Genomic DNA, 398,514 nt, shown 5'->3' with positions numbered 1-398,514 from the left:
GGGACGCTGCCCCCCCCCCCTCCGGGCGGCCGCCTGGGGGGGGGCCGGGCGGCGGGGGGCCGCGACCGGTCCCCTGTTCCGGTCGCGGCCCCGCGAGCGGGGGCGCCCAGGCTGGTCACGAGCCGCAGCAACCGCCCGCCTGGTTCTGCTCGGCAGCCGCCCCGACCGCGGCGGGGGCGCCGAGCTGGACGAGCTGCGGGGTGGGTGCGCAGCAGCCGCCGTCGGCCTCAGCGGCGTCGGGGGCGTCGAAGAGACCGGCTCCGCCGCAGACTCCGGTCTCCGGGAGGGTGAGTTCGACGCGGTCGGCGGACTCGAGGTCGCCGGCGATCGCGGCGGCGACGGAGCGCACCTGCTCGTAGCCGGTCATGGCCAGGAAGGTCGGGGCGCGGCCGTAGGACTTCATCCCGACCAGGTACACGCCCTGCTCGGGGTGGGAGAGCTCGCGGTGGCCGTGCGGGTAGACGGTGCCGCATGAATGCTGGTTGGGGTCGATCAGCGGCGCCAGCTCCACCGGGGACTGGAGGCGCTCGTCCAGGGCCAGGCGCAGCTCGTCGAGGAACGAGAGGTCGGGGCGGAAGCCGGTCAGGACGATCACCTCGTCGACCGCGTCCAGGCGGCGGCCGTCCTCGCCCACCAGAACCAAGCGGCCGTCGTCCGCCCGTTCGATCGCTTCGGTGCGGAAACCGGTGACCGCGTCCGCGTGCCCCTCGTCGACGGCGGCCTTCGCCGTCAGGCCAAGGGCACCGCGCGCCGGAAGCTGGTCGGCCTTGCCACCGCCGAAGGAGGAGCCGGAGATTCCCCGGCGCAGGACCCACACGCCCTTCGTCCCCGCGCCGTCGTCGGACTTCGCGAGGTCGGCCAGGTAGGCCAGTGCGGTGAACGCGGAGGCACCCGAGCCGATCACGGCGGTGCGCTTGCCCGCGTACCGGGCGCGGACGGACGGGTCCTTCAGGTCCGGGACGCGGTAGGTGATCCGGTCCGTGGCGCCCCTCTCACCGAGAGCGGGCAGACCACTGCCGCCGGCCGGAGACGGCGTGGCCCAGGTGCCGGAGGCATCGATGACCGCACGGGCGAAGAGGCGCTCCTCGCGACCGCCGGCGTAAGCGACGTGCACGACGAACGGCTGGGCCTCGCGGTCGGCGTCCACGATCCGGTCCCGGCCGGCACGGGAGACGCCGGTGACGGTGGCGCCGGTGCGGACACGGTCGCCGAGGGCGTCGGCGAGCGGCTGCAGGTACAAGTCGGCCCAGTCACCGCCGGATGGGTACGTAGCCAGGTCGGGCCTCCTCCAGCCGGCAGCGGCGAGGAGCTTCTCGGCGGCCGGGTCGACGACTTCGCCCCAGGTGGAGAACAGGCGCACGTGGCTCCACTCGCGGACGGCCGCGCCGGCGCTGTCGCCCGCTTCCAGCACGAGGGGCTCGATGCCCCGTTCGGTCAGGTGTGCGGCGGCAGCGAGCCCGGCGGGCCCGGCGCCGATCACGATGACGGGCAGCTCGGTGGTGGCGGGCTCGTTCACGGCTACTCCTTGACTGTTTCGACATCCGTCGATGTCTTGCACGGCCCAGCATGGCACCTGCATCGATGAGCGTCAACATAGACATTCATCAAAGCCAGGCGTTCGAGGCGCGTCGGTGTCGGCGTGATCGCCGGTGGCCGGCCCGGCCTCGCCATCGCCCACATGCTGCTGCGGCGCGGGCTGCGGCCGGTGGCACTGGAAGCCCCCGACCGGGCGGGCGGGTCTCGGCCGCACTACTACGACAGCCTCCGGCTGCTCTCGCCGCCCGGTACAGCCCCCTGCCCGGGATGCCGTTCCCCGGCGCCCACCGCGACCTCTACCCGCACCGCGACGAGGTCGTCACCCACCTACCGCCTACGCCGGCCGGCTGTCCGAGCGGGCGGTCGTGGCGGCCCGACGCCGAGAGGAGACCCCGTCACCGCGAGGGTCGCGCCACCGCCGTTCCTGGCCCGGCGTGCGTCGGGCTGGAACGGCAGCGCAGCCTGTCCTCGGACTCTCTGCGCGGTGTTGGGCGGGACGCGGACCGGCTCATCCGGCGCCTGGCCGCCGGTCTCGCACGCCGGTGACACGCCCCGCCCCTACTGGTTCGACATGTGTCAACATAGACGTATGTCGAATGCGAAGGTGCCGCCACTGCTCGATCCCGCCGATGTCCAGGACGTGGTGCCATGCTGCCCGCCGCTGGCCGAGCGTCCGATGACCGCCGAGGAGGCCGAGACCGCCGCGCGTATGTTCAAGGCGCTCGGTGACCCGGTCCGCCTCCGCCTCTTCTCGGCCGTGGCCTCCCACGAGGGCGGCGAAGCGTGCGTGTGCGACATCTCCGATGTCGGTGTCTCGCAGCCGACCGTCTCCCATCATCTGAAGAAGCTCAAGGAGGCCGGACTGCTCACCTCCCAGCGGCGCGGCACCTGGGTCTACTACCGGGTCGAGCCGTCCGTCCTGGCCGCGATGGGCAATCTGCTGGCCCTTCCGGCCGCGGCCTGACCGGCACGGAGGGAGGAACGCCGTGGGGAGCGGATCTGCGGGCGCGGTGATCGTGCCGCTGGCGCCGGAGCACGCCGAGCAGGTGCTGGCCATCTACCAGGCCGGCATCGACGAGGGGAACGCCACCTTCGAGACCGTCGCGCCGGCCTGGGAGGCGTTCGACGCGGCGAAGCTGCCCGAGCACCGCTTCGCCGCCCTTGACGCGGACGGGACGGTGCTGGGCTGGGTGGCCGTGAGCCGGGTCTCCGCCCGGTCCGCGTACGCGGGCGTGGTGGAGCACTCCGTCTACGTCCACCCGGCCGCCCGCGGCCACGGGGTCGCCTCCGTCCTCCTGAAGACGCTGGTGGATTCGACGGAACGGGCGGGGATATGGACGATCCAGTCGGGGATCTTCCCCGAGAACACCGCCAGTCTCGCTGTTCACCAACGGGCCGGCTTCCGTGTCATCGGCACGCGGGAGCGGATCGGGCGCCATCGCGGCGTCTGGCGCGACGTCGTCCTCGTCGAGCGCCGCAGCCCCGCCGTCAGCTGACCGGTCACGACGACTGCGCGATCGCGCGGGCGGCGTCGCGGGCGGTACGGCCGACGCCGACAAGGGTGGCCGAGGCCGGGCCGGTCCAGTCGCCGTAGCCGAGCAGGTGCAACCGTGGCTCGCCGAGGGCGCGCGTGCCGTCGGTGGGGATGTGCCCGCGTGGGCCCCGCAGGTTCAGCGGGGCGAGGTGGCCCAGTGCCGGGCGGAAGCCGGTGCACCAGATCACCGCGTCCGCGTCGCTCCGGCTGCCGTCGGCCCACCGCACACCGGGAGCGGTGAGCTGGGCGAACATCGGCTCGGCGGCGAGAAGTCCGGCGTCGCGGGCAGCGCGGACGGGCGGCACGGCCACGATGTCGCCGAGCGAGGCCACCCCACCGGTGTCGGTACGGCCGGCGTCCAGGGCGCGGCGGCGGGCGGTGGCGACCTCGAACAGGGCACGGCCGTCTATGTCGTCCGGCAGGAACCGTGGCGGGCGCCGGGTCACCCACGTCACCTCGACACGGCCGTCCAGGGCGAGATCGGCAGCGATCTGGGCGCCGGAGTTCCCTCCGCCCACCACGACGACACGCTGCCCGGCGAAGTGGGCCGGACAGCGGTAGTTCACCGTGTGCAGCTGCCGACCGGTGAAGGTGCCCCGGCCGGGCACGGCGGGGAGGAAGGGCCGCGACCAGTTGCCGGTGGCGCTGATGACCGCACGGGCCCGCCAGGTGCCGGAGTCCGTTTCGACCAGGAGGCGGTCCGCGTCGCGGCGTACGGCGTCCACGCGGGTGCCCTGCTGAACGGGCAGGTCGTAGCGCTGCTCGTAGTCGGCGAGGTAGTCCACCACGTGCCCCGCGCCCGGGTAGGTCTCGCCCGCCTGGGCGGGCATGAGGCGGCCGGGCAGCGAGGAGTGCTCGGCCGGGGAGAACAGGTGCAGTGAGTCCCACATGTGCTGCCACGACCCGCCCCGCCCCGTCTGCGCGTCCAGGATCACGAAGTCGAGGCGCTGGCGGCGCAGGTGGTAGCCGGCGGCGAGCCCTGCCTGGCCGCCGCCGACCACCACCACCTCCGTCTGATGCCTCATGGAGCCGTCGCCACCGTGTCGGCGGTGAACTTTCGTCGCCAGGCGAGCGCGACGTGGACCAGGCCGATCAGCACCGGTACTTCGATGAGCGGTCCGACGACGCCGGACAGGGCCTGGCCGGAGGTGACGCCGAAGGTGGCGATGGCGACCGCGATGGCCAGCTCGAAGTTGTTGCCCGCCGCCGTGAAGGCGAGGGTCGCTGTGCGGTCGTAGGCCAGGCCCAGGCCCTTGCCGAGCAGGAACGTGCCGAAGAACATGACGGCGAAGTACATCAGCAGCGGCAGCGCGATCCGGGCGACGTCCAGTGGCTGCGACGTGATGGTCTTCCCCTGGAGGGCGAAGAGGATGACGATCGTGAACAGCAGCCCGTACAGCGCCCAGGGGCCGATCTTCGGCAGGAACCGCTGCTCGTAGTCGTTACGGCCGAGCTTCCTCTCGCCCAGGTGGCGGGTGAGGAAGCCGGCCAGCAGCGGGATGCCGAGGAAGATGACCACGTTGAGCGCGATTCTCCACAGGGAGATGTCGAGGTGCTCGCCGTCGCCGAGGCCGAGCCAGCCGGGCAGCAGGTCGAGGTAGAACCAGCCCAGCAGGCCGAACGCCAGGACTTGGAAGACGGAGTTCAGGGCGACGAGGACGGCGGCTGCCTCGCGGTCGCCACAGGCGAGGTCGTTCCAGATGATGACCATGGCGATGCAGCGGGCCAGGCCGACGATGATCAGGCCGGTGCGGTACGCGGGCAGGTCCGGCAGGAAGAACCACGCGAGTGCGAACATGACCGCCGGGCCGACGATCCAGTTGATGACCAGTGACGATGCCATGAGCTTGCGGTCGCCGGTGACGGCGTCGAGCCGGTCGTAGCGGACCTTCGACAGCACCGGATACATCATGATCAGCAGCCCGAGCGCGATCGGCAGGGAGATCCCGCCGATCTCCACCTTCGCCAGGGCGTCGTTCAGGCCGGGGATGAGCCGGCCGAGGCCCAGACCGGCGGCCATCGCGGCGAGAATCCACACCGCGAGGTAGCGGTCCAAAGTGGAGAGCTTCTTGACGATCGAGTCCTCCCCGGCCGCGTCGGCACTCTGGGCGTGGGCGGTGGAAGTCACGGGCAGGCCCTCTTGTTCTCGGCGGCGGTGCGGGCGGATTCGGCGAGCTCGGCGAACTGTACGGAGAGGCCGGCCAGGACCTCGGGCCTGAGCTTGTAGTAGGTGAAGCGGCCGCACGGCTCGGTCTCCACCAGCCCGGCCTCGCGCAGCACCTTCATGTGGTTGGACAGATTGGTCTGCTTGGCCCCCGTCTCCTCCACCAGGTGCGTCGTGCACAGCGTCTCGCGCGCCAGCAGGGTCACAATCCGCAGCCGGAGCGGATCGCCCAGCGCCCGGATCACATCAGGATCGACTGAAGTCAGCATGCGCTGATACTTTCATATCACCGTTCGCTGATACCAGCGGACGCTGATGGCATGGTGGCGCCCAGCCGCCGCGAGACGAGAGAGCCCCGCATGCCCGAGCGCACCGGCACGAAACCGTCCGTCCTGTTCGTCTGCGTCCACAACGCCGGCCGCTCCCAGATGGCCGCCGCCTGGCTGACCCACCTGGCCGGAGACCGCGTCGAGGTCCGCTCCGCCGGCTCCGACCCCGGCGACCGGGTGAACCCGGCCGCCGTCGCCGCGATGGCCGAGGTCGGCATCGACATCTCCGCCGAGGTCCCGAAGATCCTCACCGTGGACGCGGTGAAGGAGTCCGACGTGTGCATCACCATGGGCTGCGGCGACACCTGTCCCGTCTTCCCCGGCAAGCACTACCTGGACTGGAAGCTCGACGACCCCGCCGGCCAGGGCGTCGACGCGGTCCGCCCGATCCGCGACGAGATCAAGACCCTGGTGGAGCGCCTGATCGCCGAAATCTCCCCGGCCGAGCCGGAGGCGACGGTGTGAGCGGATACGCGACGTCGCCACCATCGGCTCCGGCCCCGCCGGATACACCGCCAACCCCCCTGCACCGCCCGCAGCGCGGCAGAAACCGAGCCGACGGCCTCCTGCGGGCGACCAGCGAAGCGCGCCGCCCGGTACTGGGTTGCCGACCAGCACGACACCGAAGTGGCTCGCGCTGAGACAGGTCGGTAGGCGGGGCCGAGTACGGCCGGGGGTCCCCGGCTTGGCTGAGCTCCATGACCCACGACAGGCCCACCCACCCCGGTCGGCCCGCTTCCCGTGCGTCAACGGGAAGGTCCTCGACTACGGGTCCGCCGGACTCGCCACGTGCCAGCGAAACGGCACCTCGGCGTACACCGCGTCCGTCGACCCGGTCCACGGCCACCTTGCGTCCGCTTCCGCGACACCGACGGGGTGTTTCTTCCAGGTCCACGATCTGGACCTGGCCCGCCTCGGCGTCTGGCCCCAGCCCCTTGCCGGCCTCCGCGAACCGCACGTCACGGCGGTGGCCGGCTGACCGCTCACCACGTACGGCACGCCGTTCCTGAGATGATCCGAAAGACACTGTCCAGGTGCGCAGCCGCTGTGTCAGGCCGGCTCGAAGCCGCTCCGGAAGGTGCCGCCGTACTCACCGGGCACTTCCCAGCACGCGTAAGGGCGCCCAGGAAGATCGAGCAACTCGACTCCCAGTGCCTTCGCCAGGTCGGCGGCACCGGTCTTACGGATACGCGAGGGCTCATCGGCAGCGTGATAGAGGGCATGGGCGCCGCGCAGCCCGATCACCACGTACTCCACACGCTTTCCCGGACCGACGACCGATTCCTCGTGGTGCTGCTCGTGACGGGCATTCACAACCTGCCCACACAGCTCGCATCGCGGGTCCTCCCCTGAGGTATCCACGGGAGGCATCATAGGGCTCCCTCGCACACGGGTGTCCATCAGCCGTCTTCACCGGAACACCCACCGGCAGCGCCCTCGGGGCCGTACGGTCCGCTCCCCCGCGGATCGATGTCGGAGTCCCGCGGTTCTCCTGATGGCCCGGTCCGTATGCGGCGGGCGTGAAACGCTGCGGGCCGCGCTTGCGGCTCCGTTGCCGGCGCCGCTCGAACGCAAGCGGCTACGGACCGCACCGGTCCCGCGGCGGAGGGTTCCGCATCTGTTGCAGATCAGAAATCGCGATGCCATGTCACGGTGCGGCTCGAACCAGCGTTCCCACCCGACAGGTGGCTGGAGCGTCAGTTGACGACTCATGGAGTCTTTGTGGCCAAAACCCCCGGCCGGCACCGCACGCGTATAGCCGCTCGTACCGCGGCCCCGGCGCTCACTGCCGTCCTTGTCGCCACAGGCACTTCGGCGGTCGCGGCCGATATCCCGAGGCCGTCCGAGCGCGCAGGGACCCACCATCTGCGGCGGCAGCGGCGACCGCAGTTCCGACCCCCCAGTTCAACCTGTGCGGCATCGACCCCAACCCGTTCCGGGTGTGCTGGTCACCGTCGTACGAGGGGACCGACTTGTTTCCGACGGCAGTGAGGAACGTGGCTGGAGCGGAATCCGTGCAGTGGTCAAGGTAGCTCACACGGGTGACGGCCGGGCCGACGGGATCTACACCTTCGGTACCTCCGGCAGCGTCAACTACCGCCCCCCGAGCGAGATGTGGGGCGATGACGTCGGTTACGGCTGGGACGTCTACAACATGACGTTCTCGCCGGGCAACCTCGGCGGAGACGTGCCCAGTGACATCCTCGCCCGTGACGCGAAGGGCGGCGACGCCAACAAGGACGGCCGAACCGATCCCTTTGCCCGCGACGCAGCGGGTGTGCTGTGGCAGTACGCAGGAGCCGGCAACGCCGCCGCACCGTACAAGCCCAAGGCAACGGTCAACGGCGGGCCCGAGAACGACAGCAGAGGCTGGAACAAATACTCCTTCCCCTACTGAACTCCCGGCCGGCTCCGGCACCCGAAGAGAGGGCCGCGTCCTCGTTCCTGCGGGATGCGGCCCTCTCCCTGCTTCCGCCCCGGAGGTACCCCTGCGGTTCGGCTACGGGATCCGAGGGGTTCGTTAGGTGTTTCGTTCTGCGGTGAGGAGCTGAAGCAGGTCGAGCAGGGTTGCGCGGTCCACGTCGGGCAATGGGGCGAAGCAGTCGGCGAGCACCTCGTCAGCAACCTTGTGACCGGCCGCCAGGACTTGCTCCCCGGCGGGCGTGAGGTGGTGCTCGATGCGCCGGCCGCGTCCCGGTGTGCGCTGTACGAGGCCCTGTGCCGCGAGGCGCCCGACGAGCGTTCCGAAGGCTTGCCCGGTCTGAAACGTCGCCGCGGCCAGTTCGCGGGCCGATGCCCCGGGGGAGCGCCCGATCGCACGCAGGGCGTCCCACTGGGCCAACGTCGTGCCGATGGCCGTGAGTGCGCTGTCAAGTGCACGATGCTGTCGGTACTGGGCTTGTTTGACCGCTCTGCCGAGTTCTTGCAGCTCACCATGCATGGAGAGAGTCTACGCCATAAGCAAGCTAGCTTACATAAAGATGTTTAGTTACCGTGGTGGGCATGCTCACCAACGCGTCACTTGCGCACGCCGACCTGCCCATCACCCTGTCCGAAGCCGGAGCCGGCAGGCCAGTGCTCCTCCTGCATGGCGGCGGAGGCCCCGCCACCGTCGCCGGCCTCGCCCAGCACCTCTCCCGCATCGCTCATACCCTCACGCCCGTACACCCTGGCTGGGACGGCACACACCGCCCCGCATGGCTCACCGGCATCGACGACCTCGCCCTCGCCTACCTGCACAACTTGCGCGAACGCGAACTGAGCGACGTGCTTGTCGTCGGCTCCTCCCTCGGGGGCTGGATAGCCGCCGAGATGGCCGCACACGACAGCGAGGGACGCATCACCGGCCTTGTGCTGATCGACGCTGTCGGAGTGCAGGTCGGGACGGAGACGATCACCGACTTCTTCGCCCTTGACGCCCGCGGCGTTGCGGAGCACTCCTGGCACGACCCGGACCGCTACTACCTCGACCCGGCCGACGTCCCGTCCGAGGAACTCACGCGCCGGCAAGCCAACATGGCCACGATGCGCATCCTCGCCGGCGACCCCTACATGCACGACCCCGAACTGCTGCGCCGGCTCGGGAGTATCCAGGCGCCTGCGCTCCTGCTCTGGGGCGAGAGCGACCGCATCGTCACCCCCGGCTACGGCGCGGCGTACGCCGACGCCTTTGGCAACGGCCGGCTCGAGGTCATCCCCGAGGCGGGCCACCTTCCGCAGATCGAACAACCGGAAGCCACCTTCGCCCTCGTCGACGCCCACCTGCGCCGGACGAGCAACCCCTCCCGCCAACAGTGAGTGCGGAATTCCGGTGTGGCCACTGATCAGGTGACGGGGGCGGCCTGAGGTCGGGCGCAACGGGCAGCGTTCCCGTGCCGTTGAGGAAGGGGTTGGACACGTCAACTCATCCGCAGGGACGCCCTGTTGGCTTCGCACCCTCCGCACTCGGCCTGTCTCACGCGTTGGTCGAGCAGATCGCCCTACTCATCGTCGTCGTCACCGGTGTGTGGCCATCCGGCTACGGCCACCTGCAGGCCCGCTCCGTCGCCACATCTGACTCCTTCCGTTTGCTCACCGGCTTGTGCGGTTAGGCGTTCACCCGCAAGGAGAAGTGGCCGCATTTGAGCATGGGAGGACTTTTTCATGCACGCCGACACCAGCCCCGACGGGGCGGGTCCGCAGATCACTTCGGAGCCCGTGCCGCCGTACCCGGAGCAGGACCAGCAGCCGCCGGGCCTCGAGCGGGACATGGATCCGGCGCCGCGTTACCGGGCCGCCCGTTACAGGGCGGCCGACAAGTTGAGTGGCAAGGTGGCTCTGATCACAGGCGGGGACTCGGGCATCGGCCGGGCCGTCGCCGTGCTCTACGCACGCGAAGGTGCGGACGTGGCCGTGGTGTACCAGCCCCAGGAACAGTCGGACGCGGAGGAGACCCGCCGCGCAGTCGTGCAGCAAGGACGCAGGTGCCTGCTGCTCGCCGGCGATCTGGCCGAGCCCTCGTTCTGCCAGGAGGTCGTCGAACGGACAGTGCGCGAGCTGGGAGGGCTGAACATCCTCGTGAACAACGCCGCCCATCTGAACAGCCAACTGGATCTGTCGCAGCTGTCGTACGAGGACTGGGACCGGTCCTTCAAGGTCAACGCGTACGCCTACTTCCACCTGGTGCAAGCCGCACGTCCGCACCTCAAAGCCGGGGACGCCATCATCGCCACGGCGTCGGAAGAGGCCCTCAAGGGCAGCGACACCATGATCGACTACGCGGCTTCCAAGGCTGCTCTGGTCAACTTCACCAAGTCGATCGCCACACACCTGGCCAAGGACGGCATCAGGGCCAACGTGGTCGCCCCCGGGCCCACCTGGACCGTGCTCAACGTGGCCGATCCGAACATGCCAACGCAAGATCTCGCTCACCTGGGCAGCGAAGACCCCCTGGGCCGAGTGGCCCAGCCCGAGGAGATCGCGCCCGCCTACGTCTACCTGGCGTCCGACGCGGACTCCAGCTACACCGTCGGTGAAGTCATCGCCATCACCGGCGGCCTGACCAATACCCGTTGATGTCCTGCGCCCCGGCCCGAGTCAGTGGCGGGCCAGGCTCCCCGCCCCGCCGAAGCCGTCCCAGGCGCCCGGCGGGCGGGATCCTGCTGCCCCAACGGGGCACCTCTGTGAGCGGCCGCCGTCAAGTGACCGGCCATCGGCCGCGCTGTCACACCTCGGGACTCTGTTGCAGTGCGGCAGTCCCGGGCTCAGTAGGAGCAGTTCATCGCGGCACGCACCTCCGCAAGGGTGCTGTCGGCGACGGCATTGGCTCGTTCATTGCCCTCGCGCAGGATCGTCCGGAGGTAGGCGCGGTCGTTCGCGTAGGCGTTTCGGCGGGTCCGGATGGGGGCCAGATACTCGTTGACTGCCTCGGTCACCGTCTTCTTCAGCGCGGCGGATCCTGCGGAGCCGATGTCGGAGGCGACTTGCTCGGGCGTCCGGTTCTGGCACAGGGCGGCCAGGAGCAGGAGGGAGGAGACCGCCGGGCGGCCGACCGGGTCGTAGGCGATGTGGCGTTCGGAGTCGGTCCTCGCTCCCTTGATCAGGCGTGCGGTGTCATCGGCGCCGGCAGCCAGGGCGATGGCGTTGCCGCGGCTCTTGCTCATCTTGCCGCCGTCCGTGCCGAGCAGAAGCGGAGCGTTCGAAAGGAGAGCTTCGGGCCGGGGGAAGATGGCGGAGCCGGCGCCGTAGCGGTCGTTGAAGCGTCGGGCGATGGTCCGGGTGAGTTCCAGGTGAGGCAGTTGATCCCTGCCGACCGGAACCAGGTTGGCCTTGCAGAAAAGGATGTCGGCGGCCTGGTGAGCGGGGTAGGTGAACATCAGGCCGCTGACGGCGGACTGGCGGGAGTGCGTGATCTCGTCCTTCACTGTGGGGTTGCGCTCGAGGTCGGCGACGGAGACCAGGCTGAGGAAGGGCAGCAGCAACTGGTTGAGGGCGGGGACGGCACTGTGCGTGAAAATCGTGCTGCGTGCCGGGTCCACACCGATGGCCAGGTAGTCCAGGACCACCTCCTCGACATGCCCGGTCAGGTTGTCCGCGATGTCGCGGTCGGTCAGCACCTGGTAGTCCGCGATGAGCACGTGCAACTCCACGCCGAGGTTCTGCAGACGTACCCGATTGTGCAGCGTGCCGAAGTAGTGGCCCAGGTGCAGACGCCCGGTGGGCCGGTCCCCGGTCAGGACCCGGAACCGGCCGGGATTCTCGAGGATCAGTCTTTCGAGCTCCGCGCTGCGCCGCTGAGCTCGGGACAGCCGTGGCCGCGATGTCGACGCGGTCCGTCGGCTGATGCTGGGACGGCGACTGCCTCTTCCGGGGTATCTGCGCTCCGACGGTGCCGAGATGGTGCCGGTCGATCTGTTCGCTCTCGCCGACGAAGCCGGTGGCGTCGAGCCGCTCGAGGACTGGTTCACCGCTCACTGGGCCGGCCCGGTCGCCGGGAAGGCGGAGTGGGAGGCGTATATCAGCGGACAGTACGTGTGCCTGCACTCGGTGACCCCGTCCACCATTCAGCGCAAGGAGTGTCTGACGACCGCGATCAGTACTGCGGAGAACGAGGCGGATGCGGGTTCACCCCAGTGGTTGGAACGGCTGCACCAACTGGTCGACGAACTCGACACGTTGGAGCCGGCGTTCACGGCCTATGACCGTCTTCGCTTCGGCGGGCCGACCTCCCGGGACGCCTGCATCGACGCCACGCGCGCCCGCTTCTCGCGCCCATGCCCCGGGCCCAGGCGTCGCTGCGCCCGCAGGCCGGCCCCAGGCGCGAGCGTCCGGATCGGCTGACCGCCCAGCACCGACGACGGCCCGGGATTCGCGATGTGCCTGCCCTACGGGACAGACTTGAGGGCGGTCATGCCATGGGGCGCTGCGCACCACGGACGGCAAGCAGGTCTGGGAGCGGGGGCTGCCGGAGTCGGAAGCGGCCGGGCGCGCGCCATGCCGAGCCGTGCGGTCGACGTTCTTGGTGCGTCCGTCTCGCGGACGACGGAACGGGCTATCCTCCGCGCATGCGCGAACGGTTCACCGGCTGGCCGGACCAGGCCATGGATGTCTTGTGGCGGCTCCAGGGCGAACCGGCGAAGGAGACCCGGGACCGCTGTCGGGCGGACCGTGAGCGACTGGTCCGGCAGCCGATGATCGCGCTGCTCAACGAGGTCGCGGACGCCGATCCCCGGTACGAGGACTTCGCCGTCTGGCACTACCGCGCCGGCTCCTGGTGGTGGCAGCACCAGAGCGCGGTGATCCGGCTCGGCCGCAAGGTCGAGATCAACCTCCGGTTCTCCCTGGACGGTCTGTGGGTCCAGGCTGCCTGGTGGTATCCCGACCCCGGCCAGATCGACGCGTTCCGTACGGCAGTGGCCTCCGAAGGCAGCGGCCGCGAGCTGTCGGCCATCGTCGAGGAGGTGCGGCACAAGGGCTATGACGTCTCAGGGGACATGATGAAACGGCCCCCGCGCGGCTATCCGGCGGACCACCCCCGTGCCGGCCTGCTGCGCCACCGTTCGCTGATCGCCGCCCGTGCGCTCGGCTGCGAGGCGTGGCTGCATACCCCGGAAGCCGTCGAGCGGGTCCTCTCGGCAGCCGCCGACCTGGACGCCCTGCTGATGTGGCTGGCCCGCCACGTCAACCGTGCCGTCTGACATCACTCACGAAGGCCACGTCCCATGCGCTGGAGGGCCGTCTGCTCCCCGTCGCGGGCGGTGGCGCGACGGCCACCGCTGGGGCCCTCGCCTTGTCGGCTTCGCCGTCCTGGCCCTGGCCGTCCGGCCGACGTGACTATCAGGACACTTTCTTCCGGCGGAATGGGTCTCGACGGGCAGTCACGGCACCCGACACGTTGTGCACGCGTACACCCCTTGTCACATCCGCCACTGACGGCCATGCCTCCCGGACGACCTTCGGCACCTTTCTTGCGGGTGGCGCGGGAAGCGGAAGCTTTCGAGGGTGGCGGATTTGCGGCTGTTTCCCGCATCGCTGTTCTTCAACATGGTGGGCGCTGGGTAGCCCCTTGGCCGACCGGCGGCGAGCGCCGTCCATCACGGATGAACCCATCGAAGGAGTGGATCCCATGGAACAGCCGGAGATCGAGCAGGTCACCGAAGAACTGCCCGAGTTCGGCCTGATGGTCGACATCGGCGATGACGACTGAGGCACTCGGTCCGTCCGCGTAAGAGCACCTGGGTGCGTGGCGGCACGTCCGCCACGCACCTCCCGCGACCGAACCTGCCGGAGGCCGGAACGTGCTTGTGACCCCTGACGCCGTGGCCGCCCGCCGGGCCGAGGACGCCCTCTGGCACGCCACAGACGCGGTGGTGCACAGGGCGGGAGCCGTCGGGGCCCTCCCGCCTCCGCGTCATCCTGCCCGCAAGGCCGTCGCCCACCGGGCCCTCGCGGAGCCGCGGCCCGCGCCGGCCCCGCCGCGCCACGAAGCCTGGGTCGGCGAGATTCCGGCAGCCGTTCCTCCGCCCCGTGGAACCGCCGGCCGCTGGGCGGTCGATCTCGCCGTCCCAGCGCCCCACCTTGCCGCGGCGGTCGGGCGGGCACTGGGCTCACTCCCGCGGGGACTGGGGACGACGAGCACGGAGGAACCGGGCGCCGTCGTCCGGAGCTGGGCGCCCTGGCAGGCCGCCGTACTGGCCGAGACCGTCGAGCGGCTGGACCAGGTGTGGCCGGCGATGCTGGCCGAATTGCGGGAGAGCGTGAGCCAGATCGTCCTGCTGGGCGGACGGGCCATCAGCGGATTCACCGACTTCACCACGCACGGCGCCGTGTTCGTCAACGCGGCCCGGCTGAACGCGGGGCGCGACGGTCTGCCCGGCTGGGTCCGGCTGGCCGACGCCCTGGTCCACGAGGGCACCCACACGCGCTGCAACGCCGCCGCCTTCAGCACCCCGTTCCTCACCTCCGCCACCGACCCCCGGCACTCCGTCATGACACCGCTGCGGCCCGACCCCCGGCCGTTGACCGGGCTCTTCCAGCAAACGGTCGTCCTGGTCCGCCAAACGCTCCTGTACCGACTGGTCCACCGATGTGCGCCGCTGTCGGATTCCCAGCGGGAGGCAGTAGCCGACCGCCGGGCCCGGCTGCTGGAGAAGGCTTTCCAGGGCGTCGACACACTCGGCCGCCACCGCGCGGCTCTCACGCCTGCCGGTGAGGCCGTGCACGCCCAGGCGGCCGGCCTGCTCGCGGAGGAAGCCGAGCGCTACGAAGCGCGGGCGGCGCGGCTGCGGGGAGGCCGTGCGTGAGCGTCCCGTCACCAACGGCCTGGACTCCGGAGGTCTTCTCTCCGTGGCCGCACACCCCCGGCGCCCTGCTGGCCCGTGTCGCCGCCCGGTCGAAGTCCTTCAACCCGACCGGCGCCGCCGGGGGTGCTCCCGTCCTGATCGGCAGCGCCGCGGGTGACACCGCATCCGACGTCGGACGACGCGCCCACGGCGAACTGATGGAACGCATGGGCAACGTACTTGCCGGACGGGCCGCCGAGGCCGACCTGGAAGCGGGCCGCGCACGGCGTCTGCCGGCCGGCGGCCGGGTCCGCATCGGCACCTGGTCCGAGCTGCGTCGCGCCGGCGTCCCGGTCTCCGATCCCGCCGGTCTTCCCGCAGGCCCCGCCGCCCCGGCACCAGCCGGTCACACCCCGCCGCGTGAGGTGCGGCAGCTCTGGTACCGGGGCCGGGCGACGGGCTCCGGCGAGGACGTCTGGATACCGGCAGGTGCCGCGTTCCTCCAGCACCGCCCTCCACCCGGTTGCGGGGCCACCCACCGGGCCGGGTCGACGGGTGTCGCCGCCCACCGGAGCCCGGACGCCGCTGCGGCGCATGCCGCCTGGGAGATCCTCGAACGTGATCTGGTGCGCCGCAGCTGGTGCGACCCGCTGCGCCATCCGCCCATCGCGTTCGACGCCCGCGGCACCCTGCCGAGCGGCGCGGGCGAGCTGCGGCACCTGCTCGACCGCGAGGGCCTGCAGGCCACCGCGCTCGCACTCCCCGCCCCGGCCGGCGCCGCGGCCGTCGCCGTCTGCGTCCATGAGCCCGACCGCACCCATCAGACGTACGGAGCACGCTGCGGCCCCGCCCACGACCTTCCCGACGCGGTGGCCCGGGCCTGCTGGGAAGCACTGATGGTCCGTTGGAGCATGTCCGCACCGGTAGCCGTCCGCGCCTGGGACCGTCTGTCGCGGACCGGAGTGCCACGCACCGAGCTCGACCACGCACTCTGGGCCTTCCACGCCCAGGACGCGCTGACGCGCTGGGCGGGGCCGGCCACCGCCCTTTGCGACTCCCCCGCTCCTGTCCCGGTTCGCCGGCCCGCCCGAGCACCGGACCCGGTCGCTCTGCTCGCCGCACACACCGGACGCGAAGTGATCGCCGTCGACGACTGTGCGGGCCCCCCGGCTGACGAGTGCCTGGCCGTCGTCCGGCTGATCGCCCCGGGAACATCGCCCCTGCACGCCCACGCCGTACCGGGAGTGCCCCCTCACCCCTTCGGCTGACCGCCCCTGCGCGCCACGCAGCGGACCGGCGATGACCGTTGTTCCGTGCCCTGACCGCACCCGAACCCGCACTTGGAGGACCTCATGTCCGCGTTCCCGTACGACACGTCGTCGCAGTCCTCCTACGCCGCCTCGTTCGCCAAGCGGTACGACGACTGGTTCGCCGCGTCGAACACCGAATCCACCGTCGGCTTCCTGGCAGCCCTCGCCGAGGAAGGCCCGCCCGGCCCCCTTCTGGAACTGGGCAGCGGCACCGGCCGGGTGGCCCTGCCCCTGGCGGCACTGGGCCTCACCGTCGAAGGGCTCGACGCCTCCCCCGAAATGACCGCCCAGCTGCACGCCAAGCCCGGCGGCAACGCGGTCCGGGTCACTCTCGGCGACTTCTCGGCACCCCCGGAGCCGGCGGACACCGGACGGTACGCCCTCGTCTACGCGGCCGGCGGCACCTTCGCCGAGCTCGACACCCAGGACGCCCAGCGCCGCTGTCTCGTCTCCGCCGCCCAGCGACTGAGGCCCGGCGGACGGCTCGCACTCGACGCGCATCTGCCCGAAGCGCTCGCCACCCGCGGCACCGGCACCCAGCCGGTGGACGCACCCGGCAAGGGCTCCGTGCTCCGCACGCGCACGCTGCACCCCGCCCGCCAGCAGTACACCTCGGACTACGCGGTCCTCGAGGACGGCCACATGCGTCATGTGCGCGTCTCGTTCCGCTACTTCACTCCCGGCGAACTCGATCTGCTCGCCGAACTGGCCGGCCTGCGCCTCGTGCGGCGTACCGGCGGGTGGTCGGGACGGCCACTGACCGACTCCAGCAGCCATCACGTCTCCGTGTACGAACGGCCCGCATGACTCATCGGGTCCCCGGCCGGCCGTCACCGACTCGTAGCTGGTCATGTCCCTGCCGCATGTGTGCTTGGCGAGTCGGCCGGAAGGGACCCGGAACGCGGCGAGGGACCTCACGGCGGTGATGGCGCGCAGCCGGGGTCAGTCCTCGCCGGACGGGGCGGGCTGGAAGGCGATGGCGACGAGGTCGTCGCTCAGGGTCGCAGCCCACCGGGCGACGTCTTCCTCGATGAAGGCGACCAGTCCCGAGGGCGTCACTGCCCCGTCGCTGCTCGCGCAGTGTTGCTGGAGGCGTTCGCGCAGTGGGTAGAAGACTCCTGCGTGGTTACGGGCCTCGGTGATGCCGTCGGAATAGGCGAGGAGGATCTCGCCGGGGTGCAGGGTGTGCGTGACGGTGTGCGGAGGCTCGGTCAGCAGGTCGCCCATGCCCAGCGGCAGGCTGTGGTCGCTCTCCACGGCACTCGCCCTGCCGTCCCGGATGGTGAGCAGGGGCTGATGGCCCCGGTCGAGGATACGGACGGCACGGGCGTCGTCCGAGAACTCGAGCAGGACGGCCGTGGTGAAGACCTCGTCCGCCGGAGCCGTGTCCTGTCCGGCCGGGGTAGGCGGCCCGGCGTCCCGTATCGGAGCCATCGGCGGGTTGTCGCGGTCCAGTTGGAGGGCTACGTCGATCCGCTCGGCCACCTGGCTCAGTGACGGGTGGAGCAGCGCTGCTTCCTGGAAGGTGGAGATGACGGTGGCGACGGTCTGTGTGGCGGCGATGCCTTTGCCCTTGACGTCCCCGACGATCACCCGCAGGCCGAAGGGGGTGGGGCGGACGCTGTAGAGGTCACCGCCGATGAGTGCCTCTTCGTCGGCCGCCCGGTAGAAGCCCGACAGGCGCAGCGGGCCGATTTGTTCGGGCAGGGGTCGCAGCAGGGCGAGTTGCACCGTTTCGGCGACTGTCTGAACGCGGCGGAAGCGGCTTTCCGTCCGTTGGCGTACCACGCACAGCCATGTGGACAGCGAGGTGATGGTGGCCAGGACGATGAGAGAGACGATGGTCAGGGGACCGACGTAGTCGTCGATCATCTCGGTAACCGTGAGCAGCAGGCATCCGGCGGCGCCGACGGCGAGGACGCCGACCGGGGGGTAGGTGAACAGGGACAGCACCACCGAGGCCGACAGTAGGGGACCGAGGGGGTAGCGCGGTGGTGTGAGCTGGTCCATCACCAGCGTCGCCACGATGAGTACCGGTGGGCCCCAGCGCAGCCACCGAGGCGGCCATGGGTGCTGCTCGTCCCTCTGCCTGTGCTCCACGGCGGCCCGCCCCGCGCCCACGCTGTCACCCCGTCTCTCTCGCCCTGCCAGTCACGGCCTCACCCCCGCAGCCGGAGAGGGCCGGGCGCACCGTCCCCCGGACCGACGGCTTCCGTCCGGGCATCAGCCCGTCCTGTCGGGCGTCGGCCCCAGGGGCGGAGTGGACAAGTTCTCATGTGTCCCGCCCCGCAGTGGGGAAGCCGGGGCGGCGCGTCGGAACCGAGTCGCGGCCGGCAGAGATCCACAGGACCCGGTCCATCACCCGCCCGCGCTTCGCAGGCGCCCCGGCCACCGCGCCGGGCCGGCGTTCCCGTACCGAGGTTTCGGCGCTGGAAGGCTCCGTGCTGTCGCTTCTTGGCACGTTCGCGCGGGCGTACATGGTGAAGCCGATGGCGGCGTTGCCGGCTTCGGTCAGCGCGCCGCCGGTCCATGGGCCGAATACGGCGCCGAAGCGGCCCGTGCCGGCTACCCAGCCGATGGCGGTGGGGCGGCCGCGGTCAGGACGGGCCGGGCGATGAGGACTGTGCGGGTCCGCATCGCCTTCCGCCCCGCAACCGGCGGACCCACTTGTGAGCGGTGGCCCTGATGACTTTCACCTCCTCGGCCATGTGAGCGACCGGGTGGCCGAAACGGAGACGTTGAACGAGCAGCCGCCTGCCAGGAACAGTCAGCCGGGCATGACGGTGGGCCACGAAGACCTCTCGACGCGGGGAGTGGATCAGCGATCAGGGTTCTGATCATCGGCGAGTACGGCTTCCTGGCGATCGACTTGATGAGGCAGAGGGCCATGGCCCGGCGTGCAACCGGCTTACTTGCCGGCGATCCCCCACCTTCCGTCGCCGTCCTCGGCGGTGCGGCTGAGGGCGGTCCATGCGGCGTCGTCGGTGCCGAGTGCCGCGCTGAGATAGGCGGCGATCGCGTCGGCGAGGAAAACGACGCGGGCGGGATCCTCGTCGGTGGTCTCGGCGGCACCTTCGCCGGCGATGCCGCCCATGGTGTGCTCGGCCTCGGCGAGAGTGAGGAGACTCTTGGGCGCCGGGCTGAGGTGGTAGGCGTCGGTGAACCAGTCCGGCCCCCGGGTGGAGAGCTGCGACTGGTCCCTTCCGCCTGCGACGACCAGGGCCGCGGTGGCCATGGTGGAGAAGTCCGGCTTCATGAACGGGAGATTTTGGGCGGCGAACGGAGTGAGGGTGTCGCCGGTTCCGGTCGCCGCGATCAGCACGCCGGCCGACACCGCGGAGTGGGAGAAGTCCTCGCCGGGAACGCCGTCGGCGTCGAGTACGCGGGCACCGAGGATGGCGCCCGCGGTCTGGGCGCCCCAGGAGTGACCGGCCACGGCGACGCGGTCACGGTCGACGCGAGCATCCAGGCCGGCCTGCGCCAGGATGTCGCCGAGGTCGTCCAGGACCGCGTGGAGATCGGCTATCCGAACGCGCCAGATGGTGGCGAAACGCGGGTCGTCCCAGCCGATGGTGTGGCGTCGGGCGTCCAGGTGGGTGGGCTGCACCACGACGAAACCGGCGGCGGCCCACCGGTCGACGAGGGGGGCGTACCCGTCCAGGGACCACGCGTTGCCGTGGGAGAAGACGATCACGGGCAGGTTCTCGCCCGACCAGGGGGCGGTGACCTTCACCTGCAGTTCCATGCCGCGGCCGGGCGCGGGAACGGGGATGGGCTTGACCGAGACGATCCGGTGGGCGGAGGGGCGCGAAGACATGGGAGACCTGTGCTTTCTCTGCGGCGCGGCTCTGCCATACTTTGGCGGAGCGACGTTCCGCAAAGTTAGCGGAACATTGTTCCGCGAGCAAAGGGGTCATCCGTGCCGGAGGCGGTCGGCGTACGTCAAGCGCAGGCGCAGCGCACGCGCAGCGGCGTGTTGGAGGCCGCTGCGGCGGTCTTCGTCGAGCAGGGGGTCCAGGCGCCTGTTCGTGACATCGCCGAACGCGCCGGCGTCGGTGTCGGCACGGTCTACCGGAACTTCCCGACCCGCGCGGACCTCGTCACCGCCGTCTACCGGCACCAGATCGACGCCTGCGCCGCTCTCGCGCCCCGGCTCCTCGACGAGTCCCCCTCGCCGTTCACCGCGCTGACCCTGTGGGCGGACGCGTTCGTGGACTTCCTGGTGACCAAGCACGGCCTCGGCGCGGCGCTGGGGTCAGGAGACCCGGGACTGGAAAACCTCCACGCCCTCATGCTCGACACCCTGGTCCCGGCCTGTGCGACGCTGCTGGACGCCTGCGCCGCCGAGGGCGACATGCGCCCCGGGGTCACCGCCTACAGGCTGATGCGCGCCATCGGAAACCTCTGCATCACCGGCCCCGACTACGATCAGGCCGACGCCGAGCGCATGGTCGCCCTCCTCCTCGCCGGATGCCGCGACACGGGATGACGACCCGGCCGGCCCGTGCCGCCCGCACGCGTCCCGGCCCGCTCCGCAGCCCGCGTCCGGGACGGCGTCGGACTCGACGACGGCGGCGGCATCCAGCAGGCTCGGCCCGCAGCGCCCGCCAGGCCGTGGCGCTCGGGGCCAGTGCGGGCCGCGCCACGGACGCGGAACCGGTGGCGGCCCCGCCACCATCGCGCTCCCGCTCGCCGGAACGGCCCACCCCCTGCTGATGACCGGCAGCCCCGGACGGACCACGGACACCGCGGCGACCACGCAGCGGCTGCCGGCCATGCTTCCTTCCGGCTGAAGCCGGTCAGTCAGCCTGCACTGCTGCGAGCGCGGGGCGGCGGGTGGTGGTGAACAGTGCTGCGGCGAGGAGGGCGGTTGCTGCCCCGAGGAGGGCTACGGCGGTAGCGAGGCCGCCGGCCGGTCTCTTGGCCGCCAGGAGGATCAGGGGGCAGAGGAACTCGCCGAAGAAGAAGGCCGCGGTCCACAGGCCCATGCCGCGTCCCCGGTCCGCGAACTGCAGGAGCGACATGGCCTTCGTGACCAGCGCGGGCAGCAGCAGACCGGTACCGACGCAGTTGATGACGGCCCCGGTGATGAGGAGAGGGAGCCCGTCGGCGAGGCCCATCAGCACGAAGCCCGCGGCGCACAGCGCGAACAGAACGGGCAGGCGGTGGCGGCGATCCGGGGAGAGGCGGGTGAACAGGACGGAGCCGAGGACGGTGGCGGCGCTGGCCACCGCGGTGACGGCACCGATGGTGGCGGTGGAGTCGGTTCCCAGGTCGTCGAGGAGGTAGGCCATCTCGACGGGGACGGTGTAGAAGACAACGGCGCCGAAGACCGTGAGGAGGCAGATTCCTGCCATACGCCGGACGGGGAACGGGCGCCGCGGGAGCGATGCCTCGGCCTCTGAGTCGGGCATCGGCGGAAGGGGCGCGGGGAGGACGCGGGCCATGAGGGGCGCTACCAGCAGTCCGACGGCGTAGAGCCAGAAGGGGGCGCGCCAGTCGGCGGCTCCGAGGGCGCCGCCGAGTACGAAGAAGACGGTGGCCGAGGCGGATGCGCACATGGTTTGCAGGGCCAGGTAGCGGTCGCGGAGTTCACCGCTGTAGTAGTCGCCGATGAGGGTGGTGCAGGCGGTCATGATCGCCGCCTCGGCTATCCCCACGAGGACGCGGCTGATCAGGATGGCGTGGAGCGAGTCCAGCCAGAGGGGGGCTGTTCCGAACAGTGCGTAGAGGGCGGTGGCGACGACGAGCAGGCGTTTGCGGCCGAGCCGGTCCACGATCATCCCGGCGAACGGGGCGAGCAGAGCGAGGGCGAGGGCGGGAACGGTGAGCACGACGGGGACCAGCGCTTCGCTGCCCGGCACGCTGTCGAAGTGGTCCTGCATGCGCGGAAGTACAGGGGCGAGGAGTACGGCACCGAGGACGGGCAGGCAGCTGCCGGCCATGAGCACGACGGCGGGAAGGCGCCCGGCGCGGGCGGTGCCGGGGGTGGCGGGCGGCGGTGCGAGTGGGGCGGACATGAGAGCACTCCAAGGCAGCGGAGGGGCACTTCGTCGGGGACGATGCGCCCGGGACGGAGCGATTGTGCCTCGAATGTGCATGCTGCAGGGGGTACTGCCCATCTTTTGGATCACCAGCGATCGCGACGAGCCGCGATCCACCTTGTACATACGGAGAGTTCGAGGCAGGGCACCTCACGAGCCGTGCTGTCGACCGTATATGACGAAGCATCAGTTGAGCGGCCCGTGCGGGCCGGAGAGCAACGCCTCGGTTCTCGTCGCCCGGAAGGTTCCGTCGGGGTCGGGCGTTGGACACGGACATGAAGATCAGTGAGGCTTCCACCGTCAGCGGTGTGAGTGCGCGGTCGTTGCGGCACTACGAGGACGAGGGCCTGATCGTCCCGGGACGTCTCGGCAACGGGTACCGCGACTACTGCCGCACCACGATCGACCGGGTGCTCGTCATCCGGTCACTGCTGGAGTCCGGGTTGCCGGTGCGCTTGATCAGGGACGCCTTGCCCGGCCTCACCGACGGATCCGATGCGGGCTCCGAGGTGACGCGCGCGGAGTTCCTCCACGAGGTCGGGAGCTTCCGCGATCGGCTCGCCGCTCGCATCGCCGTGCTCAACGCTCAGCAGGCAGCACTCGACACATACCTGCGCGCGGCTCGCCGGACCATTCCGTGACCGTTCACCGGCGTCCGCTTGACCTTGCCACAAGTGGCAGGTGTTTACGGTCCGGTGCATGGACACCAACGAGCGGAACAGCACCGCCGCGCAGACCATGCGAGCCCTGGTACAGCGCTCGCACCGCGGGCCGGAAGACCTTGCCCTCGCCACCGATCAGCGCCGCCCAGCCCCGGGGCCGGACGAGTACCTGATCCGCGTCGGCGCCGCCGGGGTCAACTTCGCCGACGTCATGCAGACCCGCGGTGCCTACGGAGGAGGCCCGCAGGCACCCTACGCGGCAGGGTTCGAGGCCGCCGGGGAGATCGTCGCGGTCGGCCCGGGCGTCGGGAATCCTCTGCCGCTCGGCACCCATGTCGTGGGAGCGGGCCCGGGCGCCTTCGCGCAGTACATGACGATGCCGGCCGCCGGAGTCCTTCCCGTGCCATCCGGCTGGAACGATGCGCAGGCGCTCGGCCTGGTGCTGAACTGGGCCACCGCGTTGGCGGCGCTGAAACCACTGGGCGGGGTCGAGCCGGGTGAGACGGTACTCGTGCATGCGGCGGCCGGCGGCGTCGGGCAGGCCGCCGTGCGCCTGGCCCGCCACTACGGTGCACGGGTGATCGCCACCGCCTCGCCGGAGAAACACGACACCGTCAAGGCGCTGGGCGCCGACGAGGTGCTGAACAGCAGGCACCCCGAGCTGGCCGCGGAGATCACCCGCCTGACCGGCGGCGTCGATCTGGTCCTGGAATCGGTGGGGCGGGCAACGTTCGAGGTCAGCCTGTCGGCGGCGAAGCCGTTCACCGGTCGTGTCGTCGTGTTCGGAGCCGCGTCCGGCGACGCCACGGTGACGACGCACGACCTGGTCTTCACCCACCGGGTCCGGATTCAGGGCCTGCACATCGGTGCCCTGGCGGTCGCGGCCCCGGCCCTCTACCGGTCCGTGCTCGTCGAGCTCGATGCCCTCATCGCCCAAGGTGTCTACCCGCCCGGCACTCCCCAGGTGCGCCCTCTGGCCGAAGGGCCGGCGGCGCTTCGGCAACTCGCGGCGGGCCGGACCCGGGGCAAGCTGGCCCTCGATCCCTGGCGCTGACAGCGCCTGGTGCACAGCCTCCGACCGGCTCAAGGAGGGCGGGAGATGAACTTCTGGGAGAAGGTCACCGGCAGCGCTCTCACCAGGGAATGGCAGGCGTTCGGAGCCAGGGCCGATGTCCTGCCGGACGACCACCGGGCGGCGTGGGGTCAGATCATCGCCCACCTGTTCCCCTGCGGGGAAGGAAACTGAACCGGCTGGGAGGCCGACGTGGGCATCGAGGACATCATCGAAGGCAAGAAGCAGTGGCGGGCGCACACGGCCCGGGTCACGTCACTCCCGCCGGACTGCCGGATCGTCTACCAGGAGGTGCAGAAGTACCTGTTCAAGGTCGGACCGGTCAGCCTGTCCGACTCGGCCGCCGCCCGGGTGGACAGGGCGCTCGCCATCACCCGTTTCGAGGCGCCGTGAACCGGTCCGGCGTGCCTCCGCGGCCGGGAAGCGGCCGGCGAAACCTTGCGTGTGGCTCCCGGTCCGAACGCCTGTCGCCGCGGCACGGTCGCGCGCTCAAGGCCACTCCCCCGGAACTCGATCGCCTGCGCGGGGAGTGCCGGGAGTGACAGCGGGTACAGGTGCGCGCGGCGCTGAGCCGATCGGCGCCGGTGCGGAAGAAAGGTTCTGTGATGTTGATGGCCCACCCCGCGGTGCTGCGGGACCTGATCGAGAACTACGAGGCACTCCTGGCCGTGGGCGCCGCCGAAGCGGACAGCGCGGAGGTGCGGCAGCGCATGGACGACATCTCCTACACGCTGTGCGTGTGCACCGGCACCCGGGACATCGACGCGGCGCTGATCGCCGCCCGGCACCGGTTGCCCGGCGCCCGCCCCCTGGACGACCCCGTCCTGGCCGGCAGCTGACCCGCCGGCCCGCCCCGCCGTCCCGCCCGGCGCGTTCTCGCAGGACGTGCCCGGGCCGCAGGCTCTGCCGCACCGGGTCGAGGCGCTGGACGACATCGGCGGGCGGGCCCACTCGTGGGTGGCGACGACCGGCACACCTGCGAGACCGCGCTCGTCGCCCGGCCGGCCGCGTCCCGGGAGAGCGGCGGGGCCGAGGGCGACGGTCCCGCCAGGTCAGACCGGCAGCAGGCCCGGGAACTGTCCGTGTCCCATGTCCGGTGCGGTGACCGCCAGCCAGCCGTGGCCCCGTACGACCGTGTCGAACACGCCCACCAGGTCCGGGTCGACCGACAGCTCCCCGCACGCCTCCCGGACGCCGCCCTTGATGTCCTCGGGGTCCTCGTCCTCCTCGTCCAGGTCGTCCTCGCCCGCGTACTGCCGGACCACCAGGCCGTCCTCGGCCGCGAACCAGATGTCCGCGCCGCCGGCGTCGTCCACGAAGAAGAGCTGGGCCTCGCCGCACGCGGCGCTGACACGCTCCACCGTCTCGACCATGTCGTTCCAGTCGTCGTAGCCGACGAGCTGGGGAAACTGGCCGAACACCAGGCGCCAGCCGTTGAGTTCCGGAGTCACGAAGGCCCGGCTGATGCCCCGGGACGGGTCCTCCGGCACCGGGCTCGGAATCGCCGCGCACATTGCGGCCGCCACCCCCGCCTGGACCGTCACCGGGCGCGGATAGTGCAGGCCCAGCGCTTCGAAGACGCCCTCGTACGTGGCTCCGGGCACGGCCAGCCACCAGGCGCTGAGCTGCGTGTCCGGGACCGCGTGGACACTGCCCGGGAGCTTCACCCGCACCAGGCGCTCCACCAGCATGCGGTCGCGCTCGTCGAGTGCGTCCAGCCCGCCGGCCTCGATCAGGAGCCCGAGCGCGCCGCGCCGTACCGGCCGGGGAGAAGCCGGGTCCCGGCACAGTTCCCGCAGCCGCGGCGTGAACGAATCCCCCATGACGCGGAGGTACTCACCGGCCGCGCGTTGCAGATGCCCGGCCCGGGCGACCCGGTCCACCAACGCCCGCAATCCGGCCTCGGAGTCGGTGCGCAGCCGGAGCAGTCCTTCGAAACCGTAGCCCGAGAGGTGGCTGTCCGGGTCGAGGGCCAGCGCCGCGTACCGCCCGGCGCAGCGCTCGTCGAAAACACGGAGCAGCCGGGGCGTGAACCAGCCCTTCAGCTCCCCGGCCTTCGACGCCGCGAGAACGGCGTCGAAGGCCGGCGGCCCGATACGGCCCAGCACGTCACCGTACGCCTCGAGATGCCGGGCGGAGTAGTCTGCGTCCACCCGTTCCAGCAACCCCGGCAGCGCACGCTCACCCTGAACCGCCACCTGCTCGACCGCCGCGGCCACGCGTTCCGGGTCGCCGCTGTCCAGGTCGCCTATGAGCGCCGCGATGTCGGCTTCGATCTCCATGAGGGGATCCTAGCGACGACCTCGTACGTGGCTCGCCGCGCCCGTCATTCGCCCGGTGTCAGACAGAGGGTCAGGATCTGGAACGGACGCAACGTCAGTTGGACGTCCTGGCCTTCGACGACGGGTGCGGGCTCGTCCGTCAGTTCCCGTTCCAGCAGGTCCGTGATCTGCGCGGCGGCCAGGGGGAAGCCGGCCCTGAGCGTGGCCCGTGCGCGGCCGCCCGCGGATTCGTAGAGGCGGACGACGACGCGGCCGGAGCGGTCGTCGGCGAGCTTGACGGTCTCGATGACGACGTCGGCCGCGGTCCCGCCGGCCAGCCGGACCAGGGGTTCGACGGGCGCTCCGCCGGGGACGGCGCGCTCGGGGAGGTTGAAGTGATAGCCCTCGCGGACGGCGTCCCGCAGCCCGGCGCCGATGACCAGTCCGTAGCGCAGGCGGTGTTCGCCCCGGTCGCAGTCGGGGTCCGGGAAGAGGGGGGCGCGCAGGAGCGAGAGCCGTACGGTCGTGGTGGTTCCGCCGTCGGGGCGCACGTCTCGTGTGACGTCGTGGCCGTAGCTGGAGTCGTTCACGAGGGCCGCGCCCCAGCCGGGTTCCTCGACGTGCAGGTAGCGGTGGGCGCAGATCTCGAAGCGGGCGCTGTCCCACGAGGTGTTGGTGTGGGTGGGGCGCCGGACGTGGCCGAAGGGGATCTCGGCGCTGGACTCCGCCGCCCGCACGTCGAGCGGGAAGGCGGCCTTGAGGATCTTCTCGCACTCCTGCCAGTCGACGTCGGTCTCGACGTCGAGGCGGCGGCTGTCTTCGCCGAGGCGCAGTACCTGGGTGATGCGGGAGGCGTTGAAGCCGCGTACCACCCGGACGCCCCCGGGGACGGCGACGACCTCGTCCGCCTCGGTCAGGTCGCGGACGGTGTTGCGGTAGAAGGCGTCGACGTCCCAGGCGTCCCACTGGTTCGGGAAGTCCTGGTGCAGTTGGAGGAGGTTTCCGAACGTGCCGGGAGCGAGCGCCTCGCGGCCGGCGGCCAGGTCGTAGGCGGAGGTGATCAGGCCGCGGGCGTCCACCGTGACGCGTACGAGGCCGTTGTCCAGCACGAACCCGCCGCCAGGGGCGGGCCGGGGCTCGACCGGGCGCGCGGCCCGCTCGCGGGGGGACGCGCCGAGCGCGGGGATGCCGTCGCGGGTGTGGGGTGCGGCGTTGAACACGGTTTCGCCGGCCGCCCCGTCCGCACCGGATGCCGCGAGGGCGCGTTGCGCGGAGTCGATGACCTCGCCGAGCTCCCGGGCGGTTTCGGCGTAGACCGCCTCGGCCTCCCGGTGCACCCAGGCGATGGAGGTGCCGGGCAGGATGTCGTGGAACTGGTGGAGCAGTACCGTCTTCCACACCCGGTCGAGCAGTTCGTACGGGTAGGGCAGGCCGGTCCGCAGGGACGCCGTCGCGGACCACAACTCGGCTTCCCTGAGCAGGTGTTCGCTGCGCCGGTTGCCCTGCTTGGTGGCGAGCTGGCTGGTGAGGGTGCCCCGGTGAAGTTCCAGGTACAGCTCGCCGGACCACACGGGTGCGTCGGTGTACTCCGCCTGCGCCTTGGTGAAGAACTCCGCGGGGCCCTCCATCTCGATGCGGGCCGAGCCCTCCAGGTTCTCCAGCCTGCGGGCGCGGGCCAGCATCTCGCGGGTGGGGCCGCCGCCCCCGTCCCCGTAACCGAAGGGGACCAGGGAGCGGTTGGCCGGTCCCTTGTCGCGGAAGTTCCGCTCGGTGTGTCCGATGTCGGCGCCGGAGAGGTCTCCGTTGTAGCTGTCCACGGGCGGGAAGTGGCTGAAGATGCGGGTTCCGTCGATGCCCTCCCACCAGAAGGTGTGGTGCGGGAAGGAGTTGGTCGCGTTCCAGGAGATCTTCTGGGTGAGGAACCACTTGATGCCGGCCAGCTTCATGAGCTGGGGCAGGGCCGCGTTGTACCCGAAGGTGTCGGGCAGCCACATGTCCTCGGTCTCGACCCCGAACTCCTCCAGGTAGAAGCGCTTGCCGTGGACGAACTGGCGTACCAGGGACTCGCCGCCGGAGAGGTTGGTGTCGGGTTCGATCCAGAGGCTGCCGGTGGGGATGAACTGCCCCGTGCGCACCTTCTCCACGACGCGGGCGAACACCTCGGGCCGCTGCTCCTTGAGCCAGGCGAGCTGCTGGGCCTGGGACATGACGAAGCGGAACCCGGGGTGGTCGTCCATCAGGGCGGTGACGTTGGAGACGGTCCGGGCCGCCTTGCGGACGGTTTCCCGTACGGGCCAGAGCCAGGCGGTGTCGATGTGCGCGTGTCCCACGGCGGAGACGCGGTGGGCCCCCGCGTGCGCGGGTGAGGCGAGCGCGGGCGCGAGTACGTCACGCGCTCGCTCCGCCGTGCCGCCGATGTCCTGGAGATCGATGGCGTCCAGTGCGCGGTCCACGGCGTGCACCAGCTGCCAGCGCCGGGTGGAGTCCTCGGGCAACTGGTGCATCAGCCCGGACAGGACGTCGAGGTCCTGTACGAGTTCCCAGACCGTGGGGTCGAAGACGGCGAGGTCCATCCGGTTCAGGCGGTAAAGCGGTGTCCCCGGTGCGGTTTCACCGCTCAGCCAGGGGGGAACGCCGCCGGCCGGGGTGGGGACGAAGGGGTCGTCGCCGCTTCCCGAGTCGAAGATGACCGGGTTGGCCGCTGCCTCGATGTGGTAGACGAACTGCTCTCCGCCCTCGGCGCGTTCGGTGATCGGCAGCCAGGCGTTGCGGGGGTTGAGCGCCTTGACCGGGCTTCCGTCGGGCCGGTACACGAGCCCTTCGGCGGAGAAGCCGGGCTGGGTGGCGCCGAAGCCGAGGTCCAGGACCGCTTCGACGCGCTGCCCGGCCCATCCGGCGGGGACGGTGCCGCTGATCCGGAACCAGGTGGTGGACCAGGCGGGGCCCCACGGCGTGCCGGTGCGGACCGGTTCGTAGGGCGCGCCGATCCCCTCGGACACGGGTACGGGCTCGCCGGGAACCGTCCACGCGGCGATGTCGAGGGGGAGGCTCTCGCGGTACACGGCGGGCCTCAGGCGCAGGTCGAGTACGCGGGCCAGTCGGCGTTCGGTGACGATGCGGTCGTGGTGCATGGGTGCTCCGGGGGGATGTGCGGGGGCGGGAGGGCAGACCGGTGCCGTGGAAGCGGCCGTGACGTCCGGGTCAGCGCGTCCCGTAGCGGATGACGCGGGTGGGCACGACGGTTCTGCGGGCGGGGATCGGCTCGGCGGACGAGCCGTTGATCCGGTCGATGAGCATCTGGCCCGCCCGTCGGCCGATCTCGTCGGCGTCGTAGGAGACGATGGTCAGGGGCAGGCCGAGGACGTCGGCCAGTTCGAAGTCGTCGAAGCCGGCGAGTGCGACCGGACGGCCGAGTCCGTGCACGGCGCGGATGGCGCCCTGGGTGAGCCGGTTGTTGGTGCAGAAGAGCGCCGTCGGCGCGTCGGGGGCGTCGAGGAGCGCGCGTGCGGCGGTCTCGGCGGTGGGTACGTCGGTGAGGCCGCGTCGCACATGGCTCTCGGCGGGCTCGATTCCGGCCGCTTCATGGGCCGCCCAGTAGCCGCGGAACCGCTCGGCGCCGGTGTACAGGGCGGGCGGGTTGCCCAGGAAGGCGATGCGGCGGTGGCCGTCCGCGATCAGTTGTCCCACGGCCTGTTCGGCCCCGCCGAAGTCGTCGACCAGTACGCAGTCGGCGTCCATTCCGGCGGGTGGCCTGGAGGCCAGGACGATCGGCATGCCGCGCAGCGCCGCGGGGCCCAGGTGCCGGTGGCTGCTGCCGGCCGGAACGACGATCATGCCGTCGACCTGACGGGCCGCCAGGTCCTCGACGAGGCCACGCTCCCTGTCGACCTGCTCGGCGGTGTTGCTGAGCAGGACCCGCAGGCCGTGTTCGGACGCCACCTCCTGCACACCGAGCGCCAGGCGGGAGTAGAACGGGTTGGCCAGGTTGGTGACGACCAGCCCGATCATGCCGCTGCCGCCCAGGCGCAGGCTGCGCGCCGTCTCGTTGCGCCGGTACCCCAGTGCTTCGACGGCTGCCAGGACGCGTTCGCGTGTGCTGCCGCTGACCCGGGCGTCGTCCTTGAGCACGCGGGAGACGGTCATGGCACTGACCCCGGCGCTCGCGGCCACGTCGCGCATCGTCGGGGCGCCGGTGTCGCCCGAGCGGTGCTGTGCCATGAGCGGTTCTCCTGCGGGTTCGTGGACGGGCGTGGGGGTCGGTGACGCGGTCATTCTAGGTCGGCGTCCGGAGGGCGGCGGTGCCTTCGCACAGGGCCCAGTGGGCGGCACCGATCAGGGGCGCGTCCGCCGGGCGCAGCGCCGTGACGGCCGGGGGTGCGGCCCCCGCCGCCCCTGCTTCGAAGCCCTCTCGGACGGCGGGGCCGACGAGGTCCCAGGAGCCGGCCATCGATCCGCCGACGACCATCAGATCCGGCCGGAACCGCTCGCACCAGGGCGCGAGGGCCTGTCCCAGGGCGCCGAAACAGTGCCGGATGGTCTGCCGGGCGGCCTCCTCGCCGGTGCGGGCCGAGGCCGCGATGTCGTGCACGTCGGGGACCGGCTCGTGGCCGGGGAGGCCGGCGGCGGTGGCGTAGAACCTGCGGATCGCCCGTCGCGAGACCACCTCCTCCAGCGGGAGTCCGTGCGCCGTGAGCCGGTGGGCCCGGCCGCCGGGCGGTACGTCGGGGCCGTCGGTCACGGGCCGGCCGTCGAGCAGGAAGGAGGAGCCGACGCCGGTTCCGAGCGTGATGCACAGCACCCGGCGCCGGCCGGCCGCGGCACCCGCCCGGTACTCGCCCAGGGCGAACGCGTCGGCGTCGTTGACGAAGCTGATGCCGCGGGGGGTTCCGGGGAGCCGGGCGAGAAGTCCGGCTCCCACGTCGACGCCGTGCAGCGATTCGAACTTGCCGATGCCGCGGAAGCGGCCGATCCCGGTTCCGTAGTCGAACGGGCCGGGTATCGCCACGCCCCAGTGGGCGCCCGCGGGAGCCCCGGCCCGGGTGCCGGCGGCGGCGATCGCGTCCAGGAGTTCACCGGCCGGCGCGTCGGCGGGGACGTGCTGCCGCACGACGGCCGGGGGGGTGGTCCCCGCGGACGTGGTGTCGATGACGGAGGCCGTCACGTGGGTCCCGCCGATCTCCAGTACGGGGACGCGGCTCATGCGGGGCTCACCAGGGACTTCACGACGTGCACCGGGTCGCTTCCCACGGGGTGCAGCCGGTAGCCGCCCACGCTCGCGGGCACGGTGAGGGTTTCGGCGAAGGCCAGGTCGTGCCGGTCGCCCCGGTCGGTCTCCACGACGACACCGCCGCCCGAGGAGACGTTGAGGATGTGGAAGCGGCCGTCGGTGTCGTCCTCGGCGGGCTCCGGCCCGTCGATCACGAAGCGGTGCACCGCGTAGAACATCTCGGGCAGCGCGCCGATGACCTCCTCGCGCCAGCCCCGGCCCTCGCGCACGGTCCTCGGCTCCTGCACGAGTTCCTTGAGGACGTCGTCGCCGCGCCGTGCGGTGTCGAGGTTGGCGAAGGCGTGGGCGGAGGAGAGGGGCCTCGGGGCGCCGGAGAGGCCCTTGCGCAGCCAGTCGTAGAAGCGCAGGGAGTAGAGGTAGGGGGTGGCGCTGATCTCCAGGACCAGGTTGCCCTCGCCGGAGGCGTGCGGGGTGCCGGCGGGGATCATGTAGAGCTGCCCGGAGTCCGCCGGGTGGGTCATCACATGGTCCTCGACGCGCAGCGGGACTCCCTCCGCCGCGGACGCCTCGACCTCCTCGCGCATGACTGTCACGTCCGTACTGTCCCGCAGCCCGAGGTAGACCTTCGCACCGGGGTCGCACGCGGTGACGTAGTACGTCTCGTGCTGGGTGTAGGGCCACCCGAAGGTTTCCCGCATGTACTGCTCCCGGGGGTGCAGGTGCAGCGAGAGGTTGCCGCCGCCGACGGTGTCGAGGTAGTCGAAGCGGATCGGGAAGGACGTGCCGAAGCGGCGGTGGACGTCCGGGCCGAGGAACGTCTCGGGGTGGAGCTCGCAGAGCAGCTGGAAGGGCAGCTCCACCTGGGCCGTCTCGTCCTGGCCGACCAGGATTCCGGCCTCGGGGGCGATCAGCTCGTAGCCGAGGGCCGTGTTGCCGTTCCGGGGCTCGAAGCCGAGCTCCCGGGCGGCCCACTGACCGCCCCAGGCGGTGGAGTTGAAGAAGGGGCGACTGCGAACGGGCCCCGCGGCCAGAGTGGCCAGGGTGGCGCGTACGGACTCGCCGTCCAGGGAGGCCGGGCCGTTCTCGCCCTGGAGGTCGATCCAGCGGTCGACGCGCGGGGCGAGGCGGTCGCGGTGGCGGTCGCCGACGGGCCAGTCGGTGTAGAAGAGGCTGCGCAGCTCACCGGGGGTGCCGGGGCGGCCCAGGTTGACGCCGAGGGGCAGTTCGGCGCGGGTGACGGCCTCTTCCGCGTACCGCTTGGGCAGGTCGGCCCACCACAGCAGGTCGGGCTCGCCGAGCCCGGCGCCGGGACCGAAGACGAGCAGGACGCCGGTGTCCGGACGAGGCCGGACGGGCGGTGTCTCGAACAGGTCGTCCATGGAGAACTCGGCGAGCGGCAGGAAGAACGCGTCGGCGTCCGCGTCGGGTACGCAGAGCCGCTGGACCGCCTCGGCCGACCAGAGGGTGCGCACGTCGCACAGGGTGACCCGCGTACCCCGTGCGCGCAGGGCGGCGGCGAGGGAGCCGGCGGCCTCCTCCCAGTCGAGTGCGGCGGGGCCGTCCAGGGCGAGGACGGTGGGCGTCGTGGGCACATCGGCGACCGCGGCCGCCCAGCCGGTGACGACGGCGCCGCCGGTGACGGCGTACCGCGGGTTGCGTTCATAAGGACGGGGCTGGTGCACAGAAGCTCCTGGGGAAGGGACCGGGCAAGCACTCGGATGGTATCGATAACACTCGGAACGAACAAGGGACCCCTCGAATGGCGCGAGATACGCCCTGCCCAGCAGCGATTTTTCGAGCCCTCACGGAAGAACCTCTTGTTTCGGCCACATGGTGTCGTTAACATCCTGGCAACCCGGAGCGCGGAAACGCACGCCGTACACGCTTCCGGTGGCCTCCCCACCGAACACCGGAGCCAGGGACCCCCAGCGGGGTCCAGAGGGAAGTGAGCCCATGAGATCAACCGGCGAGACGACAGAGCGGTCGTCTCACCCGCTCCGCCGGCGCACCGTGCTGGCCGGCCTCGGGGCCGGTGCGGCAGCCGCACTGGCGAGCGGCTGCGCGCGGGGCGACAGCACCGCGGCGAAGCCGGGGACGACGTCCCTGGCGAACGACAACGCGACCTGGGACGACGGCTACGTGGCCGCCGGACGTGAGCTGAAGAAGCTCACCGGCTACGCCCTGCGCCCCCTGTCGAACCCGAACCCGACCGCGTACACCCAGGTCACGCAGATCTCCCTGCAGACGACCAAGGCGACCGATCTGATCAAGTGGCAGTCGGGCTACAACCTCAAACAGCTCGCCCGCACGGGCAGCCTCAGCGACCTGACGCGGCTGTGGGAGGAGTACGAGCGCAAGGGCTGGGTGACGAAGTCCCTGCGCGACTCGATGTCCTACCGGGGCGCCGTGTACGGGATGCCGCTGTACCAGTCGTACTACGTGCTCTTCTACAACACGCACGTGTTCGACAAGCACGGTCTGCGGGCGCCCGAGACCTGGGACGAGCTGCTGCACACGGCCGAGGTGCTGAAGAAGTCCGGTGTCGTTCCGTTCGTCGCCACGCAGAGCGGCAACTGGCCCGCCTACGAGTGGTTCGAGGAGCTGATCAGCAAGGTCGACCCGGCGTTCTACGCGGATCTGATCGCGGGCCGGGCGCGGTACACCGATCCGCAGGCGCACAAGGCCATGCAGATCTGGCAGGACTTCATGAAGAAGGGCTGGATGACCCCGGCCGACTTCGATCAGAACAACGGTCCGGCCGCGCTGAAGACGGGCAAGGTCGGCATGTTCCTGCACGGCTCCTGGCAGTCGCAGGGGCTGGCCGCGGCGGGGATGAAGCCGGGCGAGGACTTCGACGCCTTCGTCCTGCCTCCCGTCGACGCCTCCACCAAGCGCTCCGTGATCACCGAGGCGGGCGTGCTCGCCGTCCCGGAGAAGGCCGTGTCGCACGACGCCGCGATGGCCAACGCGGGCCACTGGCTGCACCCCTCGGTCCAGCGGGTGTGGACCGACTTCCTCCAGGACGGCTCGGCCAACCCCAAGGCGGTCACCTCCAACCCGGTGCTCGCCCGGCTCAGGAAGCGGGCCCTGGACGAGCACTGGACCGAGCTGCCCCGCTACGGGCAGTCCGGCCCGCCCAATCTCATGCAGGGGAACACCGATGACCTGGGAGCCTTCATGACGCACGCCATGTCGCCCGAGGCGACGCTGCGCAGCATGGCGAGCCGTGCCACCAAGGAGTGGGCCGCGTGGAACAAGGACGAGTCATGACATCCGCCCTCGACGCGCGCCGCACCCGGGCCGGCGCCTCCCCCGCGCCCGCGGCCCCGCCCGCTCCTCCGGCCCGTAAGCCCTCGCGCGGGCTCAGGGACCGCTTCGCCTCGGCGGGCTTCCTCGCCCCGGCCGTCCTGCTCGTCGCCGGCCTGCTGCTCACCCCGTTCGTGATGACGCTCTACCGCGGCTTCTTCAGCGACAGCCGGGTCTCCGGCTTCACCTGGTTCACGAACTACGGGCTCTTCTTCAGCGACCCGGTGCTCGCGAAGTCCGTGGAGAACACCCTGATGTGGGTGGTCGGCACGGTGGCCCTGCCGCTCGTCCTCGGGCTCGCCATCGCCGTCATGACGAACGGTTCCGGGTGGTCGCGGGTGGCGCGGCTGCTGGTGGTGCTGCCGTACGCGATCTCCGGCTCGGCCGTGGCCGTCGTCTGGAACTTCCTCCTGACCACGGACGGGGCGGCCAACCAGGCGCTCGACGCGCTGGGGCTGGGGTCGTTCGCCCAGGGCTGGCTGCTGGAGTGGCCGGGGAACACCCTCGTCATGATCGTCGCCAACACCTGGCAGGCGACCGGGGTGGCCGTGATCCTCTTCCTGGTCGGCCTGCAGACCATCCCTCCGGAGACCCTGGAGGCCGCCTCGCTCGACGGCGCCGACGGACTGCGCAAGTTCTGGTACGTCGTCCTGCCGCAGCTGCGGACCGTGTCCGTGATCGTCGTCGGGAGCAGTCTGGTGAACGGGCTGAAGTCGTTCGACCTGATCTGGGTCCTGACCCAGGGCGGGCCGGGCCGCAGCTCGGAGACGCTCGCGGTCTCGATGTACCAGGAGACCTTCCTCGCCCTGCGCCCCGGCGCCGGAGCGGCCGTCGCCGTCGTCCTCACCGTCATCGTGCTGCTGGCCTCCTGGCTCTACCTGCGGCGCCAGCTCACCCCGAAAGGCGCCTGAGCATGTCCATACGCCGCGTCTCCGCCGGCACCGCCGTCCGTAACACCGTTCTCGTGCTCGTCTCGCTCCTCTGGGCCGTTCCGACCTGGCTGCTCCTGGTCAACGCGCTGGTGCCGGCCGCCGAATACGGCGGCGCGCCGCACTGGCTGCCGCACGGGGGGTTCGGCCTGTTCGACAACATGTCCGAGGCATGGTCCCGCGCCAGGCTCGGTCCCGCGATGGGCAACAGCCTGCTCTACGCGGTGACCAGCTCGGCCGCGGCCATCGTGGTGGCCACGACGGCCGCGTTCGCCACGGTGATCATGCCGGTCAAGCGCAAGACCATGTGGTTCTGGCTGATCTACTCGGGCACTCTGCTGCCCCTCCAGGTCTTCCTGCGGCCGCTCTTCCTCGCGTACGCGAACACCGGCCTGTACGACGCGCAGATCGGGCTGTTCCTCATCTACGCCGCGGTGGCCATCCCGTTCGCGTACTTCATCATGCGCAACTTCGCCCAGACGCTGCCCACCGAGGTGATCGAGGCGGCGCGGCTGGACGGCGCCTCCTGGTGGCGGGTGTTCTGGCAGATCCACGTGCCGCTGTCCCGGTCCGCGATGATCGCCGCGTTCGTCTTCCAGTTCGTCGCCGTCTGGAACGACCTGCTCTTCGGCATCACCCTGTCCACGAGCCGCAACATCCGGCCGGTGATGGCCGCGCTCGCCGAACTCCAGGGCAACTACTCCAACGTGGGACCCCCGGTCGTCCTCGGCGGAGCCCTGCTCGTCTCGCTGCCGACCGTCGTCCTCTTCTTCGCGGCGCAGCGGTTCTTCGTCAGCAGCCTCAAGCTCGGCTGAGCCCCGCCGTACCGCCGATCAGCACCCGAGCCGATCCCCGAAAGGCACCCCGGTGAAACTCTCCACCCGTACCGCCCTCGCCCTGGCCGCAGCTCCCGTGCTCTGCGCCGCTCTCTCCCCCTCCCCCGCCCTCGCGGCCGGGCACCCGGGGGCGGGCGCCTGGAAGGACCGTGCCGTGCGGACGTACGACGCGCTCCAGCACGAGCTGTACCAGGGCCCGGAGAACCACGGCCTCTACCAGGAGGCGACACCGCACCGCAGCGCCGACAACGCGCACTCCTACCTCTGGCCGATGCGGGAGGCGGCGGCCGCGACGGTCGACATGGCCGGCCTTCCCGGGTCGGGCAGGCGCTACACGGCCGACGCGGCGGAACGCTTCACGACCCTGGAGCTGTACTTCGAACCGCGCGACGGCAGGCCCGGCTACGACTCGTACCTCCCGGCTCCGCTCGGGCAGGGCGGTGACGTCTTCTACGACGACAACTCCGTCGTCGGACTGACCCTGCTGGACCAGTACGAGGCCACCGGCGACGCCGTCTACCTGCGCCGGGCCGAGCTGGCCTTCGACATCGTCAGCCGCGGCTGGGACGACGACCCGGACAGGGAGTGCCCCGGCGGGATGCACTGGGTCGACTCCCCGGCCAACAACATGCGTGCCGCCAACGTCACGGGCCTGGCCGCCGAACTGGCCGCCCGGCTCCACCAGGAGACGCACGACAGCCGTTACCTGACGAGCGCGCAGCGGTGGTACGAGTGGAACTGGTCGTGTCTGCGCCAGTCCGCCGGGCTGTACCGCAACAGCCTCGGCGACGACGGTTCCGTCAACTCCACCCTGTGGACGTACAACTCCGGGGCCATGGTCGGAACCGCGGCCACGCTCTACAAGGCGACCGGGGACCGCTCGTATCTCCGGCGCGCCGTAGAGGACGCCGAGGGGTCGCTCGCGTACTGGAAGCAGGGCGAACGCCTTCACGACCAGCCGGCGGTCTTCAACGCGATCTACTTCGACAACCTCCGGATCCTGGACGGCATCCGCCACGACCCGGCCTACCGGCAGACCGAGAGCGCCTACGCCGAGCGTGCGTGGAAGGAGAACCGCGATCCGTCCACCGGTCTCTTCCGCTTCCAGCCCTCGGGCGGCGGGGACTACGACCCGGCCGCCTCCGCCGAGACCCTGGAGCAGTCCGCGATGGTCCAGATCTTCGCGGGCCTCGCCACCGACGCCCACTGACCCCGCACCTTCCCGCCCGCCCCACGCACCGAACCGGCACCACGCCAGAGCGGAGAACCCTCTCCATGCCCCGCCCTCATCTGTCCCGCCCCTCCTGGTGGGACTCCGACATCGCCCGCGACATCCTGCGCGACCGCGGCGTGAGCGCCACCGGCGTCCTCGGCGGACATCCCGTCCGGTTCTCCTGTGAGCCGCTGCTGCGCCGAGACGGTGACGGCGGGCTCCTTCAGTCCGTGCGGATCCAGGCCGGCCGCCCCGTCGGCCGGGCCGTGGTCACCACCCTGTCCGGCACCTCCGTCCGCAGCGAGCTGATACCCGGGCCGGCCGGTGAGACCCGGCTCCTGGTCCCCGAGGTGGACGCTCCGCTGCCGGTGCTCGTCGAGCTGCCGGACCTGGCTCCGGGTGAGCGGGTCGAGGTGCTGCTGTCCCCGCAGCGGCACTGGACGCTGCACCTGGTTCAGCACGCCCACCTCGACATCGGGTACACCGACCCCCAGGGCACTGTCCTCGCCGAGGGCCGCAAGTACCTCGACTCGCTGCTCGAACTGTGCCGTACGACGGACGACCGGCCCGACGCGTCGAAGTTCCGCTGGGCCGTGGAGGGGTTCTTCAGCTTCGAGAACTGGTCGGCGAACCGTCCGCCGGAGCAGGTCGCCCAGTTCCTGGACCGGGTGCGCCAGGGGCGCATCGAGCTCACCGCGATGCCCTTCAACCTGCACACGGAAACCTGCTCGACGGACGAACTGCACGAGTTGCTGCGCCCGGTACGCGAACTGCGCGCCCGGCACGGCATCGACGTCACCACGGCCATGCAGACGGATGTCCCCGGCCAGGTCGTGGGCCTGCCCGACGTGCTGGCCGACAGCGGCATCCGCTATCTCTCCGTCGCCCACAACTGGGCGGGCCGGGCAGTGCCGCACCACACCGGTGGCGGGGCGCTGCCCCGGCTGTTCCGGTGGCGCGCGCCGGGCGGACGCAGCGTCCTGGTGTGGCGCACCGACACCCCGCACGGGCTGGCGTACATGGAGGGCTCGATCCTCGGGTTCGACGAGTCCTACGCCCGGGTGGACGATCTGCTGCCGCACTACCTCTCCGCGCTGGCGACCCGTCAGTACCCGCACGAGGGCCGTGGCATTCCCGGCTTCCCGGTCCTGGACGAGGAGTTCAAGGGCGATCCGTACCCGTGGGACGTGCTGCATCTGCGGGTGCTGGGCAAGTTCGCGGACAACGGGCCGCCGCGCCGGATCATCGCGGACACCGTGCGCAGGTGGAACGAGGAGTGGGCCTTCCCCGTCCTGCGGACTTCACGCAACGAGGACTTCTTCGTGGACGCCGAGGCCCGCTACGGGGACCGGCTGGAGACGTTCGAGGGCGACTGGAGCGACTGGTGGGTGGACGGTGTGGGCGCCGGCGCGGTCCCGCTGGCGGCCACCCGTGACGGTCAGGCGGCGCTGGCCGACGCCCAGACGGTCGCCGGGCACGCGGAGATCCTCGGCGCGGCGGGTGCGGGCACCACGGCGTCGGCACCCGATGTCTACCGGGCCGCGTCGCTGTTCAACGAGCACACCTGGGGCGGTGGCGATCCCTGGACGCACGGCGACCACGGACACGCCTCCGGTGAACGTCAGTGGCACTGGAAGTACGCCCAGGCGCTGCGCGCCCACGACGACGCGAAGACGCTCCTGGACGGCGCGGGTGCTGCCCTCGGCGGCCGGCTCTCCCCGCGCGAAGGGACGCTCGCCGGTTTCTACGTCACCAATACGTGCAGCTGGCCGCGGTCGGAGACGGTCAGGCTGTTCCTTCCCGAGAGCACGGTCGCGCTGGAGGATCCGGTCCGGGTGCTCGACGCGCGTGACGGCTCCGTGCTGGAGCACACCGAGGAGGCACAGTCCAACGAGCTGCACCGGGCCGCGGGCCGCTTCCTGTTGTTCCGGCCGGCGGAGGTGCCGGCTCACGGCGCGGTGCGGGTGGACATCGTCGCGGGGCAGGAGCCGCCGACCGTCCCCGAAAGCCGTTCCGAGGAGTCGGCGGTCCTGGAGAACGAGTTCCTGCGGGTGAGCGTGGACCTGCGGTCGGCCTGGATCGGCTCGGTCGTCGACAAGCGCACCGGCCGGGAGCTGGTGCGGCAGGACGCGACGGTGGGGCTCAACGCCTATGTGTACGACGAGTACGCCACGGCGGGCGGCTTCAACCACCAGTCGAGCAAGACCACGGCGAACGATTCGATGCACCTCCTCGCCTCCCGGACGGCGGCGCCTCCGGCCGCGCTGGTGGACCGCTTCCGCGACGCCACGGGTGAGACGCTGGTCTACGAGTGCGCCCCGGCCGGTACCGAGCGGCTGCGGGTGCGCGTCCACCTGCCGCACGGGCAGGCCCGGATCGATCTGGAGAACCGGATCGTGAAGCCCGCGACGCTCACCAAGGAGAGCGCGTTCTTCGCGTTCCCCTTCGCGATGCACCGGCCGGCCGTCCGCATGGAGGCGACCGGCGGTATGACAGGTACCGGCCTGCCGGTCGTGCCGGGGTCCGCGCAGCACATGCGCGCGGTCCGGCGCTGGGTGAGCTTCGAGGAGGACGCGGTGGTCGCGGCCGTCGCCACGCAGGACGCGCCGCTCGTCCAGGTGGGCGGCATCGCCGTCCCGTACGCGCCCTATCCGCAGTCGCTCGCCCAGGACGAGCCCGGCACGCTCTTCTCCTGGGTCCACAACAACATCTGGGACACCAACTTCCCCTCCGAGCAGGCGTTCGACCACGTGTTCCGCTACAGCGTGGGCTTCGGGCAGGCCCCGCACACCAGCGGTCCCGTCCTGGGCATGCACACCGCTGCCGCGGGCAGCCGTCCGCTGCTCGCCGTCCGCGCGCTGGGCGAGGAGAGCGCGGCCCCCGAGGCGTCGTACGCGTTGCTGACGGTCGGCGACCGGCGCGTGCGCGTCGTGGGGCTCACCGTTCCGGCGCCCGGCCAGGTGCTCGTCAGGCTCCAGTCCTTCGCCGAGGAGCCGGTCGCCTGCCGGATCACCCCCGGCTTCCCCGTCACGGAGGCCCGCACGGCCGACTACCTCGGGGCCGCCGGTGACCTCCTGACGCCGGACGACGAGGGCGCCCTGACCGTCGACGTGCCCTTGCTGGGCACATGCGCGGTGCTGTTGCGGCTGTAGACCGCCCGTACGGCCCCGGAGCGCCGACAGCTCCGGGGCCGCGGCGGTACGCCGGCGGGCCGGCGGCCGGGGAGGGACGACGCACCACGAGGGAGCGTCACCGGGAGTTCACCTCTCCCACGCTCGCGCGCCATGGGGCACCCCCCGGCTCCTCACTCCAAGATCACACGATGCTCTCCGCGTGTTCCCGACATGATGGAGTCCCTGCATGCTCGCCCCTGGCAAGTCCCTGGTCGTCCTCGCCACCGCCGTCGCCGCGCTCGCCGTGGCGGCGACCGGCCCCGTAGAGGCCACCGGCCCCCTGCCCGCTGTCACCCCGCGCGCCGAGACCGCCGCCCTGCACGACGACGAGGCCGGCGGCGACGCGGACGCCGACGACCCGGCGATCTGGCGCAACCCGGCCGACCCCGACCGCAGCCTCGTCGTCGCGACGGCGAAGCAGGGCGGACTGCGCGTGTACGACCTGGATGCCCGCGAGGTGCAGTCCATCCCGGCGCCCGCCGGACCCGGAGCGGACGACGCGCCGGGCCGCTTCAACAACGTGGACCTCGTGCACAGTGCGCGTCTGGGCGACCTGGCCGTCACCACGGACCGGGGGAACGACCGGCTGCGCATCTACCGGATCGACCGGAACCGCGCAGGCGGCCCGCTGGCCGATGTGACCGACCGTACGGTGCCCGCCGTCTTCTCCGCGTCGCAGGACGAGATCAACGAACAGCGCACCGCCTACGGCCTCGCCACCTTCACCGACCCGGCGACCGGGCGTTCCTTCGCGCTGGTCAGCCGGCGCGAGCGCACGCGTCTCGCTCTTCTGGAGCTGACCTCCCGGGCGGACGGCTCCGTGGGTTACCGCAAGGTGCGTACGCTCGATCTCCCGCACAGCTTCCGCCTCCCGGACGGGACTTCGTGGTCACCGTGCGGCGAGCCGGGCGAACTCCCGCAGGTGGAGGGCATGGTGGTCGACCCGGCGAACGGCATGCTGTACGCGGGCCAGGAGGACGTGGGGATCTGGCGTCTCAAGGCCGACCTGACCGGGACCCCGAAGCTGATCGACAAGGTCCGCGAGTACGGCGTCCCCGGCACGTACGACGAGGCCACCGAGGAATGCGCAGCGGGCGCCGACCCCGGCTTCGGCGGCAAGAGGCTCACCGCGGACGTCGAGGGGCTGACCCTGGTGCGGGAGGACGACGGGGACGGCCTGCTGCTCGCCTCCAGTCAGGGCGACGACACCTTCGCCGCCTACGACCGCGAGGTCTCCGACGCCAACGAGTACGAGGGCGGCTTCCGCGTCGCAGCCGCCTCCGCGACGCTCGACGGCTCCGAGGAGTGCGACGGCGCCGCCGCGCTGAACGAGCCGCTGGGCCGCCGCTACCCGAACGGCCTCCTGGTCGTCCAGGACGGACACGACGCGCCCGGCGACGGTGACCGTCCGTCCACGAACTTCAAGTTCGTCGACCTGGGCAAGGTCACCGACGCCGTCGACGACTGACAGTGATGATGTTCGTGGTGACGCCGCCGGTGGGTCTGACCCTCCGACTGACTGACGTCTCGACTGTCCTGTTGGGGATTTGTCGGCCCGCCGGCCGTCACCACGCACGCGGCCGGACGGGCGTTTGTGACGGGGCCAGGTCGTCACACGCAGGCTGGTGGGCCGCCAGTCCCGGCCGTCGGCGGTGACGGCGGTCTGCCATCCCGTGTCGGCGGACGTGCCCCGGGGGCGCACCCATCGGCTGTTGTCCCTCATGTGCCGCTCCCGTGCACGATTCCGGCCGCGATGTCGACGGCGGCCGCGACGTCTCCGTCGGGCGGGTAGAGCAGGGTGCGTCCGACGACCAGTCCTCGCGTCGCCGGCAGCGACATCGCCTTCGCCCAGGACGCGTAGGTGTCGTGCGGATCGCCTTGCGGGTCCCCGCCGAGCAGCAGGGTGGGCAGCGTGGTCGCGTCCAGGACGCGCTCGAGTTCGTCGACGACCGGCACTTTGAGCCAGGTGTAGGCACTGGAGGCGCCGAGTCCGCTCGCGATGTGGATCGACTTCATGACGCTGTCGGGGTCGAGGAGGTTGCGCGCGCGGCCGTCCTCGCGGACGGTGAGGAACGGCTCGATCATGGCCATGAGGCTGTGCTCGGCCAAGCTGGTGACGGCGGCGGCGGTCGCTTCGAGGGTGGCCGCGGTGCCGGCGTCGTCGAGGCAGATGCGGGTGAGTGCCTTGCCGCCCTCGAGCCCGTGCCCGGCGATCGCCTCGGCGGTGTAGGCGGTGAACCGGTCGTCGAATTCGAAGGACGCGCCCTGGAGTCCGCCGCGGTTCATCGAGCCGATGGCGACCCGGTCCTCCAGGGCGCCCATCAGCAGCAGGTCGTCGAGGAGGTCCGGGGTGCCCAGCACGCCGTCCACCCCGGGGCGGGACAGGGCGGTCGCCAGGCGGTCGAGCAGCGTGCTGCGGCTCGCCATGGCCGCCTCGTCGCCACCCGCGCCCAGGGCACCGCGGGCGGGGTGGTCGGCCGCGACGATGAGCAGCCGGCCGTCCTCACCGGTCAGCGGCCGGCGGGAGCGCTTCTGCCAGGACCGTGCGATCCGGCCGGGCTCGCGGGCCCGGATCTCGGTCAGTTGTGCGGCATCCATCAGGCGATCCCTTCGGCACGGGCCGGCGACCGGGACGCGAGGACGGCCTGTACGTCGGCCGTGGTCGGCTTTGCGGTGGAACAGGCCAGCCGGGAGGCGACGATGGCGCCCGCGGCATGGGCGAACTCGATGACGCGGCGCAGGTCCCAGCCGCTGAGCAGGCCGGTGACGGTGGCCCGGAACACCGCCGCTTCGTGCATGTCCTCCAGGCGCAGTGTGCCGGGTTCGATCACGAGGTCGGGCGCCGCGCCGTACCGGTAGAAGGAGAGCGGGAAGTCGTCCGGCGGCAAGACTTCGCAGAAGGTGACCGGCGTGGGCGGTCCGTCCGGCGCGGTGAGGGGTGTGACGAAGGCGGTGTCCACTCCGAGGCGGGCGGCCTCCTGCTGGACGTAGCGGCCGAAGGGGTCACGGCCCACCCGGGTGATCACGGCGGCGTCGCGGCCGTGGCGGGCCGCGGCGACGGCGACGTTCATAGCGCTTCCGCCGAGGAACTTCTCGAAAGTGCTTATTTGTTCAAGACCGACGCCGTGGTCGAGCGGATAGATGTCGACGCCGGCCCGTCCGATGGCGAGGAACTCGTGGGCCATGGTCAGCCCACCACGGGGCCGGCGGCGGGCCCGTCACCGGCGGCGAGGGAGCGAAGGTGGGCGACCGAGGCGCGGACGTCGTCGAGGGGATCGGCTCCGCCGTCCTCGCCGGGTGCGGCGCGCAGGATGGTGTCCTGTTCGAGCACGTACCATCCGGCGTATCCGTCCGCCTCCAGCAGCCGGACGATCCCGGCGATGTCGATGTCCCCGGCGCCCAGGGGGACGTACATGCCCTCGGCGACCGCCCGGGTGTACGTCATGCGCCCGGCCCGTACGTCGTCGGCGAGGTCGAGGCGTACGTCCTTGAGGTGCACGTGGGCGATGCGGCCGGGCAGGCGGGCGGCGAGCGCCAGGGGATCGCCGCCGCCGATGAGCAGGTGGCCGGTGTCCAGGCACAGACCGATGCCCGATCCGTCGAGGACCCGCTGCGTCTCCTCGCCCGATTCGATCATCGTGCCCACGTGGGGGTGGAGGGTCGCGAGGACACCCGCGTCGGCCGCGGCGGCGGAGATCCGGTCGAGGTTGGCGAGCAGGACGGACCACCCGGCGGCGTCGAGCGCGGGCCGGTCGTCGTAGCCCTCGGCCCCGGTCGCCGCTGCCACGACGACGGTACGGGCGTCGGCCGCCAGGAGACCGGTCAGCGCGGTCTCGACCTCGGGGAGCGGGTCGTGGTCCGGGTCGTGGAGGACGGCCGGCACGAACTGGCCGACGGCGCGCAGACCGTGCGAGGCGAGTGTCGCCGCCTTGGCCGCGGGGGCGTCGGGAAGGAAGCCTTGCGGTCCGAACTCGGTGGCGGCGAGTCCGGCTTCGCGCATCTGGCGCAGGACCAGGTCCGTGTCGAGCTGGTGTCCCCAGCCCGGGACCTCGCAGACGCCCCAGGAGATGGGTGCTCCCGCGATGCGCTGCGTGAGGGGTGCGGTCACGGCCTGCCTCCTTCGGCGACGTGTACGGCGTGGGCCGGCCTGATCGGCATGCCGTGCCTCTTCTCTCTCCGTGGTGGGTGGCCGGACAACTGCCCGGCCTTCGTGATCGAGCTTGCTCCGCCATGTGGCGACCTGTCAACCTATTGTCCTTACATATCGACTGAAGGATTCCCGCGAGCCCGTCACGGAGACAGCTGTGGGCGGAGCGGTCCGGCGACCGCGTTCAGCGGCGTGGGCGGAGTCCTTCAGTCGACCTCATCCTGCAACAGAGTCACCTCGGTTATCCCCTCACGGTCGGAGAGGCGAGGCAGCGACGTGTCGCGCACCCCGTTCCCGGACCAATCGAGCAGGACGCCCGCCTGGGCGGGAACCACGTCCGCCGGCGGGCATCCGGCCGTCCGCAGACCGGCCACGTGGAATCCCGCGCCCGTGCACTCCCGGACGATGTCGCGCAGCAGTCCGCGTCCATCCAGGTAACTGACGCGCGGCGATGCCCGGCACCATGTACGGCAGGAAGCTGATCTGCCGCAGGAGCGAGCCTGCCCTGCTGCCGGCGCGGACCACGACGTAGCCGACGAGCAGTCCCGCCGGGAGCTGCTGCGCCGCCTCGACGGCATCGGGCGGCGCCTCAAAGACGCCGCCTCCGGCCTGTGCGACGCCCTGCTCAAGCGAGGGCACTGATCCCGCGACGCCGGGCCACCGGGCGCGTACGGGCAGCTGCGAGGGTGCCCACGTGCCGCGGGTCAGTGTGCGGCGACGGTCATCTCGAACGCGTAGCGGGAGGCGCGGTAGACGTGCGATCCGTACTCGACCGGTCTGCCCGAGCCGTCGAAGGCGGTGCGGGTCATGGTGAGCAGCGTCGCGCCGCGGGCCTCGTCGAGCAGCCTGGCCTCGGCGGCGGTCGCCCTACGGGCGCCGATGGTCTGGTCGGCGGTGCTCAGGGCGACGCCGGACCGGCGCAGCAGTTGGTACAGGCCCCCCTCGGCCAGCGAGTCGGCGCTCAGCTCGATCACACCCTCCGGGAGGAAGTTGTGCAGCAGTGCGATCGGCTGACCCTCGGCGAGGCGCAGACGGTCGACGGACAGCACCGGGCTGCCCTCGTCCAGGCCGAGTGCGGCGGCGGTGGCCGCACCGGCCGGGACGGTCTCGACGGAGAGCACCTGAGTCGACGGGCGCCGGCCGTCCCGCTCCAGGTCCTCGAAGAGGCTGGTGAACTCCACCTGCCGGCGTATGCGGTTGGTGACGACCTGCGTGCCCACACCACGCTTGCGGGCCAGCAACCCCTTGTTGACGAGGTGCTGCATCGCCTGGCGCATGGTCGGGCGGGACAGCCCGAACTCGCCGGCCATCCGGATCTCGTTGCTCAGCCTGGTGCCGGGCGGCAGTTCGCCCGCCTCGATGAGGCTCTGCAGCTGCTGGGCGAACTGGAAGTACAAGGGGACCGGGCTGCTCCGGTCGATCGTGATCTTCTCCGTGAGCGGTTCCACGACACCCTCCCGCGCTCTGCTGCCGACACCTGCCAGTATGCCTCACTCCCCCTTAGATTCGTATGTCTTTATGTCTGAACAAACTCTTGCTCTTCTCCCGGCCGGGGGGATAGAAATCAGCTGGGCCGTCCCCGGCTCGTCCCTGCCCGCACGAAAGGTCGCACATGCGTATTGGACTCATCGGCACGGGCCGCATCGGCGCGTTCCATGCCACCACGCTCGCCGCTCTGCCGGCCGTCACCGCACTCGTGCTCCACGATCCCGACGCGCGCTCCGCCCGGGCCGTGGCGGACCGGGTCGGCGGTGAGTGCACCGACAGCATCGACGCGCTGCTCGGAGCCCGGCTGGACGGCATAGTCATCGCGGCGCCCACCGGTTCCCACGCGGAGTTGATCCTGGCCGCCCACCGGGCGGGGCTGCCCACCTTCTGCGAGAAGCCGGTCGCCTCGACACTGGGGGAGACCGACCGGGTGCTGTTCGCACTGCAGGACTCGGACATCCCCCTGCAGATCGGCTTCCAACGCCGTTTCGACGCGGGCTATCAGGCCGCGCGTGAAGCCGTCACGGCCGGACGGCTCGGCTGGACGCACACCCTGCGGGCGTGCACGGCGGACCCGGCTCCGCCGCACCCGGGGTACATCCCCGGTTCGGGCGGGATCTTCCGCGACTGCTCGGTGCACGACTACGACATCGTCCGCTGGGTGACCGGCAGGGAGATCACCGAGGTCTACGCCACCGGCGCCAACCGCGGCGAGGAGTTCTTCGCCGCGGCCCAGGACGTCGACACCGCCGTCTCCGTACTCACCCTGGACGACGGCACCCTTGCCACGTGCAGCGCCACCCGCTACAACGGCGCCGGCTACGACGTACGCCTGGAAGTGTGCGGCTCCAAGGGGACTGTGGTGGCCGGCCTCACCGAACAGGCCCCGCTGGCCTCGGCCGAGGGAACGGCCTATCCGGCCGGCTCCCCCTACCCCGGCTTCATGGAGCGTTTCCACGACGCCTACCGCGCCGAACTCACCGCGTTCACCGAAGTCGTGGCAGGATCCCGCCCCAGCCCATGCACCGGCGAGGACGCCCGCGCGGCTCTGGCCGTCGCCGAGGCAGCCACCCGCTCACGCGCCGAGGGGCGCCCCGTTCCCGTCCCCGCTCTTCCGCGTGCACGCGTGTACGGCAACGGGCGGCCCTGAGCCGCACGGACGGGGCCCGGGCCGGGAGCAGGCACGAACCGGTACCTGGCGGAAACGGCGCGGTGAGGAGATCCGCGCGGGGATTGCCTCCCGGGGCGCTTGTCCACGGTGGCCTCCCGTACGAGGGCGAAGGGGGGATCCGCGATCCCTGGACAACCGCGGCCTTCATCCGGATCCCGGGACGCGCGACCGTTGAGGGCAGGCGGCGGACCGGCCGGTTCGCCGGCACCTCGATCGGAAGGAAGCCACCATGTCCCGCATCGCCCTGATCACCGGCGCCAACCGCGGCCTCGGCCGCAGCACAGCCCTGCACCTCGCCGAGGCCGGTACCGATCTGATCCTCACCTACCGCTCGCACGCCGACGAGGCCGAGGCCGTCGTCGAGGCGGCCGGGAAGCTGGGCCGCACGGCGGTCGCCCTGCGGCTGGACACCGGGGACACGGCCCGGATCCCCGCCTTCACCGCACAGGTACGCCAGGCCCTGGCCCGGGAGTGGGGCCGCGACGACCTCGACATCCTCGTCAACAACGCCGGACACGGAGTGCACGCGCCATTCGAGGAGACCACCGAGGAGCAGTTCGACGGGCTGATGGACGTCCACGTCAAGGGGGTCTTCTTCCTCACCCAGGCCCTGCTGCCCCTGATCAAGGACGGTGGCCGCATCCTCAACGTCTCGACCGGCCTGACCCGCTTCATCGCCGCGCCGACCGCCGCGTACGCCGCGGCCAAGGGCGCCGTGGAGATCCTCACCCGCTACCTCGCCAAGGAGCTGGGGCCGCGCGGCATCGCGGTCAACGCCCTCGCACCGGGTGCCACCGGCACCGACTTCGGCGGCGGCGGGGTCCGCGACGACGAGGGTATGCGCTCCGTGCTGAGCGGTGTCACCGCGATGGGCCGCCCCGGCGAACCCGACGACATCGGCGCTGCCGCCGCCGCGCTGCTCGCCGAGGGCACCTCCTGGATCACCGGGCAGCGCATCGAAGCATCGGGCGGCATGCTGCTCTGAAGGCCCGGCCCGCCCGGACCGGCCCGCACATCGCCCACCACCGCGCCCCGGACGTCAGGCCCCGGGACCACCACGAGGGAGACTGGAACCGTGGACCGAGCACAACTCGCGGACTTCCTGCGCACCCGGCGCGAAGCACTGCAACCCGAGGACGTGGGGCTGCCCCGCGGGCCGCGCCGCCGCACCCGCGGCCTGCGCAGGGAGGAGGCGGCGGCGCTGAGCGGCATGTCGACCGACTACTACAGCCGACTCGAGCAGCAGCGCGGTCCGCAGCCCTCGGAGCCGATGCTCGCGGCCATCGCCCGAGGTCTGCGGCTCTCGCTCGCCGAGCGCGACCACCTGTTCCGCATCGCCGGCCACAACACGCCCTCCCGCCCCGGCAGCCTGCGCTCCGACCACATCACGCCCGGCCTGATGCGCATCCTCGGGCGGCTGGACGACACCCCGGCGCAGGTCATCAACGACGTGGCGGAGACCCTTGCCCAGACACCGACGGCCACCGCGCTCCTCGGCGACCAGACCCAGTTCACCGGGCCTGAACGCAGCCTCACCTACCGCTGGTTCACCGACCCCGCCGCCCGGCTGCTGTACCCGGAGGAGGACCACGCACTGCACAGCCGCTTCTTCACCTCCGGCCTGCGCGCCGCCTACTCACGGCAAGGCGCGGGAGGCCGCGCCGAGCATCTGCGCGACCTCCTGCTGGAACGCAGTCGGGAGTTCGCCGCCCTGTGGAGCGCCCACGAGATCGACGTACCGCGTGTGGACCCCAAGCTCGTACGCCACCCCGAGCTGGGCGTCCTCACCCTCCAGTGCCAGGTCCTGCTGGACCCCGAGCAGAACCAGGCGCTGCTCGTGTACACCGCCACCCCCGGCTCGGCGGACGACGAGAAGCTGCGACTGCTGCCGGTGCTGGGAGCACGGGCGGCGGGCACCTGACAGCCCTGGGAGCTTGCACGGGGGCGCCGGAGCCAGGCGCCCCGCCGGCGAACGGATCACGGCCGGTGTCGCTCATGAGTCGGGCCGCGTGATCACCGCGCTGGCCGCTGCGACACGTCCGCACGCAGATCGGCCCGCACCAGATCGTGGTCCGACCACGGGGTGGGATGCACCCGCTGCTCCAGCGGGTCGAAGCCACGAAGGAAGATGTAGTCGAACTTGCTGCGCCAGTCGGTGGTCGGCTCGCACGTACCCGCACCGGAGGGACCGCACTCGGGGTCCGCGTCCCTGGCCGTGCGCCACATCACGTCGAGTTCGGAGGCGTCCGGCACCGCGTTGAAGTCACCCAGAACGATCGTGCGGTCGTACCGGACAACCGCCTTGGCCAGTACCTCGGCTTGCTCCGCACGGACGGCTTCCTGCCTTCGCTGGGCCAAGTGGGTGTTGAACACCCGGACGCGCAGGCCGTCCACGAGCGTCGTGACGGCCATGTACCCACGGTACTCGGAACCGCCGTGGGGGTACTCCACGTTCACCTGGTCAGTCATCGGAGCGGCCGACAGGATGGCCTGGCCGAAGCCTCCCGGGCTCCATGGAAGTCCCCCGCACCGGCTCCAACTCGGCAGAACCGATCCGTACTCGACGTGGTAGACCAGTCCGTAGCGGTACCGCAGATAGTCCCGGATCCTGCGGACATCGCCGACGCACGCTTCTTGCAGGCCGACGACCTGAGGCGCGTACGTGGCGATCTCCGCCGCTCTGCCACCGTTCCGCCCGCCGCCCTTGCAGGGGTTGCAGATGTTCCAGGTCATGACACGGTTCGCCACGACCTCTTCGGGGGCATCGGCCGGAAGCGGCCCGGCCGTGTAGGCGCTGTTCGACACGCTGGGGCCGGCGAGCAGCAGGCAGGCCATGACCAGCGCGCCCGCAAGCCACCGCGCGCCTGTTCCGGTCACCTTCGACTCCTGGAAGTAGATTCACCACATCCACATGCGGGTCTCCCCGTACGAGCTTATGTGGCGCGGTGCGTGCGGCACGAGGCGCCTGGTGGCATCACACCGAAGGAAGCCTGGACCCACCACATCAAGGGCCGTCACCGGCTGACCCGTTGGCCCGCACCCGTCGCCCAGGGGCCGAGCTCGGCGCCGCGGGCGTGCGGTCACCGGCGCCCAGCGGGACGCCTTGGCCCGCTGCGGGCCACCGGGCCGATGAGCGGATTGGTCGTCCGCATGCCGTGCACGAGGTCCTCCGCGGCCGCCGCGCCGGTGCCCGCCTCCGGTTGCTGCGAGAACTCACAGGCCGGGCAGGCGCTCCGCTCCTACGAGAAACAGGGCCTGCTGACGCCCGATCGGTCCGCCCACGGCTACCAGGAGTACGCCGAAGCGGACGTGGGCGCGGTGACGAGGATCCGCGCGCTGCTGGCCGCCGGACTGCCCACCGCCACCATCCGCCAGGGTCAGCCCGTGCCTGCGCGAAGACGCCCTCCCGAGCCCCGCCTGCAGGGGAGTAGTCGAACGCCTACGCGGAGAGCGGGAACGGATCGATCGGTCCGCCGAGCGGCTGCTGGAGGCCCGTAACGCGCTCGATGACGTCATTCAGCGCGGAGTGAGGGCCGCGACGGCGGTCTCGACGAAAGCCTGAGTCCGGGCCGATTCCGCACCTGTCCGCCAGATCAGGGCGTACGCATTGCTCGAACGGGATTCCGATTCCACCACAGGCCCGGTGTGACGCCGGGCGTCACCTTGTCGGGGCCCGGGTTCGGGACGGTGCTGGTCATGCGCATTTCCTCCGCTCAGTGGTTTTCGAGTGCGGGCGGACTGGCCCACGAGCCGTAGCCCGGCGCCTTCGCGCCGGCCGGATGGGCGCCGATCGCCCGCCACAGCAGGCCCTCGGTGTAGGCGTCGGGCGAGACGACGAATGGAGGGACGCGGTCTTCGCTGTCCCCCGCGCGGCCTTCCCCGGCCTGCTGCCGTTCGGGGGCGGCCTGCCGTGGCAGGCTTTCCTCGGGCCGGCTGTCATCCGGTACGGCGGGCTTCGCTCCGCTGCGGCCGGGCGCCGTCCAGGCCGCCACGTCCACGCGTCCCGTCAGTTCGGGGCCGTACCAGACGCCGACGTACCAGAGCTTGATGATGCTCTTCACCACCGGATCGGCGGGGACGGCGGAGGGATCGGACGAGATCACCCTCTGGAGCACGTCCGGCCCTTCTTGAGCCACGACCGTTTCGTAGTACGCCTCCGCCTGTCCGGTTCCCCACAGGTCGAACTCGCTGAAGCCGGTGACAGTGGCAGAGAACTTCACGAATGCGCGCAGTTTCTCTTCTGTGGTCACTGTGTGCGCCACGGTGTTTCCTCCTCGGACGATCTAGAGCTCGAATGTCGGGCCGGCGTTGACTCCCCCGTGCCCGGTGAGCGGGTTACGGATGAGCCGGTTCATGCTGTCGCGAATGCGGAACATCTCCCAGACCGCCTTGAGCAGCAGGTCGGGCCGGCCGTTGTAAGCCAGGTTGATATGGGTCAGGAAGGTGGCGTAGGACCGGTTGAATTCCTCGGCCGCTGCCAGGATTTCTGGGTCTCCGGCGAGATCCGCCAGCTTGATGTCCGGCTTCACCGGATATGCGGCATCCCAGTCGACGTTCACATCCGGGCCGGAAGGGTTACCCGGTGTGTCACCCTTCTGGTAATACCGCCCCTTCTCCAGTTGCTGGAACCTGTAGTAGTGGGCGATCTCGTCCTGGCTGTCGAAGATGCCGCCGTGCAGCCCTTCGCCCTGCTCCGCTACGAGGGTGAGCGCCGCGACCGCGGTGTCGCGCCCCGTCACCTTGATCACATCGCCGCCACCCGAGTAGAAGTACTCGGGGGTCACCTGGCGAGCGGGATCACCGGTGAAGATCGTCGCACCCGCCTGCCGGGCCTCGTCCTCCAGGTGGTTGATTCCCCGGATGATCTCCTCGTAGAACTCACCGATGCTCAGGAAGCGCTGGGTGGGCTCACCAGGGACGAGACCGAGGACCGCGCCGGACTCCTCGAGTTCCGCCAGTTTCTCCGAAGGTGGCGCCGCCCCGTCGGACGCCAGTCCGAGGGCCGCCCAGTCCATCGGTACGAACCTGTCCTCCTCGTCGGCCGCCTGTGCGGGCTTCTCGATCTTCAGGAACGTGTCGAGGGCCTCGCGCGAGAACGGCCGGAGATGCACCTCGAAGTAGTCGGGACCGCACGGCAGGCGCGTCGGGTAGTTCGGTACGAAGCCGGGCTTGGTGAGGTCCGGAGTCCCGCCCACGGCGTTCATGACGTTGGCGACCAGGGTGAGGTGCAGCATCTCCTCGACGGCCACGACCCTGATGACGTGCCAGGCATCCGAGTTCTTCCCCGGGTGCAGCGAGTAGAGGGCGGTCAGGTAGGGCGGGAGCGTCGCATGCTCCAACTGGAGCCCCTTGTACAGGTACTCGCGCAGTTCCTCGACGGTCTTGATCTTGGAGTCCTGGGACGGCTCCGATTCCGAAACGGACATGTTCTCCCCATCGTGGGCGGTGGCGGCGGCCGGATTCGCCGGGCCGCGGGTCTGTCTGGCGGGCCTTCGCGGGCAGCCCTCAGCCGCGAACGGTGGCCGGGGCCTTCGCGGCGCGCAGATACCTGACGATGTGGGTCGAGCTGCGGAAGGCGAGCGCCGCCATGGTCAGGCTGATGTTGGAGGTACCGATCGAGGGCAAGCTGCCGGGCCCGACGAGGTAGAGGTTGTCGTGGTCCCACGACTGCTGGGTGTGGTCGACCACCGAGTTCGTCGGATCGGTGCCCATGATGTGGGTGCCCGCGAGGTGGTTGCCGCCCACGATGTTGTACCACCGGCCCTCGTGCTCGACGGCGCTGTAGCGGTCCTTGTCGTACGTGGTCCGCTCCTCGGCACCGAGCTTCGCGAAGATGTCGGTCGCGAGGCTGCGGGCGAACGCGGCACCCCGCATGGTGTACGGCGGAATCGTGAGCGACACGACCGGTTTCAGGTTGTCGAGGGCATCCCTGTACCGGTCGTCCACCGTGACGGTGTTGTTCTTGTCGGGCAGCAGGTCGATCATGAAGGCCAGCAGAAGCTGCCGGGAGATCTGGTTGCCGAGGGTCCGGCGCAGCTCCTTCCCGCGCAGGCCCCGCTCGTCGACGAGTTCGACCAGGTCCGTGTAGGGCGAGCCGGTCGCCCAGCCCCAGCCGTCGTTGTGGATGTCCACGCCGAATCCTGCCTGGGTGGCGCGGAACCGCCCGCCGCGCAGGTCGGTGATTCCGCTCGTGCAGGACGTGCCTCGCATCGTGCCGGCCGGCTCGGGCAGCAGGCCCCAGGACAGCAGGTACGCGTGGTCCATCAGGTTGCGGCCGATCAGCTTGCTGCGGCTCATGCGCTGCATGTCGGAGGCCAGCATGAGCCGGGCGTTCTCGATGGCGTGCGCGCAGAGAATGTAGACGGTGCCCTTGACCGTGTACGTCTCGTAGCTGCTGGATTCGAGCGACTGGTAGTTCTTGATGGTGATCCCGGTGACCCGGCGGTCCTCCTCGTTGACCTCGACCTTGGACGCGACCGCCTGCGTCAGGATCTTGACGTTTCCTTTGCGGAGCGCCTTGGTCAGGGTCTTTCCCGCGTGATACTTGGCCTGCACGGGGCAGAGCGGGACGCAGTTGGTGTTCCCCTGGCAGCGCTCGCCCTCTTCCACCTGGTTCGTGCTCACCGCGCCGACCGGGACGAAGCCCTTTCCCCCGTCGTAGGCGGCATTCGGCACGCCGTTGCGGGCCTGCGGAAAACTCCGCACCTGGAGGGTGTAGTCGTCGTCCGCCAGGTTGACCCGCATGCCGTCCACGCCTCGGGCGACCGTCTGGTCGAGATAGGACGGCGGCATGCGGTGCATCGGGAACACGTATCCCTTCGGGAAATGCATTCCCAGATACGCCTGGTCCTCGACTTCGGCGGCCACGCCCAGTTCGGCCTCGGCCTGCCGGTAATAGGGTTCCAGATCGTCGTAGCCGAGCGGCCAGTTCAGCCCCTGCCCGTACGTGGTCCGCAGGTTGAAGTCCTCGGGAAGCATGCGCAGCGCTTTCCCCTCCCAGTGCATGGAGGTGCCGCCGAGGACTCGGGTGAACGTGGTGTCCGAGCAGTACTTGTCCTCTTGCACGAGGTAGAAATCGTCTCGGGGAGTGCCCGGGTCCACCGGCATGGTGTCGGTGCTCCTGGGCATCCGGGCATTCGGGTTGAACGGGTACGGTGACTGGTTGTCCTTGATGACCGCGCCGTAGAACCGCGTCAGGTACGACTCGTACTCCGCGAGGTCCAGGTCCTTGCCGGGGCCGGCTTCGACGATCAGCACCTTGTAGCCGGACTGGCTCAGCTGCTCGGCGACGATGGAACCCGCCATGCCGCCGCCGACGATCACGGCATCCCATTCACCTCTCGCGGCCTCGGCTGCGCTGGTCTGCGTCGCAGCACCCAATGGGAAGATCACCGGGTCTGTTCCGCCGAAAGACGTCATTGATGCCCCTTGCCGTGTCTGGGGGTGACCTCACCCCGGTTTCGGGCCGAACAGCCCGGTGACATTCCCACCAGTCGCCGGAAGCGATTCGGCGCCCGCTGATGAGCCGATGAGGACTTCCCGCGGGCCTCAGGAGGGCCGCGTTCCGCGAGAGACCACACCTGAGACGCACACTGAATCCGCCGGGGATCGAGGGAAGGGCCTCGACACGAGGCTTGCATATGACGCGGTCATTCGCCCTGTCGCGGCTGGGATCTCGCCGGGAAACCCATCGATCGGGCGTAATCAGCGTTTCGATGTCAACTCAGGCAGTTGACAAGTCGGTTGAGCCTAAGAGCACTCTCCCCGGAGACTTCGTGCACTTGTCCATTCTTCAGCCGCTGACGTCTCCGGTCCTGCCGCGCCTCTCGCCTGCCGCGGCGGCCTGCGCGGGAGAATGGACGCGCCGGGACGACCGGAGGTGAGTGCCCGTCAGTTGCCCTTTGCAGGCGGGCGCGCGCCCCCTCTACATCACCGGAACATTGATGTACCGTCCACTCGCATGCGCATCCGACCAGTTCTCGCGTGGACCTCGGCCGTGACGGCCGCATTCGCGGTCGCGGCCGCAGCCGCAGCCGGACCTGTGACAGCGGCACCGGCCGGTCGCGCGTCCGTGACGCACGCGGCCCGCTGCCCTCAGCTCTCCGACGCTCTCGCCTGGTACGGCGGCAACAGAGCCCAGCTGCAGCGTGTGATCGACGAGCGCGGCTCCTGCCACGGCAGAGGCGGGCCGCGCCCCGTAGCGGCGTTCGACTGGGACAACACCATCACCAAGAACGACGTCACCGACGCCACCATCAGCTGGTCCCTGCGCCACGACAAGATCCTTCGGCCCGCCAGCTGGAAAGACACCAGCACATGGCTGACCAGCACCGCGAACAGGGCCCTCACCGATGCCTGCGGCACCGACGTGGCCGTGGGAACGCCCCTGCCCACCTCCACCAACGCCCGCTGCGCCGACGAGATCCTCCAGATCCGCGAGGACGGCAGAACGATGAGCGGCGCAGCGGCCTTCGCCGGGAAGTGGAACCACCGACGTACCGTCCCCCAGTACGCGTGGGTGCCACAGCTGTTCGCCGGACACACCGTCCCCGAACTGCGCGCGTACACCGAGGCCGCCCGTGCCGAGGCCCTTGCCGCGCCCGTCGGTGCGACCCGCACCGTCGGCACCCATGTGCTGCCCGCCTACGTCCGGTACTACCAACAGCAACGCGACCTGGTACGGACGCTCCAGAAGGCCGGATTCGACGTCTGGATCGTCTCGGCGGGTTCCGAACCGGTGACCGAGGTGTGGTCGCGCGGCATCGGAATCGACCGGGCGCACACCGTCGCCATCCGGTCCGTGCTCGACGCCAAGGGCCGCATCACGACCAGCAACGAGGGTTGCGGCGGTGTAGGCGTCACGAAGGGTGAGGCCATCCCATACATCGACGGCAAGCGTTGCTGGATCAACCAGGAGATCTACGGGATCCAGGGCCGCGCTGCCTGGAATCAGCAGGCCCCCCATCGGCGGATCACGCTCGGCGGCGGCGACGCCGACACCGACGTGACGTTCGTCGGCGATGCCACGGGCGCGCACCTGGTGCTCAACCGCAACAAGAACGAGGTGATGTGCCGTGCCTACGACAACGCCGACGGCCGCTGGGTCGTGAACCCCATGTTCATCGGGCCGCTGCCCCGCAGGACCACGGCCTATCCCTGCGCGACCGCCGCCTACACCAGGCCCGACGGAAGCCTCGGCCCCGTGCGGCGTGGCGACGGCAGCGTCGTCCCGGACCAGCGGGACTCGGTGTACTGATGCGGTGGAGCCGCCCCCGCTGACGGCTGTCACGGCCTGGCGGTGCGGCCGTCCGCCGAGAGGCCGTGCCGAATGCCGGAGGCTCCGCCGGGGCAGGGTTTCCCTGTCCCGGCGGAGCCCGGTGGGCCGGGCGGCACCTCAGCGGCACCCGGTCGGGACCGGTGCCACGTGCGATGCCCCTCGGCTCAGGCGAAGTTCACGTCGCTGCACCACATGTATGCCTGGTCGAGGTGCGATGCCTGCCAGATCACGAACAGGATGTGGTGTCCGGTGTATCCGGAGGTCTGAACGGGGAACGTGATGTCCTGCGCCGGCGCGTAGCGGCCGGTCTGCGTGATGAAGTCGAGGTTGCCCCAGCCCAGGGTCTGGGTCTTGGGGTCGAAGCCCTGCTTGCTCACGTAGACCTTGAAGTAGTCGGCACCGTGGGACGCCTGATCGCGCAGGTGCACCGAGAAGTCGTCGCCGACCGTGGTGGTCTTCCAGGCCCCGGGCTTGTCCAGACTCGCGTTCCGGGACAGGTTGTTGCTGCAGAGCGTGCCGTCCGGGGTCTTCGCCTCGAACTGGCCGCCGAGGCCGTCGCGCAGGGCGCTCATCCAGTTCCACATGGTGTCGGTGTTGGCCTGCCATGCCTGCCAGCACATGGGGTCCTGCGTCTGCATGGCCGGGTCCATGTGGTTGCTGCCCCACGTCTCCCAGCACCGGTACGCGCGGCTGGCGGGGTCGATGATCGTGCCGTGCGCCTGGGCCGGGGTCGACCAGGCCAGCGCGCCGACGACGGCGGCGAACAGCATGACGAGTGCCTGGAGGGGCCGGCGGAGGTGCGGCCTCGAACGTCCCGCTAACGGGGTCTTGTTGTACATGTGGGGGGAACTCCTTCCAGTGGCGAAGCTGTCATGGGAGCGCTCCCAACGGTACGACTTTCACGGGACATGTCAATGAACAAATCACGTCGGTCATCCCGGACGGCAAGGGCCGCCTTCCGGCTCTGCCCTCTTGCGGATCCGCGCCGGCACGGAAGACTGCCCTTCACCACCCGGTCCCCCCGGCCCCGGCAGCACCACACCGCACAGGCCGGCGCGGACCGGGTCGGACCGTCCACCGCCACTCCCCCGAGACGAGGTCTCATGAACCGGAACCGAGCCGCCGTCAGCGCCGTCGCCGTGGCCCTGTTATGCGCCGGCCTCTCCGCCGGCCCCGTAGCCGGCGCCTCCGCCGCCGTGCCCGCCACCGAGGCGAAGGCACGCGTCGGGGCCGACTGGGAGACGCAGTCGATCGTCTTCACCGCAGCCGCGGGACAGACCAACGACCTCAGCGTCTACCCGATGTACACGAGCGACGGGATCCGCCGGATCGGCTTCAGAGACGTGGTCCCGCTGGCACCCGGCGAGCACTGTGCGTACGCCGGGGCCGGGGACACCACCGGCGTCGTCTGCGAGCTGCCCGCCGACCGCGCGCGCCCCGACAGGATCGACGTCTTCCTCGGCGACGGCGACGACACGGTCGCCGCCTTCACCCCCGGAATGAACACGGTCAGCGGCGGCGCGGGCGACGACGAGCTGCACGCCCACACCGCCCGCACGGTCCTGGGCGACGCGGGGGACGACATGGTCATGGGGCCCGGGACCCTGTACGGCGGCGACGGCATGGACCACCTGATGGGCGACAGCGAGAACCAGCGGATGTGGGGTGGCCGGGGCGACGACATGATCGAGGGCTACGGCGGTGACGACACCGTGTACGCCGGCCCCGGCGACGACCACGTCATGGGCGGGGACGGCCGGGACATCGTCTTCGGCGGCTCGGGCGACGACGTGGTGCACGGTGAAGGGGGCGACGACTTCCTCTGCGGTGGCACCGGGAAGGACTCCCTCGACGGCGGGGACGGCCGCGACATCGTCCTTCCGTAGCCGCCGCTCTCCCCCACGGCGGCGGCGGACGCGTACGCCTTCGGCGAGGTGGTGTGCCAGGAGCGGGTGCCCGCTGGGGAGGGGAGGAACCGGAGTCCCTTTCCCTCCCCAGCGGCTGTTGCGCGCCCGATCCGCGGTGCGGCGGGTCGGGCGCGTGCGGCGGCGGGGCCGCCGCCGGACGCTCAGACCTGAAGCCCCGTGGCCTTCACGTCCTCGACCTTGCGGACCTTGATCTCCATGCGATTCACCTCCTCGTGGCTGGATGACCTGCCCCGGCCAGTGGTCTGGCCGGGTGGACCGGTACCCGCGGGGTCTCAGGTCCTCGTCGTGAGCCGCCGTGCGCGCTCACGGACCGAGAGGACCGCGGGAAGAACGAAGGGAGTCAGACAGACCGCGGTGCACAACAGCGCCCACCAGAACTGTCCGGTGGCGGGGCCCGTGCCGAGCCGGTCGGCGGCCCAGCGCAGCACCTCCCACGCGGAGGGCGCCAGGAACAGCCCCGCCCACACCAGGGTCAGCGCGGCCCCGAAGAACCGCACCCAGCGGAACCAGCGCCCGACCCGCGCATCGGCCGGATGCGCGTCGGCCAGCTCCGCCGCACCTGCGGCGTCCAGGCGCCCCACGGCTCGCCGGAGCATCAGCGTCGAGACCCGCCACAGGTCGCGGCAGCCCAGCGCGTTGACCAGCACCGCGTACAGGTCCGTGCGCAGGAAGACCATGCACTGCCACAGCATCGCGGTGAGCTTCACGTAGATCCAGGTGGCGAGAACCGCGTCGAGCGGATCCGGCGCTGCCCACGCCCCGGTGTCGATCAGCAGCCGCGCCACCAGCGGCACGGCGAGCAGCACCGCGTCGAGGGCGAGGCCGGCCAGCAGCGGCCCGTACCGCTTGCGTCTCGGGACGGTCCACAGCTGGGTCAGGTCGGTCTCGAAGACCAGCAGGAACCCCATGCGCCGGTCCATGCCGAATCTGGCCCCCAGGCCGAGGGCACGGGCCGCGAACCAGTGCCCCAGCTCATGGATCGCCGTGGCGACGGTGGCGAGCGGGATCAGGATCAGGCTGCCGAGGCCGATGTCGTCCACGACGAACGCGTCGGTGGCCGGATCGGGGAAGAGGCCGGGCCGGGACGCGAACACCGCGAGGGCGAGCACCGCGCACGCGGCGTAGCAGCTCCAGGCCACCCGCCCGAAGAAGGGCCGCGCGACCTCCTGGCGGACGCCGTCCAGCCACCGGCCGCCCTGCACGGGAGCCGAGCGGACCGGTGTGCCCTGCTGTCCCTCGTCGAGGAAGCCGAGCTCGCGCAGGGTCTCCACGAAGGACGGCACATCGACGGGCTGCCCGGCGAACTCCTCGGCCTCGGCGGCGGCTTCGGCGATCGTCGCCCCGCGCAGCAGCGCCTCGATGACCACACCGCCGACCTTCGGGATGGCGACGAACTGCCCCGTCCCCGGGTCACCCACCAGGACTTCGTCCTCCCCCTCGGGCACCAGGCTCAGCGGTCGCAGCCGCACGGTGGTCCGCGGCGGGCCGTCCAGCTCGCTCATACCGCGGCCGCCCGGGAGGGGGCCAGCGCGCACACCGGGCAGTCCGGCACGTCGGGAAACGGCACCCGGCCGGCCGCCAGGCCCTCCCTCAGGTCGAGCCGGATGCGGGCGCCGGCGGCCAGCGGCTCCTGGAACCCGGTGAGGTAGCGCAGGCCCTCCAGCGCGATCAGCGAGCCGATCTGCATCGCCACCGGGCCGATGAGCGGATTGGTCGTCCGCATGCCGTGCACGAGGTCCTCCGCGGCCGCCGCGCCGGTGCCCGCCTCCGGTTGCTGCGAGAACTCGCAGGCCAGGCAGGCGCTCCTCCCCGGGGCGACGGACATGTACGAGAGCAGCGTGCGGGTCGCGCCGCCGGCGACCAGGGGGACACCGGCCCGGACAGCGGCCTCGTTCACCCACAGGCCGGCGTCGGGATGGCCGTCCAGGCCGCCCACGATCAGATCGATCCCGTCGGTGAGGTCGGCGAGGTCCTCGGGGCCCGCGACCCAGCGGTCGACGGTGCGCACCTCGATCTCCGGGTCGTACGCCCGCACCCAGGCGGCGGCGCGCTCGACCTTCGAGCGTCCGACGTCCTCGTGCCGGTAGAGGAACTGGCGGGCGAAGTTGCGGGTCTCGACGCGGTCGTGGTCCAGCAGCGTCAGCCGGCCGACGCCGAGACCCGCCAGGCACTGCACCAGCGAGGAACCGCCGCCGCCCACACCGAGCACCAGGACGTGCGCGTCGCGCACCCGGCTCAGGAAGTCGGTGCGGTGCCGGTCGAGGTCCGAGAAGGTGCCGAAGAACGCCAGGTTGGAGAAGTGCCGTTCGTCCACCGCCGGATCACCGGTGAACCTGCCCTCGTCGCGTTCGACCAGCCCCAGACCCGCGAGCCCCTCCAGTCCGCCGTCGAGCTCCCGGCCGGTCACCTCGACCCCCCGGGCGGCGAGCGCCGCCCGCAGTCCGTCGACGCTGCGGGGCCCCTCGCGGAGCACGGAGAGAAGCGCCTCGACCTTCCCCTCGGGGTCCTCCAGAGTGATCGACTCACGGGGGTCGAAGACGACGATCAGGTCTTCCCCCACCGCTTGCCAGGTGCACTCCTTGAGCGCGACACGCATCAACCCACTCGCTTTCGGCCTCAGCGGACCCCGGACCCCCCAGGGCATGGCCGCAACTCTGCTGTCCGGCGCTGAACTTCCGCTTTGACGGCGCTTTGGGCCGGTGCCGGGAGAAGCCCGTCCGGCCCCGCGCCGCCGGTCGCTCAGTCCGTCGCCCGCAGCAGTTCGCGTACGGCGTCCGCGTCCGGGTGCTCGAGTTCGTCGAAGAGGGCGAGGGAGGACCGCCACGCCTCGCGCGCGCCCGCGGGGTCGCCGACGGTGCGCATGACCTCGCCGAGGCCGCGCAGCGCGACCGCTTCGCCGTACCGGTTGCCGAGCCGGTGGAACCCTTCCTGGCACCGGCGGAAGCAGTCGAGTGCTTCGGTGTACCGGCCCATGGCACGGCGGATGACGCCGAGGGTCTGCCAGGTGTACGCCTCACCGAGCGGACTGCCCTCCTCCCGGTGCAGTCGCAGCGCCTCCTCGCAGCAGGCGAGCGCCTTCTCGTGGTCGCCCAGATGGGTATGGCACCAGCCGAGATTGTTCAACGCGCCGCCCCACCCGGCCCGGTTGCCTGCCGCGCGCTCCAGTTCGAGCACCTGCTCGACGCAGCGGAGCGTGGCACGGTAGTCGCCCTGCTGCTCGTACGACCAGCCGAGCGCCCGCAACGTGTGGGCCTGGGCCGCCAGGTCGTTCAGCTCGCGCTGCAGCTCCAGTGCCCGCGACAGCTCGTCCCGGGCCTCCTCGTACCGCCCCAGCCGGATCGCGGCCCGGCCCGACTCGCAATGACACAGGGCCGTCCCGGCCCGGTCCTCCTGCCGCCGGGCCGCGGCGATGGCCGTGCGCTGGATGGCCGCCCAGTCGTGCCAGCGACCGCTGAGGTGAAGGAAGTCCCCCATGACGAGAGGCAGTTGCCAGGCGTGGTCGTCGAAGCCTGCCGGGCCCGCCGCTTCCGTGACCGCGAGCAGCGCGGCGTGCTCCGTCTCGAACCACGCCATCGCCTCCTCGTAGCCGTCCGGGTGGTGGGGCACGGAACCGGGCACCGGCGGCGACAGCGGCAGTTCGGCGCGGACCGGGGCGAGCCGCCGGCCCGCCGCGTGCGCGGTGTGCAGGAAGTGGTCGAACAGGCGGCGCAGCGCCTCGGTGCGTGACGCTTCGGATTCCTCGGTCGCCGCCAGCTCCGCCGCGTAGGCGCGCAGCAGGTCGTGGAAGGAGTACCGGCCGGGGTGGTGCTCGTCGATCAGATGGACGCGGGCCAGCGTGGTCAGCGCCGCCGCGGCCTGCCGGACCGACAGCCGGGCCAGTGCCGCTACGGCGGGCGTCGCGGCGTCCCGGCCGGGGTACAGCCCGAGCAGCCGGAACACCCTGGCCGTGCCGGCGTCCAGCCGGAGGTACGACCACGAGAAGACCGTCCGTACGCTGCTCACCCCCTCACCGGCGTCCAGGGCGTCCAACCTTCCTCTGGTGTCGCGCAGTTCGGACGCGACCGCGCTCAGCGCGAACCCGGGACGGCCGAGGGCACGTGCGGCGGTCACGGCGAGTGCCAACGGCAGCCGGGCGCACAGCTCGATCAGCTCGGCCACCGCCTCCGGCTCCGCGGCGACCCGGTCCGCGCCGAGGCGGGCGACGAGCAGTTCGTGCGCCTCGGCGCGCGGCAGCACGTCGAGGGAGACCAGCAGGGCGCCGTCGGTGACGGCGAGACCGGCCAGCCGGCCTCGGCCGGTGACGACCACGGCACAACCGGCACCGCCCGGCAGCAGGGGACGTACCTGGGCGGCGTCGGTGGCGTTGTCGAGGACGAACAGCAGCCGGCGGCCAGCGGTCTCGGTGCGCAGCAGCGCCGCCCGCGCCTCCAGTGGATCCGGGATCCGCTCCGGCGGCACCGACAGCGCCTCCAGGAATCCACGGATCGCCTCGCCGGGCGGCATGGGCCCGGCGGTGGAGTCGAATCCGCGCAGGTTCACGTACAGCTGGCCGTCCGGATAGTCCGGTGCCGCGCGGTGTGCCCAGTGCAGCGCCAGCGCCGTCTTTCCCGCGCCCGCCGTGCCGGTGATCGCCCGTACGGCCGGGCCCGTGCCGGTGGCCGCGTCACCGGGCGGCCCGTCCAGCATCCGCAACTCGGCCCGGCGTCCCGCGAACCCGCTGACGGCGGCGGGGAGTTGACGCGGTGGCGCCGGATCCCGTCCGGGGCGGGCCGGCCCCTTCGGCGGCCGGGGGCCGGGTGTGGGGGCGGCGAGTCCCGGATCGCCGCGCAGCATGCGCAGTTGCAGCTCGCGCAGCGGGGCGGACGGCTCGACGCTCAGCTCGTCGGCCAGCAGCCGGTGCACCTCCCGGTAGGCGTCGAGCGCCTCCGCCTGCCGCCCCGACCGGTACAGCGCCAGCATCAGCTGCTCCCAGAGCCCTTCCCGGAGCGGGTGCTCGCGCACGGACTGCCTCAGTTCCGGCACCAGTTCGGTATGCCGCCCGCAGGCCAGGTCCGCCTCGACACGGGCGTGGAGGACATCGAGCCGCTGCTCGTCCAGCCGTGCCGCCTCGGCTTCCACCACCGGCCCGGCCGGTACGTCGGCGAGCGCGGGGCCGTGCCAGAGCGCGAGCGCCTCGGCGAGCAGAGCCGCCGCGTGTTCCGCCTCGCCGGCCGCCAGGGCGGCACGGCCGGTTTCACCGAGCCGGGCGAAGGCGGTGGCGTCCAGATCGTCCGCGCCGTCGGGCACGACCTGGTAGCCCGGTGGCCGGGTGACGATCAACCGGCCTTGCGGGTCGGAGAGTTCGCGGCGCAGACGCAACACGTACTGCTGGATCAGGTTGGCGGCCGCCCTGGGTTCGCGCTCGCCCCACAGCTCCGTTGCCAGCCGGTCCGTCGGAACGGGGGTGCCGCGCCGCACCAGTAACGTGGCGAGCAGGGCCCGCGGCTTGGCGGCGGAGATCCCCCGCCAGTGGGTGCCGTCGAATATTTCGAGGGGGCCGAGGATACGAAAACGCATCCGGCCTCCCCCGTTCTCCGTACCTTGCGCATGCGATCTTGCCATCGGCCGACGCAGACCGCCACGTCGTCGCCGGATGCGATGCGGCTCCGCCAGTGATGGCGGCTGCGGAAGCTTCCCGAAGGCTCCGGCGGCGGTCCGTCCCCGTCGGGCCAGTGTCGCCAGCAACAGGGCTGCGCGGACCCGAGGAGGCCGGCGCGGGCGGCGGCCGAGCCGTCCCGTCGAACCGTTGCCAGGCCGCGCGCCACCCCGGGGGCAACGAGCGGTGGGACCGCGCGGGCGGCGCGGCCAGGCGCCACTGTCTCGGCCATGTCATGGGGTGTAAGGCCCGCCGAGCGAACAATCGGACAAACACCCTTGACACCACGGCCCCCTGATCACATAGTTCTCACCGCTGAGCGCAACGGCGTTGCGCTCAGCGCACCGGGACCAGCGACGAAAGGGACGAGGCCATGAACGAGGTGAACGGCGCGTCCGCCGGCGGCACCGCCCACGAAGCCGGCCAGGGCGGCGACGTGGACTTCCTGGCTCCGCCCCAGCCCGGCGTGCTGCAGGGAGCGGATCGCGCCCTGCTCGCCCTCCTGTCGTTCACCGAGCGGCGCCCCGAGTGGGGAGTGAGCGAGATGGCGCGCAGGCACGGCTGGGACAAGGCCGTCGCCCAGCGCATCCTCACCACGCTCGCCTCCCGCTCCTTCCTGACCTGCGACACCACCACCCGCCGCTACCGGCTCGGCCCCGCCGTGTCCCGGCTGGCGCGCGCCGGGGAGCACAGCGGTGTGCTGCCGTCACTGGTCCGGCCGATCCTCGCGGGGCTGCTGCGGGAGACCGGCGAGAGTGTCGTGCTGAACGTGCCGCAGGGCGCCGGATACCGGTGCGCCGCCGCCGTCGACGGCACCGGCCCGGTCCGCTACACCGCGATCGTCGGTGCCGTGATGCCCGGCCACGCCGGCGCTTCCGGCCACGCGATCTTCGCCCACTACTCCGAAGCGGAGATCCGCCGCCTGTTCGGAGCCACCCCGCTCCAACGTTTCAACGACCACACCGTCACCGGCCTCGACACCCTCCTGGCCCGGTACGCGGACGTTCGCTCCCGGGGGTACAGCGTCAGCCACGGAGAGTACGACGAGGCCGTCGCCGCCGTGGCCGCCCCCGTGTTCCAGGCCGGCGGCATCGCCGCCTCGCTCACCGTCATCGGGCCCGCTCACCGCGTCACCCGTGCCGTGGACCGCATCACCGAACTCGTTCTGGCCGGAGCCGAGGAGGCCACGGCCGCCTTCGGCTCCTGACCCGCCCGGCCCGGCGGCGCTGTCCGGCGGGCCACACATCCGTACGACGTGCATCGTGCCGGAGTACGCGGATCAGCGCTGCCCGCCCGAAAGTCCCTCCCCGCCCCGGGGCAGGGCCCACCCACCAAGGGGTGTTCCGTGTCGCATCACACCTCGCCGTCGGCCACCGCGCCGCCGCCCTCCGACGCCGGCCCCGCCGCCACATCCTCCGGCGCCGGCCACCCTCGCGTGCGCGAACCCGTCGTCTTCGTCGTCCTCGCCGTGCTGTCCGTCGTCGGCGCCGTCATCGGCGCGGACCTGGTAGCCAAGCTGGGGATCTCCGCCAACACCTCGGTCGTCGGCGCGCTGCTCGCCATGCTCATCGGCCGCATCCCGCTCGCCGGACTGCGCTCGATGCGCTCCGTGCACCGGCAGAACCTCGCCCAGAGCGCCATCTCCGCCGCCACCTTCGCCTCCGCCAACGCGCTGCTCACCTCGATCGCGGTGCCGTACGTCTTCGGACGCGAGGACCTGGTGTGGCCGATGCTGGCCGGTTCCTTCGTGGGCCTGCTCATCGACACCTGGGTGCTCTACCGCTCCTTCGGTTCCCGGCTGCTGCCCGCCGACGCGGCCTGGCCGCCCGGGCAGGCCGCCGCCGAGACGATCAAGGCCGGTGACAGGGGCGGGAAGCGGGCCCTGGTGCTCGGCGCGGGCACGCTCGTCGGGCTGGGCGGCACCCTGTTCAGCCTGCCGCTGTCCGCCGCCGGTGTCGCCTTCCTCGGAAACGTCTGGGCGCTGCTCATGTTCGGCGTGGGGCTCGGTCTGCGCGAGTTCAGCCCCGATCTGTTCCACACCGACCTCGGCGCCGGGTACGTACCGCACGGTGTGATGGTCGGCGCGGGCGTCGTCGCCCTCGGCCAGGCGGTCGTGCTGCTGGTCCGCCGCCGCTCGGAGCGGCAGCCCGCCACCGCGACCCCTGCGGGACACGACGAGACGGCCTCGTACACCGTTGACGAGAAGGCACTGCGCCGCTCGCTCGTACGCGGCTACGCCCTGTTCGTCGCCGGAGCCGTGCTGCTCGCCGTCCTCGGTGGGCTGATCGGTGACATGAGTCCGCTGGGCCTGCTCGGCTGGGTGCTGTTCGCCGCGTTCGCCGCGCTCGTGCACGAGCTGATCGTCGGGCTCGCCGCGATGCAGTCCGGCTGGTTCCCGTCGTTCGCCGTCACCCTGATCTTCCTGGTCCTGGGGCTGCTCATCGGCATCCCGTCGGTGCCGCTCGCGCTGCTGGTCGGTTACGTGTCGGCCACCGGCCCCGCCTTCGCGGACATGGGCTACGACCTGAAGGCCGGATGGCTGCTGCGCCGCGAGCACCGGCCCTGGGACCCGTACGAGCGGGAGGGGCGCCGTGAGCAGTTCCGCGCCGCCCTCATCGGCTTCGCCGCGGCCCTCGTCGTGGTGGCCGTCCTGTGGCAGTCGTACTTCAGGCAGGGGCTGATCCCGCCCGTCGCCAAGGTCTACGCCGACACCGTGAAGAACGGCCTGGGCGAGCCGGGTGTGCTGCGCACCCTGCTGCTGTGGGCCATCCCCGGCGCCGCCATCCAGCTGATCGGCGGCACCAAGCGGCAGATGGGCGTCATGCTCGCCACCGGCCTGCTGATCCTCACCCCGAACGCCTGCTGGATGGTCCTCGCCGCGCTCGCCGTACGCGTCGGCTACCGCAAGTGGCGCGGCCCCGCCGCCGACGAGGAACTGAACCTGGTCGGCGCCGGCCTCATCGCGGGCAGCTCCCTGGGCGACTCCGCCCAGATCATCAAGGCGAGCTGACCCCGCCCCCTCGACCACCTTCGCTCACCCGCACCACCGCAAGGAGAAGATCCATGGAGATGTTCAGCCGGCTCGAACCCCGGTCCGAGTACCTGAGCTACGAACTCGCCCTCGCCGCTCGCAAGCTCGTCGAGCAGGTCATGCTCGTCAAGCCCGGCGAGCACGTCGTCCTCACCGGCGACACCAGCAGCGACCGCCGGGTCGTGGACGCCACCGCCCAGGCCGTCGCGGCCGCCGGGGCGCACCCCGTCGTCGTCTGGTACGAGACGATGCCCAGCTCGTCCATGGAGCCGCCGCGCCCCGTCGCCGGCGCCATAGCCGACGCCGACGTGTGGATCGAGTTCGCCGTCTCGTACGTGATGCACTCCGACGCGTTCCGCCGCGCGATGGCGAACGGCTGCCGCTACACCAACCTCACCGCGATGGACGTGCACATGCTCGTCGCAACGGTCGGCCGCCCCGACTTCAAGGGCGTCATCAAGCTCGGCAAGGCGCTGGTCCGCCTCCTGGAGCAGGCGGACGAGGTCCGCATCACCTCCGCCAACGGCACCGACATCACCGGTCGCAACGGCGACCGCCCCATCAATCTGCGGGGCAAGCCCGCCGAGAATCCCGGCGAGACCGTCATGCTCTCCGGCCAGATCTCCTGGAACCCGCTGGAGGAGACCCAGGACGGCGTCCTCGTCTTCGACGGCGCCCTGTGGCCGCCGGACCAGCTCGGTCTGCTGCGCACCCCGGTCCGCTGCACCGTCGAGAAGGGCGTCGTCACGAAGATCGACGGCGAGGGTCAGGACGCGGAGATCTTCCGCCGCTGGATGGAGTCCTGGGACGACCCGAACATGTTCCGCGTCGCCCACTGGTCCCTCGGGTTCAACCCGGGTGTGCCCGCGCCGACCGGCCGCATCGTCGAGGACGAGCGCGTCTTCGGCTGCGTGGAGCTCGGCATCGGCACCAAGGGCGCCTGGATCGGCGGCGAACCGTGGGTCTCCGCCGCCCACACCGACGGCTCGATCCTCGGCCCGTCCATCTTCCTCGACGGCGAGTGCATCGAGAAGGACGGCGTGTACGTGCACCCGGAGCTGGTCGAGATCTGCCGCGAGCTGGGCGTCGCCGGCTACTGACCGACGACCGCGCACCCGCCCCCGTTCACCCCGCCCCAGGAGCCGGACTTGACCGACGACCAGATCACGTACCGCCACGGCGGCCTCGTCTGCACCGACCACACCCTCGATGTACCGCTCGACCATGCCCGGCCCGGCGGGCCCGGCATCTCCGTCTTCGCACGGGAGGTCGTCGCCGAGGGCATGGAGCGCCGTGAGCTGCCGCGGCTGCTCTGGCTCCAGGGCGGGCCGGGCGGGCGCGCGGAGCGGCCCAACGCGGCGGGCGCCTGGCTGCGCCGCGCGCTGAAGGAGTTCCGCGTCGTCCTCCTCGACCAGCGCGGCACCGGCCGCTCCACCCCGGCTGACCGCACCACACTGGCCGGCCGGGCCGATGCCGCGCAGTACCTCGCCTATTTCCGGGCCGATTCGATCGTCCGCGACGCGGAACTGCTGCGCCGCCGGATGCAGGGCGACCGGCCCTGGACGGTCCTGGGCCAGAGCTTCGGCGGCTTCGCGACGCTCACCTATCTCGGCCTCGCCCCCGAGGGCCTCGACCGGGCCCTGATCACCGGTGGCCTGCCCACTCTCACCGGTCACGCCGATGACGTGTACCGCGCGGCGTACCGGCGTACGCTCGCCGCCAATGCCCGGTACTTCGAACGCTACCCGCTCGACCGTGCCCTGGCCGGGCGCGTCGCGGCGCACCTGGCGGACCACGATGTCCGTATGCCGTCGGGCGAGCGCCTGTCGGTACGGCGGTTCCAGACGCTGGGGATCACGTTCGGCACGGCGTCCGCCTTCGACTCCCTGCATTATCTGCTGGAGTGCGCCTTCGTCCCCGGGCGGGGCGGGCCGGTCCTCTCCGACACGTTCCTGCGGGGCGTCGACTCCGTCGTCTCCCTGGCGCCGCGTCCGCTGTACGCGGTCCTGCACGAGGCGATCTACGCGCAGGGCGGCCGTCCCACGGCATGGTCCGCCCACCGGGTCCGGGCGGAGTTCCCCGAGTTCGACGCCTCCGCGGGCGGGCCGCTGCACTTCACGGGCGAGATGATGTACCCCTGGATGTTCGAGGAGGATCCGGCCCTCGTCCCCCTGAAGGCGACCGCGGACGCGCTCGCCCACCGCACCGACTGGCCCGCCCTCTACGACCTCGACCGGCTCGCGGCCAACACGGTGCCGGTCGCCGCGGCGGTGTACCGCCAGGACATGTACGTCGACCACGACCATGCCCTGACCACGGCGTCCCGGGTCCGCGGCCTGCGGACGTGGGTCTCCGAGACCCATCTGCACGACGGGGTGAAGGCCGACCCGGGGGTCCTGGACCGCCTGCTGTCCCTGTCCTAATGCCGCGTCAGCCAAGGTGCGTGCAGGGCGTCGCGACGGGGCGAACCTTGGCTGACGCGGCACCAGGCAAGCCGCCGGATGCGGAACGAGCCCTCGACGGCGAAGTCGGGGGCTCGTCCGCGGCCGGGGACGGGACGCGGCCCGTCATCGCCTGCGGGCCCAGCAGCACGTTCCCCGAGGCGTCGGGGCCACCTTGCCGAGCGTCCGAGGGCCGGCCGGACCGAGGGCCGTACTCTCGTGAGCACTACACCTGTCCAGCTCCGTGTCCTTTCTCTATCGTGGAATACGGCCACGGGGGCGCGCTGGGTTGCGGAGGCCGCCTCATCTCACGGGGGAGGGACGGCGTGAGCGAGTCGAGCGACGACGACGACAGCACAGGCATCCTGATCGCACTCGGCATGACGGCCGGACTGTCCTTGGTCTGGGCCTTCATCATCAAGGACCAAGCGGAGCTGATGACTTGGGGTGCCTTGGTGATGGGCGGAGTCACCGGTCTGGTCGCCGGAAGCCACAGCAACCACAGCCAGTCGGTGGCCGTCACCTGCGCCGTCGCCACTCCGCTGGGCACCTATCTGGGCACGCTTCTGGGCCTCTGCCTCATCGCCGTCGCTCCCTACGGAGGTGACTTCAGCGACGCCTGGCACCTCTTCGCCAACGACACCGGCCAGGCGGCGCACCTGTTCAAGGCCGAGGCCCAGGACCGCGACTGGTTCTTTCTGTTCCTCTCGGTGCCGGTGGGGTACGGAGCGGCCATGCTCGACGACTGACAGTGATGATGTTCGTGGTGACGCCGCCGGTGGGTCTGACCCTCCGACTGACTGACGTCTCGACTGTCCTGTTTGGGATTTGTCGGCCCGCCGGCCGTCACCACGCACGCGGCCGGACGGGCGTTTGTGACTTCATAGGAGCTTGGTCCAGAAGCCCCGTCACTGTCTTGTCCACCCGCCCGACCGGCACGTGCCGCCCTCGCAACGGACACGCCACAAGGACGGACATGACCAGCATGACGCACGACGGCCCGGAGATCACCGGCGGAGTCGACACCCACGGCCTGACCCATCATGCCGCGGTGATCGACTCCATCGGCCGGCATCTGGCCGACCGGGAGTTCCGCCCTGTACGCCGAGGCCGCCGGGTTGTGGACGCAGGTCGCCGCACTCCTTGCGGCGGCCGGGCGGACCGGCGACGCGACGCGGCTCTCGGAGGCCGGGACGGTTCTCCGCGAGCTCGCGCGCGTCGAACACGAGGCGATGCGGGCCCTCAGCGCACTCGGCCGGACAGGCCTTAGGTGAGACTGAAGAAGAGGGTGTCCTGGGTGTACCAGTCGACCTTCTTCGTGGCGTACTCCCACTCGTCGTGCTCCTGCTCGAGCTTCTCGATCAGCTCTCGCACGTCGTACCGGAAGTCAGCGGGTATCTCGTCCAGGACGGCGCCGTACGCCTCGGCGGCGGGCTTGGCTGCGGCGAGCGGCAGATGGCCGATGGCGGGATAGCCGTCGACCGAGTGCGGAACGAACGGGAAGCCGCGGGGCAGCCCGCCATAGAGGAAGCCGTGGGGCAACAGCTCGGCGGGGACGCCGACGCGTCGCATCTGGTCGTCGACCAGCCCGAAGAACGTCGAGGGCTTCGAGTAGGTGCCCAGCTGCATCGGGTCGGATGCGTTGTGGTCGATGATGTGCTGCAAGGCGCTGACGTAGGCGTTGCCCGCGTACTCGGCGTCCGAGTCGGTGCGTCCGGCGATCAGGTGATCGAGGGCGTGAACGACGGACAGGCCCCAGTCGACGCCCTGGTGGTCAAGGTCGTCCTGGTGGGCCTGCGCGGCCTCGCGCATCGCGTCGAGGCGGCGTCGTTGATCGGCGTTCAGATCGCCCTCGGCGCCCAGAAAGGCGAGGACGTCGGCCTTGTCGGCAGTGGAGTACGCGATGTTGTGACTCATGACCGCCATCATGCCAACCGGCACTGACAACCTCTGGGGTGCAGGTCGCGGGCCTGGCGTCCCGTCGAACCGGGAGGCCTGGCCCGCGAGCTCGGCAACGGGTCGTCAGCTGGTCCAGAGGACCGGGCTGTCGCTGTACGCGTCGCCCTCCTCGAACGCGGCGACCGCGATGGGATCGGTCTTCGTGGCGCTGAGCGAGCAGGTCTCGTACGAGGCGCCCTTGGTGGTGAAGTCGCGGGGGGCCGTCTCGCTGTCGCACTTGCCCGGGAGGTCACCGATCAGGATGACGCCCGTGGGGGCGCCGCCCGCCAGCTTGCCGCGCAGCCTCAGCGACGAGTAGGAGAGGTCGGTACCGCCGACGTTCTCCACCTTCATGCGGATGTAGTAGGGCGTCATGCCCTTGGCCTTCTCACCGAAGGGGGCCATGTCGGCCTCGGTACCCTTCTCGATCGCCGTGACGGTCACGGCGACCGTGCCCTTCTTGGAGGTTCCGTACGTGAACGGCAGGACCGCACGGTCACCGACCTTGAGCTTCGTCCCCGGTGCGGTGACGTCACCGCTGGGCACGGCGGAAGCGTCGTCGCTCGGCTCCGCGGAGGGGCTTTCGCTGCTCGGGGCGGACGAGGCCGGGGCGGAGGCCGAGGGCGATTCCTGCCCCGTTGCCTCGTCCTCGCCGTCATTGCAGGCCGTGAGCCCGAGGCCCAGGGCGGTGAGGGCAACTGCGAAGACAATGCGTCCCTTGCGTATCATTTTGACCTAACTCGCGGTAAGGGCTGCGCTGTACGACAGCCGGAGTGTTCAACAACCGGACCGCGCGTCCGGGTGTGCCGGGCGTCACGGCGAGGGCAGCGCGTCAATGCGGCGCGCCGCGATGCCCCACTCACACTGGACCAGGAATGACACAGACGTGTCGCAGGGGCGGCACAGCCACGCGACGACGGTTCACCGTCACTGTGTGTGCACATGGCGGTGACCCGGCCCCCGCTGTGCGGCCCCCTGCGACGACGCCGCCCACCCTGTCGGAGGCGGCTTGTACGCTGCTCCTCTTCGATGGGCATCAGTTCGGGCGCGGGCACGGGGGCGGGCGTCCGGGGGCGGGACGCGGGGTCTTCCATGAGTGGCGCACATCCGATACCGAGACGCACACCGGGCTTCTCCATCGGCGCGCGCATCATCGCGGTCCTCGTCCTCACCGTGATCGGAGCCGTCGGCCCCTGGCTCCAGCGCGACGTCCACCACCAGAACGCGGAGCCGCGGACGGAGTTCACCGCGACCAACCCGCCCGCCGGCCTCCCCGCCGCGCTCACCACCGGTCAGCACCTCCGCTGGTCCCGCTGCGCCTCGCCGCCCAGCGCCCGCGGGGACTACGACTGCGCCGCCATGAAGGCCCCCCTCGACTACCGGAAACCGGACGGCCGGACGATCGACGTCGCGCTGATACGCCTCAAGGCCACCGGGCCGAACGACCTGCGCATCGGTTCCCTCGTCCTCAACTTCGGTGGTCCCGGCGCCTCCGGGGTGAGCGGGCTGCCCTCGTTCCGCAACCAGTACGAGCCACTGCTCGACCGCTACGACCTGGTCTCCTTCGACCCGCGCGGCGTGGGCGCGACCATCCCCGTGCGCTGCGGGAAGACCGCGGACGATCCCGGATACGAGGGGGCCGACGCCTGCGCCGAGCACTCCGGAGCGATCCTCCCGTACATCGGCACCTCGCACACCGCGCGCGATCTCGACCTGCTGCGCTACCTCCTCGGCGACGAGCGGCTGCACTACTTCGGCGTCTCGTACGGCACCGAGCTCGGCGCGGTCTACGCCCACCTGTACCCGTCGCACGTCGGGAGGCTCGTCCTCGAAGCGTCGGTCGATCCGACCGAGGACCTCGACGAGGAGCAGGTGTCGCAGGTCAAGGCGGTCCAGGCGGCTTTCGACCGGTTCGCCGGGCACTGCGCGGCCCGTATCCGCGGCTGCCCGACCGGCGACGGGCCCGAGGAGGCCGCCCGCCGCATGGCACGCCTGGCCGCCCGCCTGGAGAAGAATCCCGCGCCGGCCGGCGGCGGAAGGACGCTGGACGCCGACGACCTCGCGTACGCCGTCGCCGACCACCTCGACCGCGGCACGGACGGCTGGCCGTCACTCGCCAAGGCCCTCACCGCGCTGATCGAGCACAACGACGGCCGGCCGCTGGCCAAGGGCTCGGACGACATCGGCTCGGCCGACCGGGCGGGGACCCCGCACGACGACAGCCGCGCCGCCCGGACCGCGATCACCTGCGCGGACTCCAGCCTGCGTCCCGGCTTCGAGCGCCTCGACAGGGACGCGGCACGCGTCGAGGCGGCCTCGCCCGTCTTCGGCGCGGCCTGGTCCAGCGGTGTCTACCTCTGCTACGACTGGCCGTTCGACGGCGAGCGGATCACCCCGCGAGTGAACGCCGATGGTGCGGCACTCGTCCTGGTGGTCGGCGGCACCGGTGACCCGATCACCCCGTACGCCGGGGCTCGCCGCATGGCCCGCGCCCTGGGCGACGGTGTGGGCGTGCTCCTGACGGCCGAGGAGGAGGGCCACGGGACGTACCCGCGCAACCGTTGTGTCACGGAGGCGGTCGACCGGTACCTCCGCGCGGGCCGCGCCCCGGCCCCTGGGACGGTGTGCCGGGGGGACATGTCCTGAGGCTGTGCCGAACGTCCCGCCTGTCCGGCCTCAGGCGTGTCCGCGGGATTCAGCGGAGAGGGCGTACGTCCGTACGCGCGCCAGCCGCAAGCGCGGGCCCCGGGCCGTCCGCAATCCCCCGCAGGGGTGACCCGCCCTGATCGAACGAGTTTCAGCGGCGACACCCCAGAGGGCCCACGGCCTGAACCCTGCATACGAACTTGCGTTCACCACATGCCCTCCGATCGGGCCGTTACGGGACCGGATCCACCGCGTTTTTAGAGCATCAGTGCCACATCGACGCCCAGACGGAGGAACGCCATGTATCCCGCCCCTTCCCCCTCTCAGCAGCCTCCCGGAATCGAACAGCGACACTCCGCGAACGCCGGCGGCGTCGACGGCACCCGCGCCTCGGAACACCCGTCCGCGGGGTGGGCGGCATGAGTGAGCCCGCCGATGTACCGGCCGACAGCGTTCCGGGACCGCGCACCACCCCCCTGACGCCCGCACCGTCCGATCCTTCGCCCGAGCCGCAGATGCGCTACGTCGACCTCACGGGCAGCCGCGAGGCGGCCGGCCGGTCGATCCGCATGCGCGACATGGCCCGCCGTCTGCCGCAGCTGGTGCGCCGCTCACTGGCCCTGGCATGGCGGGTCGACCGGCGGGCGACGGTCGGCCTCCTGCTGTGCCAGCTGGTGACCGGGGTGATGCAGGCCCTGGGTCTGGTCGCCATCGCCGGCACCCTGACGGCTCTGCTGCGCGACGGGGACGTCTACCACCGCCTCCTCGACGCGTGGCCGTCCGTCGCCCTGCTCGCCGGGGCGGCCGGGGTGCGCGCGCTCCTCGGCATCACCGTCAACTGGCTCTCCGCGCGGCTGGGTCCGCTGATGTCCCGCGAGGCCGAGCAGATGCTGCTCACCGGTTGCGCCGAAGTCGAGTTGTGCGCGTACGACGACCCCGACTTCAACCGCGACCGCGAGGCCGCCGACCGCGGCGCCCAGGTCACCGGTGACCTGATCAACGAGGGGCAGGACCTGATCGCCTCGGCCGCCGCCTTCCTCGCCGGGGCCGTCGTGCTCGCCGGTGTGCACTGGGTGCTGCTCCCCCTCCTCGTCGCCGCCAGCCTCCCGCAGGCCGTGGCCCAGGTCAGCGCCGCACGCGTCCGCTACCTGGCCAACCTCCGCAGCAACGGCGACAACCGGATGCTGTCCGTGCTGCGGTGGCACATCTACACCAAGGACGCCGCCGACCAGATCCGCGCCGGCACCATGGCCGACTTCCTGTCCGGCCGGTACCGGCACACCGTCGCCCGCATCAACCGCGAGGACCGGGCCGCTGCCGACCAGGGCGCGAGAATGTCGCTGGTCGGCGCGGTGTGCGGGGGTCTGGGGTCGGCGGTGGTGTGGGCGGCGGTCGTGTGGCTGCTCGCGACCGGCCGGATCAGCGTCGGCCGGGCCGGCACGGCCGTCTTCGCCCTGCAGACGGTCGGCATGTCGGTCCGCGGCCTGGTGGCCGTCGGGGCGCGGGCCGTCCGGACGGGGCTGTACATGGACGACTGGACCGGCTTCCTCGACAAGGCAGGCGGCTTCCGCATGCGCCGGGGCACGCACCAGCCCGCGCCGCCGGAGACGATCGAGGTCGCATCGGTGACCCACCGCTACGCGGGCAAGGACCACGACGCCCTGTCCGACGTGTCCCTCACCCTGCGCCGGGGCGAGGTCACCGCGCTGGTGGGCTTCAACGGCTCCGGCAAGTCGACGCTGTCCAAGCTGGTCAGCGGCCTCTACCTGCCCACGGACGGGCAGGTGCTGTGGGACGGCGTCCCCACCGGTGACGCCGACCCGCAGGCTCTGTGGCGGCAAGTCGCCCTCGTACCGCAGGATTACGCGCACTGGCCGCTGACCGTGCGCGAGAACGTGACCCAGGGGCAGCCCACCGCCCGTGGCGACGCGGCGGTCCGTGAGGCCTGCGAGGCGGCCGACGCCGACGAGGTCGTCGACACGCTCGGCGCGGGCCTGGACACCCTGCTGGCCCGCGAATGGCTCAACGGCGAGGAACTCAGCGGCGGCCAGTGGCAGCGCATCGCCCTGGCGAGGGCGTTCTTCCGCCGGGCCGGGCTGCTGGTCCTCGACGAGCCGACGGCCAACCTGGACCCGCGTGCCGAGTTCCGCATCTTCCAGCGGCTTCGATCCCTGGCCCGGGACCGGGCGGTGCTCCTCGTGACCCATCGCATCGCGAACGTGGCCGTCGCCGACCGCATCGTCGTTCTCGACGCGGGCCGCGTCGTCCAGGAGGGCACCTACGCCGAGCTCTGCGAACAGCCCGGACTGTTCCGGGAGTTGCTGGCGTACCAGATCACGTCCGAGCCGGACGACGACAAGCACGAGGCCCCCGCGTGAGCCATCCCGGCCTCCCCGTACCCCTGCCGCCGCCCCGAGAGGGAATGACATGCCGCTCACCCGCTCCGACATCCGCACCACCACCGAGGCGTATCTGGCCCACCACCCGCACGAGTGGGAAGCCCTCGCCGGGCTGTTGTCGCTCCTCGACGGCGTCGACGACCCGGCCGACCGTGCGACGCTCCCCGCCCACATCACGTGCAGCGCTGTCGTCATCGACCGCCGGTCCCGGGTGCTGCACATCCGGCACCGGGCCTCCGGCGGACTCCTGCTCACCCCCGGCGGCCACACCGAGTCCGGCGACCGCAGCCTGCTCGTCGCCGCGTTGCGCGAGCTCACGGAGGAGACCGGCATCCCGCCGGACGCCGTGTGCCTGACCCGGCAGTTGCTCGGCTCCCCCGTCGACATCGACGTTCACGACATCGACGCCCGCCCCGCGAAGGGCGAACCGGCCCACCGGCACTACGACTTCCGCTACGTGTTCCACCTCGCCGACGCGGAGCCGCCGGCGATCACCCTCCAGGACGAGGAGGTGTCGGGCGCGCAGTGGCTCCCCCTGGCGGAGGTCAGGTCACCGGCCCTGCGTACGAAGCTCCTCCACGCGCGACTGGACGGGCGGCCCGAGCCCGTGAACGCCTCCGCGATCATCCACGACGGCCACGGCCGGTACCTGCTGCACCTGCGGGACGCGAACAAGCCGTGGATCTGGGAGCCGGGGTGCTGGTCGCTGCTCGGCGGTGGCCGGGAGCCACAGGACCGCACGCTGCTCGACACGGTCGGCCGGGAGTTGCGCGAGGAGGCCGGCCTGACGGTCGGCGGCCTGGAGCCGTACGCGGTCGAATGCGTCACGGGCACGGACGGGACCCGGGTGCCGGTCCAGGTGTTCACCGGCCGCTGGAACGGTGACCCGGCCCGTCTGCCGCTCACCGAGGGGGTGATGGTCGCCTGGGTGCGGCCCGAGAAGTTCCCGTACATGACGATGCTGCCCTCGACCCGGGCACTCCTGGAACGGCACGCCGCCCAGCACGACGCGCCCGCCGCCGGGGCCCGGGCATCGGGGGCGTTTCCCCACGTCGTCGCCGTCCACCTCTACCTGGAGCGCGACGGCCAGGTCCTGCTGGGACTGCGGCACCCCGACCCGGCGTACGCGGGCGGCTCCTGGCACATGCCCGCGGGCCACTGCGCGGCGGAGGCGGCCACGGCCTGCCTGGTCAGGGAGGCGTACGAGCAAGCTGGGCTGGTGATCGACCCGGCGGATGCCGAACTCGTCCACACCGTGCACACGGCCGGCCGGCCGGGCGACGGTCCCGGGATCGGTCTGTTCTTCCGCGCACGGCGCTGGGAGGGCACGCCCGAGCTGAAGGAGCCGGGCAAGTGCGTCACCTGGCAGTGGTGGAACGCCAAGGACCTGCCCGAGCCGCTGGCCCCCTGCACACGCGCCGCGATCGAGGGCATCCGGCACGGACGGGTCTACACGGAGCTGGGGTGGGCGCGTTGACCAGCACTGACGCCTGCGGCGCGCCGGTGGACGCGCACCTGCCGGCCGTCCGGGACGGGGACCGGGGGCCGGAGGTGCTGCTGTCCCGGCGGGCCGGTGACGCGTACGCGACCGGCCTGTGGCACGCGCCGTCGGGCCGTGTGGAGAACGAGACCATGATCGACGCCGTCGTACGCGAGACGTGTGAGGAGACCGGTCTCTTCGTGCGGCTGTCCGACAAGCGGTTCGGTCGCCCCGGTCTCCTGGCCGCCGTCACGGACGGCTACGGACGCCCGATCACGCGCGAGGAAGAGGCCCAACTCGGCGTCCTGTCCGACCTCGACGCCGTCTCCGGAATCTCCTACGGTGCCGCACACGGCGACCCCGAACCGGTGGAACGCGGCCGGCGCACGCTGTCCCGGCTCTGCGCCGACCACCACAGCACCCCACGAGGAGCGACACGTTGACATACACCACGCGCGGTCAGTGGGAAGCGCACTTCAGTGAGGGGCGGGGGTTCCGGCAGGTGGGTGAGCGCGAGCGGGAGCTGCTCGCCGAGCACACTCCTCCCCCGTCCGGCGGCGGGCGGGCGCTCGATGTGGGGTGCGGAACCGGCGAGTTGGCCGCCTGCCTCGCCTCGCTCGGTTACACCGTGGATGCCGTCGACTTCGCCGACGCCGCGATCGCCCGTGCGCGCGCGGAGCACGCCGATACCGAGAGCGTGCGGTGGCTGCGCCTGGACATCGAGCGCGACGACCCGGCCCCGCTGCACGCGGAAGGGTACGACTTGGTCGCGATGCGCCTGGTGTACCCCTTCCTCAAGGACAGGGGCCGTCTTGTGCGTGTTCTGGGCGAGCGGTTACGGGACGGCGGCGCTCTCGTCATCATCACCCCGGTGGCGCGGAACACGCCTGATGAGCGGCGCGGCATCGCCTTGGACGAGGACGAGATCGCGCTTCTCGCCGCCGGCTGGGAGGCCGTGGAGCGGCTGGACGCGAACGGGATGGCCTTCCTGGTCCTGCGCGGCTTCCGCCCTGCCGGCACCCGGGCCGTCGAGAAGGGGCGGCCCGCCCCCCACGCCCTGACCGGTGCGCTCGCCGTCGTCACCGACGCCGCCGGCAGGGTCCTGCTCGGCCGGTCGCGGCGCGGGATGCTCGAACTTCCCGGTGGCAAGACCTGCGGCCCGGAAGGCTTCGCCGAGGCCGCTGTGCGCGAACTCGCCGAAGAGACGGGCCTGGTGGCCGATCCGGCGGACGCGTACGTGGTGACGATGCTGGTGGACCACAGCCACGGCATCCCGCGGCTCACGGCCGTCGTCCGCGTCACCGCCTGGTCGGGGACCCCGGGCAATCCGGAGCAGGACAAGTTCGCCCGCTGGGAGTTCGCCGACCTGCACACGCTCTCCCGTATCGGTGATGTGTTCACCCCGGCCGCCCATGCGTTGGACGCCGTGTGGCCCGGGGTCGTTCGGGGCCTGCCGCCCGTGGCCTCCTACCCGCTCGCCGCCGGCCGTCCGGCAGTGCCGGGTGAGCCGGCCGAGGCCGTCCGGCTGCGCCGTGCGATGGCCGAAACGGTGATCGCCGGCGGATGGGCCCCGTCCGAGCCCGTCCGGGAGGCGCTGCGGACGGTGCCGCGCCATCGGTTCGCCCCGGAAGCGGACCTGGCGACCGCCTACGACGGCGGCGACCGGGCCGTCGTCACCAGGCGCGACGAGACCGGGACGGCGATCAGCTCGGTGTCCGCTGCCTGGCTCCAGGCCGACATGATCGAGAGCCTCCGCCTCCGGCCGGGTGCGCTCGTGTACGAGGCGGGGTCCGGCGGATACAACGCCGAGCTGATCGCGCACGTCGTCGGCCCCGAGGGGCGAGTGGTGACCGCCGACATCGATCCGTGGGTCGTGCGCCGCACCCGCGCCTTCACCACGGAGGCCGGCAGCCGACGTGTCACCGCCGTGGAAGCCGACGCCTCGCTCGGCGCCCCGGCCCGTCTCGTGCCGCGCGGCGGCTTCGACGGCAGCGTGATCACGTACAACTGCTGGGACATCGCCCCCGCCTGGCGCGAGCAGCTCGCCGAAGGCGGGCGCCTCGTCCTGCCGTTGGAGATGGGCGGCTACACGCGGGCGGTCGCGTTCGAGCGACGCGGCGAGGTGCTCCACGCCCGCCGTTTCACGTACTGCGGCTTCGTCCGCGACCAGGGCCGGCGGGCCCGCCCGGCCCCGGTCGTGCCCCTTCTCGGCGGCGCGCTGACGCTCCGCTTCGACGAGGGTGCGGCGGCCGGCACGGAGGGTGTGGAGGAGGCGCTGCGCGGGCCGCGTCACGAGATCGCCACCGGCATCACGATGGGGGCCGGAGCCGGCATCTACTTCGGGTCGCTCCAGCTGTACGCGGCCACCACCCTGCCGCGCTTCTGCCGTCTGCACGCCCAGGCGGAGACGGACGTCGTCGCTGTGGCGAAGGGCCGTGACGCGCCGGCCGTCCTCGGCGCCGCCTCGCTCGTCTACCTGGTGCACCTCCCCACCCGGCGCGGTGAGTGTTCCGAGGGCAAGGAGTGGGAGTGGGTGGTCCACGCCTTCGGCGCGGAGGGCGCTCTGCTCGCCGAGATGGTCGCGGCCATGGTACGGGGGTGGGACCGCCACATCCGCGCCGCCGACGACGACCGGCATGCCGATCCCGTCCTGACCGTCCACCCGGCGGGCACGCCGGACCGTCTGCTGCCCGCCGGGAACGTCCTGGACAAGGCGTCCTCCCGGCTGGTGTTCCGCTGGCCGGGCCGGGACGGACGTCTGCCGGGCCCGGTCGGACACGGGGAATCGGTCCCGGCGGCCTCGGGAGATGCCTGATCGTCCGGCTGTGCGGACCTGTGGCGGAGCCGGGCGGACGGGACACTGTGCCCGTCGGTACGGCTCCGGCCCGGCGGCATCCCCGGCCACCACCGTAAGTACCCCTTGAACGGAGAGAGATGACCACGACATCCGCACCCGACGAACTCCCAGGAGTGGCGATGCGCGAGGAGGCGTACGGAACGCTGCGCGCCTCGGCCGCGCTGTGGGCCGGCACCAGTGTGCTGATCACCAACCGGCGCGGGCAGGTGCTGCTCCAGCGGGTCAGCTACCGGCCCACCCGTCTGCTGCCCGGCGGAGCCGTCGAGAAGGGCGAGTCACCGGCCCGGGGCGCCGCCCGCGAGCTGGAGGAGGAGCTGGGCATCGCGGCGACCGTGGCCCGTGGGCTGGCCGTCGACTGGGTCTCTCCCGGCGGCCGGGCGACGCACCCGGCCATGCGTTTCCCGGGCGAAGTGCTGCACGTCTTCGACGGGGGTGTCTGGGACGACGAGCGCATCGCGGCCATCCGGCCCGCCCCGGGCGAGATCGACGGCGTCGAGTTCGCCGAACCCGCCGCCCTTCCCTCGCTGATGTCTCCCGACGATGCCCGCCGCGCCCTGTCCGCGCTCCGCGCCCGCATCAATGGCGCCGGGCCCGTGCTCCTGGAGGACGGGCTCCCGATCGCCCCCACTGTCCTCGACCGGGTCGGCGTCCTGCGCACCGCCCGGGCCTGTCACCACCTGCCCTTCCACCCCGCACCCGTGCCCGCCGGCCTCACGGTCCGCCAGTCCTGGGTCTGGGCCTTCGCCCCGGACGGACGCGTCCTCGTGCTCCTCGGGCCGGACACCGGCGCGCCCTGCCTGCCCGGCGGCACGCCGGAACCGGAGGACGGTGGAGACGCGCTGGCGACTGCCGTCCGGGAATGCCGCGAGGAGGCCATCGCGGAGCTCGGCGACACCCGCTACCTCGGGTATCTGTCCGACCCGTCCGGCCCCTGGGCGAGGGTCCGCTACGCCGCCACGCTCGCGAGCCTCGGCGAGGCCGCCGTGGATCCGGCCACCGGTCAGACGTACGTACGCGTCCTGGCCACCCCGGAGCAGGCCCTGGAGTTCTTCGACTGGGGGCCGTCCGAGTCGGCCGCGCAGCTCGCGGCCGCCCACCGGGGCCGCGTCATGCTCGGCATCCCCGAGGCCGCGCACCCCCGGCCCGTCACCGAGGTCACGCGCGCCACCGCCTGGTAGCGCTTCGCCCGTACCGATGGAGAATCCGATGGCCACCGCTCCCGTACCGCCTTCAGGGCCAGCCCCCACCGGGCACTGCCAGTGCCGCCACATCACGTACCGGGTGCTCTGCGACCCGATCGACACGCCTGTGTTTCCCTGATGCTTGAGTGAGCCTTTTCCAACCTCACGTTGAAGTGTGGCGAAGGCAAGGGCTGCCCGGGACCATCATTGCGATGCGATGCCACCTGCCGGAGGTAAGCGCGACCCGATCCGCTGCCTGCCCTTCGATCCTCGTCCGCGTCTCGCCCCTGGCAGGCGGTGCCACCACTGTCGCCCAGGGCTCGCTCCGGACCTCTGGAGCGGGCCACGCCAGCAGGCGAGGACATCACCCTGGCCGTCCGCCATGCCCGCCCGTGGAGACGCTCGGCCCGCGCCGGACTGTACGAGGGACTCACACCGCTGGAGGACCCGCGCAGTGAGATCCGTACGGCGTTCTGAGGACGCGCTCCTTCCCAGGCGCCGGCGTGGCGAGTAGGGCGACCTTCCCCGCCCCGGGCCCGGGGCGGGGAAGGTGCCGGGGTCAGCAGGGGCGGATGTGGAAGACGGGGGTCCAGGAGGCGGTGCCGGTGCCCTTGGCGACGTGGGACCAGCGTTCGCTGCCGTCGCTGTTGTAGAAGCGGGCGCGGGTTCCCGAGGTCTGGTTGTTATTGAAGGTGCCGTCGCCGACGCCGTTGAAGTCGTAGTAGCCGCAGCGGTAGTAGTCGTAGTTGACGCCGCGCCCGTCCGTGATGCACAGGTGGCCGTTGCCGCAGGCCAGGGCCGTGCCCGGCGAGGCCAGGTTACGGGTTTCGGCCTGTCCGGGGACCGGGAGTGTGGCGGTGCCCCCGGGAATGGCGAGGGTGTTCGCGGAGGTCTGGCGGGCCTGGGGCTCCTGCGCGCGGACCGCGTCGACCTGTCGCTGGAGCTCCCCGGTCTGCTGGTCGGTGAGGCCGGCGGCCCGCGCCTGCGCGGCGTAGGTCTGCTGACCGCTCGGGGCGGCGGGGGTCACGGCGTGGGCGGACAGGGCAGGACCGGCGATCAGGGCCGCCGCGGCGGCCATCAGTCCGGCGGAACGGCGGAACGGGACACGCTTCAAGGTCTTCTCCTCGGGTTGGCCGTGCGCCTCTTTGAGGTGCACGGCCAGCCTTTCCAACTGAGCGCCGTTTCAAGGGACATAGCGGCTAGGTTCACCGTTAAGTGGTGCAGATGCCTTTTTTCGCACGTGCAGGAATCCACCGAGCGTCTGTGTCAGTTCCGGCCGACGGCCTACGCGAGCACCCATCGGGGCGGGTGACCGGGCGCCCCCGGGCAGACGAAGACGTGCAGATCGCGGACCCGGCCGAAGCGGAGCCGCGTGGGCCGGGTGACTGAGACGCCACCCCGGATCGACGCCTTGCCCTTCAGTAGCGGGTCCCGGTCCTCCAGGGGCGCCCAGCTGTGCGAGCCGCCGTCCATCTCGCAGCCCTCAGCCGTCAGCAGGAGCTCCATGGACGTGCCGCAGGACGCGCAGTTGATGACCATCGGGCCCGTCGACGCCCAGCTGGGGTAGCCGCCGACACGCCAGCCGGGAGGGATCGACAGGTCGTACTGGTAGCTCGGGGCGTCGGATCCGTGTTCCGCCGCCTGCGCGTCGTCCCAGGCGTCGATGCGTGCGATCAGGGACGCGGGCAGCGCGTCGCCCTCCGCCCAGGGGTATATGTCCACTTCCTCCAGGTGCAGGACGCACGGTTCGGGGAGTTCGTCCTCCCACCGCAGCAGAGGCGGCTGAGGTGGCGCGGGGAGGAAGCGTTCCGCCTGCTCGGTCCGTGCGGCCTGTCGTCGGCGCAGGTGGTAGCCGCGTTCCAGGGACGGGCCGTGGGTGAACGGGCAGCGGAAGAGCTGCGCCAGGTCCGCGCCGCCGGGCCCGCAGGCGAGTCCCGGGATGTCGCGGCAAAAGAGCTGGGCCAGCCCCACGAAGGGCGCCGGGCCGTCGTCCGGGGCGGACTCTTCAGGCCACGGCGTGCTCGACGGCCATGTGCCTGCGGCCCGGGCACTGCGGATCTCCTCCGGCGCGTACCCCTCGGTCTCACGCCGGTGCGGCTCGTGGCAGAGCGGCCATGGTTCGTCCGCCGGCCACAGCATCGGCCCGCCGATATGGCTGTCGCGTATGCCGGGCCGCCCGGGTCTGGGGTGCAGCCGTGTCGTCCGGGCCCGGTAGGGGGCCAGCTCCGGGAACACCGCCTCCACGGACACCGGTCTGGCCGGCGTGGTCCTCGTCATGCCCGGTCCGTTTCGCGCAGGAACTCGCGGGCGCCCCGGAGCCGGGTGCGCAGCTTCCGCTGCGTGGCACGGCAGTCCCGTCGTACGTCGATACCGCCGGGCAGCCCCGTTTCGCAGCGGCGTGCGGAAGGCAGCCGTGCGGGGCCGAGGCCGTCGCGGCGGGCGATGAGCTCGGCCGGCCGGTGGCGGCTGAGGGCGTCCGGATCGCCGCCCATCGCATTGATCACCGCGGCCGGGGCCACCGCGTCGAGGAGCTCTGCCGGGCGGAGCGGGGCGCGTAGGTCCGGGCGGTGCCGCGCCGCACGGCCCGGGTCGCCCGGCCGGGAGCGGTACATGGCGGCCGGGGACCCGTCCATGGAGGCCGGTCGGCGTACCGGCTCGGCGCCCAGGAAGCCGCTGCCGCCGATGAGCAGGACAGTCATGCCGCCTCACGCTACAGGCGGCCGCCGAGGCGGCGCCCGCCTCACTCGGCCCGCCGTCGCCGAGCCTCCGGCGTCCCCTCCCGCACCGGCGCGCCCCCGGGCGGGCGGGCCGCACCAGGACACGGTCAGCCGACGGTCACCCAGGTCGCGACCGCCAGCGTGAGCGGAACGGGACACGCCACCGCACACAGCAACAGCGCACGCCGGGGCGGGGCCATGCGACGCACCGGCGGAACGAAGGCGAGTGCGGCCAGCAGCGCGGCTCCGCCGACCAGGCACGCCGCGTACGTCGCGAGGAACCCACCGGCCGCCGCGCCCGAAGCCGCTCCCCAGACGGAGACGATCCACACCAGGGAGGTCAGCCACGCCACCGACACGGCCGTGGCGGCGCCGAGCAGGGCCGTCGCCACGACAACTCCTGGCCGCACAGCGGAAGTCGACGGGGCAGGGCCCCACGGGGCCGGGGGCTTGGCTTGGGTCCGAGTATTCATGCCGCGATGATTCCCCGTAGCCGCCGGGCCCCTCATGAGCTGCGCTACTCAGCCGCACGCATGTCGTCGTACTCAGCCGCGCCCTGCGCAACTCGCCTTCGCCGCCGCGCGGTTCAGCCGGTCGGCAGCGTCGGCAGGTACCGGGGCGCGCGCCGGCCGTCCAGTCGGTGCTCCACCGCCGCGCCCAGGCAGAGCAGGTCGGCGTCCTGGTGGTTGCCCGCCATGAGGAGCAGCCCGACCGGCAGTTCGCCCACGAAACCGGCCGGCACCGACAGGGACGGGTATCCGGCGACGGCGGCGGGAGTCGACGACGGGATCACGTCGTTGTCGCCCCGGCCGCAGTCGGTGGTCCAGGCGGGCGGGTTCGCCGGGGAGGCGATCGCGTCCAGGTTGCGCTCGGTCATGACCTCGTCGATGGACCGGCGGGACAGGTTCGCCAGCTCGGCCCGCATCGCCAGGTATTTCGGGTCGGTGGTGGGCGGTGCGGTGAGGGCCTGCTCGAAGAGTTCCTGGCCGGCGAAGCAGGTCTGCTCCTGCGGTTGGGCCCGGTTGAACTCGATGAGCTCGGCCAGGTCGCGCGGCCCCTTCCGGGTCGCGAGGTACGCGTCGATGTCCCGATGGAACTCGCTGAGCAGCGCCGGGAATTCGAGTTCGGCCAGGCGTTCCTGATACGGCAGGTCCACCTCCACGATCTCGGCGCCCGCGGCACGCAGCCGTTCGGCGGTGCGCGTCATGAGGGCGTCCACCTCGGTGCCGAGCACCGGCAGGCGCCACAGCCCGATCCGCTTGCCGCGCAGTGCGCCGGGGCGGGCCGCCGCTGCCGCGAGGCCGGGGGCGGGGTCGCCGCCGCTGAGGACCGACAGGGTGAGCGCGGTGTCGATCACGTTCCGCGCCATGGGGCCTGCGGTGTCCTGTTCGGCGGAGATCGGGACGACGCCCGACCGGCTCACCACGCCGAGGCTCGGCTTGAGGCCGACGACGGCGTTCATCCCGGCGGGGCAGACGATGGAGCCGTCCGTCTCGGTGCCGATCGCCACCTGTGCCAGCGACGCGGCGAGCGCGGCGGCCGATCCGGCGGACGAGCCGCAGGGGTTGCGGTCCAGGACGTACGGGTTGTGGGTCTGACCGCCCACCGCCGACCAGCCCGATGTGGGTTTCGCCGCACGGAAGTTGGCCCACTCCGACAGATTGGCCTTGCCGAGGATCACCGCGCCGCCCGCCCGCAGCTTCGCGACCAGCTCCGCGTCGGCCGCCGGCGGCTTGCCGGCGAGGGCGAGCGACCCGGCGGTCGTCGGCATGTCACGGGTGTTCACGTTGTCCTTGAGCAGGACGGGGATGCCGTCCAGCGGGCCGCGCGTCCGGCCGAGGCGGTGCCTGATGTCACTGGCCACCGCTTGCCCCAGGGCCGTGGGGCTGGTGTGCAGGACCGCGTTGATCTTCGGGTCGACGGCCTTGATCCGCCGCAGGTAGGCGAGGGTCAGCCGGACCGAGGACAACGACCCGCGGGCCATGCGGGTCTGAAGCTCGGGGATGGTGACCGTGTCGAGGTCGATGCCGCCGACCAGCGTGGATTCGGCGGATCGTGCCGAGCCGCCGGGGCGGGACTGAGCGGCTGCCTGCGGACCGGGCGCCACCGCGGCCAAGGGGGCCACGACCAGGATCGTGGTCAGGGCCGCCATACTTCTCGTCTTCATGGCGGACACCCCACTACAGGCGCCAGGTTGGCACAAGATGCCCTCAGTTCGCGCACCGGGCGGCCCACCCCGCCAGCTGATCATCGACGGGTTGCACGCGCCCTTCCGGAGCAGCCTCAAGGCCGCGTACGGCAAGTACATCCGGCCGTGACCACCGGGCCGTCGCCGTCGACGGCCTCGTCGATGTCCGTGAGCAGGATGCGCAAGGGGCGGTCCATGTCGCCGAGGACGTAGATCCGTAGGTGCGCGGGAACCGCCAGGTGGGCCGCGCGGAGAAGTTGCCGGTTCGGCCCGGTCGGCTGCTGCTCGTACTGCCGGATCGCATCCCAGCAGCGCTGCCTGGCAGTCGGCCGCCCGTTGAGTGCTTCGATGCGGTCGGCGACTTCCAGGAGGAACCCTTCGGTGTCAGCGGTTCGCCGGAGCGGGACTCCCACTTCGACGGCGGGTCGGGAAGCGGTGGCGCCTCCGGGTCGGTCACCGTCCCACGGCCCCCTGCCGGCTTCCGCGAGACCGGCCAGGTCGGTCCGTTCGCCGCAGGTGATCCTTCCGTCGGCGAAGACGGCCAGGTCGTCGACGTAGTACCCGCCGCCCCTCTCGTTCCGCCGCCAGATGTGACACCAGGCCCCGTCAGTTCCTTCCCCGTCCACCATCCGATACGTCGGCCACCGCCATGTCATGGGCGCACGCTCTCGCCTCCGGCGCGCTCGTGGAACCGGCGCCGAAGTGCCGGGGCACCGCTTCCGCGCGGCGATGCGGTCGGCCTCGGCCGGGCGTGTGCCCCACCGCGCAATTTAGCTACCTTGACATAGGTATCGCTAGATACCTATGCTCGCCGGCGTGAGTCAGAACAGCGCGTCCGCGCAGAGCATCAGCCAGGTGGCCTCCGGCCTCGTGGCGTGCCTGCCCGCGCTGTCCCGTGCCCTGGACCGGCGCGTCGGGCAGGAATTCGCCGCCCCGAAGCCGCCGGAGGCGCAGCTCGCTCTGTTGCGGCATGTCGAGGCGCACGAGGGTGTCACGGTGCGCAGGGCCGCCGAGTCGTTGCTGATGAAGCCCAACAACGTCAGTGCGCTCGTCACGCAGCTCACCGAGCAAGGGCTCCTGGAGCGGCGGCAGGACGCCGCCGACAAGCGGGTCGCGCACCTGTATCTCACCGCGAAGGCGCGGCGGGAGCTGGCCGAGGTGCACCGGCTGATGAGTGCGCACATCGCCGGCGCGCTGCGGACCATGACCGACGGCGATCTGAAGGCTCTCGGCGCGGCGCTCGGGACGCTGAACTCACTCGCCGAGCGGCTGCACTACGACCAGTAGACCGTCCGTACGGCCGGTTTCCAGGGTGTGCTGCTTCGCACACACCCCTCTTCGCGCTGCCCTCCCTCCTCGTGGCGGCCGCCACCGTTTCTCCGCGCGTGCGTACCGGCACGCGCCCCTCCGAAGGACTGAACCGCCTTGCCCTCCGAAGTTCTCAGCTCCCCCGCGGCCCTGGCCGGGCCCCCCGCCGAGCCACGTCCGGGTGGCGTGCGCGCCAACCCGTGGCTGACCTTGATCGCCGTCGCCTTCGGGCTGTTCATGGTCGGTCTCGACGGCTCGGTCGTCTCCATCGCCAACCCCGAGATCGGCCGGGACCTCGGTGCCACCACAGCCGATCTGCAGTGGGTGACCAACTCCTATCTGCTGGCCCTGGCCGCCGCGCTGATTCTCGGCGGCAAGCTGGGTGACCGGTTCGGACGCCGCACCTTCTATCTGATCGGCGTCGCGGGCTTCACCGCCGCGTCCGTGGCCATCGGCCTGTCGGGCTCCATCGAGGGGGTCATCGCCTTCCGCGCGGTACAGGGATTCTTCGGCGCGCTGCTGATGCCCAACACGCTCGGGATGCTGCGCGCCGTCTTCCCGCCGCGGAAGTTCGGCATCGCGGTCGGCATCTGGGCCATGGTCTCCTCCGTCTCCACGGCTCTCGGGCCGATCGTGGGCGGCCTGTTGGTCGAGCACGTGAACTGGGAGTCGGTCTTCTACATCAACGCCCCGATCGGCGTCGTGGCCCTCGTCTTCAGCGTCGCCGTCCTGCCGCAGACCCGTAACACCGCCGCCGCGGGCGAGAAGTTCGACCTGCCGGGCGTCGTGCTGCTGGCCGTCGGCCTGCTCGCCATGGTGTTCGGTGTCGTCAAGGGCGAGACGTGGGGCTGGACCTCGGGCAGCACGCTCGGAGCCATCGGGGCAGGGGTCGCGGTGCTGCTGCTGTTCGGCTGGTACGAGACGCGGGCGGCGCGCCCGCTGCTGCCGATGCGCCTGTTCCGTAACCCGGCGCTGTCCATCGGCACCGTCATCACCGCGCTGAACTTCTTCATCCTGCTCGGCGTGATCTTCTTCGTCATGCTCTACCTGCAGAACGTGCGTGGCTTCACGCCGGTCCAGGCGGGCGTACGGACGCTGCCGCTCAGCCTCGCCTCGGTCGTCGCCTCTCCCCTGGGCGCCGTGCTCACCCAGCGGTTCGGGCCGCGCCTGACGATGCCGCTCGGCATGGCGCTGCAGGCCGCCGCCTGCTTCGTGATGCTCGGCTGGACCGCCACGTCCTCGTACGCCGCGCTGTGGCCGCCGTTCGTCGCACTCGGTCTGGGCGTCGGTATGGTCATGGCCTCCTCCTCCGACGCCATCGTCGGCAACGCGCCGGTCGAGGACGGCGGCGTCGCGGGCGGCCTGCAGGCCACCGCCCTGCAGATCGGCGGCGCCCTGGGGACCTCCGTTCTGGTGTCGCTCATCAGCAGCCGCGTCGGCTCCACGCTCACCGGTGAACTCACCGCGGCCGGCGTCCCCGCGCCCGACGCCCAGGGCTTCGCCGCGGCCAAGGACGCGGTCTCCATGGGCGTCGCCCCGGTCTCGGCGCGCATGCCGGAGCAGCTGAAGGACGCGGTGGCCGAGGGCAGCCACCAGGCGTTCATGAACGGCGTGCACACCGCCGCGCTCGTCTCCGCCGTACTGGCCGTCATCGGCATGCTCCTGGCGGTCACCGGCGTCCGGCGGGCACCCGAGGCGGGCCGGCACCAGGGGGCGGCCGAGGGATGACCGCATGAGGTAATGGGCCGATGAACGACTGCACGCACGACGTCAGGGGCCGGGCGGCCGGCGCGTCCGGCCCGGAGACGGCGGGGCGCGTGATCCGCCGGCGCCTGCGCGTGGTGCTGGCCGAGGACTCCGTCGTTCTGCGGGACGGCATGGTCGAGTTGCTCGGCGCACGCGGGTGTGAGGTGGTGGCCACCGCGGGCACGGCGCCGGGGCTGATCGACGCGGTGGCCGAACACCGGCCCGACGTGGCGGTGGTGGACATCCGGATGCCGCCCACCCAGACCGATGAGGGCGTCCCGCTGTCCGTCTCCGCGGGCCCGCGCGGCGCGGAGCCCTGCGGCGGCGGGGCCGGGATCTGTGGCGGCGGAGACGAGGAGCCTCTGCGGACCGTCGCGGCGCCCGCGCACTGACCCACTCGCCTCGCGCGGGCATCGACAACCAGCTCCCGCTCTCCCTGAGTAGCCGTACTCATGCGCGATGCACTGGCGTACGGGCACCCTGGGCCGAGCCCCCAACGGGCGCGGTGGGGCGGGAGGTGGCGTGTGTGAGGTATGGCGAGCCGTCAAAGGGTTTCCAGGTCGCGGCCGGATGCGTATGGATCGTCGTCGACGTGGCCCTGATCGGCTGGTTGCTGTTCCGCTACGGCATGACGGGGTGGTCGGACAGTTACGACGACCCCGTCAACGCGCCTGCCGCCCCTGCGGAGGCCCGACGCGCGGCGTGGATCGTCCTGGGCACCGCGGTCGTGAGCGGCGGGTTCCTTCTTCTCCGGCACTACTGGGTGACCGGCGTCCTGCAGGTTCTCGTTCTCGGCGCCGGAGCGGGGATGTTCGCGTTCTTCGCCGCACGCGGATAGGCACGGCGGAAACACGTTCGCGCCCGCCCGACGCCCGTTGCTACAAGTGGGGCATGGGAATATGGACCGACGCCTTCGTCGCACCCCCCGAGCCGGCACTCCTCCGTCCGGAGGCGTTCGGACGGCTGGCGGTCGAGTTGGCGCGCGAGCGTGTGGTGCGGACGCCGTGGACGCTGGTCGCCGGGCGGCTCTGTGTCAACGCGACTCTCAACTGGGGCGGCGTCAGCGGGCGGGCCAGGTGGGACAGGCCGCCCGTGGGTACGGTGCTGAGGACCGAGGAGTTTCCGTGGGACACGACGGAGCCCGACGACGAACCGCCGCCGTGGGGCCCGTCGCACGAGGAGGCGCGGCTGCTCGCCTCCGGTGAGAAGCTGCTCGATCTGCCGGTGGCGCTGCGTGCCGCCCCGTACGGGGTCGAGGACGTCGCCGTCGTCTTCGCCCACATGGACTTCGGCAACCGGGCGATCACCGACTACTTCGGGTCCGAGGACAGACGCACGACGCTGGCGTGCTTCGCCCTGGCCCGCCCGCAGAACCGGCCGTTGTCCGCGCACGCGCTCGGAGACATGGACGACGGACCGGTGCATCCCGTGCGCACCTGCGTGGTTCACACCTTCAAACACGCCAGGGGTTTCGAGGAGGGTGAACCCCTGCCCGCCCTCGCCTCCGTGACCGCCCGCTACTTCGGGCCCGACCAGGTGAGCGGCGGGACCTTGAGCTGAATCATCCGGTGACACCGGCGGCCCCGCACCCGATCCGGAGGCACGTGTGCGGGGCGGCGCGGAGTGACCGGGCCTCAGACTCCGGTCAGGTTGTACGTGCCCGTTCCGTCCTGCCGGCCGCTGGAGTACTGGCGGATGAACTCGCCGTCCGCGTAACGGTCGTGGCCCATCATGGAGCCGGTGTACTTGTTCTGCACTCCGATCGACGTGCTGCCGGGTACGTCGCGGTAGATGTAGAACCGCTGGAGGTCGTCCTCCGCGCAGGAGGCGGTCGTCAGGATCGCGCGTTCGCTGGACGCGTCCTGGTCGGCGATGGTCGCGCAGCCGCCGTTGCCCCAGTTCCACAGGGTCGCTTCGAGGACTCCGTTGCTCTCCGTCACGTCGCACAGGCGCCAGTTGTCCAGGTGGGCGCTGAAGATGGAGGAGGGCCGCAGGCGGACGCCGTCGTTCGCGAGGAGCGGCGCGCCCCAGGACAGGGGCTTGCCGGGTACTTCGATCTTGTAGACGGCGGACTGGCAGTCGAGGGCGGCCTGCGCGGCGGCCTTGGGCCGCTCGGCCGGAGCCGCGGGCTGGGCGACGTGGTTCTGGCCCTGTTTCGCCGTCGGGGCCACCGCGCCCGCCGGATGTGCGGCCTTCGCGGTGGGCGCGCCGCAGTCGAGGAGGGTCTGCGCCTTGGCCATGACGCTCCCCGCGGGAACCTGGTCCTGGCAGCGCACGGCACCCTCCTCAAGGGTGGTGTACGTGGTGAAGCTGCCGCTGCCGGGGCCCTCGGTCCACCGCAGCGCCCAGCTGCCGTCGGTCTGCTGGGCCCGGTTGCAGTTGAGGCTTCCGTAGGTTCCGGTGACCTTCTTGGTGCCCTTGTAGACGCCGTAATAGCCGGGCTGGTTGAAGTTCCAGGTCACGGCGTTCGACTCGGTGTTGGTGGTGGAGGACTCCATCTTCACGCTGAGGCCCACGCTCACGCCGGCCTTGTTGAGGGCGTCGACGGCGAAGCTCGCTTCGATCTTGTCGTCGAGGCCCACGGAGACCGTGATGGTGGTCGTCGTCGTGGTGGTGACGGCTTGCTCGCCGGTGGTGCCCTCGGTGACGTACCAGCCCTTGAAGTGAGTGATCGTCGGGGAGACTTCGGTGCTCTTGATGTACGGGTGGCGGGTGCCGAGGTCGGCCGCCGTACAGGCGTCGCCGGGCTGGTGCGAGGTCGCTCCGGCGGGCGCCGCGGCAGCCGGCGCGGCGGCGGGGCCGATCGCGGTGACCGCCAGGGCCGTCGCGGTGGCGGTCACCGCGATCAGCGCACCGACAGTGCGGCTGCCGGAGCGTAAGCGTGTGGCTCGCATCGTTACGTGTTCCCCCTCGGGTGTACGAGTCAGGTCGGGGTGAATGTAACGGCCACTTGGGTTGCGACGTGAGGGCGTAACTGGCCAGAGACGTGCCGTGCGCCCGGTTCCGGCTGTACGTACGGTCGCACTCCGGCGCTCCCGGGTCTCGCGCGGCACGCGACGGCTCACGAGGGCCGGGGCTGCCGGGCCTTCCGCGCTTCGTGGCGACCGCTGACGACCGCGCGGACGGCCCGGTCGCCGCAGGGGTCGGCCATCAGCCGGGCGATGTCCCACCAGCGCAGCAGCAGCGCCGGGAAGTGTGGCGGGATCGCCTTCAGGTGGTCCTGGTCGAACCGTGCGCGCACGCTCTCGTGGCGCAGGGCGGCCCGGATGTCCCAGAAAGATGGCGGCCTGTGCCGTATCGCTGGCGGCAGCGCCGCCTCGTACTCCGGCGCCAGCCTGCCGCCCGGCTGGGCCAGGACGTTGCCGCGCAGCGCGGACGCGACGTCGTCCTCCAGCTTCTCCTGGGCCTGCACGGCGCGCCCCCACCAGTGGTCCAGGAAGGCGGCGACGGCCTCCGGATCGGCCAGGTCGAGGGCGTCGCGCCGCACGTCGAACGCGTCGCGCTCGTCGTGGGGCAGGGCTTCCCGGATCGCGCCGAGGGTCTTGGCGGGATGGCGCGGCGGGGCCTGGCCGAGGTGGCGTATCCACTCGTCGCGGGACTCCCCGTCGGGCGGTCCCCACACGAGGGCCCCACGCAGCATGCCGGGTTTCTCCGGGCCCGCCGCCGTCAGGGGTGCTTCGAGGCTGACCGCCATGAGTTCGAGGTAGGCGGCCAGTGACGTGTACTCGCGTTCGCGGTCCCCGTATCTGCTCCAGCGGCGGACCTCGCCGGTCCGGCCGTCGAGGAAGAGGCCGACGACGGTGTGGTCCGGGCCGCGGGAGCAGAACGGGATCCACCAGGGCTCCCAGAACGCCGGGCCGTCCTCGCCGAGCTCCTTCTCGACCTCCATCTGCCGGCGGTGGACCTCGGCCACCGCGTCGAGCGGCATGAGGGTCCAGCCGCCCAGCATGAGCCCCGTGCCGTTCACGCCGTCCTCACCGGCGGACAGCCGCCACAACGCCTTGAGCTCCGCCGGGAGGGCGGCGCCCGCGACCGCTTCCAGCTCGGCCATCTCCTCGTCGGATGCGCCGGGCCGGAGAGCCGCGTACGACGGCGGGGTGTACTCGGCCAGCCATTCCAGGATCTGGGCCCAGGCCCGGGTGACCCGTGCGTCCGCCGGTGCGTCAGTAGTCATGGTTCCACGCTCCCATCGCGCTCCGGCCCGTCCTGCGGCGGGGTCCGGTCAACGGCCCTGCGCATGTAGGCCATTCGCCCTTGAAGAATCGATTCGACGTTCCCCGGTCGGGGGAAGCCGTGTTGGTTCGCCGCCGGCCGGGGCATCCCTGGCACCGACCCGAAGGACAACAAGAAAGAGGTCGATCCCCGGTGTCCCTTCGCTCTCTCACCAAGGCTCTCGGCGCAACAGCCGGCGCGGCCGTGCTTCTCGTGGCCGTGCCCGGCTCGGCGTCGGCCGCGACCGGCCAGTTCCGGTACTCCTACACCACCGCGGACGGGTACGAGGCCGTCGGCTTCCTCAACAACCCCGAGAGCGGCCGGTGCGTCAACCTGGACGCGCCCGCGTCCGTGCCCGGGGCCCCCTCCCGGGCACCCAAGAACCTCACGGACGCGACCGCCATCGTCTTCCTGGACGCCGACTGCGAGGGTGACACCTACTACGTCCTGCCGCCCGGCAGGGGGGCTTCCGACCGCCTGCTCCTGAGGTCGGTCGTCTTCTCCTGAGCACCTGGCCGAGGGGCTGTGTCCGGATGCCACGGGCGCAGCCCCCAGGGGCCTGCCGGTGCGGGCCGGGCGGGCTCGGTGTAGAGAGGAGTCATGCCGCAGTACGCCGAAAGACGCCGCCGGCCGCTGCGTGGAGGCCGGGCGCTGCTCGCTGTCCCCATCGGCTGGATCGTCGCGGTCTTCCTGATCGACGTCCTCGCACCGCCCGGCATCCATCTGGGGCCGCTGCTCGTGGCGGCCCCGGCGATCACCCCCTCGATCGGCGGCCCCCGGGCGGTCGGGTTCGTGGCCGCGCTGGCGGTGATCGCGCAGGCGGCGGTCGGGGTGCTGCGCGACCCGGACGAACTGCTCTCGGCCAACCACGAGGCGCAGACCGTCGCTCTGGCACTGGTCGGGATCTGCCTCGTCGTCTTCTGCGTCCTGCGGGAGCGCCGCGCCCGGGAGCTGGCGCAGGTGCGATACGTCTCCGAGGCGGTCCAGCGGGTCGTCCTGCCCCCGCTGCCCCGGCGTCTGGGGCCGTTGCGCGCCGCCTCGCTCTACCTCGCCGCGGAGGCCGAGGCGCAGATCGGCGGGGACCTGTACGCGGCGGCGCGCACCGATACGGGAACGCGGCTGATCATCGGTGACGTACGCGGCAAGGGGGTGGGCGCGGTCAGCGACGCGGCGCTGCTGCTCGGCGCGTTCCACGCCGCGGCCCGTCACCGGACGAGCCTGGACGAGTTGGTCGCCTATCTGGACGAGAGCGTGTCCTGGGGGCTGCCCGAGCCGGACGGGCGCGGCCCCGGGGAGTCGTTCATCACCGCCACCGTTCTGGACATCCCCGACCGGCACGACCGCGTGCACATGGTCTCCTGCGGGCATCCTCCGCCGGTGGTCCTGCGCGACGGACGGCCGCTGACAATGGACGCCGCCTCGCCCGCTCCCCCGCTGGGGCTGGGTGGCCTGGCGCAACCACGCTATCCCATCGACAGCTTCGGGTTCGTACCCGGCGACCTTCTGCTGCTGTACACCGACGGTGTGACCGAGGCCCGCGACGCCTCCCGCGCCTTCTACCCGCTCGCGGAACGGGTCACCGGGTGGGCCGAGGCCGACCCCGACGCCTTCATCGACCGGTTCCGCGACGATCTGCTGCGGTACGTCGGCGGGCGTCTGGACGACGACGCGGCCATGATCGCGATCGGGTACGCCTCCGCCCCGGGGCCTGACTTCGACGCCTCGCCGGACCGCCCCGCCGCGGTGGCCCCGGACAACCGGGTGGGCGACGGCACCGGGCCGGTCGGTCCGGGCGCCCCCGCCACCTGACCTTCGCCGGCCGGGCGCCACGAGGGGGCCTGCCCGTGACCGGGCCGGGACGGCGGTCGCGTCGAGACCGAGGACCGCGCGGACCAGGTCGGCGGTGACGACGCCGGACGGCGGAGCCTCGGCGGCGGCACGCCCGTCGCGCATGGCGATGAGGTGGGCGGCGCAGCGCGCGGCAGACACATCGTCAGGTGGATCCGGCCGCCGGACGCCGCCGGTGGTCACCGACGACTTCGTACCGCCCCGCCCACCCCGGCCGGCGAGGTGCGCCAGGGCGCGCCGTGGCCCGGCAGCACCCAGGAGGCGGACAGACCGGCGATCCGGTCCAGCGAGGTGAGCGCCTGCTCCGGGTCGTCCGTGAAGGGCGCCGGCTGGGGGCCCGTGCGCCCGGTCAGGACATGCCGCGTGGTCAGGGCGTCCCCCACGAAGACCGCGTCGGCCTGCGGGACGTGCACGGCCACGCTCCCCGGGGAATGCCCGGGCATGCCCACGATCACCGGGCTGCCGGGCAGGTCGAGGACATCGCCGTCGGCGATCTCCGTGACCGCTCCGACGTAACGGGGGCGCAGCCCGTTCTTGCGGAGGGAGTATCCGAGGAAGCCGAGGGCGGGTCCGGGGCGCATGGGGCCGACGGCGACCTTGGGCTTCTCCCCCGTACGGGCCCGGAGCGCGTCGTCGGCGTGGACGAACACCGGTACGCCGTAGCTGGTGCGGAGGCGTTCGGCGAAGCCGATGTGGTCCGAGTCGCCGTGGGTCAGCACGATCCCGCGGATGTCGGCGGCGGACTTGCCCAGGGCGCGGAGTTCGCGCCGAAGGTCCCGCCAGTGGCCGGGCAGTCCGGCGTCGACGAGGGTGATGCCCTCGTCGGTGTCGACGAGGTAGCAGGACACGATGTCGTTGCCGAGACGGTGCAGGTGGGGTGCGAGTTTCATGGGTCTTCCTCAGGGAACGGGGTCAGGACTTTACGGACACGGGCCGGCTCATCAGGGCGTGCAGTGCGGTGATGACCTGGCGGCGGGGGGGGATCGGTGAAGTCGCGGACCATGTCCGTGACCAGGCTCGCCACCGAGGTCACGGTGGCTCCCGCCGCCTCGATGCGGCGCAGCGCCGCCGTCTCCGTGCGCTCGGACATGCCGCCGCACGCGTCGACCGGGACGATCACGTCGTACCCGTCGGCCCGGGCGTCGAGCGCGGTGTGCAGCACCACGATCTCGGAGGTCACTCCGCAGAGGACCAGGGTGTCGCGGCCCCTGGCCGCCACCGCATCGCGCCAGGGCCGGTCGTCCCAGCAGGACGGCCCGCCGCGCACGTACGGGGCCGCTTCGGGGAGTTCGGCGATGGTGCCCGGGCCGCCTGGCCGGGGTGCGGCCGACACGCTGAACGGGATGTCGAGCGCCTGGGCGACCTGGCCGAGGACTCCCGCCGAGCGCCTGATGGCCGCCGGGCTGTTCGTGCGGCTCAGAGCCACGATGCTGTCCTGCAGGTCGGCGAAGACCACCTGCACGGTACGAGGGTCGATCACTGTTCTCGCCTCAAATCATTCACGGCCTGAATGGTTCGAGGAAGGTAGCATGTTGTCCGTGAACGACGTCAAGTGGACCGAGACGCTGAGCTTTCGCCTGGGGACCCTGGGCGCGCTCATCTCCGATCAGTACGCGGAGGCTCTGGCCGAAGTCGGTCTGAAGCCCAAGCACGTCGGTGTACTGGGCGTCCTCGATGCGGGGCTGGCCGCCTCGCAGCTGGAGATCGCCCGGCTGATGCGGGTGGCCCCGAGCCTCGTCGTGTCCCTCGCCGACCACCTGGAGTCCAAGGGCGCGATCAAGCGGCTGCGCGATCCGGCCGACCGCCGCCGTCAGATCCTCAGCCTCACAAGCGAGGGCCGCGAACTCCTCGGACGGTGCACGGCCTCGGCGCTCGCGATCGACGCGCGCCTGGACGCCGGCCTCACCCCGCCCCAGCAGGCCGCGCTCCGTGACGCACTCGGCCGCCTGGCAGTGATGTACGGCCTTCCGGTACGCGAATAGCACGTGGCCTGCTAGCGGGCTTCCGGGACGTACTCCGAACGGCGGACGCGCGGGGCGACACGCCGTCATGAACGCCGCATCCACCGGCGACCGGGGTGAGATCGCCCGATACGCGTTCCGGCAGGAGGCCGGCACGCGTGCGAGAGCGAAGAGGGGGCCCCGCATGCCCGGACCGTCGGAGGGGGAGGCCGCGTGAAGGCCGTCCCGGGGCCCACCGGCCATGTCGTCGTGGTGGGCGCGGGCCTGTCCGGGCTGGCCTGTGCCCTGCATCTGCTGGGGGCGGGCCGCCAGGTCACCCTGGTCGAACGGGACGCGGGTCCCGGAGGCCGGGCGGGCAGGGTGCGGCTCGGCGGGTTCGAGATCGACACCGGTCCCACGGTGCTGACCATGCCGCACCTGGCCGACGAGGCGTTCGCCGCCGTGGGTGACAGCCTGCACCGCCGGGTCGAACTGACGGCCCTGCATCCGGCGTACCGGGCCTGCTTCGCGGACGGGTCCTCGCTGGACGTGCACACCGACGGTGAGGCGATGGAGGCCGAGGTGCGGCGTTTCGCCGGCCCGGCGGAGGCGGCGGGCTACCGCGACCTGAGGCGGTGGCTGGAGCGCCTGTACCAGGCGCAGATGAGTCGCTTCATCGACACGAACTTCGACTCGCCGTTCGGGCTGCTGCACCCGGACCTGGCCCGGCTCGCGGCACTGGGCGGGTTCGGACGTCTCGACGCCCGGATCGGCCGCTTCCTTTCGGACGAACGTCTGCGGCGGGTCTTCTCGTTCCAGGCGCTGTACGCCGGTGTGGCCCCGGCCAGGGCGCTCGCGGCCTACGCCGTGATCGCCTACATGGACACCGTGGCCGGTGTCTGGTTCCCGAAGGGCGGGATGCACGCCCTCCCCCGGGCCATGGCCGACGCGGCGGCGGATGCGGGCGCCGATCTGCGGTGGGCGGCCGAGGTGAGCGCGTTGGAGCGTTCGGCGGGGCGGGTACGGGCCGTGCGCCTGGCGTCCGGCGAGCGCGTCGCGTGCGACGCGGTGGTGCTGACGTGCGAACCGGCCGCCGCCTACCGGCTGCTGGGGCGCCGCCCGCTGCGCCCGGCACGGCCGCGCCACTCCCCGTCCGCCGTGGTCCTGCACGCCGGTACCGACCGGACCTGGCCGCACCTCGCACACCACACCCTCTCCTTCGGCGCCGCATGGGAGCGGACGTTCGAGGAGCTGACCCGTACGGGCGCGCTGATGAGCGACCCCTCGCTGCTGATCACGCGCCCCACGGCGCACGATCCGTCCCTGGCGCCCCCGGGCCGCCATCTGCACTACGTCCTCGCCCCGTGCCCCAACACCACGACCGGTCCCCCGGCCACCGCTTGGGCGGACCTCGGCCCGCGCTACCGCGACACCCTGGTCCGTGAACTCGAACGCCGGGGTCTGGACGGGTTCGCGGACAGCATCGAGGAGGAGCTTCTGGTGACCCCGCTCGACTGGACGGCCCGGGGCCACGCCGCCGGCAGTCCGTTCTCCCTGTCCCACACCTTCGCCCAGACCGGTCCCTTCCGTCCGCGCAACCTCGTGCGGGGGACGGAGAACGCGGTCCTGGCGGGATGCGGCACGACACCGGGCGTCGGCGTGCCGACAGTGCTCATCAGCGGCAAGCTGGCCGCCGCGCGGATCACCGGCGTCGCCGGACCGCGGCCCCGCCGGGTGCGCACGGGCCCTTCCGCCCTGGTCCGGGCAGGTGCCGATGACCCGTCGTGAACTGGACGCGGCCGGTATCACCGACCCCGGGCTGCGCACCGCGTACGCCCGGTGCCGGCAGCTCAACGCCCGCCACGGCCGTACGTACTTCCTGGCCACCCGGCTTCTGCCGCCCGAACGGCGGTCCGCCGTGCACGCCCTGTACGGCTTCGCCCGCTGGGCCGACGACATCGTCGACGACCTGGACCGGCACCGGACGCCCGCCGAGCGCGACCGGCTGCTGCTGCGTCTGGAGAGCGACCTGGCGCACGGGCTGAGGACCGGCACGGGCGACGAACCGGTGGTCCGGGCGGTCGCCGACACCGCCGCCCGGTACGGCATCGGGCACGACCTGTTCGCCGACTTCCTGTCCTCGATACGCGCCGACCTGACCGTCAGCCACTACCCCACCTATGCCGACCTGCAGACCTACGTGCACGGTTCGGCCGCGGTGATCGGTCTGCAGATGCTGCCGGTGCTCGGTACGGTCGTGCCCCGGCAGGAGGCCGAGCCGCACGCGGCGGCGCTGGGCGTGGCGTTCCAGCTCACCAACTTCGTGCGGGACGTGGGCGAGGACCTCGACCGGGGCCGCGTCTACCTGCCCGGCGATCTGCTGTCCGCCCACGGCGTGGACAGGGCGCTGCTGGAGTGGAGCCGGCGCACCGGGCGCGGCGACGCGCGCATCCGGGCCGCGCTGGTGGCCGCGACGGAGCTGACGCGCGGGGTGTACCGGACGGCGGAGCCGGGCATCGGCATGCTCGATCCACGAGTGCGCCCCTGTATCCGCGCGGCGTTCACGCTCTACGGCGGAATCCTCGACGCGGTCGCCGAGCAGGACTACCGCGTCCTGCACCGCCGTGCGGTGGTCTCCCGGCGACGGCGGGCCGCCACGGCCGCCGTCGGGGTGCTGCGCGTGACCGGGGCACGGTGGCGTGCGCGCGATCGTGGCCGGGCGTCGGCCCACGGCCCGGAAGCCGAGCGGAAGGAGCCGGTGCGGTGAGCCGGCGGAACGGGAAGCGGTGGTCGCCGCCGCTGCGGCTGCGGCGCTCCGGCGCCGACTGGGCGGCGCAGGAGCCCACTTGGCGCGAGGCGCGCCCCGCGCTCGTCGCCGGGGCGCTGAAGCGGGCCATGACACGCCCGTCCGGCAACTGGTACGTGGTGGGCGCCTCGCGCGAGGTGCGCGTCGGTGAACGCCCGTACGGCCGGACGGTCGGCGGCACGGAGGTCGTGCTGTGGCGGACGGACGGCGGTGAGCCGCGCGCCGGGTCCGGTGTCTGCCCGCACCTGGGCGCACCGCTGCGGGACAGCCGGGTGGTGTGCGGCACGCTGGTGTGCCACTGGCACGGACTCGCCCTGGACGGCGCCCCGTTCGCCGGCTGGCAGCCCTTTCCGGTGTACGACGACGGCGTACTCGTGTGGGTGCGGCTGGACGAGGTGGGGGGCGAGGAGCCCACCGAGCGGCCGGTGGTGCCGGTACGGCCCGCGCGCGAAGGCGCGGTGGACGCGGTGTTCACGGCGGCCGGGCGGTGCGAACCGCAGGACGTGGTGGCCAACCGGCTCGACCCGTGGCACGGTTCGTGGTTCCACCCGTACTCGTTCATCGATCTGTCGGTGGTGCGTGAACCGCGGGGAGACGAGGACGACGCCTTCGTGGTGGACGTCTCCTTCCGGGTGGCGGGGCGCCTGGTGGTACCGGTGCGGGCCGAGTTCACGGCGCCGGGGCCGCGTACCGTCGTCATGCGCATCACGGACGGCGAGGGCGTGTCCTCCGTCGTGGAGACGCACGCGACGCCCCTGACCCGGCCGGATCACGCGCGCCCGCGCACCGCCGTCGTCGAGGCGACGATCGCCACCTCGGACCGGCCGGGCTTCGCGGTCGCGCGGGCCGCCGCCCCGGTGCTGCGGCCGCTGATGCGCCGCACGGCCGGGCGGTTGTGGGTGGACGACCTGGCGTACGCGGAGAGGCGCTGGGCGCTGCGCAGCACCGGGCGCTTCCCGGGCTGACGGGTTTCAGGCGCAAGCGGCGGCGAGCGCCCGGAGCACGCGGGAGCGGCCCCTCCGGGGCACCGTCCACAGCACCTGGCCCCGGACGCCCCGCTCGGCGAGCAGGGCGTTCGCCGCCAGGAAGCCGGTGGTGGCGGCCCGTTCCATGAGGGCGACGGGCAGGTCGCAGCGGATCCCGTCCCCCGCGAGGGCCAGCCACGGGTGCGGGGTGCGTACGGCGGGGCGCAGGGGGTACGTGCCGGCCTCGAAGAGCGGGCAGTCGGAGCGCCACTCGTGCCGGGAGTCGACCACGCGCGCGTCGCGGGTCTCCGGGTAGACGTGGTGCAGCCGGTCGACGAGCCGTTCCTGCACCTCCTTGTGCTCGGCCCCGGGGTCGACGGCGTACGCGTGCAGTTCCACGACGGAGCCCCCGGTGCGCGCGGCCCAGCGGGCGGCCTCCCCCTCGTACCGTTCCAGGACGCTGATGTTGTCGAGCCCGTCGTAGCCGCTGGTGCCGAGGAAGCCGGGCCGGTCGGCGCGGACGGGCCGGTCGAGCCAGAGGCGGGACACGAGGAAGGGCGGTGCGGTGCGCAGGGCGGCGACACCGTCGCGCCAGGGGGTGGTGCCGAGTCCGGGCGACGCGGCGACGGTGTGCCGCAGGCCCTCGGTGTCGAGGGCGAGCACCACGGCGTCGTGCCGGTGGGCGCCGGTCCCGGTGTGGACGTCGGCCCCACCGCCGTCACGGGGGGCGATCCGGTGCACGGGCGTTCCGGTGCGGATGTCCGCGCCGAGGCGCTCGACGTACCCGGCGAGCGGTTCCCAGAGCGCCTGGGGGAAGGGTTCGGCCGGAACGTCGAAGAGCAGGCCCTCGGACGAGCCGAGGAAGTAGATGTGGAACATCAGGAGCAGTTCGGCTGCGGACAGCCGGCGCGGGTCGGCGAAGAAGCTGCGGGAGAACACCTCGAACGCCAGGTGGTGGGCGGCCTCCGGGAAGCGCACGCGCTCCAGGAAGCCGGTCGCGCCGACGCCGTCGAAGCGCTCGTACACCTCGGGGACCCGGACGTCGAGGAGCGGGAGGGCGGCCCGGGGGTCCATGGCGGCCAGGTCCCGCCATCCGAAGGTGGGGCTGAGCGCGACGAAGCCGAGCGCGCTGAGCGGTGGCGTCCTCGGAACCCGGGCGAAGCTGTCGGTCAGGCCGCCGCTGTGCCGCAGGGGGTAGTCGGGCAGCGGGACGAGGCGTGCGAGGGCGGGGTCGGTACGCCGGAGCAGGCCGCGCAGGTTGTAGTACTGGCGGAAGAACGCGTGGAAGCCGCGGGTCATCGTCACCGGTGAGCCGTCGGCCAGCACGGTGCGGTGGCCGGAGAGGCGGCCGCCGAGTGCGTCGTCCTTCTCGTACAGGGTGACCCGGGCGCCCCGCTCGGCCAGCAGGGTCGCCGCGGCCAGGCCGGCGATGCCGCCCCCGACGACGGCGACGGACGGCTCGTCACCTCGTCGGAAGCGTGGTGCACCGGGTGCGGGCAGGAGGACTTCGGCCTTGCGGTCGCGGCCTCGTCGGGCGGCGGCGGGTCGGGGGTTCACGGGGCGTGCTCCGGTGTCGTGGCCGGGTGGCCGTTGCGGGCGAGGAAGGTGTGCACGATGCCGGTCTGCCATCCGGCGACGGGGGCGACCCGCACCGAGGTCAGACCGGCCAAAGCGAGCCGGCCGGCGAAGACGGGCGCGGTGTCGAAGGAGAGGACACTGCGCCAGAGATGGCGGTAGAGCACCCGGTCGCCGGTGAGCGTGCCCGCGGGGATGATCACCCCGCGGCAGACGGCGGTCCACAGCGCCCGGTGCGCCCGGGAGCCGCTGAGGCTGTACTCGTGCGCGGCGAAGCGTCCGCCCGGCGCCAGCAGGGCCCGTACGGACCCGAGGACCGCGTCCGGGTCGGTGACGTTGCGGAACAGGTAGGCGGCGAACACCGCGCCGAAGGGCCCCTCGCCGGCCGTGGTCAGCTCCTCGGCGGTCAGGTGGAGGAAGCGCACGCGGGCCGGCCACGGCTTGGCCAGGGCGCGGCGCAGCATGCCCGACGACGCGTCCACGGCGGTGATCCTGGCCAGGGGCGCGGCCGTGAGCAGGGCGCGGGTGGACGCGCCGGTGCCGCAGCCGAGGTCGAGGAGGTGCAGTCCGGCGCCGCCGCCGGGAAGGCGGAGGCGGCGGGCCGAGCGCAGGAGGTCGGCGCGGTAGCCGGGGTTGAGGGCGGTCAGGCCGTCGTAGGTACGGGAGGCGTGGTCGAAGGCGCGGGCCAGGTCGTGGTCCCGCAGAAGGGTCATCGGTGGTTCTCTCCATCTGTGGCGGTGGACCGGGTCCGGCGCGGGAGGAACGGCAGTTCGGCGGCGGTGGCGAGCATCGGCCGGACGGGGGTGCGCAGCCCGATGCCCCATTCCTCCCGGAGCGAGGCCGTGCCGTCGAGGAACCTCAGCAGCCGTTCGGCCGGGACGCGGCGGAACAGGCCGGTGAAGAAGTCCGGGCCGTCGATCCGGCCGGTGTCCAGCGCACGGAGCACGATGGCGTCCATGGCGAGCGCCCGCCGGCTGTGGGGCGCGGGGACGGACGCCCGTCCGTCGCGCAGGGCTGCGGCGATGGCCCGGCTCTGCCGTTGCACGGCGGCGAAGGTGTAGCCGGTGGCCGGGCGGGTGGCGCCGCCCGCGGTGCCGATCCGGAACACCGAGGGTCCGGCCCGGTGCGGGAAGCGGGCGTCGGTCATCGGAATCACCCCCTGCTCCGTGCGCTCCACCGTGAGCGCGCCGAGCCGGAGGACGTCGCGGCAGTAGTGGCCGAGCGCCGACTCGTACGCCTCGGTGGTCAGCGGGCGGCGGGAGAACTCGGTGTACTCCACGAGCGCCCGGTCCGGGGACAGGGGCAGCACGTAGCCGAACGCGAGTCCGTGGGCGGGCTGGGGGACGCGGAAGTCCATCAGGTCTGCGACCCCGGGATCGAACCGTGCGGTGGCGGTGCGGACGAACCAGCCCCGGAAGTGCTGGAGCAGCTGAGTGCGTGCGGGTGGCAGGGCGGGCAGGGGCCGGCTGTCGAACACGCGGCGCGCGCGCACGTCGGCCGTGGAGCCGTCGGGCAGCGTGCAGCGGACCACGGCCCCGCCGGGCACCGCGCGCACCGCGTCGGCCGTGGCACGCAGGACGTGTCCGCCGTCCGCTCGGGCCAGCCGGCGGTGGACCAGGCGCTCGAAGTCGGCGGAGCGCACCATGCGGTAGGTGAAAGGGGCCGGTTCGACGGTGACCGGGCGGCCGTCGGCGCCGTGCACGCGCAGCACGGACCAGGACGCGCTGACGGCTTCGTCGAGGCCGTCCGCCTCCGCGTGCCAGTAGCACCAGGTCCGCTCCGCCGGGCGCGTGGGGCCGTCCGGCGGCTCGATCACGGTCACGGTGGCGGCGCGGGTCTCCGTCAGACGGTGCGCGAGGCTGAGTCCGGCCGCGCCGCCCCCGACGACGGCCACGTCGCAGCGGCTCATGGCCGGCGCGCCAGGTCCGCCGCCACCTCCCGGGCGGCCCGGGTGCCCGAGGCGAGCGCGCCCTGGACGGAGCCGGTGGCCCGGTGGTCGCCGCACACGTACCGGCCCGGGCGGACGCGGGTGGTGCGGCTCAGCTGCCAGGGCGGGCGCATGGCCGGCAGCGCGCCCTCGACCGTGCGGGCGGCGATCTGCGTCCAGCCGCTCGTGTCGGTGGCGTACAGGTCTGCCAGGCGCCGCAGCACCGCCTGGGCGCGGCCCGGGAGGCCGGTGCCCAGTACGGAGGTGGAGATCAGCGCGGTGCCGGGCGGCGCGTAGGTGGGGGCGACCTCGCTGAGTACGCAGGTGTTCAGGACCGGTCCGGTGCTGTCCACCAGCAGGGTCGGTTCGGCGAGCGGTGTGCGGTCGGTGGCGTGGTAGTACGTGGTGACGGTGCGCGTGTCCGGCACGGTCAGGTCCGGGAGCAGGCGGGCGGCGGCCGCCGGTTCCGTCGCGACGACGACCACGCTCGCGGGGACCTCGCTCCCGTCCTCCAGGGCCACCCCCGTGTCGGTGATCTCCGCGACGGCGGCGCCGAGCCGGAGGACACCGCCCGGGAGGCCTTGGGCGAGCTGGTGGGGTACGGCGCCGATGCCCTGCGCGGGCAGGCACAGCGTCCCGCGCACCATGCTCCGCCAGACCAGGTGGAAGAACCGGGCGGAGGTCTCCAGGCCGTCCTCCAGGAACACCCCTGCCAGGAACGGCCGGAGCACGTCGGTGATGACGTCGTCCGACAGACCGGCCCGGAACAGCGCCGAGGAGGTGGTTTCGTCGCGGCGGCGCCTGACGGAGGAAGCGGGGAGCACCGCGTCCCGTGCCGTGAGTGCCGCCAGTGCGCCCAGGTCGCGGGCGGAGAGGACCCGGCCCGGCAGCAACGCCCCCACCGCGCCCTGCTCGCGCGTCGGGTCGACGAGGCGGACGGGGCCCGTCCGGGTGTGCGCGATGATGCCCGCGGTGAACGGCCGCAGGCGCAGGCTCCTCAGGTCCAGGCGCCGCTTCACCTGCGGATAGGAGGTGTTGAACACCTGGAAGCCGCGGTCGAGCAGGAAGCCGTCCCGGCGGTCCGTGCGCATCCGGCCGCCCACCGAGTCGGATGCCTCCAGGAGGGCCGCTTTCAGGCCGGAGCGGCAGAGATCCAGCGCGCAGGCCAGTCCGGCGAGGCCCGCTCCGACGACGACGGTGTCCGTGGGCCGGCGGTGCTCGTCGGTCATGCTGCTCCTCGTGCCCGGGGTCGTCCGGCCCAGCCGACCACGTTCCGCGGGCCGATGCGAGGAGCCACGCATGTGCGGACCGGGTGACGCACGGGGAGCCGAGCCCGGGAGCCGGGCTCCCCGTGCGTGGGCGTCAGCCGCCCGAGCAGACCGCGCCGTTCAGGCGGAAGACCGCCGGGTCGGGGTTGGGGCCGTCGTTGGCTCCGACGAACCCGAAGGAGGCGGTCGACCCGCCGTCCGGCGCCAGCGCGCCCGCACCGTCCGGAGCGGTGACCCGCACATGGGAACCGGTCTGGTGGAAGGTGGCGTTCCACCCGGAGTCCACCGACTGGCCCGTGGTCGGCCAGTCCCAGTCGACCGTCCAGCCCGTGATCGGCGTGTCCGCCAGGTTCCGCACGGTCACGGTGGTCACGAAGCCGTTGCCCCAGCTGGAGTCACGGTGGTACGTCACGGAGCAGACCGCGTCCTTCGGGGTGCCGGTGCTGAAGGTCAGCGGCGAGGAGGCGCCGGAGAGCCGCCCCGCCGAGTCCGCCGCCAGCACGTTGACGGTGTGGCTGCTGCCCGGGGGGAGATTCCGCAGGGTGACGGAGGTGCCGGTGGTCTCGCCGACCAGGCGGGTGTGGGCGCCGTCGCGCTCCTGGACCAGGTAGCGGGTCGCGCCCGTCGCGCCGTCCCAGGTGAGGCGCGCGGTGGTGTCGGTGACCGCGTCCAGGCGCGGGGTGCCGGGTGTGCTCGCGGCCGAAGCGGCCGGGCCGGTCCCGGCCTTCGGTTCGAGGGTCACGGTGAGCAGTGCGTACGGGGGCACCGTGACCCGGGACGCGGACGCGTCGGCGTCGGTGACCTCGGTGATGTCGCTGTCGCCGCGTGCGTAGCGGCTGACCTCCGGCGCGGCGGCCGACGGGGTGAAGCCCGCGTAGTCGAGGGCGACGGTCCGTGCGGCGTCCGGGTTCTTGTTGACGAGCATGACGCTCAGCCGCCCGTCGTCACGGAGCACGGCGTGCGCCGAGACGTCCTGCGCGGAGGACTCGGCGGCGACCATGGTGTCGCCCGCGGTGCCCAGTTCAGCGGTCATCTTCATCCCGTAGTACGGATGGAACGGCGTGTTCGGCGCCGACTGGCAGACGTCACCGGTGCAGGCGCCGCTGGACAGCATCCCCATGTCGCCGTAGTCGGTCTCACCGTCGACGGTGGTGATCTCCCCCGCACCGTTGTGGGTGTTCCACCAGTCGACGTTGAACACGCCGTTCTCCAGCGCCGTCATGAACGCGTCCGCGGCGAAGAGTCCGTTGGGGCGGGCGGTGAGCCGGGCGCCGCCGGTGTTGGTGTTGATCTCGGTGAGCGCGATCCCGATGTCCGGTGAGTGCGCTCCGGCGACCCGGTCGATCTGGTCGCGCACCTCCCGGAGTTCACCGGGCAGCTTGGCGAGCCTGGACATGGCGGCGTCGGCGGTGGTGTCCGATCCGCCCGCGTACCAGTGCACGCTGACGAAGTCGATGACGTCGGCCACCGCCGGCAGCACGGTGTGGTTCCAGTCGCCGGCATCGCCGTCGCCGACGACTCCGTCCGGCCACTCCCCCGGACTGGTGAGGACCGCGCCGATCTTGATCGTGGGGTCGACGGCCTTCATCGCCGCCGCGTAGGCGCGCACCTCACGCGCGTACTGCTGCGGGCTCTTGTCCTCGTGCTCGTCGTTCTCCCAGCCGCTGCCGTAGTGGCCGTTGCCGTAGATCTCGTTGCCGATCTCCCAGTACTTCGCGCCGTACTTCTTGGTGACGTTCGCGTACCTGACCCAGCCGGCCGCCTCCTGCGGGGTGCCGGAGCCGTAGTTGGCGATGAGGATCGGCTGCGCCCCGGTGGCGCGGACGGTGCCCATGAAGGCGTCGAAGCCGGTGCCCGGGGCGACGTAGCCGCCGGGCGCGGTGTGCGTTTCCCAGTGGTAGATGTCCGCGTACGAACCCCCCGGGTAGCGCATCGCCCCGACGTCGGCCGCCTTCATCAGGTCCACCACCTCGGGGTCGTTCATGTGCGAGTCCCAGATGGCGGTGTTGACCCCGCGGGCGGCACCGGTCAGCGTGCCCAGCGCCGCTTGGGCGTTCACCTGTACGTCGACGTCCGCGTCGGTGGCGGCCCTCGGTGCGGCGGGGGCCGCACCGGTCAGCGAGGCCAGCACGGCGAGCGAGGCGGCCAGGACGGCGGCGGCGCGTGCGAGGGGGCGGAAGCCGTGTGGGGGTCTGTGCGAGGGCGCCATGGGGGATCCTCCCTGGGATCTCGGCGGCACGGGCGGAGTGGGGCGGTGCGTGCCGCTGGACGCGCGAAGTCCGTTGCGGCGAGGGGGCGTTGCTCGTGGGAGCGCTCCCATCATGGGGAGGGCGCGACGCGCTGTCAACGGCGGTGACATGCACCGGAACGGCCGCGCGCCACCTCGCCGGTGACATGCGCCGAATCGGCCGAATGGCGCCTTCCGGAGCGGCCGCGGCTTTCTCTACTGTCGATGTCCGGCTCATCCGGACCTTCTGGGAGATCACATGAAGCCTGAGACCATGTACTGCTATACATGCGATTCCGACGAGATGCACCGGCCTCTCACCACCGCGGAGAAGACCTGGCTGAAGGACCGAACGGGGCGTGGCAAGGTGGATGAGTTCTTCATGTGTGAGGCACCGACGTGCCGCAATGTCCGCAGCGGCTGGAACAAGCGCCCGTTCGACCCGGTCGTCCGCATCCCGCTGCCCTGAGCCGGGAAATCGGGTTGAGGAGCGGTCACCTCGGCGCCTAACGTCTGAGCCCATCGACGTGTAGCTCAGCAGGAGAGCGCCGGGCTCTTAACCCGGAGGGCGCAGGGGCGGAACCTGCCACGTCGGCTTATGAACGACAACGCTGAGCAGCAGCCCCTCGCCGCAGGCACGTCCTTTCCGGAGAGCCGTCTGGCTCAAGCCTTCGTGACCGCGCTGACCCACGAGGACGCCGGCACCCGGCACCGCGCGGAGACGCGCGGGCACCGCTGGCGGGAGGTTCTGACCGCCATGACCACGGGCCGGGTGACGGTCGGTTCGCGGGCGCCCGTGACCGGGTTTCCGGCCTGGGTGACTCCCGAGGTGGTGCGGGGCGGCTTCTCCACCGGGACGGTGAGCGCCGGTGGCCCGCTCCAGCCTTACGAGGCCGACGCCGCGAGGCGTTTCGGCGTACCGGCCGAGCGACGCGCGCTTTTCGCCCACTGCCTCACCGAGCCGGGGCTCGCGTGGCTGTGGTCCCTGCTGGACAGCGGCGGGTACGAGATCGCTGTGCCCGAGGAGGCGGCGCTGCTCACCGCGGCCTGGCTGGTGCGCCACGGGGAGACCGGAGCGGCGTGCGACCTCGTCGCGGAGCTGGGGCCGTTCGCCGGCCGGCTGCGGTTCCTGCCCCGCCCGGCCGACGGGCCCGCCCCGGGCGCCGGCACGTCGGTGCACCGGCGCACCGTCTCCGACACCGTCGGCACCTTGGCGCGACGCCGGCCCCACACGGCCGTCGAGACCCAGCGTGAAGCGCTCGCCGTGTGGCAGCCGTTCGGTGACGAACTGCTCGTCCACTGGCTGCGGACGGCGGGGGACGGCATGGTCCCGGAGCCCACTCCGGACGCCGACTGGCTGGCCCACGGTGAGGTCCTGCTCGGCCGGTACCGGGTACTCGCCGCGCGGCACACCCTGTGCACCAAGCACCTCGATCCCAAGGAGAACCTGGGCATTCTGCGCGGAGCACTCGAAGAGGCCGTCGCGGGACGGCCGTTGGGGGCGCGCCGCCTCGGTCTGCTGCGGCATGCCGTGCGCTCCATGGTGCGGCGGCGGGGGCTGCCGGGGTCGGACCCGCATCTGGCTCTGCGCCGCTCCCAGGAGGAGCAGGCGGCGCTCCCTTCCCATCACGCGCTCGCCCAGCTGATGCTGCGCCGGCTCGCCGCACTCCCCCCGGACGGCGGCATCACCGATGTCGCCGCGCTGGTGACCCCGGTGACCGAGGAGGAGAGCCGGGAAGCCGGCCTGCCCACCGGGGCCGTCATGCCGGCCGGGATCAGCCGGGCGGTCGAGTCCGCGACGAGCGCCCCGCTCGACGCGCTCGTCGAGCGGGGAGTGGTCCCTTCGGCCGAGGTCATGGCCGAGCTGGTGCCCCAGCTGGTCGCGGCCGCCACGGCTCAGGCGTACGGCGACGAGACGCTGCGCACCGTGATGGAAGCGAACTACCGGGCGTTCCGGAGCCGCCGGTCACTGCTCCTGCTCGATCTGGAGCGTCAGGTGCGCGTCGAGGAACTGCCCTGGGTGCGGGCGGTGTCCGGGCAGCGGACCGCGGTGCTGGGCGCGTCGGACGACGGCGGTGCGCTCGCCGTGCTGCGGCAGCTCGGCGAAGTGGCCGTGCACGCCTTCCCGGGAACGCTCCTGCCCAACCCTCTGGTGCGTGAGTTCGGTGTACTCGGCCGGCAGTGCGACCTCGGGGCACCGTTCGTCGAAGAGCTGGCCGCCGACATCTTCATGGGCACGTTCGGCCCGAAGTTCCTCAAGGCGGCCCGGGTCGCGGGCGAGCTCCTGGGCGGCACGTTGTACGAGCGCTATTACGACATCGATTACGCGGCGGTCCGCAACCTGGCGATCGTCGAGGCGGGTGAGGCCCTGACCCGCTCGGCCGGTGCCCGTACGTCCCCCGGGTTCGCGCGGCTCTGCTCGGAGCGGTCGGGAGCGGCGTCGCGGCACTGGTCCGTCGCGGCGAACGGGATGGTGATCGAGCAGGCGCAGATCCTCACCACGCACAACCTGGCCACGCTGGTCGGCCGGGTGGGCGTGGCCCCGCGGTCCGGGTGGGCCGATCTGGCCCACCGCTGCCTGGTGACCGTGTGCCGGCTGACCGCCCGTGTGCACCACAACCCGCGTCCCCTGCGCACGATCAAGGACGCCGCGTACGCGTGGCGCCAGATGGTCTTCCACCTGTCCCTGTGCCCGCCGGCCCAGCAGCGGCGGTTCGTCGCGGGGGCGCCGGACGAGGTGGCCCGCCACCCCGCGCATGTGGCCGCTCGGTTGGCCCCGGCGCTGGCGGGCCTGGCGCTGGTCGCCGGGGGCGGCGCCTTCGGCGAGGACGGAACGGCGGACACGGGGCGCGCCCGACGCTTCGTGGGGTGGACGACCGGACCGCACTGGATGCGGTGACGCGGGCCTGCCGCACCGAGGCACCGGTGCTGCCCGCCTGACGCGTAGGAGGTGCCGGCGGCGCGTCGCGGCTGTCCGGCGCCATGAGGACGTCGGTGTCCTGTGCCGGTCCTGGTCGTGCAGAACACCGCGCGCGGGGGCCCGGCCGGGTCGGTGCCCGGCTGCGTGGGGCGGGGCCCGATGTGCGGGTGCTGCGGCCGTACGCCGGTGAGGAGCTGCCCTCCGTTCTCGGGGGCCGGCCGCTGCTCATGCTCGGCGGTGGCTTCCTCCCCGACGACGACGGACGTGCGCCCTGGCTGGCCGCCACCCGCCGCCTGGTGGGACAGGCGCTGGCGGACGGCGCACCCAAGCCGTCCCCGGGGATCAGGCTCGTGCCGAGCCGACGGCGGTCCTCGGCCCGGCAGTCGCGTGGGCCCCGTCACCCCGTGTACCTCCCCTGGATAACGGTGGCATAAGGTGAGGCTCGCCTAATCTTTTAAGGCTGAACAAATCGAGGAGCACGCTCATGTCACATCGGCGCCGTGGTACAGCCGCAGTCGCCCTCGCCGTCGTTGCCGCGCTGTCGCTGGCCGCGTGCGGCGCCGACTCCTCCGGGAAGGACGGCGGCTCGTCCTCCCAGGGGTCCAAGGACTCGAAGTCCGTCGCCAAGGGCGGCAAGGACTTCGGCGACGCGGCGGCGAAGACCGCGGCGCTCGGCACGGACGCCAAGCCCGGCCAGTGGCCGCGTACGGTCAAGCACGCCATGGGCAGCACCGAGATCAAGGAGCAGCCCGAGCGCGTGGTCGTGCTCGACGTCGGTGAGCTCGACAACGTCGTGTCGCTCGGTGTGAAGCCGGTCGGTCTCGCGCCGACCGAGGGGTCGCCGGAGCTGCCGTCGTATCTCAAGAAGGACGCGGGCACGCCGAAGAACATCGGCACGATCAACAGCCTCAACCTGGAGGCGATCGCCGCGCTCAAGCCGGACCTGATCCTGGGCAGCCAGCTGCGCGCCGCCAACTCCTACGACGAGCTGTCGAAGATCGCGCCCACCGTCTTCTCCATCCGGCCCGGGTTCACCTGGAAGGAGAACTACCTCCTCAACGCCGCCGCGCTGGACAAGACGGCTGAGGCCAAGGCGAACCTCGCCGCGTACCAGAAGAAGGCAAAGGCTCTCGGGGAGAAGCTGGGGGCGGACAAGCCGACCGTGTCGATGGTCCGCTACCTGCCCGACGGTCTGATCCGGCTCTACGCCAACGACTCCTTCATCGGCACCATCCTCAAGGACGTCGGCATCCCGCGCCCCAAGAACCAGGACATCGCGGACCTGGCGGCCGAGGTGAGCGCCGAGAACATCGACCAGGCCGACGCCGACTACATCTTCACGGGCGTGTACGGCGATGCCAAGGCGACCGACAAGAGCAAGGCGCAGGCCAACCCGCTCTGGAAGAACCTGAAGGCGGTCAAGGACGGCCACGCCTTCGACGTGCCGGACGAGACCTGGTACCTGGGTCTCGGTGTCACCGCCGCGGACGCGGTCCTCGACGACCTCGAGAAGTACCTGACGGCCTGAGGGCCGCGGACCGAGAAGAGAGAGTGAGCCCGGCGCATGTCGCCACCCAACCTCACCCGCCGGCGGGCGGGCTGGCTGCTGGCCGGGGCGGCGATGCTGCTGGTCGCCGTCCTGCTGAGCCTGACCGTCGGCAGCCGCCAGATCGCCCCGGGGGACGCGCTGCAGGCTCTGTTCCACGACGGCGGCAGTGACGACGCCCAAGTGGTACGCGCGCTGCGGGTGCCCCGGACGGTGGTCGGCGTGCTCGCGGGCGCCGCGCTCGCTCTCGCGGGAACGGTCATGCAGGGGATCACCCGCAACCCCATCGCCGAACCGGGCATCCTCGGTGTGAGCCAGGGAGCCTCGGTCGGTGTGGTGACCGCCATCGCGTTCTTCGGGGTGCACTCGCTGAACGGCTACGTGTGGTTCGCGTTCGCCGGAGCGGCGGTGGCCGGGGTGGGGGTGTACGCGGTCGCCAGCGGCGGGCGCGGCGGGGCTTCGCCGGTCAAACTCGCCCTGGCGGGGGCCGCGATGAACGCGTTCCTCGCCTCGCTGGTGTCCGGGGTCGCCACCACCAACGCCCGCGCCCTGGACGAGTTCCGGTTCTGGCAGGTCGGCTCGATCGGTGGGCGCGACGGTGAAGTGATCCGCCAGGTCTGGCCGTTCGTGGTGGCCGGGATGATCCTGGTCGCGATGATCGCCCGTGGCCTGGACGCGCTCGCACTGGGCGACGACGCCGCGCGGAACCTGGGCAACAACGTCGGGCGGCTGCGGGCCCTCGGTGCGCTCGGTGCGCTCGTGCTCACCGGGGCGGCCGTGGCGTCGGTGGGCCCGATCGCCTTCACCGGTCTGGCCGTCCCGCACATCGCCCGTGCGCTGGTGGGGACGGCACACCGCTGGGTGCTGCCGCTGGCGGCCCTGCTGGGTCCGGTGATGATCCTCGGCTCCGACGTGCTGGGACGCGTTCTCTTTCCGCCTTCGGAGGTGCCGGTGGCGGTCATGACCGCCCTGATCGGTGTGCCGTTCCTGATCGCACTGGTCCGGCGCCGGAAGGTGGTGGCCGCGTGAGCGACGTCGAAGCCATCGTCGTTCCCCGTCCGCGCCCCGGCGGGCATGCCGTGCTGCGACGCGGGCGGGCGAGTTTCCTCGTGCACCGCCGGGCGGCCGTGGTCGCGGTGACGCTCGCGGTGCTGCTGGCGTGTGCGGTGGTGGCCTATCTGTGCGTCGGTGAATCGTTCGTGGCGCCGTCCGAGGTCGTACGCGTCCTGCTCGGCCGCCCCAGTCCCGACGAACTCGTGGTGGGCACGCTGCGGTTGCCGCGCCTGGTCGTGGGGCTCCTCGCGGGGGTGGCGTTCGGTGTCGCGGGGGCGCTGGTGCAGACCGTCGCCCGCAACCCGCTGGCCAGCCCCGACGTCATCGGCGTCACGCACGGGGCGGGTGCGGCCACGGTGGCGGCGCTGAGTTTCAACGCCGTCGCCGCCGACGCGCTGCCCTATGTCTCCGTGGCCGGTGGCCTGGCGGCGGCCCTGCTCGTGTACGTGTTCGCGTGGCGCGGCGGGCTGCACTCCTCGCGCTTCGTCCTGGTCGGCATCGGTGTGTCGGTCGCACTCGGCTCGCTGACCCAGCTGCTGCTGACCAAGGGCGACTATCTGGTGGCCCAGCAGGCCAAGGTCTGGCTCACCGGCTCGCTCAACAGCCGCGGTTACGAGGAGGCGGGCCCGCTCGCCCTCGTACTCCTGATCGGCCTGCCGGCGGCCCTGTGGGCGGCGCGGGCCCAGCGCGGCGCGTCGTTCGACGACGACACCGCGACCGCGCTCGGTGTACGCCTCGGCCGGGTCCGGCTCGGGCTCACCGTGCTCGGGGTCGTCCTGGCGTCGGTGGCCACCGGCGCGGTGGGCCCGGTCGATTTCGTGGCGCTGCTCGCCCCGCAGATCGCGCGCCGGCTGACCCGCACGGCCCAGACCCCGCTGCTGTCGTCGGCGTTGGCCGGGGCGCTGATCGTCGTGGTCGCCGACCTGCTGGCCCGCCGCCTCTTCTCCCCGGTCGAGCTGCCGACCGGTGTCCTCACCGCCGTGGTGGGCGCGCCGTACCTGATGTGGCTCATCGTCCGTACCCGTAGCCGATCCGGAGGCATCTCGTCATGAGCCGCCCGTCCGCCAGCCGACTCTCGGCGCACGACCTGACCCTCGCCTACGAGGACCGCACCGTCGTCGAGGGCCTGGACCTGGAGATACCCGACGCCAAGGTGACCATCGTCGTCGGGCCCAACGCCTGCGGGAAGTCCACGCTCCTGCGGGCGCTGGGCCGCCTCCTCAAACCGCGGCGCGGTGCCGTACTGCTGGACGGCGCCGAACTGGCCGGGCTCCCCGCGAAGGAGATCGCGCGGACCGTCGGGGTGCTCCCGCAGTCCCCCACGCCGCCCGACGGCATCACCGTCGCCGACCTCGTGGCGCGGGGCCGCCAGCCGCACCAGAAGTGGTGGCAGCAGTGGTCGGAGGCCGACGAGCACGCCGTGGGCGAGGCTCTGGAACGGACGAACACGGCGGCCCTCGCCGACCGTCCGGTGGACGAGCTCTCCGGCGGTCAGCGCCAGCGCGTCTGGATCGCGATGGCCCTGGCGCAGGACACCGAACTCCTGCTGCTGGACGAGCCCACGACGTATCTGGACGTCGCTCATCAGGTGGAGGTCCTGGACCTGGTGCGCCGTCTCAATCTGGAGCGCGGGCGCACCGTCGTCGCCGTGCTGCACGACCTGAACCAGGCCATCCGCTACGCCGATCACCTCGTCGCGATGAAGGACGGGCGCATCGTGGCCCAGGGAGCGCCGGACGAGGTCGTCACCGCGGAGATGGTGCGGGAGGTCTTCGGGCTGTCCTCCGTCATCATCCCGGACCCCGTCACGGGCGGCCGGCTCGTCGTCCCGGGGTACAGCTGGCAGCCGTCGACGGCGGCGGAGAAGACCGGCGCGCGCTGACGGGGGGCGGCCCCGGGTCCGGGGCGTCGAAACCCTGACGTTCCTCTGACCGCCGCCTGTCCGTTCCCCGACCGGGCGGAGGCGGAGTTCTGCGGGAGTCCTGAACCGGCACGCCTTGTCCCGTCCGGTGGGCGCACCGGATCCTGGAAGGGAGCCCGCGGTGGACCGACCAGAACGGGAACGCATGATGCTGACGACCACGGCACGCCCTTCACCGGGGACCGGCGCCCCCGGCCGTCTGTCGCCGGGGGTCCGCAGGATCACCCTCGACGCGGCCGGCATCCCGCTGTCCGCGCTGCTGAGCGAACCCTTGGACGGGCGTCCGGCGCGTGCGACCGTCGTCGCCCTGCACGGCGGCGGGATGAGCGCCGGGTACTTCGACGGGCAGGCCCATCCGGACGTCTCCCTGCTGACGCTCGGCGCCCGCCTCGGCTGCGCCGTGCTCGCGGTGGACCGGCCCGGATACGGCGCGTCGGCCCCGTGTCTGCCCGCCGGGCAGCCGCTGCTGGAGCAGGCGGCGACGGTCCGTGCGGCGCTCGCCGACGCGCGGGACCGGCATGTGTCCGGGCCGCTGTTCCTGCTCGCCCACTCCTTCGGCGGCAAGCTCGCCCTCGCTCTCGCCGCAGACGCCCCGTCCGGCGCCTTCGTCGGCCTGGACGTCTCCGGGTGCGGGCACCGGCCGGCCGCCTCCGCCGGGCTGCTCGGCCGCACCACGCGGACCGGTATGCGCCGGCTCAACTGGGGTCCGCTGCGGCTCTATCCCGCCGGGACCTTCCGCGAGAGCGGTGCGGTCGTCGCCCCGGTGCCCCGGCGGGAGGCCGAATCGGCGGTGGAGTGGGACACGCTGGCCCCCCGCCTGCTGCCCCGGGTACGGGTGCCGGTGCGCTTCACCTTCGCCGAGCACGAGGCGTGGTGGCGTCACGAGGACGCCGATCTGGCGGACCTGGCCGCGCAGTTCTCGGCGGCGCCACGGGTGCTGGTCGACCGGCTTCCGGCGGCCGGGCACAACATCAGCCTGGGGTCCGCCGCCCGCGCGTACCACCTGCGCGCCCTGGCCTTTCTCGACGAGTGCCTCGACGCCGGCGCCCGGGCCGCCGCACGGTGACCGCCGGCGCCCGGGCCTGCCCCTCCCGCGTGAGCGCTCACCCTCACGTGCGGCTGAGGATGCTGTCGCTGCCCGCCCCGGGTTCCCGGTTCCCCGTCCCTGGCTGCCTCGACGAGGCGGAGCGGGCCCGTGCCACCGGCTTCGCCGACCCGCGCGCCCGGCTTCGCTACGTCACCGCCCATGTCGCGCTGCGCGAGTTCCTCGCCGAGTACACCGGTACGGACGCGGCACGGCTGCGGTTCGGGCGCGACCGGCCGGGCGGCACGGGCGGAGGTCCGGGAGGGCGGCCGGTGCTGCTCGGCTTCCCGGAGGGGCCGCACTTCTCCCTCGCGCACAGCCATGACCTCATCGTGATCGCCGTCGCTGCCGTGGCCGTGGGCGTCGACGTGCAGCGCGTGCCGCGCCCCGGCTCGGTCGACGCGCTGCTGCCCCGGCTGCACCCGGCGGAACGCGAGGGACTGCTACGCCTTCCCCGGGCCGCGCGGGCAGCCGCCTTCGCCCGGCTGTGGACACGGAAGGAGGCCCATCTGAAGGGCCTCGGTACGGGCCTCGCACGCGGTCTGGCCACCGACTGCCTCCTGGACGGGGCGCAGCCGGCCGGCTGGCACGTCCGCGACGTCGCCGCTCCTCCCAGGTACGCGGCGGCGACCGCCGTCGCGTACCCCTTCCGCGCCTCGACCGGCACGCTACCCGCCGGCCACCGCACCGGCACGGCGTGAACCGGCGACCGAGTCGAGCAGTTCCCTCGTGTACGGGTGGGAGGGCTTGGCGAACACCTGCGCCACCGGACCCGACTCCACGAGCCGGCCGCCCCGCATCACCCCGACGTGGTGGGCGATGCCCCGGACCACGGCGAGGTCGTGCGAGATGAACAGGCAGCTCAGCCCCGACTCGTCCTGAAGCTCGATGAGCAGCTCCAGAATGCGGGCCTGCACCGAGACGTCGAGCGCCGACACGGGTTCGTCGCACACCACCAGATCGGGTCGCAGCGCCAGCGCGCGGGCGATGGCCACCCGCTGCCGCTGCCCGCCCGACAGCTCCCGCGGGCGCCGCCGGAGGGTACCGGCCGGGAGCCGCACGCGATCCAGGAGCGCCGCCGCCTCCCGGGTGCGCCCGGCCCGGTCGCCCACCCGGTACGCGCGCAGGGGCTCGGTGATGATGTCCCCCACCGTCAGACGCGGGTCGAGGGAGGCGTAAGGGCTCTGGTAGACGATCTGCATGCGGCGCCGCAGCCGGCGCAGCGCCTCTCCGCGCAGCGAGGTGATGTCCTCGCCGTCGAAGTGGACCGTGCCCGACGTCGGATCGGCGAGGCGGACGAGCAGCCGGGCGGTGGTCGACTTGCCCGAGCCGGACTCCCCGACCAGGGCGAACGTCTCACCCCTCCCGATGGCCAGGTCCACCGAGTCGACGGCCCGGAAGGGCTCCCGGCCGCGACGGCCCCGGGTGAACTCCTTCACCAGCCCCCGGGCCACCACCAGGTCCCGGGCGGCGGCCGCGGGCCGGACCGGCGGGGTGCGCTCCCGGACCGAGCCGAGACGGGGCGCGGAGCGCAGCAGTTCCCGGGTGACCGTGTGCCGGGGATCGCCCAGCACCTCGCCGACCGTCCCCGATTCCACGATCTCGCCCTGGGACATCACCCCCACGCGCTGGGCGCGGTCGGCGGCGACACCCAGGTCGTGGGTGATGAGCAGCACCGCCGTGCCCGTGCGGGCGACGAGTTCGTCCACGTGGTCGAGGAGAGCGCGCTGCACGGTGACGTCGAGCGCGCTGGTCGGCTCGTCGGCGATCAGCAGTTTCGGCCGGGCGGCGAGCGCGACCGCGATGAGCGCCCGCTGGCGCATCCCGCCGGAGAGTTCGTGGGGGTACTGCCGGGCCCGCAGGTGCGGCTGGGGCAGGCCCGCCTCGGCGAGCAGTTCGACGGCGCGTTCCGCGGCCTCGCGCCGGCCGGAGGCCAGCTTGTGGATCAGGAGCACTTCGCCGATCTGCGGGCCGATGCGGCGCACCGGGTTCAGCGACACCATGGGGTCCTGCGGGACGAAGCCGATGCCCCGGCCGCGGTGGCGGCGCATCTCCGGTTCGCCGGCCGCGGCGAGGTCGGTCGCGCCGAAGAGGACGCGGCCGGCCGTGACCGTCGCCCCGGGCGGCAGCAGGCCGGCGACGGCGTGGGCCGTCGTGGACTTGCCCGAGCCCGACTCCCCGACCAGGGCCACGACTTCGCCCGGTGCGACGGTGAGGGAGACCCCGCGCACCGCGTCCACCCGGCCCGTCCGCGTGCGGTAGGAGATCCTCAGGCCTTCTATGCCGAGCAGGGGACCGGATTCCCGGGCCGGTCCGGCCGGCGCTGTCGGGGGTGTCGTCATGGGGTGCTCTCCTTCGCCTCGCCGTCGAGGGCGCGGGCGATGCGGTTGGCGGCCAGGACCGTCGCCGCGAGGGCGAGTCCGGGCAGGGTGGTCAGCCACCAGGCGGTGGCCAGGTAGTCGCGGCCGCCGGCGACCAGCGACCCCCACTCGGGGGCGGGCGGGCGCGCCCCGTAACCGAGGAACGACAACGACGACACCTGGAGCACGACGCCGCCGAAGTCCACCGCCGCGTAGACGAGGACGGGCCCGGCCGCGTTCGGCAGGACGTGCCGCAGCAGCACCGCGTACCACCGGGTGCCACTGGCCCGAGCGGCCTCCACGTACGGGGACCGGGCGACCCGCAGGGCCTCGGCCCGCATGATCCGGGCGAACATGGCCACGCTCGTCACCCCGACGGCCACGGCGACCTGGACGGTTCCGAAGCCGAGGGCGGTGACCAGGGCGAGCGAGAGCAGCAGTCCCGGCACGGCGAAAAGTACGTCGGTGAGCCGCATCAGCGCACTGTCGGCCCACCCGCCGGCCGCACCGGCCACCAGCCCGGTCAGCGACCCCGCCACCAGGCCGACGAAGACGGCGAGTGCCGTCGCCCGCAGAGTGAGGGAGCTGCCGTGCACCAGCCGGGTGAACAGATCGCGGCCGAGCTGGTCGGTGCCCAGGAGGTGTTCCCCGTCGGGCGGCCGGAGCCGGTCGGCGGGCACCCCGGCCAGCGGATCGCGGCCGGTGAACAGGGCGGGGTGCAGCGCGGCGAGCAGGACCAGGGCGAGGAACACGACGGACAGGACGAGCCCGGGCCGGGCGAGCCAGAACCCGGCAGCCCGGCGCAGCCGCGAGGGCGCCTCCCGCGAGGCGCCCACGGAGGACGTGCCGGGCGCGGCGACGGGTGCCCCGCCGTCGGGGGACGTATCGAGTGCGCTCACGCGGTCACCGCCCTGGGGCCCGTCGCTGTGAGGCGGGGGTCGAGCACCGGGTGCAGGAGGTCCACGGCCAGGTTCGCCAGGACGAACGCGCACGCGCCGGACACCACGAGCCCCTGGACGACGGGGATGTCCTGCGCGGTCACGGCGGTCGCGGTCAGCCGGCCGATCCCGTTGCGGGAGAAGACGGTCTCCACCACCACGGAGCCCGCCAGCACATGGCCGACCAGCACCCCCACGACGGTGAGCGGCGCGAGCGCCGCGTTGCGGGCCGCGTGGGAGAAATGGACCCGGAGCCGGCTTGCTCCCTTGGCGACGGCCGTGTCGATGTACGGCTCGGCGAGTGCGGTGCGCAGGCTCTTCGCGAAGACCTGGGCGACCAGCGCGGCCGCCGGCAGCGCCAGCGTCACCGCCGGGAGCAGCAGCGAGGCGGCGCTCTCGTCCCCGAAGGCCGGTAACAGCCCCCAGCGGAAGGAGAGGAACTGGATGAGCACCAGGCCGACCCAGAAGGTGGGGGCGGCCACCCCCGCCGACGGGAGCGACAGCAGGAACTGCGCCGCCCACCGCCGGCGGGTGTACGTGCCGGCCAGGGCGACCCCGGCCCCCAGCGGCAGGGCCAGGGCCAGGGTGGCCCCCGTGAGCTCCAGCGTCGCGGGAGTCGCTTCCGCGATCATCCGTCCGACCGGTTCGCCGGTGTGGACGGAGGCGCCGAAGTCCCCGTGCAGGGCGTGCCCGAGCCTCGTCGCGTACTGCTCCGCCACCGGCCGGTCGAGACCGTACCGGGTGCGCAGCGAGGCGAGTTGTTCCGGGGTCACGGAGGTGCTGTCCCCGCCGCCGGCCGCCATGACGGTCACCGGGTCTCCGGGCAGCAGGTAGAGCACACCGAAGGACAGGGTGTAGGCGGCCCAGAGGACGAACACGGCCTGGGCGAGCCTGCGGACGACGTACGCGGCCATGGTCAGGACAGCCACGCGTCGTGGAACTGCGGGTACGACGTCGAGTCCAGGGTCAGGCCGTGCACCCTTTCGCCGATTCCGTAGACGCTCGCCATCTCGAACACCGGGATCTGGTAGCCCTGTTCCAGCACCCGGCGCTGCGCGGTCGCGACCAGTGCGGCCCGCTTCTCCGGGTCGCTCGCGGCGGCCTGCGCGTCCAGTGAGCTCTCCAGCCGGGGGTCGTCGATGCGGCCGAGGTTGAGCAGTTTGCCGGAGAACGCGGTGCGCAGGATGTCCGGGTCGTTGCGGGTGCCGTTGCCCCAGGCGAGGTCGTAGTCGCCCGCGCCGCGCGCCTGCTGGTAGTCCGGCAGGGAGAGCAGCTTGAGGGTGAGGCCGATCCCGGTCTTGCGCAGCTGCTGCTGGATCAGTTCCAGAACGGTCTGGTTGGGCCCGAAGTTCGCGCCCAGGATCACCTTCAGGTTCAGCTTCTTGCCGTTCTTCACCCGGATGCCGTCCGGGCCGGGCACCCAGCCTGCCGCGTCGAGGGTCTTTCCGGTCTTCCCGGGGTCGTGGGCGAGCAGCGCGCTGTTGTCGGCGTACGCGCCCGTGCTGCTGGACAGAGCGCTGGTCGCGGGGAGGTAGCTGGGGCTGAGGACGGTCTTCACGACCTCGTCCCGGTCCACGGCCGACTGGAGGGCGCGCCGCACGGCCGGGTCCTTCGTCAGCGGCCGCGCGGTGTTGACGCTGAGCGCGACGGGAACGCCGGGGTTGGGGCGGTCGAGGACGGTCAGCCGGTGCCCCGCGAGGGTCTCCTGGTCCTGCGGTGCGACGCCCGCGATCGCGTCGACCTGTCCGGAGTTCAGGCTGCCGCTGCGTACACCGGCTTCGGGGACCACTCGGAAGGTGAGCTTGTCCAGGTAGGCGGCTCCGGAGTGCTTCCAGAGCGAGGAGCCCCACGTGTAGCCGTCGCGCCTGGACAGTTCCACCGAGGTGTTCGGGGTGTAGCCGTCGAGGGTGAACGGGCCGGAGCCGATCAGTTTGGCGGTGCAGCGCCGGTCCGCGGGGAGTTTCAGGCTCGCGGGGGCCAGGAGCCCCAGTGTCGCCGTCGACGTGGCCTGGAGGAACTGGGCGTTGGGCCCCTTGAAGGTGACCTTGGCCGTGTACCGGTCGACGGCCTCGGTGCTGCGGTAGCCCTGGAGGTAGCCGGCGCCCAGCATCGACTTGGCGCCCAGGGCGGCGACGGCGTCCAGGTTGGCCTTGACGGCCTTGGCGTCGAGCGGGGTGCCGTCGGCGAAGGTGACGTCCTTGCGCAGGCTGAAGGTGAACTGCGAGGCGTCCGGGGAGATGTGCCACGAGCGCGCGATCCACGGCACGATCCGGCCCGTCCTCGGGTCCTGGTCGGTGAGCGAGTCCACGAAGGCGCGTGCCCCGTACAGGGCGTCGGTGGTCGTGGCCTGGTGCGGGTCGACGCAGCCGGGGTCCGCCGCCATCGCGAACCCGAGGTGGCCGCCGGACCGCGGCGTGGACGCCGCCTTGCCGGAGGGCCCGGATGCTCCGGAGCAGGCCGTCGCGGTGAGCGAGAGGACGAGCGAGGCGGCGAGGGCGGCCGCCGGGGAGCTCGCGAAGGGGCGCGAGGGCGCGGGACGTCTGGACATGAAGGTACGACTCCGGGTGAGCGAGAGCGGAAACGAGGAGACCGGGCCGGGCCCGTACGGGTGACGGGCGGCCGGACCGGACGTGGGAGACGCGGGCGCGAGGGGCCCCGCGTGCCGGTCCGCGTGCGGCTGGACCGGGTTGTGGGCGCGGTCGGCGCGGGCCCGCGTGGGACACGCGTGCCCGTGCGTCGTGCGGGAGGTGGGGTCAGTGCCCCGGACAGAGGAAGCCGGCGAGGCGTTGCAGATCGATGTGCCGACGGGTCGTCAGCGGTACCCGCTCAGACACGGCCCATCCTGAAGCCGACACCGCGGACGGTGATGATCCAGTCGGGTGAGCCGAGCTTGGAACGGACCGCACTCACGTGGGTGTCGATCGTCCGGCTGGCCCGGCCGCCGGGGGCATGACGTCCCGGGAACCCCCACACCGCGGCCATCAGCGAGGCCCGGGAGTGCACGGTGTGCGGCTCCGACGCGAGCCTGTGGAGCAGGTCGAACTCCTTGAGGGTGAGGCCGATCAGCCGGCCGTTGAGCCGCACCTCCCGCGTCTCCGGATCGATGCACAGCGAACCGTGCGCGATCGCCGCCGCCCGCGTGCTCCGTGCCGGCAGCGGCCGGGACCGCCGGAGTACGGCGTCGATGCGGGCGAGGAGCTCGCGGAACCCGTAGGGCTTCGCCATGCAGTCGTCGCAGCCCGCCTGCAGGCACAGAATCCGGTCGAGTTTCATCCCGGCATCCGTGAAAGCGATGACAGGGATTTCGCTGGCCGCCCGGACGGCCCGGCAGACCTCCAGGCCATCGATGTCGGGCAGGAGGAGATCGATCAGAAAGAGGTCGAATTTCTCGTGCTTTTCCAGAGCTTCGGCGCCCGTCGCACAGATCTCCACGTCATACCCGTGACGCTGCAGCTGAGTACTCAACGTGTTTCCGTTCGACCTGTCGGAATCAACGACCAGGACGCGCATCAATTCCCCCGTTCCATGGTGCGGGCGCAGCACCGAAGTTACGGGCCTCAGGCTAGACACCCGGCCACGCACCTGACTGTGAGCGAGGTCACAGGAAGGGGCGCGAGGGGGTGTCCTGCGCCTTTCTCAACAGGGATTTGTACTTCCCCTGACATTTCCTTGGCCCCGGCCGCGCAGTCGGCCGGGCGCCGGGCTTTCCCCGGCCGCGGGAATGTCAGACATCCGTCCCGCCGACTTGACGATCGCTTCACATCTCCTTGCGCAGGACCTTGACGTTTCCGCCTTGAAAACAAAAAGTGCGGCGACCGAGGATGTTTCACGTCAGCAGGGATCGAACGGACCTTCAGTCGGGAGACTCCATGGATGCTTCGGTCATCATTGTCGGAGCGGGACCGGCAGGACTCGTACTCGCCGGTGAATTACGTCTGGCCGGAATCGATGTCATCGTCGTCGAACGCCTTTCCCGGCGTACCGGGGAATCGCGGGGACTGGGTTTCACCATCCGTACGACGGAAAGTCTCGACCAGCGCGGCCTGTTGTCCCGCTTCGGCGAACTGGACACCAGCACCACCCGGGGCCACTTCGGCGGCGTCCCGCTGGACCTGGCCGTCCTCGGCGGCGCGCATCCCGCCGCCCGCGGCATCCCGCAGTCCGTCACCGAGACGGTCCTGGAGGGCTGGGCGCGGGAACTGGGCGCCGACATCAGGCGCGGTCAGGAGTTCCTGTCGCTCCAGGACACCGGCGAGGCGGTCTCCGTACGCGTCAGGGCGGGCGACCGGGAAACCACGCTCACCGCGCGCTATCTCGTCGCGGCGGACGGCGGACGCAGCACGGTCCGCAAAGCGGCCGGCTTCGACTTCCCCGGCACCGAGGCCACCACGGAACTGCTCCTCGCCGACATCAGGGGCGTGGACGTGGCCCCCCGGGCGACCGGGCAGAGCCTCGCCGGCGGCATGGTCATGGCCGCCCCGCTCGGCGACGGCCTGCACCGCGTCATCGTCGGCGAACGCGGTGCCCTGCCCGGGCGGCGCACCGGGCCGCCCTCCTTCCACGAGGTCGCCGACGTGTGGAAGCGCCTCACGGGCGGCGACATCTCGGGGGCCGACGCCGTGTGGGTGTCCGCGTTCACCGACGCGACCCGTCAGGCGTCCGAGTACCGGCGGGGCCGCGTCCTGCTGACCGGGGACGCGGCCCACATCCACCTGCCGGCGGGCGGACAGGGCATGAACACCTCCATCCAGGACTCGTTCAACCTCGGCTGGAAGCTCGCCGCCGTCCTGCGCGGGACGGCTTCCGCCACCCTGCTCGACACCTACCACTCGGAACGCCACCGGGTGGGGCGGCAGCTCCTGGCCGACACCCGCGCGCAGAGCCTCCTCATCCTCGGCGGCGACGACGTGCAACCGCTGCGGGACGTCCTGTCCGAACTCCTCCCGTACGGCGAGGTGGCCCGCCACCTGGCCGCCAAGGTCAGCGGGACCGACATCCGGTACGACGTCGGCACGGGCTCCCACCCGTTGCTCGGCGCCCGCATGCCCCATCTGGAACTGACCACCCGGGCCGGGCGCACCAGCTCCACCGCCCTGCTCCGCTCCGGCCGCGGGGTGTTGCTGGACCTCACGGACAACCTCTGGCCGCGCCGCAGGGCAGCCCGCTGGCGGGACAGGATCGACGTGGTCACCGGCGCCCCGCACGGATCCGTGCCCGCCGGCCTCACCGGCACCACCGCGGTCCTGCTGCGCCCGGACGGTTACGTCGCCTGGGCCGCCCCCGGCAGCCACCACGATCTGCCCACCGCGCTGGACCGCTGGTTCGGACCGGCCTGACCCCGACCGCTCTCAGAGAGGCCACCATGCACAGCAACCTCATCGTCGCCCGGATGGAGATCGGAAGCGCCGACGAAGTCGCCCGTCTCTTCGGCGAGTTCGACACCACCGACATGCCGCACCGGATGGGCACCCGCCGCCGCCAGCTGTTCGCGTACCGCGGGCTCTACTTCCACCTGCAGGACTTCGACGGCGAGGACGGCGGCGAGCGCATCGAGGCCGCCAAGTCGGACAGCCGGTTCATCGGCATCAGCGACGACCTCAAGCCCCACATCGCGGCCTACGACCCCGCCACCTGGCGCTCGCCGGCCGATGCCCTGGCCCAGCGCTTCTACCACTGGAGCGCCACGTGACCGCCACCCCGCCCGGACAGGAACGCCGTGTCGTCATCACCGGGGTGGGCGTCACCGCTCCCGGCGGCCTCGGCACCAAGGACTTCTGGCGGCTGATCTCCGACGGCCGGACCGCGACGCGACGGATCTCCCTCTTCGACCCCTCGCCGTTCCGCTCCCAGGTCGCGGCGGAGGTCGACTTCGACCCCGAGCTCGCCGGGCTCGGCCCGCAGGAGGTCAGGCGGATGGACCGGGCCGCCCAGTTCGCCGTCGTCACCGCCCGCGAGGCCGTGCACGACAGCGGGCTCGACTTCACGGCTCTGGACCCCGTGCGCACCGGGGTCACCATCGGCAGCGCCGTCGGCGCCACCACCGGCCTCGACCAGGAGTACCGCACGGTCAGCGACGGCGGCAGGCTCGACCTGGTCGACCACCGCTACGCCGTGCCGCACCTCTACAACTTCCTGGTCCCGAGCTCCTTCGCCACGGAGGTCGCCTGGGCCGTCGGCGCCGAGGGCCCGGGCACGGTCGTCTCCACCGGGTGCACCTCCGGGCTGGACGCCGTCGGCCACGCCGCCGGGGTCATCAGGGACGGTCTGGCCGACGTGATGGTGGCCGGCGCCACCGACGCCCCCATCTCCCCCATCACGGTGGCCTGCTTCGACGCCATCAAGGCCACCACCCCCCGCAACGACGACCCCGGACACGCCTCCCGCCCCTTCGACTCCAGCCGCAACGGTTTCGTCCTCGGTGAGGGCGCCGCCGTCTTCGTCCTGGAGGAGCTCGCCGGCGCACGGCGCAGAGGGGCCCACATCTATGCCGAGGTGGCCGGCTACGCCACCCGGTCCAACGCCTTCCACATGACCGGGCTGCGGCCCGACGGCAAGGAGATGGCCGAGGCGATCCGGGTGGCCCTGGACGAGGCACGGCTGGACGCCGAGGACATCGACTACATCAACGCCCACGGCTCCGGAACGAAGCAGAACGACCGCCACGAGACCGCGGCGTTCAAGCGGAGCCTGGGCGCGCACGCCTACCGGACTCCCGTCTCCTCCATCAAGTCGATGGTCGGCCACTCACTCGGTGCCATCGGATCGATCGAGGTCGCCGCGTCCGTGCTCGCGATGGAGCACCACGTCGTCCCGCCCACGGCCAACCTCCACAACCCCGACCCCGAGTGCGACCTCGACTACGTGCCCCTGACCGCCCGCGACCGGCGGACCGACGCGGTGCTGTCCGTCGGCAGCGGCTTCGGCGGCTTCCAGAGCGCGGTCGTCCTCGCCCGCCCCGATCGGAGCACCCGATGAGCGCCCGGACGGTCGTCACCGGAATCGGCGTCGCCGCCCCCAACGGACTCGGCCTGGAGACCTACTGGCAGGCCACCCTCGCGGGACGGCGGGCCATCGCCCCGCTGACCCGGTTCGACCCCGCGTCCTACCCCTCCCGGCTGGCCGGCGAGATCAGCGGCTTCGAAGCCGCGGAGCTGCTGCCGGGGCGGCTCCTGCCGCAGACCGACCGGATGACGCGGATCTCGCTCGTCGGAGCCGACTGGGCCCTGGCGGACGCGGACGTCACCCCCGGCGAGCTGCCCGACTACGACGTCGGCGTGATCACCGCCGGCCACTCCGGCGGCTTCGAGTTCGGCCAGAACGAGCTCAAGGCCCTGTGGAGCAAGGGCGGCAGCTACGTCTCGGCCTACCAGTCGTTCGCCTGGTTCTACGCGGTCAACAGCGGGCAGATCTCCATCCGCACCGGTGCCCGGGGCCCGAGCAGCGTCGTCGTCAGCGACCAGGCCGGCGGCCTCGACGCCCTCGCCCAGGCCCGGCGCCAGGTCCGTAAGGGAACCCCCGTCCTGATCGCCGGCGCCGTGGACGCCTCCCTGTGCTCCTGGGGATGGGTGGCGCAGATCGCCGGAGGCCGGCTCACCACATCCGACGACCCCGAGCGCGCCTACCTCCCCTTCGACAGCGAAGCCTCCGGGCACGTGCCGGGAGAGGGAGGGGCCATCCTCGTCGTCGAGGACGCCGAGCACGCCCGCCGCCGGAACGCCCCCCGGGTATACGGGGAGATCACCGGCCACGCCGCCACGATGGACCCGCGCCCCGGCAGCGGGCGGGCCCCCGGGCTCCAGCGTGCGATCGAACTGGCCCTGGCCGACGCCGGGACCGAACCGGCCGACGTCGACGTCGTGTTCGCCGACGCCGCCGCCGTCCCGGAACTCGACCGGGCGGAGGCCGAGGCACTCACCAAGGTCTTCGGGCCGCGCGGGGTGCCGGTCACCGCCCCCAAGACGATGACCGGCCGGCTGTACTCCGGCGCGGCGCCGCTCGACGTCGCCACCGCTCTGCTCTCCCTGCGGGACGGTGTCATTCCGCCGACCGTCGGCTCCACCCTCGCCGAGCGGTACGAGATCGACCTCGTCGGGCCCCGCCCCCGTCCCGCCTCGCTGCGCACCGCACTGGTCCTCGCCCGTGGACAGGGCGGCTTCAACTCCGCCCTCGTCGTGCGCCGCACCGACGGCGCGGGGTGACGCGCCCGTACGCCGCGCCCCCGCTCCCCCGACCACCGGCGCCGGCCGCTGCTGCGCGCCGCACCACCGTCCGTAACGCCCCCACGCCACGAAAGGCTCCGCCATGTCCGTGCCCGGTACCCACACCGTCTTCGTCCTGGACGACCTGCGCCGCATCCTCCGGGAGGCCGCCGGCGCCGAGGAGGGGGTCGACCTCGACGCCGACATCCTCGACACCACCTTCGACGCCCTCGGCTACGAGTCGCTCGCCCTGCTGGAGACGGGCGGCCGGATCGAGCGCGAGTACGGCATCGCGCTGGACGACGACACCCTGACCGACGCAGACACCCCCCGCGCGCTGATCGACGTGGTCAACGCGCAGCTGTCCGCGGCCCGCACCGTCTGAGGAGACCTCATGAGCCAGCACACCGGCCCCGTGGCCCTCGTCACCGGCGCCACCAGCGGCATCGGCCTCGCCGTCGCCCGGCTGCTCGCCGGCCAGGGCCACCGGGTCTTCATCGGGGCCCGTAACGGCGACAACGTCGCCGCCACCGTCAAGGAACTGCGGGCGGAGGGGCTGGACGTCGACGGCACCACCCTGGACGTCCGGTCCGCCGACGACGTGCGCACGTTCGTCGGAGCGGCCGTGGACCGCTACGGCACGGTCGACGTCCTCGTCAACAACGCCGGCCGCAGCGGCGGAGGCGTGACCGCGGACATCGCCGACGACCTCTGGGAGGACGTCATCGACACCAACCTCACCAGCGTCTTCCGCGTCACCCGGGAAGTCCTGAACGCAGGTGGCCTGCGGCAGAAGGACCGGGGCCGGATCATCAACATCGCGTCCACCGCCGGCAAGCAGGGCGTCGTCCTCGGCGCCCCCTACTCGGCCTCCAAGCACGGCGTGGTCGGCTTCACCAAGGCACTCGGCAACGAACTGGCCCCGACCGGGATCACCGTCAACGCCGTCTGCCCCGGCTATGTGGAGACGCCGATGGCCCAGCGCGTACGCGAAGGCTACGCCGCCGCCTACGAGACCACCGAGGACGCGGTCCTGGAGAGGTTCAACGCCAAGATCCCGCTCGGCCGCTACTCCACCCCCGAGGAGGTCGCCGGTCTCGTCGGCTATCTGGTGTCCGACACCGCCGCCTCCATCACCGCGCAGGCCCTCAACGTCTGCGGCGGCCTCGGCAACTTCTGACTCGCCCCCACATCGCCTCAACCACAGGAGAATTCACCATGACGACCCGCGAGGTCGAGCACGAAATCACTGTCCGGGCCGCCGCCTCCGAGGTCTACCGGCTGCTCGCCGAGGTCGAGAACTGGCCCCGCCTCTTCCCGCCCTCCGTCCACGTCGAGCAGCTGGAGGCCGACGGCGACCAGGAGCGCATCCGGATCTGGGCCACCGCCAACGGCGAGGCCAAGAGCTGGACCTCCATCCGCGTCCTCGACCCCGAGGGCCTGCGGATCCGCTTCTGGCAGGAGATCCCGGCCCATCCCGTCGCCGAGATGACCGGGACGTGGGTCATCGAGCCGCTCGCCGAGGGCGAGACCCGCGTCCGCCTCCTCCACGAGTACCGGGCCGTGGACGACGACCCGGAGAAGCTGGCCTGGATCGACCGGGCCGTCGACCGCAACAGCCGGGCCGAGCTGCCCGGGCTCAAGGCGAACCTCGAACTGGGCGCCACCGACGCCGGGCTGTCCCTCTCCTTCGAGGACTCCGTACGCGTCGAGGGCTCCGCCAAGGACGTGTACGACTTCCTCAACGAGGCCACGCTCTGGTCCGAGCGGCTCCCGCACGTCGCCGGGGTCCGGCTCACGGAGAACGCCCCCGGCCTCCAGATCCTGCGGCTGGACACCCGGACCGAGGACGGGTCGACCCACACCACCGAATCCGTCCGGGTCTGCTTCCCGTACCGCCGGATCGCCTACAAGCAGACGACGCTGCCCGGACTGCTCACCCTGCACACCGGCTACTGGCAGCTGGAAGAGGACGCCGACGGAGTCACCACCGCCACCTCCCAGCACACCGTCGTCCTCAACGCGGAGAAGATCACCGAGATCCTCGGCGAGGACGCCGGTGTCCCGGAGGCCCGCGCCTACATCCGCGACGCCCTCGGCGGCAACAGCCGCGCCACGCTGGGCCACGCCAAGCAGTACGCGGAAGCCCGGCGTTGACCGGGCCGGCGGCCGAGGTCCCGGCGGCCGACGTGGTCGTCGTCGGCGCCGGGCCCGTCGGGCTCCTCCTCGCCGGAGAACTGCGCCTGGGCGGTGCCCGGGTGACCGTCCTGGAGCGGCTCGTGGAGCCCGCCACGGAGTCCCGGGCCTCCACCCTGCACAGCCGCACCCTGGAGATCCTGGAGGACCGCGGCGTGCTCCGGCGCCTGGGCGCCCTGCCGGACGGCGGGCCCGGCCACTTCGGCGGGCTCCGCCTCGATCTCGCCGAAGCGGAGCCCGGCCACCCGCACGCCGGGCAGTGGAAGTGCCCCCAGACCCGGCTGGAGGCCGTCCTGCAACTCTGGGCCACCGGCCTCGGGGCCCACGTCCGGCGCGGACACCGGGTCACGGGGCTCACGGCCCATCCCCACCGCGTGGAGGTCGCCCACACCGGCACCGACGGCACCGCGCACAGCACCACGGCCGCGTTCGTCGTCGGCTGCGACGGCGAACACAGCACGGTCCGGCGTCTCGGCGGCTTCGAACTCACCGGCGAGGACGGGACGCTGGAGATGCTGCGTGCCGACGTGGCCGGCATCGACGTACCGGACCGCCGCTTCGAACGGCACCCGCACGGGCTGGCCACGGCGCACCGCTGGCCCGACGGCTCCACCCGGGTGATGGTCCACGTCTTCGGTGCGCCGCCCGCCCGGCGCACCGGTCCGCCGTCCTTCGCGGAGGTCACCGCCGCCTGGGCCGAGGTCACCGGCGAGGACATAGGCCACGGCACGCCGTTGTGGCTGAACGCGTTCGACAACACCAGCCGGCAGGCCACCGCCTACCGGCGCGGCCGGGTCCTCCTCGCCGGTGACGCCGCCCACGTCCAGATGCCGGTGGGCGGCCAGGCGCTCAACCTGGGCCTCCAGGACGCCGCCGCCCTCGGTCCCCGCCTCGCCGCCCGCGTCACCGGCCGCGCCGGCGACGACGAGCTCGACGCGTACCACCGGGAACGGCACCCGGTGACCGCCCGCGCCCTCACCGGCATCCGGGCCCAGGCACGGCTGCTGCTCGGCGGCCCCGAGGTGGACGGCGTGCGTGAGGTCGTCGCCGGACTCCTGCGCCTGGGCACCGTACGCCGCCATCTCGCCCGGGTCGTCACCGGGCTCGACACCCCCCGACCGCCCGCATCCACAGGGAGCTGACCATGAGCAACAGGCTCGAAGGAAAGACCGCACTCGTCACCGGGTCGAGCCGGGGCATCGGACGCGCCATCGCGATCCGGCTGGCCCGCGAGGGCGCCCTCGTCGCCGTCCATTACGCGCACGACCGGAAGTCGGCCGACGCGACCCTGGCGACCATCGAGGGGGAGGGCGGCCACGGCTTCACCGTCCGCGTCGAACTCGGCGTGCCCGGCGACGTCCACGAACTCTTCCTCGGCCTGGAACGCGGGCTGAAGGAGCGGACCGGCGAGACCACTCTCGACATCCTCGTCAACAACGCGGGCGAGACCACCCAGAACGGCGTCGCCCCCGAGGACGTCACCCCGGAGCAGTTCGACCGCTTCTTCGCCGTCAACGCCAAGGCACCGTACTTCCTGGTGCAGCGCGCCCTGCCGTCGATCCCCGAGGGGGGCAGGATCGTCAACATCTCCTCGGGCCTGACCCGGGTCGCCAACCCCGAGCAGGTGGCGTACGCCATGACCAAGGGAGCCATCGAGCAGCTCACCCTCCACCTGGCGCGGCAGCTCGCCCCCCGCGGCATCACCATCAACAGCGTGGCGCCCGGGATCACCGACAACGGGAGTCCCGTCTTCGGCATCCCCGAAGCCGTGGCGGAGATGGCCAAGCTGTCCGCCTTCCAGCGCGTGGGAGAGGCCGGGGACGTCGCCGACGTCGTCACCTTCCTCGCCACCGGCGAGGCCCGCTGGATCACCGGCTCCTTCGTCGACGCCACCGGCGGCACCCTCCTCGGCTAAGGGCTGTCCCCTCTCGAAAGGCATCTGTCATGGACGTCGGACTCCTCTTCGACCTGCGCAACCCCGACCAGTGGCACCGGCCCTGGGCAGACCACTACGCGCGGACCCTGGAGTTCTGTGAGGAAGCGGACCGCCGGGGCGTGGGCGGTCTGTGGTTCACCGAGCACCACCGCTTCGAGGACGGCTACCTGCCCCAGCCGCTCACCTTCGCGGCGGCCGTCGCCGCACGCACCCGCCGCGCGCGCATCGGCACCTCCGTCGTCCTGCCGGCGCTGCACCACCCCGTCGACATCGCCGAACAGGCCGCGGTCGTGGACCTGCTCAGCGGCGGCCGGCTCGAACTCGGGCTCGGGGCCGGCTACCGCGTGCCCGAGTACGCGCTCTTCGACGCCAACTTCGGTCACCGCTTCGCACGGACCGAGGAACGCATGACGGAGATCCTCCGCCTCTGGCGGGAGCGGGAGATCACTCCCCTGCCGATCCAGGACCCGCCACCGGTGTGGGGCGGCTTCTACGGGCCTCGCGGCGCCCGGCTGGCCGGCCGGCTGGGCGTCGGGCTGCTGCACATCAACCGTGAGCGCTTCGGGCAGTACCGCGAGGGACTGGTCGAAGGCGGCCACGACCCGGAGACCGCCCGCGTGAGCGATCTGCTCCCGCTCCTGCTCTCCCGGGACCCCGAGGCCGCCTGGCACCGCATCGGCCCCCACCTGGTCCACCAGGTGAACTCCTACCGTCAAGGGGCCCTCCAGGGAACGGCTTTCGAAGGCCCGCCGCCACTGACCCTCGAGGATCTGCGCGACCCGGACGCCGAGGACCGGCGCGGACTGCTCGACATCCTCACCCCCGAGGACGCCGCCGTCCGCATCAAGGAGCTGACCGCGGGCCTGCCCGTGAAGCACCTCATCTTCTGGGCGAGCATCGCCGGGATGCCGGACGACCTGGTCGCCGAGAACCTGGAGCTGGTCACCGAACAACTGCCGCGCCTCCTGCCGTGAACACGACCGGACGCGCTTCCACCGGGCAGGCGTGGGGTCTGCTCCTCGTCCTCTCCGGCAACATGGTCCTGGACGCGACCGAGGTGTCGCTCGTCCTGGTCGCCCTGCCGGTCATCGGGAACGACCTGGGCCTGTCGCTGCTGACCGTGCAATGGCTCATGAGCGGCTTCGCCCTCGGGTTCGCGGCCCTGCTGACCACCGGGCCGCGGCTCGCCGCCCGGTTCGGCAGGCGGCGCGTCTACTTCGCCGCGATGCTCGGCTTCGCGCTGGCGTCGGTCGCGGGCGGGCTCGCGGACGGGCCCGCCCTGCTCGTCGCGACCCGGGTGGTCAAGGGCGCGTGCGCGGCGCTCACGGCGCCGATGGGGCTCGCCATCATCGGCACGGCCTACCCCGAGGGGCCGGAGCGGCGCCGTGCCGTCTCGGTGTATTCCGCCTTCGGGGCCGCGGGGTTCACGGCCGGGCTCCTCGTGTCCGGAGCGCTCCTGGAGGCGGGCTGGCGCTGGATCTTCCTCCTCCCGGCCCCCGTCGCCCTCGTCCTCCTGCTGTGGGGGCTGCGGCTCGTCCCCCACGAGGTCACCGCCCCGCCGCCCGGCGACCACCGCCCGGCGGCTTCGGCCCCGGACGCGCCGGGACCGTCGGGGCACGAGCGGGTACTGCTGCGCACCGGTCTGGGGGCGGCCACACTGAACGGCGCCTACCACGGGCTGCTGTTCCTGCTCACCTTCCAGATGCAGGGCCGGCTCGCGCTGTCGCCCTGGACGAGTGCGCTGGCGCTGCTGCCCGCCTGCGTGCCGCTCGCCGTGGCCGTGCCGTTCGCCGGCTCCCTGGTCCGTCGCCACGGAACGGGGCGGCTCATCGCGCTGGGCGCCGCGGCACCTCTGCTGGGATACCTGCTCGCCGTGTGGCGGCCCCCCTCGGACGCGTACCTCACCCGCACGCTGCCCGTGCTGCTCCTGGTCGGCGCGGGATTCGTACTCTCCTTCGCCGCGCTCAACATGCGGGCCGCCGGGTCCGTACCGCCGTCGCGTCGCGCCACGGCGATCCCGCTCTACCAGATGGCCGTGCAGCTCGGCGCGGTCCTGCTCATCCCGCTCACCGCCTGGCTCCTGACCGCCTTCGACGACCGGCGCCCGGCCCTCGCCGTGCTGGCGGTCGTGGCGGCCGCGGGCCTGGCCGCCGCTCTCCCCGGGCTCCGCGACGGACGTCCCGGCCCGCCCTCACGGAAGGAACCCGCATGACCCGCTCCGCACCGCCGCTCGCCGTCACCGTCCGCGAGCAGCCCCGTGGGCGCTGAGCCCCGGGCCGCCGCGCGCCGCGGCCCCGACATCGCGCGCCCGGACGCCGCCTCGGTCCACATCACCCACTGGCACGCTCCCGGACGTGACGCCGCCCGCGCCCTGCTGGAAGAGGTGTCCGACCGGTGGGCCGCAGCCGTGTGGCCCGACGGCCTGCTCTCGTTCCACGCCTATCTGGGAACGGACGGCGACACCGTCCTCACCTACGTCCAGGCCACGCGGCCCACCGCCCACCACGGCCTCGTCCGGACGCTCCGGGGCCCGGCGGCGGCCGCGGCCGTCTCCTACCGACTGCACACCAGCGTGGTCCTGGACGGCACCGGCACGCCCCCCGGGGCCGTCGTCGTCGCCACCTTCGACGTCGACGGAGCCGACGCACAGGAGCGGATCATCGGGTCCGTGGCGCGGGCCGTCACCGACGCACCGGAGGAGGAGCGCGAGGGCATGCTCAGCGCCCACTTCCACGCGAGCACGGACGGCAGCCGGGTCCTCAACTACGCGGAATGGACCAGTGACGAGGCGCATCTGGCCTTCCTGGAGGGCGCGGGCCGCGCAGCCACCCTCCGGGCCACCGGTGCCACCCCCGGCGTACGCCCCATCGGCTTCCGCCGCTTCCACCTCCACCACGGCATCACCCCTGACAGGAGCGACACATGACCATCCTGGTGACCGGAGCACGCGGCCGGGTCGGCGCCGCCGTCGTACGCGGACTGCTCGCCGCCGGTGAGAAGGTGCGGGCGGCGAGCGCCGACCCGGCGTCCCTGACCGCACTGCCCGACGAAGTGGAGCGGGTGCGGCTCGACCTGGCCGCGCCGCAGGGCCTGCGCGAGGCCCTCCACGGCGTGCAGAAGATCTTCCTGTACGCCCAGCCGGCCGGTGCCGCCCGTCTGACCGAGGCCGCGGCGGCGGCCGGAGTCGGGCACATCGTGCTGCTCTCCTCTCTCGCCATCGACAGCCAGGGGGCGGACACGAGTCCGATCGCGCAGCAGCACCTGCTCGTGGAGGACGTGCTGCGGGCCTCGGGGATCGGCTGGACGTTCGTCAGGGCCGGCGGGTTCGCCACCAACGCCCTCCAGTGGGCGCAGGACATACGGGAGGGGCGCCCCCTGCGGCTCGCCTATCCCGAGGCCCACAGCGAGCCGATCCACGAGACGGACATCGCCGCCGTCGCGGTGCGCGCGCTTGCGGACGAGGCCCACCGGGGCGCCACTCTGCGCATCACCGGCCCCCAGTCCCTCTCGGCGCGGCAGCAGGCGGAGCTCGTCGCGGCGGCAGCGGGCCGGGACGTCGCGGTGCGGCTGATCACGCCCGAGGAGTACCGGAAGGAGCTCACCGCCTTCGTGCCCGAACCGGTCGCCGCCACACTCGTCGCGTACCAGGCGGCGCGGGACGGACGGCCGCAGCGGACCTACGACGACGTGCCGGCCGTGCTGGGCCGCCCGACGCTCCCCTTCGCGCAGTGGGCCGAGGAGAACGCCGAAGCCTTCCGCTGAACCGGCCACGGCCCAGGCGTGAGCGGCGCCCGCCTTGGCGGGGGCGCCGCTTGCGGCCGTTTTGGCACTACCACTCGACGGGCAGGCGCGTGACCCCCCGCATCACCCGGTTGCTGTTCCACTCCACCTCGTCGGCCGGCACCGCGAGCCGCAGGCCCGGCAGCCGCCGTGCCAAGGTCGCCAGGACCGTCTGCAGTTCGAGCCGGGCGAGCGGGGCCGCGGGGCAGTGGTGCGCCCCGTGCCCGAACGCCACGTGCGGGTTGGTCTCCCGGCTGAAGTCCAGCTCCTCCGGGTTCTCGAACACGGTCCCGTCCCGGTTGGCGGAGTCGGTCTGCGCGACGACCGCGTCACCGGCGCGCACCAGTTGCCCGGCGAGCTCGAAGTCCTCCACGGCGATCCGGGAGAACGGCGCCACGCTGGTGGCCAGGGGGGTGTACCGCAGCAGTTCCTCGACCGCCGCGGGGACCAGGGCCGGGTCCTTGACCAGGGACTCCCACAGCGGGGGCCGGGACAGCAGGGTGTAGAGGAAATTGCCGGTCTGGTTGGCGGTCGTCTCGTGCCCCGCGGTGAGCAGATCCACGGCGAACACGCCGAGTTCGTTCTCGGTCAGCCGGTCTCCGTCCTCGCGCGAGGTGACCAGGCGGCTGAGCAGGTCGTCGCCGGGCTCGGCGATCCGGCGCGCGATCAGCTCCCGCAGGTAGCCGTCGAGGCTGTCCCGCGCCGCCTGGATGGTCGCGGGATCGGCGACCGTCAGCGCCATCATCGCGTCGGTCCACTCGCGGAACCGGCCGCGCTCCTCCTGCGGTATGCCGAAGGTCTCGCAGATGACCGTGATGCCCATGGGCCAGGCCAGGCCGGCGGCCAGGTCGGCCGGGGGACCCGACTCCTCCAGGGCGTCCACGAGGGAGTCGATGACCGACTGCACCCGCGGCCGGACGGCGGACACCTGCCGTGCGGTGAACGCCTTCGCGGCGAGCCGGCGCAGGCGTGTGTGCTCCGGCGGGTCCATGCTGAGGAGGGAATCGGCCTGCTGGATCAGCGGGCTGGACCGGGGGACGTCCTTGCCGACGGCGGCGGCCCTGCTCAGCCGGGGGTCGGAGAGCGCGGCGCGTACGTCCGCGTACCGGGTCACCAGCCAGGCGTCGCCGCCGTGCGGCATCGTGACGCGCGTGACGGGCTCCTCGCTCCGCAGCCTGGCGTAGGCCGGATCGAGTTCGAGGCGCTCGGAGGTGAAGCCGGAGGCGTGGTAAGGGCAGGAGGAGAGGGAATTCCCGGAATCGGTCGTCGTCATCGGACGGTCTCCGTCTGTGAGGTGAACCAGTGCGCGAACCCTGCCGACTCTAGATTCCGCCGTTTTCCGTCCCGGTCAGCCGGTTCATCACTTCTCTGCAATTCGTTGTCAGGAAAAGGAAAAGCGGCGGGACAGGGGCGGCGGTGGGCCGACGGATCACGGAGTCCGCCGGCCCGCCGCGCGGGGGTTTCACTCGTGTCCGACCCTGAACCCCACGCCGCGCACGGTCCTTATCCAGCTGCTCCGGCCCAGCTTGCTGCGCAGGGAGCTCACATGGGTGTCGACGGTGCGGGTCGCCCGGGACCCGAGCAGGTGCGGCATCGGGTCCTCCCAGATCTCGGTCATCAGCCGTTGCCGGCTGACCACGCTCTCGGAGTGCCGGGCGAGATAGTAGAGCAGGTCGAATTCCTTGCGAGTGAGATCGACGGGACTTCCGCGCAACAGGACCTCACGGGACGCGGCATTGATGCGCAGCGTTCCGATCGAGAGGACCGTCATGGACTCCCGTAATCCCGGCCGGGCGTTCCTGCGCCTGGTCACGGCCTCGATGCGCGCCACCAGTTCGCGGAATTCGTAGGGTTTGTCGAGGCAGTCGTCCGCGCCGCTCCGCAGGGCCAGGACGCGGTCGAGTTCGCTGCCGCTGTCCGTGAACGCGATGACCGGTGTCTCCGCGTCCTCGCGGATGCGCCGGCAGACTTCCAGGCCGTCGATGTCGGGCAGGCCGAGGTCGAGCAGGACGAGGTCCGCACCACGATGTGCGTCCAGTGCCGCCGTGCCGTTGCCGGCGGAGACGACGCCGTACCCGTGGCGTTCCAGTGCCCGGGTCAGTTCGCCGTCGCTGTTGTGTGAGTCCTCCACCACGAGAATCTGCACGATGTCTCCCTTGATCCGATCGGGTGCGCGCACGCAGACGATGGTCTCCGCGCGGCCCGGGATCCGATGGCACGTGTCGAGGGTCTTAAAGAAGCGTTCACGGACGTTCATGACCGCTTCGCGTACGACCGTTCGAACCTGCCGGAACGCGTCAACTCATGAACTCATCAAGGGATTTGACGCCCCGTAAGCTCCGAGGAAGGCGCTGACCGCCGAGCGTGCCACCTGCCGGACCTCCGCCTCCGGCACGGCTCGGGTGCCGAGCCGCGAGCGGGCCTCCATCGGGCCGGTCAGCAGGGCGAGGAAGTGCTCGGCCGCCTCCGCCGGATCGCAGGACCTCAGCCGGCCGGACAGGGCGAGCCGGGCCAGCCGGTCGGCCAGCGCCTCCTTGAGCCGGCTCGCACCACGCCCCCAGACGATCTCCAGCAGGTCGGGGAACTGGCCGATCTCCGCGTAGAGCAGGCGCCGCAGCGCCCAGGACTGCTCGTTGCAACATCGCAACAGCAAGCGGTACGCCAGGTCTTCGAGCCGGGCGGCCCCGTCGCCGTCCCCCGGCCCGGCATCCGCACCGCTCTCGGCGGTGAACAGATCGACGACGGCGAGGTTCTGCGCCATCACATCGTCGGCCGCGGCCTCCATCGCACTGCGGAAGACGTTCTGCTTGTCGCCGAGGTGGTTGTAGACCGTGTGCTTGGCGACCCCCGCGACCTCGGCGATCTCCTCCATGCAGGCGCGGGCGTAGCCCCGCTGGGCGAAGACGGTGAATGCGGCGCTCAGGATCGCCTGCCGCTTGTCGATGCGGCCTCGCGACGGGGCCTTGGGGGTGCTCGTTCCGCTCACCCCGCCATCGTACCCACCAGCCCGCATAAATGCACCAGCGAGTACAAACAACTGCCCTGTTCCGTTGAAACGGAACGCGCGGGTGCCCTACTCTGCACTCGCCAGTGCAATTCTCGCTCGATCTCACCGGAGACAGTCATGGCGCATGCACAGGACGAACGTCTGGATCCCGCCCTGCGGCGGCTGATCGGCGTGATCCTGTTGGGCGGAATCATGGGAATCCTCGACGGCTCGATGATCGCCGTCGCGGCCGACACCCTCGCCCGGGACTTCGACACCTCGCTGTCCACCATCAGCTGGGTGTCCACCAGCTATCTGCTCGCGCTCACCGTCTCGATCCCCGTCACCACGTGGGCGGTCGACCGGTTCGGCGGACGGAGGCTGTGGCTGCTCGGCCTCGTCGTCTTCCTCGTCGGCTCGGTCGCCTCCGGCCTCGCCTGGAACGCCCCCAGCCTCATCGTCTTCCGCGTCGTGCAGGGCCTGGGGGCCGGTCTGCTCGACCCGCTGATGCTCACGCTGCTCGCCCGCGCCTCCGGGCCCGCCCGCGCCGGACGCGTCATGGGGCTGATGGGGATCGTCGGCTCCAGCGGCCCGGTGTTCGGGCCGGTCGTCGGCGGCATCATCCTGCAGGGCACCGGCTGGCGCTGGATGTTCCTGGTCAACGTCCCGATCGGCCTCGTCGCCCTGGTACTCGCCCTCACGTTCGTGCCCGGCGACTCCCCCGCCGGGAAGTCGTCCGCCGGCAAGCTCGACATCCTCGGACTCGCCCTGATCGGACCGGGCGTCGCAGCCGGTGTCCTCGCGCTCTCGCAGGCCGCCGAACAGGCCGCGTTCGCCGTCCCGTCGGTGCTGGTGCCGCTGGTGCTCTCCCTCCTGCTGCTGGGCGGATACGGGTTCCACGCCCTGCGACGACGCGGCGAGGGTGCGGCCGCGCCCCTGATCGACCTGCGCCTGTTCAAGCGCGGCAGCTTCGCCGCCAGCGTGACGGTCGGCTCGCTCGTCGGGCTCGCCACGTTCGCCAGCCTCTTCGCCCTGCCCCTCTACCACCAGCAGGTCCAGGGCCGGAGCACCTTCGAGGCGGCCCTGCTGCTCGCCCCGCTCGGCATCGGGTCGGCCCTGTCCATGCCGGTCACCGGCCGGCTCTCGGACCGGGTCGGCTCGCGGAGCCTCGTATGGGTGGGCGGCGCTCTCGCGCTGCTGAGCGCCCTGGCCTTCACCCGGATCGGGGCGGGCACGTCCGAAGTGTGGCCGGCCGTCGCCGCGTTCGCCATCGGCGTGGGGCTCGGCGCGATCGGCGCTCCCACGATCGCCTCCCTCTACCGCACCCTGCCCGGGCCACTGGTGCCGCAGGGGAGCTCGGTGCTCTACATGCTCAACCAGCTCGGGGCGTCGATCGGCATCGCCGTCGTGGCGCTCGTGATGCAGACCGCGGGCGACGGGGGCCCGGTCCGCGGATTCCACGCCGCGTACTGGACGGTGTCCGTGGTGCTCGTCCTCGTCCTGGGGGCGGCGACCCTGCTGCCGGGCCGCCCCGCGGCCACGCCGCCGGGCGGTGCGGACGAGGCCGCTCCTCTTTTGGAGCCCCAGGGCGGCGAGGCCGTTCCCTCACCGGCCCTGTCCGCCGGAAGCCCGCCCGCAAAGGCCCCATCCCCGGGGATCTCCGCCACATCCGTTCGCACGCTGGGAGAGGGCGAATGAGCACTCTGGTCATCGCCGGTGGTACCGACGGCATCGGCAAGGCTCTGGCAGAGGTGTACCTGGGCCGGGGCGACACGGTGGTCGTCATCGGCCGGAACCCGGAGAAGGGCCGCCGGTTCCTCGACACGGCGGGTGAGGCGGGCGCCGCCGAGCGGGCCTTCTTCGTCGCGGCCGATCTCAGCCTGCTGAAGGAGACCTCCCGTGCCGCCGAGGAGATCCGCGCCGCGTTCCCGACGGTCGACGCGCTGGTGCTCTGCGCCCGCCACTACCGTTTCCGCCGCACGGAGACCGCGGAGGGGTACGAGGAGAACTTCGCGCTCTTCTACCTGAGCCGCCACGTGCTGGGCCAGGCCCTCGCCGAGCCGCTCTCCCGGGCACGGCATCCGGTCGTCGTCAACGTGGCCGGTCCGGGCGCCGGGCTCGACATCGTCCAGTGGGACGATCTCCAGCTCAGCCGCGGCTACCACGGCGGGGCCGCGCTCGGTCACGGCGGGAAGCTCAACGACCTGCTGGGCGTCGCCTACGCCGAGCAGTACGGCCCGGCCGGAATCCGTTACGTGCTGATCCACCCCGGGGTCACGGCAACCGGCTTCTCCGGTGAGTACGACGCCGCGACACTCACTCACATCCGGTCGATGCAGCGGCACGCGAAGCCCGTCGAGGCGGCGTTGCCGCCGATCATCGACGCCATCGACAAACCCCCCGCCGAAGCGCTCAGCGCCTTCGTCGAGGGTCATCGCATTCCGGTCGGCACCCCCGCCTTCGACCCCGCGGCCGCACACCGGCTGCGCGGCCTCACCGACCGCCTCCTTGCGGGGAGTTGACACTCCTGACGAAGACCTGCAACGGCGGCCCTGGGAATCGGACGAGGCCGGACGGAGACTGAGAGGGCGCCCGCACCTGCCGCCCCTCCTTCCCCTCCCGACTCCCAGGAGCCGCCACCATGTCCTACGTGTCCGCCGACCCCGTACGGGCCGTCCTCGACGATCCGCGCAGCGCGGCCGTCCTCGTCACCACCGTCGCCACCCGAGGACCGGACCACACCCGGCGGACCGCCGAGCAGGCCGTCGCCGACGCGCGCCGCGCACCGTGGCCGCCCGGGCTGCTCTCCCTGACCGTGTACACCAGCGGTGACGACGACTCCGTCCTCACCTACGCCCAGTGGGACGCCGAGGACCTGATCCCGGCCACCGGCTCTCCGGACGGTGCGGGCACCGTCTCCCGGGTGTTCCGGCACTACCGCACGGTCCGCGGCACGGCCGTGGCGGAGCCGGTGCCCGTCCCGGAGTCGTTCCCGGCGGCGTTCTTCCCCGCCGAGGACGAACAGGCCGCCCGCGCCTGGCTCGACGGGCTGCTCGCGGGGGAGGAGCGGACCGAGGGCGACGACCGGGCCTACCCCGGCGCCCTTGCCGCGCACCTCCACATCGCCGTGGACGGTGGCCAGGTGCTGAGCTTCTCCGAGTGGGTCGCAGAAGAACCGGCCGTCGCCCACATCGAGGCGGTGTGGGCCCCGGTGCTCAAGGACTTCGGCGGCACCGGCACCCTCTACCGCCACCACCGCACCCTCCTGCCCGCGGACGCGACCCCTCCGACTCGCCGTACGCGGTGAAGTCGGACGAGGGCGCCACGCAACCGCGTTCGGCCGGCTCCTCATGAAACGGGAGGGGCTGCCTTCACGCCGACCGGTCCGGCGGCGATCCGGGGCACGTTGCGGATGAAGAGGACCGGCGTGACGGCGGTCGCGGCGGCGAAGAGGGCGAACGCGAGGCGCATGCCGCCCAGTTCGGCCACGAGCCCCACCACGACCGCGCCGAGCGGCATGGCGCCGAAGTTGAAGAGGCGGGACGCCGCGCCGTAGCGGCCGAGCATCTCGTCCGGCACCCTGCGCTGCGTAAGGGTGCGGGCGTTGACCGACCAGAGGGTGCCTCCCATGCCGCCGAGGAAGGCGCCGGCCGCCACCGCCCAGAGGCTCGTCGTGAGCGCGGGCAGCGCCACCATCGCGATGGTGCCGATCAGGTCGGCGAACATCGCGCGCCGGGCGCCGAGGACCCGGTTGGCCCAGGTCACCGTCAGCGCGCCCACCAGGCCGCCGACGCCGAGGGCGCTGAGCAGGATCCCGTACTCACGGGATCCGAGCCCCATGGCCCGCTGGGCGTAGAGCGGCATGAGCGCCAGCCAGGCGCCCCAGACGGCGGAGAGCACGGCGACGATCAGGGACAGGGTGCGCAGCAGGCGGTCGTTCCAGAGGAAACGCACGCCCTCGGCGATGCGGCTGTTGACCGATGCGGGTGCCGTGTCCGGGGCGGGTGCGGCGGGGCGGAAGCGGCCGACGAGCAGGAGCAGGGACAGGGCGGCGAGGGCGTAGGAGGCGCCGGTCACACCCAGGGCAAGGCCGGTTCCGGCGGCCAGGAGCAGCCCTCCGACGAAGGGACCGGCGAACTCCTGTCCGACGGTCTCCGCGCCCACCATCCAGGCGTTGGCCCGTTCCCGCCCGGCGGGCGGCACCGCGGCCGGGACCAGGGCGGTTGCCGAGGTCGAGGCCGCCACGTCGGCGACGCCGAGGACCGCACCGGCGGCGAGGAGCACGGGGAGCGCGACGCCGCCGGTGAGGGCGGCGATGGTGAGCCAGCCCATCGCGGCCACGCGCATGCCGTTCGCCGTCCAGAGCAGCCGGCGGCGGTCGAAGCGGTCCACGAGGACGCCGATGTGCAGGGCGATGAGGAGCCACGGCAGCGTGAGGGTCAGGGAGACGGCGGTGACCTGCGCGGGTGAGCCGGTGAGCTGGGCGGCGAGCAGGGGCAGGGCCGTCCTCATCACACCGTCGGCGAGGTTGGTCGCGGCGGTGAAGGCGACCAGGACGGCGGTGTTCCCGCGACCGGGGCGGGTCCGGATGTCGTGCTGCACCCTCGTGGTGCCCGTTCGTCCGGGCGCTGTTGTGGTCATGGCCGTCCATCCCCCTGGTCGTCTCACCAGCACGCCGCCTCACCGCCTAATGCTTTAGCCGGTGAGAAAACTGTGCCCCACGCCGCCCGCGCCGCGCAACCGGTAAAACCGATAGCCGGTAGAATGGCGCTCGTGTGGAAGGAGTGACGCGCATGCTGGAGCAGCCGGCCCCGGCCGTCCTGGTCGAAGCCTTCGCCAACACGGTCGACGTGGAGGAGGCGAGCGACGAGATCGCCACCGCCGCCGGGTTGTCCGCCTGGCTCGCCGGACGCGGCCTGCTCGACACCTCCGCAGAGCTCTCGGCGGACGTGCACGCCGACTACCTCGCGCTGCGCGCGGGCCTCAGGGAGGAGCTGGGCGCGCACGTGGGCGACACCCCCGACCCCGTGCTGCTCGCCGCCGCCGAGCGGGTGCTCGCCGCACACCCGGTCCTGGTCACCGCGAGGGGCTCGCTCACCGCCGCCCCCGGCCTGCCGCCGGCGCGCCGGCCCCTGGCCGCCCTGGCCATCGCCTGGAACGAACTGGTCACCACCGGCGACGCCGCCCGGCTCAAGCGCTGCGCGGAGCACACCTGCGCCTGGGCGTTCTGGGACGTCTCGAAGAACCGCAGCCGCCGCTGGTGCTCGATGAAGGTGTGCGGCAACCGCAACAAGTCCCGCACCTACGCCACGCGGAAGCGGCAGGCCGTCTGACGAGGCGTCCGGCCGGGCTCGTCAGGAATCGAGAAGCAGGGGCCGCCGGGGCGTACCTAGCCTGTTCGACATGGACATCTCACCCGTACGAAGCACCCCGGGGCAGCGCCCGGCCGAGGCGGCCCGGATGCGCCGCGTCCGCGATCTGATCGACCGGACCTACGCCGCGCCGCTGGACGTGGTGGCGCTCGCCCGCAGGGCGGGCATGGCGCCCGGCTGCCTGAGCCGGCGGTTCCGGACCGTCTACGGGCAGTCCCCGTACGCCTATCTGACGGCTCGTCGCGTGGACCGCGCGACACTCCTGCTACGGGGGGACCTCGGCGTCGACGCCGTGTGCGCGGCAGTCGGCTGCGCGACGCCGGGGATATTCACCGCCCGCTTCACCGAACTGGTCGGCCTGACACCGGAGCGCTTCCGCCGCCTCGCGGAGAACGGGGCGGTGGCGCCCGGCATCGAGGGACTGCCGGCCTGCCTGGCGCAACGGGTCGCGAGAGCGGTCAGGAATCAAGAAGCCCCGGCACCCGCCCGGAAACTAACGTGAAGTTCATGGACACCACCACTGACACCAAGCCCGCCGGCTCGCTCTCCTCCGTCACCCTTGAGGTGGCCGACGTCGAGGAGGCCCGCCGTTTCTACGCCGCCTTCGGTGTGGACACATACATCCGGCTGAGGGCCCGCCAGGTCCAGGACTCCGGGTTCCGCGGCTTCACCCTGGCGCTCACCGTGTCCGGGCCGGCCACCGTCGACGGCTTCGTCGCGTCCGCGGTCGACGCCGGGGCCACCGTGCTGAAGCCGGCCGCCAAGTCGCTGTGGGGGTACGGCGGCGTCGTACAGGCCCCGGACGGAACGATCTGGAAGATCGCGACCTCGTCCAAGAAGGACACCGGTCCGGCCACCCGCGAAATCGACGAGTTCGTCCTTCTGCTCGGCGTCCAGGACGTGAAGGCCACCAAGCAGTTCTACGTGGGCCGGGGTCTGGCCGTGGGCAAGAGCTTCGGCGGGAAGTACGCGGAGTTCCTGCCCGGCGAGTCCTCCGCCGTCAAGCTGGCCCTGTACAAGCGCCGCGCCCTCGCCAAGGACCTCGGCGTCCCGGACGACGCGACCGGGTCCCACCGGATCGTCCTCGGCGGCACCACCGACGCCTTCACCGACCCGGACGGCTTCGCCTGGGAGCCCGTCGCCTCCGCCGACCGCGCCTGACCCGCACGCCCGCTCTTCGCCGTACCCGTACGAAAGGAACTCCCTGCCATGCCGATGTCGAAGTCCTCCGAGAACTACAGCGGATTCACCGCCGATGAGCGGGCCGCGATGAAGGAGCACGCGCGCGAGGAGAAGAAGGCGGCTTCGCGGCGCGGTGCGTCACGGGCCGAGAAGGAGGCGGCGGCGGAGCAGGACGTCCTCGCCAAGATCTCCGAGATGCAGGACGCCGACCGCACCCTCGCCGAGCGCATCCACAAGATCATCAGAGAGGCGGCTCCGGAGCTGGCGCCGAAGCTCTGGTACGGCATGCCCGCGTACGCCAGGGACGGCAAGGTCGTCTGTCACTTCCAGAGCGCGGAGAAGTTCAAGTCGAGGTACGCGACGCTGGGCTTCAGCGACCAGGCCGCGTTGGACGACGGCGTGATGTGGCCGGCCGCGTACGCCCTCACCGAGCTGACCGCCGCCGCCGAGGAGCAGATCACCGCGCTCGTCCGGAAGGCGGCGGGCTGAGCTTCCCGCACTCCCCCGCGGTCGGCCCCTGCCGCCGGATCACGGACGATCCGGCGGCAGGGGCCGAACGCGATGCGAGACTTGCGCCATGGACATGGGGCGCGAGTCGCGGTGGGAGAAGGACGCGATGACGGTGGAGATCGTCTTCGCTCTCGTGACGGCCGCCATGCTGGGGGCAGTCGTCTTCGCCGCGTCCTTCGCCCTCGCCCTGGCGTTCGACGTCACCGGCCCGGCGCGGGAACACACAGTGACCGGAGGTGCGCTGCTCGGAGCGGCGGCCGGGGTGTGGCGCGTGGTGCGGGTGCTGCGCCGGTTCGATGCGCGGCGCCGTCAGGGCCACTGAGCCGTTCCGGTCTACGCTCCGGCCTGCAGGCGCAGGCCGGCCAGGGTCAGGTCGAGCGCGGAGCGGAACTGGTCCACGTCGTCGTGGCCGTCGAACTCGTCGACGATCTCGTGGACGAAGGGGTAGTCCTCCGGATCGAGCCCCCGCCAGGCCGTGGCGAACCGGCCGAGGTAATCCTCGCGGTCCACGGCGCCGTCGAGGATCTCCTGGGGCGGCTCCTGCCCCATGTCGACGGCGGAGCCGACCACGACCCCGACGACCGCGGAGACGGCGTGGAACCGCTGACGCGCGTCGAGCTTCAGGCGAAGCGTCTGCCGGCCCAGCTTCTCGTACACGCGCAGGGAATTGCTCTGCACATCGGTGTTGCGCATGAAGTACGCGCCGAGCCAGGGCCTCTCCGCGACCGCGTCGAACAGCGTCACGGCCATCGCGCGAAGGTCGTCGATGGGGTCGTCGCCCTCCGGAAGCTTCTCGATCTCGGCGAGGACCGTGCCCATCACATGGTCGGTGGCGCGGTCGAGCAGTTCGTCCTTGCTCGCGACATACCAGTAGATGCTGGCGACGCCGCCGCCCAGGCGCTGCGCGAGCGCGCGGAACGTCAGTGCCGGCGCGCCGGCCTCGTCCAGCAGGGCCACCGCCTCGGTCAGCACCGACTCCATCGAGTGCGAAGCCCGGCGGCGCCCCCCCTCGGACCAGCGCCGCTGCTGTGCCATGGCCTCTCCCTCTCGCTCTTTGCATCTCATCGAACGCTGTTCTATCGTAGCGCATCGTACGGCGTTCGATAGCCGAACGATGTTCGATCGAAAGGACCGCGCCATGACCACCGCCCCACCCGGAAACGGGTCCCGCTCCTATCCCTCGCTGCGCGCGGCGTGGATACCCCTGGCCGCCCTGTGCCTGGCCTTCTTCGTCGAGATGGTCGACAACACCCTCCTGTCCATCGCCCTGCCCACGATCGGCCGCGACCTGGGCAGCGGCACGACCGCGCTGCAGTGGGTCACCGGTGCCTACTCACTGACGTTCGGCGGCCTGCTGCTGACCGCCGGATCGATGGCGGACCGGCTCGGCCGGCGCCGGGTGCTGCTCATCGGGCTCACCGTGTTCGGGGCGCTCAGCCTGTGCGTCGCCCTCGTCTCCACCGCGGGCGAGCTGATCGCTCTGCGCGCCGCGCTCGGCGTGGCCGCCGCCGCGATGGCTCCGATCACGAACTCCCTGGTCTTCCGCCTGTTCGACGACAAGGCGCTGCGGATGCGCGCGATGACCGTCATGATCATCGTGGGCATGTCCGGCTTCGTCCTCGGCCCGCTGCTCGGCGGTACGGCGCTGGCGCACGTGCGGTGGGAGTGGCTGCTGCTCGTCAACGCCCCGATCGCGCTGATCGCGTGCATCGGCGTCCGGCTCGGCGTACCGGCCGACCGCCCCGAGGACCTGACCAAGGACGCGCTCGACGTGCCGGGCGCGCTGCTGAGCGTCGCCGCCATCGGGCTCGCCTGCTACTCGCTGACCAGCGGTGTCGAGCACGGCTGGCTCTCCGGCGTCACCCTGGCGTCCGTGGTGGGCGCCGTCGCGGCCGCGGTCGCCTTCGTCCGGCACGAGCGGCGCAGCGCGGCGCCCATGCTGGATCTCCGGATCTTCTCGAACGGCACGGTGCGGGGGGCCGCCCTCGCGCAGATCGGGACGTCCATCGCGATGGCCAGTGTGATGTTCGGGCTGATCCTGCACTTCCAGTACGCGTACGGATGGAGCCCGGTCCGGGCCGGCCTGGCCAACCTGCCCATCATCGTGACGATGCTCATGGCCACCCCGCTGTCCGAGTGGCTCGCCCGGCGCTTCGGCCACCGCATCGCCTGCCTGGTGGGCGCGGCCTGTCTGGCGGGGTCGCTCGCCGGTCTCGCCTGGGGCGTCGAGCACGGGTACGCCGTCATCGCGGTGTGCATGGTGCTCATGACCGTGGGGCTGCGCACCGTGATGACGATCTGCGCGGTGGCCCTCGTGGACGCGATGCCCGACAACCGCACCTCGGTCGCCGCCGCCCTGAACGACACCGCCCAGGAGGTCGGTTCCAGTGTCGGGACCGCTGTGGTCGGCACGCTGATCGCCGCCCTGGTCACCACGTCGCTCCCCGCCGGGGTGTGGAGCGGCGATCTCGTCGCGTCCTTCTTCCACGGCGAACGGATCACCTACGCGCTGCTCGCCGTCGTCGTCGGCCTGATCGCCGCCGGCGGCGCGCTGAGCCTGACCGACTCCCACAGCGTCGAGGAACACCCCGTCGAGGAACCCGCCTGATGCCCGCTCCGGCAGCCGAGCCCGTCGGTCCCGGGCTCGGCTGCCGGCAGCAGCGGATTCATCGGCGTCCGCCGGACTCCCAGTTGTGGACCTCGATGTCCGCGTACCGGTCCGCTGTGAGGACGGCACGTGCCTCGTCCGGGCCTGCGGCCCTGAGCAGGCAGGCAGTGCCGAGCCATGTCCCTCCGTCGTCGGACAGCAGCGGCCCGTACGCGATCAGGTCGTCCCGGGCGGGCGGCAGGGCGAGGTCGGCGGCGGGGCCTTCGCCGAGGCCGATCACGAGGTAGCGGTTGCCGTCTTCCGCACCCCCGGGAAAGTCCCACATGGTGCGGCCCAGCGCGTTGCGCCAACGCCGGATCAGCACGTCCCGGTAGACACCTGCCTGGTAGTTGGGCTCGTCGAAGGCGAACGCCCGGGCGGTGGCCGCGTCGGGGAGGTCGACGATGTGCACGCTTCCGGTGGGTGTCTCACCGTCAGCGGCGAAGGTCGGGCCCCGGGCGATCAGCTCCTTCGCGTACCGGTCCATGTAGGACCAGTGCTCCTCCAGCAGCTGTTCGCGCAGGGCGAGGGAGTCCGGCCGGTCTCGGTGGTAGCAGAAGTACTCCATGAACACAGACCCTTCCGCGTCGACGGCGCCCGCTCAACCGGTTTCGGGCTCCGGGTGCGCGGTGCGGGCGGCTCGGACCGGAGAAGACCGGCAGTGCTACCGAGGTCTGACTGCCGGGTTGGCTCCCCGGTATGACGCCGTCGGCGCGGCCGTACCCCTACCGTCCGGTCATCGCACCGAACCCGAGAAGGGGCTCCCCATGACGCTCGCACCCGACGCCCTCCCCGCACGCCGTCCGCTGCCGCGGCGGGCGGCCCTGCTGCTGGTCCACGCGCTGCTGGCCCTGCCCGCAACCGTCCTCGCCCTGGTACTGGCCGTAACAGGCAACGCGTCCGCCGCCGGACGGCTCCAGCGACGCCTCGCCTCCCTCGCCGGGGCGACCGCGCCCCGGGCGGACGCACCCATTCCGCACGCACCGGACCGCTTCCGCACCGTCGTCGGCCCGGCCCTCCGCGGCCTCCCGGCGAACGTCCTCGCCTTCGCCCTGGCCTCCCCCTCGGTGCTCCTTCTCCTCACCCGCGGCCTGCTGTACCCGCTGGCGACGGCGGGCGAGGACACCTCCCACGCCTGGGGCGGCCCCACCCCGGCAGGCGCCTGGGCAGCCCACCTCGCGATCGCCCTGGCCATGGTCATGGTGGTTGCGGTACTCCTCGCCGCCACCCGTCGTCCACACCGTTGGTGACCCCGGGGATCAGCCCGGCCCGCCCCGCACCGGGCACACGTCCTGGGTCCACGGGACCCTGAAGGCATCGGACATGGCGTGCTCGTGCGAACGGGGACTGATACCGGGGCCGGGGGCGTGTCTGGACATCGACCTGTCGCGGAGACGTCTGTCGTTCGCCCAGGCGGACGGCAGCCGACAGGCGAGTGTCGTACCGCCCGCCCAGAAAGCCGGCCGTTGAGCGTCGGCGTCCGGCCGGCGATGAGTTCGCGGGGCGGCGGCGGTCATCACTAGGACACACGCGATCGTGAAAGGACAGTCCGATGGCCCGTCTCATGGTGGACTTCATCATCTCGCTCGACGGATACGCGTCCGCAGAGGGCTGGCCCGGGTTCTGGGGAAGGGAGGGTCCCGAGTATCTCGCCTGGATCGACAGTGAGGGCGAGAAGCGGCACGTCAGTCTGATGGGCGCCACGACCTACCGGCTGATGTCCGGGTTCGCCGCCCAAGCACCCGACGACCCCGGCTTCGCCGAGCTGAACGCCATGCCGAAGGTGGTGTTCTCCTCCACTCTGGAACCGCCTCTCGTCTGGAAGAACACCGAGCTCGTCAGGGGCGACGCCGTCGAGGCCGTGCGGGAGATGAAGAAGGGCGAGACGCGTCCGCTGCGTACGCTCGGCAGTCTCAGCCTGTGCAGGGCGCTGCTCACGGCCGGTCTCGTGGACCGCTTCCGCGTCGTCGTCTTTCCGGTCATCACCGGGGCCACCGGGCGGGAACGGATCTTCGACGCCTACCCCGACGTCCGCCTCGATCTGGTCGAGAGCCGCACCTTCGACGGCCGGCTCCAGCTGCTGGAGTACGCCCCCACCGTCCTCGACGCACCGCCCGGCGTAGCCGGCGGGCCGGACGCCGGTGGTCCCGGTCAGGCGTCCTGAGGCCGCAACGGGGCAGTGGCGTCCGCGTCGACGGTGAACGTCTCACCGCCGCCCGGCACACCGACTCCATGCCAGGTGAACGGAATGCCGCGCGCCGTCTCCAGGTCGGGTCCGTCCATCAGCTGGAAGTGCACATGGGGCTCGGTCGAGTTGCCCGAGTTGCCGCAGCGGCCGAGCAGGCGGCCCGGCTCGACCTCGTCGCCCGGACGGACGCGCAGGGAGCCGTGCTGGACGTGCGCGTACATGGCGTACGTTCCGCCGCCCAGGTCGAGGACTATGTGGTTGCCCACGACGCGACGGCTGCCGCCCATGATCCTGCCCACCCCCTCGACCAGCCAGAAGTACAGGACCCCGGCGAGCGAGCTGCGGCTCAGGTGGTCGCGCTGGCCGTCCTCCGCGTGCACGACGGTCGCGCCGGCGACCGCGTACAAGGGGGCGCCGAAGGCGGGGTAGTCCCGGTTGCGCCGGGCGACGGGCCAGAACCAGACGGGGACGGGGCGGGCGGGCCCGCCCGCCGGCTCGGCCACGATGTCGATGGCGTAGGTCTGCGCCAGGCCGTGAGTTCCATGGCTCGGGACCTTGTCGGCCGGGCTGTTGACCGCGCACCAGCGGCCGGTGACCGGGGGCGCCACCGCGACGGGCGCCAGGGGCCGGGTCTTGATCCGGTGGCGGGCGGAGCGGGCTGTCACCAGGCCGATCCCCCACGCACCGAGCGCCGGGAGCCAGCTCAGCCAGTAGTCGTACGGCAGCTTCACGAAGAGCCCGACGACGACCTGGGCGAAGAAGATCACCCAGAGCGCGTACTGGACCTTCGCGGCGATCTTCCATCGGTCCGCGGCCATGCTCTCCCCCTTGCACGCAATCGGTGTACGTATGCGGTCAGGTCACGGGGCGTGCGGCGGTGAGCACCACGAGGAGTGGCACGACCCGCCCCGCCGGTATCTCGTAGCGGCCGCGCTCCGGGGAGTGCAGCCAGCCCGCGCCCGTCAGCTGACGAAGATGGTGGTAGACCTGGCCGGTCGTGCCGACGCCGTCCAGCGCGGCCAGTTCGGCCGCGGTGCGCAGGCCGCCCAGGACCTCACGCAGCAGCGTCAGCCGCACGGGATGGCCGAGCGCGGCGAACGACGCGGCCGCCTCCGACCAGTCGTCGTGCAGCACCGTCTCGGTCAGCAGCCCGTACTGCCATTCGTAGCGGTGTCCGGTCGGCACGCGCACCGCGCCGGTGAACAGCACGGCCCCGTCCGTCTCCTCCGTCACCGGATGCCGGGCCTTCAGCGCTTCGAGCGCCCAGAAGTCGGACTCCGCCACGGGGGGCGCGGCAGGGGCCGCCTCCACCAGCTCGGCCAGGCGTCGTTCGAGCGCGGTGACACGCTCCTCCAGGTCCATGTGACGAGGTTACGTAATTACGGATTTGCATGCAAGCGAACGCGCATGCGACTGCGGCAAGCCCACCGGCGGCGGCGCACGTCATCACCCGCATCCCCCGCACCGCACGCCCCGCGCCACGCTCCGCGAGTTGCCGCGCGCGTACCGTTACCCCCACCATGGGATAATCGTCCGGGTCGGCTCGTACGGCCTCACCGCCAGGGACGGGATGGGTGCGGCTTATGGCCAGGTACTTCGAGAACGGCGCCGGTGAACTCGTGGCCGACGCATTGTCCGGCTTCGCCCGTGCGCACGCGGAGCTCGTGCGGTACGACGCGGCGGAAGGTTTCGTCACCGCTCGGCACACCGCGCCCACGCGGCGGGTGGGGCTGCTGTCCGGGGGCGGGTCCGGGCACGAGCCGCTGCACGCGGGCTTCGTGGGTGCGGGCATGCTCGACGCCGCCTGCCCCGGGAGGGTGTTCGCCTCGCCGCACAACCGGCAGATCTTCCGGGCCTCGCGCGCGGTGGCGGGATCCGGGGGCGTGCTGCACATCGTGAAGAACTACACCGGCGACCGGATCAACTTCGGCATCGCGGCCGAGCGCCTCGCCGACGCAGGGATCGCCTGTGCGCGGGTCCTGGTGGACGACGACCTCGCCACCGACTCGGAGGACATCGCCGCCGGCCGACGCGGCACGGGCGCCACGGTGCTGCTGGAGAAGGTCCTGGGGGCCGCCGCCGACACGGGGATGGGGCTCGACGAGCTGGTGGAGCTGGGCACGGGCCTCGCGGCCCGGTCCCGTACGCTCGCCGTCGCCTCGGCCGCGCACCACGCTCCCGCCACCGGCGAGCCCGCGTTCCCACTGCCGCCCGGCGAACTGGAGTACGGCGTCGGGATCCACGGCGAGCGCGCCGCCCGCACCCGGGAACAGGGCCCCCTGGGCCCGTTGGTGGAGGAGATGACGGGGGCTCTGCTCGACGCGCTGCGGCCCGGGCCCGAGGAGTCCGTCGTCGCTCTCGTCAACGGACTGGGCTCGGTCACCTCGCTCGAACTCTACGCGGTGTTCGGCGAGTTGGGGCGGGTGCTCGACGCCGGAGGGGTGCGGCTCGCGCGCCACCTGGTGGGCGAATACGTGACGGCGCTGGACATGCGGGGGTTCTCCCTCACGCTGATGGTCGCCGACCGGACCGCCCTGGACTTCTACGACGCACCCGTGCACACCCCGGCACTGCGGTGGTGACCGGCCGGCCCCCTGCGGGACGGACGTACGACGAGGAGGGCCCATGACGAGCGACGCTCTGGACGGCACGCGCACCCGTGAGTGGGCGGGTCGCTTCGCGGAATCGGTCCACGCGACGGAGGCCGAGTTGACGGAGCTGGACCAGCGGGCGGGCGACGGCGACTTCGGCGCCAACCTCACCGCCGGGGTCCGGGCCGCCGGCCCGCTGCTCGACCGGGTGGGGGCGTCGGCGGGCCCCGGTGAGCAACTCGGCGCGCTGGCCACCGCTTTCCTGGACGAGGTCGGCGGGACCAGCGGTCCGCTGTTCGGCCTGCTGTTCCAGGCGTTGGGCCGGGCAGCCGGGTCCGGACCGGAGCTGACGACGGGCGCGCTCGCCGAGGGCGCCGCCGAGGGCCTGGCCGCCATCCGCCGCGTCGGGGACGCGTCGCCCGGTGACAAGACGCTGGTCGACGCGCTGGCCCCGGCCGCCGACGCATTGCGGGCGGCCGGGGACGCCCCACCCGCCGACGCCCTGGCCGCCGCTGCGGACGAGGCGTGGCGGGGGGTGCGGGAGACCGCCTCCCAGGCGGCCCGCATGGGGCGGGCCAGCTACCTGGGCGACCGGGCCAACGGCGTCCCGGACCCGGGGGCCGTGGGCATGGCGCTGTTCTTCGCGTCCGCGGCGGGCACGGTGCGGACGCTGGCGCCCCACCTCGACGGCGGCTGACCCAGCGCCGGTCAGGGGCCGAGGCGGCTGCGGGCCCAGCTGAGCAGATCCGGGTCGGTCAGGCCGGGGACCCACAGGTCGGCCTGCTCGCCGTCGGGGTCCGGCGGGCGCGTCCCGATGCCGATCACGCGGAAGCCCGCCCGGCGCGCCGACTCCATGCCGGTCAGCGAGTCCTCCACGGCCAAGGCCTCCTCGGGCGGTACGCCGCAGAGGCGGGCGGCCGCCCGGTAGACGTCCGGCTCGGGCTTCGGCCGCACCCCCTCGCCGGCGACCACGACATGCTGGAAGCAGCGGAGGAGCCCGGCCCGGTCGAGGCACGACTCCACCGTGGAGCGGGGGCAGTTGCTGGCCACCGCGAGGGGGCGGTGGCGGGCGGCGAGCCGGACCAGCGAGGCGGCGCCGGGCATGGTGACCGGATCCTCCTCGACCAGCGTGGTGAAGGTGCTCAGGAGGGTGTCGGCGAAGTCTCCGGCCAGGTCCGGCTTCCCGGTCTCCTGAGCCATCAGGGCACCGCACTCGATGTAGTGCACGCCTTTCGCGCGGTCGGCGAATCCGGCGGGCGGGGCGAACCCGAACAACCGGAACGTGATGGTGCGGGCTTCCTGCCAGTGCCTCTCCGTGTCCATCAGCGTGCCGTCGCAGTCGAACACGATGGCGGACGGGGACCAGGAAAGGATGCGATGAGCTGTCATGTAACCGCCGTTCTCGGAGGCTGCGCCGACCGGTGAGGCACGAGGAGGGCGCAGACATGTGCCGGGAGGCACACCTGTGGAAGGGAGGAATCGGACGCGGGCCCGCTTCGTGACCGCGGCGGCCAGGTCGATTCCGCTGGGCGCCGCGACGGACTTGAGACCCCGAGGGTCAGCCCGTCCGAAACATCATGACCATTACGTTATTTTGACGGGCCCGAATTCCGCAATCACCAATTCGAGTGCACCGGAATACGCGAAGAAGCACCGCCCGGCCACACGGCCCCGGCGATCAATAATAGGATCGTCGCGCGATGCGACTGCGCTCCCCACCCAGGGCTGATGCAGCCTTTCACGTCGCAGCGCTAGCACGTATGAGCGAAGGTGGAACAGGTGCAGGACAGGGCGCGCGCAACCCGCAAAGTACTGCTGGAATCAGCGGCACATCTATTCGTAGAACGGGGATATGCGGGCACGAGTGTCAATGACATAAGTGACCACTCGGGAAAGACCAGCGGGGCGATTTACTTCCATTACTCCAGCAAGGAAAATCTCGCGCTTGCCGTCGTCCGCGAGCAGTTCGCCAGCTGGCCGCAACTCGCCACGACGTACGCCGCGCCCGGCGTCCCGCCGCTGGAGAAGCTGGTCGCGCTCAGCTTCCGCGTCGCCCAGTCGCTCAGCGAGGACGTCGTGGCGCGGGCCGGCGCGCGGCTGTGGGCGGAGCGCCGCACCATCGGAGCACCCGTGCCGACACCGTTCGGCGCCTGGGCGCTGGCCTGCGCCCGGCTCCTCACCCAGGCCCGGACCCGGGGCGAACTCGCGGACGGGGTCGAGCCGTCGGCGGCGGCCGTGGCGCTCGTGTGCGGCTTCTACGGGCACTGCACCCTGACCGAGGAGATGCCGGGCAGGTGGGGCTGGACCGAGCGGCTCGAGCAGTGGTGGCGGATGGCCCTCGCCTCGCTCCAGGCGGAGCCCGATCCGGCGGGCCTGCTCGCCCGGGCCCGCGCCCGGATCCCCGCACAGGCGGACGCCTCGGGGGCCGGGCGGACGGCCGCCTCACCCCGGCCCCGGTGACGGGCATCACAGGCTCCGACCTCTTGACGCCCCCCTTCCAAACCGGTTTGGTTGTCCTCGTTCGAGCAGTCAAACCGGTTTGAAGGCGCTGGCCTTCGACCCGTCGGCAAGGAAGCCCAGGCCCATGGCACGCAAGCCCACCATCGCGGATGTCGCCCGGCGGGCCGGTGTTTCACGAGCCACGGTCTCCTTCGCCCTGAACGACCGGCCCGGTGTCGCCGAGGAGACGAAGCTGCGGATCCTCGAGGCGAGCCGGGAGCTCGGCTGGACCCCCAGCCGTCAGGCCCGGGCTCTCTCGCTCGGCAAGGCCGGCGCCTTCGGGCTCGTCCTCGCCCGCGACGCGGAGCAGGTCGGTGCCGATCCCTTCTTCCCGGCGTTCATCGCCGGGGTCGAGGCCGTGATCGGGCAGCGCGGCGACGGGCTCATGATCCATGTGACCTCGCCGGAGAACGAGCAGGGCGTCTACCGGCGCCTCGCATCGGAGCAGCAGGTGGACGGCGTCCTCCTCACCGACCTGCGCCGCGACGATCCGCGCCCCGCGCTGCTGCGCGAGCTCGGTCTGCCGGCCGTCGTGATCGGCCAGCCCGAGTGGGGCGACGGCCTGACGGCGGTGAGCCTGGACGACGAGCCGGCGTACACGGCCGCCGTCCGCCACCTCGCGGAGCTGGGCCACCGGCGCATCGCCCACGTCGAGGGGCCGCAGGAGCTGCTGCACGCCCACCGGCGCAGGACCGCGTGGGAGCAGACCCTGCGCGCGCTCGGGCTGCCCGAAGCCCCTGTGCTGCCCGGCGGGTTCACGCCCGAGGGCGGCGCGCTGGCGACCAGGCAGCTGCTGGCCTCGGCCGAGCCGCCGACCGCGATCGTCTACGGCAACGACCTCGCCGCGATGGCCGGCCTCTCGGTCGCCCAGGAGCTGGGTGTCCGGGTGCCCGACCAGTTGTCGCTGGTCGGCTACGACGACGCGCCCCTGACGCGGTACAGCTATCCGCCGCTCGCCTCCGCCCGTGCCGATGCCCGGGGCTGGGGCGAGGCGGCGGCCCGCGCGCTCGACGCGGTCGTCGCCGAGGGCGCCGCCGACCATGTGCGGCTGCCACCGGCGCAGTTCGTGCCCCGCGCTTCGATGGGGCCCGCGCCCCGCCGGTGACGTAGCGGGGCAATCGACCGGTCGTGCTCGCGCCGACCGGGAATTCCGCACGGCGACGAGGCCGCGCGTGAACAGTTCGGAGATCAATCATGCTGAGGAGAACGGCGTACGCGCTGCTCGTGCTCGCTCTCGCGGGTACGGCGACGGCCTGCGGCCGGTCGGCTCCCGATCCGGCCACCGCCGCCACGGCGCGCGGCCCGATCACGGTCTGGCTTTCCAACAACGCGCAGGAGGTGCAATGGGGCAGGGCGATGGTCGCCGCGTGGAACAAGGCCCACCCCGACCAGCACGTCACCGCGCAGCAGATCCCGGCGGGCAAGACCTCCGAGGAGGCCATCAGCGCCTCGATCATCGCGGGGACCACGGCCTGTCTCGCCTTCAACACCTCGCCGGCGGCGGTGCCGACGTTCCAGAAGCAGAACGGCCTCGTCTCCCTCAGTGACTTCCCGGACGGCGAGAAGTACATCGCCGGGCGCGGCGGCTCGCTCACCGACCAGTACCGCTCCACCGACGGCGAGTTCTACCAGCTCCCGTGGAAGAGCAACCCGGTCATGATCCTCTACAACAAGAAGCTGTTCGCGAAGGCCGGTCTCGATCCCGAGCACCCGAAGCTGGCCACGTACAAGGAATTCCTCGCGACCTCCCGCACGCTCGTGCACAGCGGTGCCGCGAAGGCGGCGATCTGGCCCTCGCCGAGCAGTGACTTCTTCCAGCCCTGGTACGACTTCTATCCGGCTTTCGCCGCGCAGAGCGGCGGCAAGCAGCTGATCGAGGACGGCAAGCCGCAGTTCGACTCAGCGGCGGGCCGGCAGGTCGCGGCGTTCTGGCGCACCCTGTACGCGGAGAAGCTGGCGCCCCAGGAGCAGTATCCGGGCGACTCGCTGGGCGACGGCAAGGCCGCCATGGCGACCGTCGGCGCGTGGGCCGTGGCCGCGTACAAGGACAGCGTGGACATCGGTGTGGCACCGGTCCCGACCGCCGACGGCGGAAGCGGGAAGCACTCCTTCAGCGACGAGAAGTCCGCGGCGATGTTCAGTGCGTGCAAGAACCGGGCCACCGCGTGGGACGTGCTGAAGTTCGCCACCTCCGCCGCACAGGACGGGAAGTTCCTGGAAACCACCGGCCAGATGCCGATGCGCGAGGACCTGACGGCGAAGTACCCCGGCTACTTCGCGAAGAACCCGACGTACAAGGCGTTCGCCGACCAGGCGCAGCGCGTGGTCGAGGTGCCGAACGTGCCGGGCTCCATCGACATCTGGCAGGCGTTCCGCGACGAGTGGACGAAGTCGGTCGTGTTCGGCCGCGAGTCCACGGACGCGGGGCTGCGCAACGCGTCGTCCGAGATCACCGACCTGCTGAACGAGTACGGGGACCCGTCATGAGCGTGAACCTGGACGCGGCGCCCGGCGCCGCACGCACGAGGGCGAACGCGCCGCGCCGCGAGGCACGCGGCCGGTCCCGGGCCGGGGCACTGTTCGTGTCGCCGTATGTGCTGTTCATCCTGGTGGTCTTCGCGGTCCCGCTGGTCTACACGGTGTGGATCTCCTTCCACCGCTTCTACTTCACCGCGCCGGGCACGGACATCGACTCGCCGTGGGTGGGGCTGTCGAACTACCGGGACGTCTTCACCGACCCGGTCGTCGGGCAGGCGTTCCTCAACATCCTGATCTTCCTCGTCATCAACGTGCCGCTGACGGTGGGCCTCTCACTGGTGCTGGCCAGCGCGCTGAATGCGAAGATCCGGGGGCGTTCGTTCTTCCGCGCCGCGTTCTACGTGCCGTACGTGACGGCGAGCGTGGCCCTGGTCGCCGTATGGCAGTTCCTCTTCGGCTCGGACGGATTCGTCAACCACCTGCTCGGCTCGCACGCACCGGACCCGTCGTGGCTGGTCAACTCGCATCTCGCGATGCCGATGATCGCCGTGTTCGTGACCTGGAAGCAGCTCGGCTTCTTCGTGATGCTCTACCTGGCGTCGCTGCAGAACGTCGGCAAGGAGCTGTACGAGGCGTCCGCCATGGACGGCGCGGGAAAGATCCGGCAGTTCTTCTCGGTGACGGTGCCGGGCGTACGGCCGGCGACGACGCTCGTCGTGATCTACGCGATCATCACCGGCGCCAACCTGTTCAGCGAGCCGTATCTGCTCACCGGCGGCGGCGGCCCCGACCACTCCTCCACCTCGCCCGTCCTGCTGATGTACCAGAAGGGCATCGAACAGGGGCACCCCGACTTCGCGGCCGCCCTGGGCGTCGTTCTCGTCGCCTTCGTGATGGTCGTGTCGATCGCCGCCCGCAAGCTCACCGAGAGGGGCGACTGACATGAGCGCCACCACCCCCAGGCCCGCCCGCCGCTCCTCCGCGGGCAGCGCCGTCCGCTACGTGCTGCTGTCGCTGGGCGCCGTCGCCTTCCTGTTCCCCTTCTACTACATGATCGTCGGCTCGCTGCGCGGGCAGACGGTCGGTGACCTGTCGGCGGCCGTCCCCTCCGGGCTGACCGGTGACAACTACGCGGCGGTCAACAGCGCGATCTCGCTGGGCCGTTCCCTGCTCAACTCGGGGATCATGACCATCGGGGTGCTGATCTGCACGCTGGTGTTCGGGGTGCTCGCCGGGTACGCGCTGGCGCAGCTGCGCTTCCGGGGCAAGGGGGCGGTCTTCGCGGCCCTCCTGCTCGTACAGATGATCCCGTTCCAGCTGCTGACGCTGCCGCTGTACGTCCTGGTCGTCCGCGACTACGGGCTCGGCGACAACTACCTGGGCATGATCCTTCCGTTCGCGATCAACTCGACGGCCGTGTTCCTGTTCCGCCAGTTCTTCGCGCAGATGCCGCAGTCCCTCTTCGAGGCGGCCCGCATCGACGGTGCGAGCGAGCTGCGCATCCTGTGGAAGATCGCGCTGCCGATGGCCCGGCCGGCCGTGCTGACCGCGCTGCTGCTGACGTTCATCGGTCCGTGGAACGAGTTCCTGTGGCCGTTCCTCGTCACCAAGAACGCGGACATGCAGCCGCTGGCCGTCTCGCTCGCGAGCTTCCTCTCCAACCTTCAGGGCACGGTGGCCAACCCGGCCGGTGCCCTGCTGGCCGGCGCCTGTGTGCTGGCCCTCCCCGCGGTGGTCCTGTTCCTCCTGTTCCAGCGCCACTTCACCTCTACCGACATCGATTCCGGAGTAAAGGGCTAAACGCCATGAGCAACACCACCACCGCCACCCGCATCCCGTACCGCATGGTCCGCAAGGGTGTGGTCATGTCCCCGCTGGCCGGTGAGGCGAACGAGGTCGAGGGTGTCCTGAACCCCGCCTCCGGCCGCACCCCGGACGGCACGCTGCACCTGCTGCCGCGCCTGGTCGCCGAGGGCAACGTCTCCCGCGTCGGCCTCGCCGAGGTGACCTTCGACGAGGCGGGCGTGCCGAACGGCGTCGAGCGCCGCGGCACCGTCCTCTCCCCCGACGAGGGCTGGGAGCGCGGCAAGAACAACGCCGGGGTCGAGGACCCGCGCATCACCTGGATCCCGTCGCTCGGCAAGCACGTCATGAGCTACGTGGCCTACGGCCCGCTCGGCCCCAAGCCGGCACTCGCCGTCTCGGAGAACCTCACCGACTGGACCCGTCTCGGTCCGATCCAGTTCGCCTACCAGCCGGACCTGGACACCGACCTCAACCTCTTCCCGAACAAGGACGTCGTCCACTTCCCCGAGCCGGTCCCGGGCCCGGACGGCAAGATGGCGTACGCGATGCTGCACCGCCCGATGTGGGACCTCGGCTGGTTCCGCCCGGGCGAGGGCGTCCACCTGCCCGCCGGTGTCACCGACGAGCGCCCCGGCATCTGGATCAGCTACGTGCCGGCCGCCGAGGTCGAGGCCGACATCACCGCGCTGACCCGGCCCCGCGACCACAAGCTGCTGGCGCTGTCCGAGTTCCCGTGGGAGTCCCTGAAGATCGGCGGCGGCCCCGCCCCGATCCGGGTGCCCGAGGGCTGGCTGCTCATCCACCACGGCGTGTCGGGCTCCATCGAGGACCCGTGGGCACAGAACCAGGACGTCTCGTACGCGGCCGGCGCGATGATCCTCGACCCGGCCGACCCGTCCCGCGTCATCGCGCGCTCGGACCAGCCGCTGATGGCGCCGGAGACCGAGGAGGAGCGCTCGGGCACCGTCCCGAACGTCGTCTTCCCGACGGCCATCGAGGAGATCGACGGCGAGCTGTACGTGTTCTACGGCATGGCCGACGCGCACATCGGCGTGGCCCTCCTGGAGCGCACGGCATGACGGACGGCGCCCTGGGTATCGGCCTGGCCGGCTGCGGCGGGTTCGCGGAGTTCGTGCTGGACGCGATCGCCGGGCTGCCCGGTCTGCGGCTCGCGGCGGTCGCGGACCCCTCGCACGAGCGGGCCCGGCTGCTCGGTGAGCGGCACGGCGTCCCGGCGCTGGGTTCGCTGGACGAGCTGCTGGAGCGGGACGATGTGACGGCGGTACTGATCGCCACGCCGCCCGCGACCCATGCGGCGATGGCCACGGCCGCGCTGCGCGCGGGGCGCCACATCTTCTGCGAGAAGCCTCTCGCCACCACGACTAAGGACGCCTCGGCGGTCGTCCACGAGGCGCGGCGCGCCGGGCGTGCCCTGGTCGTGGACCATGTGCTGCGCTACAACCCGCTGCTGCGGGCGGTGGAGCGGCTGACCGGGCGGGGGCTGCTCGCGCCGGTGCGCCGGTTCCTGTTCGAGAACGACGCGTCCGACGAGGACCTGGGCCCCGGCCACTGGTTCTGGGACCCGGCGCACAGCGGCGGCATCTTCGTCGAGCACGGCGTCCACTTCTTCGACGCCGCCCGGGCACTCCTCGGCACCGATCCGCTGAGTGTGCGGGCCACCGCGGTCGGCCGGCCCGGCGGCCCGGTCGACATGGTCAGCGCCGATGTGGTGCACCCCGGGGGTGCGCTCGCCTCGCACCTCCACTCCTTCACCCACGCCCATCGCGCCGAGCGGCAGCTCATGCGCCTGGACCACGGGTTCGCCGAGTCACGGATCAGCGGCTGGATCCCCGTACACGCGGAGATCACGGCATGGGTGGACGAGGACGGCGCGCGTGCCTGGGAGGAACTGCCGGGGCTGCGGGACGACCTGCTGGCCGTCGAGGGGTTCCGGCCCGGCGGCGGCGAGCGGATCACCGTGCGGGTGGAGCGGGACGCGGGCTCCGCCGCGCCGGCCCGCGGCCGGGGCGAGGAGCGCACCGTGCCGCACCGGGTGACCGCCGTGCTGGACCTCGGCGGCGAGCCGCGCAAGCCGTACGTGTACGCGCAGAGCGTGCGCGCGGCGATGGCCGACCTGGTGCGCTCGGCCCGTACGGGTGAGCCCCCGGTGGCCGGCCCGGTCAGCGGTTTCGCGGCGGTCGCCGTCGCCGAGGCGGCCACGCTCGCCGCCGCGACCGGCGCCGAGCAGCGCGTCGTGTCCCCCGGCCCCGCCCTCTTTGCAGGAGCGTCCGCATGAGCTGGTGGCAGGACATGGTCTGCTACGAGGTGTACCCCCGGGCCTTCGCCGACTCCGACGGGGACGGGACGGGCGACCTCGCGGGTCTGACCGCGCGCCTGGAGCACATCCGGGACCTGGGCGCGGACGCCGTGTGGTGCACCCCGTTCTACCCGTCCCCGCTGGCCGACGGCGGCTACGACATCTCCGACTACACGGGCGTCGCCCCGGACCTGGGGACGGACGCGGACGCCGGACGGCTGACCGCCCGCGCCCACGAGCTGGGCCTCAAGCTCATCGTGGACCTCGTCCCGAACCACACGTCGGACCGCCACCCGTGGTTCCTGGACGCGCTGGCGGCGGGCCCGGGATCGGCGGAGCGGGAGATGTACCTGTTCCGGGCGGGCCGGGGCGCGGCGGGCGAACTGCCGCCGAACGACTGGCAGTCGGCGTTCGGCGGGCCCGCCTGGACGCGGGTCGCGGATGGCGAGTGGTACTGCCATCTGCACGCCGCCGAGCAGCCCGACCTGAACTGGCGCAACCCGAAGGTGCGCGACGCGTTCACGGACGTGCTGCGCTACTGGCTGGACCGGGGTGTGGACGGTTTCCGGGTGGACGTGGCGCACGCCCTGTTCAAGGCGGAGGGCCTGCCGGACGCGGGGCCGGGGCAGCACACCGACCCGCTGCGCAACCACCTGATGCCGTACTACGACCAGGAGGAGCTGCACCCGCTGTACCGCGAGTGGCGGGCGCTCCTGGACACCCATCCGGCGCCGCCGGGGGCGGTGGCGCCGCACGACCGGGTGATGGTCGCGGAGTCGGCCGTCTTCCACCCGGCGCGGCTGGCCCGCTACATCCGGCCCGACGAGATGCACCAGGCGTTCAACTTCGCCTTCCTGGAGGCGGCGTGGGAGCCTGCCGAGCTGCGCCGCGTCATCGACGACTCGTTCGGTGTCCCGGGCGCGGCCGTCACCTGGCTGCTCTCCAGCCATGACGCGGTGCGCCCGGTCACCCGGTACGGTTCCCTGGCCCGGGCCCGCGCGGCCGCGCTGCTGATGCTGGCGCTCCCGGGCTCCGCGTATCTGTACCAGGGCGAGGAGCTGGGCCTGCCCCAGGCCGAGGTTCCCGTCGACCGCATCCTCGACCCGCTGTGGGAGCGTTCCGGTCGCACCGAGCGCGGGCGCGACGGGGCGCGGGTGCCGCTGCCGTGGTCCGGCGCACGGGCACCGTACGGCTTCACCACGGCGGACGCGGGGGCCACCTGGCTGCCGCAGCCCGCGGACTGGGCCGGTCTCACCGTCGCCGCGCAGGAGACGGACCCCGGCTCCACGCTCGCCCTGTACCGGGCGGCGTTGCGGCTGCGCCGCGCCCATCCGGCCCCGGACCCGGCGGCGCCGCCCGTCTGGCTCTCGGAGCCGGGCGCACCCGTCCTGGTGTTCCGGCGCGGGGAGTTGGCGTGCGCCGTCAACCTGGGCGACGGGCCCGTGCCTGCGCCCGGCCGTCCGCTGCTCAGCAGTGGGCCGCTCGACGGTGACGCGCTGCCGCCCGACACCGCCGTGTGGTTCCTCGCCCCGCCCTCTTCCCGTTCCGCCCGTTCCGCCCATGGAGGCACCGATGACGACGCCCGTGACTGAACCGACGCCCCGTACCGATCTGTCGGGGCTCGTCAAGGCGTACGACGTACGCGGTGTGGTGCCGGACCAGTGGGACGAGAGGACGGCGGAGCTGTTCGGTGCCGCGTTCGTCCGGGTCACCGGTGCGGACGCGATCGTGACGGGCCATGACATGCGGCCCTCCTCCCCCGGGCTGGCCGGTGCGTTCGCGCGGGGCGCCACGGCGCAGGGTGCCGACGTCACCGAGATCGGGCTGTGCTCGACGGACCAGCTGTACTACGCGTCGGGCTCGCTGGGGCTGGCCGGTGCGATGTTCACCGCCTCGCACAACCCGGCCCGCTACAACGGCATCAAGCTGTGCCGGGCCGGTGCGGAGCCGGTGGGCCAGGACACCGGTCTCGCCGAGATCCGGTCGCTCGTGGAGCGGTGGACGGACGAGGGCGCGCCGGCCCCGGCCGCCCGCGCGGGCGCCGTCACCGGGCGCGACACCCTCGCCGGGTACGCCGCGTATCTGCATTCCCTGGTGGACCTGTCCGCGATCCGCCCGCTGAAGGTGGTGGTGGACGCGGGCAACGGCATGGGCGGCCACACCGTGCCGACGGTGCTCGCGGGTCTGCCGCTGACGGTGGTGCCGATGTACTTCGAGCTGGACGGTACGTTCCCGAACCACGAGGCCAATCCGCTGGAGCCGGCCAACATCGTGGATCTCCAGGCACGGGTGCGCGCCGAGGGCGCCGATCTCGGGCTCGCCTTCGACGGCGACGCGGACCGCTGCTTCGTCGTGGACGAGAACGGCGACCCGGTCTCGTCGTCGGCGATCACGGCCCTGGTCGCCTCGCGGGAGCTGGCGCGCCACCCCGGCGCGGCCGTCATCCACAATCTGATCACGTCGCGCGCGGTGCCCGAGGTGATCCGGGAGGCGGGCGGCACGCCGGTCCGCACGCGGGTCGGCCACTCGTTCATCAAGGCCGAGATGGCCCGTACCGGCGCCGTGTTCGGCGGCGAGCACTCCGCCCACTACTACTTCCGCGACTTCTGGAACGCGGACACGGGCATGCTGGCCGCGCTCCACGTCCTCGCCGCGCTCGGCGGCCAGGGCGGCCCGCTGTCCGCGCTGACCCGTCGCTTCGAGCGGTACGCCGCGTCGGGCGAGATCAACTCGACGGTCACCGACCAGGCTGCCCGCACGGCGGCGGTCCGCGCGGCGTGGGAGTCCCGTCCCGACGCGTCGGCCGACACCCTGGACGGGCTCACCGTCAGCGGCGCGGACTGGTGGTTCAACCTCCGCCCGTCCAACACGGAACCGCTGCTGCGGCTCAACGTGGAGGCGAGGACCGGGGATTTGATGGCCCAGGTCCGCGACGAGGTGCTGGCGACGGTGCGCGAGGCCTGACGGACAGCGCCGGGCACAATGCGGGCCATGAGCCTGCACTACGAAGTCGTCTTCACCTGCTACCTCCGCGAGGACACCCCCGCCCCGGTACTGGACGCCCTGCGGTGGCACCTCGGCCTGGCCGAGGAGCCACCGCGCGGGTACGGCGAGGACGCGTACGCGTATCCGCTGCTCAGCCCGGACCCGCACAGCCGTCTGCCCGGCGGCGACTTCGCGTCCCTGCGCCTCCAGGACGAGGGGTGGGGCCTGCACACCCGCACCTACTGGCTGGACGACGACATGGGCGAACTGGTCACGGTCCTGGACCTGCTGGCCCCGTACGCCGCGCGTTCCGGCTTCGGCGGCTTCTTCCGCGAGGAGGACGAGGTACGGCCGACGCTCTTCACGTTCCAGGACGGCGCCTACGACCTGCTGGAAACGTGACGGCCGCCCCCGCTACCCGGCGACGTCCGCCAGGGTGACGGTGAGCGTGTCCTCGTCGCGGGTGAGGTGTTCGATGGTGACCGAGCCCGCCGCGCCGTTGTAGGCGCCGGTGCCCCCGGTGACCGCGAACTCGTGGGTCCACCGGCGCGAGTCGACGGGCAGTTCCGTCACGGCGGGGAGCGGGCGCTGGAAGGCGGTGGAGGCCGTAATCATGCCGTCGGCGAGGGCCAGGACCAGCGTCGCCACGACGAAGGAGCCGTCGGGGCCCACGGTGACGGGCAGGCAGTGCGCGTTCTCACTGCCCACGGAGCGGCCCTCGGCGTCCGTCAGTTCGTAGAGCACGTAGTACGGGACGCCGACGGTCAGGATGTCCGGGATGTTCGCGCCGGAGCGCCTGCCGTTCAGGGTGAACTGCCGCTCGGCCCTCCGCGTCGCCCGGGCGGTTCCGGCCGCTCCGGCCACCAGTCCGCCGGTGGCCGTCGCCGCCGAGGTCAGTCGCAGCATGTTTCTGCGGTCCATACGGGTCATCCCGTGCCTCATATCCTTGTTCGTCGCCTGCGCGGTGCGCGCTCGCACCCCACGGGTAACGCCGCCCGGCACCGGAACGGGTCGTCCTCCGCCGCAAGATCACCGGAACAGAGGAGACACCTCTAGGCTTACGGCGTGGAGATCACCGTACGAACCGCCGCCGAGCGGGACCTTCCCGCGCTGCTCGCCCTCTACGGTGAGCTGAATCCCGACGACGCGGCGCTGTCGCCGGAGGCGGCCCGGGCCGGGTGGGAGCGCATCGCGGCACAGCAGGGGCGCACCGTTCTTGTCGCCGAGACCGGCGGGGCCGTCGTCGGAACGGCCGACACCATCGTCATGCCGAACCTGACCCGGGGCGGCCGGGGCATCATCTTCGTGGAGAACGTCGTGGTCGCCGGGGCCGGGCGCCGCCGGGGCGTCGGGCGGCGGCTGCTGGACGCGGTGGTGGACCTCGCGGAGGAGGCCGACTGCTACAAGGTGCAGCTGCTCGCCGCCGATGACGCGTATGTGCACACGTTCTACGCGTCGTGCGGCTTCGAGCCGCGGGCCCAGGGGTTCCGGCGCTACCTCGCGCGCGAGGCGTGACCCGCGGCGCCGTTCAGCCGTCCGCGCCGAAGCGGTCCGGGGCCAGTGTCCTGAGCAGGGCGTTGACCACCAGGTCCGTCGAGGCGGCCATGTCCACGGCGCCGGGGGCCAGCAGCCACTGGACCTGGAGGCCGTCCATCACGGCGATGACGGCGTTGGCCGCGTGCTCGACCTTGTCCGTCCCGTCGTCGGGGAGGTCGCACGCCTCGCGGAGGGCGTCGGCGACGAAGCGCCGCAGTCCGTCGTAGCGGTCCCTGAAGTACTCCTGCGCCGGGTGGTCGTCCGTGACGGACTCCGCCGAGAGGACGGCGTACAGGCGGACGATGCCCTCGCGTTCGGCGTTGCGGATCGCCGTGTCGACCAGGTGGCGCAGGAACGCCAGGCCCTGCGGGCGGTCCGGGCCCAGCTGCTCGATGTCCGACTGGTCGCGCAGTTCGAGGACGCTGGTGAGCAGGAGCGCCTTGGACCGGAAGTAGTGCAGGACACCGGCCTGGGTGAGGCCGACGCGGTCGGCGATCTCGGCGAGCGAGGCGTTGTTGTAGCCACGGGCGGCGAAGGTGTCCATCGCGATGTGCAGGATGTCCCGCTGGCGCTGCCGCGCTTCCGGGCTCCTGGGCGTGCGGGGCTTGGCCGACCGGCCGGACCTGCCTGCTGAGTGGTTGGTCACCGGCACAGCTTAGACCGGCGGGAACGTGGGTCAACGAGGGCGTCCGGGCCGCTGACCTGGGGGCGGTGCGCGCGGGGGCCGCCCGCACCAAAGCGCGCACGACTACTTACTAACCACTTAGTGGGTGTGCTTTCATATCGCCGTCGTCCACGGAGCCGCGCCCCGTCACGGTGGCCGAGGGACGCGCCATGTCCTCCCCCAGGCATGACCGAAGGAGAGCCGCACATGTCCCACGACACTCCCCCGCGCCCACGGGCGCGCGCCGCAGGCGCGGCCCTGGCGATGGCCGTCGCCGCCGTCGGCCTGGCCGGCAGCGGTACGGCCGCACAGGCCGCCGACCCCACGGCTCAGGTATGGGTCACCACCCCCGACGGCGCCAAGAAGCTGTCCGCCGAGGGCTCCGTCGCCTTCACGGGCACGCCGCAGAGCGTCGACATCCGCGTCGACGCCAACAGCAAGGGCCAGCGGTTCACCGGGGCGGGCGCCTCGGTCACCGGCGCCTCGGCCCACCTCATCCAGGGCCTGCCCCAGGACAAGCGGAACGCGCTGATGACCTCGTTGTTCTCGTCCGCCGGCGACGGCATCGGGCTCAGCTACCTGCGCCAGCCGCTCGGCAGCAGCGACTTCAACGCCGACAGCAGCCTCTACACGTACGAGGACACCCCCGGCTCCTTCTCCATCGACCGGGACAAGGCCGAGATCATCCCGGTCCTGAAGCAGGCCACCTCGGTCAATCCGGCCATCCGTTTCATGGGCACGCCCTGGTCGCCGCCCGCCTGGATGAAGACCAACAACGCACTGAACGGCGGCAGTCTCAAGACGGACAGCTACCAGGCGTACGCCGACTACCTGGTCGCGGCGATCAAGGCGTACGGGCAGCAGGGCATCACGCTGACGGACCTCACCGTGCAGAACGAGCCCGAGTTCGCCGCGAGTTACCCCTCGATGACCATGACGGCGTCCCAGCAGGCGGACTTCTTCAAGGTGCTCGACCGTACGCTGACGGCGGCCGGCCTGCCGACGAACCTGTTGGCCTTCGACCACAACTGGGACCACCCCGACTACCCGTTGGAGGTGTTCAACGGGACCCCGGGCATGAGCCGGGTGATCGGCGCCGCGTTCCACTGCTACGGCGGCAGCCCCTCCGCCCAGCAGCAGGTCGTCAACGCCGGGAAGCGGGTGTTCTTCACCGAGTGCTCCGGTACGGAGAGCGCGGACCGGTCCGCCACCTTCGCCGACACCCTCACGTGGCACGCCGAGAACCTGGTCGTGCAGAACATGCGCAACGGCGGCGAGACGGTCATCGACTGGAACCTCGCCCTGGACCAGAACGGCGGCCCGCACCAGGGCGGTTGCTCGGACCGCTGCAACGGCGTCGTGGAGGTCGCGAACGGCAAGGTGACGCGCAACGCCGAGTACTACGTGCTGGGTCAGCTCGCCAAGTTCGTCAAGCCCGGCGCCACCCGCATCGGCTCGACCAGCCAGGGCAGCGGCGGGGTGGAGAACGTCGCCTTCCAGAACGCGGACGGCACCCGTGCCGCGTACGTCGTCAACTCGGCCACGAGCGCGCAGAAGTTCTCGCTGACCGACAACGGCAGGTCACTGGTCTACACGCTGCCCGCGGGCGCCGTCGCCACCTTCGTGTGGAACGGCTCCGACGGCGGCACCACGGAGCCGCCCACCGGTTCCATCGACTCGTCCGCCTGGTACCGGGTAAAGAACGCCGGCAGCGGCGCCTGCCTGGACGCCGCCGACTGGGGCACCGCCGACGGGACCGCGCTCCAGCAGTGGAGCTGCACCACCGGCGCCAACCAGAGCTGGCAGTTCCGGTCCGCGGGTGACGGTACCTACCAGGTCGTCAACCGGCACAACGGGAAGGTGTGGGACGTCGACGGCGGCCCCGGCGCGACCGCCTCCGGCACCCGGGTGCACCTGTGGTCGTATGTGGGCGGCACCAACCAGCAGTGGCGGGCGGAGCCATCCGGCACAGCCGGCCGCTACCGCTTCGTCGCCCGCAGCAGCGGCAAGTGCCTGGCCGTGGACGGCGGGTCCACCGCGAACGGCGCGCACCTCGCGCAGCAGCCGTGCGACGGATCAGCGGCGCAGACGTTCTCCCTGGAGAGCTGAGCCCCCCTGGCCGGGTGCCCCCGCGAGAGGTCCGCTCGCGAGGGGCACCCGTGCGTACGCCGCCGCGCTCAGCCCAGACCGCGATGGGCGGCCCACAGCGTGCCGGCGCGGCTCGCCCCTTCGGCGATCAGGGCCGCCAGTTCGGGCCGGTCGGGCACCGGGAACGAGACGTACGCGCCCCGGCCGCCCTCCACCGGCCGGCCGTACGCCTTCGCGGCCAGGTGGCCGTCGGGGCGGAGCCGGACGTTGAGGGTGGTCAGCTGGAACTCCGTCCCGCGCCGGGTGTCGGTCCAGCGCAGCTCCGCCGGGATCGAGATGTTGACCGCCGCCGCGCTCACTTCCAGATCACTGTCCATCCGCGCATGATCCCACGATGCCTCCCTGCGCCGGGGCGTGCGGCGCACTGGGGTGGGGCGCCGTGCTCCCAGGGGGTCCCGCGCGCTCTACCGTGGCCCGTGGGCGCCGGAAATGATGAGCGCACCGCAGGTCAACCTGGTGATCCGCACCCCTGCGGCGGAAAAGGAGCCCAAGGTGTTGCTTCTCATCTCCCCGGACAGCGTCGAGGAAGCCGTCGACTGTGCGAAGGCGGCGGAACACCTCGACATCGTTGACGTGAAAAAGCCCGACGAAGGGTCGCTCGGCGCCAACTTCCCGTGGGTCATCAGGGAGATCCGGGACGCTGTCCCGGCCGGCAAGCCGGTGTCCGCGACCGTGGGCGACGTCCCCTACAAGCCCGGCACGGTGGCCCAGGCGGCGCTGGGGGCCGTCGTCTCGGGTGCCACCTACGTCAAGGTCGGGCTCTACGGGTGCACGACGCCCGACCAGGGGATCGACGTGATGCGGGCGGTCGTGCGGGCCGTGAAGGACTACCGTCCCGAGGCGCTGGTCGTGGCCTCCGGTTACGCCGACGCCCACCGCATCGGGTGCGTCAACCCGCTCGCGCTGCCCGACATCGCGGCCCGGTCCGGTGCCGACGCGGCCATGCTCGACACGGCGATCAAGGACGGATCCCGGCTGTTCGACCACGTGCCGCCGGACGTCTGCGCCGAGTTCGTCGGGCTCGCCCACGCCTCCGGACTGCTCGCGGCCCTCGCCGGCAGCGTCAAACAGGCGGACCTCGCCACGCTGACCCGTATCGGCACGGACATCGTGGGGGTGCGCGGGGCGGTCTGCGAGGGCGGTGACCGCAATGCAGGAAGGATTCAGCCGCACCTGGTGGCGGCGTTCCGGGCGGAGATGGACCGGCATGCCCGGGAGTTCGCGGCCGGCGTCACCCTCGCGGGCTGACCACCGGATGCGAACCTTCGAGCGGATGGAGCGCGGGGGCGGGGACACGTGGTTCGCCGTCGCCGACCCGGCCACCGGGGAGACCTGCGGCGAGGCCCCCGACATGCGGCCGGACGAGCTGGACGCGGTGATCGGCCGGGCCCACCGGGCCTGGCCCGGGTGGCGGGCCGACGCCGCCGCCCGGACCCGCGCGCTGCTCGGCGCGGCCGACGCCGTGGAGGGCGCCGGTGACGAACTGGCGCGGCTGCTCACCCGGGAGCAGGGCAAGCCGCTGGCCGAGTCGTACGCGGAGGTCGCCCGCACGGCGGCCCGGCTGCGGTATTTCGCGGAGCTGGCCCCGAGGACGCGGCGGATCAGTGACGGGCGGCCCGTGCGCAGCGAGGTCCGCTGGCGTCCCGTCGGCCCGGTCGCCGCGATCGTGCCGTGGAACTTCCCGCTGCAACTGGCGGCCGCGAAGTTCGCGCCCGCGCTGGCGGCGGGCAACACCATGGTCCTCAAACCGTCGCCGTACACCCCGCTGGCCACCCGGCTGCTGGGGTCCGTCCTGGCGGCCGCCCTGCCCGAGGACGTGCTGAGTGTCGTCACCGGGCGCGAACCCCTCGGGGCGCGGCTGGCGTCGCATCCGGGCATCCGGCACGTCACGTTCACCGGTTCCGTGCCCACCGGGCGAGCGGTCGCCGCGGGGGCGGCGGCCTCGCTCGCCCGGGTCACCCTGGAACTGGGCGGCAACGACGCGGCCGTCCTGCTGGACGACGTCGACGTGGAGGCGGTCGCGGACCGTTTGTTCTGGGCCGCGTTCCGCAACTGCGGTCAGGTCTGCATGGCCGTCAAGCGCGTGTACGCCCCCGCCCGGCTGCACGCGGAGGTGGTCGAGGCGCTGGCCCAGCGGGCGAAGTCCGTCACGGTGGGCAGCGGCCTCGACCCGGACACCCGCATCGGTCCGGTCAACAACGCCCCGCAGCTGGCCCGGGTGACGGAGCTCACCGAGCGGGCCCTGGCCGACGGCGCCCGGGCCGCGGCCGGCGGGCACCGGCTGGACGGTCCGGGCCACTTCTTCGCCCCGACGGTCCTCACCGACGTACCGCCCGGCAGTGCGGTGGTGAGGGAGGAGCAGTTCGGGCCGGTCCTGCCGGTGCTGCCGTACGGGAGCGTCGACGAGGCGGTCGACGCGGCCAACGGCACCGGTTTCGGGCTCGGCGGCTCGGTCTGGGGCACCGATCCCGACCGGGCGGAGGTGGTGGCGGACCGGCTGGAGTGCGGGACGGCGTGGATCAACCACCACGCCGAGCTGTCGCTCGCCCAGCCGTTCGCCGGGACCAAGGACAGCGGGCTCGGCGTCGCGGGCGGGCCGTGGGGGCTGTACGGGAACCTGCGGCCGTTCGTCGTCCACCGCCCGGAGGGACCATGACCAGGAAATTCCGGGCGGCGGTGCTGCGCGCGTACGAGGAGCCGTTCGGGGTCGAGGACGTCGTCCTGCACACCGGACCCGCCGCCGGTGAGCTGCTGGTGGAGATCGCGGGCGCCGGGATGTGCCGGACCGACCTCGCGGTGCGCCGGTCGGCCGGCCGCAGCCCGCTGCCGGCGGTCCTCGGCCACGAGGGGGCCGGGGTCGTCGTGGGGGCGGGCGGCGGGCCCGGTACGGACATCGGCGTCGGCGACCACGTGGTGCTCAGCTTCGACTCCTGCGGGCACTGCCAAAACTGCCGGGGCGCAGCCCCCGCGTACTGCGACTCCTTCGCCTCGCTCAATCTCTTCGGAGGGCGTGCGCAGGAGCCGGCCCGGCTCGGCGACGCGGACGGGAAGGCGCTGGCACCCCGGTGGTTCGGCCAGTCCTCGTTCGCCGAGTACGCGCTCGTGTCCGCCCGCAACGCCGTGCGCGTCGACCCGGTGCTTCCCGTCGAGCTGCTCGGGCCGCTCGGCTGCGGCTTCCTCACCGGGGCCGGGGCGGTGCTGAACACCTTCCGCGCCGGTCCCGGCGACCCGCTGGTGGTCCTCGGGGCCGGGGCGGTGGGTCTTGCCGCCGTCATGGCGGCGGGGGCGGCCGGTGTGCCGGTCGTGGCGGTGGACCGGCATCAGCGGCGGCTGGAACTCGCCGAACGGTTCGGCGCCGTCCCGCTGTCCGCCGGCACGGCCGGGCTGCCGGAGCGCATCCGCCGGCTGACGGACGGCGGCGCGCGGTACGCGCTGGACACGACGGCGTCGCCCGCGCTGCTCAACGACGCGCTGCGGGCGCTGCGCCCGACCGGGACGCTGGGTCTGGTGGCGCGGCTGCACACCGCCCTGACGCTGGAGCCGGGCACGCTGGACCGGGGCCGGAGCGTCCGCCACATCTGCGAGGGGGACGCGGTGCCGGGGCTGCTGATCCCCGTACTGACGGAGCTGTGGCGGGCCGGACGGTTCCCCTTCGACCAGCTGATCCGTACCTATCCCCTGGCCGACATCAACGAGGCCGAACGCGACTGCGACGCGGGCCGGGTGGTCAAACCCGTCCTGATCCCGGAGGGAAGAAGCCGATGAACAAGGCATGCGGTACGACGCCCCAGGAGCCGGCGGCGGAAGGTGTGGACGAAGGTGTGGGGCTGACCGCTCTGCTGGTCGCCGCCGCCCGCGCGATCGAGACCCGTCGCCGTGACAGCCTGGCCCGCGACGTCTACGCCGAGCACTTCGTGCGGGCCGCCCCGGCGTGCGCGGGGTGGCCCGTGCGCATCGAGGAGGTGCCCGACGGGGACGAGAACGCGTTGTGGGGCCGGTTCGCCCGCTACTTCGGGCTGCGGACCCGGGTCCTGGACGACTTCGTCGTACGGTCGGTGCTCACGGGAGCACGCCAGGTGGTGCTCCTGGGGGCCGGGCTGGACACACGGGCGTTCCGGCTGGACTGGCCGTCGGACTGCGTGTTCTTCGAGGTCGACCGGGCGGGCGTCCTGGCCTTCAAGCACCAGGTGCTGACGGACCTGTCGGCCGCGCCGAAGGTGAAACGCGTGCTGGTCCCGGCCGACCTGCGCGACGACTGGGTCAGCGCGCTGACCGCTTCGGGGTTCGACCCGGCCGCGCCGAGCATCTGGCTGGCGGAGGGCCTGCTGTTCTACCTGCCGGGCCCCGCCGAGACGTATCTCGTGGACACCGTGGACCTGCTGGCCGCCGAGGGCAGCGCCCTGGCCTTCGAGGCGAAGCTGGAGGCGGACCTTCTGGCGTACCGGGACAGCGCGATCTACACGGCGACGCGCGAACAGATCGGGATCGACCTGCTCGACCTCTTCGACAGGGGCCCGCGCCCCGACTCCGCGGGCCGCCTCGCCGCGAGGGGCTGGTCGGCCTCGACGCACACGCCTTTCGAGTTCACCCGCCGCCACGGGCGCGGCCCGCTGCCGGAGCCGAACGACGCGCTGGAGGGGAACCGGTGGGTGTTCGCGTACCGGCGCAGGTGGTGAGGCGCGCTACGGCAACTCGCGTGTGAGCCACACGATTTCGCCGTCCTCGTCCACGGAGACGCGATCCCGTGCGAAGTCGAGCTTCTCCAATACACGGAGCGAGGGCGCGTTCCACGAGCGGACGGTCGACCAGAGCCGCCGCCGCCCGGTCGTGGCGGCGGCACCGACCACGGCGCGGGCGGCCTCGGTGGCGTAACCCCGGTTGTGCACACGCCGGAACAGCTCGTAGGCGATCTCGGGCTCCTCCAGGGTGGAGCGGCCGATGATCAGTCCGCAGTACCCGATGAAGTCGCCCTCGTCGCGGCGCTGGATGGGCAGGAGCGCGATGCCGCTGTTCTCCGTGCCGGCGAGCAGACCGGCGATGCCCTTGCGGGCGCGCTCCACCGTGTAGGTCTCCTCGCCGCGTTCGGAGAGGAGTTCGCTGAACCGGGGGGCGTCGGTCTCGGCCCAGGGCCGCAGGATCAGCCGCTCGGTCTCCAGGTGACAGGGCATGGTCGCGTAGGTCGGCATGCCCCTACTCTGCCGCACGGGCCGCCCGCCGCATCGGCCGGCGGGTCAGAAGCCGAGGGCCACGTGCCGTACCGCGCGTCCGTCCTCGCCGAGCACGCGTCCCATGCGCTTGGCGGTGTGCAGCGTGACCGTGCGGTCCTGGACGGTCAGCCGGGGGTACCGCTCGTCCAGCAGTGACTCCAGGGCCGTTATGCCGTCGAGGTCGCGCAGCCACACGGAGAAGAGCAGGTTGCACGAACCGGTGACGGAGGCACAGAGCCGGACCTGCGGCAGCCGCGCCAGCGCGGTGCCCGTGGCGCCGAGTTCCCCGTGCGGGACGACCGCCCGGTACGTGGCGATGCCCGGCCATCCCGCGGGCTGCTGGGCGAGATCGCAGCGCACCACGATGTCGCGGTCCCGCAGTTCGCGGCCGAGGCGCCGGCGCACCGTGGATTCGCTCAGCCCGGTGCGGGCCGCCAGTTCCACCCAGCCGGCGCGGCCGTCGGCGCCGAGCGCTTCCAGGAGCCGGCGGTCGGTGTCCCCGCGCAGCCCGTGCGGGGACGGGACGCCCGGGCGGCCCGAGTGCGGGGCGGTGAGCCGGGCGCGCCCCGCCGGTTCCAGGGCCCGCACCTTCCAGCCGCTGCCCTCCTGGTAGATCCGCAGTCCGAGCCGGGTGCGGGTGGACCGGACGCCCGGGAGCAGTGCGAGGTCGGTCCCGACGCGCCGGCCGAGGGCGGCCAGGTCGGGTGCGACGACGGTCAGGAAGAGGTCGAAGTCGCCGACGACGTGCTCGACGCTGGCCACCCACGGCAGGGCGGTGAGCCGTTCGCCGAGTTCGCCCAGGCTGCGGGGCCGGCAGGTGACCTCCACATAGCCGACGGTGGCGGTGGCGGGTCCGGCGTACGCCGTGACCCAGGCGAGACCGGTCCGTTCGAGGCGTGCCCAGCGCCGTGCCGCGGTGGTGGCGTCGATGCCGACGGCCGGGCCGATGCGGGACCAGGGGGCGCGCGGATCGGTCTGGAGGGCGTCGACGAGCGCGAGGTCGGTCTCCTCGAAGGCCGCGGTCGCCCTCGTCGGGGCGGTGGCGGAATCTGGCTCCACGACCGTTCTCCTGCCGTTTTCCTGTGATCGGGCGCTGGTTCTCTGCGGTGGCCGGATTCTGTCCCCACTTCCGAGCCGCACCACCACCATCGCACGCCCACCCCTAAGGAGTGCCCGTGGCTCCACCTTCCCCGGCTCCGGCCGGCAGCAGAGAACGTCTCGACCGCGGAGCGAGGATCACGGTCGCGCTCCTCTTCGGGGCCTGGCTGATCGACTACGTCGACCGGCTGGTCATCAATCTCGCGCTTCCCTCGATCGGGAAGGAGTTCGACCTCAGCCGCGCGGAGCAGGGCCTGGCCGTCTCGGCGTTCTTCCTCGCGTACGCGGCCTGTCAGATCCCCGGCGGCATGCTCGCCGACCGCTTCGGTGCCCGGCGGGTGACCTGCTGGGCGCTGCTGATCTGGTCGGCGTTCACGGCGCTGACCGGGTTCGCCGGGTCGTTCGCGATCCTGCTGGTGGTCCGTTTCCTGTTCGGCGCCGCGGAGGGGATCTTCCCGGGCGCCTCGATGAAGGCGATATCCGAGCGGACGACGCCGGGGCAGCGGATGAGCGCCAACGGCGTGGTGCAGTCCGCGAACGCGGTCGCCGCGGTCGTCGCGCCTCTGGCGGCCGCCCCGTTGATCACGCACTTCGGCTGGCGTTCGGCGTTCTTCACGGTGGCCGGGGCAGGTGTGTTCGTGTATGCGGCGGTGCGGCTCTGGCTGCCCGAACCGCGCGTGCCGGACGGCGGGGGCCGCGCGCCGGCCGGGGGCGGCGGGGCACGGGCCGTGCTGCGCTCCCCCGCCATGTGGGGGTTCGCCGCGATGTTCTTCGGTTACGACATCATCGTGTGGGGTCTCAACACCTGGGTGCCGTCCTATCTGAACGAGGAGCGGGGCGTCTCGCTGTCCTCGGCCGGTGCGCTCGCGGTCGTCCCGGCGGCCGCGGCCACCGCGTCCGTGATCATCGGCGGCCGGCTCGCGGACCGGCTCCAGGGACAGCAGCGCAGGATCGTGGTGCCGTCGATGAGCGTGGCGTCCGTCGCGCTGGTCCTGATGGCCACGGCGTCGACCACCGCCCTGTTCATCCTGTGGATGACCGTGGCCGTCGCCGCCGCCTCGTTGTCGTACATGCCGGTCTACGCGGTGCCGCTGCGCAGTCTGCCCCCGGAGCTCGCCGGGGCGGGCGCCGGACTGATCACGTTCGGCGGCCAGTGCGCCGGGGTGATCGCGCCCACCGCGATGGGCGTGCTCGCGGACCGGCTCGGGTTCGGTGCCGCGTTCGGTTTCCTGGTGCTCGGTGCCGTCCTGGCCGGTGTCGTCGCCGTCGTCACCCCGCAGGACTCCGCCTCCTTCCGCCGGTCGCTGCGCCTGCCGGACTCCGGCGGCACCGTGGCCGCCGTCCGACCCGTAGAAAGCGAGAAGTCATGACCACCTCCACCTCTGTCGCCGGCGCGTACGCCGATGAGCTCGCCGCTGTACTGCCCGGGCTGCGCGAGCTGTACCGGGACCTGCACGCGCACCCCGAGTTGTCGCTTCAGGAGACGCGCACGGCCGGCGTCGTGGCGTCCCGGCTCCGCGCCCAGCCCGGCTGGGAGGTCACCGAGGCGGTGGGCGGCACCGGTGTCGTCGGCGTGCTGCGCAACGGTGACGGGCCGACCGTGCTGGTGCGCGCCGACATGGACGGCCTGCCGGTCCTGGAGGCGACGGGTCTGCCGTACGCGTCGGTGGGCCGCGCCACGGACCGTGAGGGCAACGACGTGCCGGTGATGCACGCGTGCGGCCACGACATGCACGTCACGTGCCTGCTCGGGGTGACCGCGCTGCTCGCCGGGGCACGGGAGTCCTGGCGGGGCACCGTCGTCGCCGTGTTCCAGCCCGCCGAGGAGACGGCCGAGGGGGCGCGGAACATGCTGGACGACGGTTTCGCGGAGCGCTTCCCGAAGCCGGACATCTGTCTCGGGCAGCACGTGGGGCCGTTCCCGGCCGGTGTCGTGGTGACCCGTCCCGGTCCGCTGATGGCGGCGTCCGACAGCTACCGGGTGCGCCTGTTCGGGCGCGGCGGGCACGGCTCTTCGCCCGAGTCGACGGTGGACCCGGTCGTGATGGCGGCGGCGGTCGTCCTGCGGCTGCAGACGGTCGTCTCGCGCGAGGTCGGCGCGTCGCAGGCGGCCGTGGTGACGGTGGGGTCGATCCACGCGGGAACGAAGGAGAACATCATCCCGGACGAGGCGGAGCTGAAGCTCAACATCCGCTCCGTGGACCCCGTCGTCCGCGACAAGGTCCTCGGCGCCGTGCGCCGGATCATCCGTGCCGAGGCGGCGGCCTCGGGTGCGCCGAAGGAACCGGAGATCACTCCGCTGAACGCCTTCCCGCTCACCGTGAACACCGCGGACGCCACCGCCACCACCGTCGAGGGGCTGCGCGGCGCCCTCGGCGAGGGGGCCGTGGTGACGCTGCCCCAGCCGATCAACGGCAGCGAGGACTTCGGGCTCTTCGGCACCGAGCTCGGCGCGCCTTCGGTGTTCTGGCACTTCGGCGGAGCCGACCGGGCCGCCTTCGAGGGGATGGACGCGGCCGCACTCGCCACCAGTGGCCTCCCGGCCGGCCTCCCGATGAACCACTCGCCGCTGTACGCCCCCCTCCAGGACCCGACGATCGAGCTGGGGGTACGGGCCCTCCTGGGCGCCGCCCTCACGTGGCTCGGGGAAGGGGCGTAAGGACCGGCGCACCCGGCCCCCACCTCGGGGCGGACTTTTGCTGTGCCTCGTCCCGGGGGAGCCCGGTCGAGGGTGCCGGGATCCGGGCCGGTGCGCAGAGGTCAGCGGGGCCGTCAGGCCTGCACGTGCAGCCCGAAGCCCGTGCGGCCCACCGGTTCCAGGCCCTCCTTGAGCTGCAGGGACGGGATCTCGTAGTCACCGAAGTTCTGGCGGCGGTACGGGACCGGGGCGGTCGATTGCAGCGTGAGCAGGCGCTCCTGCCATGCCTTGGCCGCTTCCGGGTAGTCCGTGGCGGTCATCCGGTCGGTGCCGTACAGGACGAACGGGGGCAGCACCTCCAGGCCGGGGTAGTGGAGGATGCCGTGCTGGATCGGGAACAGCAGGTCGTCGATGGGGCCGTTGATGCCCCGGGGCGAGTAGTGGGATTCCAGGCCGCCGACGGTCACCGAGAGGAGGGCGCGGCGGCCCGCGAGGGTGCCCTCGCCGTAGCGCTCGCCGTACTTGGTGTCGCTGTGCTCGCCGACGCCGTACGCGAAGTGGTACGTGAACACGCGGTCCACCCAGCCCTTGAGGATCGCCGGCATCGTGTACCACCACAGGGGGAACTGGAAGATGACGGTGTCCGCCCACAGCAGCTTCTCCTGTTCGGCGCGCACGTCCGGGGTGAGCGTGCCGGCGTCGAAGGCGCGGCCGGAGTCGCGGGCCGGCCTGAGCGGGTCCGAGGCGTCGGGCCCGTAGTCCGCCGCGTCGACGGTGGTCTTCCAGTTCATCGCGTACAGGTCGCTCACCCGCACCTCGTGCCCGGCCGCCTCCAGGGTCGAGACCGCGAGGTCCTTGAGCGAGCCGTTGAGGGACTTCGGCTCGGGGTGGGCGTGGACGATGAGCGTCTTCATGGGGATCGCACTCCTTTGGTTCGGATGGTTCGATCCTGGACGCCGGGGCGCCGGTTGTTCAGGGGCGCCGCTTCCGTCGGACCGGACTTCCTGGTACCGGCAGGGCCACCCTCGCGCGGGCCGGGCGTGGCCATACTGGGTCCATGGACGATCTCGCGGGATTCCTGCGGACCCGGCGCGCCCGGGTCGACCCGGCCTCGGCCGGCATCACCGCCGACAGCCGCCGCCGGGTCGACGGGCTGCGCCGCGAGGAGGTCGCGCATCTGTCCGGGGTGAGTGTCGACTACTACGTACGCCTGGAGCAGGGGCGTGCGACCCAGCCCTCCGAGCAGGTGCTGGACGCGCTCGCCCGTGTCCTCGGCCTGGACGACACCGAACGCGAGCACCTCGACCGGCTCGCCCGGCAGCGGCGCCGGCGCGCGAAGACGCCCGGCGGGCGGGTGCGGCCGGAGCTGCTGCGCGTGCTCGGTCTGGTCACCGACGCACCCGCGCTGCTCATGGACCACCGCATGGACGTCCTCGCGGGCAACCGCCTGGCCCGGCTGCTGTACGGCCGGCCGCTGCCGGGCATGAACACCGCCCGGCACCTCTTCCTGGAGGAGGCCGAACGGGGTCTGTACGCGGAGTGGGAGCAGTGCACCCTGGACGTGGTCGGCCACCTGCGGCTGGCCGCCGGCAAATACCCCGACGACGCGCGTCTGGCCTCGCTCATCGGAGAGCTCTCGATGGGCAGCGACCGTTTCCGCCGGCTGTGGGCCCGCGCGGACGTGCGCTGCCGTACGCACGGCCGCAAGGTGTACCGGCACCCGCTCGTCGGCGTGCTGGAGCTGCACCAGGAGAATTTCTCCCTGGCGGACTCACCGGACCGGGAGATGATCGTGCTGTCGGCGGCGCCCGGCAGCCCCGCGGAGGACGGGCTGCGGCTGCTGGCCGGGCTGGGAGCCGACGCGGAGGGCGACGACGCACCCGGCCCGCCCCGCGGCCACGGGGAACTGCCCGCTAGCGCGCCGCCTCGAAGCGCGCCAGGTGGTCGTCGCTGAGCCGGACGTCCCGGGCGGCGAGTGCCTCCTCGACGTGTGGTACGCGGCTCACGCCGACGATCGGGGCGATGCCCTGGTGCAGCAGCCACGCCAGGACGACCTGGTTCTTCGTCGCGGAGACCTCACCGGCCACCTCGTCCAGGACCGCGAGCACCCCGGCGGTGCCGGGGTGCTCGTACGTGTCCGGGAACGGCTTGTCCGGACGCGTGTAGGAGCCCCAGAGCAGGGAGCTGTACGCCCACACCTCGAGCCCTTCCGCCTCGGCGAGGTCCAGGTCCTCGGCGGTGAGCAGGCGGTGGCCGCCCTCGGCGAGCGGGGTGAGCGGGCGCGGCTGGACGAGGGAGTGGCGCAGTTGCAGGGCGGTCCACGGCTCCACTCCCTGCTCGCGGGCCAGTGACCGGGCCCGCTCGACGCGCCAGGCGGCGTGGTTCGCGGCGCCGACCCGCGACGCCACGCCCTTGGTGACCAGTTCACCGAAGGCTCCGACCGTCTCCGCCAGGGGAACGGTGCGGTCCTCGGCGTGGGCCCACAGCAGGTCGACGTGGTCGACGCCGAGGCGTTCCAGGCTCTGCGCCACGCCCGCGTGGACGGCGCGGGCGGACAGCCCCTCCGCGCTCTGCGGCCAGGAGTGCGGGACGAGCGGGTTCTGCCGCACCTTGGTCGCGATCCTCACTGCGTCGCGGGCCCCGGGACGGGCCGCGAGCCAGGCGCCTATGACGCGTTCGCCGGCACCGCCGACCCCGCTCGGGTCGGCCCAGAAGGAGTAGCAGTTCGCGGTGTCCAGCCAGTCGCCGCCGCCGGCGACGAAGGCGTCGAGGATCGCGAAGGACGTGTCGGAGTCGACCTGCGTGCCGAAGCCCATGGTGCCGAGGACGATCCGGCGGTTCGTGTTGTCCGTGTTGTTCATGTCCGCCATGCTCGGCGTTGAAGTGCGCTTCAGGTCAAGCCCGTTGTTCAAAGCCTTGAGGAGTCGTGGTGGCGGATCCCGCGGAGTCGGTCGAGTCGGTGGAACAGCTCACCGTGGGCTGGAGGACCCTGGTGCTCGACCGGGACGCCGGCGCGGATGTCCGGGACCTGCCCGGGATCGCCGTGCGCTGGGCCGACTGCGGTTTCGCCTTCTGGAACTGCGTCACCCTCACCGATGCCGGCGCGGACGCGGCGCTCGCCGCCCGACGTCTGAGTGAGGCGGCCGAGATCATGCGGTCCAAGCGGCGGCCCGGATTCCTCTGGGTCTTCGAGGGGCTCCTCGACGCGGAGGCCCTCGACTCGCTGGACGCGGCGGCCGAGCGCGCCGGTCTCGCGTACGCCTTCCCCGGCACGGGCATGGCGGGCGACCTGTTCCCGCTGCCCGAGCCGTCACACCCCGAGCTGGAGTTCGTACGGGTGCGCGAGGAGCGGCAGTTGTTGGCGTACGCGGATCTGAACTCGCGTGCGTACGGCTTCCCCCTGGAGGCGGGCCGCGACGGGCTGGCGGGGTCCTCGCTGTGGAAGAGCGGGGTGCACGCCTATCTGGGGCTGCGGCAGGGTGTGCCGGTGACGTGCGCCGCGACGGTGGAGGCGGCGGGCCGGCTCTTCGTCGTACTGGTCGCCACCGATCCGGCCTGGGAGCGCCGGGGTTACGGAGAGGCGGTGACGCGCAAGGCGCTGTACGAGGGGGCCCGCGCCACCGGCCTGACCCGCGCCACCCTGCACGCGACGGCGGCGGGTGCTCCGGTGTACCCCCGGATCGGCTTCACCCCGAACGCGCCCATGCGTTTCTACGGGTTGCAGGAGTGAGGGACCCGAAGGCGCTGTCACAGAACCATGACATTCGAGGTCACAACCCGGGGCCCGGGTGGCCTGTCCAACTGTGCGAGACGGCGGGCTGATCCACCCGTCGCCGGCGGAACGCGGCAACCGGCCGCGCCGCCCACACTTCTTGGGGGGAATCTTGAACACCCGTGCGCGCACTGTGCGTTCGTCCGTCATGGCCTCGGCCGCCGGGCTGCTGCTGACCATCACCGGAGCCGCCCTGGCCCCGGTCGCCCTGGCCGACACCGCCCCGCCCGAGCTGGCGGTGTCCTCCGAGGCACCCGCGGAGATCGGCCTCGGCGGCCTGCCGGTCGCCTTCACCACCACGGCGTCCAACACCGGCACGTCCGACACCTCCTCGGCGCGCCTGATCTACCGCATCGACGGCGGCGTTGCCCTGCCGGACAACGCGCTGAGTCTGGAGTACCGGCTCGACGGCTCGACGTGGAAGAAGATCCCGCTGAGTATCGTCGAGGGCACCGTCTGGGGCGGCGAGCTGCCCGAACAGCTCGCCCTGGCCGCGGGAAAGTCGCAGACCGTGCAGATGCGGATCGGCCTGCCCATGGGTACCCCGCACAACGGTGCCAGTAACGGGGGCACGGAGCATCTGAAGCTGACGACGATGATCTCCTACGGGGCCTCCGGCGCCGCCAATGCCACCGATTTCGACTTCGTCGGTGTGAACGGGCTGACCACCCGCCTGATCAACGCGCCCACCACCGCGACCGCCGGCGGGGCGGCGATCACCTTCAAAGCCACCGTCAACAACCCGACCTCCTCGGCGTACGAGAACGTCACCGACGTCCTGTTCACCAACCGCTACACCACCGTCCAGGTGCGCCGCTCGGGCACCTGGACGACGCTGAAGCCGATCACCTCGAACGCCGAGCCGGACGTGTACGGGTACGACGTCATCGGCAAGGACGCCTCCCTCGCCGCCCACGGCACCGCAACCGCCGACGTCCGCGTCACCTACCGCAAGGACGCACCGCTGGGGAAGACCGAGCTGTCCCCGTGCGCGATCGTCAACGAGGGCTCGATCCCGTTCAGGGGCATCACCAGCTGCGGCACGAAGGCCACGGTCACCGTGAAGAAGGCGGCGGCCACCACCGGCACCCCGTCCCCGTCCCCCACCTCCTCCGTCACCGCGAGCGCGTCGCCCACCCCCGCCGTGACGGGCACCGGTACCACCTCCACGCCGTCCGGGATGACCGCGCAGCTGGCGGAGACCGGAAGCAGCGGCCTGTCGGCGACGGCGGTGGGCGCGGCGGGGCTCGTCGCGGCCGGGGCGGGCGCCGTGGGCTTCACCGCGGTGCGCCGCCGGCGCGGCCGGGCCTGAGCCGACGGCGAACGGGTCCGGTCCCCGGCGGCGAGGCGTCGGGGACCGGACCCGTTCGGGTCACGCGGGGTCAGGAGGCGATGAACCGCGCGACCTGGCCGAGGACGACCGTGTCGGCCAGGTACCCGATGTGGGTCTGGCAGAGCACGTTGTTGTTCGTCGCCCCGCTCAGACGGGTGCTGGTGTACGGGAGGATGATGCCGTCGCACGCCGAGTACCAGGTGGCGTACTTGGTGTCGCCGGGGGTCTCGTCACCGGAGGTGATCTGCGAGATGAACGAGGAGCCCGGGTACATCTGCTGGCAGGTGGTGTAGATCAGGCAGGCTCCCGCGTACGTGGTGCCGTGGTTGGCACCGGCGATGGACGCGAGGTGGCTGACGCTGGTGTTACCGCCGAGCACCTTGAGGTAGTACTGGCTGACGAGGCCGCCCATGGAGTGGTTGACGATCGCGACCTTGCTCGCCCCGGTCCGGGACTTCACGTTGTTGACGAACGTGGCCAGGCCCTGGGCGTTGGTGATGTTGTTGCCGTAGGAGTCGTACTCGTACGCGAACAGGTTGGAGCTCGACCACCCGTTGAGGCGGAAGACGCTCATGGCGGTGACCCAGTTGGAGGCGCTGCCGGTGTAGCCGTGCACGAAGACGACCGGGGTGCTGGTCGACAGCGGCTGCACCGCGGCCGTGCGGGCCGGGGCGGGCGTCTCGGCGGCACCGGCCGTGGACGCCGAGGAGAACAGGGTGAACGCGACCGTGACGGCCGCGAGGACGCCGAGGAGCCGACGCGGTGAACGACGAGCCATGGGGCACTCCTGAGGGGAACGCGGGGATGTGGTTGCCTGCCCGCACAAGGTGCCGGGCACGGGGCGCCCGCGCCATCGGCTAATTCACCGGTGTCGGCTCCCAGGTGGGCCGGGTGCGAGGCGACCGCGGGCCGGGGTGCGGCCCCCGCCGCCGTCAGTCGACGACGTGGAAGGTGTTCCCGCCCGGGTCGCGGTGGGCGCCCGGTCCGGCCCCGGGCCGGCGGACAGCGAGGCGCATCCGTTCCCGCTCGGCCCGCGGCCCGGCGGGCGGGCCCATCACGAGCGAGACCGGGGAGCCGGGGGTGCGGCGCAATCGCACGCACCGTTCCAGGTCCTCCTCCACGGACCAGCCGGACCAGGTCGCCCAGAAGTCCCGCTGGGCGTCGCGTTCCTCGTCGGTGACGTCGAGGCAGACCGCGACGAGCCCGGAGTCGGCGCGCACGCCGGGGTGCCCGGGGCGCAGGAGGCAGAACTCGTTGCCTTCCGGGTCGGCCAGCACGTCCCACGGCACATCGCCCTGGCCGATGTCGGTCCGGGTCGCCCCCAGCGCGAGCAGGCGCTCGGCCTCCGCCTCCCAGTGCGGTCCGCCGGCCAGGTCGAGGTGGAGGCGGTTCTTGTGCGCCGGCTTCGGCCGGCCGCCCGGCTCGAAGCGCAGCCGGAGGCCGCCGGTGCGGCCCCTGGTCGCGTCGGTCCAGAAGCGGGCCATGCCCGTCACGTCACAGGCGTCGATCACGATCCCGGTCAGCATCCCGTTCCCCCTGTCCTGGGCGGCCTCGTCGACCCAGTCTGCCGTCACTCCTCCCTCGGCGTGAACTCGCCTCCGACGTCGGCCTTATGGACACCGCGCCATGGGCGTGCTCTCATTCCACTTGCACTTTTCCAACGATGCACAACGAGCGGTGCGGTGCGGGCGCGCCCACCGATCGGTGCAAGAACGGAGTCGCACATGAAACCTCCATCCGTATGGCGGCGAAGAGGGCTGCGGCGGTGGACCGGTGCCGCGGCCGTTCTCGGGACCGCCGCGGCGATGACGGTGACGGGCACGGCGGGTCCGGCGTCGGCGGGTGGCGCGCACAGCTCGCACATCCCGACGGTCACCTCGGGCGAGGCCCGGTTCCAGATCCTGTCGCCCACGCTGATCCGGACCGAGTACGCGGGTGACGGCGCGTTCACCGACGAGGCCACGTTCAACGCCATCGGCCGCGACTCCTTCGCCCCGGCGGCGTACACCGCGAAGACGGCGGACGGCTGGCTCACCATCAGGACGAGCGCCGTGACGCTGCGGTACAAGGTCGGCTCGGGCCCGTTCGACGCGAAGAACCTCTCGGCCCGGCTCGACGCCGGCGACTCCCCCGTGACCGCCACCCCCTGGCACCGCGTCACCTGCGCGCCCGGCGCGCTCTGCGAAGCGGAGAACCTGCGGGCCGGCGGAGTCTCCGTGGCGTCCGACCACGACGGCTACACCGGGTCCGGGTTCGCCGCCGGCTTCGAGAGCACCGGCGCCTCCCTGTCCTCTGACATCGATGTCAAGGCGGCGGGCGCCTACCGGTTCGCCGTGCGGTACGCCAATGCGCGCGGCGGCGACGGCAAGAGCGAGCCGCGCACCCTCACCCTGTCGGTGGACGGTGGCGACGAGCAGCGGGTGACGCTGCCCCCGACGGCGGACTGGGACACCTGGGACACCGCCTTCGCCGATGTCCGGCTGGGCGCCGGGCACCACACGGTCGGTTTGTCCCGGGGCGCCGCGGACTCCGGCAGTGTGAACGTGGACAGCGTCGCGCTGCTGGGCGAGGGCGAGGCGTTCCCGCCCGCGTCCAGCACGGCGATCGCGGACTGCCGGTTCGGGGTGGGCTGTGAGGCGGAGGCCGGGCGTGTCATCGGTGCGGCGGCCGCCGCCACCGATCACCAGGGCTTCGCCGGGACGGGCTTCGTCGCGGAGCTCAACCGGGGCTCCTCGCTGACCACGCATGTGGTGGAGGTCCCCTCGGCCGGCACCTACACCCTGCGCGTCCGCTACGCCAACGGCCCGGGCGGCGACGGCCGGCACGAGACGCGCACCGCCGCCGTGTCCGCGGGCGGCGCCACCGGCACCCTGTCGTTCCCCGCGACGGACGACTGGGACACATGGTCCACGGCCACCCTGCCCGTCCACCTGGAGGCGGGCGCCAACGACGTCACCCTCGCCTGCCCGGGAGCGGAGAGCTGCCACGTGAACGCGGACACCGTGTCCGTCGCCGCGACCGGCGCCCCGGCTCCGCAGCCGCACCTGGCCCTCGGCGGATACCGGCGCGGCCTCGACGGCGTCACCGGCAACGGCGCGCCGCCCGTCACCACGCCCGGGCTCCTCAACCAGGACGGCTGGTACCTCCTGGACGACACCCCCTCCGCGCTCTACGACTCCGCCTCCCGGAAGGTCACCCAGCGCTCCTCGCACGGCGGCGCCCCGTACCAGGACGGCTACCTCTTCGGCTACGGCCACGACTACAAACAGGGCCTCGGCGACCTGGCGGCCCTCACCGGACCGCCCGCCCTGCTGCCCTCCTGGGCGTACGGGGTCTGGTATTCGGAGTACATCGACCGCACCGACGCGGACTACCGGAACACGATCCTGCCGAAGTTCCGGTCGGAGGGTGTGCCGTTGGACGTGCTCGTGACGGACACCGACTACAAGGCCGTCAACGCGTGGAGCGGCTGGGAGATCGATCCGGCCAAGTTCCCCGATCCGAAGGGGTTCTTCGACTGGTCCGAGTCCCAGGGCCTGCACAACACGCTCAACGTGCACCCCAGCATCCTCGCCGCCGACCCCCAGTTCGCCCAGGCCCAGAAGACCGCCAAGGGAAAGCTGAAGAAGGGAAGTTGCGGCGGTGGCGCGGGGCCGGACTGCTACGTCTTCGACTTCGGCGACCCCGATCAGCTGCAGGCGTACATGGATCTGCACCGGACCATGGACGAGCAGGGCAACGACTTCTGGTGGCTGGACTGGTGCTGCGACGCGGCGCAGTCGTCGCTGCCGGGTGTGACCCCGGACGCCTGGATCAACCAGCAGTACGCGGACGCCACCGGCCGGCACCTCGACCGGCCGTTCGTCCTCTCACGCGCCTACGGTTCGCTCCAGGCGGCCGGCTACAGCGGCCAGCAGTCGGTGCCCACCGGGCCCTGGGCGGACAAGCGCACCACGGTCCACTTCACCGGCGACACGTCGTCCACCTGGGGCACGCTGAAGTTCGAGGTCGGGTACACCCCGGCCGAGTCGGCGGCGACCGGGATGGCCAGCGTCACGCATGACATCGGCGGCCACAACGACACGACGGGCCTGAAGGGCTCGGAGACGTACACCGACGGCGGCGGCACGCACACCACGACGAAGCTGCCCGACGACCTGTACGCGCGCTGGGTCCAGTTCGGCACCTTCCAGCCCGTCGACCGGCTGCACAGCAACCACAGCGACCGGCTGCCCTGGCAGTACGGCCCCGAGGCGTCGGCGTCCGCGAAGAAGTTCCTCAACCTGCGCGAGAACCTGCTGCCGTACACGTACACGCTCGCGGAGGAGGCCAACCGGACCGGTGTGCCGATCGTCCGGCCGATGTATCTGGAGTACCCGGAGGAGAAGCAGGCGTACGAGACGGCCGGCAGCGAGTACTTCTACGGCTCCGACCTGCTGGTCGCCCCGGTCACCACGCCCGGTGCCTCCGCGAAGACCTCGGTGTGGTTCCCGCCCGGGCAGTGGACGGACTACTTCACCGGCAAGACGTACGAGGGCGGCACCACCCAGGACGTCACGACGACGCTGGACACCATGCCGGTGTTCGTCAGGGCGGGTGCGGTCGTCCCGAGCCGGACGCACGACGTCGCCCACGACGGGGCGCCCGGCGCGGACGACCTCACGCTCACGATCGCACCGGGCGGCTCCGGTTCGTTCAGCCTGTACGAGGACGACGGCGGCGCCGCGGGCAAGGCCCGGAGCGCCACGACGAAGGTCTCCTACCAGGAGTCCGGCGCACGCCACACGGTGTCCGTCGCCCCGGCGAAGGGATCCTTCCGGGGGCAGGCGAAGGACCGTGTGTGGACCCTGTCGGTCAAGGCCGACCACGCCCCGGCGCGGGTCACGGCGAGCGGGGCGCACCTGTCCGCGCAGGCGTACAAGTGGGACGCCGGCTCCAGGACGCTGACCATCACCCTGCCGAAGCGCAACGTCCACGCGCCGGTGACCGTCACGTACTGGTAGCAGCGGTCCTGGCAGCCGGTCAGCCCTTGCCGGCCGGCTGCCAGGACAGGCCCCAGTCGTACGCGAGGTCGACGGCCTGCTGCTTGAGGATGCCGGGCGGGAGGATGAGGTACTTCGCCTCCCGGCGGACGATGAGTTCGCCGTTGACGCTCTCGATGAGGGCGATCGCCGCCACGGGCGCGGGGACCGTGCACTCGTCCAGTCGCACCTCGATCGGCGGTCCGGCGGGCGGATGGAGGGTGGCCACTCCGTGCAGACCGGCGAAACTGGACGCGCCGGAGTAGATGGCCACGAACACCAGGAGGCGCTTGATCTCGGAGGCGTGGTCGAGGTTGATGGTGAGGTTCTCGCCGTCCTCGCTGCCGCCGGTGCGGTCGTCCTGGTCCAGTTGGACGTAGGGCGGCTGGTCGTACGAGCCGAACTGGTTGTTGATGGGGTGGACGATCCCGCTCGCCCCGTTCTGCAGCTCCCACAGGCAGGAGAGGTCGAGGTCGACGTCTTCGAGGCGGACGGCGTCGCGGCCCTTGTTCATCCAGCCGCGCGGGGGTGTGCGGGCACTCCAGGAGAGGTTGACCCGCATGGCGCCGGAGGTCGCTCCCTGTTTGGTGAGGGAGACCGAGGGCGCGGTCTTGGTCAGTGTGATCTTCGTCAGCCGTACGGGCGGCGGAACGGGCGCGGCGACCGGTGCGGGGGGCGCGGGCTCGTCCACGGTGATACCGAAGTCGGTGGCGAGCCCCGCCAGGCCGGAGGCGTAACCCTGGCCGACGGCGCGGAACTTCCACGCCCCGCCGCGCCGGTACAGCTCCCCGAGCACGAACGCGGTCTCCGTCGTGGCGTCCACCGGGTCGAATCGTGCCGTCTCGGCGCCGCTCGCGGCGTCCAGCACCCGGACGAAGAGGCCGGACACCCTGCCGAACGTGCCGTCCGTGGACGCCGCGAGGACCACGGTCGCGATGTCCTGCTCCACCGACGCGAGGGACACCTGGATCGTCTCGACCACCCCGGCTCCGTCCTGCCGCCGGCCCTCGTGGCGCACGGCGCCACGGGGGTGGACGGGCTGGTTGTAGAACACGAAGTCGTCGTCCGAGCGGACCCGGCCGCCCGCTGTCAGCAGCAGCGCCGACGCGTCGACATCAGGTGCGCCCGGGCCGGCGCGCCAGCCGAGCTCCACCCGTACGACCGGACTCGCGACCGGTGTGTTGGCTCCCTTGCGCAACGACATGTGGCTCCCCCTCGGCAGTCCGCCCGTCCGAAGCAGCGTACGGAACGCTGGGTGCCCGCAACCGGTGAAGCGCGGAATCGGGTGGGCCCGCCCCCGGCGGGAGCCGGCGGCGGGCCCGGTGAGCGGCGGATCAGCGGACTTCGAGGTTCCGCTGCTCCTTGAACGAGGCGCAGTTGGAGTTCTCCACGGACACGTACACGTTGGCGATGTGGCCGCCCCAGCTGACGCAGTGGCCCTTGCCGTAGACGTAGGCCGGACCGGCGTACGACGTGTAACTCCCGTAGTCGCTCGCCGACGCGTCGGTGTCGGGGACGTAGATGTACGCCGACATGTCCTTCGCGGTACCGGGCGTGGACCGGATGGTCACCACACAGTTCTTGCCGTTCGACGCGTTGTACGTCAGGTAGACCGTGCCGAGGGAACCCACGGCGGCGGAGTTGACGGTCTTGTACGCGCTGCCGCAGACCTTCTGCGGCGTGGTGTTGGGCGCGGCGGAGGCGGTCGGGCCGAAGGCGGCCGTCGCACCCACCATGAGGGTGGTCAGGGCCCCGGCGGCGGCGAGAGTACGGATGTTTCGCATATTTCCCCCTTGTAGCTCCAGGAGTGTTTTGCTCCCACTTGTTGGGACCTCCGAGGGGCACGGATGGTTGTATGCGCATTGCCGGGGACCTGACGGTTGGTGGTCGTTTACGCCCCCGGAAGCGTTCCGGGGGCCGGCAGGAAGCCCGTGACCTGGAAGTACGTCAGATACCGCGTCAGCACCTCGTCGGTCAGAGGCGGTTGACGCACCCCCGCGTCCGCCGCCGCACGCGCCGTGCGGGCGGAGTCGAAGCGGCGGTGGTCCGTCTCGTCGTGACCGGCCTCCCCGTCGTCGCCGAGGAAGAGCTGTGCGGCGTTGTCCGGGTGTTCGGCCACACAGGCGCGCCATTCCCCGGGCGTCACAGGGCGCAGCGCGTATCCGAGGCGGGCGGCCACCTCGAAGACGCGGTCCAGGCCGGGCGCGTCCGGGTTGGTGTAGTGGTACACCGGCTCCCCGGGCCGTTCGGCGGTGCTGAGGGCCGTGACGGCGGCGCTGACGTAGTCCACGGGTACCCAGTCGGTCGTGCCGTGCGCCAGATCGGGCACCGCTCCGGCCTGGAGGCAGCCCTTGATGAGCTGCCAGAGCAGGTCGCGGTCCTGGCAGGCGCCGGTGGCGGTGTCGCCGCTGATGCGGCCCGGGCGGTGGACGGTCACGGGGAGGCCGCGCTCGCGGGCGAGGCCCACCAGTTGCTCGGCGACCCATTTGCTCTGCGCGTACCCGTCGGGCAGGTCGTCCGCCGGGCCGGTCGGGGACGACTCGGTGAGCGGTGCGGGGTCCGTCCCGCGCGACGGGGCGTACACGCCGGTGGTGGAGACGTAGTGCAGGCCGGGCGAGCCGGAGTCCGCGAGGAGGCGCAGCAGTTCCTCGGTACCGGCCACGTTGGGCGCGCGCAGATCACCGTACGGGGCGGCGAAGTTGACGCGTGCCCCGTTGTGCAGCACCGGTCCCAGGCGCCGGGCGAGGGCGGTCCGTTCGTCGGGGGCGAGGCCGAGGCCGGGGGCCGCGAGGTCGCCGGGGACGGGGTGGATGAGGTCGGCGTACCGGGACTGCCACAGGCCGTAGTGCTCCAGGTTGGCCCGGAGCCGCTGGGCCGCGCTGTCGGGGCTCGCGGCCCGGACCAGGCAGTCGACCGGGCCGTCCGTGGCTTCGACGAGGTCGCGCAGGAGGAACGCGCCGAGGAAGCCGGAGGCCCCGGTGAGCAGGGGCCGTGCGGAGGGACGCGCGGGCCGGCGGGCCCGGCGCTCGGCGGTGATGTCGGGCGCGAGCCTCACCTCGGCGGCGAAGTCCGGCGCGGCCGCCTCCTCCCGCTCCTCCTCCCCCGGCGCCCGGCCGAGCAGGCGGTCGACGCCCTCGACGGTGGGCGTCGCGAACAGGGCGCGCAGGGAGGGCCGCACTCCGCAGCGCTCCCCGATCCGGCGGGCCAGGGTCACGGCGAGCAGGGAGTGGCCGCCGAGCGCGAAGAAGTCGTCGGTGACGCCGACCTCGGGTACTCCGAGGGTCTGCGCGAACACCTCGCACAGGGCGCGTTCGCGAGCGGTGCGCGGGGCCCGCCCGCCGGCCGGGGCCGCGCTGTCCGGGGCGGGCAGCGCGCGCCGGTCGGTCTTGCCGTTGGGCGTCACGGGGAGGGCGTCGAGCCGGACATGGGCGGCGGGCACCATGTGTTCGGGCAGCGTCGCGGCGAGGTGGGCGCGAAGTTCGGCCCAGCCGGGGGCGGGCTCACCGGTGGCGGGCACGGTGTAGGCGACGAGGCGCCGGTCGCCGGGGCGGTCCTCGCGGACCGTGACGCAGGCGGCGGCGACCCCGGGGTGCGAGGTGAGCGAGGCCTCGATCTCGCCGAGTTCGATGCGGAAGCCGCGGAGCTTGACCTGGTCGTCCACGCGGGAGACGTAGAGGAGGCGTCCGTCGGGCGTCCACCGCACCAGGTCCCCGGTGCGGTACATCCGGCCGCCCGCGCGGTCGAAGGGGTCGGCGACGAAGCGGGTGGCGGTGAGGGCGGACCGGCCGTGGTAGCCCCGTGCGACGCCCTCGCCGGCCACGTACAGCTCGCCGGTGACACCGGGCGGCACGGGGGTCAGCCGGTCGTCCAGGACGTACACGCGGGTGCCGTCGACGGGGGCGCCGATGGGGACGGTGCGGTCGGGGGCGAGGGGCCCTTCCGCGTGCTGGAAGGGACTCATGGTGGCGCAGACGGTGGTCTCCGTCGGGCCGTAGGCGTTGACCAGGAAGCGGTCCCGCGCCCAGGCGTGGACGAGGGCGGGCGGGCACGCCTCTCCGGCGAGGACCATGGTGAGCCCGGCGGGCAGGGAGTCCGGGGGCATCACGGCGAGGGCGGCGGGCGGGATGGTGAGGTGCGTGACGCCCCGGTCGCGGACCAGGCCGGCGAGGGCGGGGCCGGGCAGCAGGGCGTCGCGGGTGTCGATCTCCAGGCAGGCGCCGGTGAGCAGCCCCATGCACAGCTCCCAGAACGCGGCGTCGAAGCTGACCGACGCCATGTGCAGCACCCGGCTGCCCGGTCCGACGCGAAGCCGCTCGCTCTGCGTCCTGGCCATCGCCCGCACACCCCGGTGCGTGACGACGACGCCCTTGGGACGGCCGGTGGAACCCGAGGTGTAGATGACGTACGCCGGGTTGGCCGGGTCGATGCGGACCGGAGCGGGTGACGCGCCGCTCGCGCCGAGGTCGTCGGTGTACAGGTGCGGCACCGGGTGCTCGGGCAGGCGGCGGTGGAGTTCCGGGGTGGTGAGGAGCAGGCGGGGGCGCGCGTCGTCCAGCATGTAGGAGAGGCGCTGGGCCGGGTAGTCGGGGTCCAGCGGCACATAGGCGGCACCGGCCTTGAGGACGCCGAGGAGGGCCACGACGAGCTCGGAGGTCCGGGGCAGTGCGACGGCCACCCGGTCCTCCGGGCCCACGCCCCGTTCGGTGAGGTGGAGTGCCAACGCGTCGGCACGGGCGTCGAGTTCGCCGTAGGTGAGGGCGGTGTGCGCGTCGCGGACGGCCGGGGCGGCGGGGGTCCGACGGGCCCAGTCCTCGAAGAGGGCGGGGACCGTCGTGGCGGGCCGGGCGTCGACGGGCCCGGTACCGAGGGCGGTGAGGCGGTCGTGCTCGGCGGGCGTGAGCAGGTCGTACGTGTGCAGGGGGCGGTCGGGGTCCGCGGTGACGGCGCCGAGGAGCAGGACGAGCCGGTCGGCGAGGCCCTGGACGGTGGGGGCGTCGAAGAGCTCGGTGGCGTAGTCGACGGTGCCCCGCATCCCGTCGAGGGCGCCGGTGTCGTCGTAGGCCTCGGTGAGGGCGAACGACAGGTCGAACTTGCTGACTTCCGCCTCGGCGGGCACCCCGGTGACCGTGAGCCCGGGCAGGTCGATGGCGGCCGACGCCTGGTTCTGGAGGACCAGCATGGTCTGGAAGAGCGGGTGGTGGCTCTGGGCGCGTGCGGGGTTGAGGAGTTCGACCAGCCGCTCGAAGGGCACGTCCTGGTGGGCGTAGGCGGCGAGGTCGAATTCCCGGACCCGGCCGAGGAGTTCGCGGAAGGTGGGGTCGCCGCTCAGGTCGGTGCGCAGGACGAGGGTGTTGACGAAGAAGCCGACGAGACCGTTCGCCGCCTCGTCGGTCCGTCCGGCGACGGCCGTGCCCAGGGGGATGTCCTCCCCGCCGCCGTGGCGGGACAGGACGGTCGCCAGGGCGGCCTGGAGGACCATGAAGACGCTGGAACCGCAGGTGCGGGCGAGCTCCGTGACATGGCGGGCGGTGGCGCGGTCCACGGAGAAGCCGAGGGTGGCGCCGGTGTGCCGGGATGTGGCGGGGCGCGGCCGGTCCCAGGGCAGTTCGATCGCCTCGGGCAGCCCGGCCAGGGCGTGCCGCCAGTGGGAGAGCTGCCGGCAGACGAGGCTGTCGGGGTCCTTCTCGTCGCCGAGCAGGTCGCGCTGCCAGAGGGTGTGGTCCGCGTAGTCGACGGGGAGCGGCGCCCAGTGGGGCTCCTCGCCCCGGGCGCGGGCCCGGTAGGCGAGGCCCAGGTCGTGGGCGAGGGGCGCGAGCGAGGTGCCGTCGGCCGCGATGTGGTGGACGACGAGCACCAGGACGTGGGCGTCGGGGGCCAGGCGGAGCAGGGTCGCCCGCAGCGGCAGGCCGCGCTCGATGTCGATGGCCTCGGCGGTGGCGGCGGCGACGCGGTGGCGGAGCTTCGCCTCCTCGACGCTCTCCATGGCGAACGGGATGACGGCGTCGCCGGGTGCGGTGATCTGCTGGCACGGCCCGTGCTCGCCCTCGGGGAAGACGGTGCGCAGGGCCGTGTGCCGCGCGATGACGTCGGCCACGGCGGTGCACAGGGCGTCGGCGTCGAGCGGTCCGTCGATGCGTACGGCGAGGGGGATGTTGTACGTGGCGGAGGGGCCGTCGAGCCGGTGCAGGAACCACAACCGCTGCTGGGCGTACGACAGCGGGAGTTCGGCGGGGCGCGGCTGCGGGACCAGGGCGGGGCGGGTGCCGCCCTCCGCACCCTCCAGGGCGGTGGCGAGCGTGGCGACGGTGGGGTGCTCGAACAGCGTGCGGATGTCGGTCTCGGTGTGCAGGGCGGTGCGGATGCGGCCGACGAGGCGGGTGGCGAGCAGGGAGTGGCCGCCCAGGGCGAAGAAGCTGTCGTCGGTGCCGACCCGGTCCACGCCGAGCACATCGGCGAACAGCCCGGCCAGGATCTCCTCCATCGTGCTGCGCGGTGCCCGCCCCGCCACCGTGCGGGGCGCGGTGGGCGCGGGCAGGGCGGCCCGGTCGATCTTGCCGTTGGGGGTCAGGGGCAGGGCTTCCAGCGGCTGGACGACGGCCGGGACCATGTACGCGGGCAGCAGCCGCCCGACGTGTGCGGCAAGCAGTCCGGGGTCGGGTGTCTCGCCGGGCGCGAGGACGACGTAGGCGGTGAGGGTGCGGTCGCCGGGCAGGTCCTCGCGCACCACGACGCAGGCGGCGCGTACCGCCGGGTGGTCGCGCAGGACCGTTTCGATCTCGGCGGGTTCGATGCGGTGGCCGCGCAGTTTGATCTGCTGGTCGGCCCGGGCCACGTAGCGCACGGTGCCGTCGGCATCCTGGCGCACCAGGTCGCCGGTGCGGTACATGCGTGCACCGTCGCCCGCGAAGGGATCGGCGACGAAACGGGTCGCGGTGAGGGCGGCCCTGCCGAGGTAGCCGCGGGCGACCCCGGGGCCGGCGAGGTACAGCTCGCCCTCGGCGCCGGGCGGGACGGGGCTCAGGGCGGCGTCGAGGACGTAGGCGCGCACGCCGTCGAGCGGGTGGCCGATGGGCGGGGCGCCGCCGGGAGTGTGGCCGGGGCGTACGTGGTGGGCGGTGGCGAAGGTGGTGGTCTCGGTGGGGCCGTACACGTGCAGGACGGTCGTCCCGGGGTGGGCGGCGGCGACGCGCTGCATGACCCCGGGCGCGGCGGCCTCACCGCCTGCGGCCACCAGGCGCAGCTCTCCGAGGGACCCGGGGTCGGTCTCGGCCAGCACGTTGAAGAGGGCCGTCGTCAGGAAGGCGGCCGTGACGCCGTGCCGGGTCACCAGCTCCCGCAGGGTGTCGGGCTGGAGCGGGCCCTCCGGGGCGACGACGACGCGTCCGCCGCGCAGGAGCGGCACCCAGAGCTCGAAGGTGGAGGCGTCGAAGACGTACGCGGAGTGCAGCAGCACGGCGTCGGCGGCGCCGTCCCAGCCGTGGTGGGCGGCCAGCGCGGCGACGTCGCCGTGGCTGACGCCGACGCCCTTGGGCAGTCCGGTGGACCCGGAGGTGAACATGACGTACGCGAGCCGGTCGCCGCCCGGTGCGGCGGGGAGCGGGCCGGGGGCGGCGGGGCCCCCGGTGAGGACACGGCCGGTGCTGTCGACCGTCAGGACGGCGGTGTCCGGTCCGAGTTGGCGGACCCACGGCAGCGAGGCGGTCGTCCCGTCCACGATGAGGACGCGCAGGGGGACGACCTCGGTGACCCGGTTGAGCCGTTCGGTGGGCCAGCGGGAGTCGAGCGGCACATAGGCCCCGCCCGCGCGCAGGGTGGCCAGCGAGGCGGTGACGGTGGCGGCCGAGCGGGCGACGAGGATGCCGACGCCGTCCTCGGGCCCGGTCCCGAGACCGGTGAGGGCGGCGGCGAGCCGGTCCGCGAGGCCGGTGAGCTGTGCGTACGTCAGCTGCTCGCCGGCGCCGGAGACGGCGACCGCGTCGGGGTGGCGGGCGGCCCGGTCCGCGACGGTCTCCGGGATGCTCAGGGCCGTGGTGCCGTCGGGGAGGGCGGAGCCGGTCCCCCGGGCGATCAGCTCCTCGCGTTCGCCGTCGAGGAGGAAGGGTGCGGTGTCGGCGCGCCGGCCGAGGTCCTGGGCCATGGCCGTCAGCAGCTGCCGCATGCGCGAGACGGTCTCGGCCACCTCCTGGCGGTCGAGCACCGCGGCCCGGTAGCCGAAGGTGATCCGCAGGGTGTCGCCGGGAGCGACGGTGAGGGTGAGCGGGTAGTGGGCCGCGTCGGTGCCGCTGAAGCCGGTGACGGCGAGGCCGGGCAGTCCGCGCTGGGCGGTGCGCAGGGCTTCGGCGTCCATCGGGTAGTTCTCGAAGACGACGAGGGTGTCGAAGAGTTCGTCCAGGCCGGTGACGCCGCGGATGTCGCTGAGGCCCACGTGCTGGCTGCCGAGGAGCCGGCCCTGCTCGGCCTGGAGGCGGGTCAGGAACTCCGCCAGGGTCTCGCCGGTCGCGGGGCCGGTGCGTACGGGCACGGTGTTGATGAACAGGCCGACCATGGACTCGACGCCGGGAAGCTCCGGCGGGCGCCCGGACACGGTGGTGCCGAACACCACGTCGGACCGCCCGGTGAGGTGGCCGAGCAGCAGGCCCCAGGCGCCCTGGACCAGGGTGTTGAGGGTGAGGCGGTGGGCGCGGGCCGTCTCGCGCAGCCGGTCCGTGACGGCCGCGTCCAGGTCGAGGACGAGCGTCTCGGGCAGTTCGGCGGCGCCGTCCGGGCCGTCCCGCTCCGCGAGGAGGGTCGGCGCCTCGATGCCGGCGAGGGCGGCGGACCAGGTGTCGAGGGCGGCGGCGCGGTCCTGCTGGGAGAGCCAGACCAGGTAGGCGCGGTACGGGGTGACGCGCGGCAGGGCACTGTCGTCGCCGCCGACCGCGTACAGCTCGAAGAGCTCCCGTACGAGGAGGGGCAAGGACCATCCGTCGAAGAGGATGTGGTGGCTCGTCATGACCAGGCGGTGCCGCTCCGGGGCGGTCCGCACCAGGGTGAACCGCAGGAGGGGCGGCGTTGCCAGGTCGAAGCGGCGGGTGCGGTCGGCGGCGAGGAGGGCGGTGAGGCGGTCCGGCACCTCGTCCTCGCCGGTCAGGTCCAGTTCCTCCAGGGGTACGGGGACCTCGGCGGCGACCGCCTGCACGGGTTCGTCCAGGTCCTCGTGGAGGAAGCCGACGCGCAGGTTGGCGTGGCGGCGGAGCAGTCCGGCGATGGCGGCACGCAGCGTTGCGACGTCGACGGGGCCTTCGAGGTCGAAGACGAACTGCGCGGTGTAGACGTCCACGGCGTGCGCGTCGTACAGGGCGTGGAAGTACATCCCGGCCTGCAGCGGCGTCAGCGGGAGTACGTCCTCCAGTCGGAACCCGTTCACTTGCGTCCACCCCACTTGTTCTGCAGTCGGTCGATCTGGGCCTGGTTGAGCGAGACCAGGGGAAGGTCGGACGGCGTCCAGCCGCCTGCTCCGGGCTGTTCGGCGTGTTCCGCGACGGCGCGCAGCGCGCGGTTGAACGCCTCGGCGAGTGCGCCCACGTCTTCCTCCTTGAGCAGGTCGCTGGGCCAGGTCCAGCGGGCCACGAGGCGAGGGCCCTCCGGGAGGTCCTCGGTGTGCGCGTTGATGTCGAGGACGTGGTGCACGGGCATGCCGGGGTCCTGGCTGCGGGGTCCGCCGGCGTCGAGCAGGACCTCCCAGTCGCCGTCCGCCGCCCGGCCGGGGGCCGCGTACCGTCCGAGGTAGTTGAAGCCGATCTGGGGTGCGGGGGCGGCCAGGCGGGGGCCGGTGGCGGGGTTGAGACGGCGCAGCATGCCGTGGCCGACGCCGTGGTCGGGGACGGCGCGCAGCTGCTCCTTGACTCGCTTCACCGCACGCTCAACGAGCGAGCCGTCGAAGCGTGCCGGGTCACGGACGTCCAGGGGGCCCGGATCGACCCGGACGGGGTAAAGGCTGGTGAACCAGCCGACCGTGCGGGACAGGTCGATGCGGTCGGCGATCTGCTCCCGGCCGTGGCTCTCCAGATCGAGCAGCACGGCGGTGTCCGGGCGGCTCCGCCAGGCGTTGACGGCGAGGGCGAGCGCGGTGAGCAGGATGTCGTCGACTCCGGCGTGGAAGGCTCCGGGGACGGTGGTGAGAAGGGGCTTCGTCCAGGTGGCGGGCAGGTGGGTGGTGAGGGTGCGGGTGCCGTCCGCGGTGTCCAGGAAGGGGTCGAGCGGCCGGTATCCGAGCTGGGGGTCGGGCGTCCTCAGCGCCTCTTCCCACAGGGGCAGTTCGGCAGTGCGGGCCGGGGTGCGGGCCTGTTCGGCGAGGAGCTGGGACCAGCGCCGGTACGAGGTGGTGGCGGCGGGCAGCGCGGTCGCCGTGCCGGTGGCCACCTGCCAGGCGCGGGCGAGGTCGTCGGCGAGGATGCGCCAGGAGACGGCGTCGACGGACAGGTGGTGGACGACGAGGAGCAGCCGCCCGCGCGCACCGGGTCCGGCGTCGCCCCAGACGGCCTCGAAGACGGCACCGTCGGAGGGCCGCAGGCGCCTGCGGGCCCGTTCGCCCGCTTCGGTGAGCGCGGCCCGGGCGGCGTCCTCGTCGAGCCCGGCGATGTCGATCCGGGTGAAGCGGCGCCGGGCCGTGACGGCGCCGGGCGGCAGCGTTTCGAGCACGGGGCCGCCGCCGTCGGTGCGGGTGACGCGCAGGCGGAGCATGTCGTGGTGGTCGGCGAGGAGCTGGAGCGCGGCGACGAGGGTGTCCTCGCGGGCGCCGGCGGGGGTGCTCAGCACACCGGACTGGTTGTAGCCGTCGGTGGTGCCGGGGCGTTCGAGGAACCAGGCTGCGATGGGGGTCGGTTGCATCGTGCCGGTGCCGTGGCCGTCCGGTTCGCCGGGGGTGCCGTCCAGCGGTGCGGCAACCGCCGCGATGGCCTCGGGGGTGCGGTGGACGAAGACGTCGCGGGGGGTGACGGCGAGCCCGGCTTCCCGGACGCGGCTGACGAGCTGAATGGAGAGGATGCTGTCGCCGCCGAGCGCGAAGAAGTCGTCGTCGGTACGGACGGCGGGCGCGCGCAGGACGGAGGCGAACGCCTCGCACAGGACGCGTTCGGGCCCGGTGCGCGGCTCCCGGCCCGGCCGGGCGGCGTCCGGGCGCTCCGGTGCGGGGAGGGCGGCCCGGTCCGTCTTGCCGTTCGGCAGGGTGGGCAGCGTGTCCAGGGCCACGAATACGGCGGGCACCATGTACGGCGGCAGGGCCGTGCTGAGCCGGGTACGCAGTTCGCCGTCGGTGAGGCGGGCGCCCACGGTGTACGCGACGAGGCGCCGTTCACCGGGCCGGTCCTCGCGGACCAGGGCGCAGGCGGCGGTGATGCCGTGGACGGCGGTGAGGGCGGCCTCGATCTCGCCGGGCTCGACGCGGTAGCCGTTCAGCTTGACCTGGTCGTCGGCGCGGGAGACGTAGTGGAGGAGCCCGTCGGCGTCCCGGCGGACGAGGTCGCCCGTGCGGTACATGCGGCTGCCGGCCGGGCCGAAGGGGTCGGCGACGAAGCGGGTGGCGGTGAGCCCGGGGCGGCCGAGGTAGCCGCGGGCGAGGCCGTCACCGGCGATGTGGAGTTCGCCGGTGACTCCGGCCGGCACGGGCTGGAGCGCGGCGTCCAGGACGTAGGCGCGGGTGTTGTCGACGGGGCGGCCGAGGGGGACGCCGGGGACGCCTCCTTCTTCTCCTCCGGCGGTGACGTGGTGGGCGGTGGCGTCGATGGTGGTCTCGGTCGGGCCGTAGAGGTTGTGCACCTCGGCACCCCAGGCCCTGGCGGCCCGGGCCGCCAGGGCCTGGGTCAGGGGCTCGCCGCCGCACGCGACGGCCCTCAGCGCCGGGAACTCCGCTCCGGGCCCGGTCTCGGTGAGGAGGAGCGTGAGGTGGGAGGGCACGAACTGGGCGAGGGTGACGCCCTCGTCGCGCATCCGGGCCAGCAGCCCGGCCGGGTCGTGGTTGAGCGCGGCCGGGACGGGGCAGGTGGCGCCGCCGTGCAGCAGGGGCAGCCAGGTCTCCCACACCGAGGCGTCGAAGCTGGGAGAGGTGCGGGCGAGGACGCGGTCGTCGTCGGTGAGGCCGAAGTGGCCGGCCATCCAGGCCATGTGGTTGGTGAGCGCGCCGTGGGTGACGACGACGCCCTTGGGCCGGCCGGTGGAGCCGGAGGTGTAGATGACGTACGCCGCGTCGTCCGGGCCCGGCGCGTCGGCGGCCGGTGGTGCCCCGCGTCCGGCCGGCCAGGTGGACCGGTCGCCGAGCGCGAGGCGGGGCACGGCCGTGTACCGGGCGGCGCGCCCGGCGTCGTGGACCAGGAACAGGGCCGGGCGGGCGTCGTCCAGCAGGTGGGCGACGCGGGCCTCGGGATAGTCCAGGTCGACGGGCAGGCAGGCGGCCCCGGCCTTGGCGACCGCCAGCAGCGCGACGACCCGGTCCGCGGTGCCGTCGGCGGCGAGGGCGACGAGGTCGCCGCGGCCGATGCCCCGGTCGTGGAGGTGGTGGGCCAGGTCGTCGGAGCGGGCGTCCAGTTCGGCGAAGGTGAGCCGTTCCGTTCCGGCCCGGACCGCGACCCGCCCGGGGGTCCGGGCGGCCTGGGCCCGGAACGCCTCGGGGGCGGTCCGGGCGTGGACCGGGCGGACGGGCCCGGGGGCGGCCCGGTCCAGTGCGGCGCGTTCGGCCGCGTCCAGGAACGCGGCGGTGCGGACGCGCCCTTCGGGGTCGGCGGCGAGCGAGGCGAGCAGGCGGGTCAGGCGCGCGGCCAGGGCGTGCGCGGTGGCGGGGTCGAACAGTTCGGTGGAGAACTCCAGGTGCCCGTCGAGCCCGGCGGGCCGGCCCGCGTCGTCGCGGGTCTCCGTGAAGGTGAAGGTGAGGTCGAACTTGCTGATTCCGGTCCGCACGGGGTGCTCGGTCACGGTGAGACCGTCGAGGCCGAGCGTGGTGTCCGCCTGGTTCTGGAGGACGATCATGGTCTGGAAGAGCGGGTGGTGGTCCTGGGCGCGGTCCGGGGCGAGGGCGTCCACCAGGCGTTCGAACGGCAGGTCCTGGTGGGCGTAGGCGGCCAGGTCGAACGCCCGGACCCGGTCGAGGAGTTCGGTGAAGGTGGGGTCGCCGGTCAGGTCGGTGCGCAGGACGAGCGTGTTGACGAAGAAGCCCACCAGGTCGTCCAGGGCCTCGTCGGTGCGTCCGGCGACGGGGGTGCCGAGGGGGATGTCCTCGCCGGCGCCGTGCCGGGAGAGCAGGACGGACAGGGCCGCCTGGAGCACCATGAAGAGGCTGCATCCACGGGCGCGGGCCAGCTCGGCGAGCGCCCGGTGCGTGTCCGCGTCCACGGGGAAGGCGAAGGCGTCGCCCCGGTAGGTGAGGACGGCGGGGCGCGGCCGGTCCAGGGGCAGGGCGAGCAGGCCGGGGCTGCCGGCCAGCGCGGTGCGCCAGTGGTCCAGCTGCCGGGCGGCCCGGCTGCCCGCGTCGTCCTCGTCGCCGAGGAGGGCGCGCTGCCAGAGGGTGTAGTCGGCGTACTGGACGCGGAGTCCGGGCCGGTCGGGCGCCTCACCCCGGCTGCGGTGGCGGTAGGCGTCGCCGAGGTCGCGGGCCAGCGGTGCGAGCGACCAGCCGTCGCCCGCGATGTGGTGGACGAGAAGGACGAGCACGTGCGCCTCGGCGCCGAGGCGGAGCAGCCGGGCCCGCACGGGCAGGTCCGCGGTGACGTCGAAGCCGTGCGCGACCTCGGCGGCCAGCGCCTCGTCCAGGCCGTCCGGGCGGATCTCCCGGGGGGTCAGGTCCAGGTCGGCGTGGTCGGCGGCGAGGACGAGCTGACGCGGGACGCCGGCGCTCTCGGGGAAGACGGTGCGCAGGCTCTCGTGCCGTTCCACGACGTCCATGAGGGCGCGTTCCAGGGCCGGGGCGTCGAGCGGACCGTCCAGGCGCAGCACCATCGGCACGTTGTAGGTGGGGCTGGGTCCCTCGAACCGGTTGAGGAACCACAGGCGCTGCTGCGCGAAGGACAGCGGCAGCGGGTCCGGCCGGTGCGGCGCGCGCACCAGCGGCGGGGCGGCGGCTTCGGCGCCGTCGAGGGCGGCGGCGAGCGCGGCGGGCGTGGGGTGCTCGAAGACCGCCTTGACCTGGACCTCGACGGCGAGCGCGGTGCGGAGGCGGGCGACGAGCCGGGTGGCGAGCAGGGAGTGGCCGCCCAGGGCGAAGAAGTCGTCGTCGGCGCCCACGGCCGGGAGGCCGAGGACATCGGCGACGAGCCCGCAGACGATCTCCTCGCGCGCGGTGCGGGCGGCGCGCCCGCGTGGTGCGGTGTGCTGTCCGGGCGCGGGCAGGGCGCGCCGGTCCACCTTGCCGTTGACGGTCAGCGGCAGCGCGTCCACCAGGACGAACGCGGAGGGGACCATGTAGGCGGGCAGGGACCGGCCGACGGCTTCGGCCAGGTCGGCCGGGTCGGGGCGGACGGTCCCGGCGGGCACCACGTACGCGACGAGACGGCGGTCGCCGGGGACGTCCTCGCGTACGACGGTGAAGGAGTCGGCGACCCCTTCGCAGCAGGCGAGGACGGACTCGATCTCGCCGGGTTCGATGCGGTAGCCGCGCAGCTTGACCTGGCTGTCGGCGCGGCTGACGTAGGCGATCTGCCCGTCCGGGGTCCACTTCACGAGGTCGCCGGTGCGGTACATGCGTCCGCCGTCCGCGTCGAAGGGGTCGGCGACGAACCGGGTGGCGGTGAGGGCGGGCAGGCCGGTATAGCCCCGGGCGACGCCGCGCCCGGCGAGGTACAGCTCGCCCGTGACACCCGCCGGGACCGGGCCCAGCGCGCCGTCGAGCACGTACAGCCGCATGCCGTCCAGGGGCCGGCCGATGGGCGGCGGGCCCGCCGGCAGGTCGGCGGCCACGTCGTAGCGGGTGGCGAAGGTCGTGGTCTCGGTCGGGCCGTACACGTGCAGGACGCGGACGCCGGGCGCGGCGCCCGCGACCCGCTGCATCGCGTCGGGCGAGGCGAGCTCGCCGCCCGCGCAGACGAGGCGGAGTCCGGCGAAGGCGCCGGGGTCGGTGTCCGCGATCACGTTGAGCAGGGCGGTCGTCAGGAAGACGGCGGAGGCGCCCTGTTCCCGTACGGCTTCGCGGAGCGTCCCGGCCTCCAGGACACCCTCCGGTGCGACGACGACCGTGCCGCCGCGCAGCAGCGGCGCCCACATCTCGAAGGTGGACGCGTCGAAGACGTACGCCGAGTGCATCAGGACCGCGTCGGCCGCGCCGTCCCCCCAGGCGGAGTCCTCGGCCAGCGCCGCCACGTCGCCGTGGCTGACCCCGACGCCCTTCGGCAGCCCGGTCGAGCCGGAGGTGAACATGACGTACGCCAGCGAGTCCGGGCCCGGTACGGCGGCGGGCCGGCCGGGCGCCGGCGGCGCGCCGCGCAGGACGCGGCCGGCCCGGTCCACGACGAGGACCGGGATGCGCCGGGCGGCCTCGGTCACCCAGGCGGACCCGGCGGCCGGTTCGTCCACGACGAGGACCCGCACGTGCGCCACTTCGGTGACCTGGTCGAGCCGTTCCCGGGGCCAGCGCGCGTCCATCGGCACGTACGCGGCGGCGGCCCGCACGGCGCCGAGGGACGCGGCGACGACGGCCGGTGACCGGGAGAGCAGTACGCCGACGCCGGTCTCCGGGCCCGCTCCGAGGCCGGCGAGGGCGCGGGCGAGCTCGGCGGTGAGGGTGTCGAGCGCGGTGTACGTGAGGGTGGCGCCGTCGCCGGTCACGGCCACGGCGTCCGGGGTGCGCCAGGCCTGTGCGGTGAAGAGGGCGGGCAGGGTGGTGTCCGGTGCGGGGGCGGGCAGTTCGCGGCCGGTGCCCCAGTGGACGGCGCGGGTCCGCTCGTCCGGGCTCAGCAGGTCGTAGTCCGCGAGGGGCCGGGCGGAATCGGCGGCCACTTGTTCCAGCAGCCGCAGCAGGCGCGCCGCCAGGGCCTCGACGGTGACCCGGTCGAAGAGGGCGGTGGCGTACTCGATCCCGGCGGTGAGTCCGCCCCCGCCCCGCTCCTCCCCGAAGGCGAAGGTGAGGTCGAATTTGCTCAGGCCGTTGTGGACGAGCCGGTCCTCGACGTCGAGCCCCGGCAGTTCGGGGCGTACGGCGTCCTGGTTCTGAAGGACCAGCATGGTCTGGAAGAGGGGGTGGTGGTTGCGGGCCCTGACCGGGTTGAGGCTCTCGACCAGCCGCTCGAACGGCACGTCCTGGTGCGCATAGGCGCCGAGGTCGAACTCACGCACCCGCCGCAGGAGTTCACCGAAGGTGGGCGAACCGGACAGGTCGGTGCGCAGGACGAGGGTGTTGACGAAGAATCCGACCAGGTCCTCCAACGCCTCGTCCGTGCGGCCCGCGACGGGCGTACCGAGGGGGATGTCGTCGCCCGCGCCGTGCCGGTGCAGCAGCGTGGCGACGGCGGCCTGGAGCACCATGAACAGGGTGGTGCCGGACTCCCTTGCGAGGCGCAGCAGTTCGGCGTGCAGGCCGGGCGGTACGTCGAAGGCGTGGACGGCCCCCGAGGGATCGGTGGTGGCCGGGCGCGGGCGGTCGAGCGGCAGGTCGATGAGCCCGGGCAGTCCGGCGAGGGCGGTGTGCCAGTGGTCCAGCTGTTCGCGCAGCACACTGCCGGGGGCGTCCGGGTCGCCCAGGACGGCCTGCTGCCACAGGGTGTAGTCCGCGTACTGGATCCCGTCGCCGGCGTCGGGGTCCCGTCCGGCGAGGCGGGCCCGGTAGGCGTCGCCCAGGTGGCGGGCGAGCGGGGCGAGGGACCAGCCGTCGCCCGCGATGTGGTGCAGGACCAGCACGAGGACGTGATGGCCGGGCGCGGTGCGCAGCAGCCTGACCCGCAACGGCGGATCGCCGGCCACGTCGAACGGCTCGTCCACGGCATCCGTGACGGCCGCGTCCAACCGGGCCGGTGCCGTGCTCTCCACGGGCAGCCGGGGCGCGACGACATCGGTGGGCAGCACCAACTGGTGCGGCACGCCGTCCCGTTCGGGGAAGACGGTGCGCAGCGCCTCGTGCCGTTCCACGACGTCCCGCAGCGCGGCGCGCAGGGCGTCGGTGTCCAGCGGCCCGTCGATGTCGAGCACCAGCGGGATGTTGTACGCGGAGCTGGGGCCTTCGAGCCGGTCCAGGAACCAGAGCCGCTGCTGCGCGTACGACAGCGGCAGCGGTTCGGGCCGCTCGGCCACCGGCAGAACCGGCGGGCGGGAGCTCCCCCGGGTGTCCAGGGCCCGGGCGAGCCCGGCGACGGTGGGGTGCTCGAACAGGGTGCGTACGGCGAGGTCGGCACCGAGGACCGTGCGGACCCGGCTGACGAGGCGCATGGCGAGGAGCGAGTGACCGCCCAGGTCGAAGAAGCGGTCGTGCGGGCCGACGGCGGGGCGGCCCAGCACATCGGCGAAGATCCCGGCGAGCAGGTCCTCGCGCGGGCTGAGCACACCGGAGCCCCCGGCGCTGTTCGCGGCCTCGTCGTCCGGCCGGGGCAGGGCGCGCCGGTCCGTCTTGCCGTTGGGCAGGAGCGGCAGGTCGTCCAGGATGACGACCACGGCGGGCACCATGTAGTGCGGCAGCGCCTCCGCGAGGGCGTCGCGCAGGGCGGCCGGGCGCGGTCCCCGGTCCGTGGTGACGGCGTAGGCGACGAGCCGGCGCTCCCCCGGCGCGTCCTCCCGGATCACGGCGCAGGCGGCGGTGACCCCGGGGTGGGCGAGCAGGGCGGCTTCGATCTCGCCGGGTTCGATGCGGAAGCCCCGCAGCTTGACCTGGTCGTCGGCGCGGGAGACGTAGTCGAGCTGCCCGGCCGCGTTCCACCGGACGAGGTCGCCGGTCCGGTACATGCGGGCGCCGGTGCCGTCGAAGGGGTCGGCGACGAAGCGGGCGGCGGTCAGGCCGGGCCGGTCCAGGTAGCCGCGGGCGAGGTTGGGGCCCGACAGGTACAGCTCACCGGTGACCCCGGGCGGGACGGGCCGCAGCCGGTGGTCCAGGACGTAGGCGCGCATGGTGTCGACGGGCCGGCCGATCGGCACCGTCTCGTACGCGGTGTCCGGCGTGGCGGTCACGCGGTGGGCGGTCGCGTCGATGGTGGCCTCGGTCGGGCCGTACAGGTTGTGCACCTCCGCGCCCCACCGCGCGGCCGTCTCCTCGGCGAGGGCGCGCGGCAGGGGCTCCCCGCCGCACAGGACGGCGCGCAGGCCGGGCAGGGGGGCGGCGTCGGCCGCCTCGGACAGGACGAGAGTGAGGTGCGAGGGCACGAACTGGGCGACGGTGACGCCGAACCGGCTCATCCAGGAGACCAGCGTGTCCGGTTCCGTGTTGGCTCCGGACGGCAGCACGCACACCTCGGCGCCGTACATCAGCGGGAGCCACACCTCCCACACGGAGGCGTCGAAGCTGGTGGACGTCCGGGCGAGGACCCGGTCCCGCTGAGTGACCGCCAGGTGATCCGCCATCCAGGCCATGTGGTTGGCGAGGGCGCCACGGGTGACGACGACCCCCTTGGGGCGGCCGGTCGACCCGGAGGTGTAGATGACGTATGCCGGGTCCGCCGGGTGGGGGGTGTACGGATGCGGGGTGGCGGGGTGTACGGACGGCGGCTGGAGCGGGGCGTCGAGAGCGAGCCGTGGAATGTCGCCGGTGGGTACGTCGCCGGTGGTGAGGACCAGGACGGGGCGGGCGTCGTCCAGCATGTGGCGAATGCGGGCGTGCGGGTAGGCCGGGTCGACCGGCAGGTACGCGGCGCCGGACCGCAGCACGGCCAGCATCGCGACGACGGTGTCCACGGAGGGCGGCGCGGCGACGGCGACCAGGGTCTCCCGGCCCGCTCCGCGCTCGCGCAGCGCGTGGGCGAGGGCGTCGGCCCGGGCGTCGAGCTCGGCGTAGGTGAGGTGGGTGTGCGCGTCGCGCACGGCGACGGCACCGGGTGTGCGCAGGGCCTGTTCCCGGACCGCTTCGGGGGCGGTGAGCGCCGGCAGGGGCCGGGGTGCGCCCTGTCCTCGGGCCAGGAGGCCGTCGCGCTCGGCGGGGGTGAGGGGGTCCAGGCCGCCGATGGGGCGGCCGGGGTCGGTGACGGCCTGGGTGAGGACGTGGGCGAAGCGGGCGCAGAGGGCGCGCGCGGTGGCGGCGTCGAAGAGGTCGGTCGCGTATTCCAGGTAGCCGCCGATGCCCCCGGCGGACTCCTCGGCCTCTGCGGTCCCGGCGGTTTCGGTCAGCGAGAAGGTGAGGTCGAACTTGCTGCCGCCCTGGTGCCGGGACCGGTCACGGACGGTGATGCCCGGCAGCTCCGGTTCGGCCCGGTCCTGGTTCTGGAGGACCAGCATCGTCTGGAAGAGGGGGTGGTGGTCGCCGGAACGTGCCGGGTTGACGGCCTCCACGATCCGTTCGAAGGGCAGGTCGCTGTGGCCGAAGGCCGCGATGTCGGACTGCTTCACCCGGTCGAGGAGTTCGCGGAACGTCGGCTCGCCGGAGAGGTCGGTGCGCAGGACGACGGTGTTGACGAAGAAGCCCACCAGATCGTCCAGCACCTCGTCGGTGCGCCCGGCCACCGCCGTACCCAGCGGGATGTCGCTGCCCGCGCCGTGGGCGCCGAGCGTCACGGCGAGGGCCGCCTGGAGCACCATGAACGGTGTGCACCCCGCGGTGCGGGCGAGCCGGACGAGCGCGGCGTGCGCCGGGGCGGGCAGGTCGAAGGGGACGGACGCGCCCCGGTGGCTGGGCACGGCGGGGCGCGGCCGGTCGAGGGGCAGGTCGAGCAGACCGGGGGCGCCGCGCAGCGCCTCCCGCCAGAAGGCGGTCTGCCGGGCGGCGAGGCTGTCCGGATCGCCGGCGTCGCCGAGCAGTCGGTGCTGCCAGAGGGTGTAGTCGGCGTACTGCACGCGCAGCGGCGCCCAGTCCGGGGTGCCGCCGCCTTCCGTGCGGGACCGGTAGGCGGCGGAGAGGTCGCGGCAGAGCGGGGCGAGGGACCAGCCGTCGGCGACGATGTGGTGCAGTACGAGGACCAGGACGTGCCGGGCGGGCCCGTGCCGGAGCAGGTGGGCGCGGACGGCGGGGTCCCGGCTCAGGTCGAAGGGTGCGGTGCTGAGGCGGCGTACCGTTTCCGCCTCCCAGGCGTCGGCGTCTCCGTCCGCCGGAGGGTGTTCGACGGTGAGGGGGACGAGCGACGCGGTGGCGTCCGCGTCGATGATCCGCTGGTGGGCGACGCCGGCGTGCTCGGCGAAGACGGTGCGCAGGCTCTCGTGCCGGACGGCCACGTCGGCCAGAGCGCCGCGCAGCGCCTCGGTGTCCAAGGGGCCGTCGAGCTCCAGGACGAGCGGCACGTTGTAGGTGTCGCCGGGCGCCTCGGACCGGTTGAGGAACCAGAGGCGCTGCTGCGCGAAGGACAGCGGCAGCGCCTCGGGCCGGGGCTGCGGTACGAGGGCGGGCCGGGCGGCGCCCGCGGTGTCCAGGGCGGCGGCCAGGGAGGCGACCGTGGGACGGTCGAAGAGCGTGGCCAGGGCGAGTTCGACGCCGAGGGCGGCCCTCACCCGGCCGGTGAGGCGGGTGGCGAGCAGCGAGTGGCCGCCGAGGGCGAAGAAGCTGTCGTCCACCCCGACGGCGCTCACGCCCAGGACGTCGGCGAACAGCCCGGCGAGCACTTCCTCGTACGCGGTGCGCGGCGCCCGGCCGGTGCCGGTGGCGGTCCGGGGCGCGGGCAGGGCGCGGCGGTCGACCTTGCCGTTGGGGTTGAGGGGCAGGGCGTCGAGGACGACGAAGGCGGAGGGCACCATGTACGCGGGCAGCGTGCGCCCGACGCGGCGCGCGAGCGCGGCGGTGTCCGTGCGGGCACCGGGGGCGGGGACGACGTAGGCGACGAGCCTGCGGTCGCCGGGGGTGTCCTCACGGACGACGACGCAGGCGCCGCGCACGTCCTGGTCGGCGAGCAGCGCCTGCTCGGTCTCGGCCGGTTCGATGCGGAAGCCCCGCAGCTTGACCTGGCCGTCGGCGCGCCCGACGTACTCGATGTCGCCCGCGGCGCTCCAGCGCACGAGGTCGCCGGTGCGGTACATCCGGCTGCCGGGCGCCCCGTACGGGTCGGCGACGAAGCGGGCGGCGGTGAGCGCGGCGCGGCCCTGGTAGCCGCGGGCGACGCCGTGCCCGCTCACGTACAGCTCCCCCACCGCGCCGGGCGGGACCAGGGCCAGGGTGCCGTCGAGGACGTACAGGCCCATGCCGTCCAGCGGCCGGCCGATGGGCGGCGCACCGGAGGTGTCGGAGGTGACGGGATGGCGGGTGGCGAACGTGGTGGTCTCGGTGGGGCCGTACACGTGCAGGACGAGCGTGCCGGGCGAGGCGGCGGCCGCCCGCTGCATGAGACCGGGGGTCGCGGCCTCCCCGCCGGCGGCCACCGCGCGAAGCCCGGCGAAGACCGCCGGGTCCGCCTCGGCCAGCACGTTGAACAGGGCCGTGGTGAGGAACAGCGCGGTGACGCCGTGCCGTTGCACCGCCTCGCGGACGACGCGCGCCTCCAGCACGCCACCGGGGGCGACGACCACCCGGCCGCCGTTGAGGAGCGGCACCCAGAGTTCGAAGGTGGAGGCGTCGAAGACGTACGCCGAGTGCATGAGGACCGCGTCGGACACCCCGTGGGTCCAGGCGCTGTCGGCGGCGAGGGCCAGGACGTCGGCGTGGGTGACGCCGACGCCCTTGGGCAGGCCGGTCGAGCCGGAGGTGAACATGACGTACGCGAGCCGGTCCGGTCTGCTGATCCGGGGCAGCGGTCCGGGCCGTTCCGGCGCACCGTCGAGCACCCGTCCGCAGGCGTCCACGACGAGGAGCGGCAGATGGGCGGCGGCCTCGCGGACCCAGGGCTCGCGGGCGGTGCTCTCGTCGGCGACCAGGGCGCGGACGCGGGCCGACTCGGCGACGCGGCCGAGCCGTTCGGCGGGCCAGGCCGCGTCCATGGGGACGTAGGCGGCGCCCGCGGTGACGGTGGCGAGAGTGGCGGCCGGCACGGCGGCCGAGCGCCCCAGGAGCACTCCGACGCCGTCCTCGGCACCGATGCCCCAGCCGGTCAGCGCGCTCGCGAGGTCCTCGGCCGTCCGGTCCAGTTGCCGGTAGGAGAGGGTGTGCGGCCCGTCCACGACGGCCGGGGCGTCCGGGGTCCGGCGCACCTGGTCCCGGAACGCTTCGGGCAGGGTCCGCGCGACGGCGTGCCCGGGCAGGCCGGTGCCGAGCCCCTGGGCGCGCAGGGCGGTGCCGGTGGCTTCGTCCACGAGCGGCAGGTCGCCCAGGGGCAGGCCGGGGTCGGCGGCGGCCAGGGCGGAGACGAAGGACACGACGGCCTGCTCGTGCAGCCGCACGTCCTCGGGGCGGTAGAGGTCGGGCCGGGCGTCGAACCCGATCAACGGGCCCTTCCCCTCGGCCCGTTCGGAGACGAAGAGCGACAGGTCGTCCACCGGGCCGACCGACAGCACCCGGGAGGGCGCGGGGATTCCGGCGAAGTCCCGGTCGTAGTCGTAGCCCATGATGTTGACGACGATGCCGCTGAGGCGGTCCGCGTCGTCACCCGTGTTCAGTTCGCGGGCGAGCTGTTCGCGGGAGAAGCGGCGGTGGCGCAGGGCGCCGCGCATCTCGGCCGCGGCCGCGCGGACGAGGTCGCCGACGGACATGGCGTCGGTGAGGCTCAGGCGCAGCGGAAGGATGTTGGCGGTCATGCCGACGATGTGCCGCAGCCCGCCGTGCCGGCCGTTGGAGGCGAGGCCCATGGTGACCTCGCGGGTGCCGGTGACCCGGGAGGTGTACGCGGCGACCGCGGCGACCAGGACGGCGCTCCAGGTGGTGCGGTGGGCGGCGGCGAGCCGGCGCAGGTCCTCGAACACTTCGGCGGACAGGGACGCGCCGGTGTGCAGCCGGGTGCCGGGGGCGGCCGGTGCGCCGGGGCCGACCGCAGCGGGGAGATCGGTGCGGCGGCGGATGAGCGTCCTGACGCTGTGCGCGTCGTTGTCCGCGTCGGCGTCGGGGGACGGGTCCGCGAACCTGGCGGTCCAGTAGGCGCGGTCGGCTTCGTGGCGGCCGGATTCCCGGTAGGCCGCCTCGTCGGAGACGAGTTCGCGCAGGGGCGCGGCGGGCAGCGTGACCCCGGCGAGGTCCTCGCCCCGCACCGCGCGTCCGTAGAGGTCGGCCACGATGCGGGTGAAGACGGCGCCGCCGAGGCCGTCCACGGCTATGTGGTGGAAGCGGACGTACCAGTAGGACAGCCCGTCTCCGGCGCGGAGCAGGGCCAGGTGGTGGCGGGGGCGGTGCAGGGTGTCGGGCGTGGCCATGTCGGTCGCCAGGTAGCGCTCGACCTCGGCGGCGGGGTCCGCGGACCGGGACACGTCCACGATCCGGAGCCGGCGGGCGCCGGGCTCGCGGACGATGCGCTGGAGGAGGACGTCACCCTCCGTGACGAACTCGAGGTTGAGGCTGTCGCACAGCTCGCAGGCCCGGTCGACGGCGGCGGCGAATAGCGCCTCGTCCAGGTCGCCCCGGATCTCGAAGCATTCACCGATGTTGTATTTCGGGCTGCCGGGGTCGACGAGCTGCCCGTACCAGACGCCCTGCTGGGCTGTGGTCGTCCCGAAGAAGTCTTCGGGAGAGGGAGCGGATCGCGGGGAGGCGGAGCCGTTTTCGCGCATGCCGGGACACACCTTCGGGGAGAGCTTGCGGGGGACGAAGAGGGCAGGACGAAGCCGGCCGTGCCGGTGCGCCGTCCATGGACGGAAGCGGGCGGGTAAAAGCGAAGAGAACATCACCGCACCCATGACATCGGACACCACAGAGCGACTTCCCGTCACGAAACCCGGGAAGGGGGTCGGTTCTCTTCACTTATCGAGGACGGGCCGATGCGCAGTCCATCAATGAGGAAATAAAGCCGCGTGACAGCGGCATGAACATTTCTCACCCAAGCCTGATCGATTGCCGCGCCGACCTGATCGAATTTGCCCGGACGGGAACGACACCGATCGAATGGGACAGGAGTGCGTCTGCGGACCGAGCCGGCCCGCAGACACACGCCTCCCTACCCGGCGTCGGACTCCATCGCCCGCACCAGGCCGGCCGGCCGCATGTCCGTCCACGCGGCCTCGATGGCGTCCAGACACTCCTGCCGCGAACCCTCCGGGCCGCCGACCCTCCAGCCGCCCGGAATCTCGATGTGCGCCGGCCACAGCGAATACTGGCCCTCGCCGTTCACCAGCGTCACGAACCGACCCGACTCGTCATCGAAAGGATTGGTCACGACCGTCCCCCCACTTGTTTTTCCACATGCCACCGCATGTTCTTCAGATACACGCGAGCCCGCCGCACGGATTCACCGTTCCGCCGCCACCGGACCGCCCACCCCTACCGCGCAAGCCCGTGCCGCGCGGGACGGAGATACGTTACGCCTCGGGATACCGGCACGTCGCCGATGGCCGGCTGGTCATCCGGCTTCGCCCGTTCACGCCAATCACCATAGAGGACCACCGGCGGCCCAAGAGGCGAATTCGGCCCATTACTTATCGGTCCATACGGCTGCGGCAAGCGAGAAGGCCGGCCGAGGACATATGCCAAGCCCGCTCGCCCGGAAATTTCCAGCCACTCGATGTCCCGATTGTGCGCATTTAACTAAATACGACCCGCGTACATTCGGATAACCGCCGGCGTACACCCCCTCATCCACGGGCACGCGCCGAACTCATCGCGCTCCCGTGCGCCGGGTGCGCGCCCCATTCGAAATCAATGGCCATTCCCTTCACCCTGCGTGAAATTACGGACCGTGGCGCGGGCGGCCACCCGGCGGGGGCGGCCGGCACCGCATGCGGTACGAATGCCGTGTGACCGAAGAGACCCCGCCCGCGTCCGTGCGCGTGTTCATCGCCCTCGCTCCGCCCGACCCGGCGAAGGAGGAGCTCGCCCGGGAGCTGCGCCCCGTCTACGGCACGCACCCGCAGGTGCGGTGGAACCGGGTGGAGGACTGGCACATCACCCTGGCGTTCCTGGGCGCGCTCCCGGTGGACACCGTTCCGCTGCTGCGTCCGCCACTCGCCGCTCTCGCCGCGTCCCGTCCCGGACCCCGACTGGCGCTGCACGGCAGCGGCACGTTCGACGAGCGGGTGGCGTGGAGCGGGATCTCCGGCGACCTCGACGGACTGCACCGGCTGGCGGACGGCGTCCGGGCGGTGGTCCGTGACTGCGGGATCACCCTGGAGGACCGGCCTCTGCGGCCCCATCTGACGCTCGCCCGGGTGCGCCGGGGCGACCACACATCGGCCGGGGAGATCGCCGCGCGGCTCACGGGGTTCCGGGGCAGCCCGTGGCCCGCCGAGCGCCTGCATCTGGTCGGCAGCGAGGCGGGCCGGGGCACCGGGCAGATCCGCTACCGCGACATCGAGGCATGGCCGCTCGGCACGGCTTGCGGTGCCGCCGCCCCGCCCGCACGTCCCTGAGACGGGCTCACCCCGGGCCGTTACGCCAGCCTGACCGGAGTGGGGCGTGGCTCCGTGTGTTGGTGAGGTTCGGGGGTACCCCTGTGGAACGGTGAGCTGACTTCGGCTCGCACCACACAAAGCGGAGAGGGTTGCACTGATGGGACACGGCGGAAACGTGATCGCGGAGCTCACCACGGACCACCGCGAGGTCGACGAACTGTTCGCGAAGATCGAGGCCCAGCCGGTCGGTGACGAGCAGCGCAGGAAGCTCGCCGACGAGCTGACGATCGAGCTGGTCCGGCACTCCGTGGCGGAGGAGATGCACCTCTACCCGGCGGTGCGGCGGTTCGTGGACGACGGCGACGACATGGCCGACAAGGAGCTCGAGGACCACGCGAAGGTGGAGGAGCACCTCAAGGAGCTGGAGGGGCTGCCGGCGGACGACCCGCAGTTCGACCACCTGGTGGCGAAGCTGAAGCTCGAGGTGAGCGAGCACGTGCGCGACGAGGAGAACCGGCTGTTCCCGCTCCTGGCCTCGGCCGTCTCCCCCGAGGCCCTGGACGAGCTGGGCGAGAAGGTGCGCACGGCGAAGAAGACCGCTCCGACGCGTCCGCACCCCTCCGCACCCGACAGCCCCACGGGCCTCAAGATCCTCGGCCCCGGCGCCGGTCTGGTCGACCGGGCCCGCGACCTGCTGAGCGGGCGCGGCAAGGGGTGAAGCCCTTCGGCGCCTCGCGGGATCTCAGCAGGCCCGGGCCGGGCCGAGGCGCAGGCGGTCCAGCAGGTCCGCGTGGTGGAGGCGGGCTATCGGCTCCAGCAGGTCGGGGTGGCGCAGCAGTGCGGTGGCGGCCAGGTCGTGCGCGCTGGGCTCCGTCAGGCGGCGGAACTCGGCGGGTCCGGTCACACCGTGCGCGGTTTCACCGAGCGCCTTCACCGCCTCCCTCGCCGCGTCGGGCGCGGTGAGCAGATGGGCGGCCCAGCTGGCGACGACCTCGTCCACCCAGCTGCGCCAGGCCGCGTCCGCCGGACCGGCCGCCTCCTGTCCGTGTCCGCCGGCGACCCCGTCCAGGCGGGCGGATCCGCCGGGGCCGGTCAGCACCACGAGCGCGGCATCCAGGTCGGTCGGGTAACGGAGCCAGGTGGCGACCGTGACGGCCTGACGGGCCTGAGCCTCGGCCAGGGCGGCGGTGAGCGGGCCCCCGCCGGCCGGGAACGCGCGCGTCAGCCACCGGGTGGTGGCGGCGATGAGCGGGGCAAGGTCTGCGGGCATCGGGGCGTCCCCTCGGGTGCTGGATCGCCGTGCAGCGTACTGCGCCCTCCCCCGGCCCCCGTATGACGCAGAGCACCTTCCGGCCGTGGTGTGCGTCATGACCGGCGGACACCCCGGCCCTGAACGATTGGGAGTGCAGACGATGAACCACCCCCGCCCTCTTCCGGGGCTGGACGAGTCCTTCTGGATGGACAGCACCGACGCACCGGGGCATCCGCCCCTGGCGTCGGACACCGACGCGGACGTCGTCGTGATCGGCGGCGGCATCGCGGGCCTGAGCACTGCCTGGGAGCTGAGCCGGGCGGGCCGGAACGTCGTGGTCCTGGAAGCGGACCGCATCGCCTCCGGGGTGACCGGCTACACGACGGCCAAGGTGTCCGCCCTCCAGTCGCTCGTGTACGACCGGTTGCGGCGGACCCGGGGCACGGACGCCACCCTCCTGTACGCGGCCTCGCAGCTGGACGCGGTGGACCGGGTGGCCGGGATCGTGGAGGAGCTGGGGATCGCGTGCGACCTGGAGCGGGTGAGCGCGTACAGCTACGCGGCCGGTGCGGAGTCCCGGCATCTGATCGAGGCGGAGGCGCGCGCCGCCGCCGGCGCGGGTCTCGATGTCGCGTACGTCTCCGAGACGGAGCTGCCGTTCGCGATCGGCGGGGCGGTCCGGGCGGACGCCCAGGCCCAGTTCCACCCGCGTAAGTACCTGCTGGCACTGGCCCGGGATCTGGTCGCGCGGGGCGGCCGCGTCTTCGAGCGCAGCCGGGTGACCGGACTGTCCGAGGGGACTCCGTGCCGGGTGACCGCCGAGTCCGGGCGGAGCGTGACGGCCCGGGACGTGGTCGTCGCCACGCATTACCCGGTCTTCGACCGCGCGATGCTGTTCGCCCGGCTCTCGCCCCGGCGGGAACTGGTGGTCGCCGCACCCATCCCCGCGGATCTTGCGCCGAAGGGCATGTACATCACCGAGGACGAGGGGAAGCGCTCGGTGCGCTCCACCCCGCTCGATGACGGCCGGCGCCTGCTGATCGTGACCGGGGAGAGCTTCACTCCGGGCACCGGTGACCCCGGCGAGCGGTTCCGGCGGCTGGACGCCTGGATGCACGAGCGGTTCCCGGCGGCCGGCCCGACCGCGTACCGGTGGGCGGCGCAGGACAACGACCCCAGCGATACGGTCCCGCTGATCGGGCCGTTCCACATCGGGGCCCGGCACACCTATGTGGCGACCGGGTTCGGCGGCTGGGGGATGACCGGCGGGGTGCTGGCCGGCCGGCTGCTGACCTCGCTCATCGCGGACGGCGTCCCTCCACTGCCGTGGGCGGAGTTGTACGACCCCCGGCGGCTGGGGAGCGCGGTGCGCGAGGCCGGGTCACTGCTGGGGGCGCAGGCGGAGGTGGCGAAGCACTTCGTCGGCGACCGGCTGCGCGTCAGCCACCTGGATGCGGTGAGCCAGGTGGTTCCGGGCACGGGGGCGGTGGTCCGGGTGAAGGGCCGCCGCTGCGCCGTGTACCGGGAGCCGGACGGCACGGTGCGGGCGGTCTCCGCGCGGTGCACGCATCTGGGGTGCCTGGTGGCGTTCAACGAGGCGGAGACGGCGTGGGAGTGCCCGTGCCACGGTTCGCGCTTCGGCGTCGACGGCTCGGTGCTGCAGGGCCCGGCGGTGCGGCCTCTGGAGGCGCTGGACCCCGGCGACGAGGGGTGACGGCCGGCGAGGAGCGCTACCGCCGCGCCATGTAGAGGCTGAACGCCTTGTGCAGCACCTTGTTGAGCGGGTAGTCCCACTCGCCGACGTACTCGGCGGCCTGCCCGCCGGTGCCGACCTTGAAGCGGAGCAGGCCGAGCAGGTGGTTGCTCTCGTCCAGGGTGTCGGTGGTGCCCCGGAAGTCGTAGACGTGCGCGCCCATGGCGTGGGCGTCGCGGATCATCTGCCACTGGATGGCGTTGTTGGGCTGGACCTCGCGCCTGCGGCTGGTGGACGCTCCGTACGAGTACCAGACGTGCCGGCCGACGGTGAGCATGGTGGCGGCGGCCAGCACCTCGCCGTCGTGCGCGGCGAGGTAGAGCCGCATCCGGTCGGGGTGCTCGGCGGTGAGCGCCTTCCACATGCGCTGGAAGTACGCCAGGGGACGGGGGATGAAGCGGTCGCGCTCGGCGGTCTCGGTGTAGAGCGTGTAGAAGGTGTCCAGGTCTGCGTAGTCGCCCTGGACGACCTTGACTCCGGCCTTCTCGGCCTTCTTGACGTTGCGGCGCCACAGCTGGTTGAACCCGGCCAGGATGTCGTCGGTCGAGCGGCCGGCGAGGGGGAGTTGGAAGACGTAACGCGGCTGGCCGGCCGCGAAGCCGTCCTCGCTGTCGCCCCCGGACCGCTGCCAGCCCATGGTCCGCAGACGGTCCGTCAGCGCGAAGGCGCGGGGGTCCTGTTCGGTGGGTTCGACCTCGCCGAGGCGGTGGGCTCCGGGGTCGGCGATGGCCTCCTTCACGGTGGCCGCGTCCCAGCGGCGGGCGACGACGGGCGGGCCCATCTTCACGGTGAACGCACCCTGCCCCTTGAGGTGGTCCAGGAGCGGGTTCAGCCACCGGCCGAGGTCGTCGTCGTACCAGTCGATGACGGGGCCCTCGGGGAGGTAGGCGAGGTGGCGCTTGACCTTCGGCAGCGGCCGGTACAGGACCAGGGCGGTGCCGGTGATCCGGCCTGAGCCGTCGAACCAGCCGAGGCTCTCCGCCCGCCAGTCGGGCTTCACATCGCCCCAGGACGGGACCTGCATGTGGCTCGCGGACGGCAGAGCGTCCACGTACGCCAGGTGCTCGTCCCGGCTGATCGTCCTCAGGCGGAGGTCCATCGGTCTGCTCCTCGTCCACGGGTCGTGATCCTTCGGCAGCCTACTGGCGGTCGCCGCGGCCCACGACGCCAGCGGGCGTTCGAGCGAGAGGTCACCGCCGGGGCAGCAACGACGCAGGGATGAGACCCAGCGCGGCGAGCGCCGCCACCGCGGGCAGTGCCTGGCCCATGGCGAGGTCCGTCACGGGAAGTGCGTGGTGGGCCGGGGCGGTGACGGCCGGCGGGGTGAGCGGCATCAGCCCGGCGGCCACGGCGATCCCGAGGGCGGGGCCCACGTTCATGGCGGTCTGCTTGAGGCCGCCGACCACCCCGGCGTTCCCGGGCGGCGCGTCCCCGACGACGGTCCCGGTGGCGGTGACCATGACGGCGGTGAAGCCCGCGCCGAGCACCGCGAGAACAAGACCGGTCTCCCACGCGGACCCCGGGCGCGAAAGGCCCAGCACGGCGAGGACGACAGACAGCTGACCGGTGACCGCGGTGCGGCGCGGCCCGAGGCGCCCGAGCGCGGCCGAGGCCACGGGCGCTCCGGCGATCATGAGCAGGGTCAGCGGCAGGCACCGCAGCCCGGCGGTGAGGGGATCGAGGCCGAGCCCCTGCTGCAGGTGGAACGTGACGACGAACAGCGCGCCGAACAGGCCGCCGGAGGTGGTGAGGAGCAGCGCCATCGAGGCCGTCACGGGCACCGAGCGCGTCACGGCCGGCGGCACGACCGGCTGGGCGCTGCGGCGTTCGTACCCGACGAGCGCCGCCCCGAGGAGCAGGCTCAGCAGCAGCCCGAGGCCCGTCCGGGTGCCGGTCCATCCCTCGTCGGGGACGCCGGCCAGGGTGTGGACGAGGGCGGCGAGCGCGGCGGCGAGCAGGGCGCCGGCGGTGAGGTCGAAGCGCCGGTGCGCGGCGCGCGGCACTTCGGGGGTCCGCACGGTCAGGGTGAGCGCGGCGATGACCAGGGCGGCCGGGATGTTGATCAGGAAGACGGCGCGCCAGCCCCAGTGCGTGACGAGGGCTCCCCCGAGCACCGGACCGGCCGCCGCGGCGACTCCGATCGCGCTGGTGCGGACGGCTACGGCCCGGCCGAGGCGGTCGGCGGGGAGGACGAGCCTGAGCAGGGCGAGCGTCGCCGGTTGCAGGAGCGCGCCGAACACCCCCTGAGCGGCGCGCAGGGCGATCACGAGGCCGATGCCCTGGGCGAGCGCGATGCCGGCCGACGCGGCGCCGAAGCCGAGCACCCCGACGCACAGCAGCCGCCGGTGCCCGTAGCGGTCCCCGAGCCGTCCGGCGATCACGAGGAGGGCGGCGACCGCGAGCAGGTAGGCGGTGCTCGTCCACTGGACCTCGGTGACGGTCGCCCCGAGGTCGCTGCGCAGGTCCGGCTGGGCGACGAGCAGCACGGTGCCGTCCAGGGCGACGATCATCGCGCCCGCCACGGAGGCGAGGAGCGCGGCGCGGGGCCGTACGGCGGTGAGGGTCATGCGTCCGCCCGGCCGAGGTGGGCGTCGAGCACCGCCGTGACGAGCGGGGCCGTTTCCTCGCCGGCGCCGGGGAAGGCCAGTGGGAGGCTGCCGCTCGCCCGGAGTACGGCGATGCCGTGCAGGTTGGTCCATAGGGCAGCCGCGGTCAGGGCCGGCGGCGGGGCGGAGTCGTACGAGGGTCCGTCGTCGCCTTCCGTGCGGTGGGCGCGGTCCTGGGTGACGAGCTCGACGAGCCGCGCGAACAGCGGAAGTGTCGCCTCTCGCAGGCGCGGCCGGTCCGGCGCGCAGGCCCCCGCGTCACTCGCGTGGACCTCGCTGTCGAGCAGGTCGTGGCGGAACATCAGCTCGAACATGCCGCCGTGCTCATCCGCGTAGTCCAGGAAGGCGTCGGCCAGGCCCCGCAGCTGGCCGCGGGGGGTCTGGGCCGCTTCGGTGGCCGTCTCGAACCGGGCGGCGAGCGCGGTGAAGCCGCGCCGGGCGATGGCGGAGAGGAGGGCGTGGTGGGTCGGGAAATAGCGGCGCGGGGCGCCGTGGGAGACCCCGGCGCGGCGGGCGATCTCGCGAAGGCCGAGCGAGGCGGGGCCCTCGGTCATGACGAGGCCGACACCCGCGTCGATCAGGCGTTCCCGCAAGGAGTCCGCTCGGACTGCTGGGTTCACTTCATCCATAGACAGTGTCTACCAGGCCGATGTAGACACTGTCTACGCCCGGTTCGCGGTGCCACCGCGAGCCACGCACTCCGATGACCCCGCCCAAGATGCGGGGGCGGCGGGAGTGAGCAGACTGGGTCCCATGGCAGATCAGCGGCGCTCCCAGGCGGGAACCACGAAAACGGCGACCACGCGGCGTACCCCGTCCGCACGGGGCCCCGAACACGCGGCCCGCGCTGCCATCCAGAGCCTGGAGGGTCTCATCGACCACCACGCGGAGGGCGTGTCCGCCGTCCGGCGCACCGACGACGGCTGGTGCGTTGTCGTGGACGTTCTCGAAGTGCCCCGGATTCCGGACACCACGAGCCTCCTCGCCTCCTACGAGGTGCAGCTCGACCGGTCCGGTGAGCTCCTGGAGTACCGCAGGGTCCGCCGGTACCGCCGCGGCGCCGCCGACGAGTGAGCGGCGTCCACTCCCCCTGCCGGAAGGACATTCCATGACCGCGACCACCTACTCCGACGAAGTCGTCGCCTGCCCTCCGCGCGCCGGCACCCTCTACGACGTCCTGGAGCTGATCCTCGACCGGGGCATGGTGATCGATGTCTTCATCAGGGTCTCCCTGGTCGGCATCGAGATCCTGAAGATAGACGCGCGCATCGTCGTCGCGAGCGTGGACACGTATCTGCGGTTCGCCGAGGCGTGCAACCGGCTGGACCTCGAACGGGACTCCGGCAGTACCACCGTGCCGGAGCTGATCGGCGGCGGCGCCGTCAAGTCCATCGGCAAGCGGAAGGTGCGCAGGGCCGCCGAGTCGGTGGGCGACACCGTGCGCAAGGCGGTCGGCGGGGACGACGAGGAGGAGCCGGAGGAGCGGCCGAGGAAGCGGCGCGCCCCGGCGCGCGGCAGCGAGAGCCGGCGCCGCCGTGCGGAGGCGTGAGCTGTGACGGCCGACGGTGTGTACGTGTACGCGATCACCCGGGCGGGGGTCACCCTCCCGGACGGGCAGGGCGGTGTGGGCGGTCCGCCCGCCCGCCTGCGGACCGTCCGGCAGGGCCGGCTCGCCGCCGTCGTCAGCGATGCCCCCCCGGACCTCCGGGCGCGCCGCCGCGATCTGCTCGCCCATCAGGACCTGCTGCTGCACCTGATGGACGAGGGGCCCGTGCTGCCCATGCGGTTCGGCATGGTGGCCCCCGACCGGGCCACCGTGGAGCGTCAGCTGGCCGCGGGTGAGGACGGCCACGTGGCGGCCCTGAAGCGGCTCGCCGGATGCCACGAGATCAACGTGAAGGCGCTGGCGGCCGAGGACGCGCTGGCCGACGTGGTCGCCGAGGACGGCACCGTACGCAAGCTGCGGGAGGCCGCGCGCCGGCGTCCGGGCTACGAGGCGAGTCTGCGGCTGGGCGAGGCGGTGGCCGCCTCCCTCGCGCGGCGGGCCGCCGACGCGGGGCGGCGGCTGCTGCGGGAGCTGACGCCGAGGGCCCGGGCGGTGGCGGCCGGGCCGGAGGTCCAGGGGTGCGCGCTCAATGTGTCGTTCCTGGTGGAGCGCGAGGCCGGTGACGCGTTCCTGGCGGAGGCGCGCCGGTTCGCGGGCGACCACCGCGGTCATGTGGAGCTCCGCCTCGCCGGGCCGCTGCCCTGCTACAGCTTCGTCTCTGCCGAGGCCCGGCCGGACCCCGTGGGCGGTCGCTGAGATGGGCCTGATCACCGGTCTGCTGACGCTGCCCATCGCACCCGTGCGGGGGGTGGTGTGGGTGGCGGAGAAGCTGAACGACGCCGCTGAGCGGGAGCTGCGCGACCCACGCGTACTCCGCACCCAATTGGCCGTACTCAACCAGGAGTTGGAGGCCGGAGACATCACGATCGAGGAATTCGAGCGGGAAGAGGAGCGGCTGCTCGACCGGCTGCACGCCGTTCGGGCGGACCGAGTGCCAAACGATCGAAGGTGACGTGCTCATGGATGACGAGGCCAAGGTAGCGCTCGCAGCCGCGGTGGTCGGCGGCTACGTGCTGGGCCGGACCAAGAAGGGCCGGATGGCCCTGACCGTCGCGACGTACCTGGCGGGCCGGAGGTTCGGGCTCGAACCCCGCCAGCTCGCCGCCGAGGGCGTGCGCCGCCTCGGCGGCGTCCCCCAGGTCGCGGAGCTCCAGGAACAGCTGCGGGGCGAGGTCTTGGACGCGGGCCGCAAAGCCGTGACGGCGGCGGCGAACCGCAGCATGTCCTCACTCGCCGACGCGATCGGCGACCGCACCGCCCGGCTCACCGAGGGCCGGCGCGAGGAGGACGAGGACCAGGACGAGTACGACGACGAGCCGTACGAGGACGAGTACGACGACGCGTCCGAAGAGGAACCGGAGGACGAAGAGGAACCGGAGGAGGACGAGGAACCGGAGGACGAAGAGGAACCGGAGGAGGACGAGCCCTGGGACGAGGAGGACGACGCCGACGCCGAGGATGAGGGCGAAGGCGAGGGCGAGGACCAGGAGGACGACGAGGAGGAGGAAGACGGCGAAGCCCCCGAGCCCCCCGCGAGGAAGGCGTCGCCGAAGAAGGCACCGGCCAAGAAGTCAGCCGCCAAGAAGGCCCCGGCGAAGAAGCAGGCCGCGAAGAAGCAGGCCGCGAAGAAGCAGGCCGCGAAGAAGCCCGCCCCGGCCAAGAAGGCGGCGCCCGCCAAGAAGGCCGCGGCGAAGAAGAGCACGGACAGGAAGCCCGCGGCGAAGAAGGCGGCACCCGCGAAGAAGGCGACCGGGGCCAAGAAGGCGGCGCCGAAGAAGTCGGCGCCCGCGAAGAAGGCCGCGGCCAAGAAGACCGCCCCGGCGAAGAAGTCCGCAGCGAAGAGGACGTCGCCGTCCAAGTCGGCGTCCAAGCGGACCGCTTCCAAGCGCAGCGACCGTCGGAGGTAGCGAGTCATGGCCAGCACAGAACAGGACGAGTCCGGGACGCGGGAATCGGGTCTCGACCGGCTCCGTGAGGAGCTGTCGGGCTTCGTCAGCGCGAAGATGGAGGATCTCGCGGGCAAGGCGAGCGGCAAGCTGACGGACGTCGCGCAGCAGCTCACCGATTCCGCGGAGGGCGGCGGCTCCCTGCCCGCCGTGGCCTCCCGGGTCCTCCAAGGCGAATCGCCGCTGAAGTCGTTCGTCTCGGAGAAGGCCAAGGGCGTGAAGGACAACGTCACGGAGAAGGCCAAGGAGGCGTTCGGCGGGGGCAAGGGGAAGAGCAAGTCGGGCGGCGGCGGCAAGTCGATGAACATCGTGGAAGTCCTCGATGTCGGCGTACCGCTGCGCACGGCGTACGACTACTGGACCCAGTACGACCGCTTCAGCAGCTTCGCGAAGGGCGTCCAGGACGTCTCGACGGAGGACGAGGCCACGAGCGACTGGAAGGTCAAGATCGGGCCGTCCTCGCGCAGCTTCAAGGCGACCGTCCAGGAACAGATCCCCGACGAACGCATCGTCTGGACCTCGGAGGGCTCCAAGGGCACGACGCGCGGCGCCGTCAGCTTCCACGAACTGACGCCGAACCTGACCCGCATCGTGCTGGTGGTCGAGTACTACCCGTCCGGCTTCTTCGAGAAGACGGGCAACCTCTGGCGGGCCCAGGGGCGCCGCATCCGCCTGGACTTCAAGCACTTCCAGCGCTACGTCACCCTCACCGACGAGGAGCCCGACGGCTGGCGCGGAGAAATCCGCGACGGCGAGGTCGTCGTCTCCCACGAGGACGCAGTGGCCGAGGAGGAGGAGTCCGAGGGCGACGAGGAGCAGCCGGAGGACGAGGACGACGAGGCCGAAGGCGAGGACGACGGAGAGGACGAGGACCAGGACGAAGGCGAGGACGACGAGGACGACGACGAGGAGGACGACGAGGACGAGGACGAGGACGAGGAGTGGGAGGACGACGAGGAACCGGAAGAGGAACCGGAGGAAGGAGAGGAAGAGGAAGAGGACGACGAGGAGGAAGAGGAGCCCGCCCCGAGCAGGCGGCGCGCGCGGAGGCCGCGTCGTGACTGATCTCGACTTCCGGCAGGACGCCGCCTACGCGCCCGCGGGCCCGCACACGACCAACCTCGCCGACATCCTCGAACGCGTGCTGGACAAGGGCATCGTCATCGCAGGTGACATCAAGATCGATCTGCTGGACATCGAGCTGCTCACCATCCGGCTGCGCCTGTTCGTCGCCTCCGTCGACACGGCGAAGAAGGCCGGGATCGACTGGTGGGAGACCGATCCCGCGCTCAGTTCGCACGCGGCGCGCAACGCGCTGCAGGACGAGAACCGGGAGCTGCGGGCCCGCCTCGACGCCCTTGAGTCACAGGCGTCCGACCCCACGCAGTCGTCACAGCCGAGGAACTGAGCCGAGGAGACCCCCGCACATGACCGAGGACACCCGCTCGTCCGCGGATGCCCGTGCCGTCTACGTCTACGCGGTGTGCCGCACCGAGGAGCAGCCGGACCCCACCGGTCCGGCGGGCGTCACCCGCGAAAGCCCCCTGCGTGCCCTGGCCCTGGGCCCGGCGCTCACCGCGGTCGTACAGACCGTGCGGGCTGCGGACTTCACCGACGAGGCGTGGCAGGCCCGTCTCTCCGACGAGCCCGAACTCGAACGCTACGCACGGGCCCACCACGAGGTCGTGTGCGCGATGGCCGCCCGGTACCCGACCGTGCCCCTTCCGCTGGCCACGCTCTACCACGACGAGCAGCGTGCCCGGGCCGCGCTGAACAAGGAGGCGCGGCGCTTCCACGCCGCGCTGGAGCGTACGGCGCACCACTCCGAGTGGGGCGTCAAGGTGTACGTGGCCGACGCGCCGGCCCGGGAGGCGGCCGCGGCCGCCCCGCAGCGGCCGGCGCCCGGGGCCGGGGCCGGCCGGGCGTATCTCGACCGGAAGCGGACCCTGCGGGACCGGCGCGAACGGCACCGTACGGACGGGCTGCGGATCGCCGAGGTGGTGGACGCGGACGTGAGCGGCCTGGCCACCGCCTCGCGCAGGCTGCCCTTCCACGGCCCCCGGGTGGCGGAGGAGCGGCGCACCCAGGTGCTCAACGCGACGTATCTGGTGGCCGAGGACCGGGCGGCGGAGCTGGCGCGACTGGCGCAGAGCCTCCGCGAGCGGACCGGGGCGCACGTCGAGCTGTCGGGGCCCTGGGTTCCGTACTCCTTCGTCGGTGAGGTGTAGTGGTGGAGCGCGCCGTGGTGCCGTGGGACGAACCGGAGCCGCTGAGCGGGCCGATCGGGGTGCCCCTGGTCGATCTGCTCGACCGGGTGCTGGCGACCGGGGTGGTCATCAGCGGGGACCTGGTCATCGCGATCGCCGATGTGCCGCTCGTACGCCTGTCGCTGCACGCCCTGCTGTCGTCGGTCAGCGAGCGGGTGCCGGCGCCGTGGGCGGACGGAGGGCCGTTGTGACGGACGCGCGGGTCGATCTGGACTCCGGCAAGGTGGGCCAGGACCTGGTCACGCTGGTGCTCACCGTGGTGGAGCTGCTGCGCCAGCTGATGGAGCGCCAGGCGATCCGGAGAATCGACGTGGGTGACCTCACCGAGGAGCAGACCGAGGAGATCGGCACGACGCTGATGCTCCTGGAGCAGCGGATGACGGAGTTGTGCGAACAGCACGGGGTGCGGCCCGAGGATCTGAATCTCGACCTCGGGCCGCTGGGGACGCTGCTGCCGCGCGACTGAGCCGGCAGGGGTTCCGCGGGCGCGGTGATCACCCGAATGGCGGGGGCGCGGAAGCCGGAGGAGAGTGGGATGAGGGGCGGAACGGCTTCCGCCGGGCAGCCCCTCATCCCACCCCAGCTCTTTCCGTGTGAGGAACTCATGGCGACCAACGAAAGCATCGGCGGCACCAGGCTGGAAGGCGGCGCGGCGGGCGGCACACGAGGTACGACGACCATCGCGGACAACGTGGTCTCGGCCATCGCCGGTATCGCGGTACGGGAGACCGACGGGGTGTATTCCGTCGGCAAGGGCCCTTCCCGCGCGCTCGGAGCCGTCAAGGACAAGGTCTCCCGCTCCAGTGACCCGGGGCGGGGCGTCAAGGTGGAGGTCGGCGAGAAGCAGACCGCCATCGACGTCGACATCGTCGTGGAGTACGGCGCCCCCATCCTGGACACCGCGCGCAGCCTCCGCACCGACGTCACGGACGCCGTCGAGACGATGACCGGTCTCGAAGTGGTCGAGATCAACATCAACGTCACCGATGTCCATGTGCCGGGTGCGGACGACGAGGACGAGGAGGAGACGTCCACCTCGCGCGTCCGGTGAGGCAGCCGCGGCTGACCCGTGGCAGGTCTCAGTCCTCGGTGAGGATGCCTTCGCGGAGCCTGCGCAGAATGCGGGCGATCAGCCGTGAGACGTGCATCTGGGAGAGGCCGAGGCGTTCACCTATCTGGGACTGCGTCATCTCCTGGCCGAAGCGCATCTGGACGATGGCGCGTTCCCGTTCGTCCAGCGTCTCCAGCAGGGGCGCGAGGGCGTGCAGGTTCTCGACCAGTTCGATCCCCGGGTCGCAGTCGCCGGTGATGTCGGCATGGGTGCGGCTCACACCGCTCGGGCTGTCGGACTCCGCCCCGTCGAGGGGGACGTCCAGCGAGTGCGCGGTGTAGCCGTTCGAGGCGACCAGGCCCTCGATGACGTCTTCCTCGCTGATGCCGAGGCGTTCGGCGAGTTCGGCGACCGTGGCCTCCCGGCCGAGCGAGGTGGCCAGGTCCTCCTTGGCCTTGGCGAGGGTGACCCGCAGTTCCTGGAGGCGCCGGGGCACATGCACGGACCAGGTGGTGTCCCGGAAGAAGCGCTTGATCTCACCGACGATATAGGGAATGGCGAACGAGGTGAATTCGACCTCCCTGCTGAGTTCGAAGCGGTCGATGGCCTTGATCAGGCCGATGGTCCCCACCTGGATGATGTCCTCCATCTGGCCGTTGCCGCGATTGCGGTACCGCGCCGCGGCGAAGTGCACCAGGGTGAGGTTCATCTCGATGAGCGTATTGCGGGCGTACTGGTACTCCGCCGTGCCCTCTTCGAGGGTCTGCAACCGGTCGAAGAACAGCTTGCTGAGCGCCCGGGCGTCCTTGGGCGCGACCTTCAGCGGGTCGGCGATCTCCGGGAGTTCGGCCGGCGCACCTGTCGTGGTCTCCGGCACCTGCGCAGATACGGACGTCGGCATGGCGATCATTCCCTTCCGTCGGACAGCGGCTGCTTACGCGTACGCGAAGCTGCGACTACCCGGAGCCATGCGTTCCACACACGCGTACGACAAAAGGCGTGGCGGATTCGTCGTCTGCCGCGGGGCGGTGACGCGGCCCTTGGAGGAGGGGTCAGCGCGGGGGGTAGGGCGAGTCGGCCAGGATCCGGGCGAGGTGCGCGGCGTTGAGCGCCATCTGGCGGGTGGTGGACCTGACGGCGTCGGGTGTCTCGTCCAGGTCCCGGTAGTCGGTGCCGTGCATGGCCTCGCCGACCCAGTAGCTCACCGCACCGGGTGCGAGAGTGAAGCCCAGGTCGTTGAGTCCCTGGAAGACGTCGGCGCTCACCTTGTGGGCGCCGTCCTCGTTGCCGACGACGGCGACCATGCCCACCTTGCCGTAGGGCAGTTGCCTGCCCTCCTCGTCGGTCTCGGAGATGTCGGCGTTCAGCCGTTCCAGTACGCGCTGGCAAAGGCTCGCCGGGTGCCCGAGCCAGATCGGGGTGGCCACCAGCAGGATGTCCGCCGCCATCACCTTCTCGCGCAGCCGGGGCCACTCGTCCCCGTCGCCCATGTCCTGGGCGATCCCGGGCCGCACGTCGTGGTCGGCGATCCGCACCGTCTCCCCCTTCACCCCCAGACCGGTGAGTTCGGCCATGATTTGGTCGGCCAGCAGCTGGCTGCTGGACGGCTTGGGCGACGGGGAGAGGGTGCAGACGAGCGCGAGTGCTCGGGTCATCGGAAGGCTCCTCAAGGCGTGGGGTCGCTCGGCCCGGGTGTTCCGGCGCCCTTCCCACTATGGGAGGTCCGCACGAAGGGCGCCCGTCACCACCGGGTCCGGAATCTCTTTCCCATTCCTCTCCGGGAAACTCGGGAACTTTTTCAGGAGTACCGGGGGAAGGCCGGGGCATCTGATGCTTCGGAGGTTGATACCCATGGTTCCCGTGATTCTGGTTCTTCTGCTTGCGCTCATTCTCTTCGGGGCGGGTTTCGCCCTGAAGGCCCTGTGGTGGATAGCCATCGCCGTACTCGTGGTGTGGCTGCTCGGGTTCGTCGTCCGCCCGGCGGGCGGCGGTGGAAAGCGGGGCCGCTGGTACCGCTGGTAGTTACGGCCACGCGGTACGTCGCAGCGGCGTACAACGTGGGGGCCGGCCGGGGAACTCCCCGGCCGGCCCCCACTTTTTGCGTATTCCGGCGGAGTGCGGGCGGTCAGCCGAATGGCGCCCGGGACTGGCGCCCAGGAGCCTTTGGACGATTGGCTTTTCTTTACAGCGCACACCACTGCCGGACGGGTGATACCCCCCATGTCGCACTCCCCCACCAGTGACGGCGAACGTGTCCTTCACGGGTTCCTCGCAGAAGTGCACGCCACCGCGCCGACCGATCTGCCGACTCTGGTCAACCGGTACGCCGGGCTGCTGGGCCTGCGCCGGGTGGAGATCTACATCGTCGACCTCCAGCAGCAGCGCCTGACCCCTCTCTCGGGCGAAGCACAGCTCCACGTGGACCGCTCCCCGGCCGGTTCGGCCTTCCGCTCCCTCGCACTGCGCATCGAGGCCACGGACACCGAGACGCTGATCGCCTGGCTGCCCCTGGTGGACGGAGTGGAGCGGCTGGGCGTCATCGGAGTGCAGGTGGACGCGCTGGACAAGACGCTTCTGGAGCGGTCTGCCAGTCTGGCGTCCGTCCTGGCGATGGCGATCACGTCGAAGCGCGCGTTCAGTGACCGGTTCGTCCAGCGCACCCGTACCGAGACCATGGCACTGCCCGCCGAACTGGTGCGGACTCTGCTCCCGCCGCGCTCGATCGGCGAGGACCGCGCACTGTCCACCGCCGTGCTGGAACCCGCGTACGAGCTCGGGGGCGATGCCTTCGACCATGCCCTGACGGAATCGACCTTGCACGCCGTCATCCTGGACGCGATGGGCCACAACCTCGCGTCCGGGCTGACCAGCGCCATCGCGATGGCCGGCTGCCGCAGTGCCCGGCGCAAGGGGTCGGGCCTGCGGGAACTCGTGAAGACGGTCGACCACGTCCTGGCCGAGTGGCTGCCCGATCAGTTCTGCACCGGCATCGCGCTGCAGCTGGACATGTCCAGCGGCATCCTGAGCTGGATCAACTGCGGCCATCCGCCACCTCTGCTGATCCGGGACCACCGGGTGCTGGACAACGCGCTCGACCGCCCCGCCGAACCGCCCATGGGCACCCCCGGAACGATCTGTGCCGCGGAACGAGTGCGTCACGAGGTGCCCCTGCAGCCGGGGGACCGCGTCGTGCTGTTCACCGACGGCGTGACCGAGACACGGATGGCGGACGGGACCCAGTTCGGCCTGGACCGGTTCACCGCCTCGATCATCCGCTCCACCGCTGCCGGAGAGCCCGCGTCCGAGGCTCTCCGGCATCTCATGCACTCCATCCGGGAGTACCAGCACGACCGGCTGAACGACGACGCCACGATCATGATCGTGGAATGGCGCCCCCTGGTTCCAGCGGTCTGAGCGCCCTCAGCGTCCCGACCTCGGCACGCTCTCGTTCCAGGTGCGCGAGAAGACCCGCCGCCCGTCCTCGTAGCCGTCGAGCGTGGCGCCCGGCCTCCCGGGACGAGGAACGATGGCGTCGACGGAGCCTTGGCCTTCGTGGGCGTCGAGCACCGCGCGGGCCCGGTCCATCAGGGCGGCGACCGACACCTCGCCTCCTTGCGGCTCCTCGATGGTCAGCAGGGGGTGGAACCGGTAGGGAACGGCGTTCAGGGCCGGCAGGTCCGCCTCGTCCAGACCGAGTCCGAAGATGTCCCTGCACGGCGGGGACACGCGTCATCCTTTCGCGGGGTCCCCGGCGCGTACCCCTCCATCGGCGGGATCAAGGGCGTCCGGCCGTCCCCGGCCGCCCGCCGCGGCATCCGCGTGGGGGAACCTCCAGGAAGGCGGTCCGGCCCGGTGCCGCCGCCTGTGCGGGCGCTGCCCTGCTGCCGGTACGGGCACGACGCGGTCCTCTCTTCTGCTCGCGGTGGTGGATCGGTACTGTCCCGACGGTCCGACGACGTGGATCCACGCGATGCGAGGCCGATGTCCGCCTCACATTCCGGCGCGCTGTCCCGTCGAACCGTCAGCAGCGGAAACGGACACGACAACCAGGGACGGACACGTACATGAGCACACCTTCCGAGCCGGACCTCGGCGCCGTCATCGGTGAGCGCCGCCAGTTGACGAACCTCGCCTACCGGATGCTCGGTTCGGTCGCCGAGGCGGAGGACGCCGTCCAGGAGACGTACGCCCGCTGGTACGCCATGACGCCGGGGCAGCGGGACGCCATCGCATCGCCCGGGGCGTGGCTGACGACGGTGGCCAGCCGGGTCTGCCTCGACGTGCTGGGCTCGGCACGGGTCAGGCGGGAGCGTTACGTCGGCGAGTGGATACCGGAGCCGTTGCCGGACCGCTCCGAGTGGGTCGGCGGGCGCGCCGACGGCGGCCGCGACGAGCCGGCGGACCCCGCGGACCGGGTCACCCTGGACGAGTCCGTGAACATGGCCTTCCTGGTGGTGCTGGAGTCCATGACGCCGGCCGAGCGGGTGGCGTTCATCCTGCACGACGTGTTCCGGTACCCCTTCGCGGAGGTGGCGGACATCGTCGGCCGGAGCGCCCCGGCGTGCCGGCAGCTCGCCGCTTCGGCCCGCCGGCGCCTGCGGGACGCGCGCGCCGAGGCGGGTCCCGCGGCCGGGCAGGCCGTCCTGGTGCGGCGGTTCAAGGACGCGTGGGAGGCCAAGGACATCGGGGCGCTCATCGGTCTCCTCGACCCGGAGGCGGCGATGATCACCGACGGCGGCGGTCTGGCCGGGGCGGCCCTGCGCCCGGTCGAGGGCGCCGAGCGGGTCGCCCAGTACCTGGTCCACTTCGCGGACAGGGTGCCCGGGCTCCTCCTGCTGGAACGCACGGTGAACGGGCGGCCCGGCCTGGTCGCCCAGCACGCCGGGGTCACCGCGACCGTGGCCGCGTTCGGTCTCGCCGGGGACCGTGTGCACCGCATCTGGGCGGTGCGCAACCCGGAGAAGCTGCGCCCGTGGCCCGGGCACGGCGGGTCCGGGGCGGCGTCTCAGTCGTGGGGCGGGTAGGTCAGGCGGCCGTCGCGGACCCGCGCGTCCTTGTTCAGGACCGCGGGCCGCGTCGAGGCGGGCGACAGGATATCCACGACCTCCGCGCCCGCGACGATCAGTGCGTCGGTGATCAGTCTGCGGTGGCAGCGCCACGGCACGGCCTCGCTGCACATGATCGCGGGCCGGGCGTCCTCGGCGAGCTCCAGGAGTTCGTCCAGCCCCTCCCGGAAGGCGTCCGTGGCCATGTAGTCGGCGTAGTCGCGGAACGCCTTGACCCGCCAGGCGCCGTTCTCGGTCGCCACGCCCTTGGGGGTGTGGCGTCGGCCGCCCAGCTTGGGGAGCCACCGGTATCCGATGCCGGACGGCAGGGAGTCGATGATGTTCCGCTGGTTCCACTGCGGGAGTTTCCGGGACGACGGGTACGAGCGCACGTCGGCCAGCAGGGTGACGTCGTTCCGGCGCAGCAGCGTCACCAGTTCGCCGAACTCCCTGGTCGAGTGGCCGACCGTGCAGATCCTGTTCACCGTGCCGCCCGTCAGGTCTTCTTCAGCGCGCCGCCCTTGTGCATGGCGAGGTGGCCGGTCTTGTCGCTCTTGATCTCGTACTGCGGTTCCTCCTTGCTGCAGCGCCGGGTGCGGCCCTTGAATTCGACGTCGCTGGTGTGTTTCCCGGTGATGACGCCTTCGACGTGACCGGCTTCGGAGTTCCATCGCACGTGGTCCCCGACGGCGAAATCCTTCATGACCCGGTTTCCTTTCGTTCTCGTCGCGGGCGGGGCCGTTTCGCGGCCATGGTCCCTTTCGCCCTGGGTACGCTCATTTCGGTGGGGACGCCACCGGGCGGGAATGAGGAACGTGGAAGCGGGTCGATCATGTGCACCGCCGAGGACTACCCCGTACGGGCCGCCGCCCGCTCCCGCACGCCGGCCGAGCTGGACGGGCGGCTGATCGAGTGCCGTGCCTGTCCCCGCCTCGTGGAGTGGCGGGAGGAGACCGCCCGGATCAAGCGCCCCGCGTTCCGCGACTGGGAGTACTGGGCCCGCCCCGTACCCGGTTTCGGGCCCTCTGACGCCTCGCTGGCCGTCACGGGCCTGGCGCCCGCCGCGCACGGCGGGAACCGGACCGGCAGGATGTTCACCGGCGACCGGGCCGGCGACCTGCTGTACGCCACGCTGTACGAGCTGGGGCTGGCCTCCCGGCCCACGGTGACGGATCTGGCCGACGGGCTGGAACTGTACGGGGTCAGGGTGACGTCCCCCGTGCACTGCGCGCCGCCCGCCAACCGCCCCACGCCGGCCGAGCGGGACACGTGCCGGCCGTGGCTGGCCCGCGAGCTCCAGTTGCTGCGGCCCACGATGCGCTCGGTCGTCGTGCTCGGCGGCTTCGGCTGGCAGGCGACGCTGGCCGCCTTGGAGCGGGCCGGGCGGCGGGTGCCCCGGCCCAGGCCGGTGTTCGGCCACGGCGCCCGTACGACGCTGGAGCCGGCCGACGGGGCGGGCGGCCCGCTGACGGTGTTCGGCTGCTACCACGTCAGCCAGCGCAACGTCTTCACCGGCCGCCTCACCGCGGCGATGCTCCGCGAGGTGCTGGCCGAGGCGGCAAAGACGGCGGGACTGCCGGTCGTCCGGCCGGATCCGGAATGACCGGTACGCCGTAGCCGGCCGGTCGGCCCGGGCGGGCGAATTCTTTGCCGGATCATCAGGTTGGACCGACAGAAAATCGAGCACCCGTCCGTTATGGGCTCACTTTCTCGCACCACCGCCACCCCCGCACCGCTCGGACACGCGCCCCGTCCGCGAGAGCGCGAGTCGGCCGGGAGAGCGCGTGCACTGTGCCGACGCCTGCTCGTGCCGGTCGCGATGATGTCGTTCGCCCTCGTCGCGGCGGGCTGCAACGACGACGGCTCCGGATCGGACGGGGCGGCCTCGCCCGCGGCCCACGCCGGAACGACGGGCCCCGCCGGGACCTCGGCGCAGCCGTCCGCCCCCGCCTCCCCGGCCCCCGCGACGGCACCGTCCTCCCCCGCCGCGCCCAGTGGTTCCGGGTCGTCCGGGGCCGACGCCGCCGGTCCGGGCCGGTGCACGGCCGAGGGCCTGGGCATGAGCGTGAAGCGCGGCGACGGAGGCGCCGGGCAGGTCTACTACGAGCTCACGTTCGTGAACAAGTCCGGTCATTCCTGTGCCCTGAACGGCTTCCCGGGTGTGTCCCTGATCCAGCGTGACGGCAGCGTCATCGGCGCACCGGCCAAGCGTGACGGCGCCTCGCACGGGGCGACGGTGCTGGCTCCCGGGAAGACGGCGCACGTCGTGCTGCACACGCTGAACCAGGGCATCGCGGACGGTGGCTGCTGGAAGCAGGGCGACTACCTGCGGGTGTACCCGCCGGGCTCCAAGGAGGCTCTGACCCTGCGGGACCCGCAGATCCGCGTGTGCGGCGACCGCTTCACGACCACCGCGGTCGAGCGCTGACGTCTTCGCGGGAACATCGGCATGGCACTCGTGATCGCGCACCCCGAGGCGCGGGACGCTCCGCTGTTCGGGCCGGTGCTGCTGGCGGCCTGGCTCCAGACCTACCCGAACGAGGCCGCGGGAATCGACGAGGCATGGATCCGCGAGCAGCGCGGTTCCGCCGCATCGGCCGAGGGGACCGCCCGTTGGGAAGAGTTCCTCACGGCGGTGCGGGAGCGGCCGGACGCGCTGTTCTGCCGGGTCGTGCGCGAGGGGGCGGACATCGTGGGGTTCCTCTGCGGGCGGCGGGGCGATGTGGTCGTCCTGGGACCGATGTACCTGCTGGAAGCAGCGCAGGGTACGGGGGTCGGCGGCCGGCTGATGCGCGAGTTCGCGGACTGGTCGGGGGAGGTGCGCACCCAGTTGTGGGTCACCGAGTACAACGTGCGCGCGATCCGCTTCTACGAGCGGCACGGCTTCCGGGTCACGGATGAGCGGGAGCTGTGGCGCGGGCGCCTGCCCAATGTGCGGATGGTGCGCGACGGAGCCGGCACCGCCTGAGACGGGCACCGCGCCGGGACGCCTCTCGCGGGCGTCCCGGCGCCGTCGTTCCCGGCCCGTTCAGGCGGGGAGGTCCTCCACCGTGGGGGCGACGGGGGCGAAGAGGTCGGCCACGGCGGTGAGGGCGGCGGTCTTGAGGGCGGCGGCCGGGACGACCGTGCCGTCGGGCGCGGGCAGGCTGCGGGTGGCCGTGGCCTCGGCGACGACGGCGGGCCGGTAGCCGAGGTTGAACGCGCCCTGGGCGGTGTGGGTGACGCACATGTGGGCCATGAACCCGGCGAGCACCAGGTCCTTGCCGCTGCCGGGCTCCGCGCCCAGGGCGGTGAGGGTCTTCTCCAGCTCCGTGCGGTGGAAGGAGTTCGGGAACTGCTTGACGACCACGGCCTCGCCCTCCCGGGGCGCCACTTCGTCGCTGAGGGCGCCGATGTGCTCGCGGATGTCGTACGGGGAGCCCTCGCCGCCGTCGTGGATGACATGGATCACCGGGGTGCCGGCGGCCCTGGCCCGGTCCAGCAGCCTGGCGCAGGCCGCGACGGCCTCCTCGGCGCCCTCCAGCGCCATGACGCCGGTGCGGTAGGTGTTCTGGACGTCGATGAGGATCAGGACGGACTCGCTCAGCCGGGGCAGCCGGGCGTCCAGGCCGGAGACCTCGCGGAGCGTGGCGGAGGGCTGGTTCGTGGTCATGGTGGGTGCCTTTCTCGGGGTTGCGGGCAGGTTTTCGGGCAGGGCGGAGCCGTCCGCCGTGCCCGGCGGGGTTGTGTCGGGGCGTCCGGAGCGGTCAGGCCGCGCGGGTGCGGAAGCGGCGGCGGTAGGCGGCCGGTGTGGTGGCGATCTGCCGCCGGAACACACGGTGCAGGGTCTCCGCCGAGCCGAGCCCGGCGGCGGACGCCACCCGGTCGAGCGGGTCGTCGGTCGTCTCCAGGAGCCGGCGGGCCGCCTCGACGCGGGCGGACTCCACATAGGCGGCCGGGGAGACTCCGGTCTCCTGCTTGAAGACCCGGGCGAAGTGGCGCTCGCTCAGGCACATCCGCGCCGCGAGCACCGGTGCGGACAGGTCCTGGTCGAGGTGGTCCGCGATCCACAGCCGCAGCACGTCGATCTCGCGCCGGGAGGCGGCAGGTCTGCTCAGGGGCACGGAGAACTGGCTCTGGCCGCCCTGCCGCTTGAGGTACATCACCAGCTGGCGTGCCACGGCGAGCGCGGCGTCCTCGCCCAGGTCCTCGGCCACCAGGGCGAGCGCGAGGTCCAGGCAGGCGCTGATGCCGGCGCCGGTCCACACCCGGCCCCGGTCGGCGCGGACGAAGATCGGGTCCGCGTCCACCGTGATCTCCGGGTGGGCGGCGGCGAGCTGGGCGGCGGTCGACCAGTGGGTGGTCGCCGTCATGCCGTCCAGGAGTCCGGCGGCGGCGAGCAGATGCGCGCCGACGCACACGGACGCCACCCGGCGGGCGTGCGGGGCGGTCTCCTTCACCCAGGCCACGATGTCCGCGTCGATCCGGGCGACGGGCCCGGCTTCGGTGACGTCGACGGCACCGGGCACCAGCAGGGTGTCGACCTCCCGGCCCACCTCGCCGAAGGTGAGGTCGGTCAGCAGCCGCACCCCCGCCGAGGTCCGGACCTCGCCCGCCTCGGGCCCGGCGAGGCGCACCTCGTAGCGGTCGCGGCCCTCGGAGACCCGGTTGGCCAGGGCGAAGACCTCGGCGGGGCCGGAGACGTCGAGCAGGTCGACGCCGGGGAAGACCGCGATGACGACGCGGTGTGCGGGGGACATGGATCCATCGTCATGCACCGGGCGGGTGGCCGCAATGACGGTTCCCTGTCACATTCGGACACCGGTCGGCGGGGTCCCGCGTCCGAGATGCGGACGCACTGACGCGCTGGTTCGCTGGGATGGACGGCTCTCCACCGAGAACCTGGAGTGATCATGAGCGTTGCGGACGAGACCGGCGGCCGGGCCGAGCGGATCCGGGCGAAGGCCGAGGAGATGCGGGAGACCGCCGAACGCACATCGGACCCGCAGGAACGGCAGCGCCTCCAGGACAAGGCCCGCCGGCTCCAGGAGCGGAGCGACCAGGTGACCACCAAGGGCGACCACGGGACGAACGCGCTCTGAGCCGGCGGTCCCCTCCGCTACTGCGTGAACCGGGGCAGCCACTTCACCAGGTAGTCGGGATGGCCCGCGTTCTCGGCGGCCAGCTGCCGGACCACGAACCCCAGGCCGAAGGCCCGGCCGGACGCGAAGTCGCGCTGCGGGCGGTCCACGTCGAGTGCGGCGACCTCGGCGTACTCGTCCAGCAGGACCCGGTGGGTCTCGATGCGCTGGAGCGTCCGGGCCGGGTCCTGGCGGACGATGTGCCGGTCGTAGGCGTGGCCGTGTGTACGCAGGGTGAAGCCGATCGCGCCGCCCCGGTCGTGGATCTCGCCGGGCGACTCGGCCGGGCACCGCCACCCTTGGCCGCCGGCGGCCCGCGCGAGGTCCTCTTCCTCGTCGAGGCGCGCCCTGACGAAGGCGACGAGGTCGGAGTTGTCTGTCGTCATCTGGTTTCGCATCCTTCCGCTCGGCCCCACCCCCTGGGGGCCGAGCTGGACACTATCCCGAGGTGCCTCAGTGGCTCCCGTCCACCGGCTCCAGTACGAACACGGGGATCTGCCGGTCGGTCTTCTTCTGGTAGTCGGCGTAGTCGGGGAACGCCTCGACCGCGCGCTCCCACCACTGCTCCTTCTCCGCGCCGGTGACCTCACGTGCCGTCATGTCCTGGCGCCGGGGGCCGTCCTGGAGCTCGGCGCGCGGGTCGGCCTTGAGGTTGTGGTACCAGACGGGGTGGGTGGGGGCTCCGCCCTGGGAGGCGACCACCGCGTACCGGCCGTCGTGCTCGACGCGCATGAGGGGCGTCTTGCGGATCTTGCCCGACTTGGCACCCACGGTCGTCAGGACGATGACGGGCATGCCGCGCATCGTCGTCCCTTCCGTGCCGCCGGAGCTCTCGTACTGCTCGACCTGGTCGCGAACCCACTGGGAGGGGCTCGGCTCGTACTCGCCCTGGAGAGGCATGTGTTCTTTCCCGTCGTCGGTCTGTCCGGCCGTGGCGCATCGCCGGCCGCGGCATCTCATCATGGCTTCAACGACTCCTGCCACCGGGCTCATCCGCCCATGCCGTCGTGTCGCGGTCAGGAGCGGCCGGTGGCTCCGGTGCCGTAGCGGACGGTTACCCTTTCGAAGCCCAGGGATTCGAGAAGGCCCTTGAGCATCGCGGTCGTGTTCCTCTCGGCTCGCTGCGCCAGACCGCTCTCCTCGGCCGCGTCACCGATGTGGCGTGCGGCCAGCTTGTTGACGGCCTGCTCGCTGCCGGGGTTGTCGGAGAAGAAGTCGCCGAGCCGGTCGAGGAGGCCGCGCTGCTTGGACACCGCGTAGGAGCGGTCGGGGTCGAGCGCCGGTTTGCCCAGCACGGCGTGCGGCAGCCGGAGTTCGGCGGTGGTGCGGTCCTCGTTCACGACGACTCCCCCGTTCGTCACCCGCCCGAGGTCGACGTAGGCGGAGACGGTGCCGGCGCCGACGTAGAGCGTGCGGCTGCCCCGGATCACGTCGGGGACGTACTTGGTGTCCTTCTCCAGGTCGACCACGACCTGGAAGTTGCCGGACGCCGCCTCGTACCTGCTCATGTCCTGGATCGACTTGAGCACCGCGGGGCCCGAGCGGTCGTGGGTCTCCTCGCCGAAGACGTCGCCCAGGCCGGGGAGCAGGCTGAGGCGGGTGCCGAGGAGCAGCAGGGCGAGCGCGGCCGCGGCCGCGGCGGCCGCACGGCCCCAGCGACGGCGGCGCCGGCCGTCGTCGGCCGGGCCTGGCTTCGTGGACGGTTCTGTCGCCGGGTCGGTGGAGGTCATACGGTCCGTATGACCCGGCCCGGCGGGTTCACGCAGGGCGGACCGCCCTCGCGCCGTCTCCCGGGCCCGCGCAGTCCCTCAGGCCCCGGTGACCCCGTCCAGCCGCTCCCGCACCAGGTCGGCGTGGCCGATGTGGCGCGCGTACTCCCCGATCATGTGGACGTGGACGAGGCGCAGCGAGTACACCTCCCCGTTGTGGGTGAACGTGTCGTCCAGCGAGGCGCCGGCGACGATCTCGTCGGCGAGCCGGCACTCCTCGACCAGCCGGGCGTAGTCCTCGGCGGCCGTGGCGGGGTCCAGGTCCTCGAAGTCCGCGTCCTTGCCCTTGGCCGGGTCGTACATCGGCTCCAGGTCCTGCCCGGCGAACCGCTGCCGGAACCAGGTGCGTTCGACCTTGGCCATATGGCGTACCAGCCCCAGCAGGGACAGGTTCGAGGGCTCCACCGTCCGTTCGGCGAGCTGTTCACCGGTGAGCCCGGCGCACTTCTGGAGCAGGGTCGAGCGGAACCAGCCGAGAAAGCCGGTGAGCATCTCCCGTTCCGCGGCGACGAGCGAGCCGGGCGTACGGGTGGCTGAGGGTGCGGTCCAGGTCATCCGGCGATCATGCATCCTGAACGGCCGTTCGCACGAGTGGTTTTACGCCCGCATGCCGTAGTCGTGGCCGTCCGAGGAGGAGCGGGTCACGGACGTCGTGGCACCGCCGACGAGCCCGAGGACCAGGAAGAGGACCAGCAGTGCCTTGCCGGCGGTACTCATGACCAGCGGCCGGGTGGCGGAGCGCGGCCCGCCCTGCGGGACGGAGAGGGCGTCGTCGCCGAAGAATCCCTTGGGGTAGGCCGGGCTGAGCAGGGAGAAGTAGGCGGAGACCCGCATCTCGTAGCGCAGGGTGGCCGCCGTCGCCTCGAACAGCGGGCGGGGCATGCGCCCCAGGACCAGGGTGATGAGCCACCACAGGACGGCCAGGACGGACCAGCCGGAGGTGGCGAGGCCCTGCACGATCGCGGCGGGAATGACCAGGATCAGCCGGAAGAAGACGGCGAACCGGTTCAGCCGCGTCGGCCGGACGTCGATGCGGACGGGGTGGTCCGGCGGCTGGGAGAGGCTGAAGGGCGGGTAGCGGTCCACGAGGAGCATGGCGCTCGCGCCGACCCGTGTCCGGTAGGCCAGGACCTGGGCGAGGAAGCGGTAGACGGGGCCGGGCAGCCGGCCGAGCGCGAGGGCGGCGAACCAGCCGAACACGACGGTGAAGAAGGCCGCGATCTCCAGGAAGAACAGCACGAAGAAGTGCGGGATCAGCAGGAGCAGCCGGAAGAAGACGGTGAGCCGCCGCTGGCGGGCGGGTTCCACGACGTCCAGCCCGGGCCGGAACTCGTCGGCGTCCCCGGTGCGCGGCCCCGGGCTCCACTGGGCGTCGGTCATGTCGCTCCTCTTCGGCGGTGACCGCGCCGGGCCCGCGGTCCTGGCCGGCGGGCGCCGGTGCGCGGCGCATCCGGTGGCCTTCCACCGTCGGCCCCCCGGCGACGGCCCGCAATCGGCCACGGGCCGATCGGGTAGCCGTACCGCCGCAGGTCAGCGCTTCCGGGACCGGCCGCGCGCGATCCTGCGACGGACGCCGTGGCGCAGCCGGGACCAGGCCGGCGCGGGCCGCCCGGCGCGGCGGGGCGCCGCCTTCGGGCGAGGCTTCGGCTTCGTACGGGGCTTCGGCTTCGTACGGGGCGCGGCCTTCGGACCGTCCGCCGGGGCACGCTCCGGGTCTTCGGCGAGGACGTGGTACCGGTGGCTCAGGCGCCGTCCCACCAGCAGATAGGCCAGGAGGGCCCCCGCCGTGTTGAGGATGACGTCGTCCACGTCGAAGGCGCGGCCCCGTACGACCGCTCCCTGCACCAGTTCCACGAGGACGATGACCGCCACGGTCAGCAGGAACATGCGGAGCATCCGGAGCCGTCGCGGGACGAGGATGGGCAGCAGGATGCCGAAGGGCATGCCGAGCACCAGATTGCCCCCGGCCTGCTTGCACGCCGCGAGGAACGTGTAGTCCTCGGCGTACTGCCGCAGGGAGCGGCCCGGGTGCAGGTTCGACTTCACGAGTTCCTCGGAGGCGGGCGACGGGGTGAGCGTCACCTTCGCCAGTACCACCGAGAATCCGGCCATGGCCGCGAAGGCGAGTACGAGGATGGCGACGCGCAGCAGGAGCCGCCCCCATCCCTTCCGCCGGGCCGTGTCCCGCTGGGGTCTTGCCGCCGCTGCGTCCATGGGCGACGGATGCCCCGGAAGCGCCGGACCACACCCGCGTGCCGTGCGGGGCGGGCGTCCCGGGGTCAGACTGGTCGCGGCGGGCCGGTCGCGCGGGCCCGGCACATCCCGGACCCGATGCGGAGGTCTCATGACGGGCGACCACGCCAACGCTCCCCTGAACTGCCTGGTCACCGGCGCCAGCGGCTACATCGGCGGCCGCCTGGTCCCGGAGCTGCTGGCGGCCGGGCACCGGGTGCGGTGCCTGGCCCGTACCCCGGAGAAGCTGCGCGACCATCCATGGGCGGGCGAGGTGGAGACCGTGCGGGGCGATGTCACGGACGCGGCCTCGCTCGCCCCGGCGATGGACGGCATCGACGTGGCGTACTACCTGGTGCACGCGCTGACGACCGGGGCCGGCTTCGAGGAGACCGACCGGCGGGCCGCCACGGCCTTCGCCGAGCAGGCGCGGGCCGCCGGGGTCGGCCGCATCGTCTACCTGGGCGGTCTCACCCCGGAGGGCGTACCCGAGCGGGAGCTGTCGCCGCACCTGCGCTCCCGGGCCGAGGTCGGGCGCATCCTGCTGGACTCCGGCGTGCCGACGACCGCGCTGCGCGCCGCCGTCATCATCGGCTCGGGTTCCGCGTCCTTCGAGATGCTGCGCTATCTCACGGAGCGGCTGCCGGTGATGGTGACGCCGAGCTGGGTGTCGACCCGCATCCAGCCCATCGCCGTGCGCGATGTGCTGCGCTATCTGGTGGGCAGTGCGCGCATGCCCCGGGACGTGAACCGCGCGTTCGACATCGGCGGCCCCGACGTCCTCACCTACCGGGACATGATGCAGCGTTACGCGGAGGTGGCGGAGCTGCCGCACCGGCTGATCCTGCCCGTGCCGATGCTGTCACCGGGCCTTTCCAGCCACTGGGTCGGGCTCATCACGCCCGTGCCCGCGTCGATCGCCCGGCCGCTCGCCGAGTCCCTGCGGTACGAGGTGGTGTGCCGGGAGCACGACATCGCGGGCTACGTCCCCGACGGCGCGGGGCAGCCGTTCGGCTTCGACACGGCGCTGCGCCTGGCGCTGCAGCGGATCCGGGAGGCCCGGGTCACCACCCGGTGGTCCTCCGCCTCGGTGCCGGGCGTGCCCAGCGACCCGCTGCCCACGGACCCCGACTGGGCGGGCGGCAGCCTGTACACGGACGAGCGGCAGCGCGAGGTGGACGCGTCGCCGGAGGCCCTGTGGCGGGTGGTGGAGGGCATCGGCGGGGAACACGGATGGTATTCGTTCCCGCTGGCCTGGGCGGTGCGGGGCTGGCTCGACCGGCTGGTGGGCGGGGTCGGCCTGCGGCGTGGACGGCGCGACACGGACCGGCTCCGGGTGGGCGACTCGCTGGACTTCTGGCGGGTCGAGGAGATCGAGCCGGGGCACCTGCTGCGGCTGCGCGCGGAGATGCGGCTGCCGGGCCCGGCCTGGCTGGAGATGTACGTCGAGCGGGACGGGGAGGGCCGGTCGCGCTACCGGCAGCGGGCACTGTTCCATCCGCGCGGGCTGCTCGGGCACGCGTACTGGTGGAGTGTGTCGCCGTTCCACGCCGTGGTGTTCGGCGGGATGGCCCGCAACATCGCGCTGGCGGCGGAGAACCGGACGTCACCCGAACGGGCGGTACCGGCGGTGTCGCCCTGAGCGGTGCGTTCCGGTGCCGCCGGAGTGACGGCAGCATGGCTGTCCCCGCCCCCTCTGGAGTTGCGCCATGACCGTTGCGGTCGTCCTGTTCACCGCCGACCTGCGTCTGCACGACCATCCGCCGCTGCGCGCCGCGCTCGCGTCGGCCGACGAGATCGTGCCTCTGTTCGTCCGGGACGGCGCCATCGGGGCGGCCGGTTTCGACGCCCCGAATCGGCGCGCGTTCCTGGCGGACTGTCTGCGCGACCTCGATGCCGGACTGCGTGACCGGGGCGGCCGGCTGGTCCTGCGGTCCGGGGACGTGGCCGAGGAGGTGTGCGGGGTCGCCTCGGAGACCGGCGCCGACGAGGTGCACATGGCGGCGGGCGTCAGCGGGTACGCCCGCCGCCGCGAGGAGCGGCTGCGCGAGGCGCTGGAGGCGGACGGGCGCCGGCTGCGCGTCCACGACGGGGTGGTCACCGCGGTGGCGCCCGGTGCGGTGACGCCGGCCTCCTCGGACCACTTCGCCGTGTTCACCCCGTACTTCAGGCGCTGGTCGCGGGAGCGGCTGCGCGACGTGTTCGGCGCGCCGCGCACGGTCCGGGTGCCCCAGGGGCCGCGCTCCGAGAAGGTGCCCTCGCGCGGCGACGTCTCCGGCGTGTCGGAAGGGCTCGCGGAGGGCGGCGAGCAGGCGGGACGCAAGGCGTTCACGGCCTGGCGGCGGCACGGGCTCACCGCGTACGAGGACCGGCACGACGACCTGGCTGCCGACGGCACCTCGCGCCTCTCCCCGCATCTGCACTTCGGCACCCTGTCCCCCGTCGAGCTGGTGCACCGGTGCCGGGACGCGGGCGGCGCGGGGGCCGAGGCGTTCGTGCGGCAGCTGTGCTGGCGGGAGTTCCACTACCAGGTCCTCGCGGCCCGGCCCGCCTCGTCGCACGAGAACTACCGCGACAAGCACGACCGGTGGCGGTCCGAGGCGGAGGCGGCCGACGAGGTCGAGGCGTGGCGGCAGGGGCGCACCGGCTATCCGATGGTCGACGCCGCGATGCGCCAGCTGCGCCACGAGGGCTGGATGCACAACCGGGGCCGGCTGCTCACCGCTTCCTTCCTGACCAAGACGCTGTACGTGGACTGGCGGGTCGGGGCGCGCCACTTCCTGGATCTCCTGGTGGACGGCGACATCCCCAACAACCAGATGAACTGGCAGTGGATGGCGGGCACCGGTACCGACAGCCGGCCCAACCGGGTGCTCAACCCCGTCGTCCAGGGCAAGCGGCTCGACCCGGACGGGGAGTACGTACGGCGCTGGGTGCCGGAGCTGTCGCCGGTGCCCGGGTCCACCGTGCACGAGCCGTGGAAGTTGCCGGACGCGGAGCGGGAGGGCCTGGACTATCCGGAGCCCGTGGTGGAACTGGCCGAGGGCCTGGCCCGGTTCCGGCAGGCGCGTGGGCTGGAGTGAGGGCGCGGGAGCGCGGCGCGCTGGTCCTGCTGTCGGCGGCGTCCGGGGCGGCGGACGCGTTCGTCTTCCTCGGTGTCGGCCAGGTCTTCGCCGGCGTGATGACGGGGAACCTGGTACTGCTGGGCGCCTCGGCCGCGGGGGCGGGCGAGGAGGGCGTCGCGCTGCGGGTGGCCGCCGCACTGGTCTCGTACGGCTGCGGGGTGGCCGGTGCCGCACTGGTGGGTGAGCGGATGTGGCGGCGGGTCCCGCTGATGCTGCCGGCCGAGGTGGTGCTGCTCGCGGCGGGCGCCGGGCTGTGGGCGGCCCGGCCGGCGCCGTCGGACGCGGGCCGGCTGGGTCTGCTGGTGCTCATGGGGCTGGCGATGGGCATCCAGGGCCGGGTGCGGGCGACGCCCACGAACTACTTCACCGGAACGCTGACGTCGCTCGTCGGCCGCTTCGCGGTGGGGGCGTGGCGAGGCGACGACGCCTGGGCCGCCGGGCGGCTGGCCGCCGTGGTGGCGGGGGCCGCGCTCGCGGCGCTGACCTTGCGGTGGTGGCCGGCGGGCGGGGCGGTGGTGGCCGCGGCGCCGGCCGCGGCTGCGCTGCTGGTGGAGGCTACGGCGCAGCCGGGGCGGGCGGCGGCCGGTCCGGGAAAGGGGAAGCCCCGGCCGGATCGGGGGAATCCAGCCGGGGCGGCCTGAATGTGGGCGCTCAGTGCGTCATCCACATATAGGTGAACGATAAACCACCACGCCCTGTTCCCGGCAATCGCGGCCCCGGACTGTGATCCAGGGCACGGACTCCGGCGGTATGGACGGCGCCTCACTCACCGGGCGGCGGGCGCCTCGGTGCCGTAGCGGCGGTGGAACCGCTCGATCCGGCCCGCCGTGTCCAGCACCTGCCGGGTGCCCGTGTAGAACGGGTGGCTCGCCGACGAGGTCTCCACGTCGATGACGGGATAGCTCCGGCCGTCCTCCCACGTCACGCGCCGGTCGGAGTCGGCGGTGGAGCGGGTGAGGAAGGCGGTCCCGGCGGCGCGGTCGCGGAAGACCACCGGACGGGAGACGGGGTGGATTCGGGACTTCATGAGGCGTTCCTTCCTGGACGCGGACGGTCGTGCGCGGTGACGATCACGGCACCCGGCCCTTGTGGGAACGGGATTCGTTTTCGTTCTGCCGGTACAACATGGTCCCCCGCCGTCGCATTCCCGGCCGCCCCTCACCTCGCGACTTGCACCAACCGCCGCCAGCAGCAAGGCTGTTCGAAAGAGGATGGGCTACAGTCAGCCGCTGGCATATGCCGGATGCAAGAACGCATCGAGTGTTGCCAAACCACTTACGGGCCTCTTCCGGCTGTGCGAAAGTCGTATGCGGTCCACCCTTCGTCACTGGTTGTGCCGCCCTGTATCGGAGTACGACATGCCGTCCCCCCTCTCCGCGGACCGCTCCGCCCCGCAGCCGCCCGAGCGCGAAGCCGTCGACGCGTTGATCCACCGCACGCGCCGGCTGCGTGGCGACGTGGACGCCGTGCGGCGCGACGCCGTACGCGTGGACGAGGACGACCCTCAAACGCGCTGGCAGCGAGCGCTGTGCGAGCTGGCGGTCCACCACTTGGACGACCTGGGCACACAGCTGGGACAGCTCCGGGACGGCCTGCCCGCCGAGCCCTCCGAACAGCCCGCCGACGGTGCCGGCGAGCCCGCCGGCTCCCTGATCGGCCGGGTCGGCAGCGCCGAGTGGAATCTGCTCACCGACGAGGTCAGCTGGTCCGACGAGCTGTTCCCGATCTTCGGCCGTGACCCGGAGGCGGGCGGGCTCTCACTCGACGCCCTGCCCTCCCGACTGCTCCCCGAGGACCAGCCGTTACTCACCGCGCTCGTCACGGACTGCCTGGTGGACGGCAAGCCGATAGACGGCGAGTTCCGCATCCGGCACACCGACGGGCGCGTCCGGACCCTGCACATGATGGGCGAGCCCGTCCTCGACACGGACGGCTGCACCGCCTCCATGTGGGCCGTCCTGCGAGACGTCAGCGCGCTGCGGCGCAGCCAGCGGGTGGTGCGCCGCACCCATGAGTCCCTGCGCCGCGAACAGCCCCACTCCGAGGCCGGACACCGGGCCGCTGCGGAGCCGGCGGAAGCCGTCCTGCCGCCGTGGCAGACCTCCCTCCGGCTCCCCGGCCACGGGCCCGGCGCCCTGGACATCGCCGCGCACTACCTGCCGTCCGAGACGAGCGCCCTGGTCGGCGGCGGCTGGTACGACGCCATGGAGCTGCCCGACGGCAGGACGATGCTCACCGTCGGCGATCTCACCGGCCACGGCGTCCAGGCCACCTCCGCCATGGCCGTGGTGGTGGGCGCGGTGCGCGGCATGGCGATGGCCGGCATCGAGCCCGGCACCCTCCTCGGGCACCTCAATCAGTTGGTGGAGACCTCCGTTCAGCCTGCTCTGGGGAGCGCCGTCTGCGGCAGGTTCGACCCGGCCACGCGCACCCTGGAATGGGCGCAGGCCGGACACCCCGCTCCCCTGCTCTTCCGCGACGGCACCGGGCGCCCGCTGCCCGTGCCGGACGGAGTGCTGCTCGGAGCGTCCTCCGGGGCCGCCTACGAGCAGGACGAGGCGCACCTGCTGCCCGGCGACGTGCTGGTGCTGCACACCGACGGACTGGCCCGCGACGACGCCGCCGGGCACGGTGGCGCGCGCCCGGGCACGGAGACGCTGCTGGGGCTGGCCCCGCGCTTCGCCGAGGCCCGCTCGGCGCGGGAGTGCGTACGGATCGTCGCCGAGGCGTTCGGCGGGACCGAGCGGCTGGACGACGCGTGCGTGCTGGTCGCCCGCGTCGGGGCGTAGGGAAGCGGCAGCCGCCCTCGGCGGAGCCCGCTGCTCGTCGCGCCCCGGGGCTCCTCAGATCTCAGCGCTCCTCGACTTCTTGCGCTGGTTCGGCGGCACGGCGAGCTCGATCTCCTCGCGCAGGTCCTCGATCTTCGCGTAGCCGGAGTACTGCCCGGTCAGCCGGTACATCTCGCGCAGCCGGTCCCAGGTCCGGTGGGAGGATGTCTCCCCCATCGTGACCAGGGCGAGCCGGGCGTAGCGGTCGGCCTGTTCCGGGTCGTCGGCGATGAAGCACGCCGAGGCGAGCGAGATGTAGTCGAAGATCTTGGACCGCTCGCGGCCGTTGACCCGCAGCTCCAGGGCCTGCTTCGCGTGCCGTTGGGCGATGACCGCCGCCGAGGGCTCGTGTTCCGCGAGCGTACGGAAGGCCAGGGCCTGCATGCCGTGCATGTCGGCCTCGTCGAACATCTGCATCCAGCTGGGCGGGGGCACGTCGGTCTTGTCCGAGACGAAGAGCTCCTCGGCCCGGCCCAGCGTGCGCCGCATGGCCTGGCCCCGGCCCATGGACGCCTGCGCCCACGCCTCGATGGTGCAGAGCATCGCCTGGGTGCGCGGCAGGACGCCGTCCCCGGAGCCCGACTTGGCGAGCTTCATCAGGTCCAGCGCGTCGTCGGGACGGCCCAGGTGGACCATCTGGCGGGCCGCCCGGGACAGCGCCTCGCCCGCGCGCGGGCGGTCGCCGCCCTCGCGGGCCGCGTGCGCGGCGATGATGAAGTACTTCTGCGCGGTGGGTTCGAGGCCCACGTCGTGCGACATCCATCCCGCCAGGACGGCGAGGTTGGCGGCGACGCCCCACAACCGCCGCTGGAGATCGGCGGGGTGGTGGTACGAGAGCATTCCGCCCACCTCGTTGAGCTGGCCCACCACTGCTTTGCGCTGGAGCCCGCCGCCCCGGGACGCGTCCCAGGCGCGGAAGACCTCGACGGACCGCTCCAGCGCATCGATCTCCTCGGAGCCGATGGGAGCGGCCTCGTACAGGTCGAAGCCTGCCGGGTCGGCGTGTACCGGGCCGCCGGCGCGCGGGGCGTCGGCCGCCAGTACGGGGTCGGTGTGCAGCCAGTCGTACATGGGGCCGGCGATGGCGGAGCCGGCGGCGAGCGCGGCGCCCGCGCTCATCAAGCCGCGTCGGTTGAGCATGAGGTCCATTCCCGTGAATTCGGTGAGGACCGCTGCCGTCCGCTCGGGCGCCCACGGGAGTTGCTCGGGATTGTCCTGCGTCCCGGCCTCTCGCCGCTTCCCCACACGCCCGCGCCGGCCGAACCCGAGGTCCTCGATGGTCACGACACGACCGAGCCGCTCGGTGAACAGAGCCGCCAGCACCTTCGGCACGGGATCGCGGGGTGACTCCCCCATGTCGATCCAGCGCCGCACGCGCGAGGTGTCGGTGGCCAGTTGGGGGTGGCCCATGGCCGCCGCCTTCCGGTTCACCATTCTCGCGAGTTCGCCCTTGGACCAGCCGGCAAGGCCGAACAGGTCCGACAGGCGGGTGTTGGGTTCTCCGGTCACGTCAAGCCCCCAGGTTCTCGGCTGTGTTGACAGTAACCCCCTGTCAGATGCCCTGCGACTATTCGCCAGGGTTTCGCCAGGGTGCGCTATGTCGAGAGACACCCACGCGCCGGTGTCAGGTAGGAAAGCGCAACCCCGCCCGGCAGCCCTCGGTACTCCCCAGGGTGCCGAACGGCCGCCGGCCGGGGTGGCGCACGCAACTTGTCGGCGCACGAAGGGATCTGTATCGCCCATGTACACAGCATCGTCCTCCGTGTCCGCCCCGCCCCGGCCGCTGCGTCCCCTCCAGGCGGGCGGCGGACCGTATCTCGACCCGCGCGCGACCGTCCCGGCCCCCGGCATCGGGCGCCCCCGGCGGCCGGGAGGGCCAGGTGTCCCCTCCCTCGGCGGCCGGCTGGACCTGTCGGGTCCCCAGGGCGCCCAGCTGAGGATGGTGATCGCGTCCGTGCACCGGATCTGCCCGGAGTTCAATCCGGTGCAGGTGCTGCGGCGCAGCGGGCGTTCGGTGCTGCTGGTCGGCTCCACGGGGCGCGCGACGGCGGTGGCGAAGTGTTTACTGGACCACTCCCCCGAGTGGTCGGAGCGGTTCCGGCACGAGATAGCGGCATACCGGGCGTTCGTCCGGCACCGCCCGCCGGTACGGGTGCCCCGGCTCATCGCCGCCGACCCGGAGAACTGCACGCTGGTCATCGAGCGGATGCCGGGCCGGGTGGCCGCCCTGACGCGCCACCCGGCCGAGGCTCCGCCGCGCGCGGACCTGCGGGCCGTGCTCGGGGCGGTGGCCCGGGTGAACGCCTGGCGTCCGCCGGCGGGCCTGTTCGAGGCGCCGCTCGACTACGCGGCGCGGATCGCCCGCTACCACGAGCTGGGTCTCTTCACCGACCGGGACCTGGGCGACCTGCAGAAGCTGCTGCACGGGATCGCGCACTCCGGCGGGCGCCACGGGATGGGGCAGTTCTGCCACGGGGACGCACTGCTCTCCAACATCCTGCTGTCGCCCACGGGGCCGGTACTGGTGGACTGGGAGCACGCGGGCTGGTATCTGCCGGGGTACGACCTGGCGACGCTGTGGTCGGTGCTGGGTGACGCCCCGGTGGCCCGGCGCGAGATCAGCAAGCTGGCGCAGGTCGCCGGTCCGGCGGCGCGCGACGCGTTCCTGGTCAACCTGATGCTCGTGCTCACGCGGGAGATCCGCCGGTACGAGACGGCCGTGCAGCGGGCCATGCGGGAGGCCGGGCCCGCCCGGGCCGTGCCGGAGAGGCCGGGGGCGCTCGCCCCGGGAGAGGAGCAGCGGCTGCTGCTGCGCCGGCTGCACGACGACTGCGCGATGGCCCGGAACGCCGTGCGGGCGGCGGTCGGCACGCGCTGACCGGCCGGCCCCATGGGGCGCGCCGCGGGTACGGTGCCGACACACCGGGCCCGCGGCGCGCTGGTGTGCGCGTGCCGGTTCCTGGCTTCAGCGGGCGCGCACGACGTCCACGTCGGACGCCTTGACGAAGGCGACGCGGTGGCCGATCTGGACCGTCAGGTACTTCTCCTCGCCCTTGAAGTACGCGTGGTCCAGCGGGTAGGAGGCGTCGATCGTCGGTGCGTAGAAGAAGCCGGTGGGCGCCTCGCCGCCACCGGGGTAGGACTGGCCGGCCTTGATCGTGTACGGGAGGGGCGCGCCGACCCGCTGGTCCGCGAAGTCCGCCGGGTACTCCGACTTCTCCGGGTAGGCGACCCCGTACACCGGCACCTGCGCCCTGCCGGGCTTCGGGCGGACGACGTAGCCGGATGTGGGGACGGTGGTGCGGGTGTGGGCGGGGGTGCGGAACCACGCCTTCTCGCCGTACCACCAGATGGCCGTCCAGCCGGGGGCGCGGCCGGCGACGACGGCCTGCTGGGTGGCACTGATCTTGCTGCCCCAGTCGGCGGCGCAGTTGGTGCCGGGCGAGCCGTCCGGGTGGATGCCGGGGTCGGAGAAGAGGGGCGCGTCGTCGGAGGGCGCGGTGTGCAGCGGGACGGCGCTGGAGCCCTGGACGGGCAGGTCCACGTTCTTCTCGCAGTCACGGAACGCCTGCTTGTTGTCCTTGAACCTCGGGCTGACGGTGACCAGTTGGCTGCCCGGGCGGGCGGTGGGCACGGTGGGCTCGCCCAGCAGCGCCATGAAGTGGTTCCAGTCCCAGTAGGTACCCGGGTCCCAGTGCATGTTCTTGGTGCCGGCGGCGCTGGTGGGCGGAACGCCGTCGTGGCCGATGATGTGCTGGCGGTCGAGGGGGATGTCGTACTCGGCGGCGAGGTAGCGCACGAGCGCGGCGGTCGAGCGGTACATCTCGGGGGTGTACCACTGGGCGCCGTCGACGGCGACGCCTTCCTGCTCGATGCCGATGGAGTGGCTGTTGACGTACCAGTTGCCGGCCTGCCAGGCGACGTCCTTGTTCTTGACCATCTGGGTGACGTGCCCGTCGGCGGAGCGCACGACGTAGTGGGCCGAGGTCTGCTTCAGCGGGTTCTGGAAGATCTTCAGGGTGGTGTCGAAGTCCTCCTCGGTGTCGTGCAGCACGATGAACTTGATCTTGTTGGTGTGCGGCCGGTCGGCGGTGTCGTAGTTGCCGTACGTCTCCTTGTCGGCCGGGTCGCCGGTCTGCTGGTAGGCGGCCGGGACCCAGTCGCAGGCGAGACCGCGCGGGCACTCGGGCCGGACCCCGTCGGCGCCGGCCGGGGCGGCGGGGCTGAGCAGTGCGAGGCTCAGTGCCCCGGCGGTGGTGAAGGCGAGTGCGAGCCTGGTCCTCTGCTTGGACGTCATGACAACCCTTCGTAGAGCCGGGTGGAGCCGTGGCGGGCGTGCGCGCACACTCTGTGACCCGGGATGAAGGGGCGTCAAGAGTCGGGAGCGGGAAGCGCGTTGAGCCACTGGACCAGACCACTGACAGGGTCCTTGACCTGCGAACGGCGGGAAACGGCAGGGGTGTGGCGATCGCTCGTTACCGAGGTTTTACGCGCCCGGTCCGGCACGGGTGTCCCTCGAACGGGCGCTCTGCGGTGTGACTAATCGCTCGGGTGCGTGCCCCGAACGGACCAAGGGTAGTGCTGGCGCCGACAGGACCGATGCGCGTGGTTCCCACGCAATGGCTCTCGGAAAGGCCGGACGCACATGGCTCAGCCGTTCACCCTGCCGGACTTCTATGTTCCGTATCCGGCGCGTCTCAACCCCCACGTGGAGGAGGCCCGGCAGCACACGAAGACGTGGGCGCGGGCCATGGGGATGCTGGAGGGGTCCGGTATCTGGGAGGAGAAGGACCTCGACGCGCACGACTACGCGCTGCTGTGCGCGTACACCCATCCCGACTGCTCGGCCGAGGCGCTGTCGCTCGTCACCGACTGGTACGTGTGGGTCTTCTTCTTCGACGACCACTTCCTGGAGCTGTTCAAACGGACCCCGGACCGCGAGGGCGGCAAACGGTATCTGGACCGGCTGCCCGCGTTCATGCCGATGGAGCGCGGCGCGCCGGTGCCCGAGCCGGAGAACCCGGTGGAGGCGGGGCTCGCGGATCTGTGGGCGCGTACGGTGCCCGCGATGTCCGACGCGTGGCGGGTCCGGTTCGCGGAGTCGACCAGGAACCTGCTCAACGAGTCGCTGTGGGAACTCGCCAACATCAACGAGGGCCGCATCGCGAACCCCGTCGAGTACATCGAGATGCGCCGCAAGGTGGGCGGAGCCCCCTGGTCGGCCGGTCTCGTGGAGTACGCGGCCGGGGCCGAGGTACCGGAGGCGGTCGCCGGTGAACGGGCGCTGCGGGTGCTGCGCGACGCTTTCTCGGACGGGGTCCATCTGCGCAACGACCTCTTCTCGTACCAGCGCGAGGTGGAGGACGAGGGTGAGAACAGCAACGGAGTGCTGGTCCTCGAACGCTTCCTCGACTGCTCGACGCAGGAGGCGGCCGAGGCGGTGAACGACCTGCTGACGTCCAGGCTCCAGCAGTTCGAGAACACCGCGCTGACCGAGGTGGGCCCGCTCTGCGCGGCCAAGGGGCTGGACGCGGCACAGACGGCCGCGGTCGGGGCATACGTGAAGGGGTTGCAGGACTGGCAGTCCGGCGGCCATGAGTGGCACATGCGCTCCAGTCGCTACATGAACGACGGCGGCGCCGGCGAGGCCGAGCCCGGCTTCGGGATGTCCGCCGCGTCGATCCGGTTCACCCGGCGCTCCGAGGCGGCCCGGCTGCGCAGCCACAGCCATGCGCTCTTCCAGCACGTGGGCCCATCCCTGCTGCCCGACTTCGACCTTCCCTTCGGCACGACGTTGAGCCCGCATCTGGAGGGCGCGCGCGAGCGGCTGGTGGTCTGGGCCGACCGGATGGGCATCCTGGGGCCGCAGCCCGGAGTGCCGGGTTCGCACATCTGGGACGAGGAGCGGCTGCGGGCGATCGACCTGCCGCTGTGCGCGGCCGGTATCCACCCGGACGCGACCCCGGACGAGCTCGACCTGTCCTCGGGGTGGCTGGCGTGGGGGACGTACGGCGACGACTGGTTCCCGGTCGTGCACGGCCGGTCACGGGACCTGGCGGGGGCCCGGCTGGCCAACGAGCGCCTGTCGCTGTTCATGCCGCTGGACGGGGGCGCGACGCCGGAACCCGTCAACGCGCTGGAGCGCAGTCTCGGCGACCTGTGGGCACGCACCGCGGGCCCGATGGACGACGCCGGGCGCCGCGCGTTCCGCAAGTCCGTCGAGGACATGACGGAGAGCTGGCTGTGGGAGCTGGCGAACCAGGCGCAGCACCGGATCCCCGATCCGGTGGACTACGTCGAGATGCGGCGCATGACCTTCGGCTCGGACCTGACGATGAGCCTGTGCCGGATCGGGCACGGCCGCAAGGTGCCGCGGGAGATCTACGAGAGCGGCCCGCTGCGCGCCCTGGAGAACGCGGCCGCCGACTACGCGGCGCTGCTCAACGACCTGTTCTCGTACCAGAAGGAGATCGAGTACGAGGGCGAGGTGCACAACGGGGTCCTGGTCGTGCAGAACTTCTTCGGGGTGGACTACCCGACGGGGATGGCGATCCTGTACGACCTGATGAAGTCGCGGCTGCGGCAGTTCCTCCATGTCGCGGAGAACGAACTGCCCGTGCTGTACGACGACTTCGGCCTGGACGCCGAAGCCAGGGAGACGCTGGCGGGCTATGTGCAGGAACTCAAGCACTGGATCGCCGGGATCCTGATCTGGCACCGGGGCTGCCGGCGCTACCGCGAGGAGGATCTGCGGCGGGGCACCGGCGCCCCGTGGCACCTCAACGGCCCCACGGGGCTGGGCACTTCGGCGGCGAAGGTGGCTGCCCTGTTCGGCCGGCCGGTGGGAGCGAACGCGTAGCTCCCGCCGGTGCGCCTCGGTCACCGGGCGGCGCGGCCCGGTGGCCGGGGTGTGGGCTCAGCCCTGCTGGAAGAGTTCGGCGGGCAGCGGCTTGAGGAGGGCGTACAGGTCGTCGGTGATGGGCCGGTCCCAGCTGGCGATGGTGACGAGCACACCGTCGCTGCGGTCGAACTGCACGCAGGAGATGCGGCTCTCGGAGAGCTTCACCCGGCGCACGATCATGAGGTTGTCGCCCTGCATGACGGGCATGTCCTCGGTGCCGGTGACCTCGACCGGCTCGTCGTTCTCCAGTGCCAGCAGCAACTGGGCCACCTCGAAGGGGACCTGCCCCTCCTCGGTCTCGCGCGCGGGCGAGCCCTCCGGCAGGTTGCCGATGATCATCGCCGGGCCGCGCCCGCCGAACAGGTCGTACCGGAGGAACACACCCTGGCAGCTGCCGTCGGGGGCGGGGAGCAGACCGGCGCCGAGGTTGCCGGGCCAGTCACCGGGGTCCATGGCCAGGACGTCGAAGTCGGGGCCCGCGGGGGTGGCGGCGCTGCGGCGGCGGAGGAAGGACATGCACACATGTTACGTGTCCTGGCTCACCTCGCCGAGCCGGGCCCGGACCGGCATATGCCCAGGCCCGGGGCACACCTCCGCACCCCGCGCACGCTCCTCGTGTGCACACCTCTCACCCGGTGCGCGACTCCGCGGCCAGCCGTTCCAGTACGGCGACGGCCTCGTCCACCCGCTCGTACGGCACGAAGAGGTGGTCGTGGTGAAACCCCGCCACCACGTTGCAGCTGATCCCCGCGTCGGTCAGGGCGAGCGAGACGGCGGCGGTCAGCCCCACCGCCTCCAGCGCCGAGTGCACCCGCAGGGTGATCCAGCCGGCGACATAGGTGTACGTCAGCCCGGCCGCAGCGGCCTCGGCCTCGGGGAGCACCAGGGTGAGCCCTTCACCCTCGCGGACCGTGACGACGGGTGCGGCACCGTCGGGCAGAACGCCGTCGGCCACGGTGGCGTAGACGTACCGGCCGGGGTGCGGCTCGGGGCTCAGGCCGCTCAGCAGGACTCGGAGATCGCGTTCGGCTGTCACGGCCACCACGCTACCGAGGGGGGCCGGACGTGAGCCATTCGGGCACGCCCCGCGTCCAACCGCTCACCGTGCGTGGCACCGAGCCGGGATCGCCCATAGCTTCGGCTCATGAGGAAACGACACATCACTCGCCTCGTGAGCATCGCAGCCGCATCGGCCGCCGGACTGGCCGCGGCGGTGCCGTCCGTGCCGGCCGCCGCGGCCGGCACGCGCGTGGTGTCACCGGGGCAGTCCATCCAGGCGGCGGTGGACGCCGCACAGCCCGGGGACACCATCGTCGTCCGGCCCGGGACCTACCGCGAGAGCGTCCGGATCAGCACGCCGGGCCTGACCCTGCGCGGCTCCGGGGACGACACGGTCATCATGCCCGCGGCCGGCCGGGCCGCCTCCGGCGACGACTGCGCGGGTGCGGGCAACGGGATCTGCGTCCTGGGGACGGCGGACGACACCGTGGACGGGGTGACCGTCAGGTCCCTGCGCGTCACCGGGTTCGCCCGCAGCGGCCTGTGGGCGTCCTGGACGGACCGGCTGTCCGTCCGCTCGGTGACCGCCGACTCCAACGGTGTCTGGGGCATCGCGCAGCAGCGGTCCACCCGCTCCGGCATCCGGGACAGCACCGCCCGCTCCAACGGGGACGCGGGCATCTTCGTGGCCAACAGCGTCGACGAGGAGGGCGGCGCCACCGACACCGGCGGCACCCGGGTCCAGGGCAACACGCTGACCGACAACCGGATCGGGTTCACCGCGCGGCGGGTGCGCAACCTGTCGGTGCGCGACAACACCTTCACCGCCAACTGCAGCGGCGTGTTCGTCGTGGGCGACGAGGGCACCCCGCAGGCCGGTGCCATGTCGGTCCGCTCGAACCGGATCACCGGCAACAACAAGTTCTGCGCCGCCACCGACCGGCTGCCCGCGATCCAGGGTTCCGGGATCGTGCTGACCGGCACAGCGTCCACCGAAGTGCGGAACAACGTGATCCGCGACAACGTGGGCGCGACCCCGCTGTCGGGCGGCGTCGTGCTCTTCAAGAGCTTCGTGGGCGCGAAGAACACCGACAACACCGTCAGCGGCAACGTCGTCCTCGGCAACCTGCCGGCGGACCTGGCGGACCGGGACACCGGCACGGGCAACCGGTTCGCCGGCAATGTCTGCACGACCTCCGCACCGGCCGGGATGTGCTGACCGGTGACCCCCCGTACGAGGAGAAGCGAGACGGCATGACCACCGTGAGCACCACCCCCGGCACCACTCCCGTCCAGCCCCTTCCCACCCCGCAGCCGGCGATGCGGCTGCGCGAGCTCGTGTTCGGCGCGGCCCGTTCCGCCGCCGTGCGCGCCGTCGCCCGGCTCGGTGTCGCCGACGCGCTCGGCGAGACCCCCGAGACCGCGGAGCGGCTCGCCGACGCGGTGGGGGCCGAGCCCGGGCCGCTGCGGCGGCTGCTGCGGGCGCTGGCCTGCCACGGCGTCTTCACGGAGAACGCCGACGGCACCTTCGCGCACACCGACATGTCCCGGCTGCTGCGCAAGGACGCCCCGGACAGCCTGCGGGCGATCTCACTGTGGTGCACGGAGCCGTGGACCTGGGAGGTCTGGCCCCACCTGGAGGACGCGGTGCGCTCCGGCGGCAACGTCTTCGAGGACGTGTTCGGCAAGGAGTTCTTCGACTACCTCCACCAGGACGCCCACGAGTCGGCGCAGGTGTTCAACGCGGCCATGACCACCTCCAGCGTGCAGTCCGCGCTGGACGTCGCCGCCCTGCTCGACCTCAGCGGTGTCGCGTCGGTGGCCGACATCGGCGGCGGCCAGGGGCACGTGCTGGCGAGCCTGCTGGAGAAGCACCCGTCGGTGAGCGGCACCCTGATGGACCTGCCGGGGGTCGTCGCCCGGGCCGACGAGCGGCTGCGGGACGGCGGCGCGCTGGCCGGGCGGGCGTCCATCGTGGCCGGGGACTGCCGGGAGGGCATCCCGGTCGCCGCCGACCTCTACATCATCAAGAACATCCTGGAGTGGGACGACGGGAGCACCCGCCGGGCGCTCGCCGCCGTCGTCCGGGCGGCCCGTCCCGGCGCCCGGGTCGTCGTCATCGAGAACCTGGTGGACGACACCCCGTCGATGCGGTTCACGACCGCCATGGACCTGCTGCTGCTCCTGAACGTGGGGGGCGCCAAGCACACCCGGCAGAGTCTGGTGGACCGGCTCTCCGAGGCGGGGCTGCGGATCGACGGCGTCCGGCCGGTCAACGCGTATCTGCACGCCTTCGAGTGCGTGGTGCCGGACTGACCTCGCAGCGCACGTCAAAACCGCCCCGGTCCCCCGCGAAGTGCAGGGGCCGGGGCGGTTGGGCGTCGCTCACGCGGTGGCGTCGCGCTCCCAGCGGTAGAACTCCTGGGCCATCGCGTCCTTGGGCCCGCGCCATGTCTCGGGGTCGTACGGGCTGACGAAGGCGGTGAGCCGTTCGCTGATGGCCCGGAACTCCGGGTGCTCCGTCACCTTGGCGATCTCCGGGCCCGGCGGGCGCTCGGACTCGATCATGTGCAGGTAGACGTCACCGAACTGGAAGAGCTTGCGGCGGGTGACCCCGACCAGGTGCGGCAGTTCGCTGTTGTCGGACGCGGCGAACAGGTCCGCGATGTCCGGGGCGGATCCCGGCGCCATCCGGGCGACGATCAGTGCGTGGTGCATGAGTGGTGCCCCTCTGCCGGTCAGTTGGCCGGGACGGCGGCGGAGCGGCCCTCGCGGTCGCGCTGCTCGATCTTGTCCCGGATCAGCGCCATCTGGACCTTGGAGTTCCGGTTGATGTTGTCGGTCATCCAGGCGTCGTCCACCGGCGCGTCGGGGCGCATCGCGAAGTCCTGCTGCCAGTGCATGCGGGTGCCGCCGGGGACCTCGGTGTACTCCCACCGGATGTCCATGTGCTGGAACGGCCCGGGCTCGACGCGGCGGGCCCGCACGGTGCGGCCCGGCCGGTCGGTGGTGCGCTCGGAGACCCAGCTCCACACCTTGCCGTTCTCGTCGGGGTGCATGGTCAGACGGAAGGTGGTGCGCTCGCCGTCCCGTTCCATGACCTCGACGGCCGCGTACTCGCTGAAGAGCTGCGGCCAGTTCTCCAGGTCGTTCGTCATGTCCCAGACGAGGTCCAGGGGGGCGGCGATGACGATCTCGTTCTCGGTGTGTCCGGACACGTCAGGCTCCTGTCATGAGGCTGTTGTTGACGAGGTCGAGGAACTCACGGGGCGTCTTGCACCGGTCCGCGTCGGCCGGCAGCGGCTGACCGTGCCGGTTCTCCAGTACGCCGACGATGCCGAGCAGCCCGAGGGAGTCCAGGCCGTACTCCTCGAAGGCGGAGTCGGAGCGGTTCTCCATCTCCTTGGGGTCGACGGAGAGGCCGGCGCCCTTCTTCATGAGGGCGGCGAGTTCTGCGTACGTCAGTCGTTCGGTCATGAGGGACTTCTCCTTCTCACGAGGGGTGGGCGCGGGGGTGTACGGGTTCACGCGGGGCGCCGGAGCACCAGGGCCGCGTTCGAGCCCATGAGGCCGCGGCTGAGCACGAGCGCGGTGCGCAGTTCGGCGGGGCGGGCCCGCTCGGTGACGACGTCGAGGTCGTGGCAGACCTCGAAGACGTTGGGCGTGGGCGGGACGAGGCCGTTCTCCATGGCCAGTACGGCCGCGACCGCGTCCAGCACCGGGCCGCCGCAGTAGGCCCGGCCGATGCCGGTCTTGGGGGCGGTCACGGGGACGCGCCGGCTGTGCGGGCCGAGCGCGTCGGCCAGCGCCAGCGCCTCGGCCCGGTCGGCGGCCGGGGAGCCGAGCGCGTCCGCGAAGACGACGTCGACCTCGTCGGGGGCGCAGCCGGCTTCTCGCAGCGCGCCCTCGATGGCGTGGGCGAGGCCCTCGCGGGAATCCTCCCAGTGGGCGGGCGTCGTGAAGGTAGCGGCGTGGCCCGCGATCTCCGCCCGGACCCGGGCGCCGCGCTCACGGGCCGTCTCCTCCTCCTCGACCACGAACATCGCGCCGCCCTCGGCGGGCACGAAGCCGCAGGCGTCCGAGGTGAAGGGGCGGTAGGCGCGCGTCGGGTCCTCAGCTGCGCTCAGGTCGCGGTAGCCCAGCTGGCAGACCACGGAGTACGGCGCGAGCGGGGCCTCCGCGGCGCCGACCACGACCGCGTCGGTGCCGCGCCGCACGGAGCGGTCGGCGTGCGCGAGCGCGTCCAGGCCGCCCGCCTCGTCGCTGGCCACCACCGCGCACGGGCCCTTGAAGCCGCCGCGGATGGAGATCTGGCCGGTGCTCGCCGCGTAGAACCAGGCGATCGACTGGTAGGGGCCGACATATGTGGAGCCCTGGCCCCACAGCCGCTGGAGTTCGCGCTGGCCGAACTCGCCGCCGCCGGAGCCGGCCGCGGTGACCACGCCGACGCCGAACGGCCGGTCCTCGTAGTCGGCGCGGCCGAGCCGGGCGTCGTCCAGCGCCATGTCGGCGGCGGCCATCGCGAAGTGCGTGAACCGGTCGGTCTGGACGAGGTAGCGCTCCTCGATGAGCGCCACCGGGTCGAAGCCGCGGACCTCGCCGGCGACGCGCAGCGGCAGCTGCTCGCAGCCTTCGCGAGTGACCCGGTCCAGCACGCTCATGCCCTCCTGGGTGCGCTTCCAGAAGGCTTCGGTGCTGGTGCCGTTGGGAGCGACGACGCCGATGCCGGTGACAACGGTGCGCCGGGCCTTGCGGGTGCTCATCATGTCCTCCCTCGGGTCAGGGCCACCGCGGACTGGAAGCCGCCGAAGCCGCTGCCGACCGAGAGGACACTGCGCAGCTTCAGGGGGCGGGCGGTGCGCGGCACGTAGTCGAGGTCGCACTCCGGGTCCGGGGACTCGTAGTTCGCCGTCGGCGGCACGGTCTGGTTGACCAGGGCCAGGACGCACGCGGCGATCTCGATGGCGCCGATCGCGCCGAGGGAGTGGCCCACCATCGACTTGATGGAGCTCATCGGCACCTTGTGGGCGTGCGCCCCGAGGGCCCGCTTGACCGCGGCGGTCTCGTGCCGGTCGTTCTGCTTGGTGCCCGAGCCGTGCGCGTTGACGTAGTCGATGTCCTGCGGGGAGATCCGGGCGTGGCCGAGCGCGCGGTTGATGGCCTCGGCCATCTCCAGACCCTCGGGGGTGAGCCCGGTCATGTGGTACGCGTTGCCGAAGGTGGCGTAGCCGGCGATCTCGCAGTACACCGTCGCCCCGCGGGCCCGGGCGTGCTCCAGCTCCTCCAGGACGAGTACGGCCCCGCCCTCGCCCATGACGAAGCCGTCGCGGCGGGCGTCGAACGGGCGGGAGGCGTGCTCCGCGTCGTCGTTGTTGGGGGAGGTCGCCTTGATCGCGTCGAAGCACGCCACGGTGATCGGGGTGATCGGCGAGTCCGACGCACCGGCTATGCAGACGTCGACCCGGCCCTCCTCGATGGAGTGGAAGGCGTAGCCGATGGCGTCCAGGCCCGAGGTGCAGCCGGTGGAGACGGTCTGCACGGGGCCGTGGGCGCCGACCTGCTCGGCGATGGCGGAGGCCAGCGAACTGGGCGAGAAGGCGTGTTCCAGGTGGGGCCCGGCCCGGCGGTGGTCGACGTCCCAGCGCGCGCCCTTCTCGCTGACGGCGACGTAGTCGTGCTCCAGCCGGGTGGTTCCGCCGACCGCGGTGCCGAGGGAGACCCCCATCCGCCAGGGGTCGGTGTGCTCCGGGTCCAGACCGGCGTCGGCCAGCGCCTCGCGGGCGGCGACCATCGCGAACTGCACATAGCGGTCCGCGCGCGCGGTGTCCTCGTCGTCCAGCCCGTGGGCGGCCGGGTCGAAGTCGCACTCGGCGGCGATCCGGGAGCGGAATCCCGCGGGGTCGAAGAGGGTGATGCCCCGGGTCGCGGTGCGGCCGTTGGAGAGCAGGTCCCAGAAGGCCGGGGCCCCGATGCCGCCCGGGGCGACGACGCCGACTCCGGTGACCGCGACGCGCCGGGTCATGACGCGGCCTCGGTTCGTTCTGGCGGGGCGCCGCGCTCGGCGGTCTCGGTCACTTCGGTGTCGACGTGGCCGAGTTCGGGGCGGGGGGCGAGCGGGCCGAGGTGGAAGACCATGCGGGCCTCGGTGTCGCCGACGTTGCGGAAGCGGTGGCGCACGTGCGGGGGGATCAGCAGGCCCTGGTCGGGGCGCATGGTGTGCGTCTCCCCGTCCAGGTCGACCTCCAGGTGCCCCTGCACGACGTATACGAACTCCTCGGAGTACGGGTGGTAGTGCTCGCCGATGCGGTCGCCGGGGTCGACGAGGGCGAGGCCCATGAAGCCGCTGGTGGCGCCCACCGCTGTGGGGGTGAGCATGGCGCGCAGGTCGCCTCCGCGCCTGGTGTTGGGCTGGGTCTCACTGAGGTCCACGATGCGTGGCCGGTGGGTGGTCATTCTGCTTCTCCTCCTGGGCGCAGGGCGCGCGGTGGTGACGGGTCGGGCGAGGGCCCCGGGTGCCGGAGCGCGGTTCAGGAATCGGCGGCGCGCCGGTCGGTGATCAGCCGCATCTCGGACCGGGCGAGGAAGCGCGCGGCGTCCTCGTCGGTGGCGGGGACGGTGTTCGCCTCGCCGGCGAGGAGGCGGGCCAGGCGGGCCGCCTTGCCGGGGCCGTGGATGCCGAGTGCCTGGGCGGGCTGCGCGTCGAGGGGGCCGCCCGCTTCCAGGAGGCGTACGACGACGTCGTCGCGCTGGAAGATGGTGCTGCTGTCGATGGGGCTGCCGGTGTCGTCGGCGGCCTCCTCGTCGTGGCCGGCCAGGAGGCGGGCCAGGGCCATGCCGCAGCCCTCCTTGGCCTGGTAGAACACGGCGTGCCGGTGCAGGCTCTCGGGGGCGTGGCGGCCGGCCGACACGTGGTGCACGGTGGGCAGGGCCGCGCGGGTGAAGAACATCCGGGCGGAGTCGGGGTCGGCGAGGTCCCGGTCCTGTTCGAGGTAGGGGTTGATGGCCTCCTCGACGGCGCGGATCTCGGGCTGGCGGGAGACGTGGCGCAGCGCGGCCATCAGGTCGCCCTCGACCTCGACGGCGCGCACCACGCGGTTGCCGTGCATGAACAGCGAGGTGCGGCGCAGCCGGGTGTGGTCGTCCACGCGGGAGCGGGGCGACTCGTAGTCGGCGAGGAGCTTCGCGACGATGTCCTCGGTGCCGGGCTTCACGGTGAAGGTGAGCGCGTGGCGTACGACGCCGTCGCCGAGGCGCGGGGAGGTCTGGAGGCTGCCCTTGAGCGGTTCGGGGACGGCCTCGAAGCCCTTGCCGGTCTCGCGCAGCACGCTGAACCGCAGCGACCTCGTGTCGCGTACGCAGCTGTGCAGGGGCTGCACGGTGGCGACGTGCTCCTCGCTGTTCACCCAGGCGAGGAAGGGCGGGGCGCTCTCCCACTCGCTGGTGATCAGCCACTGCGAGGGATTCTCGATGGACTGGCACAGCTGGTCGCTGATGTGGCCGGGGATGGAAGCGACCTGGTTGCGCATGTGCTCGTACGCCTCCAGGAACTGCTTCTGGGCGCCGTCGTGCAGGTCCAGCAGCAGCACGACGCGCAGCCGGGATCCGTCGAAGGCGGACTGTGAGATCCGTTCCGAGAGGGTGGTGGTCATCTGGTGAACTCCTTCGACGGTGGGGAGGCAGGAATGCCGGGAGACCCGGCCGTCTCCGTGACCGATCGTGAAACGCTGGTCCGCCCGACGCGAGATTTATGAACCGTTCAGGTGAGCAGGCGTCCGAAGGGCTCCGACGGGCTCCGGCCCGGGCATGGACAGTGCATCTGTACGGCGTCGGAGCTGGAGCAACTGATGAACGAGAACGTCGATCTCCATGTACCGGTCCTCATCGTGGGCGGCTCGCTGGTGGGTCTGTCCGCGTCCCTTTTCCTCGGCCGGCTCGGCGTCGAGCACCTGCTGGTCGAGAAGCACGCCGCCACCTCGACCCATCCGCGTGGCCGCGGCAACAACGTCCGTACGATGGAGGTGTTCCGCCGTGCGGGTGTCGAGCAGGAGATCCGCGCGGCCGCCTCGGTGCTGGCGGACAACCACGGCATCCTCCAGGCCGGCTCACTGACCGGCGAGGACCAGGAGTGGCTGTTCAAGGAGATCGACCCGGGCGGGGCGCTCGCCCGGTTCAGCCCGACGGGCTGGTGCCTGTGCAGTCAGAACGACCTGGAGCCGGTCCTGCTGGAGCGGGCCCGGCAGCAGGGCGGTGACCTGCGCTTCTCCACGGAGATGATGTCGTTCGACCCGGACGCCTCGGGGATCACGGCGGCCCTGAAGAACCGGGAGACCGGTGAGCACACGACGGTGCGGGCGGACTACCTGATCGCGGCGGACGGGCCGCGCAGCCCGGTCCGCGAGCAGTTGGGCATCGGCCGTTCGGGGGCCGGCGACCTGTTCCACAACGTGAGCGTCACCTTCCGGTCGCGCGGGCTGGCGGAGGTGCTGGGCGACCGGCGCTTCATCGTGTGCTACCTGACGAATCCGGACGCGGAGGGCGCGCTGCTGCCGGTGGACAACGAGCGCGAGTGGGTGTTCCACGCCCCGTGGCAGCCGGAGCGGGGCGAGACGCTGGAGGACTTCACGGACGAGCGGTGCGCCCGCCACATCCGCGCCGCCGTCGGCGCGCCGGACATCGACGTGGAGATCACCGGCAAGGCGCCGTGGCACGCGGCGGAGCGGGTGGCCGAGCGGTACGCGCGGGGGCGGGTGTTCCTGGCCGGTGACTCGGCGCACGAGATGTCCCCGACCGGGGCGTTCGGCTCGAACACCGGCATCCAGGACGCGCACAACCTGGCGTGGAAGCTGGCGGCGGTGCTGCGGGGCGAGGGGGGCCGGGGGCTGCTGGAGACGTACGGGCAGGAGCGGCTGCCGGTGGCGCGGGCGACCAGTGAGCGGGCGTCGGCGCGGTCCGAGGAGCACAGCCACCCCGGCTACGCTCCCCCGCCCTCGGTGGGCGGGGGCAAGCGGGGCGGGATGCTGAACGTGGCGCTGGGCTACCGCTACACGGCGGGCGCGGTGCTGGGCGTGGCACGGGACACACCGGTGGTCCCGGAGGGAATGCGGCTGACGGGCGAGCCGGGCAGCCGGGCGCCCCACCTCTGGGTGCGCCGGGCCGGGGAGCGGATCTCGACGCTGGATCTCTACGAGCGCTCGTTCGTGCTGCTGGCGGACGGTGCGGACACGGTGTGGCGCCGGGCCGCGGCCCGGGTCGCGGCCCGGCTGGGGGTGCGGCTGGACGCGTTCGGCATCGGCGCGGGCGCCGATCTGGAGCCGGAGGACGGCGCGGACTGGGCCGAGGCGCACGGGACGGGCCGGGACGGGGCGGTGCTGGTGCGCCCCGACGGCTTCGTCGCCTGGCGTACGGAGTCGGGCCCGCGGGACCCCGAGGCGACGCTGCACGATGTCCTGGTTACGCTGCTGCACCGCGACTGACCTGGCGTCAGCTTCTTGATCAGATCCCGAACGACCGGAGGGCGGCGAGGAATTCCTCCGGTCGTTCGGTGTGTACGAGATGGCCCGCGTCGATGGTGACGAACTCCGCGCCGGGGATGGCGCGGGCCGTTCGGGCCAGCTCCTCCTGGGCGATCCGGCTGCTGGGCCCGCCGCCGATGACGAGGGTGGGAGCGGTGATCTCGCCGAGGAGTTCGCGGCCGGCCGGGTCCGGTTCGTTGAGCTGGGCATCGATGGCGGGGACGAGCGGCCAGTCGAAGTCCAGTTCCTCGTCGGGGCGTTGGGGCACGGGACGAGGCGGGTCGAGCGGGATGGGCGGGGGCGCCTCCTCAAGGACCAGGCGGCCGATCAGCCCGGGGTGCCGCTCGGCGAGCAGACAGGCGGCGGCCCCGCCCATGGAGTGCCCGATGACGGTGGCACCGGCGAGGTTGCGGGCCTCCAGGAAGCCGTGCAGGTCGTCGCGGAACAGTTCGAAGCTGTAGCGGCCGGGCCAGTCGCTGAGCCCGTGGCCCCGGAAGTCGAAGGCGTACACCCGGTGTGTGGCGGCCAGCCGGGCGGCGATGTGGGCCCAGTCGGCGCTGTTGCCGCACCGGCCGTGGGCCAGGACGACCGGCGGCGCGGCCGGGTCGCCCCACACCCGGTACGCGAGCCGGGTCCCGCCCGCCCGGACGCTGTGCACCTCCGGGTCGAGGAACGCCTCGACGATGCGGGCGAACGCCCCCGCGTCGTCGATCCACGGGAAGTGCGCGGCGCCGCGCTGCACCGCGAACTCGGCGTGCGGGAAGAGCGCGGCCAGCCCGGCGGCCCGGTCGGGCGTCAGGATGGTGTCGTACTCGCCGGCCAGCACGAGGACCGGCGCCTCCAGCGTGCGCAGGGCGGGGACCGTCGCGGCCGGGTCGAAGGCGCCTTCGCCTGCGTACCGGGCGGCGGCCTCGACGTTGATCTGCGCGGGCGAGGCGGCGGCGTGCTCCCGGGCGGCGGCGTCCCAGCGCCCGTACAGGAACGGCCTTGTCCTGGCGCGCAGTTCGTCGGTCAGCCCGTCCGACCACATCTCCTCCAGGGCGGCGAGCGCGTCCTCGTACCACGGTTCCGAGGCGCGCAGGGCGGCCGCCTCGCGGGATTCGCGCACCGAGGAGGCGAGGCCGACGGCGAGGGTGGTCGGGGTGACGAGGACGAGGTTGCGCAGCCGCTGCGGATGGCGGGCGGCGTAGAGCGCGGCGAGTTCGCCGGCCGCGGAGTGGGCGAGGAGGTCGACGCGTTCGAGGCCGAGGTGGGCGCGCAGGGCCTCGACGTCCTCGGTCTGCCGGTCGCAGCGGTAGGTGGCGGGGTCGTCGGGGGCGGCGGAGTCGCCGGTGCCGCGCGGATCGAGGAGGACCAGCTGCCGGTGGGCGGACAGCCCGCCGAGGGTGCCGAGGTAGGCGCTCGCCCGCATGGGACCGCCGGGCAGGCAGATCAGCGGTGTCCCCTCCCCCACGAGGTGATAGGCGAGCTCGGTTCCGTCGGACGTATGGAAGGTCGGCATACCCCCATCCAAACAGGGCCGTCCGGGTGACGCAGCAGTGTTCGGTACGGGCGTAGCGCGGCCCGGTCCGGATGCGTCATCCCTCTTGCCAGGGTGTGCAAGATCCTGAATTACTGCCCCCGGAGGAGACGACCGAATGATCGGTCGCCCGCACGGCGCGCACGGACGAGGGAGGCCCGACATGTCGGCTCTGCTGGACTCGGCGGAACGAATGAGCCGCACCGATCTGGAGGCGCTTCAGCTCGAACGGCTGCGGGCCACCCTGCGCCACGCCTACGAGAACGTGGCGCACTACCGGTCCGCGTTCGACCGGGCGGGGCTGAAGCCGGAGGACTGCCGCTCGCTCGCCGATCTGGCCCGCTTCCCGTTCACCACCAAGGCGGATCTGCGGGACAACTACCCGTTCGGGATGTTCGCGGTCCCCGAGGACCAAGTGCGCCGGGTTCACGCCTCCAGCGGGACGACGGGCCGCCCGACCGTCGTCGGCTACACCGGGAGGGACCTGGAGACCTGGGCCGACGTGGTCGCCCGCTCCATCAGGGCGGCGGGCGGCCGGCCGGGGCAGAAGATCCATGTGGCGTACGGGTACGGGCTGTTCACCGGTGGCCTCGGGGCGCATTACGGGGCGGAGCGGCTGGGCTGCACGGTGATTCCCGCGTCCGGTGGCATGACGGCGCGTCAGGTCCAGCTGATCCAGGACTTCCGGCCCGACATCATCATGGTGACGCCCTCGTACATGCTCACCATTCTCGACGAGTTCGAACGGCAGGGCGTCGATCCGCGTACGACCTCGCTGAAGGCGGGGATCTTCGGGGCGGAGCCGTGGACGGAGGAGATGCGGCGGGAGATCGAGGAGCGGTTCGCGATCGACGCGGTCGACATCTACGGCCTGTCCGAGGTGATGGGCCCCGGTGTGGCCCAGGAGTGCGTGGAGACGAAGGACGGGCTGCACATCTGGGAGGACCACTTCTATCCGGAGGTGGTCGACCCCTTCACGGGCGAGGTGCTGCCCGACGGGGAGCGGGGCGAGCTGGTGTTCACCTCGCTGACCAAGGAGGCCATGCCGGTGATCCGCTACCGGACCCGGGACCTGACCCGGCTGCTGCCCGGCACGGCCAGGGTGTTCCGGCGGATGGAGAAGGTCACCGGGCGCAGCGACGACCTGGTGATCCTGCGCGGGGTGAACCTCTTCCCGACGCAGATCGAGGAGATCGTGCTCCGTTCCCCGGGGGTGTCGCCGCACTTCCAGCTGCGGCTGACCCGGGAGGGCCGGCTCGATGTCCTGACGGTGCGGGCGGAGGCCCGGCCCGGGGCGACGCCCGGGGAGCGGGCGGCGGCGGCGGTGTCCGTCGCGGCGGCGGTCAAGGACGGGATCGGGGTGTCGGTGGGCGTCGAGATCCTGGACCCGGAGACGCTGGAGCGGTCGGTCGGCAAGTTCCGGCGGATCGTGGACGAGCGCGGGTGACCCGGCCAACCGCCCTGCTGGCCGGTGGAGTTGCTGTGGCAGGATGAGCCCGAGTGAGCCATTGTCCGCCGGGGGACTCGTGTTCTCCGGCCGAGGGGTTGGGGAGCACATCATGACGCCAGGCCAGGTCGACACCAGCAGGCCGCATCCGGCCCGTGTCTACGACTACCTCCTCGGCGGCAAGGACCACTACCCCGTCGACCAGGAACTCGGCGAGCAGATGCCGGAACCGGCGAAGGTGGGGGTCGCGCAGAACCGGGCCTTCATGCACCGGGCGGCCGGCTGGGCGGCACGGGAGGGCATCGACCAGTTCCTCGACATCGGGACCGGCATCCCGACCCGGCCGAATCTCCATCAGATCGTTCAGGAGATCAACCCGGCGGCCCGGGTCGTCTACACGGACAACGATCCGATCGTCCTGCGGCACGCGGAGGCGCTGCTCGTCAGCTCGCCGGAGGGTGTCACCGACTATCTGGAAGCCGATGTGCGGTCGCCGGAGAAGATCCTCGACCACGCCCGTGCGGTGCTGGACTTCGAGCGGCCCGTGGCGCTCTCGATGATCGCGCTGATGCACTTCCTGGCCGACGAGGACGATCCGTACGGTGTCACCCGTACGCTGGTCGGCGCGCTGCCCGCCGGAAGCTGCCTGGTGCTCTCCCACTTCACGGTGGACTTCCTGACCGCGCACCAGGAGGCCCTGGCCCGCTACCGGTCGAGCGGCATCACACTGCAGCCCCGCGACGGCGCGGAGGTGGCCCGCTTCTTCGACGGGCTCGACCTGGTCGCACCCGGTCTGGTCGCCGCTCCGCGCTGGCACGGCGTGCCCGCGCCCGAGCACGGGCAGATCCCCGACACCATCTACGCGGGGGTCGGCCGCGTCCGCGGGTAGGCGCGCGCTCCCTGAGCGCCCTCAGGCGAGGCGGTCGCGCAGTTCCCGCTTGAGGATCTTGCCGCTGGCGTTGCGCGGGAGGGCGTCCGTGAACACGACCCGCTTCGGCGCCTTGAAGGGGGCGAGCCGTTCGCGGGCGTGCGCGATCAGCTCGTCCCCGGTCGCCTCGCCCTTCAGGACGACGACGGCGGTGACGGCCTCGATCCAGCGCTCGTCGGGCAGCCCGACGACGGCGGTCTCGGCGACGGCGGGGTGGGTGTACAGGGCGTCCTCGACCTGCCGGGAGGCGACAAGGACCCCGCCGGAGTTGATGACGTCCTTCACCCGGTCGACCACCGTGAAGTAGCCGTCCGCGTCCCGGACGGCGAGGTCGCCGGAGTGGAACCAGCCGTCGCGGAACGCCTCCGCGCTCTCCTCCGGCTTGTCCCAGTAGCCGGTGCACAGCTGGGGCGAGCGGTAGACCACCTCGCCGGCGGTGCCGTCGGGGACCTCTTCGCCGTGCTCGTCCACGACCCGGGCCTCCACGAAGAGGACGGGCCTGCCGCAGGAGTCCATCCTGCCCTCGTGCTCGTCCGGTCCGAGGACGGTGGCGAGGGGGCCGATCTCGCTCTGCCCGAAGCAGTTGTAGAAGGCGAGGCCGGGCAGCCGGTCGCGGAGGCGTTCCAGCACGGGTACGGGCATGACCGACGCCCCGTAGTACGCCTTGCGCAGGCCGCCTAGGTCGCGGGCGGCGAAGTCGGGGTGGTGGGCGAGGCCGATCCAGACGGTGGGCGGGGCGAAGAGGCTGTCGGCCCGCCCCGACTCGACCAGGTCGAAGATCTGGCCCGCGTCCGGTGCGTCCAGGATCGTGTTCTCGGCGCCCACCGCGAGGTAGGGCAGCAGGAACACGTGCATCTGCGCCGAGTGGTAGAGCGGCAGCGCGTGGACGGGCCGGTCCCCGGCGCTCAGGTCGAGCGCGGTGATCGCGCTGACGTACTCGTGGACGAGGGCCCCGTGGGTCATCATGGCGCCCTTGGGCAGCGCGGTCGTCCCCGAGGTGTAGAGCAGCTGGACCAGGTCGTCGGCGGCCGGTTCGCGCGCGGGGGCGAAGGGGCGCGGAGTGCCCAGTTCGGCCAGCAGTGACGCGTCGTCGTCGCGCAGCGCCCGTACGGCGAAGCCCTCCGGGACACGGTCCGCGAGGCCCGGGTCGGCGAGGACCAGGGAGCTGGTGGACTGGCTCAGGATGTACGCCAGGTCGTCTCCGGCGAGGTTCTGGTTCACCGGCACGTGGACGAGCCCGGCCCGGGCGCAGGCGAGGAAGGCGATCAGGTACGCGTCCGAGTTGTGGGCGTATGCGGCGACGCGGTCCCCCGGGCGCAGCCCGTGGCCCTCGGTGAGGACGGCGGCCGCGGTGCCGACGGCCGCGTCCAGCTCCCGGTACGTCCAGGCCCGGTCGGCGTACCGCAGGGCGGTCCGGTCGGGAGCGCGCCGTGCGCTGCGGGTCAGGACACCGTCGACTGTGCTGCTGCGTACACCGGTCATGGCGTGATCCTGTGCGGCCGGGGCCCCGGGGTCAAGGCTCTGACGCTACATCAGAATCTTATCCGCGCCCCCCTCTACGGGACGGCCGACGCTGACAGTACTCTCTGCTCGGCAAGAAGTTTCATGCCCGTAAGAGATTTCGAAAGTTACTTTCAGACGGTGGCAAGGGAGTTGTGCATGACGCAGGACACGGTGGGCGGGGCCATCAGCCGACGGCGGCTCGGTGGTGGGATGCTGGCCCTGGGCGGAGCACTCGCCCTGGCGCCCATCCCGTTCGCGGGCACGGCGTCTGCCGCGGAGTCGGGGGCGGGGGCGTCGGGCATGGACCCGGGCAAGGGTGCGAAGCCGACGCTGCGGCACGGACCGGCCTCCCGTGCCGGACTGCTGCAGGAACCCCTCGACCAGTTGGTCACCGAGGCGGAGCGCTATCTGGCCGCATCCCCGAAGCACCCGTGGTACGCCGGCGCGGTGCTGCTCGCGGGCCGGGGCGGGACGGTGGCGCTGCACCACCCGATCGGCAAGGCGGTGCGCTACTCGGCGTACGACGAGACCACCGACACCGGTGTGGAGTTCCCGGCGGAGCAGCAGATCGCGATGGCCGAGGACACCGTCTTCGACATGGCGTCGGTCTCGAAGCTCTTCACCTCGATCCTGGCCGTGCAGGAGATCGAGCACGGTTCGCTGGAGCTGGAGGCGACGGTCGCCTCCTATCTGCCGGACTTCGCCGGCGGCGGCAAGCAGGACATCACCATCCGTCAGCTGCTCACGCACACCTCGGGATTCCGCGCGACGATCGCGCTCTACAAGGCGCCCACACGGGAGGCAAAGCTGGAGCTCATGTGGAACGAGGTCCCGGCCAACCCGCCGGGCACGGTCTACCTCTACTCCGACCTCAACCTGATCTCGCTCCAGCTCGTCCTGGAGAAGCTGACCGGGCGGACCCTGGACGTACTGCTGCGCGAGCGGATCACCGGTCCGCTCGGGATGCGGCGCACCCGCTACAACCCGCCCGCCTCCTGGAAGCCGAAGATCGCCGCGACCGAGGACGCCCGGCTCCCCTGGTCCGGGCTCGACCGCGGCCTGGTCTGGGGCGAGGTGCACGACGAGAACGCATTCAGCATGGACGGGGTCGCCGGGCACGCCGGGGTGTTCTCCTGCGCCTGGGACCTCGCGATCCTCGCGCGCACCCTGCTCAACGGCGGGGTCTACGGACGGGCCCGCATCCTGTCGGAGGACTCGGTCGACCTGCTGTTCACCGACTTCAACACGGCGTTCCCCGGGGACGCGCACGGCCTGGGCTTCGAGCTCTACCAGCACTGGTACATGGGCGCCATGGCGACGCCCCGGACGGCCGGGCACACGGGCTTCACCGGAACCAGCCTGGTGCTCGACCCGACCACGGACTCGTTCCTGATCGTGCTGGGCAACTCGGTGCACCCGGTGCGCAGCTGGCGGTCCGGCAGCGCGCCGCGTGTGGCCACCGCCAACCAGATGGCCCGGGCCGTCGCGGTCCGCCCGGCCCGGGGCCGTACCGCCTGGTTCTCCGGGATGGCGAGCGCGTCCACGGCCACCCTGGCGCTGCCCGCCCTGCCGCTCGCCTCCACGCGGGCCCGGCTCAGCTGCGCGCTGTGGTGGGACACCGAACCGGCGTCGGACTTCCTCCGCCTGGAGGCTTCGACAAACGCCGGCGCCACCTGGCAGCCGGTCCCGTTCACCACCACCCCGACGGGGCAGGGCGGGCGCCCCCGGCCCGAGACGCACCCGGACGGCTCGCTCTCCGGCTGGTCGAGCCGGGTCTGGCACCGCCTCGACGCGAGCCTGGCCGAAGTGCGCGGCGCCGGGGTCCTGCTCAGGTGGCGCTACACCACGGACCAGCTGTACGTGGGCCGGGGCGTGTACGTGGACGCCATCAGGGTCGAGGACGGCGGCCGGACGGTCTTCGACGAGGGCCGCCCCTCGGACGCCCGGCGGATCGACGCGCAGGGCTGGGCCGCCTCGGCCGACTGACCGGCCCCCTGGAGCGCGGGGCGGACGGGCCCGGCCGGCCCGCCCCGCCGCGGTGCGCCTGGCCCGTGTCAGGGCGGCGCGTGGCCGCGCTGTCTGAGCGCCGCCACCTCGCGGTAGAGGTCGGCGGCCTCGCGGGCGCGGCCCAGCTGTTCGAGGCAGTGCGCCTCGTCGTCGCGGCCGGCGAGCGTGTCGGGGTGGGCGGGGCCGAGCAGCCGGGTCCGGGCGTCGGCGACCTGCCGGTACAGGCTGAGCGCGTCGGTCCAGCGCCCGAGCCAGCCGAGGGCGACGGCGACCTCGCGGCGGCTGACGAGGGTGTCGGGGTGATCGGGGCCCAGGACGTGCTCGCGGGCGGCGGACACCGCCTGCGCCTCGGCCAGTGCCTCGTCCCAGCGGGCCAGCCGGCCGAGGTTGACGCCGAGGCCGTGGCGGGCCCGCAGGGTCTCGGGGTCGGTGGGGCCGTTGACCCGGGTGCGGTCGGCGACGAGCGCGCGGTACAGCTCCAGGGCGTCGGCGCTGCGGCCGAGACGGCCCAGGCTGATGCCGACCTCGTAGCGGGTGGCGAGGGTGTCCGGGTGCCCGGCGCCGAGCAGCCGGGTCCGTGCCTCGGCGACCTGGCGGTATGTGTGCAGGGCTTCCGTCCACCGGCCGAGCCGGCCCAGCGTGTAGCCGACCTCGTAGAGCGTGACCAGGGTGTCGGGGTGGTCGGCCCCCAGCACCCGGGCACGGGCCGCGGCCACGTCACGGGCCGTGCGGTACGCGTCCTCCAGGCGACCCAGCCTGCTGAGGCTGAAGGCCAGGTTGTGGCGGCAGCGCAGGGTGTCGGGGTGGTCGGGGCCCAGCGCGCGTTCCCGTGAGGCGAGCACGGCGGCGTGCAGTTCGTGGGCCTCGGTGTGCCGGCCGAGGCGGCCGAGCGCGTATGCCGTCTGCTGCCGGGCGGCGAGCGTCTCGCTGTGCTCGGCGCCGAGCGCGCGGGCGCGGTCCTCGGCGATGCGGCCGAACTCGCGCAGCGCGTTCTCGGCCCGGTCCTCGCGGGTGGGGCCGGGTCCCGGGATCCGGTGGTCGGCTCGGGTGCCCGGGGCGGCGGTCGCGGTGGTCCAGGCGAGGGTGAGGCCCGCCGCGTGGTCGGGCGGCGCCATGGGGCCGGCGGTGCCCGTCGCCTTGTGGCCGCCGGTCATCGTGTGCGCCCAGGCGGGCAGCCGTGCGGCGGGAGCGGGCGTCCGGCCGAAGCGGACGACGGGGGCGGGCGGCAATTCGCCGGCCGGGCCCGGGAAGGGCTGCTCACCGGTGCGCCCGACGGCGATGCGGCGACGCAGGTCGTGGGCGTCGGCCGGGCGCTCCTCGGGGGTCTTGGCGAGCAGGTCGAGGACGACCCGGTCGAAGAACCCGGGGAGTTCGGCGCGGTGGGAGCGCAGCGGCTCGGGCGGGGTGTCGCGGTGGCCGACGAGGATGCCCCAGGAGTCCTCCAGGTCGAAGGGCGGGGCACCGGTCGCGATCTCGTACAGCACGCAGCCCAGCGAGTAGAGGTCGCTGCGGTGGTCGACCTGGCCGCCGCTGATCTGCTCGGGCGACATGTAGTGCGGGGTGCCCATGGCGATGCCGACGCCGGTGAGCCGGGAGGTGACCGGGATGCCGTGGCCCGGCCGGGCGATCCCGAAGTCGCAGATCTTCACCGTCCCGTCGGACAGCCGCATGATGTTGGCGGGCTTGAGGTCGCGGTGGACGATGCCCTGCTGGTGGGTGTAGCCGAGCGCGTCGGCGACCTGCTCGGCGATGTCCACGATGTCGTCCACGGGCAGCGGGTGCTGCTCGTTGTCCTCCAGGAGCTGGCTGAGATTGCGGCCGTCCAGCAGCTCCATCACGAGGTAGAGCACGCCCTCGTACTCGCCGAAGTCGTGGACGACGGTGACGCCCCGGTGCTGGAGGGCTGCGGCGACCCGGGCCTCGCGGCGGAAGCGTTCGCGGACGATGCGGGTGTGGTCCTCGTCGTGCCGGCCGCTCATGGGCTTGAGACATTTGACGGCGACCTGGCGGCCCAGCGCCTCGTCGCGGGCGCGCCACACCTCGCCCATGCCGCCGCGACCGATCAGGTCGAGCAGCCGGTACCGGCTCTGGATCAGCCTGGTCTCCGCCATTCCTGTTGCCGCCCCCGTCGTTCAGCCCACTGTCGCCGCGCCCTCCCCGGTCAGTCCAGTATGGCTGCCTGCCTCTTCAGTGTGTACGGGGTGGGGCGGCTGCCGGGTCCGAGCCGTGCCATCGCGTTCATGATGTGACCGGGCGGAAGCCGCCACCGCAGCCGCGCGGGAACGGCCCGCAGGAGCGCCCCGGTGGCACGCAGCCGGCGGTCCACGGCGGCGGGCGGCGGCGCCGTCCTGCCGTACAGCTCGTGGGCGAACGGCGGCAGCGACCGGTACGCGAGGGTGGCCACGTGCCGCCACAGCAGCTCGCGTACGGGGACGAGGAGCGGCGGCACGGGCGGGCGGCGCAGGAAGCTGTCGACGTCCAGCGCCTCCGGCGTCCGGGCGAGCCGGGGCCGCACACGGGCGAAGTAGTCGGCCATCTCGGCGGTCGTCGCGGGTACGTCCTCGGGGTCGAGGCCGACGAGCCGGGCGCTGTGCCGGTGCTCGGCGATGTACTGGTCGGCCTGCCGGGCGGTGAGCGGGTAGCCGGAGCGGCGCAGGACCTGGAGGTAGGAGTCGGCTTCGGCGCAGTGCACCCACAGCAGCAGCTCCGGCTCGTCCACGCCGTGGATGCGGCCGGTCTCCGGGTCGGTGACCTTCAGCCGGGCGTGGATCCTCCGGACCCGGGCGCCCGCCTTCTCGGCGGCCTCGGTGGTGCCGTACGTGAGGGTGCCGACGAACCCCGCCGTGCGCATCAGCCGGCCCCAGGCGTCCTCGCGGAAGTCGGAGTTCTGCATCACGCCGCGCACGGCGAGGGGGTGGAGCGCCTGGAGGTAGAGGGCCCGCACCCCGGCGATCCACATCATCGGGTCGCCGTGCAGCTGCCAGGTGACCGATGCGGGTCCGAAGAGCCCGGGGTCGGCTTCCGTCATGTGCGTGTCCCTCCCGCTCCGGGGTGTCCGGCGCCGCGTCGCCCGGACGACCCCCAGTGTGGCCGGGGAAGCGCTCGATGGGCACCCCGCGGCGGGGCGTCGGGCCGGGGACGGCCTGGGAGGGCCGCCTCCGCGGTGCCGGAGCGGGGCGCGGCCGGATGCGCTGCTCTCCGCCGTGGCGGCGGCCGCCGCGCGGGGCGGGGGACAAACCTGGGCGGAGGAGGGCCCGGCTTGTCATACTCCTCCGATGAGCGACATACCCTCCCCCGCACTCGACTCGCTCGCCGGGCTCGCCTTCGGTGACGCCTTCGGCGACCGCTGGTTCGGCATCCTGCGCCGCGAGGGGCCCGAGCCCCTGGAGGCCCGGACGCCGCCCCCGGAGCCCGTGTGGCCTTGGAGCGACGACACCGCGCAGGCGCTGGTCCTGGTGCGCGAACTCGCCGAGGGCGACGGCGCCGTGGACCAGGACCGGTTCGCCCGGCGCCTGGCCGAGGAGTACGCGGCCGACACGCACCGCGGCTACGGGGCGTCGATGCACGACGTCCTGCGCCGCATCGGCGCGGGCGAGCCCTGGCAGGAGCTGGTGACCGCCCAGTTCGAGGGCATGGGCTCCTGGGGCAACGGGGCGGCGATGCGCGTCGCCCCGCTCGGTGCCTGGCACGCCGCCGACCTGGACACCGCCGTCGAGCAGGCGGCCCGCCAGAGCGCGGTCTCGCACCACCACCCGGAGGCCGCCGCCGGGGCGGTGGCGGTCGCCGTCGCCGCGGCGCTGGCCACGCGCGGCCGGGGCGGCCCGGCGCCCGAGCGCGGCGCGTTCCTCCAGGAGGTCGCCGCGCACCTCCCGGACAGCGAGGTGCGCTCGGGCGTCCGGATCGCGGCCCGGATGCCCGCCCGCACCTCGGTCCGCCACGCCGCGGAGGTCCTGGGATCCGGCTACCGGATGTCCGGGCCCGACACCGTCCCGTTCGCGCTGTGGTGTGCGGCGGGCCACCTGGACGACCTGGAGGAGGGCCTGTGGTGCACGGTCGCGGGGCGTGGTGACATCGACACCACCTGCGCCGTCGCGGGAGGTGTGATCGCCGCCCGTACCGGTGTCGCCGCCCTCCCCCCGACCTGGCACGCGGCACGCGAACCGCTGCCGGGGTGGGCGGCGCTCAGCGTCTGACCGCGCGCAGCACCACGAACTTCGGGTCGCCGGCCACCGTCTGGCAATTGCCGAACACGCGGCGCAGGGTGGCGTGGTGGCCCAGATGGCGGTTGGCGACCACCCAGAGCTCACCGCCCGGGCGCAGGGCCCGCCGGGCCCCGTGGAACATGCTGCGGGCGGTCGCGTCGGTGGTGGCCTGGTGCGAGTGGAACGGCGGGTTGTTGAGGACCAGGTCCGCGCTCCCGGGTCCGGCTCCGGCCAGGCCGTCCCCGACGACGAAGCGCGCCCGGGCGTCCGGCCCGGTGTTGTCGCGGAAGGTCGCCTCGGCCGATGCCACGGCCTGGTGCGACTCGTCGACGAAGGTGAGAGTGGCGTCGGGGTTGGCGAGGGCGGCAGCGAGGCCGAGGACGCCGTTGCCGCAGCCGAGGTCCACGACGCGGTCGGGGCCCGAGCGGTCCGGCAGGTGCTTGAGGAAGAAGCGGGTGCCGATGTCGAGCCGGTCGGCGCAGAAGATCCCGGCGTGGTTGGTCACGGTGTGCCCGGCGGCCGCCCCGGCGTCCGGGGGCAGCGCGTAGCGCAGCGGCCAGGGGCTGGGGGTGCGCGGCAGGACGGGGTCCGGGGTGCAGTGGATGAGCCGGGCCTTGCGGACCGCGAGGGAGGTGCGGGTCGGGCCGAGGACACGTTCGAACAGGCTGAGGGTGGAGGTGTGGATCTCCTTGACCATGCCGGTGCCGACGACGACGGTGCCTGCGTGCACGGCGGGCGCGATGCGGTGGAGCTGGTCCTCCAGGAACGCGAGGCTCTTCGGGACGCGTACGAGGAGCACGTCCACGCGGTCCGGCGGGGTGTCGCGCGGGGACAGCAGGCGCACTGCGTCGGCGGGCAGCCCGTTGCGTTCCAGGTTCGCCGCGGTCGCCCGCTGCCCGAGGTAGGAGTCGCTGATCTGTACGGGGTGGTGCGCGGCCAGGACCGTGCTCAGGGCGCCCCAGCGGTCCCCGACGACGACGACGTTCCCCGAGACGTCGACCGCCTCCTCCAGGTGCTGGAGGAGGTAGGCGTCGGCCGCGTCCCAGGCACGGAACGGGTCGCGGGGGTCCTCGGGGAAGCGGGCGAGGTCGTAACCCGCCTCTGACGTCGTCAAACGGTTCATTGTGCGTTCAGGCTAACCGAGCGGCGCCCGGCGCCCGTACCCGCCGCGGGCGCGACGGCCGTGGCCGCCGCACCGTACCGCTGTCTACGGAAGTCGCTTGTCGATGGCCGCCCGGCCCTCCCTGGCCAGGGTGCGCTCCGCCCACTCGAGGTTCTCCGGGGTCAGGTCCCGCCCGGACGCGAGCACCAGGTCCTCGGCGGACGGGTTCTCGGTGGCGCCGGTGTGCAAGAGGTCGTCCGGAGTCAGGCCCCGGGTGCTGGATACGGAATCGGACTCGTCGCTCATGCCGCCTCCTTGTCCTTCCCGTCATTCTCGCCCGCCGCCGGTGCTCCCGCATCCGAGACCGGGGCGGGGTCCCGGAACGGGTTCGGGGCTCTCACTTGACCTGCACATGATAGATACGCGGGGTTCACACATCGTGACGGTCCGCATGGGACGCTCCCGCGTACACATAGCGGACACGACCACCGCAGAGCCGCCCCCCCCCACCCCGTGACGGCGCCGCGGTGCGCGTATTCCCCGAGAGGACACCCCACATGTCCCGTCGTCACCTTCCCGCGTGCCGCGCACTGCCCGCCGCGCTCGCCTCCCTCGCGGTGTTCACCGGCACGGCCGCCGCCGCACCCGCCCCCACGCCACCGTCCGCCACCGCCTCCCCGCTCGGCGCACTGGACGACACGTACTACGAGGACGCGACCGGCAAGACCGGCGCCGCGCTGAAGAGCGCCCTGCACACGATCATCAGCGACCAGAGCAGGCTCACCTACAGCCAGGTCTGGGACGCCCTGAAGGACACCGACGAGGATCCCGCCAACCCCTCGAACGTCATCGAGCTGTACACCGGACGCTCCGAGCCCAAGAGCGACAACGGCGGCAACCCCGGCCAGTGGAACCGCGAGCACGTCTGGGCCAAGTCCCACGGCGACTTCGGCACGGCGACCGGCCCCGGCACCGACATCCACCATCTGCGCCCGTCCGACGTCCAGGTCAACTCCACGCGCGGCAACAAGGACTTCGACAACGGCGGTACGGAACTGGGCGACGCCCCCGGCAACTACACCGACGCCGACTCCTTCGAACCGCGCGACGCCGTCAAGGGCGACGTGGCGCGGATGATCCTCTACATGGCCGTGCGCTACGAGGGCGACGACGCGTTCCCCGACCTGGAGCCCAACGACAGCGTGTCCAACGGTTCCTCACCGCACATCGGCCGGCTCTCCGTACTCAAGGCATGGAGCGAGCAGGACCCGCCGGACGCCTTCGAGAAGCGGCGCAACGACGTCATATACGAGGACTACCAGCACAACCGGAACCCGTTCGTGGACCACCCCGAGTGGGTGGAGGCCATCTGGTGACGGCCCCGCGGCCCTGACACCGGCCGCCGGCCCTTGCCATCCACGCCCTTGAGTGTCACCACGGCCTTCTGCCGGCTGCGCTCGGCGTCGGCGGACACGGAGGCGGCGCACTCGTCCCGGGTGCGCTCGCCACGGGTCGGGCCCGGGCGGGCACGGGGGAAGCCGCTCCCTCCGCACCCAGGATGACCAACTCGCCCATATGAGGATCCAAAGGTATGAATTGACTCGTTGATGCACCCGCTCCGCACGCAGTGCGCAATTCCCCGGGAGGGAACTGATGGACACGGACGCCCTGACCGCCGGCCTGCTGCAGGAGCTGCGCCGGACCAGGCCCTATCCGGCCCTGTCCCTGACCATGCCGACCCACCGGCGCGCCCCGGACAACGCCCAGGACGCCGTCCGGCTGCGCAACCTGCTGTCCGAGGCCCACAACCGGCTGGAGGCCGATCCGGAGGTCGGCCGCGAGGCGTGCGCCGCGATCAAGCAGCAGCTCGACCGCGCGGCGGGCGAACTCGACCAGCGCCGGGCCCTGGACGCGCTCGTGCTCCTCGCCACGGCCGACGAGTACCAGATCTGGCGGCTGCCGCGTACCGCACCCGAACGGGTGGTGCTGAGCGACAGCTACCTCACCCGCAACCTGGTCGCCGCGAAGGCGCAGGCGCGCCCCTTCTGGGCACTCACCGTGGCCGCCGACCACGCCGCCCTCTTCAGCGGCACCACCGAGTCCGCCCAGGAGGCCCACGTCGGCGGCTTCCCGCTGACGGCACCGCGCGAGGAGTTCAACCCGCAGCGCATGGAGCGGACCGGCGACACGCCGAGCAACTTCGCCAGCGAGGACACCCGCAACTTCCTGCGCACCGTGGACGAGAAGCTGCGTGCCGTCCTGGCCACCGACCCCCGCCCGCTGTACCTGGTCGGCATCGCGCCGGCCCTCGCCCTGTTCGACGAGGTCGCCGAGAGCGCGAAGGACGCGGTCGGCCGGGTCACCAAGGGCGCGCCGGCCGACAACGCGCCCCGCGACCTGCTCACCGAGCTGCGTCCGGCCCTGGACGCCCGGCGCGAGCACTTCGCGAAGGAGATCGACGGGCGGCTGGACGCGGCGCGCGGCCGCAAGGCGTTCGCCGGCGGTCTCGACGAGGTGTGGGCCGCGGTGCGCGAGGGCCGCGCCGGTCTGGTGGCGGTGGAGGAGCACTTCCAGCAGACGGTACGGGTCGACCAGGAGCACCTGAAGCCGGTGACCGACGACGTGGTGGACCCGTCCGACGCGAGCGTCCGCGAGGACATCGTGGACGAGCTGGTCGAGGCGGCGCTGGACAGCGGCGCGGAGGTGTTCTTCGTCGCGGACGACTGGCTCAAGGGGCACGGCCGGATCGCGGCCGAACTGCGCTTCTGATCCCGCGCGGCGTACGGCGAGGGCCCGGACGGAGATTCCCGTCCGGGCCCTCGCCGTACGCCGCGGAGCGGGTCAGCCCTCCCAGGACCAGTCGGCCACCTCGGGCAGGTCGGTGCCGTGTTCGCGGATCCAGGCGTGGTGGCGGGAGCGGGTGTCCGCCATCTCCTGCCGCACCGCCACGGCGCGGACGCCCAGGCCGGGGACCCGGTCGATGACGTCCATGACCAGTCGGTAGCGGTCGAGGTCGTTGCGGACGACCATGTCGAAGGGCGTGGTGGTCGTGCCCTCCTCCTTGTAGCCGCGCACGTGCAGGTCACCGTGCCCGGCGCGGCGGTAGGCCAGCCGGTGGATCAGCCACGGGTAGCCGTGGTACGCGAAGATGACCGGCTTGCCCCGGGTGAACAGCGCGTCGTACTCGGAGTCCGGCATGCCGTGCGGGTGCTCGGAGTGCGGCATGAGCCGGGCCATGTCGACCACGTTGACCACCCGCACCGCCAGCGCCGGCAGATGGCGCCGCAGCAGCTGGGCAGCGGCCAGGGTCTCCAGCGTGGGTACGTCACCGGCGCAGGCGAGGACGACGTCGGGCTCGCGGCTGCCGTCCTCCGTGCCCGCCCAGTCCCAGAGGCCGGCGCCGCGTGCGCAGTGCACCCGGGCCTGGTCGAGGGTGAGCCAGTCGAAACTCGGCTGCTTGCCGGCCACGATGACGTTGACGTAGTCCCGGCTGCGCAGGGCGTGGTCGGCGACGGAGAGCAGGGTGTTGGCGTCGGGCGGCAGGTAGACGCGTACGACTTCGGGGCTCTTGTTGAGGATGTGGTCCACGAAGCCCGGGTCCTGGTGCGAGAAGCCGTTGTGGTCCTGGCGCCAGACGTGCGAGGTGAGCAGGTAGTTCAGCGAGGCGACGGGGCGGCGCCAGGCCAGGCGGCGCGAGGTGCGCAGCCACTTGATGTGCTGGTTGACCATCGAGTCCACGATGTGGGCGAACGCCTCGTAGCAGGAGAAGAGCCCGTGCCGGCCGGTCAGCAGATAGCCCTCCAGCCAGCCCTGGCACAGGTGCTCGGACAGGACCTCCATGACCCGGCCGTCCCGGGCGAGGTGCTCGTCGGTCGGGAGGGTGCGGGCCTGCCACGCCTTGCCACTGGCCTCGTAGACGGCGTCGAGCCGGTTGGAGGCCGTCTCGTCGGGCCCCACGAGCCGGAAGTCCCTGCGGTCCGCCGTCGCCGCCATGACCGCTTCGAGGAGGCCGCCCAGGACCCGGGTGGGCTCGCGGAGTGTGGTGCCGGGCCGGTCCACCGGGACGGCGTACCCGTCGAGGTCCGGGACGGGCAGGTCGCGCAGGAGCAGGCCGCCGTTGGCGTACGGGGTGGCGCCGAGGCGGGCGGCGCCCTCGGGGACGCAGGCGAGGACCTGTTCGGTGGGACGGCCCTCGGCGTCGAAGAGCTCGTCCGGCCGGTAGGACCGCAGCCACGCCTCCAGCCGGCGCAGGTGGTCCGGGTTGTCGCGGACGCCGGACAGCGGGACCTGGTGGGCGCGCCAGGTGGATTCGACGGGCAGCCCGTCGACCTCGGCGGGCCCGGTCCAGCCCTTCGGGGTGCGCAGCACGATCATCGGCCAGCGCGGGCGGTCGGTGTCGCCGCCGGTGCGGGCGGCTGCCTGGATCTCCGCGATGCGGTCGGCGGCGCGGTCCATGGCGAGGGCCATCGCCCGGTGCACCGCGCGCGGCTCGTCGCCCTCCACGTAGAGGGGGTCGTGTCCGTAGCCGCGCAGCAGGGCGTCGAGCTCGGTCTGCGGGAGGCGGGCGAGCACCGTCGGGTTGGCGATCTTGTAGCCGTTGAGGTGGAGGACCGGCAGCACGGCCCCGTCGTGGACCGGGTCGAGGAACTTGTTGGCGTGCCAGGACGCGGCGAGCGGTCCGGTCTCCGCCTCGCCGTCGCCGATGACGCAGGCGACCACCAGCTCGGGGTGGTCGAGGGCGGCACCGTAGGCGTGCGCGAGGGAGTATCCGAGTTCGCCGCCCTCGTGGATGGAGCCGGGGGTCTCGGGGGCGACGTGGCTGGGGACGCCGCCGGGGAACGAGAACTGCTTGAAGAGCCGCCCCATCCCCTCCGCGTCCCTGCCGACGTCCGGGTAGGCCTCCGAGTAGCTGCCGTCCAGCCAGGATCCGGCTAGGACGGCCGGCCCGCCGTGGCCGGGGCCCCAGATGCACAGTGCCGGTGTGCCGCGCGCGCTGATGAGGCGGTTGAGGTGGGTGTACACGAGGTTGAGCCCGGGCGAGGTGCCCCAGTGGCCGAGCAGCCGGGGTTTGATGTGCTCGGGGGCGAGCGGCCGGGTCAGCAGGGGGTTGTCCATCAGGTAGATCTGCCCGACCGCCAGGTAGTTGGCGGCCCGCCAGTGCGCGTCCAGCGCGTCGAGTTCCCGGTCGGACGGGCCGGGCGGCGGTGGGGCGTCGCTCATGGTGACCTCTCAGCGGGGCTTGTTCGGGGCGTCGCGCGTACGGTCACCGGGGCTCGGAGCCGTACCAGACGGTGGTGGCGTTGCAGAACTCGCGGATGCCGTGCCCGGCGAGCTCACGCCCGTAGCCCGAGCGCTTCACCCCGCCGAAGGGCAGCGCGGGGTGGGAGGCGGTCATGCCGTTGAAGAAGACGCCGCCGGCCTGGAGGTCCCGGACACAGCGGTCGGCCTCGGCGGCGTCGCGCGTCCAGACGTTGGAACTGAGTCCGAAGGAGGTGTCGTTGGCGACCTCGACGGCCTGCTCCAGGCTGTCCACACGGTAGAGGGAGGCGACCGGGCCGAAGGTCTCCTCGCGGTGGACGCGCATCTCGGGTGTGATGCCGGCGAGGACGGTGGGCGCGTAGAACCAGCCGTTCTCCAGCCCGCCGCCCAGGCCCTCGGGGCGTCCGCCGCCGCACAGCGCCTCGGCGCCCCGGTTCACCGCGTCGTCCACCAGCTCCTCCAGGTCCGCGCGCCCCTGTTCCATGGCGATCGGCCCGACGTCGGTGGACTCCTCCAGCGGGTCGCCCACGGTCAGTTCCCGCATGCCCACGGTGAAGCGCTCGGCGAACTCCTCGTACACCTCGGTGTGCACGATGAACCGTTTGGCGGCGATGCACGACTGGCCGTTGTTCTGGGCGCGGGCGGTGACGGCGGTGCGGGCGGCCTTGGCGACGTCCGCCGAGGGCAGCACCAAGTAGGGGTCGCTCCCGCCGAGTTCCAGGACGGTGTGCTTGATCTCGTCACCGGCGATGGAGGCGACGGAACGGCCCGCCGGCTCACTGCCGGTGAGCGTCGCGGCGACCACCCGGCGGTCGCGCAGGATGCCCTCGACGGCCTTGGAGCCCACGAGGAGGGTCTGGAAGCAGCCGGCCGGGAAGCCGGCACGGCGGAAGAGGTCGCCGAGGTACAGCGCGGTCTGCGGCACGTTCGACGCGTGCTTCAGCAGGCCCGTGTTGCCGGCCATCAGGGCGGGGGCGGCGAAGCGCACGACCTGCCACAGCGGGAAGTTCCACGGCATCACGGCGAGGACCGGGCCGAGCGGCCGGTAGCGGACGTACGCGCGCACCGCGCCGGAGTCCTCCACGTCGGCGGCGGCGGGGTGCTCGTCGGCGAGCAGTTCCTCGGCCCGGGCGGCGTACCAGCGCATCGCCTTGGCGCACTTCGCGGCCTCGGCGCGGGCCGCCGTGACGGGCTTGCCCATCTCCAGGGTCATGGTCCGCGCGATGTCCTGCTGGTCCTCGTCCAGGAGGTCGGCGGCCCGGCCGAGCAGCCGGGCCCGCTCGGCGAACGTGGTGGTGCGGTAATCGCGGAAGGCGGCGTCGGCCGCGGCGATCCGCTTCTCGATCTCGTCCTCCTCCAGCGCGTCGAACGTCCTGAGCGTCTCGCCGTTCGCGGGATTGACCGTCGCGATGGGCATGACTGCGGCCTCCTTGCCTCGGTACTTCGACCGTGCCGCGCGGCGGGCCCGCCCGCAACGCGGGCCGTGACACGGCAACGCCCCCGCCACCGCATACCCGGCCGGCGCGGATCATGCATGCTCGGGACATGCGATCCGCGCCGGCCGGGGGCTGGGGGTACGTCTCAGACGAGCGCCGGGGCGGCGTCCGGGACGGTCTCGTCGGCGGCCGCCGGAACCGGCTCGGGGATCTCCGCGACCGCGGCCGGCGGGCGGCGGAACTCGCGGACGCCGGGCAGCGGCGGCAGCGGCACCAGCTCGATGTGCTGCGGCTCCTGGGCGTACCGGGTGAACCAGACGACCTTGCCGTCGGCGGTCCGGCAGGTGCCCCAGCTGTCGCTGAGGGCCATGACCCGGCTCAGGCCACCGCCCTCGTGGAGCAGCCGCGGCATCTCGGAGCCGTTGTCGGCGACGGAGACCGTGAGGTGCCGTCCGGACCAGCGGAGTTCGACGACGCAGCGGTTGTCGTCACCGACGTGCCGGTGGACATTGGTCAGCAGCTCCTCCACGGCACGGCACACGGGCCGTACGTGGAGTTCGAGACTCCAGTGGCGCAGGTGGGCCGCGACTATGCGTCGCAGCTGGTCCACACGGTCTGCGGAAACCTGGAGTTCGACCAGATAGTGCCGGTCGAGTGGAACGGTCATCGTCGAGGCTCCTCACATCGAGGCCCACGACTTCGCCTCGTTGAACCAACGACCCCCGAATACGAAGAGTGAGCAGATGTCTCTTCTGGGTCACTCCACAGGGTGACCCGGCTGGGCCGGTCGCGCAACATATCGGGCCGCGCACCCCGGGTGACCGGCGCTTTCGCGCGAACGGGGGATGCGCGGCCCGGGGGTCAGGCCAGGTGGGTGAGCACCCGGTCGGGTGTGAGTGGCAGGGTGCGCACGCGGGCTCCGGTCGCGTGCCGGAAGGCGTTCCCGACGGCCGCGGCGGCGCCGACGATGCCGATCTCGCCGATGCCCTTGCTCCCCATGGGGTTGAGGTGGGGATCGTCCTCCTCGATCCAGTGCGCGTCGACGGCGGCCACGTCGGCGCAGACGGGGACGTGGTACGAGGCGAGGTCGCACTCGGTGAAGTCGCCGTAGACCGGGTCCAGGGTGGAGCCCTCGGTCAGGGCCATCCCGATGCCCATGGTCATGCCGCCGATGAACTGGGAGCGCGCGGTGCGGGAGTTGAGGATGCGGCCGGCCGCGAAGACGCCGAGCATGCGGCGCACCCGGACCTCTCCGGTGCGGGTGTCGACGGCGACCTCCGCGAAATGGGCCCCGAAGGCGTGGCGGGCGTACGGGGACTCCTCGGCGGTCTCCTCGGTCGTGTCGGCGGTGACGGTCACCCCTTCGGCGGGCAGCGGCCCGCTGCGCGCGGCGAGCCGTTCCGCGAGCGTGGAGGCGGCCTTGTGCACGGCCCAGCCCCAGGAGGCGGTGCCGGACGAGCCGCCGGCCAGCGGGGCGTCGGGCAGGCCGCTGTCGCCGATGTCGATGGCCACGTCGTTCAGCGGTGCGCCCAGCGCCTCGGCGGCGATCTGCGCGAGGACGGTGCGGGCGCCGGTGCCGATGTCCGTGGCGTTGACGGCGACGCGGTAGGTGCCGTCGGGGGCGGCGTGCGCGGTGGCGTGGCTGGCGCTCGCGTACACGGGATACGTGGCCGAGGCGACGCCCGTGCCGAGCAGCAGGGCGCCTTCGCGGCGGACGCCGGGGGCCGGGTCACGTCCGGCCCAGCCGAAGCGTTCGGCGCCCACGCGCAGGCAGTCGGCCAGGCCGCGGCTGCTGAAGGGCTTGCCGGAGTCCGGTTCGTCGGCCGGGTCGTTGCGCAGCCGCAGCTCGACGGGGTCGACGCCGAGTTCCGCCGCGAGTTCGTCCATGGCGGATTCGAGGGCGTACATGCCGGGGCACTCCCCCGGGGCGCGCATCCACGACGGGCTGGGCACGTTCAGGGCGGCGACCCGGTGTGTGGTGCGGCTGTGCGCGGAGCCGTACATGACACGGGCGGGTACGGCGGCCTGCTCCACGAACTCCTTGACCTCGGAGGTGTGGGTGATGATCTCCTGGGCGACCGAGGTGAGCGTGCCGTCGGCACCGGCGCCGAGCCTGACGCGCTGCACGGTGGGCGCCCGGTGCCCGACGAGCGCGGGCATCTGCCGCCTGGGCAGGGCGAGTTCGACGGGGTGGCCGGTGTGCAGGGCGGCCATCGCGGCGAGCACGGCCTGCGGGCGCGGCGTGCCCTTGGAACCGAAGCCGCCGCCGACGTGCTCGGAGAGGGCGGTGACCCGGTCGGTCCCGATCCCGAAGGCGGCGGCGAGGCTGTCGCGCACCTTGGTGGCGCCCTGGCTGGAGTCATAGACGGTGAGGTGCCCCGCGGGCGACCAGTGGGCGGTCGAGGCATGCGGCTCCATGGGGTGGTTGTGCAGCGGCTCCAGGGTGTACGTGACGTCGACGCGTACGGGCGACGCCTCGAAGGCCCGGTCGAAGTCGCCGCGCTCCCGGACGGCGGGGTAGCCGCCGTTGGCCTGTTCCGGGGTGTAGAGGCCGGGGTGGTCCTCGGTGAGCAGGACGTCGTGCGGGGTGGTCTCGTACGTGATGTGGAGGGCGTCGGCTCCGGCCCGGGCGCTCGCGAGGCTGTCGGCGACGACGAGCGCGACGGGCCAGCCCCGGTGGGGCACCCGGTCGTCCTGGAGGACGGCGAGGATGGGGTCGTCGGGCTCGGCCAGGCGCGGCGCGTTGTCGTGGGTGAGGACGCTGTGGACGCCCGGGTGGGCGAGGGCGTCGACGGTGCGGACGGCCGTGACCCGGCCGGACGGCACGGTGGCGGGCACCGGCCAGGCGTACAGGCAGCCGGGCAGGCCGCGTTCGGCGGCGTAGCGCGCGGCGCCGGTCACCTTGGCGCGGCCCTCGCGGCGGACGGCGGGCGCGCCGAGCGGCTGGGGGGCGTGGCTCATGGCGGGATCCTCGGCTCTTCAGGTGCGGGCGGTGAGTTCGGCGAGGGCGTCGACAGCCAGGTGCCGGGCGAGGCGGACCTTGAACGCGTTGTCGCGCAGCGGCCGGGCCTCGGCCAGCTCGGCGTCGGCGGCCCGCAGGAACGTCGCGTCGGTGGCGGGTGCGCCGCGCAGGATCTTTTCGGCGGCCCGGGCCCGCCAGGGCCGGTGGGCGAGTCCGCCGAACGCCAGGGCCGCGTGCTCGACGTGCCCGTCGCGTACGCGCAGCACGGCGGCGACGGAGGCCAGGGCGAAGGCGTAGGAGGCGCGGTCGCGGGCCTTGCGGTAGAGGCAGACCGTGCCGTCGGCCAGGGGCGGCAGCAGCACTTCGGTGACGAGCTCGCCGGGCCGGACGACGGTGTCGGCGTCGGGGTTGTCGCCGGGCAGCCGGTGGAAGTCGGTCACCGGGACGGTCCGTTCGCCCTCCGGCCCGTGCAGCACGACGTCCGCGCCGAGCGCGGCGAGGGCCACGGCCATGTCGGAGGGGTGGGTGGCGACGCACTCCGGGGAGTGCCCGATGACGGCGAGGTCGCGGTGGCTGCCCTCGACGGCGGGGCAGCCGGTGCCGGGCTCGCGTTTGTTGCAGGGCTTGGAGGTGTCCTGGAAGTAGGGGCAGCGGGTGCGCTGGAGGAGGTTGCCGCCGGTGGTGGCGATGTTGCGGAGCTGCCCGGACGCGCCCGCCAGCAGCGCCTGCGACAGGGCGGGGTAGCGGGTGCGTACGGCGGGATGGGCGGCCAGGTCGCTGTTGCGTACGGTGGCGCCGATGCGCAGGCCCCCGCCGTCGGTGTCCGTGACCTGGTCGAGCGGCAGCCGGCTGACGTCGACCAGCATGCCGGGGGTCTCCACCCCGAGCTTCATCAGGTCGACCAGGTTGGTGCCGCCGCCGAGGAACTTGGCGCCCGGGTGCGCGGCGCAGGCGCGTACCGCGTCGGAGACGGTCTCGGCGCGCAGGTAGGCGAAGGGTTTCACGACGCCACGTCCTCGATGGCCTCGACGATCCGCGGATAGGCGCCGCACCGGCAGAGGTTGCCGCTCATCCGCTCCCGGATCTCCTCCGGGCCGAGCCGGGCGGGGGTGGCGACGGGGGCGTCGTGCGGGGTGACGTGCGAGGGGTGGCCGTAGTCGGCCTCGGCGAGGACGCCGGCGGCGGAGCAGAGCTGGCCGGGTGTGCAGTAGCCGCACTGGAAGGCGTCGCGTTCCAGGAACGCCTCCTGGAGCGGGTGCAGCCGGTCGCCGTCCGCCAGCCCCTCGACCGTGGTGATGCGCGCGCCGTCGTGGGCGACGGCCAGCAGGAGGCAGCTGTTGGCGCGGCGGCCGTCCACGAGGACGGTGCAGGCGCCGCACTGGCCGTGGTCGCAGCCCTTCTTCGCCCCGGTGAGGTCCAGGTGGTGGCGCAGGGCGTCCAGGAGGGTGGTGCGGTGATCGAGGGTGAGGGTGTGCTCGGCGCCGTTGATGTGCAGGGTCAGGGTGGCGGAGGGGAGGTCGCCGGGCGCCGGCGATTCGGCGGCGCCGCCCTCCCACGTACTGGTCGGGTCCACGCGCGACACCTTTCGACGAAGTCACATTTGTCCGATTTCTACCAGATGCGGGCGGCGCCTCGGGCCCTCTCGCACCCCCGCACGGGGCGTTCGGCCTACTTGTTCTCCAGGCGCAGCCGCACCTCCTCCTCCTGGTCGCCCGACACCGTGCCCACCACCCGGACGGCGAAGGCGTCGGCCAGCCCGCCCCGGAGGCGGTCCACGGCGTGGTAGCCGCCCTGCACGTCGAGCGTGACGGGGGCGCCGAGCGTCACGGACCCCGAGACCACCCGGGCCTCGGAGACGTCGACGGTCGCCGCCCACGCGGTGGGCCGCCTGCCCGCGGTCTCGTGGGGCACGTCGGCCGAGGAACGGTCGGTGGTGAAGGCGGCCCTCAGCACGTCGAAGACGGTGCGGGCGTCCTCCTCGGGGCACTCGCCGATGACGACCGACACCTCCTGGTCGTGGTGGTCGTCCGTGGCCTGTCGCTTGTCCTGTGCGCTGTTCACCGCAGCTCCTTCCGTAGGGGCGTTGCCGTACTGTCCAGGCTGACCCCGCACACGGTCGGCTGCGACAGGAGCGGCCCGGACTCCCCCGCGTGCCCGGTGCGGCGGGGGATACACAGCTCGAAACATTTTCAGCGCCCATATCCACTTAAAACATGAATTCGATCGCCGTCCCGAGTGACGCCTGTGTCCTGGGGTATCCGGCAAGCATGGATGTTTCGGATGGAGCCCTGAATTCCCTGGCGGTCACCCTCGCGGACGGACGCGGCGCGACAGGCGTCGTGATGGGCGTGATCGGCGTGCTCCTGGTGATCATGCTGATCGGTGCCTTCCTGCTGGGCAAGCGACGGCACGACCAGGAGCTGCCCCCGCCCCGGCCGGACGAGCAGCCGGTCGGCCCCGACCACCGCAGCCACGAGGAGAAGCCGGACGTCCACGGTGACGACCGCTTCCCGGCGGACGGCCGTGGCCTGTCCCCCTACGAGCTCGGTGAGCACGGCAACGAGCCGATCCGCCACGAGGACGACGACAAGCGCGACTGACCGGCCCCGCTCGGGGGGCCGGGAGCGGGTGGCGGAGTCGCGTTTGCGGGAGCGGCCGCCCCCGGCGAGGCTGGTGACGGTCCCGAAGCCCGTCGGCACACCTGCCGCATCCCCCATGAAGGCAGTGGCACCATGACCCCAAGCACCTCCGGTACGGCGCCCGCGCGTGCGGCCCTGACCGGGTCCGCCGCTCCCTGCTGGGTCAATCTCATGACCCGCGACCTGAAATCCGCCCAGGAGTTCTACGGCCCGGTGATGGGCTGGAGTTTCCGCCCGGGCAGGCTCGGCGACGACTTCTCGGTGGCCCGGCGCGGCGATGTGCCGGTCGCCGGCCTCGGGGCCGTGGCCACCGCCTTCCGGGTCGCGGTGGCCTGGACGCCCTACTTCGCCGTCCGCGACGCCGATGCGGCGGCCTCCCGCATCCGGGAGCGCAGCGGCACGGTGGCGGTGGGGCCGCTGACCCTCGGCAAGGGGCGCGGCGCACTGGCCGCCGACCGGGACGGCGCCGGATTCGGCATCTGGGAACGGACCGCGCCGGCGACATCGCCGCCCGCCCCGGACGGACACGCGCACGCCTGGCTGCGGCTGCGCACCCGGAGCGCCTTCGAGGCCGCGATCTTCTACGGCGAGGTGCTGGACTGGGCGAGCGGGAAGCCGGGGTCCTGCGAGGTGTCGTACGCGAAGGACGAGGTCATCGTGGAGTGCGGGGGCCGTCAGCTGGCCCGGATCAGCTCCGGCGCGGTCGAGGCCGCTCCCGACCCGCTGGTCCGCCCGCGCTGGCAGGTCAACTTCCCGGTGGACGACGTGCCCCTCGCCGTGGAGCGGGCGCGCGGGCACGGGGGCTCCCTGGTGGAGGAGCTGACGCACCCCGAGGGCCGGGAGGCCACGCTCCTGGATCCGGACGGCGGGCTCTTCACCGTCACGGACGTCCACCGCGCGTCGGACACCGAAGCGGCCTGACGCGCCCGGCTCAGGCGACCGGCAGGAGCAGCTCGGGCCGGTCCCACATCACCGCGGGCGGCGCGGCCCGTACGGTGCCGGTCCGCTCCGCGCCCATGGTCAGGTAGAAGCCCTCCGCCGGCGGATGCGAGACGACGCGGACGCCGGGCAGCCCCCGCGCCTCCGCCTCCGTCCGCAGGTGGCCGATCAGCAGCCGGCCGGTGCCGGTGCCCTGGGCGTCGTCCGCGACGAAGAGCAGGTCCAGCTCGGGCGGGTCCAGGACGAGCGCGTAGAAGCCGAGCACCCGGTCCGTCGCCTCCCGTACGGCCACGAAGACCTCATGGGCCTCGATGTAGTCCGGCCCCACCCGGTACCCGGCGACCATCGGCGCGTAGGGGCCCTCGTAGGCGCGTGAGGACCGGACCAGCCGGGTGAGGCGCTTGGCGTCCCGCGCGGTCGCCCGCCTGACGCGGACCGGGCCGCCGGATGCCCGGCGGCCCGTCGGCGTCACGCGTGATCTCATACGGCGAGTATTGCGCATCCCGTCCCGGGAGGGTCCCGGTCCCCTTCAGGAGGCGGCGCGTCCGGTGCGCCACTCCGCCACCAGGGCATCCACGTCGAAGGGGCGCAGGTTCAGCAGGGGGCCCGGCGGGGGCCTGCGGACGGCCTCGCGGATCTTGTCGTTCACCTCGGTCAGCGTCCGGCGCACCTCGGCCTCGGTCCGGATCTCCGGCAGGCGGGCGACGACGTCCTCGGCCTCCTTGCGCAACGCCAGCGCCGGCGGCAGCACCGACACCCCTTCGCGCTGCATCTTCGACTTGATCCACCACGCCTCGTCGTACGGGGCGCTCAGCGCCTCGATCGGCTTGCCGAAGCCGGGCAGCCGGGAGACGTCACCCCGGCGTTCGGACTCCCGGATCTGCTGGTCCACCCATGATTCGAAGCTGACACCCGCGGGTTTGCGCTCGGTCACCGTGATCCCCTCTCGGAGTACGCCTGCTGCGGCGCCCTCCACCCTACCGAGGCGCCCCGGGAAGCCTGTTGGGCGGCAGACCGTGCGGGCGCCGCGTCTCGAACGCGTTCGCGGGGGTACACGAGCGTCACGCCCGGCCGGGACGGAGCCGGGCGACGAACCGAAAGGGATGGTGGGAGTGGAACACAGCGACCTGCGGACCGGCTACCGCCGGGGGTGGTGACGATGACGACCCTCGTGATCATCCTCGCGGTCGTCGTGGTGGTGGCCGCCGGACTGTTCCTCGTCCTCGGCCGGAGGAACGGCGGCCACGGGCTGCGGCGGCGTTTCGGACCGGAGTACGAGCGTGCCGTGGCCCGGCACGACGGCGACACGAAGGCCGCCGAACACGAACTGAGCGAACGGCTGAAGCGGCACGGCTCGCTCAACGAGCGCGCGCTGACGCCGCAGGAGCGGGAGCGGTACCTCGCCCGCTGGGCGCGGGTCCAGGACCGGTTCGTCGACGCGCCGCAGCAGGCGGTGGCCGAGGCCGACACGCTCCTCGCGGAGCTGGCCCGGGATCTGGGCTTCCCCGACGGCCAGGACTTCGACGAGCAGAGCGACGCGCTCTCCGTCCACCACGCCGAGCACGTCCACGGCTACCGGCGGGTGCACGCCGCCAGCCGCGGCGAGGGCGACACGGAGCAGCTTCGGACCGCGCTCGTCGAGGCCCGGGGCCTCTTCGACGTCCTCGTATCGAACGGCACGGACCGCCCGGTCCGCCGGGACGAGCACCATCACGCGGAAGGAAGTGGCACGGCATGACCAAGGACACCGACCCCACCCCGCGGCCCGCGGCCGCGCCCACGAGCCGTCCGGTCACCGGTGACCGGGCCGCCGGCACCGGGGCCCCGCACCTCTCCGACGACATCTCGGCCCGCCCGCCCCGGACGGCGCCCTCCGTGCCCCCGGTCGCCGCGCCCGTCCCGCTGTCCCAGAAGGACCTCCGGCACGAGGAGACGGGCGGTGCGGGGCGGCCGGACGTCCCGGCCCCTACGACGGACCACGACAACCGGGCGCACACCGCACACGACGGGGACGACCGCCTCCTGCCGGCCGGCGACCAGGACCGGCTGGCCCGTCGGCTGCACCAGGCGGTGACCGACTTCGTGGAGAGCCCGCACCGGGCGGTGGCGGAGGCCGAGTCCACGTTCGACGCGGTGGTCGCCGGCCTCACCGACGCGCTCCAGGAGCGCCGCAGCACCCTGCACGTGGGCGAACGGGACGGCGGCGACCCCGGCGCCCGGACCGAGGAGCTGCGGATCACGCTCCAGCACTACCGCGACCTCACCGAACGACTGCTGAAGGTCTGATACGAGGCTCGGGAACAGAGGTTGCCCCGGCACCGCGTGTGCCGGGGCAACGCGCTGTGCCGGGCACGCCTACTGCCCGGTGTACACGACCAGTTCGCCGCGCAGGCGTCGCAGCGTGGGGCCCGGGACGCGCAGGCAGTCGCGTACGTAGCCGTCCAGGCCGCCCCAGCGCTCGTCCATGGCCGCCAGGGCCGTTTCGAGGTAGCGGGGACGGACCTCGATGATCGCCGAGGCGATCTCCGGGTCGCCGCCCGCGTCGAGGAAGCCCTGCACGTACGGGCGTCCGGCGATCCGCAGCACCGGGTTCACGGCGAGGAACTCCTGCCGCACGACATCGCGCGAGGCGCCCAGGATCAGGAGCAGCAGGGCGGCCCCCCAGCCGGCGCGGTCCTTGCCGGTGGCGCAGTGGAAGAGCACCGGCCGTGCGGCGGGGTCGGCGGCCGTGTCGATGAAGGCGCGGTACGCGGCCGCGGCCCCCGGCGAGAGCACCAGTTGCCGGTACGACCGGGCGACCGCCTCCTCGGCCTTGCCGCTGCCCAGCAGCCGCTCGGCCTCGACGGGGTCGGCGAGCAGCGCCCGGAACCGCGCGGGCGTCACGCCCGGGTTGTCACCCAGCACGTCGGCGACGAAGAGCCGGGCCCCGGGCGGCAGGGCGTCGGGGGCGGAGCCCCGCTCGTCGGCGGTCCGCAGGTCGACGACCGTACGGATGCCGAGTGCGGCCACGGCCGCGGCGTCCACCGGGTCGAGTCCGCCGAGCCGGCCGGAGCGCAGCACCGCACCCGGCCGGACCTGGCGGCCCGGACCCAGCGTGATGCCGCCGAGATCGCGCAGATTGAGGGCGGAGAAGGACGGGACGGCCCTGACGGTTTGCACGATGGATTCCCTCTTTTCCCGGCGCGCGTCCGAAGTGATTTCGGCCTGGCCGGATCAAAGTCGCATGATGTCGTCACATCGACAAAGTAAAACGCCGGAGATCATCGATCGGCCGCGCGGGCAGGCGGGAGCCGGGCGACGCCTCTCGGCCCCGCCCTTCGCCGCAGTCCCCGGCCGGGCGTCGCCGTGATGCGCGCAGGCCGGAAGGAGGCCACGGGGCAGGTGCCCCGCGCCCCCGTTCTCACCCGGCCAGCAGGCGCGCCTTCTGGGCCTCGAATTCGGCGTCGGTGAGGATGCCCTGCTGCTTCAGCGCGGCAAGCCGCTCCAGCTGCCCGACCACGTCCCCGCCCGGCGCCGCCGGAGGTGCGGCGGGCTGCGGAGCGGGCGGCGGCTGCTGGGCGGCGTACTGCTCCGCCTCCTGCTGCGCGAACCTGCTCTGCTGGTGCTGCTGGACCCGCCCGGTGACGGCGGACGCGGTCCCGGCGATGACGGCCGTGCGCGCGGCGGCCCCGATGAGGCCGGGTCCGCGGCGGTTCATTCCGGGTCCTCGGAAGATCGGCATGGCGTGTTCCCCTTCCGGTGCGGGCGTCAGCTGTCGTGGCCGGCGGCGGAGGCGGCGGAGGCGGCGGCCTCCGCGACCTCGGCGGGAATCCGTTCATGAGCGATGACCTGCCCGCCCGAGGCCCGGACGGCTTCGGCCAGCGGAACCGCCCAGAGGTCCTCCCACACGATGAGCGCGGCCGAGCTGCCCGGTGGCACCCGCTCACCGAGCATCCGGATGTCCTCGCTGTTCAGCATGCCGCTGACCTCGCCCTCGACCGGCTCGAAGGAGACCAGGTCGTCGGGGTCCAGATCATCCAGCTCGACGGCCTGGATGGTGCCGTCCTCGGCCCGCTGCACGAAGGTCAGATCCAGGATGCGCACCGCCTTCGAGGCGACCGCGTCGGCCAGCGCGGGCGCGATGGCGCCGGTGAACCGGCTGCCGGGAAATGCGACGACGAGGTATTCCACAGGTCCGACGGTCACGGGCGCGTCCTCTCCGCATGAATGGATTGGCAGCAGCATAACTTCGGGCATTCCCGCCCGCACTGTGACAAAGGGCCACATACCCGCACTGACGGCTACGCGACAGTACGTAAAGGATCACGTGCGCTGAGGGAGGGCAAGGTCACAGGCCGGCGCGCTGCTCCTGCCCGGGGAGCTGCCCTAGCATCTGGGCCATGACGGTCCAGCCTACTGACGAGCTTCCGCTGGCCGCCGGATTCCCCGACCCCGCCCATGAGCAGTGGCAGAGCCTCGTCGAAGGCGTGCTGCGCAAATCGGGCAAGGACGTGTCGGGACCGGCCGCCGAGGAAGCGCTGTCCACCAGGGTGGAGGACGGGCTCATCACCCGGCCCCTCTACACCTCGCGCGACGACGCGCCCGATGCCGGTCTCCCGGGCTTCGCCCCGTTCACCCGCGGCAGCACGCCCGACGGATGTACGGCGAGCGGCTGGGGCGTACGGCAACGGCACGCGTTCGCCGATCCCGCCCGGCTCAACGAGGCCGTGCTCGCGGACCTGGAGAACGGCGTCACCTCGCTGTGGCTGGCCGTCGGAGGCACCGACGGCGTGCCGGTCTCCGGTCTGGAACGCGCGCTCGACGGCGTCCTGCTCGACCTGGCGCCCATCGTCCTGGACGCGGGCGCGGAACTGGACGCCGCGGCGGCCGAACTGCTGCGGCTGCACGCGGAGCGCGGCGTCCCGGCCGGGCAGGTACGGGGCGCTCTCGGTGCCGATCCGCTGGGGCGCGCCGCGCGCGAGGGCACCGAGCCCGACCTGGCGGAGGCCGTCCGCTGGGCGCTGCGGTGCGCCGAGGAGTTCCCCGGGCTGCGCGCGGTCGTCGTGGACGCGATGCCGTATCACGAGGCGGGCGGTTCGGCGGCCCAGGAGCTGGGCGCCTCGCTGGCCACGGGCGTCGCCTACCTGCGGGCGCTGACCGAGGCCGGGCTCGACCTCGAAGCGGCGTGCGGGCAGCTGGAGTTCCGGTACGCGGCGACCGCCGACCAGTTCCTGACCATCGCGAAGATGCGGGCGGCGCGCCGGCTGTGGGCGCGTGTCGCCGAGGTCTGCGGGGCCCCTGGCGCCGGGGCGCAGCGGCAGCACGCGGTGACGTCGCCGGTCATGATGACGCGGCGCGATCCGTGGGTGAACATGCTGCGGACCACGCTGGCGAGCCTCGGCGCGGGCGTCGGCGGGGCCGACGCGGTGACCGTGCTGCCCTTCGATCACGCGCTGGGCCTGCCCGACGCGTTCGCCCGGCGCATCGCCCGCAACACCTCCACGATCCTCCTCGAGGAGTCGCACCTCGCCCGGGTGATCGACCCGGCGGGCGGTTCCTGGTACGTGGAGCGGCTCACCGACGAACTCGCGGCATCTGCCTGGGCGTTCTTCCAGGAGATCGAGCGGGCGGGCGGCCAGGCGGCCGCGTTGGGCTCGGGGCTGGTCGGGGACCGGATCGCGGTGACCTGGGCGGAGCGCAGCAAGGACCTTGCGCGGCGCAAGGAGCCGGTGACCGGGGTGAGCGAGTTCCCGCTGCTGGCCGAGCGCCCGGTGGAGCGCGAGCCGTACCCGGCGGCCCCGGCCCGGGGCGGCCTTCCGGTCGTCCGGCGCGACGAGGCGTTCGAGGCGCTGCGGGTCCGCTCGGACGCCCATCTCGCGGCGACCGGCAGCAGGCCGCGCGTGTTCCTCGCCGCGCTCGGCCCGGCGGCGGTCCACACCGCGCGGGTCTCCTTCGCCGCGAACCTGTTCCAGGCGGGCGGCGTCGAGCCGGTGCACGAGCCGGTGCGGGTGGACGCGTCCTCGGTGGCCGGGGCGTTCGCCGCCTCGGGGGCGGACGTGGCGTGCCTGTGCTCCAGCGACGCGCTGTACGCCGAACAGGCCGCGGAGGCCGCCGCGGCGCTGGTCGCGGCGGGTGCGCGGCGGGTGTACCTGGCGGGGCGGCCCGGCGCGTACGACGGTGTCGACGAGTACGTCTTCGCCGGCTGCGACGCGGTGGCCGTGCTTTCTTCCCTTCTCGACCGGATGGGTGTGGCGTAATGCGTATCCCCGACTTCTCCGACATCGGGCTCGGGCCGGGCGGCGCCCCCGAGGCCACCGAGGACCAGTGGCGTGCCGCGGTCAAGGAGTCCTCCGGCGGCTCGGCCGCCGATCTGCTGTGGGAGACCCCCGAAGGCATCACGGTCAAGCCGCTGTACACCGGGCGCGACCTGGAGGGCCTCGACTTCCTCGGTACGTACCCGGGCATCGCGCCGTATCTGCGCGGACCGTACCCGACGATGTACGTCAACCAGCCCTGGACGATCCGGCAGTACGCGGGCTTCTCCACCGCCGAGGAGTCCAACGCCTTCTACCGGCGCAATCTGGCGGCCGGGCAGAAGGGCCTGTCGGTCGCCTTCGACCTGCCGACGCACCGCGGTTACGACAGCGACCACCCCCGCGTGACGGGCGACGTCGGCATGGCGGGTGTGGCCATCGACTCGATCTACGACATGCGTCAGCTCTTCGACGGCATCCCGCTGGACCGCATGTCCGTGTCGATGACGATGAACGGCGCGGTGCTGCCGGTCCTCGCGCTGTACATCGTGGCCGCCGAGGAGCAGGGCGTACCGCCGGAAAAGCTGGCCGGGACCATTCAGAACGACATTCTGAAGGAGTTCATGGTCCGCAACACCTACATCTATCCGCCGAAGCCGTCGATGCGGATCATCTCCGACATCTTCTCGTACACCTCGCGGAAGATGCCGCGCTACAACTCGATCTCCATCTCCGGCTACCACATCCAGGAGGCCGGGGCGACGGCCGATCTGGAGCTGGCGTACACCCTGGCCGACGGGGTGGAGTACCTGCGCGCCGGACGGAACGCGGGGCTCGACGTCGACGCGTTCGCGCCCCGGCTGTCGTTCTTCTGGGCGATCGGCATGAACTTCTTCATGGAGATCGCGAAGCTGCGCGCAGCCCGGCTGCTCTGGGCCAAGCTCGTGCAGCAGTTCGAGCCGAAGAACGCCAAGTCGCTGTCGCTGCGCACGCACTCGCAGACGTCCGGCTGGTCGCTGACCGCGCAGGACGTGTTCAACAACGTCACGCGCACCTGTGTGGAGGCGATGGCCGCCACCCAGGGCCACACCCAGTCGCTGCACACCAACGCGCTGGACGAGGCGCTGGCCCTGCCGACGGACTTCTCCGCGCGCATCGCCCGCAACACCCAGCTGCTGCTCCAGCAGGAGTCCGGCACCGGCCGGGTCATCGACCCGTGGGGCGGCAGCGCGTACGTGGAGAAGCTGACGTACGACCTGGCGCGGCGGGCCTGGCAGCACATCGAGGAGGTCGAGGCGGCGGGCGGCATGGCGAAGGCCATCGACGCGGGCATCCCGAAGCTCCGTATCGAGGAGGCCGCCGCGCGCACCCAGGCGCGCATCGACTCCGGGCGCCAGCCGGTGATCGGGGTCAACAAGTACCGGGTCGAGACCGACGAGCAGATCGATGTGCTCAAGGTCGACAACTCCTCGGTGCGCGCCCAGCAGATCGAGAAGCTGCGCCGGCTGCGCGAGGAGCGCGACGAGCGGGCGTGCCAGGACGCGCTGCGCGCGCTGACCGCGGCCGCCGGGCGCGCCCCGGGCCCCGGCCTGGACGGCAATCTGCTGGCGCTGGCCGTGGACGCGGCCCGTGCGATGGCGACCGTGGGCGAGATCTCGGACGCGCTGGAGAAGGTGTACGGCCGGCACGCGGGCCAGATCCGTACGATCTCCGGTGTGTACCGCAACGAGGCAGGGGAGTCGCCGTCCGTGGACCGCACCCGCGCACTGGTGGACGCGTTCGAGGAGGCGGAGGGGCGGCGTCCGCGCATCCTGGTCGCCAAGATGGGCCAGGACGGGCACGACCGGGGCCAGAAGGTGATCGCGACCGCCTTCGCCGACCTGGGCTTCGACGTGGACGTGGGCCCGCTGTTCCAGACGCCGGGCGAGGTCGCCCGGCAGGCGGTCGAGGCGGACGTGCACATCGTGGGCGTCTCGTCGCTGGCCGCCGGCCACCTCACGCTCGTCCCGGCGCTCCGCGAGGAGCTGGCCGCCGAGGGGCGCGAGGACATCATGATCGTGGTGGGCGGGGTGATCCCGCCGCAGGACGTGGACGCGCTGCTGGAGGCGGGCGCCGCGGCCGTGTTCCCGCCCGGGACGGTGATCCCGGAGGCGGCCCACGACCTGGTGACGCGGCTCGGGTCTTCGCTCGGCCACGAGCTGTGAGCCGCTGAGCGATGGCCCCGAGGATCGATCTCGACAGTTATGTGAAGGGCGTGCTCGACGGGAAGCGCGCGCACATCGCGCGCGCCATCACCCTCGTCGAGTCCACCCGCGCCGACCACCGGGCGCTGGCACAGGAGCTGCTGCGCCGGCTGCTGCCGCACTCGGGCCGCGCCCGGCGCGTCGGCATCAGCGGGGTGCCCGGGGTCGGCAAGTCGACGTTCATCGACGCGCTCGGCACCATGCTCACCGGGCTCGGACACCGGGTCGCCGTGCTGGCGGTCGACCCGTCGTCCAGCCGGACGGGCGGTTCCATCCTGGGCGACAAGACCCGGATGGAGCGCCTCGCGGTGGACCCGGCGGCCTTCGTGCGCCCCTCCCCCACCGCCGGCACGCTGGGCGGGGTGGCGAAGGCGACCCGCGAATCCGTCGTGGTGATGGAGGCGGCGGGCTACGACGTGGTGCTGGTGGAGACCGTCGGTGTCGGCCAGTCGGAGACCGCGGTCGCCAACATGGTCGACACGTTCCTGCTGCTGACCCTGGCGCGCACCGGTGACCAGTTGCAGGGCATCAAGAAGGGCGTCCTGGAGCTCGCGGACGCCATCGCCGTCAACAAGGCGGACGGCCCGCACGAGCGAGACGCGAAGGCCGCGGCCCGTGAGCTGGCGGGCGCGCTGAGGCTGATGCACCCGGCGGACGCGGCGTGGACGCCGCCCGTCCTGACGTGCAGCGCGCGCGAGTCGACCGGTCTCGACACGCTCTGGGAGCGGCTGGAACAGCACCGGGCGCTGCTGGAGTCCACCGGCCGGCTCGCCGCCAAGCGCAGCGAGCAGCAGGTGGACTGGGCCTGGACGATGGTGCGCGACGAACTCCTGGAGAGCCTGCGCGGCCACGCCGGCGTGCGGGCGGTGGCGCCGGACCTGGAGCGACGGGTGCGGGAGGGGACGCTCCCGGCGACGCTGGCCGCCGAGGAGATCCTCGCCGTGTTCCGGAGGTCGGGCCCGGCGGTCTGAGCCGGCTGCCGCCGCCCGCCGCTTCCGGTCACATCCGGGTGTGGAGGGCTGCGGTGTGCTTCCGGATCTGTTCCGGGGTGAGGTAGCTGTCGGTGTATTCAAAGTCCCGCAGCGTCGCCGGCTTGCGCATCTGGAAGCCGGTGCGGACGAAGTCGTCGCCGGCGGTGGCGTTGATCAGCCAGTTCGCCATGACGCGGGCCTTCGCCACGTTGGTGCGCAGCGCCGACCAGTGGTAGCCGCGGGCCACTGCCTGGGCGGCGATGCCGTGCATCTCGATGCCGAGGGGCTTGGACACGGCGTCCTTGCCGCCGAGGTCCACGACGAGCCCGAGGTCCTTGTGGACGTAGGGCTGAAGGGGCTGGTTGCGGAGCTTGGCGAGGAGGTTGTCGGCGAGCTTGCGGCCCTGGCGCTGCGCGTGCTGGGCGGTGGGCGGGCAGACCGCGCCGTCGCCCTTGGCCAGGTCGGGCACGGCGGCGACGTCGCCGAGCGCGAAGATGCCGTCGTGGCCCGGCAGCACCATCTCGGGCGTCACGGCGAGCCGGCCCTTCACGGTCTCCGCGTCGAACGTGCCGACCAGCGGGCTGGCGGCGACCCCGGCGGTCCAGATCAGCGTCCGGCAGGGCAGCACCCGGCCGTCGGTGAACGTCACGGTGTCCGGCCCCGCCTCGGCGATCGACACGCCGAGCGACACCTCGATGCCCCGGTCCCGCAGGACCTTGAGGGCGCTGGCGCCGAGCTTGTCGCCCAGCTCGGGCATGAGCTTGGGAGCGATGTCGATCAGGTGCCACTTGATGAGCTTCGGGTCGAGGCGGGGGTAGTGCCGCAGCGCGTTGGTGGTGAGTCGCTGGAGGCAGGCCGCTGTCTCGGTGCCGGCGTAGCCGCCGCCGACCACGACGAACTGGAGCCGGGAGGCCCGCTCCTCCTCGTCGTCGCTGGCGTCCGCGAGGTCGAGCTGCGCGATGACGTGGTCGCGCACGTAGGCGGCCTCGGCCAGCGTCTTCATGCCTCGGGCGTGATCGAGGAGCCCGGGGATGTCGAACGTCCGGGTGACGCTGCCGGGGGCGAGGACGAGGTGGTCGTACCGCTCGTTGACGATCTCGTCGGTGATCTTGCGGATCACGCACACCTTCGCCTCGGGGTCCACGCCGATGGCCCCGCCGGGAATGATCCGGGTGCGGTGGCGGCTGCTGCGGCGCAGCGACAGCGCGACGGACTGCGGGGTCAGCACCCCGGAGGCCACCTGGGGCAGCAGGGGCAGGTAGAGCTGGTACGAGAACGGGGCGACGAGCGCGACGTCCGCTTCACCGGGTCGCAGCCCCCGCTCCAGACGGCGTACGCACTCGACCCCGGCGAAACCGGCTCCGACTACGAGAATCCTGGGTCGTGCCACAGTGATCGTCCCTTCTGGGGGTCTGCACGGTCGTCCGTTCGCCTGCCCCGTCACACGCGCCCGTCACCTCTCATCTTCACGACCGGGCGGCGAGTGCGCCTGCTGGGAAGGCAGAACGGACGACCGGGGCGGGTCACCTTGTCAGATAGGTGACCGCGCCGCAGGCGCCGCCCGCCGCGCCCGCGCAGACCACGGCGGCGGCGACACAGCGGGCGCGCAGCCTGCGGTAGCGCTCGGTGTACTCGCCGCGCAGTTCCAGGGCGCGCGCGGAGATCCGTGCCAGCACCACCCGCGATTCGGCGGTGCGCTCGGCGGTGTAGACCCGCTCCACGTCCTCGCGCTGGGCGGTAGTGAGCCAGGGCAGCTGGTCGGTGAAGCGGCGGGCGAGCCCGCGTGCCCGCTCGACCTCGGCGTTCCACAGCAGGTAGCCCTCCAGCTGGGCCAGTCCCCGCGCGCTCTCGGCGTCCGGGTCGGCCGGCGCCCGCCTCTCCTCGCCGCTCACGCCTGCTTGTCCCCCGGTGCCACCGTCGCGGAGGTGTGGGGCCGGGTGGCGGCCTCCTCCAGCTCGCGCACGGCGGGGTGGTGCAGGTCGAATGCCGGGGATTCGGAGCGGATACGGGGCAGGGTGACGAAGTTGTGCCGGGGCGGCGGGCAGGAGGTCGCCCACTCCAGCGAACGGCCGTAGCCCCACGGGTCGTCGACCGCGACCTGCTTGCCGTACTTGGCGGTCTTCCAGACGTTGTACAGGAAGGGCAGCATCGAGAGGCCGAGCAGGAAGGAGGAGATGGTCGAGATGGTGTTCAGCGCGGTGAAGCCGTCCGCCGCGAGGTAGTCCGCGTACCTACGGGGCATACCCTCGGCGCCCAGCCAGTGCTGCACCAGGAACGTGCCGTGGAAGCCCACGAACAGCGTCCAGAAAGTCATCTTGCCGAGCCGCTCGTCCAGCATCTTGCCGGTGAACTTCGGCCACCAGAAGTGGAAGCCGGCGAACATCGCGAACACCACGGTGCCGAAGACGACGTAGTGGAAGTGCGCGACCACGAAGTACGAGTCCGAGACGTGGAAGTCGAGCGGCGGGGACGCCAGGATCACCCCGGTCAGGCCGCCGAAGAGGAACGTCACGAGGAAGCCGACCGACCAGAGCATCGGGGTCTCGAAGGAGAGCGAGCCCTTCCACATCGTGCCGATCCAGTTGAAGAACTTCACCCCGGTGGGCACCGCGATGAGGAACGTCATGAACGAGAAGAACGGCAGCAGCACCCCGCCGGTGACGTACATGTGGTGCGCCCACACGGTGATGGAGAGGCCGGCGATGGCGGTGGTGGCACCGATCAGACCGATGTAGCCGAAGATCGGCTTGCGGCTGAAGACCGGGATGATCTCGGAGACGATGCCGAAGAACGGCAAGGCGATGATGTACACCTCCGGGTGGCCGAAGAACCAGAAGAGGTGCTGCCAGAGAAGCGCCCCGCCGTTGGCCGCGTCGAAGACGTGCGCACCGAACTTGCGGTCGGCCTCCAGTGCCAGGAGGGCGGCGGCGAGCACCGGGAAGGCGAGCAGGACCAGCACACCGGTCAGTAGGACGTTCCAGGTGAAGATCGGCATGCGGAACATCGTCATGCCGGGCGCGCGCATGCAGATGATCGTGGTGATGAAGTTGACCGAACCGAGGATCGTGCCGAACCCGGAGAAGGCCAGGCCCATGATCCACAGGTCACCGCCGATCCCGGGCGAGCGCACCACGTCGGTCAGCGGCGAGTAGGCGAACCAGCCGAAGTCGGCGGCGCCGTTCGGGGTGAGGAAGCCGGCCACCGCGATGAGCGAGCCGAAGAGGTAGAGCCAGTAGGCGAGCATGTTCAGCCGGGGGAACGCCACGTCGGGCGCGCCGATCTGCAGCGGCATGATCCAGTTCGCGAACCCGGCGAACAGCGGCGTCGCGAACATCAGCAGCATGATCGTGCCGTGCATCGTGAATGCCTGGTTGTACTGCTCGTTCGACATGATCTGCGTGCCCGGCCGGGCCAGTTCGGCGCGCATGACGAGCGCGAGGACGCCCCCGCCGAGGAAGAAGGCGAACGAGGTGACCAGGTAGAGCGTGCCGATCGTCTTGTGGTCGGTGGTGGTCGCCCACTTGACGACGACGTTGCCGGGCTCCCTGCCGCGTACCGGCAGCTCGTTGGAGTACGCCTCCTCGTCCTCGGCCGTACCTGGTGTGCCCGTCGTCGTCACGGGGCCGCTCCTTCGCTTGTGCATCCCTGTTACCGGATGCAGCAAAGCAGCGAAGCGGGCCCGTCGCGCGGCCCGGCACCCGCCAGGGAGCGACATTCACCCGTCAGGGGGGTGAGGACCTCCCCCGCGGACGCGCCGACGCCCCGGCGCGGCGGAAGCCGGCCGGGGCGTCGGTGACCGTCGGATCAGGCGAGGCTCGCGATCGCCTGGTTGAACGTCGCGGACGGACGCATGACGGCCGCGGCCTTGGCCGGGTCGGGCTGGTAGTAGCCGCCGATGTCGGCCGGCTTCCCCTGGACCGCGATCAGCTCGTCCACGATCGTCTGCTCCTGCTCGGCCAGGGTCTTGGCGAGCGGGGCGAACGCGGCGGCGAGCTCGGCGTCGGCGGTCTGCTGCGCCAGCTCCTGGGCCCAGTACAGGGACAGGTAGAAGTGGCTGCCGCGGTTGTCGATGCCGCCGAGGCGGCGGGAGGGCGACTTGTCCTCGTTGAGGAACGTGGCCGTGGCCCGGTCCAGTGTGTCGGCGAGGACCTGGGCGCGGGCGTTGCCCGTGGTCTGCGCGAGGTGCTCGAAGCTGACGGCGAGGGCCAGGAACTCGCCCAGGCTGTCCCAGCGCAGGTAGTCCTCCTTGACCAGCTGCTGCACGTGCTTGGGCGCGGAGCCGCCGGCGCCCGTCTCGAAGAGGCCGCCGCCGTTCATCAGCGGGACGACGGAGAGCATCTTGGCGCTGGTGCCGAGCTCCAGGATCGGGAAGAGGTCCGTCAGGTAGTCGCGCAGCACGTTGCCGGTGACGGAGATGGTGTCCTCGCCGCGGCGGATGCGCTCCAGGGAGAAGGCGGTGGCCTCCTGCGGGGTCATGATCTCGATCTGGAGACCCTCGGTGTCGTGCTCGGCGAGGTAGGTCTTCACCTTCTCGATGAGCTTCGCGTCGTGGGCGCGGTCCGCGTCGAGCCAGAAGACGGCCGGGCTGCCGGTCGCGCGGGCCCGGGTGACGGCCAGCTTGACCCAGTCCTGGATCGGCAGGTCCTTGGTCTGGCACATGCGGAAGATGTCGCCGGCGCCGACGGCCTGCTCCAGCACGGCGTTGCCGGCGGCGTCCACGACGCGGACGGTGCCGGTGGCGGGGATCTCGAAGGTCTTGTCGTGGCTGCCGTACTCCTCGGCCTTCTGCGCCATGAGGCCGACGTTGGGCACGGAGCCCATCGTGGCCGGGTCGAAGGCGCCGTTGGCGCGGCAGTCGTCGATGACGACCTGGTAGACACCGGCGTAGCTGCTGTCCGGAAGGACGGCGATGGTGTCGGCCTCGTTGCCGTCCGGGCCCCACATGTGGCCGGAGGTGCGGATCATGGCCGGCATGGAGGCGTCCACGATGACGTCGCTGGGGACGTGCAGGTTGGTGATGCCCTTGTCGGAGTCGACCATGGCGAGGGCGGGGCCCTCGGCGAGCTCGGCCTCGAAGGACTCCTTGATCTTCGCGCCCTCGGGCAGGGCCTCCAGGCCCTTGAGGATGCCGCCCAGACCGTCGTTCGGGGTCAGGCCGGCCGCGGCGAGCGCGTCACCGTACGCGGCGAACGTCTTCGGGAAGAAGGCGCGCACGACGTGGCCGAAGATGATCGGGTCGGAAACCTTCATCATCGTGGCCTTGAGGTGCACGGAGAAGAGCACGCCCTCGGCCTTGGCACGGGCGATCTGTGCGGTGATGAACTCGCGCAGGGCCGCGACGCGCATGACGGAGGCGTCGACGACCTCGCCCGCGAGGACCGGGACGGACTCGCGCAGGACGGTGGTGGTGCCGTCGTCGCCGGCGAGCTCGATGCGCAGGGTGCCGGGCTCGGCGATGACCGCGGACTTCTCGGTGGACCGGAAGTCGTCGACGCCCATGGTGGCGACGTTGGTCTTCGAGTCGGCGGACCAGGCGCCCATGCGGTGCGGGTGGGTCTTGGCGTAGTTCTTGACCGACGCGGGGGCGCGGCGGTCGGAGTTGCCCTCGCGAAGGACCGGGTTGACGGCGCTGCCCTTGACCTTGTCGTAACGGGCGCGGACGTCCTTGTCCTCGTCGGTCTTCGGGTCGTCCGGGTAGTCCGGGAGGGCGTAGCCCTGGGCCTGGAGCTCGGCGATCGCGGCCTTCAGCTGCGGGATCGAGGCCGAGATGTTCGGAAGCTTGATGATGTTGGCGCCCGGCGTGGTGGCCAGCTCGCCGAGCTCGGCGAGAGCGTCGTCGACGCGCTGGTCCTCACGGAGGCGCTCGGGGAAGCCGGCGATGATCCGGCCCGCGAGGGAGATGTCCCGGCTCTCGACGGTGACCCCCGCCTTGGAGGCGTACGCCTCGATCACGGGCAGGAACGAATACGTCGCCAGGGCCGGGGCCTCGTCGGTGTGTGTATAGATGATGGTCGAGTCAGTCACCCTGTGCTCCGCTCCACGTCTGCAACATTGCTTGACATCAAGATATCTCGTGAGCGGCGCGGGCTCGACAGGGCCCTGCCACACCGGCCGGAAGACGTCCTACGGACGGCCGCCGGGCGGAACGCCCTCGCCCCTGGGCACCGGTCCGGGCGGGGTGCCGTCGCCGAAGGGGCGTCCGCCGAGCTGTTCGCGGTGGTGCGGGGTCAGCCAGCCGGAGAGGTCGGGGCCCGCGGGCACGATGCCGGTGGGGTTGATGCCGGTGTGCACCCGGTAGTAGTGCTGCTTGATGTGGTGGAAGTCGACCGTGTCCCCGAACCCGGGGGTCTGGTAGAGGTCCCGGGCGTACGCCCACAGCACCGGGTCCTCGGAGAGCTTCCGGCGGTTGCACTTGAAGTGGCCGTGGTAGACGGCGTCGAAGCGGACCAGGGTGGTGAAGAACCGGATGTCGGCCTCGGTGATCGTGTCGCCGACGAGGTAGCGCCGGTCCGCGAGCCGCTCGGACATCTCCTCCAGGCGGCGGAACAGTGCCGCGTACGCCTCCTCGTAGGTGTCCTGGGCGTCCGCGAAGCCGGCCCGGTACACCCCGTTGTTGACGTCCCGGTAGATGCCCTCCATGACCGCGTCGATCTCCGCGCGCAGCGGCTCTGGGTAGAGGTCGGGGGCACCGGACCGGTGCAGGGCGGTCCACTCGGTGGCGAGGTCCAGGGTGATCTGCTGGTAGTCGTTGGTGACCAGCTTGCCGCTGGGCACGTCGACGATCGCCGGGACGCTGACGCCGCCCGGGTAGTCGCGTTCGCGGGCGTCGTACGCCTCGCTGAGGTAGCGGATGCCGAGCACCGGGTCCCGGCCGCCCGGGTCGAGCGTGAAGCGCCAGCTGCGGTCGTCCTGGAGCGGGTCGGCGACGGCGAGCGAGAGCGCGTCCTCCAGGCCGAGCAGCCTGCGGGAGACCAGGGCGCGGCTGGCCCAGGGGCAGGCCCGGCTGGCGACCAGCCGGTAGCGGCCCGCCTCGACGGGCCAGCCGTCGCGGCCGTCGGCGGTGATGCGGTCCGCGAAGTGGCTGCGGGAGCGCTTGAAGGGCTTGTGTCCGTACGAGCTGTTGCCGTCGGTGCCGGCGGAGTCGTTCATCGCGTTCTCCTCAGGAGGCGGCTGCGGGAGGTGGGGAGTGCTGTGTACGGCGTCTGCCCCGTCGGCCGCCGCCCACGTCGGCGAGCGCGACGAGCAGGGCGCCGACGACGAACGCGACGGACACGATGAGCCCGTGGTCGTACGCGTCGGACCAGCCGTCGCCACCGACCTGGGCGAAGAACACCGCTCCGACTGCGGCGATCCCGATGGCGGAGCCGACGCGCTGCCCGGTCTGGAGGGTGCCGCCGGCACTGCCCGCGGTGGCCACGGGCACCTCGGAGAGGGTCAGGGTCTGGTTGGGCGCGATGACCAGGCCGCTGCCGAGCCCCGCGAAGAGCAGCGGGGCGGCCATCGCCCAGCCGGCGCCCCGGCCGGGCACGAGGTGGACGGCGAGCGCGGTGGCTCCGAGGCCCACGGCCACGGCGGCCAGGCCGACGACGACGAGGGGCCGGCCGAAGCGCCCGACGAGCCTGCCGCCGGGACTGGCGGCGACGGCGGAGCCCAGGGCGAAGGGGGTGATCGCCAGACCGGCCTGGAGGGCGGTGTAGTGCAGGCCGCTCTGGAGGTAGAGCGTGGTGATGAAGAAGATCGAGGTGAATCCGGCGAAGTACAGCAGGATGAGCAGACAGCCCAGCCAGTACGAACGCACCTTGAAGAGCCGGAGGTCCACGACCGGCTGGGTGCCGCGTCGGCCGCACCGGGACTCCCAGCCGACGAAGGCAACGAGCAGCGCCGCGGCCAGGATCAGCAGCAGCCACTTCTCGTCGCCGGGCCACTGGCGGGACTGGACGAAGGGCAGCAGCAGGGCCAGAACCCCGGAGCCGAGTAGCAGCACGCCGAGCGGGTCGAGGTCCCGCAGCCGGACCGGACCGGCGGACGGCGTGTCGGGCAGCAGGCGGCGGGCCAGCAGGAGGCAGACGAGACCCAGCGGCAGATTGACGTAGAAGACCCAGCGCCAGCCCTCGTCCGCTCCGGCCGCCTGGATGAGCAGGCCGCCGAGCAGCGGGCCGACGGCGGTGGAGATGCCCACCACCGTGCCGAACATGCCGAAGGCGCGACCGCGCTCCCGGCCCTGGAACATCTGCTGGATGAGGGCGGAGATCTGCGGCGAGACCATGCCGCCGGCCAGCCCCTGGACGAGGCGGGCGATCACCAGCCAGAGGCTGGACTGGGCGGCGCCACAGGCAGCCGAGGACAGTGTGAAGAGCGTGAGCCCCGCCATGAAGACCGCGCGCCGGCCGCGGGCGTCGCCGAGCCGCCCGGCCGGGATCAGGAACAGGCCGAAGGCCAGGGCGTAGCCGGACAGGACCCATTGCAGGTCGGACTCCGGGGTGTGCAGCCCCGCCTTGATGGAGGGGAGCGCGACGTTGACGATCGAAACGTCCAAGAGGGTCATGAACCCGGCGACCAGGCAGACGGCGAGCGCCTGCCACCGTCGCGGATCGGGCGTGGCGTGCCCGGACCCCGGACCCGCGTCCCGCCCGTCGGAACCCCGGTCCGCCGCGCTGTCTGCCATGGTTGGCACCCTAGGACGCGTGCGCGGATTCCTCATCCCGGCTGGTCCACCCGGCCGTGCGGGGACCGGGCGGCCGCGCGCCGGTTAGGGTACGGCGCATGCAGTCGTACACGATCGGGCAGGCGGCCCGGCTCCTGGGCGTCAGCCCCGACACCGCCCGGCGCTGGGCCGACGCGGGGCGCGTCGCGACCCACCGCGACGAGGGCGGCCGCCGCCTCATCGACGGCCGCGACCTGGCTGCGTTCTCCGTCGAGGTCGCGCAGAACGGCGCGGGCGACGAGGAGGTCTCCTACACCTCGGCGCGCAACGCGTTCGCGGGCATCGTCACCGCCGTCAAGCTGGGCGATGTGGCCGCGCAGGTCGAGATCCAGGCAGGGCCGCACCGGCTGGTGTCCCTGCTGACCAGGGAGGCCGTCGAGGAACTGGGCCTGGAGGTCGGTGTGCAGGCCACCGCCCGGGTGAAGTCGACCAGCGTGCACATCGACCGCGCCTGACCGGTCAGCCCGTGCCCTTGCGGGCGGCGGCCAGGATCTTCACCACGGTGTGGAAGAAGCGGGTGGTCGCGTCGCGGCCCAGGACGCGTTCCTGGAAGCCCTTGGCGGCCGGGGCCTTGCCGTTGATCAGGTGCCAGACGACGAAGGCGTCGTCATCGGTGTGGCCGATGATCTCCATGTCCTTCTTCGGGGAGAGCATCGGCAGGGCCAGGTCCGGGGCGATGCGCTCGGTCGTGAACACGACGCAGCAACGGATGTCGTCGGTGACCGTGACGTCCTTGAACGGGTCGAGCGCGATCAGCGCCTCCAGCTCCGGGACGGTACGCAGGCACACCGCGACGTCGTAGCCGAGCGCCTGCGCTAGGTGGTCACCGATGCGGGCGGCGAGCGCGCCCCGGTCGGTCTCGTCGGACTCGAAGAACACGTTGCCGCTCTGGATGTAGCTGCGCACGGAGGCGAGACCCAGCTCCGTGAAGAGTCCCCGCAGGCGCTCCATCTTCACGGAGCGGCCCGGCACGTTCATCCCTCGGAGAAGTGCGATGTACAGCAAATCCGATCACCTGTTCATGCGGGAGGAACGCAGAGTGTCGCCGACGCCGACAGCGTAGCCCCCGCCGGATTCGCCGGCCCGTGGATACGGGTACCGCAAGGCGTGGGCACCGCGCACCGCGCACACTTGACGGCATGACGGCCAAGAAGACCGCCCGCCGCAGCGCGGGGCTCCTGCTGTTCCGCACCGGCTCCGGGCACGGCCTCGAAGTACTCCTCGGCCACATGGGCGGCCCGTTCTGGACGGGGCGCGAGGAGGCCGCGTGGTCCGTGCCGAAGGGTGAGTACGCCCCCGACGAGGAGCCGGAGGCGGCGGCGCGGCGGGAGTTCGAGGAAGAGTTCGGGCATCGAGCGCCGGACGGTGCGTGGGTGGCGCTGGGCGAGGCCCGTCAGCCCAGCGGGAAGACGGTCACCGTGTGGGCGCTGGAAGGCGATGCCGACCCGGCGACGGCGGTGCCCGGCACGTTCGCGATGGAGTGGCCGCGGAAGTCGGGGACGCTGCGGGAGTTCCCGGAGATGGACCGGTTCGCCTGGTGTACGCCCGAGGAAGCGGCGGTGCGGCTGGTGAAGGGGCAGCGGGTCTTCGTGGACCGGCTCCGCCGGCACCTGGCGGGCGGCGCGCTCAGTGCGGGTGGAGACGGATGACGGCGAGGCCGCCGTCCAGGTCGACCGCGGAGCGGTGCGGCGGGGCGCCGTCCTCCTCGTCGTCGCGGAGCAGCAGGGCGCTCTGCCGCTCCTTGAGCTCGCTCTGCTTCCCGGGTGAGAACGTGGCGTGCAGTTGCTCGAAGCCCGTCGCCGAGATCTGGCCCTGACGGGCGCTGTTGCGCCAGGGCAGCAGCCCCGCGCGCCCGGCGCGCAGCAGCAGTTGGTCGAGGAAGGCCGCGATGGTCAGACCGATGACCAGGCCGGGCAATGTCATCAGTGCGAGGAATCCCATGCGGCCAGTCTCGCCGTACGGGCGCGGCCGGTGCAACGGCCGCGCCCGTACGGCAGGGTCCGCCGGGTCAGCTCTGCGGGAGGATGACCGCCCGGCCGTTGATCTTGCCGGTGTGCAGGCGCTCGTAGGCGAGCGGTGCCTCGTCCAGCGGGTACGTCTCCACGTGGACGTCCACCGCGCCCGCGTGGGCCAGGTCCAGCACCTCGGCCAGTTCGGAACGCGATCCCCAGTACGGGGCGGTGACCGTCGTGTTGAACGGCAGGACGCCGAAGCCGACGGGCAGCGTTCCGCCGCCGATGCCGACGATGGTGACGTCCGAGTCGATGGCGGCCGCCGCGCCCGCCGTGGCGACGGTCGGAGGGGCGCCGACGAAGTCCAGGACGACCTGGGCGCCGATGCCGCCCGTCAGTTCGCGGATGCGGGCGGCCGCGTGCTCGTCGGACAGGACGGTCTCGTGCGCCCCGACGGTCCGGGCGAGGGCGAGCTTGTCCTCGGTGACGTCGAGGGCGATGACCCGGGCGGACGTCAGGGCGCGCAGCAGCTGGATCGCCACGTGGCCGAGGCCACCGGTGCCGATGACGACGGCGGTGGCCCCGGGTACCAGCTTCGGCAGGGAGCGCTTGATGGCGTGGTACGGGGTGAGGCCGGCGTCGGTGAGCGGCACGGTGCGTACGGGGTCGAGGCCGCCGATGGGCACGAGGTGGCGCGGGTCGTCCACGATCATGTACTCGGCCATGGCGCCGGGCGAGCCGAGGCCGGGCGGATTGATGCCGAGCTCGGCGGCGCGCAGGCAGTAGTTCTCCTTGCCCTCGGCGCACTTCACGCAGGTGCCGCAGCCCCAGGGGCCGTAGACGGCGACGGACTGGCCGGTCTCCAGGCCGGTGACGCCGTCGCCGAGCGCGGCGATCGTGCCGACGCCCTCGTGGCCGAGGGTGAGCGGCAGGGGGTACGGGAACTGGTCCGCGGGCCAGCTCATCACGGCGATGTCGGAGTGGCAGACCCCGGCCGCCGTGACCTTCAGCAGCACCTGCCCCGGACCCGGCTCCGGGTCGGGCACGGTGACGACCTCGGGTGCGGCACCTATCTCGCGGTACTGAACTGCCTTCATGGGGTCCTCCTCGACCTCTGTGGCTGTGGCTTGTACTGACCCCCGAAACCCCCGGAACCCCCCAGTCCCCCTCCCCCCGCTCAGGAGGCTGAGTAGCCGCCGTCCACCAGGTGGTAGCTGCCGTGGATGAACGAGGCGCGGTCCGAGAGCAGGAACGCGGCGAGCTCCGCGACCTCCTCGGACGTGCCCAGGCGGCCCGCCGGGTGCAGCGAGATCAGGTGGTCGCGGGCCGGGCCCTCGGTGTTCCGCAGCAGCGGGGTGTCGATGAAGCCGGGGCCCACGGCGTTGATCCGGACGTTCTGGGCGGCGTACTCCAGGGCGGCGGTCTTGGTGAGGCCGACGACGCCGTGCTTGGCGGCGACGTAGGCCGGCGAGCCGGCGAAGCCGTTGGTGCCCAGGATCGAGGACATGTTGACGATCGCGCCGCCGCCCGCGGCGACGATGGCGGGCAGCTCGTGGCGCATCGAGTAGAAGACGCCGCTGAGGTTGGTCGCGACGACCCGGTCCCAGTCCTCGACGCCGTACTCACCGGTGGGGTTGCTGGGACCGCCGATGCCCGCGTTGTTGACGGCGAGGTGCAGCGCGCCGAAGGTGTCGACGGCGAACCGCACGCCCGCTTCCACGGACGCGGGGTCGGTGACGTCCATGGCCACGGCGGCGGCCCGGCCGCCGGCGCTCTCCAGGGCGGCGGCCGCCTCGCGGGCGCTCGCCTCGTCGTAGTCGGCGACGACGACGGAGGCGCCCGCGCCGGCGAGCCGGTGGGCGAGGGCCAGGCCGATGCCGGAAGCCCCGCCCGTGACAAGGGCGGTGCGGCCGGCGAACTCCTGGTCGGTGGGGGTGGTGGTGCTCATGGGGTGCCGTTTCCTTCCGTGGTGGTGCTGGTGGTGCTGTGCGGTGCGCCGACGCCGGGCGGCGCGGGGCCGGTGAGGAGTTCGCCGGCCAGGGCCTCGAAGGCCCGGTCGACCAGCTGGGGCAGCTCGTCGGGGCGGTCCCCGCGTACCCAGGCGGCCTGGGCGGCGAGGAGGGCGCCGGCGCCGGCGGCGACCGTGACGGCGGGCCGCAGGTCGCTGAGGGGGTCGGTGCCGAGCCGGTCCGCGACGATGGCGACCGAGTCCGCCTGCGCGCCCACCCGGATGTGGTGGAAGGCCGCGTAGAGGGTCGGTTCGCGCTCGGCGAGGACCAGCAGCTCGTAGATGCGCGGGCGGCGGTGCCACGCCGGGACCACGGGGTCCCGGAGCCAGTCCTGGACGGCCCGGCGGTAGGCGGTGAGCGGGGGCTCGCCGGCCGGACGGGCGCGCAGGGCGTCGTTGATCCGGTCGCCGTCGCCCCGGACCGAGTCCAGGACAGCGTCCTCCTTGCCGGCGAAGTACCGGCTGAAGGTGCGGCGGTCCAGGTCGGCGCGTTCGGCGATCTCCTCGACCGTGACCTCCCTGAGCCCCCGGTCGAGCACGAGCTCGAACGCGGCCCCGGCCAGCGCGTCCCGGGTCCGGCGGGCCTTTCGGCCCCGCCTGTCCGGAATCCTCTGTTCCGCTTGCATGCGTGCCACCGTACACCCAGAAATGTCCCGGTGCGACAGAAGTCGCACCGGGACAGAAAGGATTGGTGTACGGCCCGTCAGCGCCCGCCGGACACCTCGGCGGCCCGTACCGCTCCGTGCCCCGCCGGAACGGGCGGCGCCGGCTCGGCGGAGGTACCGCGGCGCAGGGCGAGCACGGCGATGTCGTCGCGCCGCACCCCGCCGGAGAACTCCTCCAGGTCGTGTTCGAGCGCGTCGAGCACTCCCTGGGGGCTCCGGCGCGCCCAGCGGCGCAGCCGGTTGTCCAGCGGGTAGAAGCGCCCGTCGGCGTCGCGTGCCTCGGTGACCCCGTCGGTGAACATCAGGAGCGTCGCGCCGGGCGGGAAGTCGAGCCGCTCCGCGGTGCGGCCCTCGTCGCTGAGTTCCGCCATGCCCAGCGGTACGGAGGTGTGGCGCAGGGGCACGGGGACGGCGACCCCGTCGTGCAGCAGCCTCGGCTGCAGATGGCCGCAGTTCACCGCGCGGACCCGGCCGTCGCCGTCGAAGCCGAGGACGAGCGCGGTCACGAAGCGTTCGGTGTCACCGGTCTGGGCGGCGAAGGCGTTCTGCCGGGTGACGGCGTCCTCCAGCCGGTCCACGACAGCGGTGAGGGAGGGTTCGCGGATGGCCGCCTCGCGGAACGCGCCGAGGACGGCGAAGCCCACGCCGATGGCGGGGAGCCCTTTGCCCTGGACGTCCCCGATGATCACCCGGGTGCCGTACGGCGACTGGACGACCTCGTAGATGTCCCCGCCGACCAGGCGGTCCTCCTCGATCGGCGTGTAGGTGCCGTGGGCGGTGATCTGGTCGGTGGGGATGGGCAGGGGGCGCAGGATCTGGCGCTGGAGGGCGACGGCGGCGGAACGGAGTCTGGCGACCTCGGCGGCGTGCCGGGTGCGCAGGGCACAGACGCCGATGCTGAGCAGGCCGACGAACGCGGTGAAGACGAGGCTGCTGATGACGTCCCAGGGGACGCCACCGATCGCCAGCCGCGTCACGACGGCCACTGCGGTGACCCAGAAGGCGGCGGCCACGGTCTGGGCGAGCGTGCCGAAGGCCGCGACCAGGGCCGGCGCCGTCACCAGCAACGGCGTGAGCTGCAGATCGGTGCCGGTGAGAAGGTCGAGTCCGACGATCACGGCCGTGAGCAGAGCCAGCCCGCCGGACAGTGCCCTGTTCCCGATGCGTGGGGTGCGTGCGGCAGCCTCCCCCGCGTCGGTGCCGGGGAGCGCCACCCGGGGCGCCGGCCGGCTCAGCAGTCCGAAGGTCACGGCTCACTCCTTCCGGTATCTGCCGGCTGGACGCCGACGTTCCCTTCCATTCGACCCGGAAGTGAGACAGAACACACGAGGCGTAGGGCCCGATGGAGCTGGACGAAAGTCCCGAAAGCCCCGGGCAGCGCCCGGGGCCCGGGGGCACCGGCCCGCTCAGCGCACGGCCGTCACCTGGCCGACGGGGCGGCCATCGGGCGCGGGGACCGCCGGCCCGGGCGGGACGAGGGCGGCCAGGAACTCGACCCGCCGGCGGAGCTCGAAGCCGAGCGCCTCGTACAGCCGGACGGCGCCGGTGTTGGCGGCGGCCGCGTGCAGGAACGGCGTCTCGCCGCGCCGGCGGATCTCGTGGGCGACGGCACGCACGAGTCCGCCGCCGAGCCCCTGGCCGCGTACCGACTCGTCGGTGCAGACGGCGCTGATCTCGCTCCAGCCCGGCGGGCGCATGCGTTCGCCGGCCATGGCGACGAGCACCCCGTCCCGGCGGACCCCCAGGTAGGTGCCGAGCTCCACGGTCCGGGGCTCGAAGGGGCCGGGCCGGGTGCGGGCGACCAGGTCGAGCATCTCCGGTACGTCGGCGGGGCCCAGCCGGACCGCTTCGGGCAGGGGCGCCGCGGCCACCCCCGCGTCGACCAGCTGGACGCCGTCGGCGTGGAAGGTGATCTCCCAGTCGGCGGGCGGGGGCTCCCGGAACGCGGTGATCGTGACGTCTCCGCCCGGTCCGGTGAGCGCCGCCACGTCGGCCCAGTCGGCGGGTCCGGGGTCCGGCGGCAGCGCGACCCAGGGGGCGACCTCGGAGGCGTAGCGCAGCACGCGGCCCCGGCGCTCGGCGAAGCGGGCGTGCGGACCGCGCAGCGCGGTACCCACCGGGTCGTCCAGGGGGTGGCCCGGGTCCGGGTACGCGCTCACGCCGCCACCTCGATCACGGTCTTGCCCAGGGCGTGGCCGTCCTCCACCGCGCGCAGCGCCTCGGCCGCCCGGTCCAGGGGCACGGTCCGGGTCACGTGGGGGCGCAGGACCCCCTCGACGGCCAGCCGCGCCACCTCGTCGAGGACGGCTGCGGTACGGGCCCGCCGGACGGGTTCCCCGCCGAGCTCGGTCACCAGGGGCCTGCCGCCGGCGCTGATGAGCGCGGCCGGGTCGACCAGGGCGGCCGCCTCCCGCAGGGTGTCGCCGCCGGCCAGGTCGAAGACCGCGTCCACGCCCTCGGGGGCGGCTGCCCGCACCCGGTCGGCGAGGCCGGCGCCGGACGGGATGTGCGCGGCGCCCAGGGACTCGACGAACTCCTTCTTGGCCTCGCCCGCGACGCCGAGGACCCGGAGGCCGGCGTGGCGCGCGAGCTGGACGGCGGCGCTGCCCACGCCGCCGCCGGCCCCGGTGACCAGGAGCGTGGCGCCGGGGGCGAGGTCCAGCTGGCGCATCCCGTCGTAGGCGGTGGCCGCGGCGACGGGCAGGACCGCCGCGTCCGTGAAGGACAGGGCGGCCGGTTTGCGGGCGGTGACCGCGACGGGCATGAGCGTGTACTCGGCGTACCCGCCGGTCAGCGGGTTGCCGAACACCTCGTCGCCGGGTGCGAAGCCCTCCACACCGGGGCCGGTCTCCACGACGGTGCCTGCGGCCTCGCTGCCGAAGACGGCCGGGAACGGCAGCGGCCGGCTGCCGGGCCTCGCGTAGCCGGTGCGCAGCTTCCAGTCGACCGGGTTGACGCCTGCCGCGCGGACGGCGACGAGCAGCTCACCGGGGCCGGGTTTCGGCCGTTCCAGTTCGGTGAAGGCCTCCACCTCCGGTCCGCCGTTGCGGGTGAACACGTACGCCTTCGGCATGAGCTCCTTCTCCCCTGTTCCGTGCGCCTGCGCGCCGCTGAAGGGCGCCCCGGCTGCGGCAAGGACGAGTGGGGCGCGGGTATTCCCGTACCGTCGATTTCGACTCAATCACGGCCGGGTACCAGCCGGTCGCCCCGTGCGGCGGGCCGTCCTGTGGCACGCTGAGGGCGGCCGTCCCACCGGGCTCCCCCGTACCGGTGGGGCGGTCTTCCGGCGTCACGGGGCCGGCGCACTCCGGTCCGGTCAGTCGCCGTCCCGCTCGGGTGCCCGGCCCGCGTAGTAGGTGGCGATCATGTCCTCGTCGCCGTGTCCGGCGGCCTCCGCGCGCTCGAAGCGGGCGGCCGACGCGGCGGCCAGGTCCAGCCGGACACCGGCCCGGGCTGCCGCGTCGAGGATGAGGCGGGTGTCCTTGAGGGCGGTGGACAGGGCGAAGCTCGGGGTGAGGTCCCCGTCCAGGACGGCGGCGGACTTGGTCTGGAGGTAGCCCGAGTCGAGCGGTCCGCCCTCGACGAGGCCGAGGAACGTACGCGGGTCGACGCCGAGCCCTTCGGCGAGGTTCAGGCACTCCGCGACGCCGCCGACCATGTTGACGACCCATGCGTTGACCACGAGCTTCAGCCGGGAGGCCGCCCCCGGCTCCTCCCCGGACCACACCGTGCGCTGCCCGATCGCGTCCAGCACCGGTCCGGCCACCGCGCGGGCGGCCTCGGGGCCGGAGACGAGGACCGTCAGCGCACCCTGCTCGGCGGGCTGCCGGGTGCCGACGACCGGGGCGTCGAGGTGGATCAGCCCGAGGTCGGCGGCGCGCTGGGCCAGCTCGACGGCGCCGTCCGGGCCGACCGTGGAGGTCTGGAGCAGGACCTGGCCCCGGTGCAGCCCCGCGGAGGCGGCGGTGAGCGCGGCGGCGACGGCGGTCGTGTCGGTGAGCGCGGTGAGCACGACGTGGGCGCCGCGCACGGCCTCCTCCGCCGTGCCGGTGACGGTGGCGCCGTCGGCGGCGAGCGGGGCGGCCTTGGCCTGCGTGCGGTTCCAGGCCCGCACCTCCAGACCGGCGCGGAGCAGGCTGCGGGCCATGGCCGCGCCCATGATGCCGGTGCCGAGTACGGCGACGACGGGCCGCTGCGGTGCGGCGGGGACTGCTGAGGTCATGGGGTTCCCTTCGTCGGCCGCTCCCCCCGGGGGGCGCGGCGGCTTCGGCTTCTCAGGGCTGCCGCAGCGCGCCTTCCAGCACGGCGGCGTGGACGGCTCTGGCGAGTCGCGCGCCCCAGCGGGAGCGCGGCCCGGCGAACGGTTCGGCGGCGCCGGTCCCGGGACCCGGTTCGGGGACGGCGAGGCAGACGGCGTCCGTGGGGGTGCCGGAGCAGTCGAGCCCGGCGTCCAGCAGGGCCTGCACCTTGGCCTCCGTGGCGGTGGCCACGGCGTTGACCAGGGCGGCGTCGGACAGCGGCACCGGGAACGTCACCACGATGTTGACGGTGCCGGGGCGCGGCGGTCCGCCGGTGCCCTCGTCCGGCACGGCGGCCCAGCCGCGTACGCCCAGACCGCAGGTGGCGGTGGCGCGCACGTCCTCGTCGTCGGCGGTGGTGTACGCGGTGACGTCGGCGGCGGTCATGAGGCCGGCGCCGGGGCCGCTGAGGTGTGCGGCGGCGGCGATCCCGGCGAGATGGCGGTCCGGGTCCATGCGGGGGTAGCCGCCGGGAACCTGCGCGTTGAGGATCCACGCGCGCGGGCCGATGCCGCCGCCCAGGACCGCGCTGCTGCACACCCGCCAGCCGGGGCCCAGCCGCCACACGAGGTGGTGCAGCTCCGCGCCGTCCTCGCGTCGGGCGAGCAGTTCGCCGCGTTGCGCGGGGAGGCGGATGCGTACGGAACGGATGGGCACCCCCGGGTGGCACGGCGGAACGTCGGTCGGCGTGGACCCGTTGATCATATGTGCCGGGGCCGGGGCGTCCGGGGGCCGCCCCGCTCCCCCGCGGCGGTGCGCACCACCCGGCCGTTCACCCGGATGGCGTAATGGGCGCGAGAGCCGCACACCCGCGTGACGCGGGCGCTGCGCGGGTCCGAGGCGGATGCCGCTCGCCGCGCCCGGTGGCCGGGCGGTTGCAGCGTCCATCCGGGTGAGGCGCGATGGAATCCGGACGCGCCTTCTCTGCTGGACCCACCCACAGGACGCGCCCGGGCGAGGAGGATTCGGATATGGGAGCCGCTGACGGTTTCACGGATTCCGGAGAGCTCGACGGCCTGACGGTGTACGACACCGAGGGCGAGAAGATCGGCAACGTGGGCCGCGTGTATGTCGACGACAACACCGGCCGCCCGGACTGGATCACGGTGAAGACCGGCCTGTTCGGCATGAAGGAGAGTTTCGTGCCTCTCGCCGGAGCCCGTCGAGTGGGCTCCGACCTGCACATCTCCCACGGCAAGGACCAGGTCAAGGACGCCCCCCGGGTGGACGCGGACGCGCATCTGTCCGTGTCCGAGGAGGAGGAGCTGTACCGGCACTACGGCCTGACACGGAACACCAAGAGCAATCTCGGCGACCGCTCCGGGACCGGCTCCCCGACCACCACGGGCACCGGCACCATGGGCGCGGCCGGTACCGGCGCGGCGGCCGGAGCAGGCGCCGGGGCCGGGGCCATGGGTGCGGCAGGCACCTCCGGCACGGACCGCACGCAGACGGCCGGCACCGGCAGGCACCGGGACACCGACGCGGGTACCGCCGCGGGGCGTCCGCTGGCCGGAGCCGGCGCGGGTGCCCAGCGGTCCGGGGCCGGCCTGGGCGGCAAGGAGGAGATGATCCGCTCCGAGGAGCAGCTGCACATCGGCACCGAGGAGTACGAGAGCGGCAGGGCCCGCCTCCACAAGTACGTCGTCACCGAGAACGTCACGCGCAGCGTGCCGGTCTCGCACGAGGAGGTACGGGTGGTCCGTGAGCCGCTGCAGCCGGGCGACAGGACGGCCGCGCGAGCGGGCGATCTGACGGAGCAGGACGTGGAGGTCACCCTGCACGCGGAACGCGCCACGATGCGCAAGGAGACCGTCCCGGTCGAGCGCGTCCGGATGGAAACCGAGAGGGTGACGGAGCAGAAGGAGGTCTCCGCCGAACTGCGCAAGGAGCAGATCGACTACGCGGACGGCACCACCAAGGGCGGCAAGGACATGGGCGGCAAGGACACCGGCGGCGACCTCGGCCGAGGACGCCACCGCTGACCTCTCGCCGGCATGCCGGCCGTACCGCACGACATGCGGAGGGCGGACCCGCCCCGCGGGTCCGCCCTCTCGTGTGCCCGGGACCGTCAGGGCAGGAAGCGCACCGAGGGCCGCCCCTGCGGGCCGTCCGGTGTCACGACGGACCGCACCCGGTAGACGTCCTCGATCAGCTCCTCCGTGATGACCTGCGCGGGGGGCCCGCCCGCGACCGCCCGTCCGCCGCTGAGCACCACGATCCGGTCGCAGAACATGGCGGCCAGGTTGAGGTCGTGCAGGGCGACGACGGCGGTCAGCGGGAGCGAGGCGACCAGGGAGAGCAGTTCCAGCTGGTGCTGGATGTCCAGGTGGTTGGTCGGTTCGTCCAGCAGGAGTTCACGCGGTCGCTGGGCGAGCGCGCGGGCGATCTGGACGCGCTGGCGCTCCCCGCCGGAGAGCGTGTGCCAGGACTGATCGCGCCGGCCGGTGAGCCCGGTGCGTTCCAGGGCCTCGTCCACCGCCGCCGCGTCCGCGTCCGTCGGCGCCGACCAGGCACGCCGGTGCGGGATGCGGCCCAGGCGTACGACGTCCAGGACGCTCAGCTCGTCCTGGGTGACGGCGTGCTGGTCGACGACCGCGACGCGCCGGGCCACGGCGCGGCGGCCGACGGCCGTGAGGGGGTCGCCGTCCAGCGTGACGACGCCCGCGTGCGGGGCGAGGACCCCGGCGAGGATGCGCAGCAGCGTGGACTTGCCGGAGCCGTTGGGGCCGATCAGGCCCACCGTCGTGCCCGGTTCCGGGGCCAGCGTCACACCGTCCAGCAGGACGCGGCCGCCCGCCTCGCGGCTGACTCCTGCGGCCCGCAGGCCCTCCGCGGCCGTCCCGGTCACGCGGGCCGCCCGGTGCGGTAGAGGACGGCGACGAAGGCGGGCACGCCGATGAGGGCGGTGACGACGCCCACCGGGACCTCCTGCGGGTCGAGGACGGTCCGGGCGAGCGTGTCGACCCAGACCAGGAAGACGGCTCCGGCGAGCGCGGTGACCGGCAGCAGCCTGCGGTGGCCCGAGCCGGTGAGGGCGCGGGCGGCGTGCGGCAAGACCAGCCCGACGAATCCGATGGCCCCGGCCGAGCTGACGAGCGCGGCGGTCAGCAGCGCGGTCGTGCAGAGCAGGACGGTGCGGACGCGTGCGACGTTCACCCCGAGGGCGGCGGCCGCGTCCTGCCCGAAGGCGAAGGCGTCGAGCGTACGGGCGTGGCCCAGGCAGACCAGCAGGCTGCCGGCGAGAACGGCGGAGCAGATCCACACATCGGTCCAGCCCACCCCGCCGAGCGAGCCGAGCAGCCAGAACAGCACGCCCCGGGTCTGCTCGGCGTCGGCGGCCGTCATGACGACGAACGAGGTCAGTGCCGAGAACAGCTGCATCGCGGCGACCCCGGCCAGCACGACCCGGTCGGTGGAGCCGCCCAGGGTATGGCTGAGCAGCATCACCAGCGCGAACGAGCAGAGCGCCCCGATGAACGCCCCGGCCGGCAGCGACACCGCGCCCCCGCCGGCACCGAGCACGACGACCAGGACCGCTCCCGTGGACGCGCCGGAGGAGACGCCGAGGACGAACGGGTCGGCGAGCGGGTTGCGCAGCAGGGACTGCATGACGGTCCCGCAGACCGCGAGACCCGCCCCGCAGACGGCGGCGAGCAGGGTGCGCGGCATACGCAGGTTCCAGATGATGCCGTCGCGGATCGGACTGAGCCGGGCCTCGCCGATGCCGAGGTGCGCGGCGACGGCGGACCAGACGTCCACGACGGAGATCCGGGCCGGCCCGATGGTGACGGCGACCGCGACGGACAGCGCGAGCAGCAGAACGCCGCCGGTCCACAGGAGGCCGCCGCGCAGGCGGCGGGGGCGGACGGACCCGGTGGTCTCCGTCGCCTTCTCGCGCGGTGCGGTGAGCCGGTCGGTGGCCGTCACCCCGCGAGCCCGGACGCCCGCAGCCCGGCGGCCACCAGCTCCACGCCCTCGACCGTGCGGATGGTCGGGTTCATGGCCTGGCCGCTGAGCAGGACGTAGCGCTTGTGGCGTACGGCGTCCATCTTCTTCGTGACGGGGTTGGACTCCAGGAAGGCGATCTTCCCGGCGGCGCTCTCCGCGGTCTGCGACGTGCGGGTGAGGTCGCCGATGACCAGCACGTCCGGGTCGCGGTCGGCGACGGTCTCCCAGTTGATCTGCGGCCATTCCTCGTGCGTGTCGTCGAAGACGTTCTTCAGGCCGAGCTCCCGGGTGATGATGCCCGGCGCCCCGCAGCAGCCCGCCAGATAGGGGGACTCGGAGTTGGCGAACCAGTACAGGACGGAGGTACCGGATCCGTCGACGCCGTCGGCGGCCTCGCGGATCCGGGCGCGGAGCCGCGCGACCAGCTTCTCGCCACGCTCGGGCACGCCGAACACCCGGGCCAGGTCGCGTACTTCGCCGTAGACGCTGTCCATGGTGAGGGCGCCGGTGCGGACGCCGTCGCCGTCCTTGGTGTTGTCCTTGGCCGTGCAGTCGGCGGGCGCGACGTAGGTGGGGACGCCCAGCTCCTCGAACTGTTCGCGCGGGGCGACGCCGCCCTTGGCGAGGGTCGACTCGAAGTCGGCGGCGACGAAGTCGGGCTCCTGGTCGAGGACCTTCTCGGAGGAGGGCCGGTTGTCGGTGAGCCGCTGCACGCCCGTGTTGGCCTTCTCCAGGCCCTTCATCACCGGGTCGGTCCAGGTGGCGGTGGCGGCGATCCGGTCGGCGAGGCCGAGCGAGAGCAGGATCTCCGTCGTGCCCTGGTCGACGGAGACCGCGCGGCGCGGCGCGGCCCGCACGGTGACGGTGCGCCCGCAGTTCTTGAGGGTGACCGGATAGCCGTCCGCCGTGCCCTTGCCTCCGGCCGCTTCGGGCGGGCTTCCCCCGCAGGCCGTCAGCAGCAGGAGCGCGGCGGTGAGCAGGGCGGCGGAACGGGCGGGGCCGGATATCGGCGGCACGGGGTACCTCGGCGTCTCTGGGCCCATGCGCGGGACCCGCTGTACGGTGTCCGCCGCCCGGTCCCGGACGGCGGTCGCCAGCAGGTCTTCGGACTCGGGTTCGCTCGGACGGGACGCCTTCCCGGGAGACGGTGGTCTTCCAGTGGCCGTGGCCCCGCCCGTCCCCCTCACCGCTGCGCGTCAGTTCCGGATTCGCACCGGATTCCCTGACCCCTACGTGGAGTTCGACTGGCTCCGGGGACGCTACCACGGGCGTCCCACGCGGTTCAGCGCCGCCCCCGGGGGCTCAGGGGCGTTGCAGGGCCACCACCGCGTTGTGCCCGCCGAAGCCGAAGGAGTGGCTGACGGCCCGGTGGACGGGCCGCACCAGCGGCACCTTGGTGACGCAGTCGATGTCGAACCCGGGCGCGGGGGCGTCCAGGTTCGCGACCGGCGGAACGACCCCGCGCTGGAGGGTGAGGATCGTCAGCCCCGCCTCGATCGCCCCGGCCGCGCCCATGCAGTGCCCGAGCACCCCCTTGGGGGCGGTGACGGGCGGCCGGTGCGGGTACATCCGGCTGATCAGCGCGGCCTCGGCGGCGTCATTGCGCACGGTCGCGGTGCCGTGCGCGTTGACGTGCTCCACCTCCTCCGCCCGCCAGCCCGCGTTCCGCAGCGCGGCCTCGACGGCGGCCCGGGCGACCCGCCCGTCGGGGTGCGGGCTGGTGGGGTGGTGGGCGTCCGTGGTGGCTCCGGTGCCGGCGAGCAGGGCCCGGGGTTCGACGCCTCTGGCCTCCGCGTCGGCGGCGCGTTCCAGCACCATGACGGCGGCACCCTCGCCCATGACGAGTCCGGCGCGGTCGGCGGCGAAGGGCCGGCTGAGCCGGGACAGGTCGCCGTCCGCGCGGGCGGCCGCTCCTGAGCGGGCGAAGCCGGTCATGGCGACCGGGAAGACGGTCGACTCGGTCGCCCCCGCGACGGCCACGTCGCACTGCCCGGTCACCAGCAGGTCGCGGGCGACGGACAGTGCGGTGACGCCCGACGAACAGGCGGTGCAGGGGGCCATGCTGGGGCCGGTGGCCCGCATCTCGATCGCGATCTCGGCGGCGGGCATGTTGGGGATGGTCAGCAGGACACCGGCCGGCGAGATCGCCTCCGGCCCCCTCCGCTCGAGGACCAGCGCCTGGTCGGTGAGGTGCGCGGAGCCGCCGCTGCTGGTGCCGACGACGACCGCGACCCGGCTGCCGTCCCAGCCGGACGGGTCGAGCCCGGCGTCGGCGACGGCCTCCCGTGCGGCCAGGACCGCGAACTTGACGTACCGGCCCATCCGGAAGGCCGTACGGCGGCCGATCTCGGCGTCCAGGTCGATGCCGTCGACCATGCAGGCGAAGTCGATCGCGCACCCGGCGAGCGCGGGGACGGTGCGGGCCGGGCTCACCGCGGCGCACACCCCGTCCCAGGTGGATTCCGTGTCGTTGCCGACCGGGGTGATCATGCCGAGACCCGTGACGGCGATGGCCGGTGTCCTCATCGGGCGACGCCCGCCGCCGTGTCGAGGTGCTCCGTGAGCTCGGCGAGGGTGGTCCCCCGGGTCAGGATGCCGGTGTCCAGCTCGACCCCGGTGGTCTCCCGGAGGACGACGGCGAACTCGGCGGCCGCCAGGGAGTCCATGTCCAGGCTGTCCATCGTGGAGTCCGGAAGGATCTCGGCCACGGGCACCCTGAAGGTACGGCTGAGTACGTCGGTGATGCGGGGGTGGATCGTGCTCATGGTTCTTCCTTTCCTCGTGCTCACCCGCGTGGGGTGTCCGGCGCCGGCGCGCACGGCCCCGACGCCGGAACAACTGAACAGCGCCGCTCCGGTTACGCCTTGCGGCGAACCGATTCGCCTACGCCCGGCCGGGACGCCCCGGTCCACCGCGCGAACAGGGCGACGGTCGTCCAGTAGGCGAGGAGGACGGCCCCCGCCCCGAGCCCCTGCAGGGCGCGTTCCGCACGGCACGCCCGTGTGCCCCTCATCGCCTCGCCTCCGCGTGCCAGTGGGCCTCCGGATCGTCGTACGCGTCGGCGTAACCGGCGCCCGTGATCGGCCAGTCGGCCAGCATCTCGTCGGGGAAGGCGAAGGAGTCGGCGAGTTCCGGAAGGTGGGGGGCCACCGCGTCGATGAGCCGTTCGATGTGGTCCGTCAGCGCCTCGGCCTGACCGGTGCTCAGATACCCGGCCGCGAGGAGGTCCCCGCTGTCGCGCGCCACCCGGCGCAGGGCGAAGAGCCGGGCCAGCTCGCCGAGCCGGTCCCGGTCCGCCCCGGGGGGCAGCGCCTCGACCGCCTCCGCGTACGCCTCGGCCGCCTGCCGGCAGGCGTGCGCCTCGACCCCGCGCAGCGCGGGCCCCGCCGCGGCGTTCCACCGGCCCAGCGGGTCGCCGTGCGCCGTCCGGGCCGCCCGGGCCCCGGCGCGCGCGAACCACAGCTCCTCGGCGCGGCCCAGGAGCCGGACCAGGAACCGGAGGTCGGTGAGGTCGCCGTGCGCCGGGGCGGCCGGCTCGTACGGCGTGCGGTCGGCGAGCAGGGCGGCGGCGGCCCTGGCGTGGACGGCGAGGTTGTCGCCCTCGGCGGTGATGGCGCCCTCGACTCCGGTGACGAGCGCGGCCATCCCGTTGTTCTCCAGGAGGCCCTGGGCGCCGCAGCGCTCCCGGGACTCCACGATCACGTCCCTGGCCTGCCAGGTGATCCAGCCCTTGGCGATGTCCACCAGCCGCTCGGCCGCCTCCCGCCCGGCCTCCGGCCCCGCCGCGGCCGCCTCCCAGCGGTCCAGGACACGGCGGTGCAGCAGGCTCATGGCGAAGACCGTGGCCATGGCCTCGGCGAGCGGCCCGTGATGGGTGCGGTACGCGAGCACCGGCAGCCGAGCCCCGCGCCCCGCGGAGACGTGGCGGTGGCCGCCGTACCGCACCGCGACGGCCAGCGTGGCGCGCGCCGAGCCGACGGCGCTGGCGCTCATGGAGATCCTGCCGGTGACGACGCGGGCGATGGAGGCGAGGAAGCGGCGTCTGCGGCCCTCGACGGCACTGCGGAAAACCCCGTCGCCGTCGATCCGCCCCTGCGGGCCCGTCAGCAGCGCCTCGCGCCCCACGAAGACGTGGTCGAACGAGGTCAGGCTGTGGTCGACGGGGCTGCCCATGCGCGCCGGGAGCCTGCGCACCCGTACGCCGGGCAGCGGTCCGTCGGCGCCGGTGAGCGGCACCAGCAGCAGGAACACTCCCCGGTCGGCCCCGCCGGCCAGCAGCCGCGCGGCGACGAGCCCCGACTTGGGGCCGCCGGGCCGCCCGGTGTTGGGCATGAACTTCTGCGCCCCGCAGTGCGGGGTGTGCAGCACGAACCCGTCGCGTTCGGCATCGTAGACGGCGGTCGTCTCGACGGCGGCGGCGTCGTTGCCGTGTGCCACCTCCGTACACAGGAAGGTTCCGGTACGCCGCAGCGTCAGGAAGTCCGACAGGTCGCGGGGGCTGTCGGCGATGTGGTCGAGGAGGCTGCCGAGGAAGAGGTTGTAGTGGATGCCCGCGATGGTGGCGAGCGCCGGGTCGATGGGGGCCAGCCACTCGTGCAGGGCCGCCAGCGCCCGGAAGTCGGAGGCCGGGCGGGCGGCACTGTCCAGGGCGTCGTTGAGGGTGCGCAGTCGGGCGTACGCGCGGGCGAGCCGTTCGTCCGGGGTGCCGCCGGCCTCCGGCCCGGGGGGCAGCCGGAACGGGTCGGTGGCGACGAGCCGCCGCCAGAAGCCGTGCTCGCGGCGGGCGTCGGCGCCGAGGAGTACGGAGGTGAGCGGGCGTACGAGGGGATCGGCCTCGGTGAGCGTGGTGGTCATACAAGGCTGAACGACCGGCGTACGGTCAGGACACCGGGCTCGTGCAGATGTTCACCGTCCGGAGGGGCGAGCCCGTTCGAAGCAGAGGGCGACGTTGTGGCCGCCGAAGCCGAAGGAGTGGCTGACGGCCCGCTCGACGCGCAGTCGGCGCGGCTCCTTGGTGACGCAGTCGATGTCCCAGTCGGCGGGCGGGGCGTCCAGGTTGGCGACCGGCGGGACGACCCCGTGTTCGAGGGTGAGCACGGTGGCGGCGGCCTCGATCGCGCCGGCGGCGGCGAGCGTGTGCCCGAGGACGCCCTTGGGGGCGGTGACCGGGGGCCGGTGCGGGAAGAGGCGGGCGATCAGCTCGGCCTCCATCGCGTCGTTCAACGGCGTGGACGTGCCGTGGGCGTTGACGTGCCCGACCTCGTGGGCCGCCCAGCCCGCCGCGTCCAGGGCCGCCTCGACGGCGCGCCGGGCGCCGTGCCCGCCGGGGTCGGGCGCGGTGGGGTGGTGGGCGTCCGTGGCGGCTCCGGTCCCGGCGAGCACGGCGCGCACGCGGGCGCCCCGGGCCGCCGCGTGCGCGCCCCGCTCCAGGACGAGCACGCCGGCGCCCTCGCCCAGGACGAAGCCGTCGCGGTCGGGTGCGAAGGGGCGGGACGCGGCGGCCGGGTCGCCGGTGCGGGTGGACAGCGCGCCCAGCTGGGCGAAGGCGGCGGCCACCAGGGGCGTCAGGACGGATTCCGCGCCGCCCGCGACGACGACGTCGCACCGGCCGGTGGCGAGGAGGTCGTGTGCGGTGGCGAGGGCGGTGGCGCCCGAGGCGCAGGCGGTGGCCGGGGCCAGGCTGGGCCCGTGGGCGCCCAGGTCGATGGCGATCTCGCCGGCCGCCGCGTTGGGCATCATCATCGGCGCGAGGAGCGGCGAGACGGCCTGTGCGCCGCCGCCGTCGAACCGGCGGACGTTGTCCACGAGGGCGGAGACGCCGCCGACGCCGACGCCGAGCACGACGCCCACCCGGGCGCCGTCCCAGCGGTCCGGGCGCAGCCCGGCGTCGGCGACGGCCCGGCGCGCGGCGACCAGGGCCATCTTCGCGAACCGTGCCATCCGCCAGCCGGCGCGGCCCCCGATGGCGTGGTCCAGGTCGGTCCGGTCGGCCCGGCAGGCGAAGCCGGCGGGCAGCCCGGCCAGTTCCTCGCAGTGCCGGGCCGTGGACCGCCCCGCGCACAGTCCGGACCAGAAGGCCCGCTCGTCGTCGCCCGCGGGGGTGACCAGCCCCAGCCCCGTCACCACGGTCGCCGTCCTCGTGTCCCGCGCCATGCCGCGCCCCTCCCCTGCGTCGTCCGTTCCTCTGAAGGGGAACGCGCCGGGGGCCGTCGAGGGTGCGGGCGGAGCCGAATCTCAGCCCGGCCCCAGCGCCCGGCGCAGCTCCGTCCCGTCCGGCGGGTTCGCCCCGGCCCGGGTGACGGTCACGGCTGCCGAAGCCGCCGCGTGGCGCAGTACGTCGCTCACCGTGCCCCGGTCCGGCGAGCGCAGCCGCTCCCGGCCGGACGCGCCGAGCAGGCCGTGGGCGGCGAGTGCGTGCAGCGTGCCGGACATGAAGGCGTCCCCGGCGCCCACCGTGTCGACCACGTCGGCGGCGAGCGCGCCGATGTCCACCTGGCCGTCCGGGAGGACCGCCGTGGCGCCGTCGCCGCCCCGGGTGACCAGGACGAGGGCCGGGCCGGACGCGAGCCAGCGCCGGGCGGCCCGGGCCGGGTCCCGGCCCGGGTACAGCCAGTCCAGGTCCTCGTCGCTGGCCTTGACGACGTCGCTGAGGCCCACGCACCGCTCGACCCTGCGCACGGCGGTTCCGTGGTCGCCCATCAGCGCGGGCCGCACATTGGGGTCGTAGCTGACGGTGGCGGCCGTCCGCAGCGACTCGACGGCGGCGAGCACCGTCGCCGCCCCGGGTTCGGTCACCGCCGCGATCGAACCGGTGTGGACGTGCCGGGGCTGCCGGTCGAGGGCGACCCGCCCGAGCGTCCAGGCGATGTCGAACGCGTAGGAGGCGCGGCCCTCGCCGTCCAGGGTGACGACGGCCGCCGGCGTGGGGCCGGGGCGGCCGTCCGTCAGCACCTCGACCCCCGCCCCGGTGAGGTGTGCGCGGATCAGCCGCCCGTGGTCGTCCCGGCCCAGCTGGGTGAGCAGCGTCGTGTCGTGGCCGAGCCTGGCCAGCCCGTACGCCAGGTTGGCGGGGCTGCCCCCGGGGTGGACCCGGTCCGGGGCGTCCGGGACGCGGACGATGTCGGCGACGCATTCACCGATGACCAGGAAGTCGGGGCGGTCGGACATGGGGGCGGGATCTCCCGGGGTGCGGCGGTGGGGTGACGGTACGTCCGGCCCACCGTACGACCCCGGTCCCGGGCCCGGCCGGGCGGTGGCCCTATGTGTCCAGCGCGTCGGCCACCAGCTCCAGGAACCGGGCGTGGGCGCGGGCGCTGCACACCGGTTCCGGGTTCCACGGGACCACGCGGGCCGTCGCGGCGACGGCCGCCCACTCGGCGTTGTCGCGCAGCTCGGCGAGCGGGGTCGCGTTGGCCCGGATGTCGGCGAGGACGACGGCGGGGCGCAGGGCGGCGGCCTCGGTCCAGCCGGTCGTGGACCAGTTCGCCCCGGGGCCCTCGGCGGGTTCGGCCAGATCGACGCCGAGGTCCGCGAGGACCCGGAGTTCGGGCCACATGCGGGGGCGGGCCAGGTGCGCCTGGTCCCGGCCCGCCGGGGAGAGCGCGAGGACCCTGGCCCGGTCCGGGCCCGCGGTGAGGGCGCGCAGCCGGTCCCGCGCGGCGTCCAGTTCCCGGGCCGCCGCGGCCGGTTCCTCGGCGCCGAGCGAACGGGCCAGCTCCGCGAACCGGTCGCCGATCTCGGCGAGGGTGCGCGCCTGGCCGACGTCGATGACGACGACGGGGACGTGGCCCTCCAGATGTTTGGCGGTCTCCGGGCCGAGGCCGTAGACCTGGCCGCCGCCGTAGCTGACGGCGACGACGAGGTCCGGTGCGCAGCTCAGTAAGGCGTCCGCGTCCAGAGTGGCCCCGGCGCCGGCGTACGCGATGGCGTCCAGCGGGAGCGAGCCGGTCTTCGCGGGGTCGGGTGCGGCCGGGTCGTCGTGGCCGGACCCGAAGAGCCCGGCCGGTCGTATCCCGTGGTCCCACAGGGTCGCGCCGGCCTGGATATAGGCGAGCACCCGTTGCGGGCGTTCGCCGCTTGCCGACAGCTGCCCCCGGTCGTCGGTGAATTGCCACACGGTCCGCTCGTTCACGTCACACGCCTCCCAGCCGGAACCCGCCGCCCGGCGGCGGCGGTCGACCAGTACCTGCCCAGCAATCGGGGGCCGCACCCTCCGGAGGGACCGCCCTTACGACCTCGCCCGCAATTGTCGGCGGCGTCACGGCGCCTGGGACCTCCGCCTCCGGCGTTGTCGTCGGTCGCGATGGCTCCGCCATCGCTCCCTCCTCCGCCTTGGATTCGAAGGCCCCAGGCGCCGCTCCTTCTTCCGCCGACAATCGCGGGCGAGGTCGTTAGAGATCCGCCCGCGTGGAGCGTACGAGGTAGGTGACGGGGCCGGGGTCGGGGACGTGGATCTCGCTGAAGGCGAGCCGGTCGTAGAAGGCCCTGGCCGGCGTGTTGGAGGTGAGCATGGACAGATGGACGCCCTCGACGCCCTTGGCGTTCAGGGCCGCGAGGAAGGTGTTCATCAGCTCCTTCCCGTAGCCCTTGCGCTGCCAGTCCGGCAGCAGGTCGATGTGCAGGTGGGCGGGGTGGGCGGCGAGTTCGGGCAGGACCATGCGCTCCGGGTTGTGCAGGAGGGCGGTCATCTCGTCGGCGGGGCTTTGCGGCGGGCCCTCGGGCAGCGGGTAGCGGCCGGCGACCCGGGGCAGCCAGCTCTCGCGGTACTCCTTCACGAAGCGCGCGGTGTCGGCGGTGCCGATGATGTAGCCGACCGCGCGGCCGGTGCCGTCGTCGACGACGAAGGCGAGGTCCGGTTCCAGCTCGGCGTAGGGCGTGGCGAAGATGGACGGCACCAGTTCGTGGTCCGGGTAGATGTCCCGGGCGTCACTGCCGCCGGCGGCGGTGCGTATGCAGATGTCGGAGAGCGCGGCGCTGTCTGCGGGGCGGTAGGGCCGGAGGCCGGGGTGCGAGGTCACCGGCCCATCCTGCCGACCGGGAGAGCGCTCCCACAAGAGGATTCAGGGGTTGACGGCGGTGAGGAGGACGACCGCGTCCTCCAGGGCGAGCAGGCCGTGCCGCTCCTGCGGGATCGGGTGCAGCCGTCCGGGTGTCAGTTCGACGTCGCCGGAGGCCGCGGTGAGCCGGACGGAGCCCCGCAGGACCTGGAGCGAGGCGGCGGGCGGGGCGTTGTGCTCGTCCAGCGCGGAGCCCGAGGTGAGCGCGATGACGGTCTGCCGCAACGGGTCCTGGTGGAGCAGGAGGTGGGCGCTGCGGCCGTGCGGCGCGGCGCGCGCGGCGGCCAGGTGCTCGGCGGCCAGGGCATTCAGATCGTTCGAAGCGTCCATATGCCCACTGTGCCGCAGCGCCGGCCGCGCCGCGAACCTGCTGCACGGGCCTGGGCGCGCTCCCACGCGTCCCGGGCCCGTGCGGCCGGTGCGGCCGGTCATGGCGTGGTCAGGCGCGCAGCCACACCGCCGTGTCCCGCGGGAGGCGGCCGGTCTCGTCCAGGGGTCCGCTGGTGAGCAGCACCGCGCTGTGCGGGGGCAGCTCGGCGGCCTCGGCGGCCAGGTTGACGACGCACAGCAGTCCGTCGGTCCTGGCGAAGGCGAGCACCCCGGGCGCGGCGTCGAGCCAGGTCAGCCGTCGGATGCCGGGCTCTCCCCCGGTCCCGAAGCCCGGTTCGGAGCGCCGCAGCCGCAGGGCCTCGCGGTACAGGCTCAGCATGGAGTCCGGGTCGCCGTTCTGGAGGTCGGCGGCGTAGCCGGACCAGCCCTCGGGCTGCGGGAGCCAGGGCTCGGTGGTGGCCCCGAATCCGGCGTACGGTTCGCCCGCCGCCCAGGGCATGGGGACCCGGCAGCCGTCCCGGCCCGGGTCGGTGCCGTTCTTGCGGAAGTGCATCGGGTCCTGGATGCGGTCGAGCGGGATGTCGGCCTCGGGCAGCCCCAGTTCCTCGCCCTGGTAGAGATAGGCCGCGCCGGGCAGGGCCAGCGAGAGGAGTGCGGCGGCGCGGGCTCTGCGGGTGCCGAGGGCGAGGTCGGTGGGGGTGCCGAAGGTCTTGACGGCGAAGTCGAACCCGGTCTCCTCGCGGCCGTAGCGGGTGACGGTCCGGGTGATGTCGTGGTTGCAGAGCACCCAGGTGGCGGGGGCGCCGACCGGGGCGTGCTCGGCGAGCGTGTCGTCGATGGCGGTCCGCAGCTTCTCCGCCTCCCACGGGCAGGCCAGGAAGTTGAAGTTGAAAGCGGTGTGCAGCTCGTCCGGGCGCAGGTAGCGGGCGAAGCGCTCGGGGTCGGGGAGCCAGACCTCGCCGACGAAGACGCCGTCGTACTCGTCGGCGATGGCGCGCCAGGAGCGGTAGATGTCGTGGAGTTCGTCGCGGTCCACGAAGGGGTGCGGGTCGCTGCCGGTGACGAAGTCGGGGAGCGCGGGGTCCTTGGCGAGCAGGGCGGCGGAATCGATGCGGACGCCGGCGACACCGCGTTCGAACCAGAAGCGCAGCACGTCCTCGTGCTCGCGTCGCACGGCGGGGTGGGCCCAGTTGAGGTCGGGCTGCTGGGTGGCGAAGAGGTGGAGGTACCACTCGCCGTCGTCCAGCCTGGTCCAGGGGGTGCCGCCGAATTCGGAGACCCAGTCGTTGGGCGGGATCTCGCCGTTGGGGCCGCGGCCCTTGCGGAAGTGGAAGAGGTCGCGCTCGGGGCTTCCAGGGCCGGCTTCGAGGGCGGCACGGAACCAGGCGTGCTGGTCGGAGACGTGGTTGGGCACGATGTCCACGATGGTGCGGATGCCCAGCTCGCGGGCCTCGGCGATGAGCTTCTCGGCCTCGGCGAGGGTGCCGAAGGCGGGGTCGATCGTACGGTAGTCGGCCACGTCGTAGCCGCCGTCGGCCAGCGGCGAGAGGTACCAGGGGGTGAACCAGAGGGCGTCCACGCCCAGTTCGACGAGGTAGGGCAGCCTGGCCCGTACCCCTGCCAGGTCGCCGGTGCCGTCGCCGTCGCCATCGGCGAAGCTGCGTACGTAGATCTGGTAGATGGCGGCGTCGCGCCACCACTGTGCGGTGGCCTCGGACGGACGGTTGGCTGCCACTGACGTTCCTTTCGGGCAGTTGGGACTCCGCCGCCGGCCCGGCAAGCGGGGCAGGATGGGAGGACCGGCGGCGGAGCGCTGAGGGGAAGGCGGTCCGGGGAGCGGGCGTCAGCCCTTGAGGCCGCCCGCGGTGAGACCGCTCATGATGTTGCGCTGGAAGAGCAGGAAGATCAGCAGCGTCGGGATCGACGCGATGGTGAGCGCGGCGATCAGGACGTTCTCGGGGACGCCGCTGGCGAGTGAGTAGATGCCCACGTTGAGGGTCTGCTTGTTCGGGTCGGGGAGCGTGAGCATCGGCCAGAGGAAGTCCTTCCACACGCCGACGACGGCGAAGATGGAGACGACCCCCAGGATCGGCCGGGAGATGGGCAGGACGATCGAGCGCAGGGTGCGCAGGGGTGAGGCGCCGTCCATGGCCGCGGCGTCGAGGAGCTCGCCCGGGATGGAGTCGAAGAACCGCTTCAGCAGGAAGATGTTGAAGGCGTTGGTGACCGACGGCAGCCAGATGGCCCAGGGCGAGTTGACCAGGTTGCGCTGGACGACGGGCACGTCCAGGACCGTGAGGTACTGCGGGACGACGAGCACGGTGGCCGGGATCATCAGCGTGGCCAGCATCATGCCGAGGATGACCTTGCCGAAGACCGGCCGCAGCTTGGACAGCGAGTAGGCGGCGGCCACGTCGAAGATCAGCTGGAAGGCGAGCGCGCCGAACGCGTAGTAGAGGGTGTTGAACAGCAGCTTGGACAGGTCCATGACCGTCCATGCCTGGCTGTAGTTCTCGGTGTGGAGGGAGCTGGGGAAGGCGGTGGGCGGACTCTGCACCACTTCCTGGGTGGTCTTCAGACCGCCGGTGACCATCCAGTACAGCGGGCCGAGGAAGACCGCCGTGAACAGGACCGTCACCAGGCCGAAGACGATCCAGTAGACGGCCTTGCCGCGCGGCCGGCCGAGCTGGGCCGGTGAGATCAGGGTGCGCTGGCGGCCGCGTTCGGCGGCGCCCTCGGACCCGCGCCGTGCGGACTTGCGTGAGGTGCTCCCGCGCCGGGAGACAAGCGTGTTCGATGCCATGGCCGTTGCTCCCGTCCTAGTCTTCGCTGCTGCGGCTGAGCCGTACGTACACCGCGGAGAACCCCGCGAGGACGACGAGCAGGACGAGGCCGAGTGCCGCCGCGCTGCCGTAGTTGTTGAAGTTGAAGGCGTACTGGTAGATGAGGTAGACGACGGTGGTGGTGGAGCCCTCGGGTCCGGCGCCGTTGGTGAGCAGGAAGGGCTCGGTGAAGACCTGCATCGTCGCGATGATCTGCATGAGCAGGAGCAGCGAGAGGATGAGGCGGGTCTGCGGGATGGTGACGTGCCAGATCTTGCGCAGCAGCCCGGCGCCGTCGAGTTCGGCCGCCTCGTACAGCTCGCCGGGGATGCCCTGGAGCGCGGCGAGGTAGATGAGGGTGGCGCCGCCCATGTTCATCCAGGTCGCCGCGATGACGACGGAGAGCATGGAGGTGCTGGTGTCCTGGAGCCACTGCTGTTCGGGCAGGTGGAAGATGGCCAGGATGCGGTTGAAGAGGCCGTAACCGGGGTCGTAGAAGTACTTGAAGAGCAGGACCGAGGCGACCGGCGGCAGCATCACGGGGAGGTAGACGAGCAGCCGCAGGTATCCCTGGCCGTGCCGGAACTCGTTGAGCACGACGGCGACGGCGAACGGCACGACGAAGCCGAGGAGCAGGGCGAGGACGGTGAACAGCAGGGTGTTGCGCCATGCCTGCCAGAAGGCCGGGTCGTTGAAGACGTACGTGAGGTTGGACCAGCCGGCCCAGGTGGTGGTGCCGTCCTCGTTCTTCTGGAAGGCCAGGACGAATTCCCGGACCATCGGGTACCAGGAGAAGAGCGAGAAGCAGAGCACCGCTCCGATCAGGAAGCCGTGCGCTGAGATGTTGCGGCGCAGGGCGCGGAGGAACTCCTCGCGGGCGGAGTCCCGGCCTGCGGGGCCTGGGTGTCCTGGGCGAGGCCGGGTCGCCTTGCGGGGGGACAGGGTTGGGGCCGACATGGTGTCTCCTCGGTGCCGGTGTACGACGAGCGCGTAGCGGACGGGGTCCGGATGCGGGGCCGGGTCCGCGTGACCCGGCCCCGCGCGTCCGTTACTGGTTCGCCAGAACCTGGTTGACCTGCTGCTCGGCGGTGGAGAGCAGCTTGTCGATGTCGGCGTTCTCGTTGGTCAGCACACCGGACATGGCGTTGTCGAGGATCTTGTAGATCTCCTGGGCCTTCGGCGGCTCCGCCTTGCCGGGGACGGGGTTGTCCATGAACGCCTTGAAGTTCTCGACGGGCATCGTCGCGTTCTGGGCGCGCGCGGCGTCGTCCTTGGTCTTGCTCTCGCCCAGGAAGAAGTTGGGCTGCGGCAGGCCGACCGGGAGCTTGTCGGCCTTGGTGCGGGCCCAGTCGAACTGGCCCTTGCCGGGGGTGAGGTTCTTGAAGTTGAGCCAGGCGATGGCGGCCTTGATCTGGTCGGGCGAGCTGCCCTTCTTGATCAGGTAGTTGTTGCCGCCGAAGAGGGTGCCCTTGCCGCCGGGGATGGGGCCGAGGCCGAAGGTCTCGTACTGGGCGCCGAGCTGCTGGACCATGTACGCGATGTCGTCGGGGGCGGCGAGGAACATGCCCAGCTTGTCGCTGGCGATCTGCTTCTGGAGGTCGCCCCACTTGAGCAGCTGGGTCTTGCCCATGCTGTCGTCCTCCCAGCGCATGTCGTGCAGCTGCTGGAGGACCTGCTTGCCCGTCTCGTTGTTGAAGGCGGCCTTCTTGCCGGAGGCGTCGACCACCTCTCCCCCGAGGCCGAACTGCGTCGCGGCGAAGTGCCATCCGCCGTTGTTGCCGGCGCTGTACTCGCCGTAGCCCGAGATGCCCTTGCCGAGGCCCGCGATCTTCTTGGCGGCGGCGCGCACCTCCTCCCAGGTGGCGGGCGGGGTGTTCGGGTCGAGACCGGCCTGCTTGAACAGCTTCCGGTTGATCATCAGGCCCATGGTGTAGTTGCTGGTCGGCAGGCCGTAGAGCTTGCCGTCCTTGCGGGCCACGTCGACCACCTGCGGCTGGATGTCCTTCAGCGCGGGCACGGTCTTGTCGTTGACGTACGCGGAGATGTCCTCGGCCCCGTCATTGTCCAGGACCTGCTGGAGGTCGCTGAAGTAGGCGTAGAAGACGTCGGGCTGCGACTTGCCCTTCAGCATGGCGGTGAAGCGGGGCGGCTCGTTGCACTGGCCCGGGGTGGACTTCCCGTTGATCGTGACGTTCGGGTACGTCTGGTGGAACGTCTCGATGTCCTCCTTCCACTCCCGCAGCTCCGCGGCCTTGGCGGCCGGCGGCATGCAGTCGATGGAGATCGTCACCTTGGTCTTCGGGTCCAGCGGAGCCGAGGGGTCGGACGAACCCTTGGACGAACTGCTCGAGTCGTCGTCCTTGCTGCTGCTCGTGCCGCAGGACGCGAGCGAGGTCAGGGCAAGTGCGGTGACAAGGGCAGCCGCGGAGGCACGGCTGATACGGCGTGTGCGGCGCAACCCAGCACTTCTCATCGATGGTCCCCTTCGGGCATGAGCGTGGATGGCCCTCGGCCGACTGACTGCCGGGGCGTGGCACACTCAACCAGCGCCGACATGTGAACGCAATATCTCGCGCAGTTTTCGTAAAAGTTTGACAGCCATTGGTACGCCGCATGCGGAACACGGCGTGGGCGCAGCACGGGGCGCCGCCCGGCGGACCGGACGGCGCCCCTGTGTGCGGCGGTTGCTACGGGTTGATGGTGATCTTCATGGTGGACGTCGTGTTCTTCACGTCCTGGGCGTTGTCGCTCAGCCTGAGCCCGTTGAAGGTGACCTCACCGACTGCGGGTCCCTGGCCGGCCTCGGGCATCTCGTTGGCCCAGAGTCCGAAACCGGACTTGGCGTCGAAGGCGTCCCCGCTCTTGCGGGCGCCGGAGATGGAGATGTCGGTCAGGATGGTGTCCTTGATCGGGAACTGCGGCTGGCCTCCCACGTAGTTGGTCTGGAACATGATGCCGCTGTACGTCGGGTCGACGATGTCGACGTGGTTGATCCGGATGCCCTGGAAGACCTTGGAGGCGGAGAACAGCCAGATGCCGGGGAAGGTCTGCGAGCCCCAGAAATGACCGCCGGAGCGGACCACGGAGACGTTCTCGATGGTCGTCGGGCCGCTCCCGAAGCCGTTCATCGGGTAGCCGAAGTCCAGCGAGCTGACGGTGATTCCGGAGTAGACCAGGGTGTCCGCGATGCGGATGTTGCGGAAGGTGTTGTCGTAGCCGCCGTAGACGGCCACACCCGCCGCGCGCCAGGTCAGGAGGGACGTCAGATTCTCGTAGACGTTGTTCTTCATGTCCGCGCCGCCGGAGTCGATCGCCGAGAACAGCGCGAAGCTGTCGTCACCGGTGGCCCGCGACTCGTTGTTGACGACGTGGTTGTCCGTCGAGCCGTTGGTCATGTTGATGCCGTCGGCGAACGTGTCGCGGATACGGGAGTTCTTGATGGTGACGCTGTCGGTGTTGGCGCCCCAGTAGAGGCACACCGTGTGCTCGTTCCAGATGTTGTCGATGACCATGTCCGACACGTTGGAGAAGTCGAACACCTTGCCCGGTCCGTCGATGCGCGAGGTGTAGTTGCCGAAGTACGCGAAGTTCGCGAACGTCGACCCCTTGGCACTGGCCTCGGCCCGGAAGCCGATGTCGGTGTTCTCCTGCGTCGAGGGCGCGTGGAACCTGGTGTACCAGGGGCCGGCCCCGATGACCTTGACGGCCTTGCCGTAGACCTGGAACTTGCTCGCGGTCTCGTAGTCGCCCGCGGGCAGGTAGACACCGACCAGCTTGCCCGTGGTGTCCATCCGCACCTTGTCCAGGGCGTTCTGGACGTCCTGGTGCGTAAAGCCGGCCGGAACGGCGTAGGCGGCCGGATCCGGATTGGCGATCTGGGTGGCCTGCTCCAGGCTGACGAAGTCGATCGCGTAGGTGCTGGTGTTCGCCGCGTCCTTCTGGAGCCGGATCTTGCTGCCCGCCGGGACCGTCTTGCCCAGCATCACGTTGGCCTCGTCGTAGATGTGCCGGGGTGAACCGGAGCCCGGGGAGTTGCCGGGGCCGGTCTCGGCGCCGTACAGCCAGGCGTACTTCGAGGTGAGGTCGATCGTCTTGAGGAAGGCGCCGTCCACGTAGACGCTGAGCGTGGAGTCGATGCCCCCGCCGCCCGCGGAGTCCGGGATGGAGTAGCGGGTCACCAGGGTGTTGGTGCTGGCCCGGGTGGTGAATTCGACGTAGTTGCCGGTGCTGTTCAGCGTGACGGCCTTGCGGCCCGACGCCTCGCCCGCGACGTCGCCGACGGTCCTGTTCGGCCCGACGACCTTCGCGCCTCCGCCGGTGACGCCGTCCTCCGCCTCGTAGGTGTCGTACGGCATGCTGGCGCCGCGCCCGACGAAGAAGGAGCTGCCGGCGGTGTTGTTCTCGCGCTTGACCGGCAGTTCGTTGGCGTCGTCCGCGACCACCGTCTTCACGGTGTACGAGCCGTTGACCGCCGTCCAGGAGCCGAGGCTCACCGGGGCGCTGGTCGCACCCGCGGCGATCGAGCCGTTGTAGCTGCCGGTGAGGGTCTTCACCACGGCGCCCTTGGCGTCGAGCAGGGTCACCGTGACGGCGTGAGCGCCCGAGGCCGAGGCGACCGTGCCCTGGTTCCGGATGGCGACCGAGAAGGTGACGTTGTCGCCCTGGGCCGGGGCGGACGGCGAGGTGGTGACCGCGGTGGGCGCCAGGTCGGAGCTGGCGACCGGCTTGACGACCAGACCGGAGGCGCTGGTGTAGGTGTTGTCGGTCTCGTTCTGCTCGATGATCCGGTTGTCCGGGTCGGCGACGGCGCTCAGCGTGTACGTGCCCGCGTCGCGCGCCCCGATGCCGGCGCTGACCTGCGTGGAGGCCCCGGCGGCGAGCGCGCCCACGTCGGCGGCCGCGACCTTGGTGCCGCCGAGCCGGAATTCGAGCTTGCCGGCCGGGGCGGCGACCGCGCCGGTGTTGCGCACCGTCGCGGTGAGCGTGACCGGGTCCGACTCGACGGGTGCGGCCGGGCTCGCCGTCAACGCGCTGACCTGGAGGTTCGGGTTGGGTGCCGGGGCGCCCAGCACCTGGAACTCCGCGACCTGCCCGGCGGGCGCGCCGGTGTTGGAGGTGAACTTCAGCTGGACGTCGGCGACCCGGGCGTCGACCGGGATCGTCACCGTGTTGCCGCTGTCCGGGCTGAACGCGTAGTCCTTGGCGGCGACCAGGCTCGTGAAGGACGAGGCGCTCTGCTCGCGGCCGAGGACCTGGATGTTCTGGGTCCTGGCCCCCCAGCTGCTGTCCGGGTTGAGCTTCACGACGACGCTCCTGGTGTCGGCGTTGGCGCCCAGCTTCACCGTGAGGGTGTGGGGGTAGCTGCCGCCGGCGCCCTCCCAGTAGGTGGCGAGCTGGTTGTCGTTGGCGTTCTCCGCGACGAAGGTGTGCACCACGGAGGAGGCGGTGATGGGCTTGCCGACGGCGAGGTCGGAGACCGCACCGGTGGAGCCGTTGCGGGTGACGGTGTTGCTGTCGCCGGAGACGTTGCCCGCCGCGTCCTTGGCCCGTACGACGTACGACACGGTGGTGCCGGCGGACTGGGTGTCGGTGTAGGTGGTGACATCGCCGGCCACGGTCTTGCGCAGCACGTTGTTGGCGTAGATGTCGTACCCGGTGACGCCCTTGTTGTCGCTCGATGCCGTCCAGGCCAGCTTGATCTGCCCGGAGGCGGGCTCGGTGAAGCTCAGGTTCGCCGGTGCCGTGGGCGCCTGTGTGTCACCGGTGTCCCCCGTGCGGGTGACGGTGTTGCTGTTGCCCGAGACGTTGCCCGCGGCGTCCTTGGCTCGTACGTAGTACGAGACGGTGGAGCCGGCCGGGCGGGTGTCGGTGTACGTGGTGACGTCACCGCCGACGCTGGTCAGCAGGGTGCTGTCGGCGTAGATGTCGTACCCGGTGACGGCGGTGTCGTCCGTCGAGGGCTTCCAGGTCAGCCGGATCTGCCCGGTGGCCGGTTCGGTGTACGCCAGCTGCGCCGGGGCGGTCGGTGCCTGGGTGTCGCCGGTGCCGGGGCCGTAGATCTCCAGTTCGGAGACCTGGGCGCCGGGCTGGACGCTGTTGGCGGTGACCAGGACGCGGACGTACCGGGTGGTGGCGGCGTCGAAGCTGATCGTCGCCGTCTCGGAGGCGGGGCCGAAGGTGTACGCCTGGGCCTGGGTCAGGTCCGTGAAGTCGGAGCCGTTGGCGCTGCCCTGGATCTTCAGCGTCTGGCTGCGGGTCTCCCAGCCGTCGGGCAGCCGCAGCACCACACGGTCGACGCGCACCGAGGAGCCCAGGTCCGCCTGGAGCCACTGCGGGAACTCGTTGTTGCGGCTCTCCCAGTAGCTGGCCCGGTCGCCGTCGTTGGCGTGGGCCGCGATGTACGTCTGGGTGTTGCTGCTGGCGGTGAGCGGGCGTCCGGAGGCCAGGTTCACCGAGGACTCCGCCGCCGCCCGGACCTCCAGCTCGGCGAGCTGGCCGTTGTCGGAGGCGGTGTTCGCGGTGATGTCGGCCCGGACGAAGCGGGTCCGGGTCGCCGGGAAGCCGATGGTGACCGTATTGGAGCTGCCCGGTGCGAAGGAGTAGGAGGCCGAGGTCTTCAGCGTGGAGAAGCTGGTGCCGTCGGCGCTGCCCTGGAGGGAGAGCGTCTGGCGGCGGGCCGACCAGTCGGCGGGGAGCTTCAGCGTGACCTGGTCGATGCGGGTGACCTCGCCCAGGTCGCTCTGCACCCACTGGGGCAGGGACGTGCCCGACCCCTCCCAGTAGGTGGACTGCCGTCCGTCGGCGATGTTCCCGGCGGACTTCCCGCTGCTCGCGGCGGCGCGGTGGCCGGCGGCGATGTCCGGGCCGCCGGCGGCCGAGGCGCTCAGCGCCGGCCAGGCGACCATCATCAGGCTGGTGGAGACGGTCGCGGAAAGGATCCGCCATCTCCGGCGTCGCGTTCTCATCTGTCCCCGATCTGCTGCCTCGGCGCAGGGCGGCCGAGGCGCGGCTCAGTCTGCGACCCTGCCAGTACATGAATTCCTGCACCGACAGGATGACCTTTTGCGTTTTGCGGTCAGAGAGTTGCAGAGAACTGACGCGGAGTCCACCACTCCGGCAGAACTCGGCACCCCTGCGAACGTGGCCAGCACGGACCAACTGACGCGACAGAAAGGGCATTTGACCACGGGGCCGCCGAAGCATCCGCACGCCGCCACGCACGCAAGAAATTTGCGTGAATGCGCAAGCCTATGAAAGGTGCCAGCTCGGAGGGTGCCCGCCCCGGGGTCCGGCTCACTCGGCCCAGGCACGCTCCAGCAGCGCGGGGAAGGCGGCGGGCTCCCCGCCGATCAGTTCCGCCAGGGTCGGATCGACGGCGGCGAACTCACCCTTCCGCGCCGCCTCGAAGATGCCCAGCATCAGGTCGGCGATCGAGGCCGGGGCACCGTGCGCCAGGGCCTGCTCGCGGAAGGCGTCGCCGGGGACGACGGTGCGGGTGAAGGGCCGCCCGGCGACCTGGGCTGCCAGCACGGCGATGGCGGCGAAGTCGAGCGCCGCCGGGCCGGTGAGCGGCGGGGTGGGCCCTTCGAAGCGGCCCTCCTCGGCCAGGATCACCGCGGTGGCCTCGGCGAGGTCGTCGTGACCGGTCCAGGCGACGGGGCCGTCGGCGGGGAGGGCGATGTCGCCGCTGCGGCGGGCGGACTCCAGGAACAGCAGGGCACTGGCGGCGTAGAAGCCGTTGCGGAGCGCGGTCCAGGGCAGCCCCGTGGCGCGCAGCAGGTCCTCCGTCCGGGCGTGGTCGCGGCACGCCTGGAAGCGGGAGTCGTGGGCGGCACCCGCCTGGCTCGTGTACAGGATGCGGCCGGCCCCGGCCTTCACGGCGGCGTCGATCGCGGCACGGTGACCGTTGACGCACTCCTCGCCCGTGCGGTCGAGGGAGACGAGCAGCACCTGCTCGGCACCCTCGAAGGCGTGCGCGAGCGAGGCGGGGTCGTCGAAGCTGCCCCGCCGGACGCGGACGCCCCGGTCCGCGAGATCCCCGGCCTTGCGGGGGTCGCGGACGCTGACGCCGACGCGGTCGGCGGGGACGCGCTCAAGGAGGCGCTCGACGGTACGGCGGCCGAGCTTTCCGGTGGCTCCGGTGACGATGATCACGGTGTTCTCCCCGCGTTGTTTCCAATGGAATCGATTCCAAGGTAACACCGGAACTAACACCGGTAGCAAGTGTCGGATATCATCGATACATGCCTCACCCCGAATCCCCCGCCGATCCCCGCCGCCGCATCGTCGAGGCGGCCGTAGAGCTGCTGGAGAGCGGCGGCCCCGGCGCGGTGAGCACCCGCGCGGTCGCCGCCGCGGCCGGGATGCAGCCGCCGGCCATCTACCGCCACTTCGGCGACAAGGACGGGCTGCTGGAGGCGGTCGCCGAGTACGGCTATGCCCGGTTCCTGGAGAGCAAGCGCGCACAGGGCGACCCGGCGCCGGAGGACCCGGTGGAAGAGCTGCGCCGCGGCTGGGACATGGTGGTGGAGTTCGGGATCTCCCGGCCCGAGCTGTTCGCCGTGATGGACAGGGCCACCGGCTCGGCGTCGGACGCGGCGCACCACGCCGGCCTGGAAATCCTTCGCGGCCGGGTGCGCCGGCTGGCGGCCGCGGGGTGGCTGCGGGTCGATGAGGAACTGGCCGCCCAGATCATCCAGGCCACCGGCCGGGGCGGGGTCACCACCTGGCACTCGACGCCCCGGGAGCTCCGCGATCCGGCGCTGCTGACCGTGCTGCGCGAGTCCATGGTCGCCGCGGTCACCCGCGCCGAACCGGCGCTCCCCGCCGCGGAGTCCGGCCCCGCCCCGGCCGCCCGCGCGCTGCGCGCCGCCCTCCCCGACGACTCCGGCGTCCTGAGCCAGGCCGAGCAGCGCCTGCTGCACGAGTGGCTGACGCGCCTGGCGGGGGACGGCGGCCCGCCGGGGGCGTGAGTTCAGCTCATCGACCGGGCGGCGCCCACCGGTAGCGGACGTCCGGTTCCTTCTCCTCGTTGCGGCCGCCGTCATCGAAGGCGACCGCGGTGAACCCGTGTCGCTCGTAGAAGGACCGGGCCCCGGTGTTGCGCTGGAAGGTGTACAGGGTGAGGCCGTCGCAAGCGGCCTCCTTGGCCGCCGCCAGCAGGAGCGAGCCGATACCCCGGCGGCGCAGACCGGGGTCGATGTAGAGGTGCTCCAGCTCGGAGCCGTCCAGCGAGACGAAACCGGCGATCCGCACGTCCCCGCCCTCCCGGGTCTCGGCCACGCGGACGTCGGTGCCGGGCAGCACCACATGGGTCATCCAGGCAAGGGTCGCCGCGTCGCTGTGCACCCGCGCCAGATACGGCATGGCGGCGGCGCGGGAGGCGAGGAAAAGCCGGGTGAGGGGCTCGGCGTCGTCCGCCCGGGCCTCCCTGAGCACGGCGGGAGGGCTGTCCGACGGCATGGGTTCTCTCCTGTCCGAGGGGCCCCGCGAGGAGCGCGGGGCGCACGATGATCGAACATACGTCGGGCACGTTCCGGATCTCCATAGGATGGAGAGCGCCCCTGCTCCGCCGGTGCCCGCTCAGGGCACCCGTCCCCGCCGAGGAAACGACGTAACGGTGTATCAGCCCCACGTGTTCACGCTGACCAAGGACGGCTACCGGGGTCCCGCGCCCTCCTGGAGCTCCGGCGCCCCCTCCCTGTGGCTGGTGGAAGCGGAACGCGCGGCCGAGGCCGCCCGGCTGCTCGCACCGAAGATCCTCGACGCCTCGGAGCTCGCCCGGGCAAAGCGGCTGGTCCTCCCCGCGGACCGGGCGTGCTACACCGCCGCCCACCTGGCCCTGCGTCTGCTGCTCGGCGCCCGCCAGGGCGTCGCCCCGGAGGCCGTACGGCTGACACGGGAGCGCTGCCCGTCCTGCGACGGCCCGCACGGCCGGCCCGCGACCGGCGGCGGCACGCACTTCTCGCTCTCCCACACCCGGGGCGTCGCGCTGCTGGCGTTCGCGGGCGTCCCGGTCGGGGTGGACGTGGAGCGCCTCCCCGAGGCGCGGGTGGTGACGGAGGTCGCCGGGCAGCTGCACCCCGCCGAGGCGGCCGAGCTGGCCGCACTGCCGCAGGAGGAGCGGCCCGCCGCCTTCGCCCGGGTGTGGACCCGCAAGGAGGCGTACCTCAAGGGTGAGGGCACCGGCCTGGCGGGCGGCCTGCACCGCGAGCACGTCGGCACCGGCCCACGCCCGCTCGGCCCGCCGGGCTGGGCCGTCACCGATGTCGCCGTCCCCGCCGGGTACGCGGCGGCGGTGGCCGTCGGCACGGCGGGGCGGGCGTCCGCCGGGGGCGCCGACCGGCGAAAATGACCGCACGGGCACATCGCACCGACCGACCGATACGGAGGAGTGGCAGATGCCGCACGCACGAGCCGGACAGCAGGCGCGCCCCGAGGACCTGACCGATGTGGCACGGCTGGTGACGGCCTACTACGCGCTGCACCCCGATCCGGCCGAGCCCGGCCAGCGGGTCGCGTTCGGCACCTCGGGGCACCGCGGTTCGTCGACGGCCACCGCGTTCAACGAGGACCACATCGCGGCGACGAGCCAGGCCATCAGCGAGTACCGGGCCCTCCAGGGCACGGACGGGCCCCTGTTCCTGGGGGCGGACACGCACGCCCTGTCGGAGCCGGCCCGGGTCACCGCCCTGGAGGTGTTCGCCGCCAACGACGTACGCGTCCTCATCGACTCCGAGGACGGGTACACCCCGACGCCCGCGGTCTCGCACGCCATCCTCACGTACAACCGCGGCCGCGCCTCCGGACTCGCGGACGGCGTGGTGGTCACCCCGTCGCACAACCCGCCGGGCGACGGCGGGTTCAAGTACAACCCGCCGAGCGGCGGTCCGGCCGGCTCGGAGGCGACCGGCTGGATCCAGGACCGGGCCAACGAGATCATCACGGGCAGGCTCAAGGACGTCCGCCGGGTGCCGTACACGCGGGCGCTCGCCGCGTCCACCACCGGCAGGTACGACTTCCTCGGCACCTACGTGGCGGACCTGCCCTCCGTCCTGGACCTGGACGCGGTGCGCGGAGCGGGGGTGCGCATCGGCGCCGACCCGCTGGGCGGTGCGTCGGTGGCGTACTGGGGGCGGATCGCCGAGCAGCACCGGCTGGATCTGACCGTGGTCAACCCGCTGACCGATCCCACCTGGCGGTTCATGACGCTGGACTGGGACGGGAAGATCCGGATGGACTGCTCGTCGCCGCACGCGATGGCCTCGCTGATCGCTCAGCGCGACCGCTACCAGATCGCCACCGGAAACGACGCCGACGCCGACCGGCACGGCATCGTCACCCCGGACGCCGGGCTGATGAACCCGAACCACTATCTCGCCGTGGCCATCAACTACCTGTACGCGCACCGGAAGGACTGGCCGTCCGGCGCGGGCGTCGGCAAGACCCTGGTCTCCTCCGGGATGATCGACCGGGTCGCCGCCGACCTCGGCCGGGAGCTGGTCGAGGTGCCGGTCGGCTTCAAGTGGTTCGTGGACGGGCTGGCCGACGGCTCGCTGGGTTTCGGCGGCGAGGAATCGGCCGGGGCGTCGTTCCTGCGCCGGGACGGCTCGGTGTGGACGACCGACAAGGACGGCATCCTGCTCGCGCTCCTGGCCTCCGAGATCCAGGCGGTGACCGGTGAGTCGCCGTCCCAGCACTACGCCGCGCTGACCGCCCGCTTCGGCGAGCCGGCCTACGCACGGATCGACGCTCCCGCCGACCGCGAGCAGAAGGCGGTGCTGGCGCGCCTCTCCCCCGAACAGGTCGGCGCGGACACCCTCGCCGGTGAGCCGGTGACCGCCGTGCTGACCACGGCACCGGGCAACGGGGCCGCGATCGGCGGGATCAAGGTGACCACCGAGAACGCGTGGTTCGCCGCCCGCCCCTCGGGCACCGAGGACGTCTACAAGGTGTACGCGGAGTCCTTCCGGGGCGCCGGACACCTGGCCCAGGTGCAGGAGGAGGCCAAGGCCGTGGTCTCGGCGGCGCTGGACGCCTGACCCCGGCGGGCCCGCCCTCCCGGCACGGTTCCGGGAGGGCGGGCGTCACCTCAGGGGGTCCACACCGCGGGCCTCGGGGCGGCCGCCATGCCGTTGCCGAGGAAGAAGCCGGGGTGCGGGGGCTGGTTGTAGGCGGTGTTCTGCCAGGCCAGCGCGGTGCGATAGGTGGTGTCGTGGAGCAGGGTGGTGACCCTGGTGGTGGTCTCGTACGGCGTGGAGTAGATCCGCAGCGCGGTGTTGTCGGTGGTCGCCCAGACCACCTCCTCGCGCCAGTCGCCGAACAGGTCGCCGGAGATGACCGGGGTGGCCTTGGTGCTGTTGTTGGAGTGGACCGAGGCACCGGTCAGCAGGCGGGTGTCGCCGGAGGTGCCGTACTTGTCGATGTGGGTGCCGTCCAGCAGTTCCCGGGTGGTGTCACCGTCCCACCAGGCCAGGAAGTTGGTGCTGGAGGGCTTGCGGCTCGCGACCACCGTGCCGTGCGGGTCGCGTATCCCGGAGGCCGCGGACGACCAGGACTCGGCGCCGGGGCTGCCCGCCCAGATGTCGTCGCTGACACCGCGTCCGTTGTCCCCGCCGGCCGGCGTCGACCAGATGATCTGGCCGGTTTTCGCGTCGGCCATCCAGGACGAGGGCTTCGAGCCGTCCTCGTCCACCTTGAACTCCTCCAGGCCCGGGCGCGCCGGGTCCAGGTCGCCGACGTGCATGGCGTCGCCGTGGCCGTTCTTCGTGGTCCACAGAGAGCGGCCGTCGTCGTCCACGGCCATGGCGCCGTAGACGATCTCGTCCCTGCCGTCGCCGTCCACGTCGGCCACCGACAGCTGGTGGTTGCCCTGGCCGTCGTAGCCCCGGCCGGAGTTGGTGGAGCTGCTGGTGTCGAAGGTCCAGCGCCGGGTGAAGGCCCCGCCGCGCCAGTCCCAGGCGGCGATCACCGTACGCGTGTAGTAGCCGCGGGCCATGATCAGTGAGGGCCTGCCGCCGTCCAGATAGGCGGTGCCGGCGAGGAAGCGGTCGACGCGGTTGCCGTAGCTGTCGCCCCAGGAGGAGACCGTGCCGCGGGCGGGAACGTAGTCGACGGTGCCCATCGCGGCGCCGGTGAGGCCGTTGAACATGGTGAGGTATTCGGGGCCGGACAGGACGTAGCCGGAGGAGTTGCGGTGGTCGGCCGATGCGCTGCCGATGACGGTGCCCCTGCCGTCGACGCTGCCGTCGGCGGTCTTCATCGCCACCTCGGCCCGCCCGTCGCCGTCGTAGTCGTACACCTGGAACTGCGTGTAGTGCGCGCCGGAGCGGATGTTGCGGCCCAGGTCGATCCGCCACAGCCGGGTGCCGTCGAGCTTGACGCCGTCCACGATGGTGTTGCCGGTGTAGCCGGACTGGGAGTTGTCCTTGGCGTTGGTGGGCTGCCACTTCAGTACGAAGTCGAGTGCGCCGTCGCCGTCGAGGTCGCCGACGGAGGCGTCGTTGGCCTCGTAGCTGTAGGAGACGCCGTCGGGGGTGGTGCCGCCCGGGGGCGGGCTGATGGGCACGTCCTTGTAGCCGGCGCGGAACTGGACCGCGTGCACGGAGTCGCTCTGTTCGACGCCGCCGACCACCGCGCGCACGGTGTAGTCGGCCGAGTTGGGGGCGCCGCTGTGGAAGTAGTTGGTCGAGCCGGTGATGGGCGAGGCGTTGACCTTCGTACCGGCGCGGTAGACGTTGAAGGCGACGGAGTCCGGGTCGGTGGCGAGCCAGCGCCAGCTGATGAGGTTGCCGGAATCGGTGTGCACGCTGACGACGCCCCGGTCCAGGGCCTCCACCTGGCGTGCGGTCGCGGCGTGCGAGGTCTGGCCGGTGACGACCAGTCCGGCGGCGGCGAGGATTCCGGCGGTGACGGCGCCGAGCAGGGTACGGGTCCGGGTGGTGCGGCGTCTGCGGGAAGTGCGGGGATGCGCGAGGGCCACGGTACGTGCCTTCCGGAGTGGGGGTGGGTGGGGTACCACCCCTCAGTGGCCGCCGGGCACGGAAAGGTTGCCGCCCCGTGAAATCCCGTACACCCTCACCCGTTCGGCTCCGTGCGGTGGCGGGCGCGGCCCGGGGGCGCGCACGCTGTCCCGAGAGCTGCCGATCGCCAGGGGCGGCGGAGCCTGTTGGGGGTGCGACGTGTCGGATACCGGAATCACCGCCCCCGGTGCGGACTCGGGCGACGACATGGCGGGGGCACTGCTCGAGACTCTCTTCAACCAGTCCGCGGTCGGCCTGCACGTCCTCGACCTGAATCTGCGGGTGGTACGGGTCAACGCCCTCACCGAGGCGGTCGACCCGGCGGAGCTCGTCGGGCTCCACTTCACCGATGCCTACCGGCTCGACGACCCGGACGAGGCGGAGCACCTGCTGCGCCAGGTCCTGAAAACGGGCGCGCCGGTGGTCAACTTCGCGATGCGCGGGCGTGTCGCCCGGGCCCCCGGCCCCGACCGCAGCCTGAACGTCACCCTGCACCGCCTGGACGCCGAGGACGGCCGTCCGATCGGTCTGCTGGCGGCCGTGGTCGACGTCAATGAGCGGGAGAAGGCGCACGTCCGGGCCGATGTGCTGGCTGCGGTACGGCGGGGGGCGGGTCATTCCCTGGATGTGGCGGCGACCTGCGAGGGACTGGTGTCGGCGCTGGTGCCCGCGTTCGCCGACCTGGCCGTGGTCGAAGTGGTGGACGAGGTGCTGCGCGGCGCCGATCCGCCGCTGAGCCCGCTGGACCGGGACGTCCCGCTGCGGCGCGCGGCGGTGCGGGGCACGGGGGTGGCGGCGGACAACCTGGTCGGTGAACTGCGCCGGATGCCGGCGGCGACCCCATTCGCCCTCGCCGTCACGGATCTGCGGCCCCGGCTGGTCGAGCTGGGCCCGGACACGCCGTGGCTGGACGCCGACCCGGCGACGCGCCGGATGATCGAGGAGACCGGGCCGCACTCCATGATCGTGGCGCCGCTGAAGCTGCACGGATCCGTGCTCGGCCTGGTGAGCCTGTACCGGCACCGGGGCGATCCGTACAACGAGCGCGACCTCACCCTCGCACTGACCGCCGCCGCGCACACGGCGCTGAGCATCGAGAACGCGCTGCGCTACGCCCGCGAGCATGTGATCGCCTCGACCGTCCAGCGCCGGCTCCTCCCCCAGCACGAGGGCGCCCGGGTCGCGATCGAGACGGCGCACGTCCTGCTGCCGGGGCGCAACAGCGGCTGCTGGTTCGACACCGTCGCGCTCTCCGGGGCCCGGACGGCGCTCATCATCGGCAATGTCGCCGGACACGGGCTGCAGACGGCCATCACCATGGGGCAGTTGCGCACCGTCATCCACGCGCTGGCGGGGCTCGACCTGGAACCCGACGAGGTGCTGGCCCGGCTCAACGACACGGCCGACCGGCTGGTGGATGAGCGCCGGTCGCTGCCGCCGGGGGACTCGCTGCACCGCCAACCGCTCACGGCCACCTGCCTGTACGCGGTCTACGACCCGTTCACGCGGGTGTGCACGGTGGCGCGCGCCGGGCATCCCGCGCCGGTGGCCGTCGGGCCGGACGGGCGCCCGCTCGTGCTGGACGTGCCGGAGGGGCCGGCGCTCTTCTCGGAGGACAGCGCGCCCTTCGCGACGGGTTCGGTGCGGCTGGACGAGGGCAGCGTGCTGGCGTTCCTGACCGGTTCGCTGCTGCCCGAGGAGCGGTCGGTGGAGCGGGTGCGCCAGGCCCTGGCCTTCCCGGAGCGCCGGCTGCGGGACCTGTGCGACGCGATCGTGTACAACCTGCCGGCCGAGGCCGATCCGGACGGGGCCGCGCTGCTGCTCGCCCGGACGGGCGTCGTGCCGCCGGACCGGGTGGCGACCTGGGAGCTGGCCCACGACCGGACCACCCCGGCGGTCGCCCGCACCCTGGTCCGGGACCGGCTGGAGGGCTGGGACCTGGCCGAGGACACCATCGAGGCGACCGAGCTGATCGTGAGCGAGCTGATCACGAACGCGGTCCGTTACGGGACGCCGCCCCTGCAACTGCGGCTGCTGCTGGACCGCGCGCTGACCTGCGAGGTGCACGACACCAGCCCGGTGGCCCCGCATCTGCGGCACGCCAGGACAGTCGACGAGGGCGGGCGCGGGCTGTTCATCGTGTCGCAGCTCGCCAACCACTGGGGCACCCGCTACAGCATGAACGGCAAGGCGCTGTGGACGGAGCAGGAGATCCCGGAAGGGGACTCCTGACGACCGGTGTGCCCATCGGCGGGCCTACGGGGGCGGCACGCCCCGGCCCGGTGGGCCGGGGCGTGCCGCGAACAAGAAGCCACGGGCGGCGGCCCGGGTTCAGCGGGCCGCCGCCGGTGGGTCAGCGGCGGTGACCGTGGTGGTGGTGACGTCCCCAGGACTCGGAGTCGACCTTGTGGCCGCGCGCGTCGCGCAGGGTGGCCGTGTCGCTGTTGTCCCAGACGTAGTCGCGCCGGTCCTGGTAGACGTCGTGGCGGGTGTCGCGGCCGACGCCGGTGTGGACGCGCACCGAGGAGCGGCCGGGCAGGCGCAGGTCGAACCTGTACGTGCGGTGGCTCTCGTCGCTGAGCGTCCAGCCGCGCAGGTTCACCGCGTGCCGCCCGGTGTTGGTGACGGTGACCCACTCACCGTTCAGGCTCCGGTTCGAGCCGTTGTCGCGACCGGGGCTGTCGTACTGGATCTCGCCCAGGACGACGGTCGGGCGCGGGGCGTGGTGGCCCCGGCCGTGGTCGCGGCCGTGGTCGTGGCCGTCGGCGACCGCGGGAAGGGCGGCGGCGGCGACCAGTGCGCCGGAAGCGAGGACGGCGGCGGTGATCCGCCGTGCGGAACGGGACATGAAGACCCCTCAGGTGCAGGCCCGGACCGGTCGGGTCCGGACGGTTGTCCGTTCCCGGCGTCGTGCCGGGAGCCACACATTGGACCCGCCGGCGGCCGTGCGGGGACCCCATCGGGGCGTGTTACGAAGTGCGGACATTTCCGTCACACGCGGCTGTAGTCGGCATGTATGGAAAGCTACGGGTACCTGTCAATTCCTGTCCGCTGCACCCAGCCGTGCGGTGCGGGGTTGACGGGGTCGACCGTGCGGGCGACCCCGCCGGATGTCCGGCCGGCGCTCCTGCGCGCGAGGCCTGGGGGTTCGTAACAAACAGACCGCGCGCGCTGCTGAACGCACGTTCCGTTACCACCGGAACGGGCACACGGGCGTTCGTGCGAACAGTGGGCGAGCCCGACGCGGGGGCCGGCGGGGACGTGAAGGCACCCGCACTTCTTGACCGGTGCATGACGGTGCCGTACGGTCACGGCTGTTCGCATACAAGAACTCGGTTCATCATGCGGGACGGGCACGGCATCGTTCCGCAGGGTCGAGGGATCGCCTTACCACCGCACCGAACCACTCATTGGTGCCCGCGGAGGACGCCGCGGGCGGTGAAAGGAACACCCAGTGCGTACCAGAAATCAGCATGCCAGACGGCGGGGTGGCCGGACAGCCGCCTCGTTCGTCGCCCTCTCCTCACTGATCCTCGCCGGCGTCACGGCGCTGGTCGCGACCGGTTCCGCGACGGCCGCGCCCGCGACCGGCGCGTACAGCCTGTCGAACGCGGCGAGCGGGCTGTGTCTGGAGGTTCCCGGCGCGGGAACCTCCGACGGCGTCCAGCTCGCCCAGCGCGGCTGCACCGGTGCGGCCAACCAGACGTGGCAACTCAAGTCCTCCGGCAGCGGCTACACGCTGACCGCCGCGCACAGCGGCAAGTGCGCCGGGGTGCGGGACGCCTCCACCAGCGCGGGCAAGGCCGTCGAGCAGCAGAGCTGCACCGGCGGCGCCGGCCAGGTGTGGACGCTCTCACCGGTGAGCGGCGACACCTATCGCGTCGTCAACGCCAACGGCGGCAAGTGCCTCAACGTGAAGGACGGCTCCACCGCGGCCGGTGCCCCGGTCCAGCAGAACTCGTGCGACTCGGTGACCAGCAAGCGGTGGACCTTCACCGCGGCGGGTTCGACGCCGACCGACCCGACCGACCCCACGGACCCGCCGACCGATCCGCCCACCGACCCCGGCAGCCGCCCCGCCTGGCCGTCGGCCAACGGCAGCCAGGCCCTGACCTCGACGATGAAGGTGTCGGGCAGCTACGACGGCGGCATGAAGCGCTTCTACGGGAGCGGTGACCTCGGCAGCGACGGGCAGGACGAGGACCAGCCCGCGTTGATCGAGCTGGCCGACGGAGCCACCCTGCAGAACGTCATCCTGGGCTCCCCGGCGGCCGACGGGGTGCACTGCGCGGGCGCCTGCACGCTGAAGAACGTCTGGTGGGAGGACGTGGGCGAGGACGCCGCGACCTTCCGCGGCGGTTCCTCCTCACTGGTCCGCACGGTCGACGGCGGCGGCGCGCGCGGCGCGGACGACAAGGTCTTCCAGCACAACGGCGGCGGCACGCTGGTCATCAAGAACTTCCAGGTCGAGGACTTCGGGAAGCTCTACCGCTCCTGCGGCAACTGCTCGACCCAGTACGGGCGGCACGTCCAGGTGCAGAACGTATGGGTGACCGCACCGGGCGACACCCTGGTCGGCATCAACACCAACTACGGTGACACCGCGCGTTTCTCGGGCGTCACGATCTACGGCGACTCCGGCCACGACATCGACATCTGCACGAAGTACAAGGGCGTGACGAGCGGCGAGCCGTCCAAGACGGGCACCGGCGCGGACGGCACGAACTGCATCTACAGCGCTTCGGACATCACGTACGTGGACTGACCGCGACCGGCCCGCGGCCCGTCCCCTCCCCGGGGGCGGGCCGCGGTGCGCGTCAGGCCGTGGCGTCCGACCAGGCGTAGGGCGGGGGCACCGGGCCGTCCGTCCGGCCGGCGCCGGCCTCGCCGATGGCACGGTCGGCCACGCTCATCAGCTGCCCGGCGACATCGTGCATCGCGCGGCTCGCCGCGACCTCGTCGCCGATCGTGGGCACATCGGGGTCCTGGGGGCTCAGCCGGGCGATCCCCTGGCCGGAGAGTCTCGCGGTGCCCGTGTCCAGCACCGCTTCCGCCTTGGTCGTCCCGTCCTCCTCGGAGAGCTCGACGCGCACCGTCCATTCCAGCGTGCGGTTCATCGCATACCTCCCGGCCCGCACCGGCCGGCGGGCGCGGGCCGCCGCACGGGTCCACTTCCAGCATCCACCCGACCGGCCGGCGCCGCCCGCCCGGACTGCGCCCGGTCCCGCGCCGAAATAGGATGCAGACACCCGGCCCGCCATCCCCCCTTCCCGCGGAGCGGCCCATGAACCGGCGTCGTCCTCCCCGGTCGGCCAGCTCCGACGAACTGCTCACCACCCTCCACGACCTCACCTCCCGGGCCCGCCGCGAGGTGGAGCTGCACCAGGCCCGGGTGGAGCTCGCCGAGGCGCTCCAGCGGGAGATGCTGCCCTCCGCCCTGCCGTCGCTGCCGGGCCTTCGGACCGCCGCCCGGTACACCCCGGCGCGCAGTGGCCTGGACATCGGCGGCGACTGGTACGACGGGTTCGTGCTCCCCGACGGGGCGCTGGCGTTCGCCGTCGGGGACGCGCAGGGGCACGACGTGGAGGCCGCCGCCTTCATGGGCCAGATCCGCATCGCGATGCGCGCGTTCGCGCTCACGGCGGAGGACCCGGGCGAGGTCGTGAGCCGTACCAACGACCTGTTGCTCGCCGCCGACGCCGGACTGCTCGCCACCTGCACCTTCGCTCGTCTCGACCCGGACACCCGGGAACTGCGCAGCGCCCGGGCCGGGCATGTGGCCGCGGTCTGGGCCACAGCGGACGGCCGGGCGGGCGCCACGGACGACGAGGGCGGGCTGCCGCTCGGTGTGCAGTCGGGCGAGGAGTACCCGGTCACCACGCGCTCGCTCAGCGGCGAGGGGGCCTTCGTCCTGCTGACCGACGGGGTGATCGAAGGCCCCTCGTACTCCCTGGACGCAGGGCTGGACGAGGTGGTGCGGCTCGTACGTTCCCGGGTGACCGAGGCCGCGGACGCGCTGGCGGACGCGATCATGGGGGCCGCCGATCACACCGGGCACCAGGACGACGCGGCGGTGCTCGTCCTGCGCCACGGGTGCCTCAGGGACGGCGGAGGGTGAGGCCGAGGCCGGCCGGCCGTGCGTGTCACGCCTCCGTCCGCCTCGGGCCCGGTGTCTGATGAGGGACGTGATCCGCACCGAGAGGAACCGTCGTCACCTGTGGGCGGTCCTGCGTGTCGCGGCCGTCGCCGCCGCGTACTACGGGGCGGCCCGCCTGGGGCTGCTGCGGGAGGTGACCGTGCACGGGGCGGTGGTCACCCCCCTGTGGCCCCCGACCGGGATCGCACTCGGCTGTCTGCTGTACCTGGGGGCGCGTGCGTGGCCCGGGATCGCGGTCGGTTCACTCATCGTCGTCACCACGCTCACGGGTACGGCGCGGCCGGCCACCGCCGCCATCGTGGCGGGCAGCACGCTCGCGCCGCTGTGCGCGTACCTCCTGATGCGCCGGGCCGGGTTCCGCGGCGAGCTGGACCGGCTGCGCGACGGGATCATCCTGGTGTTCCTCGGCGGGATGGTCCCCATGACGATCAGCAGCACGACGGGGACGGGGATGCTGGTGGCGGACGGAAAGCTCCCGTTCCACGACTTCTGGTCCGTCTGGGCCGCCTGGTGGGCCGGCGACGTCATGGGGGTGCTCATGGTCACCCCGGTCCTGTTGGTCCTGCCCCGGGCACGGCTGCCCCGGATCACGGACCGCTGGGCGGAGGCCGGGGTGCTGCTGGTCGTCGCGGTCGTCGGTACGGTGGTCGCCACCCGGAGCACGCTGTCGATGATGTACCTGGTCTTCCCGATCCTCATCTGGGCCGCCCTGCGCTTCCAGCTTCCGGGCAGCGCCCCGTGCGCCCTGCTGGTGTCCGTCCTGGCGATCGTGGCGGGGACGGACGGGGCCGGGCCGTTCACGGGGCACACCATCGTCGAGGTGATGATCAGCCTGACGGTCCTGAACGGCGCCGTCGCCCTCACCGCTCTCCTGCTGGCCGCCGTCGTCACCGAGCAGCAGAACATCCGGCACCGCATCGAGCACGCCTGCGAGGAGCTGGCCGAGGTGGTCGACCAGCTCGCCCCGGGCCGCTCGGCCGCCGCCTGGCCGTCCCAGGCCGAGGACGAACGCGGCAGCCGCTGACCACGCGGATCAGCGCCGGAAGAACCGGTCCAGGAACGCGTTGCGGAACGTGCCCTCCGGGTCGTAGCGGGTCATCAGCTCCTCGAAGTCCGCGTAGCGCGGGTACAAGGTGCGCAGCACCTCGGGGGCCGTGGAGAAGACCTTGCCCCAGTGCGGGCGGGCGCCGAACGGGGCCAGGGCCTCCTCGACCGCCGCGGCCACCGGGGCGACGGCCGCCGCGTCCGGGACCCAGGTGAAGTGGAAGGCCACCGAGTCCCGGCCGTGGGCGGGGCTCAGCCACAGGTCGTCCGCGGCGACGGTGCGGAGCTCGGAGACCTGGAGCACCGGGGCGATCCGGTCCCGCAGCCGGGCCAGGGCCTCGTACGCGGCGGCGGCGTCCGGGCGGGCCACGAAGTACTCCGACTGGAGCTCGTCGCCGTTGCTCGGGGTGAACTCCATCCGGAAGTGCGGCAGCCGCGCGTACCAGGGACCGGGCACGCCCTGCTGCCGGGTGCAGTTCTCGGCGGGCACCCCCGGGATCGGGTGCCGGGGGCCGTCGGCGAGGCGCGCGCCCAGCCACTCGGCGGGCATCGCGTCCGCCGCGCCCTCGTCGCCGACCCGCTGCTTGAGCCAGACCTGGCCGACCGGGCCGGGACGCCAGTCCGTGAAGACGCTGACGCTGTAGGCGGCGGACATCACCTCGTCGAAGCGCGCGGTCAGGGTGGCCTCGGGCAGGTCCTCGTACACCCACTGGCGCACGTCGAAGGCGGGCACGAGGTCCAGTTCCAGCGAGGTCACCACGCCGAGGGAACCGAGGGAGACGACCGCGCCGGCGAAGTCCTCGTCGGTGCGCCGCAGGGTGCGCGTCTCGCCGTCGGCCGTCACCAGGGTGAGGCTGCGGACGGCGCCCGCCAGTGAGCGGTTGCCCACGCCCGAGCCGTGGGTGCCGGTCGCGACGGCGCCGGCGACCGAGATGTGCGGGAGCGAGCCCAGGTTGGCGAGGGCGAGACCCCGCTCGTGCAGTTCGGCGGCGAACTCGCCGAAACGCAGTCCGGCGGTCAGGGAGACCGACCGGCCCGGCACGTCGATGTCCACGACGCGCGGAAGCCCGGCGAGCGACACCTGGTCGCCGGAGGTGTCCGCGACGGTGTTGAAGGAGTGCCGGGTGCCCAGGGGGCGGACGGCGTCCGAGGCGGCGACCGTCTCGCGCAGTTCGCGGACGGATCGCGGCACGCACAGCCGCTTCGCGCCGAAGGTGATGTTGCCGGCCCAGTTCTTCTCCGCGGGGGTCACCGTACGTCCCTCTTCCACTCATGGCCGGGCACCTGCTCCCGACACTGCATTCTCCCAGACCACCCGCGTGCCGCCGGAGCCGAGCGGCCCGAATACCGCACGCGCAACCGTGCGAGCACGTACGGTAGTTGGCGACCGAGGTACATATCCGCACACCAACCGTTTGACACACGTCACACATACCGACAGGTACGCACAGAACCTGAGATCCGGTACGGATCGGGACGAGTCCCGGATCGCCGCTCCTGTCTGAACTTCACCGGAACTCCAGCGAAATGCCATGTGTGTGGATATCGTGCACCGAGCGAGGGCGCGTCCGTCAGTCCACTGGATCGACGGATGCGCCCCGTTTGTGGCGATGCGACTGTGACTGGGGGGTTCATGGGGCATGTCGAGCTACCCGAATCTGATATACCGAGGCCCGTGGGACTGGCGGGGGCGCCACGGCCGCGGACCTCTTCAGGACTGCCGTACGACCGGGACAGCGCCCGGCCCCGGCAGCTCCCGGACGTACGGCGCGAGCGCGGCGCCGGGGCGCCCGGCAGGCACCCGGGCCTGCTGACCCTGGTGGTGTGCGCCGAATCCGCCGGCCTGGGGTTACCCGCCTGGCTCGTGCTCCGCGCCGACGGGCAGCCCGAGGCCCTGGCCGGGGCGCTCGCGGCCACCCTGGTGTGGTGCGGGATCCGGGCGGCCCGGGGCCGGTACGTCCTACGGGTGCCCGGCCGCCCGCCCGGGGCGCTGACCGCCCCTGGGGACTGGTTGCTGCTCATCGGTGTGCTGGCGGTGCTGTGGACCGTCCTCGACGCGCCGATCGACCCGGCGGCGGCCGTCGTCGCCCTGATCCCCGGGCTCCTGGCCGCGGCGGGCACCTCGTGGGCGCGGCGGCTGGCCCGGTCCGGGAGGCGCCGGACGGCGCGCCGGGTGCTCGTGGTCGGCGAGGCCGCGGGGGTGGACCGTGCGGCGCGGCTGCTCACCTCGCGGCACGACCACGGCTATCGGGTGGTGGCCGCGCTGCCGGTGGGCGCGGCGGCGCTGAGCTGCGACCTCCCGGTGCCGGGGCGGCTGGCTCCGGCGCCCGAGGGCGACGACGCCTCGACGGTGCTCGGCGCGGCGTTCGCGCACGAGGCGGACCTCGCGCTGGTGGTCCCGGGCCCGGGGCTGGCCGAGGAGCGGCTGCGGCGGCTGACCTGGGGGCTGCACGACGGCGGGCTCGAAGTGTCGGTGCTCTCGCACCTCTCGGAGACCGCCGCGGACCGGATCCGGCCCTCGTCGGCGGCCGGGCTCACCCTGCTGCACATCGTGCCGCCGCTGCGCCGGGGACTCCAGCCGGTCCTGAAGGCGGCGGTGGACCGGGCGGGGGCCGCCTGCGGGCTGGTCGCCCTGTCTCCCTTGCTGCTGCTGACGGCGGTGGCGGTCCGGCTGACCTCGGCGGGCCCGGTCTTCCACCGACAGGTGCGCCAGGGGCAGCACAACCGCCCGTTCGTCATGTGGAAGTTCCGCACGATGGTGGTGGACGCCGAGCGGCACAAGGCGCGGCTCGCCGAGGCGAACGAGAGCGACGGCCGGATGTTCAAGATGCGCCGGGACCCCAGGGTGACCCGGCTCGGCCGCCTGCTGCGCCGCTCGTCGCTGGACGAACTGCCGCAGCTCATCAACGTCCTCAAGGGTGACATGTCCCTGGTCGGCCCTCGTCCTCCGCTGCCGGACGAGGTGTCCCGGTACGACGAGCGGGAGTTGCGCAGGCTCGCGGTGAAGCCGGGGCTGACGGGCCTGTGGCAGGTCAGCGGCCGGTCCGACCTCTCGTGGCAGGAGACGGTGTCGCTCGATCTCTGGTACGTCGACAACTGGTCGGTGGCCACGGACATGGGCCTCATGGCCCGGACGCTGCGCGCCGTCACCGACGGCCGCGGGGCGTACTGAGGACGGGGGCGGATGAGCGCCAGGGGAAGGGGCGGGGCCGCCCGCCCGCCGGGCACGGGGGCGGGCGGAACGGTTGGGCGGGGGCGGCTACGCGGCCCGCTGCCGGAGCCACCAGGAGTACGTCTCCGCGATGCCCTCCTTCAGGGGGATGCGCGGTGCGAAGCCGAGGGAGGACAGCAGGGTGACGTCCAGGAGTTTGCGCGGGGTGCCGTCGGGCTTGCCGGTGTCCCAGCGGATGTCGCCTTGATATGCCGTCACCTCACTCACCAGCGAAGCGAGTTCGCGGATCGTGAGGTCGTCGCCGCAGCCGATGTTGACGGGTGTTCCGTCGTCGTAGCGCTCCAGCAGCAGCACGCAGGCCGCGGCGAGGTCGTCCACGTGCAGGAACTCGCGCCGGGGGCTTCCGGAGCCCCAGAGCGTGACGGCCGGCGCGCCGGACTCGCGGGCCTCGTGGAAGCGGCGGATCAGGGCGGGCAGGACGTGGGAGGTCTCCAGGTCGAAGCTGTCGCCGGGTCCGTAGAGGTTGGTCGGCATGGCGCTGATGTAGGAGGCGCCGTACTGGCGGCGGTAGGACTGCGTCTGCACGATGCCGGCGATCTTCGCCAGCGCGTACGCCTCGTTGGTGGGCTCCAGGGGCCCGGTGAGCAGGGCGCTCTCGGGGATCGGCTGCGGGGCATGCTTCGGGTAGATGCACGAGGAGCCGAGGAAGAGCAGCCGCTCGGTGCCGGCCGCGTGCGCGCCCGCGATCACGCTCAGCTGGATGCGCAGGTTGTCCTCGATGAACTGCACGGGATACGTGCTGTTGGCCATGATCCCGCCGACCCGGGCGGCGGCCAGCACCACGGCGTCCGGGCGTATGCCGCGCAGGAAGGCGGCGGTCCGCTCGGCGTCCCGGAGATCGAGGCGGTCGCGGCCGCGGGTGATCACTTCATGGCCGCCGGCGGTGAGGCGGCGGACCACCGCCGAGCCCACCAGGCCCCGGTGACCGGCCACGAACACGCGGGCGCCGGGGCGTAGCAGGGACGGGACTCGTTCCCGGGGAGGGCCGGGGAGATCAGTCGTCATGTTTTCGGATTGTGCCACCAGCCGGGCGAAACGGTGACGTTTTATCCCGGATCAGTCAGACCTCGCAATTCCATGACCAACTGCCTTACGGGCGACCACAGAAGGGGGACACGTGGCGAAGACCGCGCTCATCACCGGGGTGACCGGACAGGACGGTTCGTACCTCTCGGAGCTGCTGCTCCAGAAGGGGTACACGGTCCACGGCCTGATCCGCCGCTCCTCCAGCTTCAACACGGAGCGGATCGACCACATCTACCAGGGCCCGGAGCAGGAGCACCGGTCCTTCGTGCTGCACCACGCGGATCTGGCCGACGGGGTCGCGCTGGTGAACCTGCTCCGGGACATCCGGCCCGACGAGGTGTACAACCTGGGCGCCCAGTCGCACGTACGGGTCTCCTTCGACGCGCCGCTGTACACCGGGGATGTGACCGGTCTGGGCACGATCCGGCTCCTGGAGGCGGTACGGGCCAGTGGCATCGACACCCGGATCTACCAGGCGTCCTCCTCGGAGATGTTCGGCGCGAACCCGCCTCCGCAGAACGAGCTGACGCCGTTCCACCCGCGCAGCCCGTACAGCGTCGCCAAGGTCTACTCGTACTGGGCGACAGTCAACTACCGCGAGGCGTACGGCATGTTCGCGGTGAACGGCATCCTGTTCAACCATGAGTCGCCCCGGCGCGGGGAGACGTTCGTGACCCGGAAGATCACCCGTGGTGTGGCCCGGATCAAGGCGGGCCTCCAGAGCCGGCTGCACCTGGGCAATCTGGACGCGGTACGCGACTGGGGTTACGCGCCCGAGTACGTGGACGCGATGTGGCGCATGCTCCAGTGCGACACCCCTGACGACTACGTGGTGGCCACCGGTGAGGGGGTCAGCGTCCGGCAGTTCCTGGAGTACGCCTTCGAGCACGCCGGCCTCGACTGGCGCGAGTACGTCCGCTACGACGCGAAGTACGAGCGGCCCAGCGAGGTCGACGCGCTGATCGGCGACGCCTCGAAGGCCGGTCGGCTGCTCGGCTGGAAACCGGCCGTACGCTCCCGCGAGCTGGCCCGGATCATGGTCGACGCCGATGTGCGCCGGCTCTCTGACGAACTCGCGGGGGCCGCCGTGCGCGTGGACCGGTAGTGGACAGGCAACTGGCTCCGGCGCGCCCCCCACACCCACCGGTGACGCGGTGGGGCTGCACGCGCCGGCTCGGGCGGGGCTCCGGCTCCGCCCACTCGACCGCGGCCAACGGGCCGCAGCTCGTTCTCACCTTCGGAGCTGAATGATGAACGGAACCACGGGGCGCCGACGCGGCCGGACGCGGGCCGCGGCCGCGGCGCTCGGCCTGCTCGCGGGCGCCCTGAGCGCCGCCGCCGCGGGCAGTCCCCCGGCCGCCGCCCTCACCGCCCCCGTCTCGATCACCGCGGACAACCTGTCCACCTGGCAGACCAACGGCATCGTCTGGTCGATGGCCGCGTCCGAGGACGGTGTGGTCTACGCGGGCGGCACCTTCTCCACCGTACGGCCGCCGGGGGCAGCGGCCGGGACCTCCGAGCAGCCCGCGGTGAACTTCGCCGCCTTCGACACCGCGACGGGGGCGCCCACCGACTGCTCCCTGTCGTTCACGCTCTCCTCGGGGACCGCGACCGTACGCGCGCTGGCCCTGTCGCCGGACGGTGAAACCCTTTACGCGGGCGGGCAGTTCGGGGCGGTGAACGGGGTGGGCGTCAGCAACGTCGCGGCCATCGACACCGCCACGTGCACCCCGCGCCAGAACTTCAAGGTCGCCGTCTCGGCCACCGTGCGGGCGCTCTCGGTCACCGATGACACGGTGTACCTCGGGGGCGACTTCAAGAGCGTGGCGGGGCAGCCCCGCAACTTCTTCGCGGCCGTCACCACCGGCGCCGCGCTGAAGCCGTGGACGGCGAACGCGGACGAGGTGGGCCGGGCGGTCGAGGTCACCCCGGACGGGCGGCACGTGGTGCTCGGCGGGGACTTCTTCACCGTGAACGGCACCACCTCGCACGCGCTGGCGGTGGTGGACGCCACCACCGGGGCCCTGGGCAAGAGCTACCCGGGCTTCATCCCGAACACCTCCACGGTGCAGGACCTCACCAGCGACGCCAAGCAGTTCTACACCGCCAACGAGGGCACCGGTGGCGGGGTGTTCGACGGGCGGATCGCCCTGGACCTCGCCACGTTCGACCAGGTGTGGCGCGACACCTGCCTGGGCGCCACACAGGCGCTGCTGGTCCACAACGGGGTGCTCTACAGCGGCAGTCACGCGCACGACTGCGCGTCCATGGGTGAGTTCCCCGACCAGCCGCGCAAGCACCTGCTGGCCCAGTCGGTGGACGACCCGAAGCTGCTGCCGTGGTTCCCGGACACCAACGACGGGATCGGCGAGCCGGTCGGCCCGCGCGTGATGGCGCAGACCGACAAGGGCGGCCACCACTACCTGTGGGTGGGCGGCGAGTTCACCACGGTCAACAGCAAGCCGCAGCAGGGGCTCACCCGGTTCGCCGACGGCCCGGACACGGGGGCGCCCTGGGTGCCGAACGTCAGCGTCTCCACGGTCGCCCCGGACAAGGTGGACGTGAACTGGCAGACCAGCTTCGACACCGACGACGGGGTGCTCACGTACCGGATCTACAAGGACGGGGCGGCCACCCCCGTCCACACGACGACGGGGTACTCCGTGTTCTGGGACCGTCCGCAGCTGCGGTGGACGGACACCGACGTCGCGCCCGGTGAGACCCACACGTACCGGATCAGCGCGAGCGACGGCACCAACACCAGCGCCAAGTCGCCCGCGGTGAGCGCCACCGTGGCCGCCAGGGCCGAGAGCTATCCGGCGAAGGTGCTCTCCGACGGGGCGGCCCTGTACTGGCGCTACGACGAGGGCACGTCCACCTTCGCCGCCGACACCGGGGCGGGGCTGGACAACGGCTTCCTGCGCGGCACGCCCTCGTACCGTCAGACCCCGGCGGCCGTGGCCGGGCCGTCGACCGCCATCGGCTTCAACGGATCCACCCAGTACGCGTACGGCAACCGCAGCCGGTCCCAGGTCACGGCCTTCTCCCTGGAGACCTGGATCAAGACCACGACGACCCGGGGAGGGAAGATCATCGGCTTCGGCAGCAACACCATGGAGCTGAGCGGCAAGTACGACAAGCACGTGTACATGCTCAACAACGGGCGTCTGACGTTCGGCACCTCCAACAACGGCGGCCAGACCGTCAGCACGACCGGGGCGTACAACGACGGTGCCTGGCACCACGTCGTCGCCACCCAGGGCTCGGGCGGCATGGCCCTGTACGTGGACGGGCAGCTGCGCGCCTCGAACGCGCGGTACACCAAGAACCTGAACTACACCGGCTACTGGCGGGTGGGCGGGGACAACCTCGCGACCTGGCCGAACCGGCCGACGAGCAACTTCTTCGCCGGCCAGATCGACGAGACCGCCGTTTATCCGGCCGCGCTGTCCGCCGCCCAGGTCAGTGCCCACTACGCGCTGAGGAACAGCGGATGAGGAACGCCTTCCTGGCCGGTGCCGCCGTCGTTCTCGCGACGGCGGCACTGGCCGCGTGCGGTTCGTCCGCCGGTGACGGGGACGGTGCCGGGGGCGGCAGGGCGGCGGGGGCACCTCAAGCCGTCGCCTCCTCCCCCGGGCCCGTGGCCGGGACGGACGCGGAGCCCTCCGGGGCCGCTTCCGCCGGTCCCCGGCCTTCCGGGAGCAGCGAGCCGCCCAAGATCCCCACCGACCGGCTGACGCCCGCCACCGGCACGTTCACCGAGAAGCAGAAGGAGTATCTGACCGACCGGGTGCCCGTGGGGATGGACCCGGCGGCGGTGCTGCAGACCGGGCAGGAGACCTGCGACCGGCTCGACTACCTGGTCAAGGTGGACCGGGACACGGCGGTGGGCGCCGTCGTGACGGGCGAGATCACCGGCGCGCGGCCCGCCGTCGTCCATCTCTGCCCCCGGCACGAGGACCTCGTGGAGCGGGCCTCGCACGGGTATGCCGACGGTGTGCACCGGGGCGGAGGGCTGCGGCCCGGCCGCTACCGGAACGTCTCCCCCACCGCGAACTGCACCTGGGAGGTGACCGGTCCGGGCGGGAAGGTCCTGGCCTCCGGCTCCTCGCACGACGGGAAGCGGACCACGCTCACGATTCCGGACGCGGCACTCGCCTTCACCTCCACAGGCTGCTGGGCCTGGCTGCCCGAAGGGGGCAACTGATGAACAAGCTGCCGATAGCCGTGGCGATCCCCACGAAGAACGAGGGGCTCAACATCGCGGAGGCCGTCCGGTCGGTCATCGACCATTTCGAGGCGGTGGTCGTCGTGGACTCGCACAGCTCCGACGACACGGCGAAGATCGCCGCCGAGTGCGGTGCCGAGGTCGTCCTGTACACCTGGGACGGCGGGCACCCGCGGAAGAAGCAGTGGTGCCTGGACCATGTGCGCACGGATCTGGACTGGATCCTGCTGCTCGACGGGGACGAGCGGCTGAGTTCGGGGCTGCTGGCCGAGCTGCGGGGGATCTTCGCCGATCAGGACGCGCCGAAGCCGGCCGCGTACGACATCCCGCTCGGCTACTGGTTCTCCGGGAAACGGCTGCGGCACGGCTACACCATCCGCAAACGCTCCCTGACCGACCGGACCCGCTGCCACTACCCGGAAGTGGGCGATCTGGACGCACCGGGGATCGGGGAGGTGGAGGGGCACTACCAGCCGGTCGCACAGAGCACGGCGGCGCTGCGCCATCCGATCGAGCACCAGGACCTGGACCCGGTGACCGCGTGGTTCGAGCGCCACAACCGCTACTCGGACTGGGAGGCGTGGCTCAACCACCATCCGGAGGTCAAGGAGCAGGTGCGCCGTGCCAAGTCACGGCAGGGGCAGCTGTTCCACAAGGCGCCGTTCAAGCCGCTCATGTCCTTCGCCTACATGTACGTCTACCGGCGGGGCTTCCTCGACGGGCGCGCCGGGTTCGACTTCGCCCTGGCGATGAGCTTCTACCGGTGGCAGATCGCCCTCAAGTCGCGTGAGCAGCCGTCATCTTGACGCCTTGGCCCGCCGGCGGACCACGTCCTCGTAGGTCCGCCGGAGGGTGCGGGTGACGGCCTCGATGGTGAAGTGCTCGTTGACCAGCTCCCAGGCGGCCTTGCCCGCCTCGGCGTTGGCGTCCGGCTCCAGCAGTTCCAGGATCGCCCGCGCGACCTTGTCCGCGTTGGCGGCGTCCTCACCGACACGGCTGTCGATGACCCTGCCGGCCCCGGCGCGCGCCACATCGGGCCCGAGGCCGCAGGTGCGGGTGATGACGGCGGGTGTGCCGACGGACATCGCTTCCAGGACCGAGACGCCCAGGGGTTCCTCGATGGACGGCAGGACGTACACATCGGCCTCGCGGCCGGCCGCCAGCACCTCCTCGTGGCCGAGCGGCCCCACGTGGTCCAGCGAGCCCGTCACCCCGAGGCGGCGCGCCAGTTCGAGGGTGCCCGGCAGAGCGCCGGTGTCCGGACCGGCGAGGACGAAGCGCGCGTCGGGGTGCTCAGCCAGGACGGCGGGCATCGCGGCGACGAAGTCCTCGGGGCGCTTGCGCTCCTGGATGCGGGCGAGGAAGAGCACGGTCGGCGGCCGGCCTGGCTCGCGGGACGGTGTGAAGGGCTGCGGGCGCACCCCGTTGACCAGGCGCACGGTCCGGGTGAGCGGCACGGGGGCGGCGACGGCGTTGACGTCGAGGCGCTCGGCCTCGGTGAGGTGGAGCACCGCGTCGGCCCGGCGCAGCACCCTGCGGACGCCCAGGAGGTCGGTCAGCTGCGCCACGCGTTTCTCGGTCGGGTCGACCATGCCGTGGGTCTGCACGACCAGGGGTGTGCCGGAGGCCAGCGCGAGCAGGGCGGCGGGCAGGGTGACCAGGTCGCGCATCAGGTGGACGTGGACGAGGTCGGCGCCGCGCGTCATGCGGCGCGCGGTCCTCAGCAGGGCGGCGGAGGTGATCCCGCTGACCTCGAATACCGGCAGCAGGTGGCGGGCCCGGAAGAGGTGGACGGGGACGCCCTCCACCTCGCGCGGCAGCGGGCCGTCGAAGCCGTCGCCGAGCGCCATGATCCTGGCGTCGTCGCCCCCGGCGCGCTGGACCTTGGAGAGGTTCAGGGCCACCCGGGTCGGACCGCCGAAGGCGTGGTCCGGGGTGTGCAGCGTGACGATGTGCAGGATCTTCACCAGGGTCCCCCTTGCCCTCGTCCGGCCCTGCCCAGACTAGTCGTCACATCTCCTCACGTGTGGTGATTCGTTAATGTGTGGTCAGACAACCGCGCTTCGCGGAAGGGGAGTTGATGGCATCCGTGCCCGAGGGGGCGCTGTCCGCGCCCACCCGCCCGCTGTCCTGGGCGATGCTGTCGCGGGCGCTGGCCGTGCCGATCGTCCTCGGGCTGGTGTGCTTCCTGCCCGCGCTGATCGCCGCCCAGCCCGGCACCGGGGTACGGGACACCGCGTACTGGTTGCAGCTCGTCCTGACCTGTTACTCGGGGGCACGGCTCTCGACGATGATCCTGTCCACGCGGCGCCGGCTCCTCCAGGGCGTGTTCTGGATGTTCGTGTACATCGCGATGGGGGTGGCGCCGTTCGCGCAGGTGGTCATCGGCCAGACGCCGACGCCCGCGGTCGGGCCGCGCGGCGACCTGGTGACCGCCGTCGCGCTGGTGCTCGTGGGGTGCGCGGCCTTCGACCTGGGGGCGCTGCTGGCCTCGCGGCGCCCGCTGCGCCGCCGCCGCACGGCGCGCGGGGACGGGCACGGGGCCACCGCGCACCCGGTGCGGCTGCGGCTGCTGGTGCTGCTGGCGTTCGCGGCGAGCGGGTACTACGTGCTGAAGCTGGGCGGGCCCGCGGTCTTCTTCTCCAGCAGGCAGGAGATCAGCGCCTCGGTCGCCGAGAGCGGGGTGGCGTCCGGCGGGTCCAACGTGGGCTCGGCGTTCCTGAAGGGCTTCGGCACGGTGCCGGCGCTGCTGGCGCTGCTGTTCTGCACGCGCAGGCTGGTGACCTCGCGCCGGGCCAGGCGCTCGCCCTCCACCGTGCTGGTCTGGTGTGCGCTGGCCGCCGTCAACCTGATCGTCAACAACCCTATCTCCAATGCGCGTTACTGGTTCCTGACGGTGCTGGTCTCCCTGCTGTTCACGGCGTTCCCGCGCAGCGCGGCGATGTACCGGTCGGTGCTGGCGCTCGGGGTGATCGGAGCGCTGGTGCTGTTCCCGTACGCGGACCGGTTCCGGTACGACGACGAGGGGTACCGGCCGGTCCAGTCGTCGTCGGTGTTCGAGCCGCTGGCCACGAAGGACTACGACCAGACGGTGATGTTCGCCAATACGGTCACCTGGGTCGGGACCCGTGGGCACACCTACGGGCGGCAGCTGGCGGGGTCCGCGTTCTTCTTCGTGCCGAGGGCGGCGTGGAGCGGGAAGCCGGAGGACACCGGAGTGCGCGTCGGGCAGTGGATGGGGATGAACATGACCAACCTCTCCGCGCCGCTGTGGGCGGAGCTGTGGGTCGACTTCGGGGTGGTGGGCCTGGCCGGCGGGCTGGCGCTGACGGGATACGGGGCCGCGCGCACCGACCGGCGTTACGCGCGGGCGGTCTCGCGGGACGGGCCGGGCCCCGGCAGCGTGCTGGCCATCGCGGCGCCGCTGATCGCCGGGTACACCTTCATCCTGTTGCGCGGTCCGTTGTTGCAGGCGGCGGGGAAGCTGGCGATCGCGGCCCTGTGCCTGGCGCTGGTGACGAGTTTCAGGTCCGGGCGGCGTCCGCGCTGACCGGCTCCGGTGCCCGCGCGCCCGACCGGGTCAGCCGGGCCACCCGGGCCCAGGTCGCGACGGCTTTGCAGACGGAGCCCAGGCACAGGCCCCAGGCGGCCCCGGTCACCCCGCCCATCGCGTAGCCCGTGGCGAGGAAGACGACCGCGGCGAGCGAGAACACCACCTGGATCGGGAGCGTGCTGCGCGGGTCGAGGAGCCGCAGTGCCAGCAGTCCGCAGGTGCCGGCGGCCATCGCCGCGTACTGGCTGCCGGTGGCCGGGAGGAGCGCCGCGGCGGTGGGCCAGGTCGCGCCCAGCAGGTGGCGGCCGACGGAACCGGGCAGCAGGGCGAGGACGGTGGCCCAGGAGGCCGCCGTCAGGGCCAGGAGGACGGCCAGCGCCGCGGTCGCGCGCACCCGGAGCCGGTCGGTCGCGAGCCGCCCGAGGAGCGGGGGGCCGAAGCCGGTGGCGGAGGTGAACAGCACGTTGAGCGGGCCGAAGAGCGTGGTGGCGCCGCGCAGGGCGCCGACGACGAGGGGGTTGCCGACGGCGCCGAGGCCCAGCACGGAGAGCTGGGAGGTGGCGTTGCCGACGCCGAACTCGACCACGAACCTCCGGCCGAGGTGCCCCTGCGCGAGCATCGGCCTCAGCGCCACCGGGGCCCCCTTGGTCCTGCGGTGCAGGGCGGCCGCCGACAGCAGCAGCGCGGGAAGCGCGGAGAGCCCCCAGACGGCGACCAGCTGGGCGGCCGGCGCCCCGTGCGGCTGTGCGGCCAGGGCGCCGATGACGCAGACGAGCCGGAGGGTGTCGGCGGCCAGGGCCAGGTGCTGGGCGTGCAGCGTGGCGAAGGCGTAGCGGGCGATGTCCTGCCCCAGCACCACCGGCAGCACCAGGCCCAGCGTCATCAGGGCCCGCGCCGTGGAGCCGGGCAGCACCACGCAGACGGCGGCGAGCGGAGCGCCGAGGGCGGTGGCGGCGAGCAGGGTGAAGGAGACGGCGGAGCGGCAGGCGCCCCGGGTGGCCTCGCCGCCGCCCCTGCGCAGCACCAGCGGCTGCCCCGTGAAGGCACCCGAGAGGCCGAGCAGGACGGTGAAGACGAGGTAGACGGCGGAGAAGCGGGCGAAGCCGGCCACCGTCGAGAGCCGGGCGGCGGCCACCAGCACCAGGATGTTGGTGAGGGCCGCCACCCCCTGGTCCGCGACCGAGCAGACGATCGCGGTACGGGCTCTCATCGGTGTCCGGCGGCGCTGTTGTGGCCGTCGCGGCCATGACCGCCGTCCACGGTGCGCAGCCCCAGCGTCTCGGCGGGGTCGCCGGTGCGGCCCGCGACGTCGGGGTCGCCGTACCTGCCGCCCGGGGCCGCGGGCCCCTGTCCGGAGGGCCGGTGACCCGGCGGCCGGCCGCCGCCGGACTTCCCGCGGGTCCGCCGGTCCAGCCGGCCGTGGCCGGGGTGGAGCAGGGTGCCGAGGACGGAGCCGCCCGCCGCGCCGATGATCTCGCGGATGCGTTCGAGGTCGCTTCGGTGCACCTCGCGCGGCCGGCAGACGATGACGACGCCCTCGACGCGGTCGACGAGTGCGACCGCGTCCGCGTACGACAGGACGGGCGGGGCGAGCACGATGACGACCGCGCCGGGCCTGCCTCCCTCGGCGATGATGCGGCTGACGGGGGCGGAGGTCAGGGCGCGCGGCACGTTGTCGGTGCGGCGCCCCGCGACCAGGGTGAAGGCGCCCGATCCCGGGACGTCGACGTTGGCCCGGCTGTCGGACGGCCAGCCCCGGTCCTGGTTGCCCGTCGCCCAGCGGGGGCTGCGGCCCGGCTGGGCCGCGCCGAGGTCGCCGGCCAGGGACGGGGTCCGCAGGTCGGCCTCGACCAGCAGGACGTCTCGGCCCATCTCGGCGAAGGCGGCGGCCAGGTTGGCGGCGGCGGCCCGCGCCATGTCGTTGTCGCCCCGGGGCGAGGTGACCAGGAGGCGGCGGCGTTCCGCGAAGGACGGGTCGTAGGCGAGCCGGAAGGCGACCGCCCGGTACTCCTCGGCGAGCCTGCTGCCGGGGCGGCCGATGGCGAGGAGGGTGCCGGCGGTCGAGCGTTCCCTGGGCAGGGTGCCGAGCAGGGGGGCGCCCAGGGAGCGGACGAGTTCCCGGGTGGAGCGGACGGCCGGGTCGAAGACCAGGCGCACCCATGACATCAGCAGCCCGAGGGCGAGTCCGACGACGCCGCCGAGTCCGAGGAGGAGCGGCAGGCCCGCCCCGGTGGGGTGCTGCGGGGCGACGGGCTTCTTGTTGAGGTAGCCGGGCGTGGTGTCCAGGGCGCGGAGTTCGGAGATCTTCTGGTTGAGCCCGGAGATGGCGACGATGAGGTTGGCACGTGCGCTGGTGACGTCGTCGCCGCTGGTGCCGGTCTCCTGCTCGGCGAGCCGGTCGCGCTGTTCGGTGAGGGGTTTGAGCTGGGCTCGGTAGCCGTCGATCATGTTGTCGATGCTGTCCTCGGTGCGCTCCCGGCGTATCTCCAGGTATGCCTCGGCGAGGGCCTGGGCCCTGGCCCTGGCCTGCTCGGGGGTGCGGCCGGTGTAGGCGAACTTGAGGACGAGGGTGTTGGGCGGGTTGGTGACCTGGAGTCCGGAGAGCAGTGCGCCCACCTCGACGGTGTCGCCCTGTTTGGCGAGGGTGCCGGCCGCGATGGTGCCCACGGCGTCACTGACGGCGGTCTGGCGTTCGGAGCCGATGTTGATGCCCTTGTCGGCGGAGGCGCCGGCGGCGAAGGGGTCGGAGGTGGCGGAGCGTACGGACACCTCACCGGTGGCCGCGTAGGTGTCGTCGCCGCTCAGGGCGAGCCAGCCGCTGCCGAGGAGGCCGAGGAGCACACCGGTGACGAGCAGCGTCCGGTAGCGCAGGAGTTGGCGGAACTGGTCCCGGAGCAGGGCTGGTTCGTCCTGCTCGTCCAGGGTGCGGAGCGGCTCGGTCATCGGCGTGGCCCTTCCCGGCCGTCCCGCAGGGCCTCGGTGAGCAGGGCGTCGAAACGGTCCAGCGCCGCCTCCCGGCCCAGATGGCGGGCCACGTAGCGCGGCCCGTGGGCGCCGAGGGCGTCGGCCTCGGCGGGTGACTCGACCAGTTTGCGCACGGCGCCGAGCACGGCGGCCGGGTCCTCGGGCGCGACGAGGAGCCCGGCCCCGGAGCGGCGCACCTCGTCGGCGGTGCCGCCCTCCTCGGCCACGGAGGCGACGACGGGGCGCCCCGACACGAAGTACGAGGTGAGTTTGGACGGCACGCTCATGTCGAGCACCGAGGCGCGCTGGGTGACGGCGAGGACGTCGGCGGCGGCCAGGATGTCGGTGAACTCCTCCGCGTCTGCCGGGGGCAGGAAGCCGAGGTTGGGCAGTCCGGTGGCCCGGGCGCGCAGGGCCTCGCGCTGATTGCCGTCGCCCATCAGGACGATCCGGATCTCGGGGGCGAGGCGGGCCGCGTCGACCAGGACCTCCAGGCCCTGCTTAAGGCCCATGTTGCCGGAGTGCAGGACGACGGGTGTGTCCTCGCGCCAGCCGAGCCGGGCCCGGGTCGCGGCGCGGTCGGCCGAAGGGGTGCGTACATGGCTCCAGTTGGGGACGGTGCGGATGCGTCCGGGGTCGACCCCGTAGGCGGTGACCCGGGGGACGAAGCTTTCGTGGATGACGCCGACGAGGGTCGCGGCGCGCAGCGCGAACCGCTCGGCCCTCGACGCGAGGGCCGCCGCCCTGTCCCCGCCGCGGATGCCGCTCTGGGCCGCTGCGGCGCCCATCAGGTCCTGGACGACGGGTATGTACGGCACCCGGTGGCGTCGCGCGAGGCGGGCGCCGATGACGCCGCCGGCGAGGCTGGGCATCTGGGAGACCACCGCGTCGGGCCGGACGCCGGGCGGCGCGAGGAGGCCGTGCGCCAGGACGCTCGCCTCGAAGGCGGCTCTGCGCAACGCGCTCTGGCGGGGCGGCACGTAGTGGCGCCTGCGGTGCACGGTGACGCCCGCGCGCCGTTCCTCGGTGCGCCACACGCCCCGGTACGCGGCGTCGGTCCGCCAGGCCGGGTAGTGCGGCATGCCCGTGAGCACGTGGGTGTCGGCGCCGGAAGCGGCCCAGTGCTCGGCGAGCTGGGCGGCGTACGGGCCGATGCCGGTCAGCTCCGGCGCGTAGTTCGTGGAGACCACCAGCAGGCGGCGCTGCTCGAACGGTCTGCGGTGCTCTTCGTCTGCCATCGGGCGATCGCCTTCCCCCCGGAGCCACCTGTGTTCCACCGAGGAACAGCCCCAAAAGCGAGCCTATCCGTTCATGAGATGCGCAAGTGGTCTTCACAGTAAGGTCGTTGGACTATCGCGGACATCGCGTTCACCGTGGGGGGAGAGAACGGATGGTGCACAGGGTCGGTTACGCGCCGGGGGTCTACGACCTGTTCCATGTGGGACACCTCAATATCCTTCGTCATGCGCGCAGCCAGTGCGACTACCTGGTGGCGGGGGTCGTCTCCGACGAGATGGCCACGCTCGCCAAGGGGCACCGGCCGGTGATCCCGCTCCCGGAGCGGCTGGAGATCGTGCGGAGTGTGCGGTACGTGGACGCCGCCTTCGTGGAGACCGTGCCGGAGAAGGTCGAGACCTGGCAGCAGGTCAGGTTCGACGTCATCTTCAAGGGGGACGACTGGCGGGACACCGACAAGGGCAGGAAGCTCGAACGCGACTTCGCCGAGGTGGGTGTGGAGGTGGTGTACTTCCCGTACACCGTGCACACCTCCAGCACCCAACTGCGCCGGGCCCTGGACACGCTCGTCAGTGCGCCCGGAGCGCTTTCAGCTCCCTGAACCACTTGCCCAGGAACAGGACGAGGAACAGCGCGTGCGCGGCGGCGAGTACGGCGTATCCGATCCGGAACGCCGTTTCGTCGGCCAGCAGCAGGAAGACCAGGCAGAACACCCCGTAGTCGGCGGGCAGCAGCGCCACGGCCCGCAGCCGGGACGGCGGCGCGGCGGGTCCGGGCCCCCGGGCGGTGCCGTGCGCCGCCGCCCTGCCGAGCTGTTCGCGCAGCAGCCCGGCGCAGAAGGTCAGCACGGCGACGAACAGGAAGCCGAGCGGCAGCAGCAGCCAGCCGTCGCCCGGCAGGTCGAAGTACCGGTGGAACGCGATCAGTACGGCGGTGTGGACGAGGATCATCTTGGCGCAGTCGACCACATGGTCCAGCCATTCGCCGTCGGGCCCGCCGCGCCCCGTCAGCCGGGCGAGCTGCCCGTCGGCCGAGTCGAGTGCGAAGCCCACGGCGAGCCCGAGGTACACCAGGACGGCAGGCCAGGGCCCGGGGCGCACCAGCGCCACGCAGGCGATCGCGGCGAAGGTGAACACCGCGCTGGTCAGGGTGACCTGATTCGGCGTCATGCCGAGCCGGTACGCGCCGGCGGCGAAGACCCGGCCGGCCGGGCGGTTCAGGTACCGCGAGTAGAGCGACACCCCTCTGGCCGTCTTCTGCGCCCCGCGCAGCCGGCCGAGCACCGTCGTCGTGGTGTCCATGCGCCCCCCAGCGTCCCGGTGTCGCCACCGCTCCCCCGACGTCGCTCCCCGCGCGCTGCCGGAGCCGCATCATGGCACGGGTACGTCCGCCGCGCGGGGGGATCACCCCATCCGGTGGGCCCACGGGAGCTGTTGGCCGGGAACAGCCGCCCGGGACGGCGGCTCAAGCGGAGGCGGTGCGGCACTCCGGGTGGCCCCAGCCGTGGTCGTTCTTCGCGATCATGTCCTTGGCCGCGTACGGCCGTCCGCAGTGGCAGCGGCCGGCGAACTTGGCCCGGATGGTGGCTCCGCTGCCGGTCTTCCGGGGAGCGGTCCGCTTGGCCGTCGCGCCGGTGCGGCGGCCCTCGGTGGCGCGGGAGGGCGCCGGCACGGGGGTGGCCGAGCCGTGCGCGGTGCCGGCGGCGCTCTGGGTGACGGCGGCCTCGCTGGCGGCCTGGTCGGCGAGCGCGTTGAGCGGGTCGCCGTCCACCTGGTGGGCGGGTACGTAGACGAAGCTCACGGCGCGCCCGGTGAGGAGTGCGTCGATGCGGGTCACCAGGTCGCGGTTGGCGACGGGCTTGCCGGCCGAGGTCTTCCAGCCGTTGCGCTTCCAGCCGGGCAGCCACTTGGTGACCGCGTTCATCGCGTACTGCGAGTCCATCCGGACCTCGAGCGCCACGGCGGGGTCCACGGACTCCAGGAGTTCCTGGAGCGCGGTGAGCTCGGCGACGTTGTTGGTGGCGGTGCCGAGCGGCCCCGCCTCCCACCGCTGGGGACGCCCCTCGGCGTCGGCCACCACATAGGCCCAGGCGGCCGGCCCCGGATTACCCTTCGACGCCCCGTCACACGCGGCGATCATGCGCTCGTTCATACCCTCGATCATGCCAGCGTCGGAACGCGGTTCCGTCCCCCCACTTCCCACCTGCGGCCTTCACGCTGCGTGATGCTTCGGCGTGCGATGGTGACGGCCCGCTGCTTCCCTGAGGGGACCCGCTCTCCCCTACGTCCCCGAGGAGTGACGATGAGCGTTGCACGAGAGGTGAACCGCGCCCAGCAGATGCGCGAGAAGGCGCGCCACCTGACCGAGGCCGCGGAGCGCACCAGCGACCCGGAGCAGCGCCGACGGCTCCAGGAGAAGGCACGCAGGCTCCAGGAGCAGAGCGAGCGGCCTGAGAACCTGCCCGTGTGAGGCGGGGCGCACAGACCGGTGGACTGTCACTCTTCCATGAGTGGGTGGCAGTCCACCGCCGCGTTCCGGCCCTCGCCGAGGCGGATGATCATCCCCGCCTACGATGGCTCCACACACGAGTACGAGGAAAGTGGGGCCTGCCATGAACGGTCAGCCTGTCACCGTGGTGACCGGCGGAAGCCGCGGCATCGGTGCGGCGGTCTGCGTACGCCTGGCGGGTCAGGGCCATGACATCGCACTGGCCTACCGGTCGGACGCCGCCGCTGCGGAGCAGGTCGCCGAGGCGGTACGCGCTGCGGGCCGGCGCTGCGTGACGGTCCGGGTGGACACGGCGGACGAGACGGATGTGGACCGCCTCTTCGACACCGCGGCCGCCGAGCTGGGCCCGGTCACCGGCCTGGTCAACAACGCGGGGATGAGCGGCCCGGTCGGCCCCCTGGCCGACGCCGACGCGGCGGGCATGCGGCGCGCCCTGGAGGTCAACGTCCTCGGCTACCTGCTCTGCGCGCGCCGCGCGGTGCGGGACATGACGCGGACGGGCGGCGGTGCGATCGTCAACGTGTCCTCGGCCGCCGCCACGCTGGGCAGCCCCGGCGAGTACGTGCACTACGCCGCCGCCAAGGGCGCCGTCGACACGATGACCGTCGGCCTGTCCAAGGAGGTCGGCCCTTCCGGCATCCGCGTCAACGCGGTCGCCCCCGGCGTCATCCGTACCGGCTTCCACGCCGACCCGGCCCGCCCCGACAAGCTGGGCCCCGGCATCCCGCTCGGCCGCCCCGGCGAACCGGACGAGATCGCGGGCGCCGTCGCCTGGCTGCTCTCCCCGGACGCCTCGTACGCGACGGGGACGGTGCTCCGGGTGGCGGGCGGGCGCTGAGCGCGGGGCACCGGATTGCGGCTGTTTCGCGGCGGGGGCGCGCCTGTTGCAGTAGAAGTGGGGGCACCGGAACAGGAAGGGGCCTGCCATGTCAGCGGGACGGGGTCGCACCGCCGCAGCCGTGTTCGACGCTCTCGGCACCGACTACGAGGCGGCGTTCGCCGCTTCGGCCACGCATCGTGCCTCGCTGGAGCGGCTTCTGGGGGTGCTGCCGCCGCACGGGCGCGTGCTGGACGTGGGCAGCGGTACGGGCCGGCCGACGGCGCAGACCCTGGTGGACGCCGGGCACGAGGTGCTGGGGGTCGACGTCTCGCCGGTGATGGTGGACATCGCCTCGCGCCAGGTTCCGGGGGCCGAGTTCCGCTGCGCCGACATCCGTACGCTGCCGCTGGAGGACAGCTCCTTCGACGCGGTGTGCCTGTACTTCGCGCTGTTGCAGATGGAGCGCGGGGACCAGGCCGGCGTGCTGCGCCTGGCCGCGCGGGTGCTGCGGCCTGGTGGCCATCTGGCCGTGGCGACGGTGCCGTTCGACGTGGAGGGCGTCAGCGGCACGTTCATGGGGCAGCCGGTCGAGGTGACCAGCTTTGGCGAGGACGCGTTCGCGGCGCTGGTGGAGGACGCCGGGTTCACCGTCCTGTCCCGGGAGAGCACGATGTTCGTGCCCGCCATCCCGGCCGCCGTGCCCGAACCGCAGATGTTCCTGTTCGCCCGGGTGCGCTGAGCGCGGCCGTACGCCGTCGTCGCGGGTCCGGCGGACATGCCGCGCGGTCCCGGCCGGCCGACAATGATTCGGCCGACCCGCCGCGGGTACCCGGCACCGCGAGGCTGCCGATGCCCCGCCGCCTGCCCGCGGGGACGACGACGGAGGACCTTCCATGACCGACCGCAGACCAGAGGGCCCTGTCCACGAGGGCGCGTCCCCGAGCCCCCCTCCGGTGCCCGCGGACCTGCCCGACCAGCAGGTCAAGGAGGGCGAGGACCCGATGGACGTACCCGCCCCGCCACGCGCCGGGCACGACGGCGACGACAGGGGTGACGGCGGGAGCGACCTGCCCGACCCCGACGAGTCCGGCTCGGGGCGCGGCGCCGCCCGCAACGCCGGAGTGCACCCGGAGCATCCGGTGCCGGACGAGTCGCCGGGCTGAGCCGTGTCCCGTGAGCGCCGGGCCGTCCGGCGCGCCCTGGCGCTCGCGGCGACCCCGTGCCTGGCCCTGGTGCTCGCCGCCCCGGCGGCCCGCGCCGACGCAGGGGCGGGGCGGCCGGCTCCCCCGCGGGCGGCGTCGCACACCGCCGGGGCATGCGACCCGGACCACGAGCGCTGCCCCGACGGCCGGCGCCTGCTGTACTGGTACGGCTACGGGCTCGGCGTCCACCCGTTCACCACGCCGGAGGCCGTACGCCGGCAGCTCACGGACAACTTCCGGCTGTTCCCCGTGAGTGGGAGCTGCCCCGGCCGCGTCCGTACGGGCGACGCGTGCGACCTGCTCGGCGGCAATCCGGTGCGTGTGGAGTCCGCCGCCGGCGACCACCTCCAGATCGCCACACTCCCCGGCCACGACCTGGGCGACGGGCTGCACATCCGGTTCACCTTCACCCGCTCCCTCGGCTTCCACCACCTGGATGTCGCCGCGTGGCAGGACCGGGAGACGGACTGCACCAGGAGCGCGCTGTGCGGCGCGGCGAGCCGGGCGGGCGCGTGGGCGTTGTGGCAGGTCCTCGCGGGCACGCTGACCTTGTCCGCCTGGGCGGCGTGAGCCCGGACTGCGAGGAGCGGCCGGCCGTTCGATCATGGAGGCTATGGCCCCCACCTCCGCCGGCGCGTCCGGGGCACCCCTGTGGATCGCACCGATGCTGGCCGTGCCCGGTCCGCTCCCCGTACCGGACACGGAGTGGGCCTTCGAGGCCAAGTGGGACGGTGCCCGGTGCGTCGTCGCGACGCCGGGCGACGGCACCCTGCGGCTGACCTCGCGGGCGCGCAACGACGTCACACCGACCTATCCGGAGCTGCACGCCCTCGGCGACGTCCTGCGCGGCCGCAGCGTGGTCCTGGACGGCGAGATCGTGTCCCTGGACGCGTCGGGGCGGTCCGACTTCGGGCTTCTCCAGCGCCGGATGGGCATCCTGAACGCCCGCCGCGCCGCCCGCCTTGCGCTGGACGTCCCCGCGCACCTGATGGTCTTCGACGTGATGCACCTGGACGGCCGGCCGCTCTCGCCGCTGGGTTACGAGGAGCGCCGCGCGGTCCTGGCAGGTCTGCTGTCCGCGGGACCGTACTGGTCGGTGCCGTCGTATGTGCGCGGGCAGGGAGCGAAGGCGTGGGAGACGGTCGTGCGCGGGGGGCTGGAGGGGGTGGTCGCCAAGCGGCTCTCCTCTCCGTACACACCGGGTCTCCGTTCACCCGACTGGCGCAAGACCAAGCGGGTCGAGACGCTGGACGTGGTCATCGGCGGCTGGACCCAGCGCAAGGGCGCGCCCCCGGGGGTCCCCGGGGCGGTGCTGGTCGGGACGGACGCACCGGGCGGCCTGCGGTACGCGGGCTCCGTGGGGTCGGGGATGTCCGACCAGGAGCTGGGCGAGCTGAGGGAGTACCTGGCGGTGCTCGCGCGTCCGGCGTCCCCGTTCACGGGGCCGGTGGACGTGGCCGGGGCGCACTGGGTGGAACCCCGGCTGGTGGCGGAGGTCAGCGCCTCGCAGTGGACGGCGGCGGGGCGGCTGCGTCATCCGGTGTGGCAGCGACTGCGGCCGGACCTGACCCGGCTGGACTGACCGCGGGCCCGTCAGCCGGGCAGCGTGAGCCTGCGGGACACACTGACGGCCGCCGACAGCAACTCCTCGCGGACCTGGGAGCTCCGGTACATCCGGTCGGACCGGAAGGAGATGCCGAGGGAGCCGATCCGCTCGCCGCCGTACACCGGGACCGCCACGCAGGTGGTGCCGCGTACGTACTCCTCGCGGTCCATGACCACCGGCGCGGGCGAGCCGTCGAGCTGCCGCACCAGCTCGTCCCGGTGGGTGATGGTCCGGGGGGTGAGGCCGGTGAGATCGTGCCGGGAGAAGTAGTCGGCCCGTGCCTCGTCGTCGAGCTCCCTCAGCACGGTCTTGCCCAGCGCCGTGGCGTGCCCGGCCTCCTCCAGCCCCACCCACAGGTCCACGCGCGGGGTGCGCGCGCTGTCCACGATCTCCATGACCCGGATCTCGCCGTCCACGTAGAGCGTCAGATAGGCGGCCGCCCACAGATCGTTGCGCAGGGCGGTGAGGGCGGGCCGTACCCGCGCGGGCACCGGCTGCCCGCCGGCGCCGCCGAGCGGGGCGTCGCCGGTGAGGACGTAGGTGTGGTCCTCCAGCTCCCTCAGGTAGCCGTCACCGACCAGCAGCGGCAGCAGCCCGTGCACGGTGGCCGGGGGAAGCCCCGCCTCCCGGGCCAGTTGCTGCGCGGTGGCCCCGCCCTCGTGGGCGCCCGCGGCCTCCAGCAGGCGGAGGGCGCGCCGGACGGCGGCGACGGGTTCGGGGCCGGGCTGGTCGGCCATGCCCACCAGCATGGCCCCGCCGCCGGGAACCGGCAAAACGTCCCGGTGGCAGGACTGCGTCCGGGGGACGTTTTGGGGCGTGACGCAAGCCATCTTTTGCCCTCGCGATCTCGGGGGAAGTCTCCGGTACGGTGTCGAAACGCTCCGCACCCGGCAGGTCACGGAGCACCTCGCCACCGCCGTACGGTCTCCGACGCGGAGCAGCGTGTCCGTGCCGTACCGCCCGTCCTCGACGCACACACCCGCGACACGACTGGGGAGTCCGATGTTCGACAAGGTATTGGTCGCCAACCGCGGGGAGATCGCGATCCGCGCGTTCCGCGCGGCCTTCGAGCTGGGCATCTCCACGGTGGCCGTGTATCCGCACGAGGACCGCAACTCGCTGCACCGGGCCAAGGCGGACGAGGCGTACCGGATCGGTGAGCCGGGGCATCCGGTGCGGGCCTATCTGTCGGTGGACGAGGTGGTGAAGGCGGCCCGCAAGGCGGGGGCGGACGCGATCTACCCCGGTTACGGCTTCCTGTCAGAGAACCCGGACCTGGCGGCGGCGTGCGCGGAGGCGGGCATCACGTTCGTCGGGCCTCCGGCTTCGGTGCTGAACCTGACGGGCAACAAGTCGCGTGCGGTGGCGGCGGCCCGGGAGGCCGGGGTGCCGGTGCTGAAGTCCTCCGAGCCGTCCGAGGACGTGGACGCCCTGGTCGCGGCGTCGCAGGAGATCGGCTTCCCCGTCTTCGTGAAGGCGGTCGCCGGGGGTGGCGGGCGCGGCATGCGCCGGGTGTCCGCGGCCGGGGAGCTGCGCGAGGCGATCGACGCGGCGATGCGCGAGGCGCGGTCCGCGTTCGGTGACGCGACGGTCTTCCTGGAGCAGGCGGTGATCAATCCCCGCCATATCGAGGTGCAGATCCTGGCCGACGCCGAGGGCAACGTGGTGCACCTCTACGAGCGGGACTGCTCGCTCCAGCGCCGCCACCAGAAGGTGGTCGAGATCGCTCCGGCCCCGAATCTGGACCCGGAGCTGCGGGCGCGGATCTGCGCCGACGCGGTCGCCTTCGCCCGGCACATCGGGTACGTGAACGCGGGCACCGTGGAATTCCTGGTGGACGAGCGCGGCAACCACGTCTTCATCGAGATGAACCCGCGCATCCAGGTCGAGCACACCGTGACGGAGCAGGTCACCGGACGCGACCTGGTGATCGCGCAGTTGCGCATCGCGGCGGGCATGACGCTGCCCGAACTGCGCCTGTCCCAGGAGACCATCACCCTCAACGGCACCGCGATGCAGTGCCGCATCACGACGGAGGACCCGGTCAACGGCTTCCGTCCGGACACCGGCACCATCTCCGCCTACCGCTCCCCCGGCGGTCCCGGTGTGCGGCTGGACGGCGGGACCGTCCACACGGGTGCGGAGGTGTCGGCGCACTTCGACTCGATGCTCGTCAAACTCACGTGTCACGGCCACGACTTCGCGAACGCGGCCCGCCGTGCGCGCCGGGCGATCGCCGAGTTCCGTATCCGCGGGGTGGCGACCAACCTGCCGTTCCTGGGTGCGGTGCTCGACCACCCGGAGTTCCGGGCGGGGCGCGTCACGACCTCGTTCATCGACGAGCACCCGGAGCTGATCCGGGCCCGCCCCTCGGCCGACCGGGGCAGCCGGATGCTCAGCTATCTCGCGGAGACCACCGTCAACCGCCCGTACGGGCCGCGCCCTTCGGTCATCGACCCGGCGGACAAGCTGCCCGCGCTGCCGCCGGGCACGCCGCCGCCCGGTTCGCGCCAGCGCCTGGCGGAGCTCGGTCCGGAGCGGTTCGCCGCCGAGCTGCGCGCCCGGTCGGCGGTCGCGGTCACCGACACCACGTTCCGCGACGCCCATCAGTCGCTGCTCGCCACCCGGGTGCGGACCCGGGACCTGCTGGCGGTCGCGCCGCATGTGGCGCACACCGTGCCGCAGCTGCTGAGCCTGGAGTGCTGGGGCGGGGCCACCTACGACGTGGCGCTGCGGTTCCTGGCGGAGGACCCGTGGGAGCGGCTGGTCAGGCTGCGTGAGGCGGTGCCCAACATCTGTACGCAGATGCTGCTGCGCGGCCGCAACACGGTGGGCTACACGCCGTATCCGACGGAGGTCACCGAGGCGTTCGTCTCGGAGGCGGCCTCGGCCGGGATGGACATCTTCCGGATCTTCGACGCCCTCAACGACGTGTCGCAGATGCGTCCGGCGATCGACGCGGTACGCGCCACGGGCACCTCGCTCGCGGAGGTGGCGCTGTGCTACACCGCCGACCTGTCGGACCCGGGCGAGACCCTGTACACGCTGGACTACTACCTGCGGCTCGCCGAGCAGATCGTGGAGGCGGGCGCCCATGTCCTCGCGATCAAGGACATGGCGGGGCTGCTGCGTCCGCCGGCCGCGCGCACCCTGGTGAGGGCGTTGCGCGAGCGGTTCGACCTGCCGGTGCACCTGCACACCCATGACACGGCGGGCGGCCAGCTGGGCACGCTGATCGCCGCGATCGACGCCGGGGTGGACGCGGTGGACGCCGCCGTCGCCTCGATGGCCGGGACGACCAGCCAGCCGCCGCTGTCCGCGCTGGTGGCCGCGACGGATCACACGGAGCGCGCGACGGGCCTCTCGCTCCAGGCGGTCGGCGACCTGGAACCGTACTGGGAGGCGACCCGCAAGGTGTACGCCCCGTTCGAGTCGGGTCTGGCCTCGCCGACGGGCCGGATCTACCACCACGAGATCCCGGGCGGCCAGCTGTCCAACCTGCGGCAGCAGGCCATCGCGCTGGGCCTCGGCGACCGCTTCGAGCTGATCGAGGACTGCTACGCGGCGGCCGACCGGATGCTGGGCCGGCTGGTGAAGGTGACCCCGTCCTCGAAGGTGGTCGGGGACCTGGCGCTGCATCTGGTGGGCGCGGGCGTGAGTGCCGCGGACTTCGAGTCGGACCCCGGGAAGTTCGACGTTCCGGACTCGGTGATCGGGTTCCTCCGCGGTGAGCTGGGCGACCCGCCCGGCGGCTGGCCTGAGCCGTTCCGCACCCGGGCGCTGCAGGGCCGTCCCGAGAAGGCGCAGACGGCGCAGCTGTCGGACGCGGACCGCGAGGCGCTGCGCGAGGCGCCGCGCGCGACGCTGAACCGGTTGCTGTTCCCCGGCCCGACGAAGGAGTTCACCGCGCACCGGGAGGCGTACGGCGACACGTCGGTGCTGCCGACGCCGGACTTCCTGTACGGGCTGGAGCCGGAGACGGAGCACCCGGTCGAGCTGGAGCCCGGGGTCACGCTGCTGTTCGAGCTGGAGGCCATCTCGGAGGCGGACGAACGCGGCTACCGCAGCGTACTGGCCACGCTCAACGGGCAGTTGCGGCCGGTGTCGGTGCGGGACAGGTCGGTGGCGACGGAGGTGAAGGCCGCGGAGAAGGCGGACCGGGGCAACGCGGGGCATGTCGCGGCGCCGTTCGCCGGGGTGGTGACGCTCCAGATGGAGGAGGGCGCGTCGGTGTCGGCCGGGCAGACGGTCGCCACCATCGAGGCGATGAAGATGGAGGCGTCGATCACCGCCCAGTCCGCCGGCGTGGTGCGCCGCCTGGCCATCGGCCGGGTCCAGCAGGTGGAGGCGGGCGACCTGCTCATCGAGATCGGCTGACCAGCGCGGGGCCGCCCGCCGGCGGAGGGGGACTTCCTCCGCCGGCGGGCCTCTTCTCGGCCAACCCCGAGCCAATTAAGGTTAGGCTAAGCTAAATGGAAGAGGATTCGGGACCGGTCGTCGTCATCAAGTTCGGCGGCAACGCCATGGCCGACGCACGGCTGCAGCAGACCTTGGCCGAGGACGTCGTGGCGTTGCGGCACACGGGACTGAGCCCGGTCGTCGTGCACGGCGGCGGCCCGCAGATCAGCGCCATGCTCGACCGCCTCGGCCTGGAGAGCCGCTTCGAGGCGGGCCTGCGGGTGACCACGGCCGAGACCATGGAGGTCGTCCGCATGGTGCTGTCCGGCCGCGTCCAGCGCGAACTGGTGGGCCACATCAACAGCCACGGGCCGTACGCCGTGGGCATGACCGGCGAGGACGCGCACACCATGACGGCCGTACGGCGGCCCGCCTGGGTGGACGGCGCACCGGTGGACATCGGCCAGGTCGGGGACGTCGTGGAGGTGAACCCGGGCATGGTGCGGGCGCTCCTGGCGCGGGGGCACGTACCGGTGGTCTCCCCGGTGGCCCGGGGCGCCGACGGGCAGGTCTACAACGTCAACGCGGATCTCGCCGCCTCCGCCCTGGCGGTGGCGCTCGGCGCGGAGCGGCTGGTGGTCCTGACGGACGTGGCGGGCCTGTACGCGGACTGGCCGCGCGGCACCGAGGTGATCGGGCGCCTGACGGCGGACGCCCTGGACGGGCTGCTGCCGGGCCTGGCGAGCGGGATGCTGCCGAAGATGGAGGGCTGCCTGCGGGCGGTACGGGGCGGGGTCGGCCGGGCGGACGTGCTGGACGGCCGGGTGCCGCACGCGGTGCTGCGGAGCGTCCTCGGCGGGGACGGCGGGGGCACGACGGTGGTGCCGGACGAGGAGCACGTCGTGAGCCCGGCCTGACGTACGGGGCGCCGGGGGCTCGGCGCCCCGCTCTCACAGGGCGCGGGCGAGGACCAGCGCGTCGCGCCGGGGGTCCAGGGACTCGGCCCAGGCACGCGGCGCGTGACGATCCGCCACAGGAACGAAGCCGTAGCGGCGGAACAGCCGGCCGTCGCCGGTGGTCGCGGTGAAGAGGGCACCGAGCGCCTGGGCGCGGCCCAGGGCCAGCGCGGTCCGCAGGAGGGCGCCGCCGACGCCGCGCCCCTGGCGGTGCCCCGCCACGCAGAAGTTGTACAGGACGCCCGCGTGGGCCCCCTCCCCCTCGTACACCCGCAGGCCCACGCAGCCCTCGATCCGGCCGTCGGAGCCGAGCGCCACGAGGAATTCGGCGGCGCGGGCCGCGTACAGGGAGTCGGGCCGCTCGCGCAGGGCTCCCGAGCGGGCGAACGGCCGGGACAGCTCCGCGAGCGCGACGGCGTCACCGGCTCCGACGGCCCGCACGCGCGGCTCCCGCCGGCACGACGGGGAGGGCGGTGGTACGGGGCGCGGGGCGGCCGTGGTCACGGGCGCCGGTCGTCCATCGACGCGGCGAGCGAACGGGGCCGCAGGTCGGTCCAGTGGGCCTCGACGTACTCGAGACACGCGTCCCGGGTGTTCTCCTCGAACGCGACGGTCCATCCGGCCGGCACGTCCGCGAAGGACGGCCAGAGGGAGTGCTGGCCCTCGTCGTTCACCAGGACCAGGAAGCGGCCTTCGGGGTCGTCGAACGGATTGGTGCTCATGCGGTTGATGCCTCCTCGGCGGGGTGTGTGTCGGTTTCGGTGGGCCCTAGCAGGTGCCGCCGGTTCCTTCGGCGAGTGAGCGGGCCTCGTCCGGCGTGGACTTCACGCTCCGGTCCAGCAGCGAGTCCAGGATCTCGCCGACCCGGATCGCGGTGTTGGAGAGCAGCGCCGAGGTGATGCCGTGGGTGTGCTCCGTACCGCCCTGGAGGTAGATGCCGCAGTTCAGCGCGGCGTCGGTGGCGATGCGGTAGTCGCGCTCGACGCGGACCCGGCCCTCCTCGTCGCGCATGCAGTGCTCGGCGGCCTCGCCCAGGAGGCCCAGGGGGTCGGCCGGGCTGTAACCGGTGGCGAACACCACGACGTCCGCGTCGAGCACGGTCTCCTCGCCGGTGACGAGGGACTTCACGGTGGCGCGCACCGTGTCCGGGGTCTCCACGGCCTCGGTGAGGCGGGACACGTTGAGGAAGCGCAGCCGCTCGGTGCCGAGCACCCTCTCCTGGTACATCCGCCGGTACAGGTCATCGATCAGATCGATGTCGACCACGGAGTAGTTGGTGTTCCCGTGGTAGTCCATCAGCCGGCGCTTGACGGTCTCGGGCGCCGCGTAGAACTCGTCCACCGCGTCCGGGTCGAAGATCTTGTTGGCGAAGCTGCTGTCGTCGGCCGGGCTGTAGCCGTAGCGCGAGAAGACCGCGCATATCTCGGCGCCGGGAAACCGGCGGTGCAGATACGCGACGTTCTCGGCAGCACTCTGCCCGGCGCCCACGACGATGAAGCGGGAGGGCGAGGCGTCGTCCAGCTCTTCTACGCGGCTCAGGAGTTCGGAGGTGTGCCAGACGCGGTCGCCCCGCTCGACGCCCTCGGGCAGCAGCGGGCGCAGTCCCGTGCCGATGACGAGGTTGCGGGCGCGGTGGACCGTGAGGCCCTCCCCCGACCGAACGGTGACGTCCAGGAACTCCACCACGCCGTTCTCGGCCACCCGGGTCACCCCGACGACCTCGTGGTCGTAGGAGACGAGGTCGTCCACCTGGGCGGCGGCCCATTCGAGGTAGTCGTGGAACTCGACCCGCAGCGGGAAGAGGTTCTTGTGGTTGATGAAGTCGATCAGGCGCCCCTTGCTCTTGAGGTAGCAGAGGAAGCTGAACTCACTGGCCGGGTTGCGGAGTGTCACCAGGTCCTTGAGGAACGAGACCTGCATGGTGGCGTCGTCGATGAGCATGCCGCGGTGCCAGCCGAAGGCCGGTTGCTGCTCGAAGAACTGGGCCGTCACCGCTTCCCGCGTCCCGGAGCGCGCGTTGTGCTCGCTGATCGCGATCGCCATGGCCACGTTGGACGGCCCGAAGCCGATGCCAATGAGGTCGTGGACCGGTGCTGCGTCGCCAGGACGAGCCTGTGACATGTCACTCCCATCGTGCGGGGAAGCCGCCTGTCGGATGCGGGGGAACGGGCGAAGGACGGGCACGCCGAAACGACGACCCGATGAACTTAGGTGAGCCTAAGCTAATCCTTCAACGCTTGTCGACAGGCGCGATTCGGACACCGCCGGCACCGGACGGCCCCAACTGGGGCACCCCGCACCTCCGTTGCAAGATAAGGTAAGCCTTGCTTTACTAACCAGGTTCTGTTTCTGCGTCGAGGAGGAACCCCATGCGGGTCGTCATGTTCGGTTACCAGACCTGGGGGCACCGCACCCTGCAAGCCCTCCTGGACTCCGAGCACGACGTGGTGCTGGTCGTCACCCACCCCAGGAGCGAGCACGCCTACGAGAGGATCTGGAGCGACTCCGTCGCCGATCTCGCCGAGGAGCACGGCGTCCCGGTCCTCATCCGCAACCGCCCGGACGACGACGAGCTGTACGAGCGCCTGAAGGCGGCCGACCCCGATGTCATCGTGGCCAACAACTGGCGTACGTGGATCCCGCCGCGCATCTTCGCGCTCCCCCGCCGGGGCACCCTGAACGTGCACGACTCGCTCCTGCCGAAGTACGCGGGCTTCTCGCCGCTCATCTGGGCCCTCATCAACGGCGAGAGCGAGGTGGGCGTCACCGCGCACATGATGAACGACGAGCTGGACGCCGGCGACATCGTCCAGCAGGAGTCCGTCCCGGTGGGCCCGAGGGACACCACCACCGACCTCTTCCACAAGACCGTCGACCTCATCGCCCCCGTCACGGCCAAGGCGCTGGCCCTGATCGCGGACGGGCAGACGGAGTTCACGCCCCAGGACCGCTCGCAGGCCACGTTCTTCCACAAGCGCGCCGAGGAGGACATCCGGATCGACTGGAACTGGCCGGCCGAGGACCTGGAACGCCTGGTACGCGCCCAGTCCGCCCCGTATCCCAGCGCCTTCACCTTCCACCGGGGCAAGCGGATCGAGATCCTGTCCAGCGTGGTCTCCGAGGGGCGTTACGGCGGAACGCCCGGCCGGATCTTCTACCGCGAGGGCGAAGGCGTCGTCATCGTCGCCGGCGCCGACGCCCGCACCGGCCGCAACCACGGCCTGGCCGTCACCCGGGTCCGCACCGAGGACGGCCGCGAACTGCCCGCGACGGAGTACTTCACCTCCATGGGCGGCTACCTGACCAGCCGCCCCTGACCCCCGCACGAGCGTGCCCCCGGCCCTCGAATCCGCCGAGGCCGGGGGCACCCCCATACCCGCCTCTCACCCCTCCCGGGGCCGGGTACGGGGCAGCCGCGTCGCCGCGGCGGCGGCGAACAGGCAGAAGCCGAGCACCCACCAGAAGGTGGCGCCGAAGGCCGCGGGGACGTCCGCGCCCGCGGCGAGCCGGTTCTCCAGGATCACCGCCACCGCGGCCGTGCCGACCGAACCGCCCACGGTGTTCAGGAGGTTGAGCGCTCCGGCCGCCCGGGGCAGCTGCTCCGGCCCGATCCGGCAGTAGACGATGTTCAGCACGGGCGCGCCGACCATCGACATCCCGAAACCCCGCACCACCAGCGCCGAGGCGATCACCGCGTCCGGGACCCCGTGCCCCAGCAACGTGAACGGGGCGGTCCCGGCGACGATCAGCGCGATGCCCGCCACCACCAGGGTCCTCGGCGCGGCCTTGCCGATGGTCCGGTTGACGAGCACCGAACCGGCGGCCGCGCCCAGCCCCTGGGGGGCGAGCAGCAGCCCCGCCTCCCAGGCCGACATGCCCCGCCCCGACTGGAAGTACAGCGGCAGCAGGAACGTGGTGCCGAACACCGAGGCCCCGAGCACCACCAGCGCGAGCGCGGCGGCGCCGAAGGGCGGCTGGGCGAACAGCCGGGGGTCGACCAGCGGAGTGGACCGGGTGCGCAGCCCGTGCACGGTGAACGCGGTCAGCATGACCACCCCGGCCGCCACGCCGGTCGTCGCCGGGACGGCGCGGTCGTGGGCGACCTCGGTCAGCCCGTACACCAGCACCGCGAGGCCCGGTGAGAGGAGCAGCGCCCCGCGCAGGTCGAACGCGGTCCGCCGCGACGCCGGGGGCACCACGGGCACGTAACGGCGGGCCAGCAGGACCGCCGCCGCGCCGATCGGCAGGTTGACCAGGAACAGCCAGGGCCACGGCGCGACCGCGAGCACGGAGCCCCCGGCGAGCGGCCCGAACACCGGTGAGAGCAGCGGGACGACGGCGACGATGCTGATCACCTTGCCGGTGCGCCCGGGGCCCGCGACGCGGGCGAGCAGCGCCTGCCCGGTCGCGGGGAGCAGGCCGCCGCCGAGCCCCTGGACTACGCGGAACACGATGAGGCTGGCCGCCGACCAGGCCGAGGCGCACAGCACCGAGCCGATCAGGAAGACACCGACGGCCACGAGCCAGACCCGCCGGCCGCCGAAGCGGCCGGCCAGCCAGCCGGACGCGGGGACGGCGGCGACGACGGCGAGCAGGTAGGCGCTGGACACCCACTGGATCTCGGCGACGGACGCGCCGAACTCCTCGGTGAGCCGGTCGAGTCCGACGCTGACGATGGTGGCGTCGAGCGTGGCCATGAACGTGCCGAGGACGAGGATGAACGCGATCCGCAGCAGGTCCCGGTCCACGCGCTCGGCGGGCGCGGCGGGTGCCTCGGTCACCGGTCCTCCAGGAGGGCGCGCACGTCCGTGTCCAGGTGATGCTCCATGTTCCTCAGCAGGTCGGCCAGTTGGCTCGCGAGCCCGTCGGTGTCCGTGCCGGCCCGGTGGGCGAGCACACCGGTCCAGCCGTCGCCGTCCGGCATGACGGTCAGCGTGGCGGGGTGGTGGGTGGACTCCCGGAAGCGCGTGGAGAGCACGGTGATCCCGGGGGCGGGTTCACGCAGGCGGTCCGGATCGACCGGGTAGTTCTCGAAGACCACCATGCTGTCGAAGAGCCTGCGCCGTCCGGTGAGCCGTTCCAGGTCGGACAGGGCCACGTGGTGGTGGTCGACCAGGTCGCGCTGGCGGGCCTGCAGGTCGGTGAGCGCGGCGGCCAGGGTGCCGGTGAGCCGGGCCCGTACCGGCACGGTGTTGGCGAGCAGGCCGATGATCTCCTCCACACCGTCGAGTGCCGGGGGCCGGCTCGACACCATGACGCCGAAGCAGACGTCCGACCGCCCGGAGCGCCGGGCCAGCAGCACCGACCAGGCGCCCTGCACCAGGGTGTTCGGGGTCAGCCCGCGCCGCGCGGCGAGCCGGGTGAGCCCGGCCACGAGCGCCGCGTCGAACGTGATGACCTCGGGCTCCTGCCAGGCCGGGCCGCCCGGGTCGCCGCCCAGGTAGTCGCCCTCGGGCAGCCCCGCCAGCTCGGCCGCCCAGGCGTCGAGGTCCGGCTCGTGCTCCGCGCACCAGTCCAGGTAGTCCACGAACGGGACGGGGACGGGCAGCTCAGGAGCGGCGCCCCGGGTCCGTGCGGCGTACAGGGCGAAGAGCTCACCGAGGATGCGCGGGGCGGACCAGCCGTCGGAGAGGGCGTGATGGCTGGTCAGGACGAGGTCGGCGCGCTCGGGTCCGAGCCGGATCACGGTGATCCGGTAGAGCGGGCCGCGCGCGAGGTCGAAGGGTTCGGCGAGGTCGGCGGCCAACACCTCGTCGGCCGGGGCGTCCGTGACCCGGAAGTCGGGCCGGGGGGCTTCCGGGACGACCGCGAGCGAGGCGGGGAACACCGCGCCCAGGTTGGGGTGCCGGGCCAGCAGGTCGTCACCGGCGCCGCGCAGCGCCGCGGTGTCGAGCGGGCCCGCGAGCGAGAACACCGACTGCACGGTGTACGGGTCGGGGCGCTCGGTGCGCGAGTGCCGCAGCATCACCTCCTGCAACGGGCTCAGCGGCTGTACGGCGGCGACCGGCCGGTCCCCGAGCGCGACGGTCTCCGGCGCGGCGGCGACCCGCAGCAGCGCGGCCCTCAGGTGGGCCGCCAGCTCCTCGATCTCGGCGCCGGTGAACAGCGCCCGGGGCCAGGTGATCCGCACCCCGAGCGCGTCGTCGCGCACCAGGGCGTTGACCATGAGGCTGTACGGCAGGGGCATCGCACCGGAGCCGTCGGAGCCGAGCGGGTCGCAGTCCGGGGCGGGCTGCCACGGCGTCTCGGTCTCCGGGGCGCCGGGGTACTGGCCGAGGTAGTTCCAGGCGAGCTCCGGACGGACCGGGTCGAGCAGGCCGGCCGTGGTGAGGATGCCGGGTCCGAGGCCGTCGCCCTGGGCCCGCAGCCGATCCCGGACCGCGCGCACGTCGTCGGAGGCGTCGAGCCGGACGGGGTGGATCGCGGTGAACCAGCCGACGGTCTGCGAGAGGTCCACCTCGCGCGGCCGGCCGTGGCTCTCCAGGGCGACCAGCAGTTCGGGGACGCCGCGCCAGTCGCGTACCGCCCGGGCGAGCGCCGTCAGGAGGACGGCGTCCGGGGTGGTGCGGTGGGCGGCGGGCAGGGTGGTGACCAGGGCGCGGGTGGTGTCCGCGTCGAGCCGGATCTCGTGGTGCGCGGCGGTCTGCACGGTGTCCCGGGCGGGGTCGAGCGGCCGGGTGAGGGGCTCGGTCGCGGTCATCCGCCGCCAGTGCGGGAGTTCGGCGCGCCGGTCGGCCTCACGCAGGGTCCGGGCCCAGCCGAGGAAGGACTGCCCGTGCCGGGTCAGCTCTCCCCCGTCGTGGGCGTGCCGGAGGTCGTCCAGGAGGATGCGCCAGGAGACGCCGTCGGCCACCAGGTGGTGGGCGATCAGGACGAGCCGGCCGGGGCGGTCGGGCCCGGCGTCCACCCAGACCGCGCGCAGCATCGGGCCGGTGCGCGGGTCCAGCGCCGCGCGGGCGGCGGTGGTCGCCGCGTCGGCGGCGGCGCGCGGGTCGCCGTCCGCCGGGACGCGGGTCAGGACGTCGGCCCCGGTCACCGCCCCGGCCGGCGGGATGTGCAGCACGTCGTCGCCGAGGCGGGCGCGCAGCACGTCGTGGCGGGCCAGCAGGGCGTCGAGCACGGCGCGCCAGCTCTTCTCGTCGCCGCCGGCCGGGACGCAGACCTCCACCCACTGGCAGAAGCCGTCGGCGGCCTTGCCCGCGCGGTGCAGCAGGTCCCGCATGACCGGGGTCAGCGGGGCGTCCCCGACGGCCGGGGCGGCCTCGCCGTCCAGGGCGCGGGCGCGGGCGGCGATGCCCGCGACGGTCTCGCCGTCGAACACGTCCTTCGGGCTCAGCCCGAGCCCCTGGCGGCGGACCCGGGAGACCAGCTGGAGGGAGACGATGCTGTCGCCGCCGACGTCGAAGAAGTTGTCGTCGGGGCCGATGTCGTCGCGGCCCAGTACGTCCCGGAACACGGCGAGCAGCACCGCTTCCGCCTCGGTGGCCGGTTCGCGCCGGGCGGCCGAGGTGGAGGCGGGGGCGGGCAGCGCCGAGGCGTCGAGCTTGCCGCTCGGGCTCAGCGGCAGCCGGTCGAGCGGGACGAGCGCCGTCGGCACCATGTGGTCGGGCAGCCGCTCGGCGAGGTACGCCCGCACCTCGGCGGTGTCCGGGTCGGCGTCGTCGGCCGGGATGACGTAGCCGACGAGCCTCCCCTCGCGCATCACGACGGCGCAGGCGCGGACGTCGGGGTGGCCGGTGAGGACGGTCTCGATCTCCCCGAGCTCGACGCGGAATCCGCGTACCTTGATCTGGTGGTCGGCGCGGCCGAGGAAGACCAGCTGTCCGTCGTGCCGCCACCGCACCAGGTCGCCCGTCCGGTACATGCGGGTGCCGGGCGGCCCGTAGGGGTCCGCGACGAACGCTCCGGAGGTCAGCCCGGGCCGGCCGAGGTAGCCGCGGGCCACGCTCGGGCCGCCGAGGTACAGCTCGCCGGTGACGCCGACGCCGGCCGGCTGGAGTCCGCCGTCGAGCACATACGCGCGGACGTTCGGGTCGGGGCGGCCGATCGGCAGCGGTCCGGCGTCGTCCGGGTCGTAGTGCCAGGTGGTGGAGTTGATGGTGACCTCGGTGGGCCCGTAGGCGTTGAACAGCGCCCGGCGGCCCCGGCCCCAGCGGTGGGCGAGCTCCGGGTCGAGCCGTTCGGCGCCGACGACGAAGAGCACGTCGGGGCCGACGGTGCGGTCGTCGGGCATGGCCGCGAGGAACGACGGGAGCAGGTTGACCCCGGTGACCCGGTGCTCGGCGATGTAGTCGAGGAGTTCGTCGCCGGGGACGCGCACCTCCTCGGGTGCGATGACGGACGTACCGCCCGACAGCAGCGGCACCATGGTCTGCCAGAACGCCACATCGAAGCCGGTCGACGCGAAGTGCAGGTAACGGTCGTGCTCGGTGACGCCGACGACCTCCTCCTGGAGGGCGATCAGATCGGGCACACCCCGGTGGGTGACGCCGACGCCCTTGGGGCGGCCGGTGGTGCCCGAGGTGTAGATGACGTACGCGAGTGCGTCGTCGGTGAGCCGGGCGCGCGCCTCGGCCGGGTCGGTGTCCGGTACGGAGGCGAGGGTGGCCGGGTCGTCCAGGCGCAGGACGGGGATCTCCCGGTCGACGGGCAGTTCGGCGCCGGTCGTCACGACGGCCGCCGGCGCGATGTCGTCAAACATGTACGCGAGCCGTTCGCGCGGGTAGGCCGCGTCCATCGGTACGTACACCGCGCCCGCCTTGGCGACGCCGAACAGGGCGACGGTCATCTCGACGTCCCGTCCGATGAGGACCGCCACGGGGTCCTGCGGCCGGACGCCGTGCGCGATGAGCGCGTGGGCGAGGCGGTTGGCCTGCCGGTCCAGTTCCTCGTACGAGAGGCTGCGGTCGCGGCAGACCAGCGCCTCGCCGCCGGGCTTGCGCCGGACCCAGCCGGCGAACTCGTCCAGCCAGTGGCCGCGTTCCTTCGCAGCGACGATCCCGGTGCCCGTACGCAGCATGCGGGCGCGCTCACCGGCGTCGAGGGCGGGCAGCGCGACGGCGGCCCTGCCCGGGTCCTCGGCGATCTCGTGGAGCAGGTTGCGCAGCCAGCGGCCGTAGTCGCGCACGGTGTCCCGGTCGAAGGCGCCGGGCTGGTAGCCGAGGCCGACGGTGATCTCGTCGCCCGGGATCACGATGACGGTGAGCGCGTAGTGCGTGGCGTCCGTGATGTCGACGCCGGTGAGGTCGAGCCCGGGGGCGAGGGGGGTGCGGGTGCGGCTGGAGAGCGGGAAGTTCTCCATGACGAGCATGGTGTCGAAGAGTTCGCCGATGCCCACGGCCCGTTGGATTGCGGGCAGTCCGACGTGGTGGTGCTCGGCGAGGGCGACGCTCTCCGCGTGCACCTGGGCCATCAGGTCCGTCACCGTGCGGTCCGGGCTGTACCGGACGCGGACCGGGACGGTGGTGCCGAGCTGACCGATCATCGACTCGACACCGTCCACCTCGGCGGGCCGGCCGGAGACCGGGCAGCCGAACACGACGTCGCGGCGGCCGGTGAGCCTGCCCAGGAGCAGGCCCCACGCCGTCTGGAGGACCGTCGTCAGGGTGATGCCCCGCTCCCGGGCGAAGGCGCGCAGCCGGTCGCTGAACTCGCGGCCCAGCTCGACGGTCTCCCGGCCCGGCCGCTCCACGGCGTTCCCGGTGCTCGCGGGCGCCAGCCGGGTCGCTTCGTCGACGCCCGCGAGTGCCTGGCGCCAGGCGGCGACGGACGCCGCCTCGTCCCGGCCCGCCAGCCAGTGGAAGTACTCGGACAGGGGCGGGGCGACGGGTGCGGCGGGGCCGCCGCCGAGTTCCGCGTAGAGCGCGAGGAGGGTGCGGCCGACGATGGGCATCGACCAGCCGTCGAGCAGGGCGTGGTGGTTGGTGATGACCAGCTTGTGCTCGGCGGGCCCGGTCCGGGAGAGCAGGAAGCGGATGAGCGGCGGCCGCGCAGGGTCGAAGGGGCGCGCCAGGTCGGCGCGGGCCGCTTCGGCGAAGTCGTCGTCCTGCCGCCATTCCAGGGTGACGTCGGCCGGGATCACCTGCACCACGTCGTCCCCGGCGGTGCCGAGGTGGACGCGCAGGGCGGGGTGGCGGCGCAGCAGCTCATGGGCGGCGCGCGCCATCCGGTCCGGATCCAGCTCCCCGGACAGGGTGGTGACGGCCTGGACGACGTAGACATCGGTGTCCGTGTCGTCGCGGACCAGGGTGTGGAACGACAGACCGAGCTGGAGCGGGGTGGCGGGCAGCACGTCGCTGACCCGGCCGGTGCGCTCCAGGGCGTCGATCGCGTCCTGGTCGAGGGCCACCAGCGGCAGGTCGGAGGGGGTGAGCCCGCCCGTGGTGTGCAGGGCGTGCGCGGCCAGCGCGTCGAGCGCGGCGGCCCAGCAGTCCTGGAGGGCGGCCACGGCGTCGGGGCCCAGGACCTCGCCGGCGGCGGTCCACTCGACGGCGAGCCGGCGGGTGCCGCCCTCGTGGACGAAGCAGTTGAGGGCCAGCACCTGTTCGAGGGCCTTGGCGTCGGGCTCGGTCACCGAGAACGCGTCGTGCTCGGGGAGCCGCCAGCCGTCGGCGGCCGGCGGGGCGAACCTGCCGAGGTAGTTGAGCAGCACGTCCGGCGGCGGTGTCGCGCCCAGCTCCGGGCCCGCCTGCGGGTCGAGGTGGCGCAGCACCCCGTAGCCGATGCCGTTGTCCGGGGCGGCGCGGCGGGCCTCCTTGGCGGCGCGCAGGGTCGCGCGGACGTCGTCGGAGGCGGGCACGCGGACGGGGTACTCGCTGGTGAACCAGCCCACCGTGCGGGCCAGGTCGAGGTGTTCGCGGCCGTGGCCCTCCATGGTCACGGTCACGGTGTCGCCACGCAGGCCCCAGCCGCGCAGGGCGAGGACGAGGGCGGCGAGCAGGACCTCGTCCACGCCGGCCCGGTAGGCGGCGGGCAGCGTGGTGAGCAGGGCCTCGGTGGCCTCGGGCGAGGCGGTCGTGACCGAGCGGCGGGCGGTGGCCACGGTGTCGCGCGCGGGGTCCAGGGGACGCGCTCCGAGCCGGGACGCGGATTTCAATGCCGTGCGCCAGTGGGCGAGTTCACCGCGCCGGGCGCCGGTCCTGCCCTGTTCGGCGAGGACCTGGGCGTGGCGGCGCCAGGAGGTGCCGGAGGGTTCGAGGGCGCCGCCGGCGCAGGCGGTGTGCAGGTCGGGCAGCAGGACGCGCCAGGACACGCCGTCCATCGCGAGGTGGTGCACGACGAGGACCAGCCGGTCCGGCGCGTCCTCCCCCGTACGCAGCAGGGCGGCGCGCACCAGGTCCCCGGTGCGCGGGTCGAGCTGTCCGGCGAGCCGCCCGGCCAGCGCGGTGACCTCTTCTCCGGTGACTTCCTCGGCGGCGGCCCGGACCGTGCCCCGGGGCAGGATCTCCGGCTCCCCGGCCACCCGCAGCCGCAGCGCGTCGTGGTGGTCGATGAGGGCCTGCACCCCCCGGGTCAGCTGGTCCGGGGTGAGCACGTCCACGTACAGGGCGGTCCACTGGGCGTATCCGGCGACCGTGTCGATGTCCGGGTGCGGGTCGAGCAGGGCGCGCACGATGGGCGGGGCGGGCACCGGGCCGACGGGCTCGTCCGCCGGGCCGGCCGCCCCGTCGAGTGGTTCGGCGGAGGCGGCGAGCGCGGCGAAGGTGCGCCGGGCCAGCAGGTCCTTGGGGCGCAGCCCGAGGCCGAGGGCGCGCAGCCGGCTGCTGACGGTGATCGCGGTGATGCTGTCGCCGCCCAGGGCGAAGAAGTCGTCGTCCACGCCGACGCGTGCGACGTCGAGCGTGTCGGCGAGGACGGTGCACAGCAGGCGTTCGCGTGCGGTGACCGGCTCCCGGCCGCCACCGGGCAGGGCGGGCGCGGGCAGCGCGGCGCGGTCGAGCTTGCCGTTGGGTGTGACGGGCAGGGCGCCGAGGACCACGACGGCGGCGGGCACCATGTGTTCGGGCAGCCGTTCGGCGAGCCGGGCGCGTGCCTCGTCGCCGGTGACGGAGGCGGACACGATGTAGCCGACGAGCCGCGACGACAGGACCCGGGCGGCTGCCGCGGTGACTCCGGGCAGGGCCGCGAGGGCCTCCTCCACCTCGCCGGTCTCCACCCGGTGGCCCCGGATCTTCACCTGTCCGTCGCTCCGGCCGCCGTACTCCAGGCCCCGGCCGGGCAGCCACCGGGCCCGGTCGCCGGTGCGGTACATCCGGTCGCCGGGAGCGCCGAAGGGGTCGGCGACGAAGCGTTCGGCGGTGGCCCCGGGCCGGCCGAGGTAGCCGCGGGCCAGGTGCGGTCCGGCCAGGTACAGTTCGCCGGCCGTGCCGGGCGGGACGGGCTGGAGGGCGTGGTCCAGGAGGTAGACCCGGGTGCCGGCGAGGGGGCGCCCGATGAGCGGGTCGCCGCCGTCGATGCGGGCGGTGGTGGCGTCCACGGTCGCCTCGGTCGGCCCGTACATGTTGCGCGCGGCGATCCCGGCGGCGGCGACGCGGCGCCACAGGGCGGCCGGGGTGGCCTCGCCGCCCAGGAGCAGCAGCGCCGGCGACAGGTCGAGCAGGCCGGCGTCGATGAGCGGGGCGGCCATCGAGGGTGTGGTGTCGATGATGTCGATGCCGTCGCGGGCGTACGCGGCGAGCAAAGCGTCCGCGTCGCGGGCCGTCTCGGCGTCGTACACGTGGAGTTCGTGCCCGCAGAGCAGCCAGACGAGATGTTCGAAGGCGGAGTCGAAGGCGAAGGAGTAGGTGTGCGCGGCGCGCAGCCGGCGGCCGGTGGCCCGTTCGGCCTCCGCGACGACGGTGGACCGCTGGTGGTGCAGCAGGGCGGCGAGCCCGCCGGCGCGGCCGAGCACGCCCTTGGGGCGGCCGGTCGATCCGGAGGTGTGGATGACGTAGGCCAGGTGCTCGGGGTGGCGGGGCCGGGACAGCTCGGCGGTGGTCAGCGGGTCTCCGGAGAGGTCCGCGGCCTCGTCCAGGAGGGTCTTCCAGGGCAGCCCGTCGACGGTGCCGTCGGTGAGGACGAGGACCGGGCGTGTGTCCGCGACGAGTTCGCGCAGCCGCTCGGGCGGGTGCGCGGCGTCCAGCGGCAGGAAGGCGGCGCCCGCGTCCAGGACGGCGAGCAGGGCGACGACGGCGTCGGACGAGCGCGGCAGGGCGAGCGCGACGACGTCCTCGGCGCCGACGCCCCGGGCGCGCAGGGCGCGGGCCACGCGGTGGACCCGGCCGGCGAGTCCGGCGGCGGTCAGCCGTTCGCCGCCGCAGACCAGGGCGGTGTCCCCGGGTCCGGCGGCGGCCATCGCGTCGAGGGCGGCGGGCACGTCGAGGGGGGTGCCGGGCAGGGCGGGCGGGCTCCATTCGGCGGGCAGCCCCTGGCCGCCGAGCGCGATCCGGGCGACGGGCAGGCCCTCGATGAGCCCGGTGAGCAGGGCGCGCAGCCCGGTCATCAGGCTGTCGACGGCCGCCTGGTCCTTGGCGCGGGCGTCCACCTCGAAGCCGAGCAGGAGCCCGCCGTCGCGGGTGGGCTGGACGCTGAGGCCCAGGTCCTCGGGCGGGCCGCCCGCGACGTTGCGCATGACGCCGGCCGCTCCGGCGAAGTCGAGCGTCAGGTCGAACGCCTTGAGGTTGATGCCGCGTCCGTGCAGCAGCGCGCCGGCGCCGGGCACGCCGAGGTCGCGGGGCAGGTCCTCGCCCCGGTAGCGCTGGTGGTCGCGCATCTCGCGCATGGCGGTGGCGACGCGCCGGCTGAGCTCGCCGAGCCGGTCGTCGCCGCGCACGGTGACCCGCATCGGCAGCACGTTGACCGCCATGGCGGGCGTGCGCAGCGCGGCGGAGCCGGTCCGGCACATCAGGGGCAGCGCGAAGACGACGTCCGTGCGACCGAGCACGCGGTGCAGGAAGGCGGCGTAGCAGGCGATCAGGGCCTCCCCCCAGGCGACGCCCTCCGCGTCCGCGAAGGCGCGCAGGGCGGCGGTCTCCCCGGCGCCGAGGACGGCCCGCGCGGTGAGCGTGCGGGCGGGCGCACCGGCCGTGCCGGGCCCGTCGTGGGCGTCGACGTCGGGCAGCGGCGTGAACCGCTCGACCCAGTACGCGCGGTCCTCGGCGGCCCGGTCGCTCTCGCGGTAGGCGGTGTCCTCGGCGACGAGCGTCGCGAAGGCGCCGAACGTCGAGCGGGGCGGTTCGGTGCCGCGGACCAGGGCGGTGTAGTGGGCGGCGGTGCGGCGGGCGAGCAGGGCGGCGGTGTAGCCGTCGAAGACGAGGTGGTGGCCGAGCTGGGTGTACCAGACCTCGCGGTCGGAGAGCTTGATGACGATACGGGCGTACAGCGGGCGGTCCGTCATGCCCCGGCACGCCTCGGCGAGCCGGGCGCGTTCGGCGTCGACCAGTGCCTGGGCCGCGGCGGCGGGGTCGGGCTCGGCGCTGACGTCGACGAGCGGCGGGAGGGCGACGGGTTCGGCGCAGACGGCCTGGCGTGGGCCCTCGGGCGTCTCGTACACCCGGAGCCGCAGGCTCTCGGCCTCCTCGGTGGTGGCCCGGACCGCCCGCGCGAGCGCGTCCGTGTCGACGGGTCCCTCACCGGATATCTCGATGACGTCGCCGACCACGTAGTACGGGGAGTCGGGTTCGATGCGCTGGGCGTTCCAGATGCCGAGTTGGGCGCCGGTCAGGGGGAGGAGGCCGTCCGGGGGCACGCTCGCGGTGGTCAACTTACTCTCCTTGCAGGGTGGGGACGACCATCGGAGTGCCGGTCACG

Annotated in this window: 345 protein-coding genes, 1 tRNA gene, 5 pseudogenes and 1 riboswitch (1 of these 352 running past the window's edge); of the genes and pseudogenes, 178 read left to right on the top strand and 173 right to left on the bottom strand. The window is 72.7% G+C overall.

The features are described 5' to 3' along the window. Window positions 1–115 precede the first annotated feature (115 nt). Window positions 116–1,516 (bottom strand): NAD(P)-binding domain-containing protein, encoded by a 1,401-nt coding sequence (locus tag ACLQ2N_RS13145; protein ID WP_425812334.1) that lies wholly within the window; start codon window positions 1,514–1,516, stop codon window positions 116–118. A 609-nt stretch (window positions 1,517–2,125) separates the two neighbouring features. Between ACLQ2N_RS13145 and ACLQ2N_RS13140 the strand changes: the two genes are divergently transcribed. Further along, window positions 2,126–2,500 (top strand): ArsR/SmtB family transcription factor, encoded by a 375-nt coding sequence (locus tag ACLQ2N_RS13140; RefSeq protein WP_425812332.1) that lies wholly within the window; start codon window positions 2,126–2,128, stop codon window positions 2,498–2,500. A gap of 22 nt (window positions 2,501–2,522) precedes the next feature. Next, window positions 2,523–3,032: a GNAT family N-acetyltransferase gene (locus ACLQ2N_RS13135; RefSeq protein WP_425812330.1), complete on the top strand. Its 510-nt coding sequence runs from the start codon at window positions 2,523–2,525 to the stop codon at window positions 3,030–3,032. A gap of 4 nt (window positions 3,033–3,036) precedes the next feature. Here ACLQ2N_RS13135 and ACLQ2N_RS13130 read toward each other — a convergent pair whose 3' ends face one another. Genes ACLQ2N_RS13130 through ACLQ2N_RS13120 form a run of 3 tightly spaced genes read right to left on the bottom strand, consistent with a single transcriptional unit; the run spans window position 3,037 to window position 5,503 of the window. Next, a complete protein-coding gene (locus tag ACLQ2N_RS13130; protein WP_425812328.1) occupies window positions 3,037–4,095 on the bottom strand; it encodes an ArsO family NAD(P)H-dependent flavin-containing monooxygenase in 1,059 nt (352 codons plus the stop codon). Then, window positions 4,092–5,198 carry an ACR3 family arsenite efflux transporter gene (arsB, locus tag ACLQ2N_RS13125; protein ID WP_425812326.1) on the bottom strand — a complete coding sequence of 369 codons (1,107 nt, stop codon included), beginning with the start codon at window positions 5,196–5,198 and terminating at the stop codon, window positions 4,092–4,094. The genes ACLQ2N_RS13130 and arsB overlap by 4 nt, the downstream gene beginning before the upstream one ends. Beyond that, window positions 5,195–5,503: an ArsR/SmtB family transcription factor gene (locus ACLQ2N_RS13120; RefSeq protein ID WP_425812324.1), complete on the bottom strand. Its 309-nt coding sequence runs from the start codon at window positions 5,501–5,503 to the stop codon at window positions 5,195–5,197. The genes arsB and ACLQ2N_RS13120 overlap by 4 nt, the downstream gene beginning before the upstream one ends. Window positions 5,504–5,593: 90 nt before the next feature. On the opposite strand from ACLQ2N_RS13120, the gene ACLQ2N_RS13115 reads away from it, so the two are divergent. Both ACLQ2N_RS13115 and ACLQ2N_RS13110 read left to right on the top strand, forming a co-directional pair. Beyond that, the gene (locus tag ACLQ2N_RS13115) at window positions 5,594–6,028 is read left to right on the top strand and encodes an arsenate reductase ArsC (protein WP_425812322.1); all 435 of its coding nucleotides are present in this window, start codon (window positions 5,594–5,596) and stop codon (window positions 6,026–6,028) included. Between the two features lie 220 nt (window positions 6,029–6,248). Next, window positions 6,249–6,542: a hypothetical protein gene (locus tag ACLQ2N_RS13110; protein WP_425812320.1), complete on the top strand. Its 294-nt coding sequence runs from the start codon at window positions 6,249–6,251 to the stop codon at window positions 6,540–6,542. A gap of 71 nt (window positions 6,543–6,613) precedes the next feature. Here ACLQ2N_RS13110 and ACLQ2N_RS13105 read toward each other — a convergent pair whose 3' ends face one another. After that, window positions 6,614–6,925 (bottom strand): hypothetical protein, encoded by a 312-nt coding sequence (locus ACLQ2N_RS13105; protein ID WP_425812318.1) that lies wholly within the window; start codon window positions 6,923–6,925, stop codon window positions 6,614–6,616. A 658-nt stretch (window positions 6,926–7,583) separates the two neighbouring features. Between ACLQ2N_RS13105 and ACLQ2N_RS13100 the strand changes: the two genes are divergently transcribed. Then, window positions 7,584–7,961, top strand: coding sequence for a hypothetical protein (locus ACLQ2N_RS13100; protein ID WP_425812316.1), 378 nt, complete (start codon window positions 7,584–7,586; stop codon window positions 7,959–7,961). A 123-nt stretch (window positions 7,962–8,084) separates the two neighbouring features. Here ACLQ2N_RS13100 and ACLQ2N_RS13095 read toward each other — a convergent pair whose 3' ends face one another. After that, complete coding sequence (locus ACLQ2N_RS13095; protein ID WP_425812314.1) at window positions 8,085–8,504, bottom strand: MarR family winged helix-turn-helix transcriptional regulator; 420 nt, start codon at window positions 8,502–8,504, stop codon at window positions 8,085–8,087. Between the two features lie 62 nt (window positions 8,505–8,566). Between ACLQ2N_RS13095 and ACLQ2N_RS13090 the strand changes: the two genes are divergently transcribed. Beyond that, entirely contained in the window at window positions 8,567–9,361 is a 795-nt protein-coding gene (locus ACLQ2N_RS13090) for an alpha/beta fold hydrolase (protein WP_425812312.1), read from the top strand. A 345-nt stretch (window positions 9,362–9,706) separates the two neighbouring features. Next, complete coding sequence (locus ACLQ2N_RS13085) at window positions 9,707–10,618, top strand: SDR family oxidoreductase (protein ID WP_425812310.1); 912 nt, start codon at window positions 9,707–9,709, stop codon at window positions 10,616–10,618. Between the two features lie 188 nt (window positions 10,619–10,806). Here the strand turns inward: ACLQ2N_RS13085 and trpS are convergent, their stop codons facing one another. Next, window positions 10,807–11,850, bottom strand: coding sequence for a tryptophan--tRNA ligase (gene trpS / locus ACLQ2N_RS13080; RefSeq protein WP_425812373.1), 1,044 nt, complete (start codon window positions 11,848–11,850; stop codon window positions 10,807–10,809). Window positions 11,851–11,860: 10 nt separating this feature from the next. Here trpS and ACLQ2N_RS13075 point away from each other — a divergent pair. The 5 genes and pseudogenes from ACLQ2N_RS13075 to ACLQ2N_RS13055 form a co-directional block, all read left to right on the top strand. Further along, window positions 11,861–12,382 (top strand): annotated as a pseudogene (locus ACLQ2N_RS13075) (DUF6058 family natural product biosynthesis protein); the annotation flags it as partial. Between the two features lie 224 nt (window positions 12,383–12,606). Further along, window positions 12,607–13,239, top strand: a complete 633-nt coding sequence (locus ACLQ2N_RS13070; protein ID WP_425812308.1) for a DUF2461 family protein — start codon at window positions 12,607–12,609, stop codon at window positions 13,237–13,239. A gap of 600 nt (window positions 13,240–13,839) precedes the next feature. Continuing rightward, window positions 13,840–14,844, top strand: a complete 1,005-nt coding sequence (locus ACLQ2N_RS13065) for an aKG-HExxH-type peptide beta-hydroxylase (RefSeq protein WP_425812306.1) — start codon at window positions 13,840–13,842, stop codon at window positions 14,842–14,844. Continuing rightward, on the top strand, window positions 14,841–16,091 hold the full coding sequence (locus ACLQ2N_RS13060; RefSeq protein WP_425812304.1) for a YcaO-like family protein: 1,251 nt from the start codon (window positions 14,841–14,843) through the stop codon (window positions 16,089–16,091). Before ACLQ2N_RS13065 ends, ACLQ2N_RS13060 begins: the two co-directional genes overlap by 4 nt. A gap of 84 nt (window positions 16,092–16,175) precedes the next feature. Then, window positions 16,176–16,940 (top strand): class I SAM-dependent DNA methyltransferase, encoded by a 765-nt coding sequence (locus ACLQ2N_RS13055; RefSeq protein WP_425812302.1) that lies wholly within the window; start codon window positions 16,176–16,178, stop codon window positions 16,938–16,940. A gap of 135 nt (window positions 16,941–17,075) precedes the next feature. On the opposite strand, the gene ACLQ2N_RS13050 is transcribed toward ACLQ2N_RS13055, so the two are convergent. From ACLQ2N_RS13050 to ACLQ2N_RS13040, 3 genes and pseudogenes are all read right to left on the bottom strand, one after another. Continuing rightward, window positions 17,076–18,158 carry a PP2C family protein-serine/threonine phosphatase gene (locus tag ACLQ2N_RS13050; RefSeq protein WP_425812300.1) on the bottom strand — a complete coding sequence of 361 codons (1,083 nt, stop codon included), beginning with the start codon at window positions 18,156–18,158 and terminating at the stop codon, window positions 17,076–17,078. A gap of 574 nt (window positions 18,159–18,732) precedes the next feature. Beyond that, window positions 18,733–18,925: pseudogene (locus ACLQ2N_RS13045) on the bottom strand (leucine zipper domain-containing protein); the annotation flags it as partial. 116 nt (window positions 18,926–19,041) lie between these two features. Then, window positions 19,042–19,950 carry an alpha/beta hydrolase family protein gene (locus ACLQ2N_RS13040; RefSeq protein ID WP_425812298.1) on the bottom strand — a complete coding sequence of 303 codons (909 nt, stop codon included), beginning with the start codon at window positions 19,948–19,950 and terminating at the stop codon, window positions 19,042–19,044. Between the two features lie 102 nt (window positions 19,951–20,052). On the opposite strand from ACLQ2N_RS13040, the gene ACLQ2N_RS13035 reads away from it, so the two are divergent. Continuing rightward, window positions 20,053–20,622 carry a TetR/AcrR family transcriptional regulator gene (locus tag ACLQ2N_RS13035; RefSeq protein ID WP_425812296.1) on the top strand — a complete coding sequence of 190 codons (570 nt, stop codon included), beginning with the start codon at window positions 20,053–20,055 and terminating at the stop codon, window positions 20,620–20,622. Between the two features lie 310 nt (window positions 20,623–20,932). Here ACLQ2N_RS13035 and ACLQ2N_RS13030 read toward each other — a convergent pair whose 3' ends face one another. Beyond that, complete coding sequence (locus tag ACLQ2N_RS13030) at window positions 20,933–22,153, bottom strand: MFS transporter (RefSeq protein ID WP_425812294.1); 1,221 nt, start codon at window positions 22,151–22,153, stop codon at window positions 20,933–20,935. 299 nt (window positions 22,154–22,452) lie between these two features. On the opposite strand from ACLQ2N_RS13030, the gene ACLQ2N_RS13025 reads away from it, so the two are divergent. From ACLQ2N_RS13025 to ACLQ2N_RS13005, 5 genes and pseudogenes are all read left to right on the top strand, one after another. Continuing rightward, on the top strand, window positions 22,453–22,818 hold the full coding sequence (locus tag ACLQ2N_RS13025; RefSeq protein WP_425812292.1) for a MerR family transcriptional regulator: 366 nt from the start codon (window positions 22,453–22,455) through the stop codon (window positions 22,816–22,818). A gap of 58 nt (window positions 22,819–22,876) precedes the next feature. Further along, window positions 22,877–23,893, top strand: a complete 1,017-nt coding sequence (locus tag ACLQ2N_RS13020) for an NADPH:quinone oxidoreductase family protein (RefSeq protein ID WP_425812290.1) — start codon at window positions 22,877–22,879, stop codon at window positions 23,891–23,893. A 45-nt stretch (window positions 23,894–23,938) separates the two neighbouring features. Continuing rightward, window positions 23,939–24,085 carry a hypothetical protein gene (locus ACLQ2N_RS13015; RefSeq protein ID WP_425812288.1) on the top strand — a complete coding sequence of 49 codons (147 nt, stop codon included), beginning with the start codon at window positions 23,939–23,941 and terminating at the stop codon, window positions 24,083–24,085. 18 nt (window positions 24,086–24,103) lie between these two features. After that, window positions 24,104–24,247 (top strand): annotated as a pseudogene (locus ACLQ2N_RS13010) (DUF1048 domain-containing protein); the annotation flags it as partial. 269 nt (window positions 24,248–24,516) lie between these two features. Then, window positions 24,517–24,750, top strand: a complete 234-nt coding sequence (locus tag ACLQ2N_RS13005; RefSeq protein WP_425812286.1) for a DUF5133 domain-containing protein — start codon at window positions 24,517–24,519, stop codon at window positions 24,748–24,750. Between the two features lie 213 nt (window positions 24,751–24,963). Here the strand turns inward: ACLQ2N_RS13005 and ACLQ2N_RS13000 are convergent, their stop codons facing one another. From ACLQ2N_RS13000 to ACLQ2N_RS12980, 5 genes are all read right to left on the bottom strand, one after another. Then, window positions 24,964–26,193, bottom strand: a complete 1,230-nt coding sequence (locus ACLQ2N_RS13000) for a hypothetical protein (protein WP_425812284.1) — start codon at window positions 26,191–26,193, stop codon at window positions 24,964–24,966. Between the two features lie 44 nt (window positions 26,194–26,237). Beyond that, window positions 26,238–29,303, bottom strand: coding sequence for an alpha-mannosidase (locus ACLQ2N_RS12995; protein ID WP_425812282.1), 3,066 nt, complete (start codon window positions 29,301–29,303; stop codon window positions 26,238–26,240). Window positions 29,304–29,373: 70 nt separating this feature from the next. After that, complete coding sequence (locus tag ACLQ2N_RS12990) at window positions 29,374–30,390, bottom strand: LacI family DNA-binding transcriptional regulator (RefSeq protein WP_425812280.1); 1,017 nt, start codon at window positions 30,388–30,390, stop codon at window positions 29,374–29,376. 55 nt (window positions 30,391–30,445) lie between these two features. After that, the gene (locus tag ACLQ2N_RS12985) at window positions 30,446–31,372 is read right to left on the bottom strand and encodes an ROK family protein (RefSeq protein WP_425812278.1); all 927 of its coding nucleotides are present in this window, start codon (window positions 31,370–31,372) and stop codon (window positions 30,446–30,448) included. Further along, entirely contained in the window at window positions 31,369–33,081 is a 1,713-nt protein-coding gene (locus tag ACLQ2N_RS12980; protein ID WP_425812276.1) for a class I mannose-6-phosphate isomerase, read from the bottom strand. The genes ACLQ2N_RS12985 and ACLQ2N_RS12980 overlap by 4 nt, the downstream gene beginning before the upstream one ends. 271 nt (window positions 33,082–33,352) lie before the next feature. Here ACLQ2N_RS12980 and ACLQ2N_RS12975 point away from each other — a divergent pair, with 271 nt between their 5' ends. The 6 genes from ACLQ2N_RS12975 (at window position 33,353) to ACLQ2N_RS12950 (ending at window position 42,324) form a co-directional block, all read left to right on the top strand. After that, window positions 33,353–34,669 carry an ABC transporter substrate-binding protein gene (locus ACLQ2N_RS12975; protein WP_425812274.1) on the top strand — a complete coding sequence of 439 codons (1,317 nt, stop codon included), beginning with the start codon at window positions 33,353–33,355 and terminating at the stop codon, window positions 34,667–34,669. After that, a complete protein-coding gene (locus ACLQ2N_RS12970) occupies window positions 34,666–35,616 on the top strand; it encodes a carbohydrate ABC transporter permease (protein WP_425812272.1) in 951 nt (316 codons plus the stop codon). Before ACLQ2N_RS12975 ends, ACLQ2N_RS12970 begins: the two co-directional genes overlap by 4 nt. A gap of 2 nt (window positions 35,617–35,618) precedes the next feature. After that, a complete protein-coding gene (locus ACLQ2N_RS12965) occupies window positions 35,619–36,449 on the top strand; it encodes a carbohydrate ABC transporter permease (protein ID WP_425812270.1) in 831 nt (276 codons plus the stop codon). Window positions 36,450–36,501: 52 nt separating this feature from the next. Next, the gene (locus ACLQ2N_RS12960; RefSeq protein ID WP_425812268.1) at window positions 36,502–37,680 is read left to right on the top strand and encodes a glycoside hydrolase family 76 protein; all 1,179 of its coding nucleotides are present in this window, start codon (window positions 36,502–36,504) and stop codon (window positions 37,678–37,680) included. Between the two features lie 65 nt (window positions 37,681–37,745). Continuing rightward, complete coding sequence (locus ACLQ2N_RS12955; RefSeq protein ID WP_425812266.1) at window positions 37,746–40,835, top strand: alpha-mannosidase; 3,090 nt, start codon at window positions 37,746–37,748, stop codon at window positions 40,833–40,835. 208 nt (window positions 40,836–41,043) lie between these two features. After that, window positions 41,044–42,324, top strand: coding sequence for a phytase (locus ACLQ2N_RS12950; RefSeq protein WP_425812264.1), 1,281 nt, complete (start codon window positions 41,044–41,046; stop codon window positions 42,322–42,324). Between the two features lie 251 nt (window positions 42,325–42,575). Here ACLQ2N_RS12950 and ACLQ2N_RS12945 read toward each other — a convergent pair whose 3' ends face one another. The 4 genes from ACLQ2N_RS12945 to ACLQ2N_RS12930 all read right to left on the bottom strand — a co-directional run bounded on the left by ACLQ2N_RS12945 (window position 42,576) and on the right by ACLQ2N_RS12930 (window position 46,451). After that, window positions 42,576–43,454 carry a Cgl0159 family (beta/alpha)8-fold protein gene (locus tag ACLQ2N_RS12945; protein WP_425812262.1) on the bottom strand — a complete coding sequence of 293 codons (879 nt, stop codon included), beginning with the start codon at window positions 43,452–43,454 and terminating at the stop codon, window positions 42,576–42,578. Continuing rightward, window positions 43,454–44,041, bottom strand: coding sequence for a PfkB family carbohydrate kinase (locus tag ACLQ2N_RS12940; RefSeq protein WP_425812260.1), 588 nt, complete (start codon window positions 44,039–44,041; stop codon window positions 43,454–43,456). Before ACLQ2N_RS12940 ends, ACLQ2N_RS12945 begins: the two co-directional genes overlap by 1 nt. Window positions 44,042–44,043: 2 nt before the next feature. Beyond that, window positions 44,044–44,964, bottom strand: a complete 921-nt coding sequence (locus tag ACLQ2N_RS12935) for a TIM barrel protein (RefSeq protein ID WP_425812258.1) — start codon at window positions 44,962–44,964, stop codon at window positions 44,044–44,046. 743 nt (window positions 44,965–45,707) lie between these two features. Then, window positions 45,708–46,451, bottom strand: coding sequence for a GntR family transcriptional regulator (locus ACLQ2N_RS12930; RefSeq protein WP_425812256.1), 744 nt, complete (start codon window positions 46,449–46,451; stop codon window positions 45,708–45,710). 164 nt (window positions 46,452–46,615) lie between these two features. Here ACLQ2N_RS12930 and ACLQ2N_RS12925 point away from each other — a divergent pair, with 164 nt between their 5' ends. The 3 genes from ACLQ2N_RS12925 (at window position 46,616) to ACLQ2N_RS12915 (ending at window position 49,583) form a co-directional block, all read left to right on the top strand. After that, the gene (locus tag ACLQ2N_RS12925; protein WP_425812254.1) at window positions 46,616–47,641 is read left to right on the top strand and encodes a Gfo/Idh/MocA family protein; all 1,026 of its coding nucleotides are present in this window, start codon (window positions 46,616–46,618) and stop codon (window positions 47,639–47,641) included. 250 nt (window positions 47,642–47,891) lie between these two features. Then, complete coding sequence (locus tag ACLQ2N_RS12920) at window positions 47,892–48,647, top strand: SDR family NAD(P)-dependent oxidoreductase (protein ID WP_425812252.1); 756 nt, start codon at window positions 47,892–47,894, stop codon at window positions 48,645–48,647. A 90-nt stretch (window positions 48,648–48,737) separates the two neighbouring features. Beyond that, the gene (locus ACLQ2N_RS12915; RefSeq protein ID WP_425812250.1) at window positions 48,738–49,583 is read left to right on the top strand and encodes a helix-turn-helix transcriptional regulator; all 846 of its coding nucleotides are present in this window, start codon (window positions 48,738–48,740) and stop codon (window positions 49,581–49,583) included. Window positions 49,584–49,675: 92 nt separating this feature from the next. On the opposite strand, the gene ACLQ2N_RS12910 is transcribed toward ACLQ2N_RS12915, so the two are convergent. After that, window positions 49,676–50,497: an endonuclease/exonuclease/phosphatase family protein gene (locus ACLQ2N_RS12910; protein ID WP_425812372.1), complete on the bottom strand. Its 822-nt coding sequence runs from the start codon at window positions 50,495–50,497 to the stop codon at window positions 49,676–49,678. A gap of 294 nt (window positions 50,498–50,791) precedes the next feature. Here ACLQ2N_RS12910 and ACLQ2N_RS12905 point away from each other — a divergent pair, with 294 nt between their 5' ends. Next, window positions 50,792–51,160, top strand: a complete 369-nt coding sequence (locus tag ACLQ2N_RS12905) for a MerR family transcriptional regulator (protein ID WP_425812248.1) — start codon at window positions 50,792–50,794, stop codon at window positions 51,158–51,160. Between the two features lie 215 nt (window positions 51,161–51,375). Here the strand turns inward: ACLQ2N_RS12905 and ACLQ2N_RS12900 are convergent, their stop codons facing one another. From ACLQ2N_RS12900 to ACLQ2N_RS12890, 3 genes are all read right to left on the bottom strand, one after another. Further along, window positions 51,376–51,924: a hypothetical protein gene (locus tag ACLQ2N_RS12900; RefSeq protein WP_425812246.1), complete on the bottom strand. Its 549-nt coding sequence runs from the start codon at window positions 51,922–51,924 to the stop codon at window positions 51,376–51,378. Window positions 51,925–51,945: 21 nt separating this feature from the next. Further along, window positions 51,946–53,088: a ferritin-like domain-containing protein gene (locus tag ACLQ2N_RS12895; protein ID WP_425812244.1), complete on the bottom strand. Its 1,143-nt coding sequence runs from the start codon at window positions 53,086–53,088 to the stop codon at window positions 51,946–51,948. A 79-nt stretch (window positions 53,089–53,167) separates the two neighbouring features. Further along, entirely contained in the window at window positions 53,168–54,985 is a 1,818-nt protein-coding gene (locus ACLQ2N_RS12890) for a GMC family oxidoreductase (RefSeq protein ID WP_425812242.1), read from the bottom strand. 637 nt (window positions 54,986–55,622) lie between these two features. On the opposite strand from ACLQ2N_RS12890, the gene ACLQ2N_RS12885 reads away from it, so the two are divergent. Further along, entirely contained in the window at window positions 55,623–56,918 is a 1,296-nt protein-coding gene (locus ACLQ2N_RS12885; protein WP_425812240.1) for a haloacid dehalogenase-like hydrolase, read from the top strand. 185 nt (window positions 56,919–57,103) lie between these two features. Here the strand turns inward: ACLQ2N_RS12885 and ACLQ2N_RS12880 are convergent, their stop codons facing one another. Further along, a complete protein-coding gene (locus ACLQ2N_RS12880; RefSeq protein WP_425812238.1) occupies window positions 57,104–57,709 on the bottom strand; it encodes a lytic polysaccharide monooxygenase auxiliary activity family 9 protein in 606 nt (201 codons plus the stop codon). A gap of 333 nt (window positions 57,710–58,042) precedes the next feature. Between ACLQ2N_RS12880 and ACLQ2N_RS12875 the strand changes: the two genes are divergently transcribed. Further along, window positions 58,043–58,825, top strand: coding sequence for a calcium-binding protein (locus ACLQ2N_RS12875; protein ID WP_425812236.1), 783 nt, complete (start codon window positions 58,043–58,045; stop codon window positions 58,823–58,825). A 314-nt stretch (window positions 58,826–59,139) separates the two neighbouring features. Here the strand turns inward: ACLQ2N_RS12875 and ACLQ2N_RS12870 are convergent, their stop codons facing one another. The 3 genes from ACLQ2N_RS12870 to ACLQ2N_RS12860 form a co-directional block, all read right to left on the bottom strand. After that, complete coding sequence (locus tag ACLQ2N_RS12870; protein ID WP_425812234.1) at window positions 59,140–60,369, bottom strand: hypothetical protein; 1,230 nt, start codon at window positions 60,367–60,369, stop codon at window positions 59,140–59,142. Next, on the bottom strand, window positions 60,366–61,463 hold the full coding sequence (locus tag ACLQ2N_RS12865) for a HesA/MoeB/ThiF family protein (protein ID WP_425812232.1): 1,098 nt from the start codon (window positions 61,461–61,463) through the stop codon (window positions 60,366–60,368). The genes ACLQ2N_RS12870 and ACLQ2N_RS12865 overlap by 4 nt, the downstream gene beginning before the upstream one ends. Window positions 61,464–61,606: 143 nt before the next feature. After that, window positions 61,607–64,423: an AfsR/SARP family transcriptional regulator gene (locus ACLQ2N_RS12860; RefSeq protein WP_425812230.1), complete on the bottom strand. Its 2,817-nt coding sequence runs from the start codon at window positions 64,421–64,423 to the stop codon at window positions 61,607–61,609. 452 nt (window positions 64,424–64,875) lie between these two features. On the opposite strand from ACLQ2N_RS12860, the gene ACLQ2N_RS12855 reads away from it, so the two are divergent. The 6 genes from ACLQ2N_RS12855 to ACLQ2N_RS12830 all read left to right on the top strand — a co-directional run bounded on the left by ACLQ2N_RS12855 (window position 64,876) and on the right by ACLQ2N_RS12830 (window position 71,248). After that, the gene (locus ACLQ2N_RS12855) at window positions 64,876–65,709 is read left to right on the top strand and encodes an IclR family transcriptional regulator (protein ID WP_425812228.1); all 834 of its coding nucleotides are present in this window, start codon (window positions 64,876–64,878) and stop codon (window positions 65,707–65,709) included. Between the two features lie 138 nt (window positions 65,710–65,847). Next, a complete protein-coding gene (locus tag ACLQ2N_RS12850) occupies window positions 65,848–67,512 on the top strand; it encodes an OPT/YSL family transporter (RefSeq protein ID WP_425812226.1) in 1,665 nt (554 codons plus the stop codon). Window positions 67,513–67,565: 53 nt separating this feature from the next. Beyond that, entirely contained in the window at window positions 67,566–68,633 is a 1,068-nt protein-coding gene (locus ACLQ2N_RS12845; RefSeq protein ID WP_425812224.1) for a hypothetical protein, read from the top strand. Between the two features lie 48 nt (window positions 68,634–68,681). Beyond that, the gene (locus tag ACLQ2N_RS12840; protein WP_425812222.1) at window positions 68,682–69,956 is read left to right on the top strand and encodes an alpha/beta fold hydrolase; all 1,275 of its coding nucleotides are present in this window, start codon (window positions 68,682–68,684) and stop codon (window positions 69,954–69,956) included. A gap of 344 nt (window positions 69,957–70,300) precedes the next feature. Continuing rightward, window positions 70,301–70,723, top strand: a complete 423-nt coding sequence (locus ACLQ2N_RS12835) for a hypothetical protein (protein WP_425812220.1) — start codon at window positions 70,301–70,303, stop codon at window positions 70,721–70,723. A gap of 324 nt (window positions 70,724–71,047) precedes the next feature. Then, complete coding sequence (locus tag ACLQ2N_RS12830) at window positions 71,048–71,248, top strand: DUF4872 domain-containing protein (RefSeq protein WP_425812371.1); 201 nt, start codon at window positions 71,048–71,050, stop codon at window positions 71,246–71,248. Here ACLQ2N_RS12830 and ACLQ2N_RS12825 read toward each other — a convergent pair. Together ACLQ2N_RS12825 and ACLQ2N_RS12820 are read right to left on the bottom strand one after the other, a co-directional pair. Further along, entirely contained in the window at window positions 71,241–71,891 is a 651-nt protein-coding gene (locus ACLQ2N_RS12825; protein ID WP_425812218.1) for a DUF7691 family protein, read from the bottom strand. The two genes, ACLQ2N_RS12830 and ACLQ2N_RS12825, sit on opposite strands and share 8 nt — an antisense overlap. Window positions 71,892–71,996: 105 nt before the next feature. Then, a complete protein-coding gene (locus tag ACLQ2N_RS12820; RefSeq protein WP_425812216.1) occupies window positions 71,997–72,641 on the bottom strand; it encodes a hypothetical protein in 645 nt (214 codons plus the stop codon). Between the two features lie 363 nt (window positions 72,642–73,004). Between ACLQ2N_RS12820 and ACLQ2N_RS12815 the strand changes: the two genes are divergently transcribed. The 6 genes from ACLQ2N_RS12815 (at window position 73,005) to ACLQ2N_RS12790 (ending at window position 82,472) form a co-directional block, all read left to right on the top strand. Further along, window positions 73,005–74,558 carry an alpha/beta hydrolase gene (locus ACLQ2N_RS12815; protein WP_425812214.1) on the top strand — a complete coding sequence of 518 codons (1,554 nt, stop codon included), beginning with the start codon at window positions 73,005–73,007 and terminating at the stop codon, window positions 74,556–74,558. Between the two features lie 515 nt (window positions 74,559–75,073). Further along, window positions 75,074–76,936: an ABC transporter ATP-binding protein gene (locus ACLQ2N_RS12810; RefSeq protein ID WP_425812369.1), complete on the top strand. Its 1,863-nt coding sequence runs from the start codon at window positions 75,074–75,076 to the stop codon at window positions 76,934–76,936. Window positions 76,937–76,985: 49 nt separating this feature from the next. Beyond that, a complete protein-coding gene (locus ACLQ2N_RS12805; protein ID WP_425812212.1) occupies window positions 76,986–78,434 on the top strand; it encodes an NUDIX domain-containing protein in 1,449 nt (482 codons plus the stop codon). Beyond that, window positions 78,431–78,880: an NUDIX domain-containing protein gene (locus ACLQ2N_RS12800; protein WP_425812210.1), complete on the top strand. Its 450-nt coding sequence runs from the start codon at window positions 78,431–78,433 to the stop codon at window positions 78,878–78,880. Before ACLQ2N_RS12805 ends, ACLQ2N_RS12800 begins: the two co-directional genes overlap by 4 nt. After that, entirely contained in the window at window positions 78,877–81,252 is a 2,376-nt protein-coding gene (gene fxlM, locus ACLQ2N_RS12795) for a methyltransferase, FxLD system (RefSeq protein WP_425812208.1), read from the top strand. The genes ACLQ2N_RS12800 and fxlM overlap by 4 nt, the downstream gene beginning before the upstream one ends. Window positions 81,253–81,371: 119 nt before the next feature. Further along, on the top strand, window positions 81,372–82,472 hold the full coding sequence (locus tag ACLQ2N_RS12790; protein ID WP_425812206.1) for an NUDIX hydrolase: 1,101 nt from the start codon (window positions 81,372–81,374) through the stop codon (window positions 82,470–82,472). A 562-nt stretch (window positions 82,473–83,034) separates the two neighbouring features. Here ACLQ2N_RS12790 and ACLQ2N_RS12785 read toward each other — a convergent pair. From ACLQ2N_RS12785 to ACLQ2N_RS12760, 6 genes are all read right to left on the bottom strand, one after another. Beyond that, window positions 83,035–83,589, bottom strand: coding sequence for a hypothetical protein (locus ACLQ2N_RS12785; RefSeq protein WP_425812204.1), 555 nt, complete (start codon window positions 83,587–83,589; stop codon window positions 83,035–83,037). A 170-nt stretch (window positions 83,590–83,759) separates the two neighbouring features. Then, complete coding sequence (locus ACLQ2N_RS12780) at window positions 83,760–84,725, bottom strand: hypothetical protein (protein ID WP_425812367.1); 966 nt, start codon at window positions 84,723–84,725, stop codon at window positions 83,760–83,762. A gap of 23 nt (window positions 84,726–84,748) precedes the next feature. After that, window positions 84,749–85,174: a hypothetical protein gene (locus tag ACLQ2N_RS12775; protein WP_425812202.1), complete on the bottom strand. Its 426-nt coding sequence runs from the start codon at window positions 85,172–85,174 to the stop codon at window positions 84,749–84,751. A gap of 125 nt (window positions 85,175–85,299) precedes the next feature. Continuing rightward, a complete protein-coding gene (locus tag ACLQ2N_RS12770; protein WP_425812200.1) occupies window positions 85,300–85,584 on the bottom strand; it encodes a hypothetical protein in 285 nt (94 codons plus the stop codon). 194 nt (window positions 85,585–85,778) lie between these two features. Continuing rightward, window positions 85,779–87,359 carry an amidase family protein gene (locus ACLQ2N_RS12765; protein ID WP_425812198.1) on the bottom strand — a complete coding sequence of 527 codons (1,581 nt, stop codon included), beginning with the start codon at window positions 87,357–87,359 and terminating at the stop codon, window positions 85,779–85,781. Between the two features lie 116 nt (window positions 87,360–87,475). Continuing rightward, window positions 87,476–88,036, bottom strand: a complete 561-nt coding sequence (locus ACLQ2N_RS12760) for a DUF7639 domain-containing protein (RefSeq protein WP_425812196.1) — start codon at window positions 88,034–88,036, stop codon at window positions 87,476–87,478. Between the two features lie 160 nt (window positions 88,037–88,196). Between ACLQ2N_RS12760 and ACLQ2N_RS12755 the strand changes: the two genes are divergently transcribed. From ACLQ2N_RS12755 to ACLQ2N_RS12735, 5 genes are all read left to right on the top strand, one after another. Further along, window positions 88,197–88,667, top strand: coding sequence for a MarR family winged helix-turn-helix transcriptional regulator (locus ACLQ2N_RS12755; protein WP_425812194.1), 471 nt, complete (start codon window positions 88,197–88,199; stop codon window positions 88,665–88,667). A 138-nt stretch (window positions 88,668–88,805) separates the two neighbouring features. Further along, window positions 88,806–90,416 carry a DHA2 family efflux MFS transporter permease subunit gene (locus tag ACLQ2N_RS12750; protein WP_425812192.1) on the top strand — a complete coding sequence of 537 codons (1,611 nt, stop codon included), beginning with the start codon at window positions 88,806–88,808 and terminating at the stop codon, window positions 90,414–90,416. Window positions 90,417–90,436: 20 nt separating this feature from the next. After that, window positions 90,437–90,826: a response regulator transcription factor gene (locus tag ACLQ2N_RS12745; protein ID WP_425812190.1), complete on the top strand. Its 390-nt coding sequence runs from the start codon at window positions 90,437–90,439 to the stop codon at window positions 90,824–90,826. Between the two features lie 134 nt (window positions 90,827–90,960). Further along, window positions 90,961–91,272: a hypothetical protein gene (locus tag ACLQ2N_RS12740; protein WP_425812188.1), complete on the top strand. Its 312-nt coding sequence runs from the start codon at window positions 90,961–90,963 to the stop codon at window positions 91,270–91,272. 53 nt (window positions 91,273–91,325) lie between these two features. Then, window positions 91,326–91,994 carry a hypothetical protein gene (locus tag ACLQ2N_RS12735; RefSeq protein WP_425812186.1) on the top strand — a complete coding sequence of 223 codons (669 nt, stop codon included), beginning with the start codon at window positions 91,326–91,328 and terminating at the stop codon, window positions 91,992–91,994. 74 nt (window positions 91,995–92,068) lie between these two features. Here ACLQ2N_RS12735 and ACLQ2N_RS12730 read toward each other — a convergent pair whose 3' ends face one another. Both ACLQ2N_RS12730 and ACLQ2N_RS12725 read right to left on the bottom strand, forming a co-directional pair. Continuing rightward, window positions 92,069–93,328, bottom strand: coding sequence for a hypothetical protein (locus tag ACLQ2N_RS12730; protein ID WP_425812184.1), 1,260 nt, complete (start codon window positions 93,326–93,328; stop codon window positions 92,069–92,071). 167 nt (window positions 93,329–93,495) lie between these two features. Further along, on the bottom strand, window positions 93,496–94,608 hold the full coding sequence (locus ACLQ2N_RS12725) for an SMI1/KNR4 family protein (protein WP_425812182.1): 1,113 nt from the start codon (window positions 94,606–94,608) through the stop codon (window positions 93,496–93,498). 191 nt (window positions 94,609–94,799) lie between these two features. Here ACLQ2N_RS12725 and ACLQ2N_RS12720 point away from each other — a divergent pair, with 191 nt between their 5' ends. Beyond that, window positions 94,800–95,153 carry a hypothetical protein gene (locus ACLQ2N_RS12720; protein WP_425812180.1) on the top strand — a complete coding sequence of 118 codons (354 nt, stop codon included), beginning with the start codon at window positions 94,800–94,802 and terminating at the stop codon, window positions 95,151–95,153. 93 nt (window positions 95,154–95,246) lie between these two features. Beyond that, window positions 95,247–96,455 carry a PP2C family protein-serine/threonine phosphatase gene (locus tag ACLQ2N_RS12715; RefSeq protein WP_425812178.1) on the top strand — a complete coding sequence of 403 codons (1,209 nt, stop codon included), beginning with the start codon at window positions 95,247–95,249 and terminating at the stop codon, window positions 96,453–96,455. Between the two features lie 218 nt (window positions 96,456–96,673). On the opposite strand, the gene ACLQ2N_RS12710 is transcribed toward ACLQ2N_RS12715, so the two are convergent. Continuing rightward, window positions 96,674–97,384, bottom strand: a complete 711-nt coding sequence (locus ACLQ2N_RS12710; RefSeq protein ID WP_425812176.1) for an MBL fold metallo-hydrolase — start codon at window positions 97,382–97,384, stop codon at window positions 96,674–96,676. Continuing rightward, complete coding sequence (locus ACLQ2N_RS12705; RefSeq protein WP_425812174.1) at window positions 97,381–97,974, bottom strand: isochorismatase family protein; 594 nt, start codon at window positions 97,972–97,974, stop codon at window positions 97,381–97,383. The genes ACLQ2N_RS12710 and ACLQ2N_RS12705 overlap by 4 nt, the downstream gene beginning before the upstream one ends. A gap of 49 nt (window positions 97,975–98,023) precedes the next feature. Here ACLQ2N_RS12705 and ACLQ2N_RS12700 point away from each other — a divergent pair, with 49 nt between their 5' ends. From ACLQ2N_RS12700 to ACLQ2N_RS12685, 4 genes are all read left to right on the top strand, one after another. Continuing rightward, complete coding sequence (locus ACLQ2N_RS12700; protein WP_425812172.1) at window positions 98,024–98,476, top strand: MarR family winged helix-turn-helix transcriptional regulator; 453 nt, start codon at window positions 98,024–98,026, stop codon at window positions 98,474–98,476. A gap of 192 nt (window positions 98,477–98,668) precedes the next feature. Further along, a complete protein-coding gene (crtI, locus tag ACLQ2N_RS12695) occupies window positions 98,669–100,222 on the top strand; it encodes a phytoene desaturase family protein (protein ID WP_425812170.1) in 1,554 nt (517 codons plus the stop codon). Beyond that, entirely contained in the window at window positions 100,209–101,201 is a 993-nt protein-coding gene (locus ACLQ2N_RS12690) for a phytoene/squalene synthase family protein (protein WP_425812168.1), read from the top strand. The genes crtI and ACLQ2N_RS12690 overlap by 14 nt, the downstream gene beginning before the upstream one ends. After that, window positions 101,198–102,205: a DUF5914 domain-containing protein gene (locus tag ACLQ2N_RS12685; protein WP_425812166.1), complete on the top strand. Its 1,008-nt coding sequence runs from the start codon at window positions 101,198–101,200 to the stop codon at window positions 102,203–102,205. Before ACLQ2N_RS12690 ends, ACLQ2N_RS12685 begins: the two co-directional genes overlap by 4 nt. A 6-nt stretch (window positions 102,206–102,211) precedes the next feature. Here the strand turns inward: ACLQ2N_RS12685 and ACLQ2N_RS12680 are convergent, their stop codons facing one another. From ACLQ2N_RS12680 to ACLQ2N_RS12660, 5 genes are all read right to left on the bottom strand, one after another. Then, on the bottom strand, window positions 102,212–103,762 hold the full coding sequence (locus ACLQ2N_RS12680) for an FAD-dependent oxidoreductase (protein ID WP_425812164.1): 1,551 nt from the start codon (window positions 103,760–103,762) through the stop codon (window positions 102,212–102,214). After that, entirely contained in the window at window positions 103,759–104,493 is a 735-nt protein-coding gene (locus ACLQ2N_RS12675; protein WP_425812162.1) for a class I SAM-dependent DNA methyltransferase, read from the bottom strand. The genes ACLQ2N_RS12680 and ACLQ2N_RS12675 overlap by 4 nt, the downstream gene beginning before the upstream one ends. Continuing rightward, a complete protein-coding gene (locus ACLQ2N_RS12670) occupies window positions 104,490–105,689 on the bottom strand; it encodes a lycopene cyclase family protein (RefSeq protein WP_425812160.1) in 1,200 nt (399 codons plus the stop codon). The genes ACLQ2N_RS12675 and ACLQ2N_RS12670 overlap by 4 nt, the downstream gene beginning before the upstream one ends. Next, the gene (locus ACLQ2N_RS12665; protein ID WP_425812158.1) at window positions 105,686–106,936 is read right to left on the bottom strand and encodes an NAD(P)/FAD-dependent oxidoreductase; all 1,251 of its coding nucleotides are present in this window, start codon (window positions 106,934–106,936) and stop codon (window positions 105,686–105,688) included. Before ACLQ2N_RS12665 ends, ACLQ2N_RS12670 begins: the two co-directional genes overlap by 4 nt. A gap of 133 nt (window positions 106,937–107,069) precedes the next feature. After that, window positions 107,070–109,184 (bottom strand): cellulose binding domain-containing protein, encoded by a 2,115-nt coding sequence (locus ACLQ2N_RS12660; RefSeq protein WP_425812156.1) that lies wholly within the window; start codon window positions 109,182–109,184, stop codon window positions 107,070–107,072. 277 nt (window positions 109,185–109,461) lie between these two features. Here ACLQ2N_RS12660 and ACLQ2N_RS12655 point away from each other — a divergent pair, with 277 nt between their 5' ends. The 9 genes from ACLQ2N_RS12655 to ACLQ2N_RS12615 all read left to right on the top strand — a co-directional run bounded on the left by ACLQ2N_RS12655 (window position 109,462) and on the right by ACLQ2N_RS12615 (window position 118,427). Continuing rightward, on the top strand, window positions 109,462–109,671 hold the full coding sequence (locus tag ACLQ2N_RS12655) for a hypothetical protein (protein ID WP_425812154.1): 210 nt from the start codon (window positions 109,462–109,464) through the stop codon (window positions 109,669–109,671). A 54-nt stretch (window positions 109,672–109,725) separates the two neighbouring features. Continuing rightward, window positions 109,726–109,797, top strand: a tRNA-Lys gene (locus tag ACLQ2N_RS12650). A gap of 3 nt (window positions 109,798–109,800) precedes the next feature. Continuing rightward, entirely contained in the window at window positions 109,801–112,101 is a 2,301-nt protein-coding gene (locus ACLQ2N_RS12645) for a hypothetical protein (RefSeq protein ID WP_425812152.1), read from the top strand. Between the two features lie 505 nt (window positions 112,102–112,606). Then, the gene (locus ACLQ2N_RS12640) at window positions 112,607–113,650 is read left to right on the top strand and encodes an ABC transporter substrate-binding protein (RefSeq protein WP_425812150.1); all 1,044 of its coding nucleotides are present in this window, start codon (window positions 112,607–112,609) and stop codon (window positions 113,648–113,650) included. Window positions 113,651–113,686: 36 nt separating this feature from the next. Then, window positions 113,687–114,697 carry a FecCD family ABC transporter permease gene (locus tag ACLQ2N_RS12635; RefSeq protein WP_425812148.1) on the top strand — a complete coding sequence of 337 codons (1,011 nt, stop codon included), beginning with the start codon at window positions 113,687–113,689 and terminating at the stop codon, window positions 114,695–114,697. After that, on the top strand, window positions 114,694–115,773 hold the full coding sequence (locus tag ACLQ2N_RS12630) for a FecCD family ABC transporter permease (RefSeq protein WP_425812146.1): 1,080 nt from the start codon (window positions 114,694–114,696) through the stop codon (window positions 115,771–115,773). The genes ACLQ2N_RS12635 and ACLQ2N_RS12630 overlap by 4 nt, the downstream gene beginning before the upstream one ends. Next, window positions 115,770–116,603 (top strand): ABC transporter ATP-binding protein, encoded by an 834-nt coding sequence (locus ACLQ2N_RS12625; RefSeq protein ID WP_425812144.1) that lies wholly within the window; start codon window positions 115,770–115,772, stop codon window positions 116,601–116,603. Before ACLQ2N_RS12630 ends, ACLQ2N_RS12625 begins: the two co-directional genes overlap by 4 nt. 184 nt (window positions 116,604–116,787) lie before the next feature. Beyond that, window positions 116,788–117,708: an alpha/beta hydrolase gene (locus tag ACLQ2N_RS12620; RefSeq protein WP_425812365.1), complete on the top strand. Its 921-nt coding sequence runs from the start codon at window positions 116,788–116,790 to the stop codon at window positions 117,706–117,708. Window positions 117,709–117,737: 29 nt separating this feature from the next. Next, on the top strand, window positions 117,738–118,427 hold the full coding sequence (locus ACLQ2N_RS12615) for a 4'-phosphopantetheinyl transferase family protein (protein ID WP_425812142.1): 690 nt from the start codon (window positions 117,738–117,740) through the stop codon (window positions 118,425–118,427). On the opposite strand, the gene ACLQ2N_RS12610 is transcribed toward ACLQ2N_RS12615, so the two are convergent. The 6 genes from ACLQ2N_RS12610 to ACLQ2N_RS12585 all read right to left on the bottom strand — a co-directional run bounded on the left by ACLQ2N_RS12610 (window position 118,395) and on the right by ACLQ2N_RS12585 (window position 124,534). Further along, a complete protein-coding gene (locus ACLQ2N_RS12610; protein WP_425812140.1) occupies window positions 118,395–120,068 on the bottom strand; it encodes a dipeptide ABC transporter ATP-binding protein in 1,674 nt (557 codons plus the stop codon). The two genes, ACLQ2N_RS12615 and ACLQ2N_RS12610, sit on opposite strands and share 33 nt — an antisense overlap. Further along, window positions 120,065–120,985, bottom strand: coding sequence for an ABC transporter permease (locus ACLQ2N_RS12605; RefSeq protein ID WP_425812138.1), 921 nt, complete (start codon window positions 120,983–120,985; stop codon window positions 120,065–120,067). The genes ACLQ2N_RS12610 and ACLQ2N_RS12605 overlap by 4 nt, the downstream gene beginning before the upstream one ends. Next, on the bottom strand, window positions 120,982–121,938 hold the full coding sequence (locus ACLQ2N_RS12600; protein ID WP_425812363.1) for an ABC transporter permease: 957 nt from the start codon (window positions 121,936–121,938) through the stop codon (window positions 120,982–120,984). The genes ACLQ2N_RS12605 and ACLQ2N_RS12600 overlap by 4 nt, the downstream gene beginning before the upstream one ends. Window positions 121,939–121,940: 2 nt before the next feature. Beyond that, entirely contained in the window at window positions 121,941–123,572 is a 1,632-nt protein-coding gene (locus ACLQ2N_RS12595) for an ABC transporter substrate-binding protein (protein ID WP_425812136.1), read from the bottom strand. A 205-nt stretch (window positions 123,573–123,777) separates the two neighbouring features. Then, window positions 123,778–123,858, bottom strand: coding sequence for a putative leader peptide (locus ACLQ2N_RS12590; RefSeq protein ID WP_365677897.1), 81 nt, complete (start codon window positions 123,856–123,858; stop codon window positions 123,778–123,780). Beyond that, a complete protein-coding gene (locus ACLQ2N_RS12585; RefSeq protein WP_425812134.1) occupies window positions 123,851–124,534 on the bottom strand; it encodes a response regulator transcription factor in 684 nt (227 codons plus the stop codon). The genes ACLQ2N_RS12590 and ACLQ2N_RS12585 overlap by 8 nt, the downstream gene beginning before the upstream one ends. A 359-nt stretch (window positions 124,535–124,893) precedes the next feature. Here ACLQ2N_RS12585 and ACLQ2N_RS12580 point away from each other — a divergent pair, with 359 nt between their 5' ends. The 12 genes and pseudogenes from ACLQ2N_RS12580 (at window position 124,894) to ACLQ2N_RS12525 (ending at window position 137,116) form a co-directional block, all read left to right on the top strand. Further along, entirely contained in the window at window positions 124,894–126,360 is a 1,467-nt protein-coding gene (locus tag ACLQ2N_RS12580) for an FAD-dependent monooxygenase (RefSeq protein ID WP_425812132.1), read from the top strand. A 26-nt stretch (window positions 126,361–126,386) separates the two neighbouring features. Continuing rightward, window positions 126,387–126,713 (top strand): TcmI family type II polyketide cyclase, encoded by a 327-nt coding sequence (locus ACLQ2N_RS12575; RefSeq protein WP_018103046.1) that lies wholly within the window; start codon window positions 126,387–126,389, stop codon window positions 126,711–126,713. Continuing rightward, window positions 126,710–127,999: a beta-ketoacyl-[acyl-carrier-protein] synthase family protein gene (locus ACLQ2N_RS12570; RefSeq protein WP_425812130.1), complete on the top strand. Its 1,290-nt coding sequence runs from the start codon at window positions 126,710–126,712 to the stop codon at window positions 127,997–127,999. Before ACLQ2N_RS12575 ends, ACLQ2N_RS12570 begins: the two co-directional genes overlap by 4 nt. Further along, window positions 127,996–129,222 carry a ketosynthase chain-length factor gene (locus ACLQ2N_RS12565; RefSeq protein WP_425812128.1) on the top strand — a complete coding sequence of 409 codons (1,227 nt, stop codon included), beginning with the start codon at window positions 127,996–127,998 and terminating at the stop codon, window positions 129,220–129,222. Before ACLQ2N_RS12570 ends, ACLQ2N_RS12565 begins: the two co-directional genes overlap by 4 nt. A 103-nt stretch (window positions 129,223–129,325) precedes the next feature. Next, window positions 129,326–129,607, top strand: coding sequence for an acyl carrier protein (locus ACLQ2N_RS12560; protein WP_425812126.1), 282 nt, complete (start codon window positions 129,326–129,328; stop codon window positions 129,605–129,607). A 9-nt stretch (window positions 129,608–129,616) separates the two neighbouring features. Next, complete coding sequence (gene fabG, locus ACLQ2N_RS12555) at window positions 129,617–130,402, top strand: 3-oxoacyl-ACP reductase FabG (RefSeq protein ID WP_425812124.1); 786 nt, start codon at window positions 129,617–129,619, stop codon at window positions 130,400–130,402. A 38-nt stretch (window positions 130,403–130,440) separates the two neighbouring features. Then, a complete protein-coding gene (locus ACLQ2N_RS12550) occupies window positions 130,441–131,379 on the top strand; it encodes an aromatase/cyclase (RefSeq protein ID WP_425812122.1) in 939 nt (312 codons plus the stop codon). Continuing rightward, a pseudogene (locus tag ACLQ2N_RS12545) lies at window positions 131,376–133,333 on the top strand (SDR family oxidoreductase). Before ACLQ2N_RS12550 ends, ACLQ2N_RS12545 begins: the two are co-directional and overlap by 4 nt. Before the next feature lie 29 nt (window positions 133,334–133,362). Continuing rightward, window positions 133,363–134,328 carry an LLM class flavin-dependent oxidoreductase gene (locus ACLQ2N_RS12540; protein ID WP_425812120.1) on the top strand — a complete coding sequence of 322 codons (966 nt, stop codon included), beginning with the start codon at window positions 133,363–133,365 and terminating at the stop codon, window positions 134,326–134,328. After that, the gene (locus ACLQ2N_RS12535; protein ID WP_425812118.1) at window positions 134,325–135,566 is read left to right on the top strand and encodes an MFS transporter; all 1,242 of its coding nucleotides are present in this window, start codon (window positions 134,325–134,327) and stop codon (window positions 135,564–135,566) included. The genes ACLQ2N_RS12540 and ACLQ2N_RS12535 overlap by 4 nt, the downstream gene beginning before the upstream one ends. 45 nt (window positions 135,567–135,611) lie before the next feature. Further along, window positions 135,612–136,280, top strand: coding sequence for a hypothetical protein (locus ACLQ2N_RS12530; protein WP_425812116.1), 669 nt, complete (start codon window positions 135,612–135,614; stop codon window positions 136,278–136,280). Further along, complete coding sequence (locus tag ACLQ2N_RS12525) at window positions 136,277–137,116, top strand: SDR family oxidoreductase (protein WP_425812114.1); 840 nt, start codon at window positions 136,277–136,279, stop codon at window positions 137,114–137,116. Before ACLQ2N_RS12530 ends, ACLQ2N_RS12525 begins: the two co-directional genes overlap by 4 nt. Window positions 137,117–137,183: 67 nt before the next feature. On the opposite strand, the gene ACLQ2N_RS12520 is transcribed toward ACLQ2N_RS12525, so the two are convergent. From ACLQ2N_RS12520 to ACLQ2N_RS12510, 3 genes are all read right to left on the bottom strand, one after another. After that, window positions 137,184–138,407, bottom strand: coding sequence for a cytochrome P450 (locus ACLQ2N_RS12520; protein ID WP_425812112.1), 1,224 nt, complete (start codon window positions 138,405–138,407; stop codon window positions 137,184–137,186). A 189-nt stretch (window positions 138,408–138,596) separates the two neighbouring features. Beyond that, window positions 138,597–139,313 (bottom strand): response regulator transcription factor, encoded by a 717-nt coding sequence (locus ACLQ2N_RS12515; RefSeq protein ID WP_425812110.1) that lies wholly within the window; start codon window positions 139,311–139,313, stop codon window positions 138,597–138,599. 123 nt (window positions 139,314–139,436) lie between these two features. Then, on the bottom strand, window positions 139,437–140,120 hold the full coding sequence (locus ACLQ2N_RS12510; RefSeq protein ID WP_425812108.1) for a TetR/AcrR family transcriptional regulator: 684 nt from the start codon (window positions 140,118–140,120) through the stop codon (window positions 139,437–139,439). Between the two features lie 138 nt (window positions 140,121–140,258). Here ACLQ2N_RS12510 and ACLQ2N_RS12505 point away from each other — a divergent pair, with 138 nt between their 5' ends. The 3 genes from ACLQ2N_RS12505 (at window position 140,259) to ACLQ2N_RS12495 (ending at window position 143,427) form a co-directional block, all read left to right on the top strand. Further along, window positions 140,259–141,818 carry a DHA2 family efflux MFS transporter permease subunit gene (locus tag ACLQ2N_RS12505; protein ID WP_425812106.1) on the top strand — a complete coding sequence of 520 codons (1,560 nt, stop codon included), beginning with the start codon at window positions 140,259–140,261 and terminating at the stop codon, window positions 141,816–141,818. Then, entirely contained in the window at window positions 141,815–142,642 is an 828-nt protein-coding gene (locus ACLQ2N_RS12500) for an SDR family NAD(P)-dependent oxidoreductase (protein WP_425812104.1), read from the top strand. The genes ACLQ2N_RS12505 and ACLQ2N_RS12500 overlap by 4 nt, the downstream gene beginning before the upstream one ends. A 119-nt stretch (window positions 142,643–142,761) precedes the next feature. Next, window positions 142,762–143,427 (top strand): hypothetical protein, encoded by a 666-nt coding sequence (locus ACLQ2N_RS12495; RefSeq protein WP_425812102.1) that lies wholly within the window; start codon window positions 142,762–142,764, stop codon window positions 143,425–143,427. Window positions 143,428–143,468: 41 nt separating this feature from the next. Here the strand turns inward: ACLQ2N_RS12495 and ACLQ2N_RS12490 are convergent, their stop codons facing one another. Continuing rightward, complete coding sequence (locus ACLQ2N_RS12490; RefSeq protein ID WP_425812100.1) at window positions 143,469–144,761, bottom strand: MFS transporter; 1,293 nt, start codon at window positions 144,759–144,761, stop codon at window positions 143,469–143,471. 152 nt (window positions 144,762–144,913) lie between these two features. Here ACLQ2N_RS12490 and ACLQ2N_RS12485 point away from each other — a divergent pair, with 152 nt between their 5' ends. The 5 genes from ACLQ2N_RS12485 to ACLQ2N_RS12465 all read left to right on the top strand — a co-directional run bounded on the left by ACLQ2N_RS12485 (window position 144,914) and on the right by ACLQ2N_RS12465 (window position 147,506). Continuing rightward, a complete protein-coding gene (locus tag ACLQ2N_RS12485; RefSeq protein ID WP_425812098.1) occupies window positions 144,914–145,453 on the top strand; it encodes a CGNR zinc finger domain-containing protein in 540 nt (179 codons plus the stop codon). 70 nt (window positions 145,454–145,523) lie between these two features. Further along, window positions 145,524–145,994 carry a helix-turn-helix domain-containing protein gene (locus ACLQ2N_RS12480; RefSeq protein WP_425812096.1) on the top strand — a complete coding sequence of 157 codons (471 nt, stop codon included), beginning with the start codon at window positions 145,524–145,526 and terminating at the stop codon, window positions 145,992–145,994. Window positions 145,995–145,999: 5 nt separating this feature from the next. Then, window positions 146,000–146,653: a glyoxalase gene (locus ACLQ2N_RS12475; protein ID WP_425812094.1), complete on the top strand. Its 654-nt coding sequence runs from the start codon at window positions 146,000–146,002 to the stop codon at window positions 146,651–146,653. Between the two features lie 48 nt (window positions 146,654–146,701). Further along, window positions 146,702–147,163 (top strand): iron chaperone, encoded by a 462-nt coding sequence (locus ACLQ2N_RS12470; RefSeq protein ID WP_425812092.1) that lies wholly within the window; start codon window positions 146,702–146,704, stop codon window positions 147,161–147,163. An 88-nt stretch (window positions 147,164–147,251) separates the two neighbouring features. Further along, on the top strand, window positions 147,252–147,506 hold the full coding sequence (locus tag ACLQ2N_RS12465; protein WP_425812090.1) for a DUF6332 family protein: 255 nt from the start codon (window positions 147,252–147,254) through the stop codon (window positions 147,504–147,506). 11 nt (window positions 147,507–147,517) lie between these two features. On the opposite strand, the gene ACLQ2N_RS12460 is transcribed toward ACLQ2N_RS12465, so the two are convergent. Next, window positions 147,518–148,165, bottom strand: a complete 648-nt coding sequence (locus tag ACLQ2N_RS12460) for a TetR/AcrR family transcriptional regulator (RefSeq protein ID WP_425812360.1) — start codon at window positions 148,163–148,165, stop codon at window positions 147,518–147,520. Window positions 148,166–148,322: 157 nt separating this feature from the next. Between ACLQ2N_RS12460 and ACLQ2N_RS12455 the strand changes: the two genes are divergently transcribed. Further along, entirely contained in the window at window positions 148,323–149,792 is a 1,470-nt protein-coding gene (locus tag ACLQ2N_RS12455; protein ID WP_425812088.1) for an MFS transporter, read from the top strand. 58 nt (window positions 149,793–149,850) lie between these two features. On the opposite strand, the gene ACLQ2N_RS12450 is transcribed toward ACLQ2N_RS12455, so the two are convergent. Continuing rightward, complete coding sequence (locus tag ACLQ2N_RS12450; RefSeq protein WP_425812086.1) at window positions 149,851–150,399, bottom strand: YciI family protein; 549 nt, start codon at window positions 150,397–150,399, stop codon at window positions 149,851–149,853. 199 nt (window positions 150,400–150,598) lie between these two features. Between ACLQ2N_RS12450 and ACLQ2N_RS12445 the strand changes: the two genes are divergently transcribed. After that, the gene (locus ACLQ2N_RS12445; protein WP_425812084.1) at window positions 150,599–151,081 is read left to right on the top strand and encodes a hypothetical protein; all 483 of its coding nucleotides are present in this window, start codon (window positions 150,599–150,601) and stop codon (window positions 151,079–151,081) included. A gap of 302 nt (window positions 151,082–151,383) precedes the next feature. Continuing rightward, window positions 151,384–151,995: a dihydrofolate reductase family protein gene (locus tag ACLQ2N_RS12440; RefSeq protein WP_425812082.1), complete on the top strand. Its 612-nt coding sequence runs from the start codon at window positions 151,384–151,386 to the stop codon at window positions 151,993–151,995. Here the strand turns inward: ACLQ2N_RS12440 and ACLQ2N_RS12435 are convergent. Both ACLQ2N_RS12435 and ACLQ2N_RS12430 read right to left on the bottom strand, forming a co-directional pair. After that, entirely contained in the window at window positions 151,983–152,837 is an 855-nt protein-coding gene (locus ACLQ2N_RS12435; protein WP_425812080.1) for a M23 family metallopeptidase, read from the bottom strand. The genes ACLQ2N_RS12440 and ACLQ2N_RS12435 overlap by 13 nt on opposite strands. Before the next feature lie 37 nt (window positions 152,838–152,874). Next, complete coding sequence (locus ACLQ2N_RS12430) at window positions 152,875–153,381, bottom strand: ArsR/SmtB family transcription factor (RefSeq protein WP_425812078.1); 507 nt, start codon at window positions 153,379–153,381, stop codon at window positions 152,875–152,877. A 221-nt stretch (window positions 153,382–153,602) separates the two neighbouring features. Here ACLQ2N_RS12430 and ACLQ2N_RS12425 point away from each other — a divergent pair, with 221 nt between their 5' ends. Next, the gene (locus tag ACLQ2N_RS12425) at window positions 153,603–154,601 is read left to right on the top strand and encodes a dihydroxyacetone kinase subunit DhaK (RefSeq protein WP_425812076.1); all 999 of its coding nucleotides are present in this window, start codon (window positions 153,603–153,605) and stop codon (window positions 154,599–154,601) included. A 43-nt stretch (window positions 154,602–154,644) separates the two neighbouring features. Then, window positions 154,645–155,307 carry a dihydroxyacetone kinase subunit DhaL gene (gene dhaL / locus ACLQ2N_RS12420; protein WP_425812074.1) on the top strand — a complete coding sequence of 221 codons (663 nt, stop codon included), beginning with the start codon at window positions 154,645–154,647 and terminating at the stop codon, window positions 155,305–155,307. 11 nt (window positions 155,308–155,318) lie between these two features. Here the strand turns inward: dhaL and ACLQ2N_RS12415 are convergent, their stop codons facing one another. After that, the gene (locus tag ACLQ2N_RS12415; protein ID WP_425812072.1) at window positions 155,319–155,999 is read right to left on the bottom strand and encodes an HAD family hydrolase; all 681 of its coding nucleotides are present in this window, start codon (window positions 155,997–155,999) and stop codon (window positions 155,319–155,321) included. 390 nt (window positions 156,000–156,389) lie between these two features. Here ACLQ2N_RS12415 and ACLQ2N_RS12410 point away from each other — a divergent pair, with 390 nt between their 5' ends. From ACLQ2N_RS12410 to ACLQ2N_RS12365, 10 genes are all read left to right on the top strand, one after another. Continuing rightward, window positions 156,390–157,070, top strand: coding sequence for a ScbR family autoregulator-binding transcription factor (locus ACLQ2N_RS12410; protein WP_425812070.1), 681 nt, complete (start codon window positions 156,390–156,392; stop codon window positions 157,068–157,070). A gap of 124 nt (window positions 157,071–157,194) precedes the next feature. Beyond that, window positions 157,195–158,214 carry a LacI family DNA-binding transcriptional regulator gene (locus tag ACLQ2N_RS12405; RefSeq protein WP_425812068.1) on the top strand — a complete coding sequence of 340 codons (1,020 nt, stop codon included), beginning with the start codon at window positions 157,195–157,197 and terminating at the stop codon, window positions 158,212–158,214. A gap of 89 nt (window positions 158,215–158,303) precedes the next feature. Continuing rightward, window positions 158,304–159,596, top strand: coding sequence for an extracellular solute-binding protein (locus ACLQ2N_RS12400; RefSeq protein WP_425812066.1), 1,293 nt, complete (start codon window positions 158,304–158,306; stop codon window positions 159,594–159,596). Next, complete coding sequence (locus tag ACLQ2N_RS12395) at window positions 159,593–160,528, top strand: carbohydrate ABC transporter permease (RefSeq protein ID WP_425812064.1); 936 nt, start codon at window positions 159,593–159,595, stop codon at window positions 160,526–160,528. Before ACLQ2N_RS12400 ends, ACLQ2N_RS12395 begins: the two co-directional genes overlap by 4 nt. Before the next feature lies 1 nt (window position 160,529). After that, window positions 160,530–161,387 (top strand): carbohydrate ABC transporter permease, encoded by an 858-nt coding sequence (locus ACLQ2N_RS12390; protein ID WP_425812062.1) that lies wholly within the window; start codon window positions 160,530–160,532, stop codon window positions 161,385–161,387. 5 nt (window positions 161,388–161,392) lie between these two features. Then, entirely contained in the window at window positions 161,393–162,472 is a 1,080-nt protein-coding gene (locus ACLQ2N_RS12385) for a glycoside hydrolase family 130 protein (RefSeq protein ID WP_425812060.1), read from the top strand. Next, entirely contained in the window at window positions 162,469–163,689 is a 1,221-nt protein-coding gene (locus tag ACLQ2N_RS12380; RefSeq protein ID WP_425812058.1) for a Gfo/Idh/MocA family protein, read from the top strand. The genes ACLQ2N_RS12385 and ACLQ2N_RS12380 overlap by 4 nt, the downstream gene beginning before the upstream one ends. Then, on the top strand, window positions 163,686–165,302 hold the full coding sequence (locus tag ACLQ2N_RS12375; RefSeq protein WP_425812056.1) for a glycoside hydrolase family 13 protein: 1,617 nt from the start codon (window positions 163,686–163,688) through the stop codon (window positions 165,300–165,302). The genes ACLQ2N_RS12380 and ACLQ2N_RS12375 overlap by 4 nt, the downstream gene beginning before the upstream one ends. Further along, window positions 165,283–166,674: a phosphomannomutase/phosphoglucomutase gene (locus ACLQ2N_RS12370; protein WP_425812054.1), complete on the top strand. Its 1,392-nt coding sequence runs from the start codon at window positions 165,283–165,285 to the stop codon at window positions 166,672–166,674. Before ACLQ2N_RS12375 ends, ACLQ2N_RS12370 begins: the two co-directional genes overlap by 20 nt. A gap of 27 nt (window positions 166,675–166,701) precedes the next feature. Beyond that, entirely contained in the window at window positions 166,702–167,097 is a 396-nt protein-coding gene (locus tag ACLQ2N_RS12365) for a hypothetical protein (protein ID WP_425812052.1), read from the top strand. A gap of 12 nt (window positions 167,098–167,109) precedes the next feature. Here the strand turns inward: ACLQ2N_RS12365 and ACLQ2N_RS12360 are convergent, their stop codons facing one another. Continuing rightward, window positions 167,110–167,616 carry a hypothetical protein gene (locus tag ACLQ2N_RS12360; protein ID WP_425812050.1) on the bottom strand — a complete coding sequence of 169 codons (507 nt, stop codon included), beginning with the start codon at window positions 167,614–167,616 and terminating at the stop codon, window positions 167,110–167,112. Window positions 167,617–167,760: 144 nt separating this feature from the next. On the opposite strand from ACLQ2N_RS12360, the gene ACLQ2N_RS12355 reads away from it, so the two are divergent. Then, complete coding sequence (locus ACLQ2N_RS12355) at window positions 167,761–168,210, top strand: GNAT family N-acetyltransferase (RefSeq protein ID WP_425812048.1); 450 nt, start codon at window positions 167,761–167,763, stop codon at window positions 168,208–168,210. Window positions 168,211–168,223: 13 nt separating this feature from the next. Here the strand turns inward: ACLQ2N_RS12355 and ACLQ2N_RS12350 are convergent, their stop codons facing one another. Beyond that, complete coding sequence (locus ACLQ2N_RS12350; protein ID WP_425812358.1) at window positions 168,224–168,787, bottom strand: TetR/AcrR family transcriptional regulator; 564 nt, start codon at window positions 168,785–168,787, stop codon at window positions 168,224–168,226. Window positions 168,788–169,102: 315 nt separating this feature from the next. Here ACLQ2N_RS12350 and ACLQ2N_RS12345 point away from each other — a divergent pair, with 315 nt between their 5' ends. Continuing rightward, the gene (locus tag ACLQ2N_RS12345) at window positions 169,103–171,004 is read left to right on the top strand and encodes an RICIN domain-containing protein (protein ID WP_425812046.1); all 1,902 of its coding nucleotides are present in this window, start codon (window positions 169,103–169,105) and stop codon (window positions 171,002–171,004) included. A gap of 68 nt (window positions 171,005–171,072) precedes the next feature. Here the strand turns inward: ACLQ2N_RS12345 and ACLQ2N_RS12340 are convergent, their stop codons facing one another. Next, complete coding sequence (locus ACLQ2N_RS12340) at window positions 171,073–171,360, bottom strand: hypothetical protein (RefSeq protein ID WP_425812044.1); 288 nt, start codon at window positions 171,358–171,360, stop codon at window positions 171,073–171,075. Between the two features lie 175 nt (window positions 171,361–171,535). Here ACLQ2N_RS12340 and ACLQ2N_RS12335 point away from each other — a divergent pair, with 175 nt between their 5' ends. From ACLQ2N_RS12335 to ACLQ2N_RS12320, 4 genes are read left to right on the top strand one after another with little or no spacing between them, the layout of a single operon-like run. Then, window positions 171,536–172,291 (top strand): (5-formylfuran-3-yl)methyl phosphate synthase, encoded by a 756-nt coding sequence (locus tag ACLQ2N_RS12335; protein ID WP_425812043.1) that lies wholly within the window; start codon window positions 171,536–171,538, stop codon window positions 172,289–172,291. Window positions 172,292–172,298: 7 nt separating this feature from the next. Beyond that, the gene (locus ACLQ2N_RS12330; RefSeq protein ID WP_425812041.1) at window positions 172,299–173,699 is read left to right on the top strand and encodes an aldehyde dehydrogenase family protein; all 1,401 of its coding nucleotides are present in this window, start codon (window positions 172,299–172,301) and stop codon (window positions 173,697–173,699) included. Then, window positions 173,696–174,808, top strand: coding sequence for an NAD(P)-dependent alcohol dehydrogenase (locus ACLQ2N_RS12325; protein WP_425812039.1), 1,113 nt, complete (start codon window positions 173,696–173,698; stop codon window positions 174,806–174,808). The genes ACLQ2N_RS12330 and ACLQ2N_RS12325 overlap by 4 nt, the downstream gene beginning before the upstream one ends. Further along, entirely contained in the window at window positions 174,805–175,719 is a 915-nt protein-coding gene (locus tag ACLQ2N_RS12320) for a class I SAM-dependent methyltransferase (RefSeq protein WP_425812037.1), read from the top strand. The genes ACLQ2N_RS12325 and ACLQ2N_RS12320 overlap by 4 nt, the downstream gene beginning before the upstream one ends. 6 nt (window positions 175,720–175,725) lie before the next feature. Here ACLQ2N_RS12320 and ACLQ2N_RS12315 read toward each other — a convergent pair whose 3' ends face one another. Both ACLQ2N_RS12315 and ACLQ2N_RS12310 read right to left on the bottom strand, forming a co-directional pair. Beyond that, the gene (locus ACLQ2N_RS12315) at window positions 175,726–176,229 is read right to left on the bottom strand and encodes a GNAT family N-acetyltransferase (RefSeq protein ID WP_425812035.1); all 504 of its coding nucleotides are present in this window, start codon (window positions 176,227–176,229) and stop codon (window positions 175,726–175,728) included. Between the two features lie 45 nt (window positions 176,230–176,274). Further along, window positions 176,275–177,309 carry an Lrp/AsnC family transcriptional regulator gene (locus tag ACLQ2N_RS12310; RefSeq protein ID WP_425812033.1) on the bottom strand — a complete coding sequence of 345 codons (1,035 nt, stop codon included), beginning with the start codon at window positions 177,307–177,309 and terminating at the stop codon, window positions 176,275–176,277. A gap of 116 nt (window positions 177,310–177,425) precedes the next feature. Between ACLQ2N_RS12310 and ACLQ2N_RS12305 the strand changes: the two genes are divergently transcribed. Further along, window positions 177,426–178,718: an MFS transporter gene (locus ACLQ2N_RS12305; RefSeq protein ID WP_425812031.1), complete on the top strand. Its 1,293-nt coding sequence runs from the start codon at window positions 177,426–177,428 to the stop codon at window positions 178,716–178,718. Further along, the gene (locus ACLQ2N_RS12300) at window positions 178,715–180,007 is read left to right on the top strand and encodes an amidohydrolase (RefSeq protein WP_425812029.1); all 1,293 of its coding nucleotides are present in this window, start codon (window positions 178,715–178,717) and stop codon (window positions 180,005–180,007) included. The genes ACLQ2N_RS12305 and ACLQ2N_RS12300 overlap by 4 nt, the downstream gene beginning before the upstream one ends. Before the next feature lie 113 nt (window positions 180,008–180,120). Here the strand turns inward: ACLQ2N_RS12300 and ACLQ2N_RS12295 are convergent, their stop codons facing one another. Then, window positions 180,121–180,900 (bottom strand): NAD(P)H-dependent oxidoreductase, encoded by a 780-nt coding sequence (locus tag ACLQ2N_RS12295; RefSeq protein WP_425812027.1) that lies wholly within the window; start codon window positions 180,898–180,900, stop codon window positions 180,121–180,123. A 143-nt stretch (window positions 180,901–181,043) separates the two neighbouring features. On the opposite strand from ACLQ2N_RS12295, the gene ACLQ2N_RS12290 reads away from it, so the two are divergent. After that, window positions 181,044–181,940, top strand: coding sequence for a helix-turn-helix transcriptional regulator (locus ACLQ2N_RS12290; RefSeq protein ID WP_425812025.1), 897 nt, complete (start codon window positions 181,044–181,046; stop codon window positions 181,938–181,940). On the opposite strand, the gene ACLQ2N_RS12285 is transcribed toward ACLQ2N_RS12290, so the two are convergent. Beyond that, the gene (locus ACLQ2N_RS12285; RefSeq protein WP_425812023.1) at window positions 181,900–182,847 is read right to left on the bottom strand and encodes an aldo/keto reductase; all 948 of its coding nucleotides are present in this window, start codon (window positions 182,845–182,847) and stop codon (window positions 181,900–181,902) included. The two genes, ACLQ2N_RS12290 and ACLQ2N_RS12285, sit on opposite strands and share 41 nt — an antisense overlap. Window positions 182,848–182,915: 68 nt before the next feature. Between ACLQ2N_RS12285 and ACLQ2N_RS12280 the strand changes: the two genes are divergently transcribed. Together ACLQ2N_RS12280 and ACLQ2N_RS12275 are read left to right on the top strand one after the other, a co-directional pair. Continuing rightward, window positions 182,916–183,716 (top strand): GNAT family N-acetyltransferase, encoded by an 801-nt coding sequence (locus ACLQ2N_RS12280; protein ID WP_425812021.1) that lies wholly within the window; start codon window positions 182,916–182,918, stop codon window positions 183,714–183,716. A gap of 190 nt (window positions 183,717–183,906) precedes the next feature. Next, complete coding sequence (locus ACLQ2N_RS12275) at window positions 183,907–185,070, top strand: hypothetical protein (RefSeq protein ID WP_425812019.1); 1,164 nt, start codon at window positions 183,907–183,909, stop codon at window positions 185,068–185,070. A gap of 70 nt (window positions 185,071–185,140) precedes the next feature. Here the strand turns inward: ACLQ2N_RS12275 and ACLQ2N_RS12270 are convergent, their stop codons facing one another. Beyond that, entirely contained in the window at window positions 185,141–185,869 is a 729-nt protein-coding gene (locus tag ACLQ2N_RS12270; RefSeq protein ID WP_425812017.1) for an esterase/lipase family protein, read from the bottom strand. 154 nt (window positions 185,870–186,023) lie between these two features. Further along, entirely contained in the window at window positions 186,024–186,665 is a 642-nt protein-coding gene (locus ACLQ2N_RS12265) for a VOC family protein (RefSeq protein WP_425812015.1), read from the bottom strand. Window positions 186,666–186,896: 231 nt separating this feature from the next. Here ACLQ2N_RS12265 and ACLQ2N_RS12260 point away from each other — a divergent pair, with 231 nt between their 5' ends. Further along, entirely contained in the window at window positions 186,897–190,094 is a 3,198-nt protein-coding gene (locus ACLQ2N_RS12260) for a TIM-barrel domain-containing protein (RefSeq protein ID WP_425812356.1), read from the top strand. A 19-nt stretch (window positions 190,095–190,113) separates the two neighbouring features. Here ACLQ2N_RS12260 and ACLQ2N_RS12255 read toward each other — a convergent pair whose 3' ends face one another. From ACLQ2N_RS12255 to ACLQ2N_RS12235, 5 genes are all read right to left on the bottom strand, one after another. Continuing rightward, window positions 190,114–191,316 (bottom strand): TerD family protein, encoded by a 1,203-nt coding sequence (locus tag ACLQ2N_RS12255; RefSeq protein ID WP_425812013.1) that lies wholly within the window; start codon window positions 191,314–191,316, stop codon window positions 190,114–190,116. 130 nt (window positions 191,317–191,446) lie between these two features. Then, on the bottom strand, window positions 191,447–191,896 hold the full coding sequence (locus ACLQ2N_RS12250; RefSeq protein WP_425812011.1) for a spore-associated protein: 450 nt from the start codon (window positions 191,894–191,896) through the stop codon (window positions 191,447–191,449). A gap of 107 nt (window positions 191,897–192,003) precedes the next feature. Further along, window positions 192,004–199,518: an amino acid adenylation domain-containing protein gene (locus ACLQ2N_RS12245; protein WP_425812009.1), complete on the bottom strand. Its 7,515-nt coding sequence runs from the start codon at window positions 199,516–199,518 to the stop codon at window positions 192,004–192,006. After that, a complete protein-coding gene (locus ACLQ2N_RS12240) occupies window positions 199,515–213,815 on the bottom strand; it encodes an amino acid adenylation domain-containing protein (protein ID WP_425812007.1) in 14,301 nt (4,766 codons plus the stop codon). The genes ACLQ2N_RS12245 and ACLQ2N_RS12240 overlap by 4 nt, the downstream gene beginning before the upstream one ends. 383 nt (window positions 213,816–214,198) lie before the next feature. Beyond that, on the bottom strand, window positions 214,199–214,417 hold the full coding sequence (locus ACLQ2N_RS12235; protein ID WP_425812005.1) for an MbtH family protein: 219 nt from the start codon (window positions 214,415–214,417) through the stop codon (window positions 214,199–214,201). A gap of 559 nt (window positions 214,418–214,976) precedes the next feature. Between ACLQ2N_RS12235 and thpR the strand changes: the two genes are divergently transcribed. Both thpR and ACLQ2N_RS12225 read left to right on the top strand, forming a co-directional pair. Next, window positions 214,977–215,606, top strand: a complete 630-nt coding sequence (gene thpR, locus ACLQ2N_RS12230; RefSeq protein ID WP_425812003.1) for an RNA 2',3'-cyclic phosphodiesterase — start codon at window positions 214,977–214,979, stop codon at window positions 215,604–215,606. Window positions 215,607–215,745: 139 nt separating this feature from the next. Beyond that, entirely contained in the window at window positions 215,746–216,306 is a 561-nt protein-coding gene (locus ACLQ2N_RS12225; protein WP_425812001.1) for a hemerythrin domain-containing protein, read from the top strand. 24 nt (window positions 216,307–216,330) lie between these two features. On the opposite strand, the gene ACLQ2N_RS12220 is transcribed toward ACLQ2N_RS12225, so the two are convergent. Next, entirely contained in the window at window positions 216,331–216,858 is a 528-nt protein-coding gene (locus ACLQ2N_RS12220; protein WP_425811999.1) for a hypothetical protein, read from the bottom strand. A 142-nt stretch (window positions 216,859–217,000) separates the two neighbouring features. Here ACLQ2N_RS12220 and ACLQ2N_RS12215 point away from each other — a divergent pair, with 142 nt between their 5' ends. After that, entirely contained in the window at window positions 217,001–218,554 is a 1,554-nt protein-coding gene (locus tag ACLQ2N_RS12215; RefSeq protein WP_425811997.1) for an FAD-dependent oxidoreductase, read from the top strand. Between the two features lie 16 nt (window positions 218,555–218,570). Here ACLQ2N_RS12215 and ACLQ2N_RS12210 read toward each other — a convergent pair whose 3' ends face one another. The 3 genes from ACLQ2N_RS12210 to ACLQ2N_RS12200 all read right to left on the bottom strand — a co-directional run bounded on the left by ACLQ2N_RS12210 (window position 218,571) and on the right by ACLQ2N_RS12200 (window position 221,828). After that, window positions 218,571–219,692 carry a lipid II:glycine glycyltransferase FemX gene (locus ACLQ2N_RS12210; protein WP_425811995.1) on the bottom strand — a complete coding sequence of 374 codons (1,122 nt, stop codon included), beginning with the start codon at window positions 219,690–219,692 and terminating at the stop codon, window positions 218,571–218,573. A gap of 91 nt (window positions 219,693–219,783) precedes the next feature. Further along, entirely contained in the window at window positions 219,784–221,160 is a 1,377-nt protein-coding gene (locus ACLQ2N_RS12205; protein ID WP_425811993.1) for an MFS transporter, read from the bottom strand. Beyond that, window positions 221,157–221,828 carry a TetR/AcrR family transcriptional regulator gene (locus tag ACLQ2N_RS12200; protein ID WP_425811991.1) on the bottom strand — a complete coding sequence of 224 codons (672 nt, stop codon included), beginning with the start codon at window positions 221,826–221,828 and terminating at the stop codon, window positions 221,157–221,159. Before ACLQ2N_RS12200 ends, ACLQ2N_RS12205 begins: the two co-directional genes overlap by 4 nt. A gap of 124 nt (window positions 221,829–221,952) precedes the next feature. Between ACLQ2N_RS12200 and ACLQ2N_RS12195 the strand changes: the two genes are divergently transcribed. The 11 genes from ACLQ2N_RS12195 to ACLQ2N_RS12145 all read left to right on the top strand — a co-directional run bounded on the left by ACLQ2N_RS12195 (window position 221,953) and on the right by ACLQ2N_RS12145 (window position 228,069). After that, on the top strand, window positions 221,953–222,273 hold the full coding sequence (locus ACLQ2N_RS12195; protein WP_425811989.1) for a gas vesicle protein: 321 nt from the start codon (window positions 221,953–221,955) through the stop codon (window positions 222,271–222,273). Window positions 222,274–222,307: 34 nt separating this feature from the next. Beyond that, window positions 222,308–222,748: a gas vesicle protein GvpJ gene (gene gvpJ / locus ACLQ2N_RS12190; RefSeq protein ID WP_425811987.1), complete on the top strand. Its 441-nt coding sequence runs from the start codon at window positions 222,308–222,310 to the stop codon at window positions 222,746–222,748. A gap of 3 nt (window positions 222,749–222,751) precedes the next feature. Then, a complete protein-coding gene (locus ACLQ2N_RS12185; RefSeq protein ID WP_425811985.1) occupies window positions 222,752–223,501 on the top strand; it encodes a GvpL/GvpF family gas vesicle protein in 750 nt (249 codons plus the stop codon). Between the two features lies 1 nt (window position 223,502). Next, window positions 223,503–223,757, top strand: coding sequence for a gas vesicle protein GvpG (locus ACLQ2N_RS12180; RefSeq protein WP_425811983.1), 255 nt, complete (start codon window positions 223,503–223,505; stop codon window positions 223,755–223,757). 7 nt (window positions 223,758–223,764) lie between these two features. Next, window positions 223,765–224,712 carry a histone protein gene (locus ACLQ2N_RS12175; RefSeq protein WP_425811981.1) on the top strand — a complete coding sequence of 316 codons (948 nt, stop codon included), beginning with the start codon at window positions 223,765–223,767 and terminating at the stop codon, window positions 224,710–224,712. Between the two features lie 6 nt (window positions 224,713–224,718). Beyond that, window positions 224,719–225,816 (top strand): SRPBCC family protein, encoded by a 1,098-nt coding sequence (locus tag ACLQ2N_RS12170; protein WP_425811979.1) that lies wholly within the window; start codon window positions 224,719–224,721, stop codon window positions 225,814–225,816. Further along, the gene (locus ACLQ2N_RS12165) at window positions 225,809–226,159 is read left to right on the top strand and encodes a gas vesicle protein (RefSeq protein WP_425811977.1); all 351 of its coding nucleotides are present in this window, start codon (window positions 225,809–225,811) and stop codon (window positions 226,157–226,159) included. Before ACLQ2N_RS12170 ends, ACLQ2N_RS12165 begins: the two co-directional genes overlap by 8 nt. A gap of 19 nt (window positions 226,160–226,178) precedes the next feature. Next, complete coding sequence (locus tag ACLQ2N_RS12160) at window positions 226,179–226,979, top strand: GvpL/GvpF family gas vesicle protein (protein ID WP_425811975.1); 801 nt, start codon at window positions 226,179–226,181, stop codon at window positions 226,977–226,979. Between the two features lie 2 nt (window positions 226,980–226,981). Then, window positions 226,982–227,209, top strand: coding sequence for a gas vesicle protein (locus tag ACLQ2N_RS12155; RefSeq protein WP_164641421.1), 228 nt, complete (start codon window positions 226,982–226,984; stop codon window positions 227,207–227,209). Continuing rightward, window positions 227,206–227,484 (top strand): gas vesicle protein K, encoded by a 279-nt coding sequence (locus ACLQ2N_RS12150; protein ID WP_425811973.1) that lies wholly within the window; start codon window positions 227,206–227,208, stop codon window positions 227,482–227,484. Before ACLQ2N_RS12155 ends, ACLQ2N_RS12150 begins: the two co-directional genes overlap by 4 nt. Before the next feature lie 138 nt (window positions 227,485–227,622). Then, complete coding sequence (locus tag ACLQ2N_RS12145; RefSeq protein WP_425811971.1) at window positions 227,623–228,069, top strand: Asp23/Gls24 family envelope stress response protein; 447 nt, start codon at window positions 227,623–227,625, stop codon at window positions 228,067–228,069. A gap of 28 nt (window positions 228,070–228,097) precedes the next feature. On the opposite strand, the gene ACLQ2N_RS12140 is transcribed toward ACLQ2N_RS12145, so the two are convergent. Further along, window positions 228,098–228,979: an RNA polymerase sigma factor SigF gene (locus tag ACLQ2N_RS12140; RefSeq protein WP_425811969.1), complete on the bottom strand. Its 882-nt coding sequence runs from the start codon at window positions 228,977–228,979 to the stop codon at window positions 228,098–228,100. A gap of 142 nt (window positions 228,980–229,121) precedes the next feature. Beyond that, complete coding sequence (locus tag ACLQ2N_RS12135) at window positions 229,122–229,724, bottom strand: flavodoxin family protein (protein WP_425811967.1); 603 nt, start codon at window positions 229,722–229,724, stop codon at window positions 229,122–229,124. 196 nt (window positions 229,725–229,920) lie between these two features. Here ACLQ2N_RS12135 and ACLQ2N_RS12130 point away from each other — a divergent pair, with 196 nt between their 5' ends. Continuing rightward, the gene (locus ACLQ2N_RS12130; protein WP_026171501.1) at window positions 229,921–230,091 is read left to right on the top strand and encodes a hypothetical protein; all 171 of its coding nucleotides are present in this window, start codon (window positions 229,921–229,923) and stop codon (window positions 230,089–230,091) included. 198 nt (window positions 230,092–230,289) lie between these two features. Beyond that, complete coding sequence (locus ACLQ2N_RS12125; protein ID WP_425811965.1) at window positions 230,290–231,483, top strand: PP2C family protein-serine/threonine phosphatase; 1,194 nt, start codon at window positions 230,290–230,292, stop codon at window positions 231,481–231,483. A 6-nt stretch (window positions 231,484–231,489) separates the two neighbouring features. On the opposite strand, the gene ACLQ2N_RS12120 is transcribed toward ACLQ2N_RS12125, so the two are convergent. Then, window positions 231,490–231,795, bottom strand: a complete 306-nt coding sequence (locus tag ACLQ2N_RS12120; RefSeq protein ID WP_425812374.1) for a hypothetical protein — start codon at window positions 231,793–231,795, stop codon at window positions 231,490–231,492. 338 nt (window positions 231,796–232,133) lie between these two features. On the opposite strand from ACLQ2N_RS12120, the gene sigJ reads away from it, so the two are divergent. After that, a complete protein-coding gene (sigJ, locus tag ACLQ2N_RS12115; RefSeq protein WP_425811963.1) occupies window positions 232,134–233,093 on the top strand; it encodes an RNA polymerase sigma factor SigJ in 960 nt (319 codons plus the stop codon). Here the strand turns inward: sigJ and ACLQ2N_RS12110 are convergent. Together ACLQ2N_RS12110 and ACLQ2N_RS12105 are read right to left on the bottom strand one after the other, a co-directional pair. Next, entirely contained in the window at window positions 233,075–233,599 is a 525-nt protein-coding gene (locus tag ACLQ2N_RS12110) for a DUF488 family protein (protein WP_425811961.1), read from the bottom strand. The genes sigJ and ACLQ2N_RS12110 overlap by 19 nt on opposite strands. Window positions 233,600–233,610: 11 nt before the next feature. After that, complete coding sequence (locus tag ACLQ2N_RS12105; protein WP_425811959.1) at window positions 233,611–233,817, bottom strand: DUF2945 domain-containing protein; 207 nt, start codon at window positions 233,815–233,817, stop codon at window positions 233,611–233,613. 129 nt (window positions 233,818–233,946) lie between these two features. Between ACLQ2N_RS12105 and ACLQ2N_RS12100 the strand changes: the two genes are divergently transcribed. The 3 genes from ACLQ2N_RS12100 to ACLQ2N_RS12090 all read left to right on the top strand — a co-directional run bounded on the left by ACLQ2N_RS12100 (window position 233,947) and on the right by ACLQ2N_RS12090 (window position 236,082). Beyond that, a complete protein-coding gene (locus ACLQ2N_RS12100; protein ID WP_425811957.1) occupies window positions 233,947–234,717 on the top strand; it encodes a uracil-DNA glycosylase in 771 nt (256 codons plus the stop codon). 204 nt (window positions 234,718–234,921) lie between these two features. Beyond that, window positions 234,922–235,542, top strand: a complete 621-nt coding sequence (locus tag ACLQ2N_RS12095) for a DUF4232 domain-containing protein (RefSeq protein WP_425811955.1) — start codon at window positions 234,922–234,924, stop codon at window positions 235,540–235,542. A gap of 21 nt (window positions 235,543–235,563) precedes the next feature. After that, window positions 235,564–236,082 carry a GNAT family N-acetyltransferase gene (locus ACLQ2N_RS12090; protein ID WP_425811953.1) on the top strand — a complete coding sequence of 173 codons (519 nt, stop codon included), beginning with the start codon at window positions 235,564–235,566 and terminating at the stop codon, window positions 236,080–236,082. A gap of 60 nt (window positions 236,083–236,142) precedes the next feature. On the opposite strand, the gene ACLQ2N_RS12085 is transcribed toward ACLQ2N_RS12090, so the two are convergent. Then, on the bottom strand, window positions 236,143–236,766 hold the full coding sequence (locus tag ACLQ2N_RS12085; protein ID WP_425811951.1) for a cysteine hydrolase family protein: 624 nt from the start codon (window positions 236,764–236,766) through the stop codon (window positions 236,143–236,145). Between the two features lie 94 nt (window positions 236,767–236,860). Then, complete coding sequence (locus ACLQ2N_RS12080) at window positions 236,861–237,853, bottom strand: GlxA family transcriptional regulator (protein WP_425811949.1); 993 nt, start codon at window positions 237,851–237,853, stop codon at window positions 236,861–236,863. Window positions 237,854–238,006: 153 nt separating this feature from the next. Here ACLQ2N_RS12080 and ACLQ2N_RS12075 point away from each other — a divergent pair, with 153 nt between their 5' ends. Further along, the gene (locus tag ACLQ2N_RS12075) at window positions 238,007–238,195 is read left to right on the top strand and encodes a DUF6381 family protein (RefSeq protein WP_018102948.1); all 189 of its coding nucleotides are present in this window, start codon (window positions 238,007–238,009) and stop codon (window positions 238,193–238,195) included. Between the two features lie 17 nt (window positions 238,196–238,212). Here ACLQ2N_RS12075 and ACLQ2N_RS12070 read toward each other — a convergent pair whose 3' ends face one another. The 6 genes from ACLQ2N_RS12070 to ACLQ2N_RS12045 form a co-directional block, all read right to left on the bottom strand. Beyond that, entirely contained in the window at window positions 238,213–238,620 is a 408-nt protein-coding gene (locus tag ACLQ2N_RS12070; protein ID WP_425811947.1) for a DUF6221 family protein, read from the bottom strand. Between the two features lie 67 nt (window positions 238,621–238,687). After that, window positions 238,688–239,134, bottom strand: a complete 447-nt coding sequence (locus ACLQ2N_RS12065; RefSeq protein WP_425811945.1) for a nitroreductase family deazaflavin-dependent oxidoreductase — start codon at window positions 239,132–239,134, stop codon at window positions 238,688–238,690. Between the two features lie 116 nt (window positions 239,135–239,250). Further along, on the bottom strand, window positions 239,251–239,964 hold the full coding sequence (locus ACLQ2N_RS12060; RefSeq protein WP_425811943.1) for a DUF4230 domain-containing protein: 714 nt from the start codon (window positions 239,962–239,964) through the stop codon (window positions 239,251–239,253). 78 nt (window positions 239,965–240,042) lie between these two features. Then, entirely contained in the window at window positions 240,043–240,558 is a 516-nt protein-coding gene (locus ACLQ2N_RS12055) for a DinB family protein (protein WP_425811942.1), read from the bottom strand. Window positions 240,559–240,600: 42 nt separating this feature from the next. Next, window positions 240,601–241,383 (bottom strand): DUF4389 domain-containing protein, encoded by a 783-nt coding sequence (locus tag ACLQ2N_RS12050; protein WP_425811940.1) that lies wholly within the window; start codon window positions 241,381–241,383, stop codon window positions 240,601–240,603. Between the two features lie 150 nt (window positions 241,384–241,533). Beyond that, a complete protein-coding gene (locus ACLQ2N_RS12045; protein ID WP_425811938.1) occupies window positions 241,534–242,217 on the bottom strand; it encodes a VanZ family protein in 684 nt (227 codons plus the stop codon). Window positions 242,218–242,347: 130 nt separating this feature from the next. Between ACLQ2N_RS12045 and ACLQ2N_RS12040 the strand changes: the two genes are divergently transcribed. The 3 genes from ACLQ2N_RS12040 (at window position 242,348) to ACLQ2N_RS12030 (ending at window position 246,001) form a co-directional block, all read left to right on the top strand. Continuing rightward, a complete protein-coding gene (locus ACLQ2N_RS12040; protein ID WP_425811936.1) occupies window positions 242,348–243,877 on the top strand; it encodes an SDR family oxidoreductase in 1,530 nt (509 codons plus the stop codon). Window positions 243,878–243,944: 67 nt separating this feature from the next. Beyond that, window positions 243,945–245,318, top strand: a complete 1,374-nt coding sequence (locus ACLQ2N_RS12035) for a cryptochrome/photolyase family protein (RefSeq protein WP_425811934.1) — start codon at window positions 243,945–243,947, stop codon at window positions 245,316–245,318. Continuing rightward, window positions 245,315–246,001: a YoaK family protein gene (locus ACLQ2N_RS12030; protein ID WP_425811932.1), complete on the top strand. Its 687-nt coding sequence runs from the start codon at window positions 245,315–245,317 to the stop codon at window positions 245,999–246,001. The genes ACLQ2N_RS12035 and ACLQ2N_RS12030 overlap by 4 nt, the downstream gene beginning before the upstream one ends. A 125-nt stretch (window positions 246,002–246,126) precedes the next feature. On the opposite strand, the gene ACLQ2N_RS12025 is transcribed toward ACLQ2N_RS12030, so the two are convergent. Then, window positions 246,127–246,387 (bottom strand): type B 50S ribosomal protein L31, encoded by a 261-nt coding sequence (locus ACLQ2N_RS12025; protein WP_161210646.1) that lies wholly within the window; start codon window positions 246,385–246,387, stop codon window positions 246,127–246,129. Between the two features lie 331 nt (window positions 246,388–246,718). Here ACLQ2N_RS12025 and ACLQ2N_RS12020 point away from each other — a divergent pair, with 331 nt between their 5' ends. Further along, a complete protein-coding gene (locus ACLQ2N_RS12020) occupies window positions 246,719–248,149 on the top strand; it encodes a PP2C family protein-serine/threonine phosphatase (protein WP_425811930.1) in 1,431 nt (476 codons plus the stop codon). 54 nt (window positions 248,150–248,203) lie between these two features. On the opposite strand, the gene ACLQ2N_RS12015 is transcribed toward ACLQ2N_RS12020, so the two are convergent. Next, the gene (locus tag ACLQ2N_RS12015; RefSeq protein ID WP_425811928.1) at window positions 248,204–249,697 is read right to left on the bottom strand and encodes a hypothetical protein; all 1,494 of its coding nucleotides are present in this window, start codon (window positions 249,695–249,697) and stop codon (window positions 248,204–248,206) included. A gap of 232 nt (window positions 249,698–249,929) precedes the next feature. Here ACLQ2N_RS12015 and ACLQ2N_RS12010 point away from each other — a divergent pair, with 232 nt between their 5' ends. Continuing rightward, on the top strand, window positions 249,930–251,066 hold the full coding sequence (locus ACLQ2N_RS12010; RefSeq protein ID WP_425811926.1) for an aminoglycoside phosphotransferase family protein: 1,137 nt from the start codon (window positions 249,930–249,932) through the stop codon (window positions 251,064–251,066). Between the two features lie 87 nt (window positions 251,067–251,153). Here the strand turns inward: ACLQ2N_RS12010 and ACLQ2N_RS12005 are convergent, their stop codons facing one another. Next, the gene (locus ACLQ2N_RS12005) at window positions 251,154–252,485 is read right to left on the bottom strand and encodes an N-acetylmuramoyl-L-alanine amidase (RefSeq protein WP_425811924.1); all 1,332 of its coding nucleotides are present in this window, start codon (window positions 252,483–252,485) and stop codon (window positions 251,154–251,156) included. A gap of 348 nt (window positions 252,486–252,833) precedes the next feature. Here ACLQ2N_RS12005 and ACLQ2N_RS12000 point away from each other — a divergent pair, with 348 nt between their 5' ends. Further along, window positions 252,834–255,047, top strand: a complete 2,214-nt coding sequence (locus ACLQ2N_RS12000) for a terpene synthase family protein (RefSeq protein WP_425811922.1) — start codon at window positions 252,834–252,836, stop codon at window positions 255,045–255,047. A gap of 57 nt (window positions 255,048–255,104) precedes the next feature. Here ACLQ2N_RS12000 and ACLQ2N_RS11995 read toward each other — a convergent pair whose 3' ends face one another. Both ACLQ2N_RS11995 and ACLQ2N_RS11990 read right to left on the bottom strand, forming a co-directional pair. After that, a complete protein-coding gene (locus ACLQ2N_RS11995; protein ID WP_026171499.1) occupies window positions 255,105–255,605 on the bottom strand; it encodes a hypothetical protein in 501 nt (166 codons plus the stop codon). 112 nt (window positions 255,606–255,717) lie between these two features. After that, on the bottom strand, window positions 255,718–256,125 hold the full coding sequence (locus tag ACLQ2N_RS11990; protein ID WP_425811920.1) for an ACT domain-containing protein: 408 nt from the start codon (window positions 256,123–256,125) through the stop codon (window positions 255,718–255,720). Between the two features lie 108 nt (window positions 256,126–256,233). On the opposite strand from ACLQ2N_RS11990, the gene ACLQ2N_RS11985 reads away from it, so the two are divergent. After that, window positions 256,234–257,307: a right-handed parallel beta-helix repeat-containing protein gene (locus ACLQ2N_RS11985; RefSeq protein ID WP_425811918.1), complete on the top strand. Its 1,074-nt coding sequence runs from the start codon at window positions 256,234–256,236 to the stop codon at window positions 257,305–257,307. Window positions 257,308–257,342: 35 nt separating this feature from the next. Then, window positions 257,343–258,404 carry a methyltransferase gene (locus tag ACLQ2N_RS11980; RefSeq protein WP_425811916.1) on the top strand — a complete coding sequence of 354 codons (1,062 nt, stop codon included), beginning with the start codon at window positions 257,343–257,345 and terminating at the stop codon, window positions 258,402–258,404. Between the two features lie 69 nt (window positions 258,405–258,473). Here the strand turns inward: ACLQ2N_RS11980 and ACLQ2N_RS11975 are convergent, their stop codons facing one another. From ACLQ2N_RS11975 to ACLQ2N_RS11945, 7 genes are all read right to left on the bottom strand, one after another. Then, window positions 258,474–258,806 (bottom strand): TcmI family type II polyketide cyclase, encoded by a 333-nt coding sequence (locus ACLQ2N_RS11975; RefSeq protein ID WP_425811914.1) that lies wholly within the window; start codon window positions 258,804–258,806, stop codon window positions 258,474–258,476. 20 nt (window positions 258,807–258,826) lie between these two features. After that, on the bottom strand, window positions 258,827–259,306 hold the full coding sequence (locus ACLQ2N_RS11970; RefSeq protein WP_425811912.1) for an SRPBCC family protein: 480 nt from the start codon (window positions 259,304–259,306) through the stop codon (window positions 258,827–258,829). A 1-nt stretch (window position 259,307) separates the two neighbouring features. Then, entirely contained in the window at window positions 259,308–259,565 is a 258-nt protein-coding gene (locus ACLQ2N_RS11965; protein WP_425811910.1) for an acyl carrier protein, read from the bottom strand. 47 nt (window positions 259,566–259,612) lie between these two features. After that, window positions 259,613–260,851, bottom strand: a complete 1,239-nt coding sequence (locus ACLQ2N_RS11960; protein WP_425811908.1) for a ketosynthase chain-length factor — start codon at window positions 260,849–260,851, stop codon at window positions 259,613–259,615. Further along, the gene (locus ACLQ2N_RS11955; RefSeq protein WP_425811906.1) at window positions 260,851–262,110 is read right to left on the bottom strand and encodes a beta-ketoacyl-[acyl-carrier-protein] synthase family protein; all 1,260 of its coding nucleotides are present in this window, start codon (window positions 262,108–262,110) and stop codon (window positions 260,851–260,853) included. Before ACLQ2N_RS11955 ends, ACLQ2N_RS11960 begins: the two co-directional genes overlap by 1 nt. Next, on the bottom strand, window positions 262,107–262,541 hold the full coding sequence (locus ACLQ2N_RS11950; RefSeq protein WP_361030151.1) for a cupin domain-containing protein: 435 nt from the start codon (window positions 262,539–262,541) through the stop codon (window positions 262,107–262,109). Before ACLQ2N_RS11950 ends, ACLQ2N_RS11955 begins: the two co-directional genes overlap by 4 nt. 74 nt (window positions 262,542–262,615) lie before the next feature. Beyond that, window positions 262,616–263,737: a SchA/CurD-like domain-containing protein gene (locus ACLQ2N_RS11945; protein WP_425811903.1), complete on the bottom strand. Its 1,122-nt coding sequence runs from the start codon at window positions 263,735–263,737 to the stop codon at window positions 262,616–262,618. Between the two features lie 195 nt (window positions 263,738–263,932). On the opposite strand from ACLQ2N_RS11945, the gene ACLQ2N_RS11940 reads away from it, so the two are divergent. After that, on the top strand, window positions 263,933–265,561 hold the full coding sequence (locus ACLQ2N_RS11940) for an FAD-dependent oxidoreductase (protein ID WP_425811901.1): 1,629 nt from the start codon (window positions 263,933–263,935) through the stop codon (window positions 265,559–265,561). 19 nt (window positions 265,562–265,580) lie between these two features. Here ACLQ2N_RS11940 and ACLQ2N_RS11935 read toward each other — a convergent pair whose 3' ends face one another. Beyond that, a complete protein-coding gene (locus tag ACLQ2N_RS11935; RefSeq protein ID WP_425811899.1) occupies window positions 265,581–267,101 on the bottom strand; it encodes an alpha/beta fold hydrolase in 1,521 nt (506 codons plus the stop codon). Window positions 267,102–267,282: 181 nt separating this feature from the next. On the opposite strand from ACLQ2N_RS11935, the gene paaK reads away from it, so the two are divergent. Both paaK and ACLQ2N_RS11925 read left to right on the top strand, forming a co-directional pair. Further along, window positions 267,283–268,566 carry a phenylacetate--CoA ligase PaaK gene (gene paaK / locus ACLQ2N_RS11930; protein WP_425811897.1) on the top strand — a complete coding sequence of 428 codons (1,284 nt, stop codon included), beginning with the start codon at window positions 267,283–267,285 and terminating at the stop codon, window positions 268,564–268,566. Between the two features lie 112 nt (window positions 268,567–268,678). Beyond that, window positions 268,679–269,455: an SAM-dependent methyltransferase gene (locus tag ACLQ2N_RS11925; protein WP_425811895.1), complete on the top strand. Its 777-nt coding sequence runs from the start codon at window positions 268,679–268,681 to the stop codon at window positions 269,453–269,455. Between the two features lie 21 nt (window positions 269,456–269,476). Here ACLQ2N_RS11925 and ACLQ2N_RS11920 read toward each other — a convergent pair whose 3' ends face one another. Then, complete coding sequence (locus tag ACLQ2N_RS11920; RefSeq protein WP_425811893.1) at window positions 269,477–270,976, bottom strand: acyl-CoA synthetase; 1,500 nt, start codon at window positions 270,974–270,976, stop codon at window positions 269,477–269,479. Window positions 270,977–271,153: 177 nt separating this feature from the next. Between ACLQ2N_RS11920 and ACLQ2N_RS11915 the strand changes: the two genes are divergently transcribed. Then, entirely contained in the window at window positions 271,154–272,983 is a 1,830-nt protein-coding gene (locus tag ACLQ2N_RS11915; protein WP_425811891.1) for a serine hydrolase, read from the top strand. Window positions 272,984–273,051: 68 nt separating this feature from the next. On the opposite strand, the gene ACLQ2N_RS11910 is transcribed toward ACLQ2N_RS11915, so the two are convergent. Both ACLQ2N_RS11910 and ACLQ2N_RS11905 read right to left on the bottom strand, forming a co-directional pair. Then, entirely contained in the window at window positions 273,052–275,115 is a 2,064-nt protein-coding gene (locus tag ACLQ2N_RS11910; protein ID WP_425811889.1) for a protein kinase domain-containing protein, read from the bottom strand. Between the two features lie 53 nt (window positions 275,116–275,168). Beyond that, window positions 275,169–276,032, bottom strand: a pseudogene (locus ACLQ2N_RS11905) (oxygenase MpaB family protein); the annotation flags it as partial. Between the two features lie 247 nt (window positions 276,033–276,279). Between ACLQ2N_RS11905 and ACLQ2N_RS11900 the strand changes: the two are divergent. Then, complete coding sequence (locus ACLQ2N_RS11900) at window positions 276,280–277,197, top strand: ADP-ribosylglycohydrolase family protein (RefSeq protein ID WP_425811887.1); 918 nt, start codon at window positions 276,280–276,282, stop codon at window positions 277,195–277,197. Here the strand turns inward: ACLQ2N_RS11900 and ACLQ2N_RS11895 are convergent. Both ACLQ2N_RS11895 and ACLQ2N_RS11890 read right to left on the bottom strand, forming a co-directional pair. Then, window positions 277,187–278,329: a methyltransferase gene (locus tag ACLQ2N_RS11895; protein WP_425811885.1), complete on the bottom strand. Its 1,143-nt coding sequence runs from the start codon at window positions 278,327–278,329 to the stop codon at window positions 277,187–277,189. The two genes, ACLQ2N_RS11900 and ACLQ2N_RS11895, sit on opposite strands and share 11 nt — an antisense overlap. A gap of 84 nt (window positions 278,330–278,413) precedes the next feature. Beyond that, window positions 278,414–278,614 (bottom strand): hypothetical protein, encoded by a 201-nt coding sequence (locus ACLQ2N_RS11890; protein ID WP_425811883.1) that lies wholly within the window; start codon window positions 278,612–278,614, stop codon window positions 278,414–278,416. A 251-nt stretch (window positions 278,615–278,865) separates the two neighbouring features. Here ACLQ2N_RS11890 and ACLQ2N_RS11885 point away from each other — a divergent pair, with 251 nt between their 5' ends. Together ACLQ2N_RS11885 and ACLQ2N_RS11880 are read left to right on the top strand one after the other, a co-directional pair. Beyond that, window positions 278,866–279,684: an endonuclease I family protein gene (locus ACLQ2N_RS11885; protein ID WP_425811881.1), complete on the top strand. Its 819-nt coding sequence runs from the start codon at window positions 278,866–278,868 to the stop codon at window positions 279,682–279,684. 277 nt (window positions 279,685–279,961) lie between these two features. Then, entirely contained in the window at window positions 279,962–281,077 is a 1,116-nt protein-coding gene (locus tag ACLQ2N_RS11880) for a chemotaxis protein (protein ID WP_425811879.1), read from the top strand. Window positions 281,078–281,149: 72 nt separating this feature from the next. Here the strand turns inward: ACLQ2N_RS11880 and ACLQ2N_RS11875 are convergent, their stop codons facing one another. The 7 genes from ACLQ2N_RS11875 to ACLQ2N_RS11845 form a co-directional block, all read right to left on the bottom strand. Further along, window positions 281,150–283,528, bottom strand: a complete 2,379-nt coding sequence (locus ACLQ2N_RS11875; RefSeq protein ID WP_425811877.1) for a phosphoketolase family protein — start codon at window positions 283,526–283,528, stop codon at window positions 281,150–281,152. Window positions 283,529–283,571: 43 nt separating this feature from the next. Further along, window positions 283,572–284,984, bottom strand: coding sequence for an NADP-dependent succinic semialdehyde dehydrogenase (locus tag ACLQ2N_RS11870; RefSeq protein WP_425811875.1), 1,413 nt, complete (start codon window positions 284,982–284,984; stop codon window positions 283,572–283,574). A gap of 164 nt (window positions 284,985–285,148) precedes the next feature. Next, window positions 285,149–285,670 carry an ATP-binding protein gene (locus ACLQ2N_RS11865; protein WP_073865509.1) on the bottom strand — a complete coding sequence of 174 codons (522 nt, stop codon included), beginning with the start codon at window positions 285,668–285,670 and terminating at the stop codon, window positions 285,149–285,151. A 194-nt stretch (window positions 285,671–285,864) separates the two neighbouring features. Then, window positions 285,865–287,964 (bottom strand): xanthine dehydrogenase family protein molybdopterin-binding subunit, encoded by a 2,100-nt coding sequence (locus tag ACLQ2N_RS11860; protein WP_425811873.1) that lies wholly within the window; start codon window positions 287,962–287,964, stop codon window positions 285,865–285,867. 18 nt (window positions 287,965–287,982) lie between these two features. Then, on the bottom strand, window positions 287,983–288,969 hold the full coding sequence (locus tag ACLQ2N_RS11855) for an FAD binding domain-containing protein (RefSeq protein WP_425811871.1): 987 nt from the start codon (window positions 288,967–288,969) through the stop codon (window positions 287,983–287,985). Beyond that, window positions 288,966–289,538, bottom strand: a complete 573-nt coding sequence (locus ACLQ2N_RS11850) for a 2Fe-2S iron-sulfur cluster-binding protein (protein ID WP_425811869.1) — start codon at window positions 289,536–289,538, stop codon at window positions 288,966–288,968. The genes ACLQ2N_RS11855 and ACLQ2N_RS11850 overlap by 4 nt, the downstream gene beginning before the upstream one ends. A 95-nt stretch (window positions 289,539–289,633) precedes the next feature. After that, window positions 289,634–290,026: a hypothetical protein gene (locus ACLQ2N_RS11845; RefSeq protein ID WP_425811867.1), complete on the bottom strand. Its 393-nt coding sequence runs from the start codon at window positions 290,024–290,026 to the stop codon at window positions 289,634–289,636. Window positions 290,027–290,232: 206 nt separating this feature from the next. Between ACLQ2N_RS11845 and ACLQ2N_RS11840 the strand changes: the two genes are divergently transcribed. After that, the gene (locus ACLQ2N_RS11840; protein WP_425811865.1) at window positions 290,233–290,565 is read left to right on the top strand and encodes a DUF6479 family protein; all 333 of its coding nucleotides are present in this window, start codon (window positions 290,233–290,235) and stop codon (window positions 290,563–290,565) included. Window positions 290,566–290,697: 132 nt separating this feature from the next. Next, a complete protein-coding gene (locus tag ACLQ2N_RS11835; protein WP_425811863.1) occupies window positions 290,698–291,525 on the top strand; it encodes a VOC family protein in 828 nt (275 codons plus the stop codon). Window positions 291,526–291,535: 10 nt separating this feature from the next. Here ACLQ2N_RS11835 and ACLQ2N_RS11830 read toward each other — a convergent pair whose 3' ends face one another. Together ACLQ2N_RS11830 and ACLQ2N_RS11825 are read right to left on the bottom strand one after the other, a co-directional pair. Next, window positions 291,536–292,027: a GNAT family N-acetyltransferase gene (locus tag ACLQ2N_RS11830; protein WP_425811861.1), complete on the bottom strand. Its 492-nt coding sequence runs from the start codon at window positions 292,025–292,027 to the stop codon at window positions 291,536–291,538. A gap of 45 nt (window positions 292,028–292,072) precedes the next feature. Next, entirely contained in the window at window positions 292,073–292,477 is a 405-nt protein-coding gene (locus ACLQ2N_RS11825; protein WP_425811859.1) for a DUF1992 domain-containing protein, read from the bottom strand. A 216-nt stretch (window positions 292,478–292,693) separates the two neighbouring features. On the opposite strand from ACLQ2N_RS11825, the gene ACLQ2N_RS11820 reads away from it, so the two are divergent. Together ACLQ2N_RS11820 and ACLQ2N_RS11815 are read left to right on the top strand one after the other, a co-directional pair. Further along, entirely contained in the window at window positions 292,694–293,281 is a 588-nt protein-coding gene (locus ACLQ2N_RS11820) for a hypothetical protein (protein ID WP_425811857.1), read from the top strand. After that, a complete protein-coding gene (locus ACLQ2N_RS11815; RefSeq protein ID WP_425811855.1) occupies window positions 293,278–293,829 on the top strand; it encodes a hypothetical protein in 552 nt (183 codons plus the stop codon). Before ACLQ2N_RS11820 ends, ACLQ2N_RS11815 begins: the two co-directional genes overlap by 4 nt. A 69-nt stretch (window positions 293,830–293,898) precedes the next feature. Here ACLQ2N_RS11815 and ACLQ2N_RS11810 read toward each other — a convergent pair whose 3' ends face one another. The 3 genes from ACLQ2N_RS11810 to ACLQ2N_RS11800 all read right to left on the bottom strand — a co-directional run bounded on the left by ACLQ2N_RS11810 (window position 293,899) and on the right by ACLQ2N_RS11800 (window position 295,728). Continuing rightward, window positions 293,899–294,702: a tyrosine-protein phosphatase gene (locus ACLQ2N_RS11810; protein WP_425811853.1), complete on the bottom strand. Its 804-nt coding sequence runs from the start codon at window positions 294,700–294,702 to the stop codon at window positions 293,899–293,901. 241 nt (window positions 294,703–294,943) lie between these two features. Then, on the bottom strand, window positions 294,944–295,240 hold the full coding sequence (locus ACLQ2N_RS11805) for an SHOCT domain-containing protein (protein ID WP_425811851.1): 297 nt from the start codon (window positions 295,238–295,240) through the stop codon (window positions 294,944–294,946). A gap of 50 nt (window positions 295,241–295,290) precedes the next feature. Next, a complete protein-coding gene (locus ACLQ2N_RS11800) occupies window positions 295,291–295,728 on the bottom strand; it encodes a DUF6325 family protein (protein WP_425811849.1) in 438 nt (145 codons plus the stop codon). 194 nt (window positions 295,729–295,922) lie between these two features. Between ACLQ2N_RS11800 and mutA the strand changes: the two genes are divergently transcribed. The 3 genes from mutA to meaB are packed head-to-tail and all read left to right on the top strand — an operon-like array spanning window position 295,923 to window position 300,990. Beyond that, a complete protein-coding gene (mutA, locus tag ACLQ2N_RS11795) occupies window positions 295,923–297,779 on the top strand; it encodes a methylmalonyl-CoA mutase small subunit (RefSeq protein ID WP_425811847.1) in 1,857 nt (618 codons plus the stop codon). Further along, window positions 297,779–299,980 (top strand): methylmalonyl-CoA mutase, encoded by a 2,202-nt coding sequence (scpA, locus tag ACLQ2N_RS11790; protein WP_425811845.1) that lies wholly within the window; start codon window positions 297,779–297,781, stop codon window positions 299,978–299,980. Before mutA ends, scpA begins: the two co-directional genes overlap by 1 nt. A gap of 11 nt (window positions 299,981–299,991) precedes the next feature. Further along, entirely contained in the window at window positions 299,992–300,990 is a 999-nt protein-coding gene (meaB, locus tag ACLQ2N_RS11785) for a methylmalonyl Co-A mutase-associated GTPase MeaB (protein ID WP_425811843.1), read from the top strand. A 28-nt stretch (window positions 300,991–301,018) separates the two neighbouring features. Here the strand turns inward: meaB and ACLQ2N_RS11780 are convergent, their stop codons facing one another. The 6 genes from ACLQ2N_RS11780 to ACLQ2N_RS11755 form a co-directional block, all read right to left on the bottom strand. Continuing rightward, the gene (locus tag ACLQ2N_RS11780) at window positions 301,019–302,380 is read right to left on the bottom strand and encodes an NAD(P)/FAD-dependent oxidoreductase (protein WP_425811841.1); all 1,362 of its coding nucleotides are present in this window, start codon (window positions 302,378–302,380) and stop codon (window positions 301,019–301,021) included. 133 nt (window positions 302,381–302,513) lie between these two features. After that, window positions 302,514–302,882: a hypothetical protein gene (locus ACLQ2N_RS11775; protein ID WP_425811839.1), complete on the bottom strand. Its 369-nt coding sequence runs from the start codon at window positions 302,880–302,882 to the stop codon at window positions 302,514–302,516. Further along, window positions 302,879–304,633, bottom strand: coding sequence for a cytochrome c oxidase subunit I (ctaD, locus tag ACLQ2N_RS11770; RefSeq protein WP_425811837.1), 1,755 nt, complete (start codon window positions 304,631–304,633; stop codon window positions 302,879–302,881). The genes ACLQ2N_RS11775 and ctaD overlap by 4 nt, the downstream gene beginning before the upstream one ends. Before the next feature lie 161 nt (window positions 304,634–304,794). Then, window positions 304,795–307,014: an NADP-dependent isocitrate dehydrogenase gene (locus ACLQ2N_RS11765; protein ID WP_425811835.1), complete on the bottom strand. Its 2,220-nt coding sequence runs from the start codon at window positions 307,012–307,014 to the stop codon at window positions 304,795–304,797. A gap of 99 nt (window positions 307,015–307,113) precedes the next feature. Further along, on the bottom strand, window positions 307,114–308,139 hold the full coding sequence (locus ACLQ2N_RS11760) for a glutathione S-transferase family protein (protein ID WP_425811833.1): 1,026 nt from the start codon (window positions 308,137–308,139) through the stop codon (window positions 307,114–307,116). Window positions 308,140–308,149: 10 nt separating this feature from the next. Then, a complete protein-coding gene (locus tag ACLQ2N_RS11755; protein ID WP_425811831.1) occupies window positions 308,150–309,655 on the bottom strand; it encodes an MFS transporter in 1,506 nt (501 codons plus the stop codon). A 98-nt stretch (window positions 309,656–309,753) separates the two neighbouring features. On the opposite strand from ACLQ2N_RS11755, the gene ACLQ2N_RS11750 reads away from it, so the two are divergent. Next, window positions 309,754–310,149: a TOBE domain-containing protein gene (locus ACLQ2N_RS11750; RefSeq protein ID WP_018102867.1), complete on the top strand. Its 396-nt coding sequence runs from the start codon at window positions 309,754–309,756 to the stop codon at window positions 310,147–310,149. Window positions 310,150–310,153: 4 nt separating this feature from the next. Here the strand turns inward: ACLQ2N_RS11750 and ACLQ2N_RS11745 are convergent, their stop codons facing one another. Further along, window positions 310,154–310,699 carry a DUF1697 domain-containing protein gene (locus ACLQ2N_RS11745; RefSeq protein WP_425811828.1) on the bottom strand — a complete coding sequence of 182 codons (546 nt, stop codon included), beginning with the start codon at window positions 310,697–310,699 and terminating at the stop codon, window positions 310,154–310,156. A gap of 134 nt (window positions 310,700–310,833) precedes the next feature. On the opposite strand from ACLQ2N_RS11745, the gene ACLQ2N_RS11740 reads away from it, so the two are divergent. Beyond that, window positions 310,834–311,343 carry an NUDIX domain-containing protein gene (locus ACLQ2N_RS11740; RefSeq protein WP_425811826.1) on the top strand — a complete coding sequence of 170 codons (510 nt, stop codon included), beginning with the start codon at window positions 310,834–310,836 and terminating at the stop codon, window positions 311,341–311,343. Here ACLQ2N_RS11740 and ACLQ2N_RS11735 read toward each other — a convergent pair. From ACLQ2N_RS11735 to ACLQ2N_RS11695, 9 genes are all read right to left on the bottom strand, one after another. Beyond that, on the bottom strand, window positions 311,321–311,635 hold the full coding sequence (locus ACLQ2N_RS11735; protein WP_425811824.1) for a DUF6191 domain-containing protein: 315 nt from the start codon (window positions 311,633–311,635) through the stop codon (window positions 311,321–311,323). The genes ACLQ2N_RS11740 and ACLQ2N_RS11735 overlap by 23 nt on opposite strands. 67 nt (window positions 311,636–311,702) lie before the next feature. Beyond that, the gene (locus ACLQ2N_RS11730; protein ID WP_425811822.1) at window positions 311,703–312,743 is read right to left on the bottom strand and encodes an NAD(P)-dependent alcohol dehydrogenase; all 1,041 of its coding nucleotides are present in this window, start codon (window positions 312,741–312,743) and stop codon (window positions 311,703–311,705) included. 80 nt (window positions 312,744–312,823) lie between these two features. Continuing rightward, window positions 312,824–313,594: an SDR family NAD(P)-dependent oxidoreductase gene (locus tag ACLQ2N_RS11725; protein ID WP_425811820.1), complete on the bottom strand. Its 771-nt coding sequence runs from the start codon at window positions 313,592–313,594 to the stop codon at window positions 312,824–312,826. Then, the gene (locus ACLQ2N_RS11720; RefSeq protein ID WP_425811818.1) at window positions 313,591–314,280 is read right to left on the bottom strand and encodes a TetR family transcriptional regulator; all 690 of its coding nucleotides are present in this window, start codon (window positions 314,278–314,280) and stop codon (window positions 313,591–313,593) included. The genes ACLQ2N_RS11725 and ACLQ2N_RS11720 overlap by 4 nt, the downstream gene beginning before the upstream one ends. 77 nt (window positions 314,281–314,357) lie before the next feature. After that, window positions 314,358–315,569 (bottom strand): PP2C family protein-serine/threonine phosphatase, encoded by a 1,212-nt coding sequence (locus ACLQ2N_RS11715; protein ID WP_425811816.1) that lies wholly within the window; start codon window positions 315,567–315,569, stop codon window positions 314,358–314,360. Window positions 315,570–315,725: 156 nt separating this feature from the next. Beyond that, window positions 315,726–316,478: a GNAT family N-acetyltransferase gene (locus ACLQ2N_RS11710; protein ID WP_425811814.1), complete on the bottom strand. Its 753-nt coding sequence runs from the start codon at window positions 316,476–316,478 to the stop codon at window positions 315,726–315,728. After that, window positions 316,475–317,392 carry an NADP-dependent oxidoreductase gene (locus ACLQ2N_RS11705; RefSeq protein ID WP_425811812.1) on the bottom strand — a complete coding sequence of 306 codons (918 nt, stop codon included), beginning with the start codon at window positions 317,390–317,392 and terminating at the stop codon, window positions 316,475–316,477. The genes ACLQ2N_RS11710 and ACLQ2N_RS11705 overlap by 4 nt, the downstream gene beginning before the upstream one ends. A gap of 243 nt (window positions 317,393–317,635) precedes the next feature. Then, complete coding sequence (locus ACLQ2N_RS11700; protein WP_425811810.1) at window positions 317,636–318,541, bottom strand: NAD(P)-dependent oxidoreductase; 906 nt, start codon at window positions 318,539–318,541, stop codon at window positions 317,636–317,638. A 52-nt stretch (window positions 318,542–318,593) separates the two neighbouring features. After that, window positions 318,594–319,322 (bottom strand): adenosylcobinamide amidohydrolase, encoded by a 729-nt coding sequence (locus tag ACLQ2N_RS11695; RefSeq protein WP_425811808.1) that lies wholly within the window; start codon window positions 319,320–319,322, stop codon window positions 318,594–318,596. Window positions 319,323–319,588: 266 nt separating this feature from the next. Between ACLQ2N_RS11695 and ACLQ2N_RS11690 the strand changes: the two genes are divergently transcribed. Beyond that, a complete protein-coding gene (locus ACLQ2N_RS11690) occupies window positions 319,589–320,602 on the top strand; it encodes a PRC and DUF2382 domain-containing protein (protein ID WP_425811806.1) in 1,014 nt (337 codons plus the stop codon). An 86-nt stretch (window positions 320,603–320,688) separates the two neighbouring features. Here the strand turns inward: ACLQ2N_RS11690 and ACLQ2N_RS11685 are convergent, their stop codons facing one another. The 17 genes from ACLQ2N_RS11685 to ACLQ2N_RS11605 all read right to left on the bottom strand — a co-directional run bounded on the left by ACLQ2N_RS11685 (window position 320,689) and on the right by ACLQ2N_RS11605 (window position 342,930). Beyond that, the gene (locus ACLQ2N_RS11685) at window positions 320,689–321,468 is read right to left on the bottom strand and encodes an ABC transporter ATP-binding protein (protein ID WP_425811804.1); all 780 of its coding nucleotides are present in this window, start codon (window positions 321,466–321,468) and stop codon (window positions 320,689–320,691) included. Continuing rightward, the gene (locus tag ACLQ2N_RS11680; RefSeq protein ID WP_425811802.1) at window positions 321,465–322,547 is read right to left on the bottom strand and encodes a FecCD family ABC transporter permease; all 1,083 of its coding nucleotides are present in this window, start codon (window positions 322,545–322,547) and stop codon (window positions 321,465–321,467) included. The genes ACLQ2N_RS11685 and ACLQ2N_RS11680 overlap by 4 nt, the downstream gene beginning before the upstream one ends. After that, the gene (locus ACLQ2N_RS11675) at window positions 322,544–323,584 is read right to left on the bottom strand and encodes an ABC transporter substrate-binding protein (RefSeq protein WP_425811800.1); all 1,041 of its coding nucleotides are present in this window, start codon (window positions 323,582–323,584) and stop codon (window positions 322,544–322,546) included. The genes ACLQ2N_RS11680 and ACLQ2N_RS11675 overlap by 4 nt, the downstream gene beginning before the upstream one ends. 76 nt (window positions 323,585–323,660) lie before the next feature. Continuing rightward, a riboswitch (cobalamin riboswitch) is annotated at window positions 323,661–323,817 on the bottom strand. A 53-nt stretch (window positions 323,818–323,870) separates the two neighbouring features. Then, on the bottom strand, window positions 323,871–325,094 hold the full coding sequence (locus ACLQ2N_RS11670; RefSeq protein ID WP_425811798.1) for a beta-ketoacyl-[acyl-carrier-protein] synthase family protein: 1,224 nt from the start codon (window positions 325,092–325,094) through the stop codon (window positions 323,871–323,873). Continuing rightward, complete coding sequence (locus tag ACLQ2N_RS11665; RefSeq protein ID WP_425811796.1) at window positions 325,091–325,333, bottom strand: acyl carrier protein; 243 nt, start codon at window positions 325,331–325,333, stop codon at window positions 325,091–325,093. The genes ACLQ2N_RS11670 and ACLQ2N_RS11665 overlap by 4 nt, the downstream gene beginning before the upstream one ends. Window positions 325,334–325,577: 244 nt before the next feature. Beyond that, a complete protein-coding gene (locus ACLQ2N_RS11660) occupies window positions 325,578–327,422 on the bottom strand; it encodes an acyl-CoA dehydrogenase (RefSeq protein ID WP_425811794.1) in 1,845 nt (614 codons plus the stop codon). A 51-nt stretch (window positions 327,423–327,473) separates the two neighbouring features. Then, window positions 327,474–328,721 (bottom strand): beta-ketoacyl-[acyl-carrier-protein] synthase family protein, encoded by a 1,248-nt coding sequence (locus ACLQ2N_RS11655; RefSeq protein ID WP_425811792.1) that lies wholly within the window; start codon window positions 328,719–328,721, stop codon window positions 327,474–327,476. Window positions 328,722–328,802: 81 nt separating this feature from the next. Next, complete coding sequence (locus tag ACLQ2N_RS11650; protein WP_425811790.1) at window positions 328,803–329,735, bottom strand: carbohydrate kinase family protein; 933 nt, start codon at window positions 329,733–329,735, stop codon at window positions 328,803–328,805. A gap of 91 nt (window positions 329,736–329,826) precedes the next feature. Next, window positions 329,827–330,699: an ABC transporter substrate-binding protein gene (locus ACLQ2N_RS11645; RefSeq protein WP_425811788.1), complete on the bottom strand. Its 873-nt coding sequence runs from the start codon at window positions 330,697–330,699 to the stop codon at window positions 329,827–329,829. Between the two features lie 259 nt (window positions 330,700–330,958). Continuing rightward, entirely contained in the window at window positions 330,959–331,585 is a 627-nt protein-coding gene (locus ACLQ2N_RS11640) for a GNAT family N-acetyltransferase (RefSeq protein WP_425811786.1), read from the bottom strand. Window positions 331,586–331,627: 42 nt separating this feature from the next. After that, window positions 331,628–331,954, bottom strand: coding sequence for a cupin (locus ACLQ2N_RS11635; protein ID WP_425811784.1), 327 nt, complete (start codon window positions 331,952–331,954; stop codon window positions 331,628–331,630). A 109-nt stretch (window positions 331,955–332,063) separates the two neighbouring features. Continuing rightward, window positions 332,064–333,689, bottom strand: a complete 1,626-nt coding sequence (locus ACLQ2N_RS11630; RefSeq protein ID WP_425811782.1) for a glycoside hydrolase family 13 protein — start codon at window positions 333,687–333,689, stop codon at window positions 332,064–332,066. Window positions 333,690–333,797: 108 nt separating this feature from the next. Further along, window positions 333,798–334,757, bottom strand: a complete 960-nt coding sequence (locus ACLQ2N_RS11625) for a carbohydrate ABC transporter permease (RefSeq protein WP_425811780.1) — start codon at window positions 334,755–334,757, stop codon at window positions 333,798–333,800. Between the two features lie 16 nt (window positions 334,758–334,773). Beyond that, window positions 334,774–335,733, bottom strand: a complete 960-nt coding sequence (locus ACLQ2N_RS11620) for a carbohydrate ABC transporter permease (RefSeq protein WP_425811778.1) — start codon at window positions 335,731–335,733, stop codon at window positions 334,774–334,776. Window positions 335,734–335,824: 91 nt separating this feature from the next. After that, on the bottom strand, window positions 335,825–337,249 hold the full coding sequence (locus ACLQ2N_RS11615) for an extracellular solute-binding protein (protein ID WP_425811776.1): 1,425 nt from the start codon (window positions 337,247–337,249) through the stop codon (window positions 335,825–335,827). A gap of 214 nt (window positions 337,250–337,463) precedes the next feature. Beyond that, a complete protein-coding gene (locus ACLQ2N_RS11610; RefSeq protein ID WP_425811774.1) occupies window positions 337,464–341,741 on the bottom strand; it encodes a discoidin domain-containing protein in 4,278 nt (1,425 codons plus the stop codon). 328 nt (window positions 341,742–342,069) lie between these two features. Continuing rightward, window positions 342,070–342,930 carry an SDR family oxidoreductase gene (locus ACLQ2N_RS11605; protein ID WP_425811772.1) on the bottom strand — a complete coding sequence of 287 codons (861 nt, stop codon included), beginning with the start codon at window positions 342,928–342,930 and terminating at the stop codon, window positions 342,070–342,072. Between the two features lie 89 nt (window positions 342,931–343,019). Between ACLQ2N_RS11605 and ACLQ2N_RS11600 the strand changes: the two genes are divergently transcribed. Beyond that, on the top strand, window positions 343,020–343,748 hold the full coding sequence (locus ACLQ2N_RS11600; RefSeq protein ID WP_425811770.1) for a TetR/AcrR family transcriptional regulator: 729 nt from the start codon (window positions 343,020–343,022) through the stop codon (window positions 343,746–343,748). Window positions 343,749–343,755: 7 nt separating this feature from the next. Here ACLQ2N_RS11600 and ACLQ2N_RS11595 read toward each other — a convergent pair whose 3' ends face one another. Further along, window positions 343,756–344,238: a GNAT family N-acetyltransferase gene (locus ACLQ2N_RS11595; RefSeq protein WP_425811768.1), complete on the bottom strand. Its 483-nt coding sequence runs from the start codon at window positions 344,236–344,238 to the stop codon at window positions 343,756–343,758. 157 nt (window positions 344,239–344,395) lie between these two features. On the opposite strand from ACLQ2N_RS11595, the gene ACLQ2N_RS11590 reads away from it, so the two are divergent. Both ACLQ2N_RS11590 and pgm read left to right on the top strand, forming a co-directional pair. After that, window positions 344,396–345,130 carry a 4'-phosphopantetheinyl transferase family protein gene (locus ACLQ2N_RS11590; protein ID WP_425811766.1) on the top strand — a complete coding sequence of 245 codons (735 nt, stop codon included), beginning with the start codon at window positions 344,396–344,398 and terminating at the stop codon, window positions 345,128–345,130. A 46-nt stretch (window positions 345,131–345,176) separates the two neighbouring features. Beyond that, entirely contained in the window at window positions 345,177–346,817 is a 1,641-nt protein-coding gene (gene pgm / locus ACLQ2N_RS11585) for a phosphoglucomutase (alpha-D-glucose-1,6-bisphosphate-dependent) (protein ID WP_425811764.1), read from the top strand. A 50-nt stretch (window positions 346,818–346,867) separates the two neighbouring features. Here pgm and ACLQ2N_RS11580 read toward each other — a convergent pair whose 3' ends face one another. Continuing rightward, window positions 346,868–348,757: a rhamnogalacturonan lyase gene (locus tag ACLQ2N_RS11580; protein WP_425811762.1), complete on the bottom strand. Its 1,890-nt coding sequence runs from the start codon at window positions 348,755–348,757 to the stop codon at window positions 346,868–346,870. Between the two features lie 199 nt (window positions 348,758–348,956). On the opposite strand from ACLQ2N_RS11580, the gene ACLQ2N_RS11575 reads away from it, so the two are divergent. Continuing rightward, window positions 348,957–351,029, top strand: coding sequence for a SpoIIE family protein phosphatase (locus tag ACLQ2N_RS11575; RefSeq protein ID WP_425811760.1), 2,073 nt, complete (start codon window positions 348,957–348,959; stop codon window positions 351,027–351,029). Between the two features lie 121 nt (window positions 351,030–351,150). Here the strand turns inward: ACLQ2N_RS11575 and ACLQ2N_RS11570 are convergent, their stop codons facing one another. Beyond that, entirely contained in the window at window positions 351,151–351,645 is a 495-nt protein-coding gene (locus ACLQ2N_RS11570) for a lamin tail domain-containing protein (RefSeq protein WP_425811758.1), read from the bottom strand. Between the two features lie 606 nt (window positions 351,646–352,251). Here ACLQ2N_RS11570 and ACLQ2N_RS11565 point away from each other — a divergent pair. Then, window positions 352,252–353,562, top strand: coding sequence for a pectate lyase (locus tag ACLQ2N_RS11565; protein ID WP_425811756.1), 1,311 nt, complete (start codon window positions 352,252–352,254; stop codon window positions 353,560–353,562). A 52-nt stretch (window positions 353,563–353,614) separates the two neighbouring features. Here the strand turns inward: ACLQ2N_RS11565 and ACLQ2N_RS11560 are convergent, their stop codons facing one another. Beyond that, window positions 353,615–353,914: a DUF1876 domain-containing protein gene (locus ACLQ2N_RS11560; RefSeq protein WP_425811754.1), complete on the bottom strand. Its 300-nt coding sequence runs from the start codon at window positions 353,912–353,914 to the stop codon at window positions 353,615–353,617. A gap of 167 nt (window positions 353,915–354,081) precedes the next feature. On the opposite strand from ACLQ2N_RS11560, the gene ACLQ2N_RS11555 reads away from it, so the two are divergent. Both ACLQ2N_RS11555 and ACLQ2N_RS11550 read left to right on the top strand, forming a co-directional pair. Continuing rightward, window positions 354,082–354,915: a PP2C family protein-serine/threonine phosphatase gene (locus ACLQ2N_RS11555; protein WP_425811752.1), complete on the top strand. Its 834-nt coding sequence runs from the start codon at window positions 354,082–354,084 to the stop codon at window positions 354,913–354,915. A gap of 67 nt (window positions 354,916–354,982) precedes the next feature. Beyond that, a complete protein-coding gene (locus tag ACLQ2N_RS11550; RefSeq protein ID WP_425811750.1) occupies window positions 354,983–355,978 on the top strand; it encodes an MASE1 domain-containing protein in 996 nt (331 codons plus the stop codon). 9 nt (window positions 355,979–355,987) lie between these two features. On the opposite strand, the gene ACLQ2N_RS11545 is transcribed toward ACLQ2N_RS11550, so the two are convergent. Next, window positions 355,988–357,250: a D-arabinono-1,4-lactone oxidase gene (locus tag ACLQ2N_RS11545; protein ID WP_425811748.1), complete on the bottom strand. Its 1,263-nt coding sequence runs from the start codon at window positions 357,248–357,250 to the stop codon at window positions 355,988–355,990. Between the two features lie 423 nt (window positions 357,251–357,673). On the opposite strand from ACLQ2N_RS11545, the gene ACLQ2N_RS11540 reads away from it, so the two are divergent. Continuing rightward, window positions 357,674–359,170 (top strand): sugar transferase, encoded by a 1,497-nt coding sequence (locus tag ACLQ2N_RS11540; protein WP_425811746.1) that lies wholly within the window; start codon window positions 357,674–357,676, stop codon window positions 359,168–359,170. An 87-nt stretch (window positions 359,171–359,257) separates the two neighbouring features. Here the strand turns inward: ACLQ2N_RS11540 and ACLQ2N_RS11535 are convergent, their stop codons facing one another. Beyond that, window positions 359,258–360,235 (bottom strand): GDP-L-fucose synthase family protein, encoded by a 978-nt coding sequence (locus ACLQ2N_RS11535; RefSeq protein ID WP_425811744.1) that lies wholly within the window; start codon window positions 360,233–360,235, stop codon window positions 359,258–359,260. 112 nt (window positions 360,236–360,347) lie between these two features. Here ACLQ2N_RS11535 and gmd point away from each other — a divergent pair, with 112 nt between their 5' ends. The 4 genes from gmd (at window position 360,348) to ACLQ2N_RS11515 (ending at window position 365,290) form a co-directional block, all read left to right on the top strand. Then, window positions 360,348–361,361, top strand: coding sequence for a GDP-mannose 4,6-dehydratase (gene gmd / locus ACLQ2N_RS11530; RefSeq protein WP_425811742.1), 1,014 nt, complete (start codon window positions 360,348–360,350; stop codon window positions 361,359–361,361). Window positions 361,362–361,503: 142 nt separating this feature from the next. Beyond that, complete coding sequence (locus ACLQ2N_RS11525; protein ID WP_425811740.1) at window positions 361,504–363,753, top strand: LamG-like jellyroll fold domain-containing protein; 2,250 nt, start codon at window positions 361,504–361,506, stop codon at window positions 363,751–363,753. Next, the gene (locus tag ACLQ2N_RS11520; RefSeq protein WP_425811738.1) at window positions 363,750–364,463 is read left to right on the top strand and encodes a hypothetical protein; all 714 of its coding nucleotides are present in this window, start codon (window positions 363,750–363,752) and stop codon (window positions 364,461–364,463) included. Before ACLQ2N_RS11525 ends, ACLQ2N_RS11520 begins: the two co-directional genes overlap by 4 nt. Then, window positions 364,463–365,290 (top strand): glycosyltransferase family 2 protein, encoded by an 828-nt coding sequence (locus ACLQ2N_RS11515; RefSeq protein ID WP_425811736.1) that lies wholly within the window; start codon window positions 364,463–364,465, stop codon window positions 365,288–365,290. The genes ACLQ2N_RS11520 and ACLQ2N_RS11515 overlap by 1 nt, the downstream gene beginning before the upstream one ends. Here ACLQ2N_RS11515 and ACLQ2N_RS11510 read toward each other — a convergent pair. After that, on the bottom strand, window positions 365,282–366,451 hold the full coding sequence (locus tag ACLQ2N_RS11510) for a glycosyltransferase (protein ID WP_425811734.1): 1,170 nt from the start codon (window positions 366,449–366,451) through the stop codon (window positions 365,282–365,284). The two genes, ACLQ2N_RS11515 and ACLQ2N_RS11510, sit on opposite strands and share 9 nt — an antisense overlap. 113 nt (window positions 366,452–366,564) lie before the next feature. Here ACLQ2N_RS11510 and ACLQ2N_RS11505 point away from each other — a divergent pair, with 113 nt between their 5' ends. Further along, on the top strand, window positions 366,565–368,034 hold the full coding sequence (locus ACLQ2N_RS11505) for a hypothetical protein (protein ID WP_425811732.1): 1,470 nt from the start codon (window positions 366,565–366,567) through the stop codon (window positions 368,032–368,034). On the opposite strand, the gene ACLQ2N_RS11500 is transcribed toward ACLQ2N_RS11505, so the two are convergent. The 3 genes from ACLQ2N_RS11500 to ACLQ2N_RS11490 are packed head-to-tail and all read right to left on the bottom strand — an operon-like array spanning window position 368,009 to window position 372,239. Then, the gene (locus tag ACLQ2N_RS11500) at window positions 368,009–369,247 is read right to left on the bottom strand and encodes a hypothetical protein (RefSeq protein ID WP_425811730.1); all 1,239 of its coding nucleotides are present in this window, start codon (window positions 369,245–369,247) and stop codon (window positions 368,009–368,011) included. The genes ACLQ2N_RS11505 and ACLQ2N_RS11500 overlap by 26 nt on opposite strands. Beyond that, the gene (locus tag ACLQ2N_RS11495; RefSeq protein ID WP_425811728.1) at window positions 369,244–370,980 is read right to left on the bottom strand and encodes a lipopolysaccharide biosynthesis protein; all 1,737 of its coding nucleotides are present in this window, start codon (window positions 370,978–370,980) and stop codon (window positions 369,244–369,246) included. Before ACLQ2N_RS11495 ends, ACLQ2N_RS11500 begins: the two co-directional genes overlap by 4 nt. Beyond that, window positions 370,977–372,239: a glycosyltransferase gene (locus tag ACLQ2N_RS11490; RefSeq protein WP_425811726.1), complete on the bottom strand. Its 1,263-nt coding sequence runs from the start codon at window positions 372,237–372,239 to the stop codon at window positions 370,977–370,979. Before ACLQ2N_RS11490 ends, ACLQ2N_RS11495 begins: the two co-directional genes overlap by 4 nt. A gap of 152 nt (window positions 372,240–372,391) precedes the next feature. Between ACLQ2N_RS11490 and ACLQ2N_RS11485 the strand changes: the two genes are divergently transcribed. Next, entirely contained in the window at window positions 372,392–372,838 is a 447-nt protein-coding gene (locus ACLQ2N_RS11485; RefSeq protein ID WP_073969665.1) for an adenylyltransferase/cytidyltransferase family protein, read from the top strand. Here the strand turns inward: ACLQ2N_RS11485 and ACLQ2N_RS11480 are convergent. Together ACLQ2N_RS11480 and ACLQ2N_RS11475 are read right to left on the bottom strand one after the other, a co-directional pair. Continuing rightward, entirely contained in the window at window positions 372,807–373,538 is a 732-nt protein-coding gene (locus ACLQ2N_RS11480) for a CDP-alcohol phosphatidyltransferase family protein (protein WP_425811724.1), read from the bottom strand. The genes ACLQ2N_RS11485 and ACLQ2N_RS11480 overlap by 32 nt on opposite strands. A 163-nt stretch (window positions 373,539–373,701) precedes the next feature. Then, the gene (locus ACLQ2N_RS11475; RefSeq protein ID WP_425811722.1) at window positions 373,702–374,388 is read right to left on the bottom strand and encodes a ribonuclease H family protein; all 687 of its coding nucleotides are present in this window, start codon (window positions 374,386–374,388) and stop codon (window positions 373,702–373,704) included. A 150-nt stretch (window positions 374,389–374,538) separates the two neighbouring features. On the opposite strand from ACLQ2N_RS11475, the gene ACLQ2N_RS11470 reads away from it, so the two are divergent. The 6 genes from ACLQ2N_RS11470 to ligD all read left to right on the top strand — a co-directional run bounded on the left by ACLQ2N_RS11470 (window position 374,539) and on the right by ligD (window position 378,349). After that, the gene (locus tag ACLQ2N_RS11470) at window positions 374,539–374,706 is read left to right on the top strand and encodes a DUF6381 family protein (RefSeq protein ID WP_425811720.1); all 168 of its coding nucleotides are present in this window, start codon (window positions 374,539–374,541) and stop codon (window positions 374,704–374,706) included. Between the two features lie 142 nt (window positions 374,707–374,848). Further along, entirely contained in the window at window positions 374,849–375,583 is a 735-nt protein-coding gene (locus ACLQ2N_RS11465) for an SDR family NAD(P)-dependent oxidoreductase (RefSeq protein ID WP_425811718.1), read from the top strand. An 88-nt stretch (window positions 375,584–375,671) separates the two neighbouring features. Beyond that, entirely contained in the window at window positions 375,672–376,304 is a 633-nt protein-coding gene (locus ACLQ2N_RS11460) for a class I SAM-dependent methyltransferase (protein ID WP_425811716.1), read from the top strand. Between the two features lie 154 nt (window positions 376,305–376,458). Next, window positions 376,459–376,728: a hypothetical protein gene (locus ACLQ2N_RS11455; protein WP_425811714.1), complete on the top strand. Its 270-nt coding sequence runs from the start codon at window positions 376,459–376,461 to the stop codon at window positions 376,726–376,728. A gap of 3 nt (window positions 376,729–376,731) precedes the next feature. After that, the gene (locus ACLQ2N_RS11450; RefSeq protein WP_425811712.1) at window positions 376,732–377,337 is read left to right on the top strand and encodes a hypothetical protein; all 606 of its coding nucleotides are present in this window, start codon (window positions 376,732–376,734) and stop codon (window positions 377,335–377,337) included. A gap of 43 nt (window positions 377,338–377,380) precedes the next feature. Next, window positions 377,381–378,349 (top strand): non-homologous end-joining DNA ligase, encoded by a 969-nt coding sequence (ligD, locus tag ACLQ2N_RS11445; protein ID WP_425811710.1) that lies wholly within the window; start codon window positions 377,381–377,383, stop codon window positions 378,347–378,349. An 11-nt stretch (window positions 378,350–378,360) separates the two neighbouring features. Here ligD and ACLQ2N_RS11440 read toward each other — a convergent pair whose 3' ends face one another. Beyond that, the gene (locus ACLQ2N_RS11440) at window positions 378,361–379,110 is read right to left on the bottom strand and encodes an IclR family transcriptional regulator (protein WP_425811708.1); all 750 of its coding nucleotides are present in this window, start codon (window positions 379,108–379,110) and stop codon (window positions 378,361–378,363) included. Between the two features lie 265 nt (window positions 379,111–379,375). Between ACLQ2N_RS11440 and ACLQ2N_RS11435 the strand changes: the two genes are divergently transcribed. Together ACLQ2N_RS11435 and argB are read left to right on the top strand one after the other, a co-directional pair. Next, complete coding sequence (locus tag ACLQ2N_RS11435) at window positions 379,376–382,750, top strand: pyruvate carboxylase (protein ID WP_425811706.1); 3,375 nt, start codon at window positions 379,376–379,378, stop codon at window positions 382,748–382,750. A gap of 95 nt (window positions 382,751–382,845) precedes the next feature. Then, on the top strand, window positions 382,846–383,688 hold the full coding sequence (gene argB, locus ACLQ2N_RS11430; protein WP_425811704.1) for an acetylglutamate kinase: 843 nt from the start codon (window positions 382,846–382,848) through the stop codon (window positions 383,686–383,688). Window positions 383,689–383,721: 33 nt separating this feature from the next. On the opposite strand, the gene ACLQ2N_RS11425 is transcribed toward argB, so the two are convergent. The 3 genes from ACLQ2N_RS11425 to ACLQ2N_RS11415 are packed head-to-tail and all read right to left on the bottom strand — an operon-like array spanning window position 383,722 to window position 385,848. Further along, window positions 383,722–384,231, bottom strand: a complete 510-nt coding sequence (locus ACLQ2N_RS11425) for a GNAT family N-acetyltransferase (protein WP_425811702.1) — start codon at window positions 384,229–384,231, stop codon at window positions 383,722–383,724. After that, window positions 384,228–384,449 carry an MbtH family protein gene (locus tag ACLQ2N_RS11420; RefSeq protein ID WP_425811700.1) on the bottom strand — a complete coding sequence of 74 codons (222 nt, stop codon included), beginning with the start codon at window positions 384,447–384,449 and terminating at the stop codon, window positions 384,228–384,230. Before ACLQ2N_RS11420 ends, ACLQ2N_RS11425 begins: the two co-directional genes overlap by 4 nt. 46 nt (window positions 384,450–384,495) lie before the next feature. Further along, window positions 384,496–385,848 carry a lysine N(6)-hydroxylase/L-ornithine N(5)-oxygenase family protein gene (locus tag ACLQ2N_RS11415; protein WP_425811698.1) on the bottom strand — a complete coding sequence of 451 codons (1,353 nt, stop codon included), beginning with the start codon at window positions 385,846–385,848 and terminating at the stop codon, window positions 384,496–384,498. Window positions 385,849–386,096: 248 nt separating this feature from the next. Here ACLQ2N_RS11415 and ACLQ2N_RS11410 point away from each other — a divergent pair, with 248 nt between their 5' ends. Further along, window positions 386,097–387,044: a methionyl-tRNA formyltransferase gene (locus ACLQ2N_RS11410; protein ID WP_425811696.1), complete on the top strand. Its 948-nt coding sequence runs from the start codon at window positions 386,097–386,099 to the stop codon at window positions 387,042–387,044. A gap of 66 nt (window positions 387,045–387,110) precedes the next feature. Here ACLQ2N_RS11410 and ACLQ2N_RS11405 read toward each other — a convergent pair whose 3' ends face one another. The 3 genes in view from ACLQ2N_RS11405 to ACLQ2N_RS11395 are tightly spaced (at most 1 nt apart) and all read right to left on the bottom strand, a layout consistent with a single transcriptional unit that may run on beyond the window. Then, window positions 387,111–388,508, bottom strand: a complete 1,398-nt coding sequence (locus ACLQ2N_RS11405; RefSeq protein WP_425811694.1) for a DHA2 family efflux MFS transporter permease subunit — start codon at window positions 388,506–388,508, stop codon at window positions 387,111–387,113. Then, complete coding sequence (locus tag ACLQ2N_RS11400) at window positions 388,505–398,467, bottom strand: amino acid adenylation domain-containing protein (protein WP_425811692.1); 9,963 nt, start codon at window positions 398,465–398,467, stop codon at window positions 388,505–388,507. Before ACLQ2N_RS11400 ends, ACLQ2N_RS11405 begins: the two co-directional genes overlap by 4 nt. A 1-nt stretch (window position 398,468) precedes the next feature. Further along, window positions 398,469–398,514, bottom strand: partial view of an ABC transporter ATP-binding protein gene (locus tag ACLQ2N_RS11395; RefSeq protein WP_425811690.1) — the final stretch only. Its footprint extends 740 nt past the window's final position; 46 of the gene's 786 nt are visible here — the last part of the coding sequence; the start codon falls outside the window, past its right edge; the stop codon is at window positions 398,469–398,471.

The organism is Streptomyces sp. DT224 (assembly GCF_049844595.1).
Lineage (GTDB): Bacteria > Actinomycetota > Actinomycetes > Streptomycetales > Streptomycetaceae > Streptomyces.
Note: the sequence above shows the minus strand (reverse complement) of the source record. Positions and strands in the feature narration are given on the sequence as shown.

Coding starts and splice junctions, on each gene's coding strand:
- ACLQ2N_RS13140 (WP_425812332.1), top strand. CDS start 2,126: ATGTCGAATGCGAAGGTGCCGCCACTGCTCGATCCCGCCGATGTCCAG.
- ACLQ2N_RS13130 (WP_425812328.1), bottom strand. CDS start 4,095: ATGAGGCATCAGACGGAGGTGGTGGTGGTCGGCGGCGGCCAGGCAGGG.
- ACLQ2N_RS13120 (WP_425812324.1), bottom strand. CDS start 5,503: ATGCTGACTTCAGTCGATCCTGATGTGATCCGGGCGCTGGGCGATCCG.
- ACLQ2N_RS13115 (WP_425812322.1), top strand. CDS start 5,594: ATGCCCGAGCGCACCGGCACGAAACCGTCCGTCCTGTTCGTCTGCGTC.
- ACLQ2N_RS13095 (WP_425812314.1), bottom strand. CDS start 8,504: ATGCATGGTGAGCTGCAAGAACTCGGCAGAGCGGTCAAACAAGCCCAG.
- ACLQ2N_RS13090 (WP_425812312.1), top strand. CDS start 8,567: ATGCTCACCAACGCGTCACTTGCGCACGCCGACCTGCCCATCACCCTG.
- ACLQ2N_RS13085 (WP_425812310.1), top strand. CDS start 9,707: ATGCACGCCGACACCAGCCCCGACGGGGCGGGTCCGCAGATCACTTCG.
- ACLQ2N_RS13070 (WP_425812308.1), top strand. CDS start 12,607: ATGCGCGAACGGTTCACCGGCTGGCCGGACCAGGCCATGGATGTCTTG.
- ACLQ2N_RS13055 (WP_425812302.1), top strand. CDS start 16,176: ATGTCCGCGTTCCCGTACGACACGTCGTCGCAGTCCTCCTACGCCGCC.
- ACLQ2N_RS13040 (WP_425812298.1), bottom strand. CDS start 19,950: ATGTCTTCGCGCCCCTCCGCCCACCGGATCGTCTCGGTCAAGCCCATC.
- ACLQ2N_RS13030 (WP_425812294.1), bottom strand. CDS start 22,153: ATGTCCGCCCCACTCGCACCGCCGCCCGCCACCCCCGGCACCGCCCGC.
- ACLQ2N_RS13025 (WP_425812292.1), top strand. CDS start 22,453: ATGAAGATCAGTGAGGCTTCCACCGTCAGCGGTGTGAGTGCGCGGTCG.
- ACLQ2N_RS13020 (WP_425812290.1), top strand. CDS start 22,877: ATGGACACCAACGAGCGGAACAGCACCGCCGCGCAGACCATGCGAGCC.
- ACLQ2N_RS13015 (WP_425812288.1), top strand. CDS start 23,939: ATGAACTTCTGGGAGAAGGTCACCGGCAGCGCTCTCACCAGGGAATGG.
- ACLQ2N_RS13005 (WP_425812286.1), top strand. CDS start 24,517: ATGTTGATGGCCCACCCCGCGGTGCTGCGGGACCTGATCGAGAACTAC.
- ACLQ2N_RS13000 (WP_425812284.1), bottom strand. CDS start 26,193: ATGGAGATCGAAGCCGACATCGCGGCGCTCATAGGCGACCTGGACAGC.
- ACLQ2N_RS12995 (WP_425812282.1), bottom strand. CDS start 29,303: ATGCACCACGACCGCATCGTCACCGAACGCCGACTGGCCCGCGTACTC.
- ACLQ2N_RS12990 (WP_425812280.1), bottom strand. CDS start 30,390: ATGGCACAGCACCGCTCGGGCGACACCGGCGCCCCGACGATGCGCGAC.
- ACLQ2N_RS12985 (WP_425812278.1), bottom strand. CDS start 31,372: ATGAGCCGCGTCCCCGTACTGGAGATCGGCGGGACCCACGTGACGGCC.
- ACLQ2N_RS12975 (WP_425812274.1), top strand. CDS start 33,353: ATGAGATCAACCGGCGAGACGACAGAGCGGTCGTCTCACCCGCTCCGC.
- ACLQ2N_RS12970 (WP_425812272.1), top strand. CDS start 34,666: ATGACATCCGCCCTCGACGCGCGCCGCACCCGGGCCGGCGCCTCCCCC.
- ACLQ2N_RS12965 (WP_425812270.1), top strand. CDS start 35,619: ATGTCCATACGCCGCGTCTCCGCCGGCACCGCCGTCCGTAACACCGTT.
- ACLQ2N_RS12955 (WP_425812266.1), top strand. CDS start 37,746: ATGCCCCGCCCTCATCTGTCCCGCCCCTCCTGGTGGGACTCCGACATC.
- ACLQ2N_RS12950 (WP_425812264.1), top strand. CDS start 41,044: ATGCTCGCCCCTGGCAAGTCCCTGGTCGTCCTCGCCACCGCCGTCGCC.
- ACLQ2N_RS12945 (WP_425812262.1), bottom strand. CDS start 43,454: ATGGATGCCGCACAACTGACCGAGATCCGGGCCCGCGAGCCCGGCCGG.
- ACLQ2N_RS12940 (WP_425812260.1), bottom strand. CDS start 44,041: ATGGCCCACGAGTTCCTCGCCATCGGACGGGCCGGCGTCGACATCTAT.
- ACLQ2N_RS12925 (WP_425812254.1), top strand. CDS start 46,616: ATGCGTATTGGACTCATCGGCACGGGCCGCATCGGCGCGTTCCATGCC.
- ACLQ2N_RS12920 (WP_425812252.1), top strand. CDS start 47,892: ATGTCCCGCATCGCCCTGATCACCGGCGCCAACCGCGGCCTCGGCCGC.
- ACLQ2N_RS12910 (WP_425812372.1), bottom strand. CDS start 50,497: ATGGCCTGCCTGCTGCTCGCCGGCCCCAGCGTGTCGAACAGCGCCTAC.
- ACLQ2N_RS12905 (WP_425812248.1), top strand. CDS start 50,792: ATGAGCGGATTGGTCGTCCGCATGCCGTGCACGAGGTCCTCCGCGGCC.
- ACLQ2N_RS12895 (WP_425812244.1), bottom strand. CDS start 53,088: ATGTCCGTTTCGGAATCGGAGCCGTCCCAGGACTCCAAGATCAAGACC.
- ACLQ2N_RS12885 (WP_425812240.1), top strand. CDS start 55,623: ATGCGCATCCGACCAGTTCTCGCGTGGACCTCGGCCGTGACGGCCGCA.
- ACLQ2N_RS12880 (WP_425812238.1), bottom strand. CDS start 57,709: ATGCTGTTCGCCGCCGTCGTCGGCGCGCTGGCCTGGTCGACCCCGGCC.
- ACLQ2N_RS12875 (WP_425812236.1), top strand. CDS start 58,043: ATGAACCGGAACCGAGCCGCCGTCAGCGCCGTCGCCGTGGCCCTGTTA.
- ACLQ2N_RS12870 (WP_425812234.1), bottom strand. CDS start 60,369: ATGAGCGAGCTGGACGGCCCGCCGCGGACCACCGTGCGGCTGCGACCG.
- ACLQ2N_RS12865 (WP_425812232.1), bottom strand. CDS start 61,463: ATGCGTGTCGCGCTCAAGGAGTGCACCTGGCAAGCGGTGGGGGAAGAC.
- ACLQ2N_RS12860 (WP_425812230.1), bottom strand. CDS start 64,423: ATGCGTTTTCGTATCCTCGGCCCCCTCGAAATATTCGACGGCACCCAC.
- ACLQ2N_RS12855 (WP_425812228.1), top strand. CDS start 64,876: ATGAACGAGGTGAACGGCGCGTCCGCCGGCGGCACCGCCCACGAAGCC.
- ACLQ2N_RS12845 (WP_425812224.1), top strand. CDS start 67,566: ATGGAGATGTTCAGCCGGCTCGAACCCCGGTCCGAGTACCTGAGCTAC.
- ACLQ2N_RS12825 (WP_425812218.1), bottom strand. CDS start 71,891: ATGAGTCACAACATCGCGTACTCCACTGCCGACAAGGCCGACGTCCTC.
- ACLQ2N_RS12820 (WP_425812216.1), bottom strand. CDS start 72,641: ATGATACGCAAGGGACGCATTGTCTTCGCAGTTGCCCTCACCGCCCTG.
- ACLQ2N_RS12815 (WP_425812214.1), top strand. CDS start 73,005: ATGAGTGGCGCACATCCGATACCGAGACGCACACCGGGCTTCTCCATC.
- ACLQ2N_RS12810 (WP_425812369.1), top strand. CDS start 75,074: ATGCGCTACGTCGACCTCACGGGCAGCCGCGAGGCGGCCGGCCGGTCG.
- ACLQ2N_RS12805 (WP_425812212.1), top strand. CDS start 76,986: ATGCCGCTCACCCGCTCCGACATCCGCACCACCACCGAGGCGTATCTG.
- ACLQ2N_RS12790 (WP_425812206.1), top strand. CDS start 81,372: ATGACCACGACATCCGCACCCGACGAACTCCCAGGAGTGGCGATGCGC.
- ACLQ2N_RS12775 (WP_425812202.1), bottom strand. CDS start 85,174: ATGACTGTCCTGCTCATCGGCGGCAGCGGCTTCCTGGGCGCCGAGCCG.
- ACLQ2N_RS12765 (WP_425812198.1), bottom strand. CDS start 87,359: ATGAAGACGAGAAGTATGGCGGCCCTGACCACGATCCTGGTCGTGGCC.
- ACLQ2N_RS12760 (WP_425812196.1), bottom strand. CDS start 88,036: ATGACATGGCGGTGGCCGACGTATCGGATGGTGGACGGGGAAGGAACT.
- ACLQ2N_RS12745 (WP_425812190.1), top strand. CDS start 90,437: ATGAACGACTGCACGCACGACGTCAGGGGCCGGGCGGCCGGCGCGTCC.
- ACLQ2N_RS12735 (WP_425812186.1), top strand. CDS start 91,326: ATGGGAATATGGACCGACGCCTTCGTCGCACCCCCCGAGCCGGCACTC.
- ACLQ2N_RS12730 (WP_425812184.1), bottom strand. CDS start 93,328: ATGCGAGCCACACGCTTACGCTCCGGCAGCCGCACTGTCGGTGCGCTG.
- ACLQ2N_RS12725 (WP_425812182.1), bottom strand. CDS start 94,608: ATGACTACTGACGCACCGGCGGACGCACGGGTCACCCGGGCCTGGGCC.
- ACLQ2N_RS12715 (WP_425812178.1), top strand. CDS start 95,247: ATGCCGCAGTACGCCGAAAGACGCCGCCGGCCGCTGCGTGGAGGCCGG.
- ACLQ2N_RS12710 (WP_425812176.1), bottom strand. CDS start 97,384: ATGAAACTCGCACCCCACCTGCACCGTCTCGGCAACGACATCGTGTCC.
- ACLQ2N_RS12700 (WP_425812172.1), top strand. CDS start 98,024: ATGTTGTCCGTGAACGACGTCAAGTGGACCGAGACGCTGAGCTTTCGC.
- ACLQ2N_RS12690 (WP_425812168.1), top strand. CDS start 100,209: ATGACCCGTCGTGAACTGGACGCGGCCGGTATCACCGACCCCGGGCTG.
- ACLQ2N_RS12675 (WP_425812162.1), bottom strand. CDS start 104,493: ATGACCCTTCTGCGGGACCACGACCTGGCCCGCGCCTTCGACCACGCC.
- ACLQ2N_RS12670 (WP_425812160.1), bottom strand. CDS start 105,689: ATGAGCCGCTGCGACGTGGCCGTCGTCGGGGGCGGCGCGGCCGGACTC.
- ACLQ2N_RS12665 (WP_425812158.1), bottom strand. CDS start 106,936: ATGACCGACGAGCACCGCCGGCCCACGGACACCGTCGTCGTCGGAGCG.
- ACLQ2N_RS12660 (WP_425812156.1), bottom strand. CDS start 109,184: ATGGCGCCCTCGCACAGACCCCCACACGGCTTCCGCCCCCTCGCACGC.
- ACLQ2N_RS12655 (WP_425812154.1), top strand. CDS start 109,462: ATGAAGCCTGAGACCATGTACTGCTATACATGCGATTCCGACGAGATG.
- ACLQ2N_RS12645 (WP_425812152.1), top strand. CDS start 109,801: ATGAACGACAACGCTGAGCAGCAGCCCCTCGCCGCAGGCACGTCCTTT.
- ACLQ2N_RS12640 (WP_425812150.1), top strand. CDS start 112,607: ATGTCACATCGGCGCCGTGGTACAGCCGCAGTCGCCCTCGCCGTCGTT.
- ACLQ2N_RS12635 (WP_425812148.1), top strand. CDS start 113,687: ATGTCGCCACCCAACCTCACCCGCCGGCGGGCGGGCTGGCTGCTGGCC.
- ACLQ2N_RS12625 (WP_425812144.1), top strand. CDS start 115,770: ATGAGCCGCCCGTCCGCCAGCCGACTCTCGGCGCACGACCTGACCCTC.
- ACLQ2N_RS12620 (WP_425812365.1), top strand. CDS start 116,788: ATGATGCTGACGACCACGGCACGCCCTTCACCGGGGACCGGCGCCCCC.
- ACLQ2N_RS12610 (WP_425812140.1), bottom strand. CDS start 120,068: ATGACGACACCCCCGACAGCGCCGGCCGGACCGGCCCGGGAATCCGGT.
- ACLQ2N_RS12600 (WP_425812363.1), bottom strand. CDS start 121,938: ATGGCCGCGTACGTCGTCCGCAGGCTCGCCCAGGCCGTGTTCGTCCTC.
- ACLQ2N_RS12595 (WP_425812136.1), bottom strand. CDS start 123,572: ATGTCCAGACGTCCCGCGCCCTCGCGCCCCTTCGCGAGCTCCCCGGCG.
- ACLQ2N_RS12585 (WP_425812134.1), bottom strand. CDS start 124,534: ATGCGCGTCCTGGTCGTTGATTCCGACAGGTCGAACGGAAACACGTTG.
- ACLQ2N_RS12580 (WP_425812132.1), top strand. CDS start 124,894: ATGGATGCTTCGGTCATCATTGTCGGAGCGGGACCGGCAGGACTCGTA.
- ACLQ2N_RS12575 (WP_018103046.1), top strand. CDS start 126,387: ATGCACAGCAACCTCATCGTCGCCCGGATGGAGATCGGAAGCGCCGAC.
- ACLQ2N_RS12565 (WP_425812128.1), top strand. CDS start 127,996: ATGAGCGCCCGGACGGTCGTCACCGGAATCGGCGTCGCCGCCCCCAAC.
- ACLQ2N_RS12560 (WP_425812126.1), top strand. CDS start 129,326: ATGTCCGTGCCCGGTACCCACACCGTCTTCGTCCTGGACGACCTGCGC.
- fabG (WP_425812124.1), top strand. CDS start 129,617: ATGAGCCAGCACACCGGCCCCGTGGCCCTCGTCACCGGCGCCACCAGC.
- ACLQ2N_RS12550 (WP_425812122.1), top strand. CDS start 130,441: ATGACGACCCGCGAGGTCGAGCACGAAATCACTGTCCGGGCCGCCGCC.
- ACLQ2N_RS12540 (WP_425812120.1), top strand. CDS start 133,363: ATGGACGTCGGACTCCTCTTCGACCTGCGCAACCCCGACCAGTGGCAC.
- ACLQ2N_RS12525 (WP_425812114.1), top strand. CDS start 136,277: ATGACCATCCTGGTGACCGGAGCACGCGGCCGGGTCGGCGCCGCCGTC.
- ACLQ2N_RS12520 (WP_425812112.1), bottom strand. CDS start 138,407: ATGACGACGACCGATTCCGGGAATTCCCTCTCCTCCTGCCCTTACCAC.
- ACLQ2N_RS12505 (WP_425812106.1), top strand. CDS start 140,259: ATGGCGCATGCACAGGACGAACGTCTGGATCCCGCCCTGCGGCGGCTG.
- ACLQ2N_RS12500 (WP_425812104.1), top strand. CDS start 141,815: ATGAGCACTCTGGTCATCGCCGGTGGTACCGACGGCATCGGCAAGGCT.
- ACLQ2N_RS12495 (WP_425812102.1), top strand. CDS start 142,762: ATGTCCTACGTGTCCGCCGACCCCGTACGGGCCGTCCTCGACGATCCG.
- ACLQ2N_RS12490 (WP_425812100.1), bottom strand. CDS start 144,761: ATGACCACAACAGCGCCCGGACGAACGGGCACCACGAGGGTGCAGCAC.
- ACLQ2N_RS12485 (WP_425812098.1), top strand. CDS start 144,914: ATGCTGGAGCAGCCGGCCCCGGCCGTCCTGGTCGAAGCCTTCGCCAAC.
- ACLQ2N_RS12480 (WP_425812096.1), top strand. CDS start 145,524: ATGGACATCTCACCCGTACGAAGCACCCCGGGGCAGCGCCCGGCCGAG.
- ACLQ2N_RS12475 (WP_425812094.1), top strand. CDS start 146,000: ATGGACACCACCACTGACACCAAGCCCGCCGGCTCGCTCTCCTCCGTC.
- ACLQ2N_RS12470 (WP_425812092.1), top strand. CDS start 146,702: ATGCCGATGTCGAAGTCCTCCGAGAACTACAGCGGATTCACCGCCGAT.
- ACLQ2N_RS12465 (WP_425812090.1), top strand. CDS start 147,252: ATGGACATGGGGCGCGAGTCGCGGTGGGAGAAGGACGCGATGACGGTG.
- ACLQ2N_RS12460 (WP_425812360.1), bottom strand. CDS start 148,165: ATGGAGTCGGTGCTGACCGAGGCGGTGGCCCTGCTGGACGAGGCCGGC.
- ACLQ2N_RS12455 (WP_425812088.1), top strand. CDS start 148,323: ATGACCACCGCCCCACCCGGAAACGGGTCCCGCTCCTATCCCTCGCTG.
- ACLQ2N_RS12450 (WP_425812086.1), bottom strand. CDS start 150,399: ATGGAGTACTTCTGCTACCACCGAGACCGGCCGGACTCCCTCGCCCTG.
- ACLQ2N_RS12445 (WP_425812084.1), top strand. CDS start 150,599: ATGACGCTCGCACCCGACGCCCTCCCCGCACGCCGTCCGCTGCCGCGG.
- ACLQ2N_RS12440 (WP_425812082.1), top strand. CDS start 151,384: ATGGCCCGTCTCATGGTGGACTTCATCATCTCGCTCGACGGATACGCG.
- ACLQ2N_RS12435 (WP_425812080.1), bottom strand. CDS start 152,837: ATGGCCGCGGACCGATGGAAGATCGCCGCGAAGGTCCAGTACGCGCTC.
- ACLQ2N_RS12430 (WP_425812078.1), bottom strand. CDS start 153,381: ATGGACCTGGAGGAGCGTGTCACCGCGCTCGAACGACGCCTGGCCGAG.
- ACLQ2N_RS12425 (WP_425812076.1), top strand. CDS start 153,603: ATGGCCAGGTACTTCGAGAACGGCGCCGGTGAACTCGTGGCCGACGCA.
- dhaL (WP_425812074.1), top strand. CDS start 154,645: ATGACGAGCGACGCTCTGGACGGCACGCGCACCCGTGAGTGGGCGGGT.
- ACLQ2N_RS12415 (WP_425812072.1), bottom strand. CDS start 155,999: ATGACAGCTCATCGCATCCTTTCCTGGTCCCCGTCCGCCATCGTGTTC.
- ACLQ2N_RS12405 (WP_425812068.1), top strand. CDS start 157,195: ATGGCACGCAAGCCCACCATCGCGGATGTCGCCCGGCGGGCCGGTGTT.
- ACLQ2N_RS12400 (WP_425812066.1), top strand. CDS start 158,304: ATGCTGAGGAGAACGGCGTACGCGCTGCTCGTGCTCGCTCTCGCGGGT.
- ACLQ2N_RS12395 (WP_425812064.1), top strand. CDS start 159,593: ATGAGCGTGAACCTGGACGCGGCGCCCGGCGCCGCACGCACGAGGGCG.
- ACLQ2N_RS12390 (WP_425812062.1), top strand. CDS start 160,530: ATGAGCGCCACCACCCCCAGGCCCGCCCGCCGCTCCTCCGCGGGCAGC.
- ACLQ2N_RS12385 (WP_425812060.1), top strand. CDS start 161,393: ATGAGCAACACCACCACCGCCACCCGCATCCCGTACCGCATGGTCCGC.
- ACLQ2N_RS12380 (WP_425812058.1), top strand. CDS start 162,469: ATGACGGACGGCGCCCTGGGTATCGGCCTGGCCGGCTGCGGCGGGTTC.
- ACLQ2N_RS12375 (WP_425812056.1), top strand. CDS start 163,686: ATGAGCTGGTGGCAGGACATGGTCTGCTACGAGGTGTACCCCCGGGCC.
- ACLQ2N_RS12370 (WP_425812054.1), top strand. CDS start 165,283: ATGACGACGCCCGTGACTGAACCGACGCCCCGTACCGATCTGTCGGGG.
- ACLQ2N_RS12365 (WP_425812052.1), top strand. CDS start 166,702: ATGAGCCTGCACTACGAAGTCGTCTTCACCTGCTACCTCCGCGAGGAC.
- ACLQ2N_RS12360 (WP_425812050.1), bottom strand. CDS start 167,616: ATGGACCGCAGAAACATGCTGCGACTGACCTCGGCGGCGACGGCCACC.
- ACLQ2N_RS12345 (WP_425812046.1), top strand. CDS start 169,103: ATGTCCCACGACACTCCCCCGCGCCCACGGGCGCGCGCCGCAGGCGCG.
- ACLQ2N_RS12340 (WP_425812044.1), bottom strand. CDS start 171,360: ATGGACAGTGATCTGGAAGTGAGCGCGGCGGCGGTCAACATCTCGATC.
- ACLQ2N_RS12330 (WP_425812041.1), top strand. CDS start 172,299: ATGCGAACCTTCGAGCGGATGGAGCGCGGGGGCGGGGACACGTGGTTC.
- ACLQ2N_RS12325 (WP_425812039.1), top strand. CDS start 173,696: ATGACCAGGAAATTCCGGGCGGCGGTGCTGCGCGCGTACGAGGAGCCG.
- ACLQ2N_RS12320 (WP_425812037.1), top strand. CDS start 174,805: ATGAACAAGGCATGCGGTACGACGCCCCAGGAGCCGGCGGCGGAAGGT.
- ACLQ2N_RS12315 (WP_425812035.1), bottom strand. CDS start 176,229: ATGCCGACCTACGCGACCATGCCCTGTCACCTGGAGACCGAGCGGCTG.
- ACLQ2N_RS12300 (WP_425812029.1), top strand. CDS start 178,715: ATGACCACCTCCACCTCTGTCGCCGGCGCGTACGCCGATGAGCTCGCC.
- ACLQ2N_RS12295 (WP_425812027.1), bottom strand. CDS start 180,900: ATGAAGACGCTCATCGTCCACGCCCACCCCGAGCCGAAGTCCCTCAAC.
- ACLQ2N_RS12290 (WP_425812025.1), top strand. CDS start 181,044: ATGGACGATCTCGCGGGATTCCTGCGGACCCGGCGCGCCCGGGTCGAC.
- ACLQ2N_RS12285 (WP_425812023.1), bottom strand. CDS start 182,847: ATGAACAACACGGACAACACGAACCGCCGGATCGTCCTCGGCACCATG.
- ACLQ2N_RS12275 (WP_425812019.1), top strand. CDS start 183,907: ATGGCCTCGGCCGCCGGGCTGCTGCTGACCATCACCGGAGCCGCCCTG.
- ACLQ2N_RS12270 (WP_425812017.1), bottom strand. CDS start 185,869: ATGGCTCGTCGTTCACCGCGTCGGCTCCTCGGCGTCCTCGCGGCCGTC.
- ACLQ2N_RS12260 (WP_425812356.1), top strand. CDS start 186,897: ATGACGGTGACGGGCACGGCGGGTCCGGCGTCGGCGGGTGGCGCGCAC.
- ACLQ2N_RS12255 (WP_425812013.1), bottom strand. CDS start 191,316: ATGTCGTTGCGCAAGGGAGCCAACACACCGGTCGCGAGTCCGGTCGTA.
- ACLQ2N_RS12250 (WP_425812011.1), bottom strand. CDS start 191,896: ATGCGAAACATCCGTACTCTCGCCGCCGCCGGGGCCCTGACCACCCTC.
- ACLQ2N_RS12240 (WP_425812007.1), bottom strand. CDS start 213,815: ATGCGCGAAAACGGCTCCGCCTCCCCGCGATCCGCTCCCTCTCCCGAA.
- thpR (WP_425812003.1), top strand. CDS start 214,977: ATGCGGTACGAATGCCGTGTGACCGAAGAGACCCCGCCCGCGTCCGTG.
- ACLQ2N_RS12225 (WP_425812001.1), top strand. CDS start 215,746: ATGGGACACGGCGGAAACGTGATCGCGGAGCTCACCACGGACCACCGC.
- ACLQ2N_RS12220 (WP_425811999.1), bottom strand. CDS start 216,858: ATGCCCGCAGACCTTGCCCCGCTCATCGCCGCCACCACCCGGTGGCTG.
- ACLQ2N_RS12215 (WP_425811997.1), top strand. CDS start 217,001: ATGAACCACCCCCGCCCTCTTCCGGGGCTGGACGAGTCCTTCTGGATG.
- ACLQ2N_RS12210 (WP_425811995.1), bottom strand. CDS start 219,692: ATGGACCTCCGCCTGAGGACGATCAGCCGGGACGAGCACCTGGCGTAC.
- ACLQ2N_RS12205 (WP_425811993.1), bottom strand. CDS start 221,160: ATGACCCTCACCGCCGTACGGCCCCGCGCCGCGCTCCTCGCCTCCGTG.
- ACLQ2N_RS12200 (WP_425811991.1), bottom strand. CDS start 221,828: ATGGATGAAGTGAACCCAGCAGTCCGAGCGGACTCCTTGCGGGAACGC.
- ACLQ2N_RS12195 (WP_425811989.1), top strand. CDS start 221,953: ATGGCAGATCAGCGGCGCTCCCAGGCGGGAACCACGAAAACGGCGACC.
- gvpJ (WP_425811987.1), top strand. CDS start 222,308: ATGACCGCGACCACCTACTCCGACGAAGTCGTCGCCTGCCCTCCGCGC.
- ACLQ2N_RS12180 (WP_425811983.1), top strand. CDS start 223,503: ATGGGCCTGATCACCGGTCTGCTGACGCTGCCCATCGCACCCGTGCGG.
- ACLQ2N_RS12175 (WP_425811981.1), top strand. CDS start 223,765: ATGGATGACGAGGCCAAGGTAGCGCTCGCAGCCGCGGTGGTCGGCGGC.
- ACLQ2N_RS12170 (WP_425811979.1), top strand. CDS start 224,719: ATGGCCAGCACAGAACAGGACGAGTCCGGGACGCGGGAATCGGGTCTC.
- ACLQ2N_RS12160 (WP_425811975.1), top strand. CDS start 226,179: ATGACCGAGGACACCCGCTCGTCCGCGGATGCCCGTGCCGTCTACGTC.
- ACLQ2N_RS12145 (WP_425811971.1), top strand. CDS start 227,623: ATGGCGACCAACGAAAGCATCGGCGGCACCAGGCTGGAAGGCGGCGCG.
- ACLQ2N_RS12140 (WP_425811969.1), bottom strand. CDS start 228,979: ATGATCGCCATGCCGACGTCCGTATCTGCGCAGGTGCCGGAGACCACG.
- ACLQ2N_RS12135 (WP_425811967.1), bottom strand. CDS start 229,724: ATGACCCGAGCACTCGCGCTCGTCTGCACCCTCTCCCCGTCGCCCAAG.
- ACLQ2N_RS12130 (WP_026171501.1), top strand. CDS start 229,921: ATGGTTCCCGTGATTCTGGTTCTTCTGCTTGCGCTCATTCTCTTCGGG.
- ACLQ2N_RS12125 (WP_425811965.1), top strand. CDS start 230,290: ATGTCGCACTCCCCCACCAGTGACGGCGAACGTGTCCTTCACGGGTTC.
- sigJ (WP_425811963.1), top strand. CDS start 232,134: ATGAGCACACCTTCCGAGCCGGACCTCGGCGCCGTCATCGGTGAGCGC.
- ACLQ2N_RS12105 (WP_425811959.1), bottom strand. CDS start 233,817: ATGAAGGATTTCGCCGTCGGGGACCACGTGCGATGGAACTCCGAAGCC.
- ACLQ2N_RS12100 (WP_425811957.1), top strand. CDS start 233,947: ATGTGCACCGCCGAGGACTACCCCGTACGGGCCGCCGCCCGCTCCCGC.
- ACLQ2N_RS12090 (WP_425811953.1), top strand. CDS start 235,564: ATGGCACTCGTGATCGCGCACCCCGAGGCGCGGGACGCTCCGCTGTTC.
- ACLQ2N_RS12085 (WP_425811951.1), bottom strand. CDS start 236,766: ATGACCACGAACCAGCCCTCCGCCACGCTCCGCGAGGTCTCCGGCCTG.
- ACLQ2N_RS12080 (WP_425811949.1), bottom strand. CDS start 237,853: ATGTCCCCCGCACACCGCGTCGTCATCGCGGTCTTCCCCGGCGTCGAC.
- ACLQ2N_RS12075 (WP_018102948.1), top strand. CDS start 238,007: ATGAGCGTTGCGGACGAGACCGGCGGCCGGGCCGAGCGGATCCGGGCG.
- ACLQ2N_RS12070 (WP_425811947.1), bottom strand. CDS start 238,620: ATGACGACAGACAACTCCGACCTCGTCGCCTTCGTCAGGGCGCGCCTC.
- ACLQ2N_RS12065 (WP_425811945.1), bottom strand. CDS start 239,134: ATGCCTCTCCAGGGCGAGTACGAGCCGAGCCCCTCCCAGTGGGTTCGC.
- ACLQ2N_RS12060 (WP_425811943.1), bottom strand. CDS start 239,964: ATGACCTCCACCGACCCGGCGACAGAACCGTCCACGAAGCCAGGCCCG.
- ACLQ2N_RS12055 (WP_425811942.1), bottom strand. CDS start 240,558: ATGACCTGGACCGCACCCTCAGCCACCCGTACGCCCGGCTCGCTCGTC.
- ACLQ2N_RS12050 (WP_425811940.1), bottom strand. CDS start 241,383: ATGACCGACGCCCAGTGGAGCCCGGGGCCGCGCACCGGGGACGCCGAC.
- ACLQ2N_RS12045 (WP_425811938.1), bottom strand. CDS start 242,217: ATGGACGCAGCGGCGGCAAGACCCCAGCGGGACACGGCCCGGCGGAAG.
- ACLQ2N_RS12040 (WP_425811936.1), top strand. CDS start 242,348: ATGACGGGCGACCACGCCAACGCTCCCCTGAACTGCCTGGTCACCGGC.
- ACLQ2N_RS12035 (WP_425811934.1), top strand. CDS start 243,945: ATGACCGTTGCGGTCGTCCTGTTCACCGCCGACCTGCGTCTGCACGAC.
- ACLQ2N_RS12025 (WP_161210646.1), bottom strand. CDS start 246,387: ATGAAGTCCCGAATCCACCCCGTCTCCCGTCCGGTGGTCTTCCGCGAC.
- ACLQ2N_RS12020 (WP_425811930.1), top strand. CDS start 246,719: ATGCCGTCCCCCCTCTCCGCGGACCGCTCCGCCCCGCAGCCGCCCGAG.
- ACLQ2N_RS12010 (WP_425811926.1), top strand. CDS start 249,930: ATGTACACAGCATCGTCCTCCGTGTCCGCCCCGCCCCGGCCGCTGCGT.
- ACLQ2N_RS12005 (WP_425811924.1), bottom strand. CDS start 252,485: ATGACGTCCAAGCAGAGGACCAGGCTCGCACTCGCCTTCACCACCGCC.
- ACLQ2N_RS12000 (WP_425811922.1), top strand. CDS start 252,834: ATGGCTCAGCCGTTCACCCTGCCGGACTTCTATGTTCCGTATCCGGCG.
- ACLQ2N_RS11995 (WP_026171499.1), bottom strand. CDS start 255,605: ATGTCCTTCCTCCGCCGCCGCAGCGCCGCCACCCCCGCGGGCCCCGAC.
- ACLQ2N_RS11985 (WP_425811918.1), top strand. CDS start 256,234: ATGAGGAAACGACACATCACTCGCCTCGTGAGCATCGCAGCCGCATCG.
- ACLQ2N_RS11980 (WP_425811916.1), top strand. CDS start 257,343: ATGACCACCGTGAGCACCACCCCCGGCACCACTCCCGTCCAGCCCCTT.
- ACLQ2N_RS11975 (WP_425811914.1), bottom strand. CDS start 258,806: ATGCACCACGCACTGATCGTCGCCCGGATGGCGCCGGGATCCGCCCCG.
- ACLQ2N_RS11965 (WP_425811910.1), bottom strand. CDS start 259,565: ATGACCGAACGACTGACGTACGCAGAACTCGCCGCCCTCATGAAGAAG.
- ACLQ2N_RS11960 (WP_425811908.1), bottom strand. CDS start 260,851: ATGAGCACCCGCAAGGCCCGGCGCACCGTTGTCACCGGCATCGGCGTC.
- ACLQ2N_RS11955 (WP_425811906.1), bottom strand. CDS start 262,110: ATGACCCGGCGCGTCGCGGTCACCGGAGTCGGCGTCGTCGCCCCGGGC.
- ACLQ2N_RS11950 (WP_361030151.1), bottom strand. CDS start 262,541: ATGACCACCCACCGGCCACGCATCGTGGACCTCAGTGAGACCCAGCCC.
- ACLQ2N_RS11945 (WP_425811903.1), bottom strand. CDS start 263,737: ATGACCACCACCCTCTCGGAACGGATCTCACAGTCCGCCTTCGACGGA.
- ACLQ2N_RS11940 (WP_425811901.1), top strand. CDS start 263,933: ATGAACGAGAACGTCGATCTCCATGTACCGGTCCTCATCGTGGGCGGC.
- ACLQ2N_RS11935 (WP_425811899.1), bottom strand. CDS start 267,101: ATGCCGACCTTCCATACGTCCGACGGAACCGAGCTCGCCTATCACCTC.
- paaK (WP_425811897.1), top strand. CDS start 267,283: ATGTCGGCTCTGCTGGACTCGGCGGAACGAATGAGCCGCACCGATCTG.
- ACLQ2N_RS11925 (WP_425811895.1), top strand. CDS start 268,679: ATGACGCCAGGCCAGGTCGACACCAGCAGGCCGCATCCGGCCCGTGTC.
- ACLQ2N_RS11920 (WP_425811893.1), bottom strand. CDS start 270,976: ATGACCGGTGTACGCAGCAGCACAGTCGACGGTGTCCTGACCCGCAGC.
- ACLQ2N_RS11915 (WP_425811891.1), top strand. CDS start 271,154: ATGACGCAGGACACGGTGGGCGGGGCCATCAGCCGACGGCGGCTCGGT.
- ACLQ2N_RS11910 (WP_425811889.1), bottom strand. CDS start 275,115: ATGGCGGAGACCAGGCTGATCCAGAGCCGGTACCGGCTGCTCGACCTG.
- ACLQ2N_RS11900 (WP_425811887.1), top strand. CDS start 276,280: ATGAGCGACATACCCTCCCCCGCACTCGACTCGCTCGCCGGGCTCGCC.
- ACLQ2N_RS11895 (WP_425811885.1), bottom strand. CDS start 278,329: ATGAACCGTTTGACGACGTCAGAGGCGGGTTACGACCTCGCCCGCTTC.
- ACLQ2N_RS11890 (WP_425811883.1), bottom strand. CDS start 278,614: ATGAGCGACGAGTCCGATTCCGTATCCAGCACCCGGGGCCTGACTCCG.
- ACLQ2N_RS11885 (WP_425811881.1), top strand. CDS start 278,866: ATGTCCCGTCGTCACCTTCCCGCGTGCCGCGCACTGCCCGCCGCGCTC.
- ACLQ2N_RS11880 (WP_425811879.1), top strand. CDS start 279,962: ATGGACACGGACGCCCTGACCGCCGGCCTGCTGCAGGAGCTGCGCCGG.
- ACLQ2N_RS11875 (WP_425811877.1), bottom strand. CDS start 283,528: ATGAGCGACGCCCCACCGCCGCCCGGCCCGTCCGACCGGGAACTCGAC.
- ACLQ2N_RS11870 (WP_425811875.1), bottom strand. CDS start 284,984: ATGCCCATCGCGACGGTCAATCCCGCGAACGGCGAGACGCTCAGGACG.
- ACLQ2N_RS11865 (WP_073865509.1), bottom strand. CDS start 285,670: ATGACCGTTCCACTCGACCGGCACTATCTGGTCGAACTCCAGGTTTCC.
- ACLQ2N_RS11860 (WP_425811873.1), bottom strand. CDS start 287,964: ATGAGCCACGCCCCCCAGCCGCTCGGCGCGCCCGCCGTCCGCCGCGAG.
- ACLQ2N_RS11840 (WP_425811865.1), top strand. CDS start 290,233: ATGGATGTTTCGGATGGAGCCCTGAATTCCCTGGCGGTCACCCTCGCG.
- ACLQ2N_RS11835 (WP_425811863.1), top strand. CDS start 290,698: ATGACCCCAAGCACCTCCGGTACGGCGCCCGCGCGTGCGGCCCTGACC.
- ACLQ2N_RS11830 (WP_425811861.1), bottom strand. CDS start 292,027: ATGAGATCACGCGTGACGCCGACGGGCCGCCGGGCATCCGGCGGCCCG.
- ACLQ2N_RS11815 (WP_425811855.1), top strand. CDS start 293,278: ATGACCAAGGACACCGACCCCACCCCGCGGCCCGCGGCCGCGCCCACG.
- ACLQ2N_RS11805 (WP_425811851.1), bottom strand. CDS start 295,240: ATGAACCGCCGCGGACCCGGCCTCATCGGGGCCGCCGCGCGCACGGCC.
- mutA (WP_425811847.1), top strand. CDS start 295,923: ATGACGGTCCAGCCTACTGACGAGCTTCCGCTGGCCGCCGGATTCCCC.
- scpA (WP_425811845.1), top strand. CDS start 297,779: ATGCGTATCCCCGACTTCTCCGACATCGGGCTCGGGCCGGGCGGCGCC.
- meaB (WP_425811843.1), top strand. CDS start 299,992: ATGGCCCCGAGGATCGATCTCGACAGTTATGTGAAGGGCGTGCTCGAC.
- ctaD (WP_425811837.1), bottom strand. CDS start 304,633: ATGCACAAGCGAAGGAGCGGCCCCGTGACGACGACGGGCACACCAGGT.
- ACLQ2N_RS11760 (WP_425811833.1), bottom strand. CDS start 308,139: ATGAACGACTCCGCCGGCACCGACGGCAACAGCTCGTACGGACACAAG.
- ACLQ2N_RS11755 (WP_425811831.1), bottom strand. CDS start 309,655: ATGGCAGACAGCGCGGCGGACCGGGGTTCCGACGGGCGGGACGCGGGT.
- ACLQ2N_RS11750 (WP_018102867.1), top strand. CDS start 309,754: ATGCAGTCGTACACGATCGGGCAGGCGGCCCGGCTCCTGGGCGTCAGC.
- ACLQ2N_RS11740 (WP_425811826.1), top strand. CDS start 310,834: ATGACGGCCAAGAAGACCGCCCGCCGCAGCGCGGGGCTCCTGCTGTTC.
- ACLQ2N_RS11735 (WP_425811824.1), bottom strand. CDS start 311,635: ATGGGATTCCTCGCACTGATGACATTGCCCGGCCTGGTCATCGGTCTG.
- ACLQ2N_RS11730 (WP_425811822.1), bottom strand. CDS start 312,743: ATGAAGGCAGTTCAGTACCGCGAGATAGGTGCCGCACCCGAGGTCGTC.
- ACLQ2N_RS11725 (WP_425811820.1), bottom strand. CDS start 313,594: ATGAGCACCACCACCCCCACCGACCAGGAGTTCGCCGGCCGCACCGCC.
- ACLQ2N_RS11720 (WP_425811818.1), bottom strand. CDS start 314,280: ATGCAAGCGGAACAGAGGATTCCGGACAGGCGGGGCCGAAAGGCCCGC.
- ACLQ2N_RS11705 (WP_425811812.1), bottom strand. CDS start 317,392: ATGCCGAAGGCGTACGTGTTCACCCGCAACGGCGGACCGGAGGTGGAG.
- ACLQ2N_RS11700 (WP_425811810.1), bottom strand. CDS start 318,541: ATGACCTCAGCAGTCCCCGCCGCACCGCAGCGGCCCGTCGTCGCCGTA.
- ACLQ2N_RS11695 (WP_425811808.1), bottom strand. CDS start 319,322: ATGATCAACGGGTCCACGCCGACCGACGTTCCGCCGTGCCACCCGGGG.
- ACLQ2N_RS11690 (WP_425811806.1), top strand. CDS start 319,589: ATGGGAGCCGCTGACGGTTTCACGGATTCCGGAGAGCTCGACGGCCTG.
- ACLQ2N_RS11670 (WP_425811798.1), bottom strand. CDS start 325,094: ATGAGGACACCGGCCATCGCCGTCACGGGTCTCGGCATGATCACCCCG.
- ACLQ2N_RS11665 (WP_425811796.1), bottom strand. CDS start 325,333: ATGAGCACGATCCACCCCCGCATCACCGACGTACTCAGCCGTACCTTC.
- ACLQ2N_RS11660 (WP_425811794.1), bottom strand. CDS start 327,422: ATGACCACCACGCTCACCGAGGCCGATCCCCTCGTACGCCCGCTCACC.
- ACLQ2N_RS11655 (WP_425811792.1), bottom strand. CDS start 328,721: ATGGCGCGGGACACGAGGACGGCGACCGTGGTGACGGGGCTGGGGCTG.
- ACLQ2N_RS11650 (WP_425811790.1), bottom strand. CDS start 329,735: ATGTCCGACCGCCCCGACTTCCTGGTCATCGGTGAATGCGTCGCCGAC.
- ACLQ2N_RS11635 (WP_425811784.1), bottom strand. CDS start 331,954: ATGGACGCTTCGAACGATCTGAATGCCCTGGCCGCCGAGCACCTGGCC.
- ACLQ2N_RS11625 (WP_425811780.1), bottom strand. CDS start 334,757: ATGGCATCGAACACGCTTGTCTCCCGGCGCGGGAGCACCTCACGCAAG.
- ACLQ2N_RS11620 (WP_425811778.1), bottom strand. CDS start 335,733: ATGTCGGCCCCAACCCTGTCCCCCCGCAAGGCGACCCGGCCTCGCCCA.
- ACLQ2N_RS11615 (WP_425811776.1), bottom strand. CDS start 337,249: ATGAGAAGTGCTGGGTTGCGCCGCACACGCCGTATCAGCCGTGCCTCC.
- ACLQ2N_RS11610 (WP_425811774.1), bottom strand. CDS start 341,741: ATGAGAACGCGACGCCGGAGATGGCGGATCCTTTCCGCGACCGTCTCC.
- ACLQ2N_RS11600 (WP_425811770.1), top strand. CDS start 343,020: ATGCCTCACCCCGAATCCCCCGCCGATCCCCGCCGCCGCATCGTCGAG.
- ACLQ2N_RS11595 (WP_425811768.1), bottom strand. CDS start 344,238: ATGCCGTCGGACAGCCCTCCCGCCGTGCTCAGGGAGGCCCGGGCGGAC.
- pgm (WP_425811764.1), top strand. CDS start 345,177: ATGCCGCACGCACGAGCCGGACAGCAGGCGCGCCCCGAGGACCTGACC.
- ACLQ2N_RS11570 (WP_425811758.1), bottom strand. CDS start 351,645: ATGTCCCGTTCCGCACGGCGGATCACCGCCGCCGTCCTCGCTTCCGGC.
- ACLQ2N_RS11560 (WP_425811754.1), bottom strand. CDS start 353,914: ATGAACCGCACGCTGGAATGGACGGTGCGCGTCGAGCTCTCCGAGGAG.
- ACLQ2N_RS11555 (WP_425811752.1), top strand. CDS start 354,082: ATGAACCGGCGTCGTCCTCCCCGGTCGGCCAGCTCCGACGAACTGCTC.
- ACLQ2N_RS11535 (WP_425811744.1), bottom strand. CDS start 360,235: ATGACGACTGATCTCCCCGGCCCTCCCCGGGAACGAGTCCCGTCCCTG.
- ACLQ2N_RS11525 (WP_425811740.1), top strand. CDS start 361,504: ATGATGAACGGAACCACGGGGCGCCGACGCGGCCGGACGCGGGCCGCG.
- ACLQ2N_RS11520 (WP_425811738.1), top strand. CDS start 363,750: ATGAGGAACGCCTTCCTGGCCGGTGCCGCCGTCGTTCTCGCGACGGCG.
- ACLQ2N_RS11515 (WP_425811736.1), top strand. CDS start 364,463: ATGAACAAGCTGCCGATAGCCGTGGCGATCCCCACGAAGAACGAGGGG.
- ACLQ2N_RS11505 (WP_425811732.1), top strand. CDS start 366,565: ATGGCATCCGTGCCCGAGGGGGCGCTGTCCGCGCCCACCCGCCCGCTG.
- ACLQ2N_RS11500 (WP_425811730.1), bottom strand. CDS start 369,247: ATGAGAGCCCGTACCGCGATCGTCTGCTCGGTCGCGGACCAGGGGGTG.
- ACLQ2N_RS11495 (WP_425811728.1), bottom strand. CDS start 370,980: ATGACCGAGCCGCTCCGCACCCTGGACGAGCAGGACGAACCAGCCCTG.
- ACLQ2N_RS11490 (WP_425811726.1), bottom strand. CDS start 372,239: ATGGCAGACGAAGAGCACCGCAGACCGTTCGAGCAGCGCCGCCTGCTG.
- ACLQ2N_RS11485 (WP_073969665.1), top strand. CDS start 372,392: ATGGTGCACAGGGTCGGTTACGCGCCGGGGGTCTACGACCTGTTCCAT.
- ACLQ2N_RS11480 (WP_425811724.1), bottom strand. CDS start 373,538: ATGGACACCACGACGACGGTGCTCGGCCGGCTGCGCGGGGCGCAGAAG.
- ACLQ2N_RS11475 (WP_425811722.1), bottom strand. CDS start 374,388: ATGAACGAGCGCATGATCGCCGCGTGTGACGGGGCGTCGAAGGGTAAT.
- ACLQ2N_RS11470 (WP_425811720.1), top strand. CDS start 374,539: ATGAGCGTTGCACGAGAGGTGAACCGCGCCCAGCAGATGCGCGAGAAG.
- ACLQ2N_RS11465 (WP_425811718.1), top strand. CDS start 374,849: ATGAACGGTCAGCCTGTCACCGTGGTGACCGGCGGAAGCCGCGGCATC.
- ACLQ2N_RS11460 (WP_425811716.1), top strand. CDS start 375,672: ATGTCAGCGGGACGGGGTCGCACCGCCGCAGCCGTGTTCGACGCTCTC.
- ACLQ2N_RS11455 (WP_425811714.1), top strand. CDS start 376,459: ATGACCGACCGCAGACCAGAGGGCCCTGTCCACGAGGGCGCGTCCCCG.
- ligD (WP_425811710.1), top strand. CDS start 377,381: ATGGCCCCCACCTCCGCCGGCGCGTCCGGGGCACCCCTGTGGATCGCA.
- ACLQ2N_RS11440 (WP_425811708.1), bottom strand. CDS start 379,110: ATGGCCGACCAGCCCGGCCCCGAACCCGTCGCCGCCGTCCGGCGCGCC.
- ACLQ2N_RS11435 (WP_425811706.1), top strand. CDS start 379,376: ATGTTCGACAAGGTATTGGTCGCCAACCGCGGGGAGATCGCGATCCGC.
- argB (WP_425811704.1), top strand. CDS start 382,846: ATGGAAGAGGATTCGGGACCGGTCGTCGTCATCAAGTTCGGCGGCAAC.
- ACLQ2N_RS11420 (WP_425811700.1), bottom strand. CDS start 384,449: ATGAGCACCAATCCGTTCGACGACCCCGAAGGCCGCTTCCTGGTCCTG.
- ACLQ2N_RS11415 (WP_425811698.1), bottom strand. CDS start 385,848: ATGTCACAGGCTCGTCCTGGCGACGCAGCACCGGTCCACGACCTCATT.
- ACLQ2N_RS11410 (WP_425811696.1), top strand. CDS start 386,097: ATGCGGGTCGTCATGTTCGGTTACCAGACCTGGGGGCACCGCACCCTG.